The sequence below is a fragment of the Chryseobacterium sp. OSA05B genome, assembly GCF_019970065.1.
Classification (GTDB): domain Bacteria; phylum Bacteroidota; class Bacteroidia; order Flavobacteriales; family Weeksellaceae; genus Chryseobacterium.
Window position 1 is genome coordinate 171,792 of sequence record NZ_JAHXYH010000001.1, and the last position, 461,373, is coordinate 633,164.

Here is a 461,373-nt window from a genome sequence, read left to right on the forward strand (position 1 = left end):
TCACAAAAAAGCGGTTTAATTTTTTATTAAACCACAAATCGAAGATTTGTGGTTAAGTTTAAACAGAGTTTATTTATGAATCAGAGTTTGAGGGGAAACAAAAAACTCCTCATGTTTTTCTGATGGTATTCCGCGTAAGATAGATATAATTAAACATGCAAAATGTGGCTACCGCCCCAAACGCATGCCATAAAAAGTGTGTTCCGAAGTTCAACCATTCCCTTTTATCAATGATTCGAAAAGTGAGTGCAAGCGCAAACGACAATAAAGCAAATCCTACCCATTTGCCCGCTTTCCATTGAGTATAAATCAAATAACGTAACACCGAGAAAAGCACAAATGAAGCCATGATTGCGTAATTTAAGTTGATAAAGAGAGATGTGTTATCTACCAAAATCCAGTTTCTCAAAGCCAACATCAGTATCAGATATACCAGAACCATTACAACAGCATAGTACCATCTGGTGCTCTGCGCTACAAAATAAAATCCCGCGGACAGACAGAGCAACATAATGGGCATCCAATCCATCATGATAAATACCGGCCATTGTCTGAATGCATGATAAACAGTTCCCCCTATGGCACCAACGTATAGTAAAATCAAGCAGTAGGTTAAAAAAGGATATTCTTTAAAATGACCCTTCATTTTAATAGTCCAAAAAATGGCTATGGCTAAAAATAACAGGGCAGTTATTGCATTGAATGGCTCAGGGAAAAACTGAGCCATGTCTGTTTCTTTATATAACATGCCTCCGTCCGGAGGTATTTGGCTTATCGGCATTGTCTTTTTTTATATTACATTTCCAGGTATGCTTTAGAGTGCAAATACAGAAACAAACCATTTTCTAAACATTAGTAAAACATATATACTGTTATACTTCTTCTAAATATAGAAAAAATTATGGCATAATATCCCTGGATGTACCCGATTGTATTTTATAAAAATGTTAATTCTACTTCTTATGCAAATAAACCAAATTGATTCTTTTTTGATTCAGCTTTGAAATTCTTTTTTGATTAAAAAGATAAACGCAAAGTTCATTAATAATTCCGCTTTTTAAGTGGGCAAAGTGATGCGACTTTGTCGCTGATGAAATGGTATGCTTATACATACACTTCGACGAATCAACGAAGTTGATTCTATCCTTTGTTCTCTTAAAATCAACAGTTTCAAAAATGAAAACTTTGCGTCAGAAAAACATGTCATCATTATATTAATCACCTTTATCAACAACTCTCAATCTTTTTTATTCTGAATGGGTGTCAGCCATTTTCTTTTCTCTCTTTCTTTGAAGAATAAGGTGTGCGGCATCCAGCATTTTAACCGTATGGATGTAGGGCATAACGATATTCCTTTCTGGTAGATTTTCATAGACGCCCATTGAGAAATAGACGATTCCGGACATAAAATAATCAAATTCTTTGAGGGTGTATTCCCTGAATGCTGTTTTGAAAACCAACAGCGGATTCCGGTATTCCTTCTCCGAAAGCAGGCCAAGAACCCACGGGGAAACCTTTTCTGGCTGTGTATCAACAGTCCATTTCCTTTCCTTCAGCATGATGAGATAGCCTGCCCGGATCAACGACCTCATCGACTGATGAAACTGGAAGATAACCGCTGGATCTTCATTGATCCAACTATTCCTCTTTACCGCATAATTCATAATGTTGCTGAGCCTTTCTTTGGAAACATCTAACTCATTGAACTGAAAGAAAGTTTCCATCAGCTGCAACCCGGAGTGCTTTTTATCTGCCCGAAACCGGGGAGCAAAATCTGTTTTTATCTTTTTCATTGTTTGTATTTTTTATAAATGTAATAAAAAAATAACAAAAACACATATATGTGTTGATGAAAAATTTTAGAAAGCTCAAACTTTACTAGATGTATAAATGGCAAATAGAGGAATTAAAATTTCAAATTGGAAAGCTTATTCAATTGTATAGGTTAAAAAGGGGACTTTCACAGTTTCAGCTTGGAAATGAGCTCAATATCTCAAGTAACCATGTTGGTAGGATTGAAAGATCTGAAACTAATCCAACCATTGAAAGTCTTATTCTATTTTGTAATTTTCTTGAAATTGATCTATTACATTTATTTACAAAACTAAATGAAAAAGAATTAAAGAAGGTTGGAAGTGAAATCGATCAGCTACAAAAAGAATTTAAAAATCAAAATAAGAGAAAATCCTGACGAGAGTTGGGATTTATTTGTTATTATGAATAATAGATGAAGCATTATAAAAGGTAAAAAGTGATTTTATCTTTGCCATTGTAGATAAGTACCAAGAAGGTATGCATACAGTTTTGTATATTTGGATCTTAACATAAATCCACAATAATGTGTCACATATTTGATTTTATATTTAACAAACAATTTTTACTGAGTATATTAGGTCCGTTGATTGCTACAGGAACAGCATTACTAGTTTTTTATCTAACTCTCAAAAAAGATAAAAGAAAGGAAAAAAAACGAAAAAAAGCTGAAATAAAAAATAGAATAAGAAACTTTAAGAATTTGTTAGTTTCCTCAAAAGATCATGCTGAAAATACAATTTCGAACTTAATGCAAATGATAAATAGATATGAAAATGATTTAATTTCATTTCAATTATTACGATTTTCACCTAATAAATCATTTGAAAGATTAGATGAGAATTTAAAAAATGAAAATTATTTTCAAGCTTTTATCAAAAATTATGGTAAGGATAAGGTGGACAATTTTAATCGAATTTCCTTAATAATTGACTACTTTAACTTACAAATTGAAAGTTTATGGAAAATAGTTGAAAAAGCCCAAAATCATGATTATGAAAGGAAAAAAGCATTTAATGAAATTAGTAAAAAAGCTATAAATAAAATTGCAAGATTAACTATAATACCTGTTGATAGAATAAGCGAAGAAGAACTAGAACATATTGGTCAAATTTTGGTGGATTATCATATAAATATGGTAAACTCTATTGAACATAATTATATTTATTTAAGAAGATTTTTAGAAGAGGGTTTACGTAATCAAATATCAAATCCAAATATAACTGATTTGATTGAGGATATAAAAGAAGCATCAGAATTATTCAATGAAATACAATTTCAAAATCAACATCATAAAGAAGATCTTATTCAAATTAGAAATGAAATGCAACTTTCATTGGACAGATATAATTTTGAAATATTAAATTTAGAATAATACTACAAACATTGTAAAAATTTTGGCTCCCCCCAAATACCGCAAGAATTCTAAAAACAATAATATGATCTAAAAGTCCTTTTTAATCAGAATAATCCATTGCCCTGCCTTATCTATAATCCCCGCTCTCCAAAGTCTCTTGACTTTGAAGCAAGTTTAAAAGAAATAATCTTATTTAATAGCTTAAAGTAAGGAGACTTTGCGTAGCTGACATCTATTGATTGTGAAAATTTTGTATATTTGATATACAATTTATATCCATGATCATTGACTTTGCAGATATTCCACCATCAAATAAAGGTGGTAAATATCAAGATTTATTTGAACAATTTGCTTGTGCGTTTTTGGAAGCAAAAGGTTTTGAAATAGTTCAAAGACCAGATAGAGGTCCCGACGGGAAAAAAGATTTATTAGTTAAGGAGATACAAAAAGGCTTTAGCGGCACATCTGAAACTATATGGTTAGTGAGTTGCAAGCATAATGCACACTCAAATAAGTCGGTTAATGATACTGATGAGCCCGACATTTCTGATAGAGTAAAGAAATTTAATTGTGACGGCTTCATAGGATTTTACTCAACAATTCCTTCTTCAGGTCTATCAAATAAACTCCATAGTCTAAAAAACAATAGTAAAGGGTTTAATTATATTATTTATGACAACGCTAGGATTTCAAGTGAACTTCTCACGATGAACAAATCTCCAGCAATTATTGCAAATTTTTTCCCTAATTCTTACGATAAATATAGACAGTTAAATATTCAAAATAAACCTCCTGAAAGAACTTATAATTTTGAAATAAATTTGGCTGTTGCTAAAACTGCGTTGATTATTTTGGAAATTGATGAAATAGAAGAGAATTTTGAGAGTAAAGCTATAAACAAAAAAATAAATTTGCTAAATAAATTATTCAAATTTTATAAACATAGAAACGAAGAAATAGCTCACTCAATATTTGACTTTTTATATTCTGTATCTCAATCTGTCAGGAGCTCAGAGAGCATAAAAATTTCTGAAGTAATTAAGTCTCTAGTTTTTACATATTTTCCAAGCTCACAAGATTACTCTTCAGAAAAATTAGTTGAAAATGGGAAAAACTGTGTTCACCTTGCATACAACTTAATCTACGACGCTTTTATATGGATCGACAATTTCCAAATTGCAATTAACGGTCTTTTAATCTGGAAGTATCTATATAGATTTGCAAAAGAACATGATATTAGAGAACTGACTAAAGAAATTGAGCTATATTATCAATTTTTAAAAGATACCTTAAACAGACCAGAAAGGAAAGATTTAGTCAACGCCGGCAGATTAGTAAATATTTTTAAAAATGATTTAGATCGTTCCAGTATGTATTATCCTGATATACCAACAGATTTATATAGAATTATTTTAAAATCTAAAGATGGAATTACAGCAAAATTTGATTAACCAGATTTAAATATTAAAAAACTAATTACTAATGGAAATAGAAAAAATTATAGAAGAACTTCAGAATTTGGATCTTTCTACATATCCTGAAAAAGAAATAAAATACCTCTTAAGTCAAATCGGAATCATTTGTTCTATGCAAGTTAATTTCCACGCAGGAAAAATTGTAATGAGAGCACGTCCCCATGAATCTGAGGATATTAGATATAGAACCAGAGATGACTTTTCTTATAAACCTCAGAAATTTAATAAGACGTATCAAAGAGCCAGTACACCATATCAAACAATGTTCTATGCAACTGCAGTACCAGATAAACCGGAACCTGGAGAACTTGATAACCTGAGAATTATAGGAGTATCTGAATCTTTACCACAGTTAAGAGATAAGTCTTCTAGTTTATACAAAAAAATTTCATTTGGAAAATGGCATGTTGTTGAGGATTTAAAACTACTGTCAATTATTCATGAAGATAATTATTTTAAAGAAAGTAGTTATACCCGAGAGCTTATAAATGCTTATAATACAGCTACTCAAAATATTCCACAAGAAATTTTGAATAAAGTCCCTGACATTATTCAAAAGTCTTTAAAAATTCAGACATTTTTAGCGAAGCAATTCTCAAAAGAAAATATTTCTGCTGACTACGACTATATGATTTCCGCAATTTTTTCTGAGATTGCTATAAAGCAGGGATTTGATGGTATTTTCTATCCAAGTGTTAGAGTGAATGGTCAAGGATTTAATATTGCAATTACTCCCGAAGCAACTAAGAAACTTCGGCTCTTGGTTGCTGGCGAATGTTCTTTATACAAACATAAAGATCACACCGTTGTAGGTAATGATGCAGTAATAGAACTAAATAATAATGAAGACGAGTTTGATTTAATTGACCTTCCTAATAATCATCAGCTAGAGTGCTTAAACCAGATTAACCTAAATTCGTTGGATGAATTAAAAAATTATTGCTAAGCCTTTAAATAGTTGTGCAGTGCTGTGGATAAATATGCTTACAAAAAGTATTTTAAAAATTCTGTTGAAACAACTGTTAGTAGTTAAGTTTATTATTACTATGATAAATTTTAATATCCATTTATATTAATAATCAAAAATTGACCATGTGCTGTACCACATTGCTCTCCGAAGTCTCCTGACTTGAAGCAAGTTTAAAGGAAATGCTCTTATTTACCAGCTCAAAGTCGGGATACTTTCCACAGCAGACTGTTGACAGTATCGATGTTGAAGAAACAAGTGGTAATTTCTTCACTTCTCTTTCTACTACTGCTAACTGATGGCTCATCATTAGCAGATATCTTCGTACGTAAGGAATGCGATGAGGCGGCTTACATTAGTTTTTACTCAAGCAATATCCCTATAATTTCCTCATACAATGCCCGTAACTGTTCCTCTTTTAATGCATCGAAAAGCGTTCCCGCGTTGGTACACAGGACGACGCTGGTATTTTTGGAAGGAAAATAAAAAGCATTGGCACCGGCTCCGATACCACTACCCTGGTGACCGATCGCCTGCAGGCCGCCATTGGTTTTATAAAATTGTAGCCCTAAGCCATATATCGGAGTACCCTGATCACTCACCGTCACCTTCATTTCTTCCAGCAATGCGGGTGACAGTATCGTTTTGTCATGAAGCAGCTTGTAGTAAAATCCAGCTATATCCTGAACGGAAGCCACAATACCATCATCGCCAATGAAGGTACGTACTGTACCCAACTGCAACTCGCTCACATCGTTAAAGGTGCCGTCTATTTGCAGATAGTTAGCCGTCGTTCCTTCAGGAGCCGTAGGGCTTGCAGAACCCGCTATATAATAGGTGTTGGAAAGTCCAATGGCGTTAATTATTTTGTCTGTAATATACTGTCGATGTCCGTTTGGAGTAACACGATCAATAATAAGAGCCAGCAAGTGATAATTTATATTGCAGTACCCAAATGAGGTGCCGGGTTCAAATTTTGCAGGTTGATTGTATACATAGCTCAACACCTGTTCGCTCGTCATAGGCAGTGGCCCTGCAACAACATCGTTTAAAAACTGATCGCTATCCAAATAGTCAGGAAGGCCTGATGTCATCGTAAGCAGTTGCCTTACCGTAATGATATTTCCGTTGGGCAGATGATTACAAATGTCAGGAAGATAGGTGTTTACTTTGGCATCGAGATTAATTTTGCCCTCCTCTTTCAGTTTCAGGACAGCCACTGCGGTAAAGGTTTTTGAAATACTCTGCATATAGTGAAGTGCAGAAGCGGCCATCGGCTTTTCATTCATTACCGCGTCTCCTGCAACCAGGGTATAATTCCCGGAAGCTGCCTTTACACTAAGGCTTAAGCCGGGGAAGTTGGACAAAGCTCTATCGAGTTTTTGCTGCGCCTGCGCTTTTCTATCAGGTGATGGATTTGAATCGTCATGGCAACAAGAGGTGATAAAAATAACAACAGCTAGTAATAAAAACTTTTTCATAATAGGTAATTTGAATTATTTAAATGCAAAACTCAAATAATTCAAATTAGAACAGGTTTCAAAAGCTTAAAAGTGCATAAATCGGTACTTATTTGCTGGTATTTTATATTCGTTTGGGGGCTGGCCGGCATTCCTAATCTGAATATCAATAGATCTGTCAAAAACGGTAATTTAACTTAAAAGTCCCTTTCCCGCTCTTCGAAGTCTCCTGACTGTGGAGCAAGTCTAAAGGAAATAATCTTATTTATCAGCTCAACCTCGGGAGACTTTCCACACCAGAGCACAATATTTAAAAAATGATCACTGACAATCATTTCTCTTTCTGACTTATATCCTATTTTTGCAAAAAAACTAATGGACAAATTAAGTTTTCTGGAAGTTATTGCTGCGATGGCCGTTTTTGTATCGCTGCTGCTTGCCGTATTTTTATTAACGGTAAAAACAGAAAGAAAACTGGAAAACAGATTATTTGCAGCGTTCCTTATCATTAATGCCATTGATATCAGCGGGCTTTTTATGCATCTTTTTGTGGATAGTTATAATCTTAAAGCTTTCAAAATATCTGCTTACTTATTGGTCATGCCTCTTTTCTATCTGTACGTAAATGCCGTTTGCTATTCTGATTTCACCTTAAAAAGAAAGCATTTGCTGCATCTTATCCCTTTTATTATTGTCAATTTAATTTTAGTTCCAAGACTCTATCTGGCAGAAGGTAGTGCTAAAGAAGATTTCTTTACAACGATGTGGAACTCTCCTGAAATGTTGGTTTATCAACTCATCGGGGAACTGCAGTTTTTCTCTTATATCGTTGGTGTATTCCTTGTCCTTAAAAAATACAGGGAGATTTATCTTGAAAACTACACGAATCCCAACACCTTGCTATATAAATGGCTGTCTCAGCTTACCGTGATTTTCTTAGTCATCCATGTATGTATTATTTTAAAAAACATCGTAAGGTACACCCAGCACAGAGATCTGTTTATCTGGTTGAATATTGTGGCGGGAACGGTATTTTTATTGGCGGCCTGTTGGTTTATCTTAAAGGCATTAAATTATCCTGAGCTTTTCCGCAGAATTGATTCTACCCTACAACCGGCAAAAGACTTTGCAGAAACGCTAGAAACTGAAAATACAACTGACAAAACAAAAAGTTTTCAGATCGAACAGCTTAAAAAATTTATGGTTGAAACAGAACCTTTCTTAGAACCGTCATTAACGATTCAGGAACTGGCAGATCAGGTGAATATTCCCGTTCGTGAGCTGTCTATATTAATTAACCATCATCTCAATCAGCACTTTTTTGATTTTGTGAATGAATACCGCGTTAAAAAAGCAATGACCCTTCTGAAAGATCCCACGAAAAAAGAATATACGGTGTTAGAAATTTTATATGAAGTGGGTTTCAATTCAAAATCTTCTTTTCATACTTCATTTAAAAAGTATACAAACCAAACACCAACAGCATTCAGAAACAGTTGATAACTAATCAATTGTAAATACTCAAACTCTGCCTTGCAGATAATCGGACTCATTGTATTCATTAAAAATGAGTCCGACTTTTTTATACGGACTTTTTTCAGGATTCTCTACAGCATATTTGCATCAGATTATGAATATCAAATTAAAATTCTGACCATGAAATATGCAATCCTTATTTTATTTTTTGCCTTACTTGGCTGTAAAAGTGTTTACCCAATCAATCAGCAAAATGTTGAAAATGCCATTACAAAAAATGCGCTTCAGTTATTAGAGGACAAAAGATTTCATTCGGTTTCCATTGCCGTGCTTAAAGATGGACAATCCACCATACAACATTTTGGAGAATTAACGATTGGAAAAGGAAACAAACCCAACGATTCTACCCTTTATGAATTAGCTTCTGTCACTAAAACTTTTACAGGTTATATAGCCGCTAAAGCTGTGCTTGATCAAAAAATTCATTTAGAGGATGATATCAGAATCTATCTTGACGAAACCTATCCCAATTTAGCATTTAAAGGGGAACCTATAACAATCAAACACCTCATCACCCATACCAGTGGATTTCCCAATTTCCCTATAAAAAGCGAAAACAAAAAGGCTTTTTTTGAAGGATTAAAACTCATCAACATTGAAACTAAACCCGGAGAGACATATTCCTATTCAAACACGGCTCCGGAATTGACCGCCTATATCCTTGAAAAAGTGTATCAAAAATCGTTTGAAGACCTGGTCATTGAATTTATTTTGAAACCCAATACCATGAATCAAACTAAGTTTACCCTCAATGAAGATGACAGAACAAGATTGGTAAAAGGCTATAACGATAAAAACGAGTTAATGCCCAACTTCAACAGAACATTATGGGGCGGTATTTCAGGATTGTACTCTACCACTACGGATCTGGTGAAATATATGAAGCTGCAGCTTGACACATCAAATCCTATTGTCAAAGAATCTCATAAAAAATTATATAAAGAAGGCTCTGATTTTTGGGAAGGGTATCATTGGTACATCATAGAAAATGATCATCAATTAATATACAGGCATCACGGAGGGATCTACGGAATGCAGAATTGGTTTGTGATTTATCCTAAACAAAATATAGGGATATCCATATTAACAAATACCAGCTTTAATGAAACAGGAGAAATTTTAGAAAAAGTAGTTAACCAGTTGTTTGATGATATAAAGGTCAATTAAACCTAATAATTTCACCAATAGCCCGATAGCGCCGTTTTTTAATTCGCCAAATCTGTTTTTTACATTTATTTTTACACCCATTAATCAATCGTTTCAGCTGAGCAGATTTCCTAACTCTTAAAAAAGTTAATTCTTTTTATCAATCCTTATGAAAGAGGTACATTTAGCCACCATAAATCCTTATAACCACTTTTATAAAATTGATCTATACAACACTTTTAAATATTGCTATTTTTCAGGGAATAGTCTTAGGCGTAGTTATTCTAAAATCTTCCCTGTTCAATAGTAAATCAAATAAGTATTTAGCCTACTTACTATTTGCACTTTCCATGGTTTTACTGAATTATGTTTTTGAACTTGAAGGTGCATTTACATCCTATCCTTTGCTGCGTTTTCTGGACTATATTGAGTGGATGTTTTTACTGCCTGTCTTCATCTTCCTGTTTATCATAAACCGAATTGATGATACCGTAAGGAACAAGCAAAGAACTTATTTATACTACATTCCATTTGTCTATTCCTCTACTTTTGTTATTCTATACCATCTTAATGATATTTTAGGAATTTATAAAATCACAGGTTCAGGCAATTTCATCATCAATATACTTGGGATGATTCAGCTCTTATTTGCCTTTATCATCATCCTGTTTCCACCTTTTTATTCTTATTTTATGATAAGGCACTTAAAAGACCCAAAAGAGAAAAAATGGGTCATTACCTTATTAACGACGCTTTATTTATTATTATCTACCTGGCTAATTACGTATATGACTGGCTTCTTTTTTGGAATAGACATTTCCTCTACCATGAGTGGTCTGGCCTTATCGGCAACATTTATCATGCACTGGACAGCCTATATAGGCATTTACAAATACAAGCTTGCCAAAAACAAAGAGGCTGTCTACCATTTTCTCAATAATGATTCAGCTATTTCGTATCCCAATCTGCCAATTGTCCAGAATAGTACACCACAGGAATATAAGGAATCTATTACGGCAGATAATCTTTATTTTCAAAAGCTGGAGCTGCTTTGCAAAGAACAGCACATTTATACCGACAGTACATTAAACAGAGAAAAAGTCGCTGAAAAATTAGGTATAAGCTCGGGATATGTTTCACAAATTGTAAACACAATAACCGGAGACAATTTTGCCCATTATATCAATCAATATCGGGTGGAAGCGGTCAAGGAAATGATAGCCAATCCGGAATACGACAACTATAATCTGCTTACTATGGGACTGGAAGCGGGATTTACTTCAAAAACCACATTTTATAATGCCTTTAAAAAAGTGACCGGTCAGACACCCAATGAATATAAAAATACCATCAAATAAGTACCATTTTCTCCATTTTTAAGCTTTTGGAACCCGTCCTAATTTTTATTATTTGAGTTTTGCGCTTAAATAATTCAAATTACTTTTTTTATGAAAAAGAACTTTTTACTAGCAATGATTTTGTTTGCTTTTTATTCTGCTAATGCTCAAAACACCAAAACCAATGAAGATCCATCTGAGAGAAAAAATGAAATTAAACTGAATCTAATTTCTCCTTTAACTGGAGCTCTTGAGGTAGGTTATGAACGTCTTCTCAACAAAAATTCCTCACTGGGGATCTCTGCATTTATTGTTTATGATCACACAAAAAATGAGGATATGAATTACTACATCTCCCCGTATTACAGATATTATTTTGGTAAAAAATACGCTTCCGGTTTTTTTGTCGAAGGATTTGGAGCGTTTACTTCCATTGATGGAAAAAAAATATACGATACACCTGCCAAATTAACATTCACTGAAAACAAAGATGTTTATGATGTTGTGCTGGGTGCTGGTCTGGGCTATAAACTGGTCACAAAGAAAGGATTGGTTTTTGAAGCCAACGTAGGCTACGGAAAACTTTTGTTCAATGCAGACAAAACAGATCATACCGTAGTTGCAAAGTATGGACTGAGTATTGGCTATCGATTCAAATAATAACCTAAGAAGGAAATGATGTCAGGATCAGAAGCCGATATTATATGGATCGTTAACCATTACGACAGACTTTGTTGTCATGGGAAGAACAAAACGTACACCATCAAATAAAAGATTCTGATCCCGTTGTTTCTATTTTTTTCAAATAGTGTTTTGGTTATATAATCTCTGAAATCCGGAGCCTTCGGAGGACAGAATTAATCAAACCAAAAAAAAAATCAGAGCAGAAATGATCTGCCCTGATTGATATCTGAATAACAATTGTTGAATTCTTTTCAGCAACACTTATGAATTATTTGAAAAAAACATATCTTTTTCAGACACTCCTTTTGTTGTTTGATCATTTACATAAACAGGAACCCCACCTACCCATGTTTCTAATACCGGAATATTTCGCATCTTCATGTATTGTGTGGATTGAGTCGTTAATGAAAGAGGATCCTGCTCTAATATAACAAAATCAGCAAAGTAACCTTCATCAAGTGAACCTACCCATTTATCTGCGTAACACTGCCATGCAGCGTCATAAGTAACAGCAATCAAAGCCTGCTCTGGGGTAAGACATTCTGCGCTATTCAAAACTTCAATGCTTGTGGTCTTCTTTTCCATTATTCTGGTAATCGACTGCTCCATCATTCTTAAAGGTCCCAATGGACTTACTTCATTATCACTGTGAAGGGTAATTCTCATCCCTGCTGCAAGGGTTGAACCACATAGGTCAAGCATTTGCGCTTTTTCACCGAATATCACTTTCTTAAAGGCGTATCCCCAGTAGCCCACATGACCTATCAGGAAACTCGGTGAAACACCCATTTGCAGCATATTGGTAATTTGATCCGGTGTCAGAAGTGAGCAGTGCTCTATACGGTTACGAAGCTCAGGACCCCTATATTGAGCAAGAGTACGCTGGTAAGCATTAATGGCAAATGTTACTGCCTGATCGCCATTAGCATGAATCATTAGCGGCCAGCCTTTTCCAGCCACCACCGTATTGATTAACGTGTTATAGCTTGGTGGAATCGTATGCGCAGGAATACCTGTCTGCGGGAAATTAAATATCCCGGTATTATCAGCAGGATCACATAAATAAGGTGTACTTTGATAACCGGTTAATCCCTGGTTAGAACCATCTGACACGACTTTAACATGTCCATAATAGACAGGTTTGTATTGGTCAGGCTCTTGATAAGTATTCAGTTTATCGGCATCTTCCTGGCTGGAACAAATATAAGCCCCACCCGTTCTTACCAATTCAGGATGCGTATCAGAATACAGTTTCAATAAGGTATCAAAACCTTTGTTTAGTCCTGCATCATACATAAAAGTGACCCCTCTGGAATTAGCCAGCTGAAAAAGCTCAGTGAGGTATTTATTAATATGGATGCTCATAGCCAGGATCTGCACCATTACGACTTTCAGTGCCGGGGTCATTTCCGGACTTTCCTGCAGTTGCCCATTGGTTTTCCTGATATAATCGTCAGCTGAATCATATTGTTTCTGCACCGTATCACTATGTTTGTATACATGCTCTAATGCTTTGGTGTTCAGGTAAAGGGTATGCATGGAAGCACTCAACAACATGACAGGTTTTTCATTATTAATACTGTCCAGCACTGTGTTATCAATAGTCTGTAGCTCTTTGGCCCCATCTGCTTTTACCACAAAAGGCATAAGGGACGGATCCAATCCTCTTCCCAGGATCACATATCCGGGAATATCGTGAACGTTTTTGTTGATAATCGCTCCTACAGAAGTCAGGTCGTATAGAGGCTGTAAATCCTGTCCGTTAAAAGGGCTTACATCCAGCCAATCGGACATCATAGCGGTAGGAACCATATGGACGTGGGGTTCAATAAGGCCAGGAAGCAATGTCTGTGTTTCTTTTAATTCTTTTATATCATGTCCCGGATAATGTTTGTGCATATATTCCTCTACATCTTTTACCTCACCGGTTATCACAACTTTTCCATCAGCGATTCCAATAGCTTTTACAGGATCCGTAGATCCGCCAATCATGGGGCGGATAATTCCTCCGCTGATCATCAGGGGGCCTGGCTTTTGAATGTTCGTTTTTCCGGGATGAGGCTTCATTTTCGCCAGATTTTCCGGACTGAAAAGTTCTTCTTTAAGAATTTTTAAAACAGGATTGTTGCAAGCACAGTGTGTGCAGCCATGCGTGTGTTCATGTAATTTTTCCATAAGAATAATTTGATTTTAAGTATATGGTTAAGTTTAGTTTTTATTGGTATCTCTAATGATTCATCATCTTTAATACATAGAAAAGCAATCTTATCACAGGATAAAATTTATTATAATATTAAAACTATAATGGATAATTTTTAGAATATTATATTTAAATAAATATTTATATATAAATAATTTTTATTTATTTTCTTGTATTAGTTTATTTTTATAAAAATAATAAAAATATTCATTCGCCCTACTTTTTTCACTATATATTGATTATTTTTTTACATCTAAGATTTTAATTTACAGCATTTTCCCATTTAATTCACACTTACAATACTTATTTTAAAACCTTGTACAAGACATTTTATCTCGAAATCCTCAATTACAGGATATTATTAATCTTAATAAGAAGTTAAATATCACACCGGAAGTCTTTAAATGATTAAATTAGCCCAGAATTAAAATGCGCTAAGATTTCTATGAAAAATATATTCTTTGTATTGCTTATTTCAACGGTACAACCTGTACTGGCACAGACTAAATTAGAAAAAGCAATTACCAGCCTTGAGAATAATTACGACCAGGAAAAAGTATACATCCTTACCGATAAATCACAATATGCAGCGGGTGACAAAATCTGGTTTAAAAGCTTTGTATTTGATGGATACAACCGGTCTGCATTATCCACGACTCTATTTGTGGAACTCTACAGTGCCGATAAAAAGGTAATAGACTGGAAAACAATACTTCTGACCAATGGTGAAGGCAGCGGAGATTTCCAACTGAAAGAAGATCTTCCTGAACAGGTTTATTTTGTAAGAGCTTATACGCCTTATATGACGAATTTTAACGAAGATTTTCAGATTGTTAAAACCATTCCGGTGTACAATCCTAAATCCACTGAATCTCTGGTGATTTCTAAAAGTTCCGACTGGTCTGCAAAAGCCTTTCCGGAAGGCGGAAACTTCATTAACGGGATGCCTTCGAAATTTGCCGTAAGATTATCAGGCACTTCCCTGCCGGAAAACTGGAGCGGAAAAGTCATTGATGCACACAACCCCAACGTCCCTATAACGACATTTAAATCTTTTGACAAAAACGTTGCCTCCTTTAAAATAACGCCTGCCTCCGGAAAAAAATACCAGGTTGTCATTCAGGATAATGCAGGAAAAAGTCAGACCATAGATCTGCCACAGGTTGCGGACAACGGTCTCAATCTGGAAGTTTCCAGCTCTAAAGACGGCATTAAATACACCTTAAAAGGCGTCAATTTAAAACAACAGCTTAAAAATTATAAAGTTGTAGGAACGATCAATAACCACCTGGCTTACAAAGCCAACATCAACCATTTAACGAATGAAGCCACCAGCCTTATTCCTACAAAAATCAGCAATGGAGCTAACTGTATTCTGCAATTGGCCATTTTTGATGAACAGGACAATCTGGTTGCCCAAAGACTTTGCTTTATAAAACCCGGAAATCTAAAGATTGAGAAAGCAGAAATTGTAGGCCAGAATATAACATCAACTCCAAGATCTTTCAATAGCATTGATCTTTCTCCGGAGTCTTATTTTAAAAATTATACCGTTTTGGTCAGTGAGGATGACGGAACCCAGGCTCCGGAAGAAGAAAATCTTCTGAGTGGACTTTGGTTAACGGGAGATTTTACAACAAAAATAGACAGCCCGGCACAATATTTTTCTAAAAATGCCAATACTGAAGCGTTGGACGCGCTCCTTATTTCTGAAAAGTGGCAAAGATTTGACTGGAATTCCGTCCTTAGCGGATCTGTACCAACCATTAAACCCAATGCTCAGCAATATCTTTCTTACAAGGTAAAACCTATTAAAAATGGTTCCATGCTGGTCAACACCACTGTAAGTTTAATGCTGAAATTAGGCAATCGTGAAGCTGCCCTTAATCAATTTCAAACGGATCAAAACGGATATGTCTATTTAAATAATCTGAACTATGATGAACCTTTGAATGTTTCATTATTTGTGAATTCAGAAGATAATAAAGAATCTAATACGGATAATTTATTTGTCACCATAGAGCCATTAGTTAATCCCGTATCATTTAAAGGCAATTTTCCTGGTACAAAATATACATTGGTAAAAGCCGGTGAACATAAAACCCTTCCTCCCACCATTTCCAGAGCCATCAATACACAGAAAAACAGTAAAAAAACCCAGAATACGGATGTACAGATTGAGGAAGTAAAAATAGTAGGAAAAAAGACAGATCCGAAAGAAGACCTGGACAAACAACTGTCTACCGGAATGTTCAGTTCAATGAATTCCACTATATTCGACTTTGTGAATGAAGACCAACATATCGCCGGGTCAGGGAATATATTAGACTGGCTTCAGGGAAGAGCTGCCGGTTTGACGTTTCAAAGAAACAGCTCAGGGATTAACGTTCCTTATATCCGCGGCCAGCAAGCTAAGCTGTATTTAGATGAAACCGCTACTGATGCTTCAATGATTGCCAACCTTCCTCCAAGCAATATTGCCATGGTAAAAATCCTTAAAGGCGCAGGATTGATAGGCGATGCAGTACTCATCTATACCATGAAAGGGAATATGAAATCCAAAAGCAATGAAAAAGAAGCCCCGAAGAACAACTCAGCGGTCATCAAAGGCTATGATCAACCTTCGGAATTTCCTATCGAAATGCTGGATAATGATGATCCCGCCAAGAAAGTTGACAATGATACCCGTGAAACCCTGTACTGGAATCCTAATTTATTCGACAGCGACTATGTTCCCCCAAGAATTAAATTCTTTAATAATGACAGCGCAAAACAATATAAAGTTCTGATCATCAGTTTTGATGAAGATGATAATCTTTTGTATGATCAGCGAATTTTTAAATAGTATATTTTTCAGGATTAAAAGGCCTTTCAGTTTCTGAAAGGCTTTTTTGTTTGTTTCAATTATTAAAAGATCAATCTATTGTCTATATTGAGAAGTTGCCTATATTTGAGCATCATCAAAAATCACAGAACACCAAACGCTTCCCCATGAACATAAAATTGAGCTATCTCTTTATTCTATTATATGCTCTTGTCAGCTGTCAGGAAAAATCAATCGTTAATGATCTGACATTTTCTAATTATGTAGGGCATCCTAAAAAAATTACGGAGATCGTCACTTTTGCCAATCAGAATACGGATAAAAGTATTTCTTATTTTGATAAAGATGGTTTTCTGACAAAAAAGGAAAGCTATAATGTAGCCAAAAGCGAATCGCCAGGTAAAAGAATGATGAGTGACATTCTTATCTATGATTCGAAGGATAAAGCGAAAAGGCATTTCGAAACCATTAATGCTGAAAACAAAAACGTACAAGCTAAAGGCTATTTTGAGAAAGTTTCCGATTCGTTGTACAGAAGGGTTTCAAATTCTGAGATTACCGTCATGTCGCTCAACAAGTTATTGTATCTGGACAAAAATAACCGTCTTGCAAAAACAGAAGAAACCGGACATTTTAATGGAACCCCAATTAAAAATATCATTATTTACTCCTATACCAATGATGTAAAAAGTGAAATGCTTTTTGAAGATTTAATGAATCACAAAAAATCCAGGCTAATTTATAAAAATATAAAGCTAGACCGGTATGGCAATTCTGTTTATGAAGAATTAGTGGATGATCATGGAACTTTACAGCAAAAGATAGAAAGAGAATTTGAGTATTATTAATTGAAATTCTGTTAACATTAGTTTGCAAAAGAGTGGTTTCAGTGCTCATTGTACTTATAGGACACGGGCAATATGCACGCACCAGCAGGAATTTATTGATTTCAAATTGAATCGGTCTACTAAATATATAATAAAATTTAATTTTATTGTAATGACGCTTTACAAAACTATTTATTAAAATTTTCTTGAAATTGATATTTTAAATGGAAGAACCAAAACCAGTAATGTCACAGTTGTAAACACTATATACATTAGAGTTAATGATAACTAATATACCAGAATATGAGGATTTTGAAAAAGTAGCAAAAAGAATGTTTAATTCAAGCACTTGAATCATTTTTTAGAATTTATTGTAATTATAAAGAATATGATAATAATAATAATAATAATAATATAAATGAAGAAGTACCTTTAAATGAGGTTTGGGAGCATAACAAGCCTACATTTAGAACATCTATTATCTTATTACATCAAGGAATTGAAACTTATATGAAAAGTGTAATTGTAAGAAATTCGCCTTATTTACTTCTTGAACAAAAAAGATCAGATTGGCCGAGTCTACCAAAAAGTAAAGATGTAGATTACTCCACTATGTACACATATGCAGGAGAGAACCTTCTTAATACTTTTTGTACTGTAACTAATGGTAAACTGAATTCAGAAAAAATAAAGTTTATTGAAGATATTCGCCAAAATAGAAATAAGGCAATTCATGGAGCTGGAAATATATTAAATAATCCAAGTACTCTAATACTTGATATACTAACAGCATATACTTATTTTTTTGGAAAAGATCAATGGTTTAATGATATAAAAAAATGGAATCAATCGAATCCTCTTTTTGGTTACTATAGTTGGAATTTTGAGAGTATACAATCATATAAATTTTTAGATTTTCTGGAAGTGACAATTGGTGTAAAACAACTAAAAAAATTTTTAAATTTTGATTTGAGTGGAAGAAGATATCTTTGCCCAGCTTGTTTTTATGAAATAAACTCAAAAGGTGAACAATTAAAAAGTAAATGGGCATTTCTCACGCCCAATAAACCTTCTTCAAAACTTTTATACTGTATCAATTGTAATTCTGAGAATGAAATAAAAAGAGTGGATTGTCATATTAAAGATTGCATGGGAAATGTAATAGATATTGATGATATTTGCCTTACGTGTGGTGAAAAACAATGAAAATTTTATTTAAAAATATTCTTTTAACTGGAAAAATTTCTACTTCAAGGTTACTATTTTCTCTTCTAAATAAAGACTTTTTCGCTTAATGGACTTTATTTAACATCATCACCAAAACTTTCTTACAAAAAAATAAGAACTCTTATTTTTTTGTAACTATAATTTATCTAACATTGCAAAAAAAACCATGAAAAACTCAAGACTAGTGTTAGCCGCTATTGTAGTGCTATGCTCGGCAATGAATGTAACGGCTCAAAAAAAGAAACAGATGGCTCCATCAGCACACGGACCTATGGAAATGCCTAAAGATGCTGAAGGTCAGGTGATGGCCGGAGGCGAGAAAGCCATAAGCTATTATTATAAGACCAACGATCAGGTTACCTTTACCTATGATGCCAGCTATAAAAATGCGGATGTATACATTACGGAAGACGGTACCAAAAAATTAATGTACAAAGCCAAGCTGGATGGTACAGGCGTTGATACCAAGCTAAAAGCACGAATCTATCATTATAAAATATACAGTTCAGACCGTAAAACCCTTTTATTCACCTACGAAACAGAAGCATCAGCGACCAGCTTAATAAAAATGATCGCGGTATCTCCGGCAAAAACCTCTACTATTCTGGATTTCTCCCAGGTATTCGGCCCTACTGAATATACGCTGGGTAAAACGGAAACGTTTGAGAAGTTTCCCATTTTTTTATACTATTCAATATTTAATGCGCCTAAAAAGTAACGGCATTATTTAAAAAAAGCACATCCAATCTCTGAACTCTCCTGACTTTGGAGATTGTGATTTTTAATACTGCCCATTCTTACCTATCAGGCACCCACGCCGGCAGGGAATAAGTTCTTATTACCTCCAGGAATTCATTTCATAGTTTGAAAAATTTACTTTCATATCTTCTATCCTGTCTTCAAGGGCTTTGATGCCTGTATGCAGATATTCTTCCTTCTCAGATTCATTCAAGGTATATATGATATCGAATCCCGGGATTGGTCTGGCAATAGGAACAAATACTGTAATATGGCCGTCCTCTTCGTAAACATAATATTGCCATTCTTTTTGTTCGAGTAATTTCTTTTTGTTCATTGTTTCAATTCTAACCTATTTTCATCAAGCAGTATGTTCTCACGTTGTATAGCGGCAGATCCCTTCTAAAAATAACAGATACCTCCCCGGCTGATATTCTCCATAGGAAAACAGGTAGATCGCCTCATTTCTCTTTACATAATGAATTTCCAATCCATCTTCAGATACATACTTTTCAATAAAACTATCGACCGGATTGAACTTACTTTCTTTCATTAGGGTATTAAGACTTTGATCCCTTATTTCTTTTTTTAATTCTCGTAATGGATGGTTGTAAAAATCCATCAGTTTGAACGTTTGATTTTCAATTGCAAAAACATGTTTGAGAGCTTTTTCTTCATCTCCGTCAAATAATTTCCGCCTGATCATTTCAATGTTTTCCATCATAGCAGGATATAATGATATGCCCCAAACGATATCTTGCAGCATTTTCGCATACTCCGTATTGGATTCTTCTCCGAGAAAATTCCTTACAACCATTACCGCCATTGGATATTTCTGATACGCTTCATCTTCCGTATATGCTGTATGATCATCAATGACCGTTTTTTTTATATCCACCAATTGACGGTAAAAAGAAATGTTCATGGAATTATCGGGAAATTGCTCATATTCTTCTTTGGCCCGTGCTAAAGCTTTTTCTACGATTTCACGATAGTATTTTTTCGTTAGCCGGTCTTCTAAATCTGTATACATGGGTTGTTCTGATTCATTAAAACTTTGTTTGGGTAGATCAATTGCGCTGGAATAATTGAGGATAACTCATCATTAATGAGTATACCGTCTCATATTGATTTGATTCTTGTTGATTTCAACGCTGTCTGAAGACATCAATTCTACCCCGGAATACATTTCGTCAATTGAAAAATAAGTCGGCACTTTGCTGCCTGTGCTTTTTTGAGCTTCTTCCCAGCAGGATGTAAACCAATCGTCAAAAATTTCATACTTTTCCTGCTCGTATTCTTCCATCATTTCTTCCCATTCCTCTTCATGCTCAAAATCATCCTCCAAATCACTGACTGCATCCAGTAATTCTTCTGACCTTGAGAAATAATCATTCAACTCATTTCTTAAGAAATCGTTTTCTTCCGTAATAGTTAAACCAGCTGCATTGGAGCCAAAAAACACCATGGTAAACCACTCGTGACGGTATTCAAAATTATGTGCAGCAATATCCTCTTTGCTAAAATTGGGAAGCATCACAACAGCTTTTCCACTGAGGACATTCACCAACTCATCAATTATTTTTTCACGAATATCGTTTAAAGCTGACTGCAATATTGCGTTGGATTGTTTGAGTTCCTGTATTGATTCCATTGGCTATTTTGTTAATGTTAAATACGCTCATTTAGAGATTGAATGATCATGCATTTTATGATAGAGGTTCACCGTCTTTTAGAAGATTATCAGCTATTTTTTCTGCTTCTTGAATATTATATGTAATCCTGTTATCCTGACTGATCAAAGACCGAAAACTATCCAGGTATTTTCTCCATGTGTTTTTGTCATAATGAACAAGTACCGGAAACAACTGACTGGCCTGGTAGTACCTTTTGTTTTCTAAAGCCTTTTGCATGGCCTGTTCTATTTCCTTCAAAAGTGGCGCGCAATCTTTCTTTAAGAGAAAATCCTTCAGGTTACATTCAAAGAACCGGTCACCATACAGATGTAAAAACTGTTGGATATAAGGATATAATTCCTGTTCACTTTTTCCATTGAATGTTGCGATGTACAATGCATTGGTGATGACATCATAAGCATTATCTTCACCATGGAGCCTGTGAGGTTCAAAGCTCTCTTTTTCGTCCCATTTTTCGGCAATGAAAAGGTCAAGGAATTCAAAACCTTCCGGTATAGACCACGCGATTAAAATAAGCATGGCCTGACAAGCTAAATATCGGTTTTCATCATGAAGAAGTCTTTTTAAGTGATCAACTCTGTCAGAATCTATTTTTGCAAGGAGTTGTACTTCGTTTAAGTCATATCCTTCGTATCCTTCTTCATTGAAGTAATAAAGGAGTTCATGGAGTTCGGTATTCATTTAATCAGCTTTTAGAGTGGGTTATAAAAGTAAAAACATCTGCCCTTATCGGTATCGTTAGTTATTTCTATATGCAGTATAAAACCGGGTTTATCAAGATGGTAAGAAATATTCAGTTTCATCTTTGGTATTATGATCTTTCAGGGTGATGTTAATCGTTGATCCGGGATGAGGTACAAATTTTATTGAATAAAAGCTCAGATGATACAATCCGGGCCTTACCTTTTAACTTATCCAGCCAACGGGTTGATTTTACCTTTTAACGCAGATGATTAATTTAACTTAAAAAAGAAATACACAACTGCTGCCCACTCTTTTTTAATGCCTCTGGCATAGCCAATCGTGCTGCGACTGCTGTTTTCTACCGTTCCATCGTCTTTGATGTAGCCAATGGTTGAACGGCTGCTGTTTTCTACGGTACCGTCTTTTTTAACATAACCTACAGTAGAACGGCTGCTATTTTCTATAGTCCCGTCACTTTTGATATAACCGATGGTTGAGCGGCTTTTATTCTCAATGGTTCCGTCCGACTTGATATACCCTACGGTGGAACGGCTGCTGTTTTCAATGGTTCCATCTGATTTGATGTAACCCGTCGTACTGCGGCTTCCCGATTCTATGGTTTGTGCACTTGCCATCGAAAAGCTGAAAAGAAGAAAACCAATGACTCCTATTTTTTTCATGATTTTTAATTTTTTAATGGTTATTGTTTTTGATGTATTTGATCTGCTAAAAATACAGATTCCTCTTAAAAAAACAGCGCCACTTAAAAGATAAGTGACGCTATTTTTTATAGATCCTGCTTCCGCACGATCATTGATCATGTTTATCGCTTGATCACTTTTACCGTTTTCACGAAATTATTCACTGCATTTACTTTCACCTGATAAACGCCTGATGGGAAAGCAGAAACATCAATCGTTCCTTTGGTATCATTGATCGCTTTAGTAAGCACCTGCTGACCGGCCATATTGTAAACTGTTACCGAAAGAATCTTTTGGTCAAAAGAAACCGTCAGGATATCACTTACCGGATTCGGAAATACTTTCAGTTGATCTTTCTGTGCTGAAACTTCATCAGTTCTTAAAACAGCACCTGATGTGCAGCCAATAGGACTAAAGATTCTTCTTTGGATAAGTGTACCATCTCCGAGCTGGCTCTTTCTATTGTCTCCGCTCCCTGATAAAAATCCGGTGTTACTAATAACAAATGAATTATTACTCCCTGCTACTGCCATTTTTCTGTCGGTAGCTGTTCCAATAAGTACGGGGGTTAATCTCGAGATGCCTGTACCGTCTCCTATCTGTCCTCTCTCACTACTTCCCCAAGACCATAGAGTCCCGTCTGTTTTGATGGCTACTGAATTAAAATTCGCCGTATCAAAACTTTTCCAGTCGGTGGCTGTTCCTACCTGACCCGGCGATGTTCTGGAACTTCTGGATCCGTTCCCCAATTGTCCGGATAAATTATTGCCCCAGCTCCAAATAGTTCCATCTGTTTTCATAGCCATAGAGTGATCTCCGGCAGCATCAACACTTTTCCAGTTTGTCGCCGTTGTTATTCTTACCGGCGTTGTTTTACTGGTTGTATTTTCGTTCCCTAATTGTCCGGAATAATTCTGACCCCATGCCCAAAGGGTTCCGTCTGTTTTTATTCCTAAAGCATGATCGTCTCCGGCAGCAATACTTCGCCAGTCAGCGGCAGTTCCTACCTGTGTGGGTACAATTCTGCTGTAGGTACTTCCATCTCCATAGTTACCATAATTATTATGTCCCCACGCCCATAGTGTTCCGTTGGCTTTTAGGGCTAATGTAAAATTATTTCCAACGGTAACACTTACCCAGTCGTTTGCCGATCCTATTTTCAACGGACTTGTTCTGTTGTTGGTCGTTCCGTCTCCCAATTGTCCGAATTGATTATTACCCCACGCCCATAGCGTTCCGTCTGTTTTAATAACCACTGTATGATTATATGCGGTAGCTATTTTCCAGACATTTGAAATGGCTATAGGTGTTGGAGTCGATCTGTTGGTCGTAGTCCCATCTCCCAATTGTCCGTATTCATTGATTCCCCATGCCCATAATGTTCCGTCTGTTTTCGTTGCTAACGTATAGTTATCTCCTGAACTTACAATGTTCCAGCAGCCTGTGCCGCCAGAAAGTGTGGTAAAGGTCCCACCCGGAATCCAACTTGTCTGGCTCGTTGCGCAATGAGCTGCTACCCAGTAATAGTAGGTAGTCCCTGGCAACAGATTATCCAGATTGACTGTTGTAGAAGTTGTTGTTTCATTGATACCTCCAATAATTGGGTTGGTGCTGTAGGTATACAGATATCCGTTAGCTGGTGCCGTTGTCGGCGCCGTCCAGTTAAGGGTAGCCGTCCCCGAAGTAATATTAGTAGCAGAAAGCTGTGTTGGAACAGCACAGTTTGAAGGACAAGCTACAGATGTAAGTGTGTTTTTTTCAATAAAGGTACCATCACCCAACTGACCATTGGTGTTAGATCCGGAAACTCTTAAAGATCCGGAAAAAGCTTGGGTAAGAAGATGCGAGTATCCGATGGAAATCATCATATTATCCGTAGTGGTGCCCAATTGTGTTGGTGATGTAATGTCCGTTGTTCCGCTTCCAAACATTCCGGATGAATTGCTACCCCAGCCCCAGAGTGTTCCCCCTGTTCTTATTCCAACAGATTCTCCTGATGCTGCATCTATACGGATCCAATTGCTTGCTGTTCCGATTTGGGTCGGAGCTTTTTTAGCCACTGTGGTTCCGTCTCCCAACTGACCTGATCCATTGGATCCCCAGCCCCAAAGGGTTCCGGTGGATTTTAATGCTAATGTATGACTCCCTCCTGCGGCTATCTTCAGCCAGTTTGTAGCAGTTCCTATCTGTTTTGGAGAAACATCATAGATCGTAGTTGCGGTAGTTCCATTCCCTAATTCTCCGTTGGTATTTCTCCCCCAGGTCCATAAGGTTCCGTCTGTTTTGATACCTACGGAATAATAGTCTCCGGCAGATATTTTATCCCAATTGGTGCCGTTTCCTACTTTGAACGGAATATATCGATCGATTTTGGATCCATCTCCTAACTGCCCGTCAAAATTTCTCCCCCAAGACCAGAGGGTTCCGTCTGTTTTAAGGGCTAATGTATGGGAATCTCCGGCACTAACAGCTTTCCAATTGGTTGCTGTTCCTATTTTGACCGGAGTAGTCCTGATGATGGTCGTATTATCTCCCAACTGTCCATATCGGTTCGCTCCCCAGGCCCATAAAGTTCCATCCGTCTTAATGGCCACTGTATGGTCATATCCGGTACTTACTGTTTTCCAGTCGCTTGCTGTTCCAACCTGCATTGGAGCATTTCTTCGAATAACTCCTGCGTCTCCAAGCTGGCTGGAAGAATTGCTCCCCCATACCCATAAGGTACCGTCTGTTTTAATACCTGCTGAATAATAGTCTCCAGCACTGATCGTTTGCCAGCAACCTGTTGCGTTTTGAGGAATCGCTTTAACGAGTCCCTGCTGTGTATATCCTATCCAGATCGTATTGGTGTTCTGGGTTTTCACAACATTGAGAGTGTTGTTGGGAAGGCCGGCACCTGCCGATGTATAGGTAACGCAATCACTAAAGTTTTGTAACCCGCTTCCTCCGTAGCCAATCCATACTTCATTGTTACTATCTACATCAAGGGTATTTATTGAAGAATTGGCCACGCAAGAGCTCCCTATAGAATACGTGTTGAGTAAAGCTCCAAAAATAGAATAGGTAAGCATCCCGCTATTGGTGTCAACATATACAATATTATCATCAATTTTCACTACTTTCTCGGCATCCTGTACGATGAAATTAAAATTGGTACCGTCAAATTTGTACAGTGCCCCGTTATTGGTAACCCAGACTCCACCATTTGTGTCAGTCTTCAGGGAGTTTATATTGGGAAAAGAGGAATTGGTCGTCCATGTTGTCCCATTAAATTTAGTAAGCCCGTCTGTTGTGATCACCCATAAATTATTGGCCGTGTCTACAGCAATATTTTTAACTGCATTGCTGGGAAGGCCGGAGTTGGCGGTTGTGTAATTAGTCCAGGTTGTTCCGTTGAATACAATAATTCCGTTATTCTGGGTAGCCATCCATTTTCTCCCTAAACCATCAATTTCTATTTCTTTGATAGCATTGGATGCAATGCCGGAATTACCTGTGTTGTAATTGGTAAAAGCGGTTCCGTTGAATGTCGAAATTCCATTGTTGGTTGCTATCCACAGCAAACCGGTATTATCGATCTTAATGTCACTGATATTGTTGCTGGCTATCCCCGAATTTGCAGTATTGTACGTCGTGTACGTCAATTGTGCAGAGACAATACTATAAAGGAAAATTAACAATAAAAAGCATATTCTTCTCATTTTAAGTTAGGTTAGTAGTTTTTTAATTTTCAATTGTTTATTTTATGACAGGCCCGCTAAGGCTTAACTGATTTTTTTAATGTTTAATTGAATAAAAATCATAAAACCATCACTAAATCTTAGCGGTTGTCATCACATCTTAATGTTTATCTTTTAATTATTTTTACTGTTTTCGTAAACTCATTGGCTGCATTTACTTTCACCAGATAAACTCCTGAAGCGAAAGCAGAAACATCAATCGTTCCTTTAGTATCGTTAATTGTTTTAGTAAGCACCAGCTGTCCAGCTGCATTGTAAACCGTTACCGAAAGAATCTTCTGGTCATAAGAAACGGTCAGAATATCACGCACCGGATTCGGATAAACTTTCAGCTGATCCATTGGTGTTGAAACTTCATCAGTTCTTAAAACAACACTTGTAGGACAGCCAACAGGAGTGAAAATTCTTCTTTCAATAAATGTTCCATCACCTACCTGACCCGTGTTATTACGTCCAAAACTTGATAAAAATCCGTTGGTATTGATAACAAGTCTGTTGTACATATTGGCTGCCATACCCTTTGTATCAGTAGCTGTTCCTATTTGAGTAGGAATAAGTCTGGTGGTTGTAGTTCCGTCTCCTAATTGTCCGTTATTATTATATCCCCATGCCCAAAGAGTTCCATCTGTTTTGATTCCCATCGAAGAATGAAGATAGTCACCAATAATACTCTTCCAGTTGTTATCGGTTCCTATTTGCGTTGGAATGGTTTTGGAAATAGTGGTTCCATCTCCTAATGCTCCATATGAATTATTTCCCCAAGCCCACAAGGTACCATCTGTTTTGATTCCCATCGAATGAAAATATCCTGCGACAGCATTTTTCCAATTTGTATCTGTTCCAATTTGAACCGGTATATTCGTGGTCCCTGAAAAGCCTAATTGCCCCAGGTTGTTATATCCCCACCCCCATAATGTTCCGTTGGTTTTTACTGCAATAATATGCATTCCTCCCGGGCCAACAAATTTCCAGTCATTTTCGGTCCCAACTTGTGTAGGCACCTTTTTACTCACGTTTGTACCATCACCTAATTGACCATCAGTATTCGTACCCCATGCCCAAAGTGTTCCATTGGATTTTAAAGCCACTGTAAAATTATCCCCGGTACCAATACTTACCCAGTCTGTTGCTGTTCCAACCTGTGTTGGTACATTTTTATTGGTGGTCGTATCATCACCTAATTGTCCGACCTGGTTAGCGCCCCAAGCCCATAGTGTTCCGTCTGTTTTGAGTCCTACAGAGTGATACATTCCGCTGGCTACTTTCACCCATCTATTTGAGGTTCCCACTTGTACAGGGGTATTTTTTGCAAATGTACTACCATCTCCAAGCTGTCCGGAATTATTATTTCCCCATGTCCATAGTGTACCGTCTGTTTTGATTGCCGCAGAATGAGTATATCCCGAACTTACATTATCCCAACAGCCTGTTGCATTGGTAGGAAGTGTTGTAAAAGAACCTCCCTGTATCCAATTATTTTGATTGGATCCACAATTAGATGCCACCCACCAGTAATAAGTGGTGCCAGGTAATAAGTTGGTTAAATTTGCTGTTGTAGAAAGAGCAGTTCCATCTGCACCTCCAACAACCGGACTAAGATTATAAAGATATGAATACCCTCCATTTGGAGCTGTTGTTGATGATACCCAGTTAAGCGTCGCTGTTGAAGAAGTAATATTGGAAGTATACAGCTGGCTCGGAGGAATACAGTTCGAAGAACAGGCAATAGAAACGAAAGCATTTCTCTGAATTGTAGTTCCGTCGCCTAATCTTCCATTTTCATTATTTCCGGAAGCTTTCAAAAAGCCATCATTGTTTATTGTTAAAGTATGATAGGCTCCTGCAGAAATGATGCTGTTGTCGATCTCATTTCCTATCGTGATCCAGTTTGGACTGGTAGTGGTGGTATTGTTACCCAGCTGTCCATAATTATTCTGTCCACACACAAATATATTTCCGGTGGTTCTTATTCCTACTGTATGATACCATCCTGCATCAATGCTCTTAACCTGATCGGTTACGGCAGTAGGTACAGATCTGTCGGTATAGGTACCATCACCTAACTGTCCCTGATTATTTCTTCCCCAGGTATACAGTGATCCACCCGTCTTGGTTGCTACCGAGTGGAAAGCTCCGGCAGCAATATTGGCCCAATTGGTCTCTGTTCCTATTTGTGTAGGTATCGTTCTGGTTACTGCTGTACCGTCACCCAATTGGCCAAATCCATTCGTACCCCATGCCCAAAGTGTACCGTCAGTTTTCACAGCCAGAGAGAAATCAGTCCCTGCTGCAATATTTCTCCAGTTAGTAGCGCTTCCTACTTGTAAAGGTATTGTTTTAGTAAAGGTTGTACCGTCTCCTAGCTGCCCGTTGTTATTATATCCCCATGCCCAAAGGGTTCCGTTGGTCCTTATTGCTAATGTATGGCCACTTTTAATGGAGACATCTGCCCAATTCGTCGCGGTTCCTATTTGTGTAGGGGTACTTCTGTTGGTAATAGTTCCATCTCCCAGCTGGCCGTAATTATTGTATCCCCAAGCCCACAAGGTTCCGTCTGTTTTGATTCCGATGGAATACTTGGCACCGGCTACAATTTTTTTCCAGTTGTTTGCAGTCCCTATCTGATTGGAAACATTTCTATCTGTAGTGGTTCCGTCACCTAGCTGACCATATTGATTGCTTCCCCAGGCCCAAAGAGTTCCATCTGACCTGATTCCTAATGAATGAGTTTCACCGGCAGCAATTTTTTGCCAGCATCCCGCAGGAGGAAGTGTCGTAAAAGAACCTCCTGATGTCCAGCTGTTTTGGCTGGGTGAGCAATAAGACATCACCCACCAATAATAAGTGGTATTAGGCAATAAATTGGTTGCATCTGCTGTTGTGGAAACTGTATTTCCATTAGCAGTTCCAATACCGGGAGAAGTACTGTAGGTATATATATATCCTCCTGCAGGTGCCGGTGTTGCCGCTGACCAGTTAAGAGTAGCCGTTGTAGAAGTCACATTGGAAACATACAACTGGCTTGGCGCATTACAGATGGTAGGACAGGCAATAGCCGTAAGGGTACTTTTGCTGGCTGTATTACCACTCCCTAATTGCCCATTGGAATTATATCCACAAGCTTTCAAAAAGCCATTGGTATCCATAGAAAAAGTATGGAATGATCCTGCAGAAATTAGATAATTATCGGTAGAATTTCCTGAAGTAAACCAGTTTTTATCAGTAGTCGTCCCATCCCCTAATTCTCCATCGGCATTATATCCGCAGGAAATCATATTTCCATACGTTGTGGTTCCAATAGTATGATACCATCCCGCATCAATGCTTTGAACCCCATCATATACTGAGACAGGAGACAACCTGTTGGTATTGCTACCATCTCCCAGCTGTCCATAATTATTTCTACCCCAGGTATAAAGTATTCCATTGGCTTTTCTTGCCACAGAATGATAAAATCCGGCCGCCACGTCTGCCCAACCTGTATCTGTACCTATTTGTGTGGGTACATATCGGTTAGTTGTTGTACCGTCACCTATTTGTCCATAAGCATTATATCCCCATGCCCAAAGAGTACCGTTGGTTCTTACCCCCAGAGAATGTGTATTACTTGCTGCCAGATTTTTCCAGTTGGTTGCTGTTCCTATTTGGGTCGGAATAAGTTTATTTGTACCTGTCCCATCTCCTAACTGTCCTGAAGAGTTGGATCCCCAACCCCATAGGGTTCCATTTGCTTTTATGGCCAATGTGTGAGAATCTCCGGTGACAATATTCACCCAGTCGGTAGATGTTCCTATCTGTACAGGTATGTTTTTGCTAACAGTAGTTCCGTCTCCTAACTGACCATAATCATTACTTCCCCATGCCCAAAGTGTTCCGTCTGTTTTGATTCCGATAGAAAAAAACTGTCCTGCTTCTATTTTTTTCCAGTTATTGGCTGTTCCTATTTGTTTAGGGGTAAGACGGGCAGTTGTTGTACCGTCACCTAACTGTCCTTCAGTATTCCGGCCCCATGCCCAGAGTGTTCCGTCTATTTTTATTCCAAATGAATGGGCATAACCTCCGTTAATTTTTTGCCAGCAGCCTGTAGGAGCAAGGGTTGTAAAAGATCCTCCAGGAATCCAGCTGCTCTGAGAGGATCCACAGCTTGACATTACCCACCAATAATAAGTGGTATTAGGCAATAAATTGGTTGCACTGCCTGTTGTAGAAACCGTATTTCCGTTGGCCGCTCCCATAGTTGGTGAAGTCCCATAAGCATATACATATCCTCCGCTTGGTGCTGTTGCTGATGGTAACCAGTTTAACGTAGCTGTTGTAGAAGTGATATTAGAAGTATATAACTGGGTTGGAGGATTACAAATGACTGAGCAGTTAATTTGAGTCAATGTATTTCTCTGAATATTGGTACCGTCACCTAAGTGTCCAATCTCATTACTTCCACAAATTGACAAATAACCATCTACATTGATAACCATTGTATTTCCAGATGATACATTAACAATTTTCCTATCAAAAGCTGTTCCTATAAGTGTTGGTGTATTTCTGTTGACTGTTGTTCCATCTCCTAATTGCCCACTTGTGTTCCATCCAAATGTGTAGAGAGAACCACCGGCCGTAATGAATGCAGAGTGCAGGCCTGCTGCTGCAATACTCTGAATTCCCTGAAAAATGGCAATCGGTGTAGAGCTGTATGGACTGGCAGTACCGTCTCCCAATTGTCCCTGATCATTTCGTCCCCAGGTGTAAAGAACATTATTTGTTTTAGTCGCTATAGAATGACCATTAGCTGCAGCCACCTCTTTCCAGTCGGCCGCTGTTCCTATTTGAATAGGAGTATACTTACTGATGATAGTTCCGTCACCCAATTGACCTTTGTCATTAATTCCCCATCCCCAAAGGGTTCCGTTTGTTTTTATGCCAAGGGTATGAGATCCTCCCAATGAAATACTTCTCCAGTTGGTATCGGTACCTACCTGGGTGGGAGTCGTTACATTACCTGTATTTGGGAAACCTAATAATCCGAGGCCATTACTTCCCCAGGCCCATAAAGTTCCGTTTGTCTTTATGGCCATTGCCTTGACACCTTCTGCACTGATACTTTGCCAGTCAGTCGCTGTTCCAATCTGTATGGGTGAATATTTATTTGAAGTGGTACCATCCCCTAATTGTCCATAGAGATTAAATCCCCAGGACCAGAGGGTTCCATCTGTTTTAATGGCAAGCGTAGATGCACTTCCGGCAGATATTTTGAGCCAGTTATTGGCCGTTCCTACCTGAACGGGTACACTTTTGTTTACGGCGGTACCGTCTCCCAATTCTCCGCTGCCATTATTTCCCCAGGCCCAAAGGGTTCCGTCTGTTTTTATGGCTACCGAATGGGAAAGTCCAACGCTTATACTTTTCCAGCATTGAGCAAATGACTGCAGACTGATAAATAGTAATAAAAAAAAGAGTGTTTTTTTCATATGTAAATTGTAATGTTTTCCTACTCGTTAGCTTTTCGGTTCCGCTTCGTTTGAATGGTTTCTGAACTCCATAAAAAATGATCTCACCGCAAAACAGTAGCTTTAATCAATGAATAACCATTGATTTTGTAAGTATTTTGGCTGATCAAAAGGTGTAAAATCATCACCAATACAAAAGCAAAATTCTCAATCATCCCTAAAGACCATTCTTTTTTCCGAATCGATGGCAGAAATACCAATCATGCTTTCATTACATAGCATGATCTCCATCTGATGGGTGGAAATATTCGAATCAGCCATATCGGTTCAATACGACTTGTGCTCTAAAGAAATTTTGAGTGCTTACTGTGTTTTAAATTGTTAGAAACAATGAATTGTGATGATTGAGTAAAATGAAATGGAGTGTAGTTGTGTTCATTTTCATGATCTAATTTATTTTCAAGGTTAGTTTTTGTTTGTTTTTTTTTAATAACAGCGTCATCAATTAAGATTTATGTTATTGATTGCAAAAGTATATTTTTATTGTGAATCATCAAATAGTTAATGAAAAAATAATCATAATAATTTCATCTTTTAACACGCGTGGTACCACACTTTTAGGGACAAATTTTATATTTTAATTAATATTATACTTTCAAATACTCTGTTTATATGTAAAATAATTTTTCAATTTTAATAGGATTTTTTTTGCTTTTTTCTATCTATACTGCACTATTTTCGAATCACTATTTTGCAAATTTTCAATCTTTAAAACTGTTGATCTTTAATTGGAATAGAAGGAAAGTCATCTCTCCAACAAACCGTATCACAATCAACTATAACCCATTGGATATAAACAAATTATCATTTACGTATAAATACGTAATTCATAATTCCGGTATTTTCACTTATCAGGGGATTATTTTATTTTCTTTACTTTGAATTGTTCTTTAATCAAGCTTCTTATCTATAAACAAAGGCTAATTTGAAAAGCCCGATGATAAAACAAAATAGAAAAGAGAGAAGACCAGATAGGTCTAAGATAAGATAGAATTGAGATTAAAAATGAAGGAGAGCTATTATGACTCTAAAAATTAAGTCCTTTATCCCGTAGTAACATTACATTTTTTCAAAAATATTTTATAACCTTAAAACTAATAATTATGGCATCACAAAACCCGGTAATCAACCAAAACGGAACAGCCAGCATTAAATCAGGTCAATTTTGCACCTGGAACACAGCAAACGGCACAAACGCGACTATTACTATTGCTAACTCCAGCAGAAGCAACGTACTGAAATTCGCTATCTCAGGAGCACCTGCAACCGGTATTATTGTAGACGATCCTAGCCAGTCTAGATCAGTTTTCGATGGAGTTTACTCCTTGAAACCTAATTCTCCTAACGTTGTAGTTACTGCTTTTGGTGATTTTGGAGGCTCAACAGTCACGATCACAAACATCACTAATGCTCAAAATGATGCTGAGGCAACTATTCAGTGCCAAACCAGCTAAGTGCAGCTATAAACTTCACTTTCAGATCCTTTTTTTAATTATTCTTGGTCATACCCTGGCAATGGGTCAGGGTTTGATCAGGTCTAAAGCTGATACCGTATCACTTTCCCGTTTTGAATTTGCACAAAAACTGACCAATAACGGAAGCGATTGTATCTGTTCGATCACCAATACCAGTCAGGCTAATATAGCTACGACCGTTTTGACCGGTGCCCCTGATGCTATCCAGCTGGACAGCGCAGAAATTTTCAATGGTATACATTCTTTAAAGCCCGGCCAACAAGTAATTGCTGTAGGCAACTTTGCAGGCAAGCAAATCACAGTATTAAATCTGTCACTGATGGATGTTGTGATTCTTGTTATGCTCTTCTGCCCTGGTTAAAGTATTCACAACCTATAATTATTCTTATGGCACCATCCGAAACAGAGATCATATTCAGCAATGAAAATTCAGGAAATTCTGCGCTCTATATTTTTAATCAGGCAGGACAACATTGGACCGCTTTATTGCTTCCTGAGGGATCTTCTTATACCGACCTTACCATCAGCTTTCAGGTGGCAACACAGCAACAGGTCTACTTCCTGTTTGCCCAAGCAGCCCCCTCTGATATAAAGAACTTTATCGATAACTACAGGCCTTACCTGTTGACGTTCCGGCAGAATGTGACGGCCAACCTCACGACCGCATGGTTAAGCAGCCCGGATCAAAAACCTTCCACTCAGAATACAACGGTTCTCAACTTTGCACAATTTGGCACCAGCGCGCCTTTTGTCGTGGGACAAACATTTAACGTAACTGTCGGCAGTGGCTTCGGTACGCTCTCCATCCAGAACAATACCGTGATGCAGATGCAACCCGATGAAAATCCTAATGCTTTACGGCTTACCTGGACACCCGGCAATCCCAATATGACCTTTGCCAATAAGACATTGGGTACCAGCTCTTTGTTCAGAAGTGACATTACGATTCCTTTCAGCGGCCCGGGTACGGGCTCCTTCCGTTTTTTGCTGGGGCTGAATATGAACCTGGATTTTAAGGGATACGGTCTGCAAAACAACTATTACTATGGTGACAGCACAGCACCGTCTTACTTTGCTTATCCTATTCTGCAAACAGGCAGTACCAATGATTATCTCATTACCCAGACTGAAATCGATCTCCTTGACGTAGCCAATAATGGAGGACTGAATACCTATTTCGCCATTACAGGTCAGATCTACAATGCCAATACTGGTAAAACAAGATCAGCCAGCCTGCCCAGTTATTATGCCATCAATACCGGCTACCCTCTTACCTTATGGCCCGCAGTGGACATGGTAGATTCAGGGGCTCCGGTCAATAATCTTTTTCCGACAGACCACAGTGCACGCTTTGTCATTTCCCCGCAGGATGCTGCAGGGATTAAATCATTTTACCTGTCTCCCGAAGGTGATTTCTACCTCGATCCCGGTGTATCACAGGCTGCTTTTGCCGATGAAAGCGGACAGTACAGCTTACTGCCCGGTCTTTCCGGTACAGAAGTGGTTTCATTCACTCCCTATAAAAACAACGCCGGCACTATCACCGGCGACACCATACGTTTTATCTCAAAGCAGGCTGCCTTTGCGGCCAACTTTCCCGGTCAGGAAGTATCCCTGGCCAACCCCGGCACTGACAAACCCGTACTCGACGGCACTTATCTGACAGCATGGGCCAATATCGTTGCTTCCACACCCGGCAATGTGCAATATGCTTCACAGCCTCAGGGCGCATCTTTATACGCTAAAGATCATGGGGTGGCATCGCCCGGCAATAATATCACTGGGTTCCTCGGCTTTTACGAACCTTCGGTAGACATGCCTCAAACCACTGGTTTTGCGGTACCCATGGCGCCTTATCTTGGTGTAAACCCCGTACCTCCACCTAGTGCTGATGGTATCGGCACATTTGAATCCAAAGTACTCAGCGCGGAAAGAAAAACATTGATATCGGCGGCTTTCACTACACCACACAGCAGTAAAAGCAAGGCCAAAAGAGCCATGGCCAAAACTGCAGCTACAGACTATACAGCCTCGACTACTCCACAGGGCCTGGTGGCCAATGTGAACAACAATGGTAACTGGAGTTTACTGAATCTGGCACAAAATACCGTCAACAGTGGTTCGCCTGAATACCTCAACCCGGAGGGGCACACTCCGGCAGCACCTCCACAATACCAGCTCAGCCTCATTAACCTGATGCCGGAAATGCAAAGCGCCTTCCTTACCAATCAGCAATTTCTGGTGGTGACCAATAATCAATATCTTGGCGATTTGTTTTCAACCATGAATACACCTGGCGGTGGTTCGAGCAGTCAACCTGGCTTCAACAATAAAATGTCCATTGAAGACTGGCCGTTTGATCTGAACGTAGGCACCAGCAATACCTACGCCGATTACAATAATGTATTGATCTTTAAATTCTGCAAAGGTTCCATCATCGACCGGGTAAAAAATCCCAAAGAATGGACCCAGGCCAATGCATTTAACATAGATAAAAATAATACCGATTCCGCCGCTGCTTATAATCAGCTGGTTGCGGTATCATCCTGGCTGCAGACCTATCTGGAGGCAGCCGAAGATGCTTACAGCGCAGCACTGGCCGATCCTGCTTCCGGTCAGCTGGAATATTATCAGAAGTTTCACGCTATCATCAATGATCCCAATTGGAATGGTATTCTGGCTTTAAAAGCTACGATTGATTTACAGGAATTCCCGCAGCAATTAAAAGGATTAATCAGCGGTATCAACCTTAAAAACTTCTACGCGCATCATTTCGGAATAGAAGTGAACCGGGTAGATGCCAGTGGCGTGATCACCATGGATCCCATCAGTTCATTGTTTGGATTGATCAATTACGTTGATCCCGCTTATGCCCAACAGATATCACAGGGACTGAACCCCAATAAGCCGGTACAGCCAGCAGCCGGAGCTACTTACGATTTCAAAGTATTATTCCTTCAGGTATTGTTTGAAAATACCGCTATCAAGGACTTTGCCAGTAAGTTACAGCTCACCATGAACAATCTGTTCTCCGATAAAGTGACTAGCACCAACAATCCGTATGGTTCGAACAGCCTGAACACGGTAGTACTGAACGGTACTTATCAGGATCATAACGGTACTCCGGTCTATGTTTTCGACAATAAAGACGATAATTTATTCTACTTTGACAGTAACCTGCTGACCAATGTAGAGATCACTAAAATACAATTCAACACCCTCACGACAGATCCTGCGGCACTCGACATACAATCGAGATTTACCATGTGGGGCTACCTCAACTTCGATACGATGATCGCTCAGGCAACCACCCAAGATGGTTCAGACTATCCGCTGGATGCTTTTTCCTTTGGTATCGCATCTAATGATGGCACCCTGCAACGCGGACTCAATTACAGTAATCTGTACGTAAACATGGCCTTTAATCTCAATACGCCAACGGTGACCACCTATGCTTTTGATGCCTCGCAGATCGCGTTTAACTCATCGCAAAGTAATGCCAGAGCCAACAGTCTTTATCCCAATTTTGCTTTACAGATCAATAAGCTGTTGAGCGGTAATGACGATTCAGCACCATCGGGTCAGGGCTATTTAAAACTCTCCTTACCCGGCATCAATGCTACAGGAATTACAGGGGATTGGTATGGTCTGCAGATGACGCTTAATATGGGTTCACCCGGCGAGTTGGCCAGCAGTATGGGTTTTAATGCCAGTCTGCTTATCGCATGGAGTCCAGGCTCTAAAATGGCAGCTCCCGGCTATAACGCTTTTGTAGGGATCAAGCTGCCCGGTACTGCCAGTAATGCCAAGCTGCTGAGCATACAGGGGGTATTGAAGCTGGCTGTCGATAAGCTGAGCCTTCAATATGTAGTGGACCAGCAGTCGTACCTGCTGACCCTGTCCAATATTGCTTTGAAACTTCTGGGTATCCTGAAACTGCCACCGGGTGGTAACACTGACTTTCTTTTGTTCGGTAATCCCAATCCCGGAGCTACAGCCAAAAGTCTGGGCTGGTATGCTGCCTATAACAAAAATGTATAAACCTGTTGCTATAAACCTAAAAAATGATGTCTTATGGCCCGTATCTTATATTGGAACATTGAAAAGTTCGGAATCAACAAAATAAATGAACCCAGAGCGAAGCGGAAACGGGATGGAACGCTTACGATCCCTCCACCGCAGGCCGGTTACAGAAGAGAAGTGATCCGTACAACGCTTATCCAGAATACCCCCGATATTTTTGTGGTGGTAGAAACATCTACAGGTACGGGCACTCCCGGCACGCTGATCACAGCAGGTGGAGAAACCGGAAGCCTGTTTTTGCTTCAACAGTTAAGAGTTTGGTTTCCTGCACCGAACGACTGGCGGCTTGTTCCTCCCCTCAGACTGGGACAGGGTAATGTGCAGGAAGGTATTTCCGTTTTTTATAATCATGCCAATGTACAGTTCACAGGTCCATGGGGCTGGCAGGGCGGAGCCAATCCCTCTGATTCAGTGGCCAATATCGGAGCTGGAAATCTTGTTAATTACGGCATCAACTGGGCAGGTGCTCTCCCTGTGGGGAATGCACCCGGTGGAGGTAACCTGATCAATCCGGGAATACCCTACCGCCATCTGGCCGGTCAATGGCAATTCCGCGGACCTGTAGTGGGCGGTGTAGCACCGGTATTGGATTTTCCGAATGCTTTTAACAGAACTCCTTTTTTAACGACATTCTGGGAACCGGCAAACGGAGGAAGAACCATCAAATTACTTTCCTTTCATGCTTCTCCGAAAAAACAACAGTCGGCAGACGGTACCAACCAGCTTTCCTATATTCAGGAAATGACGACAAACCTTGCCGTCAATGAGGTAGGTGTAATCGTCGGGGACTTTAACGTTGATATTTTTAACACCCATTTCCAACCTATTGCTTATGACCGGTTGCTGGGTAATTTTCCCGGAGGTGTCGGCTATACACGCCAGATCAACCCCACACCCAATGTATGGCCGGACAAAGGCTACGTATGTACCATGATTAGGTCACATAATAGTGCAAGGCCATGGCAGACCAATGGATATCCCGGTTATGAGTATGTGATCCAGGATACTTTCTCGAGTGTGGATAATATATTGACCCGATATGGCGGAGGAACAGCTGTTGGACCCGCTACTAATATCACCATTGTGAACCGGGTGACCGGTACGACGTATAACCGTGATGCACCGCCGATAGTGGGCGCACCACCGGGAAGCCTGGTATACAATTCTGCTATGGCTTTGAATGCAGGAATGCCTGCGGCAGGATTACCTTCCGCTTTAGCACTTCCACCTGCAGGTCCTACGGGGCATGGCGGTTATGTTAGAGGCAATATTGGGGCTATGACCACTTTTGTTGGCTGGAACAATTACCGAAGGGTCAGAAGTACAAGTGACCATATGGGATTAATTGTAGACGTTTAACCGAATAACATTTTATTATGAGCTTATCCAAATTAGCTGCTACCTTCAGGAGCCAGGCCGCTGCCAATAATAATAACATTACTATTAATGCAGCATCTTTTACCGATTCGGACCTGATCCCTCAGGCTGGGCTGGACGATCTTTTGTCCAAAAGCTACAAGCTGCCTGCCGATTCGTTTTTGTTGATCGACACCTCCGGCACTTCTATACCTGAGCCCGTGGAAAACACCCTAACGATTACCAACGCAACAGCGGCCATACTCAATGTAGAAAAGATTAATACTTCCGTCACCCTGACCGTTACAGCGAATGATGCGGATGAAGTTCAGTTTACCATACAGATCAACCTCTCCAACTGGGTATTTGCAACAAGCTGGCAGTATATGACCGGCGGTGTATTTGACAATCTTCCTTACACTTCGCCTTCCTTTATTTTCAGTACGGATGAAGTGGCTGCTTTTAAATGGCAGCAGAAAAATATTTCATTAACGGAAGGGCAGAACTTTGCAGCACTTATTACACTGACCAAATGGCTGCAGCCTGTTGTAAATTTCTTTACTTCCTGGAGCTCATCCACGCAGCTGGCTCTTGTGGGAAGTGTAGATCCTTCGCAGGTCAACAACGAAGATATCGTTTATCCTGATCTTGATCTTTTTGTCAATGTAGATGCCACCCTGATATCCCTGGGATTTCTGAAAGTCAGCAACCCTGGTATAGGGTTTCAGATCAAAACCGAAGAAGAAACCATTCCCACAGAACCGGAAGATGAAGGAGATGCATTGCGGCTTGAGTACGAAACGGATGATGGGTTGATGCCCACAGCGGGTGAGACGGAAAAAGTACAGACGCCTATACTCTATTTCCGCCTGTTACTGGCAGCCGGCGATGCTATTGTACTGAATTTTAGCGCAGCCGTTGAATCTGGATCCTCTTCCTTCCTGCTGAATGTAGCTTCCGAACCGGACAAACCCCTTACCCCGCTCAGTTTATTTGGACTGATGGCCGGGCAGAACTGGTTTCAGACAATCCCACCCACTCTACAGCAGTACCTCAACAGTATTTCTTTCAAAGGATTTAATACCTCTCTGGATTTCAACAACGGGCTGAGCATAACCAGCGTATCAGCATATATAGGATCGAATGGCGCATGGACGCTTTTCGACAATTTTGTTATTGAGCAATTCGATGTGAACTGGGTCATCATTGGTCCGGGTACCACGAATGCACAAAGTTTATATTTCAGTGCCAGAGTCAACTTCTTCCCCACTATATTTGTGGGAGGTTTCGATGTGGAGATCACTTCAGACCTGACGCTTTCTGCTGCCTTTACCGGATCGGTTACGTTTAACAATTTATTATCAGCCATTACAGGAGGAGCTATTAACATTCCTGAAAATTTACTGCTGGTTGAGTTTACCGCTTTCGGTATCAATATGGATATCAACAGCAAATATTATGAGTTTTATGCCAACGCCAATATTGACATTAATTTCATCACGAATGTTTCGGTAACTGATGGTACCCTGCGCCTGACTTCTTCTTCACCTGCAAGCGGTTCAGGTCCAAGTATATTTACAGCACAGGTATCGGGATTATTTGCCATTGGCAGCCTGCAGCTCAATACGGATGTGAATTACAATTCATCTGACGGATGGGACTTAAGTCTGGCTATGCCTGAAGGCAGTAATTTAAATCTGGGCGAACTCATTAAACAATTATTCCAAACCATCAGTCTGCCTACCAGCTTCCTTCCCGACAGCTTAAATATTACACAATTCTCCCTCAATGCCACCATTCCAAGCGGAACAGGAAAAAGCAGCTATGAAGTAAAAGGAGGTCTGCAATGGATCTTTAATTTCCCGATTATCGATCAGAAAATCAATATTATTGCCAATCTCTGGCTGAAATATGAAGCCGCAAGCAATGATTCTGCCACCGGAAAATACTCCGGCGGTGTATTGGGAAGTGTAACCTTGGATTACTTCAATGCCACCGTTGGCATCAGCTATAATTTCTCCGAAAACAACCAGCAGCTCGCCATTACCTGGGAAGGTTTTACCGCCATGTATGATATAAGTGGACAAAGCCGTACCATTGTTTTCTCCATTAAAAACTGGACTTTGGGCGGATTGATCACTTCTTTCATGAAGATGCTGTTCAACCCGACATTTGAACTCGATGCTCCATGGGATATACTGAACAAAATAAGTCTGGACGGATTCTCGGTGACTTACAACCTCGACACAAAAGACATCAAGGTTACCTATAAACTGCCTAAAACGCTTAACCTTGTATTCATCAATATTAACGGCATCAACCTTACCAAAACCGAGAAAGGGGTATTCATTACCTTCGACGGTAGTTCCGTGGTGCCTTCTATCAACGACAGTAACCTGTTCAAGCCTTCCACCGGCGGACAGGACATTCAGAAAATGCCGGAAGTACCGGGACAGGGCAACCAATATTTCGATCTGCGTTTGCTGGCCATGGGTCAGCACGTAGAATTGGTCAATCCAGCCCAATATAATTCCATTAAAGATGTAACCAAGGCCATGCAGGAAGCCTTTACCGAACCTAAACCGGGTACCGTGCCTATAGGACCGGGTTCTGGCAATACCCTGTTGCAGTTCAACGAAGACAGCAACTGGCTGATCGCCACCAATTTTGGGATACTGAATGCAGGTACCAAGGATAAACCGGTATGGACACTGGATATGCAGGTTGTGTTTAACGATCCTAATCTGTACGGTCTGCGCATCGCCATGGCAGGTGGCAAAGCCAAGATATTCGAAGGGCTTGATTTTGAGATCATGTATAAAAAGATCTCCGATTCTATCGGGGTCTATCAAATAGATCTGACACTGCCTAATGCCCTGCGCTATCTGCAGTTTGGAGCAGTCAATATTACGCTGCCTTCCCTTGGCATTGAAATTTATACCAACGGTGATTTCATGGTGGATATTGGATTCCCTTATAACATGGACTTCTCCCGTTCGTTCACGCTGCAGGCCATTGTGCCACCGGGTATCCCTGCTATGGGTTCAGGAGGTCTCTATTTCGGCAAACTCAGCAGCGCCACGACCAATAAAGTCCCTAAAACCAATTACGGAAACTTTAATCCGGTGATCGTATTTGGAATCGGCTTGCAGGTAGGTGTGGGCTATAGCGTAAATTATGGTATACTTGATGCCGGTTTCAGCATCACCATGTTTGGTATTATTGAAGGAGTGATCGCCGCCTACTATCCTTACAGCGGAGCTTTACAGGAAAGCAATAAGGAACAGGTAGAAACCTCTTATTATTATTACCTGCAGGGCACCATTGGAATTATTGGTAAATTATACGGTTCTATCGACTTCGGGATCATATCGGCCAGTGTCAATATTACCGTCATGGTTTATGCACAGGCTACTTTTGAAGCCTATAACAAAATACCACTGGCAATTGTAGCTTCAGTGGATGTCAGGGTTTCCGCTAAACTGAATCTGGGGATCTTCTCCATTACCATTCACTTTACGTTTACGGCCAAAATACGCTTTGACCTCACCATTGGGACAGACCAAACCGCCAAAGCGCCTTGGAACAACAATCTTGGAGCGCCACATGCTGCTGCCCGGTTGTCTACACCTGCGGCTACTGTACGAATTGCACCAGCCCGCAGAGCAACACCGCTTGATGGTGCTTTGCCTATTGAATTTGCAACCCTTGATGCATTTGATGTAACAGAGGAAATCTGGCCTGATCAAATGGTGATAAGACGTTCACCTCATATGCCTATTAACTACAGTTCTGTATTAGCAGCAACTTCTGCGGATAGTCTGCCTACATTGAATCTGTATTTTGTGCCTCACTTGACCGTTGCAGGGCCTGAAAACGGAAACCTGAAAGACCAGACTGCACAATATGTAGCGACCCTGTTCACCGATGCACCTGATCCATCAGGTGACGGCAGTGGAGCTACAACTTCTTTTGAATATTTATGCGCTGACTTCTTCCGTTGGCTGGTGCTGAACTATATTGATCATACTCCATCACAATCTGCCCGTGCAGAAGTAGATACGGAAGGTATTTCAAAAGCGGATCTCGATGCTTTGATCGCCTTCCTGTCCAGCGAAAGTAATCCTTTCCCTATACCAACCCATGATCTGCTCAGCTTCCTGCAAAACAGCTTCCAGGCGGTTAACGTTCAGTTGCTGCAAGACAATCTGACCGCAGCAGCCATCTTCCCTATGTTCTTTGATCTTGAACTGAAGGTGCCTGATATCTCATTGGACATTCAGTTCAATAATTATAATATGGCCACACAGGAATACCTGTCGGCTGTAAAAGAATGGTTCAATGAACTGGCTGTAAAAGTTCAGGAAGAAACAGCGACTGCTGCGAGATTTGCAGTATCCGATCCACAGCAATGGAGTATGTCTACCTTTGTGTTTGAAGATTATTTTGTACTCTTAGGCAAGCAGCTGGCAGGTTATGCATCCGATGCGATGGACAACTTTACCTATCGTCTCAGCAATGGCAACAGCTTATCTGCTATGGTCAACTGGGCTAATGGTATTAGTGTTGACGGAACGAGCAATAAGGTTTATGTACAGGACATCGCTATCGCTAATCAGACTCATCCGCTTACCGGCAATAATCCGGTAGTCATAACGGGTGTCATGTATGATATTGCAGATGGCGATACCTTCACTTCTGTGGCGGCTATATATGCCATTACAGCAACCATGCTGATCACAGAAAATGCAGCTGTGCCGGGATTACTGGCACCTCAAACGCTTACTTATAAAGGCAATTCCTATAATGTACTGGCTACCGATACCATCAATGCAGTAGCAGCCGGATTAAAAACAACGGTTAGTGATCTTGCCGCTGATACCAGTTTCCAAAATACAGCAGTTCTCATGATGGGCAGCTGGCTGATCATTGGTGCGGCCATCTATACGGCCAAAAACGAAGACACCTTTAATGGCATCTGCACGGACGTATACAAAAAACTCGACGTAAGTGCTTTACTGATGCAAAACCAGATAACGCCAGGATTATTCATTGCAGGTAACGGCTTTGAATACAATACGATCCCATATACTATTGTACCGGGTGATACGCTTACCAGTATGGCAGCTGCTATTTCCATATTAGCAAATGCTACGGTTACCCCTCAGGACCTTGCGGCTGATTTACAGGTACAGGCCCTGCAAATCCAGCCGCTGGGTCAGGTATTGGTTCAGCCGTTTATCCATACTACCGTTTCCTTCGGCGATGCAGCTGAGGCTGACACGCTGGATACATTAGCACAACAATATAATACTACTGCAGCCCTCTTGGCCACCAATTATGCCAACCAGCAGCAGGACAAATTATTCTACGACGGCAAAGGATATACCAATGCCAATATTCCGGGTCTGCAATACCTTACCGTAAGCAGTATTCTGGAATACTTTACCGATAATAATTCTTATGGACAACTGTCTGGTATGGTATCACGTTATCAATTACATGGTATGCGTCTGCCTACCACTCTTCCGGGCCTTACCCTTTCGGCTGGTTCACCTTGTACCGGTTCCAATTGCGCCCTATATGCACTGACCGGTCAGGAATTTGCGCTGCCGGCTACCATACCTGCCGACTTCTCGATACAGCTGATCAACAATTCTTTAAGCTGGCTGCAGTTTAACGGAAAAACAATGAAGGAAGAAGGTGGCAACACCCTCAATATAACCTTAACGACTGAAGATCTTAACCAAATCAGTACCCTGCTTACCTATGCACAGGAAACAGGCATACAGCCGGATGTACTGGAACTCGCGCCTATGCAGCCTTTCAATCTGCAGGCGGTACAATACACTTTCCAGACTACTACAAAATGGCAGACATCAGGAGCGTTGAATTTACCTTACGGATCTCCGGGAGACCAAAGCAATGTATCACCACTGATCTGGCAGTTCCCTTCCGGTATGCTCAACCAACTGGCACTGCATAAAGAGCAAGGCTCAGCGTTCAGCGTTCAGATAGGACAGTACGATGCTGCCAAAGGGGTGATGGATTACTGGCCATCTTCTTATTACGGATGGAGTACGATGGTAGATATAGAGCTTAAACTTCTCGATACTGATTCTACCGCTTCTGTCAATGCTTACAGCTATGAACTTCTGGGGGCAAGTGAAGCAGATGCTACTATTCTGCAAAGACTGTTGCTGGCATTAGATCCAAAATCAGCCAACAATAACACGGATAAGATCGTTGATATACAATGGCTGTATGAAGGCTCAGACGGATTGTTATCTGTTGGCATGGAGCACATGAAAACATTTATCGTACAAGCCAACTTGTCTACTGAAACCAATCCTGATACCTCCCTGAAAATGGCGACAAGAGAGGAAGCTGAAGCAGCACCTACCACAGGTGTACTGAACAGTATCTACGATTTCATCCGCCTGCTCTGGGAGTGCAGCATTACCCGTTCAGGAGGCTATTACCTGATGTACAACGAAACTGAAGGCAATACAGGTTTCCCTTCCAGTGTATTCGGTAAGGGGGATACAGCTAATGTACGTCTATTAGTCACTTACAGCAGCCAGTACAATAACAAACCAACCGATTATATGACCTGCGCCGTAACAGGAGATAAGATCGATGCCAACTCCTGTGTGGTCTATGCACAAAGCGAAATGCAGAAAGGACTGTCATACTATGTTAACAGTCCTGATGATACCATCGATAGCATTACGGCCCGCTTCAATATACTGCCTGCCGAGCTGGTAGAGCTGAATAAAAAAGTAACCCTCAACACTAAAGCAGATGTAACAAACCCTGCACAATATCCTGTACCTGTTATCTCCTTTAATGGATTGGCAGCCGAAGTAGGAACCAAGGGTCCCGGTAATTCATTGAGCTCCATTGCAGCCTATTATGAAGTGGATGCAGCAGCTATCCAACAGCTCAACCCTGGCATCAGCAACTGGAATAACCTTCCGCTTTGGCAACTCATCTTGTTACCTCAGGTACAATATACCATCGGCGGTAAAGCAGGTGTTACCTTCGAAACCATTGCTGCCTATTACTTTATAGACATGGCTGCTATGGCCTGGGCTGCAAGGGATGTAGTGAATATCTTTGTGAATCCGACCACTCTTACCATCAACGATCAGATTCTGCATAAAGTAACGGCCGTACAACAAGGTACTGCCGGATTCGATCTGAACCGTACGAATCCTGATCCTGACAAACAACCTAAAGTAACGGATCCTGATTATGCAGAAGTATACCTCAACAATATGTACAACCTTCTGAGTTATCAGGTGGTAGAGAACAGTTGGTTTACGGAAAGTATTGTAGGCTTACCTACAGGACCTGCCAAGCCGCAGACACAGGATGATGTGCTGGGTAAAACAGACACCAGTGACGACGATCTGATATGGTATTACAACCAGGTGGTGCCTATTGCCAAGTTCGCTAAACCGAATCCATTTATGAGCTATCCGGCCGGCTATCCGCAGGAAGATGGAAACCCTTACCGCGGTATCGGTCATCCGGTGCAGGTGCATTTTGACTGGGTGGATTATTATGGTAACCAAACGGTTACTCCATTCAGTGATCCGCAGCTGGATCCTGCCACACCAATCAATAACCTTCCTATTCAGACAGGTTATGTGGATGAACTGAAAGGATTGGGTAAATGGCCAAGTGTGGAACTGAGCTATTTGTTTGACCTCGGTACCGATAATGAACCGGAACTGAAGCTGGAATTCAACTTCAATACGCAACGCTATAACGAGCTGCCGGATGTACCGGCAGACCAGCAGCAGGACTGGAAGCAGAATGCCGCCAATGATTTACTGACCTACACGAATGTATATTATCAACTGACCCAGTTAAATCCTGTAGATGGTAAAAATACATTGACCGCCACGCTCAGCACATCGCTTACTCCTGGCAAAGCCACCGATCTTTCCGGAGACCAGTTCAACCAGTTGCTGCAGTTTGTAAAAGATATTTATACGTATTTATCTGCACGAAGCCAGGGGAATCAGGGTACAGCTCCGGTTATGAACCCGCTCACCTGCCCGGTTAATATAGCAGATATCGATACCCATTCCATATTGCAGCTCACTGTCAATCTTGATTTTTACCGAGACCTGAATTATGTGAATACAGACTTTAAAGACAGTACTTTGGTCACCCAGGCTCTTACGCAGGTGAAACCGAAAACGATGTCCACAACAGAGGACGGCACTGATCCGCAGTACAGCCTGAATGAGTTTGCTGCCCTGTTTGAAGCCGCGTTCTTAAGTGTTGATAATTATGAATTGAAGATCGCCATCGGCACAAATGCTGCAACAGCAGGCGGTGCCAATAACCAGGCTGTGTTTGTAGTCCGCATGGGCTTAAAATCCGGTCAGGGTATTTACTGGCAGGTCAACCAGGCGGGTACTTATCAGTTAACGGCTGATTCTATTGCACAGCTGACAGCAGATGGCGTCCCGGGCGATGTAACCACTGCGATCAATACGTTGGTTGATACTCTGTATGACAGCAGAGACCTGTTTGACACCGCTTTGCAGCAACAACTTACGGAAGAACAGTTTAATCAGTACCGAATTAATATTTATACTTACAGTTTGCTGAATGCGGTATTCTATGCACCTAAGCCATTGGCGACAAGCCTTGTTTCCAAAGCTGGCGTCCCTATATGTGATTATCTGACAGGTCAGGGTCTGGATTGCAGCAAAGGTGAAGTGCAGACGTTTACAGGGATAGATATGGATAACTGGGGCGCACAATCCCTCAATGCCATTGATGTGTTCCTGAGTGCAGATTATGCTATACCGGCTTTCCTTGTGGATCAGTTGAAATCAGATGAGGAAAAAGCCTGGCTGGAGACGCAGGGGATTGATGCCAATACTTATCTACAAGCCATCACGAATGCTAAAACTAAGCTGGCCGGAGCCATTGCTTCGGCAGTAGAGCCTGTGCTCACAGCGCCTTATGTTTCAACTGCATCGGGTGACCATACCAGCCTTGGCAATGCGAAAGATAAATTCGAACAGCAATTGCTCAACCAGCTTGGCAATGCGTACACCGTCAATGCTCTGGTACAATTTGAAGTAACAGCGGAATCAGACTTTGTGGCTTCCGGCAGCTATCAAACACCCCCACGCCTTTATGGTACGCCGGTGATCGGTAACAAAACAGATGGTGAAGCGAAAGAATACAGCATCTCCACCTCCAAGATCCAACTGAATGAAAAGGATGCCACCGATACGGATTCCTTCCTTACTTTCAGCTTTACGACTAAAAATGCGAAGGAGTTTACCAGCGTAGATCTGGATATGACGTATGTGGTCACCCATGTGGAATGTGACATCAGTGATGTGGCAGGCATCAATGGCTATCAGGGATCCAACTGGCTTACCTTTATTATTCCTGCTGATGTTAGAAGTAATAGCAGCACGCTTAAGGCAGCGTCTGTTACTTCATCTCTGCAGCAAAGCTTAGGTAACGTAGATATTCCTGTAGTGCTACGAAACTATCCTACACCGCCTACATTGATCACACAAACAGGCAAAGGCGTGTCTGTAGAAGGCGATACTACCAAAACGCGTCTGGCCAAAGCATCCGAATGGGATTTTACATATTCCTATACCGAAGATCAGGCTGCGCAGGACAAGATATTTTCTGATATTGAGTTCAACATGATTCCGAATCCTTCCGCAAAAATGTTCGGAGCACCTTCCCGCGACCTATTCAGTGATCTGGCGCAATTCGTAACCGTATGGCCACAGGTACTGGACGATTTCAACCGTTATCTGAAACTGATTAATGCTCAATCAGATAACAGCGATACTAATCTGGCAAATGCTTATTATGCATTACAAACGATGGTTACTTTGTCCAATAACCTTGCTATTGCCTGGAGCGAATTCAACAGTCTGCTTTTCAGCAACCCTAATAGTAATGGTACCGCCCGTGCCTACGATTTCATCATCCGTCAGACAGATGATACTGATTTCGACAACCGACTGCTGGTGACCATTGTACCTTCTGTGGATATGTCTACCAGTGATCTGTTGCTGTACCGTGGTACTAAAGCTGTACTGGAAGCAGAACTGCCGCAAACCCCTTACGTGACAATTGACAACTATACGAAAGTGAATGCCACCGATAAGAAAGGCGTGCCTATTCCTAATGCGTATTGGTATCAGGCTGCAGATAAAACCTATCTGTCATGGGAAGAATCCTTCAATATTCCATCGCGCAATGTCAATGTAGATGCACTGAATGTCTTACAGTTCCAGTATGCATGGGCAGGCCTGTCTATCATACGTAATGAAGATCTCGTGCCTTATAATCCAACAGTGAACGACTTTATTTACCGCACACCGCTGGTAAGGTTCTCCAATAAGCTGATCCCACTGCTCAGCAGCGATGATACCTTTGATATCGCAAGGATTAATAATGATACAGGACTGAACCTTCCGCTTGCCCAGCAATTGGCCAACTTCTTCAGTACTTTCTTTACGTACGATGAACTGGCAGAGCAATTGGTGAAGCTCAGCGTATCATGGAATTATCCTCTGCTGGCCTCGTCAGGTGATCTTCTCCCTGCGATAGAACTGCCTGTTTTGCTGGCAGCACCGTTCACTTTTGAGATCCCAACGGATTATGAGATTCCTGCCGGAGGATGCCAACCATCTTTCAGCAACTCCGACCCGTTTGTGTGCCGTCTGGCCAATACGCTTAAAACATGGTATAGCCAGCATCAGCCTGTCAACAACGGGGCCTGGTTGCAGATCGATATAGCGGTCTTCTCATCACTCAGCGAAAGCAAGCTACCGCTGATAGAGCTTAAAGACGTCATCCTCTATTATAAGAATATTACAGATATGAATGCTTAACAAAGCTTTAATTTCAACGTATGAAGTATACCAAAAACCCTTGCTATTGTGAGGGTTTTGGTTATTGAATGCTTATTTTGTTTACAGCTATACTTATTCCCGCAACAATTTCAAAAATGAAACGCTTTTAAACACAAATTTCACAAATGAGTTCACCAATAACACGACTATACTATGCAAAAAAATTGGTGGGATCTGTGGGAGATTTTGACGCAAAGGTCTTATAACTCTTATGATTTTAAGGGGAGCAAAGGGGGCGATTTCATCGCTGATTAAGCGGAAGGATAAGATATTCGCTTCATTGAATTAATTAAGGATTGATGATTTCATTCCCTCTCAGATTATGTTTCTGGGCACAAACGACGATGCTTGCGCCGGTGGAGGGATTTTTTTAACAGGATCTTGCAAAAGAAAATACTAAATATTCCGTTTAATTCTTAAATTTGGTCCATGCGAAAGAATCTTTATCTCATCATCATATCATTTTCTCTTAGCAGCTGCTATACGTACCAGGTTAAAAAACCAGTGGATCCAGCGACCGATAACAAGCAGGATTCTAAAAGGAATGCAGCTCTTGCTAATAATGCTTCTTCTGAGCAAATGAAAAGTTCAATAGCGGAATCCCAAATCGTGAACTCACAGCCAGCGCCTGTTCCTATCAATGTTCAGGAGAAACTTGCTCCTAATAAGAAATTTAAAATTGATGTTGATGGCAAGAGCTATAAAATAATCGTTGACAAGTGGGAAAGCGACAGTCTGGTGGCCCACCCGATTAGCAATCCTAAGAAAACTCTGAAATTCCATAAGAACCAGATCAATAGCGAGAAAATTGCGGAAAAACGCTTTTCACAACCTATAGCTGATATTATTACGGTGACTGCCTATGCGGGAATTGGGGTTTTAATATGGTCGCTTCTTAAATAGATTTCAAAAATAATATACATAATAAATCCTGACGAGAGTTGGGATTTTTTGTTATCTCACATCCTAGTGCGAGACTCTGGTTCTTACCTGATTATATAGTACATGGACACAAGCAGGACGCTTGCGCCAGCGGAAGAACTAAAATTTAGATTTTCGGTTTCTAATAATTAATTCTAGGTTTCTAATCAGAAAGTAAAGGAAAACACCTATTCCAATACAATAAATTATGATATAATGAAAAGTGTAGAATATATTAGCTATTGGTGTTAATGGAGACATATTTCCTGTAAATATTGAGGATATACTATATGGAAGTAGTGCCGCAAAAGTCCAAAAATTATTTCTGTCTAATTCAGCTTTTTTAGCTCTATAATAGTGAAGTTCATTTTTAAGATAATTAATATCTTTAGTGATTATAAAACATCAATTACAGAAACCCGTAATAAAAAGCTATCGCTTCCGGAGTTTTCGTTCTCTGAAGTAGGTAGTCCCACGCTGTTGTAAGGTTCTAGCTCGTATCAGATTATAATTATGGACACAAACGAGACATTTGCAACAGCGATGGGAAGGCTGCTACCTAAGCTTTAGATTTTTTTGTCTCATCTGTTGTCTTTGATCTAGGTCTTGGTTTAATCATATTTAGAATTTTATTGCCTACTAAATTGTATGCATCAGCGGCAATAAAAGAAAATCCATTTACTGTTCTTATTATAGTTCCACCGTTGGGATGTGGCTCAAATGAACAGATGTGATTAAAATTAACAGAGATAGGCACATTATTACCTTGTCTAAATTCGATAAGCATGGTTGTAGTTTTTTATGGGTTATTATGATCAAATCTAAAGAAATATTTAATTTTGACAATAGATACTTTAAAAAATCACCCAAAAGTGTAAGACAGGTCCAAACAAAATCTTTTTCTTCATTATTGATAACCCTCCTCTTTGTATTCTACCTTCCACGCTGTTGCAAGCCTTGGCTCCTATCCTATATAATTTCTTGAGACAACGGGACGCTTGCGCTATCTGAAAGAAGTGAATCTCTAATGCAACAAACCACAATTACAAAATTTCCTGTATCTTGGTAGTACCCAACACCTATTTATGAAAATCATCAATTACACCAAAATTTTCAGAGAAGATTGTATCCAAATCTTTAAGAGTAATCAACCTAAATTTTTTGCGAGCGAAGAGTTGCCGCTCTTTGAAAGCTTTCTGGATAATGATACCGAAGAGAACTACTTTGTGGTTAAAATCGATGGTCAGGTAGTAGGATGTGGGGGATTTTTCTTAGATATAAGGGACAATCGTGGGGGATTATCCTGGGGAATTGTTCACGCCGATTACCATGGAAAAGGAATTGGAAAAGCATTTACCCAATATAGAATTGATTTGTTGAAAAAAACTTACCCTTCTATCCCCTACAAAATTGAAACCTCTCAGCATACCGCTGAATTTTATGAAAAGAATGGGTTTAGAACAGTAGAGATTGTCCCGGACGGATTTAGTAAAGGAATTGATAAATACACGATGATCATGGACGTTATTTAATCTTACTGAGTTCCAACCAGTCTGCAAAGTTTATGTAAGAACGGTGATGAATAGTTTTAGTCTACACCAACAAAAATCCCTCAACTCATCGAGGGATTCTAAATATATCAACTACTCAATCCTTTACTTCAATTTCAGAAAGTAAAACTATTACTCCTTCTTTACTTCATCCGTTTATCTAATCTTTTGTACCAAAATTTTCCTATCAGAAAACCAATCGACGGAAATAGAAAAGAACTGCACATTCCAATCAATAAGAAGGTAAAATCATCATCGAACAATGGAAGATTTAAAAAGCCTAAATAAGTCCAATGCATATTCAGCCAGTAATGCATCAGGAAAAACCCTAACGCCCAATTGTTGCCTCCGAATAAGGAAGTATTTCCAGTGCCTCCATTTGAAATAATATACCCCAATACTAACAGCAGATTGACGAAAAATATCCAAAGAACAGACCGGTATTTCATTTGACGTTTCGCATTAAGAAATCCTCCATACATAGTCATCAATAAGGCTATCATGAAACATACTGTCCGTGAAGCAGACAAATTTTCAACACCAGACAAGGAAAAATTCCATCCTAAAGGAATGCATAAAAGATACAGGATCATTGAATAATTGATCTTCATCGTTTTTATTTGGTTTTAAGTTCTTTACAAAGGAATTTGGCTTTGGATACCTAATCTTACTTCTTTCAATAATACCTAAAAGTTTTTAAATTTTCGGTTTTCCGATGAACAATTAAAGCTTGTATACATCCGGGTATCTCCTACTCCTGCTGTATCCATTCAAATTTTCCGTCTTTCCAATAGATGACACCGCCGCCACAGGCTTCTTCCTGATGAATAAAAATCCCGTCATTGGGCAGTTTGATCTTATCGGATTCTTTAACTTCTTCGTCGCTCATGATGTCTCCATTTTCATTGACGTTATTCCAGTAGATTTCACCTTTGGGCGCTTTTTCAAATACGCCGACCCAATCGATATCATCAAATCCCTGACCCAAAATCTCTTTTCCCATGCCCAGATATTCCACTTTTTTGTTGCCGAAAATAATTTCCAGACCGTATTTTTTATTGTCTGTGTTTTGAACAATATTCACCGTGTCCGGTAAGTGATCTCCATCCAAATCGCAGGAAATTGTATTTGGACTGTGTTTTTTTGATAAAACGATATGGTCCTTTGTATTGGGATTTGATTTTGGTGAAGGGTTTTCCTGCGGTTGGCTGGGTTTTTTATGATGGGTGGGTTTTCCGGTTATTTCGTTTTTGGGTGGTTCTTTTTTATCGTTCTGACAGCTTATAATCGTCAGAGTGGCAAAAAGGGAAAGAATTAAAAGGTTGTTATTGATCATGGTATGTGGTTTATGGCGTGGTTTCAAAAAGCTACTTTAATATGAGTTAGGGGTTAATATTTTTTTTAGACATCAGATTTCAGATTTCAGATATGAAAGTAGAAATTTGAGACTTTTTTTCGAATTTTAGGAGTTCATTATGTTTCGGGATGCGGGGTTTAAGCCAGGAACGGCCTTTCAAATCCGTATACTGGATCAACTTTAAAACCTGTGAAAAAGATAAAGTTTTTAAACGCAAAGCTTCATCTTGTTAACGTTTAGTTTTGAAGAAGGCAAAGAATGTGACTGTGTCACTGATGAAGCTATCGGTATACAACATCCGCTTAATCGAATCAATGAAATTGATTCCGCCTTTGCTTCCCTTTATTAACCGGATCATCAGTTTCTTTGCGTCAAAAAAAGCTTATCAGCTCCCAAGTTTTGCAATTGATCTCAAATTCCTTCCTCTTACCCCTGAAATTCATCACTTATCATTTAAAATTCATACTCCTTTAAATCTTACCCCGAACTCATATTACTTTATAAAGATTCATAAAATTCGTACTGAAGATCAGCTTCTGTGATCAATGTGTTGAGCGGGCTGTAAAGATCCGTCTCTTCCATTTCTGCAAGCACTTTAGACTCCTGAATTAATTTCCCTTCCGGGTTAGAAATTTTGATCAGAACCCACTTTCCGCTGCGTTCCAGTTCTTTAAAACCATATTCAGATTTATATTTGATTTTTCCGCTTTGAAGAATGCCATCTTTTACCACCGATTTATTGGCCGCTTTTCCTTTGACATATTGCACAATCTGCCCTGTGAAACCATCCTCCTGTTCCAGCGGTTGACTGTAGGTGTATGTGACAGCTCCGTTTTCATCATAAACCGTAGAATTGTATCCGGTCTGATCTGCATTAATTTTCGTCTCCACTTTTAATTTTTCCTCGTCCCTGAAAGATTTAGAATGTATTAAAAGACCATCCTTATACTTCTGTTCAATAAGTCCCTCGTACAGTGTTCCATCATAAGGCATACCGTCTTTATAAGTCACTGCGCCTTTTTGTTTTCCGTCTGGATGATAATATGTAATTTGCTGGATCATCTCATCTTTTACGGCCTGTTCGGAAGATAGTTTTCCATTTTCATCAAAATATTTATTCAGGACTAAAGCCCCGTTTTTATAAACATCGATAGCCGAGAAGCCGGAAAATTCATAATTGTACTGATAATCCTCGCCATCCTGAGGTTTGTAATACTCAGTTTCCTTATCATAAATATACGTAAGGTTACCGATCTGCTTACCCGTTTCATCATACGTTTTCTGATAGCCGCCTTTTTTGTTTTTCTTGTCTTCCTGCAGAATTCCTCCTTTTTTGGAGTAAATGGTAATTTCTGTTACGATTCCGTCTTTATTCTGCTTTTCAATTTTGGAAACCTTCATCGGATCCTGGTAATACTCCACCATCACCTTATCGCTGGAGTTCCCGGAGCTGTTTGAACCAATATATTTGCCTTTATCACCATAATATTTAGTTTCAAACAGTTCTTCTTTGCTGTTGCTGATGGTTTCATAACGGATCCCTTTGATATCTTCATCATATACAACCGATCTGAAACTGTCGGGAGTTTCATACGTAGTCATCGTGTTGTTATAAGTCATTTCTTCCGGATTTTTATAGTTGTAGATGGTGCCTGTAAAAGTACCGTCCGCTTTATACACCAAATCCTCCTGAACTCTTCCCTGCTGATCAAAAGTCTTAGCCGGTCCTATCTGGTTGCCTCCGGAAAATGTCCCTGTACTCAATACTTTTCCTTCCGCATTGTACCAGGTTACTTTACCTTCATACACTTCATTTCCCGGCGTAGCATCAGAAACAAGGCCTTCCATTTGAAGCGTTCCGTTTTTATAAAAGTCTCTGATTAAAGTGAGTTTTCCTTTACGCTCTGTTTCCCGGTAAAACTCCATTTTGCTCTGCGTGGTTTTTTCCCAGTTTTCATCAAAATAGATTTTTTCCTGTGCACTGGCGTGAATACTTATGATCAGGGCAAAAACCGCTGATGTCAATAATTTTTTCATGTTTTTTAAAAAAGGTTTAGATAGTCAATTTCACTTGCTCTCCTCATAGTTCTGCATTGTTTTTCCAGACTCATAGAAAAATTTCATCATTGTGTTTTGGTCCGAAATAATTATAAACAAAGATCTGTAAAAGCATCCTCGTATAAAATCCCTGCTTTCAGCTAATTTGTGTTCTTACCTGTTTCGAAATAAAATGATAAAGGGGAAATCGATGGATGAGTTTTACAGATCTTATTTGTTTTCATGGTTTATTTTTACCGCTTTTCAAATTTACCAGTTTCCCTGATAAGGTATGACGAATTTATGATTTCTGATCGTCTCGATGCTCTATAAACGTTGCGCACCAAGATGTTAGAACTGGAAATCGAGCTTGTGGTTGAAGTCGAAAACCTTGGACTTCCATCATAAGCAACCAGCAGTTCATCAATATTTTTATAGTTTCTATCAAACGTTACCATGAGCGTTTTAAGTTCACTTTCCCTGTCCAGATAAGTCAATACAAAAGTTTTGAATTTTCCGGGAAAGGACAGCTGGTAATTTACTGTAACGTTTTTACCGAATTTCAACCACTTCTGCAAACCCAGCTTTTCTACCTGTTCATTGGACAGTTTAGTATACACTCTTGCTGAAGGATGTTTTTTTCTGTATGCTTCGTCAAAAGTCTCAAACCTGGTGGTTTCCGATACCGGTAATTCTTCCATTGGAACGTTCATAAAAGAAAACTGAGCATTTACTGAATCATTACGAACAGCCTGAGTTTCATTGATGTAATGATTTTCATTGTTCTCTGAATTCTGTATTTTTTCCTGGCAGGAAATCACTGTTCCTAATAACAAAAAATTAAAAACGGTCTTTCTCATTGTTTTACTGTTTTCTCTTGCGACGGTTTTAACAATCAAACTGAATGGCTACTTCTGCTGCTTTTTTAATGAGCTTTCCTTTTTTTGCTTGGGAAGAGAGATAGAGAATCACCCGTTCTTCCTCATAATCTCTGTTGGCCCCGAAAATAAAATCTGGTTTTCCATCCTTATCAATATCTCCTATGAAAAGTAATTCGACAAAAGTATCGTTGAATGATTCTTCCTCTAAGAACAAGGTTTCCGGAGTATTATTGGCTGACAGATAGAGCTTATAATCCTTTACATTCTGATAGAGTTCCTCTCCTTCATCCGTGTGTACTTTTTCTGATGAAAGCACTTTTCCTTCTGCACGCAATGTATATTCTTCATTTCCGAAGTAGAATTTCAGTTTTTCCTTCGGCCATATTTTATTCTTCACAATTTTTACGGTCTTTATTTCACCAGGTGTCAATCGTGAATGACCTATGAGTACAAGACTGTTATTTTTAGAATGAATGACTTTCGTAGAATCTCCCGAACATTCAGAAAACCCTTTTGTAACCATATAGTCAGATTTACCCAAATAAAATTTTCCATTCTTTTGATATAAATCCAGCCAATCCTTTGCCAATCCATTGACCTCATTTTCTTTTCCAAAGTCCCGGTACTCTTTAGGGAGAAGAATACTGATAGGCTCCGTTGATTCTTCAACCTGATTCTGTTTCAGATCCGCTGAATCTTTACTATGCTGAACCTGTTCCTGAGGCGGTGCTGTTTTATTTTTTGTTTCCTGCTTTTTATCTTTACAGGAAATCGACATTAGTAAGGGTAAAAAAATCAAAATTGTTTTCTTCATTGTTTTGCTCTTTATTTATGATAGGCTTCCGACGATGGGAACACCTTCTGAATCAAAATTACATCTTATTTCATCTCCATTTTGATTATACTATTTGTCTTCACAAATACTAAAGGCAAATTTGTGCAAAAAAATGATGATAAAACATCCCTGTTTTCAGCCAATTTGTTCAGTTTAGTTTCATCCCTGAAATTAGCTGAAAACAGGGATTGAAAAAACGCACAAGAATAACGAGTTTTGGCTTTATCTATGAAGGGGCTCATCTTTGACGGTATTCACTGTCCTTTTATTTAAATTGAATATGAAATATAACCCGTGAGAAACCGCAAAGTAATAACTTTGCCATCTTTGCCATCTTTACCATCTGAAAAATGCTGATCAATTTTTTTTCCTTTTTACGTTTTCCTGTTCTCTTTCTATGTCTTGTCTTAGCAGGTCATGCGGCATCAGCCCAGGAAATTTCCAACACCCCGGAACAGCTGTACAAAAAATACAAACCGGGAAGCACCCAGCGAATGATGATGACAGGAAAGTATGCACAGGCCCTTTTCTTTAATCAACAGGAGGATAAAGCATTTGCTGTTTTAAATGAAAATATTACTTATGCTAAAAAGGAAACGGACGGAAAATATGCTGCCTATCTGTATATTATTGCCGCGATTAACTACCGATTGCTGGACAATGTCAAAGCCTATGAAAATGCGTCCAGACTCGCCCAATTTTACGAAACAAAAACAAAAGATCAGGAAACAAAAGGCTATGTAGCCTATGGATTGGGCTGGATCCATACCCGTAATAATAAAGAAGCTGAGGCGGTTCGCTATTTTTTAAAAGCCCTGTCGCTGTATGAAAAAGCCCCTAATTCTGAAAGTTTAAATAATAGGAAAGCATCGGTGTACCGGGAATTAAACAGTATTTATGCCGACTGGAATGAGTATCAGCTGCAGGAAAAATATAGCAAGCTATCCTTGGAAATTGCCTTACAGCAGAAAGATCCCATGAATCTGTTTGATTCTTATATGGCCATGGGCTATATGTATGAAAAACGCTATGAATCTACCGATAACAAAGCCCTTATCAACCTGGCAGAGTCGTATTATCTCAAAGCAATAGAGACGTATAAAGCCAATAAGGCGCGTATGCCTATTCCTTCCACGCTTTCTTTTGTAGCGATCAATCTGGCCAATCTGTATTTAAATTATTTCCCTGAATCTCACAGAGACAAGGTGCTGTATTATGCCAATCTTGCTAAAACCCAGGGTACCGCAACAGGAAACCATGACCATGCAGCCTCCGCAAATGGTATTCTGGCAGAATTAGCTTTGCAGAATGGTCATCAGGAAGAAGCGAAAAACTATCTGATGACTGCACTGGCAGAATCAGAGTATAATAATATCGAAGATCCGCAGGTTAAGCTTTCCATTTTTGAAAATCTTTCCCAACTTTTTCAAAATGAAAATAATTTTAAGGAAGCCATATTTTACCAAAAGAAATATATAGAAACCTTCAAACAGATTTATGATCAGAAAAATGCTGCCATAGGTAAAAAACTGGAAATCCAATATGAAAGGGAAAAACAAAAGCAGCAGTTGCTCCGGTTACAGCTGGCCTCTGAAAAGCAGGAACAGCGTCTCAAGGAAATGAGCTGGCATAGTCTGCAGCAGGCTCAGCAATTGGAGAATCTCGAATTAACGAGAGAGAATCAGTTTAGAAAACTGGAATTCACTGAAATAGAAAACAGTAAAAAAGCTCAGGAGCTCCGTTTATCTCAACTGGAATCCTTTAACAGAAAACGGGAGGTAGATCTCTATAAAGCCAGAGTTGATTATAAGGAGAAAATCAACACCTTTTACATCGGGTTGACGGCTTCTGTTTCTTTACTGCTCATATTGCTTTTATATGCCTATTTTCAGAGAACGAAAGGTATTAAGCAAAAGGAAAAATTACATCTTCTTGAAATGGAAACGGTGATACAGAACTCAAAAATCTCCAACCTTACGCTCATGTTGGAAGGTCAGGAACAGGAAAGAGGAAGAATAGCCCGTGATCTGCACGATGGCCTCGGAAGTTTGCTTTCCGGAACCAAAATGAATCTGTTTTTATTAAAGGATAAATCCAGTGATCATCATCAGCCGCAAATAGAGCGATCCATGGCGCAGATAGATATCGCAGTGGACGAACTTCGCCGTGTTGCACATAATCTGATGCCAGATCTGCTGCTGAAGTATGGTCTTCAGGAAACCCTGATGGAATATGTTTCCCGGATGACTACCCCGAAACTGGATATTGATGTTCAGTTTCTCTATTACTCAAATCAGCTGCCGCTGGAAAATCAGTTGCTGGTTTACAGAATTGTTCAGGAATTGGTTAATAATGCCGTAAAACATGCCGCTGCTGAGCAGATCATTATTCAGTTCATCGAAAATGAATCCGACTATGTGATTATTGTGGAGGATGATGGAGAAGGTTTTGACACCAAGATCCTGAATCACTCTCATTCCGCAGGATTCCACAATATCCGTTCACGCGTTGAGTTCCTGAAAGGCACCTTGCAAATAGAATCCCAGATCCACATAGGAACCAATATTGAAATCAAATTTCCCAAATAAACCAACCATGATTAAAATTGCTATAACCGACGATCACCCATTATTGCTGGAAGGCTTAAAAAATATTCTTTCCCAACAGGAGAACTTTACAGTAGTAGGCTGCTACTCTTCATCCAGTGAGCTTTTTACTGGATTAGAAAACCAGATTATAGATGTTTTATTACTGGACATCAACCTTTCCGATGGCAACAGTATAGATTTGATTAAACCTATATTAAAAAAATATCCGGCTACGCAGATCATGATTTTAAGTGTGCATAATGAGTTTGCCGTCATCAACAGTACGCTGGAAGAAGGCGCTATGGGATATATCCAGAAGAATGCCCTGGTCTCGGAAATCATTTCAGGCATACAGACGATTCTTAAGGGTGAGAAATTTTTATGCAATCAGACCCAAAAAATTGTAGAGATGAAAACGAATTCCGGATTGAATGCAGTCCCGAAATTAACCCGCAGAGAAAAGGAAATTTTACTGGAAGCGTCATTAGGCTTTACCACTATTCAGATAGCAGATAAGCTTTGCATAAGCCCACACACCGTAGAAAGTCATCGCAAAAATCTGATTGTCAAATTCAAAACTACCAACTTAAGCACAGCCATAAAATTAGCCATGGAATACGGATTGGTCCGTGCATAATGAAATCACCGGCTTAAATTCTGATCAGTCTTTTATTTTAATCTGGATTAATTAAAAATAACTTTCCGGTATGACGTTTTTTAACTATTTTTACCTGATAATATGTAAATAATATATGAGAAAGATCGTACTCGCAGGAATAGTGACTTTAGGAGGATTTTTGACAGCAAACGCACAGTGCACTACTGTATCCGCCATTACAGAAAATTTCGACACGTGGAAAGAGATGAACAAGTGCTGGACGGCTCAACAGGGAAAGGCGATGCTTTACCCTAGCGACAAAAGAATCATATTTTATTCAATGAGCAGCCCGGGAGAAAATATGTATTTAGTAACTCCGAAAATTAAAGGAGGAACCTATACACTGACCCTTGATGTTTCAGACAACGGAGGAGAAACTACACTGGAATTATTCTCAATAGCCAATCCATCTGATACAAAATCTTATGTTTCCATAGCTAAACCTTCAAAAATAACGGGAGATAAAAAAACATATGAAATTTCTTTAAAAAAAGACAATCATTTAGGACTGAAAGTTTTACTGAATGGCATACACCAGGCAGTTTATGTAGATAATTTTTCTTTGAAACCTAAAAAATAAATCGCTTAAGATAAATTCTTCAGAGATCAACTAAGAAAGAGGCTGCCTCGCATTTGAGACAGCCTCTTTTCTGTTTTATAACCTGCATAGGGTTGGTAAAATTCATCATCAGTCCAGATAAAGTGAAGTAGTTTTATTGACTTTTTTTTGATTGAAGTACTGATAAACAGACCCAGCCATAAAAAGAATCAAAAGAAACAAAAGCGTTTTGCCAATGAGCGGATCATTGATGTCTTTTGCCAAAGGATGTCCCAATGGTACACGGGTAAAAGTTTCATTCACTGTTGGTACGAGTGAAAGAAAAAAGCTGAAGGAAAGGAGAAAGTTTTCAAAATAACGGGCTCTCTTACTGTTCTCCATCTTTAAAAACAGAAAATAGGCAACAGCTATTAACAGAATGATAAACACCGAAAAAGCATGTCCCGGATTGAAGCCTCCGTGCTTGGATATCCCTAATGCGGTGATTGAAGTGATCAACGTTCCGTAAAAATAGATCTTCCCTGATAATTCCTTTAAACTGATTTTACCGTATCTGATAAATCCAACCAATGCTCCTACAATGGAAGCAACGCCAATGATTGTATGAAAAATTCCTAAACCTGATAGTCCCATTTTTGTAATTTTTAATGATTAATTTCTTTATTTTTTTAAATGATTACGATCCCCTCATCCTGTAGATTCAGTATCTAGGGAACCATGCAAAATTGCGACAGAAAAAAGGAAAGGGTTTTATGATTCCGTTCAATTATTTGGCATTTTAGTCCATAAAAAAACAACCCCAAATCAACTTTAAGATTGCTTTTCAGGCAGACTTTGAAAAACTATTAGTATTCCTTATCTGTTTTCCTGACGGTAATTGGATGGGCTGGTATTGTATTTATCATTAAAGCTTTTCGTAAAATTAGCTAGGTCATTGAACCCACACTCCAAGGCAATATCCGTGATTCGCTGGTCAGAAACTGCCAGAAGTTCGGCCGCTTTTTCCAGTTTTTTATTTTTAATGTAGCTGGCTGGGGTATCATTATACAGTTTCGCGAATTCCCTTTTGAAAGAGGATATACTCAGGTTATTACGCTCTGCCAGTTCTTCTATTGTGAGTTGTGAAAACAGATTGGCTTCAATAATCTGCTTAAAGGTATATGTGGTGGGAGAAAACAGTTGCGACAGTATAAGCTGTACGGCTTCGGCATTTTTTGTTTGTGACAGCAGAAGAATAATCTCCTTTAGTTTCAACACAAGAATATCTTCATTGACCAGAGACGGATTTTCAAAATAGAACAGTAATCCTTCCACATATTTCTGGATCAGGAAATCATTATTTATTTTTTCATTGGATTGGTTTGAAATCCTGTTTTTCGGAGACTGCAGCAATAACGGCAATTCTCTGTCATAAATTTTCTTCAGAATGTCAGGATAGAATGTGACAATGACGATTTCACATTTTTTTTCGGTAGCCGGGTTATGGATCTGCTTTCCTGAAGTGATACAGTTCAAAAATAGGGAATAATTGGCAGGAATATTAATTTCTTCGCTGTCAACTCTATATTGAAATTCCCCCTGTAAAACATAAAGAAAACAGGCCTGCTCATTCACAGGAAAATCAAAATGGAATGGTGAAGTCAATGCGACCTTTTGCATTAAAGTCTTCCCAAAAAGGTCATACTTTTTATAGTCATTTACCATAAGTACAGCTATTCTAAGTTTACGGGCAATACTACATCACCCGTTCTGACACATTAGTTGAGTTTCTGATTTGTTTTTTGGACAAAATCATTCCATTGTTGATTCAGATGCGTCAAAGCTTTCTTTTTTTCACTTTCATTCAGAGAAGAATAGTTGATTGAGTTGAAAACAAGTTTTTTCAGTGCTTTTACATCAAGCTCCCAATACACAAAAGCGACCCAGAAATCATAGCCAAGACCTTCATATCCGTAAACACTCGGGTCATCACTGTTAATAGAACATTGAATTCCATTACTTAATAAAACCAGTGCAGGATGATTCCTCATATCACTGACATATCCTAAAACCTGGTTACTGATCGGACTTACCTCAACCAGTTTGTTTTGTTTTTTGATCAACTCCATCGTTTTTGGAAAATAGATGAGGTTTAAGCCATGTCCTATCCTTGGGTTGTTCAATACTGAAATATCCAGAATATTTTTATTGAAGACCGAATTGCTTTCACCCGCATGAAGAAAAAGAGGCATTTTTACGCCGTATTTTTTACTCAGCTCATCCAGTTTTACCCAATTTTCCCTGAAAGAATAAATGCTGTTCCCGGCAGCCTCATCCGCCACAAGATCAAAGCCCGAAATAAAATCCGGAAATTCTTTTTTAAGCTCAAAAGCTGTTTCAAGCTGTTTTTCAATGCTTTTCTGGTCTAAAAATTTAAAACTGGAATAAATTAATTTTAAACTGAACTCCGGATGTACTTTCTGTATTTCTTTAACAATTTCCTGTAAATCGGTCACCGAAGTCTTCAACGGATATTTTCCTTTCTGAAAATCGTAAAGTTCATCAAAAATATACCTGATTTCCAGATGCTGTACATTATTGTTCACCAAATCCATAAAGCCTTTTTTATAGTATTCCTTGAAAAAGGGACGGTAAGGCAGGAGCAGGCTGATCCGCTTAAAACGTTTCTCAAATTCAATCCAGTAATCGGTATAAGTACAGAGTTTATCACGCTTCAGGATAAGAAGCTCTGCCAGTTTCTTTTCAAAATCAGGATCTGAAGTCAGTTTTTTATCAAGACTCACAAATCCTTCCGCCACCTTCCCTTCTTCAAAGAACGCCAGCTGACCGAAGATAAAATGATCATTATCCGCCTGATCATACACATAACCTTCTTTATATTTTCTTGCCGTTGCAATCACCCACTTCATATCGGTTATCCCTCCGCTGTGCGTATGCAACAGACCTCCTTTCGGCATTGATTGGAAGATTTCAAATAATTTGCTGCCTTCAATCAATGGTTTTAACTCATTAAAGGAACTGTTAAACAAAGATATTTTCTGTTTGTTGGTCTCAGTAAGGAACTGTTTCCGTAACTGAAATAATTTTTTATCTAATGCGGTTTCAGCATCAGACAGGTGTATATCGGCATCAAAAGCCAGTGCTTCATTTTGCTGTTTCAATGCCATCCACTCCTGCTGATAAGTGGATTGTCCGGTCACTTTATTCTGGCATCCAAACAAAGGAAATCCAAAAAGTAAAATATAAGTGAGATACCTTCTCTTCATAATATTGAGGTTTGCTGTGCCCAATTGATTGTGCTTAACAATTAAAAAAAATAGAAGTCTGATAAAACTATATTCAAAAATATAATAAATTTTTCGAGTACAGGAAGTTCCATCAGACGGTATACGGATTAATCTTAAGTATTTTGCTTTTTACTTAAAAATCCTTTGTGTAAACTGATACAGAGATCTTCTCCACGTAAGCCATTCATGGCGGGTTTCGGGAGATTTGTAAAGGAAATAAGAATATTTGTTTTTGCCCAGGAAATCGGTCAGTTGCTTATTAAACTGAAAAAACCGGTCATCTTCTTTTTCCCCGATTCCAATAAAGAAATAAGGCCTTTGTCCTGATTTTAATAAATTACCGATAGAAAGTTCTTTAAAAGGCTCGCTATTAGTTCCTTCATAAATCACCGGACTGAATACCCCGATCGCAGAAAACATTTCCGGATGACTGCTTCCGATCAGCATGGCCTGATAACTTCCGCGGGAGAGCCCGGCGATTGCTTTTTGTGTATTCGTTTTGTATTTTTTTTCAATGTATGGAATCAGTTCTCCTACAACGATTTTGTCTAAGTTTTTGGAAGAAAGAACTGTTCTGGGATAATCATCCGGCATTTTTTCCTGTTCCGGAGTCAGTGCAACTCCATAATCCATCACTACAATCATTTCCTGCGTCTTTTTCTCGGCAAAAAGATTGTCCAGAATGTTGGTGATGTAGCCCTGCTTTTCCCATCCTGTGATATCTTCACCGGTTCCGTGATACAGATATAAAACGGGTAATTTTCCGGTCCCGTAATTGGGAGGAAGATACACTTTAAAATTCCGCTGGCCCTGTGTTATTTGTGAATGTAAACTGTCATTAACGATTTTTCCGTGCTTTACATTTTTCTCCAGGAAAAAATCTTCTCCGGAAGGTACTTCGATTCCGCTGGTTGGCTGGCCGTATCCAAAATACAGTTGTGTATTCGGGTCATTTCTGCGCTGGCCATCTACATTAAACCAGTAATAATGGAATCCTACCTCCATGGCTGAGGTGGAAACATTCCAAAAACCATTCTTTCCTTTTGAAACCGAGGATTGTATACCTTGCATGCCGTCACCTCCCTCTAAAACCACAGATTGTGCATCCGGAAAATACACCTGAAACTCCGCCTTTTTCTGTGCATCTATTTTCGGGAATTCTTTCCCCGCTAAAGCTGTTGAAGACGTTTTATAGGTTTGGGAAAAAGCTACGGAAGAAAATACAATGAGAAGTAATGATATTTTTGGATACTGCATTATTTTAATTTTAAGAGATCAGAAAGCAGGCATCTATCGTGACCGGAAAAGGTCTTGATCCAGGCCTATGGCTTATATAATATCTGTTATCTTATTTCAATTTAAGAAAAATATTTATTGTTTGCAGTATATTTTATGAAATTCTCTTAGTGTAAACGCTTGATCAGCTTAGTTGTGAGGATGAAAAATATATCTTACTTTTCCATTCAATTAAGAATGAACAAATTACAGAATTTCATTTTGTTTATTCCTAAGCTGCAGATGTGATCAACAGGAATAATTTAAATTGATTAGAGATGAGTTTAAAAATATGTTTGGCCAAAAAAGTCCTTCTCTTTTATGCGGTTCTTGCTCCCTTCATTATGATCGGGTCATTGTACAATCTGATAGATGGCGTCATTTTACAGAAAAACCCAACCTATCGTATCGGTCTTTTCAGCTTATTTGGGTTTGTCATCATGCCGCTTCTGCTGATCGTGACCTACATCAAAAACAAATGTGAGATTACAGGAGACCGTGTTCGTATCAGCAAAATTGACTATCTATTTTCTGACTATCATTTCAGCATAAGAGAAAAAGAACTCGCTTTTAAGGACAGACCGCTTACTTCCCTGCTTAAAAAAAAGTATCAGGTGCTAGTTATACAATCAAAAAACACCCATGAAATCGTTCTCGAAAAAGACCTTGATGTTTTTCAGAAAGACATTGAGAATATTAGAAATGCGTTACCTAAATAATCCGGGTTGCGGGTTTGAGTGTCAGAGAGTTTGAGGGTTTTGGAGTTAGCTTTGCTAATTGCTAATTGCTAGTTGCTATTTGCTAGTTGCCAGTTGCTCGTTTGCAGTAATTAAGTTAATGAATCACCGTCTGATGTCTGATATCTGATATCTAGCATCTTAGCTCTTGGGCTCTTAAATCCCTCAGCTCTGTTCTTTATCTACCCTCTTTAGACATAGACGTTTAAGCTTTGAAGCTGGCTTTTCAATAACCAATCTATACAACAGTCCTCCGGCAATACATCCTGCCAGACAGATGAAAAGACTTATATTGTCAGATGTTTCCAACCCCAATTTTTCAAGTGCATACTGAATCATACGAATAATGCCTTTATGGGAAAGATAAACCGCATAGGACAGCCCCGCCAGCTGTGCTGTGATCGATGATTTCGTTTTGAACATAAAAGAAGATCTGGAAACGGCTGACATTAAAACAATTCCATAACCGATGGCTACCAAAGTGAATCCGAAGACAGAAGCGTCCTTAGAAACCTGATCATTACAAATCCAGAATGTGAGTCCAAGGAGAATAATTCCAAGAATAAAAAGTCTGTTCCCATTGTTATGAACTAAATTTTTAAAACGGACGGAATACTGCATCAGAAAACCTATTACCACTCCGACTGCGAGACCATCCAAACGCGTGTGCGTGGGATAATATATTTGCATATACCATATCTTCCAAAAATCTTCGGTATCCAGCACAGGAACGATGGAATTTCCCCATATGATCAATCGAGCGGTTAAGGAAAAAATCATGAGTGCACCTGCAAAAAACGCTGTGTATCTGAAAATCTTAGTCTTTATAAGTATCAGAAGCAGCAAAGGAAGAAAAAGGTAAAACTGCTCTTCGATACATAAAGACCATGCATGCGAAAACGTTCCCCGGTTAATGACATCCAGCCCGTAATTCTGGGTAAACGTAATATATTTCCAAAATTCGCCTAATGATTCACGTTCCCTGAAAAACGGAAATGTAAAATACAGAAAAAGCGTAAAAATATAAGGTGGAATGATCCTGAAAAAACGTTTGGTGAAAAATGTTTTCAGATTGATATTTCCACTTTTTCCAATCTCCTGAAACAGTTGTCCTGAGATTAAAAATCCGCTCAGTACAAAGAATAAATCCACTCCGGTCCATCCGAACCTGCCTATTGTATCAATCCAGGCGGGATGTTTAAAAGCTCGGTAATGATACATTAAAACCAATACAATGGCTAAGGCTCGTAAGTGATCCAGTCCGTAAAGTCTTTCGGAAGAACGAGTGTCTGTTGGCATTATTTTTTTCTGCAAATATTGTCAACCGACCCGATAGTTTAGCTTAATGATGGCAGAAAGCATTGATCCGGATGTCAATAGTAGTATCCACCGTCTGAACTGCAATGAGGGCTTTCCGTCATCAATTCCATTCATTTTATCAAATAATCAGCACTTGTAGCGCCGGATTTTATATTTTTGAGCGTTATGAAATTCAGACCGGAACATTATCTAAAGCAAACTGTTTATTTCCAGCTGTTCTTTTGGACGGCTTTATTCTTATTCGGAGCTGTCAGAAATTACGGAGAATATGACGGCAATATGTCTGCAACGATTCTCATTTATAATTTCTGTCACTGGATATTTCAGATTGCCGGAGCCAATTTCATTTATTACGTTCTGATCCGAAACTTTTTTGACCGGAAAAAATATGTCATCTTTTCTCTGGCTCTGATTCTCAGTTTATACCTCATTTCTGTGATGAACAGAATCTTTATTGTCTATGGTGCGGAACCTTTTTTCATTGACGAACCTCAGGACAGTTTTTACAGCATTTTTACAGATATCAGGTATCTTCTGACTCACTATACTTTTTCGCTCATTAGCGCAGCTTTTATTTTCATATCGGTGATGTTTGTGATCCGCTACAGAGATGAAAAGGAAAACACCACACAGCTGCTGAAAGAAAAGGCAGAACTGGAATTAAAATCGCTGAAATCCCAGCTGAATCCGCATTTCCTGTTCAATACCCTGAACAATATTTATGCGCTTTCGCTCAGTCATTCGGAGAAGACCTCTGAATCGATCAGCCGTCTTTCGGATATTCTGGATTATATTCTGTACAAAGGCCCTACAAATGAGGTTCCTGTATCAGAAGAGCTCACTGTCATTGATCATTATGTCGCACTGGAAAGCCTTAGATATAGCAAAGAAAGGCTCAAGATCAGCAAAGAAATCCGCTTCAATTCCGGAGCCACAATTCCTCCGCTTTTGTATTTGACATTGGTGGAAAATGCTTTTAAACATGGGGCAGGAAAAAGCATGGATCAGACGGAGATTAAAATTGATGTTTCCTCAGATGAAACTTATTTAATTTTTAACATTGAAAATACCTGTGGAAACGATGAAAACAATGACCCCGAAGGAATCGGACTTAAAAATATTGAAAAACAGCTACGGCTTCATTATCAGGATCATTTTGTATTCAATGTTTCAAGAGAAAATCATACTTTTAAAGTAGAAATAAAAACCCCGGCAGCCTTATGATCAATTGTATTATTGTAGACGACGAACCTCTGGCAGCCACATTGCTGGAGAAACATATTTCCAGAATCGGCCATTTAAAACTGGTGGGAACAGCTGAAAATGCCATGGATGCCTATCAGCTTCTGCAGAAAAAATCGGTAGGCCTGATGTTTCTTGATATCCAGATGCCGCATTTAACCGGAATTGATTTCCTCAGATCCCTGTCAAAGAAACCACCTACCATTTTCACAACGGCTTACCGCGATTTTGCCATTGAAGGTTTCGAACTCGAAGCTGTGGATTATCTTCTGAAGCCTATTACTTTTGAACGTTTTTTTAAATCCGTGGAAAGGGTTTTAAGGTACAAAACCGATGCTCAGGAGGATTTCATTATGCTTAAAGCGGAAGGTATGACCCGGAAAGTTCCCATTCGGGAGATGGTCTATTTTGAAAGTCAGGGCAATGATATTAAAACAGTTCTGGTGAATAATGAAAGTATTATTTCCAAGGCTACAATGACAGATCTGGAGTCCATTTTATCGGAGAAAGGATTTGTAAGGATTCACCGTTCATTTATGATTAATACTCAATTCGTTACTGCTTTTAATACTCATGAAATCGTCCTTGGCACCTATCATATTCCTGTTGGCAGAAGCTATAAAAGTGAATTTGATGCTTTTGTAACGGCGGTTTCTAAGGGTTCTGTCAATCAGTAAGAAATTTAACTGCGTGGAATGACGTAGTAAGCCAGCTCACCATCAGGTCTTTTCAGGTTATCTATACGGCTGAAACCCGCTTTTTCCAATACTTTTTGTGAACCTATATTATCCAGATCCGTCACGGCTACGATATCACCTGCTTCTGTATTTAAAAGAGAATATTTAACCAAAGCGCGGCTGACTTCCGTTGCAATCCCTTTTCCCCAGTATTTTTTTCCTAAAGTATATCCTATTTCAATCTGTCCGGGTGCATCTGCAAAATCCCTCACCAGGCACATTCCGATAAAATCATGATTCGCAGTATCGAATATTCCGAAACGTCCAAACGGGCCCTTTGTATAATCTTCCAGCGCTATGTCAAACATTTCCGCGTACTGCTTAGGCGAACGGTAAGGAAGATACTTGGTAACCTCATCATCTTCGAAAAGATCACAAAACAGGTTCTGTTCTTCAGGTAAAAAATTCCGGATCGTAAAATTCTGATCCTCATGTAAAATAGTCATATTCAAAAATTATAATCAGGATAAAAGTACAAATTATCCCCTACCAATACTAATAAAACGGTAATGCTTTCCAGTGCAAACTCTGCAATCTCAACTTTTTCCAGCCCATTGAGTCTTAAATTGGTTAACTTTGATCAAATTGAGGACTCCATATGACCAGCTTTCCTAAATTTCATGACATTATAAAATCTTATCCTATGAAGAAAATGCTGATGGTTAAACTGTTTTCAATACTTTTTTGCTGTTCAGTCTGGACGGCATTATTTTCTCAATCAAAAGCTTACACTCCCGTTTCAAAGGAACTTTACGATACCATTATGGAAAAAGACAGCCTTCTTTTTGGTGCTGCCAACTCAGGAAATATTGGTCAACTTAAAACATTTTTCACTGCAGATCTTGAATTTTTTCATGATGTAGGAGGTCTGGCCAACTACCAGGAAACCGTTGACAATTTCAGCAGAGTGGCCAAAAATCACAGCTATACCCGAAGGGTGTTAGTTACGGGATCCGTTGAAGTCTATCCCATTAAAGATTACGGAGCCGTACAAACCGGCATTCATCAGTTTTGCCGCCTGGAAAACGGTTCACTGATCAACTGCGGGACATTCAAATTTGTTCATGTGTGGAAAAAAACATCGGATGGCTGGAAGATTTCAAGAGTGGTCAGCTATGGACATTAATCATCATTAGTATTCAAAATATTGCCCGGACCATTGTTCAAATTGTTCCTTATACCTCTCCTGAGCAGTTTTGATGAGTTCATCCGGTTCTTCAATCTGAGCTAAGCCGTAATCCCCTGCCATCCATTTCAGATACTCACCGAGATCTTCACTTTCTTCATAATCATCTTCATCCCTGTAAAAATACGCTGTATCAAAATCTACTGAAATTTCAGTATCGTAAGTGAGCAAATGAAGCAGCTGCAGGATATTTTCAGCAACAATATGAACACCGCCTTCGTCTCCAAATACCACAATAGGCATTTGGTTTAAAGTTTTACCTGTTCCGTCATTCCAAATTGCATAAAATGAACCTGAGCCATTCGCCTGGGCAATAGGAAATAACCTGCTTAAAAAATTCTCATCTTCGCTCCAGCTCTTTAATCCGGATTTATCATCGATCAAAACACCAAAACCCTGGCTATAGTTTTCTCCGGAAGATATATGGTTTTGGAAATAGATCAGTTTTTCCAGTTCAACAGGAATTTCTTTTAATCCTAAGTTTTCTTTAAATTCTGTGCTATCGATCATCGTGAATAAAGATTTATAATTAGACAAAAATAACAGTTATTTTATTCCATTTTTTGTCCGGGCTAAAAATATTTTCTGTTTCATCAGGTATTTCAATGATGATTTCGAAGCTATGGATAAACGGTTTGAACATCATCAGGCACCTATCATTTCCCTTTAATCCGTAAAATATCATGTCTTGTATTATGAAAAACAATGACCTGTTGTTTTCCAGCGATTTATACTGAAAACAAATTGCACATCTTTTTATCTGTGTAAAGTTCAATTCCCCTATATAAAAGCCGGTAAATCATTATAAATGAAATCAATGAAAGGCTTAAAACATCCTTATGGCATACATAATATGGAAACGACATCACATACGGATATTAAAAAAAAGTGTTACTTTTGCTTAAGAAATAAATGTTTTTCGCATTTTTATTATTAGTTTTAATCCACCAATTTATAAAACATTAAAATCCCTCCACATGAGAAAAATAATTCTACTCATTACATGTATGTTCGGCGTTTCAGTTTTCTCACAGATCAAAGTGTTGAAAAACGAAAGCCTGGTGGAAATTGGCAAAGATAATTCCGTAGGTTTATATAAAAAAGAGGATAAATTTACCATCAACTATCAGGATCTCAATACCAGTAACCTGAATACCATCAGATCTTTTTCATTCCAGAATATGGACGGAGATGTCTCCGGTCTGTACAAACTGATCATGGACGGTTTCACAACAACTCCGGACGAAAACATCATCCTGGAACTTCCCAATGACATTATTGAACTTCATTATGAAAAAAACTACGGCCAGCCGACCGTTCAGTTTATCCAGTATATCAATAAAAATCGTAAATACGTTGGAAAATCCCAGTTTTTAAATAAAAAACAAGTGGAGAAAGTATTCGGCAGAGTCAATGGAAAATATGCCATGTATGAAAAGCCGGCTACCATCAACCATATCAATGGTACCAAGGCGGGTTCCAGCCAGGCATCTACTGCTGCACCCTCTTCAAATGGTAACAGCAAAAACAAAAAATCAAAGAAATAATCGTATTTTTTTCAATATTACTGAACTCATTCACCCGAATGAGTTTTTTATTTTTACTTTTGCAGAAAGACATTAAGAATTATGCCGCTTCAGATAATCAATTTAACCAAAAAGTTTGGAGAACAGACTGCCCTAGACAACATCAATATTTCTATTGATAAAAATGAAATCATCGGCCTTCTCGGTCCAAACGGAGCAGGGAAATCCACGCTGATGAAATCTATCGTCGGAGCACTGAAAATTGATCAGGGCGAAATCATCTTTAACGGAATGAATATTTCCGAAAACGAGATTGAAAGCAAGAAAAAAATAGGTTTCCTTCCCGAAAACAATCCCCTGTATCTGGAAATGTACGTCCGAGAATATCTTCAGTTTGTGGCCAACATTCACAAAATATCAGCAGCCAGAGTAGATGAAGTGATTGAACTGGTGGGAATCACTCCTGAAAAATCAAAAAAGATAGGTCAGCTTTCAAAAGGATACAAACAGAGAGTCGGACTTGCACAGGCCATCATTCACCAGCCAGACCTATTGATTCTGGACGAACCTACCAACGGACTGGATCCAAACCAGATCATTGAGATCAGAAATGTAGTAAAAGAGATCGGGCAACAGAAAACAGTTCTTCTGTCTACCCATATTATGCAGGAGGTGGAAGCACTATGCTCCCGTGTCATTCTAATTCATAAAGGAAACATCCTTCAGGACTGCCCTATCGACGAATTTAAAGGTCGATTTAACAGTCTGGAAGAAGCTTTTGCAAGCTACACCGCCGTTTCTTAATTCATTCCATGGAAATACACATCACTCACGGACAGGGCATTATCAAAGCTCTGTACGATGGTTTTGCTACCTGCTTAATCATCAGACGTCCTGTGGCCATAAACTGGCCGGACTCCCGTGGAAGTATGGGTGAATACTATGCCGTGTCTGAACTTTCTGAACAGGAAAAAATAACATTTGCGGACAGCCTTAATAAGGCACTTACCGAAGGAACAGAAGCTGAAATCATGACGGGTATTGAGGATTTTCTTAAGCTTTTTGAAAATGGTACCTATCAGGTCAATCTGGGTAAGATTCCGCACGATAATTCCAATTTTTACATGAGCAGATCTTTACCTGCTGATGAGAATACGAATGACCAGAAATTTTCCGGCTGGTTCTACCCATTTGATGATTTTAATTATCTGTATACGCTGGAAAGTAAAAGCATTGATCCTGAAAGAACGGAATATTACATCGATCTGATCAGAAAAGGAGGCCGCCCAAAACCTGTGATATTTTACAGCCTATTCCATTTGGATCCGATGCTGAGCTGTGCTTTTGTACTGGACGGGCATCATAAAATTGAAGCTTATATCCGTCTGAAAATGGACATTCCTGCCGTCTTTATTGTAAAAGACAATAGTGATTACAGCCCTGTTTCAGAAATCATGCATGGAGCTCTCCATCTGCTTCAGGATGTAGAGTTTGAACATCTTTTCCAAAACAACGATGACAATCTGCCTCATATCAATTTCCTTAATGATGAAGTCCTGACTTATGCTTTGGACAAAATACTAAGAGAGTCGGAAAGAATTGATGTCCCCGTCATTGAAGTTCTGATCAGGCATCATCAATCAGGAATGCCGGAGGACAGGATATGGCTTAACAAACGTCTTGAGTCTTTAGCGGAAAATGTACACCTCAGCTTTTTTAATTTCAGAAAAGGCCTGAACGTTTATTTCCCTAAATACATTGAAGATTATAAAGCCGATGCCTGGTTTCTGAAAACCCTCAGAAACACTATCGAACTGAATACCTGGATCTATGAAACCGTCTTGAGATAACCATCAAATGGCTTCATATTTGATAGGGTTTACATCTAACCAATAACTCAATATACAATGATCAAACCGATTTTATTAGGAGCCTTCTGCATCACTCAGTTTTCTTTAGCTTATGCAGCCGAAAAACCAACAATAACCACTCAACCGATCTATCTTTCCAATGAGGTGCAGCCTTTCCAGAAAGTACCCAAAACAGTGATCATCAAAACGAAAAAGTTTAAGATCAGAATCGACAAACAACCCAACGGAAAATACCTTTACCAATCCTGGGCAGCCAATGCCAAAATCACTTCAAAACCGAGCATGATCATCAGCGACGGAGAATTGATCCCAGACGGTTCCGGAGGAAATTATTATTTCAGCTTTGTCAATGAAGGCTACAGCTATCAGGTTTGGAGAAATTATCTTACGGATTCAGCTTCCAAAGCGCCTTATACTCTGACTGTAAGCGACGAAAATGACCGTGAAATCGTACGTCAGGATGCATTTGTGGTTAAACAGTAATTGACCGGCCGACAAATATTATATTTTTCATAAAGTATCGTAGTTTTACTACAATTTTTCAAGTTTTACCCTTAATATTTTTTCAAAGGGTATAATATTTCTATATTTATTGAAATAACACCAATGAAAAAAAGTACTTCAAACTCTGAGAAAATTTCGGAGAACGATATTTCAGGCATCAACCGTGTCGTACGTTTGGATATTGTGATAGAAGGCCAGATTATCAAGCATTTTAAACACTTCCGGTTACAGCAGAGTGCCAAAAAACACCATGAATTTGAATTGATCCTGGCTCATGATTCTCTGGGAAAAGCTCAGAATCACAACCTTTTAGAGAGTCAAAAATTCTTGGGCCAGCGTTTAACCGTAACCTTCAGGTATAAAGATTCGGAAAATGAAAGTCCGGAGCGTAGTTTTGTAGGCCTTATTACAACCGTGGCTTTCAGCCAGGACAAAATGAGTCTTGGAAATATTATTTTAAAAGGAAAAAGTCCTACCATTTTAATGGATGCTGCACCCCATACACAGAGTTTTGGAGGAAGTCAGTCCGTTAATACGGGAATTATCGCTGAACGTGTCATTAAAGAAACGTTGGGATCCGGCAAATTTGATTTTAAGGTAAACAGCCAGAATAAAAGCTATATAAATTACAGTGCCCAGTATAATGAAACTCATTATAATTATCTGGCACGAATAGCTGAATCCTATGGAGAACAGTTCTATTATGATGGATATGTTCTCCATTTTGGAAGTCTTCCTGCAGCGGAGAAACCCATACCTCTCGTTTACGGAAGTAATGTAACGAATGTACAGGTTGAAATGAACGCGGTGCATACCAAGCCTCAGTTTTTCGGATATGACAGCAGCAGTCACGCGAAGATGTTAAGTACTTCTACAAGTGTCAAACATCTGGGTGAGCTTGCTTCGAAAGCCTATCAGTTAAACGACGGTATATTTACCAGTCAGTCTTTAACCCCCGCTCCTATCAATGCCAATATTTCCATCGATGTGGACCAGTCTCAGAAAAGTGCGGCCGGCAATGCTGCTGTAGAGGTATTTACTGTTTCCGGTGATACTACGGTTCCTTTTTTATATCCGGGATGTACTGCAGATATTCAGATGAGAAAACCGGATACGAATGAGACTTCACACTTTACCAAATTAATGATCACAGAGACCATTCATGAAGTGGATGCAAGAGGATATTATACAGGTTCATTTGAAGCCATTGCTGAAGGAACAGGTTTTATGCCCAGACATGAATTTAAAATACCGAATGCAGAACCTCAGATTGCAACCGTAATTTCCAATACAGACCCTCTGAATCAGGGGCGTATACAGGTGCAGTTTGACTGGCAACAGAACAATACCACCCACTTTATCAGAATGATGAGCCCCGACGCCGGAGGTACAGATCAGATCACTCAGAACAGAGGATTTGTAGCTGTTCCCGAAGTGGGAGACCAGGTGATGGTAGGTTTTGAATACCACCATCCCGATTTTCCTTTCGCTATGGGAGGAATGTTTCATGGTAAAGTAGGTTTAGGCGGCGGAATAGACAATCATGTTAAATCAATTCAGACCCGAAGCGGAAATAAAGTGATCTTCAATGATACTGAAGGCAGCATCTTTATTGAGGACCCAAGCGGCAATTCCTATCTTATGGATGGCAAGGGCAATATTACCGTGACTGCACCAAAAAATATGACCTTCATAGCCGGAGAAAATCTGATGATCAGTGTAGGTCAGAATATGAGTACGACAGTAGGTGCCGATCAAAGCAATATTGTCGGTATGAACAAATCAGAATCCGTGACCATGAATGACACTCAAAGTGTCGGCGCTATGAAAATAACCTCTGTAATTGGTGATGCCAGCATGATGATCAGTGGAAAACTGACTGAGATTATCGATGGGGATGTGCAAAGCGAGGTAAAAAAAGAAAGAAAAGAATATGCAGCAGAGGTAGAACATTCTTCAAATGAAGGTACGATCCACCAAAATGCCAAAGTTGAAGTAAAAAATAACAGCGGCGAAAAGAGCAGTAACTTTTAAAATGATTGGGCTATGAGCAGAACACGCATTGTAAAAGGTAAACTCACTAAGGTGACTCATCAGGATCACTTTATATATTCAAGAGGTTCTATTATCAATAACGGAGCAACAAAAGTCATACAGACCGGAAAAGACAACGGTGTTTTATATGGTAAACCGGATTTTCCCGATTTAGTGTATGAGCCAACAGAATACAAATTAAAAAGTGTACTCGCTCACGAGCAGTTAAAAAATACAGCAAAGGAATTGTCAGAAATGACTTTTATACTCCTTATGCTGCAGATTTATGGTGAACAGATTGAAGTTGAAGCCATAGGAAAGCTTTACAAGGATTTATGTGATGATAAACTGGAACCTCCTGAAATTATAGTCACAAAAAGTCCAATTAAAAATTACAAAGCCAATTATACCAATAAACGAAAAAAAATACTGGTCAGTAAGGGATTCCTGGAAGAAGCCATTAAAGATAATGAGGTAAAAGCTCAGTTAATGGTGGCTTTACTGGAAGAGTACGGACATCATATTGATAATCTCCTGCGTACGGATTATGCCGTAAACGGAAAAGAAGATAAAGATATCATAGATGAAGGGGCCAAGTTTGCCTATTACTTTTTAACCGTTGATTTTGCCAATACTCCGAAACTGGATTTTGCCGAAGCTGAAACACCGGAATATACAGGACCACTGGTTTTAGACCTTGGAAAAGAGAGCCAGGATTTATCCAAATATGCCAATCAGGAGCAATGGTATGATGATGATCCCAATGAAGATGATGTAGAGAATTTCGGATTTGGATTTGCCCACGGTACCCATGGAGGAATTGAAATGGAAGCCTTGGCTAAAACCAATATTTTCACAGAAAGTGAAGTACTGCAAATATATTACGGTAATTGGTTAAGAGATGTTTCTCAGGTTCTGGTACCTTTTACCATTCGTTTTACCAAGGCAGTAAGAGACAAAGTAGAAAATCATAATAAGCAGACCAAAGGCAAAACTCAGCATATTAAAGCAGGAAATACCGCAAAATTTTCTCATGAAGGCTGGGTAGAGCTTATAGAACTTTTTGCAGCCAAAGAATTTATTTATACCAAAGGTGGAACCGGTATTAAGACGGAAAATTACGTAAAGCATCTTGAGCGCTTCAGGAAAACCTATGGACAGCTTAACAAAGACATTTTAGGTATTTACCGTCCCGAGGAACACATTGATAACCCCAGAGGATTGGAAAGAGAACACCAGTCGGTTTATGATGAAACCCGTGTCAAAAGAGAAATTCCCGGAGGTACAGAGGATATTAGCTTCTATATCGGGGAAAGTGAAGAATGCTTTAGGGTGAACAGTTTTGGTCAGAAGTACTATATTTACAGGGATGATGAAAATGCCCAGAAGAAAATGGGTGAGAAAGTAATGATTAAGCCAGATCCCCTGCGTCCATCATCAGATTCCTATATGTCTAATCAGCTGAGGCTTGCCGTAACGAAAGGTAAAAATAAAGATGGTTTCCGGCATTTTGGAGCGGCCATGCATGTTCTGGAAGATTACTTTTCACATACCAATTTTGTAGAACTCTCCTTATGCAAACTGGGCTGGAAAAAAGACTCCCCTTACAAATACCTTAAGAAAGTTTATCCCTGGGTACAGAATCGCCAGGGAACCGATTATTCAACGATACCTGTCGTAACAGGTAAGTTCCTGTTAGACGACACCTGTGCGAGTGTGGTTCCAAAGATGGCAGATATGCTGTTGCCTATTGGCTTTTCTAAGTATGAGGTGGGTAACCCCGGAGAAAGAACCTTTGGACAGCAGACGATCTACACCGTACTCAAAGATTTAGCAAAAGGACAGAAAGAAGACCCGACTCAAAAAAGTTTACAGTACCTGGGAATGGATTCGGTAGAGCTTTTCGACTACTACCAGAAATTACTGAAACTTTCCGATTGGATGACGGAGCAGAAAAAGAGAGATGACCCTTTTGGATGGGTGATGAGAGGCTTTGGCTTCATCTCTCATTATATGGGCGAAATTCTGATGAACTTTACCAATGTGGTCTTTAATATTATGATAGAATCTGTAGATGATGATATAAAGGCAGCCCAGACCCATGTCACGAATGTCAACTATGGAGAAGATCCCACGCATACACAGGTTGGAAAAGATGCCCATGAAAATCCACTAAACGGATTGGCGGCTTCATTAGCTACCATTGCGGTAAAAGATGTTGGACAACGTATCAAAGACATTTGGGACGGACGGGTATCTGATCCTGACGGTTCCAAACTGGTATTTCATGTACAGAATACCTACTCAAGACATCCCCGGGCCGTAGAATGGATGGATAAAGAAGTGGAAAATTGGGTGATCCGAGTTTCAAAAGATGCTTCTTTTCTGGAAAAATTATACCATCCTACTCCTGTAGCCCATGCACATGATACGGCAAAAAGAAAAGTTCGTATAGGTATGGATAAAATTGAGGAAATAAAAAAATATTTTGGAAAGTAATGAAACAATATTTAATCTTATTTGGCATATTGATGTTATGCTTATCCTGCACAAAAAGTAAATCCCAACAAAAAGTAATGACAACAGATTTTCAATTTACAGAATGTGAAGCTTATTATAAAGGTAAACCCCTGCCATTCGGAAAACCGATTGAAGAATGGGAAAAACTATTTGGAAAACCTACACGAAAATTTGACGAAGCTACATTTATCTGGGATCATCTTGGACTTGCAATAGATAATGGAAATGTGACCAAAGATCAACCTTACGACCCTTCTTTTGAAGTCCGTAAACATGATAAATTATTGATATTTTATTCCAATCTGGATAGTCCTGCAGGTCAAAAAGGAAAATTAAAATTTGCTTTTGAAAGAGAGTCGGCGGCCTACTTAATTAATGAATACAAAAAAGGAAACCCTGCACTCCTTACAAAGGAGTTGGAGAAAAAGATAACTGATGACAGAAGCATTGGAGGTGAAATGGGAGCAGATCATTTCATATACCCTTATACCGCTTACAAACAGACCGTAACTGTTGACGGAGCAGAAATCCATGCAGGTATGTCCTTGAAAGAACTTAATAAAAACCGTACAGCTAAGGATCTTGAGATCTTTACTTTCAGAGATGATAATATGAATTTGGTTGATGAAACAGGTACTACAAATGGAGACAACGGTGAATACTGGAATGATAACAGGAAAATTGAATGTCCGAAAAAACAGAACTACTATTTTCTGAACAGCGTACAATACAGTGGTGCTGAACTGGAATATATCAAAGTAGGTTATAGAGTACAGGGAGATGAGAGTCCTTATTTTTAAAAGAATATAAATCAATAAAGTCACCAGTCAAGTAGAATATTTAAAACTGTCTGCTGTATTTCGCGTCAGTTTGCTGATTAGCCCATAATGGTGCTTAGGCAGTTATAATTGGCATTGGATGACATGGGGTTAATGTACTTTTTGAAAGTATAAAGAGCAATTAAATTTTTGGAACCGTAGCACACATGAAAGATTCTGCCACGAAAGAATACATCAAATTAAAAACAGAAGGGATCCTTAATCTGGAAGCCCTCTGTGATGAATATGGCATGACGGCAGCAGAACTGGTGGGTTTTCATAATACCCATTGCAGTATTTCAGAACTATTGAATATTTCACTGCCTAAGTATGTGGAATATATTTACATCCCGGCAGACAAATTCAGGAACAGGGACAGCAGACTGTTGAAAAATACAGTATTGGAAATTCCAACAGGATCCGGCCAAAAGGTGTATGGTGTGATCATCAGGTTCCTTCCTAAAAATCTGCAGATCCACTATAAAATAAATGTCAGGAGAACTCCTTTCTATATTGAACTGAACAAGGAAAAAACCTACGTCAACAATCAGGGAATCGATAAAATAATAGAACAGCTGTTTGAAAAGGCAGAACAGGTTTTGTATCCGCTGCAAATTGCGTCCAATAGCAATGGTTCCATTCAAAAAATCCTGAATAAAGAAGATATCGCTCAACGCTGGAAAACGGAATGCTTTCCGGAACTGAAAGAATACTATCAGTCTGAAACTACAGACCGTATACTCGGACAATTGGATCAGGCGTATGCTGATATTGATGTAAAGAAAGACCTGTTTGGCAGGAATGTATTTTATAAATTATTCTTTTTGCCTGTTTATAAAGGATATCCCAATTTTTTCAGGAAAGACTTTTTGCAGATCTACTTTTCAAGTCTGTCCCGGAATGTCGAATATAGCATAGAATATTCATTACACAAAGAATATACAAAAGGAAATAAAATAGCACTCAAAATAACAGGAACTGAAGAAGAAGACGGGTTCAATAAAAACTCATCTAAAGGCAAAATCGATCTCCTGTATAAATTTGAACGGGAAACCAGAGAAATATTTTCAATCAACGGCTCTCTTTCAACTTTTGAAAAAGGGGAAGAGTATATCATTGAATTTCAAGCCTACGAGCAGAAAAATTCTCAGTCAATTTAAAAAACACTAAAAGAACACGAAATGAGCGGAAAACATTTAGTCTGTCAAGGTGCTACCTGTATGTGTAACTTCGGAACAGCTCCGGATAAACTTCAGGTAAAGACACAAAGTAAACGCTACATCAATGATAATGCCGGCAGCAAAAAACTGATGGCTACCCATATGGATATCGGCAAAACTTTCGAGAAAAACACTTTCGGAAGCTGTGCGAAAATGAATAACAGTCCGTGCCAGGTTGTGGTAACCCAATGGAGCGGTTTCTATGATAAAATAACACTGCAGGACAACAGTGGAAAAGCCTTACTGGAAGACAGCAAAGCTACCTGTCCTATTGGAGGACCCGACTGTATCAAGATCGTCAATCATGGACAGACAGCCGAAGCTTCTGCACAAAATGTGAAGAATGCTGATAATGAAGTTTTAGCAGAGCTCCTTCCTTTTGTGAATATAAAAGGCGGTGCAAAAAAATACATTCCTATCAATCAATAAATAAAGTCTTATGGATAAGAAGAGCCCATTACATATATATGTTGAATCTAAACCCGGACAGACTTTTCACAAAGATATTGGCTGGCTGGAATTAAAAAAAGCCGAAAGTTTCAATATTTTCATCAAAGAATTTAAAGACCGGAAAGACGTATTAGACCAGCAGAAAAAAAAAGATCTGGATAAAGCTAATAAAGATTACAACAAAAAAAGTGGAGCAATAGATAAAGAGGTAGAGCAGAGCCATGCTTTCATTACCCAAAATCTTGCAGATTACAGAGCCGGTAAAGTAACTGAACAGACCTATGATGCCAACGTTAGAAAACGTGAAGAAGGAATGGCAGCCCGGAAGAAAAAATATGCCGAGCTCGGTAGTGCCCACAATAAAAACGTTGAAGGGATCAATAAGCAATATGAAGCTGATCTGAAAGCTATTCAGGATGATTATAAATCTGTCCGCTGGGTACACCAGCTTGTAGGTGACAGACGCCCGGAACTTACTGCAGAAAGCTTTAATGAAGCCATGTCAACCGGTACCTCCAGCTTTAAGTTTTCATTCGGTGAATTTCTGGAAGGCGGCGGCGCGGTGTATCTTGAACCTTTTTGGGAAGGGACGACGCCTCAGGGGAAATATCCACACGGTATTCTTATTAATGCTAAAGGTGAAAGTCCTGCTGTTATTACGGCAGAATGGACCAATGCAGACAATATCAAAATTTCAAACCCATTAAAATTCGGTTCGTCCGTTTATCTTAATATTTATACGGACGCTTTATATGGAAACAATATAAAGGTTCAGCTCAAGGACAAAGACAAAGTGATCAGGCTGATCACTTTAGGGATAACTGATTCAGATGATAAACTTTTTGCTACAGAATATCTTAATAACGAGACGGAAGAAAGGACAAAAGAAGATATCTCAAAACAGAAAGAATTTTTTGAAAGACCTGTTTCCGTACATCAGGAAAAAACAGTTCCTTCTACTGCTAAAAGAGGATACCTTGTCGAAGAAGACGGAAATAAATACGACGGTGATGCCAAAGGAAAACCTAATGTACAAAAGTCAAAATTTGCTGTATTTATAGATCCTTTATGGCAGACTATGGGTGGAGATAGTTTGGAAATCTATCCTGTCGTCTATCATGACCGTATTCCCGGAAAGCAAAAAATCCTTCAGGAATGCATTTTAAAAATTGATAAAAATGCAGTGGAGGAAGTAAAGGTCAATGATTCCAATTCCAATCAGGTCGTTATTCTGAGCCAGGTGGAAACCGATATCGCTTTCTTTCATCCGTGCCAGTATACTGAAATCACCGGGGAATACAATACTAAGAAATCTACGCTGTTTCAGCGCCTCAAAGATAAGTATAAAAATGAACTCCATTACAGAATTGTTTCTGATGAAAAAGAAAAGCCTGTTAAGATCACCATTACCGATCTGAAAACAGATGACTGTATGTTCGAAGATAAACCGGAGCAATGGCATGAGAAAAAAGCAGTCACCGTAAAAGATCCGAGCCGATACAAAGGTTTGACTATCGGACGAAATGATATCAGTTTCTCTGTGGCCTATCCCAAACCTTCCCGTGAAGAAGTTATTGATATGATGAGCCTGGAAAAAGTAAAAAAACAGGTATATCCGGTCCAGTTCAGTTCCTGCGCCATCAGTAAGCCGCTGAATGTAGAAGTATACCCTGCGGTCTATTACGAGGTAGGTTTTAAACTGGCTGCGGAAAACCCTTTTTTCACCGGGCAGACTAAATCTTATACCCAGAGAAAGTATCTGGGCAAAGGAGGCTTTTTTAATAAGAAAAACAATAAAAAAATCCGCAAAGCTCAACGCGATGCTAGAGATGAAAATTATAAAAACAAAAAGCAGGAAGTAAGTGAAGGACGTCTGAGCTACAGTCAGTTTGAAGTCGCTCTGGAATGGGGATATAACGACATTAAACAGGAAGCCATTACATTTTCCGGAGAACATCCCGTTTTCAATATTATCGACAGTGCGATGTGGGTTGTGAATACCATAAGCTTATTAACCTTTAACAAAGAAGCGGATGAGGCCATCGCCGAAAACAAAAACAAACGACCCGATCAGGTAAAAAAAAGAAATAAACAGCGTAATGCGTATCTTGGCGGTAAAAATAAGAAATTAAGCAAGATTCCGTTCAAAGTAGAAATAAGTCAGCCTGCTTTTGCCGGAGCCGTTAAATGGAGCTATGCGGCAAGCGAAAAAGAAGGTGGTGAAATCGGCACATTATATGAAGTAAAATTTAAGGCAGATCCGCTCATAGAAATAAAAGGAAGCCTGGATCTTCTTTTTGTAGCCACCAAAATTCCTTATGTAGGACAGGCTATACAGGGCATTACAGCAGTGGCTGATACGGTGGGATCTTCAGACGATTTTTGGAATACAATAGTTGACTTTTTTGGGGGCGGAGATGAATATAAAATCCAGCTTGATATAGATTATTATCTGGATCTGTTTGTTTCCGGAGCATTTAAAATAGAAGCTATAGCGACGAAATATCATACCGTAGACGGATTTATGGAGAATGATATCACCCCATCAGTGGAAATTAAATTTGGCGTAGAATGTGGTGGAAGCTTAACCGCAAAGTTTGGAAATATCTACTCTCTGGAAGCTGAATTCCAGGGAAGTGCATATGCCGTGCTGAATATCGCTAAAAATGCTGAAACCAAAGTACTGGAATGCAAATACCAGGGACTGTATGCCACCATAAAGGCAAGCGTTAAAACAGACAGTGATAATTTAAATAATAATACAGAAGATAATGATGCTGATCCTTCGGAAAAAAAGTATCTTTTACATGATGGATTTTCGTATGAATTTAAACTTGATTAAAATGAAAAACTTAGTATTTCTATTCATTGTTTTCCTAATGAACATGAACTGTAATGACCAAAAAAATAAAGCAACAGATAAAACAGGTGAAGAAATGACACAGCAGACCGCAAAAGAAAAACAAATCACATATACCATCAACGCTAACGCAACAATACCGGTTGCCATCTATTTCAACGACATAAAAATATCAGAAGAAAATACACCGCTTAATTCATCGGTAGATGTAAACGGGTATGCATTGAAGAACGGAAAATATAAAATTAAAATACAGATCTTTCCGGTATTCAGACGGGGAGATACAACGGTAAGTCCGGAAGATATCAAGTCTTGTCAGTTCACTTTTGGAAGCTATGTAAGAGACAGAGCAACAGGAGATATTTTAGATCCGAAAACGTATACCCAGCTATCAATCAAAGCGCCCGACTCCCCTGTTCCTTATTTTGAGCAGGAATGGGAAGTTGAAATTAAAGACCTTCCTTATGATTTAGAAGGTTGGAGCAAAGGCCAGGATTTATCTAAAATGGATAAAAAAGAACTGGAAAAGAAAGTGGTCAGCTTCCATGAAAATGTAAGAGAAATACTGAATAAAGGCAATGGAAACCAATGGGCAGATCTCACAAAGAAAAGAGCTTCGGAAACAGCTGTCTTTTATTACAGCACTCCTGAGCAGCAAGCTACTTCCGTTAGTGAAAACAAAACCAATGTTGAAAAATACTGCACCAATATGATGATTCCGCTTGAGGATTACGAATTGAAATTATATGCAGGCGGTAAGCTGGCAACGTTGGAAAGAAAGAATCATACGATGGAATTTAACCATAAATCTCCATTAGACATAAAAGGCTGGGGCGCATTAATCCGAAAAGGCCAAAAGTCCGGAGCCGCTGATTACCGTATATTATTATACCTTCCGGAAGGCAGCAACGAATTTGTCATTATCCGTAAATAAAGCACTTATTGTTTATTAAACTATGTTCGGAGTCCATATTCAGGAATATCATTCTATCTATTTAGCGGTTGCTGTTGTTTTGTTCATCCTGTTTCTTTCCTATCAGTGGTGGAGAAAGGAGAAACGGATAAAAATTGTACCCAAAATCATTATCATTTCAGCCGTAGGCTTTATCTTTTATAAGCTGGTATTTTTTACCACAACGATGGTATTATTTCTTGGATCTACAGCCAAAGACAACTTCTCTGAAGATATCAGGGAAGCACAGATTATAGATTTTAAAATTCAAAAAAGCAGTGCTTCCAAAGGAACACTTGCTTATCCGATTGTTCAGTATCAGGATCATACTGGGCTTCAACGGAAAATGATGGTCGATACCGGCTTTGGCAGTTCTGATGCTCCAAAACTCAATGAAACAGTAAAAATAGTTGTAAACGAAAAAGCGAATCAGGTCAGACTTGTCACTGACTTGAAGTTGATGACAGGTATCGGCACTTTGATTGTTATTTTCTTTGGTCTGATTATCCTGGCCGGAATTACTGAATATGCGCTGACTTCAAACCTTGAAAAAGTCCAGAGTGGTGTGGTATTCGGGAGTTTTTATGTGTTAATTCCTCTTCTTATCACGGGAGCAGCTTATTTCTTTGGAAAATCTGCCTGGGATCATTTCATCAAGGATCACTTTTCACGAAGATTCTGGATTCACAGCTGCATTACCGTAGGCTGCTTACTGTTTATGGTGGGCTATATTAATATATTACGGAAAAAGTAGAGTATTTTAGATGGTAAGAAACAAGATGCCAGACTTCAGATATCAGATGGTGAATCTATTAATTAAGCCAACAGCAACTAGCAACTATACCCAACTCTCAAACCAAAAAACTCTCCGACTCTCAAACCTGCAACCTCAACTTCCGGATTGGCGTAATTCTGTACGAAAACGGCTCGTTTCATAACTTTCCTCGGCCGCCTGATAACCTACATTGAAAATCTCTTCCAAACGGTCCTTTCTGCGCTCAAAAGTTCCGTAGCTGGACAGTTTCTGAGAAGAAATAAACCAGTCACAATAATCGAATTTCCCTTTTTCTATTCTGTAGGAAAGAAGATCATAGGAACGGGAAACAATAGCTTTGATTGATTTTAAGTCGTTGATATCAATGTTATGGGGTGGAGAAACAAAAACACCGATCAGCTTATCACATTCTTCTCTGATAATATCTGCCGGAAAGTTGTTCAGCACGCCTCCGTCACAGTACATTTCATCACCGATGATGTAGGGCGTCGTCACTCCGGGAATAGAGCATGATGCGATAATGGCATCCACCACTTTGAAATTTTCGTCAAATATTTTCTGGGTTCCGGAAACCAGTTCCGTGGCTACAATTTTCACTTCTTTATTCAGATCACCCAATTTCATATCATGGAAAATAGGCTTGAGATAATTTCTAAAAATAACAGATGAAACCAGCCCCGGCTGATTAAACGTAAAATGTTTCCAGTTGAAGAAGTAAACCGAATTGAAGAACTCTAAAATCTCGTCCGGTGTTTTCCCGACAGCATACAGACATCCTACAATAGATCCTGCACTGCAGCAGGACAGCACATCTACATCAATTTTCTTTTCGTTCAAGAATTTCAACACTCCTGCATGAGCAATCCCTTTGGTACCGCCTCCAGACAAAACCAGTCCTGTTCTCTCAAAATTCATAGAATAAATGTAAGGAATCGGGGTGAGAAAACGAGGTTAAATTTTAGAAATCTCATATTTTAGAACTATTCTAACAGATAACTCCCGTTAAACTCTGTTTAAAATCAATATCGGAGCTGGAAGCTGGAAGAAGGAGGATGGAAGTTGCTGTTACACGCTCATTTTAAACCTTTCTATAAAATTCAATAAAACAATCTTAAAAAATTGACAAAACTCAATTCAAGTTATGTTTTAGACGTTCAATAACTTCCCTCTTCCCTCTTCACACTTCTTACCCAATTGATTTACTTCAACAGATATTCCTGCATAAAACGGATCACCGCAAGTCGCTGGAAATCTACATTTTCTTTTTTTCTGAATCCGTGGCCTTCATTTTTAGCTTCAAGATACCATACCGTTTTACCCTGGGCTTTTAGCTTGTCTCTCATCTGAACAGCCTCCGTCACCGGAACTCTAGGATCATTGGTTCCCTGAATGATAAACATCGGTTTCTTGATCTTGTCAATATTGTTCAAAGGAGCAATTTTAGTAAAGAATTCAGCCATTTTAGGGATTCTTTCATCACCGTACTCTACCCTTCTCAGATCTCTTCTGTATTCTTCCGTGTTTTTAAGGAAGGTATTAAAATCGGAGATTCCTACAATATCTACAGAACATCTGATTTTATCGGCATATTCGTAAGCGGTAGCCAGGGTCATAAAACCACCGTAGCTTCCACCCATGATCATAATTCTGTCTTTGTCCAGTTCGGGCTGTTTCGCGATCCAGTCGAGAAGGCTTCCGATATCTTTTACGGAATTCATTCTCAGATCCCAGTTATCCGCTGCAATGAAGGTTTTCCCGAAGCCTGAAGATCCTCTTACATTAGGATAAATCATGGCAATGCCCATTTCATTAGTGAAATAGTTTGAAGAACCTATGGATGACGCCATCGACTGTCCTTCCGGCCCCCCGTGGATGTTAATGATCACAGGCCTCTTCCCTGTAAATTTTGATGCCGCAGGATAGTAGAACCCGGAGATTTTCATATTGTCAAAACTCTTCCATCCGATCAGCTTCGGAACAGACATATCTGCAGGCTGCATTTCACCCTGCTCGCTTTCTGTCCATCTTTCAATATTCTGGCTGGCCATATCCATTTTATATACATCCGAACCGGAATTAGCCGCAGATCTTGAGAAATAAAGCGATTTTCCGTCATTCGAAAACTTCACACCACCAATTAATCCAGCCGGAATCTGGCTCACCGGTGCATATTTTTTGGTTGCCGTATCAAGAATATACAATTTATTGATTCCGCTTTCATTCGTTACAAAGGCCATTTTTGACTGATCTTCAGATAAATCATAATCCTCAACGTTCCAAGGGATGGATGACGTCAGATATTCGGTCTTTTTCGTTTTTAAATTTAAAACAGCCAGTCTGCTGAATTCATTATTCCGGTCTGTCACATAGAAAATTTCATCCGGATTTTTACTGAAAGATGCGCCGCCCTGCGCTACTCCTTTTTCTTTTCGGTCGGTAACAGGCTCCAGCTTTTTGGTTTCCAGATCATAGATATACAGGTAAGAGTCGTTGGCAGAAACATATTCTCCGATCAAAAGCTTTTTACCGTCTTCAGACAGATCGGAGATTCCCCAGCCGCCGCCTTTTAATTCAAGAACAAGCTGTGTGTCTTCAGGCTTTAAAGGGTTCATATAATAAATATCCCTGTCGCCACCATTTCTTTTCGTAGATGAGAAGTAGAATCCTGAACCGTCTTTTTTCCACTTCATCCCGCCGTTCTGGGATCTTCCGCCATCGGTAAGCAGTTTGGACTCCAGGGTTTTAAGATCAAGCTTAAAAAGTTGTCCAAATTCATTTCCTCCCGTATCTTTCGTATAGATCAGATACTCCCCTTTTACAGGCTCGTAGGATGCTGTATTCACCGGTTCATCAAAGAATGTGATCTGTTTTCTGTCTCCCATCGGTACCGTGATTTTATGAAGCTGATTGGTAGACGCAAAACGGGTCACGGCAATAATTTCTTTTCCGTTAGGATGAACGCTTGCAATCCCTGCATTTCTGCTTTCGGAATATTTTTTAATCGCCTGATTCAGATTTTTAGGAATCGGCAGAATATTCTCGGCAATAAGGTTTTCGTTGGGACTTATAAATTCATTTTTCGTCTGTGCAGACAGGAGTCCGGCCAATGACAGAGCAAGAATGATATAGTTGTTCTTCATTTTTTTAATTTTCCCTGAATTTACAAAAAAACCACAGACAAAATGCCTGTGGTCGGTATATTAAGATATAAGATCTTCTTAATTATTGATATATTTTTCAAAGATGGCCGAGAAATCTTTCTGATTGTATTTCTCATAGCTGCTCTTAGACCAGTTGAAAACATATTCATTCACATATTGCAATTCCTGGCTTTTGGATACATTTTCCTGCTTTCCGGCAGCGACTGTTGTAATCGCTTTCTGAAGGCTGTCTACAGAGAACCCTAAAATCGACTGATTGTGGTGTACTTCCTGCTGAATCGCCAAAAGAGCTTTGTAAAGATCTTTTAACTGATCGATCTGACCTTTGCTTACACTGATCATCAAGGGAACATTTCCGGTATGGAATGAAATTTCCACATCAAGATCAATGGTTCCTGCAGTCTGCAGCGCTATATTTGAAAAAGGAAACTGATAATATTCGTATCTCCTTAAAATCCTCTTTTTGTCCAGAGCACTGGCTCCGTCGATATGAATTAATGCTCTGTTGGTAAAGCAGTATTCATCTCTTTTAGATTTGATTAAGAAAAAGATCCTTTCATTATCTTCCGATAAAATATAATCGTCCGAGTCTACTTTGTCATAATCCTGAGACGGGATAATTTTTCCGATATCACCAAGACCTAATGCTTCTGCGGCAAGTTTTTTAAACATCTTTGAATACGTTATTAGTTATGTATGAATTAGATGTGGATCACTTCACCGTAAGCTGCTGCTGCTGCTTCCATAATCGCTTCAGAAACCGTTGGGTGCGGGTGGATCGATTTAATGATCTCATGACCTGTAGTTTCCAGTTTTCTGGCAACCACTGCTTCTGCCACCATATCTGTAACGCCTTCTCCGATCATATGGCATCCTAACCATTCACCGTATTTAGCATCAAAAATAACTTTGATAAAACCGTCTGTATTTCCGTTAGCAGTAGCTTTACCACTTGCAGAAAGAGGGAATTTACCTACTTTGATTTCGTATCCTTTTTCTTTAGCCTGCTTTTCTGTAAGACCTACAGAAGCTACTTCAGGGTGACAGTATGTACATCCAGGGATATTGCCATAGTCGATTTTCTCAACGTGCATTCCTTTGATTTTTTCTACACAAGTGATTCCTTCAGCAGAAGCAACGTGTGCCAACGCCTGAGTAGGAATGATATCACCGATTGCGTAGTAACCCGGCACTGAAGTTTCGTACCATTCGTTCACTAAAACTCTTCCTTTATCTGTCTGGATTCCCACTTCTTCCAATCCGATATTTTCGATATTGGCAGCGATACCTACAGCAGAAAGTAAAATATCAGCTTCAAGGGTAATGGTTCCGTTCGCTGTTTTTACAGTAGCTTTTACGCCTTCACCGCTGGTGTCAACACTTTCTACTGATGCATTGGTCATGATCTCGATTCCTGTCTTTTTAAGAGATTTTTCCAAGTGCTTAGAAATTTCTTCATCTTCTACAGGAACGATGTTTGGCATAAATTCTACAACGGTTACTTTAGTTCCCATTGTATTATAGAAATCAGCAAATTCTACCCCGATAGCTCCAGAACCTACAACAATCATAGATTTCGGCTGCTCAGGAAGAGATAATGCCTGTCTGTATCCGATTACTTTTTTACCATCCTGAGGAAGGTTTGGTAGTTCTCTTGAACGTGCTCCTGTTGCAATAATGATGTGTTGTGCTGCATATTCAGTCATTTTACCATCTTTATCTGTCACAGAAACTTTTTTACCTTTCTGAACTGTAGCTGTCCCAAGAATCACATCGATCTTGTTCTTCTTCATCAGGAATTCAATTCCTTTGCTCATTTTACTGGCTACGCCACGGCTTCTCTGAATCACGTTTGGAAATTCAAAACTGGCTTCCACTTTATTCAGACCATAGTCTTCAGCATGGTTGATATAATGAAAAACCTGCGCAGATTTCAGTAAAGCTTTCGTAGGAATACATCCCCAGTTCAGGCAGATACCTCCTAAGTTTTCTTTCTCGATAATTGCAGTTTTGAAACCTAATTGTGCTGCTCTGATCGCAGTAACATAACCTCCAGGACCGCTTCCGATGACAATGATATCGTAGTTCATTATTTTAAAAATTTTTATGCGAATTTAAGGAAAAATATTGGATGTTTTATGTTATGCCATTTCATATTTCACTGAATGCTAACTTCATTTTGACTGCTACCGGCCAACCTGATCTTCATGAATGTATTTTTTGGGATCCCATCTCAAGTTCTGAGTTTTTAATTTTAAACTTTGACACAAAATCACAACCAAGTGATTTAGATATTAAAAAAGAAAAATAATCATTTATAAATGAATACTTTATGATTATTTTCATATTTTTGCGAAAATTTAAACAAAATGAAAACTAAGAATTTTATTTCGATCCTACTTCTGTGGGGACTGTTCGTTAACGCTCAGGTTGGTATTAGAACGACCACTCCGAACAGTACTCTGGCAGTGGCAGGATCGCTGGGTGCTGATTATAAACAAATCACTACAACAACCTACAATATTACGGCCACAGATCATTATATCACCTATGATGGAGCGGCCAATGCTACATTTACCCTTCCTGTCATCGGAACGGGAACAGCAAGTTATACGGGAAGGATTTATAAAATCAAGAACATTTCTGCTTTCGGAATTACACTTCAGGCTTCAAGTGGTAATACCCTGAGAATTGACAATACACCGGTTACCTCTTTTGTAATTCCTACAGGCGCTTACGCTGAAGTGGTGAACAACAGCAATACAACGGGTGGAACATGGGATTTGTCCTTTACCGTTCTGCCAAAACCCAGTAACGTAGACATTTATGGGGTACAGCTTTCTATTCCTCCTCACGGGAATGGTAGTCCTGGAGTTAATGACTGGACTAACCACACGGTAACCTCTTATGATACGGGAACAGGATCAGATGCATGGTGGGTGATCAGCAAAGCCTCTACAACCTATGCTCACACGGCAGCCTATTCAAATACCAGCCGAATGACAATCGTTTATGAATACCAAGGCCCCGCGTTCAATGTGACCAATATGTATCCGATTTTAACAGCGGGAAACAATTCCAGTTTTCCTGATGTTTTTACCGCTTCGTTTGTCAGTCTTGCCAATGTTTCAGGCAAAACAAGACTTACAGTTTCAGTTGCCCGTATTGATTTCATAGGGACTAACGGAGGAAACAACAGTAACTGGACGGGGACTTTCCTTCTGAATTTGCTCCTGGCGAGAAAGTTGTATTAAGATTACTAAGATAAATATATCAGTTTAAATAAAACTCCACCGCAATTGCGGTGGGGTTTTATTATCTTCCACACCATACCATCGTGCAAGAGCAAGGGGGAAACATTATGTATTGTTTTTTTTTATAGAAAAGACTTTGCTTCATTTGTATAATCAATTTTATAATGATTTTTATCTTTTTCAATATATATAAATTTATATTTTGGTAACTGTTCTTTGTTTAATTTTATTTTATGCTTATTATCAATAATAATTTCTGCCTCTTTATTATTAAAAATTACACAAGAGTTTGTAAGCCCTAACATAGGCATGGTTTTACTTTTTTCATTCAGAACTATACTATCATCATTTTTAACGGTTATAAGATTATCAAATCCCGATGTAAAGGTTAAAAAAGATTTATTTTTATCACTTGCATTAAAATGCTTAATCATTACTCTTGAACGCACATTATCAACCACTTCCATTTCTTTACCATATTCTTCAGTTGTCTTTACAGCAGAACAGCTTATAAAAACAAACGAAAAGCAGATTATTATTCTATTAAAAGCTTTCATTATCTCGTTTTTGGTTGTTGTTTTTCTATTAGTTTTATGGACTCTGTCCTTTGTTCTGGAGTGATTTTTGTACCAGGACCTCCTTTACGCATTAAATCATCTGGAGGTGAGGCTAAAGTGACTTTACTGTCATGTTTCTGTCCAGCAGTATGAAGGTCTTCATGAGCCCCTGTTTTAGCTAGTTGTTTACTATCCCTTTTATCAAAGAGTAAATTACCACTTGCATCCATAGGCATTCCTTGGGTTGTGTAAACATTAATTTGGGTTCTATTGGTTTGTGTATTATTAGTAGTATCAGCCATTCCATTAGTTAAAGCTACATTATTATCAATAAATGCTTGGCTTTTTCCTTTAAAATCATCCACGTTATTAGTATCATAACCAATATTATAATCTCTTATAATAGTAGCTTTATTGCTTTCACTAAAAGTAATATTGACCTGATTACCATCAGAATCTTTCCCTCCAAAAGAAGAAACAATTTGTGCATTCCGCTCTTGATTTAATGTTGCCATTTGATCTTTAGAAAGAACTCCTACTGTATTATTTACAGGTTTATATGTAAGATGTAAGTTGACAGTCTTGTTTTCTAAGTTTCTACTTGCCTGCCATTCCAATCCTTCTAATTCTCTACCATCTATAACTCTATTTTCAGCAAAATTGTAATGCGATTGATAAGAATACTTTTCAGAAAGCGGATCAATATTAAAAAATCTTCCCACATCTGGCATATAATTTCTCCATTTAAAACTATAAAATCCAGTCTCTTGAAGTTCCTGTTCCTGAAACTTATAATTTTTATACGTATTCTGTCCAAAGAAAGCAATTCCTGTCTTCAGATGATTCATCCCAAAAGGATAATAATCATTGGCATCTGTGATTTCAAGAGCACCTGTGCTGTTTCTACCGAAACTTATTCTCACATTTACTAAATGATCTTTGTACTGATAAATATAGCAGTTTAAACGAAATAATAAAAAACCACTGCAATTTTACAGTGGTTTTGTTTTTATCTGGGACACAAGCGACACGTTCGCCAATGGGCATAATTTCAAGAGCTTATTTTATACAAATGTTTTGTTTTTTCTCTGCGGAGTAATAATAATTATATTTTATAATAGTTGAATCGTTTAAAATGTATTCATTAGGTGAATTAATACCTTGTTGTATTAAATCACTTACTGGAATTATTTTAAAAGATCTTGTCTTTCCTATTTCTATTTTTTTACACTTCTTAGTACTATTTTCTTTAAATACCTCAATAATATCATTATTATCCGCTATTAATATACGTACTTCTTCGTTTTCCTTGAAAGAGGTTATTTTTCTTTTTATATGAATTGGTTTTGAACTAACAATTACATTGCTTGTTTGGCAACTGCATATAATAGAGAAAAATAAAAATACTATATTTTTCATAAAATTATTTTTTTAATCTTTTATCATCCGAATAAACTTTATACAAAGGTAGTGTCTGAATTTTCCCGTTAATATCTTTTTTTCCGGCAAAACCTTCATAATATTTTTTTGTTGTTGTTCCAACCGTTTCAAATCTTGTTCTTGCTGATATAACTAAATTATCATACGGCATCATACCTCTTGTCTGATCATGGAATTTGTCAAATATTGGACTAGGATTTAATGCTGTTTTTATCAGAACATCTGTTTTTGTATTTAAAGACTCTTGTGTAATAAGTACATTTTCTACAACTTCATGAGTTATTCCTGTCCCTTTTTGAGTTCCTGTAAAGCTCTCGGCATTTCCTAATACTTCCGGATTTGTATATTGGAATCCTGTGCTGGTATTTGTTGCTGAATCATAATCTGCGCCGCCAAAAGAACCTCCTGGCATTAATCCTCCACTTGATGTTACATTGTTATTTTCAGCATAAACTTTTGAATCAATACTGGTATTCTTTATTCCATCATATAAAACCTTATCAGTTTCTGACAATTTATTATATCCACTTTTACTTAGCTTTGCAGTATCTAATTTACCATTCGAATCCTTTGTCATAGCAAGGCTACTATTTGCATTTAATTGCTCAAGAGCTTTATCTGCTAAATTTCCAAGAAGATGAATATCCTTATTCTCCATTCCATCTGGATCAATAAATCGTAAAGGATTATTAAAAGCATAGTTATAAGGACTGTGCCTTGTCATTTTCTCCGCCAGCGGATCCACCACTCCCCATCTTCCCAGATCCGCCATATAGAACCTCGCTCCATAATCATACATTCCAGTTTCTTGAAGTTCCTTGCCATTATACTTATAATTTTTATACGTATTCTGACCAAAGAAAGCAATTCCTGTCTTTAGGTGATTCATCCCAAAAGGATAATAATCATTGGCATCTGTGATTTCAAGAGCACCTGTGCTGTTTCTACCGAAACTTATTCTCACATTTCCCAAATGATCTTTGTACTGATAAATATGGCAGTTTAAACAAAATAATAAACAACCACTGCAATTTTACAGTGGTTTTGTTTTATCTGGGACAAAAGCGAGAAGCTTGCACCAATAGGACTTTCATTCTTTTTTCAATACAAGATTTTTGTATTTTATTATATTTGGTTCAAAATAAATCGGTTCTTTGACGTTAAATCTCAGCGAAATAAAATCAACTATACTATCCATGGGAAGTTTCTCTCTTTCATCAACACAATTAACTTTAATCTTTTTATTTGAAATGATTTTATAACTACCAATACATTTAACCCTTTTTGCTTCAACTTTTTTCTCTATAGTGATTGCATTGTTGTCAAGTATTTCTATTTTTAGAAATTGTTTGCTATCAACATATATATATTTACCTTTGAAGCTTTCAGGCGATATTCTGTTTTGTGATGTACAACTTACAAAAAGTACAGTCACTAATAGACTAATTATCTTTTTCATTTTGAAAATCTTTTTGGAATTGCAACATTTGAATCTTTCATAATAGAGTAATTTTGAGGAAGATTAGCCTTTGGATACATTTTTAGTAAAGCTTCTCTTGAAGTTGATAAGATAACCGGTGTGTTAGGATGATTGCTATATATCCCACTTCTCATATTTCCAATCCAACTAGTTGTTATTTCAGACATACTTTGAATTTGGTTGCTATCCCAAGCAGATACATTCGTTTTTATAAAATTATGATTATCGGGATCATATGCAAATTGTGCTTTATAAGCTCCTACTTCATCATGAAGATCACCAGCAGAATAACCACTACTATATAATACCAATGAACATGTTTCGAATTGATAACCATGAGTCATTTCATGCACAAACTCGCCTGTGCTACCATCAAAATTAAGATATATTTCCTGTATTTGAGTCATAATAAGTTTTACCATTTTCACCATTGGAGTTTTCTAATGCATATACATTATCACTTTGCTCAAATACACCCATATTGTCTAATGATCCTCCTAAACTCGAAATTCTTTCAGATAATCTATTCTCCTGTCGTACCAATTTTTTCGAGTTCCATCGCTCATCTTTAGCTTTTTGGGCTAGTCCTGATTTTGTAGTTTCTAATTCAGATTTTTTATCCTGTATATCTTTTTTATGCTTATCCCATTGTTCCTGACTGCCTGGAGCAATTTGCATTCCATCAGGATCAGTAAATCTGATTGGGTTATTCACAGTATAGTTATAAAGGTGAAAACCTACGATATTGTTTCGCCAGCGGATCCACAACACCCCATCTTCCTAAATCCGGCATATACATCCTCGCTCAATAATCATACATTCCTGTCTCCTGCAACTCCTTTCCGTTGTACTTATAACTGTAATACCCTCCAAAATTAGAACTACTTAGCATTCCTTCTTTATGATTGAGACCAAAAGGGTAATAATTGTTGGTATCTGTTACTTCAAGCTCCTGCGCTGTTTTTGGCAAAACTAACTCTGGCATTTCCCAGGTGGTCTGTATTAGTAAATATAACGGTTTTCCTCAAATAAAAAACCACTGCAATTTTACAGTGGTTTTGTTTTGTTTGGAACACGAGCGAGACGCTCGCACTAGCGGGGGCATTTCCGTTATAATTAAATTTAAAAATTGTTTACGGCAAATCTTTTGTAAATTTAGAAAGACAAGAGTCTTCCATATAATTTGAAAATAATTGTTCGATATACCAAATAGTTTTTTCAGAACATATATTTTTATCTTCTCCAAATAAAATTATTTCTTGAATTGATTTAATGAATGATTCATCTGAATCCATTTTCAAAAACTTAATATCATTTCCATTTAGGATAAAATAACTATTATTAGAAACACTAGAATTTATATTAACATAACTATAAATTCCTTCTTCCAATTTTTCTTTCTCATTAATACCAAAATATACACTTAACTTACCAACTGCAATGTTTTCAATTTTTTCAAGTTGCAAATTTCCTTCTTTTAAATCCTCTTTCTGCGAAATTTCAGTAATAATTTTACCCTTAATTTCATTTAAATAAAATGTACTTGGTATTCTTTTTTCTGGAAATTCACAATTTTTATTAAACAGATCTCTTGGATTTCTATTAAAACTGTAATGTGTTCTAATCAATCTCTTTACATAATCAACAATAATTTCTCTACAATATCTTTGTTCAAATAAATAAATCATTTGTGTTCTCATTGATTCTAAAAAATTATTGAAAGAATAAATATCTAAAAAAATAATTTTATTTCGTTCGTAAATAAATTTGAATTGAGGACTATGATTTCCTAAATAAAGATCATATATACCATTTCGTAACTTTTTTTCATCAACTTTTCTTTGATAAGTTCCATAAATAGTAAAACCTTTTTTTTGAGAATACGCATTTTGTGATATATAACCTTTTTGAAAAAGTATTTCTCTAATATTGTTTTCTAATTGAGAAAACGTGGTAATATTTTGAGATTTACAACAAGTAACTAAAAAGAGTAAGACAATAATAAAGTACTTATTCATAATTATTTATTTTTAATTTTATTATCTCTCAAATCTTTAAGAATCTGTTTTCCTATAACTGTTGGCGTTGTTTCGCTGTTATTTTTAGGTTCAACAATACCAGTTTCTTCTTGTTTCTTAATTAATTGGTGGTTTTTTTCATTTGCATGGGCAATCTCATGACCAAAAGTTGAAGTTGATATATCAAAAGCACTTAAATTTCCCTTCTTCACATTATCTGCTTCTTCAGAATATAAAAGTATGTCTGGATTTTTAAAGGCAGCTTCACTAGATCCCTCATATATCGTAATCTCAAAACCTACAAGTTTGCCATCTTTCTTAATTGGATGCGTTTCTCCCATTGAAAAAGGGTGGTTTTCTTTACTATATTTTACAGTAGTTGGTAACTTTGAAGTTACTAATTGATCAAATTGTGTGGCACCTGTATTACCTGAATTTTTCAAACCATCTCCATATGCTTTGTCTTTATCAGTAGCAAACTTTGTATACGCTCCTTTTCCATCGTTAGCTTTGGGGTCATAAACTAACTGCCCATTTTTGTTTCGCCAATCATCTGCTTGTCTTCCGTCTGGGTCGATGAACCTTACAGGATTATCAAACGCATAGTTATAAGGACTATGACGAGTCATCTTCTCCGCCAACGGATCCACAACACCTCATCTCCCAATATCTGGCATATACATTCTTGCTCCATAGTCATACATTCCTGTCTCCTGCAACTCCTTTCCGTTGTACTTATAATTGTAAGCAGAATTTCCAGGAATATTATTACCATCTTCATGTCTTAGTCCAAAAGGATAATAATTATTCTCCTCAATGAGCTCAGCTCCTGATATTCCTTTCATATAGCTTACTCTTACATTCCCCAAATGATCAGTATAATTGTAAATATACTTATTATTTTCAAAATTGAAATAGCCTTCTGAAGTCGGAACAAATTGTAACCCTGATCCTGGAAGAGAGGGAGTTGGGCCTGTATAAAAACCGTATTGGAAGCCATCTAAATAATCTGTTGTCCAAGTCTCCATTCCCCGGATGTAAGTTTTTGAGATTTTACTTCCATCTGATTTGTATTGATAGTTATAAAATTTCTGGAATTTACCCGTTGCTCCGATTATTTTACTAGGGAGATTAAGAAAATTATACTCAATTGATTCTAATCCTTTATCTCTGTGACGGATCATATTCCCGTTATCATCATAAGTAATTGTAAATGGAGTAACAATATATGGATAGCCAGAAGAATTTTGAGTATTGTCCTTAACAGAAATGAGCTGATTTCCGGAATAGGTATAGTCAATGTTGTCTATATAATGTGGGGTATTGTCTGATCCTTTTGTATTTCTCTGAAGATTTGTGATATTTCCATTTAAGTCATAGGCTATTTCTTCATTAAAGAAATTATTATTGGGGACAGTGGCATTGGGTTCCTGATAATACCCGGCCTTCAATCTGTTCAGTGGATCATAGGCATAGGTATATCTTTTTAGTGCACCATCAATTCCGGCAGTCTTCCAGTCTACTTCTGAAATATTTCCATTAAATCTCGTATACTGTGAAAGAGTGGGATTCTGGTATTTCAATTCATAACCAAATAATTTTCCATTCAATGCTGCAGGATCATTAATCTGGGTCATCCAGCCTCTGATGTTGTATTTGTAATCTATGCTTTGAAGCGGTGATCCAATGCTAATTCCTCCTACTTTTTTGTTTTCAAGCTGGGAAAGCTCATTGTATTTGTTCTGAGCAAGAATCTCTTCAGGATTCCCATCTACCTGGTGCTTGTGAACAAGCATTCTGTTTTGATGGTCATACGTGAAGGTTTCGGTGATGACTTTTTCCGTATCTGTGGCAAGCATTTTATGTTTGGTAATAACGGTCTGTGCAACCCCTGCAAAATCCAGTTTAGATTCTGTTTTGGTATACCCTCCGAGATGATTAATAGAATGAGTGCCTACCGGTCGCCCTTTGGTATCATAGTAGGAGTAGTTCTTCGTCCATCCATGATCGCTGGCTTCTGTATTTTTCACATAACTAGCCGTAGATAAACCTTTTGTACTGATACCGAAGCTTTGCGAATTTTCCTGCAAAATGGTGTCTCCAAGTATCTGTGAAGGAACAACTGGTGCTCCAGGTGGGTAGGAATCGTAATAGGTAAGACTTAAAAAGTTATACACTTTATCGTACTGGGGATAGCCCTGAGCAACAGAATAGTAAACTTCCATCCCGCTGTAATTGACTACTATGGAAGAGCTTCTGCTTTCATTATTGCTTCCCTTCGTATCTGCATAGTTCTGTTCTTCTAATCGAGATATTCCCATAACCTGAGAGTTTCCCATGGCTTGACATATTCCTGTCATGATAACTCTTGAAAACTGGTCATATTTGGTATAGAGCCATTGGCTTTTTTTTCGCAGTTCAGCATCCTGAGTAGCAACCAGTCTGTCCTGTTTATCATACACCATATATTCCCAGCCTTTGCCCGGAAGTTTCTTTTCTACCAATCTGCTTCTTCCGTCATATCTGTACTGATAACACAGGTCATTTAATGAAGTCTCTGTTATAGCTTTGTTGACAGCCAATGGCGGAACAACAACAGCCAGCTGATTATATTCATTATAAACATAGTAGGTGTCTGCATAATCTGTATCATTGAGCATTTTTCTCACCAAAACGGTTTGTCCCTGACCGTTTTTAAACTCTGTTGTATTATTTCCATCTTCATCAAGAACGGTATTTTTGTACAGTTGGTTAGGTTCGTAGACGGAAAGAGTTAATGTTGTTTTTGTCGCTCCGTTTTCCCAAATTGTGTGAGGAACATATTTAAATACTTCATTGTTTACATTAGCATTATAATAAAACTTTACAGGTTTATCATTCCAGGCATTTCCTACCTGAGTCTGAAGAAGAATCCTGTCTAATGGAGAGTTTTCCAGTATTTTCTCTGAATAGATCTTCTCAGAGCCATAGATATCAGGTTGGGTAGCATTAGCTAATGATAAAGGGACAATCCCTCCATTTTTTGTTCCGGTCTGAGGAACGGGTAGAAAATCATAGATCTATCTTCCGAACTGGTCGTATTCTATATGAGTAACCACATCTTTTCCTAAAGGCGAGGCTTTTACATTAACGACCTGTTTAGGTCTTCCAAAACCATCCATATACTGTACGGTTTCGGACGTTTTTGTAGGCTGACCGCTGGTATTATAATCAAGATAAGATTTGGAATACACATAGTTTTCTCCCTGGGTAAGCTGTGCATGAGCTGAATGAGCGATCAGCAAAGCCCCGATGGGAATAATTATCTTTTTCATGGTTGTGTTTAGTTTTTATAGTTGTATTGGTATTCTTTCAGCACTTTTCCATTCACGTCAATTACTTTTTCAAGTCTGTTGGCCGTATCGTATTTGTAAAGCTCTCTGATTCCGGAGGGCGGGGTGATGCTTCTTAATCCAATTAACGGATCGCAGGTATAGGTACTGATCTGATAGCCCGATAATGCAGAATTATTTCTGAACAAATCTAAAGCCGCAACCAGAGACTGCTCTGAAGCATCGGTACCCAGTTGGGCATCATTATCTGAAGCACTGACAATATTGTCAATTAATGACTGAGCAATATCAGAAAGTTTAGCTCCTTCGATTTTGGCAATAGGCTGGCTTTTGTTGTAGCCCCAGATCACCGTTGTAGAAATTCCGCTTCTTGTGGTGTATTGCTGTATGTTACCCTTGGAATCATATTTATCGTAGGTAGCTTCTGTGGAAGGTACATTAGTCTGAAGATCATAAGAAAGCACAGATAGTGGCAGCACAAGAGAAGAGCTGTTGTTAGTTATCTCCGCTATTGTTTTTGGATAAATCGTTTCTGTTTTTGATAAAGTTTTTGTAGTACTTCCCATAGTTTGAGTGGTTGAAGTTTCCAGAGGAATAGCTAACATATTTTTATCAATCATCAGCTGGTTGCCTTTTTCATGAGCATATTGATAAGAGGTTTCTGTGACGGTGTTGTCTGAAGATTTTACAGACACGGTTTTCACATTTATAGGCTTGTTAATATCCGTATCATAATAGTCATACTTTGTGTGGGAAGTCATCTTTTTCCCATTGAAGTATTCTATCGTTTCAGTAGTGTTATTTTCCACTTTTGCAGATTCAACAAATGACATAATATATTCAACAAAATAAGTATCTGCGGGCGTCCCTAAAACTTCTATCATTGCTTTTATAATACTAAAATCTGAGAAAAGGCTATTTTTTCAGGAATGTTGGTTGTAAATTCAGATAAACTGTTTTTCAGGGTATTAAGTCTGTAGGTATTCTTCACAACCCTCAAAGTATCATTATTTTGGCTGAGATAAATCTCTCTTTTCAGATTTCCGCTTTTCCACTTATTATAAACGTAATTTGATGTATCATAATTTTCAAACTCTCTAATGATCTTACCTTTACCTGTTTTTTCTATCACAGAAGGATATGTAATGATATCTGAACTTCCATAGCTGCTATTTGCCTGGCTGGAATTATGTATACGGTAATATTTCTCAAAGGTTGATCCTATCTGAACCTGTTGCCCATTTCCTGGATTTCCTACACCCCCGGAATTTCCACCACCTGTATCTCCTGTAAACTGTCTTACATATCTCTTGATAAATGATGAAAAATTATAGGTTTGATTCATTCTAAAATCAGGAATAAATGTTCCATTCTCATATTTTCCATATGCATATTCGTAAACATTTGAAACGTTATTTTGATCCACATCTTCAATCTTCCGAATGCGCAGACCTGCAAATTTTTTAGTTTTATCTGTATAGGTAGGATATTTATACCTAATACTTCCATTGATACTACATTTGCATGATCCTGTTTTGTAAATTGATAACTCTAAAGGAGCGCCTGTAGAAATATTCCAATCCACTGTTTGTGGTCGCCAATGCGCAAAGTTTTTCTGCCCATGCTTAGCTGTTCCTGTACAGATGGTTTCATCTCCCGGTTCTATCGTTTGACCATCTCCTTGATTATCGGCATTATCACACGTTTGGCTAAAGTTGAGTTCAAGTTTTTCAGGCACTGCATCAATACCCAAATTTGATATTTGTTGCATATGTGCTGCAGTAATTGGAAATGATCTTGTTTCAGAAAAATCATTCACAGATTCATCTGTTTCAATATGACCTATTTCTACATACCCCGAAGCATATCCCGATAATTCCCTCTCCGTGTTATATGGAAGTTCATAATAAAAATTCTTTTTTGCCCCTGTAGGATATTTTATAGATTTTAAACTTCCTAGGATCGCGTAAATTTCATTTGGCTCGCGGTCCCTTCTTGGAACGGCATTCATTTCTTCATTGGGAATTCCATATTCCGCAGGGATATTATTGGGGATATTAGAAACCTCATTATTATGGGTACTGTTGATATACCCCCAGTAATCATCATTACTACTGCTTCTTTTAGGTAAATTAAAATCTTCATTATATTCAAATGAATAATCATTTTTTTGCAGATGATCATATATACTGTTCAGTTTAAGCCTGTAATCTTCATATGTTTTATTAGGTCTATTACTTTCAAAATAACTGTAATTAAAGCTTATATCCCTTATCCTGGTTCGTCACTATGATTCTGCGTAAAGCAATCCCCATATTATTGTTTAAATCCTTTCTGTAAGCTAAACCATCAGGAAATGCAGCATTAGCATCATTAGAATATAAAAAAATTACTTCACCATTATCAAACTGAATTTTACTAATCAAACCTTCAGAAAAACTCGTGATAGATTCTGTTTTTTCATACCTGGGAAGACGAACAAGCTGTTCATAATTTTCACTAAGATTAGGGGTTATTTTGAAATTAGCAATCTGATTAATATTTCGTTCGGTATAGCTATTCCCATTATTATAAGAAAATCTGACTATACTATTCTTAATTTTTAAACTGTCTAAGTTATACAGAGATCTGTGAAAAGAATTCCCTCCAATATATACTGATTCTACACCATTTCTTGGGGATACCCAATATTCCGTACCCTGCGTATCTTTAACATATAACTTATTTCCATTTCTGGTAATTACTACATCATCATTGGGAATCAAAAAAGTTTTATTATTCTCCTTTAAAATAAAAGATCCGGATGCGGTAGGCAAATTATAATCAAAATGTCTTTTTTTGTATCATAGTTGTTATCATATAAACTTGCAAGATTAGCCCTCATTTGATTGTTTATAGGAAGCTCGTCAAAATAGCCATGATAAGCTTCGTAATCAACTATATTTTTAGAAAAGAACTGTGAAGATAAATCATCCAATCCCATCATATTCTGAGATATAGTTCCCGGAATGTTTAAAGACCATCCGAGTCCCACAATACTTGAAACCTCGTTAAGCTTAATACCTCCTGTATTATATGACAAAGAAATCGGAATATTTATTCCACCTACACTAATTGTATAGATGGGAATATTAATATTTGCTTTACCTCTGAAATAATCAACCGGTATTTTTTCAACTTTCGAAAGGCTGTAAGATTCAGCACTTGTAGGAAAAGGGACCAGCTGTTTAGCCTGTATTCCATTATTATTTACTTGTGCATTAATGAATGTTCTTAACAACAAAAACGCTAACAGTAGCCTATATTTTTTTTTCATTTTTTATCTCTTAATAATTTTACTTTGACGATCTTCCTTTATTGTTCCACCTAAAAGATCTTACTTCCCAGTGGCTGCGAAAGTTGACAGATCATGATGATTCTGTCCTGAGAAGTATTTTTCCCAAACCTATTTACCCTGCTGATTAAGCTTAATTAAGTGAAAATCGTAACCGTTATTTTGCTTACTGCCTTCAGCCTGAAGCTTACTGCTTTGAATACTGCTTCCCGAAATAAGATATTGCTGATCAATAGTTGTGGTCACCTGGCTTAGAAAATTCTGTGTAGAAGAGTTGATGTCTTTCTGCCACAATACTTCTTGGGCAGAAAGCCCCAGAAGCGTGCATAAGGTAAATGCACAGGAATAGAATCTCTTCATCTATTTGTGTTTAAATTAATATTAGTTTTTATAAACAACGCGGCAAATTTAACAATTTTTAACATATCCACAAGTCTCTTTCATGAGATTTAATGTGAATTTTATGATACCTGATGGTAAAATATAACTGCATATTCTTGAAACAAATCTAACCCTCCATTGCGACAGAATATGTCGTATTATATCACTATTTGTATTTTTATTCATTAAGAATACATCAATCATAACAAGTAAGTCCGCAAATACCAATAATTTGAAACAAAAAAATACCCCTAAGTGACTAGGGGTAAATATTTTAATAATGTAATTATACTGGTATTACATTTTTCTCAGTAATTTTTTCTGGCTCTGGTATTTCTCATTTAAAGCCTTTAACTGATCCCGCTTCATCTTTTTAGTGGCAAGCGGGTGATTCAAAATTAGTTTCTTCTCTGTATTGTATCTTTTGTCCAGCTCACGCGATTTAATGTTAATCAGCTCAGTTTTAGTCGGAGGTGCGGGAGGACTTTTCTGGGCATTAACATTCATAGACAAGCCTAATAACACTACGGTTGATATAAAAAACTTTCTCATGACATTTACTTTTTTTTGAATGGTTTTAAACGATTCATATTTATCCGTTAAATTCATTCAGGTTTATATCCATATTACATATATCATACCATAGCGGTCACGGAAGCTGAAATCTTGTGTAATCAAAGCCGTTATTTAACTTCAATATTTCCTTTCAAAGGCAGGTTTTTAGAAGAATTTCCAACCATAATCCGGTAGGCTCCTTTTTCCACCGTCCACTTCATATTTTCATCTAAAAACTGAAGGTCCTTTACTGCAACTTCAATCGTCACCTGTTTTGATTCTCCGGGATTTAAATGGACTTTTTTTAAGCCTTTTAATTCGATAACAGGTCTGGATACTGATGCCAGCAGATCTTTTACATACAGCTGAATCACTTCACTTCCGGCTTTTGGTCCTGTATTTTTGACCCAAACTTTTGCCGTGATGGTTTCATGGTCTGAATATTTTGCTTTGTTTAAATGCAGATCAGAAATCTCAAAAGTGGTATAGCTCAGTCCAAAACCAAACGAATACAGCGGTTCTCCACTCAAATCATGGTAGTCATTTCCTCTTCCGGTTGGGTGATGATTATACGTCAAAGGCAGCTGTCCTTCTTCCATCGGAAACGTAATAGGAAGTTTTCCAGACGGGTTTTCTGCCCCGAACAGCACTTTTGCTACGGCATTTCCTCCTTCTTCCCCAGGATACCAGACATCCAGAATCGCTCCAACTTTATCCTTCCAGCCCGTTGTTTTTATGGCGGAACCACCTACCAGAACTACGGTGACAGGTTTATTCAATTTGGAAACTTCATGAATCATTTTTTCCTGATTTCCCGGAAGACTCAGCGAAGAACGGTCCTGAAATTCACCTTCATGAATGCCTGCCGCGATGATAATATGATCGGCTTTCTGTGCTATTCTTAAAGCTTCATCAAAGTCTTTCTCGTACTTCTCAATACCGTAATTCCAGATCAGTTCTACATTCGCTTCCCCTCTGTTTTCACGGAACTCGATGACGATATCATACTGTTGATCTTTCACAAAATCTACGGCTGTTGTCTTGGTGGAATACCCCAGTTTTTCCCATTGGTCAATCAAAGGTTTTCCATTTAAATACAATCTGAAACCATCATTTCCACGCAGTCCCAACTGATATTTTCCATTGTCAGGAGCTTTCAGTTTTCCCGTCCAGCGAATACTGTAATTGTCAGGTTGCAGTTTTTCAGGGTCCGGCGAATACAGTGTCCATTTAAAGTTAATCTGTTCATCCTGCCTTTCAAAAACAGGAATATCTTTCAGCGTACTGTTGGAAAAATAACTTCCGTGTAATCCTTTTTTATTTCCGAATGATAAAAGGTCGGCGGGAACTGTTTTAAACTCCTTTAAATCCCATTTAATCCCTTTTGCATAAAGGATTTTTACATTTTTATCTCTGGTGAAATTTTTAATACCCTGGAGAATATTCACTTTATCATTCCCCGGCCCGGAATATCCGCCCAACCTTGCCTCAGCGGCATCCGTTCCGATCACTGCTATTGTTGTAGCTGCTCCGGAAACCGGAAGTGTTTTATTATTGTTTTGCAACAGAACAAAAGACTCAATTGCAGCCCTTTCAGCCAATGGTTTATGATCAATCTTTTTTAATTCCTGTATTTCTTTAACCGAAACATAAGGGTTTTCAAACAGTCCCAGTTCAAATTTTGCTCTGAGCACTCTTGCTACAGCATCATCTACTCTAGCTTGTGAAATTCTTCCATCTAAAAACGGGGGAATAAAAAGTTTATAATGGTGATACTCCGTCTGAAATATCACATCCAGTCCGGCATTGATAGCCTGTGCTGAAGCATCATCATAATCCTTTGCCGTAAAATGCAATACATTTGCCCCTCCTACTGCACTGGCATCACTGATCACAAAGCCTTTGAAATCCCATTCTTTTTTTAATTTTTCTGTAAGCAGCCAATGATTAGCCGTTGAAGGTCTTCCATCCAGCAGATTATAAGAAGTCATGACCGATCTGCTTTTTCCAGTTGCAAATGCTTTATAAAAAGGAACGAGGTGAGTTTCTTCAAGATACCGTTTACTCCAGTGTATGGGGTAAGAATCTCGTCCACCCTCTCCCACATTGGCTAAAAAATGTTTTGGAGTGGTAATGATTCCCTGCTCTTCAAAGGAACTTACGAAACTGGTCCCCATCACTGAGGTTAAAAAAGGATCTTCACCATAGGTTTCTTCTGTACGTCCCCATCTGACATCACTGGCAAGATTCACCACAGGAGTCAGAATCTGACGGATTCCTCTAAGTTTCGATTCTTTCGCTATGGCCAAAGATACTTCCTTCATCAGATCCGGATTAAAAGAAGCCGCTAAACCGATAGCCTGCGGAAAAGCAGTTGCACCTTCCCTTACCAGTCCGTGCAGAGCTTCATCAAAAGGAATAATAGGAATTCCGAGTCTGGATTTTTCAACGAAATACTTTTGGATCGCATTGATTTTTTTTGTCAGTTTTTCAGCGTTCTCATTGGCATTATACTTCAGCATCTGTCCGGCTGCTCCTCCACCCTGATTCCCTGCACTCACCTGCAGTCCGAAAATCCCATGTCTGTACTGGTCTTTCGGAACATTGTCCAAGTCTCCGGGAATCATAAAACACTGCCAGAATTTTTCATCCGGCGTCATTCTTTTCAGCAGATCCTGAACCCTGAGTTCAATGGGCTGCTTTGCATCTTTATATAGCGGTTTTTCTTTTTGTGCTTGCAAAGAAATGGAACTGAAGGACAATGCAACAACCGTTAGTTTAATCAAATTCAGTTTCATCATCTGGTCATTTGAATTACAGTAGCCAATTTTAGCTTTGTTCTTTCTTCAGGAAGCTTTATTTCAATCCTGTTTCCAATTTGTTTCCATTGAATTTTTGAGCTCAGCCCGAGAACTTTCAATGATTTGGGTTTGAAGTTCTCCGGAAGCGGAAAATTGAGTACCGATGGCGTTTTATACTCTCTGGTATCATCGATATGGAAAACGTTCAATGTTTTAGCGTCTTTGGATTGGGTGTAATAAAAACTCCCGTCGTGATAAGGCTCCGCGCTTCTGGTTGCAAAGACGGCCGACTGATTTTTGTCCATCCAGCCGGAAATTTCTTTTAATCTTTCATACACAATCGGATCATAATCTCCATTGGGACCGGGAGCGATATTCATCAGGTAGTTTCCACCTCTTGAGATAATTTTTATAAGCGTTTCTATGATTTTCTGGGAAGATTTATAGTGATCATTGGGAACATAGGAAAAGGAATCTCCCATTGTGATACAGCTTTCCCAGGGAATAGAAAGGGCATGTTCCGGAACAGCCTGCTCAGGAGTGACATAATTCTCCCATTTTCCGGGTACGGTACGGTCCACTACAATAATTCCCGGTTGGTTTTTCCTTGCCATGGTCCCGATTTTATCCATATCAATATCCTGTTCCACTTTGATGGTTCTCTGCCATTCCACAGAAGGATCGATGGTTTTAAAAGGACGTACCCAACCTCCGTCCAGCCAAAGAATATCGATCTTTCCATAATTTGATGTGATCTCGTTCAGCTGATTAAAGGTGAATTTTTTAAAACGTTCCCACCTTTCAGGATATTTCTTCGGATCATAGTTTACATTCCTGTCTTTTGGCGGAAAGTACGGCCACCAGTAGTTTTCAGAATGCCAGTCAGGTTTTGAAAAATAAGCTCCGATTTTGAACCCGTCTTTCCTGAAGGTATTAAAGATTTCTTTGGTAACGTCTGCTTTAGGATTTTTTGAGAAAGGAGTTTTGGCAGAAGTAATTTTGTAATCGGATTCTTTGGTATCAAACATTGTGAACCCATCATGATGCTTGGTCGTAAAAACCACATATTTCATTCCGGCTTTCTTCGCGGCATCCGCCCATTTCTTAGGATTAAATTCTATTGGATTGAAAGTAGTCTGAAGGTTTTCATAATTCCTGACATACTCATTGTAAGATTTCCCATGTTGGGGGTTTCTCTGAGTCCAGGATTCATCTTCGGGACACAAGCTCCAGCTTTCCACAATCCCCCATTGGCTATAGGTTCCCCAATGCATAAACAGTCCGAATTTAAGATCCTGCCACTCTTCCAGATTCTGAACGACCAGCGGATCGTCCGGCTTTTGATAGCCCGCAGAAACATTATGTGCCTGCGAAAAAAAGGCTGAGGATATGAGAAAAGATGATAGGAAAAGACTTTTCGTTTTCTGTTTAATGAGCATACAAGGTTCGTTTTTGCTAATTTAATCATCCTTTCTTTAATCGGCAAACCTTAATTTTGATGTGATAGGAATGCATCTTATCTTGGGTTAAATCGCCACTTTTCGGCTGGCTTTTCTCGTGATATTTTTACAGATTATACTGATTGTATTTATGATTCTTCAATTATATGAACTTGAATCGATTAGGTACCAGTTTTAAATTACAATAGGCTTACAGCTTTTGTCCTTTGTAGTTAAAAAATCACAGGATGTACTTTTTAGTTTTCACTTCAATTTCTGAGCCTTCTGCCAGCATTACGGAGATGGGTTCCTGCTTATTAAGAAACTCAAAGTCTTTTCCGTAGAGTGCATTAAATTCAATGTCCAATTTATATTCTTTAATCGGATAGTGTTCCCACTTTGGGTGGCAGACTTCATATTCGGAGGTTTTATGTTCTCTTTTGGTAAATCCGAAGTAATGTTCTGTAATGAATTCAAATTCCGAATCATTTTTCATAGGCACAGCCTTACTATCAGCAGTGATCTGGATGGAATGCCAGCTTTTATCTTTCCATGCGTATTTTACAGTCAGTTCATCACCATTCAATCTGATTTCATTATTCATCGGCATTGTTTTATAGTTTTCCCTGTAAAATGAATTGGCCACAAAACTTAGTGCATATTTAGGAACGATCTCTTTAATGAAAACAACGCCTCTTTTCCAGGTATTTTTATCTTTCTTTTTAACGTAAAATCTTAAGTTGACCTCTTCAAAATTCCGGTAAAAAGGAATGGAAAGCCCCAGTAATTTCGTGTTTAAAAACATAAATCCGACCAGACTTACATAACATTTACCGTGATAGAAATCCAGTTCCGTCCCTTCAGGAAGATATTTCATTAAAACCTCAGGGTCTATTTCGTAATTGATGATGGCTAGTTTTCGCCATTCGGCTTGCAGGAAGTTCATTTTATTGCTTTTTGGGGTTCGGGTTGCGGGGTTTGAGAGTTGAAGAGTTTTAGTGTTTGGGGATGCGCGTTTATGGGTTATGAGGTTTAATATTTGGATCTCAAATAACATTTTACTTAGCCTTAATCTCCATCTCTTTGAAAAGTATGAATGTACTACATATTAACTGATTCTGCTTCATTTTTAATGAGCTCGTTTCTTTCTAATAAAAATTTTCGCATATAATCTTTAAGGAAAACATGGTTGAAAAATCTTCCGACTATTCCAAAAGGAGATTTGAATTCAAATACATCAATCATGACTGTACTTCCGTTTCTCTCTTTAAAAATATGCTTATGTTTCATGGTTTTAAATGCTCCTTTAAGCATTATATCCGTGAACTGGACCGGCTTCTCCATACTTATGATTTTCGTCGTCAGTGTCTGATAAATTCCTAAATGTCTGGCTCGCCAGGTCACCGTTTCATTTTCTTCAATAAGTCCGGAAGTTCTTCCTCCCACTGCCTTTTCATTGGTTTTTCCTGTTGACTTTTGATGAAGATCAATATCTCTTGCCAAATCAAACACTTTATGAATGTTTGCTTTAATTGGGGTTTCTAGATAAATTGTAGTCATTTTGTTATTTTTTTAGATGTATGCAGGTTTATGGATAAGATTTGTAAACGCTGTAATAATCATAAATGTACATCACAGCCATCACCGGACTGTAAAATAAAGAGGCAAATAAAACCTGATAGAAAAATTGAGAAATATTATAATCTGTATAAGTCAAAAGTATGGAAATCCAAACAGGTATAATCAATATTCCATAGATGATATAGAAGACCGATTTTCTTACCGGCAGAAACAGTCTGATCAGGAAACTTATCAATTGTGTGCCACCTGTCACATAATAGAATAAAAGGGCTGCATATCCTTGAAAACTTGCCAGGAGAATTCCAATCATCAACATTACCAGCTGAATATAAAAGTCGATTGCTACAAATGTTCTCATGATCATTTATTTTAAAAGGTTAAGAAATCGCCACGGGTTCTTTTATTGTTGGATCTGAAGGTGATATACATCCAGATTTTAAAGATGAGTGTTTTCATTTTCGATAAGTTTTTCTTTGTTCATAGCATGTTTACGGCCTTTCAGAAACAGAAGTAGATTGAGAAGCATCATCAGTCCGAGATAGATGGAAAAGCCTCCGATCTTTTTACTTAAAGCGACAACCAGTCTTTCTATGGTTTCAATCTGAAAAAATTCAATGATGCATAAAGCAAATCCGATATTCAGGAGATAAAAACCAATTTTAAAGAGAGAATTCGTTGCCATTGCAATGTCTTTTTTCTGGTGAAAAATATCGATCATGAATGTTTTTGAGTTTTTGAACAGAAACTGAGACACCAATACGGTAAGTGCGATTACAATAGGAAGATAAATCATGTACGCAGAGAAATTGTACGTTGTGGTTAAAACTGTTGTGGTCATAGCTGTATTATTTTAATGTTAATTTGTTTCTTAAAAAGTAAAGCGTAAAAATGTTCATATAATGCAGTACACAAAGGATCAAAGTAATATATCCGATACGGATGGCAGTCACCGCGACCACTTCTTCCATAGAACTGACCCGTTCCCAGAATGCCAGATTGACCGCAATGTATCCCAGATTCAGCAGGTAATAGCATCCAAGAAGAATTCTGTTGATGGTAAGACACATCTCGCTGTCATGAATCAGATACTCCAGATAAGCCTTTCCAGCGTGAAAACATCGCCTTCCGACATCTATGGTGATGTAAGAACTCACCGTAAGAAAAATGACATATGAGACTATATTAAACATCTTATAAATATTATATTTTCAGTAATTTTTGAAAATTAAATTCAAATAAAAAAGGATGCTATCCTCTTCTATTTTAACAGGTTGGTAATTTTTCCTACCAGCCAGTGATCATCGCTTTTAATCGCCAGATCCATAATATTGTTAATCTTTCCCGTTACAGAGCTGAAATCATCCATCAGCTTGATAAATTCTTTCGCTTCCTGAGAATCATTGTCTTCTATATTCTTTAATTCTTCCAGGAAAGAAATGACAGGTTCTATTTCCCTTTTTCTTCTTTCTTTCGTGATTTGCTTAAACAGGTACCAAACATCTTTTTCCGCTACGAAATACTCTTTCCGGTCTCCTTTTACAAATTCTTTCTTCACAATACCCCAGTCTATCAAAGCGCGGAGATTCATATTGGCATTTCCTCTTGAAATTTCCAGCTGCTCCATCACATCATCAGTAGAAAGCGGTTTTCCAGTGGCCAGAAGCAATGCATGAACCTGCGCCATCGTACGGTTGATTCCCCAATTGGTAGCGAAGGTTCCCCACGTTTGGATGTACTTTTCTTTTGCTTCTGAAAGTTTCATTTGTTTCTCCATTTTCTATTTCTATAACAAATGTAATTATATTTTTTGAATTTTCAATAATTATTGAAAACTAATTTTTATATTTTTTCCCTTTTTGATAGGACGTTGTATTCTTTTCTCGGTTTTGATTGATAAAATTAGGATATTTTGATAGATAGGACGGTGTCCTATCTCGGGTTGAATCGTCAATTTGTGACCGGATGATATTTATAATTAATGATTATGTATATGACTATTTTTCGATAGGACGGTGTCCTATCTGGGTTAAATCGTCACTTCGTGACTGGCTGCTTTAATGATAACTTTTAAAAAAAATCGCTATACATTACTTTATCAATTTCATTTCAACCAGTTTCGTTAGCTTTTGTGCTCCGATATTATTCAGATGATCACCATCATAAAAGTCTGTATTACTAAAATAAGAACTTTGCATAAAATCCATATGAGAACATGTTTCCGGGTATTTCTTTAATAAATCATTATATACATTCATGGTACTGGCAAGCTGAATTCGATTACAATTCCGGTAATATTCAAGACTGACAGGAGATGAAAGAAAAATAACTTTGACCTGATTTTTTTCTGCAAACCCTACAATCCTGTTCACTGCTTCCTTATTTATTTTAAAATTATGTAAGTATTCTTCTGATTGTATATCAAAAGTATGTCTCTTGATGGCTTCTTTCGATGTTTTATTGATATCAAGCGGAGAAGGCGATTGGTATGCCGTTCCAAATCCGAGTGGTGTACTTACAATGTTATGCTTTTTTTGAATATAATAATCTTCCATTCTTTTCATCTGATCCTTAAACTTTCCGGTAAAAATTTCGGTGTAATTGACCGGATCATATCCTATTCTGAAGTGATAGTATAAATTGTAGTTTTTTATCCGCCATTTATCATTCGCTGTTTCCAATGTGTAATACATGGAAACATAATCGGCAGGAATAACAATATACTTTAGCTTTTCCCACTTGTACTTACTGAGGATCATCTGGTCCAAATTAAGTGATTGCGATATATAGGATGCGTTATAGGATTGATGCAATGCATAGTCGGGATTAATTCCAAAGTATACATGCGAGTTTCCCAGATATAACACCTCTACCCTGCTGGAATTTTTATCTAAATAATCATTTTTGATACTGTACTCATTGGGGATTCCTTCAGCCATATACTCCGTTGCAGCCAAAACAGCCACCACCGGAAACATAAAGTAAAGGATATTTTTTATTAGCTTTTTCATTAAAATTGGAAATAAATAAAAATTTGTTCTTCGCCCGAGAAATAAATAATACCACCAATAAGGATGTAATAAAAACCCCATCTCACCCATCGGTTATGGTCTAAATGAATTTTTTCAATGGCAAAATTGTCTTTCCTTCCGAACCACTCAACCGCCATAAAAAATAAGATGATGGCCACCAGCCACTTTATTTCCTTTTGCGGGTATTTCAGGAGTGAATAGCTGCAGATTCTCCTGATGTATTTTAAGGCATCCATTACACTGTCCGCTCTGAAGAATATCCATGCGAAAACGGTTAGTCCAAAAGTAAAGCCCATCATCAGTACTTCTTTTATACTAGGAAATACCGAATTTTCAGCAACGACGTTTAAATTATTTCTATTGGTTTTGAAGATAATGGCAGGCAAAATAAACAAAGCATTCAGGAATCCCCAAACGATGAAAGTCCAATTGGCACCATGCCAGAAACCGGAAACAAGGAAAATAATGAATGTATTTCTGATTCTCATCCAATTGCCACCATTACTTCCTCCTAAAGGAATATAAAGATAATCCCGAAACCATGATGAAAGCGAAATATGCCAACGCCTCCAAAATTCTGCAATATCCCGTGAGAAATATGGATAATTGAAGTTTTTCAATAAATCAAATCCCAGTAGCCTCGCCGTCCCCAATGCAATATCAGAATATCCCGAAAAGTCACCATAAATCTGAAATGCGAAGAGAACAGCCCCCATAGCCAATGTGCTTCCATACAGTCCGTGATGGTTAGCAAAAATTTCATTCACATAAATGGCACACTGATCTGCAATTACAATTTTTTTAAACAGCCCCCAAAGTATCTGTCGCAATCCACTTACGGCATTGTCATAGCTAAACTTTCTCGGAACTTTGATCTGAGGTAATAAATGGGTAGCTCTTTCAATAGGACCAGCTACCAGCAAAGGAAAAAAGCTTACAAATAAACTGTAGTCAACAAAATTACGTTCCGCTTTTATCCTTTTCTTATAAACATCAATGACATAGGAGAGACCATGAAAAGTATAAAATGAAATTCCCACCGGAAGTATGACATTAAGCAGCCAGATATTGGCTTTGAATCCGAAATTTGACAGAAAATCGGCAAAGCTTTCGATAAAGAAATTATAATATTTAAAAAAGCCAAGAAATCCTAAATTAATGACAATACTTAAAATCAGCCAGAATTTAGCTTCCTTTTTATTTTCACTATTTTCAATTTTAATTCCCGAAAAATAATCCAATCCAATGGAAAACATCAGGAGAAACAAAAACCGCCAATCCCAACATGAATAAAAATAGCAGCTTGCAATAAGGAGTAACATATTTTGCCATTTCAAACTCTTGTTAGTCATCCAATAGAGGCAGAATATAACAGGGAAAAATACCGCAAATGAAAGGGAATTAAATAGCATTTATATCTTCAAATTTATTTCGCAAATATAAAAAAGAAAAAATACACATTTATCAACAATAACATTAATTTAATTAATAAAATACATAATAATAAAGAATATACTACCAAATAAAAAATCCTACATTAAGCAGGATGTCTATGAATTTATTTAATCACAAATAGCCATTTACATTAATTAAAAAATATAAATGTTTGTTTTAACTTATAAAATTGATATGAATTATGTGCATGGATTTTGATGTGTTATGTTTTTTTACAAGATAGTACTTCGTGACCGGTGTTTGCTTATAAAATAAAAAAGAGGTAATGCTTAAAGCAATACCTCTATCTTCTATTTTTAATTTAAATAATTTTCTTTAAAACATTCCCCAGCATCACTCATTACTCACGTCTCACGGTTCAATTCTAGCCCTGATTCCCTCATTCCAGTATTTCGCTTCCGGCATATAGTAGAGATACACATTGCTGGCTTTTCCAGTGTATTCTCCGGCAAATTCAACTTTCAGATCGAGGTAGATTACTTTTGTTTCTTCTGTATCAAAATGTTCCCAATACAGCACCAGATAATTGTCGAAAATTTCATAATAGGAAACCTGCTTTTTATCGATAAGATCTTTAAGCAGCGCATTTTGAAGAGTCAGTCCGGCTGGAATTCCAATTTTAGCAGTGACCATCGGCAGCGGTCCATTGATCTTATTTTTTACCGTAACCGTCATTCTTTTCGTCTCTCCTATTTTGGCCGCTTCAGATTTCAGTCTGGTTTCCAGGGTCACAGGAATATCTTTACTTTCCGGAGCCTGTAAGGTATAATACTGATAATCCAGTTTATAAGGCAATCCTTTTTGAACATTGCCGCCATACTCAACATCTATTTCGTTCTGTCCGTTTCTGTAAGCTGAACTCAAGCTCATGTTGGGAGCAACTTCTACTTTGTTGATTTTAATTTTTGGTTTTTCGGTTCCGTACAGCTTTTCATTTTTAGCAAAGAAATCGGACAAAGCTTCCAATGCCAGTGTCGTAGCCTGTGTAGAACCAAAACCATAATATCCGTTATAATTGATCAGTTTATCCGCCGCTTCTGCGATTTTCAGCTGGTGGATTGCTGTATCTTTCTGAAGGGCCATTATATAAAGTGAAAGTGTTTCTGCATTGGCTGAAATACCGCTTGAACCGGTAAAAGTAACTGTCGTTTTTTCGTTCTTAGTTTCATATTGCCGGTTCAGTATCGTCATCAGTTCCTGGTAATCCTTAGTCTTTCCAAGATAGGCTGAAGCATTGGCCATCAGACTCAACTGGTAAGAATCTTTGGTGGCTAATGCTTTATTCAGTGCATTTTTATAAGGCTCTTCTATTTGATTTTTTAATCCGATCTTAGCCAAAGCATAGATCACATACATATTTCGCGACCAGGCATAATCGGAGAAAGGGCTTCTCATTTCATAACTTTTTCTTACTTCAAAATTTCCATTCTGATTTTTAGATAAAATGAAAGAGGTCAGATTCTGGATCAGCTTAGGATCAATATCTACATATTTCTTAAGATCCCTGAATTCCAGCAAGGCAAAAGCAGAAACTGAAACGTCAGATTCCGAAGCATTGAAATATCCGAAACCACCGTCCCTGTTTTTGTAGCTCAACATTTTCTGATAGCCTTTTTTCATATTTCTTATCACAAAACTTTCCGTTTGAGGTGTGATCTTTTTAACCGATTTTAAATAATCGAGAATAAAAATATTGGGATATACTGTAGATGAGAGCTGTTCAAAACATCCATGTGGCTCACGTTTCAGCCTTTCCATATCATCAAACAGCTGCAACGCCGTATTTTCATACACATAATACGACGATGAGAAACTTCCGTTGATATACGCAGGAATCTGGGTCACTCTATTTTCGAAGGTATTACTGATGATGGAATAATGATGCGGAAATCCTTTTTCTTCCACATTAAACGGAAAAATAGCCGCTTCCCTGAAATCTCCTGATTGTATTGAAAACTGAATATTTGAGCTTACTACATCATCGGCCTGCATCATAACAAACAGCCGTCCCGATTCAAGGGGTTTAAGAGTAATGATACTGTCAAATTTGATGAGCTTAACCCTGTTCGGAACGATCACATCCATGACCATTTTCCGGGTTTCTGCTGAATTGTTTTTAATGACCACCGGAATCATCATCTGATCCGTTCTTGTTAGGTACTGCGGAATTTTGGCATCAATGGAAATCAGACTCTGAGCGGAATACACGGTTTCGTCTCTTCCTATCAAACCTTTTCCGGAGATCCCTTCAGTCATAATTCTGAAAGCGGTATTGGCATCGGAGTTATAAAATTCAACCTTTGCTTTTCCTTTTTTATCGGTTTCCAACACCGGATTCCAGTAAATCGTTTCCCTGTAGTCAAAACGGTAAGAAGTATTGGTACTCTGATACACCGGATACTGAAAATTTCTGCTGTAAGAATAAGATACAAGACTGTCCTGAGGAACGGTCATCACTGCATAATACGATTTCGGAGTGATATCAACTTTCAGCTGCGGGCGTGAGTTTTTTACAGAGTTAATAATGATAACCCCATTAACCCCAAGACTTCCGTAAATGGATGTGGCGGCAGCATCTTTAAGAACCGTTATGCTATTGATGTCACTTGGATTGATGGCTGTTTTAAAATTTTCTACCGGCACCCCGTCAACCACATACAACGGCGTTTTGTTTGACACAGAAGCCATTCCTCTGATCAGAATACTACCACTACTTCCCGGCTGCCCACCGGCTCTGTTGACCATAACTCCGGAGACTTTTCCTGCTAATAAAGAAGCAACATCCGGATTCTGCAATCCATCTTCCTTTGAAATAATTGTTCCTGATGTTAATCCATTTTTTTTGATTCCGTAGGCGGTTACTACTACTTCTTCAATTCTATCCGACCTCAGAGTATCACTCTTCATATTTCCCTTACTTCCGGATGACCTTTTTGTACGGCTTTCTTTAATATATTTTGTTTTTTCCTGCTCCACAATCTTTTTTTCCGGATCTTTTCTGAGCTCTATCTTTCCGGTTTCCTTTACCGCTTCTTTTACAATTTCTTCTACATTGACGTTCTTCGGAGAATTATTTGCAAGTGGATTCACAGAAAGCTTATAGGATAGAATTCTGATCTTTACCTGTTGTTTTGGTTGAAAAGATTTCGCGATCAGCTTATAATAATCATTCCTTTTCAGATCTGAAAAATAAAAGGTACCTTCTTCTGAAGTTATCTGTTTAAGTACTTTTTCTCCCTGCAACAGATAAACTTCAGCTTTGACGGGTTTTCTGTTTTCATCTTCCACAATTCCATAAATAGGATTTCTTTTTTCAGGAAGGTATTTGTATTTCTGATTTTTAATGACTTCAGGAACCATCTCAAAATACCGGTAGCCATTGGTAAGCATGAGAAGATCAAGGCTTTTGGCTGCCTTTTCTTCTTTTTTATCAAAATAGAACTGTGGCCTTTCCACTTTTCCTTTCAATTCGGAATCCATCAGAAGCCAGGAAAGAATATTGTTCTGCTTGTCATCTGCGTACGTCCAGAGTTTGTCATCAACGACGCTCATCGCAAGATTAGCAGGAACGGGAATCCCGTTTTCGTCTGTGGTTTCAATGTCCAGCACTACTTTTTCTCTTGGAAGATACTGTTGTTTTACAGGCTTAATTTTCACATTCATCTGCCTGCTTTCATTCGCAAAAACAATGCGCTCGGCAAGAGGAATTTCTCCTTCAAAAACAGTAAACCTGCAAATACCTGCCGGAAGTTCTTTTTCAGAAATTTCAAACTGATTTAATCCTTTCTGTAATGAAAACGTTTGATTATAGATCTCTTTTTCACGGAAGCTTCCTTTTAAAACAATTGCTCTTGCTCCGGTAGATGTGATTTTTACGTAGATCTTTTGGTTTTCTTTATGCATATTCAAAACCACGCCTTCATCTTTAGCCTCCGGAAGCTGATAAGTCTGGGAAATGTTTTCTGGTTTTATCACTTTGGCGTAATAGGTCTCCCCTCTCTTCGGTGTCCATCGAAAACTTCCCATTCCGAAATTGTAGGCTGAAGCATCTGCTACTTTTTGTTTGTTTTGATTAAAAATTTCCAGAACGGCATCTACAGGCTTTTCATATTCATCTAAAATTTTAAATGCCACATTCTGTTCAAGTCCGTTGATCAAAGTTCCTCCTTCCGGCATGAATTTCACATCAAGATAATTCAGAACAATCGGGATATTTCTGGAAATAGACTCTGTAAACCCGTCAAAATTCACTTTAATATTCAGTAAGGCATCAGATGATTTCAAAGTCTTGGGAAGATTGAATTTCAGCTGCTTTTTACCTTCCTTATCCGTAATCAGTTTTCCTTCTGAAATGATTTCCCCATTGTGCATTACCGTATAATCCGCTTCATAAAAGGGAATCACCTGGTTGCTCAGACTTCGCATTGAAAAATCTGCCAGAACCTCATCGCCCGGACCATAACCTTTTTTCGGAAACTCGAGTTTCATCAGAATTCTCGGTGACACGACTTTCTGCAATGTGATTTCTTTTTCAAAGGCATTTTTTCCTTCTTCGTTCTGCATCCAGTTCGTAAACGCCCTGATCTTGTAAATTCCGCCTTTCATCTCGTCACTGAAATATAAATAGCCTTCTGCATAGCCTTTTTCAATTTCGTATTTTGCCTTTTTAATAACACTTCCGCTTGGGTCAATGAGTTCAAAGTTGACGACTCTGCTCTGATCCGCCGGCAGATTATTCTCAGCTTTTACGACGTAAATTTTAAAGTACATTTCCTCGCCCGGTTTATAAAAAACATGACTGGTCTGTACATACGTTTTTTCTTTTTCGAAATCTCTAAACTGATTCTGTGCTTTCAAACCAATAGTTGAAAACAGTAAAACAAAGAATAAAATATAAGTTGTAATCTTGAAATCCATACCTTAAAATTGAAATGAAACCATGCATCCAAAAGTTTTGTAAGAAGGGAGATTGAAGAAATCAAGCCCTCTTCCACTGTCCAGATCGTAGAAATTCTGGTTCGGATCCACTCCCTGATTGGCCTGCCAGAGAAGAATATTATTGACATAAAAAGTAATTCCCAATCCTCTTCTGAACTTTCCAATATCAAATTTTCCTGTCAGGGAAATATTGTTGATCCTTATATAATCTGCCTTCTGCACATAATCTTCTGCCACACCCAGATAGCCGTATCTGGTCCATCTGTTTTCGGAAACATTCTGTGCCGGATTATAAAAATCAACAGGAATCTGATTAGGATTTCCGCTTGAATCTACTCCCTGAAAGACATAATTTTTGATATTCCTTTCATCACCTGAATTTTGAGAACGGCCATAGTAATCGAGGACCGCCTGGGTTCCGTTCCACAATTGACCGCCTTTTTTCCATTCCCAGTTGATGTCCAGAGAAAACATTTTATAGTTGATGGTATGATTGAATTTAACAACAAAATCAGGGGTAGGATCTGCAATAATTTTTAATCCGGCTGCTTTTTTAGGATATCCAAATTCATCGATGATTAGCTCTCCGTGTGCATTTCTTTCAAAATAACTTCCCATTACCGCACCAAAAATCTGTCCTGCAGATAAGGTCTTATACACATCATTGAAGCCTGAAATTGCCATATGGTTGTATCCATCATTGACCCGGTTTACCACATCTTTGTATTTAAAGAAAGAAACTTTATGGCTGGTCGTGAAATCTGTACCCAGATAGATATTATCATACACAAAATTCGCTTCATAGCCACTGTAAGTATGGTCTGCCAGATTTTTAAGCTGCAGGAGGTTATTTTCGAAAACCGGGAAAATATCATCTGTCACTTTCCGGTTAAAATATTCGGCTTCCAAACTTATATGGTAACCAACTTTCACTCTGAAGCCTGCTTTCCCCTCCTTGCTGTTGATATTTGAAAGATTCCGGAACGTCTGAGCTTCTAAAACCGGAAAGTACTGATAGGCATTCTGCGCATTCAGCAAAGTCGTAGCATAGGAAGAATAAGATTTTGTGATCTCCGGCTCTGAGCTCATTGCCGTATAGGCACCCAAAATTTTAAAATCTACGTTGTGCCAGTCAAAAACATTCTGAAAAGTCAGATAGGCATTGACCTTTGGAAGCCAGTAGGTGTTTTTTGCGGATGTATTCGATATGTAGAAAGCATTCCCTATATTAAACCCTGCGCTGATGTCACTGCGGTAGCTGGAGTAATCATATTTATAGTTGAAGATATAATCCTGGGATGTCCTTTGGTAGGAATGGGCTGTTTTTGTCAGACTGTTGTAAACATCCGATTTTCTGTCATTCAGAATAAAATTCAGACTCAGAACACTTCTTCTGTCGCTTCCACCGAAAGCATAAGATCCTGAAAGATTGGAACTGTAAAGTTTATTTTCCTGATTGCGCTCACTGTACAGACCGTTTGCAAAGCCATGTGTCGATGGTTTGTAATAATCGGTATTCAGAAAGCTGTCGTTTTCGTAAGATTGATTGATCGCCACTTTAAAATCGGACCAGTTTCTTTCCAGCCCAAAGCTGAACTGTCTTCTCCTGTCACGATAGTTGTATTTATTTTCCTGACTCAGCAAAAAGTAAGGATTGTCTGCAGACTGTCCATACCTTCTCTGTAAACCGTTTTCCAAAAGAATGTTCTGTACATTTGAAAAGGAATTTGGCGTAAGCACTGCATTTTGATACACTCTGTTGAAAAGTCCGGTTCTGTTGGAATTTATCGCTTTATTTTCATCATAATTCAACCCGAAGTTGACTGAAAAATTAAAAATTTTCGAGCTTAGTTTTGTTTTAAATGTATTGAGTATACTGTACTGATCCATAAAATACATCTGATCTTTCTGCTGGCCCAAATCTACAGACAGTCTGAGTTTTTCATCATAATAGCCTTTGGTCAGGGAAGTATTCAATCGCAACTGGTTATTGTAGCTGAAAACCGTTTTAAAAATATCGTTATTATAGGCTTTTGCCGGAGAAATTCCACTGCCAACAGGGATTAATCTTCCATTCCGATCATATTCATAAGGGTGATGATCAAATCCCAATGAAGAAATATCCGGTCCGAAACTGAACATCTCCCCCGTTTCAGGCCCATTCCATTCCAGCTGACCATTTTGGGAACGGCCCTGAACGTAACGGTTCTGGGTCCCTGGAACAGAATTCCTGATTTTAACGTCAAAAGAGGTTGTAAAACTTCCGCCAAAACCAAGAAATTGATCCGGTTGTTCTTTTAAGTGGTAGGTGTTCTCTGTAATCTTTTTGATCTTTCTTACCGCAGAAAAGTTATGAATTGACTTGCCGGTTACGAATTCTTTGGAATTCTCAAGGCTGAACTCATCTTTCAATTCTTTGGTCACTAAGCTGTCGTAGGCTCTGCTTTCGACATTCCGGACACTTGCTTTCTCAATCCGGCTTTCCAGAATATCTTTAAGATCATCAAGTCCATAGGCTACAAGTCTGCTTTTTCCATCGTTCCAAAGCAGGGTATCATTTTCTTTGGCAGCGATAATCGCGAACCCATTTGCATCGGTAAGTTCATATATTCCACTATTCTTATTATAAACCTTAAGAAAATTCTGAGGCTTATTTTTTTTGTTTAAAAATATTCCTGAATAATAAAGCTGGGAGTTTTGCGAAAATAAAAAGTTGGCTGCAAGAGGCAGCAGCACCAAATACATTTTCTTCATCGTTATTAATATGTCTAAAAATAGTGAAAAAAAAGAAATTTCCGGGGAAATTTCTTTTTTTAAATACGTTAATTTTTGATCACCTTAAAGGTTTCCCACCGATCTCCGGATCTCAGTCTCAGCAGATAAATACTCTGGGGATAGGAAGTAATGTCGATTGTGTTTTTACCTTCTTCAAGTTTCTCTTTTCTCATGATGATCTTTCCTGCCAGATCATAAACAAAGAGTTCGTCTATTGCATATCTGGACTTTATGTTGATGATTCCTTTGGTAGGATTCGGGAAAATCACAGTCTTGGATTCCGGCTGGTTATTGACTTCTGTTTCAAGTTTTTTGTTCAGGTGGTCATTTGAAATTCCATCGTTGCATTCCGGAAGTGTTGCCCGCTGAAGGATCAGTCTTAATAACAGCGCATTCAGTTTTTCTACTTCATAAGAATCAATGGTAGGTTTTATATGGTCATTTCCGATCCCACTGTCGTTGGTAAGGAAAGTATAGGTTCCATTCGTCAGCAATGCAAAAGTTCTCATCAGGTATTCCGTCTGCTTATCTGTATCGCTGGCCGCTAAAGGAATCACGGTAATTCCTTTTTTGGACGCCAGTTTTATCGTCTCATAAAGCTTATTGATATTCTCATCCGAATGGTGCGGAGGTGCATCAAGAATCAAAAACATGATTTTTGCTGAATTTTCGGTACTCCATTTCAGTTCATCAATGGAAACCTGCATAGCTTCTACCACTGCTTCCGGAGTATCTCCACCTCCACCGGCATTTTGTTTTTTAATGAAACTGACTAGTTCTTCGGCTTTATCGGAAAAGTCAAATTTGCGGGTCACATAATCGTCACCCTGATCTCTGTAAAAGACGGATCCGTATCGCACCGTTGTATTTTTAAGATTGCGTTCCACCTTTTTTAAGACATCAAGAAGTTCAGACTGCAGATACGAAATTTCGTCTCCCATAGAACCTGTAGCATCCACTATGAATGCAAGATCCAGATTTCGTTTTGTAATGCAGGCTTTATCCAGCATGATCAGATTTTGTCCGTTCTTAAAATCTCTGATATTGGTACTGATGATCTGCCCTGAACCGTCAGCTAAATAATATTTTCCGGAAACAGGATGACTGTCCTTCATGGGATCAATCCATAATTCTGCATTTCCCAGGTTATTGGAAACCGCTTCCCAGATGACCTCTTTTTTATCATTCAGTAATTTTACTTTTTCACCGATTACAGGTTTTCTGTTTTTATTGACCAATTGAATAGAAACCCTTCTGTCAGGAAAGAACTTCCAGATGTTTTTATATTCGTCAAGAGTAGGAACTGCGATATCTTTCCAATAATCCCATTTTGAAAAATCATTGACCTCCCCCGCGGTTAAGAGTCCTGCTTTCGGAAGATCTTTCTCTTCTTCTTTTATACTTTCTTCTGTTTTTTTTGAGGCTTCTTCTTTCAGTTTTTCCAGTTCGGATTTTGATAACCCCTGAGTCGTCACCAAGATCACTCCATTACTGGCCTTGCTTCCATATAAAGCCGTAGCTTCTATACCTTTTATGACCCTCAGTTCTTTGATATTTTTAGGATCCAAGACACTAGACAATGATTTTTCCGAATCAAATACAACTCCATCCACCACAAACAATGCTTTATCTACGCTCATACTTTTAGCCCCTCTGATCAGTATTTCCGAATGTTTTCCCTTTACTGACAAAACTGATACCCCGGCTACTTTGCCACTTAAAGAAGCTAGCGCAGAAGGTCTTCCAGCATTAATCTCCCTGGAAGTGACCGTCGTACTTGATGAAGTTACTGAGCTAACCTTTTTTTTCAACCCCATAGAAGCAGTCATTACTACTTCTTCTATCCTCGTTTCTCTTAAAGTATCTCTTTTTCCTTGTCCGGAATATTTATCTTCCTCCGGCCTTTCAGGGAGTTCGCAAGAAATGGTTCTTGGGTTGTCTAAACTTATAGGCGCTACGGGTTCATAAGCAAGTACGGGCTGCACAGGTTTTAGTTCTAGTTCTTTTTCTATATTGGCTTTTACTGTACTGTCCACTACATGGATACTATTCTTCTCAAGGCGGTTTCCAGTTCTGTTTTCTACAATTACAGGATTCGGGTTTTCAACAGTTTTATCTTTACTGATAAAATAAAATGCCCCCAATCCAATGATTAAACTTGCCGCGATTCCATAAGGAAACCATACTGGCAGTATTCTCTTTTTCTCTTCTTTTTCATCTAATTTTTCTTCAACTTTTGCCCAGACTTTATCAAAACCCGGAAACACCGTCGGTTCTTCTGAAAGCTTAGAAGCATCATTGAATTTTTTATCTATGTCGTGATTGTTTTCCATTGCCTAAAATTTAAATGTTCTGATTAACCAAAAGTTCCTGTAGCTTTTTCCTTGCAAAATTGAGCTGAGATTTGGAAGTCCCTTCGCTTATAGAAAGCATGGACGCAATTTCTTTATGCGGATATCCTTCAATCGCAAACAGATTGAATATCGCTCGGCAGCCTTCGGGAAGAAAGTTCAGCAGGCTCAGAATATCTTTCTCAAATGAGATGCTTTCTGATAAGGTTCCGGATGTTTCTGCAAAATTGTCGTCCATAGAAACAAACTGTGCTTTGGTAGCTCTCAATTTCTGAAGGCATTCATTAACCGCAATTTTTCTGGCCCACCCTTCAAAAGTGTCCACATTCTGGAGCTGGGTGATCTTCGTGAATATTTTGTAGAACGTATCGGCCAATACTTCTTCAATGTCTTCATCATTTTTGAGGTAGCGTCTGCAGACTGAGTACAGCTTGCCCGCCATTTTCTCGTAGACCTTCCGCTGTGCACTGCGGCTGTTACGTTGGCATTCTATTAGTAATTCTCTTTCCATAGTCAGGCTTTATACTGTTATAGATGCATTAACTTTGAGATAGGTTGGAAACATTTTAAATCTTTTTTAGTAAAAAGGCAAAATAGTGAATAAACTGATACACAAAGACGTTCGTTTTAATTCTGTTTTTTCAATTTTTTTCGCTTTCAAATTTAACTTTTCCCTTTGTAACAAATCTTTAATAGGAACGACTATTCATATAAATAATCTTTTTATAGTAATGAAAAATACCAAAATTGCCTCATTACTTTTTGTTTTGTCTGCAGGAAGTATGATGTTTGCCCAAGATGACTTGATCAACAAATTAAAGAACAATCAATCACAAAATGCTAATTTTCAGTTCACCGCGTTAAAAGACGTAGGAGCTACTTCAGTAAAAAACCAGGGATCTTCCGGAACATGCTGGAGCTACTCGGGGAATTCTTTCCTTGAATCTGAAATGCAGAGAATGGGTAAAAAACCTGTAGATCTGGCTGAAATTTTCACGGCAAGAAATTCTTACTACGATAAAGCTAAATTATTTGTCCTAAACGGAGGAGCTATCAGCTGGGGTGACGGAGGCGAACTGCATGACGTTATCAATATGTACAAAAAATACGGTGCGGTTCCTCAGGATGTGTATACAGGATTAAAATCCGGGCAGAGCCTTAATAACTTTAAGGAAATGCAAGGGAAATTAAAAACAGTTCTGGACAGTCTTGTTCAGGCAAGTTCAAAAGGAAAACTTTCAGATAACTGGATGGATTCCGTAGATTCAATTCTTGATGAATATCTTGGAAAAGTGCCTGCCAATTTTACCTATGAAGGAAAAAATTACACGCCTAAAACATTTGCTAAAGAAGTGGTAGGAATCAATCCTGAAGATTATATTGAAATTTCTTCATACAAAGATTACCCTTACTATCAGAAATTCGTAGTTCCGATTCCTGATAACTGGAGCCATGATTCTGACTGGAATGTTCCGATGAAAGATTTAACATCAATCATCGACAACGCTGTAAACAAAGGATATTCCGTAGGATGGGCTACAGATGTTTCCGAGCCTTATTTCTCATACAAAAACGGGGTCGCTTACGTTCCTGATGTGGATCTGAACGGGATCACTCCTGAAAACAAGCAGACGCTGTTTACTGAGCCTAAAAAAGATAAAACCATCACTGAAGATATGCGTCAGAAAGCGCTTAACAACCTTTCTACTACCGATGATCACGGTATGCACATCGTAGGATTGGCGAAAGACCAGACCGGAAAAGAATATTATATGGTTAAAAACTCTTGGGGTGTAACCAATGATTTCGAGGGTTATCTTTATGTAACAAGACCATATGTAGAGTACAAATCAACTGCGATCCTGATCCATAAGAATGCGGTTCCGAAAAGCATCCTTAAACAGCTGAAGCCTACTAAAAATATTGGTTTATAATAAAAAATCACTGTTACCGTTCACTGCGGTAATTTTAGATATTTAAATCTGTTAAAACCGCGCTCCAAAAATTTTTGGAGCGCGGTTGTTTTCATTATGTCATATTTTTTTTAACAAATATTTCGCTGTTTGGTGAAAATATTTTACTTTTATTATTCAACAAATTATTACGTATGAAAAATTTAAAAAAATTAGCCAAATCTGATTTGAAAAAAATTCATGGTGGAAATGCACCTGACTGCCCTGCAGAAACAACACCATGTTATCATGGTCCTAAAAATGGTATTCCAAGCCATTGGACATGTGAGCCGGGGGTAGGATGTCCTAAATAAGACAAAGTTAGAATGCATCCATTTTTGAAATGCATTCTTTTACTTCCAACCCAAATGAAAATAGTGTACACCTAACAAATCAACAAATTATCACGTATGAAAAATCTAAAGAAATTAAGAAAATCAGATTTAAAAGAAATTAATGGTGGAAATGCACCGGAATGTCCGGAAGGAACTATTGCCTGCCTTATACCACCTAAAAATGGATTTCCAGTACGTTGGAGATGCACTCCTGTTACTGAGGAATGTCCTGATTAATACCACAATTAAAACCCGCTTCCAGAAATTCTGAAAGCGGGTTTCTTTAAATAAATAGGTGAAAATTAAATATAAATAAAGAAAATTTGTATTGTTTACCTGTGTATGGTCAATGGTCAATTTTGCTACGCAAGTGAATAATAACCCCCGCCATTTCTTTATTAAAATTAAAAATTGACAGCGAAGCGAATTCACGATTCACCATTCACTCCTTTTAATACAGTTTCGCCATGCTTTCTGCTGAAAAATCCAATAGCTCTTCTGTATTTCCGGTTTTTATTTTTTGAACCCATTTCGGATCCTGTAAAAGAGCACGTCCTACCGCTACAAGATCAAATTCCTGATTGTCCAGTCTTCTGACCAATTCTGTAAGGTCTGCTTTCTCTGTTCCCTGCCCTGCGAAGGCACTCATGAAATCTCCTTTCAATCCTACAGAACCAACTGTGATTGTTGGCTGTCCTGTAATTTTTTTAGCCCAACCTGCAAAATTTAAGTCAGAACCTTCAAACTCCGGTTCCCAGAAACGACGTTGTGAACAATGGAAAATGTCTACTCCAGCTTCTTTTAACGGTAATAGCCATTCTTCCATTTCTGTTGGATTAGCGGTCAATCTGCTACTGTAATCCTGCTGTTTCCACTGGGAAAGACGAAGAATAATCGTGAAATCCTCTCCCACTGCAGCCCTGATGGCTTTAACCACATCCACTGCGAAACGGTTTCTTTCTTTGATGGTTTTTCCTCCATACTCATCGGTTCTGGTATTGGTTACTTCCCAAAAGAACTGATCAATAAGATATCCGTGTGCCCCATGAATTTCAAGACAGTCGAATCCAAGATCTTTTGCGGATTTTGCAGAAGCTGCGAACTGAGCAATTGTATCCTGAATATCTTCTAAAGTCATGGTAGAGGCTTTTTCCATCGGAGCCAATGGATAATCTTCAGATGATCTGGTATCTCCTACGTGCCAGATCTGAGGTCCCATTTTTCCACCATGCTGATGAACAGCATTGATCACGTTTTTCCAGCCTGCCAGTGCTTCATTTCCGTAGAAGTCCGGGATGTTCTGCATGTTTTTAGAAGCGGTTCTGTTGATCACGGTTCCTTCAGAAAGAATTAATCCAACGTCGGAAGCGGCTCTTCTTGCATAATACTCGGCGATATTTTGAGTAGGAACTCCATTATCAGACTGTGCTCTGGTCATAGGTGCCATTACGATTCTGTTTTTAAGTTCCAGGTTTTTGTAAACAAATGGTTTAAATAATGATTCTGTGCTCATTTTTAAATGGGTATTTTATAATTGTTACACAAAGTAACTAATAATAGTTCGCATTTGTATCTCTTGTCAGAAAAAAGTGGTAACTTCGCAGTAACTTACATTAGTAACTTAAAAGTAACAACGTATGGTAAAGAGTGAATTGATGAAATACAGCTGTCCTCTGGGCAAAGCAATGTCTGCATTAGGAAGCAAATGGAAACCAATTATTGTATTGGTGATTAAGGACCGTAAACTTCGATTTGGAGAACTTGCCGTACGCATTAATGTCATCTCCAGAAAGGTATTGACCGATCAGTTAAAAGAAATGCAAAATGACGGATTGATCATAAGAGAAGAGTTCAAAGAGCTTCCTCCGAGGGTTGAATATTCGTTGACAGAAAAAGGGTTGGCATTGTTGCCGATTTTATATTTGTTGGAAGAGTGGGAAGCGAAGTTTGACAATAAGGAGGTGCAGTATGATAAGAATTGTAATGTGCTTGATAATAAAATGAAAAAAGCTGCTGAAGCTTGATTTTACTTTTCATTCATTAATCGAAATATTATTCAATTTAACCTGAAGACTTTCTGAATAATTTCCATTCAGATAAATAACAAATCCTTTTTGTATGATCGCTTTTGAACCTGCTTTAGGAATTGAATCTTTATATTTAAAATAAAAAGTATCATTCTTTAATTTATAATTCCCCTCATAAATATCTTTATCTCTCATAATTCCCTGCGAGATAAATTCAAAACTTTTGTCATCGTACATTTTCAAGTAAATCCAACCTAGAGGAGCTTCTCTATCGGCTGACAAAAACTTCTTTTTTATCATCTTTACAATTTATCAATACCCATATAAAAAGTAAATATAAAAATCTGAATTTCATCAATTTACAATTATGTTGTTTTAATAAAAGTAAACAAAAAAACCGCTTCCCAAAAGAAAGCGGTTTCATTTTATCTAAAATCCCCATTAGAATATCGCAGGATATTTCTGAGGGTTTGTTTCATTGAACATCGCGTAGATTCTTTCAACCATATCATCTAAAGATGGCTTGCTGAAGTAATCTCCGTCACTTGCATAAGCAGGTCTGTGATCGTTGGCTGCAATCGTTAACGGATCTGAATCCAGGTATCTGAATGCTTTCTGTTTCTCAAGAATCTGCTGTAGAATAAACGCTGAAGTACCGCCTTCCACATCTTCGTCGATTACAACTAATCTGTTGGTTCTCTTCACGCTCTCCGCAATTTCGTTGGTTAAATCGAATGGAATTAAAGACTGCACGTCAATAACCTCTGCGGAGATTCCTAATTTTTCAAGTTCTTCCGCTGCATCCATTACAATTCTCCATGTAGAACCGTAAGTCACCAAAGTAACATCTTTTCCTTCTTTCGTTACTTCAATTTTCCCAACAGGAACAGTGAATTCACCTAAGTTATCAGGCTGCTTTTCTTTTAATCTGTATCCATTCAGACATTCTACGATCACTGCTGGATCATCACTTTGAAGCATGGTGTTGTAGAATCCGGCAGCTTTCGTTAAGTTTCTTGGTACCAATACCAAGATCCCTTTAGAAAGGTTCAAAATTCCCGCCATTGGAGAACCTGAATGCCATACACCTTCCAGTCTGTGACCTCTTGTTCTGATGATTACTGGTGCTTTCTGACCGCCTTTTGTTCTGTACTGAACTGTCGCCAAGTCATCACTCATTCCCTGTAAACAGTATAAAATATAATCCAAATACTGGATCTCAGCAATAGGTCTCAAACCTCTCATCGCCATACCAATACCCTGACCAAGAATGGTAGCTTCACGAATTCCCGTATCTGCTACACGTACGTCACCGTATTTTTCCTGCATTCCTTCAAGCCCCTGGTTTACGTCACCGATATTTCCGGCATCTTCACCAAATACTAAAGTTTCAGGATATTTTTCGAAAATTTTGTCAAAATTATTTCTTACTACCACTCTTCCGTCTACTTCTTCAGAATTTTCTGAGAAAACAGGAGCGATCTCTTTTACGTTTTCAGCTTTCCACTGAGACTGAGAATATAAGTGGGAAGAATAGTTGTCTTTTTCTATTTCAAAAACTTCATTGTACTTCTGCATCAATTGGGTTCTTTCCGCAGAATTCGTTCCTCTTGTTGCCAATAAAGCTTTTCTTATCAGGTGGAACACATCTTTCTTGGCTTTGGAAACCAATTTATTGAACTGTCCGATATAGTCTTCAATTTCAGCATTCTGACCTTTAAGGTTTTCTACTAATGGAAGAACAGACTGAATCAGATCTGTAATGGTTTTCTGATAATTTTCCCAAGCATTTTTCTGACCTGCTTTTACTATTTTTTTTGCTTCTTCATCAATGGCATCCAATTCTTCAACAGAAGCAATAATTTCTTCTTTTCCTTCGATTTCGATTGAATAATTTAAAACCCATTCTCTGAATTTCACCAATCCGTCAAACTGAGATTCCCATGACAAACGCTCTTCATTTTTATATCTCTCGTGAGATCCTGAAGTGGAGTGACCCTGAGGCTGTGTCACTTCAATCACATGAACTACCACAGGAACGCTTTCCATTCTTGCAAACTGCTCTGCTCTTGCATAAGCATCCAATAATGCAGGATAATCCCAGGCTTTCACCTGAATGATCTCACATCCCTGGTTTTCGCCTTCTTTTCTTTGGAAACCGCTTAACATTTCTGCAATGTCAGCTTTTGCTCTCTGATTTTTGGTGGGAACTGAAATTCCGTAACCGTCATCCCAGATAGAAACAATCATAGGAACCTGAAGCGCACAAGCTGCATTCAAAGTTTCCCAGAAATGACCTTCTGCTGTAGAAGCATCCCCGATGGTTCCGAAAGCAATTTCATTCCCTTCTCTCGAGAATTTTTCAGAACCTTCGAATTTTACACTTTTATACACTTTGGAAGCCTGAGCCAATCCCAATAATCTAGGCATCTGCCCTGCTGTAGGAGAAATATCGGAAGAGATATTCTTCTGTGCCGTAAGATCTTTCCAGCTTCCGTCTTCATTTAAACTTCTTGTCGCGAAGTGTCCGTTCATCTGTCTTCCTGCGGATGCCGGCTCTCTTTCAACGCTTGTATCTGCATAAAGCTGCGCGAAAAAGCTTTCAACCGTTAAAGCATCTGCTGCTAATGCAAAAGTCTGATCCCTGTAATATCCTGAACGGAAGTCTCCATTTCTGAAAACTTTCGCCATCGCAAGCTGAGGAAGTTCCTTACCGTCCCCAAAAATTCCGAATTTAGCTTTTCCTGTAAGCACTTCTCTTCTTCCAAGATAAGACATCTCGCGCGATATCCTTCCTAACCTGTAGTCCTCAAGTATCTGATTTTTAAAATCCTGGAAAGAAATTTGCTGTGTTTCAATATAGGTTGTCTGCATAGCTAGATATAAAAGTTTTTATTCTTCAAGTATGGCGCTAATATACAATTTTTAAATTAATTTTAATTTTCAATAATCTTTTTTAAAAATTTGATAATAAAAAAATAGTGTTTTATATTGTAAAAAATTGTAAATGATGGAAAAAAAATCGCCTCATATCCTTAATGCATCGAGTAACCTATTAGGTTTTTCGCTGATTATCATTACTTCCCTTAAAATCACTAAAATCAGTAGCCATACCCATCTGGATGAATTTGCCGGCTTGGCATGTCTCCTTTTTGCATGCAGCTGTTTTTTTTCTTTTCTTGCAATCCGGACTCAAAATGAAAAGCGGGAAACGAGGTATGAGACTATTGCGGATTATTTATTTTTAACTGCTTTATTTTGTATAGTTCTGGCTGTTATAATTGTAACCGTTAAAATAATTTAATGCCGATTTATGTTTTAAAAGAAATATTAAATTTCTGACTTCTGAACGGCTTAAAAAATAATTTTAATAAAATAATCTCCAAACCTAAAGAAAATATGGAATGAAATTTCTGACTCATCACCTCTAAAAAGCATATGAAAACAAGATTACGGTAATTATTTTTTATTAAACAAAGATCAATACACTAAAATAGGAATTTAGATTTTCTTTAAAACACCATATATTAAATATTATATTCTGAATACTACACATTTTAATTTAAGTCCTATTTATTTTACGATCATTAAACTCATTTTAAGTAAAAAACAGCAAAAACACACAAATAAAAAGTACTATTACTTTAAAATTTAAATCAAAACAATATACAATCCGTAACATTTAAACCAAAAAAAATAAATACAATCAAAAAACAAGCTAATTAGTTGATAATTATTCATAATTGAATTTTATTCTATAAATTTAGTAGTGATAAAAATCACATCATGTTGAATTAAAATACAAATCTTATGAAAAAAATTATCTCTGTTGTGCTGATTTTCATGATTTTCACAACCCATTCATCACAAATCGGGATTCATACTGGCAATCCTCAGGCAGCTTACCATATAGACGGTGCAAAAGATAATGCTGGAACCAATGCACCGACGCTAAGCCAACAATCTAATGATGCCGTAATCACTTCCTTGGGAAACCTTGGATTAGGAACTACTACCCCACTGAAAAACTGGACCTTTTTTCAGGGAACGTCCGTATCCGTGAAATCAATAACAATATTGGCATAGCCGGTAACGATAGAGCCGTTGTTGCAGGTTCAGATGGTATACTGAAAACAATCGGATTTGGAGCATACTCTCTGTTTCATGCCAGACTATCAGTTGACCAGACTATTTCAAACGCATCAGTAGTAACACTTATATTTGCAAATCCTTTAGCCACTTCGACATTGTATTCTTACAATGCCAGTAATGGTGTTCTTACATTTAGTCAGGCAGGAAACTATCTGATCACTTTGCAGGCCAGTTTTGCCAACATTTCTGAAGGGGAGCAGCTGGTTCTCGGCATACGTCCGTTTCCTGATGCCAATTATTTAGGAAGGGGAAGCCATTACGCCGGTTTTGGAACTCCTGCGGTGGATACCAACAGCAGGCTTGGAGAATTGATGAGTTATACAACGATGATCATTGTTCCGACATCAGGATACCAGATCCGCTTCACTGTAACTGCCACCGGGGCAAGCAGTGTAATTCTGTCAGACGAAATAGGCCCTACAGGACGGGGAAATGTTACCAATGTCACTATACAAAAAATATAAATACATCATTTATATCAAAAAAAAATCTGAGTGCTCATAGCATTCAGATTTTCCGTTTATGATTATTTTTAATCTTAAAATTTTCGTTCAATCACGTAATCAAGCATACTGTGTAGTGATTTTTTAGCTTCTGAGTCGGGAAATTCATTGAGAATATCTTTAGCCTTCTGCTGGAAATCTTTCATCACTTTAATTGCATAATCCATTCCTCCGGAATTTTTGACAAAGTCTATCAGTTCCTTAACACGTTTCGGATCGTTATTGTGACGTTTGATGGTATTGAAGTAATATTTACGTTCTTTTTCACCGGCTATTTTTAAAGTATGAATCAGAGGAAGGGTCATTTTCTGTTCCTTGATATCAATTCCTACAGGTTTTCCGATGACATTGGAACTTAAGTAGTCGAAAAGGTCGTCCTTGATCTGGAAGGCCATTCCCGTGTAGGTTCCGAAATTCATCATTTTTTTGGCAAGAACTTCATCGGCATTATTGGAAAGAACGCCTATCTCGCAGCAAGCCGCAATCAGTGTCGCTGTTTTCTGACGGATAATTTCATAGTAAACATCCTCGGTAATATCCAGCTTTCTGGCCTTTTCAAGCTGAAGAAGTTCACCTTCGGACATTTCACGGATCGTTCTTGAGATCACCCCCAAAAGATCGTAATCTTTGTGGTCTGTAGAAAGTAATACGGATTTTGATAAAAGATAATCGCCTACCAACACAGCAATCTTATTTTTCCACAAAGCATTGATTGAGAAAAAATTACGTCGCTTAAAACTTTCATCTACTACATCGTCGTGTACCAGGGTTGCGGTATGGATCAGCTCGATCATGGAAGCTCCGCGGTACGTTTTTTCATTAACTTCCCCTATCAGTTTTGCGCAGAGAAATACGAACATGGGACGCATCTGCTTACCTTTGGTCGTAACAATAAAACGGGTTACTTTATCCAACAAAGGCACTTTACTCTGCATCGATTCATAAAACTTCTGCTCGAAAAGTTTCATTTCCTCATTGATCGGTCGTTTGATTTCTTCTACTATGTTAGCCAAAATCTGTGAATAAAAGGTATGTAATTATTAATTATGACAAAGATAATTTTTTTCACGCAATTTTAAGACAAAATTAATCTTTGAGTTCTTCTTTTGGAATAAAATACAGTGCCGGCTGTGCAGTTCCCAATCCCGATCTGAATTTTTCCCCTGAAATATAGATGCCGGTCTCATTAACTGCAATTCCCTCAATCTGCCCTACTGCCAGAGCACTTCCCAAATAATAATGTTTCGGAGTTTCTTTAAAAAAGATCCCCGGCTCTGTTTCTGTAAATACATTCAGGAAGACCTCTGTTCTCTTGGTGTAGCCCACCAGATAGAGTTTTTTTTCATAATAGGCAGCATCTGTGACCACGAAATTTGTCTTATAAAATTCTATCTTCTCAGCTTTCTGTTTTTCAGTTACCGCTGGATCAACGATATAATGAGAGGTTGATTTTGATTTCCATTCTTTGCTAAACAGATGAATTTTTCCATTGAGAAAGATCATCGCTTCAGCATCAAAGTCATTGTTGGTATATTGCGGAATAAATTCGTTCTGCTCCGGGTAGTAGAAAGAAATTTTAGAAATAGAATCATTCTTTGCTTCATTATTTTCAAAAGGAAGCTTATAGATTTCCAGGTCTCTCCTCGTTCCTCCGTTATTTCCAAAATCTCCGATATAGAAGTTCTTTCCGTCATTGGCTAAAGCTTCCCAGTCTTTGTTTTTAGCATTGATGGTCAGAGTCTTTTTAATATTTCCGGAAGTTTCATCCAGTTCAAAAAGTTCCGGAGCATTACCACTGTCATTGAATGTATACAATTTACCGTTCAAAATACTCAGTCCTGAGGTTTCCTGAATCTTATCATCCAAATAACCCACCCTGAATTTTCTTATTTTCAAAAGCTCAGTCTTTTGTGAAAATGATAATTGAAAAATGACAACGGCGGTGAGAAGGATAAGTTTTTTCATAGTGCAAAAATAAGGGTTTAAGGGGAATTGAGAAATCATTTGATTTTTTTAGCCGTATCTCTTAAAAAAGCGAAGCTCTCCTTAATATTCTTAAAAACTTAAAAAAACTTAATGGTTCAATCTCTTTATTTCCCGCGGATGATACAGATTTTCATGAATATTATTCTGGATAAAAATCTTTGATTTTTTTTTAACTTAAGTGTACTCTTTTGCAGTAGAATTTAAACTTCAAATAAACTTAAGTGTTAGAAAACTTTTGTGCCTTTTGTGGTTTAATTAAAAGAACATTTATGGATCATGCAGATTTCATTTTTTGTTTTTGTTCCTGTCTTTTAGCCTGCTTTTTCAAATAATCTTTCTGATACTGCCTTACTGTTTTTCCCGTGCCGTCATGTCTCCAGCCCGGTGAATTGAAAATATAATTAATCCTGTCGGAAAATTTCAGTCCCGGCTGCTTGATATCCTTCCAGATCTTTCTCCATTCGTACAGAAGAACAGTATCCGGTTTATTATCAGGCATTTTTGGATAGATTCCGTATTTGACAGGTACATTCGGGTCTTCTTTTTCAAAGGTTCCGAAGATTTTATCCCAGATAATCAGGCACATTCCCATATTTCTATCGAGATATTTGATGTTGCAGGCGTGATGTACCCTGTGATGAGAAGGAGTCACGAGAATGTACTCCAGAATGCCCATCGTTTTCACGGTCTGAGTATGTACCCATGTTCCGTACACCTGCCCTATCGCATAAACGACCATAATATGCCATGGATTGAAGCCTAAAAAAGCAAGCGGGGAAAAATAAAGATATCTGTACAGTGGCTGAAGTACGGGACTCCTAAAACCAGTGGTTAAGTTGAAATATTCTGAATTGTGATGGGTAATATGAACCGCCCAGAACGCCCTTGAATGGTGATCTACATAATGTAACACATAATAAGCAAAATCCGTAATCACAAAGCAGATGAGCCAGTAACAAACTGTGAAATCCCAGGAGAAAAGCCTATGGTTGTAGAAAAAAAACATCACTCCCATGGCAAAAGCTTTCATGATCAGGTCCAGACCGAAGTTCATCAGGGCAAGATAAACGCTTGTCGCCACATCTTTTCCATTATACAGCTTAGCTTCAGAAACGTGACTGTAGATCATTTCTGCCAAAATAACGGCAGCATGAAACGGAATAGCCCATGCGTAAACGTTTTCCAGCCCGTCCTCGCTCATAAAGAAGTCCATAATAAACTTTTTTGCTTTATGTAAAGGTAGGGTTTTAGGAAATTTTTAAGAAAAGTTTTGAATTTTTTAAGGAAATTTTAATCAGTTGCTTTATTGGCTAACTGTCCGCAAGCTGCATCGATATCTCCACCACGGCTTTTTCTGATCATCACCGTAATTCCTGCGTTTTCCAGCTGACGTACATAATTATCTTCCGCCTGCTTATTACACTGGTCGTATTTTCCGTCTCCGATAGGGTTATACTGGATCAGATTCACTTTGGAAGGAACCTGTTTACAGTATCTGATTAAAGCTTTGATATCTTCATCTCCATCATTAATTCCTTTCCATACGCAATATTCGAAAGTAATCACAGAACCTGTCTTCTGATACCAGTACTGAAGTGCTTCCATAATATCCGTCAACGGGAATTTATCCGAGAAAGGCATGATCTCGTTACGTTTGGATTCAATGGCTGAGTGAAGTGAAAGTGCCAGTTTTACCCGAAGCTCGTCGTCTGCCAGCATTTTGATCATCTTCGGAAGTCCGGATGTAGAAACGGTAATTCTTCTTGGTGACATTCCCAAACCTTCCGGCTGGGTGATTTTTCTGATGGCTTCCACTACATTTTTGTAATTCATCATCGGCTCTCCCATTCCCATAAAAACGATATTGGAAAGCGGTCTGTTAAAGTACATTTTGCTTTGGCTGTCAATCAGGGCCACTTGGTCTACGATTTCGGCTACTTCAAGGTTTCTCATTCTTTTGAGTCTTGCCGTTGCACAAAATTCGCAGTTTAATGAACATCCCACCTGTGAGGAAACGCAGGCTGTAGTTCTTGTTTCTGTAGGAATAAGAACAGATTCTACCAGCAGTCCGTCGTGAAGTTTCACGCCGTTTTTGATGGTTCCGTCCGTACTTTTCTGAAGTTGGTCCACAGAAACGGGATTGATGGTATACTCTTCGGAAATTCTTTCACGGAGAGATTTCGAAAGATTCGTCATTTCATCAATCGAATGGAGGTTTTTACTCCATAACCAGTCATAAACCTGCTTCGCACGGAACGGTTTTTCCCCTAAAGTCAAAAAATAGTCTTTAAGCTGGTCTAGTGATAAAACTCGGATATCTTTCATTATAGGTTGTAGGTATTAGGGCTTAGGATTTAGGGACAAATAAGCCCTAAATCCTAATTCCTATTATCTTATTAAAGGATTAACATTGCGTCACCGTAAGAATAGAATTTGTACTGTTCTTTTACGGCTTCTTCGTAAGCATGCATGATGAATTCTCTGCCTGCAAATGCGGCGATCATCATCAGTAGTGTAGATTTCGGTGTGTGGAAGTTCGTGATCATTGAATTCGCTACTCCAAAATCGTGAGGCGGATAAATAAACTTGTTTGTCCAACCATTGAATGCAGAGATCTTTTTGTTAGAAGAAACAGAAGTTTCCAATGCTCTCATCGTGGTAGTTCCTACTGCACAGACTCTTCTGTGAGCATCTACTGCTTTATTGATGATATCTGCATTTTTCTCATCGATGATGATTTCTTCAGACTCCATTTTGTGCTTGGAAAGATCTTCTACCTCGATTGGGTTGAAAGTTCCTAAACCAACGTGAAGCGTTACTTCAGCAAAATCGATTCCTTTGATCTCCAGTTTCTTCATCAGATGCTTAGAGAAGTGAAGACCTGCTGTAGGGGCAGCTACTGCTCCTTCAATTTTTGCATAGATCGTCTGATATCTTTCTGCATCTTCCGGCTCTACGGCTCTTTTGATATATTTTGGAAGTGGAGTTTCTCCTAATTCCTTCAGTTTTGTTCTGAATTCGTCATAAGAACCGTCGAATAAGAATCTTAATGTTCGTCCTCTTGAAGTGGTATTGTCAATAACTTCAGCTACCAAAGATTCATCTTCAGTGAAGAATAATTTGTTACCGATTCTGATTTTTCTCGCAGGATCTACAAGAACGTCCCATACTCTGGTTTCTTTGTCAAGCTCTCTTAAAAGGAAAACTTCAATTTTAGCACCTGTTTTTTCTTTATTTCCATAAAGACGCGCAGGGAAAACCTTGGTATTGTTGAAAATGAATAGATCTTTCTCATCGAAATAATCCACAACATCTTTAAACAGTTTATGCTCAATGGTTTCTGTTTTTCTGTTAAGAACCATTAATCTAGCTTCGTCTCTGTGTTCAGATGGGTGTTCTGCCAATAATTCCGCAGGAAGATCAAAATTAAAATCTGATGTTTTCATTTTTTTAAATTACGGTTTAAAAATTATAAAATTACTAATGTAATTTTCGGAGTGCAAATATACGATATTGAACACCCCTTTGTCAAGTATTATTTAAAATCAAATTTAAAACCGTGATTCTACGGTGATTTATGAAGAAAAAAAAGATTATTTTTGAAAAAAATTAATAATTTTTACACGTATGAGCAAATATTCATTGGAAGCTTTCGTCAACGAAACAAAAGAAAATCCACAACAAAGAGATTATTTTGAGCTTGAAACTCCACATCTTTTAGAAATCAACCTTAACAATCAGGCTGTATGGACCAAAAGAGGAAGTATGGTGGGCTATGTAGGAGGTATTAACTTTGAAAGACAGGGAATGCTGGCCGGAGGTATCGGCAATCTTTTAAAGAAAGCGATCAGCGGTGAAGGAACAAAGCTGATGAAGGCAGAAGGAACCGGCAAACTGTATGTGGCTGACTCCGGGAAAAAAGTACGTATCCTTTATCTTAACAATGAATCAGTATGTGTCAACGGAAACGATGTACTGGCACACGAACAGAGTGTAAAAAGCGATATTACCATGCTTAAAAGTGTTGCAGGAATGATGGCAGGAGGTCTTTTCCAGGTAAAACTTTCCGGAACGGGACATATTGCTATAACGACTCACGGTGAACCATTAACCCTTATGGTCACTCCTGACAGTCCGGTTTTCACAGATCCTAATGCTACAGTGGCATGGTCAGGAAACCTAAGCCCGGATCTGAAAACGAATGTTTCGTTCAAAAGTCTGATCGGAAGAGGAAGCGGTGAAGAATTCCAGATGAAGTTCTCAGGAAACGGATGGGTCCTTATTCAGCCTTACGAAGAAGTATATTTCACAGAAAAATAATATATAGAACAAATGATTGTAAAACGGCTGCTCTTCCTGTCAGGGGCGGCCGTTTTTTATTTCCCCTCAAACCCTGAACCTCCTACATACCCCAACCCATATCTCGAAACTCTAAGACTCTCCCACTCTCAAACCTCGTATCCCGCATCCCATACCCCTAACCTCGGAACTTTTTAATATATTTAAGAAAAATTTTCGATGGACAACACCTCTTCACGCAGAAATTTCATTAAAACTGCAGCCCTGGCAAGCTTTGGTGCATTGGTTTTACCCAATTCCCTGTTTGCCTATTCCAGTGATTTTAAATCAGATAAAAAAGTACGCGTCGGTTTTATCGGCGTAGGACTCCGCGGACAGGAACACGTAAAACTGCTGGCCAAGCGTAATGACGTGGAGATTGTGGCTTTTGCAGATCCTGATAAAAGAATGCTGGCTGCTTCACAGAAAATACTGAAAGACAATAATAAATCTGCCGCTCAGGAATTTTCAAACGGAGATTATGATTACCGGAATCTGTTGAAATTAAAAACCATTGATGCGGTGGTGATCGCTACTCCATGGGAATGGCATCTTCCTCAGGGTACAGAAGCTATGCGTGCGAAAAAAATTGTAGGTATGGAAGTTTCGGGAGCAATAAAACTGCAGGACTGCTGGGAATTTGTGAAAGTATATGAGGAAACCAAAGTCCCTATTTTCATGATGGAGAATGTGTGTTACCGCAGAGATATCATGGCTATCCTGAATATGGTCCGCAAAGGAATGTTCGGAGAACTGGTTCATGGAAGAGGTGGTTATCAGCATGATTTAAGAGGCGTTCTTTTCAATGATGGGGTTACGCCATACAATTCAGGTGCTGAATTTGGAGAAAAAGGGTTCAGTGAAGCGCATTGGAGAACAGAACATTATGTAAAACGCAACGGTGAGCTTTATCCTACCCATGGATTAGGCCCGGTAGCCGTGATGATGGATATCAACCGTGGAAACCGTCTGACGAGGCTTTCATCATTCTCTTCCAAGTCTGTGGGACTTCATAAATATATTGTGGAACATGCTAAAGGCGGAGAAAATCATCCTAACGCAAAAGTAAAATTCAATCAGGGAGATATCGTCACTACACAGATTGCCTGTGCCAATGGAGAGACAATTCTTTTAACCCATGATACGAGTTTACAGCGACCTTATGATCTTGGATTCAGAGTGCAGGGAACGGAAGGTTTGTGGCAGGACTTCGGCTGGGGCGATTTCAACCAGGGTCATATTTATTTTGAAAAAACAATGAATCACACTCACCGTTGGGAAAATACCGAAAAGTGGATGAAAGACTACGATCATCCTATCTGGAAAAAATTTGAAAGTACGGCGGCAGGTGCAGGCCACGGCGGAATGGATTTCTTTGTTATGAATACCTTTATCGAATGTATCAAACGAAATATAGAATTCCCGATGGATGTGTATGATCTTGCCTTATGGTATTCTATCACGCCATTAAGCGAAGAATCTATTGCTAAAGGCGGTCAGGTGGTAGATATCCCTGATTTCACCAACGGAAAATGGAAAACCCGTAAACCTGTATTTGGAATGACGGATGAATTTTAAAAAGACATTACTCATATTAGCAGGAGGTTTGGGAAGCCGCTACAAAGGCCTGAAGCAGATAGACGGAATTCTGGATAACGGTTCCCCGATTCTGGAATATTCTATTTATGACGCACTGGAAGCCGGCTTCACTAAGGTCGTCATTATTGTGAACAGACTGATTCCTCAAAGCTATATGGAAAGATTAAATACAATATCCGGGGAAAAGAATTTTGAACTTCACTGGGTATATCAGGAAAAAGAAAGCTTTCTCACAGCGGATTATGATTTCTCACAGCGGGAAAAGCCATGGGGAACCGGTCATGCTGTCCTTTGTGCAAAAAATACAGTACAGGAACCGTTTGTCATGATAAACGCTGATGATTTTTATGGAAAAGAAGCGTATCAGCTTGCTTCTGAAGAAATTGAGCTTCATATTTCAGGAACACAGTTTGGAATGGCTGCTTATCCCGTAGGATCTACTTTGAGCGGAAACGGAAATGTTGCCCGGGGAATATGTACCTTAGATGCTGAAGATTATCTGATAAAAGTAGAAGAACAGACTTCGATCCGCAGAAAAGAAGATTCAATTGTTTATACCGAGAACGGACATGATACTGAACTCATTCCTGATGCGTTGGTATCTATGAATTTCTTTATTTTTCATCCGAATGTTTTCAATGCGCTTGAAACGTATTTTAATGACTTTGTGCAATCTAAGCCTGAGCCCTCTCAGGAATTTTATATTCCTTCTGCCGTACAGAGAATGATTGATGAGAAAAAGGCAAAAGTATTGGTAAAAGCCTCTCCTTCGCAATGGATGGGGGTTACCTATGCAGATGATAAAAGCAGTATGAAAGATTTCCTGACATCGGAGTTCAAAAAAAACAGATATCCCGAGGATCTATGGAATTAAAAACAATCGTTACCGGATTTACCGGCACTGAAAATTGCACTATCACTCCCATTACCAACGGACTGATCAATACGACCTCTCTGGTGGAGGATTATGATGCTGATGAAAAATTCATTCTTCAAAAAATCAATACTCAGGTTTTTCCTTTTCCTGAAATTATTACCAATAACCATATCCTGATCAACAGTTTGCTGGAGAACGGAAAGTATCCGCTGGAGCTGGTAAAACCTAAAGCAACCTTATCCGGAAGTTTTATTATAAAAGATGAAAACGGAGAATTCTGGAGAATGCTCAGCTTTATTGAGAATACAAAAACATTCTTTAAAATCCCTGATATAAAAACAGCCTATGAATCTGCAAAAGCTGTCGGATCTTTTTTGAATACGATCAATCCTGAACATCTTCCCGATATTCAGCCCCCGATTCCCGATTTTATTAATTTTGAAAAAAGAATCTCGGATTATCAGATTTCTTTACAACATGCCCATCCAGATCTGCTGGAAAATGCTGAACCTGAAATAGAAATCATGAACGAACTTCTTTTCCTCCCCGAAAAATGGATTGAAATGGAAAAGGAAGGTATTCTACCCAAAAGAATTATTCATGGAGATCCCAACGTCAGAAACATTCTTTTTGATGAAACTTCAAGACCTCTGGCCGTTATCGATCTCGATACCGTAACCATATCTACCATCCTCTATGATTTCGGTGACATAGCAAGATCCTACACCAATACTTTGGATGAGGATAATGGAGATGCAGACAATAATTTCAACCCCCATATTTACAGGACCGTAAAAGATGGATTTCTACTATCATTAAAGAAAAAACTGACTTTTGAGGAACTGGAAAACCTCGATTACGCTGCACAAACCGTGATTTATATTCAGGCCATTCGTTTTCTGACTGATTATCTGAATGGAAGCACCTATTATTCGACGAAATATGCTGAGCATAATCTGGATCGAACCAGGAACCAGTTGCAGTTGCTGAAGGGTTTGAGAAAGTATTTGCGTATTAATTAGATTGTTTTCAAACACAAATGACACAAATGTTTTCACCAATGACACAATACCGTCATTGCAAGGCGAGTAACGATGAAGCAATCTCAATTTAAGGCAAGTTTTAATGCGAGGAAGGCAATAAAACTTTTTCCAGAGATTGCTTCGCTACGCTTGCAGTAACAAGGGATGCGTTTCGGGGCGGGGAGCTTTGCTCCCCGCCCCGAAACCCACACTTAAGTCTTTGAAAATCTCTGATTTTTCTACTTATCTGAACTTATTCTTTTCAAGACAGAACTTTTGTCTCTTTTTTGGTTGAAAATTTTACATCAGAAACTCCAGAATCTTCTTCCATTCTTCCAGTTTAACATCAAAAGATACGGTATGAAGAGGACTTGTAGAAGGAAGCTGAATAATCGGTAACCTGTAATTTTTTCCTAGAAGCTTTTGTAGATTTTTGTACGATTTCCCTCCATTACAGAAAACAGCTTTGATGTTGGGATGTTCATTCAAAAGTTCGGCGATCTGGTTGGCTTCTTCATTTTTGATTTCAGAATCCAGGCTTCCTTTTCTTTCACAGGAGTCGATGACATCCCAGACTGCTATGTGATGCTTCTTTAAAATACCTAAACGCTGAGCATAATCATCGGTAAATTCTTCGTTGAACAGATGGAAAATAATGGTCCAGAATTTATTTTGCGGATGAGCGTAATACTGTTGCTTCTCCAAAGATTTAACGCCGGGAATTGAACCTAAAATTATAATTTCAGACTGAGCATCAATTAGCGGAGGAAACGAGGAAATTCTGTTTTGCATACTCAAATATATAAAAATTGGGACCAAGCGGGAAAGATTTTGGATTGTAGATTTTAGCTTCCAGATTCCAGACATGAGACTTTAGGTTAAGGTTAAGGCTGAGATTGAGAAATGTCAATGATCACTTTTGCTACACAAGTGAAATGTGAAATTCTCTAACACCGAGTTCCGTATCCCATAAGCCTATGTCGGAAAACTTAAATTTATAATTTGGTTAAAGCTCTCAGGTGATCACATAAAAAAAACGGGCTAAAGCCCGTTTCTATTGATATTTTCAGGAATAATTAAAAGAAATTCAATTCATTTTAATCATTCATTCTTAGTTTACATTACAAAGTTTCTTTCAACCAATCGAAGAATTCTCTCTGCCACACCAATCCGTTTTGTGGATGAAGTACCCAGTGATTTTCGTTCGGGAAATAGACTAATTTAGACTTCAGACCTCTTAATTTTGCTGCCTGGAAAGCTTCCTGCCCCTGCTCATAAGGCACACGGAAATCGATACCTCCCTGGAAGATCATGATCGGCTTGTTCCATTTTTCAACAAAATTGCTTGGATTGAATTCTGTGTATGCTTTCGGAAGTGGCTTTTCCCATGGAGAACCCAAATCCCAGTTGGCAAACCAAAGTTCTTCCGTAGTAAGATACCATGATTTCATATCAAATAATCCATCGTGTGCGATGAAGGTTTTGAATCTGTTTTCGTGGATTCCGGCTAACATAAATACACTGTATCCTCCGTAGCTTGCTCCTACTGCTGCTACTCTTTCCCCGTCTACATACGGTAATGTTTTCGCGAAATCTGTTGCAGCCAGATAATCTCTCATCGGTTGTCCGCCCCAGTCTTTGGAAATTTCTTCATTCCATTTTGTTCCCCAGCCCGGCATTCCTCTTCTGTTTGGAGCCACTACGATATATCCGTTGGCAGCCATCAGAGAGAAATTCCATCTTGTACTGAAAAACTGAGTTAATGCAGATTGTGGCCCTCCCTGGCAGTATACCAGTGTAGGATATTTTTTATTCGGGTCAAAGTTCGGTGGGTAGTGGAACCATACGCCCATTTCTTTTCCATCCGTTGTTTTCACCATCTTCAGTTCAGATTTCCCCAGCGCCAGTTTAGCATAAGCTTCTTTGTTGACTTCAGTCAACTGCTTCATTTCTCCGTTTTTCACATTGACAGAGAATAGTTCCGTTGCATGGTTGACGTCTGTTCTTCCTACTAAAAGTGAAGATTTATTGTCGGTGAAAATTTCGTTAACGTCAAAATCACCTTTTGTGATCTGCTGTACTTTTGCCGCTTTAGGATCTAAAGAGAAAAGCTGTTTTGTTCCTCTGAACGCGGCTGTAAAATAGATCGCTTTGGAATCTCCGCTCCAGAATACATCTCCGGAAACGCTTTCGTCCCAGCCAGCGGTAAGGTTTGTGGTTTTACCGGATTTCCAGTCCATGATTTTCACATCATTTTTATCTGCTTCGTAACCGTCTCTGGCCATACTCTGCCAGATCATGGATTTACCGTCCGGACTGAATTTTGGGTTAACATCGTATCCTTTATTGGATTCCGTTAAATTCTTAGTCGTTCCTGAAGCAAGATCGTAGGCAAAAATATCTGTGTTGGTGCTCGTAGAATATTCCTTTCCGCTTTTAGGTTTTGTAACGTATAAAAGCTGAGTAGAATCCGGACTCCAGATAAAATCTTCTGTTCCACCGAAAGGTCTTTGAGGAGAATCCCATGTTTTACCTTCCAACAGATCTTTTGCAGATTCTGCTTTGTCTGTGGTATTGACTACAAATACATGGTTGTATTTCCCTTCATTGAAATAATCCCAGTGTCTGTGGTTCAGATCGGTATACACCTGAGCAGTAGTTTTAGGAGTATCGCTGTATTTGTCTTTCCCCATTAATTTCTCTACCAGAACCTGCTTACTGAAGGCAATTTTCTTACCGTCCGGAGAGATCACGATATTGTCAGCTTCCCCGATGGTATAAAATTCAGACCAGGTTTTCCCGCTGTCTTTTGAAAGGTAGATTTTATCTCCTTCCTGTGCATAAATTCCGTTTTTATCCCACTGAATAAGGGCTTTTTTACCGAAATCTATTTTGGAAGACTGGTTATTAAGAACATTGAGAAAGTAGTTCTCGCTTTTTGTTTTTTCTGTTTTCAGATCTACCTGCCCCACTTTATAGATAAGTGAAGACTGATCCGGTGAAACTGCCTGTACTCCCACTTTTTTCAAAGTCCAGAGGATTTCAGGTGTCATTAACTGTTGTGCATTCATTAAGAGTGGAGCTGCCAGAGCCAGCAGACTGTACTTAAGCTTCATATGTTGATATTCATTTTTAACGGAAATATGAAATCATGCCGAGTTCATTAATTCCTTTTATTTAATTCAAAGATCCCCAAAGTTAGTACTTAAAATACCAATGAACGAAAGAATTAACAAGAAAATTCCATTTCACAAACCGGGATCTTTCTTACAGGAAAACCCCTGTTTTCTAAAGATGGGTACTTTCCCTCTTCTTTCATATCCCTCAAAACCTGAATTTTACTTCAACGAAATCATCAAAGTTTTTGTCTTTATAATCAAAAAAAACAACCGTCCAATATATTAATTAAAACCATTTAAAAATTTACATCATGAGTACACTAGAAACAGGAAATTTTAAAGGAACCTCGGTAGAGGCAGGTGCAGCTAATCTCTGGCACATTCACAAAGATCATATCAAATATGATACTATTAATGCAACAAGAGTTGATTTTAATGGCAGAACATTAGAAAAAATTATGGCAAAACTCGCTGACAATGCTCCTCTTAATGCCCCGTATCTTCAACGAGCCGATCAGAAATCCACATATGATCAATGCCTGAAATGGATTGAGAAATATTGTTAACACAAGAGGCTGCCCTATCTGGACAGCCTCTTTTATTTTGCGGTATATTTTGTTATTTATTCTCCATCTGAAAACATGGAATTGGCCAGTGAAGTCACAAAGGATAGCAGCACACTAAAGATCAGTGCCCACCAGAAGCCATCTACGACCATACTGTCTATAAAATAATCTGCAATTAAAATAATCACAGCATTGATCACCAGGGCAAATAACCCCAATGTAATGATCGTAAGAGGCAGTCCTAAAAGTCCCAAAATAGGTTTTACAAAAATATTTAATACCCCCAGAACGATGGCAAAAATAATAGCCGAAGAAAATCCTTCGAAATGTACACCCGGAAGCACCTTAGTCAAAAGATAAGCAACGATTGCTGTAATGAACAGCCTGATAATTAAGTTCATATTATTATTTTTTAATGTTATGGTGTTTACGTTGCAAATCCTGTTCCATTTCACCCGGAAAAAGTCCCGTAGTTCCTTTATCTACCGAATATTTTATTGATGGGATTCTATTTATTTGATCCTCATCATGGTGACCAGTGAAGTCGCCACATGACTTTCCGAACCGGTACTTTCATCAATGACGTAAATTTCAGTTCTTACCACAATGATCTTTGCGCCCCCTTTTACCACATAAGACCTCGATATCAGCGCATCTCCCAATGCGGGACGAAGATAATTGACCTTCAGCTCAACAGTTACCACATAACAGTCGTCTTTGTAATGGCTTACTGAAGCGTATCCTGAAGAAACATCTACCAAAGAAGCAATCATAGCCCCATTAAACATGCCGGCTTTCCGGGTCATCATTTCCATTTTAGGAATTTTGATCGAGACGAAATCGGTATCTACTTCCAGTAATTCGGCGTTGTAAAATTTTAATGTTTCTGAACGGCCGAAGCTGTCCGTCATGAGTTTCTTTTTTTCCGGAGTCATGAATATGTATTTTAATCTGAATGTAAATACAAAGTACATCAATGTTTTTCAGAAATACCAGAAAATTTGGAACAAGTTTACTTACTGATGCTGAAATTTTAAATAATACCGCAAGTTTTTTTAACCACAAAAGATGCAAAAGTTTTTGAACACTTAAGTTTATTTGAAGTTTAAATTCTTAATGCAAAAAAGTGCACTTAAGTTTAAAAAAAAATCAAAGATTTTTATTCGCTGTGGTGCAATCTGTTTTATTGAATAATTGAACCATTAAAAGCATTTAAGTTTTTAAGAATACTAAGAGCAGCTTCGCTTTTTTTAGTGATACGGCTTAAAAAATCATTTGATTTTTTCTTAACTATCCTTATCTTCTTCACTAATCTTAATGGTTTAAAAGCTTACCCTAAAAAGCTACTCAATCTGATTCTCTTGATGGGTAGTGTTCATTGGGAGAAATTATTCCCATCCTCCGGAGGGGTGGCGAAAATTCGAAGAATTTTTGACGGGGTGGTCTCAAAAAATACTTACAAAAAATACTAGCTTTGCAGTAAACCACCATCCATATGCCTCTGAAAAAGTTTTTCACATTCCTAAGTATGCTTCTATGCTGTATTTTTCAGGCACAGATGCTACACCTATACGGCGGTTCTAATCAAGACCAATACCTGGGTTGCATCAACTGTGATACTTTTGATAAAAACTCGATCTGGAATCCGTACGGTGATTATGGGAATATACTCAGTTCAAAATCTATATGGAATGGCTCCGGAAACTATGGAAGTGCCTACAGTACCTATTCACCGTGGAGCGATTATGCTTCTTATCCTCCCGTAATTCTGGATCAGGATGGAAATTTTTTCGGCTATCTGACTTCAAATCCCTACAAATCTGAAAGATCAGAGCTGCAACTGGCCCAGATCTTATCCAAATACCACGATGGCATCAAGAAAGATCTTAGCGGATGGTATGATAAATTATTCAGATAAATTTAATAAAGCTGTACCTGAAAACCTTCTTCAAGGGTCAGAACTCCTTCCGTCAAAGCTTCTGAATGTGTCGTGAATCCTTTCAATTTTGAAGTTTTCCCTTTTAAAACCAAGTCTAAAAGCTGTTTGTCTGAAAGCTTTTTCCCGAAAATATCAAACGTAATTTTGAAACCACAGTTCTTGAAATCAGAGCAGCCCACCGCAGTTTTTCCTTTGATCAGATTGTGTTCTTTACATTTCGGGCATTGGGTTTCTTCCCAGGACTGAAGCTCTTTTTTTACGGCAGGTTCACGCTTTTTCTTATCTTTGACCTCTTCTTTTTCTTCTTCCTGCAGCATGATCACTTTTCCTTTTCCGTCCACTACTTTTCGGGTAAGTTCGGAAACCATCTGAATCAGTTCTTCTTTAAACTGATTGGCTTCATACTCACCTTTTTCAATTTTACGGAGTTTCTGTTCCCATTCTCCCGTCAGTTCCGGGCTTTTCAGAAGTTCGTCTTCAATAGTATCAATTAACTGAATTCCGGTTTGAGTCGCGATAAGATTTTTTCTTTTCTTCTCGATATATTTCCTTTTGAAAAGGGTCTCGATGATATTTGCACGGGTAGAAGGCCTTCCGATCCCGTTATTTTTAAGCAATTCGCGAAGCTCATCGTCTTCTACCTGTTTTCCGGCAGTTTCCATGGCTCTCAGCAGCGTTGCTTCCGTATATGGTTTGGGCGGGGTAGTTTTTCCCTGATGGATCATCGGATCGTGTGGTCCGCTTTCTCCCACGGTAAACTCAGGAATGGTCTGTTCTTCATCCTTTTCTTTTTCCTTATCGGTAGATTCTTCTTTGGGTTCCTTTGCATACACAGCTCTCCATCCCGGTTCCAGTACCTGTCTTCCACTTGTTTTAAAAGGAATCGTTCCTACTTTTCCTTCCACCAGTGTATTTGAAATTTTACATTCCGGATAAAAAACGGAAATAAAACGTTTGGCCACAAGATCATAGATAAGCTTTTCTTCCCTGCTCAGATTCTGAGAAGGCGGAACTTCTGTAGGAATAATGGCGTGGTGATCAGTCACTTTTGCATCATCAAAAACAGCTTTTGATTTTGGAATTGGCGCTTCCAGTAACGGGGCAACCAGATCCTGATAAAAATGCATTTTCCGAAGAATTCCTTCAATTTTCGGATACAGACTTTCTGATAGATACGTGGTATCTACACGCGGATAAGTCACATGCTTTTTTTCGTACAGACTTTGGATATAATTTAGGGTATTTTCTGCAGAATAGCCGTATTTTTTGTTGGCTTCCACCTGAAGTCCCGTCAAATCGAAAAGTCTCAGATTTTTTTCTTTTCCTTCTTTAATCTCAAAAGAAACGATCTCAAAAGGATTGAGCTTAAGATATTCAAGTCCCTTTTCAGCGCGGTCTAGGGTTTTTAAACGGTCAATCGCAGCATTGAAAATAACGTCCCTGTATTTGGTTTTAAGTTCCCAATATTCTTCGGTATTAAATGCATCAATTTCTTTCTGCCGCTGAACCAGCATAGCCAAAGTAGGCGTCTGTACTCTTCCGATAGAAAGAACCGCTTTGTTGCCTCCAAATTTTTTCGTGAATAATCTTGTCGCATTGATTCCCAGCAGCCAATCGCCGATCGCTCTTGCATTTCCAGCCAGATACAGATTTTTATAATCCTCAGCCGGTTTCAGGTTCTCAAAACCTTCTTTAATCGCTTCTTCGGTAAGGGACGATATCCATAAACGCTGAACAGGTTTGTTACATTTTGCTTTCTGTAAAACCCATCGCTGGATCAGCTCTCCCTCCTGCCCGGCATCACCACAGTTAATGACCTCATCACATTCCTCCACCAATCTTTCAATCACTTTGAACTGATTTTCAACGCCTTTATTTGGAATTAACTTGATCCCAAAACTGGCTGGAATGATCGGCAGTAAAAACAAATTCCAGGATTTGTACTGAGGACCGTAATCGTGAGGTTCTTTTAAGGTACAAAGGTGTCCGAACGTCCATGTCACACAGTATCCGTTACCCTCCATATAGCCCTGTTTAGGCGTGGTAGCACCTAATACTTTGGCGATATCTCTGGCAACACTAGGCTTTTCGGCAATACAAAGTTTCATGAATTTCGGAATTATTGAAGGGGGACAAAAGTCGGGATTTTTTTTGGATTAAGCTAATTTAGTTGGGAGTTGATGTTTGAAAATTACAGGTATGAGCATGGACGTTTAATCCCATGGAAGAGGTTTGATTATGTTAATATAAATGTTTAGGATTAAGGTTAAATGAATAGTAGTAAATATGTTGCGGATGGACTTTAGTTGTGGGCACGAGCGTCCCACTCGTACTTATAATTGTAACTAAAAAACTCCCCTTTAAAAAAGGAGAGCCTTCACAATATTAATGAAAACGGGTTCATTATTTTCTATTCACTTCGGCAATTGCAGCCTGAATTCCGTCGCCCGCTACTTCAAAGAAAGATGGGCCTGCCAGAAGGTATACTTTTTTCAATTTCTTTGTATGGGAAAGTTGATGCTCTTTCAGATAGGTTTCGGAACGGTTGGCCAACACAATCCCTTTTACTACATTTCCGGCTATCAAAGCGGTTGGAGAATCTATTCCGGCGTCTTTCAGATCACTAGCCAATGCGAAATTGGTTACACCTAATCTCATTGCTTCACGGGCGGCCACTTCACCTACGGAAGTCATCAATTCGGGAGTGAAATTATTGCGATCACCCAAACCGATCAGCAATAGTTTTTTAGCAGACATAGAAACTGCCGGCGGTGTGATGAGAAGAGTTTCCAACGCATGTCCTTTAAACTGTCCTGATTGGCGGATCTTTGTAAACTCACCTTTTAACGCTTCATCCAAATGCACTAAACCGTTCAGATTGGCGGGTAAAGCCTGAGCACTGTGAATATCATTTTCCGTGTATTCAAACACACAAGCCACCTGTAATTGGGTTTCTGCAGATGAAGGTCCCTGAACCAGGCCGATCATTGAGATTCCATCTACGGATCCCCAATTTTTTGAGGTTCCGACAGGGGTTGTATTTTGAGCAGTCAGTGTTAAGGATAATAAACCCGCTGCCAATGATAGAATAAAATTTTTCATGGTTTCAAATCTTTTCCGTTCGTGATTACATCGCCATCGGAACTTCCATTAGCAGGATTTCCGTATGTTCTGCCGTAGATTTCATATTCAGATTTTTAATATCCCAAACTCCGAATCCATCCCGTTCTTCCAATTTCTGACCTTCAATTTCTGCGCTTCCTTTAAGGATAAAAGCATAAACACCATTTCCACTTTTTTTGATCTGGTAACTCGTTTCCAAACCTTTTTCAAACCGTCCCAAATGAAACCAGGCATCCTGATGAATCCATACGCCTTCATCATCAGCATTGGGAGAAAGCATTTGCTGGAACGCATTCTGACTTTTTGTTTTGTCTAGGGTGATCTGGTCGTATCTTGGCGTTACATTTCTCCTATTCGGATATACCCAGATCTGCAGGAATTTGACAAGTTTATCGCTGTTCTTATTAAATTCGCTGTGCATTACCCCTGTTCCAGCGCTCATCACCTGGATGTCTCCACTTTTGATCACAGTGGTATTTCCCATATTGTCTTTATGCTCAAGGTCTCCTTCCAACGGAATACTGATGATTTCCATATTATCATGGGGATGCGTTCCAAAGCCTCTGCCCGCTTCCACTCTGTCATCATTTAAAACTCTCAGCACTCCAAAGTGCATTCTTTCAGGATTGTGATAATTGGCAAAACTGAAGGTATGCTGGCTCAGCAGCCAACCATGATCTGCCTTTCCTCTTGAATCCGCCTTATGAATCACGGAGTTATCTTTAATTTTTGATTCAGGATTGGGTAAGTGATTATATCCGATAGGTTCTAAGGGTTCGATCTCATCGATCTCATTTTTCATGGTATTACCGAGAGAAGCAGATGCTACAAACATCCCGGTTCCTAATAAACCTTTCTTTAAAAAATCTTTTCTGTCCATATCTTGTAGGTATTGGTTTGATTTTAATAGAACAAATTTAGGGAGATAGAAATAGCTGTGCATTTAACTAGTTTAATAAATTGCTTTTTAATTAAAAATTGAGGGGAATATTGTCTTTATTTTTTTCACGCAAAGATTTTAAAGATAAAACGCTTTTAAACACAAATTTCACGAATAAGTTCACAAATAACACGACTATACTATGCACATAAATTTGTGGGATCTGTGGGATCTGCGGGAGATTATATTTCTAACCACTGATTTCACGGATTGACACAGATGATTGTGCCTATTTTCATTCTTCTGGATATTTTGAGGGAAGCGAAAAGGACAGACTGCGTCGTTGATGAAGCTACTTGGATAATAAGTGCGCTTAATCAGATCAATCTTCGATTGATCTCTCCTTTGAAGCCTTACATAAACCGCTTTATGATGGATCTTTGCCGTAAAAAAATTACTAAAAAAATAGTTTTAAATAGCCAATCCAACAAAAGAAAATCTATTTTTCTTTGGAAGCAAGACGTTTTCTGATAGTACTCACAAACTCCTTCGATACTCCGAGATAGGACGCGATATAGTACTGAGGAACTCTTTGTGGAATGGAAGGATATATCTTAATGAATTCAAGGTAGCGGTCTGAAGCTGTTTTGGAAATGGTATCCACAAGACGGTTCTGAAGTGTAGAGAGATTTCTTTGCACCAGCATTCGGAAAACCCTTTCAAACTTTGGAATTTCGTGCAGTAATTTTTCTTTAGTAGCCGGAGTCAGCACATAGATTTCTGAATCTTCCAGAGCTTCAATGTATACCTTTGAAGGTTTCTGTTCCTGAAATGAAGCAATATCACTGATCCACCAGTCTTCAATGGCAAATAAAAGGGTTACTTCTGTACCATTATCATCCAGACAGTACAGCCTTACACAGCCTTTATGGATATATCCCTCAAACTGACAAATTTCGCCTTCCTTTAATAAAACTGTCTTTTTAGAAAATGTCTGACAGCTCAATAAATCGGCAAAGGTTTTCTGTTCTTCTTCGGTAAGATCTATAAACCGGCTAACGTTCCGGATGATATTTTTAAACATACAAAAAGTTTATCCCTGCAAATTAGGGAAAAGACTGTAAACTTCATTCTTTAAAAGTCCGCTTCCGCCACCATAATGATCGATCACTTTAGTTTCTTTCTCTAAATTTTCGCAGAATATTTTAATGTCTTTTTCGAACTGTTCTTCCAAACCTGAGCTCAACAGCACAATATCGATCTGCTTTTCTTTGATATAATCGTAGGAAGCGGCTTCATCGCTTTGGATTTCAGCTTTCCAGCCTTCATTGTTTTCGATGATTCTTTTCAATGTTTCAAGAATTTCCTGATTTTTTCCAATGACTAAAAATTGTAATGTTTTCATTGTATTCCGTATTAAAAGTGAAGAGCTTAAGTTTTAAAACTACAGATGCTTGTTTCCTGTTATTTTCAATTCATTTAAATCCAATTGAGATTCTGCTTTCCGGATCTCATCATCACTGAATAACTTTTCTCTTTTCAGCCTGAATAATTCTTTCCGTTGTATGGCAAAAATATCCAACATGATTTCATGGTATTCTTTAAGATCATTCTGTCTGTTGGTGCACATCTCCAGAGAACTTAAGTGACTCTCATGAAGTTTGATATCATTTTGCAGATTTTCTTTTAAATTCCCAACAAGACTGTTTCCGATTAAGCTTTTTTCATATTTTTCATTCAACCTGTCTACAGCTAAATGATCGAGCCTGATCTGAATTCCCGTCTGTTGTTCATGAGAAGGTAAAATAGGATCGATTTCTCCAATTTTGGTTAATTTAATAATCAAAGGAAGCGTAAGTCCCTGGAAAACCAATGTCACAAAGATGACCACGAATGTGATGAAAATAATTAAGTTTCTCAACGGAAATTCCGCCTGGTCATTCATCATCACCGGAATTGACAGCGCTGTAGCCAAAGAAACCACACCACGCATACCCGCCCAACCGATGATCAAAGGGTTTTTCCAGCCGGGACTTGGGTCCTGGCGTACTTTTTTACTCAGCCATCTCGGAATATGAGCCACTGGATAAATCCACAGCAAACGGACAACAATCACAATTAAACTTATCATTAAACCATACTTTATACCGTCCATTAAAGAAGTTTCACCCAAACCATTGATAATATCGGGAAGCTCCAATCCGATTAATACGAACACCAACGCATTCATGACGAAAATCAACGTGTTCCAGACTCCTGTCATATTGATTCTGGTGGTTCCCGTTTTAAAAATTTCATGGGCACGGAAGGACATAAATAATCCACCGCTCACTACTGCCATTACTCCGGAAAAGTGAAAATGTTCAGCTCCCAAGAACAAAATATAAGGGGTCATCACCGTCAATGCCGCATCGATGGCCGGAGTAGTCGGTAAAAATCTGTGGATAGCGTAAAAAATATGAGCTCCTACAATTCCTACTACGACTCCCATTCCCGCAACAAGAAAGAACTGTCCGGTAGCTTCCTGCATGGAAAAAACGCCCGTCATTACCGCCGCTAAAGCAAATCTGAAAACAATCAGCGATGAGGCATCATTGATCAGACTTTCTCCTTCCAGCATGGCGATGGTTCTTTTCGGAACTTTTAATCCTTTTAAAACCGTGGTCGCGGCAACAGCATCTGGTGGAGAAACAATTCCACCCAATAAAAATCCTAAAGCCAGTGTGAAGCCCGGAATGATAGACTGAGCAGCAAAAGCCACAACAATAGAAGTCAAAAACACCAACCCGAAAGCCATTAATGAAATGGTACGTTTCCATTTCCAGAAATCATTCCATGAAGTGTACCACGCAGCTTCATATAAGAGGGGCGGTAAAAATATCAGGAAAATAATTTCCGGATCTAATTTTAAAACAGGAACCCCGGGAATAAAACTGATTCCCAATCCCGCCAATACCAAAAATATGGGATAGGCGATTTTGATGCGCTGGGCCAACATCACCAGCAGCATGACGATTAGTAAGAGTCCGAGTATTAAAAGTAGATGTTCGTGCATGTTTTTTTGTTTAGAAATTAGATATTAGAATTTAGAGGTTAGACCTTTTTGATGGCTAATATCTTTTGTTTTTTTAGATTTTGGCTAAAGCCTGTTTATGATTGTTTTAATTTAAGCGGGCTAAAGCCCGCTCCTTTGTACGTATAATTAGCTATACAATTTCTTGATCTTCTTTCAGCCAGACATCACTGTATTCATCCGGATGACGTTTGAATTGTAAGTGAACGTATGGGCAAAGCGGTACGATTTTCAAGTCATTTTCTCTTGCATAAGAAACCAGTCTTTCCAGTAATATTTTGGCAAAACCTTTTCCTTCGTGTTCAGGATTGACTTCCGTGTGGTAAACGGTTAATTTTTTTCCAATCACTGAAATATCCATTTTTCCTGCTTTCAAATCGTCTGAGAAAAGCTGGATTTCTCCTCTTACATTTCCTAAAACTATTTCTGTTCTTTCCATTTTTTTTGTTCTTTTAAATTAATATTTCAAAATTAGGTTCTTTAGTAAAACTGAATAATGATCTATGATAACTTCGGTCAATCTCTTTAATTTTGTCTTACAAATTCTCTTATTCTCAAGAAAATTTCAGTGCTGTTTTATCAGGCAGAGTCCAATTTTCAATGATATCATTTCGCTCAGACCGTGAAAAACCAGACTTTCCAACATGAATCAAATAAAATTAATTCATTGAAAAACAACAAATTAAATGATTTCAAAATAAAAAATATTAAAAAGTCTATCTTTTTAGTGGACTAATAAAAATATATGCCCTATATTTGCAACCGTATTCAGGAAAAGAAAACAAAATGAAACAAGGATCTAAACATCAATCTATTAAGAAACAAAACATCAAAACTATGATGATGTGCAACTGTATGCCTATGCATCAGAAATTCCGTGGCTGACCTTACTTTTATATCACATATTTCAGAGGCCTTACCACGTTGTAGGGCCTTTTTATTTTTACCCATCACACAAAAAACATACAGAATGAGCACTTCTAAAAACAGCTGGCTGGTGCCGGTGGCATTTATCAATATTTACGTCATTTGGGGAATTACATTCCTAGCAATTTCATTTGGTCTGAAAGGATTTCCTCCTTTTATTCTTTCCGGTTTCCGTTTTCTGGCGGCTGGACTGATGATGATCGGATGGCTGCTGGCTAAAGGTGAAAAAGCCAATTCACTGATCAACTGGAAAAAGAATGCCATCACGGGAATATTGATTCTTACCGGCGGAACAGGTCTTGTAGCCTGGGGAGAACAGTATGTATCAGCTTCTGAAGCTGCGATTGCCATTGCAACAGGTCCGTTCTGGTTCATTGCGATTGATAAGAAAAACTGGAAGTATTATTTCTCAGATAAATTTATTCCAATTGGATTAATCATCGGTTTTGTAGGTTTAATATTATTCCTGAACGGAAGTGTTTCCAGTGCACATCATGCGGCAGTAAACGGAAACCTGCGAATAACAGCCTTCATTGTACTGGCATTAAGTTCAGTGGCCTGGGTACTCGGATCTTTATATTCAAAGAAAAATCCGGCCTCACAGTCTACGTTTATGAATATAGCACAACAATTGATCACAGCAGGTGTTGCAGCATTTATTATTGCAGCATTCAGACAAGAATGGCACGGTTTTTCATTCTCCAATGTTCCTGTATCAGCATGGGCTGGCGTGCTCTTCCTAGTGTTTTTCGGATCAATAGTCGCTTATTTATCTTATATATGGCTGCTTTCTGTAAAACCTGCGGCTTTGGTAAGTACTCATACCTACATCAACCCCATCGTTACGGTACTGGCAGGCTGGATCGTAGCAGGGCAAACCATTAACGGAAGCCAACTGTACGGATTATCAGTGATATTATTAGGCGTTTTACTCACCAATGTCACTAAGTATTTCAGACTTTCCAAACGCTCAAAAGTGAAGATAAGAAGACTGAAACGATTGGTCAATAAGACCGTACGACCGTATCAGCCTGTTTAAAATTAAAACTATACATTAAAAATGATAGAGATCAAAAACATTTCAAAAACATTTCATCAGAAAAAGCAGTCTTTCAAAGCACTGGATCAGGTGAGTCTCAGTGTTGAAAAGGGAGATATTGTAGGAATCATCGGGTTTTCCGGAGCCGGAAAAAGCACCCTGATCCGTACGGTAAATCTTTTGGAAAGACCTGACGAAGGCCAAATCATCATCAATGGAAAGGATTTTATTCAGTTAAGCTCAAAACAGCTTGCTGCTGAACGAAAAAAAATCGGGATGATATTCCAGCATTTCAATCTGCTTTCATCGAGAACGGTTTTTGATAATGTAGCCCTTTCACTGGAACTGGATCATGTGAGTAAAGATGAGATCAACAGAAAAGTCAATGAACTGCTGAAAATTGTTGGACTGGAAGATAAAGCCAATGATTATCCCAAAAGCCTTTCGGGAGGCCAAAAACAGAGAGTCGCGATTGCAAGGGCACTGGCCAATGATCCCTATCTTCTTCTCTGCGATGAAGCTACCAGCGCACTGGATCCGGCAACGACACAATCCATTCTGCAGCTTTTAAGGGATATCAATCAAAGACTTGGTATCACCATCCTGCTGATCACGCATGAAATGGAAGTCATCAAAGCAGTCTGCAACCACGTAGCTGTTATCGACAAAGGAAAATTATTAGCAAAAGGAACATTAAGCGAGATCATCTCGAATAAAGAAAATCCGGTGATCCGACAATTTATAAATTCAGACATCATGACGATTCCTCAGGAACTCAATAAAAAACTGCAGAAAGAACCACAGGATGGTTTATTTCCGCTGGTTGAAATAGAACTCAATGAACATATCAGTGTTGAAAAATTACTTTCAACGCTTTATGACCAATATAAAATCCCTTACCGGCTTCTGAAAGCTGATGTGGAATATCTCGGCAACTCCAACTTCGGGAAACTTTTGCTTCAGCTGCAGGGTGAAACCGAGGAAAACCAGAAGGCAATCTATTATTTTAACCAGAATAAAATTCAAAATACAGTAAAAGGATATGCTTAGTGACTCAGTAATTGCTCTTTTGGGAAAGGGACTTTGGGAGACGGTTTATATGACGTTTGTTTCAGGATTTTTTGGATTTGTTTTAGGACTTCCGGTAGGAATTTTACTGTTTTTAACAAGAAAAGGACAGCTGCTGGAAAACAAAATTTATTACAGGATTATTTCTATTCTGGTTAATATTTTCAGATCCATTCCTTTTATTATTTTAATTGTCTGGATGATCCCTTTCACCAGGGTAATCATAGGGACGTCCATCGGTATGAATGCGGCATTGGTTCCGTTAAGTGTAGGAGCAGCTCCGTTTATCGCCAGACTGGTGGAAAACAGCCTTCTCGAGGTCCCACATGGTCTGATAGAAACAGCCAGATCTTTGGGGGCATCTCCTTTACAGATTATCCAGAAAGTACTGCTTCCGGAAGCACTTCCTTCCCTGATCAACAACGCAGCGATCACCCTGATCACCTTGGTGGGTTATTCTGCAATGGGTGGAGCTTTGGGAGCCGGTGGATTGGGACAGATCGGATATCAATACGGTTACATCGGTTATGATGCTGTGATTATGAATGTGGTATTGGTGCTTTTGGTGGCATTGGTGTTTATCATACAGTTTGCAGGGGACAGATTGGCGAAGAAATTTGATCACAGATAAGTCAAAGACGGAAAGTTAATATATAAATCTAATAATTAAGGAGGCTGAGGCACTCGAAGCCACCTTTTAATCATAAAAAATTCTAATGAAAAAGATAAAAACCATAGCCATTTTAGCGGCCGGCGTTATGCTATTCAATGCATGTTCAGGAAAGAAAGACGATCCGAATCATATCGTGGTAGGAATTACTTACGGCCCGGAACTGGAAATTGCCGAAGCTGCTAAAAAAGTAGCCAAGGAAAAATACAATCTTGATGTGGAACTGATTCCTTTCAATGATTATGTGGTCCCGAATGAAGCTTTGAACAACGGAGATATTGAAGCCAATGCTTTTCAGCATGTTCCTTATTTAAATGAACAGTCAAAGCAGAGAGGCTATAAACTGGCTGTGGTAGGAAATACTTTTGTTTATCCTATTGTTGCTTATTCGAAAAAGATCCGAACGATCAGCCAGCTTCAGAATGGAAGTACGATTGTTATCCCGAATGACCCAACCAATGAGGGACGCTCTCTCCTTCTCTTGCAGAAAAACGGACTTTTAAAATTAAAAGAAGGCGTCGGACTTCTTCCAAAAGTCACAGACATCACTGAAAATCCAAAACAGTTGAAGATTCTCGAAATCGAAGCTCCACAGCTTCCAAGGGTTCTGGACGATAAAGAAGTGGTTATCGCTATTATCAATAACAATTTTGCATCACAGGCAGGATTGGATCCCGCTAAGCAGGGTGTTTTCAGCGAGGATAAAGACTCACCTTATGTCAACGTCATCGTTGCTACTCATGACAATGAAAATTCCGCCAAAGTCAAAAACTTTGTAAAGGCTTATCAATCTGATGAAGTGGCTAAAAAAGCTGAGGAGATTTTCAAAGGAGGTGCGGTGAAGGGATGGGAAGATCATGAGTGATCAGTGATGAGTGATAAATGATGACTGATGAGATTGTTGCGGGGTATGCGATGCCGGATTCGGTGTGTAATTCGTAATATAGGACTCAAAACCCGGATGAAGATTTATATTTTAGATAAAAAAAGAAACTGGTAGCTTCGGGAGCCTCAGCCGCCAGATATTTGTCATTCAATGTTTTTTCTCTCTTTACTATAACCTCAGAACCTACAACCCGCAACGCTTAAACCCTAAAACTCTCCGACTCTCAAACTTCAGAACTCGGGGTCAACTATTTATTGCTTAAAATTTATTTTCTCAATTTGAGATAATAAAAATTTTACTTACTTTTGTTGTTAATCAATAAAAAGGCATTTTATGTTCAAGAAAACCGCCATTGTAAGTTTATTCACTTTTATTGCTGCTTCGTATATGGCTCAGACTCATACTCAACCCGTTTATTTAGATGAATCAAAACCTGTAGAGCAACGTATTCAGGATGCTCTTTCGAGAATGACCGTGGAAGAAAAAGTGGCTATGCTGCATGCACAGTCAAAGTTCAGCTCGCCCGGCGTTCCAAGATTGGGAATTCCAGAATTCTGGACTACAGACGGACCTCACGGGGTACGTCCGGAAGTGATGTGGGACGAATGGGATCAGGCCGGATGGACGAATGACTCAATCATCGCCTACCCTGCCCTGACGGCACTTTCTGCAACATGGAACAAAAAAATGTCCTGGAATTACGGGAAAGCTTTGGGCGAAGAAGCCCGATACAGAAAAAAAGATATTCTTCTGGGACCTGGTGTCAATATCTACAGAACACCACTAAACGGTAGAAACTTTGAATATATGGGTGAAGACCCTTACTTAACTTCAAAAATGGTGGTTCCTTACATCAAAGGGGTACAATCCAATGGTGTGGCCACTTCTGTGAAGCATTTTGCATTGAACAATCAGGAAATGTTCCGTCATACAAGCAATGTCAATATTGATGACCGAACGCTTTATGAGATTTATCTTCCGCCTTTCAAAGCGGCAGTAACTGAAGGTGATTCATGGACGATCATGGGTGCCTATGATATGTATAAAAACCAATACGCCAGCCAGAATCAGTATCTTTTAAATGACATTCTGAAAAAAGAATGGAACTATAAAGGAGTTGTGGTTTCCGACTGGGGAGCAGTGAATAATACAGAACAGGCTATCCATAACGGGCTGGATCTTGAATTCGGGAGCTGGACCAACGGGCTTTCTGCCGGTACTAAAAATGCTTACGATAACTATTATTTAGCAAAACCTTATTTAGACCTTATCAAAGCCGGAAAAGTAGGAACTCAGGAACTCGACGACAAGGTAACCAGATTACTTCGTTTAGCCTATAAAACTACGATGAACAGGAACAAGCCTTTCGGAAATATTGCTTCTGAAGAACATAAAGCTGTGGCCAAAGAAATCGGAGAAGAAGGAATTGTATTACTGAAAAATCAAGGAAATATACTTCCAATTGATCTTAATAAAGCTAAAAAAATTGCCGTTATCGGTGAAAATGCTATCAAAATCATGACTGTTGGTGGTGGTTCTTCGTCTTTAAAAGTAAAATATGAAACGCTTCCATTAGACGGAATCAAGTCCAGATTTGGAAAACAGGCGGATGTACAGTATGCGAGAGGTTATGTAGGAGACATCGGTGGAGAATATAATGGAGTAAAATCCGGACAGAACTTAAAAGACGACCGTTCTGCAGCAGAATTGTTGAACGAAGCTGTAGAATTAGCCAAAAAATCCGACTATGTTATTTTCGTAGGAGGCCTGAATAAATCAGACTTTCAGGACAGTGAAGGTAACGACAGAAAAAGCTACGGACTTCCATATAATCAGGACAATGTGATCGCAGCATTAGCAAAAGCGAATAAAAATCTTGCAGTCGTTTTAGTTTCCGGAAACGCGGTGGCAATGCCTTGGATTAAAGAAGTTCCTTCTGTTCTCCAGTCGTGGTATTTGGGTTCTGAGGCCGGAAATTCCATCGCTTCTGTTTTGGCAGGTGATGCGAATCCGTCAGGAAAACTTCCGTTTACTTTCCCTGTGAAACTTGAAGATAATTCAGCTCATCAGTTGGGAGAATATCCCGGACAAAAAGACGAACTGGCAGCCGGAAAAGGAAAAGATCAGAAAAACCCGATCAATATTACGTATAACGAAGGTGTTTTTGTAGGATATCGTTGGCATGACACGAAAAAGATCAAACCTTTGTTCAGCTTTGGGCATGGATTGAGCTACACTACATTTGAGTTTGGGAAGGCTTCTGCTGATAAAACCGTAATATCTCAGGATGATAAGATCACATTCACCGTGACAGTAAAAAATACTGGGAAGAAAGCGGGGGCTGAAGTTGCACAGTTATACATCAGTGATACCAAAGCTTCTGTACCACGCCCTGCAAAAGAACTGAAAGGTTTTGAAAAGGTATATTTAAATCCCGGTGAGCAGAAGGAAGTGACGTTCACGATTGATAAAACGGCATTGAGCTATTTTGATGCAGATAAGCATGAATGGACGGCTGAGCCCGGTGATTTTGAGGCGCAGATCGGGAATTCTTCTGATGCGATTAAGACGAAGGTGAAGTTTACGTTGAAGTAGTTTTTATTAATATATTTTAAATATAGAGGCAGGTTCTACGGGATCTGCTTTTTTTTGTTTTTTTAACCACAAATTTCACAGATATACACAGATGTTTGCGGATATTATTTTGGGTAAAAATCTTTGATTTTTTTTTTAAACGAAGATGCTATTTAGTTACAATAATTTATTTCTTTTCAGCTTCTTTTTTATATTCAATTCCTTCGTCAGCATTGATTTCAATGGTAATATCTTTCCCTTTCTTATAAACGGGACAGGAAACGCGCATCAGAAACTTTTCAGCAGCTTCATTGGATAATGGTTCAGCTATCGGATCATTTTCATTATTGTAGAATTTCATCAGTGTGATTCTATTTTCGTCTAAACTCCAATTCCCGCTTCCTTCATACATCAATGAATTCTTATTGAATATTTTATGAATGTACAAAACAGAATAAAAAAAGAAAATATTTTTGTTTCATCTTTTAAGTACAATTTAAATAAAAAATTACATAAACCCTATGATAGTATCATTTGATACTATCAAAAAAAAAAATCACTTTCATCCACAAAAAATGCCCGGATCTCACCCGGGCACCGCATAGCAAATTTACAAGGATTAAAAAATAGATATGCTAGTTGACACTTTCAAAATAATGAATCATTCCTCCTTCCGGAAGATGATATTTCTGTGTATGGGTTTCTGACTCGCTGTTTACGCTGTTTTCTAAAAAAGAATTACTGAACAGGGCATAGGACGGCTGCTCGGCAAATTCATTTTTCAGCATCTGATGGGCTTCCACTATCGTTTTTCCATAGAGCTTTTTAAAACTTCCGATCGTATACTGTGAAAATTTCCCATAGTGAACGATGAATTTCAACGACATATCGATGGCTGTACTGAGCTCCTTGCTCAATTCTTTTATCTTTTGGTTAAAAGCATTCCGCATTTTCCAAAGCATCGTTGAAATCTTCTGATAGGAAGGCTTGTCATCATATCTGTAAAATAAAATGGCATCGCCCTCGATCTCTGAAATTTCAAAATACTGATCATTCATATCGATCAGTGTAGATAGTAGTTGTCTTACAATATATTCTCCTGTATAAAGTTTTGTATTGAACACAAATTCAGTAAACCCGCTGAAATCAGGAATAAGAATAATACCCTCATGTATATTTGTATTCTTCATAATGATTTAGTTTAAAAACCTGCTGCATCATCATAGACGAAGCAGGTTTCATTTTACTTTACTGCCAACCGCCGCCAACTGCTCTGTACAGAGAAGTAATGGCATTTAAACGTTGGGCTTTCAGGGAAGCCAGATCCAGTTCTGCCTGAAGCTTATTGCTTTGCGCAATGATGACCTCTACATACGTCGCTGAATTGTATTTAAATAAAATATCAGCTTTCTTCACGGCTTCACCGGATTTCGCAGCTAATCCTTCTGCAATTTTCTGTTGCTCTTCCAGCTTCTGAATCTGTACCAACGCATCAGAAACTTCTCCAACAGCTTTTAAAACGGACTGTTTAAAATTAATTTCAGCCTGATCCGCCAGTACTTTAGACTGTTCATACTGCGTTTTTAATTGTTTCCCGTTTAAAATAGGCTGTGCAATCGTTCCGGCCACCATTCCGAAAAGGGAACCGGGAATACTGAACCAGTGACTGGCCTGGAAAGCATTCAATCCGCCCTGAGCAGTAATATTCAGGGAAGGATACATGCTTACTTTTGCCACATGGATTGCAGCAGCACTTTTTCTGACTTCGAGTTCTGCAGTTTTAATATCGGGTCTGTAGCTTAACAGTTCTGATGGAATTCCTGCTGCAATTCTGTCCGGCGACTGTACATTATTCAGACTCGCACTTCGCTCAATCTTATCAGGCATTGAACCTGTTAAAAGACTTAATGCATTTTCCTGAACTGCGATAGAACTTTCAATGGCAGGAACCGTTTTTAAGATCTGATCTTTTACAATTTCCTGTTGCTGCACGGCAAGAGCCGTCGTTAAGCCTAACTCCTGTTGCTTGGTTAAAAACTTCAGGGTCGTATCAGAATATTCCAGATTGGATTTTGTGATCTGCAACTGCGTATCCAGCATCAGTAAGTTGTAATATCCCTGCACTACTGAGGCCACCAGCTGGGTTTTCACAGCCTTTGCCGCTTCCTGGGTTTTAAGATATTCTGTCAGAGCCTGCTCTTTTCTTCCTCTGATCTTCCCCCAGATGTCAGCTTCCCATGAAATGTTAACAGACGTGGTATAGTCTTCCGTATATTTTCTTCCCATGAACTGTCCGGCCATCATTCCATTCATACTGTTGTCTGAAGGCCTGCTGATACTGGCGTTCCCAACGGTAGCACTGATTGTGGGAACATTCCCCCACTTGCTCTGGTTATAAGCAAGGGAGGCATATTCTATCTGTTTTAATGCTACGAGAAAATCATTATTCTGCGCAATGGCTTTATCGATAAGACCGACCAGAACCGGGTCTTTAAAAAAGTCTCTGTAGCTGATCTTTGCTATATTGTCCTGAGTTTCTGCAACGATGCTGTCACTTCTGAAAGCTTCAGGCATTTTCACTTCAGGCTGTTCGTATTTCTGAACTTTGCACGAAACGGTAACTCCTGAGATCAATGCGATATATGCTATATTTTTAATTGAATTCATTTTAATAATCATTTGGATTAATATTCCCAGTCGGCTTCTGTTATTACTTTTCCGCTCATTCTTTCATGTAAAGCCTGAAAGACTACAAAAAGTACCGGTACCACGAAGATTCCTAAAACAGTTCCGAAGATCATCCCGGAAACCGCTGCATATCCGATGGAATGGTTTCCTAACGCTGATGGTCCTATCACAAACAGCAACGGAAGAAGTCCCGCAATAAATGCCAATGACGTCATCAGAATCGGACGGAGACGGGCTTTGGCTCCTTCTACCGCAGAAGCGATAAGACTTTTCCCTGCTCTTCTGCGCTGAATGGCAAATTCTACAATCAGAATCCCGTTTTTCGCTAAGAGACCAATCAACATGACCAAGGCAATCTGAACGTAAATATTATTGGAAAGATCTGCCATGGTAATTCCTACAAATACACCTGATAAACCGACAGGAATTGCAATCAGTACAGCAAATGGAAGCACATAGCTTTCATATTGTGCCGATAAAAGGAAGAACACAAACACAATACATAATCCGAAGATCATCACCGACTGTGAACCTGCACTTACTTCTTCACGGCTCATTCCTTTGTAATCATAGGTATATCCCGGAGGAAGCACCTGCTTGCTCACCTCATCAATAGCTGCCATAGCCTGTCCCGTACTGAATCCCGGAGCCGGCATTACGGTTAAGTTCGAAGAGTTGAACAGGTTAAAACGGTCCACCACTTCTGCTCCTGTCACCTGTTTTAAGCTTACCAATGTATTGATAGGAACCATTTCTCCTGAATTATTTTTAACGAAAATACCATTCAGTGATTCTTTGTCTTCTCTCATTTCCGGAGTAGACTGAACCAGTACTCTGTAATATTTCCCGAATCTGTTGAAATCCGAAGACTGAATACTTCCGTAATAGCCCTGCATCACACCCAATACATCAGAAACATTAACGCCAAGCTGAGCTGCTTTCACTTCATCTACCAAGACTTCAAACTGTGGATAGGTTACGTCAAACGTTGTAAATGCCACCGCCACTTCCGGTCTCTGCATCAAGGCACCCATCATTCCGTAAGAGATATTTCCAAGATTCTGAAGTTCACCGTTTGTACGGTCCTGAAGCACAAGCTCCATACCGCTGGTATTTCCGAAACCGTCTACCGTAGGTGTATTGATGACAAGGAAATTCGCTCTTTTATCCTGAGAAAGTGTTCCCTGAACCTGACCGATAATGTCATTGATATTACTTACATTTCCTCTTTGCTCTGTCTTTTTAAGTTTAACGAAAATAGAAGCTGCTGAAGATGACATGGATCCACTGAATAAGTTCAGCCCGTCCACTGAAATAACTTTTTCTACCGCCGGATTTTTCATCAACAGGTCTTCCGTATCAGAAACTACTTTGGTGGTTCTGTCTTTCGATGCTCCCGGAGCAAGATTAGCCGTTACGATGATAAAACTCTGATCTTCATCAGGAATAAATCCTTTAGGCGTCGTCATAGACATCCATGCGAACAAACCTCCAAATCCAACAATGATGATCGCTGCTACCCATTTTCTTTTTAACAGAAACAGAATCGCTTTTCCATAGCGGAAGGTCAGTTTATTAAAACTTGCATTAAAACCGGCAAAGAAGCGGTCCTTAAAGTTCATTTTCTCATGCGTTCCCGGATGGTGTTGTTTTAAAAATATAGCACACAAAGCCGGACTCAATGTCAATGCATTAATCGCTGAAATGACAATTGCAATCGCCAATGTTAATGCGAACTGCTGGTAGAATAATCCTGTAGAACCACTCATAAAGGCTACCGGAACGAATACCGCAGACATGATCAGCGTAATCGAAACAATAGCTCCCGTAATTTCACTCATCGCCGACATGGTCGCAGCCCTTGGATTAAGCTTTTTATGTTCCATTTTAGCATGGACTGCTTCCACGACGACAATGGCGTCATCCACCACAATACCAATGGCCAGTACCAGGGCAAACAACGTCAGGATATTAATAGAAAACCCAAACAAATTCATAAAGAAGAAGGTTCCCACAATAGACACCGGAACCGCAATGGCCGGTATCAGTGTTGACCGGAAATCCTGCAGGAAGATATATACTACAATGAATACCAGGATAAATGCCTCGATCAAAGTATGGATTACCTGATCTATCGACTGGTCCAAAGCTTCTTTCGTAGCATAAGGAATTTCATACGCCATTCCTTCCGGGAAGGATTTTTCAAGTTCTTTCATTCTTTCCTGAAGGGCGATCTGTACCTCATTGGCATTAGATCCCGCCATCTGGAAAATAGCCATCGTCACCGACGGCTTTTTATTGAAATTAGAAGAAACGGTATAGCTATACGCCCCGAATTCTACTTTGGCAACATCTTTTAATTTTAAAACAGAACCGTCGCTCAGTGCTTTAATCGTAATATTTTCATATTGCTCAGGCTCTGTGAATTTTCCTTTGTAACGAAGAACATATTCCATTGCTTCCTTACTTCTCTCCCCGAATCTTCCCGGTGCAGCCTCAAGGTTCTGAGTCTGGATCGCCCGTGAAACATCTGCCGGGGTAAGGTTATAAGAGGTCAGTTTATTGGGATCTAGCCATACTCTCATGGAGTAATCCTTGTTTCCGTATACCATGGCATCTCCTACTCCTTTTACCCTTTTCAGGTCGGGAACGATATTGATTTTAGCATAGTTTTCAAGGAAAAGATCATCCATGTTACCGTCTTTGCTGGTTAATGAAACCATCGCAATCATACTGTTCTGTCTCTTCACCGTTGTGATTCCGGCCTGAATGACTTCTGCAGGAAGCTGGTTCGTCACCTGCGCTACCCTGTTCTGAACGTTAATGGCAGCCTGATCCGGATCTGTACCCAGTTTAAAGATGACCGTGATACTTAACGTACCGTCGTTACTGGCTGTGGACGTAATATAGTCCATATTTTCAACCCCATTGATGGCGTTTTCCAATGGCGGTGCTACGGATCTTGCAATCGTTTCCGCGTTGGCTCCCGGATAGGCAGCCGTTACCATTACGGTAGGTGGAGCGATATCGGGAAATTTTGTGATCGGCAGACTGATCATACCGACGATACCCAGAATAACAAGCAATACGGAGATAACCGTTGCCAGTACGGGCCTTTTTATAATGGTCTTTAACATGATTTTTTCTTACGATTTTTTCGGTTGAGCATTCTTTTTCTGCGCCACTACCGGAGTTCCCGGCTGCAGTCTGTCGAAACCTGTTACAATGTACTCATCACCTTCTTTTAACCCTTTTGATACGATGAAATTATCTCCGGCTTTTCCAGTGACTTCTACCGGAAGCATCACTGCTTTTCCTCCTTTGATTGAGAACACAAAGATCTTATCCTGAATTGTTCTCGTAGAAGCTATCGGAAGAAGAACTACGTTGCTGTAAAACTGATCCATCACAATTTTTCCGGTATTCCCACTTCTCAAAAGATTGTCCGGATTGGTGAATTTTGCTCTTAAAGTGATGGAACCTGTGGTTTTGTTGAATTGTCCTTCCACCGCATCTATTTTTCCGGTCTGTACATATTTTTCGCCTCCGGAAAGCAGAAGTGAAACTGCAGGTGTGTTTTTGATGATCTCATTAATGTTGCTTCCCGCCTGTTGTTTCTGGAAACTGTTGAAATCATTTTCACTCATGCTGAAATAAGTATACACCTCATGAATGTCTGATAAAAGCGTGATCGGCTCCTGATTGGAAGGCGTCATTAAGCTTCCCAAACGGTAATTGAACCTTCCGATAAATCCGCTTACCGGAGCTTTGATCGTAGAGAAATTAAGATTAATCTTTGCTGATTCAATCGCAGACACCGACTGGCTTACCGCTCCTCTTGCTGCGTTATAAGCAGCTTCCGCTTCTTTCACCTGGATATCAGAAACCATTTTGTTTCGTAATAATTCCTTTTTTCTGTCGAGATCAATTTTGGAAGTGGAAAGATTGGCTTGGGCTGTGATCAGAGCTGCCTGAGCACTTTTCATCTGCTCGCGGAAGATCTGGTCTTCTATTTTGAACAGAGGCTGTCCCGCTCTTACATAATCCCCTTCATCTACGAAGATCTTACTTAAATATCCTGTAACCTGTGGTCTGATCTCTACATTGGAGATTCCTTCCACTGATGCTGCATATTCTCTGGAAACAGAAGCGTCTCCCTGCTTCACTTTTTCTACCGGAAGTTCAGGAGCCTGCTGTTGAAAAGCCTGATTTTGATTGTTTTTCCTACACCCCGCCAAGACGATAAGCGAGAGGAAAAGTATAGTTGATCTTTGGATAAAAAATCTCTGCATAACAATATTCCTTTTAAATTTACGGGGCAAAATTCGCCCTAAAAAAATTCAATCGAAATATTCAAAAAACTCCTTGTTTTGTCAAAAAGACTCCTTATTCTTTAAAATATGAGAAATGTCATTTATTACCTTCAATAGAATACATAAATAATATAATTCCATTTTTTGTATCAGAAAACAGTGATAATTTAGCAAAAAGACATCAATTACATAATTCCAAAAACACAAAACACTGATTATCAATACAAATCATCTTTCTTATACTCTAATGGTGACTTTCCTACATGCTTTTTAAAGAATTTGCTGAAAGACGCCTGATCAGAGAACTTCAACTCCACCGCAACATGATTGACATTGAGGTTCGGATTCCTAAGAAGAAGCCTCGCTTCCACAGCCAATACCTGATGGATGATATCTCTCGGTGACTTGAACATGGTTTTATTGATGACTTTGGTCAGATACTTCCGGCTGATACAGAGTTTGTCGGCATAGAACTGCACATTATGCTCTTCTTTGAAATGTTCCCGAACCAGCGTAAAGAAACTGGTCGTCAGCTCATCCTCGCGGTGGGTGACCTGATGGGGTCTTTCAATTTTTTTGAAATAGTTGTCAATCTCATAAATAACCAGCGAAAAGTGATGCCAGATCATTTCATTGAAGTAATAATCTTCTTTTTCCGTATTGTTCAGGGATTTCAACTCATCAAGGTGGAAATTCATTCTCCGGTAAAGATCAGGTTCATTTCTTATGATATGGGTAGGATCTGATGAAAGACTTTTGAGTACATTATTTGATTTATAATTAAACCCGGCATCAGAAATAAAGTCCAGAGAAAAGAAGATATATTTTGCTTTGTAATCTTCTGAGATCATATCTACCCAGAATATTTCTGAAAAAGGACAGAAAATGACATCGCCTTCAGATACATCATAGCTTTTGTCATCCAACCTGAAACGGATACTCCCCTGCTGGACCATAAAAATGCAGAAATAATCTGAGCGGTATGGGGTATTGAGCTTTATGAGATAACTAGCCTTATCAATTTCCATGACCACAAATTCTTTTACCCTGAGATCAAACTCTACATCCCGAAGAAGTTCTTCAAAAGTAAACAAGGATACAAATTCTGAGGATGCTGCCGGGGACTTTTTAGCCATGAAGGATGAATTAGAGTACGAAATTAGGGTATTTGAGTGGAAGGGGCAAAATCAAAAAGATTAAGAGAATAGAGAAAACTTTGATTTTACAATTCAATAATCAGCTCTTTTTCATACCCATTATATTTCTCATCGATATAGCCATGTGGGTTACATATCACCTCAGTTTTCCCGATGTTGTACTTGCAAGGAGTATGGATATGCCCATGAATCCAGTACAGCGGCTGATGTTCTATGATGAAATCTTCCATATTGGAGGCATAAGCGGAAGTCACAGGATCTTCTTTATAATACTCCGGAACAGATTGAATGCTAGGTGCGTGGTGGGTAACAATAATATTTTGTAAGCCCGCAGAACTTTCCAGACTTTCTTTTAACCACAGCTTTGAAAACTGATGAATTTTAAATGTATCAATGGTCCTCATCTTTGAATAGGAAGGATCCCGTCTGATCTTTTTATAATCATTCATTTTAGGTTGGCAGATCATTCCATAATGCAATGGATTTCCGAAAATAGAAAAATCCGTCCACAGTGTCGCTCCATGAAATCTGATTCCGTCAATATCTATGGATTCATTTTCAAGAACAAATACATTGGATCCTTCAGAAGCCTCTTTGATTTTATTCAATGTTTTTGGGTAAGAACCTTTATAATATTCATGGTTTCCCAGAACATAGATGACAGGCTTACTTCCTATTTTTGATTTGATCCATTCAATTCCTTTAGTCCCAAGATTAACATCTCCGGCCAATACGACAACGTCTGCAAGATCAAAACATAAATCAGTCGATCCGAATTCCTGATGAAGGTCGCTGATGATCTGTATTTTCATTTTGCTAAAATAAAAAGAACCGACAAAATAATGCCGATCCTCTTTCATATAGTTTGTATAATTTTAATAAAACTGATCTTATCAGTACCTATTTATTTTATATAAGTAAATAACTATTATAATTTTATGTGTTCTTTTGTCTTGAAACAAAATGAACCAAAAATTCAAGACTGGAATCTTTCGCTAAAAATTAAAACTTGCTCCTAAAATTCCCAAACTCGTGCGGATTCATTGTTACCGCTTCGGTTCAATATTCTTGCCGCACTCAAACAGTGGGAATTTTTTAACGAATCAAGTTATAATTTTTTTAACGCTACAGCTTCCTAGGCCGTCATTACCGGGCTACAATACAAAAGAAAGCAGTCTATTTTCAGAATATCTATATGACAACTTAGTCAACGGCAGAGCCGTCTTCTTTGCTCTCCTCAAATAGAAAGGAATAATAATTTCTTTGCGTTAAGATTGCAAGTTTATATTTGTTTATGAAACAGCAATTTCCGTCTGCCTGATTTTTAAACTTTTAAAGATAAAATACAGAAGCATTCCAAGAGCCAGTAAAGCATAACCTACCAGGATGATTAAACTCAAATCTCCAACCGCATATTTTGATGGAAAGATCTGACTCATCAAGGTCATGAACGAAAGTCCGATACCCGCTCCAAGAAAATAACTGGTAGAACTTAAACTGGATGCCACACCATAATGAGAAGGTTCCACATCCTGAATTCCCATCACCGAAAGTGCCGTAAAACAGAAGGTCATTCCTATTCCTGAGATACATGCAGCTCCCAGTAAAACAACAGCCAGCGGATGTCCTGTATACACCGCAATCAGTAAAGACAAAGCCCCTGCCAGCATAAAGCTCCAGCCGAATACGCCCATCTGGGAAGAACTCAGCCTTTTAGAAACAGAAGGCAGTATAAATTTCGCAGCTAATGCAGACATAATACTGAACGGCACCAGCATCAGTCCTGCCGAAGCCGCACTGTGTCCCATATCTTTCTGAAGCATCAGGGAAATAAGAAACAGAAATCCTATAAAAAACGCTCCCAATGCAAAGAAAACAGCATTAGAAATCATTAAAGATCTGTGCTTAAACAACTGCAGATCGATCAGTGGCTGAGCTACAGATTTCAACCTGATAAATACAGCAACCAAAAGTAAAACAGCAAGCACCAGAGAACCGATGATCATGATTGGATTTTCTTTGATATGAACCAATTCATGGGTTCCGTAGGTAAGACTCAGCAGGCCTAAAACCAGTAGCATTCCTGAAACGAGATCCGTTTTTTGTCCGGCTTCGCTTTTTTCATCCGCGGGCAGATACTGATACGCAAAGATCAGAGTCAGTAAAAGAATAGGAACATTGATCAGGAAAACCCAGTGCCAGCTCAGATACGTACTAATAATTCCTCCCACTGAAAGTCCGCTTCCTGAACCGATGGCAGCAAACGAGCTGAAAACTCCGATCGCTCGGTTACGTTCCTGTTCCCCTCTGAAAGTATTGGTCACAATGGATAAAGCAGAAGGCATGATCAAGGCTGCTCCCAAGCCCTGAAGAGCACGGAATAGGGCTAAAACTTCAAAGCTCTGAGAAAGTCCTGCTCCTAAAGAAGTCAGCATAAAAATAAGGGCTCCGATAAGGAACACTTTCTTACGCCCAATCTGATCAGAAAGCTTTCCACCAATAATCAGAAAGCCTCCAAAAAACAGCACATACAAGGTTTGCAACCACTGCACGGTCTCAGCTCCAATATTAAACTGCTCCTGAATAGAAGGAATGGTCAAATTAATAATGGCAATATCCAAAGCCTCCACAAAAGTTCCTACCGATGCTAATATTAATATTAAATTTTCCCTTGTACTCATATATTCAAATTTCCTGCAAAATTAATTTTAAAAGAACATATGTCAAAATTATATGTTAAATTTGGAACATATTTTCAATTTAATGAACATTTAAAGAACAAAATCACTATTAATATTCATAACAAGCCTAAAAACAGAACATATGACTGCAGAACAATATATTCCCGACGAAAAAGACCTTTCCATCCTGCGTTTGTTGCAGAAAGATGCTAAAATGAGTGTGCGTGACATTTCCGCCAGAATCAATTTAAGCCCCACACCTACCCATGAACGGATTAAGCGGATGGAAAAACTTGGAATCATTAAAGAATATACTGCCGTGATTGACCGTAAAAAAGTGAATAAAGGCATGATGGTGATCTGCATGATCGCTTTAAATGTTCACAATAAAAAAACAGCCGGAAAGTTCATTGAAGAAGTAGGAAAACTCAAAGAGGTTGTAGAATTTTACAACATCAGCGGGGATTTTGATTTTATGCTGAAGATCCTGGCTCCGAATATGGATGAATTCCATGAATTTTTCGTCAATAAACTTTCTGAAATTGAAGGCATTGGACAGACGAAAAGTATTTTTGTGATGAACAGTATTAAGGAAAGTGTGCAGATATTATAAAGAGGATGGAAGCAGGAAGATAGGAGATGGAGGTACTTTCATTCTGTAAATGGATTGCAGAGCTTTTTAAGATCCTTGTTAAGTTTTAAAACCTTGATAAGGACTTTTACCAAATTCATATTAAATTAATAAAAACTCAAATATTCAATAAAAACGAGATTGATTACCCGTTCTTCTTCCAGTAACTTTCATCTCCGATCTTCCTACTCCCTATCTTTAAGAATCTTTTAATATTTTAATTTCCTGATTCTATTCAGGAATTGCTAAATTGAAGATCCATTTAAAATTACTGAATATGCCCTGGAATCCTGACGTTTACAATCATTTTAAAGATATCCGTTTTAAACCGTTTTATGATCTTGCTGAACTGATTTCCAATGAGAAAGAGATGAAAGCAGTGGATCTGGGCTGCGGAACGGGTGAACAAACTTCTATACTTACCGAAAAGCTGACCTATGCCACATTTACAGGCATTGATTCGTCTCCTGAGATGCTGGAAAAGTCTAAGGCGCTGGAAAATGAACGCCTCCATTTCAGAATCGCTACGACTGAAGAAATGCTGGAAGCTGATGAAAAGTGGGATCTTATCTTCAGCAATGCAGCGCTTCAGTGGTCAGACAATCACCAGGAACTCTTCCCTAAACTGATTTCCAAACTGAATAGCGGCGGTCAACTTGCTGTACAAATGCCTTACCAGCCAGGCAACACCTTAAATAAAATTCTTTTTGAACTGGCGAATGACGAACCTTTCCGCACACAGCTAAAGGGCTGGAACCGCCCATCTGCCGTACTTACGATTGATGAATATGCACAGATCCTGTTTGAGAATGGTGTTGAGGACCTGAATTTATCACAGAAAGTCTATCCTATCATTGCAGAGGATCATGAAACTTTATTCAAATTTATCTCCGGATCAGCGTTGATTCCTTATCTGGAAAGACTTGATGAGGAACAGCAGAAAATCTTCACCACCGAATTTAAAGCACGTATTGAGGAAAATTTCATGACACTTCCGGCTATTTATGCATTTAAAAGAATCCTCCTTTACGGAAGAAAAAATAAAAAAAGCCCTGCATACCATTAATGCAGGGCTTTTTTGAATCGTTTATCTACTGTTGTTATTTCCAGTAATTCCAAACTGTGCCGTCAAAAACAGCAAAGGTTTTACTGGCTGTATCGTAACAGATCATTCCGGGATACGGACTTTTCACATTAAGATGGGGTGAAGATATTTTAGGAAGAATCATCGCTTTATCCGGTGCTTCCAGGACAAGAACGCCATCTGCACTTCCGGCCTGGCTACCGATCACCACTCCATTACCGGTTTCATCTGCACTGTTATTGATTACTGCTGAACCATTCCCGGTATCACTCAGGGCTTTCCATGCATTATTTTCATACACTTTTACTTTGTCGTCGGATCTGTCAAAAACAAATGTTCCATTCGCCGGGCTGCCTGTCGGAAGTCCCTGTATGGCGGGAAGAATAATACCTTTTGTATTGGTCGGGATATTATTGAAATCCAATACCGTACTGTTGCCGTCAACTGTTTCTTTTTCTATAGCAACCTGGGCGCAAAAAGTATTAAAAAATACTAATAACAGGGCTATGCTTACGTTTTTTAAAGGTTTCATATTATTACTCATTAGGTTAATCATTACAGCTTCTTTCAATACATTTCCATTGGGTTCCATTGTACAGTTTCACACAACGGTCCTGAATATCATAGACCAGCATTCCTTCTTTCGGCTCTGCAACGGCATCTCCCAACTGAGGCGTCTGACTTACATGCTGCACTCTGGTAATAACAAAACCTTTCGTTTTTGATTCTAAGGCAAGAAATCCGTTGGGAATATTTTCCGGCCAACTTGTGGTTTTCTGCTGTACCGTGATTCCCATTTTAGTATAACCGTCCGGCGTTCCCAAAGTGGCAGGCTTGGTACAGTAATCGTCTAATTCATGAACAATTTCATCTGCGAAACCACAGGCAAACTTATCTTCAGGAAGTCCATCAGGCCATAAAGTCGGGCATAAGGCTTTAGTAGCATTAGGACCACAGAAACTGGCATTTCCAGGAGTCAGACCCGTAACGGTATCCATGGCAATGGCAATAATCTGGCTGTCATTACTGAATATGGACGTTCCTCCTCCGTTCACCTGAGCTTTTGCAATACAGTAGGCTTTTCCCAAAGGAGCCCCCACATAATTTACAAAGGGATAGGTAGTGGACTGCTGGCTAAATGTTCCGCATATTTCCACGACACTGTACGTACCCATGTCAATAGTAGACATTGATCCGGGAAATGTTCCCAGAAATGTAGGATCTCCCTGTGAAACCGATCCTTTAAGCGAAAGGTAGGCTTTTGTTCCCAGCTTCACTTTTGAGTTTTTCTGACTTCCGAAAACCCCTATCAGGATTGAGCCTTCTGATTTTACACTTCCTGTATCACCAATTTCTAAATTACCGTTCACTGTAATTCCTTTTACGATAAGTGAAGCTCCCGGCTGGATGATCAGAAGTGCATCCTGAGGAATCATGATATCGTTAACCAGTGTAAGGTTTCCGGTAAGGCAATAAGTTTCTCCAGGATTCATGGCCTGGCCTGTATAAGCTGTACATTGCGCTCCCGCAATGCCGTAAAAAAGAGCCATTAACAAGAAAATGAATTTCTCATTAATGGCACCAAAATTTAAATTATCCATATGATTTTATAATAAATTAGTACTTTTTACATAATTTAAAGAGGGAAAAATAAAATTTTACATCACAAAACCAGTGAACAATATGCATACCAAAGTTCATTTTAGGCCTAATAACCGGCTGGTTGTTTTTTGATTTAAACAGATGTATCCGGCGGTATAGAAGGGACTTAAATGATGGCGAAAAAAAATGAATTTATTTTGAAAACAATAACATGCGTTGTAAAATTTAGTCTAAATCTTAGATGATCTAAAAAGTCAATCCGAGAAGGTCACTTTAAAATCAAGACCATGATTTTCAGGGATGTATCAACAAATTTTCAAATATTCCTGTATTAAAAAGCCTTTCCAATTAATTAGATTTTACAAATAAAAACTATAGAAATTACAAATAATACAAACTATTCCTTTTATCATTGAACTTTAATCATCAAAACAATAATTTAAAGTCACATTAAGGTGATTAATATTGATTTCTGATCATAATATTTCATATATTAGTGATAACTAAAAACCATCAAAATTCAAAATTTATGAAAACATCACTATTATCCATGAAAAATGGTCTGACCGCTGCTATGCTTCTTTTAACAGGAATCGCAAGCGCACAACAATGGCAGGTTACCGGAAACGGAGGAATTACTCCAGCCAATTATGCCGGCACCGTAGATCCAAGGGCATTTTTTCTGAGAACCAATGGAGCTTCTTCCAATCCTGGACAGGCTATTCTCAACGAGGCCGGTTCATTCATCGTTGATGCAGTTAATAACTCCAATGTGGCGAAAGTAAAAGGAAGCATCATTACGGGATCATCCAATATTCTTGGAGCACAAGCCGGAAGTTCCATAGTAAGCGGCTGGGGAAATGATCTCAGTAATGGCGGAGGTGCCAATATCGTGAGCGGACAGGACAACATTGTCCTGAATAATTCTAGCAAATCTGTAGCTCTGGGTTGGAAAAATATCATCAGAAATCATAACCAATTTGCTTTAGGCGTAGGTATTGACCTTAAAGACGTGTATTCCGGCGGATTCGGAATTGATCTTGCGGCTACGGGAAACCGTTCTTTTGTGATCGGATCCGGAACCGGAGGCGTAAAACTGACGAATAATATTCCATTGTCTATCATGTTTGGTTTATCTCCTACAGCCACTATGCTGATCAAGGATAAAAGTGTAGGAATTCTTACGCTGTCTCCTACGGCCAATTTTCATACGGTAGGAACGGTAAGGCATGAGAATCTGCCTACAGGAAGCGGAAATGCTCTGGTTGTAGATGCCAGTGGAAATGTAATGGTTTCCAGCACTCCCCTTAATAAAACAGCGTCTTCTGACGAAACCATCATGCAGCTGGAAGACCGCATCAAAAATCTCGAAAACACAGTAGAAGAACTGAAACAGCTGTTACTGAATAAGAACGGTTTATCATCGGATCTTTCGTCATCAGATGTCGCTCAGCTTTCTCAAAATGTTCCCAATCCTACTAAAAACGGAACAAGCATCAGCTACTATCTTCCCAATGATGCAAAAACAGCTTCCATTGAGGTTTACAATATCTCCGGTCAGCTGGTAAGATCTCTTCCCCTCCGTGAAAGAGGACATGCTAAAGTTACCCTTTCAGGTTCCGAACTGCCATCCGGTACGTACGTTTATAAAATGACTACCGACGGAAAAATAACGGGTTCCAAAAAGATGGTGATCCGGGATTAAATTCTTGATATATATTTTCAAAAATGCAGTCGATGATATTATATTTCATCGGCTGTTTTTTTTGTTTCTATGAAATGTCTTCGGCTTATTGATCTAACAACTCTCTGATTAATTTCCACAATATGAGACAATAACGAAAAAATATTAATGTAAATAAATTTAATACTTATCATTTTTCCAGCAACAAAGGGCCAAAAGTTAAATATTTTTATATCTTTAAAAAATATTTCCCTTATGAATGAAATTTAATTTTAACAGATTTGGGAAATACTTTATTTTTAAAACATCATATAACCAACAAGCTATGAAGAGCTTTCTGCTAGCTATTTCTCTAATAGGAATTTTATCCTCATGCCAAGACAAAGACAGTGATCCTGACGCTACAACACTTCCCCAGGCTACACAAACCGGCGCAGATACAGGCGGAGCACTCGTAAACGGTAAAATATGGGTTTCCAAAATTGAAAAATCCACGGTGGCTGCCCTGGGAAACAATACCACCTATACATTTGTGAACAATGAATATTCACTGAAAGTCCATTTAAGAAATGCTGAAAACCCAAGCGGGAATACCATTCAGCTCCTGCTGGTGAGCGGTCAGGATTTCGCGGTTGGAGATTATCCGCTCAATGAAAACGATCACGGGCTGTACTATGATTCGTCTAAAATCTATGCTACGGATCACGAAAACATCGGGACCTTATCTATTACCCAATTTGACAAAGCCAATAAAATCATTTCAGGAACCTTCAGCTTTAAAGCCAAATACTATTACAACGGCGAAACAGTAACCGTTACCGAAGGCCGTTTCGACAGAAAATATCAATAATTTTTTTTAACTAATACCTTTATGAAAACAAAAGTTTTTCTCTTTATTTTATCCTTATCGGGATTTATTGGGTTCGGTCAGACCAAGAAAGTCATCCCCAGGACCAAGGATATCCAGGATAATACCCTGCAGTCTGTTTTTGCCAATCTGGAAAAGGACAGAATTCCCAATGGTCTCCTGCTGGATGCGGCGATAGAATTCGCCAATCTTAAAAAATATGACGGTACGATGCCCGACAGCTCCTATACGAGCTCTAAACTGGTGGCAGATATTTACAATACCGTCCTTATGAGCCGTCTTTCTGCCAATGCCACTATCACGCATACTTCCGATGCTCTTGTTTCGCAATGGAAAGCAGAACAGCAGATGGATATCATTCCTCTTGGAGGTGTTTTTTACAAATACAGCCAGTTTTCACAGGCTACCCAGCAGAATGCACAAAACACGGGAGATCCGGGTACTTTAACCGTTACTAACGGCACTGTACAGGATAAATACGTGAACGGCGTGTGGCAAAATCCATATGAAGAAAAGTATGTGCTTGCCCTTTCGCCTTCTGTTTCTTCTCACAACAAGCTGAATTTTAAGATTAAACTTCCTAACAATCTGTTTCTCACCAACCAAACTTCGCAGATTCAGAAAATAGAGTATAAACTAAGTGATCAGCTGCCTTATGAGATACTGCCTTACAACCAACTGATTAATGTAAGCTATGCCGCACTGGGAACGTATCACTGGACTTTCAAAGTTACCCTTAATTCCGGGGAAGTATTGTATACGCATACCCAGTTTACCGTCAATGGTGACATGGGGAAATATGTGGATACGGCCATGGAATCTAAAAATACGAACTTAGGTCAATACACTAAGAACGTGATTTTTAATGGTGCCAACAGAGCTACGATGTATATCAAGCTTGCTCCGGGACATACTCAAATTACCAAACCGCTTATTGTAGCAGAAGGTTTTGACATGGGGGCTATTGTAGCTCCAACGCAGGAAGCGGGTCTGACTAATATTGATACGTTTATTTCAAGCCTTTGGGGAGGATCGTCTTCACTGTATTTTGATATTAATAACGGTTATGACATCATCTATGTAGACTGGAATAATGGTGTAGATTATATCCAGAATAACGCAGCCCTGCTTTCAACGGCGATCCAATGGGTGAATGCAAAGAAGTCCGGAATGGAACCTAACGTAGTGATCGGGCAAAGTATGGGTGGCCTTGTTGCGAGATATGCATTGAAAGACATGGAGCAAAAAGGAATCCCTCATGTGACCAAGCTTTTCATTTCTGATGACAGCCCGCATCTGGGTGCCAATATTCCACTGGGAATGCAGTATATGTTGATTAATGTCGCAAGAGCTTATATCAGAACCCCTCTGGTGGCGGGAATCGGAGAATTTATTGTTCCGATGTTCAATCAGGGGATCTCTATCAATGATGTTCTTACGTTGACGGACACTCCTGCTGCCAGACAAATGCTTATCAATTATGCTGACGGTAATTATCAACTGAACAATACGATCCATGACAACTGGCAAAACGAGCTTAAGCTTAAAGGTTATCCTCAGCTGACCAGAAATGTAGCCATATCTAACGGCAGTGAGTGCGGAACGGATCAGACTCTTTCCAATTTACTTCGTCTTTATAAGGAAACCAACAAACAGCATATGTTCTCCGATATCATAGGAGCATTGGTAGGAGTAGCTACCAACCGTCTGGATATGATTCTGCTGTCATCTGTTCCGGGAAGTTCCAAATATGTATTTGACTTCACAGTACGTCCTATGACACAGCTTAATGCCGGAACACAGGTGTACAACGGAAGCATTAAATACAAAAAGAAAGTGCTTTGGCTGATCAATGCCCAGGTAACTTTATTGGGTGGAAGCAGAACACAGCCGGGAGGTATTCTTCCTATAGATAAATATGGAGGCGGTAAGTTTAAACTGGCTCAAAACCAGCTGCCATCATATGTTACGGATAATCTTACGACCACTCCGTTCAGCTTTATTCCTACGCCAAGTGCATTGGATTACAAATCAGGAAATACCGTTTTAACGGAGGCGGATTATCAGAGACCATTCTCTCCTATTGATGACGCTGCGAATGTTCCTTTCGCTAATTTCGTGGCAGAAAAAGTAGATGCCAATCAGGAGCATATCACTTTCAGTGCAAGAAACGGACAGTTTATCCTGAACCAGCTTTCAACAAATACGGCTGTACAGAATCAGAAAATAACTTCTTCTTATCTGTGCGGATCCAAGATCAAGATCGGAGGAGATGCTGCATCATGTGGAGCTACGCCTCTTACGTATACTACAGGTTTTGCGCCGTCTATTTCATGGTCTATCGTTAATGGTGCAGGTCTTGTTGATATCAATGGTCCTACCGATCTGCCTCAGATCACTTTCACACCAAAACCGTATGCCAACGGAAATGTAAGACTTCAGGCATTACTTTCGGGAGATGGTGCCAGCAACAGCGTCACAAAAGACGTTTGGATAGGTGCTCCAATGGTTTATATGCAGAATTACTGTACAGATCCAAGTCAGACCATGTGTTATTTACAGGGGATTACAACTTCTTTCCCTGTAGGGTCTACGATATCTTTAAGCCTTGATGCAGCAGGATTAGACAGTATAGATAACTCAGGAAATACTTGGGAATGGGAAAAAGTAATGGGTAACTTCAAATTTGTAGGTTCTCCTTACGTAGCCGATGTTCAGAACAACGGAAACGGAAGTAAAGGTAAGGTAGCCAATCTTCAGGCAACAGGAAGCAACAGTACCCTTGCCTTTAAAGGAAGAGCCAAAAGTGCTTGCGGATGGGGTCCATGGAAGTGGTTCTACTGGAATATCTATTCTTCCAGAATGATGCAGGTAGAAAACTATTTCATGATTTCTCCCAATCCTACAGACGATATCATCAATATCTCTTTACTGGATCCAACGAACACATCTGAAATCAAAACCGATATTCAGGCTGAATTATACAATCCAACAGGAAACAGAAGCGGAAGCATTAAACTGAATAATTTCAGAGGAACGATGTCTGCATCAGGTCTACTGCCAGGTGTATATACTTTAAAAATAATCTACAACGGAAAATCTGAAACCCACCAGATTATTAAGAAATAAGATTGATCTTTTAAATGTTTTTAAATGTGAATGGCAGCCTTTGGGCTGCCATTTTTTTGGTGGTTTAAGTATGAGAACCTGTATTATCAAATTCGTTTTTTAATATATCCTTTAAAAAATTTTCTTTTATAAATGATACAATATTCTTTTTCCACACTACTACGTCAGTATGGGTAGATATAAAAGCAATTCCACACGTATTATCCGATATATTGCTATCACCGTGGATGGGAGAATATTTCCCCTTGATCAGTTTTTCTTCTTCTCCAGGATAAATCAAGGCTGTTTTTGAAGCTTTATAATAGTGATGATAGGCATACATCTGCCTCAGATCTTCAGAGGAAGGGCCGCCGTCATATAAATTCTTCCATTTTGTGTCGAGCACAATTGTGTTGTCCCTAGACTCTAAAACAATATCAGGCTTCATTCTGCTTTTAGTTCCGGTTTCTGATCTCCAAAATTCTTTTGAAACCTGAGATCTTACTTTAAAATCTGTTACCTTGAGCTCACGTTTTAAAACAACATATACAAACTGCTCCCATAAACGGTTCATATCAAACATTAAAGCAAGGACATGATCTCTTCCTTTGGAAACATCAGGATGATAATTAAGCAAGAGCAACTTCGCAATTTGAAGTGCTTTTTCATAATGCAGATTCTTCCTGTCGTATACTATGTTATCAAAAGTAGATTCTGTAATTTTTAGATCATTCATCTCAGGAAAATTCAGGAGCAGTGCTCCTATCCTACTTTTTAAATCAGGTCTATTATTAGTCTGATTGATTAGCTTTAATGCTTTATACAGGATACAGTGTACTTTATGGTTGATATCATAATTTGAATATTTCACATAAAATCTTTCCTGATGGACCAGGTTCTGTGATATATGTTTTGAAAACTGTAATGCTCCTTTTAAAGCATACAGATTACCTTCTTTTTTATTGTATCTTTTAATTAATCCCCGATGCAGCAGGTATTCCAGTTCTTTAGTGTAAAGCTCAAAATACAGATCTAAAATCGAATTACTTTTAAGCTTTAAATCTGCACTACTGGAAACTTTAATATCAAATCCCCACACCGTTTTGATCATGTCTATCAATAACTGTCTCCAGGTATCTTTGTCATTACCATCTGCTTTAGGTAGCACTTCAATAGTAGTTTTACCAACTTTCAAAACTCCTACATGCTGATTAAACTTTACTCCACCTCTGATAAGCTTAAAAAAAGGCGAATAATCTCCATAATACTTTTCTAAAGCTTCATCAAGTTTTATTCTTTTTTGTTCCTCGGTAAAATAGTATTTCTCGTGTTCAAAAACTACGATTGTTTGGGCAGAGGTCATAGAACAGGCTGATTCATTAATAACGATATAGCTTTTCTGAAATCCATTCTGACTTCAGTTCCTTCTATTGTATAACCGTGGTTCGGGTTTCTGTAATCTATAATTTCATAGGATTCTCTTTCTGAGTAATCGTTTTGATGATCAAAATTTGCAAAAACCAATGATTCTCTTTCTTTCATTTTTACAAAACCTTTTCCTAATACCAATCCTATTTTACCATAGTCTCCAAAGAAATATTCCTGAAGTAGAGGAATAATATTTTTATAAAAGGAATCCATGATTGTATGATTGTTTTTTCCAATGAAATAAGCATGACCTATAGCATGATCTTTATCTATCAATTTTTCTATCCTTTCATTAATTGTTATCAATAGCTTCTGAAAATCTATTCTACCATAATTAAAACCTTTGAAATATCCTGTTTTCTTACCTCTCCCATCAGCTTTCATTTCTTTCCAGATTTTTTCTTTTTCCTGTTCCAAATTTTCAGGAGCTTCCAAAAGTTCAAATAACTTATTTTCTTCAGGTTTATACTCTTTATTATTCCAGTCATGATCTTTGTATTCCCAGAATAATTTTTCTATCATATCCGAAGGATTGAGAAGTTCCGGCTTGGGAGGCATTTCTTCAAATGAGAATCTCCTTCTCAAAGCGGTATCCAACGCTTCAACACTTCGGTCCGCTGTATTCATGGTTCCTATAATATAAAGATTAGAAGGAACTCCAAACTTTTTCTTACTGTAAGGTAGGGTAATCTGTAAAGCTTCATCGTTACCTAAACGCTTGTCTTCTTCTATTAAAGTAATAAGTTCTCCAAAAATCTGGGAAACATTCCCTCTGTTAATTTCGTCTATAATAAGCACATAAGGCAGAGAGGGTAATATTTTTTCTACGGTTAGATTTACTGATTTTTGTTTTATCCTATTGTTGATAACATTTAGAACAGACCAGTACGCTGTAGAGTTTAACCCTCCAATAACTGCCCTGAATTCTTTATTCACATTTTTAATAACAGAAAGGTCAGAAAAAGCCTGATGCAGTTTTTCAGCTCTGGAATATGAAACCGTATATATTTTAGATTCCGCCGAATAAATTGGTTTAAGCTGTAGATTTCCTTTGTCGGAAACATCTACAATCTTCAATCCCAGATCTGGAGTCTGGATAGGTAATACAAGAGGATTTTTGTCTTCAAGATGCTTATTGACATCTTCTAAAAGTTCACTCCAGGCATCGTCAAATGTATATACTTCTGTTGAACTTTCGTTCTCAAATCTTGGCTTTTGAGCATCATTAGAAATCCTTTTGAAAATTCCATCTTCAACTTCGTAGATCACTTTTTTAGTACCATCTTCATTTTCTTCTATTTTAGGCTTTATCCCTTCAATAAAATCTTCATAGGTCATACTCTGATGAAAAGTTGTGAAAACAATCCTACCTTCATCTGCTAACTTTTTATATTCATCTTTTATCTGTTTCCTAGTATGGTTAGATAAAACAAAATCCGGATTTGCAATTTGTACAGCCTTGTTGATTGTGTTATACGTTTTTCCTGTTCCTGGAGGACCATATAAAATCTGGTTAAGCGGATGATGTATGTTAATCTCTGTTTTTTCACTCATTTTGTTAGATTTAATTTCTTTTATTTTATCAATTAGTTTTTCGAAGGTCGCTTCATACAGTTCATTTAATGCTTCGACTGCATTATCTACGAGGTTTTCATCAGAAAGCGTGAATTTTGTACGATGAGAAACAGAATTTCCATAATGCCATTTTTTCCATTCTAAGAAATCTGGAAGTGTACCAAGCAAACTTCTCATCAATGCCGCATTTTTACGTCCATCTTCAAAATGTAAATCAACCGACATCGCACCCTTTTTTATAATAAGCTCATAATGGGCTCCTTTATCATTAAAATATTGTTCTTTATCAAAAACCCAGATATGCTTATCCCCATCTTCAAAAGGACGAAAATCATATCCTAGCTGGTTCTGTTGAACATATTCTTTCAAGTTATTTACAAAAGCACTAAAATTCATTTGCTTTTTGTCCCATTCTTTTTTCTCATCATATACATGTGCTGCTATTAAAAGCGTTTGATTTTCGGGATTTATGGCTTTATCTAAATCAGAAAATTTATCCTTCAGTTCACCAACAAATGTTGTAGCATCATAGGGATGATGAAGATAATGATTGGATATAAGCTGCCTATGGCTCAACGCAATAGAATTGATATTATCTTTTGGATTAATCAGCATATCCAGAGCATTTTTCACTGTTATATTGACCTCATCTTTATTGTACTTATAATTAAAAGTATTGATGACCCAAGGTTGCATTCTCACTCCTGCTTTTGCCAATACTCTTTTATCTTCATATTTATTATAAAAAGCTTTGTTTCTTGCATGTACATCACAATAAGATACAATCTCAAAGAGTATTTCTTTCACTGAAAAAAATGTATCCCCTTCTTTGAGGTCAGAAAAAGAGCTGTAATCATCTAAAAGACTTCTCAACTCTATTTGCTCCTCATCCGATAAATGGATTTCCATCCATTTTTGTAAAGCATCTCTTCCTTTCTGAAAGTAGTATTCTTCAGAATTAATAAGGTTTCTGAAATAATTTTGTATTGTTTCCGTAGGCATTAAATTTTCTTAGTATTTGGTTTTATAGGGTATCACAGAAAACCTCCGTGAAAAATTATATATTGCCAGCAATGATAAGAAAAAACTTTAATTCCTGCTTACGGGAAAACATAATTTTTTAACAAAATCTACTTTACTATTAAACTCAAGAACTGTTACACCCTTGTAAAGTGGCTCTACCCTCTTCAATAAGCCCCTATAGGCACTTCCAAACGGCCGACACCCCCTTCATAAAGGGTATCTACCCCCTTAGGTAAGGGGGTAGATAGGGTTGCATAACGCGTTCCAGGGACTTGAAAAGAGCCTACAGCCAGTTGCTCAACGGGATAGAGAGGCTTACCGAAGTCTCTGGCGTGACTTATGAAGGGTATACAGGGTGTTTTTGCTGTACATTTATAAAAAAAGCACGCGTATTAACGTGCTTCTTATTTGAATATGTCTATCTGCATTATTCCTCCTGACTGCTGCTGTTATTTGTTGGAGCCTGCGGAGTAACAGGAGTTTGAGGTGATGTGACGAAGAACTGTTTCAGATCCTCATAGATCACATTGGTTCCCAGGACATTTTCTTCGGAAAGGAATCTGATATTCCTGTAAAAGCTGATCGCGTTATGGTAATTGTCGTGGTCTAGCAGGACTTTAGTATCTGAAAGCTGCTCGTTCAGAGAATCCAGACGTTGAAGGCGTTGTTCTATTTGTTCTCTGGCTGTATAATCCCTGTCGAATTCTGCCTTATCCAGAAATCCCGGAACATATTGTGCATACTGTTCCATATAGCTTTTCGCTTTATTGACGAAAAGCTTGTTCTGCTCTGCAATCCTTCCGTACTGCTGTCTCTGTTCCGGGGTAAGATTGATGGTTTTTCCCAAAAGGGCGGTCTGTATAGCCTGAAGCGCCTGATCAATGGAGGCTAATTCTTCACTGGAAAAACTTAAACTGATTAAATTGTCTAGTGCCATAATAGGTTGTGTTTTAGGTGTTATTATTTCCAAATATAGTGAGTACAGGTATTGAAAAAGCAGGCCATCAGTAATTTTTCGGGGAGCATTCATCAGAAAATAAAAATCAAATAATACGGTTTATTTCTCCTGATTTTTTAATGAAAAAATTGATGGTTTAGGCATGAAAACGTGAAAATGGCTTTGTGCATCTCAAAAAAAAATACTGCCTCAGTAGAAGCAGTATTTTATATGGTATTATTTCCTTTTGAAAGGAACGGTTTATTTTTTAGACTTTAAGGTTTTTACTTCCTGTTTTAGGGAATCTATCTGTTCTTTTAGGATTTTAATATATTCCTGTTGGTTTTCTAATATGTATTCCGGGATGTTAAAATATTGGTTATAATTCCCAGATTGAGTATTTGAACTGCTATCATTAAAAGTTAGATTCTGTACAACACTCGCCTCCTTTTCTTCTTTAATTTCATCTACCTTAACATCCAGAGCTTTGGCTAGCTTTTCCCACTCTTCATCATAGATCTTGACACTACCGCTCTCCTTACGAGAGTAATTGGAAACGTCTGTCGCAAGGATATTAGACATGTATTCTTGGGTGAAGCCTCTTTGCTTTCTTAGATTTCTTAGTTTTTCCATAGGAGTGGGTGTGTTTCTTGCAAATATAGAGAAAATTTGGAGTTTAGTATTTAATTTTAGTAGATGTAAAGCTATAATGCACTATCATATCGCATTAGCAAAATTAAAAAAATTGAAATTTAAGTTAATTGTATTTGATCAACCAAATTTGATAGTGTTTTTTCTTTATCCTTACCCAACTCACACTGCCATACTGTTATAACCGACCAACCCATAGACTTTAAATAGTTAATATTTTGTTGGTCGCGAATAATATTACCACTTATCTTATTTTCCCAAAATTCCTTTCTAGTCTCTGGTAATTTTGATTTTTTACAATTTTCATGTCCATGCCAAAAACAACCATTCACAAAAATTATGGTTTTGTATTTGGGTAGAACAATATCCGGCTTCCCGGGAAATCGCTTGTCATTTTTTCTGAATCTAAATCCGTGAGCAAACAGATACTTTCGTACCAAAATCTCTGGCTCTGTTTCTTTTCCGGAAATCTTTGACATGATTTCAGAACGTTTTTCAGATGAAAATATATCAGACATTATTATATTTGTATAATTAGTTACAATTTAAGAATTATTTGAATCATATATGTTGAAAGACGAAATTTTTGAGGATACGAAAAGGTATTGGGTACTTAAAACGATTATTGAGGATAAAGATCGTTCTTTTCAAACTATTGATAGCTATAATGATAAATTAGAAGAGTACTATAATTATGACAGCCTCGTTCCTAACTCAAAACAAATTAGTTCTGATGATTTTGTGATTTTGATAGATAAGGAAAAGATACTAGGTTTTGCAACAATAGGACACATTAATATTTCACCTAGTACAAAGACAATCCGACGTTGTCCAAAGTGCCAAGGAACAACTATAGATACACGTAAAACAAAAAGACCTAAATACCGCTGTAATAAAGGGCATGAGTTCGAAGTTCCGATTGAGGAAGTAAGGGATGTTGATAGGTATACAGCTTTCTTTACATCTTTTATTGAAAATAATAATAAAGATCATACTCTTAAATTACTTCGTCCTTTTTATATGAATGGTTATAATCAAAATATGTCTATGCAACGACTGAATCCAGCTGTTATAGAGTTGTTTATTCATATTAAAGCAAAGCTATTAAATTCCTATCCTACATTAGAGAAAGAAGAGGGCTATATAAAAGATACTGATGAGCCCTATATAAATAATAATAAAGATGAAAGAGGTTGTGTTTTACGTGCTATAAAACTTCGTAGAGGACAGCAAGATTTTAGAAATAAACTACTTAAAAGATACAATAATACATGTATTGTGACAGGGTGTAAAATAATTGATATTCTTGAAGCTGCACATATCAATCCTTATCGTGGAATAAATGACAATCATCCAGAGAATGGCCTTTTGCTTAGAGCGGATATACATACCTTGTTTGATCTTAATCTTATTACTATAAATCCCTATACACTTACACTTGCTATTTCAGATACTTTATTAGATACAGAGTATAGAATATTCGAAAATCAAAAAATAATAATTGGAAAAAAAACACCTTCAAAAGATGCTTTACTTTCCAGGTGGAATCTCTTTCAGTATTAGTAGTATTAATTAGTTTTAATTAAAATCAATCCGTTATGAAATGGTTATTATAAGAAAATTATGGTTTGGCACAATTCAAACAGCTATCATTGTTGTATCTAATTAAGATAAAGCGAAGATAAATATAACGAAATAAGTAAATCATTTGAATTCAAGATACTTGATTTGTTCTTATTATAGATGGAATTTAAAGATAATTATGGAACAGGATCAGCGTCTTCCAATCTTTTAAATAGGTGAGATAGCAAGCTAAGCATATCTAAACAATCCTTTTCTGTAAAAAGCCCAGAATCTCGCAAATCACCAATTTCTTCATGAGAAATAGGATTTCTAGCACCAGTTACAATTCCCATAGATAAATATTTTTGTCCATCTTCAATACATTTGTAGGTATCCGAATGAAATTTAGAACCATCGGGTTTATTAAATTTAGCAGCTACTTGTAAAACTTTTCCTAAACCAAATTCAGAACCCATCATGCCGTGATCAGATATGTTTGTACTTTTTGACTTTGTTCTTACTGAATTTATATACCTTTTAACTGCCTCAATAAATGCTCTATAAAAATCATTTCTAATATAATCAGCTTCTGCTGCGTTTCTAATTTCTGGATGAAGATATCTCCAGTGTAAGTTTGCATATTCTGGAACTAGGCTATGGATTATGTGAATAACTCTTTGTTGAGTATTTTCTGACAATTCAGGAGTTTCATCTAATAGATTGACAATGTTTTCTACTTGACCTTTTGCATTCTCTGGTAGCTTTTCAATCCACTGCCCTACATTAAGGTTAATTTTTTCACTAATTGCATTTTGTTTTTTTTCTTTACGTGATTCACGCCATTTTCTCTCAATTATAGATAAGCAAGAAGCCAAATAATTACGTAATTCAGATGTTTTTGAGTTTTCCCAGTCTATGGATTGCCTATTGGTTGAGATTACATCTTCTTCCCAATTATCAATAAAATCAATATTTAACCATCCTGTTGCATATGAGTAAAAATGACTGGATTCGGATGGTCCAAAAAATTCAGGTATATTAACCATTCTACCATTTGCAAATAGTGTTATACCTCGTAAATTAGCGTTCAAAGGTTTTTCAGTCGTAATAATAGATCCTTTAATTTCTTTTTTTTCTCCGTATTCTTTGTCATTAATATTTACGATATCTTGAAAGTCCCACTCAAATTCAGCTACGATATTTTGATATTTTGTTTTATTATCTATTTTAATAGGTTCTCTATCATTTAGTGATATATATATAATAAAGTCATCTTTAAAATCAAATAATTTAGCAATATTATCAGCGTAATCTTCTATTGGGAAACCTGTTTTTCTTCTTAGATCAGTTAACGTAATTGTGGTTCCACTGCTCTCATCAGAATGTTCTAGTATTTGAAAAGTAGGTTCATAATCCTTACCTGTTGTATCTAATATCTCATTCCAGTCAAGGTCAAAATTTACATTTTTTTTTTCTTTGGAAGTAGATATTGTTATCTTATCACCAATGCCAAAAAGAGCTAATTTACCAAGCCCTTTTTTTCCGGTTGGAATTCTTCCACACTGAGATTCTTGATTTTCTTCACGTCTATTTCGTCCTATTCTGAGGAAATAATTGTTTACTTCATCAAAAGACATCCCAGTGCCATTATCTTGCACAATGACTTTTTTTTCTTCTTTATCATATAGCTTTATATGAACTTCAGTTGCACATGCATCATATGCATTCGCAATTAATTCTGCTAGAGCGGGAGGCATTGTTGAATACATCTTAACACCAAGGTGCTGGATAGTATTAGCCTCAAATTTCATCGATAATTTGTCTTCACTCATATATTAGTTTTTTCTTTTTTATTCCTAAATAATACTTCAAAAAAAATTTTGAATGTTTAATTATTGCTAGCTTAGCTGTTTTCTGTGCCACTCAGACTCATTAAGACCAACTCTTGATAATTGTGAAGTATAATCAATAATCATACGCTGCGAATGCAAATCTTTTAAGTCAAGTACCCAAATAAAATGTTCATCATCAGCTGTGTCATATTTTTGTTGAAAAACATATTCTCCATTTTCATTTTCCTGAGCTATCACCATTCCATGATCATTGGAACAAATAAATTTAATTGTTCTAATAGAAAACGAATCCTTGAGTCTTTTTAATTTAATACCATCTGGAGTTAGTATATCAAACTTATCAGTTGACACTTTTAATGGTATGAATAAAAATTTTCTTTCTGCATCTTTTGGAATTCTTACACTGTCACACTTTTGTTGTATACAAATATAGTAAGCATCATATTTTGTACTTTTTAATAAAGAACCCAATGTGAGTTTTGGTTCTATATTTTTGGGTAAAAAAAGACTTTTATGATGGGCCAACTTTGAAAATCTTTTATTAGAATTTTCTGTATTGGCATGGTTAATATCATTAATAAATAAGACTGTACAATTATTTAAAATTCCTTTCTTTTCATTTTTCGAAAGAGTCTCCCCTAAAACACTATTAAATCTTTCTTCTACATTCTCTTCAGTGGAAGAAACCAATTCTTTAAGTAGAGCAACAGATCTTGTCAGTTTTTTTTGTCCAATGATGTATTCTTCTTCAAGGATATTTCCTTCTATCCACGAGTCTACTAATTCGTCTTTTATAAAGCTACTAATATTAGCATAAAAGAGTAAATCCTTTACGCTATCACCAAACAATTCTATTAGCAATTCTTCTGAATCCTCTTGTTTTGGAATCGTAGCTTTATGGGCCATATATGCACTATCCATTTCTTTTGCGAAAAGACCAAGTATTTTACTGGAGTTTTTTCTTAAAGTTGTTAAAGATGCTAATGCAAAATTTGGTAATAACCCCGATGTCATATTACTAAATTCTTCGATTATGAATCTAGGCAAATTTTCATAGTTAAGCATATGTTTTTCATATACCTTGTTAGATTCATTATTAATTTCAACTTTTTTAGACCTAACTAAAACTTTAAATTCTGCCGATTTGATTGATAAATTTTCGTCATCTAAAATATAATTTTCATTTGAAGCAAACACTTCATCATAAATTTCATGAAGAATATCTTTTAGAATTGTATAATCACCAGTATATACTAAAATCATTTTTAATGATTTATTAGTTTGTCCATCTTCAAATAATGATGATTGGATAATGGACTTTGTATAAACTCCTCTTGGTTCATCTTCATCATCTTCATCTTCCGTTCCAGGTTTTAAATCTTTAGGGAAGTTTATTTCCCAATCTAATACAATTATGTCGGATTTATTTGAAATAGCTTTAAAGTATTCAATATCTTGCTCTGATTCAGGTTGGTAAACCGCACAAATTTTCTTTTCTTTTGCGAAATGTTTTGAAATTTTTGCTACATCCAGATCATTATTTGGCTTTGCTTCATCTTTAATTTTATAAGCTCTATCGTCTAGGAATACTATATTTTGGATATAGTCGTTAGCTATTTCTTTTGATTTTTCAAAAAAGGTATTAGTCATTATCTTGTGTTTGAATTCGGGTTATTTTAAACGTAACTGTGCTTTTCTCTCGAGGAGAAACTACAGATAGGCTGTAGTTCTCAGCATTGAGAACCTCTTGACTGATACTCAATCCCATTCCTCTACCATTATTTTTACGAGAAAATCCCATAATGAATATCCTGTCTTGATCCTGAATATTGATTTCGATTCCATTATTAGATATATAAACTCCAGTATCATCAGCATGTAACCTTATAATCTTTTCTTCAGCATTACTTTGATTTAACCAATAGATGGCGTTATCAATTAGATTAACAAATACTGGATAAAACGTAGAACGAAAACCAAATAGCTTATGGCTTGCAAAAGCTTTCGTATGTTTAAATTGAATATTATGACGTTCAAAGCGAGATTTAAATAAGTCAATAAGGAAAGTTTTGATCTCCAATAATCCAATATCTTCTCTTCTTCTATTTAAACGTCTATTTAAAGGGGTAAAAAGATTTAAATAGCCATCTAAATGTTCAAAACTTACTTTAATATTATTGTAAACCCCGTCTAATTGTTCATTTACATCCGACCAAGCTTTTAAATCCTTAATACTACTTCTAATTGATTTAACAGTGCTACTAAATTCGTGATGTAATATTCCTACTGCTAAGCCTAACTGACTTAATTCAATATCAGCTTGTACACGCTCTCTCAAATCATCTAATTCTTCTGCTAGAGCATCAGAAATCTGATCGTTTGTAATAATATTACCGTCATTATCTTTTTCAACATAGAAGCTTTCAAATTGACGGATAATACGATCCATTATATGAGTATTTCTTTGGCTAATCATCTCGATTTCATCCTCCATCCTTTTTCGTTCTTCGACCAAATCAAAATCATCAGTTTCATTGATACTTAGGTTCTTGAATTTATCTTTTACGGATCGAATTTGATAATCCAGATCAATCATGAGTTGTCCTGTTACTTCTTTTATTTTTTGTGAAACATCAGTAACAATCTCATTTGTTTCTATTCGTTTTTTAGTATTAACCTTTACTGCTTCAGTAGAGATAAATTCAACAGCTTGTTCTAAACGTTTTCTTTTGCTTATTTCTAAATTTAGTTTTTCACTATAATTAGAAATAATTTCATCTACTTCTGTTATAGCATTTCTAAATAGTGTCTCTTCCAATATTCTATATTCAGACAGATAAGTATCAAAATCAATTCTTACACTTTTGGAAATAGTAAACCCTTTCGGACTGGTAACAGTAATACTTCTTTTATATTCTGATAGTTTTTGTCTCGTTTCAAATTCAACGTCAATTACTTTTTGACTAGCCTCTTCTAAATCTTTAATATACATTACTGTATTGAGTTGAATTTGAGCTTCATCAAGAATTAAATTAATATCTTTTTCATATTTATTTTCATTCAGTTTCTTAAAAAAAAGATCCAAAGCTTTTACAAAATTTTCTTTTTTCCCTTTAGCTAGTTTATCACGTCTTTCAAGTGCTTTGTAAAGATTATTACGTTCATTTTTTTTCTCATTGTAAAACTCTGATTGTGGTGTTTTACTTTGAATATCAAAAAAATCAGCAGCTAATTGTATAAAAAAGTTTTTTAGGATAGCTTGTAATTGTCTGTATGCTTTATTCTCAATAAATCCTTCTCTACCTGCTTTTTCTACTAATTTATAGTTTCCATTATGAGAAATATTTATTGTCCCAAACATTCTTCTATAAGAGAAAAAGTAAGTTGAAGCTCTTTTAGAACGGTTTTTTTCTATATCTAAAAAATCATAATCAGAATCACCGTATGGAAGTACTCTTATGTTATCTTTATAAATGTAAAGTCCTCCAAACTTTTCAGTCTTTGCTGTTAATCTATTCCAATTTTCTAAATCAACTACTGAATCTTTCAGTTGTCCTTGAACATAAGCAAGATTAATTTCAAAACCTCCACAGTCTGTAGGTTTCAAATTATTACCGGACCAATTTACAATATGATCGAATTTTTTTTCTCTATATATTTGAATATCACCTTTGAATTGGCCGAATTCATCAAACTTGCCTTTAAAATGATGATCTGCTAATTCAAATTCATCAGGGGTGAAAAATTGCTCTTTATCAATTAAATTAATATATAAGTTATCATCACCTTTATAATCTCTAAAATTTATGTCTATAATAGGTTTTGGATGATTAGGTGTCATAGTATTATGGAACCCAATCAACATTTTTTCTATTTTGGTTGCATCCTTGGAACCTTTGTCACCATCAATATCGAATAGTAAATTTTCACTAACGGGAGATATGTAAAAGAAAGTTCCACCTCTATCAGATTGTTCAATATTAAAATCGCCAACCAGTTTATCATTTAAATCTTTTGGATTAACTTGTAAAGAGTTTACTGTTTCTGAAATCTTGGAGAAATCTCTTCCAGAAATGATATTTTTGTCTAAAAGACTTTCAAGAGATTCTTGGACTTCTTGTTTTAATTCATTAATGTCATTTTCATTCGGTAATACATCAAATTCTTTTATAGGTATTACTATATCTTCAAGATTAATTCCAGGTAATTCAAATATTTCCCAATTAATTAGAATTACTACAATTTTATGTTCTTCTTTTCTACTTTTTGCTTTAGTAATTATTAAAACTTGCTTTCCTATTGAAGCAATTGCAAGCCTACCTATACCTTTCTCTCCCATAATTGGTCTAGAAGGTTTTGTGTTATCAGTAGGAGGAAGTGCTGTTTTTGAATTAATAAATTTACTTTCAGTACCAATCGTAAGCCACCTGGATTCAAATTCATCTCTGGTCATTCCTAGGCCATCATCTCTTAGTATAAGTAAGTTTTCTTTACGTATAAAATCTATATCAAATTTATCAGCATATGCATCATGAGCATTCTTTATAAGCTCGTTAATTGCTGTTGGGATGCCTGCTATTTGCTGTCTCCCTAGTAAATCTAGTGCTCTAGCTCTTGTTTTAAATTTTGCCATTGATATAATTTTGAATTATTGCCTTCCCAATAGCTTTTGCATAAGTTGGGGGCACTGCATTGCCAATCATTCTTGCAATACTTTCAGTGCTATTGCCAATAAATTTATAAGTTTTTGGAAAGGACTGAAGAGTAGCCCCTTCTCTCAAAGATATAGCACGATCTTCTTCAGGATGAGCAAATCTACCATTAGAAAAGCTGAAAAATTTTGTAGTTATTGTTGGAGAGGGTTTATCCCAATACATTCTACCATAAATGTCTTTAAATCCATTTATTTTTTTATAGTGACAAGGTGCAGCTAGCCTTTTGTCATAAACATAAGACAACCTAGTTCCTCCATTATGTGGGGTCAAACTAAGTCTTTCAAGGTTAAGCTCACTCAAACCGGCAACCGAATGCATAAATTCAGATTTATCTTTATGTCCCTGGTTTACCTTTGGAAAACCATTATGTTCACCTAAAACATCTCTGACAGTAACTTTCTTTGTATTTATAGCTATAGGTTGAAGTTCTTTAGTACTTAATCTATTTGCGATTAGAGTGAATCTTTTACGATGTTGAGGTACTCCATAATTGCTTACCTCATGAATATTTGCATGAACTGCATATCCATTTGCACGAAGCCAAACTATAAAATTCTCCAAACCACTTTCGTGTTGTCGTCTTAAAACTCCAGGGACATTTTCGACTACGACATGGCCAGGGTTAAAATATTCTACAAAACGTCTGAATTCTTTTAGTAAATCTTTTGACTTGTTAGACTTTTTCTTATCAGTATTGATAATACTCCAAAACTGACATGGACTGCAACCTATTAGTAATAGATTATCATCATTTTTTTTAAGTTTTAAAGTATCTTCAAGAATTTCTTCTTTTAGTTCAAATACATCAGCATGAATAAACTCAGCACCTTTAATATTCGCTTCATAAGTTTTTTTACAAGAGATATCATGATCAATTCCTGCTATTATTTCAATTCCTGCTTGTTGCATACCACAACTCATTCCACCTCCAGAGCAGAAGAAATCAACAGCCTTAATTTTTTTGTCGGACATTAATTTAATTATAATAATTTGAAATTATAAACAATTGCAAAAATATACAAATAAAAATTACATAAAATGATAATTTATAAGTTCTTACATCCATCAAAACAGTATAGAATAAGTACCAATAATAATTTATCACAATAATATGTTGATTTATTTTATATTTTTTACGGAAAACCGTAGTTCAAGAAATTAATATTAAATTTATCCAGTATTTTGACTTGGCTTAGTCCGTAACATAATTTTAGTTTTCAATGGTTAGCTACAAATATATAAATTTTAATTTCCGTTGATATCTTCAAGTCACTAAAAAAAATTTCTACTACTGAAGCATTCCGGTTAATAGATGTTTATCCTTTTACCTGAAACCTTTGCATCCCTCTCTTCCACCTCTCCAAAACGTCTGCGATCTGATATATTAGCATTACCAACCTTTAGCTTTAAAGAATTTTCAGATCATGGACATTGTATTTCCTTTTCCTGTAACATAGAAAACCGTTTCTTTGATAAGCAAGAAGCTTCCAAGTAAAGTTCATACACCTTGGTAAAAATAGATTGTGGCTCGCTTTAAACTTAAGGGAAATAAAATATAAAAATCGTCGACAACAACCTATCTCTAACTAACGTGATTTAAATCCAATTTTTTCGTAAATTTCAACCATAAAGAAATATCATTCACAAATATTCAACATTATGGAAATTGAGAACATCTGCAATGCCATCAGGAAATGGAATACTTTAACGGAATTGTACCAGATCGGGAATAAAGTAAGTGAACAGGAGATCCTCAACGCGCTTAATCAGGGGACGCATTTCAGTGTTACGGGAAAGGAAATTCAGGAGTGGAAAAATAAGTTGGAACATGTAGAAAGCCCTACTATTCATGCCTATGCAGGTATTGATGAAGACCGTCTGAAGTTTTTCCTGATCGATTCCAAAAGTGATGCAGAAGCAGATTTCAGCCATATTCTAGTCAAAGAATTTACCCGCGATTCGGTGGATCCGTGGCAGCAGTATTTCAGTGAAGCATTGATTGCTCCGTCCATTGACTGGGAATCTGCCGTCAACAGAAATTTCAGGTGGAATATGTTCGGCAGTACATGGCTTGAACTCAACAGGGAGAAACCGTTTTTGAGACTGATCTCCATTCCTTTTTCGGATTATGAGAAATTGGGTCTTGAGGAGGATCATCTGTGCATCAGTTTCCTTGGGCTGACTACCCTATTAAAAGACCGAAGTTCCCTTTCCGATTATCATATAGAATTTATTACCGTAAAGCATCTTGAAGTGAATGAAATGAGCAAAGAAGCCGAAGATTTCTCCACGCCAAGACCCCCATTCACGATGTCTGACCAGCAAAATTTCCAACTTCTGATCAAAAGTGATGGCATTATATAACAGCCTGTCCCTATTTTTACAAGTCCTGATCAACCTGGTTTTGCTGTCGGGTCTGATTTTGTTTATGATGACCGGAATAAGAGAAAAACTCCTGCTGATGCTGTTTTTTCTGGGTGAAGCTGCTTTGGAACTCTCCGACCTTATCGGAAGACTGATGAAGTTGACTCCCTACAATGTTTACAATTATTCATTAAGCCAGTTTTTGAGCCTGCTTGCCCTGACGGAGATTTACAATGCCTATTTCTACAAAATTTCTCCCCGGGTAAGAGTCTCCATCTACCTTTCCGCATTGGTACTTCTGACATTCAATATACTGTATCATCAAAGTATTGAAGCCCTTACCTTCTACTCGAATATCATCCCGAATATCGTGATCTGCAGCTTTGGAGGCCTTTATTTTCTGCAGGTGATCAGAAAGGGCAAAACAGATACCACCCTGTTCATTGTGAATGTTGCCGTTTTCTTGTTCTTTTCCATCGAAACGATAATTTCCACGACTTTTAATTTCCTGATCAATCATCATATGGAATGGGTGGCGCCTGTATGGCTGTTCAGAGGAGTACTTTTGCTGTTCTTTTATCTTGCTATTGTTAATCTGGGATGCCGTACCGGGAAAATCAGAATCTGGCAGTAGTCCTGTGGATATGGATCGGGATCGGGCTTCTGTTCTTAATGACTTTATTTATAACGGTACTCACCACCACTTATCTGAAAAGTATTAAAAAAAATAAAAGAAAAGTAATGCAGATGGTCAGAAATACCCAGACGGAATGCTGGGAAAACACTCTTTATATTCAGGAAAAAGACCGGGAACGTCTGGCGGAGGAACTTCATGACAATATCATCTCTAGACTGAACCTCATCCGTTTAAATACAGCTAGTAAAAGCGTGAATGAGCTGAGCCAGGACATCAGGGTTTCCATGCAGCTGATCCGTGAGCTTTCTCACAACCTTACGCCGCCGGATCTGGATGACATAGAACTTCCTGATCTTATTACAGATTACCTCGAACAGGTTGAAGATATTCCCGTGGTTTTTCATCATTCCGGAAGCCATGGAAACAGGCTCAGCAGTTCGGTAAAATTAAATGTATTCAGGATTGTACAGGAACTGATCAGCAATGTTCTGAAACATGCCCAAGCGACTAAGATCGAAATAAGGCTCAGAATTTCAACGCAATATCTGGTTCTGACCGTGAAAGACAATGGCTGTGGTTTTAAAACAGGAACCCAATACGGAGGAATCGGTCTCAGAAATATTAAGTCAAGAACCCAGCAGATCAACGCAATATATAAACTAAAAACCAAGCCGGAAAAAGGAACCCAATGGATGATCCTTACGGCATTTAAATCAAATTAAACTATGAAAGAATCAGAAAAAATAAAGATTGGGATTGTAGACGATGACCTTCTCTTTGTCCAGCTTTTAAAAGATTATATGGATAAAGATGGACGCTACCAGACGATACTCACCTGCACCGGCGGAACAGCTTTCCTTGGAGAAATAGAAACCAACACTCCGGATATTCTGATCCTGGATCTGAGAATGACCGATGGCAGCGGCCTTGACGTACTTTCAGCATTATCACAGACCGATACGGAAATGAAGATCATTGTCCTTTCGAGTTTTTACAGGCGGTCTTTTATGGGACAGATGCTGAAAATGGGAGCTCATGCTTTTCTGTCAAAAGAAATCGAACTTAGTGAACTTCCGGCAGTCATCAATGCTGTACATGAGAATGGCCATTATTTTTCAAATGATCAGGTAGAAGTGATGAGAACTCAGCTATCCAATAAACTTCCTGAATTTCACGCCTACTCCAAAGATGACCTTACAGAAAGGGAAATTGATGTACTGAGACTGGTTTGTCAGCAGATGAGCACCAAAGAAATTGCAGAAACCCTGTTTATCTCCCCAAAAACCGTTGAAACCCATAAGACCAATCTGATGATCAAAACCTGTGTCAAGAATATGGCCGGGCTCGTTATTTATGCGGTACAGAACCGGATTATTGATGCGAATGAGATTGTTTTGCTGGATAAATAGTCGGGAGAGCGAGGTGCGGGGTACGGGTTTGAGCGTCGGAGAGTTTGAGTGTTTGAGAGTTTCGGGATGTAGGTTGTTTTAAAATGTAATACAAAAGTGCTTAAGCTCTGTTTTTGGACTTCAAGCGCTTCCCTCTTCCCTTTTCCCTAATCCCTAATCCCCATAAACAAAAATCAGGAAGTACACCATATGCACTCCCTGATTGGAATCTAAAAAACACGCTAAATAATTAAGGATTTAAGATTTTAGCAATGGACACCGCATCTGCGATTGTATCCATGCTGTAGATCTGAATAACTCCTTGTGTGGTGGCTGCCTGACCTAAAATATTCTGTTGATTCTGCGCATTCACTGCGTTTTCAAACATAATTCCTGTAGAATGTGCAGCTGACTGATAGACGTTGCTTAAAGCCATTGCAGGAGATTCTGCTACCACTTTTACGTTCGACTGCGTTACTGCGTCTGTGATTTGTTCGTTTACTGTTGCCATGATAATTATTGTTTATTTGGGTTTAGAAAACAGCCGGATGATCCGGCTGTGGGGGATTTTTGCCGTTAGCCGTAATCTCTTAAGGATTCAGGATTTTAGCAATAGAAACAGCATCGGCTATGGTATCAAGGCTGTAGATCTGCGTCACACCCTGTGTAGTCGCTGCCTGAGTGACAATATTTTGCTGATTTTGGGTATTTACTGCATTTTCAAACATGATTCCTGTGGAATGAGCTGCTGTTTGATACACGTTGCTTAAAGCCATTGCAGGAGATTCCCCTACTACTTTTACGTTAGACTGCGTTACTGCGTCTGTGATTTGTTCGTTTACTGTTGCCATAATGGTTATTGTTTATTTGGGTTAAAAAGAAAACCGGATCACCCGGTGATTAGGATTACTGTTCGCTGTTAGTTGAAACTTATTAAGGATTAAGAATTTTAGCAATAGAAACAGCATCGGCTACTGTATCCAGGCTGTAGATCTGGGTAACCCCTTGAGTAGTCGCTGCCTGGGTTACGATATTTTGCTGATTTTGGGTATTTACCGCATTTTCAAACATGATTCCTGTGGAATGCGCGGCTGTCTGATACACATTGCTTAAAGCCATTGCTGGAGATTCTGCTACCACTTTCACGTTGGATTGGGTAACTGCGTCTGTGATTTGTTGGTTAACTGTTGCCATAATGATTATTGTTTATTTGGGTTAAAAATTGACCGGGGCTTCCGGCTTATAATGATTATTTTAGTTTGGAATGAAAACGCTTAAGGTTTCAGGATCTTAGCAATAGAAATAGCATCTGCGATGGTATCTTTACTGTAGATCTGAGCAATCCCCTGTGTAGTGGCTGCCTGAGTCACAATATTCTGTTGATTCTGCGTGTTCACTGCATTTTCAAACATAATTCCTGTAGAATGTGCCGCGGTTTGGTACACGTTACTTAGAGCCATTGCAGGAGATTCACCTACTACTTTTACATTGGATTGGGTTACTGCGTCTGTAATTTGTTCGTTTACTGTTGCCATAATGATGATTGTTTGTTTGGATTAAAAACACCGGATCTGCCGGATTTGAGGCTTAATTTCTACGTTTTCAGAAAAAATTAAGGTTTCAGGATCTTAGCGATAGAAACAGCATCTGCTACTGTATCCATGCTGTAAATCTGCATAATACCCTGAGTAGTGGCCGCCTGTCCTAAAATGTTCTGTTGATTTTGCGTGTTCACCGCATTTTCAAACATGATTCCCGTAGAGTGTGCGGCTGCCTGATAGACGTTGCTTAAAGCCATTGCAGGAGATTCTCCCACTACTTTCACGTTCGACTGCGTTACTGCGTCTGTGATTTGTTCGTTTACTGTTGCCATAGTTGTAATTGTTTTTTTTGAGATCTGATCTCGGTTAATAAATTATTTTGATTTAAACTAGTTTCCTGATGATTTTAAGCTCCCGCAAATGATACGATGAAACAGATTTTCAAGGCATTGTTGCAGACTGGTAATTGGGTTTCGCTGTATGGATGATTCTCGATACAATGGCTGAAATCATGACCTGTACCATCTGCAGGAGTTAAATTTTTATTTTGTAAGCTTCAGCCATCCTGTATGATGTTGAAGAAAGGATGCGGTTTAGATTTTCAGGATATATTTCCTTGCCATCTGTTCCTTCTGTAGGTATGCTGTACGTGATCTTTTCTCGGGGGATTGAGGATGTTTGATTTTGTACGCCGAGCATTCAAAAAACGGTGTGGAAATAAATATTGACCTGATTGTATATATGCTGAGGGCACCGGTTTCTGTCTTTACAGAGGAATGCACCGCATCCGTAGTTTTGTCTTAAGCGGTTTCAATTAAAAGCGCCCCTTTCCGGCGATTGAACCTTTGAGTTTTATTCTCCCGGAACTCATCTTTTTGAGTCCCATGACGTAATTGCTCATTCCAAGCATTGCGTCCCTTTGTTGGTTCAATGCGGAATTGATATGCATTAATCCTATGGAATGCGCACTCACCTGCATGGAGATCGCGGCGGGTACAGAGGCAGACATTCCCATTACTGCTGTATTGATTTCATTCATATGATCTTTTATTTTTGGTTGTTATATTGTTGATGGAAGCTGGAAGAGGGAGGATGGAAGTTACTATCCGGCAGATGACTTCTGACAGCCATCAATTAGATTTAGTAGTTTGAAAAATTGAATACAACTGCCCTGAAGTTCTGCTTTTGGGCCTCAAGAGCCGCACTAATCCCTAATCCCTAATCCCTAAACTCCTACTTCCTCATATTCGCAAATCTCACCTGCAGCTTATTCATTCTTTCGGCTATTCTTAATTCTTTCTCTTTAATTTTTACCACCGAAGCTTCCTGTAGTTTTTTTAACTGGTCATCATAGTTCATCGTTACAGGACTCGCGGTAGCCGGCGATTGATACGCTTCCTGTTGTTTCACGGCTTCTTCCAGCTTTTCCAGCAGTGGTGCTAAAGATTTCAGGGTTTCTTTGGTGGCCTTATCTTTAATGTAGTTGATGATTTCATCTTCATGACTGAGAACAAACGGCATGGCGCTGATGTCTATTCCCACGGCATTACGTTCTGTCTCTGCAACAGGGCTGTCTTCTTCTGTTTCTTCAACTGCGGCTGCATTTTCCTCTCCATCGATGGGAACATCTTCATAAATGGCCGGATCTATTTTTTTGAGATTATGATCTTTTGAATAATCCATTTCCTATTTTTTTAAGTTTGTCTGTGATTTGCATAGATAGGGTCTTCCCTGGCCTCTCTTTTTCAGGCTCTTCTGCGGGAATTACCGCTTCTTCGATCATAGGTTTTACGAGTGGCTGAGACAGCTTAATAGATTTCAGCACCAATTTCCCGTCTCCGCCGTCAGCCTCAAAATTTTTATTTCCCATGCTGTCCTGTTCTTCTGGTTTCTCATTGGTAGTCGCTGATGTCAATTGTTTTTTTTTTCAGCATCTTCTGTGGGAAGATCTTCGACCGGTGCCATATTCTGCGGTGGATTCAAATTGCTGTTGACAGCAAAGATCGCGGTAGAAATTTTCGTTTTCACTTCGGCATAATCACTGACTATTTTAAAAAGATCCCGCATCATTTCATTTCCGGTCTCAGTTTCTGTCTCTTCAGCGGCTCCTTCCGTGAGTTTTTTCTTTGGTGGCGGCTTATTTTCGCTGGGTGTTCCGTAGGTCAGGAAATTATTGGCCAATCTGCTCAGTGCAATAAGACCTACCTGCTCAAATCCTTTTAAAAAAGACTGCAGATCCTGAACCATCATCCCCGTCGACTGATCGATCATTACTTTTCCTGCGCCGGTCATTGGGGAAGCTGTTGGTGGTGACAGTACTTCTTTGTTGATGAAAACTACCGCTTCTTCTGCAGCGTTGGTAGGTTTGGCTCCTTCTGAATTTTGCGTTCCCATGGTTTTAAAGTTTTAGATTATCCTTTTAAAATCTTAATGGCATCTGCTACGATGGCCGGATTAAGCTGGTTAAGGTTCTGCTGGTTGGTTACTGAGTTCTGTATCGAAATTCCGCTGGCATGCATTGCCATCTGGTACAACATACTCATTGCCTGAGCCGGTGATTCGCCGAGCACTGTAACATTGGTCTGCGTTACCGCATCGGTGACCTTGTTATTTACTGTATCTGACATATACTTGGTTTTAATGGTTATTAAATTTCTGAGGATCATTCATTCTTCTTATCTTTAAAGAACCTTTCTCCCGGTTTACTGTTCTACGCCTTCCCTCCTCTTCATTTTCTGTTTCTCCCTTTCTTCTGATACAAATGTCCAAAAGAAAAATATATCCAACTTAAGGGAATTTACTGATTTTTAGAAACTCAGGTATTTCCCTTTAATGTGAAAAACAAATGAGCAAACCTTTTTGTCACCAATATATAAATGACAAAAACCCTTTATTAAAAGGGCTTTATCGACATTGTAAACATAAAAAAACCACCCAGTAAAATACTGACGGTCTTTGATTCAATAGGAAAATATTTATAGTAGATAAAATATTGCGTCCTTGCGATCATCTGACAAACCCATGTTCTGGGGAGTAGAATTTAGTATCTACTATAAACCTTATAGATTTCGAAAACCTATAAGGTTTGAACAAGTACTAACAATTAATCTAAATAATTTCAATCCGTTTTTGAGATTGTCTGAGATGCCATATGAACTGCTTTTAAAGTCCCTTCTTCCCTTCTATCCAATATGCCTGCGATCTTATACATTTGGCATCAACCCCTTTGGCTTTAAGGAATTTCCGGATGACAGACATGGTATTTCCGTTTCCTGTAAGATAGAAAACCGCCTCGTTATGGTAAACGGCCTCCTTCTCCTCATTCAGAAAATCGTTTAAAGCTTCCATAATATTCTGTATATCATTTTTGGGCGCATGATAACCGTAGAGTTCCAGCTCTTTCAATGCTGCGGAGTCTTCCAATTCGTGAAGACATACAAATGAACCCCCAATCTCTTCCGCTGCTTCTTTGATGGAAAGAGAGCTTCCCAGAGAGGTTTCATCACCGATGGAGAAATGAATTTCCGCTTCAGTTTCAAAAAAGCGTTTTCCCCGGGGCATTAAAATTTTGGTCGTATCTCCTTCTGAAAGGGTATTGGCAAAGCGACCTCCTACCGAGTCTGTATCATGAAGGTGAAACAGGACATCGAAAGTTCCGGTATGCTTATTAAAGTTGAATGGTGAATAATTACGGTAATCTCTTTCGTTCACTCTTATTCCTATCGCATACGCCGGCTCAAAAGGAACATCTTCCAGCTCGGTAGCAAAACGGACAAGGCGAAGCTCATTTGAAACAGATTCTATGTGGATAACGGTACATTCTTTAAACTTGGAGGACAAGACATTTTCTAAGGTGTCATTGATCCATTTTGGTAAGCTTGGCATAAAGTAATTTTAATGCAAAGGAAAGCGCAAAATGAATGCGGACCGATAGCTGTTTCAGGGAATTGATTGGACTATTCGCGGTTTACTTCTTCCTGTGATTTTTGTCCCGAAATTCTGATGGCGGGAATCCTTCTATTCTGGAAAACAGACGTGAAAAATAGGTATGATCGCTGTATCCAAGCTCGTAGGCAATTTCTTTAACGGTAAGCTGAGTGAAGGTCAAAAGCCTTTTCGCTTCTATCAAAATTTCCTGATGAATCCATTGCTGAGCCGATTTTCCGGTCACTTCACGGATCACTTCAGTAAGATAACCTGGAGAAATATTCAGAAGCCCGGCGTAAACTGAGGGACTTTTCATGGTTTTAAATTCTTTCCGTACCAAAACCCTGAACTTTCTGGTCAGTTGAACAGCTCGGCTTTCATGAGCTATTTCGCAATTATTCTGACCTAAAAAAATCATCGCATACATTCCTGTAAAAGCATTCATTAAAGACCTGACCACTAAAAATCCCTCTTTTGAGCCCAACATTTCTTCCGTACAGGATTTCTTCAAGATTGCGGCGCATGAGCTCAGCTTTTCGTGCCAATCGTCATCAACGGAAACAGGCTGTATATCCACCAATGACTCTTCAAAAACGGATCTCAAAGAATCAGGTAGCAGATCTGCTTTTACCGCTATAAACCATCCGGTGACGTTTTCCATTAAAATTCCTTCATGAACCTGCCCGGGAAGCAAAAAGAAGACGGTAGAATCCTGAGCTTCAATGGTCTTAAAATCGACCATCATTTTGGCCCGGCCACTTTCCAGAAATGTAAAAATATAATGATTGTCACGGTGAATTCCTTTATCAAAAAGGTTGTCTTCCGTACTGATGGTACGTTTTTCAATCCTTTCAATCAGAATCCCATGCTGCGTAATACCGCTCAGATCATAGGTGGGAATGCTTTGTTTCATCTTTAAATGGTGGCGTAAAATTAGAAATATTCATCAGAACAGACGAAACTGAAGACCATTATCCTTTATCTTAAAGATGATTTTTTCAGCATAAACCAAAACATTTGAACTATCTGGCTTTGGAAAAGGCCATCTTTACCGCTAAAAATGTTAAGACACTCGCCATAAACCACTTTTGAACCTTCACCCAGAAAGGATTTCCAGCGAAAAACACGGCTACTTTTGCGGCTGTCAGAACAATGATAAAATTAACACTGAAGCTGATAAAAGTCTGCACCACTCCCAGTTCAAGACTTTGAGTGAGAACGGAACCGTATTCAGGTTTAATGAACTGTGGAAAAAAAGACAAATAGAATATCGCAACTTTGGGGTTGAGTACATTCGTTAGAAAGCCGATGGTGAAAAGTTTTTTGGGACCATCGTGCCTGCCGGTGCTATCTACCTCAAATATATTTTTACTCTTGGGTTTAATCGCCTGGTAAGCAAGATATAAAAGATAAACCGTTCCAAGTGTTTTCAGAACAGTGTAAGCCACCGGAACTGCCAGTAATACGGCAGTGAGTCCAAAAGAGACCATGACAATATGAAACAGAAAACCACAAACTACGCCAGCCAGTGAAATCAATCCTGATTTCTTCCCCTGGGTGATCGATTTTGAAATTAAATAAATCATATTGGGTCCCGGGCTGATGACTAACACAAATGCAGCCAGGACAAAAAACAGAAGGTCGTGAAGTGGAATCATCTTTTACCAGTCATTTATTGATGTGGAACGCAACCGGGAAAATGCTACCCGGCATTAAAAAAAATCACGAACAAATATACATCATTTCGTAATTATTTGCTCTGGAGAACCAGGTGAAGGTTTAAAACCCTGACATGGATAAAAAAAATACGTTCGTCTCGATAATTCCGAACATCTGTAGACTCTTTTAAGCATAGTTTAGCGCCATATAATGACCCTATGAATATCGAAAATGAAAAGTTTAATTCTGCAAAGCAATCGGGCTATACCGTTTATTACCAAAAGATAACAATGAATTACAAGACCGGTAAAGGTATTTTGCTATTTTTGTATTCCCGAAAAGGGGAATTTTCCGCTTTTTTTTTCAGAATAACCACTAAAAACTATGAACCAGATGACGACATGCGGCCCATTTATTCTAGCCAAAGACGGAAAACCAGAGAAAATTATCACAAACTTTGCACAACCAGCAGCTATTCCAAACACAAAGGAAGAAATATTTCACTTCAAGGTTTATAATACCACATTTTTTTTCTAAAGACTGTAATATTGGCTGTTTTTTTACGTTTGACAGTAAACGAAAACCATATATCTAACATTTAAAGTTTCATTATTCTAATTTTCTGTAACATTCACCCCATTAAATAGACTATTTGATAGACTTCTACTACATTAAAATTTAAACTCAATGCAAAAATTGTTTTTTAAAACTGCCGCTACGGCCGCTGTCCTCTGTTTCAGCTCCTTGGCTTTTGCGCAGCAAAAATACTCCGTAAGCGGTACCGTGAAAGATCACAAAAATGGGGAACTGCTGATCGGGGTAACCGTAAAGGTGAGTGAAGACCCGTCTATTGCGGTGGTTGCCAATGAATATGGCTTTTACTCATTATCCCTTCCCGAAGGAAGTTACACGTTGATTGTTTCCTATCCCGGTTATAAGGATTTTGAACTGCCTGTAAAGGTGGAACAGAACACGAAACTGGATCTTCCGCTTAATCAGGAGGAAAAAGAAAGTGAAAAAGTAGGAAAAATTGATGAAGTTATTATTTCAGGGGTAAAAAAGGATAAAAACCTTTCAACCGCTCAGATGGGAACAGAGACCTTAAGCATCAAGAATATAGAAAAACTGCCGGTTTTATTCGGGGAAAAGGATGTGATGAAGACGATTCAGCTTTTACCGGGTATCAAAAGCAACGGTGAAGGTAGCAGCGGATTCAGTGTGAGAGGTGGTGCTACGGACCAGAACCTGATCTTACTGGATGAAGCGCCTGTTTATAACGCTTCGCACTTACTTGGATTTTTCAGTACGTTCAATAGTGATGCCTTGAAAGATGCCAGTATCATCAAAGGAAACAGCCCTGCGCAGTATGGAGGCCGTCTTTCTTCGGTAATGGATGTTAAAATGAAGGATGGAAACAATAAGGATTACAATGTGAATGGAGGGATCGGTCTGATCAGCAGCAGGCTGAGCGTGGAAGGTCCTATTCAGAAGGAAAAATCATCATTCATTGTATCAGGAAGAAGAACTTATGCCGATTTGTTTCTTAAAGGAAGTGAAGATTTCAAAGACAGTAAGCTGTATTTCTATGATTTAAATTTAAAAGCCAATTATCAGATCAATGAAAACAACCGTCTTTATCTTTCGGGATATTTCGGAAGAGATGTTTTGGGCTTAGGAGACACTTTCTCTACAGACTGGGGAAATACTACGGCCACCTTGAGATGGAACAGTATTATCAACAGTAAATTGTTCTCCAATACTTCATTTATTTACAGCAATTACAATTATAAGATCAGTCTAAAAAGTAACGACAATACCTTCGGGCTGGATTCACAGATCGAGGACTGGAACCTTAAGCAGGATTTTACGTGGTTTGCCGGAAATAAGCATTCTGTGCGTTTCGGACTTCAGTCTATTTACCACACGATTACACCAAGCAGCGCTTCCGGAACGAGCGTGAGCAGTTTTCCGAGAAATCCGAGAAAATCTTGGGAGAATGCGGTGTATATCAATGATGATTTTAAAGCCAATGATAAGCTTACGGTTAATTACGGTTTAAGACTTTCTACATTCAGCGTTTTAGGAGGCGATACTTACAATACCTACGAGGGTGATGTGATTACGGAAAGCAGGTTTTTAGACAAAGGAAAATTCGGAAAAACGTATTTCAATCTTGAGCCGAGAGTGACAGCCAACTACCGTATTAATGAGGTAAGCAGCATCAAAGCCGGATATTCCCGAAACACGCAGAATCTACACCTTCTGAGCAACAGCAGTAGCGGAAATCCAACGGACCAGTGGATCGGAAGCAGCTACAGTGTAAAACCGGAAATAGCAGATCAAATCAGTGCGGGATACAGCCGAAATTTCAAGAACAATAACTATGAGGTGAATGCTGAAATTTATTACAAATCCATGCAGAATCAGATCGACTTTAAGAACGGTGCACAGATCTCTTTTGACACAGCAGCTGATGTAGAAAGTGAATTGCTGTACGGTAAAGGAAGAGCCTATGGGTTAGAGCTTATCGCTAAAAAGAAAACCGGAAGACTGACGGGATGGATTTCTTACACCCTGTCTAAAACGGAAAGAAAAATAAATGGAATCAACGATAATGACTGGTACAATGCGAGAATGGACAAGACGCATGATCTTTCCATCGTGGCTACCTATGAACTGAGTAAGAAATGGTCTCTATCAGGATTGTTCCTGTACAGCACAGGAAATGCGGTTACTTTCCCTACTGCGAAATACGAGCTGAACGGACAGACGATATTCCAGTACAGCAGCAGAAATGCGGACCGTATGCCTGCGTACCACAGAATGGACCTGAGTGCTACGTATGAACCGGAATCTACCAAACGTTTCAAAGGATCGTGGTCATTTGGTATTTATAACCTTTACGGCCGTGAAAACGCTTACACCATTACGTTTGAAGACAATCCGAACAATCCGGGAACCACCCGCGCTATGCAGACTTCATTATTCCGTTGGGTACCGAACATCACTTATAATTTCAAATTTTAGATCATGAAGAATATTATTTTTATCATACTGACCCTGTTTTTAGTAACTTCTTGTGAAAAGGAGATTGATCTGGACCTGGATGACAAGAGCGGAAACATTGTCATAGAAGGGAATATCACGAATGAGGCCGGACCTTATTTTGTCAGAATAACAAAGTCGGTGGCATTTACGCAAAACAACCAATATCCTGCAGTTACGGGTGCCCTAGTTATTTTAAGCGATAATACCGGACAAACCGAAACCTTACAATACGTAGGTGACGGAAAGTACAAAACCACCAGTTTTACTGGAGTCACAGGACGTACGTATACGTTGAAAATTCAGGCGGAAGGGAAAGAATACACGGCTCAAAGCACCATGCCTGAAGTGGTGAATTTTGATGATCTCACTCAGGATTCCTTTACTTTCGGGGGTGAAACTACCTACACGCTTTTACCGATCTTTACGGATCCTATCGCATTGGGAAACCGCTATCTTTTCAATTTTACGGTCAATGATATGACGAAAAAGACATTTGAGGTGTTTTCAGATAATATCAATAACGGACTGGTGAACCAGAGGCCTTTGTTCATGCCTAATGAGGATGATGAAAAAGATCCTACAGACCACAAAGTAGTGCCCGGAGATAAGATTCATGTAGAAATGCAGTCCATCGACCATAATATATTCACTTATTATTCTGCTTTGCTGCAGATCTCGGGAGACGGAGGAGCAGGTGTTACGCCTTCCAATCCTCCAAGTAATATCAACAATGGTGCTTTGGGATATTTCTCAGCGCATACGACCCAGAAAAAGACATTTGTGATTCAATAGATTGCAATAATTTAAGTATAAATAAGGCTATTCCAGATGTTGGGATAGCCTTTTTTATACGTTCTTTCAGGACATCAGTTAACTGTAGCAGCTTACCTGAATTTTTTATAATCTTATTTTATTTTGATGACTTTAATTTTGAAATACTGCCTGATGTCAGAATAAATTCTTTTGAAGGGAAACTTTTATAGGAAATCAGCTTGGTTTCATATCTGCTTTCTTTGCCCAGTCCCACCTGAAGGGCTGTTACTTTTTCTTCGTAAGTCTTTTTATCAGGATCTATCAGAATTTCACGGTCAGTGATAAGTCTGCTTTCAACATTGGTGTGCTTTGTATATTTAAAAACTCCTTTTTGGGCAGATACCAGCTTTTTTTCTATTTCCTGATCTCCTTCTGCCGATTCTTTTAAGATATACTTGGTTACCCCTGCTTCATTATACGAAAACTTTACGTTCCATTTATCGAGATAGTCACTGGCCTGGGTTCTGTAAGATTCCATATATCCCTTCACGATTTTAAAATCCTTATGTTTATATTTTTCGTAGGATGAAATATATTTTAAATCATCCAGATTATAACCTGTTAAAAAATCTTCTAAAAAGTCAATAAGATCAGGAATATTTAAATTGTCACCAATGCTTTTGCGGATGTATTTATAGTAAGAATCATTGAAGTAAAAGATGTCCTTATCCCCAATTAAAATTGTCTTTTCATTATCGTTGAATGCAATATTCAGTTTTGTACTGTAACTTTCATTTTTATAATTTAGCAAAAGGGCATTTTGATTCTTCGTTAAAGTACATAAATTGGGAACTTTCTTTTCTGATATCGGAGCATCATTGAAATTATAAAAAGAGATACTGTCTTTTTTTGTATTGAGTATGTAAATTAAGTTATTGGTACTTATTTTATCTTTTTTATCTATTCTCCGGTCGTCCACATATTCTCCCTTATCAATGGTTTTATTAATGATATAAGTTATGGTATATGGTTTGGGTGCCTGTGCAAAAAATTTCACAGGAACGGTCAATAGAATGAGTAATAAACAGGTTAAGTTTTTCATTGATTAAACTTTTATTTTTTTCCAAAATATCGTGTATCCGGCAACTCGGGTTGCTTCTAAGCCAAAAGATTGCTTCGTTGCATTCTTAAAGTAAAAATCACCTGTGGTCCAATAGTCTGTTTTTGCAAAATCAGCATTCGGAAGCGCGTAAACTGCTTTATTTTTTTCTTTCACGGTTTTGTGTGTATGGACTCCTTTATCACAGCCCTCATCATGAACTGAGGTATAGGCCAGAGTATCGCCTCTTCTTCCTGTCACTTTAGCAACAAAAGAATCGTACAGGCTCTTACTTATTTTTACAGAATCATATTCATCAAACTTATTATGACCATATTTTGTTTTACTGTCTGGTTTTAGGTCGGCATCAATACCCCAGGCTAAAAAGTCTTCACCATCCCATTGGGTTGCATTATCCGTAGGGTCGGTTTTCACGTCATCCACATCTCTTAAAAGAGCATCAATGGCGCCTGCTCTGGAATGTAAAGATATGGTGTCTTTTTCCGTGGTTTTCATTTCCACTTTATCTTTAGCTTCTACACTGGAATAGCTGGAATTTAATAGCTGAAACATTGTTTTTCCAACTCTTTTTGCTTCGTTATAATTGGTATGCGCTATATAAAGGTATTCTTCTTTTTCTGATGATAAGCCTTCATGCTTAATAATATTACAAACTTTCTGGAATTCACTATGGACAATATTCAGCTTTTTAGGACTCTTGTACACATCTTCCTCTGCTCCTTTTCCTTCACAGGCATACACATCAGTTTCATTTCCTATTTTCTGCCCCTTTACACTTCCTTCAAAAGTACCGTTATAATTATAGAAGTTGCCATTGATCTTTTCTTTCGATTCAGGGACCGGAGCTCCCTCTGCATCAATGCTTTCAGGCTGGTGAACCTGTCCACTGTCGGTAATGGTAATATTCACCCCTCCATACGTGCAGGGAATGGTGCTTTTCTGCAACAGTACAAATTGATCCTGGGACAAATAAGTACCCACATCCTGCCAGTCTCTTACATTCATAACGGCAGCACATGGTACTGCCATCTGGGGACTTTTTTTACAGGTTCCCGTAAAAACAAGACTTTTAGGGCCTCTCTCTTTTATCGTGGCTGTTTTCTTTTCCTGTATGGTGGGAGTATCAAAATTGACCTTCATGATTCCTTTGGGAATGGTGCACAGCAAGCACTCCAAAGTAGCGGTATCTATAACTACTTTCAGACCGGCTTCCGTTTTATCCTTTTCCTCATTTTCAGCACGCTTTTCCTCCATTTTCTGGCTATTGGCAGCTTTTACCTGATCACTATCCTGCTCTGCAACCTGATTTTGAGTCTCCGGAATGGCAGTCTCTGTATCTTTATCTAACCTATCCATAGTAATGAATGTTTTAAATGAGTATTATCTTTCTTGATTTCCATAAAACCTTCTTCATTGTGGCCTTCTCTGAATACAAATAATCCTCTGAAATCGTCAATCCCAGCTGGTTTCGGATCTTCGGAAGAGATTGTTAAAATCATTTTATCCCCATCCTTCAGAGGAGCCAAAATTTCCGTAAATCCTTCAGAAGACAGTCTCTTTCTTTTTGCATCCAATGGCTGCAGCAACCCATTGAAAAGCAATCCAAACATATTGTAACCTTCTAAAAAACCAATCAGCATGCTTTCATCTTCCAGTATACTGCCGATCTTCCTGAAATAATTATCTATAGAATCTCCTTTGTGGGTTTCTGAAAGCTTAGCGGCTATTTTTGTCCATCTTAACCGAAGAAAATTAAGGTTATTAATTTCAATAATGTGTCCATCTTTATCAACTGTTAATTCCAACTCATCAAACAAATAGCTGATTTGTTTTAAAAATTTCCCCATGGCATTATCATCATTTGAAAAATTGAAATCAACCACTAAAACATGATATCGGAAATACTCCTTTTCATTTCCTAAATAGTAGACCTCAGCTACTCTCACATAACTTTTTTCTGTACGGTAGGACGTATCAGGATTAGAAATAACTACCGTTTCCAATCTATAAGTTTTGCTAAAATTCTTCAGAGGATGTTCCAATATCAATTTGTTTCTCGTTTAAAACTCCTTTCTTTTCCGATCACCAGTTGGTGAATAGGCAAAAATATCCATTAACGTGTTAATTTTTGCCGATCGGTGTAGGTATTTATTCTTTAATTTTCTGAGAAGATAATCAGATTTATATGCTGTCACCACTACTTCTTCCAATTGTTTTGCAGGAACTGCACGGTCCGCAGCAGTGGCGACAGGAACCTCTACATTGCTGTCTGCTTCCGGTTCTTCTTCGTGTTTAAAATTTCCTTTGAGTGTCCATTTTTCATTCTTTTCTATGATGTGCTCTTTCATATAGGCTTTTACTTCATCTAAGAATGGATCATTCAAAGCATAATCTGCCATTATTTTTGAATAGAACAGGCAGTTATCTTCTTCATTAACAAGAGGCAACGCGTAATCGCACATAAAATGAAGGGGTATAAAGCTATATCCTCTGTACAGATAGCGGGTTCCGGTAAGGGTATATTTCCAGTGTTTTTCAATAGCCAACTGATCTTTTTTGAACCAGCCCTGCTCGATGAGCTCATCCTTGAAATCGTCCAATGACCCCGAAAAATAAGCCTTTTCAAGCCAGACATATTCTCTTTCGGTCACTCCCTCGGCAGGATCCGGTTGGTAACCACTTTCCCTGAGTTCCGCTGAAGACATGACATCGTGATTGTAACTTCCCCCCACATCACTGTGTACTCCCGGAAAATTCTTTTCAATTCCTGTTTCGAGCTCTACACCAACAAATCTTGTCAGGGAAAAATTTTTCCGGTGTTCGTCTGCCGCTGTAAAATGCACTGCCTTTCTTGGGGAACCTAGATCGTGTAAATGAAGCTCGCCCACTTTCTTCTTGAAACTTGGAATAAGAATACAGGTAGGATCATAAGAAGCTACCGTATCATACAGTCCTATAAATCGAACCTTAACAGTCATGGAATCTACCAGTTCACGGGCTAATCCAGCCTGCAAAAGCGCAGTACCGAAATGGCCGAATTCGGGAAGTTGGCCATCTTTCACCCACGATTTTTCGATGGACATAAATTCAGTGGTCTCGTGGTCTACGTCAATTCTTGATGCCCCCTGCACAGGTGGGTAGTAAGCTTTTGGCGGATATGGTTTTTTCTGCAGATTATAGGCAAAGTTTCTTGCTGCCGCTGCACCACGGCTAAATCCAAAAATATCAACCGTTAAAATAATATTATCAATATCATCCTTAGACTTGTCTTTTCTGTCTTTCACATGTACGGCAAGGGTTTTACATCCATTTCTTACCTTTCCTATCACTCCTGTTTTCCCACGCCCGTATTTAAAGCCTCCTCCTTCATCATCTGCCTTATCGATAGTGGCAATACCTTCTACGTAAAATGAATAGACATCTTTTTTTGTACACATATACTTTCTGGCAATGTTGGTAAAATCATTCCCAAAACTATTGTCATCTTTAGCATATTTTTCAAAAATCTTTCTTTCATCTTCTGATGCTGAAATATTGCGAAACTCTCCTTTGCCCTGAACCTTTTTACGTATTTCGGTATTTTTCAGATTATTTCTGGTTCCATCGAAGAATATTCCACAGGTAATATTTAAAGTTCCCGGCGGATCTGGCAACGGATTGCCCGTATTGTAAACAAAGGTTTTACCCATGGCTAGTCTTTGTATTTAGTTTTACGTACCATAATTTTACTGTTTTTCAACCAGACTTGTTGGTCACCCTTTACTAATTTCACTGAAGCAGAGGTTTTAGGAGTATTAACCATAATCTTTAATTCGATTTTAGCCTTATGATCGCAGGAAGAAATCTCCTTAAAGGCAGGAAGAATTTCTTTTTCATCAAATTCTATATTACCAACATATCTGTATCCGTCGGCACCGTCTATCCATAAAATTTTAATATCATTCGGGACGGCCTTTTCTTTAGGAGTATTCCATTTTAATTCATTAGGAATACTATTACTATACTTTTCCAATTGGGTGTCTCCAAAGGTCATTTCCATTTCACCATTATAATGAAACCAGGTTACTTCCTTTGTTTTACCGTTATCAGGCAGTTCAACCTGCAGATTCCAATTGTATTTTTCTCTATAACTGTCCCACAATCCGTAAGGAATAGCCTTACCTTCGTTTGCCTTGACCACTTCCGCCGGAACAATTCCAAATTCATGGATTATTTTACGTTGGTATTCAGTATCAAACATATTTTTCTGAGGTCCAGGGCTCAAAGCATCTATTTCAGACTGCGGTATGACTATCTTCTTACTCTGATATCTTCCTATTTCCACCTGTCTTCCAGGTCCGGAAAGCCAAAGTACAACCACACCACCCGGCGCAAAACCTACAATAATCTGGTTGTAGTTTTCTTTCCTTGGACTTGGATTGTCTCCATTGGAAGGGGTATGATAACCGTTTTTGAAAAGATCAGTCATTTTCCCGTTATCAAGATCGGTATCTATCTCATAAAATATTTTCTCAGCATAGGAAACCCAAATCACATGTAAATGATCGGGAATACTTTTTTCTCCATTACTCATTCCTCTGTTGGCTTCTCCCCATATTCCGCCTGTCGTTCCACTAAACAAACTTGTAAATTCTCCATCTGCAGATTCAAATCCTCCACGATACACATCAACAGGGTAACCTAAAGGCGCGGAAGTGGCATCCAACCATTCATATTTTGTCATAGCTTTTGTTTTTTGATGCGCTTTCTTATCCTGACACGAGATCTGAACGAAGAATAATAAGCTTAGTAAATATTTTAGTGATTTGTTCATTGTTTAGGGAAATTATTCTTTAATACATTCATATATCTGAATTTCTTTTCAATAATCTATTTTAATTTTGAATTCAGATATATATTTAGCCTTTGTTCACTTTGGCGTCTATTTTACCAAGCATTTTGGCAACCCCCGCACTCTGCAGCAAAATATCACCATTCTTTGCATTATGAGTAGTGGTAGAAGTCGTCTCTTTCAAATCTCCCGTTATATTGATCGTTTTATTTTCATTGACGGTCTGCCTATAATTTTTTGAAGTGAATTGATGATCGTTTATAACATGAATGGCATTATCATTCCCCACACTTGTTTTCATGTCTTTTCCGACATTAATGGTTAGATTCTCTCCTGCATTAAAGGTCATGTTTTTAGGAGCTGTAACCGTAATATTCCCTGCTCCGTCCATGAAATAATTGTTGCCGCTAGGATCGATAATATTGACACTTCCCTCTGCATCATTCATTAAAATTCTGATTCCGCTTCGGGTCTGTATAGATTTTAAATGGTTGTCCACTCCGCCGCCTAAGGCTGTTCCGCCATGAAACATTCCTCCCATCACAAAAGGTCTGTCCGGATGGTTGTGTACAAAGCCTACCATTACCTGATCCCCGACTTCGGGTACAGCTACATATCCTCTGTTCTGACTGATTTGATCTGTTCCCCCTGCATCAGGAGCCATCATCCGTATAAAATTGGTGCTGTCATTCAGCTGCCAGTCGAATCTTACAGTTACCCTACCTTGTCCCTGCGGATCCGTATTGGATATAACCGTGGCGACCTGTGGCTGTGCAATCGGTACAGCAAAGTCCGGTTTTGGTATATATCCTGTATCTGAAGCTATGGCTTCAAATTTTCCTGTATAGTTTCCCAAAGTATCCACTTCATGGGTAACTTCGGTCATCATCAGTTTTGTAAAATAGGATGTTTCGTTACTATCCGTTTTTCGCATTTTAATATCAGCAATACATCCCGGATATAAAAATGGAAGGGTTGTTCCTCCGGATACTGTAAATACTTCCACGGCCCTGCTTCCTGATGTAGAGGTCTGGGAAATGACTACATCCATATCAGTGACGGCTTTTATAGGTGCAATCTGTAATGACGGCGTTTTGAATATCCCTTCATTATTCTGATAGGCTGTTTTTGCTAAATTTCCTATATGTTGTATGGACGTTGCTCCGGAGCTGAGCTTAGTATTGGCACTGCTGTTATATCCATAAAAACTGGGTTTGATATGCACTGCTTTTAATTCGACATTCACATCGGAAACATTACTTCCATATACCAGTTCCAATGCTTTATTCTGGGGTGGCATATTTCCGAAATGCAAAACTTCACCATCGTAATAGAACTGTTCTCCATATGCTTCAGCCATTCTGCAAAGATAATTGTAGTGGGTTTCGTCATATTGAGCACTATAGAGAATCTGAGAAGATGCTTTTGCATTGATTTTTACATCAAATTTGCTACTTTCTATTCCCTGCTTTATAATATCGGTGGCGATAATGCCCATATTTACCGGCTGTACCCCACCAAAACTTTGGGTATGTGGAGCAGCATCCAATAAGATAGTTGGACTGTAACCTTTCAATACGATGTTTCCAAGACTGTGATTGGCCTGACTGAATCCAACTTTTGTAATAACCCCGACAAAAGTTCTTTCCGGGCTATCCTCAACATCTTTGTATCTGATATTGACGGTTAATCTTCCGCCTAAAAATCTATTGGCCTGTTCAAGCTCATGATTTTGTTTTTCAGATAGCGTATCATTCACAAGGATAATTTCAAACTCATGATGTTTTCTGACACTTTGATGCAAACGGAAATATTTGAAATGTTTGATGATTTTACCATCTATCACAATATCCAGTTTTACCACACGGTTGATTCCAGGGATATAGTTCTCTGCAATCTTATCGGAATTTGAAGTGTTTTTATCCATATTATTTAATGCGTTTTTTTTGTTTCTAACTTTAAAAAATTAAAAAATAAACAGATGTTCTATAAAGTTAGAAAACTTTCACAGTATAAAATTATATTGTCAGGCTTATTTTTAAACTCCTAATAACCTGATGACCGATGCCCATTTATTAATGGTAACTATTACGGACAAAAAAAGACAGAACGGCATCCCTAATGCCGGATGGACCATTCTGTCTGATATTTTTAAAGTTTTTAAGAAATTGAATTCTAAGAAGTAGGCCACTCTGCTTTATAAGAAGAGTTCCCTAGATCGATTTGCTCTGCACTTATGATAAAACTGATATACATACTGTTTTCGTCTACTGCGTCGAAATCTACTTCATGCTGAATCACGTATCCGTTTGTCCATTGCAAAGTCGTCAACGTTCCTTCTTCGTGAGATTTGTTGAAGGTGATCTCTCCAGTTGTAGGCTTGTATTTTCCGTTAAGAAGACTTTCCAGGATATCAGATTTTTCTGTAGCTTCTACTGTGATTTTGATCAGTGCATTGGAAGGATCTGATGCTACTCTTCCTGATACGTCTGTGGAACGGGACACGCTATAATTAAGTTTTAATAATTTCTGCCCTTCGCCACCGTTGAATTTTAGAATTCCTCTTGAATTTTTGTCTGCCATGATTGGTAAATTTTAATAATTAATATTCTGTGATTTGATGTCATCTATTTCACCAAATATAGAATTTTAATTACGCAATACACCCATTTAACCATAAATATCAAAAAGTGTAGTAGTACTACTACTAACAGTTGTTAGGTTTTCTATATATTGTAAATCAATTATTTATGTTTTTAAGGAAGAAAAAACATTCTATGAATTAGACACCCTGTATTTACTTTTCAAAATACCTCTTAAGATCCGAAATACTTTCTATTTTAAGCTCCTCAGCTTGTTTTCTGCGCATCATCAGGGCATAGGAATTATTAAACCCAAGCGGTTTCAACCATTGAATGCCATATTGCTTTTGAAACTCGACATTGACATAATCGTAGGTTTTATCAGCACTTTGGGTTACCTCTTTAAGGGTTTGCCCAGATGGTTTTAAGAGCACAAGAAGCCCCGTTCCCGTGTATTCAGGATAAAAATCGATGGCATCATTCACCAAAGCATCAAAACAGATTTTGGTTCCGCCCAGCCCTGTTTTTGTTTCAACATTATAGTCTGTGTAGCCTTCGATCAGCATTTTGTACATTTCTGTGAGAATATACTGCTCGCCAAAGATCTTAGAGCCGATGCGTATGGTCCCTGAATTCCCTTTCCGGGAGGGTTTGTATAATTTATTATTAACCAGGAAATCCCTGGCTATTCTTTCCGGGGTCTGATGAAGCTCATCAGATTTGTAATTCAGATCGGCCATGATTGAATCGTTAAATTGATTGGCCAGTAGATTCAGGGTTTTCTCGAGTTCCGGAAATTTCTCCAGTGTTTTTGTTTTAATAATCGGTGCTGCGAAATACGGAGGAAATATTTTTTTATCATCATTCAGAACATAGAGGTCAAAAGATTTGATCCTGCCGTCTGTAGAATATCCGCTGATCAGATCCAGTTCTTTTTCATAGGCCGCTTTGTACATAATGGCGTCATTTACGATCACCGGATTCGCATTCAGTTTATATACAGAACGTAAACCGAGATCTCCATCCTGTCTGCCCATAAATTCAGGGGTAAAACCTGCCTTAATGCTATTCTTAGAAACGGAAGTGAACAGATAAGCCGCTCCCACAATAATTAAAATGGCCGGAACAATATATTTCAGCTTCTGAAACAGTTGATATCCGGATTTCTGTACAAGAGCAATTGTCTGATCCAGCAATACGGCTAATAATGCAGCAGGAATGGCTCCGGCAAGGATCATATTCGTATTATTGAGAGAAATTCCTCCAAAGATAAATTCACCCAAACCACCCGCTGCGACAAATGATGCTAAAGTAGCCACGCCAACATTAATCACCGCTGCCGTTCTTATTCCCGCAATGATAACGGGCATCGCCAGGGGAAGTTCCACTTTAAAGAGAAGCTGGCTTTTATTCATCCCCATCGCTTTTGCCGCTTCAATAACGGTTGGACTCACTTCTGTTATTCCCGTATAAGTATTCCGGATGATGGGTAGTAAAGCGTAGATCAGCAAAGCAACGATGGCCGGTTTGGCCCCGATTCCAAATGCAGGAATCATAAACCCAAGCAGTGCAATACTCGGAATGGTCTGTAAAATACCTGCCACACCCAACACGGGACTGGAGAGTTTCCTTTTTCTCGCAATCATTATTCCCAACGGTACACCGATGATGATTGCCAGAATTAATGACAGAAACGTGAGTCCCAGATGCTGTACAACCTGGGTCAGTAATTTTTCCTGCTGTTCGGTGATGAACTGCCAAAGACTTTGCTGCGTCATACGATCTGTAATTTTCTGTACTCATTAAAAGCCCTGATTACGTTTTCGTAATGGTCTGTATTTTTATGCTCTGAACTTAATTTCTGTAAGGCCTCCCAAACATTGGTGCTTTCTGTCAATTTAAATTCATTCAGTAGATGATCCGAATTTAGGAAGTCACCGACATCTTTCAATGTGGCGATCTTATATTCCAGTAAAAGGCGGTTTTCAGCAAAAAAACCACTCACAAAATCAATTTCAGGATGATAAAGCATTTCTTTAGGTGTTCCCGTCTGAATAATTTTTCCTTTGTCCATTAAACATATTCGATGCCCCAGTTCAAAAGCTTCCTGAACATCATGGGTGACGAGGATAATGGTTTTATTTTTAAGTTCTTCCAGTGATTTAAATTCCGAATGAATATCAGCCTTTGTGATATTGTCCAGCGCTCCGAAAGGCTCATCCATCAGCAAAACAGGCGTGTTGGCGATCAGGGCTCTTGCAATTCCCACTCTCTGCTGCTGCCCGCCACTCAGTTCATTTGGAAACCTTGACAGTACCTCTTCTGAAAGGTGAAGTTTATCCAGCAGTTCTTCGGTTCTGTTTTCCGTTTTTTTTCTGTCCCACCTGAGTAATTCCGGAACGACAGCAATATTCTGTCTTATGGTATAATGAGGAAACAAGCCGGAATGCTGCATCACGAAACCAATTCCCATGCGCAGTTCTTCGGGTTTCTGATCACGGATATTCTTACCGTCGATCAAAATGTTCCCGGAGTCTGCTTCTATAAGGCGATTGATCATTTTAAGCGTTGTCGTTTTTCCACACCCGCTGGTTCCCAGAAGCACCAGAATCTCCTGATCATGGGCCTGAAAAGAAATATGGTCAACGGCTGGTTTTGCGTTAAAGCTCTTTGAAACTGATTCAACTGTAATCATCGGCAAAAATTATCGGGCAAGTCTGATTCCTGTGAACTGCCATTTAAGGTTGGTCTGGAAGAAATTACGATAGGTATTTCTGCTGTGTCCCGGAGGTGTAGCATCGGAAGCACCGCGTAAAACCATCTGATTGACCATAAATTTTCCGTTGTATTCTCCTACTGCGCCTGCTTCTTTTTTGAAACCGGGATAAGGCAGATAAGCGGAATTGGTCCATTCCCAGCGGCTTCCCCAATCGAAATGACCGGAAGCAACTTCCCATTCCGCTTCGGTTGGCAGGCGCATTCCTTTCCACGAGGCAAAAGCGGAGGCTTCATAAAAACTGATGTGGCAAACGGCGTCATCAAGGTCTAATTCCTGTAAACCTTTTAGAGTATAATTCATCCATTTTCCATCAATATGGTGCCAGTATAAGGGAGATTTTGCATTGTTTTGTTTAACCCAGTCCCATCCTTCAGCATGCCAGTGCTTAAAATCTGAATAGCCGCCGGCTTCCATAAATTCAAGGTATTCTCTGTTGGTGACCAGCTGATCTGCTATTTCAAAATCATTCAGAAAAACTTTATGTCTTCCCAATTCATTATCAAAACAGAAACCTTCTCCATTAAAACCTACTTCATACACACCTTCTGAAAATCTGATCATTTCGGTATCCCCTGAATTTTCCTTTTCCGAAATATTTTCTTTTGTATAAGCCGGAAAAAGCGGATTGTGACCTAAAATATATTTGATATCCGTCATTAATAACTCCTGATGCTGCTGCTCATGATTTAAACCTAATTCCATCAGCGGTTCAATAGTTTCGGTCATGAATTGACTCTGAAGAAAGATGCTCATATGTTCGTCCACATACTTCCGGTATTGGTAAATATCGGAAACGGAAGGACGGCTTAAATTTCCACGGTCGGTCCGGATGACTCTCGCCCCGATCGTTTCATAATAGCTGTTGAAAACAAAATTGTACTGCGGATCAAAAACCTTATAATCAGGAAAATTCGGAACGAGGATAAAGGTCTCAAAAAACCAGGTAGTATGACCAAGATGCCACTTCGGAGGGCTCACATCCACGATGGGCTGCACCACATAATCTTCTATTTCCAGAGGAGCACATATTTTTTCAGAATGTTTTCTGATGTCTGTATATTTTTTTACTAAATCTGATGTTACTATATTCTGTGTCATGTTCTTTAGTTTTGGTGAGTTATTTTGGGGGTCAGAAATGTTTTTTCTCGCGCAGATTGGGCGGATGGAGCAGATTAAAAAAATAAAACTCTATAAATTCTATTCGTTATTGCACCTGCCAAACTGCATCTACAAACCATTTTTTGGAATCTTTGATTTCTCCTGCTTTTTTAAAGCCCGATTTTTCTCTTAAATCCTCTATATTCTCAGCTGAAAACTTTTGTGAAATTTCCATGTCAATCAGTTCATTTTCCTCAAATGAAATGGGTTCATTTCCTATCGTTACCGTTTGATTTTTCAGGCTTACCAGAAAGCTTCTGCAGGCTCCGTTGATGGGATCATAAGTTTGGTAATGCTGAAACTGTTCAGGATTAAAATCAGCACCGAGTTCCATGTTGATACGTATCAGAAGATTAAGGTTAAATGCGGCTGTGATTCCTTTTTTATCGTTGTACGCATTTAAAATCGTGTGAGGATTTTTCTTTAGGTCGAAACCAATCAAAACTCTGTCGCCTGATGCCAGATTCCGGTTTAAATCGGAGCAGAACTGATCTGCTTCCCCGATATTCATATTCCCTATATTGCTTCCCAAAAACAAAATAACTTTTCTTCTGGACGATAATGAGGCTGCTTTCTGAAGCATTTCAAAATACTCGCCCTCCAGAGAGATTATTTCCAACCGGGGAAGCTTTTGATTTAATTTTTCATTTAATTCAGTCAGAATATGACCGGAAATATCGATAGGCATATAGGTAAAATCCGTTCCTTTTTCTACAAGATATTGAAGTAAAAACGTTGATTTCATGGCATCTCCTGCACCCAGCTCTATCAGATCGAAAGGTTCGTTTTCCGGAATGATTAGACGGGCGAGATCTGCTGTTTTATTTTTGAAGATATCAAGTTCACATGGGGTGAGATAGTATTCCGGCATGGCCATGATTTCCTGGAAGAGGCGGTCACCTGTTTCATCGTAAAAATATTTGGAGGACAACGTTTTAGGGATGCTTTTTAAGCCTTCCAAAACATCCTCTCGAAAATGATCAACATGAATATCTTCCACCTTGGAATGTGGTTTTAACTGTAAATTCATATGTTTTAATTTGTGTGGGTTTTAGTTAACTACAACTATCTTGCCGCCTCAACATTGAATTCTCTAAAAAATATACCTTCTACCCTTTAATTGATTTAAATATACAGTTAATTTCAATAATGGATTCAACAAAATCATTTAAATCAGATCATTATTTTCTATTTCATCATGTTTCCAAATCAATTGAAATAAAGACTATATTTGGACAAACTAAAACAATAAATTCTACCATGAAAAAAAGCCTGTATCTTTACCCACAATGCTTTATTCCTTCTTTATTTTACTGATCTGATCAGATTAAAAAAATCCAAATTAACTATTGATCTCCAAAAGTTTCCACTTTGAAGTTATTCTCAGAAAATATGTATAAAATACTGAAATCCAATTTAATCATAAGCTTATTATGTATGGCTGCTTTTTGCTTTGGCCAAAAAAACAGAAATTCAAAAACTGATTTACAGCAAAAAATAAAACTGATCGATAACCTGGTAAAATCTGCCAATGAAATCGGAATATTTAATGGTAATGTGCTTGTTTCCTATCAGGATAAAATAATTTATAAAGCTTCAGTTGGATTTACTGATGCTACAAAAACGACCCGATTAACGGATGAATACAGGTTTCATTTAGGCTCTGTCACAAAAGAATTTAGTGCGGCTGCCTTACTGCAGTTAGAAGAACAGGGAAAACTGAAACTCTCTGACCCGGTTTCTCAATTCATTCCTGAACTTCCCGGCTGGGCCCGTGAGGTTACCATCAAAGATTTACTACAGTATACCAGCGGAATTCCTAATGTAAACTGGAAAACCATTAAAAATGACAAAGATATTTACAATGATTTGTTTTTAATTGATCAACTGTCTTTTAAACCGGGTACCGAATATGATTACAACAATAACAATCTCTTTCTGAGACAATTTATTATCGAACGTATTGCAGGGATTCCTTTTAAAACCTATGTTGAAAAATATCTGTTTCTTCCTTTGAAAATGAACTCCACCATCATGACTCCTTTTGAGACTGATCAAAATATCGCCCACGGATTTAGCAATCAGTCGGTACCGGATCGTGCAGAATTGCCTATAACCGGTGGAACTTATACGACGACGACTGATTTACTGAAATGGGCAGACAGTCTGCATTCAGGAAAAGTGGTGAACAAAAATTCGTTGTATGAATTAGGTCAGAATTTTCCTATTTCAGACAGCCAGTCTGCCTTGGGAAATGCCCGGTTTGAAAATAAAAACTTAAAAGAACATGCTCACGATGGAAGAGCCGGAAATTTTGAGGCGCTCTTATTTTCAGATGTTGAAAAGAAAACAACGATTATTTTACTGGGCAATAATTACAACGGAAAACTTTTTGATATTTCAGAAGCCATCAATGCTATCCTAAAAAACGAAAATTTTAAAGTTCCACAAAAATAAGAAACTTCCTATTTATAGGTTGCTAAGATAAATTTGACTGTGTTAACTCATATTCAATTTCGCCATCGCTTAGATCTGCGGTTTTCACAAAATGAAGCCGCTCCAGAAGTTTCATTGCGGGAGCATTTTCCCGGCTTGTAGCTGCCCAGATGCGTTTCAGTCGAATTGCATTTAAACCGAAATCAATAGCGAGTGACATTCCCTCGGTCATATAACCCTGTCCGTAATATTTTGGTAATAAAACGCAGCCCAGCTCACCTTCTCCCTGATCCAGTCCACGGTAGTAGCCACAGGTTCCCACGATTTGATGGGTTTCGTTGTCTACAATTCCCCAGTGAATGGAATTCCCATCCAGATAATCCCGATCGATTCTGGCCTGCATTTCGGCCGCCTGCTCAACAGTTTCTGCCTGAACAGCATCATAAAACGAAATTTCAATAAGGTCCGGAATATCAGCATCCATAATTTGGCGTAATGATACTCTGCTGCCTTTCACATTTGGAAAATCGTTGAACTGAAATTGTTTCATGATGTAAAATTGTATTAGTTTTGAAAATGAATATCATCATTCATACAGCTGCTCCCATGAACTCTGTAGATTATGATTATCTAAAAATACCATTAATTTTAATATAAGTAGAAAAAATGCCGTTCAATCCATCTCTGCTAACCGAAAAAGTTAATGATTGATAATCGATGATTGATTAATGATCGTGATTATAAAAAAACATCTCATCTGAACAAATAGTCTGGATAAGATCCCTTGTACGGCTTTATTTTCAAAATTCTATTTCCTTCCAAAAGCTTTTTTTACCAATTCATGATGGAAAATTGGTTTGTGGTAAAGGTTTTTTCTCTTTTCAAACAGAATGATATCATATTTATTTTTTCAAAGCTAGGACTGCAAATTGTCATTATGTATGATTTATGTAACAAATGCCCAGACTCTTGCAAGTCATTCCATTTTTAATCCATGACCTTTACACTCAATAAATATTTTATACAATGGCAAAAGAGAAAGACGGAAAAAAGAAATCGGATAAAACAGCGCCCTTAAAAACCGCAAAAGAAAAAAAGGAAGATAAGGCTACCAAAAGAAAAGATAAAGAGAATGAAAGCAGAAATGCCACCAGTTAAATACAGCCGGATTTATCATTAAAAACCGGGCTCAGATATGAAGGACAAAGCAATAACACGATTTGTTCTTCTCTTCTAAGATGTCCGGAGCTTATAAATATAACTCTGTTTTTCACAGAATATCATCATCCCCTACAGCGGTTGCAAAATAATGCTCAACCGTTTCTTCTGCATTTTGGCACATTTTCAGCAGGTCATCCCGCGAGGTATCTTCAAAAATAAAGTCATCGTGGGTTTCAATGATACACTCGGTTACTTTTTCGGTATTCATTAAATCGTATTCCATTAATTCATTTAAAGTTTCCAATCCGTGGCTTTCCTTAAAAAAAGGAATTTTGAGAGAAACGGAGTCTTTGAATTGAAAGAGATGTATTGTTTTCATAACTTCAGCTATTTATTATTTCCCCTATTATTCGAGACCTTTCACAACGAAAAGGGATAGAGACCGCTAAGCATCTATCCCTTCTCTAAAACTCTTCAAAAATATATGTACTATTTTCTGGTAGTTTTAAGCTCCATTTGAAAAAAGGAGGTATAATATATTAATTTTTTGTGGTGGTAAATTTGTTCTTAATTTACTGTTTACCATACAAAGTTGGGATTTCCATCAGACATTGTGCTACAGATTATTGTATTAATCTTATATATATCACACATTTTAAAAGTCTTCCAGATTGTTTTTACGTTTGAGCCCGAGTTGTTTGTAGAAAGAAGGAGAAAGCCCTGTGATTTTTTTAAACTGGTTGGAGAGATGCGCCGCACTGCTGTAATTCAGTTTATAAGAGATCTCGGTAAGATTAAGTTCATCATATAAAAGCAGCTCCTTTACTTTTTCAATTTTATTGATGATGATGTAATGCTGTATCGTGATTCCTTTCACTTCAGAAAATATATTGGCCAGATACGTATAGTCGTAGCCCAGTTTTTCGCTTATATAGTCCGAGAAATTCTCTTTAGGAAGCTCTTCAGAATAATGGATCATTTCGGTAATTACATTTTTAATTTTTTCGATCAGAATGCTTTTTTTATTGTCTAATAATTCAAGTCCTGATTTCAATAATTCCCTTTTTAAAATCTCTCGCTGCTCTATGGTAATGTCTTCCAACACCTCAACGACACCGAGATCCACCACCGCATGTTTGATGCCAAGGCTATTCAGTTCTTCATGCACCACCATTTTGCACCGAAGGCTTACCATATATTTTATGTACAACTTCATTTCACTCAAAGTTACGCATTAAAATTTTGAGGATCAGAATATAAAGAGGAGCGTCTTCTTTTAGACAAAGGTGAAACAGGAAACAAATGATCAGCTTTTTTATTACTGATGATTGATAATGGATGATTGATAGTTGATAGCTGATGATTGATCGTGATTAAAAAAACACCTCATCTGAACAAACAGTTCGGATAAGGTGTTTTGTAGATTTTAATACCGTTTTACAGCATTATTTCCTTGGAATTTCCGGACGCGGCATTCTATAATAACTTCCCGAAATGCTTTTCAGAAAAGCCACCACAGCATCCACTTCCTGCTCATTGAGCTTTAATGGTTTCATCAGATGGTCTGTAACCGGAAAATTGGGATCGGCTTTCTTTTCTTCGGGACTTGGATTGATCATCTGCATTCCGCTATTGTAGAGGCTTACCACACCGTACAGATCGTCCATAAGGCCATTGTGCATCCACGGAGCGGTATAATCCAGATCTCTTAAGGAAGGCGTCTTGAATTTCCCTACATCCTCCGCTTTCTTTGTAATATTGTACAGGCCAAGATCCTCATACTCCCTTTTGTAGTAGGTAAGACCAATATTGTGAAACGATTCATCCGTGAGGTTTTTCCCGTTGTGACAGTTCATGCATCTTGCTTTGGTACGGAATAAATGCATCCCGTAAATTTCCTTATCGCTTAATGCTTTATGGTCCCCTTTTATGAATTTATCCAGTCTGCTGGGTTGGCTTCTGATGGTTTTCTGAAATACGGCCAAAGCCTTAGCTATTTTATCGAAAGTAATTTTATCGGTTTGATAAACGTCTTTAAAAAGCTGTCTGTATTCTGTCAGTTTCGATAGTTTTCCGGCCAGTTTTTCCGGCTTCATGTTCATTTCATTGTGTGCGGAAATAGGCCCCACTAGCTGTTCCTCAAGTGTTTTGGCTCTTCCGTCCCAGAAATAAGAGGTTCTGTCTGCAATATTAAACAGCGACTGTGTATTTCGTTTCCCCTGTAAATGATCATGCCCTAATGCGACTTCCTGGCTGTCTGCCCAACCCATTTCTGGATTGTGACAGCTGCTGCATGAGATCTGGCTGGATGCCGACAGTTTAGGATCGAAAAACAGTTTCTTTCCGAGCATGACTTCGGGAAGTTCCTGCGTGTCGTAATAATTGGAATCCCACTCTATCGCTTCAAACTCCTTCCAGTTGACACCTTCATCTATAGAAGGTGCAGGCCAGTTTTTCAACGGCTTTTTGTACTGTTCTACGACTTCTCCATAATCTACGCTATATTTCCGCATGGTGTTCTGCATAAAAAGGAAAACAATGGCTCCTATCAGCAGAATCACTTTAAATCCTGACAACTTCATGATGATCTTTCTGTGTTTAAAAAATAGTTCCTATCGTGGCAGCAAAATAGGTATTGCTCCCGTTCTGAAAATGACTGTATATGACTTTTCCTCCTGCGAATGCATTCTTCACTACTGGTAGCGTGAAATGAAAATTAACATCAACCTTTGCCTGCCAGAAATCCGACGACTGAAAAGCATAATTCTCCTTCAACATCTGGTTAACGGATGGTTTTCCTGAATTGTTGAAAACCGCACTGTTCTTGTACACATCCGTCACGGAAACTCCCAGAGAAACCGAAAGAGCCAAATCACTGCTAAAGGTTTTCAGCCATTGATAATCGGCACCGTAGATCATTCTGCTAAGCTCAACAACAGACAGCGGATTGCTGTATTTTTCCTTTTCCTGAACCCAACCGAAAAAAGGAACCAGTGAAGACTTCGCTTCTGTATTTTCCATCTGCAAAAGTCCTTTAAGGAGGATATGATTGATCTTATGATTATATCTTTCCACTGTTCCGATCCGGATATAGTTTCTGGAATTTTCATTCAGGAATAAGTTTTCCGTTCCTTTTCTTTCTGTACTGCTTCCGTCGGCTGAAATTCCCCAGACGATCTTTCCGGAATTAAAAAACTTCCCGAGGGATACATTCAAGCGCTGTTCATCGATTTTTGAGGCATTGAGATCTGTATATTCGGTCAGGAATTTATCCATGTTAAATTTTTTAAATCCCAGATTTAGATACCAGTTTCTGTTACCGGCTTCGAAAATCTGTAAACCTCCTCCATACGCCCAGCCTTCATAATAGGCCTGACGGAGTTTCCCGGAAAGCAGTTCGTTGTAATTGCCCAGCCCGCTCATGTTATAGATCATAGGAAAACCCTGGTTGCTGACAAAGCTCAGATCATGTTTCTGAGTGTATTTTTCTCCTTCCAGATAAGCTCCGACTTTAAATTTTTCAAGGACCAGTTTATTAGCTCCCAATGCTAAAGAAAAGTTGGCTGATGTATTTTTTGGCCGTGGATCTACATCCCTGTAGCTTAAATTGGCTCTGTAGCTTCCGGTAATCCCGATTGTATAAGAATTGATCGCCTTTGAATAGCCTCCTGAAAAACTGTAGTTCTCAAACTTCATATCTCCTCCCACACTGTCGGCGGCTACGTAAGGATAGATCAGGTCATAATCAGCATTTTCGTTCCATACCATCTGTTTTGTTTTTCCTTTGGTGTAAGAGGCACTCCCCCAAACCGTTGTTTTAGAATCCAGATTTTGTAAGGAATAAGCTTCAGCGCCCCACAGATTTTTCCCTTTTCCTTTCTGCTGAATTTCATTAGGAGTATCTGTGTTTTCCGTTATCAGTTTAAAGATGGTGATATTGGACTTCCTTGCTCCCAACTTATTGGTAGGATTGACATTAAGATTGTCTTTAAAAAATCTTTCATAACTGTATTCCTCACGAACTTTTTCCATGATGGAATCATTCACCTGAGCCTGGAATTTTGCACAAAACAAAACGGTAAACAGCAAAAGTATGGAACGAAAATTTTTCATTTTAATTAAATAATGAAGGTTTTACCCCATGTTCAAAATCTGCTGTGGAATTGTTCGTATCCTTAAAAAGATTTTTGCCTTCGATGTTCTTTCCGATTACTTTTCTGCGGACCGATTTTCCGAAACGGTTTTTGTCTCCATCAAATGCACTTACCGAAGTCCAGCCCATATCCAATGACGGTGAAGTCACCACCCACTGGAAGGAATCCTGTACACTTAAGTTTACCGCATCTGTGATCCATTCATTCGGAATTTTAACGGCAGTTCCGTCCATCGGATAGGCTTCTCCTCCAAACGTAAGGGTATATTGGTATGTGTATGAATTTTGCGCAATCAAGGCATCACTCGTCATTCCCTGGGGCATACGGGCCAAAGCATAAGCATAATATCCCTGGGTATGAATTACCATTTTTTCAAAGACGTTCACCATTTTTGGAACAGCCGGATTGTCGATGTCATCCGAATCTTCTTTGAAAATCTGAAAATTGGCATGGGAGAGATTGATAGATAAACTATTAAATTCCTTGTGATTGATGGCATCTTCTGCAATGATAATAGATTCGCCAGCCTTTACCGGATACGTATTTCCTGTTCCGGGAATTCTAATGATCGCTCCGGCAGATAAAGTACCTGCCATGATATTTGGGGTGTAATCCTGCTTCTCGTTCGTCATAAAAGCTGACTGGATCAACAGCATTCCATCTGCATATAAAGTCTGGTCTGTATTGTTGGTGATCTTAAAATATTGGTCTCCGAAGTACATGGCGCCCTGTGGTGTTTTGGTGCCCGTGAAAAATACTTCCTCCAGAATAAGGTCACTGCTTCCTGACCTTAAAGCCAGATCAATAGTTTTGCTGACCTCACTGCCATTGATGACAACGCCTGTCTGTACTCCGCTTACTTTAGCTTCTGTAAGTTCAGCGTTATTGGTGTAAACGATGGTCCCCTCTGCCGTCATATGATAGGTTCCTGAAGGAAGAACTACCTGTAAAGTATTGGTGTTTTTAATTTCCTGAGTCGTCGTAAATCCGGTGTTCAGTTCTTTGAAAGTTACTGTAAGATGTTTGTACTCTTTCACCTGGATGTCCGAAGGAACTACTTTAAGTTCCAATTTTAATGAAGTCTGTGATTCCGGCGAATCTGAATCTGAAGAACAGGCCGTAAAGCTGACCAAAGTACATAATACGATCAGTGTTCGTAATAATTGTTTTAACATAGTGTATTGAATTGAATTTGTTTATAAATTGAAATTGATCTCCATTCCGAAGTAAGGGTCCTGAGCTCCTTTCCTGTTGATGGTCACTCCATTCACCGAATATGGCGCATAATAACTGAAGAGCCTGCTCGCAAATATGGAAACCACAATGGCTTTATTTCTGAAGCTTTTGGTAACTTTCAGATTAAGATTCATTTCCATCGGCCGTCTGGTGGTATTATAGAGATCGTTATTCTGAGCAATAATTAAACTTTCAAGAATGGTTCCCTGAGCTGCTTCCGGATTGAATGGGAAGATATTCCCGTTTTGATCTACATAATGGCTGGGAACGCCATTCATAGGAGACAGTTTCCTCATCGAATACCATGAAAACTGAAAAGAGGAGGAAAATACAAGATCCAGTTTGGGAAAGTACGTATCCAGCATAAGATTGGTATTCAGTACTTCATTGGCGGAATTCGGTTCCATGCCTTCGTATAATCCGAGGTATGGATAAGGTCTTCCGTTGATGACTAAATCTCTACTTCTGTATACCGGCATACTGTTTCCGTATTTTGTGCGGAACCAAGCTCCATTCATAGTAAAGCGAGTATTGATCACCGGAATACGGTTGGAGGAATACTGAAATTCTACTCCTTCTTTATCGATTCTGCTTCCGTTTCGCTGGGTTGTGTATAAGAAATTTTCATTGATCGTTTGATAAGGAAGCGTATTCACATCCGGCGGCGCAGTCATTCCCGCATGATTAAGGCCTGCGGTGTCATATTTTTTGTACTGATATCCCGCATATTGGTTCATAGAACGGAAAGCATTGTCCATATTTTCTTTGAAAACCGTCACCGATAACTGATGAAGTCCCAGGCTGAAATCCATCCTTGCTTCAAACTTTTCATTCACCGCAGGCTCTATTTCAGGGTTTTGAGGATTATAGATCATGGTTTTATAATTCACCCTCCTGTAATTCGGATTGTTGTGGAAATAATTCAGCTGCTGAACGTCTTTGTAAACCAGTTCAGGGTACAAAAGGTTCAGGTCAGGAAAGAGACTTTGCTTTCCATAACCCAGCGTTAAAGCAATCTGCACTTTTTTATTGGCCATCTGAAAGGAAGGAAATCCCCACTGAAGATTCGCTCTAGGATCGGCATAGATTTTTCCATTCATTGTAAAATTGGAAGGAACATTCTGCATCGAGTTTCCTCTCACACCTAATGCCACGGTCAGCTTATTTTTACCCAGATCTATCGTACTGATGGATTCCAGGAATAAAGCTGCCGTACTGTAAGCAGGGACATCGTGGTAAGCACGAGGCCTGAACGTAGACTTCGGGTCAATGGGTCTGTACACATCGAACAGCTGTCCTCCACCCCAGTTTTTACTCAGCTGCCAGTCGAAACCTGTATTAAATTCATTTTTAAGCCATTGATAATCAAGCTGGAAATTGTTCACCATCTTCACAAATAGATCAAGAGGTTTCCCGTCTACCTGATAATCCGAAATATATTGAGCTTGCGGATAATAGCCGTCATACTCCCCTTCCGTTCCGGATAAGGGGAAAGCCGTTGCATTCTCCAGCTGGATAAATTTGGTCTGCTTGATTTTATCAAACCTCTGATTCACCGTCGCCTGAATTTCTGTAGACCGGTAAAATGAAGGTTCTGTTTTCGTGTAACTGATCAAATTAGACAAACTGAACATATGATTATTCACTTCATAAGAATTCAGGTCGGACAGGTCTACATCCGGATCAGATTTTGAACCGTCGAGAGAACCAGTGTAGCTCAGATGAGACTGCCATCTGAAAGTTCCTTTATCGTATTTTTTATCTTTTGACACCGCCAGATTGGCTGTGATTCTTTTATAATTTTCGAGTCTGTCCCTCGGATCAGATTTGGCATCAAGATAATCCAGACCGGTATTGATTTTCAGGTCGCCTTCTTTGTTTTCAAAACCTTTGCTTACCGCGAAAAGTTTGCTGTAACCATCCGCCTTAAATCTGGCTTTCCATTTGGAGTATCCGGATTTATTAGTAATCTTTACAATTCCTGAGGTCAGGTTTCCATGAACCACAGAAGGAATTCCCCGCAGTATTTCCACACTTTCAATCTGATCGGTAGAAATACTCCGCATATCCACACCGCTTGTGATATTCAGCCTTCTTTTCAGGCCGTTATTGTTTTTATCCAAAAAATCGTAGCTGTACTGAAGGTTTGCTCCTGAATTCAGTGGAGCTCCGTCAACAAGAAAAGTCGTTCCCATGGATGAGGTGTTGTAATCACTACCCGGATTTCCTGTTTCCCTAAGATGGATTTTATTGACCTGGTTCAAAACCGGATCGTTGGATCTTCCACCGGGAAGCAGTTCCAGAATGTCGGTAAAGCTGGAGGGCTGAAGATGCTGCATTGCTCGCTGACCAATAACTGATGATGAAGTCAGGCCTTTTCCTTCTTTGGCAGTAATCACCACTTCTTCGATACTGTTGATCTTTTCGGTGAGATAAACGGTAAAGGTTTCCGCTTTAGTGACTGTTATTGTATTGGAATATCCAAGATTATTATTCTTTCGGATTTCCACCTTATAACTTCCCGGAACCGCTTGAAGTATAGCTATCCCTTTATCATTCGTGAAAATTTTATATTGGTTTTCATCCGACTGCATTTGGAGTTCCAAGCCCTGGGCAGATCCGAAATTATGGTCTTTCACCTCGAAAGTAATGGTCGCACTTCTGTCCTGTGCTCTGAGCGTAGAAACTGTAAGAAAGAAGAAAAGGAAACTGAAAAATTGGAATTTAAAAGTAAATTTTGAAACATTATTTAACATCAAGCATTATTCTTCCGGCAAAGTTAGGAGCCTCAAAACAGCTTTACTAATTTTATTTAGAATAATTTAAAATAATTGATATAAATCATTTTACTTGTTTTTAAAAAGTGAATTATTTACATGAGAAAGTCTTATTTCAAATTCAAATATTTCTAATCTTGCCCGGATTCACAGTGGAATATTTTTTGAAACATTAAGGTAAATGAAGAGGTAAGGAACGTTAAGAAAAATCAACAGATTTTTTTTTAAGCTGCATTGCTTAAAACGAAGCTTTCCTTACTATTCTTAAAAGCTTAATGAATCTTAATGGTTTAAATATTTACATTTTTTTCAACCAGCAAAGAGACACAAAGTTTCTTAACACTTAAGTTATTTTTAAGTTAAAAGCTTGATAAATAAAAGTTTATATAAGCTTAAAAAAAAATCAGAGATTTTTATATTTTCAACAGTAAAATCTGTGCAATTTGAGAAATCTGCGGGAGATTTTTTTATCCTACAAAGATGTAAAAGGGTTTTGAATTAATAATAGGGTGATGTCTATTCTACTGAAGAATTCCCCTCGTATTTCATTTTATTGATCAGAGGATTCGCATACATCTCTAAGAAAAATTCTTTTGAAACGGCATCAGAAGGATCGATACGCATATCCAGTCTGCGGACAAACAATTGTTTTTCCTGTTCCGTGTATTCTGAGGCATAGGTATCAGTTTGGTGAAGCAGGTCATAGGCAATAAACTTGGTGGGCCAGAGCTTATAGTTCTGTATGATTGAATCGTCAATGATCTGGGCAATTGCCTGCAGCTGCTTATTTTTGTTTTCAAAATTCACTGCGATATCATCTAGTTCTGTGTCCAGTACAGTACCGGCATGCAGATGGATTCTTTTCTTTTGACCCAATACGCCGCTCAGCATGGTCATAAAATCCTCATCTTTCCCTTTAACGTACTCCTCATCTCTGTGTTTGGCCAGAAGCTGAGGCATTTTTAAGGAATCGGTAGGATCATATTCATAAGAGATGGATATCGGAACAATCTTCAGTGTTTTAAAATAATCGGTCAATGAAAGATCCCCGGCTGCCATCGCAAGCATTTTCAAAACGCCTTGCTGGGTAGCATCATTTCCATCTTTGGTACGGCCTTCACGCTGAGCAATCCAAACAGACCGCTTTTCAACATGCAGAAGCTGCTCGATATACTCAGACATGATCTGGGAACTCTTCAGCTGTTCACGAATCGGCAATCCTCTCTGAACTAAAAAGTTACGGTTCAGTTTGGCCAGTACATGTAAAAATGTTTTTTGAACAAGATTGTCCCCGATCGCGGAAGAGGTCATGATAAACTCTTTTTCCAGCAATACCAGATTCAGCAGCGAAGTGTCCAGAACAATATCCCTGTGATTGGAAACGAAAAGATAAGGAGTATTTTTATCCAGCTGATCAAACCCGGAAGTCGTTAAACCTTCCGAGCTCTTCGCCAGAATCTGACGAATGGTGTGGGCTATAAAATTGTGCTGAAAATCACTTGTAGAATGAATATTTTTAAACTGTTCACGCCAAACCTGTTTATCAACATCAGGAAAAGTGAAACCCATCAGCGCTTTCATCATGGGATCACGGGCTATTCCCCGTAATGCTTCATTCACTTCACTATCATAAAAAGGCCTGATTTCATCGAACTTCGACATGCAATTATTTAAAAATTAAAACTATTTTGCAAAAGAACAAAAATTTATCGAGGATAGGTTACAATGTTTGTTAAAGTATGGCATTTTTCACCATAGCAACTATGTTCTACATACCATTGCATCCTTCAATCAAATGTTATTGTTGTACGGTCATCGTGGGATAGGCGGCTATATAGGTTTTCAGCAACTTTCCTTTGCTGGAATATTCTGAAACCTTGTATCCTTTATCCGTATCTATCATCACTTCGTAGCTCCCATCTTTTTTGATTACTTTACTTTTGCCTAATCCATATCTGATTTCCTTACCAATCAGCTTCCCTTTTTCATCAAATTTCTCTTCCATCAACGTAGCCTCTTTTTCAAGGTTCTTAGTGCTGGTACGGCTTTCTATTGTATTGGTTTTGCCATAATAAAATGTACGTGTGCCTTCAATTTCATCCTCAACATCCCAACCGGAAAGATTCATTTTTCTTGAATAAACCACTTTTCCATCTATCGCTCTTGATTCACTTTTAAAATCGCCATTGGGTTCAAATTGTTTTTCATAGAAAACACCCTGATCAAAGTAGCTGGTTTCCATCAGAGTGCCGTTTACTTTTTTATCGATTCTGATCAGAACATCGTCTTTGTATAAAGCCTTGACGGCGAAATTTTTATCCGGTGTTTCAAAATTCATTTCACCATCAATTTTGCCCTGATCATTAACTTCAAACAATGATTTAAAACCTTCAGAATTGCGGCCTTCTTCATCCATTACCACTATATATTTTCCGGGAGCCAATGTTTTACCGTCTTTATATCTGATGTGCTGTGGCTCATGTTTTTCCATCTCTTTTCCAATACTGAAATCTTGTAAATCGCTTTGTTTAATTGTGATTTGCGCATTTGCAGAGACAGCAATGGCTAAAAGCAAAAGGGTGAATATTCTAAATTTCATAAGTATGCGTGTTAAAAGATGATTCCGGGTTCATAATCCGAACTTAAAAAAGGTAATTTCCTGAAATAAAACTATTTTACTTTTTCCAGCAGATATAATTTAGCCCCTGAGAATGCCAGCTTAGGCATCAGATTTCCTTCCAGTACCATCGTTTTGTTGTTGACATCGATCACTGAAATATAATTGTTGGAATTGTATTCTATATAATTTTCCTTTTCTTTGGTGACAGGATTTTTCCCGAATTCCATAGAATATTTTACCCAGTCTTCTTTTTCAGCACTGCAGTGTACCGGTTTAAATTTAGACTTTTTAGCTTTGAATATAATCTGATCAAAACCTTCAGCACAGTCCGACGTAAAAGAACTTTCCGGATTCTGATCATTCGTAAAGTCTTCAAAAGATCCTTTATAGGCTCCTACTACTTTCCAGGTTCCATCCACACGGTCTTCATCTATTTTCCCTTTGGCTTTGCTTACGGCCCAGCTGATTCCGTTTACTGTTCCTTTTACCACTTTGTAGCTTACGTTAACGGCTCCTTTTACTACTTTGGCAGCAGTGGATACTACACATGAGTTGAGGATGAGGGCGACTGAGGCCAGGATTAGTATTTTTTTCATATCATCAAGTTTATCAGGTACGAAGATAAGATTTTAAAAATATTGTGATGATTCCGGGAGCACAATTTAGCAACGTTCAGCTTTTTAAGATCCAATCCCATCAAAAGAATATAAAAACAGCAAAAACTTACGCCTTTGCTGCCTCTGGTTGTAATTATAAAATACTCAAGATTATTTTTGAACGAAAACACTGTGTGGAATAAGAATATCACCCCCTTCCCTGCCATACTGTGGCACAATAAATCCTTTAGGCTCATAACGGTTGGTTCCGGAATTATAGTACCAGTTTGCACAGCCGCTTATCTGAAGTTTAATATGATAAATATGATCATAAGCCTGTTGCTGAAAAGCCCCAAAATCAGGGAGAGATTTATGGAGATCATCCAGCTCCAGACCATAGGCATCATGTAGCCTCATCGCTTCGGTACAGGCTTCCTGGTAAGAAAGATTATATTGGTGACTCAGAATAAAGATAATATTCAGACTTTCGCTTTCTATTTCAAGTTCTTTTTTCAGAGAAGCAAAATCATTCTGAATGACTATAATAAGAGAAAGCAGCTCTCTGCAACGCTGTACAACAGGATGATTATAAATAAAAACCGGTAACGGAGAATGGGTGGCAGGATCTATCAGATCTCCATACGGCCACATTCCAATTGAATACTTTCTAAAACTGAGATAATGCGGAAGTAACGGATAGGTTCTTTTCTCTGCTTGTTTGAACGGGATTTCCTCCACCATTCCATAGATGATAAATTCATAAAAATTGATGGCTACCCTGTCCAGCCAGAAACGGGGCATAAAAGTTTCCCATTCTTTTCTAGCCTGTGCCATCTGTCTGAGAATACCTATTTCATCCGGATTTGGATCTTCACCCATCATGACTTCATATACCCGTTCTGCCATATTTTTCAGTTCTTTTGCAGGGGTCATTCCGAAATAATCATCAAAAAGGGTGATGTAAATCATCAGTCTGGCACATGGGCGCATCCGTTCTATACTGTCACACGTGGGATTCATATAAGTAGCTACTCGGGATAGAAACTGAGGCTTACATCTTTTTATTCCTTCTTCGGAAATAAAAGTATAATCATTGTCATACCAATCTTTCTCTTCATCATCAAAGGCGTTGGCAATGGGGCTTGTCACTGTTGGCCACGGATAATGACATTTTGGAACTATTAATTCTTCTCTCATTCAGTTAGTTTTTTTTTATTTTAAATGGTTTTGATATCATTACTAATTTCCGGCCAGGCAAATCCCACTCCTCCATGCTGGTATCTTTCGGTTTCCAGATAAAAAGAATTCACTCCCTGAAGTCCAACTCCTGCGTAATACACGAACTTGTCTACGTGCTCCTGATATTCACCGAACTCGCGGTATTCAGCGTGTAAGGCAAGTACTTTGGCCAATTCTTCATTATGGATTTTAAATGCCTGTTCGCAGGCATCCTTCAGTGAGAGATTGTATTCTTGCTGCAATACAAAAACCAGGTTAAAAACCTCTGTTCCCTTCGCCATTTCTTTTGGCAGAGAGTGAATATCATTTTGCCATGCCACCACCAGGGTCATATGAGAGATCATTTTCTGAACGACGATATGCTCAAAAATATGTTCGGGAAGCACGAGGCCTGATTCAATCTCACCCAGGATCAGATAGGGACGCATAAGAACAGAATATTCACGAATGGTTTTGAAAAGCGTGAGTGACGGTGGACGTTGGGCTATTTTATAAGGATACTCCAACTCGATCCCATATCTGAAGGATTGATAAAAATAGTAAATAAAGCGTTCAACCCATATATCGGGCATCAAAGCGCGGAATTCCTCTCTTATCAACGCCATATGCTGATAGAGTGCATTTTCTTCCGGTTTTGGCTCTGCTCCTCTTAGAATGTCTACACAACGGGTCCGTAGCTGTTGGATTTCCTCCAGAGAGGAATGTTCCACCTGATCATCAAGAGCCACGTACTGAAGCATAAATCTGTTACAGGGAATACTCTGCTCATAGGTCAGGTCCGGCCACATACGCGCGGTACACATGTGCAGCCTCATTCTTTTGTATGTTTTTCGTTGTTTTTCCGTCAGGAAAGTGTAGTCATTGTCAATCCAGCCATCCATATCTTTTCCCATCTGTTCTGCATGCGGATTGATAAGGTCTGGCCATGGATAATGACCACGGGGCAGATAGTCTTTTGAATTATATTCTTCCGGTTTCATCTTGTTTAAGCTTTAAGTTTGTAGATTAGTTATAAGTGTATTCCTCTTTAAAGTCTTTTTTATATTTGGTTCAGTTTTTCTTTCAGCTCTCTGGCTTCAGGAAATTCCATGGCATTGTAACGACCAAGTTTGGTAGAGATGTTCTTCCATCCGCTCAGCACCATACTCATGTAATGGACCCAATTGACAACCGCATCCTGCCAGATCCCAAAATCCGGTAAAGAAGCCTGCAGGGTCACAAATTCTTTCAAATCTTCGTTATGGAGACGCAGATCTTCCAGACAGGCATCTTCCAGGGAAATCTGGCGTTCATGCTGGATAACTTTCACAATATTGTAATAAACACTATCTGTGGCTTCGTCTTTCACCACTGACTGCACTTCGTTGAAATAAGTTACCAGATGGCAGGCAAGGGTCTGCAGACGGCAGATCACCGGATGTTCGTGGATTTCGGGTGGCAAAATGATTCCTGTTTCCACCTCTGTAAGCTGAAGAAATGGATACAGGCAGATCGAGTTTTCTCTTAATGCAATACATTCTTCTACGGTTGGAAACATCTTTTTTTCTTTGTAAATGAGCTCGGTTTCAAGACCTGTAAAATATCTGCTGATCATTTTTGTAAACCTGACGATAGATTCCTGAGGAATGAACTGCAACAACTCCTGCCTTAATGAGGCCAACATGGCTCCCAATGGTATGGTAGATTCTGCAGCACTTATTTCACCTTTCAGTACTGCCACCGACTGGGCATGTATATTCTTAATATTACCGGATACGCTTTCCTCATACAGATCGTCATTGTACAGCGTCCACAGCATCAGTCTGCAAATCGGTTTGAAACGCTCAGGTGTTGCTGTAGGAAACCATTGGGCAGCGATATGGGCTGTTTTGGTTTTCTTATACTTTTTACGGAGATCGGGATTCTGCTCATACAGCCACAGATATTCCCCATCGATCCACTGGTTCTCGGTAATCTCCTGCAGCTGTTCCGCATTAGGATTTTTTAATGTAGGGAACGGGTAATTAAATTGTTTGTTGAGTAATTCAAGTGTGTTCATGGTTTATCGTTTTTTTATTTCACATTGGGGTCGTATTATTTAATATGAGGGGTTACAATTGATGGCTGTTCAAATGGTACAGAAAAAACGCAACAACGAAATACAGAAAATCTTCCGGGTAATTTAATCCCAACCTAAACATAAAGCAGATGGAAAATTATACAGAATTGACAGGAAATGGCTTATCCGTTTCAAATTGCCACTTCTATTTTATATGTTGGGGGAGATGAATATCAAGGTTAGCTGATTATCCAATTTTTAAGAAAAATTTTCATAGATTTTGATTTTATGGTTAATGTTTTTAGAGTATTAGTTTTGAGTAATGAAAATAAAAAAAAATACAATACGATTCGATTTTATTTCACACAAGTTTGAAATTATATACAATAACCATTTGATATCCCATTATTTATAAGCTTTTTATGTGAAACAAAAATTTAATTAAAGCTGGAAATACCCGTTTTTTGATTTTTTGTCGCTTTTTAATACTCCATTGTTTAGCAAAAAACAGTTGAGATCACAGAGAATCAACACATTTCCTGAAGAAACCTTCCTTCAGTTGATGATATTCATCAGTTAAACATTCTATAATGATGATGAATTAGAAAATAAATTTAAATTTGCCATGCAAAAATCGGCAGCGAATGTGACGCTCACTCCAACGAGGGAATCTGCCATTTTATAGCAGCTTTAAACCCGTAAGACCACTCCTACATTAAAAGATTATCAATGATTTTTCCAAAGGCAAAAAAAATAGCCAAAGACCTTGGCTGGTATAAAACAAAGGACAGTGTATTTGGACTTTACAAAGGATACTTTTTCAACGTTTCAGATGCAAGTTTAATGACCACTCCTCAATTCAAACTTGTAACGGCAACCACCGGCAGCTTAACTGAAGAACAAGAGCTGCACCTCAAAACAGAATTAACCAACAACAAAAGAAAATTAAAGTTTACCTACTTTGAAATCAGCAACCATGTGATTTTCTTTAAATTCGTTGAAAACGTAACGCTTACTCAACTTAAGACGGTTTATGCTTTGCTCGACTTTTTGGTGGATCTGTTCAACAAACTCAACCTACCAGAGCAAAACCAATGTCATAGCTGTGGCAAAGATCAAAGAATCAACTATTATGACCTGAACGACACCGGTGTCATTCTTTGTGATACGTGTTTCAGCCGGGAAAATCAGAGGTTCCACGACATTGAAAAAGAAAGAATTTCAAAAGAAAAAAATTATCTGACAGGATTTCTAGGCGCGCTTCTTTTTGCAGTTCCGGGAATTATTCTTTGGGTTTTGTGTGCTGTTTATTTTGAAAGACTGGCCTCCGGAATGGCATTAGCTATCGCATTCCTCGGAATTTTGGGCTATGACTACTTCAAAGGATTGCATGGAAAATTCACCAGATATATTATTGTTCTTACAAACATCATAAGCATCCTTATTGCCAACGTGACGACGGTCATCACTTTACTGGTAAAACAGGGTTTGACCATTAACCACGCCATTCAGGAATTTCAAACCAATGAAGCCGTTAAAGACTTCTTTTATCAGAATATGGTTATTTCTTTTATACTGGCATTTCTTGTCTGGATCTGGCTCTTGTTTTTCAGGAAAGACGACACATTAACGATACAACCGGCAGAGAAATTTTAGATTTTAAAAGATTTCAATTTTTTTACAGACGATAAAAAACCAACTTTTACAAGTTGGTTTTCTTTTTTCAGTTCGGTTGAACATTTTAATATCGTATGAACCCGAGAGCAAAGAGCCTCTCTTCTATTCTCATGTTCACATACGATTTTGCGGGCTTTATGCATGTTTGCAAAAAATCCCGTTAATAAAGGATTTACCCCCTTACCTAAGGGGGTCCAGGGGGTTGGGTAAGGGGATCTACGCCCTTCGGAAGAGCCTGGAGGTACTTATACAACGGGATAGAGACAGTTCAGAAGGGTCTTGAAGGGGTTGGGTAACCGGATCGAGGCCCTTATTTAAAGGGATAAAGCCACTTGCGTAACGGGCTGGAGGGGCTTCGGAAGTGGCTGGAGACGGTTGGGAAAGTAAATCGAGAGACTTTCGGAATGGGTAGAGGGAATTGGGAAGAGATACTCCCTCTGTTCAATGGCAAAGCCAACTTTCAAAAAGTTGGCTTTTATTGTTCAGGTATAAAGCTTTTCAATTTACACTGTCGTTGAAATACACGCAGATCATGTAAGAATTTCCCAATATATTTATCGTTTTGTGAGACTATAAAAAAATTATGAATAAAATTGAAATATTTAAAAAATAAGATCTTATACTATTAAGATCTTATACTATAAAGTAAGAGGAAAATTTCTTCTCCGAAATTCCTCTAAATCTTTAAATTGGTCAAGTTTCAACGTTAAAATTTCTTTATTTTTTTCACTTGAACTATGATGTTTGATTAAATTCAACTCTCTTGCAAAATATAGTTTCCCTGCTAATTCATAATATTTAAAATTTGCTTTTTTTGCACTATCAATAGCTTCATTATATAATTTGATACCTTCATCAATTTCATTAATTTTTATAAAATACAGAGCATTGGTTCCTAAAGCAGTAATAGCCGATTCTTTATGAATAGAATCTGGATTGCTTCTTATGTTAAAGTTTAATATCTGTAAATATTTTTCAGCTTCTTTTATTTTATTTAATTGTAAAAGAGAAAAAGCCAAGTTGTTAAGTAAAGTAGCTTCTGGATTTATTTTTAATGCTAAATCACAAACTTTAGCCGAAGTATCAAAATCACCGCTTGTTGTACACAATAGATGCGATGTAAAAATAGCTGGTTCCGCAGAATAAGGTACATCTAGGAACCATCTTAATCCATTTTCGATAGCACTAGCCCAGTTTTCTTCATCTCTGTATTTGAGTGCTAATGCTTCAAAATTGTTTTTAACATTTTTAATATTATTATTAGTTATAGTACTCAGTCTTTTATCGTGATTTAAAATAAATTGAAATTGTGCTAAACTATTATCATTTGGAAGTTTTAAAGAATCATTAAAAAATACTTTTGCTTTTTTAAGATTTCCACTACTTAATTCTAAAGTTCCTAAAGAGCTATTTAGTTCTGACAAATCAAAGCTAGTAAATTTGTTAGACTCTCTCTGTTTAAAAGCATTTTTTATGAATGGTGAGAATTTATTTAATGATGAAGAAACGGCAATGTGGGCAGAAGTAAGCCAAGGATCTAAAGCAGTGTTTGTACTTTTTCTAAGGTAATAGATAGCTTTTTCAGACATATCATTTTCTATAAAAAATCTTGTTGCACATCTTAAAACATATCTATTGTTGGGAGCAAGATACAATGCATTTAAAATACATGTTTCTGATTTTTTTTTATTTCCCTCTATTGAATATAGCCGAGATAATTCAACCCAATTTATAGGATTTTTAGGATTATCTATTGTTAGTCTTTTATATATATTGATATGATATCTTGCTGTACTTTCAATTAAATATTTTATTTGTGATACCAAATTCAAATTTGCATCTTCTTTATCACTTATATTTTCATGTTGTTCATCCTCTTCAATTTTGTTTATTGAATTGCTTAATTTCAAAAGCAATTTTGAAGGTTTCGAAGAATTATTAATAAATTTAATTACTTCTAATATAGTTTCATCTATTTCGCTATTAGATATAAAATGAGCATTTATTAAATCCGCTGCAACACCAATTGTTTTTTTATTTTCCCAATCATTTTTTAATTCATTTAAATTGAAAATGATTTCTGGTTTATTACTTAATTTTGATAACTCTCCTAAATTGGAAGTTGTATTAAAATTTCTCCAATTTGGAATTACCTCTCTATTATCTTTTTCGCGAATTAAATTCATTTTTTAACTTTATAAAGTAATTGTTTATGTAATAAATCTAGTTTAGATATTGTCTTTTGAAAATCCAACATGTATTTTCCTGTACTATTTTTATGCCCTCTTAAATTCGGGTCAGGATGGCAGCAATATTCAACTATTTTTTTTAATTCATCTTTGAGATTCTCATCATCTATTGATTCTTGGAATTCTAATAATGCAATTTGAAAAGAGTTTATTAGATATGGAAGAACAGCTTTATAATCACCACCCCATTCATGTGGCCAAAATTCTTTAGCTGTATTTTGAAATAGCAATGTTGTCATATTCAGACCGGAGAAATAAAATGTTATCATACTTCCGAATAGATAAAAATCTGTTGATTTTACCCTCATATCCCATTCTGTATGAATATATCCATAGAAATATTCTGGAGGGGAATAGTTTAGATCACCTACAAATCCTCCAAAATCATGGGGAGCTTTAATTTCTTTGCATAATGACCTCCCTAAATCTCCTATTTTGGAAACTTTCTTGTCATCAAAGAGCAATATATTGGAAGGCTTAATATCCTGATGTCCTATTTTAATTCCGTGTAACTGTTTTAATCCGACACTTATATTATGAAGAGATTGAAGTTTCCAGCATATATCAACTTTTGATGTAAAATCAATAACTGTTCTAATATCTCCATCTGCCATGTCAAACACCAAATAGGGAACTTTATTAATAATACTAAAGTTATCTAATTCAAATTCACCTTCATCAATAATTGTTGATACTTTATTTAAAGAGTTTCTTTTGCATCGATTAAGTAAATCTCTTTCATAAGTATAGGCATCTGTCATTTCTTTCATAGCGTCAACAATATTATTTGTTCCAGAATTAAAAAAGGAATGAAAATCAATAGCTTTCAAAAAAGCTATTCCGACTTCATCTTCAACAACATATGCTACACTAAAATTTCCACCAGTATTTTTTTTATTGGGAATGATTCTTTTGATAACTTTCCACCTATTATTAATTATTAGACCTTCTAATGACTCAGCAGCTGTTTGACTATTATACATGTATTACGTTTTATTCAAAAATAACAAAATGTAATTATTTAATAGCAGATTGAAAATCTTTATTTTATAAATAGCAAAAAATAAAAATAACTTTTAAGTCTTAATTATTTTATAAAATGTTGCTTACCTTGTATTTGAAATTTTTTTTTATTTTTTAATCAAAGATATTTTCGGCAAACGTCAAAACTCGTCGTATTAAAAATATTTTATATAATATGGTTTTATTATTGTTGAAATATTTTTTCTTATATCATTTTTTAATTGACATCTTTTTAATTTCTTCATCAGTATGATTGTCAAGAATCTTTGCATACCGGTAAAAGGTTGCCGTAGTCAATCCAAAATGCTTATAAATATCTTCAGGACGTTTCGTTACATCTTTGTATATAGTTCGCAGAAGTAACAGTTTAGAAATTGTTTCTGCTGTGTAACCTTTAGGTCTACCACCTAGTCTACCTCTTGCTCAGACTGATTGCAATCCTGCTTTGGTTCTTTCTCTTATTAACTCCCTTTCGTACTCAGCAAGAGAAGCCATTAAATTTAAAAATAGCCTGCCATTAATAGTTGAAGTATCTACACCATCCACAAGACCTTTTATTATAACTCCTTTGTCACTCAAACTTAAGACAAGATCAATAATATTTTTCAAACTTCTTCCCAATCTGTCTAATCTCCAAACATAAAGTTCATCATCTTCCCTGAACTGTTCGATCATTTTATCAGGTTCTGGACCGATTTAATTGGAATTTATTAAGCCTAGATTAACTTTCTTTTTTTGCGCAACTTTTTCTTTGATAGGTGTAGTCTATAAAAAACGAAAGTTTATTGGTTCATCCTCTACTGAAACTCGTACTCCAATAAAAGCTAAAAGAAATCTGATCCGGGAAATAAACTTTCTCAGACCTTATTTATGTTTTCTGTCATTTTTTATTGCGATACACATGAAACATTGGAAATAGGTTTAAATTTGTACTGCAGGAAAAGGCAGACGCTTGCAGCAGCTGACGGAAATTTTTAGATGCTATCTTCGGATTCATATGAACCTTGCCAGGTACTCTCTTTATGTTGAATTTATAAATATTAATAATCTATATGAAAAAAAAACTTTTATTTATTGTTTTATTTATTGGAGTATTATTGAATGCTCAAAAATTAAAGTTTAATGATTTTAAGCTCATTACTTACGATGTCGAATCAGATAATACTATCATTATCCATTCGTATTCAAGTATCGATAAAGATGGAATATTACATGTTTATTTAAAAAGATATAAAGACACTATTTTTTATAAATACCAACTGACCAAAGATGAAATTGATAAGGTTAATCAACTCCCTTCAAAAAAATTGGAAGATTTTGTCGTGAAAAAACAGTTGGAAAAGAATCATTTTTATGCCGGAAACAGGAATTATATCACATTCAAAGTCGGGAAGAATAACGATAAGCTTTGCTTTATTAAAACTTTTATGGATTCAGATTTTAATAGAATTATTACTTTACTTGAAGATAAAATTTATAAACAAGATGAATTAGCGAAATCAGCTAATTTTACTATTGATTTTGAATCTATAAAAAAAGAGATTCTCAAACAAAATGAGATAAACAGTTACCTACCTCAAAAACAGCTTCCACCCCCACCAATGCAAGCAGCTAAATAATTAACGGGGTTCCTTTTGCATAAAAAAAATCTTCAGTATAGTGAGAAACTGAAGATTTAAATTAATAAGCTTAAAATAGAGAAATAATAGAGATGATCTACATCACTATTTCCACCTTCCTATACATCCACCTCCTCAATCTCCTCACCGGCAGATATACAAAAATAACAGAAAGTATTCCTGCCAGCACACCCACAAGTACCGCCATTGCCGTAGCATCCAGCTTATAATATTTTGAAAAACCATACTGCGCAAAAAGTAATACAGACAATACCAGTAATCCGGTAATAAGTCCGTGCAGAATGCTCAGTTTGATCATCAGTTTCTTTTTATTGAGCTGCTCATCTACGGTAAATTCGATTGCGCCCTGTTCGGAAGCAATGATCACTCTGTTGATGATATCTATGGTAAGGACTACCGGTAAGAATATCGCCATGGGCAGGGTCAGCCTGGCCAGATTTTGGGTTCCGGAAAAAAAGTGCGTGTATCCTAATTCCTGAAAGCTGGCGTACGCAATAATGAAATTGAAGAATACATTCGGAAGGACATAGTAAATCGTCCGCTTAATTAAAAAGCGTTTCAGCGTGGTTTTCTTGAGTTTTTTTGGTGGTGGCGGCTTCAGTTTAAATTTCATAGCGACGAGGTCAGAAGTTCAATGGCTTTATTTTTAATGGTAACGGCTTCTTCTTTGGGAAGGAAATCCTCATTGGACATGAACGTAAAATCCATTTGTTGATTATACGTTGTTGCGACCAAAGTATTTGAATTCAGCCATGGAAAGGCAACAGTCGGACTGATGATGGTTTCCACCTTAAAATTTTTATAATCGCTTGGGATATTGATTCTTCCCATATTGGAAAGCGTTATATCATGCCCGCCTTTACTGGATTTCATCATAGAAACCATACGTTCAGCAACGGGATGCATCTGCTCACCCATCCAAAGAAGCTCTCTGGCTTCCATTTTTTCTATTTTTTCTACAAGATCTTTTTTGATCTGTCTGGCATTATCAAGTAGATCTGTACTTCCTTTTTTTAATGACAATTCAACGGTCGGTGCAAAAGCAAATACCTGATCCTGCCTGATCTCCGGAATAAAATGGCGGACATCTACAGGACTGATCACCTTCCCCTTTGCCTGCTTTCCCTGAATCTCCTGAAAAGCCTGCATAAATGAGGAACAAAGCAAAGCATGTACAGAAACACCATGAGCTTTGGACTTTTCTGTTATTTGTGCCGTTGTGGATGGATTCAACTTCCAATGGACCACATAATTTCCCCCAAGATTTCTTATCTTACTTTTGCGCTGCATAAGAAAAAAGAGCCGGGCCATCATCAGGTAAAAACGGGCTTTGCGCTTCTTTTTTTTCATATTGAAATCCAAAGGCAGAAAATCATCTACAGAACTGAATACCTCATAAGGCTGCAGCTCCACAGCAGGATCATCCAGTAAAGCAAGAAGTTCCGTCATCATGGTGACCAGGGAAGTTCCGTCGCAGATACAGTGAGGCAATACCCAGAGAATTTCCGATACACCCTGTCCTTTGATCCATACCAATTGGGCCAGTGGTTTTTTCTCATCTTTAAACACCCGGAACCACTCAGTTTCGGATTCCTGCAGCCAGTCTTCATCAGTCTTTCGCTCAACAATACGGAGCGGAATAGGTTCAATGTCTTCTACTTCTATAAAAAACGGATACTTTTCACTGCTGTTATCAATCCTTGTTCTCAGCAAAGGATGTTTTTGCTGGATTTTTTCCAAAGCAGCCTTAAAGTTTTCCTCAGGGATATTCCCCTTGATTTTTGCCGTAAATACACAATTGACAGGGGTTTCCGGATCAACATACATGATGCGTTCCACCATCATTAAATTTCGCCTGATCATAATACTGCTATATGGTCTAATTGTAATTTCACCGTCTGAATCACCTCATCACGAATGGCTAAGGCTTCAGCATATGGTAAGTATCCTTCACTTCCTACAAATGAAAAATCCATTTCCCCTCTGAATGTTGACGTTACCATCGTCGTGGTATTACCCAAAGGCCCGATCACAGAAGGACTGAAAATGGTATCCAGTGTAAATTCCTTGTATTGATGAGGAATCTGAATGCGTCCCAAGTTGGAAAACATACAATCGTTGGAAGACTTGCCATGCTTCAACAGCTTCGTGAAATTTTTCAAAGCATCATGCGCGGATTCCATCACCATCATGGTAATGTAAGGATTCAACTTGGAGGTTTTCCGTTCTACAGATTCCTGCATCAGTCTTAAATTTTCCGAAAAACTTATTTTTTGATTCGCTGAAACCACGATCATCAGCCCGAAAGCAAAAATATGATCCTCTTTGATCTGCTTTGCAAAACGTCTGATATCTACCGGACACGAAACTTTATTGAAAGCCTCTGCCCCTCTCACTTTTTTAAATGCCTGAAGTACCGCCGCACTCAGGAATGTATTAACCGTAACTTCCTGTGATTTACAGTAAGCAATCAGTTCCTGACTCATCTCTTTGTCAAATTTCCAGTGGATCAGATAATCATTTTGCCGGTCAATGGCCTTTTTGTTGACAGGAATACATTTGATGGCTGTTGCAGCCAGTCTTCCGATTACTTTTGCTTTCAGTTTTTGTTTGCGGTTCGTTAAAATCTCAGCAGGAACCACGTCATGAATTCCGAGTATGGGATTTTCCACTCCAATTTCTGCAGTAGGACGATCCAGGAGCTGTAAAAATTCATACAGGAAAGCCATCGCAGAACCCCCATCGCATAAACAGTGATGAAAAGAAAAAAGCATATCCGAAACCTCTTCCCCTTTGATCCATACAAAACGGATCAGCGGCAGTTCTCCGTAATTAAATAAGGTTTTCCACTCTCTTCCGGATTCTTCTTTCCAGTCGTCCTCTCCTTTTCTGGCCACGATCCGTATCGGGATGGGCAGAGGTCTTTCCGGAACTTCAAACCATGGGACATTGTTTTCATCATGACTGATGAGTGCTCTCAACCACGGATGTTTTCTCTGAATCTGATTCAGGGCATGTTGAATATTTTCCTCTTTAAAGGTTCCGCGCAACCGGAACGGAATCACCGCATTGAAGGGCTCTGTTCCGTCACCCAGCAGCATGCGCTCACCAAATAACAATTTTCGTCGCATAGGCTTATACCGTAACTAATGTTGAACGATGTTGCTGTACAAAATCTTCCAGAAGCTCTACCGCACGGTCATTACCGCCTGCATTCAGTAAGTTCGTCTGCACCTCCTTCGCTGCGTTTCTGTAGGCAGGATTTTCCAGCAGTTCAAAAACGGTTTCACGAAGAGCTTCAACACGCAATCTCTTGTATCGGATGCTGATTCCGCAGCCTGCTTTTTCAATTAATTTGGCAATATGAAAATGATCGTAAGCGATAGGGGTAATCAACATCGGTAATCCGTTGGTGAATGTATCATTAACGGTATTAAAACCTCCGTGGCAGATCACCGCATCCATATGAGGCATCAATGCAGATTGCGGCACAAAACCGTTCACGATGAAATTAGAAGGCCATTCATCAAATATGTCCGGCGGAGTGGCTGCGATAACCGTTACAGGCTGATCTGCAAATGCGGCAATTACCTTTTCAAAGAATGCTTTACGGATGTCTACCAAAAGCGTTCCTAAGGATACAAATATTTTTGGTGTCGTAGATGCTTCCAGCTTTTCCCAGTCAAACGGAGCCGGATTCGGACGTCCTTTTACCGGACCTACAAATCTCATATGGGACGGAACCGTTTCAAAATCCGCAAAAGTCTGTGACGTGAATACCAGATTCAGCTTATTGGAATGGATAAAAATGCCTTCATCATTGATCCCCACTTCTTTTTGAAGATCTTTGATCAGGTTTTGCTGCCATTCGAATATTTTGGGTGCATTATTTGCGGTATCGCCCATTACATCGGGAGGAACAGGCGTAGTTGTTACACACGGAATATGGTGTTTGTGAGCAAAAAGAGCTCCTCCGAAAGTGATGCAGTCATTCACCAGAACATCCGGTTTCCAGCTTTCCATCAGACGTTCCAATCCGGGCATCATCATCTTGGCAAACGGAACATAGGTTTCTTCCAGTGCGAGCTTTATCACTTCAGGTCCTGAACAGGCTGGACCGTCATCCTGTCTCTTTAAAATACGTTTGATATCCTCCTGAAACGGAATAAGATCTTCTTCAGGATAAAAATAACTTCCTCCTTCCGGAATGTGTTTGTTATCTAAAGGAGTAATTCCAAACCACTTTACTTCATGTCCACGGGCAATCAAACTAGCTCCCACACTTAAGGTCGGACTGATATGACCAAAAAACGGCGGGATCACAAATAAAAATTTAGACCCCGGCTTTATGGTTTCCTCAGCAGGGATTAATGCTTTTTCAAGCAAATTGGCTGCTGTGGCTGTACCTCCGGCTTCGGTGAAAGACTCACGAACCGTTTCGGCAGCTTCTTTATATTCTGAATTATTTAATATACTTTTCACGGCTTCGTTTAAGTGATGGGATTTAAATCTGTTAAAATTAAGGCGCTCTCCTGCTCCGGTACGCACTACGCGTCCTGCTACATGAGACTGATCATACGCAATCGGGATCACAACCAACGGAAGACCATTGGAAAGGGCTTCAGAAACAGTATTGTGACCACCGTGGCAAACAACTCCATCCAGATAAGGCAAGAGATCCAGTTGAGGAACCTGATGATACACCATAAAGTTCTCCGGCCAGCTGTCAAAAAGCTGCGGATCAGAAACCAATATAACGGTAAGATCTTCATCTTTAAAGGCATCTACCACTTTTTGGAAGAACGCTTTTTTATGATCATGATCGAAAGTTGTTCCGATGCTTACCAGGATCTTTTTGTGGGTACTGCTTTTCAATCTGTCCCAATCAAATTCACAGGAGATGCGGCGTTCCATAAGAACAGGCCCCGTGAACTGATAATTCTCCGGAAGATCCATTTCGCCAAAGAAATATTTTGAAGTTAAAACAAGTGTCAAAAGATCAGAAGAAGCCAATGAACGGTTTTCCGTTACTCCGATTTCTTTCTGCAGTTCAATGATCTTGTTGACTTCCCATTCGTGTACTTTTGGCAGCTCATCCATCATTTTAATGGCAGCCGGAGCGGTAACGGAGGTGCTGTAGGGAAGATTCAGTTTTTTAGCAGCACTAGCGGCCGCAAATAACTGATGATCCCCAATCACCATATCGGGTTGATAGTGTTTCAGCAGGGTAAGGATTCCATTGTAGCAATGTCTGTTTAAGGGAATCAGTACGTCATCGTAAAGAAACTTGATGCTGTCGATACCGTACACTACTTTTTTAGAAATAATATCAAGATAGCTCTCGCTTTCTCTTTTTTCCTCGTCGGTCTGGTCATATTGAATGAGTAAAAGTTCTCCCCCGACAGGAAGTTTTGTACTTAAATTTTTATCAAGACTGATCCAGGCCACTTCATGTCCTCTTTGCAGTAATTCTGCACCGATGCTTAAGGTTGGATTGACATGGCCTGTCAATGGTGGAACAACAAATACAAATTTAGCCATGATTTTGTGTTAATGTGTTAAATAATGATTGAGATAAAAAATGAACCATCGATTCTGCGATCTGTGCAGGTTCCTGTATCGGGACATTGTGATCCCCGGGAATCAGTTCCAGTTCAGACGGAATGATCTGTGTTTTCAGCCATTCTCCAGTAGGTTTACAGTTCGATTCAGATCCGTAAAGCAAAAGTGTGGGCGTATCCAGTTCTGAGAAATTGGCTTCCCCCAGAAAATGTTTTTCCCTGATCATATCTGCTTTGATGCTGGTTTTTTCAAACAGGAATTCATACATCCGGTGGTTTTTCTCCATCTGCCTTTTGCCCATCTGCACTTTGGTGGTGTCCGTAAAATTGGCCACATAATGTTCGAGGAATTCTTTGCTATATTCATCGATGATGTTACGGGCCTTTTCATCCTGAGGGTCCGGGGCTTCTATAACGACCAGCTGACTGACACGTTCCGGCGCTTTCAATGCCGTTTTCAAAGCAATCAATCCTCCGAAACTGTATCCGGCCAGATGTGCTTTTTTAAGGTTTAAAACATCCATCAGAGCCAATACATCGGATGACATACTTTCCAAATCATAGCCGTCTGTAAAACGTTCGCTCATGCCGTGACTTTTCAGGTCATACATCACTACGTGGAAATGCTTGGCCAGAACCGGGGCAATATTAAAATAATAAATGGAGAGGTTGCTGAACATCCCGTGGATAAGCACCACCGTCTGTTCAGCCCCTTTATTGAGTTCCTGAATATGAACCTGTTTATGGTTTACATTGATTATTGGCATTCGTAGATATAATTGATGATCATACGGAGGTCAAGGTTGATCAGTTCGTCTAAGTCCATAGAAGACAGCCATCCCGTGAAGTCAATCTGATCCCCGAAATGCGCTTTGATCTTCTCGGAAAAAGAAACGATTTCTATGCTGTCCATTTCCAGATCTTTCGTGAATGAACTGTCCGGAGTGATATCCATTTCCTCTACAAATTCAGCGCCTATCACTTCCGTAATAAAACCTTTTAAAAGAGTGAACAATTCTTCGTGATTCAATTTTAATGTGTTGTTTATAGTGTCCATCCGATAATATATTTTTTATGTTTAATAGTTTTTATTTCAGTTTGATTGATCCATAAATGATCTCCCTCGATATGGGTGATTTCAAAGGCTTTTGGATTTCCTTTCAGTCCGGTTCCGAGAAATTTTCCGTAAGCTTCTTTGGCTACCCAGAATTTGGTAGTCCATTCCGCCTGATCTCTGTCTTTTAATAAGGTTAATTCGTGATCGGTAAATACCAGGTCGTAAAATCCGGAGCTTCGTTCTTCCATGATCTCCATGTCGATTCCCACCGGGCGGCCCTGACGTGCAATACCGACCGCATCTTTTTCTTTATGAGCAAGAGAAATATGGATATCTTCCGTCACATCACCGATCAGATAAGGTTTTCCGACTTCATCCTTTCCTATTTCAAAAGTGATGGGGAAACAAGGGTGATTTTTCTTTTCACGGAGAAGATTTCGTACGGCATCTTTTACGGCTACACGGCTCACCATCCATTCTTTCCGCTTGTTGGGAAACAATTGCTGATGATATTGTTTTTCCGTCTGGTTGAAATATCTTTTAAGAATAAAATCCCACGAAGCCACTCTGGTATACGCCTGATGAAAGAAAAATACTTCAGGAGCTATTTCCTCCGAAAGACGGTTGTGCAAAGGCGACATAGAAACATTCCACAGCGGTTCATCGATCTCCAGTCGGCGGTTTTGCCATCCTGTAATCGCACACCATACTTTTCCGTCTCTTTTCAGGATAATATCGGCAATGGCAAATTCTTCATTAAGTTCGGTAAGGATGCAGGTGCATTCAAAAAGCCCATCCTGGTCTTCCATATCATCAAAGAATTCAATATCTCTGATTTTCACAGGGAAAGCAATACGGTCTTTGGTCAGGGTAAGCTGCAGCCACAATCCGAATAATTGTCCGGCATTATCCAGTAAGGATCCTTTTCCTCCGTTTCCTTTTATTTTTCCTATAATTCCCTTCGTTCCTACCGCTGAAATCTCAGTAATTCCCTGATACAATTCCCCATGGAACATATGTTTATCATAGATTTCTTCAGGTGTTCTTTCAATAGGCAGAAGATCCCCGATTGCCAGGTTAAAGGCAGGAACAGCTGGTGCAGATGAAGCCAGCAAGACTTCTGCATTCGCAAAGTTCTCGATATCAAGATAAGCATGGTTATTGGAGCGCCATTCTCCTTTGACTGTTTTTTCAAAAGGTTTGGCGACATTCATCCATTGAAACACGCTCACATTCATGATTTTATGAACGTAGGTTCCGGGTATTTCGGCCTGTGCTATTTCTGCTAACTGCTCAAAAATCATGGTCATCGGGATTACCGGTTCCATATCAGAGACATTGGTCCATCCTTTCGGCTGTCTCAATAAACTGTGATCGATGAGGTAAGGATGCGTATCTAAAGTGACATGCAAAAGCTTCGAGAAATTCTTACTGACAGGTGCTCTAGAAACCACAGGTCTTGGAACTGTAATTTCCGGGCGGTTTTGAAACAGTGTCAATACTTCTTCCTGCATCCGGATCATATCAGTGATATTTTCCTGGAACGCCTGAACCAGAGGATGACCTGTCTTAGCCACCGTCGCTGAAACCGTATTTTGTTTTGGCATCTCAAAAGACTGAGCCAGATTTTGAATTTCTTTAAAATCACGGATGATTGGCGACCCCAGCTGTAACTTGATTCCTTTCCCTGATGATTTTTTAGATTGATTCTGTACTTCTAAAAAGTCTAATGCTACGGTTTTACCTTCCACAAATAATGCAGCTACCACACGCTGCAGCTGAGCCAGTGCAGATCTTGTAGCCACACTCGAAGCAATCGTGCTGAATGCTTTTCCTTTCAATGTATCATCAATAAACCCGATCAGTCCTCCGGTTCCTATCTGAATAAAGAATTTTGCGCCTTCTTCATACAGTTTATCCGTCAGTTCACGGAAACGGACCGGCTGCACCAAATGCTCTGCGCTTAGTTTTCTGATCGCATCCTGATCGGCAGGATACGGATCCAAAGTCGTTGCTGACCACAAAGGGATTTTCGTTTGTTGAAACTGCGCTTTTTCCATTCCTGCTAAGATCACATCCAGTTTATCAGCGATAAACGGTGAGTGAAAACCGGATTGGAACGGCAGAATCTGATGAAAGATCTGTTTTGATTTTAACAATGGAACCAATACATCCAAGGCTGCATTACTACCACAAAGGATCACCTGATTAGGACAGTTGTCATTGGAAATATAAAGATTGGGAATCGCATCGATAAAAGGCTTCACCGCATCAATCCCTGCTCCGATCGCAATAAATCTGGAATCTTTTAATTCAAAGGTTTCCGGATTCAGAACATCAATCAAAGCTTTAACGGAATTCACTTCTGCCAGTTCTGAGGAATATCCTGCCAGCCATTCTCCCAAGCTGTGTCCCGCATTCATATCTGGAACAATTCCCAGTTTTTTCAGGGCGTTATCAAGGATGCTGCATTTGTTGAAAATTCCCAATGCATCGCTTAGTAAACCTTCCCCTTCTGTTTCGATAGGTTCGGTTAATCCAAAATAACGGCTCACACTGTCCACTTCTCCTTTCGCAAGGCCATCCAGACCCGGAAATACGAAAGCGATTTTACCTCCATCTTTCAGTAAAGGGGTGTTGGTGTACCAGATATCCTGTTTATTGCGCCATGGATTATTTTTAGCTACAATTTTAGTGGCTTTTTCTATTCTTTCAGGGGTCGGGTCGAATAACGCAATGCGGTAATCCCCTTCTCCTACTTTGTTTTCGTTGTTTTTTAAAGCTGAAAGCAATTCTTCATGGGTAGGCCTTGCCAATACTAAAACACGGTCTTTTTTCGGCATATCATAACCTTCCAAAACAACGTGTGCATTGATTCCTCCAAATCCGAAGGCATTGACAGCCGCTACTTTAGGCAAGCCTGTTTTTGACCAGCTTTTCGGTTCCTGTACCGGAGCAAAACGGGTCTGCTCCATATCTGCAATTGGATTTTCACAATATAATGTAGGCGGTAACGTATCATGATGAAGCGCCAGACAGGTCTTGATTAAACCTGCGATCCCGGCAGCCGGCATAGCATGACCAATATTCGATTTAACGGATCCAATTCCTGCAGCCTGCGTTATTTCTTCTTTAGTGAAAAACTGAGCCAGAGTCTGAAGTTCTGTTTTGTCTCCAAGCGGTGTTCCTGTCCCATGGGCTTCCAGATAACCGATCTGCTTTTCGTCCAGATCTGCATTGATCCAAGCCTGTTGTAAAGCTTTAAGCTGACCTTTAACGGACGGGCTCATTACACTGGTTCCATTCCCATCGCTGCTTACTCCAACACCTTTGATCACGGCGTAGATTTTATCCTGATCACGGACTGCGTCTTCCATTCGTTTTAACACGACGAAACCACAGCCTTCACCAATTAATAATCCGTCTGCATCCATACTGAACGGCTTGATCTGCTGTTGATGAGACAATGCTCCCAACTGCGCAAAAATACTCCAGAAAGCAGCGTTCTGTCCGGTATGTACACCTCCCGCGATGACCATATCACAACGGCCACGGTTCAGTTCCTGAACGGCGTGATCTACCGCAATCAGAGCACTGGCACAGGCAGCATCTACTGTGAATGCAGCACCTCCCAGATTGAACCTGTTTGCCACTAAAGAGGCAACCAGATTGGGAATCAATCCCATGGCTGTATCTGCGGCGAAGCGGCCTTTTCGCTCCTGGAAAGCATGTTTCACCTTTTCGATATCTGCCGAAGACACCTGAGGAAGCAATTCCTGCAACAGCGAAGAAATCTGTTCTCCCGTACGCACAATTTCAATGGCACGCGTCGCTCCGGGGCCGGTATAGTTTCCTTTACCGATAATGACACCCGTTTTCTCAAGAGATGTTCCCTTTTGAAATACACCGGCATCTTCCAGGGCTTTCTGCACCAGATCGAGGGTTAATAAATGATCCGGCTCGGTACCTTCTACTGCCAATGGAAGAATCCCAAAAGCCGTCGGATCAAATTCATAATCTGAAATAAATCCACCGCGCTGACAGTAAAATCTGTCCACAGGACTGGTAGCATCACTAAAGTGTACAGGATCAATCCTATCAGCCGGAGCCGATTGGGTGGAATCTACCTTATTGACAATATTCTGCCAAAAAGTATGGGCATCCTGTGCTCCGGGAAAGACACAGGATAGACCAATAACAGCAACATCTGTTTTTTTCATAGTTATCGTATACAGAGGTTTACCAGTTGTTTCCGGACATGATCAATACCTGACTTTCGGTTCCGTATTTGATCTCATTAAGGAAAATTTCTTTCCCCTGGTCCAATGGAATTAAAGAAATACCGCGGCGTTCATATTCTGTTTCCAGAGTCGATGAAACCATTCCGGCTCCTTTCCATGGGCCCCAGTTGATGGAAATTACTTTTCCCTTTAATTTTTTGTTTAAAGCTTTCGCATAATCATCCAGTACAGAGTTGGCCGCAGCATAATCTGTCTGCCCTTTGTTCCCGTACACTGAAGCGATGCTTGAGAAGAGTACTACAAACTGACAGTCGGCACGAAGCTGTTCTGCCAATACACGAAGCGGTTTTACTTTCGTATCAAAGACACGTTCAAATGAGCTTGAAGTCTTCTGTCTGAACAGTTTGTCCTCCAAAAGACCTGCTCCATGAATAACTCCGTCTAAACGGGCGTATTTATCGTAAATATTTTTTATTAAATCTGATAATCCTTCTTCGTCACAAAGATCTAAAGATTGATAAACTACCGTACTTCCCAGCTGTTCCATATCTCGGATCGTGCGGAGGATCTGATTGTTTTTGAAAATTCTTACGGTCTCTTTTTCTATCTCGGAAGGAGAAGTGAATTTTCCGGTTTTGATAAGATAGCTTCTTATTTCTTCCTTAGTTTTCATGGCTTCAACTTCTTTAAGGTCTGCTATGACATCCCTAGGATCTGCTGATCTTCCTACAAGAATATAAGTACAAGGATATGCTCCGGACATATGCTTCACCAATTCAGAAGTGATTCCCTGTCCACCTCCAAGTACCAAGACTACAGATTCCTGATCCAGCTGGATATGCGCTTCTTCAAGACTTGTTGACAATGGAGAAGGGATGATCTCTATTTTATGCCTTTGATCGTGCTTGTAAACGACTTCGGATGGCTTATCTGTGGTTAATATTTCTTTTAAAGCGATCTCTGTAATCTGATCAACTTCCTGTGGTGTGCTCAGACTGATCAGCCTGCAAGAGGTTTGTTCAAATTCTCTAGCCAAACTTTTGAAAAGTCCAGGATAGCCTTTGTAATGACGCAAAAGACGGGTATCAGTCAGTTCCTGAATATGAGCGGGAATGTCTGAAATCAGATACACCCATTTGGCTTTATCAAGATCCAGTTTCTTGATCTGATCTACATGATCAATGATGCTGTGTTTTACGGTTGAGGAGAACAGATCCAGAATGATTAATCCGTCAAAATCTTTAAGATCTCTTTCCGTGTCCACCAATTCTGCGATAGCGCCATATTTTTCAAGGGTGTTTTTAATCGCCATCGTTTGTGGACTGTTGTCCTGAGTGATCGCAAAGCGTTTTCCCTTGATGATTTCTGTATTCTGCTCTGTAGAAACATCGGTTGGAGTCAGGTCAAAACGAAGACGTGACAATAAATTCTGTACCGGTTCAGCATCAGCATCGGTGTTTCCACTCATTTCGCTGATCCATGAGGCCAGTCCTTTTAATGTTTTAATGGCCGCCAGTTTTTCCATCAGATCGTCGGCCTGGTCCATATCCTGACCGAAACCGATTTTGGTTTTAAGGTCTCCGATAATTTCCATACGCTTAATAGAATCGATACTCAGGTCTGCTTCCAGATCAAGATCCAATCCAAGCATTTCTTTTGGATAACCTGTTTTTTCACTAACGATATCCAGAATTACATTTTGAAGTTCTTCCAGAGAGAATGCAGATTTGCTTTCTAATTCTGATGTCGGTGTGATTGCAGATCCATTTTTTTCAGGAGCAGTTGTTGGAGTTCCTGTCAATTCTGTCAACCAGGAAACCAGACCGCTTAACGTTTTGATCGATGCTAATTTTTCCATAACCATGTCTTCATCGGCATTACCTGATGTAAGCGCTCCCAGCTCACTGCGAAGTGTTCCAATGATTTCTACCCTTTTGATAGAGTCAATACTCAAATCAGCTTCCAGGTCCATTTCCATACCGAGCATTTCGTGTGGATATCCTGTTTTATCGCTAACCACTTGTAGCAACAGGGTTTTAATATCTTTTACCGGAGCCTGTTTTACCGCAACAGCAGCAGACTTTTCTGCATGGACAGGCTGTGCAGGAATCGTCACCAAACGATCATTCACAGGTGCTTGTACCGGCGCAGCATAAACAGGTGCAGGGCTGACTTGTGGATTCTGTCCCAGGAAGGAAAGCATCACATCACGCTGTGCCTGAATCAGCTGTTTCATGGTATTTAAATATTCCTGAAGCATACGTTCAGCAGCAGGCTGAGATTCGGCTACAGGGGCTGGTTGGTTATTCGTAAAATTGTTCATGGCAATAGGATTTAATATCGGTAATGCACCATTAGCCGGCAGATTACCTGTGGTTGGATGTGCCGTCTGTCCGTTCACACGCCAGATGGCTGGATTTTTCTTATATATTTCAGGCTGGTCTATCTGAATCAGTTTAGCATTACGGCCATCGAAAAGTTTTTCAATGCTGAAGCTTCGGCCTGTTCCCAGATATTGTGCCAGCATGGAAAGAAGATGACTCAGTTTATTTCGGTTGCTGTCTTCTACATACAGGATCAGCTGATCTTTCTCCAAGCAGGATTTTGTCAGTCCGGAAAGTACTTTTCCAGGACCTACTTCGATGAATATTCTGGCTCCGTCTTCATACATCGCCTGAATTTCTTCTACAAATCTTACGGGCTGTACCAAATGATCCGTCAGTCTTTCTTTGATTTCTGAAGGAGCTGTCGGATAGGTTTCCGCAGTTGTATTCGACCAAACCGGAATCTGCATTTCATGGAAAGGGACGTCTTTTAAGACCTCATCATATAAGCCTTTAGACTTGGCCAATAACGGACTGTGGAATGCACACGCAACTTCCAGTTTCTTTGCAGAGATACGTTCCTGTTTAAGGATCTCCATTAATTTATTGATGGCCAGTGTACTTCCCGCCACTACACATTGGGTCGGAGCATTATAATTAACCGGATAGCAGCCTTCTGTCTTGTCTAATACAGGTTGCAACTGTTCTCTTGTTGCGCTTACCGCAATCATGGTTCCCGGATCTCCGCCTTCTACTGAATCCAGAATGGCGTGGGCTCTTTGAGTACTTAGATCAACCAGTTTTTCTTCTTCGAAAACTCCGGCAAAGCATAAAGCAGGTAGTTCACCATAACTATGACCTGCCACCATATCCGGAACGATGTCCAGTGATTTCAGGAAGTTAGCTAAAGCCAGGTCAACCATTCCTAAAATAGGTTGTGCCAGACGGGTATCTCTAATGGTTTCTTTCTGTTGTTTTAAGGCAGCTTCATCAAACGTTGTTGAAGGGAAAACTACTTTCTCCAGTTCAGGATATCCTTCGATCAGGTTACGCATAGCCGGAAAAGCTACGAACAGATCGCGGGCCATATTGATTCTCTGACTGCCCTGTCCGGGGAATAGGAAGGCCACTTTACCATCACGTTTATTCACCGTGAAAGTGTCTTTACTTTCAATTCCTGATAATGCTAATTCGATGTTCATCATCAAATGTTCGGCGGTATCAGCAACAATGGTTAACTGAATTGGTTTTTCTGAGCCTACTGCTAAGCTGTAAGCCATATCTTTTAATGGAATATCACCGTTAACCTCTAATAAAGATTTGATCTGTGATAATTGAATTTTCGCATCCTCATACGTATCTCCGCGGAATACAAACAATTCTGACGGCCACGATTGCAATACCGCAGAATCGTCTTCCTTAGGATGGTTGGCAATAACCGTATGGAAATTGGTTCCTCCGAATCCAAAAGCACTGATTCCGGCATAACGGTTTTTCTCACCCCACAATCCACTTTCTGCATAAAAAGAAAAAGGACTGGTTTGGGCATTATAATAAGCATTAGGCTGCTGTAAGTGAAGTGTCGGTGGTTTTACACCGTGATATACTGCCAGTGAAGCTTTGATCAGCCCGGCTAATCCGGCCGCACATTTGGTATGCCCGATCTGCGTTTTTACAGAACCTAAGTGAGTCTGTCCCGGTATCGCTCCTGAACGGCTGAATAAATTCGTCAGTGCACTCAATTCAGTTTTATCTCCAACTACAGTTCCGGTTCCGTGAGCTTCCACTAAACCAACTGCCGCAGGACTAATCCCTGCTTGGGAATAAGCACGTTCTAAAGCACGTACCTGTCCTATTTTTCTCGGGGCCGTAAGACCAAGTGCTTTTCCGTCACTTGATCCTCCTACTCCTTTGATCACAGAATAAATACGGTCGCCATCTCTAACGGCATCTTCGTATCTTTTTAACACAAGGATTGCAACGCCTTCTCCAAGGGCAATTCCGTCAGCATCTCCGTCAAATGTAGCACATCTTCCTTTTCTGGAAAGGGCATGCGTACTGGAAAACATCAGATAATCATTGATTCCGTTATGTAAATCTGCTCCGCCGGCAAGAACCATATCGGATTTTCCTAATATCAGTTCCTGACAAGCCAGATCAATAGCCGCTAAAGAAGAAGCACAAGCCGCATCTACAGTGAAATTTCTTCCGCCAAGATCCAGACGGTTCGTAATCCTACCTGCGATCACATTCGCCAAAATACCCGGGAATGAATCTTCCGTCGTATGTGGAAATGCCTGTTTCACTTCTTCATGAAGCTCTCCGAAAACCTGTTTATAGTATCCTCTGAAACTATAGCTGTTGGCCAGATCATTACCGCCTTCAGCGCCTATAATAACAGAAATATTTTCTCTGTTGATATGTTTTTCTCCATAGCCTGCATCTTCCATCGCACGCTTGGCAACCAATAAAGTCAACAGTTGTGTTGGTTCAATGGCGGCAAGAGATTGAGGAGGAATTCCGAAGGCCAATGGATCAAAATCAATTTTTGGAATAAATCCGCCCCATTTTGAGTGAGATACATCCGGTCCGTCTGAATCCGGATGGTAGTAAAGTTCTTTGTTCCAGCGCTCATCAGGGACTTCTGTGACACTGTCTCGTCCCAAAATGATATTTCGCCAGTATTCTTCAAGGTTTTTAGCGCCCGGGAAAATACATTCCATCCCGACAATCGCTACATCCAGAGGTTTTTCTGTGGATACCGGCTGTTCCGGTAAGGCCGCCTCTTCAATATATTTAAAATTATCAATACTTACGTTCTGATGAAGGGATGCAAGGGAAATGACGCGGTTTTGCATGGTAGCCACCTGACCGATCATGTACATTCCAAGATCCAGCTGCTCGTTTTTAGGAACATTAACCAACTTGTCGCCCTGACGATCGATTCCTTTTGCGGCAATCCTAAGTCGGCCCACATTGAGTTTTTCAAGCTGCTCCCAAACTTCTTTTTTATCCATTCCGGCTGCTAGAAGTTTAATTTTCTCGGTGCTGAAATGTTTAGCAAAAGCTGTATTTAAGCAACGTGTTTCGTGTCCCGGTGCTGTTTCCAGTAAGACCGTGTCTTTTGCCTGCATGGCCTGTACCTGGAATTCTTCCTGAATAGCTCCGGTACGTACAGCTTCTTCCGTATATAAATAGGCTGTTCCGATCAATACGCCAACTTTTACGCCTCTGGCTGCTAAAGGAGCCGCCATGATAGAGACAAATGCCGTTGAAAATGCATTATGAATACCGCCTGCAAAAAATACGCTGATATTTTCAGGATGTTCTTCTTTTAAAATACGTTCAATCTGTTTTTCCCAGAGCACCATGCTTGAAAGCGGACCTACATGTCCACCGCACTCACGGCCTTCAAAGATAAAATTGGTAGCACCTTCTTTCAGGAAAATATCCAGCAATGCAGGAGAAGGAACGTGAAGGAAAGTTGTAATTCCCGCTTTTTCAAATACCTTAGCCTGTGCAGGTCTTCCTCCTGCGATAAGAACTACGGGAGGTTTGGCCTCCAATATATAAGCCGTTTGCTCTTCTCTTAATTCCTGAGGAGCAAATCCAAGAATACCTACACCCCATGTTTTTTCACCGGCCAGTTTTTTGGTTTCCATCACCAAAGCTTTCGCATGTTCACCTTTCAATAATGACAAAGCAACAAAAGGTAAAGCTCCGGCATCCGCTACCGCATTGGCAAATAACGGAACATCACTGACACGAGTCATTGGTCCCTGTGCGATAGGATAACGCAATCCCAGCTTTTGGGCCATTATATTATTTTCACTGATCACCTCAAGTGCTTTAGCCTGCTTCAGGTGACCATACATGGCTTCTTTGAACCCAAAAACCATTTTTTTCAGGCTTTTGAAATCTTCATACAGATCTACAGCCAATGAAATATCCTGACCCATAGGAATATAGCTCTTGCTTGGATCAAGATCCGTGAAATATTGTCTCAGCTCTTCGGCCGTAACGTTTTCTGGTAACGCAGGTGAGTTCGGTCTCACCAATACTCGATGGTTGGCTATAATTTTAGTTTCTGTACCATTGAGTTTTGAGGACAGATCTTTTATATCCTGGGGAACAGAACTCTCCGGGAATAATGCCAGTTGGCTATCGAGTACAATTCCGGTTGCTCCTAATGATTTTACTGCGGCAGCTGTGTGCAGTCCTATTCCTCCCTGTACCCATACAGGTATAGTTTGAATTTCTTTAATGACACGCTGAAACAGTACAAAAGTAGACTCATAGCCTACCAGGCCTCCTGCCTCATTTCCTTTTATAATAATTCCTTCTGCACCCGACTGTTCGGCCAGCCTGGCTTCATCTAAACTGGTTACCTGATAGATAACAGGCAGATCCGGTACAATATTCATTGAAACTCCGGACGGAAGGATCGCGAATCTTACTTTTTTCGGGATCTGCAGGGAAATAAATTTGTCGTTCGGCAGATAGATACCATAAGAAGGCACATCTGTCTGGTCAAGTTGATTTAGCGCTTCCTGAGCCGCTGCCGCATTGTGTCCTAAGCTTAAGATGGGAAATGCACCCGCCTGGTACAATTTAGGCATAAGACTGACATCCGGCTTTTCAAAAGGCGTTAATCCAAGAATGGTTAAGTTTTTCATTGCATTTATGGTATTGAGATGATAACTAGAAACTCCATAACAAAACGCTGAACCTTTCGGCATCATGAGCGTTTGCTAGTTATGAGGGAATAAAAATAATAAATTTATATTACATTTTTAACCATAAATGAAAATTGATAATAATTTTTTAACAATAAATTATTATGAATTTAAATACTATTAAAAAATGCAATTTATATTTTTATTCTCAGAAAATAAGACGGTACAGTCTATCAGATTCAACTATAACTGTTTATAATTGATTAATGTAAGACAAATATAGAAATAAAAACTATAATATTTCAAAAATAAGAGAATTATTTTTCCAATATTACAAAAATATAATACGTCTACAAAAGCGTATGAATTCTGGAAAAAGAGCGTTTGATGATCCGCTAAAAAAAATCATAAAATTCAGGATTTTGAAAAAACAATGACAAAATTTCATAAGATTTTCGCAAAAAAAATAACGTTACTGAAAAGCAACGTTATGAAAATAAGAAGATTATAAAACCCTCTTCAGTATCCGATTAAGAAAATTATCCTGTTTCTTTAAAGAGGTTTTAATAACAAAAACAGGATTATATTTATTTTTAGCCGTTTTTATAAGATCAGTAAAATTGCTTTACGATATCAATAATTTCAGTTTCGGGATCCATAAAGAGGTACATACTTCCCTCATCATGGAAAAAATCACTTTTTTTTATTTCAATCTGTCCTAAAAAGAACAGTGGCTGATTGTTTTTAACAGGCCATTCCGGATTCTGTACCCATTTGGGTGGCTTAGTCTGGTATTTAAAAAGTTCCGTGTAGCGTTGTTTTATGTATTGTTTCTGTTCAGATTTTGAAAGTGTTTTATCTTTTGGCAGAATATGCTGTTCGATAAATCCGGCATCAGCGTCTATATATTTGGGACTGGTATTCAAAATGAATTCATACTCATCAGACTTTTGTGGGAAAGCTGTGATCTCTACCCCAATTTTGCTTAAAAACAGTTGTACCGTTCCGTGAGCATTGAGTCTTCCTTCAGCATTTTTATAATCCTGCTCAATCAGATAAAAGTAAGCGGTGGTGTTTTGTAAATAAGTCCCCTGCCAATTTACGTCCGGATCTGAAAGCCGTTTTTCCAAATCCTGATTGGTATAAAGCTGCTGTTCAAAATCTTTATCGGAAAGTTTACCCTCCACGAAATCTTTTAAAATCTGTATTTCATCTGCCATCTGTCAGTATTTTTTTCTCGTCTTAGAAGACGAAAGATCAAATTTAAGTCAAAAAAATTACACCAGAATGGTAAAAGAATCTGCCTGATCTGCAAAACTGACGAGACTTATTTTAAGCTCACAGATTTTACAGATCACTCAGAAGTTGTTTTTTTATTTAAATACCAATAAATGCTGAAAATTAATCCCTGTTTCCGCTTTTGGCTTGCCGTACCGTCTGATTGTCTTTTTGATTAAATCTATAAACCAACGTTAACCGATAGCGCGCGGCATTAGGAATATTGGTCTGACTGATTTCGTAATCTGCTCCTACGGTTCTGCTGTTTGACTTTCGTAATCCAAAGAGGTTACTGACATCGAACATCAGGGTTGCTTTGTCTTTTAAAAAAGTCTTGCTGAGTCCAAAATCAATGCTGTGAAGAGCATCTGTACGGGTTTGTGCAGTAGCATTGGCTCCTCTGAAATTATAAAGCGTCTGAAAGGCAAGTTTATTCTTCAGCTTCAGCTGAGCACTTACACGGGCGGTTAAGGTATTCCCGGAATAGTCAAAACTCTGATCTTTATAACTTCCCTGTTTGGCATAATGGAACAGATTAAGCTCTGTATTCACCTGCAGCCATTTTACCGGATTATAGAGTACTGACAGTTCAAAACCATAACGGGTTTCCCTATTGATATTAACCGGCATTGTGATAAACAGCCCTTCTGCATTCCGGAACGTATAATCCTCCATCACTCCGGTATTTCGCTGATAATAGAAGGATGGATTCAACGTAAGCGTCTTCCAGTTTTTAAGGAAAGCGATTTCAAAGACATTGGCATAAGACGGGTTAAGATCCGGATTTCCAACATAACGGCTGGTCAGATCAGTCAGTTCATTAAAAGGGTAAATCATGCCTAATCTTGGCCTGTTGATCCGCTTGCTGTAGCTCCCCTGTAAAGTTGACCGTTCATTGAAACGATAACTTACGTTGAATGTCGGAAACAGTCGGTTATAATCTTTTTTATTGCTATAGCTTCCCGCGCGGTCTTCGATCCCGATATGGGTGAGTTCGCCACGCAAACCAGTCTGATAACTCAAAGCTCCAGTCTTTCCGGAAAACTGTACATAAGCGCTTCCAATCAATTCTTTATATAACAAATGATTATCAATTTGTTCAATGATTTCCCAACCTGCAGAATTCTGTTGTTCTGCGATAAAGTCGCTGTTCACTCTACGGTCTTCCATTTTCAACCCAAATTCAAGGGTGGAAGTGCTGTCAAGCGGCTGTATCATATCTGTTTTAATCATAAAGTCCTTGCTCGCCCCCATTGAACCTGTTCTGATCATCGGTAAGTCAATGGAAGTTGGAAATACTTTGCTGGTTGATAAATTCCAGTCTTTGTCACTGCCCCAGAAATCATACTGCATATCTACTGTCAGTTTCTTACCTGCCTTAGCGAAGTTTTTGGTGTAATTCAATTCGAGCTGATTATAGCTCCGTTTTTCCCATGATTCACCCTTTCTGGTGAGGCTGCTGTCTATAGCGCCGTTTTTATTTGAATAGACATAGTTGAGTTGGGTTTTGTCGTGATCATGCGTTGAGTTCCGCATGAAAGCTGCGGTAATGGTATTGTGATCATTGATCTTAAAGTCGGCTCCAAAATAAAGTAATTTAGCATCATCATGCCTGTTCTCATCCTGTCTCCGGCTCAGATCAACCCTCTCTCCTGAAAGTCCGGCGGACTGTTTCATCGTATACAAGCCTACGTAATCAGATAACCTAATACCATAGGTCGCAAACAGATTGAGCCTGTCCGATTTATAATTCAGACTTGGACTGATCCGTGTTTCATTGGGAATACCGCCTACCAGACGAAGCTGACCACTGAATCCTCCTTTCCTGTTCTTTTTAAGTATAATATTAATAATCCCTGCAGAACCCGCCGCATCGAATCTGGAAGAAGGATTCGTGATCACTTCCACACGCTCGACCTGATCGGCAGGCACCTGTTCCAAAGCATTGCCCTGAGTTAGCCCCGTTCGGCGACCGTCAATTAACACCAATACATTACTATTCCCGCGCAGACTTATTTCTCCACCAGGACTTACACTCACTGAAGGAACAACGTTGAGAAGATCCGTTACCGCTCCCGACTGTGACAAGACATCTTTACCCACTTCAAAGACCTTTTTATCCAGTTTTAAACTGACCGATGAACGCTGCCCTGTTACCGATACTTCCTGCAACAGCTTTGTATTAGACTCTAAAATAACTGTCCCTACATTGATCACCTCATCAGACTTAACTTCTACAGGTCTGATGATGGTTTGAAACCCGGCAAAACTGTAACTGATGGTATAATTTCCTGCCGGAATACTTTCCAGTCTGAATATGCCTTTGCTGTCCGAAATACCGGCGGCAATGGCCTTATCTCCAGTTTCCTTTAATGTGACCGTTACATAAGATATAGGTACGGCAGATTTTTCCTGAATGATTCCGGTGACCTGAGCTTTCTGTGCTAATGAATACTGAACAGAAAAGAGGGTAAAAATAATGATGACTACTTGTTTCATGATGTAAATTTAAATCGCAGAAACAGCCATTCACAGCAGAAACATCTGAACAGCTCCACAGGCTTTCGAACGACATCGGGTTTTTCAAATTAGCTTGTATATTTACATGATGCATAATTTAATATTTTTATTAACGCTGCTCAGCCTGCTGGCCACGCCTGTTATCCGTAATGAAGAACCTATACCGGTCTATAAAACCGGAGATGATATGGCGTGGACTGATAAAAATTATAACGATAAAGACTGGTCGGAAATAAGAGGCAATACTTCAGACAAGATATTCTGGTCACGTACACAGCTCGACCTGCGTCCGGTGGAGAACGAACTGACACCTCTCGGACTTCAGATCGATTCCTTCGGGGCTTTTGAAGTATATTGGGATGGTATCCTGATTGGTAAAAACGGACAGCTTCCCAAAAACGGAAATCCGGAAATCCCAGGAACGGAGTGCAGCTATTACAGGATTCCGGATCATCTGATTTCGCCGGGTCTTCATACCATTGCCATGCGCAGTTCCCAGTCATTGCATCCGGATATGCAGCGGAGCATTGGATTTGACATCAATAATTACACAACATTAATCACAAGACCATTGATCACAATGGCTTATATGAACCTGATGGCCGGAGCTTTTCTGATCGCGGCAGTTTATTATTTTTTCCTTTATCTGAACAGCAAACGGAGACAGAAGGACATCCTGATTTTTGCAACCATTTGTCTTCTCTTTTTTACTTTATTGATCATGGAATATCTGAAATTCCATGTAGTGATTCCTTATTCTGAATTTTTCATTCGTCTTGAGATCATCGGATGGCTGACATTTGCCAATGCATTGCTGGTTCCGTGGTATTTTATGATTCAGTTTAATTTCAGACATGGAAAATGGCTGATGCCCACATTGCTGTTGACATTGCTGGGACTTTATGGATTCAATTACGGTCACTATGACCTGACTGCCCGACTTTATAGCTTGGCGATGTTGATCGCTGCCTTCATTGTAGTTCTAAACGGTATTCTTCAAAAGGAAAAAGGAGGTTTTATAGCTCTGGCGGCTCTTTTGGCGAGTGCATTGGTCAACAGATTGGTGGTCTATGATTTCGGGCTGTTCATCAGTTTTACCATTATTGTGCTGTCAATGCTTTATCTTCATTCTATCCGTACCAGTGTTATTGAGGCGGAACACCAGAATGCGGTTTTGCTTTCATCAAGGCTGCAACTGGAACTGCTTAAAAAGAATATCCAACCACATTTTTTAAGGAATACCCTGACTTCCATGATGGATTGGGTGGAAGAATCTCCTAAGGATGGTGCCCGTTTTATACAGGCATTGGCCACAGAATTTGATATTATGAACGAGATCTCTGAACAGACTCTGATCCCTGTCACCAAAGAACTGGAGCTTTGCCGTCAACATATATCGGTGATGGGCTTCCGGAAAGAAATGAATTATATCTGGGAGGAAAAGGGAATTGATAAAACACAGCTGATCCCACCGGCGGTTATTCATACGTTGCTGGAGAATGGTATTACCCACAGTGAACCACTCTCCGGAAATACGATTCAATTTATACTCAATTATTCTGTGTCAAAAGAGGCGCATCAGTATACTTTTGAAACTGTCGCGAAGAACAGACAAATCATGACAGACCGCACAGGTGGAAACGGTTTTAAGTATATCAAAGCAAGACTGACTGAAAGTTATGGCCACAACTGGGCATTCGAATCGGGTGCTACGGAAAACGGCTGGAAGTCTACCATTCAAATTTTAAAATAATGAATATAGTGATTATTGAGGACGAGGCCAGAATAGCCCGCCGTTTGGAGCGTATGACCTCCGAATTTTTTGCGGACAAGCCTAATGAGATCATTATCTGTGATTCTCTGCAAAAGGGACTTGATCAGGTTTCAGCACAAATTCCTGACCTACTTCTACTCGATCTTAATCTCAACGGCGACAATGGTTTCGAGTTGTTGGAGCAGATGGTGGCTGCTTCTTTTCACACGATCATTGTTTCTGCCAATATCGACAAAGCGATCACGGCTTTTGCGTATGGCGTTCTGGATTTTGTGCCCAAACCTTTTGATCAGGAAAGGCTCTTTAAGGCTTTAACCAGGTTTGTCAGCCCAGCCTTAAAACCGGATGAAGGGATTAAATATCTTGCTGTAAAAAGAGCAGGACAGGTTCGTCTGATCAACATTTCTGAGGTAATCTACATTAAAGGAGCCGGAATTTACACTGAACTGCATCTCAGCAATGGACAGAATGAGCTCCACGATAAGTCACTTGAGCATTTGCAGCAGCTTCTTCCCGACAGATTTGAACGTATTCACAAATCTTATCTTGTTAATTTTCAACAAATTGAAAAGATCATCATCAATCCTGGGACACGCTATGGAGCCTTGCTTAAAACAGGTGAAGTGCTTCCGGTAGGACGTTCCAAGTATAAAGATTTGAAAAATAAAATGGTCTGATGCCTGAATTTAACAACGAAGATGCAGTTCTTTAAAATAAACTCAGGTCGTACTGCTTCACCAGGTCTAAAATCATATGATAGCCCGCTGCAGAATTCCCATGCTGATCCAATGCCGGACTGAAAACACCAATTCCCATTTTTCCGGGAACACTTACGGTAATTCCGCCTCCAACACCGGATTTGCTCGGAAGACCTACGGTTCTGGCATATTCTCCGCTGAATTCGTACATGCCGGCAATAAGCATTTGGGATTGAATCAGTTTTGACATTTCTGCATTTTTATACTTGCTGTCTCCGTCAAAACGAACACATTCATTCGCAAAGAAATAGCCTATTTTAGCCAAATCTTCGGCAGTCAGTTCTATAGAGCACTGCTTGAAATAATTATCCAGCTGATCTTCATTTCCTGAAATCAGTCCGTTATTTTTCATCAGGTAAAACATCCCGCGGTTTCGATGTCCGGTAGATTTTTCGGATTCATAAACGGATATGTTATAATCCAACGTCTGATTTTTGGTGATATACCGTACCAGATCCAAAATTTTCAGAAATGGTTTTTCGCCATCGCCGGAAATTAATGAGGTAGTCAAAATGGCTCCCGCATTCATCATTGGATTCAATGGCTTGCCTGTGGTTTCTAGGTTGGAAAAATGATTGAAAGGCTGGTCGGTTCCGAAATAGCCCATTTTATCAAAGACATTGGCTTCGCCTTTTTCAGAGACAGCGATCATAAGGGCAATGATTTTCGAGATACTCTGCATGGTAAATTTCTTCTGTACATCTCCCACATTGAATATCTTTCCGTTTTTTTCCACTACTGAAAAAGCAATGGCTCTGGCATCCATCTTTCCCAGCTCAGGAATATAATCGGCGACTTTACCCTGTGTATAATAAGTTCTGTTTTTTTCCAGAATACTGCTTAATGTTTTCTCTGAAATGGTGGAAATATCTGCTGTTTTCTGAGCATACATCATTGTATTGAAGGAAAGGAAAGCTGCAATACAGATTCCTTTTGCAGAAACTAAAAAACTTTTGTTATTCATAAAGGCATTTTTCGGCTAACATCTTATCATCAACCCCGAAAAACAAAGATAAAGTATTTCATCCTTCACTAGCAAATGTCCTGAAAACATACAGGTTTAAGAATGATTCAACCAGATTAAGTATTTCTACTCACCCCCGTAATTGGTCATTTATACTCTAAAAAAAATGCGCTGTTCTTTGTTACTTTGAACTACCAATCAAGCGTTACTGATAAAGATTAATTTCTCAACTGATACGCTGAAATATACCATAAGTAAAAACTAACCAACCAAAATACAACCAACATGGAAACACCAAACGTAAGCGGAACCGCCAACTCATCCGGCCAGCTTCAATTGGGAAACGGAGCTCAATTCTGGGTTTATCTGTCCCCTCAGAACAACACGTCTAAAATGATTTCAACATGGCGCGTTACATTCTCACAGGGTAACTGGAGTGATTCTATTTCAAGTGAGGCTCCTACTAAACAAATTCAGACACCCAATCTTTCGGGAATCTTTGATATTAAAGTAGAATTATTAAGCGGTTCTACCGGTACATGGCGCCAGATCCCTCCTCAACAGGGAAACCATAACGAAATAGGCTGTAATTCCAACTGTGCCTCTATGGTAGGTATCGTTGCTGACAGTACCAACCCTCCTCCGGGTGCCATTAATGCACACTTCTGGACAACCTGGGATGCGATGTGCAAAGCACACTAAAAATATAAAAAAGTCTTAATCATAACCAGTCCATATCCTTCAATTGCCGGCCGTCTTTTTCTGCGAGTATACAGTACATGATATAAAATTCGTGTGTTTAAACCTTTCGAAAAACATGGCCGGTAATTGTTTTTCTGACTAAATATTCAATTTAAGAACGGGACTTTTAGGTTGAATGTTCGAAAGAATTACAATCCATTGATGTATTACTCTTTCATCCATTTCAATCGCTGTAAAAACTAATACGACAAAACCTATGAAAACAGAAAATTACGACGTCATCGTTATTGGTGGCGGAGCCATAGGCCTGGCTACAGCCTACCATCTTGGCAAACGAAAGGCTAAAACCTTAGTTCTGGAACAGTTCACTTTTGTGAACCAGCTTGGAAGTTCCGCGGGGGTGTCCCGACAATTCCGTATCCCTTACCCAGATGAATATATGGTGAAAATGGCTCTTGAAGCACAACCCTACTGGGACGAGCTGGAAAAGCAGACCAATACTTCACTGCTGGATAAAGTGGGTACGCTTTGGTTTGGAGATCCTGAAGTACATTCCACGGAAGGAAATATCGCTCTGGCTGAGCAGGCCTTGAAAGAACTGGGTGTTCCCTACACTACCTTAACCGCAAAAGAAATCGAAGAAAAATACCATTTTAAAAACTTACCGGACAATTACACCGGACTGTTTCAGCCGGATGGTGCGAGCATCAATTTTAAATTAACAATTGAAACGCTTTTAGGTCTTTGCAAACAGGAAGAAACCGTTCAGCTGGAAGAAAATTCGCCTGTTCTTGACATCAAACAGGTAGGTGATCTCTTTGAACTTACCACTCCTAACGGAATTTATATCGCTAAAAAACTGGCGATTATCCCGGGACCTTACATCAACAGTGTGATCAATTTACTGGATTTCAAAATAGAAGCTACGTACTGGAATATGTCTTCGGCTTATTTTAGAAAAACGGATCCGGATATACAGTATCCAACCTGGTTTGTATTCCAGAATGCCATAGAGGAAAATGGCAATCAGTTTTATGGTTTTCCTTCTGTAGAATGGGATCATCCGGAATACATCCGCGTCGCACCGGATTTTGTCATAACGCCCTTAGAAGAACCCAATGACCGAACATTAATTCCCAATCCTCAGGAGCTCGCTTATACTTCTGACTGGGTACAGCAGCATATGACAGGATTGGCTGCAGAGCCTGAATATACTTCCACCTGTCTTATTGCTTTGAGCAAAATACCCAATAAGGAACTGCTGATTGACTTCGCGCCAAAATATGTCCCGAATTATAAAAACATTGTGGTCTATGCCACAGGATGGGCCGCAAAATTCACTCCATTCCTCGGAAAAATCATGTCTGATCTTGCCGTGGACGGCCATACGGATTTTGACATCTCTCATTTCCAGTTAGGACGCAAATACTTTAAAGCCATTTAAAAACCATCAACCATGAATAAAAATACACCATTAAACACAGGAAAGCATCCTGATTTAAAAATAGAAGTAGCCATTATCGGTGCCGGAACTTCCGGTTTGTATACCGCTTACCGTTTAGTAACCGATAAGAAATTTAAAGCCAGCGAAGTACAGATTTTCGACATGAACAGTAAACTGGGCGGAAGACTGGAATCTGTGGTCATGCCGGGAATGAATTTCTGGGGAGAACTCGGAGGTATGCGCTACCTGACTTCTCAGGAAATCGTAACGACCTTAATTGAAGGCTATCCGCTTACTGAAGAAGATCCTGCTAAACGTATTCCTGTTCTGAAAGATAAAATGACCCCCGTTCCTTTCCCGATGGGCGATCCTACGAAACTATTAATGTACCTGAGGAAAGAGCGTTTCAAACAGGATGCGTGGGATGTGGCCCAGAAAGAAGGAAAAAAGCTTGCCACCCGCTATTATCTGAATGATGATGATTACGGCTTCAGCTCGGATCAATTGTTCAATAAGATTATTTACGATGTACTGATGGCAGATCCGTGGGTAGCTGAGAAATACGGCGACAGGATTATCAAAGGCGACAGCATCTATGATTATAGTTTTAAACTAACAAGTGAAGACTGGGATGATATCAAACCTAAGCTGGTTTATAATTTCCCTAATTCTCCTTATGACCGACGTAAGGTAAATGATCTGGGATTCTGGAACCTGATCAAGGACCAGATTTCACAGGAAGGCTATGAATTTGTGGCCAATGCAGGCGGATATTATTCAAACACGATCAACTGGAATTCTGCCGAGGCTTTTCCTTATATGGTAGGAGATTTTTCTGCCGGAACGATTTATAAAACCATTGAAGAAGGGTATGACAGCATTGCTTATGCCATAGCCAATTCTTATATGGAACATGAGGGCGCCTGCATCTGGTCTGAAAATAAGTTGCTTACTTTCACTAAAGAACATCCTTTAGCCCATACGCATCAATATCAGCTAACTTTTCTGAACCTGAAAACCAATACGAAATGGAATGTGTACGCCAATAAGCTGGTTCTTGCCATGCCGAGAAAATCTCTGGAGCTTCTGGATCAGAATAATTTCTTTTTCAATATTAACGAAAATTCAGTCCTCAATACCAATATCCGATCGGTGATTATGGAACCTGCTTTTAAAATATTAATGGGCTTTGAATATCCGTGGTGGAAAGAGAAACAACTGGACATCGATTCCGGCCATTCTATTACCGACCTGCCTATGAGACAATGTTATTATTTCGGGACTGATCCTGAAAACAATAACTCAATGCTGTTGGGAAGTTATGGCGACATGGAAACCGAGACTTTCTGGAAAGCATTATCCGATGACAAGTTACTTTTCAAGGTAAGGGCTACCAAGTCTGCATCCCTTAAAGAACTGCATCAGCTCGATGACGTTCAGGCGACCCAGATGATGGTGGATGAACTGATGAATCAGCTTCGCGAGCTGCACGGTCCTGATGTAACGATACCGGATCCTTATGTAACTTACTTTAAAGACTGGACTGACGAGCCTTTTGGGGCAGGATACCACGCCTGGAAAGCCGGATACTCCGTTGAAAACGTAATGCCGTACATGAGAAAACCGGTAGCTGATGAGTCTATTCACATTATCGGGGAAGCTTATTCTGATCAACAGGGATGGGTGGAAGGTGCTTTCTGCGAAGCCGAAAAAATGCTGCAGGAACATTTTGGAATGCATCGCCCGATCTGGCTAAGCCCGACTTATTATTTGGGATGGTAGGAACTATTGGGCTGGAAGAGGGAGGCTGGAAGTTAATATTGGGGTTGGGATTTCTTTTTCTGATCTTAATGACTTTTCTTTCAGGATTAAATTTCATTAGCCCATTAATACATTTATTATTCTGAATTTAGATAAATACAACCGTCCCATTTTTAGGAATGAGGCGGTTTTTCTCATTATCATTTTGTCATGAAATAACTAGTAAATAAGGTAGAAAAGCCCTATATTTGTATATAGCAATTAAATCTTTCTCAAAAAGGCTAATGAAACCAATTTCTAAAAATACAGATGCTTTACGTCAACAGATTATGAAATCTGCTGTGGCTTCTTTTAAAATAGAAGGAATTAAAATCTCAGCTGATACAGCTTCTAAAGCATTGAAAAAAATTGAAGCTAAGATGGCAAAATCTGCCCGCTAAGATCTATCATGGGCTCATAATTTTTTGCTGCAGAACTTTGAACTGCAATTATATATTGTTCAAATTCTTTTCCCTTTATCTTTTCAAATTCCAAAGGGTCAAAACCAGCTTTTCTAACCATCAGATTGGCAAGAATACGGGCTGTTCTTCCATTACCTTCTCTAAATGGATGTATAAAAAGTAATTCACCATGTACTATAGCAACATCTTGTATTAAAGTTTCTTTATCTTTATAATCGGATGGTAATTTTAGCAGGATCTCATCTTCAAACTGCTTCATTGATTCCTTAAGAAATCTCGCTGAAGAAAAAAGGAAACCTCCTTTTGAAATATTTACATTACGATATTTTCCTGCAAAAGTATATAAATGAGCCAATGCCAGCTTATGAATTTTCAATATATAATTCGTATTAAATTTGGTCCGTCTGTGGAGACTTTCTGTTAATATAATTTCTGCCTGTAAAAAGCCTTCAAATTCGGCAATAGCTATTTCCTCCAGGCTTTTTAAACCTAGTTTGTTAGATAGTATTTCGGATTCATCCCGTGGAACTTCATACTTCATAAATATAAATTTACTTAAGTTTACTTTATGATAAAAAATAAATTTGGTAATGATATTAGAATGATTTCCTTTAATATTCAAGATTCCTGATAAAGAGTCACCGGACCTACCAATCCCATAGACTGTAGCGGCTGGTCTTTCTTTTTCTGATTGGTCCAGTATTGAGCTACCACATTGTCTTTAAGGGTTTTCATATAATTGACCATCACTGTGACTACTTTGATCTCTATTTCATTAACCCCGTCTTTGACTAAACCGCTCACAGGATAAATTCTCCTTCCAAACCACTGTACCCCCGCTTCTTTTCCATTGATGCGCACTTCGCAAATTCCGTATACACCTCCCAGATTGATATAGCTTTCCGTATGTTTATTTTTTACCTGAAATGTATTCTTATAAATTACTGTTCCGGCGAAATGACTATAGGTAGGCAATTCTTTAAGATCTGTCAGCTTGTTGAGTTCTTCTTTTGTGACTGTCCCGTCATAATGTATAAATTCAACTTGCCACTGATCATCAATTTCTGTTACATTTCTTCCGGTCAGGGGAATTTCTTTCCAGGCTGTCCCTTTTTTATGGCCATCAAAGACAATCAATTTTGAATCGGCTGGGCCTAAATCGATATTGAGTCGTCCATCCGGAAGCTCCAGTTTGAAACGTTTCCCTGTTACCGCATCCCACAACCAGGCCTGCTTATTTTTGACCACACTTTTTTCAAAGGTGATATCCAACGGCGCACTGTGTTTACTGCTGGAATTGGTAAACATAAAAATCTCAGCATCCCGGGTTTCGTAGCGTACCTGTGTGATGAATGTTTTCGGTGTCTTGATCTTTATATAAGGTGTAATATTAAACTTTTCCTGAACGCCTTTATACCAGTTCAGAAAATCAGATGCAGGTTTATTCAGGAAAATAAAACGTTCCGGAAAAGTATGCATTTTGCTGATCCAGTTTTGTACTTCCCGGTCTCTTTCTTCGTAATGATTCCAGCCTGTAGACCGATCCGGAATAGCTTCAATACAGAATATCCTTCCCCCGCCACTGACAAATTCATACAGTTTTTCTGCTGTGGCCGTATCCAGACTATGCACCTCAATCAAAAATAAAGTGTGATACTTTCTTTTTCCATAGGTAAGAAAACCTTTCTTCACCTCTGAATCACTGATCACCTGTTCCGATACATAATCACAGGCATTGCCATTCTGATGGACAGATTCCCAGATCAAAGCCTGATAAGCGGGTGATACCACCGTTGGAAAAGGCTCATTCTGTGCTCCATACTGTGTCCATTGGTCTGCGAAAGGAGCTAAAAGAGCAATATCTGCGAACATCGTCGCCTGCTGCAATAAAGCGGAAAGTCTCGCCCGATAATGTGTATAATGTTTAAAATAAGGCCAGATTGTATTTTTCTCATTAAAATACCCGCCATAGGTGATCCAACCGGGAAAAGCAGCTTCCGGCGGAGAATAGTTAAATCCATGAAAAACGGGATGGGTTACTCCGGATATGGTACTCTGATCTCCAGCTATTTTGAAGATCTCCAGCTCTTCATTAAATAGCATGTCTGTATTCGTAAGTTCTTCAGAGCTGATGAGTTTTTTATCTTTTAAATGAGCGGCAGAAGAAACCAGTTTATTGATCATGGTATTTCCCCTTCCCAAATGCCAGGGATACTGTGTGAATTTTTCTTCACTGATATCTTCTCCAATTCCATATTTCAGCCACGTTTCACATTCAGGAATATCGATTTCAAAGCTTCCTTCCAGCGGAAAATAACCGCGTCCGTAAGCCTGTGCCCTTGATTTTATCTTATTGTCTTTACACCATTGCGCGAAGGTATGTACAAAACGTTCTCTGAATAGTTCCGCTTTCGTCAGTTCGAAATCATAGCGCATCCGGTCTATCATCTTTTTAAACTCCTGACCCATTTTTACACGATAAAGGATATTCACACCCGTGGTATTTCCCATACTTCCGATTTTAAACAGAACAAAAGGCAGATAGGGATACAGGTCATACCCTCTCCTCTTTTTGAACTCGCTCATCATATCATGGTTCCAATTCGTTCCTTCCGTTTCGAGACTGTCGATGAAGAAAGACCTTATATCTGGTGCCAATGGTCCTGTTTTTTGCTGAATGGTATTGCTCATTCTGTTGAGGTATTTCTTTACAGCCGCTGTATCATAGTGATTCAGTACAGGTCCCATTCCACCCGGAGCGCCCTGAATTACGCTCATAAACCGGTCTATTTTTACCAGTCCGTAAACAGCATAATCTCCTTTGGGTATAGATACCTTAATTATTCCGTTTTTAATCTGGTCTGAAAGATTGATGACCTCATCCAAACTGTTAAGAGGATCGGGAACAAGCTTTACTTCCAACATTTCCATTGTTCTTCCACTGTATGGATTGGTAATGGCAGGATCAGCTTCTTTGTAAAGATCAAATAGCGAGAATTCCGTTATAAGGGGACCTTTGAATTTTTTCACCGCCACAACCACAATCTGGGAGCACTCTTCTTTTTCCAGAAAATCTCCGCCCATAGGAAAGCCGGTCCCGACAAGCAAGTCGCAGGTCATTCCCAATGATTTAGCTTCTTCAAGAGTGAACTTCAACAGTTCAATCCACTCATCACTTAACCATTCTACACTCGGTTTTCCCGTATCTTCAGTACGCAAGGGAAAGGATATGGGATTGATCTCCACTCCGCCTATTCCTGCATCCTTTAAGATCCTGAGTTCCCGAGCGATTTCTGCTTTTCCTATTTTGTTTCCGTTCCACCACCAACGGACAAATGGCCGGTAATGGTTTTCGGGATTGCTGAAGATTTCAAACAGTGACTTATATTTCGGAAAATGATCCTCTCCCAGCATGGCATGGGCGTACGATGGCAGCACATTCACCAAAACCAGGCCGGACGCCGCAACGGAACACTGTTTCAAAAAGTCTCTTCTTTTCATGAATTGTCTATCAATTAAAATTATAATGCCTGTGAACTCTAGGGTTCAGGTTCCTGAATTCCGGGAACAAAATGATCGGGCAGACCAAATTTAATGGATTTGTTGACAATATGACAATTCTGATAAAAAAATCACATGAAAGAGATCAGGTGATTAAATTTTAATCATTTAATTTGAAAGTTTTGAATAGATAAAGAACTATTTAGACTGTCGTTCGATTTTACGGATCATCTCTTTGCCGTTCTTATTTTCGGGATTCAGTTCTACAGATTTTTGATACATTTTAAAGGCCTCTTCTTTTTTACCGGATTGGAGCAATGCTTCACCATAGCTGTCATAAACATTCCAGCTTTTTGGAAAAAGTAATGCGGCAGAGCTAAATGTCTGCAAAGAATTTTCACTTTTTTGGTTTCTGAGAAACTGATAACCCAATCTGTTAAAATCTCTCTCCGTTGCTTCATAGCCATTTGGGTTTTTCAGATATTCTTTAATCAGCAGATTGGCTTTCTCCTTATTTCCGTTTTCCAATAAATTCCCATAGATTCTGGAAAGATTCTGTGCAGGAATTGTATACGGTCGATGATCAATTAACTGTAAAACAGCATTCAATGTAGAAAAAACAGGACTATTTCCCGTATTGGATAAAAGGATCACTGACTGATTTTTATTGATATTATGCGCCAAAATACTGGTAAGTCCGTGGATAGATCCGTCGTGAAAAACTATTTTCCCTTTACTTTCATCAGTATACATAAACCAGCCTAAGCCATAACTTACTTCTTTTCCATCAATGGTATAGGTTACTTTCTTTCCGTCATTAAGAATCGTAGCCGTTAATGCTTCTTCTAATTCTTTCTTTCCCAGAATCTGATAGCTAAATAATGCTTTCTGATATTTTTCCAGATCTAAGGCGGTACTTACAAGACCTCCGTTTCCATAAAAATTGCTTTTTGCAGCGATGAGAAAAGGTTCTTTTGAGGCATTTACGTTCACAAGATCCATCGAATATAAATTAGGATAGGTATATAATTCTACCTGATTTATTGTTTTAATCTGCCGGTCATTCGGAACAAATGAATTTTTCATTTTTGCAGGGCTGAAAATATTTTTTTCCATATACATGGCATAGCTCATTCCTGATACTTTTTCAATGATCATGGCAGCGATACAAAAATTGACGTTATTATATTCCCATTTACTTCCGGGCACGAAGGTAAGCGGTGTTTTGAATCGGATCAAGGTTGGAATAATATCCTGATTGGAAATTATTTTTTCCGGCTGTTCCTTGATAATGATATCAAACAGATTGTAGTAGTCTGCCATACCCGAAGTATTATTAAGCAGGTTTTTAATGCTGATCGTAGGATAAGGAAAATCCGGAAGATATTTCTGAACGGAATCATCCATTTTAAGTTTCCCTTTTTCTTTAAGCTGAAGTATCGCTGTTGATGTAAATGTTTTGGTGACAGAAGCAATCGGAAACTGAGACTGGTCACTGAACTTTTCTTTCTTTTCAATATTGGAGAACCCATACTGATCATAGAAGATTTGCTTTCCTGGTTCGGAAACCACCACACTCCCATTGAACATATTATTTTTATAGAGGGTAGAAAAGAAAGTGTTTAATTGCTGTCCCGGAATACTCATGGTCAGGAAAACAGTCAGTAAGATGGCAAAAGTCTTGGTCATTGTTTTTATTCAGTTTTTGTCATTAAGGTTGTCCGGGAAATCAATAATTTTCATTGATCCTCAGCTCTGGTAATAAGACAATTCGGGAAAGAAGTTTATTACATTATGATAACTATAATAAGATTTGAACAGCTATTTTACTTTACTAGTTATTGGGACTTTAATACTCAGATGATCTCTTTTTAGAGTGACAGCATTCAGTTTTCCATTGATGAAATCAAATTTTAAAGGGTTCGGATAATCTATAATTTTAAACCATCCGTTTTTCAGATAAACCAATTCATTCTCATTTTTTCCTTTAAAATGATCCAATATGAGGGATTCTACATACAAACGGTTATTCTTTTCCACAATCTTAGTATCCATTCCCTGGCCGTAAAGGAAATCATCATAGGTTCCGATGAGTTTTGCTTTCAAATCTGAAGGTATTTCCTGAGTTTCTTCCTCAGATTCTTTACTGTTCCAGTCCATCAGTGTCAGGATCTTTTTTTGAGTCTGTCCCATTACAGGAAAACGGTTCGGTTTTTCGCCATTGGCTAAATAGACAAGACCATCCCCATCTTTCATTGTGGCTAAAACATTTCCACCCACTCCGGTATTGGAACCATTGCATGAAAACCAGTCATAACCGTTATACCCAAAAGACTTTTGCCAACCGTAGCTCCATCCGCCAACAGCATCTTTTAAAGCGGTCACTGCCGTTACTTTTTTGGCTACAGCATGGGAGATGACTTTGTTGTTTTTATTGCGAAGTGCATTCTGTATCTCTATGGAAAGTTTTGCTAAATCAGTTGGTGTAGACCACATTCCTGATGCTCCAACCTGTGGTGTGATGGGTAATCCCGTTTTAATCACTTTTCCATCTTTATCATGTACAGAAGCAACATTGGCTGGAAATCCTTTTTCATTAGGTTGAATCATGGTCGTATTTTTCATGTTAAGTGGTGAAAAAATATATTCTTTGGCTAATTCTGCAATGGGTCTGTTGAAAGTGTCTTCCAATGCCATCTGGATAATCACGTAACCACCTCCACTGTACGCAAAACTGGTTCCCGGCGTAAAGAGAAATTCAATTTCTTTATCATATCTAGGAATCTGTCCCAAAAGGCTTTGCTTGATGGTTGGAATGGTTTCTCCTTCATAATGGTCTTCAAATCCACCCTGACTGGTACCGGCCGTATGATTAAGGAACTGTCTCCAGGTCGGGCTGTTGTTTTCGGTAAATTTACTTTTAGGTCAATGCCAACGCTTTAAGTACTTGTCGATCGGATCATTTAAATTAATCAATCCTTTTTCCTCAAGAATATGACAGAGAAGCGATGTGATGGGTTTTGAAATAGAAGCTGTAGAAAAAGCTGTGTTTTCATCTATCTTTTCATTAGAATTCGCAGATTTCAAACCCCATTGGTTTGAATATACAATCTTATAGTTTTCAAAAACCACAAGGCTGAATCCTGGGAGTTTATACTTTTCTAATTGCTGCTCTATTTTTAAGCTGTCGGTAAGAAAGCTGTAATCTTCTTTTTTCGACAAAACTTGATGGCTGGTCTGGCAGCTCGAAAGGATAAACAGAGAAATTAGTAAATAAAGAGTAGTTTTCATTGTATCGTTTTTTTGATGTTAAACATTGATTTCGATACAAATTTGGGAAAGAAACCGGCCCTGTGCGACCGAGTAAAAAAAGTCGGTCGCATTTAACCAAAAGAATGCGTACGATTAATGTATTCGGACGTACGACTTTTTATAAATCACTACTTAACAACTGCTTACGGTACAAAGTAGGGGTAAGATCCGTATATTTTTTAAAGGCTGTATTGAAAGAAGATTTTGAATTAAAACCCACTTCATAAAGGATTTCAAGAACTGTTACCTTCTTTTTTGCAGGATCTTTTAAAATCTCTTTTGCCTCTTCTATGCGGTACGTATTGATAAAGTCAAAAAAATGCTGCCCCAGTTGATGATTGATTAAAAGGGACAGGTCTCGGACAGGAATCTGAGTGCTGTCTGAAACATTCTGAATGGTTAAAGAAGGATCAAGAAAAGGCTTTTCTTCAACCATATATTTCTTTAATTTGATCAACTCTTCATTCAGTTCACTTTCACTGACAGTCTGAGCTTCATTATTTTTTTCTTCTGAAATAATATCGGAAACAAGCCTTAATTTTGAATTAATATTTCTGAATAAACCGGGATGATTTAATGCCTTAAATAAATACCAGCAGATGATAAACAGCTGGAATACAAGAATTCCAATTTTGATCCATTCGGAGATATAAGGATAATCTGAAAATTTAAAAATGTTCTTTATAATGACAATCAGGTATAAAGCCGTCAATACAGATGTAAACTGAAACAGCCAGTTGTAGGAATTGACATTGACTCCTGCATAATTTTCGCGATACAGCTTTTTTGCTTTCCTCAGCAGGACAAAAACAGCCACAAAATACGCTACGAACTGAATATGGAAAAGAATATGGGTAACCTGCAGCTCAATCCTGCTTTGGCGGTTGATAATAAAATCCATTTTTGAAGTGGCATCCACCATATAAAAACGGGGCAGCAAGATCATATTCACTACTAAAAATGGCAGCAGATGCAGTAGATGCTTCGGTTTAAGCCGGAAATCTGAATAACAAACCGATAAGACATAAAGGTAAAATGCCGGAATCTGTAAGAAAGCCAGCGTATTTCTCAACATACCCAGATTGGAAGGGCCATCCGTTACTAAACTCACTAAAGGCTCACTGATATCCATTATGTTCACCATCAGAAAAGCCGCAAAAAGAGAGTTGCTCAACCTGTATTCTGTTCTGACCGTCAACAAAAAAAATGCAAGAAATAATGAAATAAACAGGGAGATTCCTGTCACAATAATTAATACATTGATCTTATCCATTTTTTGTTTCTGTTTGTTTGTAAATTATTTTCAAAGAAAAATAGTTTTTCAGCTTATGATGAAGTTCCTGCAACTGTCACAGCAACTAAATATTCAAAAGTGAACGGTACAAATATAGATATTAGGCAGGATTTGTTTGCGTATTTCTCATTAAAAAACCTCGCTGAATGTGAATACTACTAATGAGTGTAGTGCATCATCTGCCTCCCGGGAATGTTTTTATTGATGAGTATCAAAATTTGAGGACCGGACGAAAAATGTCTTTAAAAGCTGTATGAAAATTCATTTTAACACAAAGTTTTAAAGCAATATATTTTAGTTTCAACGTAAGTAAAGAATAGTTTAATAATCGCAAGGTTAAACAAAGTTTCTTTGAAATGAAACAATTTTAATAAGATAGACAAGGGCATTTCATTAAAAAAAGTAAAACAATGAAACACTGTAAAAATCTCAAAAAATCAGAGGTTCTAATTTTCAGTAAAAATCCTGTATTTCGGAAATAAGTGAAACGCCTTTGTTTATCTTACTGTAGAGAAATTAACATCAAGTCTTCGTTTTTCTTTGCGTGAAAAAAAACATTTTCTCCTTCGACTTAAGAATCCGATCCATTTTTCAAACCGAAGGAAAAATATAAAAGAGTGACCAAAGCCACTCTTATTTTTTATAAATACTGATCAATACAGCGTTAATCTTTTTTAAAAACAATCCTATTAATTGACACCAGGACCAATAAGTTCTGTAGTAAGATATAGAGATTTTAAAAGGTTCTTGCGGTCAAACATTAAGATGGTGTAGTGTTTTCCTTTTTTAAAGGTCATTTTTGAGCCACCCGGAAGTTCCGTGTACTCGCCGAGTTTTTCTGTTGTAGCACCATATTTACTGAATTTGGCTGTACTCTGCTGAAGAGTAGTTTTGTTCAATGCAAGTTGATACGGAAGGCCTTCAATAACCACTCCTTTATCATCTACGATATCAAAAGACATTTCGTTAATCGTTTTGTTATTTCCAAGGCTGGCATAAAGCTCCAGTCCTGATTTTGTCATCCATTTGGCGTATTTTTCCTCATTGGCGTCTTCATAGAAAACAGTTTTCACATTTAACGCTTTTGCCATCTTGTCCGGTGTCTGCGGAAAAATAAATTCAGTGTTTTTGTCCAGTAAGGAATTCAATCCGGCATTTTGCTGCGAGAATGCAGTTAAGCTTACTAGCTGAAATACGATGGTTAGGACTAATGTTAATGGTTTCATCTGCATAATTACTGTTTTTAATATTTATAATTTGGTGGTCAAAGATATTAAAATTAGCTCATTCAGGAACAGGAAAATTTAGCGTAAAACTCTTAAAAGCTGAAAATAATCGCACAAATAATCAGATTGATTCAGGATTTTCAATTGTTTTGGTTTTCCCGGCAGGCGCACTCGTGATGCTCGTTGATATATTGTATTGATTCCATGCACATTTCTTTCAGTATGGAGGTATCGATATCGGACAGTTTTTTCACATAGATACAGGCTTTGGCCATTTTGAATTTACCCAGACTGGCGAGTAAGGTTTTACTCTTTTCCGTATCAGAATAAACGTAGAGTGAAAACGCAGCTTTCCTCGGCGAAAATCCAAGAATAGGAGCATCACCTTCGCGTCCGCTGGCGTATTTGTAGTGGTAGTTTCCGAATCCTATAATTGAAGGTCCCCACATTTTGGGTTCAAAGCCGGACCATTCCTGCATCAGTTCTATAAGGCTGAAACTGTCAGCTTTCTTTTGTTCGCTGTCAGCATAGGAGTTGATGAAATCTGTCACATCAGCTCCGGTATAGTTCGTTTTGGTCTTTGCCATAGCGTTGATTTTTGGTTATTGTCTTAGAATCTTTTCCATCTTCTTACCTTTCGCCAGTTCATCAATTAATTTATCCAGATACCTGGCCTGTTTGGTCAGCGGGGTTTCGATTTCCTCAATTTTGTAACCGCAAATGGTACCGGTTATTAAATGAGCATTGGGGTTCAGTTTCGCCTTCTTGAAAAATGTTTCAAAAGTCACTTTCTCGTCGATGAGTTCCTGCAGTTTCTGATTGTCAAATCCTGTCAGCCACTCTATAACCTGATGCAGCTCTTCAATCGTTCTGCCCTTGGTTTCCACCTTCTTGATATAGTGCGGATAAACCGAAGCGAATATCATTTTGGCAATACGCTGGTCGTGTTCAGGGGTTGTTTTCATATCCTTATTTTATTAAAGAAATTTACTCATTAATTGTATCATTTTCAATACTTCAGCAGTTTATTTCGTCATATAATTCCAGGTTGCTTTGGCAAGATCTGCCAATATTTTTTCGGTGTCCTCTCTTTTTTCCGTTATGTTTTTTAAATAAATTGAAATAATGAAATGCTTTCCGTTCGGAAGTTTGACAATTCCCACATCATTCATCCCTGCTCTTAAATTATTTTCATTCGTTGATGAAATTCCTGTTCTGTGTGCCAATTCAGTTCCCTCAGGAAGCCCCGCTTTCATCCAGGTCAGTCCTCTGGAGGTTTCCACCATAATCTGATAGAGGTATTGGGTGGTCACTTTTTTCAGCACCTTTCCTTTATAGAATTTTTCCAGCAGATCCGTTGTTGCCAAAGGAGTTGTGGTATTAATGTACAGATTTTCCCAGATCCGCATATCCTGTTCGTTTACTTTGATGACGAAATCTTTGATTCCCTGACGGTTGATGAATTTCTGAACGGTTTCCGGACCGCCGATTAATTTCAGGAGAATGTCACAGCCATTATTGTCGCTGTGTGAGACGGTATATCTTAGCAGCTGATCGATAGTCAGGTACATATTTCCTTTCGGATATTCGTTATTTATCGGACTCCAGGTATCCGGCTGTAAGTCTTCCTTTTTAATGAAAACTTTCTGTGCTAAAGAAATTTTCCCTTTATCCACAAGATTTAATGTAGCCAAAGCGATATGGAATTTAAAAACACTCATCATCGGAGCGTTCAGATTACCGTTAACACTCAACGTGTCTTTGTCTTCAATGCTTTTTATGGATATTCCGACGGTTGCATTTTTGGTAGAAATAATTTGTTTGAGCTCTTTACGGAGATCATCTATATTTTGAGCCAATGCCTGAGCCGAAAAGAGGAAGGTCACGCAAACGAATATTATTTTTTTCATATCGGATTCTATTTCAAAAGTTGACTTTCTCTCACAATTTTTCTGACCTGCTGTTCAAAATAGTAAGCAATATCAAAATTTTCATTAGCCGTATTTTCCATGATGACCACGCTTGTTTTCGTTTTTGGGTAATATAAATTCACTGCTGTAAAACCTTCACCCGGATGAAAACCGGTGTGCCCGATTTCTTTCATGCCGTCTTTATCATTAATTCTCAAACCATAGCCGTAACCAATAGGTTTTTCACCAAAAACCTTATGGGTGTTTGTCATCACGTAGCTTGTCATAAGTTGATAAGTCGCAGGTTTTAAAAGTTTTCCGTTGTGCAGCGATTCATTCCATTTGGCGAGATCGGATGCTGTCACAATTAAATGACTTCCAAAATAATTATCCGCATTGAAAGCCGATTGCTCATTGAGCTTGAAAGTCCCGTCTTTTCTGATAGCATGTCCTTTTACTAAGAATGTATTACTCGTTTCATTCGGATAATAGCTGTCATTCATCTTACATTTTTTGAACAAATCAGTCACCAGTTCCTGAAAACTTTTACCGCTTTGCTTTTCCAGAACCTGCCCTGCCAAAGAATATCCTACATTTGAGTAGCTGAAATCCGTTCCCGTTTTAAACTTTAATGGTTTGTCCATATGATCGCTGTTTAATCCAGAAGTATGGTTCAGTAAATGATGAACGGTAACCGTATCTGCCCATGAATATTTAAAATCCGGTAAATATTTGCGGATAGGCACATTCAGATCAATATTTCCTTTTTCTACTTCCTGCAAGATCAGTGTGGCTGTAATCTGCTTGGCAATCGACATGGTAGAGAATTTGTCTGAAATTTTCAGAGGAGTTTTTGTATTGAAATCAGCCCATCCATGTGCCTGTGCATATTTTGTTTTTCCGTTTTGCTGAATGTAAACCACTCCGTTAAAACTCCTCGGATTGGTGGCTTTCAGCAGGCTGTCAATTTTTGTTGAGTAATCGTCTTTTTGCTGTGCAGAAGAATGGCAGCCGGTCAGGAAAATGGTTGCTGCAATGAATATCAGTCTAAAAATTTGTTTCATTAATATTTTGTTACCAGTTGGTTTTATTTCTTATTTTTTCACTTTTTTTAAAGCGTCATGATACTTCTTCTTTACCCCTTTTCTTCTTCTTTTTGCATAGTATTTGTCCTGAAATACTTGTCCTGTTATCATATTCTGAATTCTCAACTTAGCTTATAGATGAATTCTTCAATTTCCATTTGCCGAGCATTGGCAAAAAAACGATCCGTCCCTATTTTGATGAACCCGTTTTTCTCCAAAACTTTTTGTGAGCCCAGATTATCGAATGCAACCCGGCCGAAAATAGGTCTTGAGGTTTCAAGGGTCAGAAATTGTTCTAGTGCGGCTGTCGCAATTCCTTTTCCCCAGAGATTTTTATCGATCAGATAGGTAATTTCCGCGTCGCCTTCCCTTTCAAACTTCGCCATACTTCCCACGATCGCATCGTCGATAAGGATCGTCTGGTTATTTATAGCTGGATCGTTCAGATGTTTGGTGTACTTCGTAAGATAGGAAGTTTTGTCCATCGGATTCTCAGGAGTAAATGCTGCCATGTAAGTGGCATCTTTGTCAAGCTGAAACTGAAAGAAGTGTTCCAGATCGGATTCTTCGCTTTGTCTGAGTTGTATGTTGGGTTTAGGGTTCATTAGTAAGTTTTGTTTTTGATTTCTGTTGAGACGGAAAATTATAATTCAGCGAAACCAAATTTAAAGAATATTTCACTTCATCCGACACATCAGTATGATGATATTGGAATAATCATTTCCGGCACTTCGTGTACACGTATTGATGAAGTTTCAAAAAGGTACTAAAACCGGGCTGCAGCTATACATTAAGCTCTTTATCACTTTGTTCCCTGTAGAAAACAGAAATGTCTTCCAGAATTCAGGTTATTATCATTCATCTCCTATATTTTTAAACCACCGTTCAGTGCTTTCTTAATAATCAGGAAACAAAAAAATAGAATCCGTGAATATGGGAAAGCTTAAAGAATTGCACGATGGTCCGGAAGAGGAGTTTTAAACCTATCTGAAAGACTATTTCTTTGATCTGCATGATCAATGCAGAAGATATTAATTTAGAAGCCGGACATTGTAAATCGGCCATTACAATTGGTCTTACATCATTTTCATAGGGCTTCTCCTGAATGTGATGTGGAATACCAATTGTTCTAATTTCTTAAATGATTATGTGATCAGGATTTTACTTATTTAAATTACTGATCAGCTGCTTGGCTACCAATTCCGCTGAGGCAGGATTCTGGCCGGTAATCCACTGTCCGTCCTGAACTGAGTACGGTTTCCAGTCTTCTCCTTTTACATAGTCAGCCCCTTTTTCTTTTAGCATATCTTCAAGGGAAAAAGGCACCATATCCAATGTCTGTCCGCTCGATTCTTCAGTATTGGTATATCCTGAAATTTTTCTGCCTTTAACCAAAGGGATTCCTTTCTTATCCACTACATTTTTTAAGGCAGCAGGTCCGTGGCATACCAGAGCAATTGGTTTTCCCGCGTCATAAAAAGACTTGATCAGCGAAATAGAATATGAATTTTCAGGCAGATCCCACATAGGGCCATGTCCTCCCGGATAGAATACGGCATCATAATCTTCTGCTTTTATATCCTTCAATGCTATAGTACGTGCCAGTTTCTGCTGTGCTGCAGGATCACTGTAAAATTTCTTTACGGCTTCCGTAGAATATTCCGGCTGGGTGCTTTTGGGATCAATAGGGGCATTCCCTCCATTCGGGGTAGCTACTGTAATTTCTGCTCCATCTAAAGCAAGTGCGTAATAAGGTGTTGCAAATTCCTCAATCCAAAGACCTGTTTTTTGACCGTTGCTTTTTACTTCATCAAATGAGGTTGTTACAAATAATACTTTTTGGTGTTTCATTTCTTCTTTTTTAACTGGTTTATTTTTATGTTCTGCACAGGCCATGATAGCGAGAAATGCTATCAGAACCGGAAAATAAGTGATGTAATTTTTCATAATTTTTTATTGCAAGCGTTAATATTGATATTAAAAAAACATAACGAAATTAGCATTTAGCCCATCATAAAAGCATGTGACTGAACGCACAAAATGAGTTTTTTCATCATTAAAATTGTTTATAGTATCCATTCTGAACAGGACATGACCATACATCCATTCTTTATTTTTGAATTGATTTATGTTGTTGAAGTAAACAGAGAGACTGTTCTTGATTCGAGCAGGGGAATCACCTTCAGCAGAATGATTTCCTGAAAGTATTGGCTCTGGCGATGCTGCTCAAGGGCTGCTTCGTCCCGGTAGGTCTCATAAATGACAATTCTTCCGGGATCTTCGGCGGACTGGCAGACCGTATACTGAAGACATCCCGGTTCCTGAACAGAAAATTCGGATACCTGTTTGAGGAAATCCGACACCAGAGCGATATGATCCTCCTGTATCTGATAGTCGGCAATAAGAATAACGTTTCCTTTCTGATGAGTCATATGGATACTGATTGATACGCAAAATTGGACCAATTCCGGAAGGAGAGAAAGGAGGCTGGTCACAAAATGAATGTGACTTGAATCACGCTAATTAAGGATGACTCAAACGGCTTAAGGTTTCTCTCGACACTCCGAGATAGGAGGCAAGCAGCGTTTTGGGAAGCCGCTGCAAGAGCTGGGGATTAAGCTGAAACAAACGGTTGTATCTTTCCTGCGGATTTTTGTTAAGCAGGAGCAGAATACGCTGCTGAAGCGCCACATAACCGATATTGGATTTTTTCCGGAAAAAATTAGCGACATTATGCATCTCGCTGCACAGTTTTTCTTTATTGTCCCGTGATATCACAAGCAGCTCAGCGTCTTCGATACAGTCAATGGCTATCGTAGCCGGGGTCTGATTATTGTAAGCCTGATAATCTGATATCCACCAATCTTCCATTGCAAACTGGAGAATATGCATTTTTCCGTCTTCATCAATATGATATGCTTTCAGCAGCCCTTTAACCACCCAATAATCATTGATCACTTCATGATCTTCCTGAATCAGAAACTGATGTTTTCTCAGTTTTTTGGTTGAGAACATAGAAGAAACATATTCAAATTCTTCATCAGTTAAGGTGGTGATTTTTTCTATATGCTGTCTTAGTTTGTTCATGGCTTGTTTATTCTTATCATACAAATTTATCTATTTTAATGAGATGATTTACAATCAATCTTTATCTTACTGACTCGGCTGGTTTCTGATCGAAGACTCAATAAATAGCCTGCTCATGGTAACCTTTTGTATTTTTAAACCGTGGAAAATTCAACTTTTTAACATCTGCTTTCTGCTTCCTTTTTCAAATTTTTCAGCCAGACCTGTAAAGATTGTTCCAAACCTTTCTGGCAGCTATCACGCATCACATAAGCTTTCCAGCCTTCCACACTTTCTTCCACCTTTACAGTTGTGTAATTACCATGCTGAATAAATGACCAGTTATGCACAGCAAATGTACCACAGGTTTTACCGGACCATCCTATTTTTCTGTTGGGAATGATTTTGTGAAATATTGAATGCACGCTCAATCCTTCCTTTTTCAAGTCAAAACTTCCACATACCTTAAACGGGCCGTTTAATTTCGGATTTTCAATATCATGGTTCCACTCCTCCCAATGATCGATATCACTCATCACCTGATACACCTTTTGCGGACAGGCATGTATTGTGATTTCCTGATAGGTTTTTACAGGTGCCTCTTTATTAATTCCACCCAGAGCTACATCTGTTGTGGCACTGACTTCTAATAAGACGATCGTTGTTATCAGCAAACTTAATATCATAAGTATGCAATAAATAAATGTTTTCATTTTTTTGATTTATTTTAAATTTTTACAGATTTCATACAATTCTGCATTCCCGGTTTTAATATGAGTATGCACAATGAAGTTTTCGCTGTTCTCCATTTTTGACCTAAAATTGTACAGAAAACTGATAAAAAGGCGGGATAAACCCACCTCAACACGACCAGGCGTGAAGGTGAACTACTTCTTCACAAATTTTACGGTTTTGCCTGTACCTTCATCACTCAATTTAAGAATGTATAACCCTGGCTTCAGAAAATCGATAGCTACGAGTTCATTAACTACCTGACTATTTGACAGTACAAGCTTCCCCGTAAGATCACAAATGGAAACCCCTCCTTTATAATTTGGAATATGGATGAAATCAACAGCAGGGTTAGGATATATTGTTAAAGAATTAATGGACTTACTATGATCATTTACTCCCAGTGCCCCGGTTACCAGGGAAAGGTTATCAACTGTGAAGAAGGAAGCTGTTCCATCTCCGTCGGCCTGAAAGTCACTGTCCGGATCTCTTCTCAATAGAGACGGATCCAGTGTAATGGTGATGGTATCGGGTATATCAGCCGATATATAATTGACCACCACTGTAAATTGTTGATATACACCGGAACTCTGTAAATCGATAGTTCCTGAGCCCACTGTAACAGCTTGGTTATTTATATTTTTGGTAAGCAGTACAGTGGCTTTTGCCATGTCGGTAACCATTCCATTAGGGCCTGAAATCAGGTTTTCCACATATTTATAGTAGCCTTTCAGGGCAGAAGGTCTGAAATTAATGGGTGAGGTTTTAATAGCCACATCTTTAGTGTAGTTATACCATACCCCAAGTTTAAGCGCATAATTACCCGTATAAGAATCCGTAGCCGGTGGAAAATAAAAAAAAAATGCAGGATCAGTGATACTGGAATTAGACCAGATCCATCCGGTGGGACGATTATTTACACTGCTGATTGGGTTCTCCCAATTTTCAAAATCTAAGTTTTGAACCTGAGCTGAAATCAGTTTCGGAAACAAAGCAATCGTTAATAAGTAGATTATTTTTCTCATATGCACTGTATTATTTATTTCATGAAGCTAAATTAGCGTGAGTTCTATGATTACAGTTTCAAATTTCCCGGAAAGACTTACAAATTTACCGAAATAATCAAACATATTAAATTTTTAATATATAAATTCAACTGTTTCGGTGTTTTTCCTGTATTTTTCTTAATGAAGGAACTAAAATTGGAAGGGCTGTTGAAATTTAGCTCATACGCTATTTCTACAATCGAATGCTTACCTAACAACATCAGTCTTTTGGTTTCTTTGACCACTTCTTCATTGATCAGACTTAACGGTGTTTTACCAAAGACATGTTTACAGTGGTAATTCAGTGTATCACCACTTATGTATAACATTTTCATATAGTCCACTACGTTTTTCTTATCTTTTATATGTACGCTCAACAATTCTAAAAAACGAGTGGCGATGCTGCTGCTTTTCAAATCTTTTACAGACTGTCTTTCGATTAAGCTGATTAAAATGATCTGCACGTAGCTGTATGATTTAAAAACAGACAAACCCGAAGCTTCCTGATGTGCCACAATTTTGCTGATCTGTTCGATTAAAGAGTATAAATGAAGAAAATCCGGTTCTGAAACAAAAACCTGCGGCTGTGTAAATAAAAGATGGTGGAATTCTATCGGAAAAATATGGGCAAATATCCCTTTCCCAAACTGGATAATCATTCCTTCGGCTATTTCTCTTTTAAGTAAATGAACCTGGCCGGGATGTATTACAAAAACAGAGTGATCTTTCAAGGTAAAGCTTTGATCATCTATTAATTGGGATCCACCACCCTTCCGGATGAAAAGAATCTCAAAATAATCATGCTTATGAACTTCGGTGAAATCATAAGGATTGCTATAATCCAGCGATTCCACACACAGTACTTTATTCGGATGGACTAAGGATACAACTTTCACGGTACTTAACAATTTAATAATTAGCGATAATAATATCCTGACCACTACCCAGATTGTAACAAAAACTATTTTCCGGGATTACAGAGTCATGCTGCAGTTCATTTAAATCCGGTTATTATTCAACGCATTATATTCTACAAAACAAAAATAATTCAGTACGAAAAGAAAGGAAATAAATCACAAAACAAGTGTGATTATAATCACAAAATTAGTGTGACCAGAATCACATCAATTCACAAAACACAAACATAGTTTACCAAACAGTTGTGAGCTATGATTTACAAAAACAAGTAGAATCTTAGCACGATTTCCTGCCCTATTCCTTATTTTTGTAAAGAATTAAACGACCGGGCATTTTATTCAACACTATGAGCAATACATTTTCTGATAACAGCCAAATTGAAGTGGTTTCTTCTTTTTCCGATCTTATAAATACCAATTTTAAGGACGCAATGAACGCTATTTGCTGGCACAGAAATTTAATCGGGGATTTTGAAGAAATTGTGTCTAAACTTCAATTAAAAGACCATGTTACAGAAGTTTCCACTGAAGATCTTTTAGCGTTGCAATTATCAGAAAAAGGAAATCAGGCAAGGGAAACGATCTTAAGTGATTTACAGTTACTGACCGATTTCGGAGCACTGCCTTCTCTCAATTTGCTGAAGTGCTATGAACGGGATGATGAGCTGGGTTTTATATCAACAGATGTATATTCTTATCATGTAGACCGTTCACCTGTTGGCACCAATACTTTTCTATGCACCTATCATGGTACTGCCAGTGATATTCTGCCCAATGATCAGGTGGAGCAAAAGGTTTTGATTTCGGAGATCAGGGAAAAACTTAAAGCACTACACGACGGGCCGGAAGAGGAATTTGAAGACTTTTTGAAAGAGTATTTCTTCGATCTGCATTATCAGCCTAAGCCGAATGCAATACCTGTCAATTTAGAAAAAGGACATCTCTGGAAAATAGCCGTAGATCATCCGGAACAGCAGGCTTTACCCTGTGTTCATAGGGCTCCTGTGGAAAATAATGGGGAGTATAGACTGCTGCTGATTTGCTAAATAACTGCTTCCTCAGCGAAAGCGTTTTTGCTTGGATTGGCACATAATTTTTGATAAATTGATGTACATTAAAAATAAATATTGAACTCACATGGCTGATACCGTTATATTATCTGAAGGAGCTGAATTCGATCGCGTTATAGAAGAGGTTTCAAAATACATCCATCTTTATGTAATGGCCTTTGAAAGGGAAGAGCGAACCCTTACACGCATAGATAAACGCGAAAAAATGTACGGCGGAAATGGTACGGTCTACATGATCCAGATGTTCAACCAGAATGAACTTGCGAATAATCGTCTGGCTGCTTATATGGTTTTGTTGAATAAAGGTGACGAATCCGGATTTCACACCCACAATCAAAGAAATGAACAGGAACTGTATGTGGTATTACATGGCACCGGCGAATACCGTGAAAGAACCGGAACCCAGGGACCTGAACGCAAAAAAGTACTCCAAAAAGGAGATATTACAGCCATCAGTTCCATAGGGTATCATTCTATTGAAAATATAGGGGATGAGCCCTTGATTATGTTTGTGATTACGACTAATAATAAGGTTTAAAACTAATACAAAAAAGGCGAGATATTAACTCGCCTTAATTTTTATAATATACTTTTATTGGGTTCATTAAATTAAAAAATATTTACTTGCCGATACAGAATCTAAACAAGTCTTTATTAATGAGGGTTGACATGGGTCAAGGTGTACAAAAGTAGTACAGTTTTAAAGTGCCGAAACATCTTTTTCAAAAAGATTCAGTCACAATTTTCGTCTTCGTAAAGCAGCATGAATAAAGAGAAAATTAGGATTATGGAGAATCCCTCAGGGCCCACAAACTCCTCAAGAAATTGAGGAGTTTTTTTGTATCAGTTTTTATAAATTATTCATCCTTACTTTCTGCTAGTAAACATTCTCCCTCGAATTCTGATGCAATTATTTCATCCTTATTCAACCAGTATTCTGAAGTGATCAGGGAAAAATTATTATTTTCCTCTTTATCTAACTTCCACACGATATCTTCAGCTTCTTCAAAACGCAAATCTGTAGACATTTGTTCAGAAAATAGCCTTTTGATAATATTACTTTCAGAAAGTCCACGGCTGAAAGATTTTAAAATGATTTCCTTCGATAGTTCCTTCGAATTTTGATCTACGGATATTATTGAAAATTTTACCCGTGTAGCTTTAGCATTTGGGAATGTACCGTTGTAGGCTTTAAATAACAGCTGATTGATATTAAATAAGTCGAAATGCAAATTTATTTCCGGATATTCTTCGCAGACCTTATCCAGTAACATATCATTTGAAATCTGATCGATTTGACCTTCATTTAAATTTTCTGATAATTTATAAGTCAATATAACTTTCGCTGCTTCATTAGGCTCAAAATCGGTGATTGCCATAAAAAGCATTTCCTTTAAATTCTCAGCATTTATAGTATTAGCATCCGGAAAGTCAAATAGTCCTAAAAGGTTAGTATAATCTTCGTTTTTCCAGTAGTTTTCAATCTCGTCTAGAGTCGAAGCACTGTCAATTTTTACATTAAATTTCATTGTATTTTTTTTTATAAATGTTGGTTTAATCTTTTTCCATATTTTATCAAATGCTTTACCAAATTGCAATATACATACCACGCTTAAATTTTCACTCAAATAATCAGGAATAATTAGAGATAAAATAGTTTACAAAAGTTTTAAGCAAATAATTAAAATCTAGTTCAATGTGGATTTGTAAATCGTCAGCAAAAGTGTACTCATTTAGGCTCTCACTTAAGGAGTGTTTCATAAGAGATTAATTTTTAAATTTGATATTATGAACACCAGGAAAAAACCAACTCCTGAAACCTACATTAAAGAGATCAGGAGAAAAACCAAAAGAATCTTCACAGCCAAGCAAAAGATCCTCATTGTCATGGACGTCCTTCATGCAGAGACCTCTGTAGCAGAGCTCTACCGTAAGCATTGCATTCAGTAATCCACATTTTACAAATGGAACAAAGAATTTCTTGAGGCCGGTAAGAAACGCTTTCTGGTAATGTAGTTCGTGAGGCTACTTCTGATGAAGTTAGCCCCAGCTTCGTGAAGAAAACAATACAAAAGAAACGTATATTTGTAAAAAAGAAAAAAGCCCTATAAATAAGGCTTTAGAGTATATTAATACAGGTTTTTTGATTGTTTATTTTGTAATGGTTACTTCCCGATACAAAAATAATTATAATTAATTATCAATAAGTTACGAAAAATAGCAACAATATAGAATCAAAGAAATTACTTTATAGTAAGATAATTTATGCCAATTGGTAAAAATTGATTACCCAAAGGAATTACATATCTTTGTTAGCATATATGTTTCAGTAGATATGCCACAAACTCTTTCAGACCATCTATATAAAAGTAAATTTTCTCTAACTTTAGTCCATAAGGCCTCAAAAGCAATTATCAAAAAAGGTGCTATACAATTGGATAAAGATAGTACAAAGCTAACCGAAAGCGAAAAATTAACTTTAAAATTATTTGAATATTTTACCTCTTTACAGAGGGTTTTGCAAGATATTGAGAATGTATTGGTTTTCTTAAAAATTGACACTAAAAAAATCAGAAAAGTGCACCCACTCCTTGATACTGACGAGGAATATTACAAATACCATTTCGAAAATTATATTATCAGGGTAATCAGCTTACAGGACATTGTTGGAAAACTAGGAAATATTTTATATAAAACAAATATTGATGATGAAAAATGCAATGGATATAATTTCAAGGAAGAACTTAAAAAAAATGGTAATCCAAAACATTCTTACATTTCTGCAATTCTTGAGCAATCTATTGATGTTAAAAAAGTTAGACATAAGAAATTACATAGAGGGATAGCAGAAATAAATAATCTTAGAGGAGTAGTTTTTTGGGATGATTTAGAAAAGGCTACGAGTAAAAAATTTGACAAAATACTTCATGAAATGTCTGCTGGAGATTTATCCATTCAAATTAATGAAATAGAAAAAGAAACTGTCAAGATAATCGATCTAATTATTGAATTTTTTGATAACTCATTGGATGAGTTAAACAATATATAATATGTTGAACTGATTATACAGATAGTAACACAACATTATGACTGCTTATATCAACAAAAAAATGTACCATTTTAGATATATAAATAATAAAGAGAACCCAACTACCACAATACTATAAATAGTTACTTTTTACCTACTTCTGGTTTATCGATATTGATAATTTTATTTTCTTTAAGTGGTCTACCCTCATTTCTTTTCACACAAAACTAAAACTCCAAAAAAAATATTTTTATATTTGGGACTTATACATTACTTTATGCCTATTTTAAAACCACAAGAAATACAATCTAATATTCGAGATTTAGAAGCATCTCGTAATAATCAATATAATAGATATTTATTAAATAAGATTTCCGTCATTATTGAAGGACTTGTTAAATCTAAAGATAAAAATCATGGAGAACGCTATAAAGAAATACAGTTGATTTTAGCAGCCTTGCGTGAACCACATGATATTAGTACAGGAAACCTAGTTAATGCTGAGGCAAAAGCTATTATACTTGATCTTTATGATGAGTTAATTGAAATTTTAAAATCTTATTAGTAAACTTTGGAAAACATTAATCATTCAGAATGGTATGGAAGAGAGTTTAAATCCCAAAAAATACAAGAGTGGGAAAATCTCCTCTCTAAAAATTTGTTAGAAAATAATTATCAAACGTATTTGACTGAAAATGCAGGGATTTTTTTAAGCGATGATGATTGCCATTTAGTTATTTCTAAACTAAAACTTGGCAGTGAGCTGGAAACTGATTTTATAACTTTATCAGATGGCTTTAGTAATGGAAACATTTTTGAATTTATTGAAATCAAACAACCGTCAGCCAAATTATTTACGGATAAGGGATTAATGACTGCGGAGTTTAATAGAGCTACACAACAAATAAGAGATTGGAAAAGATGGTTAATGGATAATCGCAATTGGATGGGGAAATATTTGCCCACTGTCAATACAAGAATATCAAACCCAACACATTTTAAATTCAAGATAATAATAGGTAGAAGATTATCAAACCATTATGAAGTCGAAAAAAGAAATCAAATAGCCGAGGAAATTGGAGCTGAAATTAGATCCTTCGACTATTTGACAGATAAAATTAAAAGGCGAGAATTTTATCCTATTGCTTGGCTACGGGATGGAACACCTGGACATTATGAAAAGGAACTTGCAAATCCATTTTACAAAGCTTTTACAGATTCTGAATGGAAAAAATTTTGCAATAGTCAAAAGGTTGCATCATCCCATTTTTATAGTGATCATTTTGAAGAAGTCTTAAAAATGAGGGAATACAGTTCTTATTAATCTATTTAATATTATTTTTGACTTTCTGTACTGTTCCTATACTTACATTACAGATTTTCGCTGTATCTCTTATAGAATTTCCTTTCTTTAAATTCTTAATAACTTCTTTATACTTGAAAAGGAAGTCTTCTATGCTCTCCGTAGAACCTTTCTCACGTCCTTTGTAAGTTCCACGAGCCTTTGCAAGTGCAATTCCCTCACGTTGACGCTCTAAAATGGTTTTTCGCTCCATTTCGGCAATGTTAGCCATAACAGAAATAATCAATTTGAAAGCCTGATTCTCTTTCCCTTTGATTAGGCTTTCTATTCCCAGATTATCTACTTTGAGAATAATACCCTTTTCTTTGAAAAATTCCAGAGTTGTTAATATGTCATAGAGATTACGTCCTAACCTATCAATAGAACTCACAGAAACATAATTAATTCCGCCGTCCTCAATAGCTTTTATAAGTTCCTTTCCTTGTTCTCTATTCTGAAAGGGAGTAGAACCGCTGACAATATCAATAAAAACCTTTTCGTCTTTTGTCTGTCGTTCCTCCTGTCTTGCTGTGTTCTGCGCTCCCGTCGAAACTCTTATATATCGTGCTTTCATAATTGTAAAATGTTATAAAGCACCCTGCGTTTAAGTAAGGTGCAAAGATTGTTATTGTTTTTAGTTTCGGAAGTAATACCCTTTAGAACTCATATAATCATACATTAAATGTCTGGCGGTTGCTTCCCAATCAATATAAATGTAAGATGGCAGGTTTTCAGGAATTGAACCGTCCTGTTCTAAAGTAGTCTGCGCAAAATCTTCATCCGAACTATACTCGCCATAATAAGAATCTGAAAGGCTATCTAATAGGTCGCTTATGTCCTCATGATAATAACTCACGCACTCTGCATAGGCTTCTATAACCTCAAAATCATAATCTGAATTATTAATCTCTTCAGCTATCTCATAAATGTTTACTGAAAGATGACATTCGCTGATTAGCTTTTGTTTGATAAAGAACTCCGAACATTCATAATCCTGAAACATGATCTCTGGTTCGTCTTCGTCTTGGTGAAGATCCTGCATAGCCTGTAAAAGCTCGTCATAATTTGAATAATCCGAAAGGTTTAACCATTCACCATAGATTGACCCTTCATTGTACTTTTTGTACGTTCCAACATAGATACTGAAAGTATCAAGACAATTTGTTAACTTTGCCATTGTAGATAAGTTTTAATTAGCGTTAGAATTTTTTACACCTCCCCGTTCAATATTCCTAGTATTGACGGGGCTTTTTGTTGGTTTTTATCACTCGAAAACTATGCCAAATGTGTGAATTTTAGGGTGCTTTTGAATGAAACAGAAGAAGTATTATAAACCTGTACGAAATTCTCTCAAACCTGTTCTAACTTTGGGTTACAGTCTAAAAATGTTCAAAAAAATGTTAAGGTTTTTAGGCTGTCCGAAAACTTTTGTCCGAGTTTGAACAAGTGGGGGTACTACCAGAAACTTGCCCTATGGTGGGGTGCTTTTGCTTAGATACCTTCTTTATTTTCACATTTAAATGTATATTTGAAAAAACAACCATAAGAACTTAATTAAATGAACAAGAAAACTAAAGGAGCTTGGTTAATTAACCATACAAAAAAACTAATTGATATTAGTGGATCTTTTGATTTTGAAGATGTAGAATTGGCAGGAAAAAGTGGTTTATTCCTTTCAAATTTGTCTGCATCTGATGCACAAAGTGATATTGACCTTGAAAAAGTAAATGCAATTGCGAAAGTGTCAAATATCAAGAAAACTGAAATCGAAACCTTTACCAGAGTTCTAAAAGAAGGGAACTATATTGATGTTGCAAAAGATGGAAGTATTTCAGTTTTAGGTGTTACAACAGCATCTGTACTTTCTCATACATCTGATATATTTGATAACACATCCCCTAATAATTTTCAAAGAGCACTTATTGATTTATCTGAAAACGTATCTGAACAACCACAAAGTGATAGGGTTCTAAAAGAATATATTTCAGATACTTATAGCTTATCTTCAACTGACACTACAAATCTTTTTAATCAAGTTGATGAGATTGGGTTTGTTGATCATGAAGATCTACAAGAAGAGAAACTTTATTTTAATGGGAATTTATTTAAAAGAGATCATATACAGAAGACACAAAATGTTTTGAACAGTCTTAAACCTGAAGATATAAACAATATAGCAGAAGTTGATGAATTACTATCAACTACAGGCTGTTTGTCTTACCCAAAAGTTGAAAATATATTAGGAGAAAATTTAATGTCTAAATTGCAGTCAATTGGTTTTTATGATTTAAACGATGTTAGTAATGCTGATGAAACATTAACTTTTGTAACAAAGCCTTCTGCATTTTCTAAATTTGGCAATCCCTTCGAAGAAGATGCACTAGATCTTGCTAAAGCATTTGTCTCTTCTCTTTATTATGGAATGAATTACAGTACCCAAGGAAGAGGGAAAATAACAATGTTGAAAGCGCTAATACAAAAACTTGTAAGAGGATATGAAGTTGGACCTGCAACCGCAATTGGGGAAGATTATAAAATTTTAGAATTAAAAAGGGTTATAGAGTTAAGAAGAAAACCCTCTACCAATATGTACTATATGACATTATTAAAAAAAGATATTGGCGAGCTAGCATTACAAGTATTAGAATTCGGAGATGCTTCGGAAGATACGTTGTTGAAAACGGAGATGTATTCAGGTAACGTAACAAATTATGTAGGTCCCGAAACAAAAAGAACCTTTCATAGAAAAAAACAGACAGAAATAGAGAAAAGAAATGTCGCAGATATTTTAAGAACTTTTAGAAAATAAAATATGGAAAATAAGATTTCAAAAGGTGAATTGCTAGAAGAGTTATTAAGAAATTATTTTCTTAATTTAGGATACTATGTTGTTAGAGGGGTGAAATTCAGATATGAAGATAATGACATAACTGACGTAGACTTATTCCTTTATGATAGATCTTCAACTTTAAGTAGAGAAAGAATTAATGTTGATATTAAAAATAAAAAACAACCTCAAGCCTTTGAGAGAATCTTGTGGGCTAATGGTTTAAAAAAATTGTTAAGATTTGATAAATGTATTGTCGCGACAACAGATAGTAGACCTATAATTCAAAAATTTGGTTTAATACATGATACAATTGTTCTTGATGGTAATTTTATTTCAAAATTAAAAAATAACACCCTTACAGATAGGTTAACGGAGGATGAATTTTTATTGAAATTGGCAAAATATAAAAGCTACAAAAAATTCCCTAATAAAGATTGGAGATTTTTATATGAAAATTCTAAGTCAAAGTTACTAAACGAATTAGATTACTCTGGTTTCAACTCAAACCTTTTTACACTACAGTACCTTTTTGAAACAATTATTACAGATGTACAAAAAAGAGAAGATGCTACAAGGTTTGCTTATGCCATAATCTCTCACTTACTAATTATGATGGATTTTATTTTGAAAGACATCACATTTTTAGAAACTAATAAAAAAAATGAACATTTAAGAGATGGTTTAAACTACGGTAATCTAGGTAAAGATGGAGTTGATGAAATAATCAATATTGCAGTAGCTTTATCTGGAAAAAGTCGTAACTATTACAATGATAGTTTTAATTCTTCTCAATATTTAATTCTCAGTGAGTTTTTCTCAAAAAATGAAATCCTTAGAGGAGTTTTTAACTGGGCGAAAATTTTTGAACAATTTGCTTTTAAATTAGAATTTACAAGTCCAAACATGTTAGATTCTGTTTGTAAAGCAATTATATCTGTCTTTTTAGATTATTTCAGTATTGACAGAACAGTTTTTTTTACTGCACCTTATGAGATACAAGGAAAGCTACCTTTAGGGGATAATAGAGAATAGGCACAAAATTTGTAGTTTTGCGCAAAGACATAAACGAAAATAAATAAGTGTTAGACTTATTTGCTTTGTTAAATAAAATTTGGCGATTTTAAAAGTAACAAACCGAGCAGATAAAGTTGGACACCCACCCCTATGGCGTGGGCTGTTCTGCTTTGGTTTGTTAGGTTACGCCAAATACCTTTTTAACAAAGCGTGAATTAGCTCACGCTTATTTTTTTGCCTAAATCAAGCATAAAATTTAATAAAAATGGGTATTTTATTTTCCACAGACACAGTACGAAGCCTTAATAAGAGGCAAAAACTCGCAATGCTCACAGTTGTAAAATCAATTTCTGACAATGCAACAGACTTTACAAAAAAAATTAATCAACAAAAAATCCTTATCAAATACCTTTCAATATTTGAGTTGACTGATATTGCTATTTCAAATTATGAACAACATTTGACAAGAATTGATTTAAGAAGCCTAACCACGAATCAACGAGATTACTTCATTGTAATGGGTCATGAATTACTCGGTGCAATTCAAGATAGAAGATTAGAAGACTACAACATCTTATTTGAAGCTTTTCAAAGCTACGGTAATATCAGTAGTTCAGAATTTTCAGGCACAATTGAACGCTTACGAGGAAACAGCTATTAATATGAGCCGATTATTTACATTCTCTTTTTTGACAATATTTATAATATCTTGTTCAAGCAATGGTCGGGGCGAACTTGAAATCAATTGGGGAATTATTGGCTTACTTGCGTTTATTGCATTTGGATATTTTTTAAGCAAAAAAGAAAGAAGAGCCGAAGAAGAAACCCGAAATCTTAACGAACAAGTCAGAAATCAAAGGGGAAATCCATTGACACAAAAATTTGTCTTCAATTATAGTAAAATCAAATTTACCCACGAAATAACTTTCAAGCCGATTCAAATTGCAACAGCAGAGGTTTACAAAGACAGATTTGAAATTACAATTTACCCCTACTCCGAATATTCGGGAACTTACGTTATTGTCAAATCTCAAAAGCAGGGCGACGGAATCCTAAATACAGTTATCAAAGTTGACGGTGGGAATTTTTCTCAATACAATTCTCAAAAGCCTTGTTTCGTTCACATATCCGAACGAGCAAACATTCTTAAAATATTTGATGAAAATCGAATTGGAATAATCTTAAAATTTTAAATACATGAAAAAATTAATTTTTACTTTACTATTAGCATTACCAACATTTTATTTCGCACAGGAAGAAAAACCAAAAGAATCACCAAACGCTAAAGAGTGTGATTTACCAAAAGATTTTAAAGAACCAATCAAAAATAACAGATTAAAAAAATTTGTTGCCATTGACAACGGAGTTGATGAAAAAGAGGTAATTATTATTCGAGCGCAAAATGGCTTTGGAAGTGGGATTTATACAGCTTGTGTAAAAGGACAGTCAATCCAATATCAAAAAATGGGTACAGTTTTTATGCGTGAAGGGAAAAACCCTTTTAATAACGCAAAATGATATTGCAGTTTCAAAGCAGTTGTATACCACCATTTGAATACAAACAGTACAGCATTTGGGATGATATATCACTTATTTTGATACTGTTTGTATATCTCATTTTGTATATCGGAAGTGCTTATTACCTAATGAAAGGGTTGAAACTCACAATCAATACACTGAAAAAGTACTTCAAAAAAGAAAAATGCTAATGCTTTAAAACCTGTTTATAACAGGTTTTTTTCTTGTATTCACTTAAAAGTAGTAGTAATTTGTAATATTTATGGTTTCCCATAATTCAGAGATTGCAAAAATTCTTAAATTGTTAAAAAATAAAAACTAATTCCTAAAAATGTTTATATCACAAATTAAAATTGAAAATTTTAGAAATTTCAAAGAGAAAACTATATTATTCAATGATGGCATCAACGTTATTATTGGGCATAATAATTCAGGAAAGTCTAATCTTATTAAAGCTCTTTCTTTAGTACTGGACAATCAAAGGTCAAAAAAATTAGATATTGACGATTTTAATCAAAATATTACTTTACCAGAGCTTAAAGCTAATCCCCCTAAAATAAGTATTGAGGTAACAATCAAGAAAGGTAGCTTTGAAAGTGAAGATGATTTGGTTACTGTAGCAAATTGGCTTACAAAATTAGATGTTAATTACGAAGCTAAATTAACTTATGAGTTCTTTTTACCCGAAAAACAAATAACAAGCTATAAAGAAAGATTAGCCGAAATTCCTGATGACACTTCAGACGCAATTTTCAAATGTTGGAAAACTATTAAGCATGATTTTTTGAGGTTTTATACTCATAAAATATGGGGAGGAGATGTTCTTAATCAAAATAGTGCAGATTCAGAATCATTGAACAAATTTGATTTTCAATTTTTAGATGCTATAAGAGATGTTGAAAGAGATATGTTGACAGGCAGAAATACTCTTTTAAGGGAAGTTTTTGATTTCTTTATGGATTATGATATTAAAATTGATTCGACAAAAGATTCAGCACAAAAACACGGAGAAATAAAGGTTAGAAAAGTTGATTTTTCTCATAAAGCACAAGTTTTAGTAGATGACTTAAATGTTAGAATAGCATCTGGTAAAACAGAAATACTTTCTTATGCCAATGATACAGGAGCGTCATTCAACAATGCTAAACCAGATTTTGAGGGAATAATTTCGGAATTAGAAATGTACAATGTTTTAAAGTTAATTGTTGAATATGAAAGCGGAATAAAAATACCTGCAACACATAATGGCTTAGGGTATAATAATCTAATTTATATGTCATTGCTACTCGCAAAAATGCAAGTCAATGCTGATGCCAACTATTTAGATAATAATGCAAAGGTCTTTTCAACATTAGTAATAGAAGAACCAGAAGCACATTTGCATCCTGCAATGCAATATAAGTTTCTAAAATTTTTAAATGAAAATAAAAGAAAAAGAAAAGTAAGGCAAATATTTGTGACAAGCCATTCAACACATATTACATCTGCTGTAAACTTAGATGAAATTATTTGCTTACATAATGATGGTAGTCAAACAAACGTTGGTTATCCTTCTAAAACTTTTGTTGATGCAGCAGGAGTAATACAAGAGAATAGCAAAAAATATGTTGAAAGATTTCTTGATGCAACAAAATCAGATATGCTTTTTGCACAAAAAGTCTTATTTGTTGAGGGACTTGCAGAACAAATTTTAATGTCAATTCTTGCACAATATCTTGATAAATCATTAGAAGATAATCATGTAGCTATCATTAATATAAATGGAAGATATTTTGACCACTTTTTATATCTCTTTGATACTAGTAAAGAATTTGCAATTTCAAAACAAGTTGTTTGCTTAACGGATAAAGACCCCCAAAGAAAAAATAAAACTATAACGGGAGCTCGATTTAATAAATGTTACCCTTTTGAATATGATATTGACTCTACTACCTACGAATATCAGAGAAATAGTATTGATAGTTCATACAATGAGGGAAACCATCCCAACATAACCTTCTATTCACAAAACGATGCTCAGGGTAAGACTTTAGAATATGAGATTGCATATCATAATCCTAATTCAAAACTAATCTTAACAGATTTCATTGATAATCGAGAAGAATTAGAGGAATTGATGAGGTTGTATAATGATGGTACTTCAACAATTGCACAATTCATTGAGGAATTGAGAAAGAGTAAAGAAAATGACAGAATTATTGAAAGTATTAATAATGTAACTACTTTATCTGACGATGAGAAGAAAAGGTCAATAATTGCTTCTCGTTATTTAAATTCAGTCGGAAAAGGCGAAAACGCTTTAGACCTTGCACTAAAATTGAAAAATAATCTTGAAAAAAGAGGAACTTCAGAATATCAAGATTTTATAATACCTGAATATATACAAAAAGCAATTAATAAGTTATGTCCGTAATAGAAATAGATTCAGATACATCATTGACCAATGTTGATACTCATTTTAAAGTTTCAGCGGGTCCAGGAGCAGGAAAAACATATTGGATTGTCAATCACATAAAAAATATTCTTTCTAATTCTGACAAATTAGCTAAAACAAGAAAAATTCTTTGTATTACTTACACAAATATTGCTACGGAAACAATATTAAAAAGATTAGGTAATGCGTCTGTGCAAGTTGAAATTTCAACTATTCATAGTTTTCTTTATAATCATATTCTCAAACCATATGCTTCATTTATTGCGAGTGATTATGATTTAAATGTCTCTTCGATTGATGGTCATGATGATATAATATTATCAAACTACAGTTTTCTTAATAATTGGAAAGTTCGTACAAGGCAACAAAGACTGAATGATGATAAAATAATTATTAAAGCATTTAATAATTTGAAATGGAAATTCAATGATGAGGGCGAATTAGTTGCAAAAACCGATTACCCTTTTACGATAGGTGGATATCCTATTAGAAATGATTCATATATGGAATACAAAAAGATGGCGTGGGAAAAAGGAGTTATTCATCATGACGATGTTTTATTTCTAAGTTATCAAATCATTAAAAAATTCCCTTTTGTATCATCAGTCATTTCTGCAAAATTTCCCTATATTTTGGTTGATGAATTTCAGGATAGCAATCCGATTCAAGTTGAAATATTAAAAGAGTTGGCAAATTTATCTACAATAGGAATTATTGGAGATGTTGCCCAATCCATTTATGAATTTCAAGGAGCAGATTCCGAGCAATTCAATTCTTTTAATTTACCTTCACAACAAAACTTCTTTTTACTACATAATAGAAGGAGTTCGAACGAAATAATAGACTTCTTAAACTCAATAAGAACCGATATCACTCAACAATATTATAGAAATATTACTGTAGATTCACCTACCTTACTTGTTGGTGATATGGTTTCCGCACTTCAAGAAAGTAAACGTGATTGTGATGGTGACATATATACTCTATCATACAAGAATATAACTTCAAATGCATTAAAGGCAGAATTAAATGGAACAGGAATAAACGATAACTTGCTCGAAGAGCTTAGATATAATGATTCTAATAAAGACAGAGTTAATTTAATTTATACTTGTGTAAAAGCTATTGCATATACTAAAGAATCAAAATTTAAAGATGCCCTAAACACATTTGAAAAATATTTTAATTTTAAAAGTGATAAAATAAAAGGAAGGAAAAAAGCATTAAAATACATTTCAATTTTAATGGAGAACTATGAAACATATAAAACCTATTCTTTACTTGAATTTTCTAACTTTATAAAGGATAATATTGACACTACATTAGTAAAAGTTTCCAGAGGAGCAGTAAAAACTCATTACGAAAATCATACTTTTGAGCAGTACTATTTGTGTGTTAAAATTCCAGAAGATAAAAGTTTTCATAAAACTATTCACAAAGCAAAAGGTGACGAATTTGATAATGTTCTATTGATATTAACTGACGAAAATGACCTCAAATTTATAACTGAATCAAACTTACAACATGACGAAAAACATAGAATAAGATATGTTGCTGTAAGTAGAGCGAGGGACAAGCTATTTATTAGTGTACCAACTCTAAATAGTAGTTTAGAATCACAATTATCAACAAATTTCAATCTTAACATTGTTAGGCTTTAAATAAAAGTAGGAAAATGATTTCCTACTTTTTTGTTTTAAACAACAGTTACGGTTGCTTATACAGTGTCCGTAAATTAACTATCCAATAACTCTTCAAATTTAGTATTCATAAGGTCTAACAATGTATTTTTGTGTTCCAATAAATTATTTTTATCAAAATATGGATAGGCTTTTTTTGATTCAATTTTGAATTTATCGTCATCCAATTCCGACCAAAACTTATGCGCACAATATTTGTATAGCTTGTTTTTCTTGTAGCTTGTGAATTGTCTGTTTTCAATATCATCTACGCACATTAGCTTAAATTTCACAAGATTGTATAGCTTATCATACAAGAAAATAAGATTATCTCTATCTTCCAAGTCACTTAGTACAAAGATTCCATTTTTATTGAATTCTCTTTTATCTAAAAACTTAACTTCAACTCTCAAAATATTCTCTCCATTACATTGTTGTCTACCTTTGTGGTAAATTTTCAATCTGTAATTACCTTTTTCAAATTCTTTATACACTTGCTCATCATTGGGTGGAGGTAATTTTGAAGCAGGGCAAAAATCGTAAAGCACACATTCATTAAGAATAAAGTGGTCTAAATCAAAAGGTAATCTTAAATTCAAACCAAATTCTAAACTTTGTGAAAGGTGTAGATTTTCAGGAGAAAATTTAATTTGCTCCTCCAAAAAATCAATGGAATTTACAATCGCCGAGCGACTAAAATCATTATAATTCCCATCAATGTTATGCACAAACTTATTATAAAAATGATGTAAAGAATTGTGGATATATGCTCCTTGATTGGTAATTTTTAGCTCCATATTTTCAAATTCCTTTTTGTATGTCTCATACAAAACAACTTCATTTTTAGCCTTATCAAATCGAGAATAACTGATTTTTTCAAGATTGTAATTTTCTTTCATAATTTCAAGAATTTCATTGTTATTGGGAAAATATGCTTTGATGTAATCTATCATGTCTGTAGAATTAAGATTAAACATATTTTCTATTATCAAATCCCTGATTTACTTCAGCACTAATCATTGAAATTGATTTGTATTGGGTTCCCGAAGCAATTTCGTTGATTAGTTCACGCTTCAAAACAAGAAACTTATTGGTAATCTTACATTTGTAAGCAGGAATTAGTCCTGAATTAATCTTTTGAACTATTACTCGCTCGTTCATATCGAGAAGTTCCGCAACATCTTTTACTGTCAAAACGGCTTTTGAAAGAGCTATTTCACTTAATTTTTCTAATTCTGTTGTATAAGCAGTTAAGTATTTTTTTACTTCTGTCTGCACCAATTTTTCGATTATTGAATCGAAATTTCCGTTATGACTGGATTTCGTCGTGTTATGTTTTACTTCCATAACACAACACCCATCAACAATTTAGCAATAGTGCCAAAAATGAAAAAACTCCTACGTTACCATAGGAGTTTTAAAAAGTTAAAAATCAGCAATTTATAATCATCAATAAAATATCAATTCATTTGTAATACCTAATTTTATTAATAAAATATAATTTTTTTGTAAAAAATACAAAGTAGGAGTTTGTTATTTTATGCTTACTATTTCATCAAAAATCCTGAAGGAGTTTTCAATGTTCAAAACATCCAATTGGTTGGTTGAATATTTTAAATCTTTTAGCTTATCAGAATTTACTTCAGCATTATCTTTATAAATGAAAAAATCGGATAAAATCTTCCAATGTGTATTATTTGTTGAGCTAATAATATTTTTATCATTCAAAACTTTATAAAAACTTCTTAGTAGTGAAGGTGTCTTAAGCCAAATAATTTTATCTCGTTCTCTTCTTCGATTATTGAACAAATCATCTACTTGTTCATAAGTTGTTATATTTGAAATAAACCCATTACCTATCAAGCTATTTTTAATTGAATTTATCACAACTTTTCTCGCTTCATCAGTTAATCCCTTTTTAAAATTAGGTCTATTTTCTATTTGAAAAGATTGAATTTCTTTTTTAGATGGGTAAACAAGTTTTTTTAAAGCATTAAAATTATCTTTAGATAAATAATCAACAAAATTAGAATAGAAATCACGAAAAATATCTAAATAGATTTCTTTAACAGTAATTCCATATTTGGAAAATACATTTTTTTCCCTGCGAATTGCATCGTCTAAATCATTGTAATCACTCAACAAAAGTTCAGTAAGTTTGTTAATATAATTAAACTTATTCTTTGACAGGATATACTCGTGCCGAAGCAAAGTTTGTGATTTTATCTTTTCTTTTAATAAAGCATTATATAAAGGTTCAAAAAAAGAAACCATTTTAAGTTCTCCGTCTTCACCTTCAATTCTCATCTTACCCTCAACTTTATACTCAAATTCATATTCTTTAACATTGATAAAGTAATGATATGCTATAAGATAAAAGTAATCACCTCTAATGAAGATATTTTTAAACATATCAAAGTCCTCTATTTTTGTCTCATCAATATTTAAACCTCTTGGACGTAAACTTTCTTTATCCCAAAAGAAATAACGAAACTTTGAAAATGGATATACACCAAATTCCACTTCATTTTTGTTCCCTTCTTCAAAATGTTGAAATAGCGGAGAGAAATCAAAATCATTATCTAAAACAGGTAAAAAATCTATCATATTCCTAAAACTATATTATTAACTGTACTTGCTTTACGACTGTCAACAATTTTTGCGTAAATCTCTGTAGTACTTACATTCTTGTGACCTAACATTTTAGAAATTAGATAGATATCTGCTCCTGCTTCCAATTGCGCAACTGCATAAGACGTTCTAAAATTGTGAAAAGTAACTTTCTTTTCAATTTCAGCTTTTGATAACCATTTCCTTAAATTATCATTAAGTGAGTGATATGCAATTCTATCGAAAACAAAATCTGTTCTAAATTTTCTAGCTCCCATTAGCTTTATAGCTTCTTCTGAGATGGGATGATACTGAAATGCTGACGTTTTCTTCATCCTGAAATATATGTAATTGATCCCCTCTCTTTCAACCACATCACACCACTGTAAATTATTAATATCACTATGTCTCAAGCCTGTTAAAAAGGCGAAAATGCAATATTTCTTTAAGACTTCATCAGAAAAATCAGTAGTAAATAGTTTTCTGCATTCATTTAATGTTAAAAAGTTTTTCATGGGTTCTTCTTCTTCAATCCATTCTATTCGTCCCTTAAAGCTTTTAGAAAGAAAGTTTTCTTCATAAGCCATTTCTAGAACCTGCATAAATCTGATGAAGTAGCTTGCCGCTGAATTTCTACTAATTTTACGCGTCGTACTTCTTAACTGATAAGCATTAAGTAATTTAGATTTAAAATCTTCAATGAGAGCTTTGTTAATATCTTGAAAAAGAACATTTCCATAACATTTAACAAAGTGTCCGTAACAACTACTCCATGCTCCTTCAGAACTGGTTGCATTCTGTGCTTTTTTCTTAAAATATTCCGTAAAGATTTTACTTTTGTTTTCCGCCAACTCTAAAGCCTTCAATTCTGTTTCGCTATAAATATCTGGATTGATGACTTCTTTAAACCTTTTAGCTCTGTACAACTCAATCATTTCATTAGTTTCCCTGTTATGCTGTTTTTGAGCGGGTGTCAAGGTTAGTTTCTTAGGATTACCATTTTTATCAGTAACTATTTCAATTTTTGACTGTTTCTTCCCACTTGCATCTGTATAATACAAAGTCTCACTTTGAAATTCATTATAAATAAAATAACTCGTTTTTTCATAGCGAGTCTTTTTTCCAGTTTTTCGATTGAAAACAGGAGGATAAAAATTTAGTGAAAGATTGCTCTTATTTCCTTTTACAAGTTTTTTTAGCACTGTTACTTTTTTACTCATTATTGAAGATTGTATTTACTAAGTTTTTGGGAACATAAACATTTTTACCTTTTGGAATTTTCGGAATATTATGTTTTTTGCATAAATGATAAAATGAACCTGAACTCACTTTAAATGCGTTTAAGACTTCATTAATCGTATAATAATTGTCATCACAGAAATATGGTAAATTATATTGTTTTTCTTCGTTATTTTCGGCTTTTTGCGTAAATAGTATATCCAAGTCAACCTTTCTAATTCTAACCGATTTAAAGCCTTCTAATTTGCTTAATCTGCCATCTTTTAACATTCGATAAATTGACGTTCTACTAATATTGAGTAAAAGCATAACTTCTTTGATGGATAAGTAATCTTTCTTTTGAATTTCTTCAATATCATAACCTTTAATTTGTACTTCCAAATCCTTATCACTCGCCTGAATCTTTTCATCACGCTTTTTCTTTTTGTAGAATTTCTTAGCACAGTCATCGGAACAGCATTTTGTTGTAGTCTTTTTAGCTACAAACCTATTTCCGCAGAATTGGCAAATTTTATTGACTTCCATAACGCCTAAATTCTCCCCAAGAATGTTTCACATTGTTTCCCCATGTTTCTCATTGTTTCAAAATGTAACATTTTTTAACGATTAAATTACAAATTTTATTCCAAACCAAATTCATAGAAACGAAATAGAAACAAATAGAATGTATATATTCTACAATATTAAATTCTAAAACGAAACAGAATGCAAATAAAAAACCCCTTAAACATTACATTTAAAGGGTTTTTCGTATTATTGCAATTGTAATCAATGTACAACCTAAAACACCGTCTACTTTCCGATACAAAACTTAGAAAATATATTCCCCAGCACCTCATCATTCGTCACTTCACCTGATATTTCTCCGAGATGTTCTAATGCATTTCTCAGTTCATAGGCCAGCAGCTCTGTAGAGATCTGGAAAGAAATGGCTTCTTTCACTTTATGGGTCGCATCAAGAGATTTCCGAAGGGCTTCAAAGTGTCTTTGATTTGTGATCACTACGTTATTTTCCTGAGATTTTAACTGTTCAACGTAAGAAGACAGTTCGTTTTTCAGATCCTGAATATTTTGGTTTTCTACCGCCGAAATTCTGATAAAATCAAAGTCCTGACTAATGGCATTTCTGAAAATATCTTCTACCGCTTCATATTTTGGAGGCAGCACTTCGTCAATTTTGGTCGCACAGATAATCAGTTTCAGATCTTCTCTCTGTAAAGATCTGATCATTTCAATATCTTCGGAATAATCTTCGGTAGCAGCATCTGCAAGGTATACCAGAATATTCGCGTTCTCCACTTTTTCTTTGGCTTTCTTTACCCCGATGGCCTCTATCTCATCAACTGTTTCACGAAGTCCTGCTGTATCGATAAGACGGAATGCGTGACCTTTAATATGTAAGATTTCCTCAATGGTATCTCTTGTTGTTCCGGCAATATTGCTTACGATGGCTCTTTCCTCTTTCAACAGGGCATTCAGCAAAGTAGACTTTCCGGCATTGGGTTTTCCGATGATGGCCACTGCGGTTCCGTTTTTAATGGCATTCCCGTATTGGAAACTTTCAATAAGAGAATCCAGTTTCACCTCAATTTTATCTAAGAGTCCGTTAAGCGCTGACCGGTCTGCAAATTCCACATCTTCTTCAGCAAAATCCAGTTCAAGCTCGATCAGGGAAACAAAATTCAGAAGATCTGTTCTCAATATCGATATTTCATTGGTAATTCCTCCTTTCAACTGATTGATGGCTACTTTTCGGGAAGCTTCATTTTCAGATGCAATCACATCCGCAATAGCTTCTGCCTGCGAAAGATCAATCCTTCCGTTGATGAATGCGCGAAGAGTAAATTCCCCCGCTTTAGCCATTCTTGCCCCGTTTTTAATCAGGGTTTCCAGAATACGTTTTCCGATATGCGGGGACCCATGAAAAGCAATTTCCACAGAATTTTCTGTCGTAAAACTTTTCGGAGCCAGGAAAATAGAAAGCATCACCTCATCAATCGCTTCCTCCCCATCCATAAAATAACCGTAATGAATGGTATGAGACTTCTGCTTTTCCAGTTTCTTGCCCGGAAAACTTTTCTGGACCACCGGTAAAGCATCGTTTCCAGAAACCCTGATAATACCTAAAGCTCCTACTCCATTGGCCGTAGCCAGTGCGCAAATCGTATCGTTATTCATTGGACAAATTTACGATTTTTCAGGCTAATTTCTGATGACCTCTTTTATACAGATTGTCTATTCCTTTAATCGGAGCTTTTTTGAATTTTCTCCGTTGGGATAATGCAATGGCGCAAAGTTCAGTAATCTTTGTGCCATGTCATTATTAAAGCCATCTCAAATTAGTGTCCATTTGTGTAAAAAGTTCGTGACATTCGTGTTTAAAAAAATCAGCAAAATCTATCTGCAACCCAAATGACACTTTTAAGATGAGATTGCTTCGTCACTTCGTTCCTCGCAATGACGGTTTATTTAAGCCGCCTGCCCAACTCTTTCACTTGTTGAAGCCATTGAGTCCGCTGCACTTCCGTAGAATTTCTTATAACTCCAATATAAGTTACTTTCACAGGTTTTACCCCACAGAATTCCAGCGTTGATTTTTTCAGCTGATTCACACTGGGCCTTCCATAAAACAGCCAATAATACCATCCCGGCTGATCCAGCGTCGTCATAATGTGTGCCGTTTTTCCTTTCAAAAGCTTATCCCACCAAACCGAGTTTTCTCTGTATTGATAGGTAAATCCCGGAAGAAAAAGCCGGTCCAGAAAACCTTTCATCAGCGCAGGCAATCCACCCCACCAAACCGGATGGATCCATACCAGATGATCTGCCCATTGGATTATTTCCCAGGCTTTCAAAAGATCAGGCTCAAGCTCCATTCTTTTCTGATATCCAAAATGAAGAATGGGATCAAAATTTAATTCAGCTATGGTGATCTCTTTCACTTCTGCTCCGACCTTTAAAGCGCCTTCTTTATAAGCTTCAGCAATTCCGAAATTGAAGGAATCTTTATTGGGATGTCCGTTGATGATGGCTATTTTTTTCATGATCCGGACTGTATATTGATGGTTTCATAAGACTTTAATTTCTCCATCAATGACAAAGGTTGGTGCAACTGATGACTGAAGTAAATTTTATTTTCATGAGAGTTATTCAGCAGTTCTTCTGTGTGCAGTACGGCAGAAAGAGCCGTTAATTCCGCCTGTCCTTTTGTACTCTGCAGGCTTAATTTTTTATTCCCGCTCGATGTTTTTACCATAATCTCAAATACTGACTGATCCCCATTTCCACTCGATCCGAAAATCATTTTTCTTTCCTTTAATGACAGAATACTGAAAAGTCTTATTTTTTGAAATGCTCCTAAAAGCCATGTGATAAACTTTGAATTGTATGTCATTTTTACACTGACATTGGGAACTTTTTCAATCTGATTCAAAATATACAGATCCGGGACATCAAAATTATACGCTTCCCTTTTCCCGATTCCAAAAGAGAAATCAAATTTTTCGGCATCTAAGAAGTGTTTGATCGGAACGCGGCGGTTGTTCTCATACCGGATAAAAGGTTTTGCCACGTTTTCAGCCATAAAATGTGCTGAACTTTCTCCCGCAAGGTCCTTCACTGAATAATAGACAAAGAGTTTCACTTCCCGAATATCTTCAGTCTTTGCGAGTGTTTTCACCAAACCGTTAACGATACCTCCCATCCATCCGGAACTGAATACAATCCTGCTTTTGATGGTACTTTCTTTAGCCACATCATAAGCTTTGACAAGATCGGGAGTAGGTTTTGTAATGTCTAAATAATCAATTCCGTTCGCAATGGCGAACTTGAGAATATGATCCGACTGATCATTCACCGAAAGAATAATCAGACTTATTTTTTTATCGGAAATTACCTGAAAAGTACGGGGATCAGTCACATCGATCTTAAGATCAGTCTCTGTTTTTCCTCCTTTTCTTCCGCCCACGAAAACAGGTACCTGTGGATTTCTCGATTTCAAAATACGGATAATGGTTTTACCTACCAGACCATTTCCTCCAATAACCAGAATATTGTGCTCCATTTATTTTTTTTTACAAAAGTATAGAGCAGCTTCACCCTGGTGTAGGACAAATGTCTAAAACGGGAAACCATGAATTAAACCTTTATCGGTTTTTATTTAACGTGAGTTTGAGTTAAGACATTTTTTTAGATATCAGATTTCAGATTTTCAACTGAGATTAAGAATGTCAATCGTGAATTTTGCTTCGCAAATGAATGGTGAATGCTAGAATCGAGATTTTAAATATCAGATTTCAGACATCAGACGATAATTTATTAACTTAATTACTACCAACCAGCAACTAGTAACCAAAACTCACCCCGAAACTCATAATTCATAACTCATAACTCTCTCCCAAATCCGTTATTTAGAAAATATATTTTGATTTTAGATCGTAACTTCTTTCCTGATCCGGCTCAGATGTCTTTGGGTAATACCCAGATAAGACGCCAGATACTGCAGCGGAATTTTCTGAACATAATCCGGCTGATTGCCCAACAGAGCCTCGTACCGCTGTGCAGCAGTGTCTCTCTGGAGCTGGAAAAATCTTTTCTCCAATTCCAGATATTCCTGTTCGGCGATCATCTTTAGAAATTTTGTCCAGTTAAGATCATCCTTTACCAGACCATCTACGGCATCTTTTTTTAAAACCATCAGATCAGCATCGGTAATAGCCTGCATATTTTCTCTGCTGGGACTGTCTGAAATAAATGATGAATAGCCCGCCATCAACTGATTGGGAAAGCGGAAGCAGTAGGTCATATCTTTTCCGTCATCTGAAATGTAGTAGGAACGGAAAATTCCCGACATTATAAATGCAATTTCTTTACATTTTTCGCCTTCCTGTACAAAAAAATCATTTTTATACACTTTCCTGGTTTCAAAAAGCTGCAAGAAATCTTTGATCTCAACTTCTGAGAATATATTAAAGCTTCGGAAAAAATCTTCTACCATGGTTTCAAAATTAGAACTTATAATCCTGTCTGGTTTTCTATAGTTTTAGCGAAATTAAGCAAATCAGAGATAATCCGCAAAAGTAGTGTTGATGTGCTCTCGCAGATTTCTCTGATAATGTAGATCTAATTAATGCTTTTTGAAACATTAAATTCAATGAAGGATGTAAGGTTAGTTAAGAAAAATCAAATAATTTTTTAAGTTGTAGGTCTTAAAGCAAAGCAAAAACTTAATATTCTTAAAAGCTTAACACAGAATCTTAATGGTTTGAATTTTTTCTTACAGTTGATACGAATAGAGCGGATTAAAAAAAAAGTAAAAATCTGCACCATCTGATTAATCTGCGTGAAATTTCAAAATCATATGATCTGTTCCATTACCTTCATTGGAATCAATAAAAATTGATTTGACTAGTCGGATGTTGTAGGTTTATGATAAAAAATAAAACCACTTCAGAACGAAATGGTTTTATCTGCTTTGAATTTACTAAGTGTATATGAAGTTATGAATGATGTCTTGTTACTGATGCAAAGATAGATCACACTGTATGGCTTTCTGTCAGGGGAATCCCTAAAATTATATCCGTGAAAATACGGTTGTATCTATAAAAAAGCCCCGCAGAGGATTCCGCAGGGCTTCAAAGATTTATCTAACAATTATTAATGTTCAAAGTTTAAATCCGATGGTTAAGGGGTAAGGTTCAATCTCTTAGTCATATCAAAACTGACAATTAACTATTCATAATTGACTCTCTCCACCATTCACTTTATTAAAGCGGGCTTACCAGTTCAAGGAACCATTCTTTAACTTCTCCTTCCAGGTATGGACCTAATTTTTCCTCACAAGTCTTGTGATAGCTGTTCAACCATGAAATTTCCTCCTCAGAAAGAATTTCTTTTACAATCGTATCTTTAAAGAACGGGCAGAAAGTCAGGGTTTCAAATTCATAGAATGTTCCGTGAATTGTTTTTTCTGCTTCCTTTACAGCGATCAGGTTTTCATGGCGGATTCCGTATTCTCCTTCAAGATAATACCCCGGTTCATTGGAACATACCATTCCCGGAAGAAGATCCTGAGCGTTCAGGTCTTTTCTGATATTCTGAGGACCTTCATGAACATTCATGAAACTTCCTACTCCGTGGCCTGTTCCGTGGTTGAAATCTTTTCCTTCCATCCACAACGGAAGTCTTGCAATCGCATCAAGATGAACCCCTTTTGTTCCTTTTGGAAATTTCACCATAGATAAACGGATCAGCCCCTGAAGCACCAAAGTTGAATTTCTTTTGAACTCATCAGAAAATGCTCCTAACGCTAAAGTTCTTGTAATATCAGTCGTTCCTTCCAGATACTGTCCTCCTGAATCTACCAGGATGGTTGCATCATTGGTAACATCCTTGCTTCCTTCACTTTTTGCAGAATAGTGCATGATCGCCCCATTATCTTTATAGCCTACGATGCTTCCAAAGCTTTCGCCCACAAAGTTTTCACCTTCTGCACGGAAACCTCCCAGTTTTTTACCGATGGAATATTCGTTCATGGCTTCTTTTCCGGCAGTATGCGTCAGCCAGTAAAGGAATTTCACCATTGCAACACCGTCTCTTACCATGACCGTTCTGAATCCTTCCAGCTCGGTTTCATTTTTCTGGGCTTTCATCAGATTACCCGGAACCGGAGCTTTTATAAACTTGTTGTCAGCTTTTAACGTTTCATAGATCATTTGGTTGCTGTTCGGAGAAACCAATACCTTTTCATTTTTGAATGCACTTAGATAGTTGTAAAACTCTTCGTAAGGCATCATTTTCACAAAGGAATCATCCATCTGCTTTCTCGCAGGCACTTCTAGTTTTTCAAGATCAGTGAATAATACGGCATCATTCTTTGTGATGACGATGTATCCTAAAAATACAGGGTTACTTTCTACATCACTTCCTCTTAAATTCGAGGTCCAGGCTACATCGTCCAGACTTGAAATAACATGTACGGTCGCTTCCTGGTCTTCCATTTTCTGACGGATAGCTCCCAGTTTATCGGTCACCGATTTTCCGGCTCTCTCCACAGGATGTACAAAAATTGGATTTTTTGAAGGCGTTCCTCTGTCTTTCCAGATTTCCTTCAATAGCGGAAGATCTGCTAAGCTTATATTTTTTGACTGCAGTTTTTGAGAAAGCAGTTCCCAATTGGCATTTGATGTCGCAACAGCATTAACCGCTACTTTTCCACCCGCTGGAATTTCAGAAATGATCCAGTCGATATAGTTGGGAGTTCCTTCAATTCCATCTTTAAAAAGATCAATTCCGGAACCGTCCAGTTCAAGAGCAGCCTGGGTAAAGTACCTACCATCTGTCCAAAGCCCTGCTTTATCTTTTGTAATTACCACAAAACCTGCAGAACCCAAAAATCCGGAAAGCCAAGCTCTCTCCTGCCATTCTCCGGGCAGATACTCACTCATATGCGGATCTGCAGAATATACTATAAATGCATCAACATTATTTTTCTGCATTTCTTCACGAAGTGCAACAACTTTTTCCTTTGAAGTCATTTTTTTCTTTTTTAAACACCGAAAGTTACGAAAAAATTGAGGTTTAGAAATGAAATAAGCGACCTATTTTCGTTAATGATTTGTTATTTTTTTGTTTAAATAGGGATGTTTTTTGTTTAATGATTATGAATGCTTTTGAGAAGCTGTTGTTTTAAATTTTAAGCTCTTACTTATTTTGGAGATGGAGCTGATGTTTGAATTTTACTACATGTTTCTAAACCTTATAGGTTTGTTGGTTACAAAGTTTTGTTGATTGTTTTTAAATACAAATGACACGAATGTTTAGCACAAATAATCACTAATCTGCACTTTCTTTGCCTATTCTTTATGATTTACAATTAATAATTTTAGTCAACAAAAATTTTTCAGCTTTATGATTAACCAAAAATAATTGGCAATATTGATTAAAATACCCATTTACATACCACAAAAACATCAATATTACTAAAGATATAAAGTTTTGGAAAGATTATTGCTACTATTCACCGTATGAGCGAGCAGAATTATAAAAATCACAGGAAATTTTATCCACCCCATCATTTCATTTATCTTCCGATATTGATCATACTTGAAATTTTTGGAATATATAAAATCTGGGACAATCCCGAAAATCAACTGACCTGGATTTTGTTTTCGATTGTCATTTTTCTGCTTTTCTATCTGGCCTTTATGACCAGACAGCATTATGCACTGGGACTTCAAAACCGTATGGTGATGCTTGAATTTAAGCAACGTTATTTTGAAATTTTCGGACAAAGATCCGATGAAGTGGCTGATCAGTTAAAATTCAGTCAGATCGCTGCCCTAAGATTTGCTTATGATGAGGAATTTAAAGAGCTTCTCAACAGAGCCCTTAAAGAAAATATCTCCGGGGATGAGATCAAGCGGTCTATCAAAAACTGGAGAGCCGACCACCAAAGAGTCTAATAACATCAAAATATTTATATCATGAGAAAGTTGACCTTATACAGTATAACTCTATTAACATTGCTTACGCTGACAAGCTGTGAAGCAATAGAAACTATTTTCAAAGCAGGAATGTGGTGGGGAATTATCCTGGTCGTTGCAGTTGTAGTCATCCTTTTTCTGATTTTTTCGAGGGGTAAAAACTCTTAACCATTTTTTATGGAGAAGAATACGGATCTGGAGATTATTTCCCACCTGAAGCCTTCAAAGATTGTCAAAATCATGAAGGATCCCGAAGCTTCCGCAAAGGCGGTACATCTTGTATATACCACCGATGCGGAAACGGCCGGGATCACGCGTAAGAAAACAGGAAAAAAGTATTCGTATTACAAAGATGGCGAAAAGCTTAAAGACAAAGAGGAAATCACCAGGATCAACAAGCTGGTCATCCCTCCTGCCTGGGAAAATGTCTGGATCTGCGCTTTGGACAACGGACATCTTCAGGCAACTGGTTTTGATGTAAAAAAAAGAAAGCAATACCGGTATCATCCGCTATGGAGTGCTTTAAGAAATCACACCAAGTTTTACAGAATGCTTCAGTTCGGGTATGCATTGCCTGATATACGGCTTCATGTAGAGCAGGATCTTGCTTTGAGGAATTTTGAGAAAAGGAAAATACTCGCGCTCATCGTAAGTCTGATGCAGCGTACCAATATCCGTATCGGGAATAATGCTTATGAAAAGCTGTATGGCTCATTCGGTTTAACAACTTTGAAAGATAAGCATGTAAAAATCAACGGTCAGAAAATGACTTTCTCTTTTAAAGGAAAGAAAGGGATCATGCACAGTATCGATCTGAAAAGCAAGAGACTTTCAAGGCTTGTTCAGAAGTGTAAAGATATTCCGGGAAGAGAACTTTTTCAATATTTTGATGATGAAGGAAACCGCCATTCTATCGATTCGGGAATGGTGAATGACTATATCAAGGAAATAAGCGGAGAAGATTTTACGGCCAAAGATTTCAGAACATGGTCCGGAACCGTAAGTGCCCTGATCGCTTTTAAGGAAATAGGGTATGCTGAAAATGATTCTCAATACAAAAAGAAGGTGAAAGAGGCGTTGGAAATCGTCGCCGAACATCTCGGAAATACCAGTACGGTCTGCCGGAAATACTATGTTCATCCTCTGGTAATCAATCTTTACGAAAATAATACCATCAAAAAATATATTGATGAACTGGAAGACATTGAGGAAAATGATGGAAAAGCCAGTCTTACCCAGGAGGAAAAACTGGTACTAAAGATTCTGGAGAACGAAAAAATGTAGGAAGGATGGAAGATAGAAGTTGTTGAAATCACTCATATCAATTTTTCACCTTCAACTTCATTATCATCCATCAAATAAAATTCAAATCCCGAAACTCTCAAACCCTAAAACTCTCCCACTCTCAAACCCAGCCCCCTCAAACCCTCTTATTCACAAACTGCGTCCTGTATTCTTAAGACTTAATTCCTGCTATTTTGTTGATCATCCAATTGCTACACGTGTTTTGATGTTTTCATTTATATAAGTGTTCTAAACCGGTACACCTTCACAATAACTCTAAAAAATCAGGCTAATAAAATACTGAAACCTATCATTTTCTGTTGATTAAAAAAGCTATTTTTGAACTATACGCCTGTGACAAATTTCATTGTATAAAGACGTGTGATTTTTTTTCTTTGCTTTAATTATTGTAAATTTGTATACCAACATATTGATAATTTTAAAATAATACAACATAATATGTCAAAAGCAATTTCGCAAGTACCATTTGCAGTAAACGAGCCGGTAAATTCTTATGTACCGGGATCTCCAGAAGTTAAAAGCCTTATCGCCACTTACAAAAAAATGTGGGCTGAGAAGATAGAAATTCCAATGTTCATCAATGGAAAAGAAGTGAAAACAGACGAAAAAGTTCAGCTTCAGTCTCCTCAGGATCATGCTCATGATTTCGGGTTTTACTATAAAGGTACCATGCAGCATGTAGATGACGCCATCAACGCGGCATTGGCAGCTAAAAAAGAATGGAACGAACTGGGCTGGGAACAGCGTGCAGCTATTTTCTTAAAGGCAGCTGATCTTTTAGCAGGACCTTACAGAGACGTGATCAACGCTGCAACGATGATCGGGCAGTCTAAGAACGTACACCAGGCTGAAATTGATGCAGCGTGTGAGTTTATCGATTTCTTAAGATTCAACGTAGAATTCATGACCGAGATGTATTCTGAGCAGCCGGTTTCCGACAGCGGAATCTGGAACCGTGTAGAGTACAGACCATTGGAAGGTTTCTGTTTTGCAGTAACGCCATTCAACTTTACAGCAATTTCAGGAAACTTACCTACGTGTATGGCTATGCTAGGAAATGTAGTGGTTTGGAAGCCTTCTGACAAGCAGGTTTATTCTGCAAAAGTGATCATGGATGTATTAATCGAAGCGGGCCTTCCTGCAGGGGTCATCAACATGGTTTTCACAGATGGAAAAGAAACGGCTGAGAAAGTATTGGCTCATCCAGATTTTGCAGGTCTTCACTTCACAGGATCTACGAAAGTATTCCAGGGAATGTGGAAAATGATCGGAGATAACATCCATAACTACAGAACCTATCCAAGAATCGTTGGAGAAACAGGTGGAAAAGATTTCGTGATCGCTCACCCGTCTTCTAACGTAGAAGCAGTAGCTACTGCTTTGGTAAGAGGTTCTTTTGAATATCAGGGACAGAAATGTTCTGCGGCTTCAAGAGCTTATGTACCTAAATCTCTTTGGGCTGATGTGAAAAAAGTAATGGAAACTCAGATCAACTCAATTAAAGTGGGTTCTCCTGAAGATCCGTCGAACTTCGTTAACGCAGTTATTGACAAAAATTCTTTCGAAAAATGTAAGGGATACATCGACAGAGCAACTGCTTCCGGTGAGGCTGAAATAGCAATCGGAGGAAAAGTTGACGATTCTAAAGGATGGTTTGTACACCCAACGGTAATCGAAACTACGAATCCTCATTACGAAAGTATGGTAGAAGAGATCTTCGGACCTATCCTCTCTGTTTATGTATATGAAGATCAGGACTGGAAAGAAACATTAAAACTGGTAGATTCTACGTCTCCTTATTCACTGACAGGTTCTGTATTCGCACAAGACCGTTACGCAATCAACGAGGCTTTCAAAGCTTTGGAAAACGCTTCAGGAAACTTCTATATCAATGACAAGCCAACTGGTGCCGTTGTTGGACAGCAGCCTTTCGGTGGCGGTAGAGCTTCAGGTACCAATGATAAAGCAGGTTCTAAAATGAACTTACTGAGATGGACGTCTGTAAGAAGTATCAAAGAAACTTTCGTTTCTCCAAAAGACTACAAATACCCATACCTGGGATAAGAGTTATAAGTTATGAATTGTGAGTTATGAATGATAAGTAATGAGCAATGATTAATAATAGGCCCTGGAGTTTTTCCGGGGCTTTTTTATGGGTAATGAGCAATAAGTAATGAGTAATAATATCGGAGTGATAAATAATTCAAAATTCATAACTCTCCTATTACCTTCAACCTGCTACCTATCATGTGCCACCTAAAACCTACTCCTTCTAACACCTTTTAACAAACTTTATCTATGTTTTAATACTTTACCTTACCGCTTAGGAATAGTTATTGAACTTTAATGAGTACACTAAAAATAAAATATTATGAAAAAGTTATTGTTAGCAGCCTTTGGTTTAGGAATAGTCGTTGTGAGCTGCGGAACCAAGGAATCTACCATGTCGACGAAGAATTCGGATTCGGCAGCAGTGAATACACAGACCATACAGCCGGCAGCAACGGATACGGCATCTTCAAAAAAGATGAATCCTGACCCTGCTACCACTAAGGTAGATTCAACGGCAACAGTAGTTCCGGCAAAATAGATACAACTCAAGTTTAATCTTAATATGGAAAATCCGCAGATGAAAGCTCTGCGGATTTTTTTTGCTTTTACAATCCCAAATAAATAGCAGATTTTTTTTATTTATTGTTCTCAGAAAGCTCTTAATATTTTTCTATATTTGATTGTATTAAACATCAAAATTAAGCATTATGAAAAAATTATGGATAGGAGCTATTCTGGGGGTTATGTTTTTAGGAAGCTGCGCCCAGAACAAGGAAAAAAGAGAAGAGTTCAAGGACGAGCACAATAAAGATTCTCTGAGAAACAAAATGGGGGATTCCGCTGTTGCCAATTCTGAGCCAGCTCCGGTTGCTAAGGATACCGCCAAAGTGAAAACCGACAGTTTAAAGACTAAATAAAATAACAAATCCGCAGCTATGCTGCGGATTTGCACTTAAAAAAACTTGACTGAAAAAAACCGGGCAATCAACCCCGATTGTATTATAAAATCTTTTATCGCATTGGATTATTCACCCTGAATAAATAAAAGTATTTACCGTTTATTATGCCTATCACATTAATATCGACAAGACTTGAACAGGTACTTGTCATCGTATTATTCCCGTGCTGGATTCCCAGTAGTTCTGCACCATTTTGTTCATAGCATCCTGTCTGCTGTGTACGGAAGACCCGTCGCAATATCCAGACTCGCAATCGGAACAGCTGTACTGATTCGTATCTGCCCAAGAACAGCGTTACCGAATACAGATGCCAACACGACCGTTAAAGTTGTCCTTATTGTTTAATGTACCAGTTAAAAAGTTTTCATGCTTTTTTTGTATAAAAAGTGAGGAGATATTTTATACCGCCTGGTAATTTTTAGTTTTAATATTTAGATTTTGGAGCGCTGTTCTGCTTTAATGGGAATAAGTAGATTAAAAAATGAGTGACAAAATGCAGTATTCTCATTCCCATAAAGCTGGCGCAAAGATATAGATGTGAAAGCCTTAGATAAAACAATAGGTTGTCTGTTTTCGCGAAAATGAAAAGACACAATTCATAAAAAGAGTCTGATTCTTAATTGTTTTCACGAATATGAACATTTTTATCTGACTGATTTTCAGCATCCAGATATTTTATATAAGACGATGGAGAAAAATCAGTTACCGCTTTAAATACAGACGCAAATTTACTGTGTGAAGAAAAGCCGCATTCATCTGCGAGGATACTGATCTTATACTGTCTGTACTTTTCATCATTGATCAATTTATCAACGATATAGTTAATTCTCAGACGGTTGACATAGGTTTTCACATCCGCATTCTTATGCTGATTGATCACATAAGAAAGATACTTCGTATTCGTATTGAGTTCAGCTGCCAGAAATGACAACGACATATTCTTGTTATTATACAGGTCCCCTTTTTCAAATTCTTCAAGAAGTTCAAGTAGTTTTGTCTCTGTTTCGGAGGTCATCAGGGACTCATTTCTTCTTTTGTCAGATCCTCCCACCCGATCATCCACTTCTTCCACAGAAATATTGGAAAAATCGGAATTTTCCACTTTTAATGGAGTAGATTCACTGCGGGAACGGATCATTTGAAGCTGAGTTCTTATAATATTCCTGAATTTTGAACGTTGTTTTTTCTGTTTGGTTTTAAAAAAAAAGATGATTCCAATCAGGGTAAGAAGCAATACTATAATCGCTGCGTTTTTTACAATGCTGATCTGTGCACTTTTTTTATTGGGTTTGCCTAAATTTTCGGGACCTTTAATAGCAACTTCCCGACTTCGTGCCGTAAGGCTGTCGAAAGCCCGTACATATTTTACGGCATATAGCGAGGCTTTGACATTGTCTCCCGTCCCTTCATAATAATCATTGATATTGGAATAAACTGCTTTTTTGAGCTTAAGACTTCTGGAACTGTCTGCTATATTTTCAGCTTTTTTAAGGTAGTTTTCTGCATCTTTCCAATTTTTCTGTTTCAGACGTATCCCTCCGATTCCGTTATACACCAGCCCGAGAATGCAGCATTTACTTTTCAGCATCGATTCTGCTTTCCGGTAACAGTTTTCAGAGAGCACATAATCTTTAAGCCTAAAATAAACATCTCCAAGAATCTGATAAGAGGCTGCCACTGCCCTTTCATTACCCTGTATATTATCTTTCGCAAAGGAGTTTAATGAAGTTTCAATGTATTTCACGGCACGGGAATAGCTTCCCTGCTCCATTTCATAATACGCCATTTCCTGGTTCAGAAGCCCCAGTAATTCACCTCTTTGCTGAGTATCCTTTATGCGTTGGCCCATTTCCAGACCCTGCAGGGTGTATTTTTTTGATCTTTCGTGAAGCCCGACCAAGCGGTATTCTTTAGCCAAAAATTCATTCACACGCGAAGACCATTCCGCATCATCGATCTGATTTAAAAGTGAGTGGGCATTTTCGCCGTAACATATAGATTTTTTGAATTCCCCGGCGTAATGATACACTTCGGCAGAAAGCAGGAGGCTTTTCACCTTATCCAAAGGCTTTTGTGCAGCCATGTATAAAGAATCTGCAGTTTTCAGGGCCTTCGGAATATCCTTTTGCACCATCTGAACAGACGTTCTTTCACAGATCTGGTCAAAACCGTATTTTTTCTGTGCCCAGATGGGGACAGCAGTGATGAACAAAAACAAAAGTTTTAGCAGACTTTTAGGCATAAAAAAATAAATTATTATTTGGATTTTATAATAATTCATCATTTTCATGGGTGTCTTTTTGTTTTTACAAAGCTACTAATATTTTATTTTTTATTAAAATATTCTTCTATTATTTAATTTTTTTAACTAAAAAGAAGAATATTATTTAATTTAATAACACACCGTTAACAATCTTCACATTAAATAGAATTATTATCTATTAAAAATAAAATTCCTCGTAACTATTTTCAGTTTACAGCTACTTATATAATCGCATAATTATTACATTTGTAATCAATAAAAAGTTTTATGAAAAAATTAGCAATATTTTCTTCTTTATTTATAGCAGCACTGGCATTCGCACAGGGTATTAAATTTGAAGACAGCAATTTCGCTGCTATTCTGGCGAAGGCAAAAAAAGAAAACAAACTTGTATTTGTGGACGCATACACGACCTGGTGCGGACCGTGTAAACTGATGTCAAAGAATATTTTTCCGCTTCAGGCTGTTGGAGATTTTTACAATTCCCACTTCGTGAATGCTAAGATAGACATGGAAAAAGGTGAAGGAATAGGTATTGCCAAAAAATACAATGTAAAAGCATTCCCTACTTATCTTTTCATCAACGGTGACGGAGAAGAGATACACAGAACACTGGGATATGTGGAGGAAAAAGACTTTATCCAGTTTGCAAAGGATGCTGAAGATCCGAACAAAAGACTTACTGCATTAAAAAAGAAGTTTGAAAACGGAGAAAAAGATCCTGAATTTCTAAAAAACCTGGCCGGACTGACGATCTACAACGATTCTGAACTGGCTGGAAAGGTACTGGACCGTTACTTCCAACAGAAAACGACACTTGATAAAGAAGATGTGCAGCTACTCCTTTCAGGAATACAGAGTACGGAAAGTCCTTTATACAAGATCTACCAGAGCAAAAAAGCAGATATCATCGTTATTTTTCCGGAAGATAAGTATGAAAAATTTGACAAAAATATAAAGCTGAACACCGCTGTTAAAAAATCGTACAACGCAGATACAAAAACATGGAATGACAGCTATTTTCTGACGGAAACTCAAAAATTCATGACGAAAGAGGAATCTGAAAAGTTCCTGAAAAAAGTGAAAGCCAGCAGAGCGTTGAAGGACAAAGATATTCCTACTTATGAGAAATTAACGATAGAATTGTATAAGGATTATTCTGCTGCAAGTTCTGAAGAATTAAACTCTTTAGCCTGGAATTTCTTTGAAAATGTAAGCAGTAAAGCTTCTCTGGAAAAAGCACTAGCATGGGCTCAGGAATCTGTAAAAAAAGACGAAAACTACGCAAATACTGATACTTTAGCCAATCTTTACAACAAAATCGGGGATAAGAAAAATGCTAAGATCTGGGCTGAAAAGTCTGTCCAGCTTGCTAAAAGTACAGGACAGGATTCTACGGATACAGAAAAGTTATTGAAAAGCCTTTAAGCAATACATTATAACAAAAGAAAATCCGCAGAGCAAAGCTCTGCGGATTTTTTATGTTTAAAACCATCCATCAAATATCGATAGTGGTTTAATGATTTAGTCTTTTCCGTTAGTCCGATTAATACTGAAACAGAACGCTTCCCCATGTAAACCCACTTCCAAATGCTGAAAGCAGCACCAGGTCTCCTCTTTTGACCTTTCCTTCTTCAATAGCTTCACTTAAAGCGATTGGGATAGATGCAGCCGTTGTATTTCCGTATTTCTGAATATTATTATGGATCTTCTCATCGGGAAGTCCAAACTTCTGCTGTACAAACTGGGCAATTCTAAGATTGGCCTGGTGAGGAATGAACATATCAAGATCTTCGATGGTTTTTCCTGCCTTGTCCAAAGCTTCCTGCATGGTTTCAGGGAATCTGGTCACCGCATGCTTGAAGACAAAATTTCCGTTCATGATCGGATACACTTCCTTATCAGTTACATTTTCAGGTTCTTTTCTCATTCTGTCGCTCCATCCGAATTTAGAACCCGGGAACTGTGTACACAATTCGTCGGCATACTTCCCTTCAGAATGCATATTTACCGCTAAAATATCTCCCGCATTTTCATCTTCCGTTGCAGAAAGCACAATAGCTCCTGCCCCGTCTCCGAAGATCACAGAAACCCCTCTTCCCTCATCAGAAAAATCAAGTCCGAAAGAATGGATCTCTGCCCCTACTACCAGAATATTTTTATAGGTTCCGGATTTAATGAAAGCATTAGCAACACTTACTGCATATACAAATCCTGAGCATTGGTTTCTTACATCCAAAGCACCAATCGTATCACATCCCAGCATATCCTGAAGCAAAACGCCACAACCAGGGAAATAATAATCCGGCGAAAGGGTCGCAAAAACAATATAATCTATATCCTGAGCGGTCATTCCTGCTTTTTCAAGCGCTTTTTCAGAAGCTTTAAATCCTAAATAGGCAGTGGTTTCCTGAGAGTCGTTTCTGTTTTGTCTGTGTCTTCTTTCTTTGATGCCCGTTCTTTCCGTAATCCATTCGTCATTGGTGGTCATCAGTTTGGCTAAATCATCATTCGTAACAACATGATCCGGAACATGAAATCCTATTCCTTTTATTGTACTTTTAATCATATAGTTTTTTTAATTTTGGCAAAGATAAAATTATTTAACACATAGTTTTTCAAAATATTAGTATTTTTATTATATGCCAATCGACACGATATACAGAGATTCCCAATGTGAATGGGTAGATGTAGAGGCTCCCACTGCGGAAGACCTGAAATTTCTTCACGAAAGATACGAGATCAACAATCTTCTGCTGGAAGATACGATGGATCCGAACCACCTTCCGAAATACGAAGAAGATGGCAGTGTAAAATTCTTTCTCCTTCGCGAAAGCACCGAGCTGGAAAGAAAAAACCTCAATACCATAAGCGATATCAGTACGAAGATCGCCATCTTTCTGCTGGAAAATACCATCATCACCATCCACAGGATGAAAACGAAAAGTATTCTGGAGACGAAGAAACAGATTTCTGCCATCCAGACAGAAGTTCCCCCTTCAAAAATCGCTTTAATGATCGCACTTCTGATTATGAAGAGTTTCGATGATGAGTCTATCAGCCTGCTGGAAACAATGGACAATATCGAAAACGAGATTTTCCTCAAAAATACGAATCATACCAACCAGATCAGAAGATTGTATAAACTGAAAAGAAAATCCGGTCTGAACTCCCGCGTACTGACGATTTCAACCGATGCCGTGGACAAATTCAAACTTTTAAATCTTCAGGATTCCGAGATCGCTGATTTAAAGGATAAGCATAAAGATGTTGTCGCGGATTTTGATCACTTAAATATTCAGATTACCAACCTTATTTCGATGTTCCTTGCGCTTTCGGATCAGAAGGCGAACCAGGTCATGAAAGTTCTGGCCATTTATTCGGTGTATTTCTTACCGATCACTTTTATTGCCGGTCTTTATGGAATGAATTTCGAGAATATGCCTGAATTGCACCATAAATACGGATATTTTATCACCGTTGGTGTTATGGCTTTGGTTGTGATCTTCACCTTTATTTATGCAAGACGGAAACAGTGGTAAAATAAAGGGTGAAAACACTGGAATGGCAATAAGGATTTGTTATTAACTTTAAATTATATTTGAGATTGCTTCACCTAACGGTTCGCAATGGCATATGAGCTTTTGTTGGTTAATGCAAAGACAAAAATAAAGACCAAGTACAAATACCAAACACCCAATCACCCATGAAAACTGAAATCTTAAACCAAATTCTTGAGGAAAATGTACTTTCCCGGGAATCTAAAGATAAGCTCGCTGCCCTGCATGAGCATATTTCCACTAAGGAGTTTTCCGATCTGCTGGATGCACAGGGAAGCCAATATGTGGAGTTCGTTCAGGAAGGAGGCGGTGTCTGGGGAAGTGCTTTGGTGGGGTATCTTTATGGACTGGAAATTTTCGGTGTCCGGTTTTTAAAAGTGGCGGGAACCAGTGCAGGTGCGATCAACACGATGCTTATTGCGGCCTGCAAGACCAAAGAGGAAGCAAAAAGCGAAGTGATCAAGGAGATTCTCTTCAGCTGGAATTTTGCAGATTTCATGGACGGAAAGACTTATGTAAAAACCACCATTCATGCGATTCTGAACAATAAGGATTTCTTTAAGATCAATGCGATTATTTTAGCCGTCATTATGGTGATTCTCGTGATCATTCCTTTTGCATCCAGACCGGAAACAACGCTTAATGCCAAACTCCTTTTCCTGATTCCTTTAATTCCGGTGATTATCGCCTTTTTCTGTATTAAAAAGTTTTACAGTGATTTCAGGAAACAGAACAGCGGATTCAATCCCGGAAATACTTTTTTACAAACCATGCAAGGTGTTCTGGACGGCTTCGGGATCAAAACGGTAGCCGAGCTTAATGAAAAATTTATTCAGAAAGAACAGGCCCTCAATCTTAATTACCGTTACGGAAATACACAGGAATATTACATCATCGCTCTAAAAAGCATTGAAGCCATCAAGAATAAAAATCTGGAACATATCGATCAGACGCGCTACAGAATATTCTATGAAAGCGCCCTGAACAATGATTATTATAAAAACAATCCGTTTTACCAGCTTCGCTCGGAATATATCGTTATCAGTACGGATATCAATGCAAAGATTAAAGTAGAGCTTCCTACGATGGCCAATTTATACTGGTCTGAAGAAGAGCTGAAACATGTCAGTCCGGCTGAATTTGTAAGAGCTTCCATGTCTGTTCCGTTCTTTTTTGAGCCTTTCCAAAAACGTATCGATAAAGATGACAGCTCGGTGAAATACGCCTGGAAATTCTGGATGAATACAAAGCCTGAAGACATCTACCCTGCCGGACTTTTCATTGACGGCGGAAGTATTTCCAACTTCCCGATCGATATTTTTCATGCCAGCGATGTATTTTATCCGAGAATGCCGCTTTTCGGGGTGCAGCTTACCAGCGATTCGGATATTTTGTCTGAGAAGGGTAAAACGAGTGAAGAAATCCTCAAAACCCCTTTTTCTTACGCAGGAAATATCATCAGTACATTAAAAGGATTTAATGACAAATCTTTTTTAACCAAACATAGTTTTTACCGTCTTTACAGCATTCAGACCGTTAATTGCGGAACGAGCAGCTGGTTGAATTTCTTTATGAAAAGAGAAGAAAAAGAGGATCTTTTCAACAGAGGTTTTCAGGCCGCTCTGGATTTCCTGAATCAGTTCGATTGGGAAAAATACAAATATGAAAGAATGATGCTTTCGATGAAGGAGAAAAAGATTCTGAAGGAGAAGGATACACCGACGGTGGGGTAAGGAATTTTGAGTATTTTAGCTATTGTTACTAAGAAAAATGAAAAAAATAATTACTATTACCTTTTTAATCGCTTGTATGTTTTTATCTGCCCAGGAAAAGACAATAAAAGAATTCAAAAAGGACTTTGAAAATATCATAAATACAGAAATTACTGAAGACCAGCTCAATGTTTTATTTCGGGATTACCCACTTATTTTAACGCCACACAGTGATACTACTCAATTATTTTCTGCGTTACAAGGAAATCATCCGAACGATTATTCTATGTTGGCTTTTAAAGAAGATAACCTATATAGACAAAACATTGATCAACTACTCGGATCTGCCAACACAAACAAAAGAATTCTTGCTTATTTGCTGGTTGCATCAACTCAGGATCATTCAAAGGAACAAATCCTGTTGGAAAAAATTAAAACAGAAAACGATAAAGGGACTCTTCTCTGGTCCGGGATGGCTTTATTAAGTTTAAAGACAAACCGTACGGATGATCTGTTTGATTTTCTGGTGAAAAATGAAAATTTTGGTGATGCTCATATGCTTCCCATGTATTTTAAACTGAATAAAGATTCTTTAAGAAATACTGCTTATAAAAAGATAGACAGCCATGATGAAAAATCAAAGATATTAGCTGTACAGCTTTTATCGGTAACAGAAAATAATGCTAAAACAGAGCAGCTGGTAAAAAATGCAGTAAAAAGCTGGGATATTAACCTGAAAGGATATGCAATTTATACATTGGGGGAACTTCAGATGCCTGATCTTATAAGCCTTCTCCAACCTTTTCTCAATAACGAAAAAACAAGAAAAATTTCTTTGAGGGCTTTAGCTAACAGTCCTACAAAAGCAGACCGGGAATATTTAGTTTCACAGGTGAATAACAGTAAAAAATTTGATAAAGACATCATGGATGCCCTTTTCAATTCTAAAAACCCTGAAAATCTCAATTTCTGGTTAACTACAATACAAAACAAAGAAATACCCGAAGACCATTATTTTTCTGTCCATGATCAGCCTTTACTGGCAAGAGATGAAATGTTGGATCCTTTACAGACAGCCCTTCAGAATACAAAAGATAAAAATGTTTTAGCCGAACTGGTAAGAGCTTTACAAAACAGGTCTGATGACAAAAGTGTTCATTTAATGTTATCACTTTTGAAAAATCCGAGTTCAACGGTTCGGTACTGGACAGCCGAAACTATAAAAGAAAATCCTAATCCTCTGGTACAGTCTAAAGAAAATCAAAAACTGATAAAAAAAGGGTTGGAAGATGGTAATTCTGCTGATTAGCAATCGGGAGTAATCTATTTTAATTATAGTAATAGTTTGATACAAGATATATATTATATGAAATACATCTGTGAATGCTGCGGAGAAGAAAAAGAAGAGTGGCCGGCCATCGCTTATAATGCTCCTGTCTTTTACTACGATTTAAGCGAAAGAGAACTTGAAAATGCAGAATTGACATCAGATTTATGCATTATTGAAGATCTGGAATATACGCACCGTTTCATCCGTGCCGTCATGGTTCAGGAAGTAAAAGAAGACTGCCAGGACCTGGAATACGGAATCTGGGTTTCACTGAGTGAAAAAAGCTTTGATGAATATGTCGAAAACTATGATAATAAGGAATTTGAAGCAAAATATTTCGGATGGTTGTCCAATTATCTTCCGGATTATAATTTTGAAGAAAGTATTCCAACCACAGTTGTCGTCAATAACAATGTGGGACGTCCTTTTGTCTTTCCTCACCAAAGTCACGATCATCCTTTCGTTCATGATTTTTATAATGGGATTTCATTCGAGGAAGCTGAAAAAAGAATTAACAGAATTTTAAAACCTGAATAATGGCCAGCTGTTTTATTGTATTTAAAGACGGAAGATGTTTCTCCAGAAGATGGACAGGCTATGATTATATCATACGGATTGCAATTCAGGAACTGGCTTTTATCGAAAACGGGAAGCCGTTGGCAGAATGGCTGGAACTTCAGATCCCTCCCGAAGATGAAGACGAAGATAAAAGAGCAGAAAGCGGCTACGGCTTTTACAGCGCACGCACCAATGAATGGATCAACCGGCATCTGGATACAAGAAGTCTGACAGAGGAAAACCAAAAGCTGTTCTGGAAAGCTATTGAAAACGGAAGAATCAAGGTGCATGATCCGGAGCTACCGGATTACACCGATTTAAACCCTGAATATTTTGATTTGTTTTATGAGATGTACAGGCTTTCTGAGGATGGAGCTCCACCACTGGAATATTCACATTGGGGCATTGTAACGGAGTGTCATGAAAAAGACGGCCCGGGATGGGAGTAAAAACAATTGAATAAATTAATGATCTGAATATGAACTGGGTGATAAGAAGCACAAAAATTGTAGAATTTCACACGAATCTTCATGAAGTTTTAAAACCTATCTGGGAAAACCTTATTTATTATGATTGGATCTTGACAGATCTAGATTTCATGACAAATGATAAATTACCAATCACTTTTGATCAAGATTATTTTATTTTAAACAGAGAGGAGTTTAATATAATTTATCAATCCCGGACTCAAATAATTTGGGGAATTATTTCTGCTGTTCCTAAAATATGCAAATGGATCTTAACCTCATTTCAAATTTATCTGCAGAAGATGAAAATGTATGGAAACCAAATCAACATTTGATTAAAGAATCCTATCTCGAAATCACAGCATTTGACAGTGGATATACTATCGTTAAATTCAAAGATAAAAAGCTTTCAAATAAATTTAAAGCCTATTTCCAAGATCAAGCTATAGATTTAAATGAGTTTAACAAAAAATATATGCTTTGAAATTAAGATCAATTGGTAAATACTTTTTCCTTTGCGGAATAGTGATGCTTCCCCTTTCTGTCATCATGTTTTTAATTGGGGCAGGAATGTTTACTGCCAAAGGAAACTTTTCACCAATAGTCAGAAGCTTAGCGGAGTTTTGTTTTATTTTTTGGCTGCCTTTTTGGGCATTGGGAATTATTTTTTCACTGACTGGAATTATTATTTATTCAATCAAAAATAAATCAAAAGATTAAATTACAAACCTTCTAAAAACTTCAGATACATCGGTACACTGCTCTCAATCCATTCCTGTGAAGAATCATTTTCAATTCCATAGTATACAAAAGGCTCTTTATAATCTCCTTTGATATAGTCAAAAGTCAGTTCGTAGGGACGGAAAAGCTCATTCATGGTATATTTGTACTTTCCGGACTCGCTGTAGCCTTCTTCATCTATTCCCGCAGTAACGGCCAGTGACATCTTTTTCCCTCCAACTTTGTAACCGCTCTTACTTCCATAGGCCCAGCCGTAAAGAAGCACCTCATCAAACCATTTTTTCAAAAGCGGCGGACTGCTGAACCAGTAAAACGGAAACTGAAAGACAATTTTGTCATAAGACTCCATAAGCTGCTGTTCCTTTGCTACATCAATCTTTTCATCCGGATAAGCTTCGTACAGGAAGTGAATGGTATATTTTTCAGGATATTTTTTTAATTCTTCCATCCATCTTTTATTGATCACCGATTTTTCAATATCGGGGTGAATGACTATTACTAATGTTTTCATTTTTCTGTTTGAATTTTCTTCAGCAAAAATAATATACGTAACTTACATATTAAATAGTAGTACCCAATTGTATGGTACTATAAAAAATGTAAGTAATGACTAAAATAAAGGAAACATCGACCAATTTTGCCAATAAAAAAGCCCTATCTGATGAGTGTCCGGAGATCTATGCTTCCAATACCATCGGCGGCCAGTGGGCGCTTGCCATCTGCTGCTACCTTATCAATGGAAAACTGAGATTCGGAGAGCTCAGAAAAAAGCTGAACAATATCACAGAACGTATGCTCACGCTACAACTCCGCAGACTTGAAGAGGATAAAATCATCACCAGAACCGTCTATGCTGAAGTTCCGCCCCGCGTGGAATATGAGCTAACAGAGATCGGATACAAGCTAAAACCTATCATCCTGGAATTTGAAAAATGGGGTAAAGAGCATAAGGAGATTATGCGTGATAAAGAGGTCAATTCTGAGCCACAAAAGGTATAAAAAGCGCTGAATTTAAGTTTGGGCTAAAGCCAATTGATTTTATTTTATTCATTGAACGGGCTAAAGCCCGTTCCTATTGATGAAACAAGCTACCAATAGAATTTCACATTATTCAAAAACCTGTCATTTACATACTACAAAGCAAATCACGTTCATGCATAAAACTTTAATATTCCTTTTTTTGTTTTTAAGTTCTGATGTTTTATTTTCACAGAATGTCAATAAGTATGACAAAATTTTAAACATAGAAAACCTGCCATTCAACAATCATGAAGTAAGAATTTACAGGAAACATGCTATTTCTACAGGATTAGATATGTTCAGACTGTATCAGGATCATAACAATTGGGTTGGAGAATGGTATGAAACCGTAGCCACTCAAAATCAGAAAGTACAGGTCAAAAAATCTAGTTTACATCTTTCAAACAACCCAGAGCTTGTTTGGGTAAAAATTATTGACACCGATATTTTACATCTTCCTCATTGGGAAAGTATTCAGTATAAATTAGAAAAGAAAAATAAAGAATATTTTACGGAAGATGGCGAGAATATGGTTTCAAGATCTAAGTCTGTTGTAGTGGATGGGGTTTCTTATTATGTGAAAATAAAATCAGATAAAACGGAAAACGAATTTGAGTACTATAATCCAGAATCCTATTTAAAAATTTACCCTAATGTTGATGAGTTAATTTCCTTTAAAGAATTATTGGATGTATTAAGAAGTGAATTCAAATTTTTCGATAAATAATATAAAAACAGATGGTTACATTAGATTTTTTAAAAGAGATTTTATCTGCTCATGCTTTGAGAAATAATCCCGGCGCCAATTATTTTTATGAATTTGATATCGTTGCATTTGATCATTCCATCAATGCTGTGGATTTCATGATAGCCCACTTTGCTTTAAAAGACAATAAGGAACTGACTGTACAACCCATAACTGAATCTGAACTCAAAAAAACAATACATAAGTGGTTTTTTGGACGTGAAAGGTCAAAGAATATCAATCCGGACGGGACAGAAAATTCAGAAAAAACAGAAAGCTTTTATCATTCCTTAAAATCGTTCACCAAAGAAAAGAGGATATTCCATTTTCAAAATGTTAATAAGGAAAGTTATGAATATCAGTTGGGTATAGATTATGACTACTTATACATTGAAGGCGAAGAAAAGAATTTTCTCATTTATTTTAGTGCACAGGATTAATAATTCGTAAATTTAAGGTATTGTAAAACTTAAAAACGACACTATGAAAAATCTGTTTTTTTTCCTCATTTTATCCCTCCCTTTACTCCTCGGAATCAATGTTAATGCACAGAAAATTTCTGATGGTCAGACTATAGAAGTCAACGGAATGAGCGTTACTTTTAATATTTTAAACAAAGAAAGTGTGGAAGCCGGCGGAAAACCCTACGACCGCTATAAGGTTTCAGCGACTGTAAAAAACGCCTCAGACAAAGGATACAATATAAGACTGACTTCTTACCCTCAGATCGTGAGCAACATCGGACTTGTAGAACTCGACTGCATCAATGCAACCGGTGCTAAGCTGACCTCCAAAAAAATCGAACTGAAAATGAAAGCCCAAATGATCAACGTCTCTTATTCCGCTTACGATAAATCCGGAAAATTCGTGACTAATATGATTCCTGTCATAGGAAGTTATTATTTTGATCCGGGAGATGCCATCAGTGATAATGCTATTTTCATTGTTCCACAGGGTGAGAAACCGGATGTTTCGGTGAGAAATTTGAGATGATTTGTTGATGTGATAATGCGATGATTTGATGATTTGATGATTAAAAAAATACCATCTTTACTCAAACTCTCCCACACTAAAACCCTCAAACTCTCAAACACAAATCTACTCCATCCAAAGCGGCTTCTGTTCCAGCACAGTCTTATAAACAGGGCACGTTTCTGCGTGGGCTCCTTTCAGATATCCCGTGCTCATTAAAAACTCATTCACGATTTCTCCACCGGTGAATTTAAAAGTCTTTTTGAACAGCTTCATCCATTCCTGAAGCGTTTTCGGGTGATGGTGTTCCAGCCACTTTTCAAAAGATCCGAATTCCTTTTGCAATTGTATAATGGTTTTTGCGTTTTCAATGGCTGCATTTATTTTCAGGCGGTTTCTGATGATTCCGCTGTCGTTCATGAGTCTTTCTCTGTCCTCTTCCGTATAGGCAGCGATCGTTTGGATATTGAAATTGTTGTATGCTTTTCTGAAACTTTCTTCTTTCTTTAAAACGGTTTCCCAGCTCAGTCCTGCCTGATTTATTTCCAGGATCAGCCTTCCGAACAGTTCATTGTCATCATGGATCGGAAATCCGTAATAATGATCGTGGTAGTTTTTATGCAGTTCTTTTCTGCTTTCGGGCTGCATTCCTTCTATGGCTAAACAATAACTCATTAAAATAATTTTTCTGTTTTGGTTAAAAATTCGTCTAAAGCTTCTTTAATATCAATTCCTGTGCGATCGGCCAGAACAATCAGCCACCAGATATTTTCGCCCAATTTATGCTTTAATTCGGCATCGGAATCTTTTTTAAGCCATCTTTTCTGGTGAGACATGATATCTCTGCCCACCAATCCTGCATCGGTAAGATAAGCCAGAGTATCCTCTTCCAAAGTCCATTCTGTACCGTGGTGTTGGCGTTCCAGTTCATGATAGTTTTCTCTGATGTTAAGGGAGCGTTTAATGATTTCTTCTAGATTATTTTGATCCATTATTTTTGCTTTAACTGGTTCTGACTCATTCGAACGATAAAGATAAGACAGGATAGTGACAACTGTTAGTCAGCAGCACTTTTATTTTTAAATTTTATGAGTTCGCATTCTAAAAAACATTATACATTTGAAAATTCAAAAACAATCTATGAAATCTTTTCTGTCTTTTCTTTTTGCCCTCGTTTATTTTTGTTTTAATGCTCAACAAATCTATTCTAAAGCTTATGGTAGCCCAAATGATACAACTGTTATTTTCATCCACGGCGGCCCCAGCGGAAATGCTACCCTGTTTGAAGGAACTACTGCACAAAAGCTTGCAGACAAAGGATTTTATGTGATTGTTTATGACAGACGCGGCGAAGGGAGATCTAAAGATGACCATGCAACCATGACTTTTAAAGAAAGCTTTGAAGATCTCAACCAGATCTATGCGACTTACCATCTTAAAAAAGCAAATATCCTTGCCCACAGCTTTGGAGGAATTATCGGTACCCTTTTCACCAAACAGTTTCCTGAAAAAGTAAGGTCACTGACATTGGCAGGTGCTTTATTTTCCCAGCAGGAAACTTATGATCATATTTTAAAACAGGCCAAAGAAAAATTTAAAAATGATCCTTCCCTGCTTCAGGAAATTGCGGAGATTGAAAATTTAAGCAAAAACTCCGCAGCTTATAGAAAAAGATGCTATGAAATTGCCAGCAAAATGAATTTCTTCACCATGCCCTCCCCGACTCCGGAAAGTAAGCAATTGAGACAGGAATATGAAGCCGGTGAATTTTACACCACCAATTTCAGAAATCAGGAATCACCACTGAAGTTCTATAAAAATGAATCCCAGAACAACCTTGATAATACATCTGTTCTGAACGAAATTAAAAAAAGCGGAATTCCAATTTTCGCCGTTTATGGGAAAAACGATGGAATATTTTCTACGAAACAGCTCAATGACATTAAAACCATCGTTGGCAAAAATCATTTTAAAGCCATCGATAACTGTTCCCACTATCTCTTTGTTGATCAGCAGGATGAATTTTTACAATTCATGGGTGAAAATCTAAAATAAAATGTAGTTTTGTAAACATGCGAACCACAGGCACTCCTATGAAAAACTATAAAGCACTCATCATGATGCTTATATTGGTGTTTTCATTATCGCCATGCTCCGTAAAAAGAGATCTTCTGAGTATTTTTGACATTCAGTATATCAGTGGTTTAAACAAAGTAAAAATTACAGATTCCGTTCAATCCTATGCCTGTGACAGTGTAACGGAACGTTCTTCAAGCCAAGTTTCTGCTTCAAAAAGCATCTTAAAATCTAAGGAACACAAGTACTTTACAGATACCGTTCCATCTCCGGAAGAAGGGAAAATCCGTTTTCAAAACAAATATTCCGGAACAACTACCGGAAACAGCCCGCCGAAATATATCCTGTTTAAAAGGCTGAAATTACATGTGGTTTAGATTCTTATCTGAATCCAATTTTCTATAAACAGTCTTTTAATACAATACAATTTCAATGAAACATACTTCAGACAGCCGATCTTATGATCTGGCCGGACTTTATACTTTATCACTCCGTCTCGTGATCGGATGGACCTATTTTTCAGCGTTCTGGCGCAGACTCGTCCTCGAAAACAAACTTATTCCGGATGAAGCCGGATACATCGGTGAAAAATTCAATCATTTTCTGCCTAATGCCTTAGGAATAAAACCCCTTATAGAATATCTGGTTACTCATCCTGATGCCTTGCATACTTCCATGGTTACTTTTACCATTATTGAAGGCATTGTAGGTCTGTTCATTATTTTAGGCTTATTTACAAGATTAATGAGCATCGGAATTTTCGGTCTTGCCATGGGAATACTTCTCGGTTCCGGCTGGATCGGAACGACCTGTCTGGATGAATGGCAGATCGGTGTTTTAGGAATCGCGGGTGGGTTTGTTTTATTCCTTACCGGAAGCGGCTCTTTCTCACTGGATCATTATTTCATTAAAAAGAATAAGGCATTCACTCACAAAAAATGGTTTCTGTGGCTGGGCTCAGGTGTGCTTCCTTTATCGAAACCGAAAACGCTTGTCCTGGCGGGATCTGTTTTTATTTTCGGACTCACGCTGTATACCAACCAATATTTCCATGGCGGAGTTTGGGGAACGCTTCATAATAAATCGGTAAAACCTAAGATCGAAATTTCCAACGTTTCCCTGACTGCTTCGGAGGTGACGTTTGAAGTGTACAGAACGCAAGGGGCCGATGTGTACGGTTCTTTTCTGATCGGAATTCAGCTTCTGGATAAAAACGGAACTGTTTTAAAGGCATTAGACCTCAAGGATCTCTCAAAGTTTCCTAAAGAACATATTAAAAATCATTATGTAGCGAAAGTAAAACCCGGGAAACACAGTCTGATTATTCCACTGGGCTCAAAGGCTGATCTGACGGTAAATATCAATGATATTTCTGTAAAACATGAAGAGATTCATACGGTAAAGCTGATTGATATCAGCGGAATTGAATGGACTGCGGACATAAAGTAAGAAACTTAAAATTGAACCATTAAGATTCTTTAAGTTATTAAGAATATTAAGTTTAAATGCTTCGGCTACGCTCAACATGACAACGTTTAAAAATCAGTCAGTATTAGAAATGTCATGCTGAGCATAAACAGAATGTTTACAACCGAAGTTCAAGAAGCATCTTCTTTCAATAAAAAATTCCATAAAAAAACCTCCGGAAATTCCGGAGGTTTTGTGTTGAGTATGATTTAGTGCATGGCTTCACTTAAATCTATTTTTTCTTTGCTTTTTCGTTCTTTTACGAGTAAGATAAACGGAATACAAATTAAGAAGGCAATTCCTAAATAAAGGAAAACATCCATATAAGATAATACTGTTGCCTGTTTGGTGACCGTCATATCCATCATTTTATAAGCGGCGTTCATGGCTCCATCGGGAGTCATCCCTTTTGCCATAAAGCTTGCTTTTAAACCATTCAATCTCTGCTGGACATCAAAGTCATTGGAATCTAAATGAGAAATCAGATTCACCCTGTACTTCTGGCTGGCATTGGCTATAAATGTTGTGATAGCCGCGATCCCGAAAGATCCTCCCAACTGTCTCATCATCCCCGTAAATGCGGCTCCCTGACCAATTTCCTGACCTTTCAATGTACTTAATGATAATGAAGTGATCGGAATAAATAATAATCCTAATCCGGCTCCTCTTACCATCAACATCCAGAAGAATGCGTCTTTACCGGTGTCCGGCGTTAGAATTTTATACCCCCAGAAACTATAAACGAAAAAGGTAAATAATCCTAAAGATACCAGGATCTGCTGTTTTACCCCTTTTGAAAGTAACTTACCAATAATAGGCATCATGAAAGCGGTTGTTAATGCCGCAGGAATCATTAATGCTCCGGATTCTAAGGCTGTCCATCCGAGGATACTCTGAGTATATAAAGGAACAATAAACGTAGAACCATATAAACCAAATCCTAATACAAAGGACATCACGGTTCCAATCCTTAAATTACTGTTTTTCAAAACTCTTAGCTCTACAATCGGATACTTGAAAGTAAGCTCTCTCCAGAGGAATAATATAAATCCTAAAACTGCTGATACTGTAAATAATACAATCCATTCACTCGCAAACCAGTCTTCTTCATGTCCTCTTTCCAAGATATACTGTAATGAACCTACTGTAACTGCCAGTAAAGCGATTCCTAACCAGTCTACATCTGAAGCTTTACGTTTCTCGGCATATTTCGGACTCTTTATAAACTGTAAGGTCATTAAAGTGGCCGCAATCCCAATAGGAATATTAATATAGAAAATATATGGCCAGCTGAAATTATCTACAATATATCCTCCCAATGGCGGGCCCAATGTAGGACCGATAATTACTCCCAAACCATAAATAGCCTGAGCCATACTTCTTTTTTCAACAGGGTACGATTCCGTAATGATGGTCTGTGAGGTTACCAGTAAGGCTCCTCCTCCAATCCCCTGACAGAGTCTGAAAAATACCAGTTCCCAGATATTATCTGCATTACCGCATAAAAAAGAGAATACGGTAAAAATGATAATAGAGGCTGCAAAGTAATTTCGTCGTCCGAACTGTTGGGAAAGCCAGCTTGTCATGGGTACGATAATCACGTTACCGATGGCATAAGCCGTAATCACCCAGCCCACTTCGGAAAGTGTAGAGCCCAGGTTACCCTTCATCTCGTTCAGAGCAACGTTCACAATCGTGGAATCCACAATTTCCAGCAAAGCACAAAGAATAGCTGTGATCGTAATGATCACTCTTCGGGCTCCGTATTCTACTAATGAATCTTGCATAGTTTTTTACGATGTAAAAAGGTGAATTGCCAATGGTAAATCAACTTCGTTTGTCAATTTTCAATCTCATGTTATCCTCAGCAATTGACTTGCATCAGCAAAATTGACAATTCACTTATTTCACAGTTTTAATATTATTTAAGCGAAACTTCTGCTTTCACGTTCATTCCCGTTCTTAGCTTTTTAGCAATATTCGGGTCCAGTTTTACGAAGTCTATCTTTACAGGAAGTCTTTGTACTACTTTCACGAAGTTACCACTCGCATTATCCGGAGGAAGAATAGAGAAGGTAGAACCTGTAGCCGGAGAGAATGAACTTACCACTCCGTCAAATTCTGTATCCGGGAAAGCATCGATCTCGATTTTCACTTTCTGACCTTCCACCATTTTATCCACCTGAGTTTCTTTAAAGTTGGCCACTACCCATTTCTGGTCGTTTTTCACTAAGCTGAACAACTGAGATCCCGCCTGTAAATACTGTCCTGCCTGGATTGGAACTTTTCCTACAAATCCGTCTTCCGGAGCAAGGATAATGGTGTAAGAAAGATTCAGTCTTGCGTTTTCCACATCTACTTCTCTCTGCTTGGCCACTGAACCTGCCACGCTGATCTGCTGAGAACTTGCAGCAGTCTGAGAAGACGCTACGTTCGTTTGCTGAGCGATCTGATTTCTCTGATCTACCAAAACCTGCAACTGTCTGTCTGCAGACTGTTTTGCTGCCAAAGCCTGCTCATATTGCTGTTCCGTAATAGAATGGTCTTTTACCAGAACCGAATATCTTTTCAGATCCTGATTGGTTTTCCAAACGTTGACCTTCGCTGCTTCTATCTGAGCATTGGCGGTTGTTACAGCTGCTTCTGAAGTATTGATGCTTTTAGACGTTGCTGTTGTCGTAGCCTGTGCGTTTGAAATATTGCTTTTTGCAGTCGTTAATGCTGCTTCAGCCTGTACCAAAGCCATTTTCTGATCTCTGTTGTCCAGGATCACCAAAGTATCTCCTTTCTTTACAAACTGATTATCTTTTACTTTTACCTGCGTCACATAGCCTGAAACTTTAGAAATGACAGGGCTCATGTTGGAAGCAATCTGGGCATCATCCGTTTCTTCGTGAATTTGTCCGTAAGAATATGTTCTGTACCCGTAAATCCCTCCTACCACAACGACAACCGCTAAAATGATCGGGAAAACTAAACTTTTTTTCTTTTTAGGTTCAATTACTGGTGTATTATTATTTTCCATTTTTGGTCTTAATCTTTATTTAAATGTTAAAGTTCCTGTAGTTTGTAATAGTTTTCTGTAAGCCAGTGCTGCATCTGCTTTTGCATTGATAACTCCTACATTTGATGCAATCTGAGCTGCATCGGCATCCAAAAGTTCGGTCATGGTTGCCAAACCGTTGTCATATTTATTTTTTGTGATTCTGTAGTTTTCATTAGCCTGCTCAGCTGCTTTTTCATACACTGATATTCTCTTTTTGGAGTAATCTGTATTCTGATATTCTCTGTTCACATCAAGCTTAATATTGTCATTCAATAACTCATCCGTTGCAGCCAACTGCTTTTCTCTTGCCTGAGACTGTCTCAGTGAAGAGTTTTCTTTCCAGATATTGGATAAATTGTAAGAAATTCCTATCCCAACATTCACTGCATTGTATACGGTAAGCACTTTCGGAACGTCTGCCGCTACATACCCTCCGGTAAATGCTATTGAAGGAAGGTTTTCAGCTTTTGCCGATTTTGAACCCAGTTCTGCTGCTTTTCTCTGCTGAGCCAAAGCCTGTAAATCTTTACGGTTTTCTCTGGCTTCATTGACATAGTAATCAACGGCTTTTACTTCTGAACCTTCATCTATATAATTCTGATCTACTTCAATTTCTGTAGTTTCAGGAATACCTAGCAACAGATCCATATTGATGTTGGCAATATTGTAGTTGTTTTTGGCTTCCAGTAATTGCAGCTCGATATTTGAAGTCTGAAGGTTTGCTTTTAAACGGTCGTTTCTTGCAATTACCCCGTTGTTTTCCAGTTTAAGAAAAGTTTCATCCCTCTTTTGAGAAGCGGTAAGGTTTTCTTCTAAAACTTTAATGGACTGATTGGCTTTAAATAAGTTGTTATAAGCCTGAGCTACGTTGTAAGCAATTGCTATTTTATCATTCTCAGTGCTCAGTTTTGAAGCTTCTACCAGATATTTTGCAGATTGGATCCCGTATTTAATTCTTCCGCCACTGTAGATCGGAACACTTAAATTAACAGTTCCGTAAGCCACCTGATGTACATCCGGACTTGCCCCTGCTGCCCCTGAACCCCCGCCAATTTTTAGATCAAGATTGGGTTTGATAGGAAGATACATATAACTTCCTGACACTTTCAATTCCGGAAGCTGTCTGTTTTTGGCTTCCAAAAGATCTGCCGTAGCTTCTTCGATCTTGGCGGCATCGATCTTAAGGTTTTTACTGTTCTGGATTCCCAGCTGCACGGCTTCGTCGAGAGTGAGCTGTTTTTTCTCCTGAGCATTAATGGCTGCAATTCCCATAAACAGAGATAATGCGAACACCGAGTTATTTATTCTCTTCATAACCTAAAAGGTCTTTTAGTAAATATTTTATATGTTTATTAAGTTCTGTGTAATATTTTTCTTCAAATACTTCATCATCGTCGGTATCGTTCAGGAACTCTTTGTACATTTCCTTGGCATTGGATGCGTAAAATAAAGTTCCGCTTACCGTGGCATGAAGTAAATAGATAGGAGGATTTTTAGTGAAAATTCCTTTTTTAAGTCCGCTTTCCAAAACCTGAGAATACATGGAGATAAAGCCCATCTTGGTCTGCTTAAGAAATTCCACAATCTGCGGATTTTGCGTATAAAGCTGCTCCCGTTGCATAATTCTGTAAAAGCATTTGTGATGTCTTACCCTTCCGGAAAACTGATCCACGACTTTCTCAATCTTCTGCCAATCGTTGATATCCGTTCTTTCCAGAATATCCTTCGCAAAGAACTGCCCCTCATTCATTCTGTATTCCACCAATTTCTCGTACAGTTTTTCTTTGGATCCGAAATAGTAAGAAATCATAGAGATATTTACATTCGCTGCCTTGGAGATCTCTCTTGTGGAAGTCCCCTCAAAACCTTTTTCAGCAAAAAGCTTTTCAGCAGCAAATAATATATTTTCTTCTTTTGAAACCATAGTCATTCTATTTTTCAGGGTGCAAATGTACACAAGATTTTCAAAAAATCAAACGATTGATTGGTTTTTTAATGTTCTTTTAATATTAGCCAACATAATCAACTGAGAATTAATAAGATTAGATGCCCATATAATCTGACTTCCGCCAAGAAAGTATATCTACCATTTCAATAATGAATGTATTTTGGTATCTTATCTTACCCGAAAACAGAAGAAGAATACTAATCCTTCAGCCCACTCCACAAAAAAATCCGGCTATCATGCCGGATCTTCTGTTATGAAAACAGGATCTTTATTGGGTAACAATCATTTTTTTTGAATCAATTAATTTTCCGTCAGCCTGTAGATTATAGATATACGTTCCGGGCGTGAGCGTTCGGGCTGAAATAGTAATCTGCTTTTCGCCTCTTTTTACAGGAATAGATTGCAGCTGTCTCCCACCCATATCAAAAACCGCGATGGATACATTTTCTCCGGCAGCATTAAAACGGATGACAGTCTCCTGATTAAATGGATTGGGAACGTTCTGTTCCAATGAAAACGACGATAAAGAAGCCGGTTGATCTGCTACCGTTTTCTTTGTTTCAGAAACTCCGTTGATCTTCGCTTCCAGTGCAGCCATTCTTTCTTTCAGGTCTTTGATTTCGCTTTTCTGCTCTTTAAGTTCGTTCAGTAGCAGCGGAATAAATTCAATATAATTAAGGGCATAATTTCCTTTCTCATCTATAGTAACCAGATTCGGGAATTCTTTTTCTACTTCCTGGGCGATAAAACCGAAGTGCAGTTTATCATTATCAGCTCTTTTGTCTGTATTTCCTTCCTTAGACTTAAAAGTATAAGAGTAAGGCTTGATATTAAGCAACCTGGAAGAAAGATCTTTTAAAGGCATAATATTATCCTTTAATTTTTTATCTGAACTTAAAACAAATGCCTGCGCTCTGACTGATCCATAAAAAACATCCACGTCATAAGTAGATGATGCATCAACCCCTACACCCAATCTAGCGATATAAATTCCATTGGCACCGCCTGAAACTGTACCAAACCCGGAGGCACTGCCGTTACCACCATTCAGAAAGCTTAAATAGGCTACCCCTCGTATAGAGTTAATACTGGTCCCATTTCCAAATGTAGGACTTGAATACATGGTAAGATTTGAAGATTTCAGGTTACCCAGATTGTCATTATACATCATCCTGCTTTCATTGGCTGTATTTGAAAGAGACCGAAGTCCAAAAACACCTCCATAGCTCAGCCAGTTAATCATCACCGGATCTACGGGTGGAATTATATTTCCAACCTGATTGTATATTTCTACAATATTGGGCGTGTTAGTCCCAAACATTTTATATACATGATTTATTTTCAAAGCGGATATTGCGGAGCCACTGTTTATATCCAATCTGGCAAGGGGTGATGCATTTCCAATTCCGACATTTCCTGTAGTGGTGGTAGGTGTCGAAGTTCCTGTCCATACATTTTGGGCAGAAACTGATAGCGCGGCTGTTGACAATAACAGACCTAAAAGGAGTCTTGATCTTTTCATAATATATCTTGTTTTATGGTTTCAGTTTGATTCACGGAACTTTTTAATGATTCTATGAAGCTATTAAAACAAAATATATCCCTGTATTATGAATAAATAAGTGTAGCTGTTTTCTTAGTAAGTGCCATTATTTGGGAAGCAAGTGTAACAGATGCTGAAAGGAGTATTGAGAATAGTCAATTTTGCTCGCAAGTGAATGTGAATTTTTGAGAGCCAAGATTTAAGATGTCAGATTCCAGACACCAGATATCAGACGAGAATTCATTTAATTAATTATCAGTAACTCAGAACCCTCAACTAATCAACCCGGAACATAATTCAGGTTAAGCTAAGAATTTTTGTGAATGTAACGCGATAATTTGATCCCCAGATCTGTCCAGACAATTTTAGGATTACCGTTTCGGGTCAGGTGAAGATCCGCTGTATTGATTTCTTCTAAAATACTTTCAATATTGGCCCCGCTTATAAATTTAGAGAATCCGGCCCAGTTGAAGCCGTCTGCATCTATCTTTTTATAGACTAGATTTTCAGACTGGTAGTTCTGAAGAAGGGCAAGTCTGAAGATTTCAGAGCAGTAGTTCAGGAAGTTTTTCTGTTTTTCCCTGTTCCACCCTGCGATTTCTCTCGCCCAGAAAATGATACTTTTAAGGAATTGCGGTTTCTTTTTCACCATAAATGCATCACGCACCCACTGGATAAAAAGCTTTTCAAATTCATCGCTTTTGTGTCCGGAATTTAAAATTTTCAGAGCATCATTAAGGTCTCCCTGCGCTTCGTGAACGATCTCTCTTATCTTTTCAGCAGAAACTGAAGCATTCTTTTTAAGGTAGTTTTCAAGGTCCTCATCGTTAAGCCTCGGAACTTCCACGATCTGTGTTCTGGAAAGAATGGTCGGAAGAATATCGTTCGCAGTTTCGGCGGTGAGAAGAATAAGGGTCTTTGCAGGCGGTTCTTCTAAAAATTTCAGAAATTTATTGGCTGCAGCAACATTCATTTTATCGGCCCTCCAGACGATCAGAATTTTGGTTCCACCCTCAAAACTTTTCAGGGCAAACTTCTGGTTCTGATCATCAATTTCATCGGCGGAAATAAAAAGCTGCTTATTTTCAGATTCCAGGAAAGCCGTCCAGTCATCGTAGCTCGCATACGGAGAAGCCATGATCATTTCCCTGAAATCTTCGAATTTATTTTTGCTTAACGAATTTTTGTTATCGGTAAAAACAGGGAAACTGAAATGCAGATCCAAGTGGTTCAAATGTTCCACTTTTGCGGCCGCGTGCTCATTTTCTCTGCTAAAAATCTCCTTAGCGTAGGCCAAAACCATAGGGAAAGTTCCATACCCTTCTTTTCCTAAAAAAAGCTGTGCATGGCTTACTCTGTTTTCGGTGATGCTTTCCTGAAGAAGTTTTTTCAGATTTTCCTGTCCGGCGATGTTCTCCCAATTCATGTCCCAAAGATAAAAAATCTTATCTCAATTGCGAAGATTAAGTCAATTTAATGTTGCGGGGTTGAGATAGAATAGTGATGAGTTATAAGTTTCGGGATGCAGGCGTATTTTGGTTGATGGTTGATGGTTGGTGAGTTGCTAGTTATCAGTTATAGTAAATTAAGTTAACGAATTATCGTCTGATGTATCTGAAATCTGATGTCTAAAATCTTGACTCTGGATCTTGATTCTTGCTTCTAAAATTCCCAATAGGAAACATCAATCATTCAATTAGACTAAATCAGATTTTAAATCGCACACAATATAATTTTTGGCAATACATTTGACCTATCAATTTTTAATTAACTTACTGATACCATTTCAGTACACATTTCAATCATTAAATAATAATAAAATGAATAAAGAATCGGAACAGAAAATAAGAGATGTATTCGAGCAACAGAAGGCTTTTTTCAAAACCAATCAGACTAAAGATATTGAATTCAGAAAAGCACATTTACGAAAATTCCGTGACGTGTTTTCCGCTCATACGGATTCACTCTGTGAGGCTTTGGATATCGATTTAGGAAAAAGCAGAAAGGAAGCGGAATATGTAGAAATTCAAATTGTCCTGGGTGAACTCGATTATTTGCTTGACCATATAGACGAATGGGCAAAACCCACTCCGGTAGAATCAAAACCACATCCATCCGGAGCGGAAGTAGTGAGTAAAATTATATATGAGCCTTATGGCGTGAATTATATCATAGGCCCTTTCAATTATCCGGTTCAGCTGACCTTCAGCCCGCTTATAGGCGCTTTGATTGCAGGAAATACAGCGATCATTAAACCCTCTGAAAATACACCACACGTAGCCAAAGTTCTGGAAGATATTGTAAAGGCATCCTTTGAAGAATCTTATGTTGCCGTAGTTCAGGGAGCTATTGAAGAGAACACCTTATTACTCAGCCTTCCTTTCGATTATATTTTCTTTACGGGAAGTCCGAATGTTGGGAAAATTGTCATGAAAGCAGCTGCTGAACAGCTTATTCCTTTAACGCTGGAACTTGGAGGAAAATCACCTACCATTGTTCATCACGATGCAGATCTGGATAAAGCGGTGGCAAGAATTTCTTATGGAAAATGGATCAATTGCGGCCAAACCTGTGTTGCTCCGGATTATATCTACATTCATGAGTCTGTGAAGGATCTCTTTATTGAAAAATTCAAAGCGTATCTAAATGCGACTTACACAGATGGATCATTGGGTAAAATAGGAAAAATTGTCAGCCAGAATCAGATCAAACATCTTGCGGGTTATCTGGAAGCTGCTCCTGAAAAAGTAATCTACGGTGGAAACTACGACCTTGAAACCCGTCATTTTGAAGCCACTATTATGGATCAGGTAACATGGAATGATCAGGTGATGCAGCAGGAGATTTTTGGCCCTATCCTGCCGATATTAACGTATACCGATATTAATGAAGCTCTTGAAGAAATAAACAGCAGACCTAAACCATTAGCTTTATATGTTTTTACAGAAAGCCAGGAATTTGCAGATGATATTCTGAACCGTACCACAAGTGGTGATGCAGAAATCAACAGTACGATTATTCATGTCGGCTCTCATTATTTACCATTTGGAGGTGTGGGAACTTCCGGAATGGGAAAATACCACGGAAAGTTCAGTTTTGAAAATTTCAGCCACAGCAGATCTGTACTTCAGGTAAAATAATTGACAGATTTAAGACTTAAAAAGGACCATTCACCGCATATGAATGGTCTTTTCCGTATAATAGAATTTTTATTTTTATTCGTGAAAAATTGCATTTTTCTTTTAAAGACAGGCCCTTAACAAACTTTAACCACATATAATTTTTACAATTCATTAATATTTAAGATATTTGCGCATTGTTTTAAAAATAAAGAATGAAAAAAATCTTTGCGGTATCATTCATATCAGTTGGATACTTCCTAAATGCACAGAGTATAAGTAACTCTCCGTATGCAACTTATGGAATTGGAGATGTAAAATATGATAATACTATTGAAACTGCCTCTATGGGTGGTATATCTACTGCTTATATCAGTGATTTCACAAGCAGCTTCAATTTCGCAAACCCTGCGAATAACTCTAATTTCGAGCTTACAAGTATCAGACTGGAAGCTACCAACGAAAACAATTACTTCAAAACTAATTACAACGATACGAAGTCTACCAAACATTCAACGTATCTTTCTAATATTGCAATAGCTTTTCCTTTGTCGCCAAAGGTGAAAATGGGACTTTCCTATCAGCCGTACAGTTCTAAAAGTTATGATATTGTACACTCTACCAACTACGATACTACAGACCCTAACTATTCTGAGGGAGGATATTACACCAATCGTTTTAAAGGAAGCGGAACGCTAAACACAGCACAGGCAGCCGTTTCTTATAAAATCGACCAGAATTTTGCTGTAGGTTTGAGAGCCAATTTATACTTTGGAAATCTTTACGACCTGAATGAGCTTAGATCTTATGATAAAAACGGTGTTGCAAATACTGAATACATCAACGGTTACGAAACCAAAAACAGCATTAAAAACTTTAACTTCACCCTGGGTGGAAGTTACCAGAGTCTGAATACGCGTACTGACAGAAAATTAACCATCGGGGCAACGGCTACGTTTGGAAATACCAGTAATATGACTACTGATTATACCAACAGTACGTACAGATATTCTGATGCTGCAGAAAGTGTAAAAGCTCTGGAAACTGTTATAGAAAAGAAAAGTACAAGTTCTAAAAACCTTCTTCCATTACAGGCATCCTTAGGGGTAGGTTACGGAAGTGAAAACCAGTGGTTTGTATCAGGACAGCTTGATTATAAAAAAGGAGAGGATATTTCTTATTTTGGGAAGACTTTTGACTTCCAGGATACGTACAGAATCTCAGCCGGAGGGTGGTACCTGCCCAACTACAACAACTTCAGAAATTATTTTTCAAGAGTAATCTACAGATACGGAGCGTTCTATGAAAGAGGAAACCTTAAGATAGATGGTAACAGCATCAATAAATTTGGAATCTCTGCCGGGGTAATGCTTCCATTCAAAACAAGCAGCATCACCAGAATGAGCGGTCTTGAAGTAGGCGTAGAACTAGGAAAAAGAGGAACTCTAAAAAACAATCTGATCAATCAGAATTTTATCAACCTGAGAATCGGTTTCAACTTTGCTGACAGATGGTTCAGAAAGACTCTTTACAACTAAAATGAATTTTTCAAAAAAAATATCATATAAAAATATAGCATGCCTTTTTAGTTGTGCTATATTTTTTATACTGACATCCTGCGAGGAGGACCTTACCAAGGCCAATGGAAGTAAAAGCAAGAACTTCCCTTCACAGATCATCAATAATGCCAATATTATCCAGAGGGATTCAGGTTTTATCTCATTAAAAGCCAAAGCTCCGATCATTGAAAAATATGAATTGATCGACAGTCCTTATGTAGTGGCCAGAAAAGGAATCAATATCGAGTTTTTCGATAAAAAGAAACCTAAAGTACCCGGTAAAATTACAGCCAAATATGCCCGTATTTTTGAATATAAAAAATTCTATGAAGCAAAAGGTGATGTAAGAATTACTACCAATGAAGGACAGCGTTTTGCGATGCAAAGTATTTACTGGGATCAGAGAAAAAACAGGATCTACACCAAAGACACCGTATACGTTACCATGGAAGACGGCTCTACCCTTGTAGGCGCCAATGGAATGACAGCTAAAGATGATTTCTCGGAATATACCTTCTTCAATAATTCCGGAGATTTCAGTACAAAAAGACTCGAAGAAAAGAAAACACCACAGTAACATGAGATTTCAGGCTATTGGGCTCATGTCCGGCACCAGTCTGGACGGTCTGGATATATGTTTTGCCGCTTTTGAGAAACAGAACAACGGCTGGAATTTTCAGATCCTTAAGGCAGAAACCCTTCCCTATCCCAAAAACTGGGAAGAAAAGCTCAGCAACTCTATCCATTTATCTTCGGAAGAACTCCTGGAACTTCATTCGGAATATGGTTTTTATCTTGGCGAAAAAGTCAGAGAATTTATTGACAGCAACCGCCTTGAGCATATCGATCTGATCGCATCTCATGGGCATACGGTTTTTCATCAGCCTCAAAAAAAGTTTACTTTACAGATCGGAGACGGAAGAGCGATAAAAATCGCAACAGGTCTTCGCGTAATTTACGATTTCAGAAGTCAGGATGTACTGATGGGCGGAAACGGAGCACCTTTAGTTCCTATCGGAGATGAATTGCTCTTTTCTGAATATGATGCATGCCTCAATTTGGGTGGATTTTCCAATATCTCTTTAAAACAGAATGATAAAAGAATAGCATTTGATATTGCTCCGGTGAATATTGTCCTGAACAGACTTGCTCAGAAATTCAATAAAAATTTTGACGAAAATGGAGACCTGGCGAGAAAAGGGACGATTGATGAAGATCTTTTAATAATGCTTAATTCTATTGAGTTCTACAGCCTGCCACACCCCAAATCATTAGGCATTGAATGGTGCTGTGAACATATTTTTCCTCTGTTGGAAAACACTGAGACATCAGATATCATGGCTACCATTACTGAACATGTAGCGCAACAGATTTCAGAGATTATTAATAAAAACAATTTACAAAATATTCTCTTTACCGGCGGAGGTACCTATAATACTTTCCTGATCGAAAAAATCAGAGAAAAAACGGAATATGCGATCATTATTCCGGAAAAGGAGATCATTGATTATAAAGAAGCACTGATCTTCGCCTTTATGGGTGTTCTAAGGTTGAATAATGAAATTAATGTCCTTGCTTCTGCTACAGGAAGTACAACGGATCACAGTTCGGGATTAATCTGTTGATTTCGGGAGACAATGTCAATGGTGAATTTTTGGGAATCAAGATCCAAGAATCAAGACTTCAGACACGAGACATCAGACGATAACTCATTAACTTAATTACGACGAACTAGCAACTAATAAACTATCAAATAAATCACGAAACTCTAAAACCTGTACAGCAATAAAAAAGTCCTGAAAATTCAGGACTCCTATTATTTGTAAACTTCGATCTTATCGGTGAGTGTATTGATAAAGTTCTGAAGCGGTTTTTCTACCATCATTTTGATAAAAGGGTTGAACTTCCCTTCAAAAAGCATCTGAACTTCAGTCTGAGTATCGTTAACAGGGTTTAAAGCGGCTGTTAATGTAAAATCCAGACTTGAGCTTGCTGACTTCAAAACAGCTTTCTGCTCGTTCACCTCATCTATTTTCAAAGCAATTTCAGGCATTCCCTGAAGACCGAATTTGAATCCGTTGTCTCTTGTTTCGAATTTCTGAAGACCGTCCGGCATAAAATCTTTATAGTTTTCAGGCGATTTCAATATTTCAGACAATTCTTTAGATGATTTATTGACAATAATCTTTCGTCCTTCTAAATTCATTTTTTATTTTTGTATTTAAATTCTTAATTCTTACAAATATATGTATAAAGTTTTTGTGAACGAAAAAAAATTATTGGTGTCTAAGCATCCCGAGCATCTTGAAAAAGAACTTAGGTACGAAAGTTTCACAACTTTAGAGATTGCATTGGATATTTTGGAAAACACTTCCGTAAAAGAACTGAATGTTTTCGGTGAGAATATTGAAGAGATCTGGAAAGAGTTTGAAAACCTTTTCAGAATCATAGAAGCTGCGGGAGGCCTTGTGAGCAATCCTAAGGGAGAGCTTCTTTTTATCAAACGTTTAGGCAAATGGGATCTTCCGAAAGGTAAGATGGAAAAAGGGGAATCCCGCGAGGAATCTGCCGTAAGAGAGATTGAAGAAGAAACCGGTCTCAAAGATGTAGAGCTGGTACAATTCATCAATACGACGTATCATATCTATATCGAAAGAAACGGTGAAAAGATCCTTAAATGTACGCATTGGTTTGAAATGAACTTCGACGGTGAAGATACGTCCAAACCACAAATCGAGGAAGGCATCACTGAAGTAGCCTGGAAAAACACCGCCCAGATCGAGGATGAAGTTTTCCCAAGCACTTTCCAGAACATCAAACTGATTGTAAAAGATTTCTGGAATCTGAAGCTTAAATAAAGTCTATCGATTTTTCAAGAGCAATTCCTCTTGACCCTTTTAACAGGATATTTTCAGACTTAATTGTATTCTGCTTAAGGTATTCTATCAGTTCTGCAGTATTGTCAAAAGACAATGCTGAAGGATTGACGGTTTTAAAATGTTTTCCTACAGTAATAATCTGGTCAAAAGCCAATTCCTTAGCAAGTTTTAAAATGCTCTGATGTTCTTTCTCGCTTTCCGCCCCCAATTCAAGCATATCTCCTATAATGATGGTCTTACTGCCTTCGAACGTGACAAAGTTATGCAGAGAAGCCGTCATAGAGCTTGGATTGGCATTGTAAGTATCGAGCACCAATGTTCTCCCTTCTTTTTTCACCACCTGCGAACGCATATTGGTTGGCGTATAGTTTTCAACGGCATGCTTTATTTTTTCAAAGCTGATACCGAAATGAAGGCCGAGGCTGGCTGCCGCACACAGATTGGTGAAATTATATTCTCCCGTCAGTTTTGATACAGCTTTGGCTCCCTGAAATTCCAGTCCTACAAAATGTTCTTCTGAAAAAAGTCCGAACTGATAATCCGAATGCTCTTTTCCGAAGGTAATCTTGGGGCTATAGTTTTGAGTTTTCTCTGCCTGAACGGGATCATTTTCATTCACAACAATAGTTTTGTTATGACTTTTCAGATAATCATACAATTCAGATTTACCTTTTATCACGCCTTCAAATCCGCCGAAGCCTTCCAGATGAGCTTTCCCAAAATTGGTAATATAGCCGAAATCCGGCTGGGAGATGGTACATAAAAGTTCTATTTCCTTCTGATGATTGGCACCCATTTCAATGACAGCCATTTCATGTTCAGGCTTAATAGAAAGAATTGTCAGCGGAACTCCGATGTGATTATTTAAATTTCCGTAGGTATACTGTACATTGAATTTCTCCGAAAGGACCGCATGGATGATCTCTTTAGTAGTAGTCTTTCCATTGCTTCCGGTAAGCCCAATGATGGGAATATTGAGCTGATTTTTGTGGTAAACGGCAAGCTGCTGCAGAAATTCAAGGGTAGACGGAACATAGAAAATGTTTCGGTCTTTATTTTCAAATTCCGGCTGCTCTACGATCGAGGCCAGAGCACCATCGTCAGCGGCTTTTTCTGCTAAGGTTGCAGCATTGAAATTATCACCTGAAAAGGCAAAGAAAATATCATTCTTCCCGACTTTTCTGCTGTCGATCGTTACTTTATCTGACTTTAAAAATAAAGGATAAAACTGTTCTATATTCATAGTTCAAAAATAAAAAAACCTTCCGGAAATCCGGAAGGTTTTTTATAAGTATTTTGATAATATTATCTTCTAGTTCTGCTCTTGTCGCTAGCTCTAGCATCCTGTGCAACACGGAAGCCGATCCATCCGTAAGCTTTGCCCTGGTTTTTGTATCTTCTTTGTCCCGGATCCAACCAATAGGCTGTATCCTGCCAAGAACCACCTTTTACAACTCTTACATCGTTAGACATTGCTGAAGTTCTGTCTTTACTATCTTTCATCATTTTCACTCTACCTCCTGCATCTACTACAAATCTCTTCTGAGGAGAGTTGTACATATCATATGCAGCAGCTGAGTCTGAAGCTCTGTAGTATTCTAAAGAAGACTGTCTGTCTCCGTCTCTGTAGTTTCTGTAGTCAGCGATAGTTTGTCTTTCAAACTGTCCCGGAAGTCCTCTGTATACTAATCTTCCGTCGGCTAGCGTATCATACTTGATAGTTCCTTCGTCGATCATTTTGTAAGTTCCGTCACCGTTTCTTACAACAGCCTGAGGCATGTTTCCTCTGTAGTAGTTGAAATCACTGAAATCTTCATCGATGATAGGTCTGTAAACGTCAGCCGTCCATTCAGAAACGTTTCCGTACATACCGTAGATTCCAAGGTCGTTAGATGGGTATTGTCTTACATCTGCAGTTTGAGCAGATCCGTCGTTTTTCCATCCTGCGATACCTGAATAATCACCTGTACCCATTTTGAAGTTTTCAAGGAACATTCCTTTGTCTCTTCCTTTGGTACCTCTTAATCTTTCGATTTCAGGTTTTTTACCTTTGTATTGGTTATATTCTCTGTTTTTAGCCATACCAAGAGCTGCATATTCCCATTCTACTTCGGTAGGAAGTCTGAACTTCTGAACCATTGAAGAGTTTGGAGCTCTGTTTGCAGAAAGAAGTCTCTGGTTGGTTGTTTTCATACCAGATTTTTGCTGCATTCTTTTCTCGTTGATATATCCCTGCATTTCCGGATCATTCGCTTTGAATTTATCCATGTTGAATGCTGTTCCTCCCTGGTTATTGGATTCGTTGATATACAAATCTTTAGCAATAACTCCGGCCTGCATCAAAGCTTTTTCATTTGCTCTGTCTGTAAGCCATTCACAATATCTGTTTGCCTGAGTCCAGGAAACTCCTACTACCGGGTAGTAATCGAATTCTGGTGAGCGCAGATATGTTTCATTATAATCGTTTCTAGCGAGTTTATTATCCCATAAAAGAGTATCTGGCAAAGCGCCGTTATAGATCTCCTTGAAGCTAGGATCACTAGGTGGAAATACGTACTTCAACCATGTAAGGTATTCGCGGTATTCGTAGTTAGTAATTTCTGTTTCTCCGATAAAGAATGAACTCACCTGCATTCTGCGCGGCGTGTTATTCCAATCATGCATAACATCATCTTTCACTAATCCCATTGTAAAAGTTCCACCTTCTACATATACCATTCCTGGCCACCCCTTCTGTTTTTGTTGCTTTCCTGCAAAAAACCAACCTTGTTTTTCGTTTGGTTTCCAACCCGTCTTGCTGACAAATTTTTTAGTACCGCCTCCTTTGCTGGTCCCGGATCCGCCACAGCTGGTTAATGCAAGTGTAGAACTTAATGCTATTAATGAAAACAACTTTAGTTTTTTCATAGTCGATATAAATATTTTCAAAGTACAAAGAAAAAATAAATTATTCAATAAATCAAGTAAACATTTGATTTTTTTGAAAAACGTTAACAAATTAATTTTATTGTATCACAATTTAATTCTAAAATTTTCATTTTATTTGTAATTCGGAAATTTCAATAATAAACATGAAACAAAAAATCACCTTTTTATTACTATTCTCTTTTGTATCAACACTTTGGGCCCAGAGAAAAGCCATAGAATGGGAAGGCTCTAAAATCCTGGATTTTGGTGATACAAAATTAAATCTTCCAAATTTCAAAAATGAAGGTTTTTCGTTCAGCCAAAATAACGTTTTTATCATCACCAAACAAAAAATAGGAGAAAAGCAACTGAAAGTTTCTGATCTCGCCTGGGAAAGTGTTTCGAATAAAGATCTCTATGATCTTGACAAAGGAAGACTGCCTGAATTTGAAGTGGCAGATGTTGCGTATTATACGCTGGAGGGAGAAAGATATGCGAGCATCAGCGTCTCTTTATTTAAAAATGTAAAAGGACGTGTCCTGAGACTTTCTTCATTTAATATTTCTGAAACCTCTGCTCCCAACAATTTCAGATCTGGAAATGGAAACAAAGTGGGAACTACCAACAACCCTCTTTCGAGCGGCGGTTTTTATAAAATAAAAGTAGACAGATCCGGTATATTTAAAATTACGGCACAGTTTTTAAAAGATAACGGGATCAACCCTGCTTCTGTAAATCCGAAAAACTTCAGAATCTACGGAAATGGCGGTGTCATGCTTCCTGAACACAATCAGGATACAAAATACAGCGCCCTTCAGGAAAATGCAATCCAGGTCGTGGGTGAAGAGGACAATGTGTGGAATGACGGAGACTATGCTCTGTTTTATGCACAGGGGCCCAACGGATACAACCTTTACGATCAATCCAACGGAAGCGGTTATAAAAGAACCGATACCAGAACCGACACAAGTAATAATCTCAAAAATATTTATGAAGATTTTTCATACTACTTTATCAATTTCGACAAAGGTCCCGGTAAAAGAGTACAGCCCGTAGACGCCAATCTTCCGGCCGGAAATCTAATTACCAGGTATGATAATTACCAGGTGATCAACAATGACCAGAAAAATCTTTTAAAAGTAGGAAGAATCTGGGTGGAAGACGCACCGTTTACAACGGATAAAGCAGTAACCTTTACAACCAACTCACCTATTCAGGCCGGTGATGTCATCAGGTACAGAACTCAGGTGGTGGGCTACAGAGCCCAGCAGAACACCATGGAGTTTAAGATCAATAACCTGAACCCGACACCTCCGTTGGCTGTTCCTTCCAATACATCAACCTATGTCTATGATTTCTACCAGCTGAAATACGACGGTACGATATCTAATCTGAACGGAAATCAGATCACCATTAACTACAAACCTAATATTTCTACAAACCCTAACGGAGCTTTTTACTTCGATTACGCTGAAGTGCAGTACAAGGAAAACTTAGCTTTCAACGGGTCTCAGATGAGCTTCAGGGATTTCTCTATTGCCAGCGGATCCAATACGAATTACGGATTTGGTGTTTCCAATGCAACCAACCTTGAACAGGTATGGGATGTGACTGACATTACCAATGCCAACAGAAGAATAAATAAAGCAGGTGCCGGAAGTTTTAATTTCGGTTATATCGCTGCGGATCCTAGCTTTAATAATGAGTTCGTCGCTTTCCGGGCTGATGCGGCTTACAATCCTCAGTTTGTAGAAAGAATTGCCAACCAGAATCTTTCTGCTCTTCAGAATGTAGATTATCTGATTCTTACCGTTCCTGAAATGATGGGACAGGCACAGAGACTGGCAAGTTATCACCAGACGAAAAACAATTATACAGTAGAAATCGTAGATCCAACTAAAATTTACAATGAATTCGGAAGCGGAAGCAGAGATCTTACTGCCATCAGAGATTTTGTAACCAAACTCAACACCAGCGGAAGACTTAAATATGTATTTATTCTGGGAGATGCTTCATTTGATTATAAAAACAGAATCTCCGGGAATACTAATATTGTCACCAGCTACCAAAGTGAGCAGTCTGCCGACTTTGTAGGATCTTATGTAACGGATGACTATATTGTAATGACGCAGCCTCAGACTACGGCTTTCATTGAAAACAACCTTCCGGATATTCCCGTGGGAAGAATTCCGGCGGCTAATGTGACGGAAGCGGGAGATATGATGAACAAAACACTGGCCTATTATAATGCTCTTCCAGGACAATCCTCCCCCTTCGGAGAATGGCGTATGAAAGTAGACTTTGTAGTGGATGATGATCAGGACGGAGGAAGTCCTTTCCACACTGTGATGAATGCTACCCTTGCGAGTATTTTCGAACAGCCGGGACAACTTGACCTGAAGGAATACAACGTAAGAAAATTATATCTGGATGCTTTCCCTGCTCAGAGTACTGCAGCGGGACAGAGATATCCACAGGTGACTCAGGCCATTTCCAACGATATAGGAAACAGTCTTTATCTTTTCTATTTCGGACATGGAGGAATCAACGGATGGGCCCAGGAAAGAGTACTAACGAGTACAGAAATCCAAAACTCCAACAACTTCTCCAATGTATACAGCAGATTTCCATTTGTATCTACTATTACCTGTGAATTTACATTATGGGATGAGCCGGGTACTTCTTCTGCAGGAGAACAGTTCATTAAGCTAAAACAGGGAGGCGCTGCTGCCATGATTACATCCAGCCGTGCCATTGGGGTAGATTACGGACGTGTCTTTACAGATACCTTTACAAAGAGTATTTTCAAACTGACCAACGATGATTTTGAAACGTTAGGATATGCTCATTTAATTGCTAAAAAACAAAAGGGAGCCAATATTGACCACCTGAAAGTAAATTTCCTCGGAGATCCGGCGATGAAACTGAGCAGACCTCAAAGAAATCTTGTGATCGATGGTATTGAATCTCCGGTTCCGGGGCTGATCAGAGGATTGGACTTTATTAAAGTAAAAGGACACATCAACAATCCTAACGGAACGGTGAATACTACTTTCAACGGAAGAGTTTCCATTCACATTTTTGATAAAAGATTAAATAAAAAGACGCTGAATAACGACGGAACATTAGTTCCTGCTACCATGGATTATACGGAAGAAGGGAGTGCTATCGTTAAAGCTTCCGGAACCGCAGTAAACGGGGTATTTACCGTAGAATTCTATGTTCCCAAGGATATCAACTACGCCGTAGGACAGGGAAGAATCCTTGGATATGCCGACAACAAAGGATCGGATGTATTTAATAATCAGCCTGTACAGGTGGGAGACATCAACCCTAACGGAATCAATGACAACGAACCTCCAAAAGTAAAACTGTATATGAACAATACAAACTTTGCAGATGGTGGAATCACTAATCAAAACCCAATGCTTCTGGCATGTATTACAGATGATACCGGGATCAACTCTACAGGATCCGGTGTAGGTCACGATATTACCGTCTATCTGGACGGGCAGATCATCAATACCGTTGTTCTGAATGACTTCTTTGCTTCAGGCGAAGGAAACGGATGTCTGAATCCAAGCCTTGCCGACTACCAGAAAGGAAATGTAACGTATCCTTTCAGAAACCTGGCCATAGGACAACATCAATTAACATTTAAAGTTTGGGATATAAACAATAATTCGACAAGTGCTACGTTAAACTTTGAAGTTAAGGATGAAGCTGATCAGCACCTTATCATCAACAGACCGCTGAACTGGCCGAATCCGTTTACCAATAAAACGTACGTGCAGTTTGAACATAATTGTGATGATATTTTGGATGTTAACGTTCAAATCTATACAATAACAGGAAAATTAGTAAGAACATTATCTCAGCCGGTTGTCGCAGAACCGTTCCTACAGGGCTTTAGAACGCCACGTCAGGCAATAGAATGGGACGGAAGAGACGATTTTGGGGCAACTGTTGCAAAAGGTACGTATATTTTTAAGATATTTGCAAAAAGTCAAAATCAAGAAAAATGCAAAGGAAGTGCTACAGCTGTAGAAAAAATGGTACTTTTGAAATAATTAAATAATACATAGATAATAATATTTATAAAAAACTGATAATATATAAAAGACAACATATGAATTTAACTACTAAACTGCTTTTGGGATTTGGTTTAAGTGCTGGTTTTTTAGGCTATTCGCAAGATTTAAGTAAGATAAATCCAGTATTGACCGGAGCTCCTTTTCTAAGAATTGCACCAGATGCAAGATCTGGAGGTATGGGAGACCAAGGGGTGGTAACTTCACCGGATGCATTTTCACAATTCTGGAATGCGGCAAAATATCCTTTTAGCAGAACAAGTTCTTCCGTAGGTCTTAACTATACACCGTATATGGGGAAACTTACCAATGATGTATTTTTACTATATGGTGCATTCCATAAATTCTTGGGACAGGAAGAAAGATCTACCATCTCTGCCAGTATCTATTATTTCAACATGGGTGAAGTAGATCTTACTCAGTTAGTAGGTTCAGAGGTAACCTCTATGGGTACATCAAAACCTAATGAATTCTCTATTGACGTTGCATACGGTCTGAAACTTTCTGATTCTTACTCCATGGCCGTTACCGGTAGATTCATCCGTTCAGATTTAGCCGGAGGTTTCAATACAGATACTACACTTAAAGCTGCGAACTCTTTTGCAGTAGACGTTTCAGGATACTATACTTCTCCAAAATTCTCAAGTTTCGGAGGATATGACGGAAAAGTGAACGCTGGTTTTGCAGTTCAGAACTTAGGTCCGAAATTAGACTATACCGGAAATGAAGAATCCAGATCTTACCTGCCTACTATGGCAAGATTAGGACTTGGGTACGATATGTATTTAGATGATATGAACAAGATCGGTATTAGCTTTGAAGGTTCTAAGATTTTGGTTCCAGGAGCTGAATATGTAGGTATAGATCCTAACACAAGACAGCCAAGATATGAAATCCCTAACGTAGGGCCTATTGCCGGGATCGGAAAATCTTTCAAAAACAAAAACTCTATCATGATGAGTGGTGCTTTGGAATATTCTTACGACAATGCATTTGCAGTAAGAACAGGTTACTTCCATGAAAGCGAAGAGCAGGGAGCAAGACAGTTCGCTACAGCAGGTATCGGATTGAAATACCGTTCTTTCGGACTTGATATTTCTTATCTGATCAATATGTCAAAAATCAATACTGCTTTGGATAACACGATTCGTTTCGGTCTTACCTGGAACATCGGTGATGAAACATCTAACGTAGATTATTAAGATATTCAATTCTTCAAATCAAAAGCCTCATTTTTATGGGGCTTTTTTTTGTAAAATATTAGCGGTCAATTGTCAATTAGCTGCGCTGTCAATTGGCTTCGCCGTGAATTTATAACCCGTTTTACAATTACCCCTATCTTCAGATTCACCATTCACTTGCAAAGCAAAATTCACTATTCACAGTCTTACGCCAAATAATGTAATTCGTCATATCCAATTCGTCATAAACACAGCCATCCAAATTGCCAATTGACAAATGATTACAGAAATATAATATATAAGTTTGCAAAAGTCTCATTTTTATAAGGCTTTTCTTGTTTTCAATAATTAATTTTGTACCATGAACTATTCAGCAGAACTCAAAAAATTCGTTACCAGCCAATATGTATATTCTGCCATCAGAATTACGCTGGCAACTGTTCTGCCCTGTTTAGTCCTCGCCCACTTCGGAATTCTCAAAGAATACTTCCTCTTCCCTCTCGGAACCAGCTTTGTAGCACTTTGTGATCAGCCCGGTCCTTTTATCAGAAGAAGAAATGCGCTGACATTCGCGATTTTCTGTTTTGTCTTTGTGGCGCTTATTGCCAGTATGGTCATGAATTTTAAAGTACTGGTCATCCTGGAGATCATTGTATTCGGGATGTTTTTCTCCCTCATCGGAGTCTACGGACAAAGGCTTGCCGCGGTGGGATCATTATCTCTGGTTGTGCTGGCAATCTTTATCGACGGGCATCTTACAGGAGCCAATATTTTCAAAAGCCTTCTGATTTTCGCATCCGGATGTATCTGGTTTTTATTGATTTTCCTAGTGGTTACTACCATCCAACCTTATAAGCTCGCGGGACAGATGATCGGTGAAAATTATCTCCAGCTTGCAGAATTTCTGAAGATTAAAGCGAATTATTACCAGAAAAATCCTGACTTCGACAAACTGACCACTCAGGTTATCGCCAAACAGGTGGGAATTAAAAACCTTCAGGAAGAAACCAGAGAAACCGTTTTCAAGACCAGAACCATTGTTAACGAATCTACGACCACAAGCCGACTCTTAATGCTGATGTTCCTGAATTCTATGGACCTTCATGAAAAACTGATGACCTCGGAAAGCGATTATCAGAAACTGCAACAGAGTTTTGAAGACAGCATGATTCTGGTAAATATCCATGATTATTTAAACCTTCTTGCTGAAGAAATCACCAATATCGGAATCTCGCTTCAGATCGGAACAAGGGCAAAACCTATGTTTGATCTCGATCTTGAGCTGAAAAACCTTAACTATCATTATTTCGAACTCCGCAATAAGCAGATGAATCCCGGTAATCTGGAGAATTTCATGATCCTCCGCCAGATCCTTATGCGCATCAACGAGATCACTAAGGAGATTAATGAGATCTATAAAGTATTTTCCCAGGATGTCAAACTGGCGAAAAGTCTTTCCACTGGTTTGGATTTAAAAAAATTCATGCCTAATGAGGAGAAACTTAACTTCAAAGTGTTAAGGAATAATATTTCGTTTTCATCCTCTCATTTCAGACATGCGATAAGAATCACCACAGCACTGCTGGTGGGATATATTTTCTCTATGTTTGATCTCTTGGGGCTGGGACATACCTATTGGATCCTGATCACGATTGTAGCGATATTGAAACCCGCCTACTCCATTACAAAAAAAAGAAACCTTCTTCGTTTGTATGGGACCATTGCAGGCGCAGTCATAGCGTATACGATCCTTCATTTTATTCATTTCAATGGTATTTTATTTACCATCCTTTTATTGAGTATGATCATGTGTTTCAGTTTTCTGAAGGGCCGTTATTTTTGGGCGGTTCTGTTTATGACGATCTATATATTTCTGAGTTTTAATTTTTTAAATCCGGGAAATGTAAACGTGATCTTCAAAGACAGAATCATTGATACATTCATCGCCGGAGTGATTGCTTTTGCGGTATCTTATATTGTCCTGCCGGTATGGGAACATACTCAGAACCTCGATTTGATGAAAAAATCTGCGGCAGACAACCTCATCTATTTCGAAAGCGTGATTTCAAAATTTCTGGAAGGAGCATTTGACATTGAAGATTATAAAGTGAAGAGAAAAAACGCAATCATTTCACTGGCCAACCTGTCCGATAATTTCCAGAGAATGATCTCCGAACCGAAAAACCAGCAGAAGAAACTGGAAGTTGTGCATCAGTTTGTAGCCACCTCGCATCTGATCACAGCGTATACCGCCTCGCTTTCCCAATACTCTAAAAACGATGAAAAGTATCCTGAAATAGATGCTGAAAGCTGGAGCAGAAAGATAGAAGCGGAAATGCAGCAGACCTCTGTTTTGTTAAACGGAGATGAAATCAATGAAGCCTTAAGAATGGAAAGCCGTCTGGAACCGGAAGATTCCTCCATTGAAAATATGCTTTCAAAAAGAAAAACTGAGATTGAGGAAAATGACCTCATCGACCGCAGAGATCCTGATAAAATATCACATTTAACAGAGCTTAAGAATATCCATGATATCCTGGAGCTGATCTACGACGTCGCTAAAGAACAGAGAAAAGTCATTGAAAAATACAAAAGCGAAGAAGGTCCTATTCCTCCACAATCGTAAAACAGTAGTCATCAAAAAACTCCACTCTCGCCTTGAACTCGTCGGAAAACTGCTCATCATATACCCTGCAGCTTATTTTATAAAGATGTTTAAGCTCGAACGGCTTCACCTCATAATTCTTTTTCAGAGACCAGTATTTCGAATGATGGATCTTGTACATGCTTTCCTTTACACTCCATATAATAGTATAGAAGGTTGCCTCATTATCCTTAGGAATGAATCCTCTTTCGTTTTCGTACGTGAATTTATCGATAACCCTTAAGATCTTTGGGTTGAATTTCTCAATATCAATCCCTATTTTATTTTTGGAAACGGCAATGGCAGCAAAAGGAAATGAATGGGTGATGGAAATTTCAGCATCTTTGGGTGAAAGGAAAGGCTCCCTTTCTTTGTATAAAATTTTGGAATGCGGTTTTAAACTTTTCAGAAGTTTGCGTACCATCAATACCTCCTGCAGTTTTTTCGGATGATAGTCTTTTACCTTTTCGGCATTTTCCGGCTCCAGAAGCTCGTGGATATCAAGTTCTTCGCTTTCATCATATTTCCATACAAGAATGGTGGCAGTATCATCTGAAAAATCGCGGTAAAGAGGCATTATTATTTTATTCGATAAAAGTAGTAAAAAGATGTGGAAGATGAAAGAGAATGAGAGAAGGAAGCATGGAGATGGAAGTTAGTATTCGTTTGCCTATTAACTTTTAAAGTTTTGATTACAAAGAAATCTATAAAAAAAGATTCTTCTTTACTTAACAGTTATAAACTTCCATCTTCGCAATTCCCTCTCCCATTCTTACTATATTACTTCGACTGATGATTCACATCATTTCTGTGCTCAAGGATTTCAAGATTTTCATCTACAAAGTAAGCACTTCCAAAACCGTTTACATAAGAACCTTTTACCGGCTGTAAAGCAATCAGAATGAAATCCTGCATTTCAGCAATAACATCCACTACTTTTCCGTGTGTTTCTTTTAATTTGGTGACCACAGTGTTCCAGATTTCTGAATCTCTTTCAATCTGTGAAGTTGCTGCTTCGATCGTTAAACGTTCACGGGCGTAGATCTGTTTCGTAGCAGATTCATCTTCAATGAACATCACTGAGGTTTTTCTTCCGTCAGCAAGGTTTTTGGTATGTTTTGCCATAAAAGAAACCAGGATATATAAGGTATTGTCTACCTGTACAAAAGGTGCATAGCTGGAATTAGGTGTTCCTTCCGCATCTACCGTAGCCAAAATCACACTTTTGGTACGTTCTATCAGTTCTCTTACTTTTGGAGCTACCGGTTTTGCTTTTCTGTTCGCCTCTTCTTGGGTATTTGTATGATTCATAGTATAAAAATTTTATCCCACAAAAATAGTTATTTAGATTAAGACTAAATAATTTTTATCTATGTATAATCTCATAAACCTCGACTTGATGTGCCGTTTTTTTATCTAAATTATTAATTGTAATTTTGCGTTTCGTTATCAACTGAATTTAAATTTATTCATTACATATGAGTACTACAACACAATACGTTCCTTACAAAGTGAAGGACATATCCCTAGCAGAATGGGGAAGAAAAGAAATTACCCTTGCAGAAGCAGAAATGCCCGGTTTGATGTCTATCCGTGAAGAATACGGACCGTCTCAGCCACTAAAAGGAGCAAGAATTGCCGGATGTCTTCACATGACGATCCAGACGGCTGTACTTATCGAGACATTGGTAGCTTTGGGAGCTGAAGTTACATGGTCTTCTTGTAATATTTTCTCTACACAGGATCACGCTGCTGCTGCTATTGCTGCTGCAGGAATTCCGGTTTATGCCTGGAAAGGTCTGAATGAAGAAGAATTCGACTGGTGTATTGAGCAAACTTTATTCTTTGGTGAAGACAGAAAACCATTGAACATGATCCTTGATGATGGTGGAGATCTGACGAACATGGTTTTCGACAGATACCCTGAATTCACAAAAGATATCAAAGGACTTTCTGAAGAAACCACTACAGGCGTACACAGATTGTACGAAAGAATGAAGAACGGAACTTTGGTAATGCCTGCTATCAACGTAAACGATTCTGTAACTAAATCTAAGTTCGACAACAAATACGGATGTAAGGAATCTGCAGTAGATGCTGTAAGAAGAGCTACAGACCTTATGCTTGCCGGAAAAAGAGTGGTAGTTTGCGGATACGGAGACGTAGGTAAAGGTACTGCTGCATCTTTCAGAGGAGCGGGTTCTATCGTTACAGTTACTGAAATTGACCCGATCTGTGCGCTTCAGGCTGCAATGGACGGTTATGAAGTAAAAAGATTGGATACTGTTGTAGACAACGCTGATATCGTGATCACGACTACCGGTAACTTCAACATCGTAAGAGGAGAACACTTCCTTAAAATGAAAGATAAAGCGGTTGTTTGTAACATCGGTCACTTCGATAACGAAATCGATATGGCTTGGTTGAACGAAAACTACGGTTCTACAAAATCTGAAGTGAAGCCACAGGTAGACATCTACACCATCGAAGGTAAGGAAGTAATCATCCTTGCTGAAGGTAGATTGGTAAACCTTGGATGTGCTACAGGACACCCAAGTTTTGTAATGTCTAACTCTTTCTCTAACCAAACTTTGGCTCAGATCGAACTTTGGACAAACTCTGCTGCTTACGGAAACGAAGTATATATGCTTCCTAAGCATTTAGATGAAAAAGTAGCTGCTTTACACCTTAAAAAATTAAGCGTTGAGCTGGAAACTCTTTCTCCGGAACAAGCTGAATATATCGGTGTAGATGTAAAAGGCCCATTCAAGCCTGAGTACTACAGATACTAAGAGATCAATACCATATGATATTATCCCACTATTTCAAGATAGTGGGATTTTTTTATGCAAAGAGATCGCGCATTTCGTATTTTTGCCCGGTAAAAAAATAGCATGAAAAAGTACTTATTTCTGGGACTGATGAGCTCTGTTGCATTCTTTAACAGCTGCAGCAGCAATGATGATAATGATGGAATCAATACCCCTTCCGAGCCAAAGGTATTGTTAAGTAAAATCACTATCGTTTACTATGACAACCCGTCCCAGCCACAGACCAGCACACAAACCCTGGAATACAACAATCAGGGTGAACTTATAAAAACATTGTCTGCATCAGGAACTTCTACGTTTGAATACAGTAACGGGAAACCTGTAAAAATAAACTATTACAATACCAATCAGACACTGGAATACTATTCTGTTCTTAATTATAACGGAGATCAGCTGTTAAATGTTAAAGCAATCTACGCTAACCCGGATTACAACAGAACGATTACCTATAATTATAATAATAACGGACAGGTTATTTCTTCCACCCTTTGCCAATCACAGGACTGTTCCAATCCTATTGTCGATACTTATGCCTATAATGGAAACAATATTTCATCAGAATCTTCAGAGCAAGGATCCTCTTTCAATACTAAAACTGTTTTCTCTTATGATGATAAGCTGAACCCGTACACCAATATCAACAAATATCTGAGAATCACGATGAGAGGAGCTTATGTTTTAAGCAAAAACAATTATCTGACAGAAAAGATAAGCTTCAAAAACAATGGTGTCTGGGAACAAACACAAACCAGAACTTCCACCATACTGTACAACAGCTCCGGTTTACCTGTTCAGGTGATCTCAAAAGAAGCTAACGGAAGTCTTTCCGCCCAGTATAATTACGAATACATTACTCAATAATAGTAAGCTCTCCAATTCGGGGAGTTTTTTTATGAGCTGTTTCCCGCTATCCGCTCATACTCCTCGCCCCAAAGCCTGACCACTCCTGCTGTGGGGTAACCGCTTCTATCGGGGCTAAGAGATATGGAATTTTGAATGATGGATTATGAGCTATGTTTTGGATTATCATCCTTACAGGCATTCAATAGGAACGGACTTTAATCCGTTTTTATCTTAAAATAAAATCAACCGGCTTTAGCCAAAACTTAAAGTCAGATAAGATATCTGTTCCGTGTTTTTCCCATATTTCCCTTTTGGCAGATCTATATTTATAAAAAATGAATATATTAGCCCTCTTAAATAAAACAAAAAATACATGAAAAAACAAAGAGTATCGAATGCATTCGTAGCCGCGTCTTGGGTAGCATTGGGAGCAGGAATGATAGGTTTCATTGTAGGTCTTGCCAGAGCTGAAATGCTGTTGAATGAAAAAGGATATTATTTTACCATTCTTTTGTATGGCCTTTTTGCCGTAGTCTCTCTGCAGAAAGCAGTTCGTGACAGATTAGAAAACATCCCGGTTACAGATATCTATTATGGGATCTGTTGGTTTGCAACACTTTCTTCTATTGTATTATTGGCCATCGGACTTTGGAATGCCACTATACTTCCGAGTGAAAAAGGATTTTATGCATTTGCATTTCTCCTCGCTCTTTTCGGAGCTATTTCCGTACAGAAAAATACAAGGGACAATATGGCCCAGGAATAGAATTTAAAATAAAAACATTAGTTAATAGCTGCGGCCTCATCTTCGATGAGGCCGCAGCTTCTAATAAACTTCCAAAAAATATTTATACTTGGCGTATAAATCTCATATATGGTTAAACATTTTACGGTTCTATTTTCTTACAATAATCTTTTCCGTAAGATTAATTCCCAAACCTTCTACCTTTACTACATAAACGCCATCTGCAAGATTTGATATATTCACACCCGATTTTTCGGATAAACTTACTTTATCTTCTTTCACTAACTTTCCGGAAACGTCATATATCTTAACAAATCCTGAGCCTTTAGCATTAGCTTCAATGAAAATTTCATTTTTAGCAGGATTCGGATATATGGACACATTATTCTTTGAGCTCGTTCCATTCTCTGTCAAAGCAGATTTGGCAGCGGTATCACATTCAGCAGGAACCGTGAAGTCTTCTACCTGATCATTAAGATCCGGAGCGGGATGGTCAGCTCCAGACCATTGTCCTTTTAATTTTCCAGGTACTGCATTTACTCCCAAACCTCGTTTAGCGAAAGCTTTCCATATCATACATTTATCAGCCCCTCCGGTTTTTGCCTGATCAGCTGCCAAAATAGCGTTTCTTCCCTGCACAAAAGTAGGATTACACGGCTGCAGTTTCAAAGCATCCATTACCAGCTGTAACACTTTGGATGATCCACTACTTGTATTACTCATGTCATTACTGAAGCCATATTTCTCCACATATTTCCAATGAAGATCCCATAACATCGTAGCCCATACAAATCCTATGGCATGTACATTTGCTTTTGTTATAGGATTTTGAAATGCATCCTCAGTATTATACTTCATTCCATTGGTTTTTCCGTAAGTATAATTATTGATAGAAAAATCGGGTGAGTATTTAGCCGGTCTTATCCCTTTACCCGCTGCTTCCTGTCCTGAAGCAAATGCTCCCACCCCTCTTGAAATGGTTGCATTATCCGTAGGCTTCATAGTAACCATTAAAGCAAAAAAATCAGACCAGCCTTCTCCCATTTGTTCATTATCAGTTTCAGATGACAGACATGATGAACCTGTCCCGGTAAGCCTGTTACTGATCCCATGCGCATACTCATGGGCAATAATCCCGTTATCCAGTGATGCATCCATATGAATAAAAGTAGACGGATCACGTTTTAAGGTAATGTTGACATTAACATTCTGATCAAGCTTGTCTTTAAGAATTACACCATCACCGTTCTGAATAAGAACCGAAGGTACAGTTACTGAAGCATCTGCGGCTCCGAATCCTGCAAAACTCGGAGAAGTTGGTGCATTATACAATACAACCGCTTTCGCTCCTGCTGTCTGCGCATTCTTTATTTTAGTAGTAAAATCGCAGGTTCCTCTTTGCACCAGGGCAATTTTCCCAGAAAGATTAGTATTGGTTAATGCTGTACATCCATCTAGCGGACTGGCAACTTTTAGATCCCCAGTCAGGCCTGTCGCTGACAACTGAGGCCCCAATCCTGTCTCAGCATAACGGGTATTAGGTTTTAATGTAGCTAAATCTGAAGGAGCACTGATGTTAAGTCCGTTGACTACTTTAGGATCCCAAAGAAACATCTGCATTCTTGGAGCCTTTCCTTCTACAGCAGGATTGAAATTGGCATTATTAAAAGAAGGCTTGGAAGCTTCACTTGCGTCACGCGCTTCAGCCAGCACTGCATCATTACCAGATCCACCCTTTCCGAAATTATTAACCTGAAAGTTTCTCGCAGATTCAGTAAAGCCATATTTATAAAAAATATCATGCATCATATTGCTCGCGTAGAACAAATTGGTGACAGCGGCTGAAGTATAAGTAGTATGTCTCTGATTAATATCCAAAGGAAAATCAAAATTTCTCGTACTGCCACCGTTTGCTGTCGTTCCTACCGAATTGGTGCCATTCACGTCAGTATAAGCATATACATTATTACCTCTTGAAATAGTATAAGAAGTAGTGCCATTAGAATGCCAGCCCTGAGGCGAAGCTGTAAGATCCCATGGATTTGAAACTATAGATCTGGCTCCGAATAATGGCGCCTCTACCGGCAATGCAAAAACGTTGTAACTGGCATTGGTCGGAGGTAGCAATACCAAATTTTGTTGTTTGGGCAGCATAGGATATGCTACTGTTTTCTGTCCGTTCTCTGCCTCATCCTGATTTTCGAACATGTCATGATGAAACGTTTCCGAGATCGTCTTATTTTCTACGTGTAAAACCGCTGCAGTATGAGCATCAACAATAACTTCCATCATATTGGAAGTTTCCGCCTCATCAAAAACAAACTGGTACGCCAAATGCATTTGATCTTCCGATAAAAAATAAAACAATTTGGAATGTACCGGCCTTCCCTCCGAATCTTCTTTCCGGTCTGCACCTTCCAATTGATAAATCTCAGGACTTTTCAGCTTTGAGGATTCAGCAAAAGATTGAAATGCCTTCTCAGGGCTCAAGCTCACTTTATTATCAGGCATTCCCGAAATCTTCAACTGATTGGCAAATCCCATAGAAGCATAAGTAATCTTACTATCTTTAATAAGAAGTGTAGATACCTTATTGTACACAGGTACTCCATTAATTTTCTGCTGCACCACTACCACATCCCCTTTAAGGGAAGCAGATGGATCAACATTGAGAATTTCAAAATCTTTCAGCTCATTAGCCATAGATTTTAGACTCATCTCATCATTCAGGTATTTTTTTATCGTTTCCTCATGATTCTGAGCCAGAGACAGGGCAAACCCACAGCTTGCTACTACCGTTAATAATCTTTGTAATTTTTTGTTCATCTTTTTTATATTTTTTTAAATATTAACGAGATAAAGATAAAAAAATATTGAAAAGATTATTGTATTTGCAATAAAAACAATATATTATTGAACAATTAATTAAATTTAACAGTGTAACTCAAGAAAAACACAAAAAAAAATTAAAAAAAATAATCAAATACTGATAAAAAACTAAAATAATAAACAGACTATTTATCGTAATGATTTGGGTGATGATTTTTGATGTCATCTACGGTCCCCAGCACCTTATCTTTCAAAGAATCCTGGTATTTTTGAAGGTTTTCTGCTACTGCGCCATCTGAACTTCCCAGGATCTTTACAGCTAAAATCCCCGCATTAAGTGCTCCGTTTAAAGCAACCGTTGCTACAGGAATTCCGCCCGGCATCTGAAGAATAGACAGTACAGAATCCCAACCGTCAATAGAATTGCTGGATAAAATCGGAACTCCGATCACCGGCAAAGTCGTGCAGCTCGCTACCATTCCGGGAAGGTGTGCCGCTCCTCCGGCTCCTGCGATAATCACTTTCAAACCTCTTTCTTTCGCGGTTTTAGCATAGTCAAACATCCTTTCCGGTGTTCTATGCGCCGAAACTACCGTCAGTTCGTACGGAATATCCAGGCTTTTCAAAAAATTAGCAGCCTGTTCCATGATCGGCAGATCGCTCTGGCTGCCCATAATAATTCCTACCATCTTCAATTTTTATTAGATCTTCAAAGATAAAGAATAAAAGTCTTTTTTTAAAATCACAACTTTATTCATTCCTGAACGCGGACGGCGACACTCCTTTCAGCTTTTTGAAAAAGCGGTTCAGATGGCTTTTGTCTGTAAATCCAAATTCATCGGCTATTTCACTGATGCGCATATCACTGTATTTTAAACGGTTTTCAATAAGGTCCATCTTATATTGGGCGGCATATTCATTTAACGTTTTTCCCGTGTTATTTTTAAAATAACGTCCCACATACGTTTTGGAAATCCCAAACAGACTGCTGATATGTTCTCCGGTCAGTTTTGTAGGATCATAAATATTTCCATGCACATACTGAATGATAGCTGCAGCTTTATGGTCGGTCATTTCATTAACTTCTACGATATCTTCCTTCATCAGGTTCTGTGCAACCCCCGTAAGAACAGCCTGCACCAACAGCTGAATCATTTCACCCCTGTACAGATTCTTACTTTTCATTTCAGTCATCAGGTTTTCCATCAGATTCTTAATCACCTTTTCATTATCCTTCCCTTTGATCACAGGTCCCTGAAAAGTATGATTGGAGAACGTCTGTTCAAGCCGTTTCAGAAAAGTAGCCGTCATATGATGGGTCTGAAGAAATACTTTGTTAAATCTTATAAAAAACAGCTGGGTCTTTGTTTTAAAAGTAAAACGATGTGCATCTTCCGGAACAAGCAGAAACAGATTTCCTTCGCGGTAAGGAAACTCATTCCCGTTAATCTCCTGTATTCCCGTTCCTGAAACAATATAGACAAGTTCAAAAAAACTGACACTGTGTCCGCCTCTGGGACAGACATCCACCGGTTCTTTTAAATCCAGTTCAAATGGTTGATGAATAAAATCTTTTTTCATGACAATATTATACCCTTTTATGATGTAAAAATACAACATTTCAAAACTCCAAAGTACAGAACTTTGTCTGATTAAAAAAAAGAAAATAATGAATTCAGACCTCAACAACAAAACAATGAAAGCACTTATAACAGAAGAGTTCGGAAAACCTTTTGTCATGAAAGATATTGATCAGCCCATACCCAAAGACCACCAGGTTCTCATTAAAATAAAAGCTGCCGGACTGAATCCTTTAGACCTGAAAATAAAAAACGGTCAGGCTGCCCATGCTCAAGTCAATCTACCTGCAGTACCGGGGATTGATATGTCAGGAATCGTTGTAGAAACAGGAAAAAACGTCCGTGATTTTAAAGCAGGTGACGAGGTTTTTGGCATGGTAGGCGGTATCGGTGGACATCAGGGAACTTTGGCAGAATACATTACAGCTGATGCTGACCATATCAGTTTAAAACCAAAAAACATCTCATTTCAGGAAGCTGCTGCAATACCTTTGATTTTTATTACGGCCTGGGAAGCACTTACAGATCAAATCAACATCCAACCAGGTCAGACTGTATTGATTCATGGAGGAAACGGAGGTGTAGGTCACATAGCAATACAAATCGCTGTGGCAAAAGGAGCAAAAGTATATACAACGGTACAACCAGACCATTCAGATCAGATCAGAAAATATGGCGCTGAACCTATTAATTACACTACTTTATCCGTTGATCAGTATGTACAGCATTATACCAACGGATTGGGCTTCGATGCTGTTGTTGACACGGTTGGAGGCAGCGTTTTAGATGATTCTTTTCGTGCTGTAAAACAATATACGGGACATGTCGTAAGTATTCTCGGATGGGGTACACACAGCCTCGCTCCTCTCTCTTTCCGAAATGCAAAATATTCCGGAGTTTTCACCCTCTATCCTCTTTTGTCAGGCGAAAGAAAAAAACACCACGGTGATATTTTAAAAGAAGCAGCCCATCTTCTGGAAACCGGACAAGTAAAGGTTTTACTTCATCCTCAATCCTATTCATTGGACCAGGCAGATGACGCCTATTCATTGCTTGAAAGCGGAAAAGCAACCGGAAAAGTGGTGATCTGTTGTTAAAAGAAAGGAAGAAGGAGGCTGGAAGATGGAAGTTAAGTTTAGCCCTATTTTATTTAATTACTTTATAAAAACTGCAGTTATCAAAAGACCCATAGTAACTTCCAGCCTCCCTCTTCCATCTCCCATCCTATTCCCCATCTGTATCAGCTAAAATCACCCAAACTGTACCCATAAGATTCATTTCAGAACAGGTATATTTGTCTGTTATACGATACATTCACCTTGAAAGATTACAAACTTCTTTTTGCCGTTCTCACCGTTGCCATGGTCTGGGGAACTACATTTTTGGCGATACGCGTTGCCGTGGAAACTATTCCAGCATGGTTTGTAGCGGGAATCCGTCAGTTTTTGGCAGCAATTATAATGCTTGTCGTTCTTCTTTCAAGAAAGGAGTTCAAATGGATAGGCTGGAAAAATTTAGGCTATCAGATTGTTTTCGCTTCTCTGATGTTGATTGTAGCGAATGGAATGACCACAGTAGCTGAGGAAACCGTATCCAGCAGTCTGGCTTCGTTGATCAGTGCCTGTTCTCCAATTCTGGTATTCCTGGGAAGCTTGGCGGTCGGTCTGCAGAAATTCAGTTTCAGAGCACTGGCCGGTGTTCTGCTTTGTTTCAGCGGGATTCTTTTTATTTTCTGGGACGGTATTCAGGATCTTGCCAATCCGGAGTACAGAATGGGAATGATTTTTCTTTTCTGTGCGATTGCAGGATGGGCTTCAGGAACTATTTTCACCAAGAAACTCAATATACAAAGCGGCAATATCACCCTGAATCTTTTTTATCAGTTCCTCTTTGCGGGCGTTGTACAGGTTATTTTCGCCTTTCTTTTTTCAGAAAACTATAACTTCGAAAACTGGTCTTTAAAAAGTATTTCAGCGATGATTTATCTGTCCGTTTTCGGCTCTGTTGCAGCATTTTTTGCGTTCCATTATGCTTTAACCAAAATCTCTCCGGTACAGGTTTCCATACTTGCCTACGTCAATACCATTATTGCCATATTTTTGGGCTGGCTGATTATGGATGAAAAAATTTCCTTTAAATTTATTCTGGCCGCGGTCATGATTATCTGCGGTGTTTTTATTATTAATTATAAACCGGAAATGTTTAGAAGACAGAAAGTGGAATACGAGAAATAAAACTCGGTATATACCGATAATTTTTAACCAAAAAAGACACAAAAGTTTTTTTTAACATTAGTTAATTGAAGCTGACAAAAAACTGCATAAAAGAACACTTAAGCTTTCTAAAAATCCAAGATTTTTTACATGCACAAAGCAGCAGAAAATATCCTCAAACATCTTTGATCTTCTGTGAAATCAGTGGTCAATAAATAATCATCACAAAAGCTTTTAAACAATTTAGTTTGCTTTATATTCCCTATCTTGGTTCCACCAACACTGATCACATGCTAAAACAATTATTTACCATTTCATTACTATTGTCACCACTGTTTTATTTTGCACAGCAGACTGAACTCAGGGAAAATGTAAAACTGAAAAATTTTAATTACGACATCTATCTCCAGAACAAAAAAGATCAGTCGATATCCAAAGAACTGTATGTGATTCCGAATAAAGGGGATACTATCAAGGAAAATGCATTGGTGAAAAATGCCTCCAGTGAAGAAACTCACCGGGGATTTTACAGAATGAATGATACCGAGATTCATTTTATAGTTATCGACCTTAAATCCAATAAGATCAATCAAAAAATATATAGCCCGAACAAAAAAGGAAGTCTTAAACTCATCAAAGAAAACCTTGATCTGAGCGCTTACCCGAACGACCTTCCGCCCAAGTTTAAAGACAACAAGCCTCCGCATCCGGAATTTGAAGGTGGAGAAACCTCGTTGTATCAATGGGTAGAAAAAAATATCTATCCTGTTTTGGATCAGAAATATAAAAAGAAAGACAGTGGAAATGCTGTTATGGTCCTGGATATAGATCCTAAAGGGTCTGCTTCTTTTGTAGAAATCAGAAACCTCAGTGTGACAGAAAATATAAAAACTAAACTTATCGAAATCATTAAAAAATCGCCGGCGTGGAAAACGAAGGTCAATGGTTTTGAGGTGTCCGGAATGGTTTTTATCCCTATTGAATACTAATAATTCCAGTGCAAATTTTTCTGTATTGAAGCCAATATAGACCTTTGGATTTTATATTTTCCGTATTTTTTCTTATATTGTTTACACCAACATCTACAATATGCTAAAAAACACATTTTTCATCCTTTTTGTCGGTTCTTTTCTAATGATCAGCTGTGATTATAAGGAAAAAGAAAAAAGCCTGACAGAAAGAGAAAAGCAATTACTTGAAAAAGAAAAAATATTCGCTAAAAAAGAATCCGAATACCAGGCCCTCATCAAAATGAGAGACAGTATTTTTGCAAAGAAAGATTCTGTAGTGATTGCCGCATGGCCTGCGGATATTTCAGGACCATGGAACGGAAAGGTGATCTGCACGGAATCCAACTGCAGCGATTATGCGGTAGGCGACCAGCGAACCGATACCTGGGAATTTGACAGCGACTCTACCCAACTGGTTACCAAGATCGTTAATAATAACAATCTCGTAAGACTGTACTCTGGAAAGTATGAGAATAATGAAATCAGACTTTCATTCAAAACCGATTCCACCGCTAAAAAAAGTGTAGAGATGAATGTCCTTCTGAATGACATCTCTGCCAATAAAATAAAAGGGACCAGAACCGTGACGGCCGACAATGGCTGTACCGCCAGATTTTCTGTCGAATTAGTACGTTCCACCAAATAAAAACACCTATGATTTTATTGAGTATACATAATCTGAGTTTTCCTATAGAAGATCCGGTATTAAAATTCCTGTTGGTATTGGTCATCATCCTTGCCGCTCCTCTTCTTTTAAACAAAATTAAAGTGCCGCATCTTCTTGGGCTGATCATTGCCGGTGCCGTGATAGGTCCGAACGGATTCAATGTACTGGCCAGAGACAGCAGCATTGTAGTTACGGGAACTACAGGACTTCTCTACATCATGTTTTTGGCCGGATTAGAGATTGATATGGGCGATTTCAAAAAGAATAAATGGAAGAGTCTCACTTTCGGAATTTACACATTCGCTGTACCATTCGTTCTGGGTTATCTTGGAGGGTATTACCTCCTTCATTTTTCCATATTAACGTCTATTCTGTTTGCCAGTCTTTTTTCTTCGCATACCCTCATCGCCTATCCTTTGGTGAGTAAATTGGGCATTGCAAAAAATAAAGCGGTTAACATTACAGTCGGTGGAACAATGATCACTGATATTCTCGCGCTTTTGGTACTTGCCGTAATCGTGGGAATGTCACAAGGCGATGTAGGGACAGAATTCTGGGTTAAACTTTCCGTTTCCTTTATTGTATTTGCCCTCATTGTACTGATCTTATTTCCCATTATCGGAAGGTGGTTCTTCAAAAGGGTGGATGATAAAATTTCACAGTATATTTTTGTCCTGGTGATGATTTATCTGGCCGCTATGCTGGCTGAACTTGCCGGTGTAGAAGCCATTATCGGAGCATTTTTTGCCGGACTGGCTTTAAACAGACTCATTCCGCATACCTCCTCTCTTATGAACCGGGTAGAATTTGTAGGAAATGCGATCTTTATTCCGTTCTTCCTGATCAGTGTAGGAATGCTGATCGATTTTAAGGTTTTCTTTAAAAGCTGGGAAACACTTGAAGTAGCAGGAATTATGCTCGTTGCCTCCATCGGAGGGAAATATATTTCTGCGGTCATGACGCAAAAGACCTTCAGACTTTCCAAAGAGGAAGGAAAACTGATTTTCGGGTTGAGTTCCGCTTCTGCAGCTGCAACATTAGCATCGGTTATGGTAGGATACAACATCATCCTCTCCGAAACTGAAACAGGCGAACCGGTAAGATTATTGAATGAACACGTCCTGAACGGAAGTATTCTGCTGATCCTTATTTCCTGTACGATTTCTTCCTTCATCTCAATGGCAAGTGCCCAAAAGATTGCGGAAAGCGACAATGAAGACACGGTTTCCGGCAACAGCCATGAAGAGGAAAACATCCTGCTGGCCATCAATCACGAGGAAACAGTAGACAGAATGGTGAATCTGGGAATCCTGATCAAGGCCCATTCAAATACGGAAAATCTGTTTGCATTAAATGTCATTAATGAAGATAAAAATGAATCTTCGGTAAAAAATGCGGAAAAGCTTCTTCATCAGGCCGCAGATGCCGCTTCAGCAGCAGATGTGAAGATGCAGACGCTTAAGAGATATGACAACGATGTCATCAACGGGGTTAAAAATGTAATTAAAGAACAGAATATCACCGATCTTATCATCGGACTTGAGGATGAAAAAGGCTTCTCTCCTTCTTTTGTATATAATCTGTACAACGGATATCTGCAGAATGATGATGTGAATGTACTCGTTTATCATGCAGCGCAACCACTTTCCACGATTAAGAAATACGCAGTGATGATCCCTGAAAATGCTCAGAAGGAAGCAGGGTTTTTCCATGCCCTCCTGAGAGTATGGAATGTAGCCAGAAATTCTGGCGCTACAGTCGTTTTTTATGCTCCGGAAAACATTCTGGATATTCTTCAGAAGATCGTGAAAAAGGCCAATATAGAAGCGGAATTCATCATTATGAGTACGTGGCAGGATGGTGAAAAAACCGCTGCAAAACTTAAAGAAGATGAAGCACTCATTGTTCTGATGGCTAAACGGGGTATGCAGTCCTATATTCCAAGGATGAGACTTATTCCTGAATTGCTGAACAGATATCTAAGTGATAACAATTATCTCCTGATCTTCCCGTTCTCAGAATTTGACGAAAACAGCCCGGAAATCCGCTCTGTAGGGAATCATGGTGATTTTATGGAAATCGGAAATGTGATTCAGAAGATTTTTAAGTAGTAAGGAAGTCGAAGCTCGGAAAGGTAATAAAGTTTAAGTGTACAACTTCCAATATACCCATATTAAACTAAAACAACATTGAAAACAAATAAAATAATCCTGCTGGCTGCCATTTTAGGCTTTCAATTTTCATGGGCTCAATTTGCAAAAATCGTTGACAAAGACGGTTATGTGAATTTGAGGAAAGAGGCAGATGGAAAAAGCGATATTGTAGGAAAGATCAATTCGGATGAGATCCTTTATATATTCAGTCCCGAAGATCATAAGAACTGGCTTAATGCTGATTACACCGATAAAAATGGAAAAACCCTATCAGGATACATTCACAGTTCAAGAATTAAATATATAGAATCCTATCAATCGGTTCCCGCAGTTTCTATTAATGAAAATAAAGCGGTTCTTAATTCAAAAAACATCACCGTTACTATTGTATCTGAACCTTTTAATTACAAGGAGAACAAAAAGTACTTTTCAACCACTAACCATAACGGTTATAAAGTAGAGGATCAATTTAAAGGACAGCCAATATGGGGAACGGATGGTACTATTCCGCAGACTCATTACAAATCAATTTCCGTGAAAATGGATGGGAAAACACTTCAGATTCCTCCAAAAGAGATTGAAAATCTTTTTAATATCAATACTGAATCTGCAGCATGTTATTTTGATTCAGAACATGAAACTTTGTACATCAATATGGTGAACTCAGATGGAGCCGGAGGATATGCCGTTCTTTTTACAATAGAAAAAGGAGTTTTTAAAGGAAAAACACTCATTATGCCTTTCTAACAAGAATATCAAAAAAACATCCATGAAAATCAACTCATTACTCATCCCGTTAATTGCTTTCGCTTTAGTTTCCTGCAAAAAGAAAAAAGAAACCGTCACAGCTGAAGTTTCAAAACCCGCAATGGCAGACACTGTTGTAGCAATGCCTCCGGAAGAGCTAAAAATCGATACAGCCACTGGAAATGAATCCGAAAATATAAAAACCGAAGAACCGGGCGCAGAACCTGAAATGATCACTGACGATTTTGCCTTTAATAAATTTCCGTCTGCGAATTATAAGTTCGTCAAAAAAGCAAAGCTTGATTTTTCCAGTGATGAAGGTGCTCACAATTTCAGAACAAGAATCAAGGATGCCTACGAATCGGGTACTCCTAATTTTGCCAGTTATTATATCACCGTTATTTTCGGATGTGGTTCAAGCTGCATTATGGGAATGATGACGGATGTACGTGATGGAAAAATCTACGGACTTCCTCTTGGAGAAGAGACCTCCTGCCTGTTTGCCGATGACAGGGCCATTTTCTATCCGGACAGCAGACTGTTTATTGCCAGCATTTGCAGGGAATCCAATGAGGCTGAGAATGTGTATTACCACGCCTTTGTCTGGAATGAGGAAAAGAAGGTTTTTGAAAAGGTGGAGGAGAAAGATATTAAGTGAATGCTTAGTTTCATAGAGATTGTCCTAAATACAAAAAAATGATTATGGTTGAAAATTTCCAGTATATTGATTCTCTTTTATATTCTATTCTTCCTTTCTCTTTGGGAGCAGCATTTATTGGGCTTATCCTGTCCTTGGTGACAAGGGTTCTAAAAAATGATACCGTAAGAATCATTGGTATCGCTCTCTTTATTCAATGCTTTGCTTTTGTTATTATTCTTATAGTCCTGCAAAGTTTTATAATTAAGGAAATAAGAAGTAATATAAAAGGTATTCTTGCCGATCATGAGACAAAACTTTTTATAAATAGCGATGATTTTGGATCAATACCTCCGAAAAAATTAAAAAAAGAACTTTTAAAACTGACTGACATTTCTACAAATCACAGCCATCCTGAGAATATTAAAACTATTCAGGTTACTGCTACTTCAGGAGATTTTAATCTTTTCATTGGTAAAGATTCAAATGATCCCAAAGAATTTTGGATTTTTACAGATAAATATGGTCTTGATATGGAGACAGAAATTGGAAAGATTAAAACATCACGTATTAAACTGGAAAATCCAATGAAGAGTATGAAAAAACGATGACAAAACCACATAAAAAAGAGCTGCAATCATCATTACAGCTCTTTTATATTTATTTTAAGTCTAATTCTTATTCAGCAATCACTCTTACCATACTTTTCACCTTCACCAGTTTTTCCATCAATTCTTCTCTGGAATCAGCCAGTACATTGATGTGACCCATTTTTCGTCCCGGTTTGGTTTCTGTTTTCCCGTATAAATGAATGTAGGTTTCAGGTAGTTTAAGTACCTCTTCCATTCCCTCATATAGTACTTTTCCGGCATATCCTTCTGCACCTACCAAATTCAACATTCCACTATAGGTAATTGCATCTGTATCGGCTAACGGTAGATTTTTTACTACACGATACATTTGCTCAAACTGTGAATTGGTATTCCCTTCCTGACTCTGGTGACCCGAATTGTGTAATCTTGGAGCAGTTTCATTCACCCATATTTTTCCTTCTTTATCCAAAAACAATTCAATAGCAAAAAGTCCTGGAGAATTGACAGCATTAAGAAATTTCTCTGTAATTAAGTCAATTTGTCGTTGAGTGTCTTCAGTAAGAAGAACGGGGCAAACATTGAAGTCCAAAAGATTGAGTTTTGGGTCTGCAACCATTTCTGTCACTGGAAAGATATTTGTTTCACCGTTTTCATTTCTGGCAACGATAACGGAAAGTTCCTTATCGATATCCACAAGACTTTCGATCACAGAAGCTTCTTTCCATAAATCCTGATAATCTTCTTCTGTTTTGATCACCTGAACCCCTTTTCCGTCATAACCACCTGTATTCATTTTCTGTACAAACGGCAGCGGCATCATGATCTTTTCATTACTGTTCCACACCACCTGAAATTCAGGGCTCGGAATATCATAGGTTTTGTAGAATTCTTTCTGAAGGATCTTCTGCTGAATGGTTTTGATGATAGCTGCATTCGGAACTACCTTTACACCTTGTTTTTCAAGTTCGGCCAAAGCATCTGCATTCACGTGTTCTATTTCGATGGTCACCACATCCTTATCTTTCCCGAAATTCAGTACCGTTTCAAAATCATTGAAATTTCCCTGGGTAAAGTGGGAGATATTGTTGCATGGCGCATCAGATGCGGGATCTAGCGTATAAAATTCGTCGTCGTATTTCAGTGCGCTTTGTATCAGCATTCTTCCCAGCTGTCCGCCTCCTAAAATTCCTATTTTCATTCTTACTTTTATTTTTTCTATTAGATTTTCTTAATGGAAAGCTTTATTGAATCTTATCGATTTTCAAATATCCCAGTCCCATCGGGTTTTCCTGATTTTCCGCATCAGATTTTGTCAGGATAATGGAATATTTTTCTTTCATTTTTTCAGGCAGGATATCATTGACATTAAAAATATCGTCAATATCGACTCCGTGCTTGTCATCGACATGGCTTACAGCACCTTCAAAACCCATCGTTGCATAAAACTCTGTCGCTTTTGCCCTTTTGATGATCTCGCCCATCGATTGTCCAACCATCAGATGCTGCTCGTGAAATTCTTCAAAAAAACCTCTCTTGTATCCTCCCAAATTAAGAAAGTACAGTTGATTTTCGGAGGGCTGATCTGTCTTTTCCACGATCTTCACCTCATATCCGTCTGCGAATTTCACTTCCTGATGACAGTCTAAATGGATCTTTCCTTCGGCTTCTTTCCAGAAATCCTTCATATCGGGAACGAGATCTTTAAGATTTTCTGCAATCCCGAAAAACACGTCATGCTGCTCGATATTCCTGCCCTTGGGCGTTGCACCGAGAATGATATAAAATAATTTCATTTCACTTTTCATGCCTACAAAAATACGTCAAATTTATCTTTTTTAAACGTTTGGCAGAGTACGGCAATAGTTTTATATTTGTACCATGTCAGAAATCATCATTCTGTTCCTCGGCGCGGTTTCAGCCGGTCTTTTAGGTTCACTTACGGGTTTGGGAGGAGGAGTTATCATTATTCCTTTATTGACGCTGGGTTTCGGCGTTCCTATGCATTATGCAATCGGTGCTTCTTTAATTTCTGTGATCGGCACTTCCTCCGGTGCGGCGGTAGCTTTCGTCAAAGAAGGTTTTACCAATATGCGGATCGGAATGTTTCTGGAGATCGGAACTACGGCAGGTGCTATTATGGGAGCTCTGGTTTCCGGAATGCTTAATCCGAATACCATCGGGATCATCTTTGCCAGTATTCTTTTACTGACTGTGATTTTAAATCTTAAAGGAAAACCGGACCATCAGGAACCTTTAATCAAAGGAAGTCTTGAAGAAAAACTGAAACTTTACGGAACTTTTCCTGACAAAGGGGTTTTAAAAAGTTATTCTGCCAGAAATACCGTTCCAGGATTTTTAATGATGATGTTTGCCGGTGCGATGTCCGGACTTTTAGGAATTGGTTCCGGTGCGCTAAAGGTATTGGCCATGGACAATATGATGAAGCTGCCCTTCAAAGTTTCTACAACGACGAGTAACTTTATGATTGGTGTAACGGCTGTAGCCAGTGCCCTGATCTATTTCCAGAGAGGTGAGATCATTCCTGTGATCGTAGCTCCGGTACTGATCGGTGTGGTGGTAGGAAGTTTCATCGGTTCAAAAACTTTAATGGTTTCGAAAACAAAGAAATTAAAAGTATTTTTTGCCATTGTAATCACGATTCTGTCAGTCTATATGATGTATAACGGTATCAATAAAAGTTTCAGATAATGAAAAAGAATTTTACAGATGTAGATCTGAACCGTTCGGTAGGAAATCTTTTGAGACTGGGAGTTATTTTGTCTGTGGTGACATCCCTGGTAGGCTTTATCAAACTCTTCGTGGAAGGCTTTAAAATGCCTAAAAAATACACCAGTCTTGATATGGGTTCCTCTTCTGAAAAAGTATGGGGAATGTTCTGGAATTCTTTATGCAAAGGAGAAGGAATGGCTATTATTCAATTGGGAATTTTACTGTTGATCTTTACGCCTCTGGTAAGGATTATCTTCGCTCTGATCGGGTATTTAAAAGAAAAAGACTACGTGTATGTAGTCATTTCCTCTATTGTTCTCGTGATTATGGCGATCAGCTTTTTTACAGGCTACGCTCACTAATTTTTACATTTCATAAAATTCCAGCGGAAGTTGGTCCGGATCCTGGGTAAAGAAAAACGCTTTTCCGGTGTATTCGTCTATGCGGATGTCTTCACAGATAAGACCTTTGGCTATGAGTTCATCTCTTTTAGTCCCAACATTTTCTACGGAAAATGCCAGATGCCTTAAACCACAAGATTCAGGCCGCGAAGGTCTTTCCGGCGGATTGGGGAATGAAAAAAGCTCGATGACATAGTAGTCTCCGATAGCCAGGTCAAGTTTGTACGATTTTCTTTCTTCACGGTATACTTCACGGATGATGTTAAGCCCTATAACTTCAGTGTAAAATTTCTTTGAAACTTCATAATCTGAACATATAATGGCAATATGATGGATTTTCATTTTATTTTTAAATATTTCTTGTATATTTTCCAATGCTGACATTAAAATCGAGCTATTTTATTTCTCTGCAGTTTTCTTTTCTTCTGGTATCGATGATGTACTGAATTTTCCAGTCGTTCTGCTGTTTTACCAACTGAAAGCTGTTTGCTCCGCAGTGTGAAAATTTTCCTTTAAAATAGAAAGAATATGGGGTAAACACACTCGCGAGTCCCCCGTCTGTATGAACCGCATCAATGGTTATTTTTTCATCCAGATCGTCTTTTGAAAACTTGGAAACAGAAGCAATAAACTCCTGTACGTTTTCATTTTTTACGCTTCCGTCTTTAGCGATGGTCTGTAAAATAGCATTTTCCGCAAAAGCAGATTTCAGCAGTTCCGGGTTAGCATTTTTCATGCCCAGAAAAAGATTACGGATCGGTTTTTCAATATCCTGATTCTGCTGTCCGAAACAGAATGTACAGAAGAGTAAAGCTACTGCAGTAAGTTTATTCATAGGGGTATCAATTAATCTGATTCAATAAAATTAGGAAAAAATCCTGTAAATCATTAAAATTAACAAAGTTTAAAAAGTGAATTGACCTCCATTATCTGGAAATAGATTATTTTTATCGGTTTATTTGACGTTATGTGGGGAATTTATTTGTTTTTAATTGCATTACTGGTTTTGTTAACGCTACTGCCTAAAATTCAAAATGCGCATTGGATTTTCAGGGTTCCGGAATTTGGTAAGATCCAGATTACGTATATCGTTGTGATTACGTTTATTATAGGTTTTCTGATTGATCATCCTCAAAATTTCTGGTACGGACAGGGACTTTTACTGTTACTGTTTGTGCATCATGGTGTCACATTGGTAAAATACACACCGCTTTATCCTGTTAAAAAACATCAACAACGTCATCAGTCTTCTAAAAAGCTGCATTTTATTTCCGCTAATGTGTACCAGTTTAATAAGGAATACAACCGGTTTATTCAACTTATTGAAAAACATAAACCGGAGGTCTTTATGACGATGGAAAGCAATGGCGACTGGGAAAAAGCAATGACCGTTCTTGAAAAAGATTATCCGTTTCATCATAAGGTAACTCTTGAAAATACGTATGGAATGCATTTCTATTCTAAGCTTGAGATTAAAAATGCAAAGACTCATTATTTTGTAGCTGATGATATTCCGAGCATTGAAGTCCACCTGAAGACGGAAGACGGCTTTTCATTTGTATTTTTCGGAGTACATCCGCCACCGCCAAGCCCTACGGAAGAGGAAACTTCAAAAGAAAGAGACGGTGATTTATTAAGTGCTGCGAAACGGGTTAAAGATATCAAAGAACCGGTGATTGTTGTAGGAGATTTTAATAATGTCGCATGGTCAAAATCATCCATATTATTCAGAAAAACCAGTCATCTGATCGATCCGAGGATCGGGCGTTCCTTTGTCTCTACCTTTCACGCCAAATACCTTCTGCTGAGATTTCCGATCGATTTAATGTTTCACAGCGAAGATATTTTCATCAAAGAACTTAAAACCTTAGAAAACTTCGGATCAGATCATCTTCCGGTGTACTGTGAATTTTTCATTGATCATCACAACGATGAACAGGAAGACGAAGTAGAGGAAGCTACTTCTGAAGAAAAAGAAGAGGCGGAAGAAATGATACAGGAAGGAAAGGAAGAGGATGGAGACCGTGATGCCGTGGTAAAAGAGGGATAAAATTTAATTTACAATAACATACAACGCTATGATCGCAATTTTTCAAATTAAACCTGAAAACATTCTCGTTCGCAACGGCGTTTCACTCAGCAAAAGAGCGATCAACCTTAACTAAAAAATATAAAAAAGCCGTTCCATCATTGACGAAACGGCTTTTTTTATTGTTGGATTATTCTTAGAATAACTCTTTTCTGATGATATTCTGGCTTCTTTCAGGGCCTACAGAAACTAAGTATACATTGATTCCAAGGTATTTCTCGATGAACTCGATGTATTTCTGAGCCGTGTCAGGTAGTTCGTCGTAGCTTCTTACTTTGGTAAGATCTTCGTTCCAACCTGGCAGGTCTTGGTAGATCGGCTCGTAGTTGTACAATTTCTCAGTTGAAGAAGTGAAATAATCGATGATTTTTCCGTCTTCTGTTTTATAATGTGTTACGATCTTTAAGTTTTCGATTCCTGTAAGAACGTCTAATTTAGTAATAACAAGATTATTGATCCCGTTGATCATACAAGCATGCTTTAAAGAAACAAGGTCTAACCAGCCTGTTCTTCTTGGTCTACCGGTTGTAGCTCCAAATTCACCACCGATCTGTCTGATCTTTTCTCCCAATTCATTATCAAGCTCAGATGGGAAAGGTCCGTTTCCTACTCTTGTACAGTATGCTTTTGCCACCCCGATAAGGTTTTGAAGCGATGTTGGCGGAACTCCCGCTCCTGTACAAACTCCTCCTGTAGACGGAGAAGATGAAGTTACGTACGGATATGTTCCGAAGTCGATATCAAGCATCAATGCCTGAGCTCCTTCAAAAAGAACGTTTTTACCGTCTCTGATGGCTTCGTTCAGTTCAACTTCTGTATCTACGATTCTGTCCTGAAGCTGTTTTCCTATCTCTAAAAATTCGTTATAAATTTCTTCAACGTCTAAAGTCGGTTTCCCGTAATATTTTTCGAAAAGAGAGTTTTTAACCTTAAGGTTTTTCTCAATTTTGTCTCTTAAAATTTCAGGGTTTAAAAGGTCTACCATTCTGATCCCGATTCTTGCGATCTTATCTTCATAACATGGCCCGATTCCTTTCTTAGTGGTTCCGATTTGCGTTCCTCCGTGTTCTTCTTCACGGTAAGTATCCAAAAGAATGTGGTAAGGCATGATCACATGCGCTCTTCTGCTGATAAAAATGTGGTCAGTTCTCAAGCCTTTGCTTTCAATCTGGCCAACCTCTCTAATGAAAGATTTTGGGTTTACCACTACTCCGTTCGCAATGATACACTTCCCTTTGCACTGTAGAACTCCTGAAGGGAGAAGGTGCAAAACAAATTTCTCTTCACCTACATAAACCGTGTGACCAGCGTTGTCTCCACCCTGGAAACGAACTACATAATCCGATTTAGCTGATAAAACATCCGTGATTTTTCCTTTACCTTCATCTCCATATTGAAGACCTACAACTACGTAAGTTGACATATTTTTCTTTTATTTTAGATTCATGCAAAATTACTTTTTAAAAATAGGGTGGGCAAATTATGGGGGGATTTTATTTTGGGTGGGGTGGAAAATGTAAGATTTGACTACAAAATTTATGTATATTAAAGCCACTGTTATTAAATAATAAAAACGAAATCGGTGTCGTATAAATTTTTGAAATAAAAATTTGTTTACTTTTGTTTTGTGGAAAGAATTGGTCAAGTAGAAATAAAAGTTTCTGGAAAAATTGGAAACGTAGATATAAACCCTGATAACTTTGATATCAGGGAAATAGTTTCTATTTTAGAAAATGTTGATGATTTGTTATATTCAGGAGATAAAAAAAATAGACCTTTAATTTCTTATGACATTCAGGAAGGTTCTGTCAAAAATATTTTTAAAACAGGAATACAGTACATCGTCAGTTTTAATGCTGTTCTTGGTTTAATCTCTCAAACTAATACAATTGATTATCTTGATTTAGGAACCGCTAAAGCTATTGAAAATCTTCAAGAATTAGCAAAGAAAAAAGATTTTGCATTTTATATTAAAACTTCACTTGAAGACTCTAATAATATTAGAATTGATAAATTTTCTGACTTTAAAAGAACAGAAGCAATTTGGGCAGAAGCAGAGTTTTATTTTTATGGAAGAATTACAAATGCAGGTGGTAAAGATAAAGCGAATATACATTTATTAACAGATGAATACGGCACAGTTAGAATACAAACTCCTATTTCATTTTTAGAACAACAAGAAGAAAACATACTGTACAAATCCTTAGGAATAAGAGCTAAAGGTAATCAACATACTGAAAACGGAGAAATCGACTTTACAAATTTAGAGTTTATTGAATTAATTGATTATAATCCCATTTTTGACGAAAACTATTTGAAAAAATTAAGAGATAAAGCAAAACAATCTTGGCTTTCAAGTATTAATCCTGATGAATGGTTAAGACAAATAAGAGGAAGCTATGAAAATTAATGGCGTTTTATTAGATACAAGTTTCTTTATTAGATTTTTAAATGATACTGATCCATTATTTAAAAATGCTTTAGAATATTATAAATATTTCTTAAGCAAAGAAATAAAAATGTTTATTTCAACAATTTCAATTGCTGAATATTGCGTGGGAGGTTCAATAACAGAACTTCCTCTAAGAAACTTAGCAATTCTTCCCTTTAACTTAAATCATGCTATAAAAACTGGAGAAATAGCTAAAATTGTTTTTACAAAAAAAGGAAAGCTAAAGCTTACAGAGAGAAATATAATACCAAACGATTCTAAACTATTTTCGCAAGCTGATGTTGAGAAAAATATAATATACTACCTATCTTCCGATGCAGAGAGCATTAAAATTTACACGCTTCTTCAAGATAACGGACAAAAACCTGAATTTAACTTCATAAACTTAAATATACCTCCAAATGAATATTTTGGATATTTAGATTTATAGCTTTTGGGATTAATAAATTTGATAATATACTCAACTCGATACTATCTAAGAGTTTAAGAAAATAATAATAAGCTTCTCTGTAATTTTTAATCAAGTATCACTAATTATACTTATTTGGTACATCCCAGATAACCAAATCTCCTCCCCACCATGACATCATCCCAAAAATCCTCCTACCTCTCCCCATCTCCCACCAGCGAAACAAAACTCTTCCATACCCTCTTCACACCCAACGAAGTTGCCGTAAAAGCCACTTTGCTGATCATCCATGGTATGCAGGAGCACAGCGGAAGATATGCTGAAATCGCAACCTATTTTGCAGATCAGGGAATAGCAGTTCTTACCTATGATCATCTGGGACATGGAAAATCGGTGAAGAATAAAAAAGATATCGGGTTTTTCCAGCTGAAGCAACCGGATGAAAAACTTGTTTCCGATGCTGAAGCCATGGGTGATTATCTTATACAACAGTATCCTGCTGTACCCCATTTTGTGCTTGGCCATTCTATGGGATCATTTGTGACACGCTGTCTTCTTCAGAGAGCCGGAGGTAAGTTTAATGGAGCAATCATTACAGGAACCGGAGGTCCTTTGGCAGGTATTAACCTGATCAACGGCTATCTCTCGTTGGCCAACAAAATAGCACCTCATTACTCTACGTATCTCAATACCCTTTTTAATACGGTCAATAATAAACCTTTTAAGAAAGACAAAGACTTCAGTGATACAAGCTGGCTGAGCCTGAATCCGGCCAACAGAAAAGCTTTTGCTGAAGATGAGCTCTGCGGAGTTCCTTTCACCAACAATGCATTTTATGCTCTGTTCAGCATTTACAAAAAAGCCACGGCAAGAAACTGGGCCGCTTCTATTCAGAAATCCTTTCCTCTTCTGTTTGTCAGCGGACAGAATGATCCTATCGGAGATTTCAGCAAAGGGGTGATGAAAACCTTCGATTATTTAAAGCAGGATGGTTTTAAAGATATCAACGTCCAAATCTATCCCGAAATGCGCCACGAGATATTAAATGAGGAAATCAGGCAAGAGGTTTTCAGTGAAATATCTCAGTGGATTTCAACACATTTATAAAGCTAAAATCTGTGTGAGATTTCTTAATCAGTTTGACGTTGCCATTTGTTGAAATAAGGCTTTTGGTCATCGCAAAGGCGCAAATTATTTTCTAATTCAATTGCTTTAAGGCGCAAAGATTTTATCTCCGCTAAAATTCAATACCATCGAATATTTACCTATCCAAACTTGCCGAAAATCTTCGATTTTCTTGCGCCATACAAACACACTTTTAATAATCACTTGCGCCTTTGCGATAATCCAACAGTAAATACTTTTCACGCTCAAACCTTAGGTTTTAAAAACCTATAAGGTTTAAATCAACAGCCCATACAACACAAACATCAGTGAAATCTGTGAAATCTGCGAAAGCATAAAAACATCAACAGAACATTTTTTAACCCAAAACAATCTCCCTCTCCACTCCTATCTCATCCAGAAAGATCTCATCATGGGAGATCACCAGCAGTGTTCCTTTATAATCCTTAATTGAGGCGGTTAAAATGTCTATATTCTGCAGATCAAGATTATTCGTAGGTTCATCCAGAATGATCATATCAGGAGCTTTACTACTGATAGAAAGCCCGCACAGAAGCAGCCTCAAACGTTCGCCTCCACTTAGAACCCCACATTTTTTATCCCAGGTTTCCTTTCCAAACAGAAATCTGGACAGCAGCGTTTTCACTTCGGATTCCAGCATCGCACTGTCATTAAACCCCTGAACAAAATCATAAATACTGATATTCTGACCGATTAGTGAATATTCCTGATCAACATAAATCGTATTAAAGTCTGATCTCGTAATTTCTCCTTCTGACGGATTCAGATTACCCAACAGCATTTTCAGCAAGGTCGTTTTTCCGGAACCATTGGATCCTTTAATTGAAATTCTCTCTCCACTACGAATATCAAGGCTGATATTGTCCTTCCAAAGAGTTTCGTTTCCATATTTGAAATTAATATCCTCTGCACTTATCAGTATTTTACCGGAATGAAGATTGGAAGCATTAAAATTCACTTTCATCTGGTCTGAGTTTTTCAAGGAGGAACGTAAGTCGCGAAGATCACCGGAAATCCCCCTTATCTTTTCAGCATGAACGCCTTTTAGCCTGGAGGTATTTTTCTCAGCATTATTGCGAAGCGTATTCATCATAATTCTGGCTACTCCTGACTTTTCCTGCTTCTGTTTTCCCCTTGCATCCAGTTTTTGCTTCCGTTCAATGGTTTCTCGTTCTTTTTCCTTTGCTTTTTTCAAAGCCCGTTCTTTCGCATGAATATCATTATGAAGAGCTTCATCTTCTATTTCTTTCTGTCCGGCATAGAAATCATAGTTTCCACCATATGTCGAAATCCCCTGATTGCTTAATTCAAATGTAATATCAGCAAGATTAAGCAGCGTTCGGTCGTGACTCACCATAACAACCTGAGCATTCGTTTTTTCTATAAGATGGTATAATAGCTTTCTACCTTCAAGGTCAAGATGATTCGTAGGTTCATCCAGTACAATAAGGTCAGGATTATTGATCTGAATTCCAGCCAGGAAAACTTTTGTTTTCTGGCCTCCGCTCAGGCTTTTCAGTTTCTGGTTCAATTCCAAATCTTCGAGTTTCCAATAATGCAAGGCACTTTGACAGCGTTCTTCAATCTCCCAGTCGTCATTTAAGATTTCAAAATATTCTTCGTCCACTTTACCACTGGTGATCTTTTGAAGAGCATTCAGTTTTTGGTCAATGGTAAGACATTCTGAAATGGTAAGATGGTCAAAGTTCCCGAACATCTGGGGAACATAATACATATCGCCTTTGACGGTAATGTTCCCTTCTGATGGCTGAATTGCTCCGGCAATCATCTTCAGTAGTGTAGATTTCCCCACGCCATTGCTTCCGACAAGCGCCGATTTTGTATGGGATGGTATTGTTAAATGGATAGAATTGAACAGAAGGTCTCCTCCCGGAAACCCGTAGGACATATTTTGCAGTAAGATCATGATTTATTTCTTGGTAATAATTAAACATCAGCAACACATCGGTCACTGTTTGATAACATCGAAAAGAAATTAAATCCTACATGTCTGTATAATTGGGTTTTGGAAGTGCAAAGATAGCAAATTCTTCCCAATCCTCTTTTTCCTGATAAAAAACATATGACTTTTTCCCAGATTTCATGGTCTACTAAAATTTTTCAGATCAGAATTACCCTCCTTCTCAAAGACGGTTAACTGTAGAATTGAAGGGATAGTTGAGTGTAATTACAGATTTCAGATCCACATTATTTTTATTCTATTCTATTTAAACGGGGCATTATGAAATCGGGTACAAAAGTAGAAAAGATTTTGATCAAAAATCCGTAACTTTGCCAACTACTAAAATTTTTTATGGAAAGCATTAAAGTTCACGACAAAACTTTCGTTCCTTATTTGAAGGACGCCGAGATTCAGCAAATTGTAAAAGAAACAGCTTTAAAGATTTATGAAGACTACAAGGATGAAGTTCCTGTTTTCATCGGGGTTCTGAACGGGGTGATCATGTTCTTCTCAGATCTTTTAAAATATTATCCTGGTGAATGCGAGATTGCTTTCATTCAAATGAGTTCTTATGCAGGAACTGAGTCTACAGGAATCGTTTACCAGAAAATGGAACTGACTAAAGACGTGAAAGACCGTCACATCATTCTTGTGGAAGATATCGTAGACACAGGAAACACTGTTGAAAGTTTATTCAAATATTTCACAGAAACACAGCGTCCGAAATCTGTAAAACTGGCTTCATTCCTATTGAAACCGGATGTATACAAGAAAGATTTCAAACTGGATTATATCGGAAAAGAGATTCCAAATAAGTTTGTTCTTGGTTACGGACTTGATTATGATGAGTTAGGAAGAAACCTGGCCAATCTGTATCAACTGGAAGAGGGACAAATCAACCATTAAACGCTGTTGGCTACTAGCTGATAGCTTTTAGCCTAAAAAAGTAAAATAAAGAAATTAATTTAATAACTTAAAAACGCTAGAGGCTAAAAGCAGATTAGACCAATGGTAAAAGCCAAAAGCTAGCTGCCCATCGCCAGAAGCCCTTTAACATTATGATAAACATAGTTCTGTTCGGCCCTCCAGGAAGTGGAAAAGGAACACAAGCTCAAAACCTGATCGAAAAATTCAACTTAAAACAGATTTCAACAGGTGACCTTTTCAGATACAATATGAAAAACGACACCGAGCTTGGAAAACTGGCTAAGTCTTACATCGATAAGGGAGAACTGGTTCCGGATCAGGTAACAACGGATATGCTGATCGACGAGCTTAGAAAGCCAACCGATACCAACGGATTTATCTTTGACGGCTACCCAAGAACTACGGCTCAGACGCAAGCTTTGGAAACCATCGTAAAAGAGGAACTGAACGACAAGATTGATATCTGCCTATCCTTGGTGGTAGAAGACAAAATTTTAGTGGAAAGACTTCTGAAAAGAGGTGAAACCAGCGGAAGATCTGACGACAGCAATGTAGAGATCATTGAAATCAGAATTAAAGAATATTATACTAAAACAGCAGAAGTAGCCGAACTTTACAAGCAGCAGGGAAAATATGTTGAAGTAAACGGCGTAGGAGAAATTGCTGAAATTTCCCAGAAGCTTTTCGCTGAAGTCGAAAAAATTAAATAATCGGGATATGGTGTACGGGATTGGAAAAATTCGAATCCCGTAAATCGCAACCCGCAACACAAACTATATGTCTAACTTTGTAGATTACGTAAAGATCCATTGTAAAAGCGGACACGGAGGTGCTGGTTCTGCCCACCTTCGCCGTGAAAAATATATTCCTAAAGGCGGTCCGGATGGAGGCGACGGAGGTCGTGGCGGACACGTCATCATGAGAGGAAATGCTCAGGAATGGACTTTACTTCCACTTCGATACACCCGCCACATTAAAGCGGAGCGTGGTGAAAACGGGGCGAAAAGCCAGCTGACCGGTGCTGACGGTGCTGATATTTATATCGACGTTCCTATCGGGACGATCGCTAAAAATGAAGAAGGAGAAATTATCGGCGAAATTCTTGAAGACAAGCAGGAAATCACATTGATGCTTGGAGGAAAAGGAGGAAAAGGAAATGAGCACTTCAAATCTTCTACCAACCAAACCCCAAGATATGCACAGCCGGGAATGGATGGTGAGGAAGGATTTGTGGTTTTCGAACTTAAAATTTTGGCCGATGTAGGTTTAGTTGGTTTTCCAAATGCCGGAAAATCTACCCTTCTTGCCTCTGTATCAGCTGCCAAACCAAAGATCGCTAATTACGCATTTACAACCCTGACTCCCAACCTTGGTATTGTGGATTACAGAAATTACAAATCATTTGTAATGGCTGATATTCCGGGGATCATTGAAGGTGCTGCTGAAGGAAAAGGTTTAGGACACAGATTCTTAAGACATATTGAAAGAAATTCCATCTTATTATTCTTAATTCCGGCTGATTCTGAAAGTCACTTCCAGGAGTTTAAAATTCTGGAAAATGAATTAACGGAATACAATCCTGAACTTCTGGATAAAGATTTCATCATTTCGATTTCCAAATCGGACCTTCTTGATGAAGAGCTGAAAAAAGAAATCTCAGCTGAATTCCCGGAAAACAGAAAACCGTTATTCTTCTCCGGTGTTACGGGAGAAGGCCTTGTAGAACTGAAAGATGCAATCTGGAAAAAACTCCACGGATAAAAGATGATACACTCATTAAAGAAAATAACAGCACCCGCTGTTATTTTTGTTTCATTTCTTCTGCCTTCCTCAGCATATGCTCAGGGGGGTGATTCATTCCTGGAAGCCCCCAGATTGGATGACGCTGCGCCTTTCAGTGATAAGGCTTTTTTCAGGTTTGAATTCAATAAAAGGTTAACCTACAGATTTATCTCTGATAAAAGCACAGATCAGGGTACAAGCAATGAAGTGAATGAGGTTGTCCAATACTACACTAATGACGCTGACCTGTCTGTTCTATCTTTTAATAACACCAGAAACGGTTTCATTTACAATTTAAAAAAAGAAACCAATCCTGTTCTTCCTGTTCTGATCAAAGACGAAAACAAAGAGATCAAACCCGGAAATTTCGATTATTTCAAGGGTGACATTCCCTTGGAGTCGGAAATTGCCGATATCAGGAAGAGGAAAAAAGCAAAAACCAGTCAGGTATTGGAATTGGTGGAAAAGAAAGCGGAAAACGATCTGATCCATTATAAGTACAACCTTGTTCTGAATCATAAAGGTAAAATGAATGTAGCAGTTATTGAGCTGGACATTATGAATACGGATAAAGATTTCAATAACAATATCCTGTATGACATGGAGCCTTTATTCTTCAAAAATAAAATACTCTTTGACAAAGGGGAAATAAAGAGCTATTCTTATTACAACACTGCCAAGAAGAGAACAAAGTTCTATGAATCAATAAATATTGACCCGGTGCTTTTAAGATTGTCATTCACCAAAGGCTGCTGTGTTTCATCTCTGGAGTAAATTCAATGCTGAATCTTACTCTATTTGGAATAATTATTGAAACAACCCAGAGAAACCATTCCCTATGAAATATGTACTAGGCCTTTGTGCATTTATACTTTTATTTTCCTGCACAACACAAAAAACGGAATCAAAGTATTCCAAAATTGAATATCAGGCAGGCGCATGTTTTGGATCCTGCCCTATTTTCACCATGATCGTCAATCCGGACAGGACAGCGATACTGGAAGCAGAGCATTTCAATTTCTCCAAGGATTTTTCGAAATGGGAATTTTCAAAACCGCGGGAAGGAACTTTTAAAGCGGTAATCAAAGAAGCGGATTACAACAAACTCGTTTCTTTGTTAAACGTTCTTGACATCAAAAACCTGAATGACAAATACGGATCAAGGAATATCACGGATCTTTCCACTTCATATCTGAGAATTAATTTTACAGACGGAACTTCCAAAAATGTAGAAGACTACGGCAAAAGAGGAAGTGAAAAGCTGAGACAAGTCTATCTCTTCATTGAGGACCTGAGACATAACCAACAGTGGACAAAAGTAAAATGATCCGCTTAAAAATATTTAGACTACCTTTGCACCATATAATTCCTTCACATTGAGGGAATTTTATTTTAAATTAAAAAAAAACAGTTCATTTGAATTTTACAGACCTAAACTTAATAGAACCTATTGCTAAAGCAATTGAAGAACAGGGATATACTAATCCCACGCCCATTCAGGAGAGATCTATCCCTGAAATCTTAAAAGGCAGCGACTTTTTAGGATGTGCACAGACAGGGACAGGAAAAACAGCGGCGTTTGCTATTCCTATCCTACAGAATTTATCAAAGAATAAGACCAAAAATAATCATATAAAGGCCCTGATCTTAACGCCGACAAGAGAACTTGCCATCCAGATCGAGGAAAACATTAATGCATACGGAAAATATCTTCCGCTAAAACAACTCGTTATTTTCGGAGGAGTAAAGCAGGGAAATCAGGAAGCTGCCCTGAGAAAAGGCATCGATATTCTGGTAGCAACTCCCGGAAGACTTCTCGATTTTATCGCTCAGGGGATCATCAGCCTAAAGAACATTGAGATCTTTGTTCTTGATGAAGCGGACAGAATGCTTGACATGGGCTTTGTACATGACGTAAAAAGAGTAATCAAACTTCTTCCACAAAGAAGACAGACTTTATTCTTTTCTGCGACCATGCCTTCAGAGATTCAGAAACTTGCAGACTCTATCCTGAATAATCCTGTAAAAGTAGAAGTAACTCCGGTTTCTTCCACTGCAGAAACGATCAAGCAGGCAGTTTATTTTGTAGATAAAGATAACAAGCTGAACCTTCTTTCTCATATTCTGGAGAACGAGATCGCTGATTCCGTACTGGTATTTTCCAGAACGAAACACGGTGCTGACAAAATTGCAAGAAAACTTCAGAAAGACAATATCTCAGCAGAAGCCATTCACGGGAATAAATCTCAGAATGCAAGACAGAATGCCCTGAATAATTTTAAGTCCGGAAAAACAAGGATTCTGGTCGCTACAGATATTGCTGCAAGAGGTATTGACATCGATGAGCTGAAATATGTGATCAATTTTGAACTTTCCGACGTTTCTGAAACCTATGTTCACAGAATCGGAAGAACGGGAAGAGCTGGTGCTGAGGGATCTTCCATCTCTTTTGTAGACAGTCTTGATCTTTTAAACTTAAGAAGTACAGAAAAACTGATAGGGAAGAAAATTCCTGTGGTAAAGGATCACCCTTTCCATACCGACAATCTGGTAGCACAGAAAAGAGATTCCAACAACAAGCCTATGGCAGCTGGAGGTGGAAGACCAAGGTCTCCGAAGCCTCAGAATAACAACAATAACAAGCCGGCCGGAAGCACCCCTACAGGATTTAAGAAACCTAAGAATAAAAATTTCACCAGAAAAAAATAATTGAACAGATGTAATACTATCAAATATATATTTGATCTTATGTTCAATCAGAAATAACAAAAGAGGCTGTCTAATTTTTAGACAGCCTCCTATTTTTGTCAAATTGATGTTACTATTGCTTAATAAATTTATGAGAAATCTTTTCTTTTCCGCCTTGCACAGAAAGGATATAAGATCCTGCCGGGATATCTGAAATGTCAATTTTATTTCTACCATCAACTGCTCTCTGGGTAAGAATCTGTTTACCGGAAACATCAAAAACATTCAAAGTTAATGATGTACTAGCTTTAGTACCAAGGTTTACATTAATCTCATTTTTGGCAGGATTCGGATAGATACTGGTTAAATTATCCATAGTTATTTCTTTAGATGAATTTACCTTTCCTGAAGAGGTTTTAACAGTAGTACCAGCATTAGCCTTACCCGTCACAATCAGGGTATAATTCTGTGAACCTCCGGTTAATGTACCTTTATGCTTTATGGTCACCGCATATTGCCCTGCGGGAAGTATTCCGGCATCTATACGTTCAAAGTTATCGCTGTTATTATCCCTCTTATCATTGGTCGATCTTGAAGTAAGAGCCCATGGGTAATATATGGTTCCATTTGAGCTGTTAACGATACGAAGATCAAGGTCATTAATAAGTCTTTTTTTTGTGCTGTTAAGATCTGAGGAAGATGTCTGTACAGTTCCCTTACGGTCATACCATGAAATGGATACTTTTATTGGATTAATACCATCAGAACTAATATTCACTGTTTCAGTGGATCCATTTGCAAGGCTTTTGTCAGAGATAAGAGCTGTCGTATTGCGATTATTAATTGTTTCAGCCATTTTTTTTGCATTAAGTAATCCCCATCCGAAATTTGCATCAGGACCAACTGTTCCGGCATCATCAGCGGTGTGCAGTGCCAGTCCTTTTAATGCTGCTCCCAGCATATAATTTCCGGTTAGGTTTTTGAAATGCTGATTGACTAAAACCAAAGTTCCTGAAACATTCGGAGTTGCCATCGAAGTTCCGGAAAAAGTAGCATAACTGGTGTTAGAAGAAGAAATAGGAGAATAAACTCCTGTGCCATTTCCCGCAATATCTGGTTTGATGCGAAGATCATCCGTAGGTCCCTGGCTACTTGAAGCGTTAATAGATACCGAAGTCAGATTTCCATTTGTGTCAATAGATGCATCATTCGCGTTTGCTACTACAATCGTATTTTTAGCAGTCGAAGTATCCGTTAAATTATCGTACACAGTAGTAGATCCACCACCTAAAGGTGTTCCATTATAATTTTTACTGCCATCATTTCCTGCAGAATTACAGATCAAATAATAAGGCGAGTTGAAAAGAATTTCATCCCATTTAGCTGATTGGTCAATATAAGCTCCAAAATACCAATCATCCAACGAACTTCCAGTCATTCCATAAGAATGACTGGAGATCAAAAGACCTTGAGCAGCTACCGTGGCCATTTCAGAGTTATCATTATTCCATGTATATGATTTAATTTTAACTTTAGGAGCCATCCCCTTTGCATTAGCATCAATTCCTGAGGCTCCAATTGTCCCTGCAACATGTGTAGCATGTTGGTTACTTTGCGTGTCGGTATTTGGATTTCCATTGTCTCCTATACTCACACGGCCTCCAAATTCCTGATGACTTAAACGTACACCATCACCATCCCATACATTTATTTGCATTCCTTCTCCGGAAAGATTAAGCCCCATACCACCACCGCTGTTCAGATAATTTGCTCTGGTAGATTTGGCTGCAGCAACATTATCATTCGTATAATAAATTGGCTTACCATCCTTTATCATCCTTTATCATCATCAGCTCAGACATAGAGCCATCCTTGCCATAAACAATTACAGGAATATTATTTTTTTTAGCAAATTCCAAAGCTTCACTTTTCTCTTTTGTAAATTGCTGTTCACTTTCTTGTGCTATCTTTTCAAGCTCAGAAGTATTAGTTTCTCTTAGGATCCTGGCTACATCTTCACGGCTTTGGGCATTTATAAAAGTTACCCCAGCGACCATAAGGAGGCCTGATAAAATAATCTTTTTTCTCATAGTAAATAATTAATGTTTGTTTGTATTTTTAATAAAATGGATGACTTGAAATGTGTTTATTCCACTCTGTTTCAAAGATATTATTTAAAGGAAATTTTCAAACAGCATTCAATACATGTTAACAATAATTATTTATAAAACACAAAATATCAACCATTTAAATACAGAATAGTTAACAATTAAAGATCTCATATATGTGAATTTAATATTTAAAATCACTTTATGTTAATCTTAATATATTGCAAGATTCAGCTTTTAACGATCCTATATAAATACTTAAAAATCAAAAAGAGCTAAGTAAAAGATTGAATTCAAAAAATAGTTTGGTATTCTTAGGAAATATAATAGGTAGGATTTTTTTGAAACTGCAGAAGAAAATCTCAAAATTTCAAAGCTTTTAGAAAAGCTATAAATCTTGAAAAAACAATACCTGCTATTACTAATAACAATAATTTTAGCCCTTGACAGTTTTCTTGATAATTAATCAGAAAGTCTTAAAAGTGGTTAAGTATTTTCTATTTCCTTCCGAACTGAAAAGCAATAAGCAATAATACTGAAAGGCAGGCAGGCCGCCAGATAAGTGGTTGAAAAAAGGTTATCCTGAAAACCCAATCCAAAAAGCAGATACTTTTCCAACACAAAACCGACCATCGTAAAAAAAACAATGTATGCTGAAAAATAGAATACATCATTTATTTTTCTTACATAAAACGATACCAACACAGCTGCTGCAAGAAAAACCAGCATAACAAATTTATTGCTCTGCCCCTGAAGAGTCAGTGGGTTGTACTTTATAATATAATTAAGATCTTTAGCAGGAAAAAAAACAGTCAGTAACAATACAGTTATGGTCACAAGAAATGCTGCCACAGTTTTTATTTTACTTTTTGTATCTGTTGCTAAAAAAGGTTTCAGCAAGAAAATAATCAGTGGAATAACGGCTACACTGCGGGTAAGAAATAAAATACCCAGGCATATGCCCAAAAGTACAGGTTTCTGAAAATAATTATCTTTAAACTTACTATGCCAGAAAAGGATAAATGCCGCTGCGAAAATAAAAGAAGAAATAAAATCACTCTTGCAGACTGCTTCATAAATGTAGGACAGAGATATCCCCAACATCAATATCGCTGTAAACCTGATCAGATTACTTTTAAATTCAAGTATAACAGCGTAAGAAAACAATAGAAAAGCACCTACCTGAAGATAGCCGACATTTCCCAAAAGATAGGCGGGAAGAGCCAGCAAAAGCTGACCGGGAAGATAAGATGATAAATTCCCCATGAAATTACGGATATCATAAATATATTTCCCATGAATCCAGTAATCTAATGAAAAATCCAGCGTCTGCCAACGGTCTATATTCAACTGATACGGATCTTTTAAGATATGGCATAAAGCGATATACCCCACTCCTAAAATACCCGTTAAAAGATAGACGAATTTTACATTGCTTTTTTTGGCCAACAATTCATTCTTTCTCATAAAAAACAAGAAAACATGAATAGCTGTAAAGGCAACAATCAAAATACTGAGCGGTATAACTGACTGCCGGATGCCGTATTTGGTCAGGAATAAAAAATTAATCACAAAATAGACTGCAAATAGCATAAAACTGTTTACCGTGCCGTTTTTCGTATAAGTTAAAATTTTATTCATCTGAAATTCTTAGTTTCTAAAAATTCTTACTGCATTTTCCGTCGTAATTCTGTCAATTTCAGAAAAATCTTTACCGTAAATATTGACCAGTTTTCCGGCTACCAGATCAAGGTACGAGCTTTCATTTCTTTTTCCTCTGTGCGGAACCGGAGCCAGATAAGGTGAATCGGTTTCCAGAACGATTTTATCCAAAGGAATTTCATTCAGAAACTGATCGATCTTTCCGTTTTTAAAGGTCACTACACCCCCTATTCCCAATATGAAATTAAGATCAATCGCGTGTTTTGCCTGCTGTAAATCTCCTGAAAAACAGTGAAAAATACCGCGAAGTTTCGGATGTTTTTTTCTTTCCAGCACTTCGAATGTTTCATCAAAGCTTTCTCTGGTATGGATGACGATAGGAAGGTCTTTTTCTATGGCCCAATCGATTTGTTGTTCAAAAGCCTTCACCTGGATATCAAGCGTCGTTTTATCCCAGTAAAGATCGATCCCAATCTCTCCTATCGCAGGAAAATCTCTTTCGTCCAGATAGTTTTTAACGGTTTCAAGTTCCTTTTCCCAGGATTCAGGCTTTACATAACATGGATGAAGCCCCATCATAGAAATGATCTGTCCCGGATATTCTGTTTCCAGCTGAAGCATTTTTTCATGGGATTCGGAATCGATCGCGGGAAGATAAAACTTCGTGATTCCTTTGTCTACAGCCCTTTGGATGGCTTCTTTTCTGTCTTCATCAAATTCTTCTGCGTATAAATGGGTATGTGTATCAATCATTTTCTTAAAATTTTAACAGATCTTCATAAGGGTTTTCCAGTTCCATCAGCAGCCCGAAAGCCGGCTCCGTCTTTAGTCCCTGTTTCTTAAGTTCTATTATTTTATGTTTAAAATCTTCTCCTTTTTCCTGTAATATTCTGTATTCTGCAATCATATGACGGTAAGCATTCTGCTCGAGTGACGGCTTATTCTGTCCGAAAATCTCTATTGGAAATTCTTCCAGCATAAAGTTCAGGACAATGCTTTTTTCTCCGCGTACCACTATATTTTCGGCTTTTATATCAGTATGTCCAGGCATTAATCTGCTCATGGCAATAACATCTAAAAAGTCTTCTTCAAATTCAAGATCTACCTCGCAAATAATATCCAGATCGCTGCTTTCGATATCAATTTCGATGGGAATCGTTCCTGCCAGGACTGGAGAATACGGTTTTAATTTTTCAAAGACTTTATATTTTTTAAGAACATCATAAGCTCTTTTCTGTCTTTCGTTGCCCGATTTCAGATATTCAATATGGGTGAAATCAATCATTTAAAAATATTTTATGCCTTACTTTATCCCTCTGAGCTTCAATTCTTGCAGTAAGCTTTTCTCTGAACTCAATATATTTCGGGTCTTTGTCATCTTCTGTTCTGTGTTCCAGCGCTTTATTGATTTTAAAGCTTTCTTTGATAAAAGTCTTTGTCGCATCTGAAAAATAGGCTTCCCCGAACTTATCAAAAATGTAATTGACAGCCTGTGAAGTCGGATGAATCAAATCTTCCTTGTAAAAACGGTAATCGCGCAGATCGTCCATTAAGATCTCATAAACGGGAAGATAATGACAGTTTTCCAGCTGTAAAAGTGCTTCATGCACGGCTGTGATCAGTTTGGATTTACTCAGTTGGTTCTCAATCATTCCATCTTTGGTATGACGTACCGGAGAGACCGTAAACAGGATCTGTACATCATCACGACAGATATCTTTCAGATTTAAAACCGTATTGTATATTGAATCTGTAAGTTCCTGATGCGAAAGCAGTCTTTTTTCAAAAAACTTCTGCGGGATCTTGTGACAATTGGCGGCCACCTTTTTCTTTGGAATGAATTCATAAATAAATGAAGTTCCATAGGTGATGATGACCCAACCAGTATCCTGAAGAAAGCGGTTTCCCACTTCTATTCCAGCATTGATTTTATCCAGAGTCTGGTGGATATATCTTCTGTCGAAGCTGCTGTGATGGTCCAGGGAGATAAATTCATCATTAAATGTGATGAGCTCATCTTCCGTATAAAACTCGGAATCATGAAGCCTTTTGACCGCATTACTGATCGAAAAAGGATTAAAGATAGTCCCGAAAGGATTGTTCACCGTCTGAAGCTGTCCTTCTCCCAGTAAATCCGTCATTTCCGAAGCAAAACAGGATCCTATTGAAAATATTTTATCTTCAACATCAATCTTTTTTTCCGATGGGGGAATGTTTACTTCGGTTCTGAATTTCATGAATTGATTTGATAATTTGATAATACGATGATGTGATGATGTAACCAAATCATCAAATGACCACATCACATTACCGCATTAACTCTCTCTTCTCAACAGGTAATTTGCCAGTTCAGCAAAAGGTTTTTTCTTGTCTTCCGGTATATTGATCTTCTCCAGGTAGCTCTGTCCTATCTCATTGTGTTTCTGGATCAGACGTAATGCTTTCTCATCTACTTTCGTTCTTCTGAAGATCTTTTCTACACCGTATACTTTATCAATGTTATCGGTTTTTTTACCGTACCAATGATCCAGTTCCTTTCTTTCTTCGTCTGTAGCATGTTCTCTTGCTAAAAGGTACAGAATGGTTTTTTTGTTCTCGTAAATATCTCCGGCATGTTTCTTCCCAAACTGAGCCTGGTCTCCGAATACATCCAGATAATCATCCATAATCTGGAACGCGATACCAATATGTTTTCCGAAATTGAAAATAGCTTTGGCATCTTTAAAATTAGCTCTTGCAATAAGCGCTCCTATTTCAAATGATGATGCACTCAGAACTCCTGTTTTGTACGTAATCATTCTGATGTAGTCATCATACGTTACGTCTTCCTGCGTTTCAAAATTGATGTCATACTGCTGCCCTTCACAAAGAAGAAGTCCGGTATGGGTAAATATTCTGATGCACGCCTTGAAGATTTCAGGTTCAAGATCTTCAAAAAATTTATACGCTTTCAGCATCAGTCCGTCTCCGGAAAGAATCCCGACATTGATCCCGTGCAGGGTGTGGATGGTAGGTTTATTTCTTCTTAAAGGTGCCTCATCCATAATGTCATCATGGATCAGGGTGAAATTATGGAAAAATTCGATTGCCAGCGCCGGTTTTATCGCCTGTTTCAGATCTCCGCCGAACAGGTCACACGCCATCAGTACCATAATAGGACGAAGACGCTTTCCGCCATGGGAAATGATGTAGTTCATCGGATCATAAAGTTCTGCAGGCTTGTCTTTAAAAGTATACTTCGTGATGGCTTCAGCAACGATCTGCTGGTATCTGTCTAAAAATTCCATAAAATCTTATAATTTGAACAAAAATACAATTTTTCGAGGCTTTATAAAACAAAAAACTTTGCCCCGAAGGACAAAGTTTATATTATATATTTAAACTTTAAAATTAAGTTAAAAACGTTACAGCAAGATAAGTTATCGCAGCAACAATTGCCGAAATAGGAATCGTTAATACCCAAGCCCAAAGAAGACTTACAGTAATTCCCCATCTTACGGCAGAAATTCTCTTCGTTAATCCTACCCCGATGATAGAACCTGTGATGGTATGCGTGGTAGATACCGGAATACTCAACTGATCTGTAATAAAAAGCGTAATCGCTCCAGCAGTTTCAGCACTTACTCCTTCCAATGGAGTCACTTTTGTAATTTTCGTACCCATTGTTTTGATGATCTTCCAACCTCCACTCATTGTTCCTAAACCAATCGCAAGGAAAGATACCAAAGGAACCCAAAGATAATGCTGGGCAAAGTAATCAAAACGACCCGCAGACGGGATATTCAGATAAACAGGATCATGAAGCATCTCTACGTGATAGTAGATCAGAGCTGCCCCGATGATTCCCATTACTTTCTGAGCATCATTCAATCCGTGACCTACACTGAAAAGTGCTGAGGAAACAAGCTGTAATCTCTTGAAAGACTGGTCTGCCTTGTAAGGGTTTGATTTTTTATAAAGGTGAACAATAATTAATGTAATGATGATAGAGATCACCATCCCTATAACCGGAGCCATAAAAATGAACAGGAAAATAGGAATTACTTTATCAAACTTCACGACACTCTGGGTCGTTAATTGAAGAAAAGCCTGTTTTAATGTAGCAAATAGTCCTAAATCCGGTTGTGTTGCTACCACATCGTGATAATCCAGCATAAAAGCATGCATAAGCGCTGCTCCTAAAAATCCTCCGATCAGCGTGTGGGAAGATGAAGAAGGGATACCAAACCACCAGGTTAAAAGGTTCCAGGCAATGGCTGCCAGAAGACCCGAAAATATAACCTCAAGTGTGATAAAATTTTCATTAACCGTTTTAGCGATCGTATTTCCAATCCTGAATTCACCTATCACATAGGCTGCTAAAAAGAATGCTGCAAAATTCCAAAGGGCCGCCCAAAGTACTGCTTGAAAAGGGCTTAAAACCTTGGTGGAAACAATGGTGGCAATGGAGTTGGCTGCATCATGAAAACCATTAATATAATCGAAAATTAAAGCTAGAGCAATAATAACCGTAAGTAAAATCGGAAATTCCATTTCTGTTAGTTATAATTGTTTAAGCGTATTTGATCATGATGTTCTCAATCGTGTTGGCAACATCTTCAGCTTTGTCAGTTACTATTTCAAGATAATTAAGTACAGATGAAACTTTAATAATGTTGATGGCATCATTGGTTTCAAACAGATCTACCATTGAGTTGGAAAGCAGATCATCTGCAATGTTTTCAATAGAGTTTACTTTGATACAAGCTTCTTTCACCTGGTCCATATTCTTAAACCCTTTAAGGTTTTTCATCGCATTCTGAATCTCAAGACAAGCCTTGTGGATCAGTAATGAGAAATCTGAATACGCCTTCATCTCAGGCGATTTGTATAAGAAAATGTATTTTGTGGAAGCGTAGATGTAATCAGCGATATCATCAAGGCCGGTTGCCAGGGTGTGAATGTCTTCACGGTCGAACGGCGTAATGAAGTTTTTTCCTAATTCAACGAAGATCTCATGTGTAAGCTCGTCATTTTTATGTTCGTAGTCGCTCATTCTTTTTAACATCGTGTCATCGTTAAGATCGAAATCTCTGATCCCGTTGTTAAAGTCTTCCGACATTGCAACTAAATTCTCCGTTACTTTTTCAAAAAGCACAAAGAAGATTTTATCTTTCGGTTGAAAAGCGTGGAAAATATTACCAATTCCCATTTTTATGTATTTATAATTTGCTGCAAATTTCCTAAAAAAGGATTTGCCCTGAAACTATATGATGTTAAGTTTTGTTAACATACGATTAACCCCTGATTATCAAACAAAAAAACCGGCTAAAAGCCGGTTTGTATAGTGTAATATGAGTATTAATTAGCCTCTTCAGCTCTCATATCTTTTCCTTTGAATTTCATTGATGCAATATTACTCAAAAGCTCTCCTTTAAATGATTTTTCAATTTCAAAGAAAGAGAATTTCTCTAAAATTTCAATATCACCAATTTCTGCTCTTTTTTTGCTACCTCCAGCTGGTGAAGTCGCTTTATTAATAATATCCAAAACATCAAGTTTTTTTAATTGATCTTTTTTTCCTAAGTTGAAGAAGAATCTTACCATGTTTTCATTCTTTCTTCTAGGTTTTCCGCCACGTTCTCTTCCGCCATCTCTGCTTCCTCTTACGTCACGATCTCCACGGTCACGATCTCTTCCTCTGTCTCTGTCTCTATCGCGTCCTCTGTCTCTTCTTGAATAGTCATCATCTCTGCTGCTCAGTTTCTGCTCAGCAAGGTCATGCTTATCTTTATAGTAAAGCGCAAGATCTTTCAATTGGAACTGTAGTAATTTATGTACCAGTTCTTCTTTGGTGAACGCACTTAAATCAGGGATTAAGCTATCATTGAATTCAAAGATATCTTCTTCGTGTTCTGTAAATAATTTTTCAAAAACACCTCCCACCTGAGCTTTGATAATATCATCACCCGTTGGAATAAATTTCTCAACGATTTCGATTTTCGTTGTAGATTTGATCTGCTTTAATTTTCTGCTTTCTTCAGGCTTAATTAAAGAAATTGAAATACCGTCTTTTCCTGCTCTACCGGTTCTTCCGCTTCTGTGAACGAATACTTCCGGATCATCAGGTAAAGAATAATGGATAACGTGCGTTAAAGAGTTCACATCCAGACCTCTTGCTGCCACGTCCGTCGCTACAAGGATATCGATGTTTTTCAGTCTGAATTTCTTCATTACCGTATCTCTCTGCGCCTGAGAAAGATCCCCGTGAAGGGCATCTGCCGCATAACCGTTCTGCATTAAGAAATCAGCTACCTCCTGAGTTTCCATTCTTGTTCTACAGAAAAGAATAGAATACTGGTTCGGGTTGGCATCAATCAATCGTTTAAGAGCTTCTTTTTTCTGACGGTATCCTACTACGTAATATTCGTGCTTGATGTTCTTCTTAACCTCGTTAATAGAACCCACAGAAATACGGTGAGGATTGGTAAGATAATTTTTAGAAATTCTCTCCACTTCTTTATTCATCGTTGCCGAGAATAAGAAAGTCTGCTTTGTATCCGGTGTTTCTCTAAGAATTGTTTCCAACTCGTCTTTGAAACCCATAGAAAGCATTTCATCAGCTTCGTCTAAAACTAACCAATGAATCGCAGAAAAATCAAGTGCTTTTCTGTTGATAAGGTCGATTACTCTTCCCGGAGTTCCCACAATAATCTGCGGTTTGTCCTTTAAAGAACGAATCTGATCCATAATACTGCTTCCACCGTAAACCGCTGTGGTTTTGATGTCTTTCATGTACTTGGAATAATTTTTTATGTCTTTAGAAATCTGAAGACATAATTCCCGTGTCGGACAAAGCACCAAAAATTGGATTTTGCGACTCGTTTCGTCAATCATATCCAAAATCGGAAGCGAAAACGCTGCTGTTTTGCCTGTCCCTGTCTGCGCAAGTGCGATCAAATCGCGAATATCTGAAAGAATGAAAGGGATAGTCTGTTTTTGGATTTCTGTCGGGCTTTCGTAACCCAGTTCGCCAACTGCCTTAAGGATATCAGGACTTAAATTGGACTCCGTAAATAAATTCATTAAATATTTTAAAATTTTTGCAAAGATACAACAAATATTTGATTTGTTTTTGAATAAAGTTCTAAATATGTAAAGTTTAATTCAGAATCCTTTAATATATTTTTAATTTTTAAAAAATTAAATCCAAAAAAACGGGCTTTGCGTTAAAAACATGTTAAACATTATTTTTTTTTATTAAATTGGATTGATTTTTTCTGTATTATTTATGAATTTTCAAAAATAGGAACATCGAATGTAAATTTTTCTTTTTATTCCTATGATTTGTTACCGTTGAAATATTCCAGTATTCATGGTAGCATTTTAAGATTTACTAATCCATTAAGAATGTTCGATTTACTATCACTTGAATCGTATTCAAAGTTACAATTATTTTTTTCCAATTCTGTCCCAAATCCCTTTTTTCATCAGATTACAGCTCTATTTTACCGTATTTTTAAGATTTAACATACAATTCTGGGTGATCAAAAAATAAAAATACGCCCGTTTAATTCTTGGTCAGCCTGAGTTTATTTTTTAACTTGGTTCATTCAAATCACAACCCGACTTCCATTAAATTTCCAAAAGATATGAGCACGATAAAGTCCGAAACATTCACATTTTTAAAAGATCTGACCAATAACAACAACCGTGAGTGGTTCACTGAAAATAAAAGCCGTTATACAGAATCTCAGGGAAACGTTATTTCTTTTCTCGATGAACTGATCAAAGAAATGGCCGGATTCGATGAAGAATTAGGCAAGCTTGACGGCAAAAAAGCACTGTTCAGAATTTATAGAGACACCCGATTTTCAAAGGATAAGATACCGTACAAAACCAATTTCGGAGCCTCTTTAGGAATGGGTAAAGGCAGTCAGAAAGGCGGCTACTACCTTCATATGGAACCGGGAAAATCTTTTCTTGCCGGCGGTATTTATATGCCGGAATCTTCTGTCTTGAAAGAAGTAAGAAAAGAAATCTCGTTATATGGAGCGGATTTTCTTAAGATCATCAATCAGAAAGACTTTAAGAAACATTTCCCGGAGCTTGATCAGGATGATCAACTGAAAAAAATTCCACAGGGATTTGAAAAGGAAGACCCGATGGGAGACTATTTAAAGCTGAAAAACTTTATTGTGGTTTATAACCTGAAAGATGAGGAAGTTCTGGATAAGAATGCGGTCAAAAATATGGCTAAGATTTTTAAACTGATGAAGCCTTTCAATGATTTCCTGAATGCACCTTTTCTTTAATATACTCAATCATAATATTTTATATTTTCTTAAACGCAAAGCTAGATTTTTAGAATGCAAAATTTTAAGTTTGCAAAGAGGAAATCAATTGGCACGGATTTGACTAAGCGAGCGTGCCAGAGAACCGTCAAATCGGCTTACCTTAGCTAAAGTTTATGCTAAAAAAAGAATCTGCGCGATCCGTGAAATCTGCGGGAGTTTTTTCTCACAATTTTCACGAATTACGCAGATGTTTATATCCTATCTGCAGTAAAGAACTGCTGTTTTTTTTCTATTTTAGAAATTCATCACATCCTTTACGACTCCATTCTTTTGGGTATGCTGAAGTAACTCAGTTTCTATGAATGTTTTGATCTGATCCTCAGATCCGTTGTTCGGAAACAGCAAATGCACATTGGCTCCGGCATCCAGTGTAAAAAATAACGGAAGACCTGTTTCTCTACGGAAATCCCAGACCTTATTGATCACTTCCATGGTTCCGGTTTTCATCAGGATAAAGGCAGGATCACTCATCATCATCATGGCATGCAGTGTAAGTGCTTCATGCTCTACCAGTTTGATAAAACGTTCCATATCACCATTCTTTAAGATCTCTTTCATCGGAACAAAGTTCTCCCTTGCTTCCTGGAATCTTCTTTCAGCATAAGGATTGGTGTTCATCAGGCCGTGTCCTACCGTTGAAGAAACACTTTTCTGACCTTCATGGATCAGTAAGACCCAGTCATTGAAGTTTTTAAAGATCTCATGAATTTCAGCATCCGGATATGGTACAGCAAATAAGTCTGAACTTCCTTCCACCTCATCGGATGCTCCCCAGACTACCAAGCCGTTGTATAAGCTTCTGCAGGCGCTCCCACTTCCCAATCTTGCCAGGAATGAAGCTTTTCTTGATGATTCCTCTTCAGAAAGTTCATTGGAAAATACTCCGTCCAGTTTCATAAGACATTTTGCAATAGCTCCGAATCCTGAAGCAGAACTTGCAATCCCGGAACTGTGCGGAAAGGTATTTTCTGTTCTGATGATGTATTTTCCTTTCAGAATCCATGGAAGATACTGTTCGATATTTTTGAAATATTTTTCGATTTTTTCGACAAATTTCACTTCTTCATTTCCAGCCAAAAAAGTCTGCACCGAGAAGGGTTCATCCGCCAAAAACTCCATAGAGGTATTGGTTTTACAATGATTCAGCGTATAACTGATGCTTGGGTTGGCAGGGATCTGGCTTTCATATTTACCCCAGTATTTGATCAGGGCAATATTGGAAGGACAGCTTTCTGAAACGGTCTCGGTATGAATGGTAAAATTTTGTTTTCCTAGAAATTCTTGTGTTGTCATAGTCTGATTTAAAATAATAAAACTCTTTTATTGAAACTCAAAAGAAACTTTGCTCCTTTTGTGGTCGATCAAGCTTTATTTCTAATACATTTTCTCTATAATATCTGCGTATTTTTTAAGCACTACATTTCTCTTAACCTTCAATGTAGGGGTAATTTCTCCGGTATTGATATCAAATTCAGCAGGCATCAAAGTGAATTTTTTCACTTTCTCATAATCTGCCAGATGAACCTGTAGTTCTTTAATTTTTTCTTTATACAAAGCTATAATTTTGTCGTCTTTGACAGCGGCTTCCCAATTGGTAAAAGGAATATTATTCTTCTTGATAAAATCCTGTAAAAACTCAAAATTTGGAACAATAAGTGCGGAAACGAACTGTCTTCCTTCTGCTACCAGCATGATCTGCTGGATGAAGTTATTATTGGTGAGAAGATTTTCAATCTGCTGTGGAGCCACGTATTTTCCGTTGGAGGTTTTCATCAGATCCTTGATGCGGTCTGTGATGATCAGGTTTCCTTTATCGTCAAACTTTCCTGCATCTCCGGTTTTAAACCATCCGTCTTCCGTGAAAACTTTCTGAGTCTCTTCAGGCTTGTTGTAATAGCCTTTCATGATGCCGTTTCCTCTGGCCTGGATCTCGTCGCTTTCGTCGATACGGATTTCTACACCTGGTAAAGGTTTTCCGCTGGTTCCATGTTCAAAATGGGTCAAAGGGAAAAGTGTCAGTGTAGCTGTTGTTTCCGTCAGTCCATACCCTACTGTTACGTGGATGCCCACAGAATCGAAGAATTTTGTGACTTCCGGTGACAGTGATGCTCCGCCACAAGGTAAGAACCACATTCTTCCGCCCATCTTCTCTTTAATTTTACTGAAAACAAGCATATCAGCAATAGATTCTTTGCATTTTAATCCAAAAGGAACCGATTGTTCATTTCTTCTCAGTTCTGCAGTCTGCCATCCTGTTGCCAGCGCCCAGTCGAAGATTTTTTTCTTCAGTGATGAGCCTTCTTCGGCTTTTTCTAAAACTCCGGCATATACTTTCTGGAAAAATCTCGGTACCGCACACATCATAGTTGGTTTCACCTCTTCCAGTGTTTTTGCAATATTCTTTGGGTCTTCCAGGAAGTACACCCTTGCACCGCCATATAGGCAAAGCAAACTCCAGCTTCTTTCAAAAACGTGGCTTAACGGCAAAAATGCCAGGGAAAGTTCTTCCTCGAAGTTTTTAAATTTAAAAAATTCAAAGTGAGAATCGAAAGCTTTGATGAAATTTCCGTGAGTAAGCATCACTCCTTTCGGGGTTCCGGTGGTTCCGGAGGTATAGATCAATGTAGCTGTATCGTCATTTTCTTTAGGACAGATCTCCAGTTTAGAAGAAGATTTTGCGATGAAATCTTCAAGGTAAAAGCTGTTGAATTCTTTTTTGATCCAGATCGATTTTTTGGAAACTATGATCATTTCCAATGGATTTTCTTCTTTCTGTAAAATGTCCAGGCATGCATCATATTGCTCCTGACTTCCTACCAATATAGCTTTCGCTGAAGAGTCATTGATGATATATTCCGCCTGTTCTGCATTATTGGTTGAATATACAGGTACCGTGATGGCACCAATCGCCATTGAGGCCAGATCGAAGATCATCCATTCCGAAGAATTGTCTGCGTAGATGGCAACTTTATCATTTTCCTGAATTCCTGCATTTTTCAGAGCATTTGCTGTTTTAAAGACAATTTCACCGAATTTTTTCCAGCTCAGTTCTTTCCACGCCTCATCTTTCTTTTTAAAGCCTATCGCGGATTTCACCGGATGTTTTTCTACATTTTTTAGGATAATTGCTGCTGCAAGATTCATGAATTCAGCTTTTTGTCGTTAATATAATTTTTAAGATGAAAATCAACACTCTCCTTCACAGGAACAAACTGATAATCAATCTCTTTTTTTATTTTATGATTGGAAATGGTGTTCAGAGATGATATGGATTCAATATTGGATTTTGTGATGATTCTCAGCTTCGGAATCAGCCAACCGAAAAGGATATTGCCCAGTATTCCGAGATTTAACTGAAATTTTGAAAGGATTTTCGCTTCTTTCAGTCCAAGCTGTGAACGGATCTGTTTTCCAAGATCTGCATATCTTTTATTTTCGGATATCAGAATAAAACGTTCTCCGAAAGCATTCTTCTCCATCAGATCAATGGAAATCTTAGCTGCATCTCTTACGTCGATATAACTTGTTCCGCCGGAAAATGTAAAACCGTTCTTTTCAAAAGTAGGGAAAATATCTCCGCTGCTTTGTCCCCAGTTTCCGCTTCCGATGATCATTCCCGGGTTTACGATGATGGTATTTAAACCTTCGGCGGAAGCTCTCCACACCTCCATCTCAGCAAGGTGCTTTGAAATGGCATAGGCCGAGTGTTCTTCTTTAGGATTAAATTCAGAGCTTTCGTCCAATTCTCCGTTTTCGTTAAAAATATCCAGAACCGCAATAGTACTTATGTGGAGAAATTTTTTCACATCCGAGCCTTCACATGCAAACAGCAGATTTTCTGTACCTTTTACGTTGGTATGGTACATTTCTTTTTCATCATGAGGATGGAAACTTACTTTAGCGGCACAGTGATAGACCTCATCTACCCCTTTTAATGCATTCTGCAGAGCATCGAGATCATCGAAATCTACGTCTATCCATTCAATCTTACTGAAAAGATCATCAGGATTCTCTGTATAGAAACTGTAAGAATGCCTTACATCGTTTAAATTGCTGCCCGGTCTTTTGGAGGCACGCACGCTTTTCCCTTTTTTAAGAAGTTCCAAAACGATCACCCGTCCCAGGATTCCGGTTGCACCCGTTACAAAAATCATTAATTATTTACTTGATTGCTGACTAAAATATGACAATATTTTCGATCCGGCAATTCTTCATTTTCCCGTAAGGATTTTATGAAAAACTGCTTATGCAAATTTGCAATTTTTAAAGCAGAATTCCGCTTAATTTAACCAATATTATCATTTTGACAGACTTTAGATAATGTAACCACAAAAGGAGCAAAAGTTTTTTTGACACCAACGTTATTTTTTAAGTTCATGTATTTCGCATAGAAAGTACACTTAAGTTTTAGATAAAAATCAAAGATTTCATTTGTGGTGATAAAAAATCTGTGTAAAGTCAATAGTGAATTTTGCTTTGCAAGTAAATCGTCAATTAATGAAAATGTTTGATATAAAAACTTTCATTCTAATAGACAAAAAAGCCCTTCAGATTGACAAAAGGGCTTTTGATTATGAATGAGTGATGATTTTTTATGCCATCACCATATTGTTTCTTCTTGGAGCTTTGTCGCAAAGAACGTCTGCGATACTTTTGGAAATCATATTGTCTTCCGTTAAATTATCCAGCCAGAAAAATTCACCTGCTGCATTGATTTCAATGAAATAATATTCGTCCTCAGGGGAAACAATGATGTCTATCGCACCGTAATCCACATTGTAAACATCTAAAAGTTCAAGAAGTTTTGATTCAATATCTGCAGGAAGATCTGTTCTGACCCATTTTGTCAACAGATTAACACCGTCTTTTCTCCAGTCCACTTTAGCATCTTCAGACTGCTGAGAATCTATTTCAAATGCATAAACATCCTGTCCTACGATGGTAACACGGAGTTCTTTTTTCTTTTCTATTTTCTTCTGGAACTGCATCGGGCAATACACCAGTGTATCCAGTTCTTCAAGCTTATCTTCATTTACCACATTGGTGAAAACAACACTTTCCACACCGTCTTCGTAGATCGCAAATCCGGTCTGCATTTTTGCCACTACATTCTGATGCTTAAGGATGAACTGTCTGGCTTCTTCAGGATTATTCGTCAGGCAGGTTTCAGGAATTTTAAGTCCTAATTTAACCGCAATTTTCAACTGCTCTTCCTTGCTGTCCAGTCTTCTGTAAATACCCGGTTTACCCAGCGCATAAGCATCTACAGACTCTATAAACCCGAAAAGTGTGTTTCGGATCTCACCCATGGCAGCCCCGTAGAATTTTTTATCCAATTCTTCTTTCAAGCCGTTTCCGATATTGTAAGCTCTTCTGTACCAAACAGCAGCAATATCATCAAGACGGTACTTTTTATCTTTGGTCTCAAGGATACTTATCCATTCTCCATCCTGAAAAATGGTGGATAATTTGTTTTCTATAGGATACAGGTCTACATCGAAACGGATGACCTCGCAACCGTTTTTCTCTATGTATTCTGTTACTTTTTCAATTGAAAAATTATCTGCAGTATGCGTAATGATTAGTATTTTATTCATGGGTATTGATTCTTTTTATAAGGTTATCGGCAATTTTTTCTGCAATGGGAAACCCAAGCTCGTTCTGAAGCATTCCCCATTCTCCCTGCGGATTTACTTCCAGGAAATAATATTCCCCGTCTTTCCCTCTGATCATGTCAATGGCTCCGATATACAGACCCATTTCTTGCATCATGGAAGCAAGACCAGACTTTATATGTTCCGGAAGTTCGTAGGCTGACCAGGTATAATCTCCCTGAGCCAGTCTCCAGTCTACATTCTCACTGTTGTTGATCTTTCCGGTAAAGAAATCTCCGGCTAAGTAGACAATTCTTAATTCATACGCTTTGTCAATGTAGGGCTGGAAGATCATCGGACAGTAAGCGATGTCTGAAATATTCTCCAGAGTATCCTCTTCAATGATCATGGTGGAAATCAGATTTTCTCCGTTCATGGTCTTTGCCGTCAGGCTGTGAAGTTTAGCCACTGCTTTTCCTCCGCAGAATTCATGAAAAAAAGCAGTAATCTTTTCTTCATCGTTGGAAAAAATGGTTTCGGGAATTGTAAGACCGCTTTCTTTGGCCAGTTTTAACTGCAGCATTTTACTTCCGTCGATCTTTCTTTCATTCTCAAAAGGATTGATCCATGGAATATTTTCCAGAACAGTAATCAGGTTGTAGCGAAGACTTGCGTATCCGCTCAGGAATATTTTTCGGTACTCTTCATCCAGTTCTTCGGGCGTGTTTATTCCCCAGGCTTTTCTGTGCCATACAGCTTGAATATCTTTGGAATGTATGGCATTTCCGGACTCATCTGTGAGTTCAAATGAATTTTCATTCACGCTGATCTTCTGAAAATGGTTCATACGGTCCGAATTCAGTCTGAACCATGGAATATTTTTGGAAGTAAGATATTCAAAAAAGATATCGATATTGTAAAAATCGTTAGAGTGGGTGATGCAGAGAATCATGTGCCGCTTTTTATTAAAAAAGGAAACTTAATGGTAAGTTTCCTTTGATATGATTGTATTAATACGATTAATATTTTACGTCTTAATCTAATGGAATTGTTGGAGAGTCATCATCTCCGTCAGATGGATATTTCAGCGTATGCATCATGTCATCTTTAGGAGAAGTTACCACGTCTACAGATGGTTTAGTGATCACATCTCTTTCAGGAATCGTGATGATACCACCGCCTTTTACTGTTTCAGGATCTTTCAATTGTTTTTCTAAGAATGACGCAAAAAACGGCTTCTTTTTTGAATTTTTGTCTTTCATAATAATTTAGTTTTGGTTAAAATATATTTGTAATTTCTTGTATACAGAAATTTAAATCACACCATCATCACCGTCAGAAGGATACTTCATAGTCACCAAAAGATCCTTGTTAGGACTTGTTACATGATCAAAGATCTGTGCTGTAACATTATCTTTTGAAGGGATAGTAATGGCATCGTTATCTGTGTCTGTGATAATTCCGGATCCTCCCTGAATGGTTTCCGGATCTTTGATTTGTTTTTCAAGGAATGAAGCAAAAAAAGGCTTCTTTTTTGAGTTTTCGTCTTGCATGGTCATTGGGTTTTAGTTAAAAAAATATTTCGTTGTCATGTTGATTACAAGATTTCCAATTCTCCACCCTCATCACTGTCAGACGGGTACTTCATGGTTACCACCTGATCTCTTACAGGTAATGTAGCATTGTCAAGAAATGGTGATGTAGTGACAACATCTCTTGCCGGTACAGTAAGAACATCAGTAGTAGGTGTAGTAATTCCACCTCCCTGGATTTTCTCAGGATCATTAATTTGTTTCTCTAAAAATGAAGCAAAGAAAGGTTTTTTTGAGTTTTTCTTTTCCATAAGTTAATATATTTAGTTTTTTGAAAAACTAAAGTACAAAAATTTCAATACGTGGGGAAATATTATCCTATTTTAAGAAAATTTTAACTAAATGATTGAATAGGCGGTATTTAATTAATGTAAATCAAGAAATTCCTTCACAAAATTCGCGAAATCAACTGGATTTTCAGCCTGAACCCAATGTCCCGCATTTTTCACAGTAACAATTTTCGCTTTTGGAAACTGCTGTTTAATCCCGTATTCATCCTGTGGAAGGATATAATTTGACTTTTCGCCTGCAATAAATAAGGAATCCCCTTCGAAAACACCAAATTTTATGGCATTCGAAACAAATTCATTATATTTTTCAGATAAAGTTTTAAGATTAAACCTCCAGTTCAGTTTTTTATTGTCATCCCAATATAGGTTCTTGGCCAAAAACTGTATTGTAGATTTTTCAGGAATATACTGGCTCAAAACCGTTTCTACCTCACCTCTTGAACCTACGGTATTGAAGTCTACCGTTTCAAGAGCCTTAATGATTCCCTGATGGTGCGGAGGATAAGCCTTTGGTGAAATATCTACCACGATCAGTTTATCTACCCTTTCCTGGTATTTCAAAGCAAACTGCATCACCGCTTTTCCACCCAAAGAATGTCCTAAAACATGAGCTTTCTGAATTCCGTAATGATCCATATAACGGGCAATATCGTCCGCCAGATCATCATGGGACATGCTGTCGGAATGAAAACTTCTTCCGTGATTTCTAAGGTCAATTAAGTGTACGGGAAGGTATTCACCTAAGTCTTTTCCAAAACTTCCCCAATTGTCCAGCATTCCAAACAGTCCGTGAAATACAAGAAGTGGCGTAACCGTAAGATTTTCGCCAAATATTTTTGAGTTTAAGATCTCCATTTTTTTATTTTAGAAATTAGAGGTTTGAAACTGGAAATTAGAGGTTGAATATTTACAATGCATCTTCGACACAAACTTCCAGCCTCTAATTTCTAACTTCTTTTTTACCATTTTGCCAAACGTTTCAGATACGCCTGAACCGTATTTTCAAGTCCCATATACAATGCCTCAGAAACCAAAGCATGGCCGATTGACACTTCAAGAAGATTCGGGATATGATCAGCAAAGTATTTTAAGTTTTCAAGGCTCAGATCGTGTCCTGCATTGATGCCCAAACCGAATTCTGTAGCAGCAACTGCCGTATCATAATAAGGTTTGATAGCTTGTTCTTTATTGGTCAGGTAATTTTTTGCGTAAGCTTCGGTGTACAGTTCTATTCTGTCGGCTCCTGTTTTTGCAGCATGCTCTACCAGTTCTGGCAAAGGATCAAGAAAAATAGAGGTACGGATTCCTGCGTTTTTAAATTCTGCGATAATTTCTGTAAGAAAATCTAAGTGCTTTTTGGTATTCCATCCCGCATTGGATGTAATAGCGTCGTCTGCATCAGGAACCAATGTTACCTGCTCCGGTTTTACTTCCAGAACCATATCAATAAAAGAGCGGTGTGGATTTCCTTCAATGTTGAATTCAGTGGTTACTAACGGCTTCAGGTCATAGACATCTTTTCTTGTGATGTGCCTCTCATCAGGTCTTGGATGGATGGTGATTCCCTGACCTCCAAATTCCTGAATTTTCACTGCTGCCTCCGTTACACTTGGCGTTTCGCCTCCTCTGGCATTTCTTAATGTCGCAATTTTATTAATGTTTACGCTTAGTTTTGTCATTCTTATTTAGATGTTAGATATAGAAGGTAGATATTAGCTTTTGGGCTTACTTCTATATCACATTATTATTTATTTTTTTAGAGGTTAGATAGTAGAGGTTAGAAATTAGTTTTTGAGCCTACCTCTAGAGCCAGATCAAAATAAGCCGTCGAATCCTACTCACTTCTAATATCTAGCTTCTAACTTCTCCCCTAAACTTTAATACTCACCTGCATCACCTGAAGATCAAATTCTTTTGAAGCTACCAGAAGATGGTCAAAAATATCAGCCTGGATCTGCTCAAAGTGATCCCATTTGGAATCATTCGCGAAGCAATATACTTCAAGAGGAAGCCCCTGCGGTGTAATATCGAGCTGGCGAACCATTCTGACTCCCTCCTGATCAATATCAGGATCATTTTCTATATATTTCTGTGCATAATACCTGAAAACCCCAATATTTGTAAGTTGTCTTCCATTGATGGTTTTATCATTATGTTCCAGATTTTGTTTTTCTTTTTCTATCTCCAGTGTTTTCTGTTCCAGATAATCCGAAATCAGGTTAATTTCTTTTAAACGTTCGATATCTTCTACATTCAAAAATTTAAAAGAATTGATATTAAAATAAACAGATTTCTTGATTCTTCTGGTATTGGATTCAGACATCACCTGCAGGTTTTTGATCTCTGTAGTCAACAAATCGTAGGTAGGAATTGTGGAAACGGTTTTATCAAAATTGGTGATCTTCGTCGTCAGAAGACTTATATCGGTAATATTCCCTTCAATGCTGTATTTTGGAATGCTTACCCAATCTCCCACCTTTAGGTTTTTAGAAGTAGCCACGTGAATCCCTGTTACAAAACCTAAAATTGTATCTCTGAAAACGAGGACCAGAACTGCAGTAATAGCTCCTAAACTCCCAACAATCGTCGTTCCTTTGATTCCGAATATCACGCAGAGACCTACTACAGAAAAGATAAAAATCCCCAGAATCTTTACGGTTTCTGAAATCGCATTCAGCGCCATGATCTTGTAGAAGTCCTGTTTTATGGTGAAATAATACCTGAATCCAGTTAAAGATCTGTATAGCATTCCGGCAAGAATAAGCACGAGGCCTAAATTGATCGATCTGTTGATGAAAATATTGGTTTTAGGCAGTGCCGTTGCAGGAAATATGGAAGGATGTATTCCTCCTACCACCAAGAGCGCGGCAAAATGAGCTACCGAATTGGAGATCTTAGACTGATAAATAGATCGGATGATTGGATATTTCTCATCATTCCTAAAAAATCTGAAGACAAAATTGATTACAAATTTAAAAACAAAGTCAACAATTAAAAATACGGCACACAGCAGTCCCAGCTTGACAATAATGTGGACAATCCAATCCATTCCGCCGGGTGTAACCTGGCTGATATAGATGTAAAGCTGATCGCTTATTTCCTGTAAAAAACTTTTAGTATCCTGTATCTCGTCTTTCATTACAGCAAATTTATAAAATTAAGAATGATGATGTTACTATTGACAATCAATTTTCATCCCAAATATTCAAAAGGCTTCTGTAAATCTTCTTTTTTCCTATCTTGCATTGATAATTTTAAAGTATGGATACAACACTAATTAATATTCTCTGCCTTATTTTATTGTTTCTCGGATTACTGGGAACGTTCCTGCCTGTCCTTCCGGGGCTTTTATTAAGCATCTGCGGACTTCTGATTTATAAATTCGGGACCGATGCAGACCTGCCTATGATTTATATCTGGGCATTTGGAATTCTGACGGCGATTTCTGCAGTTTTAAGTTATGTTATTCCTGCGAAAACAAACAGAAAATACGGAGGAACGCGTTGGGGAAGCATCGGATCTATTGTTGGAACGATTGTCGGGATTTTCATTCCAATTCCTTTGGGCTTTCTAATCGGAATGTTTGCTGGGGTATTTATCGGGGAACTTCTTCATGACAGCAAGGATATGAACAAAGCTTTACAATCGACTAAAGGAGCGTTTATCGGATTCATTTACGGAACAGGATTCAGTCTTGTGGTGGGTGTGGCAATGTTTTTGGTAGTAGTTCTGGATATGCTTGATGTTATTTAGATTGAGATTGGAAGCTGGAAAAGGGAGGATGGAAGTTTCCAGTCTCGTATCTTTAACTCTATAAAAAAAGAAATTATGTTTCACAAAGCCATCATATTCAGTCTGGGAATGATAACCTTAACGGGATGCAATGCCCAAAAGAAAACAAAAAAACCGGATTCAACTTCCGGAACTGCTGCCAACACCAGTGGTACGAAGTCTTCGGTACAAAAAGAAGGAGTCATCTACCTTAATCAGGGAGAAAATAAATTCCTGAAAGAATACGAAATGAATGTCACTTTTAAAGGCATTTCTGAGGACAGCCGCTGTCCTGAAGGCGTTAACTGCATCTGGGCAGGAGTTGCTGTAGCGCAGATTGAAGTGATGGGAACCTATACAAGACCCACAGTATTGCTTCTTGCCTCTTCAGACAATGCAGGCAGAAATTATTACACGTCTGAAGAATTTAACGGATATACAATTTCCCTGGAAGAGATCACTCCTTTCCCAAAATCTGATGGCGGTGTCAAAGCGCTGGAAGGAAAATATAAAGTTGCCCTTACCATCAAAAAAACAGACGTAGCTGCCAGCCCGGATCCTACCAGGAAATAGGCTTCTTTCCTTTTGAGATAAGATATTCATTGATCTTTGAGAAAGGCTTGCTTCCATAAAAACCTCTGTACACAGAAAACGGTGACGGGTGCGCCGATTTTAAAATAAAATGCTTGGCCGGATCAATGAGTTCGGCTTTTTTTTGTGCAAAAGCTCCCCAAAGAACAAATACAACATTCTCTTTTTTATCTGAAATTTCCTTGATGACAAAATCTGTGAATTTTTCCCAGCCTAAATCTTTATGAGAGTTCGGTGTATGGGCACGAACCGTTAATGTAGCATTCAGTAATAAAACGCCTTGCTTTCCCCAGTCATCGAGTTCTTTTGACGTTCTTTCCACTCCTACATCATCCTTCAGTTCAGTGAAAATATTTTTAAGGGATGGCGGCGCTGTTACCTGCTCGGAAACGGAAAAGCACAAACCGTTGGCCTGAAAATCATTATGATAAGGATCCTGACCGATAATCACGACCTCAACATCTTCAAAAGGTGTAATTTCCAGCGCTCTGAAGATTTGGTTTTTAGGTGGAAATACTTTGGTGGTGGCATATTCCTGTTTTACTTTTTCCCATAGGTTTGTAAAATAGGATGTACTTTTTATCGGGGCTAAAACTTCTGTCCAGGTCATGAGGTTGGTATGAAAAATGTGTTAATAGTACAAAAATATCTTTTAATTACTGGATGACCAAATTGGATGATGTGATGATTGGATAATGCGCTAATGTGATGATGAGAAAATCAGTAACCACAGTTTTATTATTTTTTATGTAAACTAAAAACAATATTATCAGGAAAACCTTCATCTGTTCTCCCCTCTTCCAAAATAAAATGGTGTTTCAGTAGTAATTTTTGGGAAGCTTCATTGAGTTTATTTGTGAAGGCTAAAATTTCGCGTAAATTTAATTCATTAAATCCAAAATGTAGAACTGAATCTACTGCTTCGGACATAATTCCTTTCCTGTGATAATCGGGTAACAATTCATAACCCATTTCAGCCGTTTTACGGTCCTCAGAAAATTTCCAGAGACAAATGGTTCCGATAAGATTGGTTTGACCTTTATAAGAGATTCCAAAGAAAATGATCTCCTTACTTTGAGTTCTTCGTTTAATACTTAAAATAAATTCCAGCGCATCGTAATTGGATTTTGGAGAAATCCGCTTTACAAATTTATTGATCTCCGGATTGCTTCGGATCTTTAAAATATCGTCAACATGAATTTCACTGATTTCACTCAGAATAAATTGTTCGGTTTCCAGTTTCATCTTCCAAATTTACTAAAATGAATGCATTACCCTGTTTACAAATGCTCAAATTAATTGATTTTCAAATTAAGATTCACATTTTCTCACTAAATTTGCACTGTGTATATAAATAAAGAAGATTTAAACGAATTAGAGTTTCCGCAATTGCTCGCGGAAATCTCTCCATTTGCGTATTCTCCGAAAACGAGAGAAAAAATTCTTCAACTTCGTCCGATGGAAATTGACGAGGCGGAACTTTTACTGAAAAAAACGTCGGAATATCTTTCGAGTTTTGAAAGTTCAAATGCAATTCCGTTCGATGAGTATGAAGATATCGAAAGTGAGCTGAAAGTGATGCTGATTGAGAATTACCGTCTGGAAAACAGTGCTTTCATCAAAATTAAAACTTTAACTGAACAGATAGGAAAACTACAGAAGTTTTTCCCAACCATGCCTGATACCTTCCCTACTTTGATAGGCGATGTTTCTGTGCTGGAGTTTAAAAAAGAGATCATTGATAAGGTAGATAAGGTCTTTAACCGATTCGGAGAAGTGAAAAGTGACGCCTCTCCTATTCTGAAAGAACTTAGGGCTGAAATCCAGATCGCTAAGAAAGCGATTCAGGAAAATTTCAACCGTGCGCTGTTCAATTACGGACAAAGTGAATTTCTCGATGATATCCGGGAAACGATTATTGAAGATATGAGGGTTTTAGCTGTAAAATCCGGGTTCAAAAAAAGGGTTGCGGGAAGGGTATTAGGAATTTCAAAGACAGGTTCTATTACCTATATGCAGCCAGACAGTGTGGTAAAACATTACTTCAAGCTGAAGGAAAGTGAAGAGGAAGAGAAAAAAGAAATAGATAAAATACTCCGAAAACTCACTGCTGAACTGGCAGAATTCCAACCTCAGCTATGGCAATACCAGGCTTATATTTTTGATCTTGACCTGACGAGAGCTAAAGCAAAATTTGCAGAACAGGTGAACGGAATTCTTCCAAAGATCAACCGTCACAGAACGCTAAAACTGAAAGATGCTTTCCATCCGCTTTTATGGCTAAGAAATAAAGCAGAAAACAAAACGATTCACTCACAGAGCCTGTCATTGACAGATCACAACAGAATCATCTGTATTTCCGGACCGAATGCAGGAGGAAAATCCATTACCCTGAAAACAGTCGGACTGCTTCAGCTGATGATCCAGACTGGAATTTTGGTGCCTGTACATCCAAAATCTGAAATGTTCTTTTTTGAAAAGATCATGACTGATATTGGTGATAATCAATCTATTGAAAACCATTTATCTACGTATTCATCAAGGCTTAAGAAAATGTCCGGGATCATTCGTGAGGCTGATGCCAATACTTTGCTTCTTATTGATGAATTCGGGACTGGATCTGATCCTGAGCTTGGAGGTGCGCTGGCCGAAAGTTTCATGGAGTATTTCTATGATAAAAAAAGTTTTGCCATCATTACGACTCACTATACGAATATCAAACTGGTGATTGAACAGCTTCCGAACGCCGAAAATGCCGCAATGCTTTTCGATGAAGAAACGCTGGAACCTATGTATAAACTTGAAGTGGGACAGGCAGGCAGTTCATTTACTTTTGAAGTAGCAGAGAAGAACAGAATCCCGAGATTCATTATTCATGCAGCCAAAAAGAAGGTAGAGCACGATATTGTTAATCTTGATAAAACGATTGTCAAGCTACAGCAGGAAAAATTTGAAGTTGAAAAACTGAAAACCGATCTTGCCGAAAGGAAAGAATCCGTAGAAGACAAACGTGACAACCTTCAAAAACTAAATGAACAGCTGCAACAGAAACTGTTCAATTTCCAAAAACTGTATGAAGAGGAACACCGTAAGCTTCAGTTTGGAAATAAAATTGAAACTTTTATCGACAGTTATGTAAAAGGAAAGTCAAGAAAAGATGTGGTCAAAGATTTTGTAAAGATTCTTGAACAGGAAAAATTCAGAAAAATAGGCGCTGATAAAGATGAAACCAAACGTCTTCAGGTGGTTAAAAGAAAAATCACCCAACAGCTTAAAAAGGAAGATGTGATTGAAAAAATCGCTGAAACCAATGAAAAACTAGAAGAAAAACGCAAAACCGATCGTGCAGTGTGGATGAAAGAAGGACAGCGTGTCCGTATTCCGGGAAGCACCAGCGTAGGAACCATCGAAAAAATCTCCAAAAATAAAGTGACGGTGAATTATGGTAGTTTTAAGACTACGATTAATGCGGATGAATTGGAGAGGATTTGATGGGGTGATTCGGTAATGAGATGATTTGATGATGATAGGTTGAGGATTTACTTTTTTGTGGATTTTACGACTTTTACCTTTATAAAAAAATAGCGCTGAAAAATCCAGCGCTATTTTATTTTTATTTACTTCTCATTTATTTTTTGATGAATTTCACACGGGTTGTATTTTCTTTATTTTTAAGCTGAATAAAGTAAATTCCTTTAGCAAGATGACGAATATCTACCGTATTCTCAGATGTTCTGCCCTCTCCTGTTTTTTGACCTGAAGCTGAAAAAATCTCATAGTCCATGTCTGATGACAGTCCTGAAATATGTAAAACCTCCGAAGCTGGATTTGGATAGATGCTGATTTCTTTGGATTTTGAAATTTCATCTACAGCCAAGGTCTGATTCACAAAAGTAACGCCGTAATCTTCCACTTCACCGTAAGTAAATGTTCCGCATGAACCTGTCGGCACTGTTTGGCTGGTCATTACCCTCATAGTGGTTCCGCATTGGGATGCCGTTACGAAAGGAGGAACACTGAATGTAGATGTTTTTGGAGCCGTGGAATTGACAGATCCGGACATCATCATTTCGCTAGATTCAAAAACTCCATTAGAATTAAAATCAATCCAGGCTCTTACATAGACTGTTCCCGGTGTACCTGCCCAGTTTTGTTCTACTGACAGGACATTATTTGTGGTTCCTATACCAAGCTGGATGCGACGTGTCAAATCAAGACGATAATCTGTGTAATTGGAAGCTCCTGAAGCGCTCACCATCTGTGGAAGTCCTGTGGACGGAGTCATCATCACTTTTGACAAATGCATCATAGTCTCGTCTACAGATCCGGCCTGACAGTAATTCAACTGGGTATAAAACGTCACAGGAGCAGATATATCTCCTGAAACATTGTCTGTCACCTGAACAACATAGCCGGTACAAGGGGTTAATCCGGAAAGATTACATGCAGTCCCGGCTGAAACAACAACCGCTACCCATGCTCCACCACTTAGCGGTCTGAATCTTACTGTATAGCCATTGGATCCCGGTACAGGATCCCATGTAACATCAGCTGAAGTGGGATTAATATTAGAAACGGTTACATTGGCTGGAGCCGTGAACATTTTTTTTGTTAGAAGGTTTTCCTTGTGATGGGCAGCCTGAAACTGTGGTGCTCCTGTTAAAAACAAAAGCATAAAGAATAGATTTCTTGTCATATTGATTGGGTTATTAATTTTCAGTGGAAAAATAATTTAAATTATCTACATATCATTATATTTTCATTGATAAATATTACATTTTTATCGCATTTCTGTAAAAACACCTAAGTATTATTTGATCAGAAAATAGTTTTCTGAAAACATATTGATCATTTTAATCAAATCCTGTCATATTTTACTGATTCAAAAAACATTTAATTTATATATTTGAGGGATCAAAAAATTTCATCAGATGATTTCCGTAAACAGAGCATTGTACCTCTCCGCTTTCAGTCTATTTTCTTTAGCATTTGTCAAAGGGCAGAATAAAGTTCCTTTCGGTGTTGTAAAAGCTGAGGAAGGCTACGCCAATGTGCGTGTGCACAAGGATAACTACAGAAAAATCGTGGACAAAATCCGTATGCGTAAAGGGGATGTATTTGTTTATGTAAAACCTGCTCCGGGAGAAACGGAATGGATTTGGATCAAATATCCGGAAAAACAGGATGACGAAAAACCTTTTGTAAGATATGAGACTCTTGAGAAGGAAGGTATGGTAAACAAAGAGCGTATTGCTTTCATCGACCAGCTCCCTCAATTTACGCCCTCTAAATCCAAAAACGGAAAATCGCTTATTTTTACCGATAACAGCAATCCCAAAATCCCTACCTCCCAAAGAACCAAAGTGGTAATCGATGTTTACCCTTCGAATGCGAGTTACAGAAAGCAGGAAAAAGATGCAGACGGAAAAATCCTTACCATCGATAAAATAAAACCATGGGGAATTAAGGATGCACTTCCTGAAGGCATGACGGAGATTAAATCGATTCGTGTACAACAGCCGGGCAGAGGTTCTGTTTTTGTAAGGGAAGCTATTAAAAATATGTTCCAGCCTACTATGGATTTCAATAATGTCGGAGTAACCGCTCTTGACAATGATCACATCTACCTTTATATGATCAATGGCTCCGGTGAGAACAGGTATGTCACGCTTTGGGCCATCAAGGAAGGAAGGGTGATGAGCCAGATTATTTACAATAATCCGGAATAATTACCTTTTTTCGCTGTAATATTCTTATTTTTGCCATGAAAAAGTTTAACGCTTATTCATCACAGAAACTGGTTCTGCTTAACGCAGATTAAAAGGGAACCGTGTGAAAATCACGGACTGTCGCGCAACTGTAAGTAACTGAAGTCTTTATCAAGAATCCACTGTGCAGGGCACGGGAAGGAGATAAAAGATGTTACAAGTCAGGAGACCTGCCTATTTCTTTAAACAAAAAACTTTCGCGATTTGAAGTTTATTGATTTGATGGACTGCTTCAGGAATTCCTTTGATTCCTGTCATTGCTCTGTTATTTTGATCTATTTCATTTCGCATTAATTAATAATGAAATATGACTACAGAAGAAAGAATTGCAGCATCCGAAACCAGAATTTTTAAAGCGGTTTTCCCCAACACGACCAATCATTACGATACTCTTTTCGGAGGTACGGCCATGCAGCTGATGGATGAAGTAGCTTTTATCACCGCCACCCGTTTTGCGAGAAAGAGAGTGGTCACCGTAAGCAGCGATAAAATCGATTTTAAAAAGCCCATTCCGGCCGGAACTATTGTAGAACTGATCGGGAAGGTTTCCTATGTTGGAAAAACCAGTATGAAAGTAAATGTAGAAATCTACACGGAACAGATGTACTCTTATGAGAGAGAAAGAGCCATTGTAGGTGATTTTACTTTTGTGGCGATTGATGAATCTAAGAAACCAATCAGAATACTATAATTGATGAGTTTCTGGGCGGCCTGCGGCCGCCCAGAAACTATCTATACTCTGCAAAACAGCAATTTAAAAATCTTTATTTTGCTTTTCAATCTATCTATCTTACAACCTTATCCGTATCCAGACTTCTGGTCAGCAATGTTTCAAAAGCCTCACCCATCTCGTCTGAAGCTCTTGTAATGGCATTTTCCAGCATATTTCTGATCTGTTTTTCGGTAACACCCGCTTCTGTCCAGCTTTTTCCTGAAGTGTGGGAATTTAAGATAAACGGCATTATACGGTCGATGGAGCAGGCAAAAATAGCATCCGGCGTTTTTTCTTCCTCAAATTCCATCCATAATTCAAAGAACTCTGTACGTAAAGGTTCATCCAGGATTCCAAAAATTTTCTGAGCTGAGATCTTTTCTCTTTCAAATTTCCCCACCATCGCTTTTTCATCAAAAAGGAAGGTGTCTCCCGCCTCTATTTCCACAAGATCATGGATGGAGAGCATTCTTATTACTCTTAAAAGATCAATATCTGCGCGGTTTTTAGCGTATGGATAAAGAATCTGTGCCAGGATAATGATCTGCCATGAGTGTTCTGCCGTATTTTCTCTTCTGGAATCATCGGCATTGTAATTTCTTCGCTGTACGTTTTTCAGGGCATCTACTGCCAGGATAAAATCGATCTCCTTCTGTATTTTCATTTCTTTTATTATTTGATCCTATTTTGGGATAAAGTATTTTGTTTTTATGGGGTGTCTGGGAGTTTGGAAACATCCATTACTGGGATTCAGACTAAGATAAAGGCTGAGAGGTATTAAGAGGATAATTTGTATTTTCAACACTAAAACAAAATTATTCTCAAAACCCCGAAACTCTAAAACTCTCCGACTCCCGAACCTGAATTCAGTCTATTCGGTTGTTTTTTTAACCACCCATTTGTTATTGACCTTCTCTTTTATAGTGACTTTAGTGGGTTCTTCACCCATATCTCTTATTTTTTCGTAAACCAGATCGATGCCTTTATTCGGAATCACCTGATATTCGTAAGTGTATAGTAAAGCAGCTCCGGACCTGGCGTAAGTGGTCAACCGTTTGCGTTTGGGATCTACATCAAACATTCCCTGATAGGAGCTGGCAATTTCGGTAAGTTCTTTACTCAGGACAAATTGATTTCTGGTTGAATTAAAAACATATACATCATACGAAGCACTTCCATAGTTTCCTCCGCTGCCGTTTCTCAGGGCGACATCTTCTGTTCCGTCAAAATTGAAATCATCAAATACTATGGGATCATCATGCATCAATCCTGAAGTAAGCGGTAGTACATCTATTTTTGACGGCCTGAATCCTTCTTTAAAAGATAAAACCATATCATCGGAAACGAGTGTCTGTATTTTTCCACCGTTTTTATTGAATAGGATAATATTTGCTTTATGCCTGCACTGATCGGTAAAGCATTCTTCCACATTAATTTCAGCATTATATTTTTTGGAGGCGTCTTCAATTGCAAAGCGGTATTGTCCGAAGCACAGAGGCCCCAGCAGCAGCAATGCAGATAAAGACCGGAATAAAAAAGATGGATTTGTCATTTGGTGTAACATTAATTTAAATATTTCATGAAAATTAAGAACAAAAATACGAATCGCGAGCCACAATTTGTCATTTTTTTGACTGATTTTAACCTTCTTTTCAATTATCCAAATTTTCATTAAAAATTTATTCAATTGAAAATCAACAACTTAATATATTTCTTTTAAAAATCCCACTACTTTGTATTGCATATTACCATTTTAATTACATATCTTTGTAATGTAAAATCGGAATAGGTTCATCTAGCTAGGAACATTATTCTGAAAATATAACTAATTAACAAAACTTATTAAAGATGAATACTGAAAATACCAAAGCGCAAATGCGCAAAGGAATTCTGGAATTCTGTATTTTAAGTCTCATCAACCATCGTGAAATGTATGTTTCCGACCTTATCGATGAGCTTAAAAAAGGAAAACTGGATGTAGTGGAAGGAACCCTCTATCCTCTCCTTACAAGACTGAAAAACGGAGAGTTCCTTTCCTACAGATGGGAAGAATCTACAGGAGGACCCCCAAGAAAATATTACCAGATCACAGAAAAAGGAAAGCTTTTCTTGGACGAACTTCAAAATACATGGGCTGAACTGACAGCGTCAGTAAACCAAATCACTCAAAAAATTTAAAAAACAAAGCTATGAACAAGACACTCTCAATAGGACTCGCAGGTTTTTCTTTCACTATAGAAGAACACGCATATATAAAGCTCAGCGATTACCTGAATGCACTGAGAAGCTCATTGGATGCTTCAGAGGAGGAGGAGGTAATGCATGATATAGAAATAAGAATGGTAGAAATCTTCAGAGATTCTTTAGGAAAACGTGAAGTGATCAACGATACAGACGTAGAGAAAGTAATCGCACAGATTGGATCTCCTGAAAAAATCGAAGAACAGGAAGAAGCTTACTATTCTGAAAAGAACACGAAAAGAACACACCAGACAGGTGCAGAATATACAGACAAAAAACAACTGTTCCGTGATCCGGAAAGACAAAAAATCGCCGGAGTATGCGCAGGATTGGCTCACTATGTAGGAATGGATATTACCGCAATGAGAGCCATCTGGCTGGGAATCTTTGTACTGGGTATTTTCACAGCAGCGATTTCTTCTTCACTGATCGGTCTTCTGTATGTGATTCTTTGGGTTGTACTTCCAAGAGCAGAAACAGCTGCAGATTTTTTGAAGATGAAGGGAAAGCCTATGAACTTCGACAATCTTAAAAGTGAATCCAACAAACTGGTTCAGTTTGCGAACGAATCTACTCAGAGAGTCGGAGAAATGTACAACGAATCCAAGCCTTATATTGATAATGCAGGCAGCGGAGTATGGAATATCCTGAAATACTTTGTAGGATCAATCTTTGTACTTATGGCGATAGGAAGCATCATCGGTATATTTGTGATCTTCGGATTGTTCGGTATGGATGCAGATTTTCCGGGAGCCAATGAGATGAGATTCTATATGGATGACAACAATTTGGACAAAGTGCTGGTAGCTATTATGATCATCGGATGTCTGATTCCTACCATTCTCTTCAGCTTATTGAGTATCCGTATATTTTCACCAAAAACCAAGCTTAGAAATATCGGATGGGTAATCGGAGGACTGTTTCTTTTACTGATCGGACTTGGAACCTATTTCGGAGTAAGTATGGCTAAGAAAAACCTGATCTATAAAGGCAGTAAGGAAGACACGGAAAATATTGCCATCAACACCACTTCTGATACCCTTTATGTAGATGTGAAGCAGGTCAATATTCCTCAGAATTTTACCGCTTACGATGACGATATTTATTCCGATAAGAAAACGGTGTACAAAGAAGATTATATCTCTGTAGAAGTTACAAGAAAACCTGAGGTGAAAACACCTTACCTGATCATTAAAAAAGAAGGAAACGGTTATAACGTTCCGGTTCAGATCAACGTACCTGTAGAAATCGTAGGAAATAAGATAATGCTTCCAAACTACATCAAGTATCCGTATGAGCACAGATTCAGACACTACAGAGTAGATTACGAACTTGTGATTCCTCAAAATGCAGTAGTAATTCCTGTGAAAAAAGACGGAATTGATTTCGACGGAGATCTTAACGGAGACGGGATCAATGATGACGATCAGGACAGAGATGAGAACGGACACATCAGAATCGAAAAAAATAAGATTTCTGTAAACGGTTCTACAATTGAATACAACTCTGACGATAAAGACAGCATCATCATCAACGGAAAAAAAGTTCCCAGTTCACAAGCTGATGTAGTGATTGATTCTATGAAGTCCAGCATCAAAAAGATGAATAAAAATGTAGACATCAAAATCAAAGACGGGAAAGAAATCTCCATACAAACTAAATAATTAACTTCAGAGAGTGCAGGAGGTGTGAATGGAAGGCAACCGTTTGAAATTCACACTCTTCTTCTCTCAGAAAACAAAAAAAATACTATTATTTAGTTCGTTATGTTAAAAAAAAGTAATACCTTCGTGTAGTTAAAATAAATTAACCTAATCAATAAAAAACACCCCTAACCATGGTACAAGTTGCACTAGAAATTGTAATGAAGATCGCAGATTTAATCAGCGGTTTGTTTTAAGAGCGATAATATTTCAATATATTTGTAAAGTATAACCTGTTTGGTTATACTTTTTTGTTTTAATCTAAAGATATATGAGAAAACTGATAGGTAAATTAATGTTAAAGATGCTGGGCTGGAAAGTCGTCCTGCAGGGCGATGTAAATAGCCTGAACCGATGTATCCTCGTGGTGGCACCACATACCCACAACATGGAATATCTATTGGGAAATCTTGCCTATTGGTCATTAGAAAGGCCTTTGAAAATCATCATCAAAGATGCCCATACAAAAGCATGGTACGGAAGTGTGGTAAGAGGACTTGGAGGCATCGGGATCGACAGAAGTCAGAAAAATGACCTGGTGAATTTCGTAGCCAAACAGTTTGAAAAAGAAGACTTCAGTCTTGTGATTACGCCCGAAGGTACAAGAAGCTGGGTTCCGAAATGGAGAAAAGGATTTTATCATATGGCATTAGCGGCCAAAGTCCCGATCGTTCTGGCAGCAGGAGATTTCAAAAGAAATATTGTTTATCTCGGCTATACCATTCCTTACGAAAGAATCGCTTCTGTTCCATTTTCCGAGATCATGGACGAAATTCAGGAATATTATATTAAAAATGATATTGTTCCTAAGATCCCGGCCAACTGGAACCCGAATATTAAAGGAACCGGCAACGATGACGATGCCAAAAGCTAGAACCCAAAAGTCATCATCAGATTATCAATCATCAATTATCATTTATACTCATACAATGAAAGGTCAGACTAAAGAAGAACTCCTTGTGTTCCTAAACAGCTGGGGAAACGGGGTAACATTAGCCAAAACACTTGAAATACAATTCATCGATATCGATGTTGAAAATGAAACCTTAACGGCTACGATGCCGGTACAGCCAAAAGTACACCAGCCGTTCGGTATTCTGCACGGAGGAGCAAGCTGTGTGCTGGCAGAAACGCTGGGATCAAGCCTGTCTAATATTTTTATCGACGGCAGTAAATATTATGGGGTAGGAACAAATATCAATTCCAATCACCTTAAAAGCAAAAAAGACGGAATAGTAACCGCTACAGCCCGCTTCATCAGAAAAGGAAAGACCATGCACGTTTCTGAAATCGAGATCAGGGATGAAAAAGGAATACTCATCAATCATACCACGATGACCAATAATATCATTCTGAAGTAGAGAAAAAAATCAATTAAAAATATAAGGCTCAACAAAATTGGGTCTTTTTTTATATACTTGCTGCAACCTTTTTCTTTTTTGTCATCTTATAAGAAAATAGTAACCATGAAAACACTTTTTTTACCATTCTTAGCAGCACTGCTATTTTTCACCTCTTGTCGTCAGGATGATGATATTAATTCTTTAGAAAAAAATACAAACGCGGTTGATCTTTATACTGCAGGCGCCGAAAACAATAAGGCCTGCTATTGGAAAAACGGCCAAAAAATTATTTTAGCAGGAGGAGACGGATTATATGTACATCAAATTATTGTAGACAATAATAATGTATACGCAATGGGAGGCAAAACGACTGAGTATTTATCTTCAGGACCCAAACATAATTACCTTTGGAAAAATGGCATAAAGTATGATTTGGAGCAGTATTTAGAAGGAATTACTCCCAACGCAGGATCAAATTTTAATAATTATATTAACCAAAGCATGGTTATAGAAAACGGAAATATTTATTTTACCGGTAATACTATAAACCCGGCTTCTACATCATCTCAGGATCGATATATATTTTGCATTTGGAAAAACAACGTAAAAACAGTAGTACAAACCTCTGACTCCCCGACACATTTCGGAGCATTTTCCATATTCAATAATACAACCTATTTACCTTCATCCAGAAGAAATGTAACACTCGACCCTGTTACCAATACCTTTACGTGGGAAGTTGGCTATTATAAAAATTTACAATACAGCTCTTTGGCCAACGATTCAGGTGTTTACGGATTTTATTCTGATAATACAGGTGTATACGCTCACATTAAGAATGTTTTCACCAATCTGTCTTATTTTAAGAATCTTCAGAACAATACTATTTTATCTGTTCCTTCCAATATTGATCAAAGCCAAATCAGCAATTTTGTATGGGATGGTAATGATAAATACTATATAGGAACTGATTTTTACTATAAAAATAATGTATTGGTACCCGTTACCGAACCGAATGGTTACAACAAAATCGGCTCATTTATCATTAAGGATCAAAATATTTATACAACACGGTATAAAGAAGGAGGAAATCTGGTAAAGGTATTCATCAACAATACTGAAGTTCAGAGTATAGATATTCCGCCACTGTTGGATCCTAATGTAGGAGGAATCTTATCCATATATGCAGATTAATGAAGAAACTAAACTGGCAAAAAATATACAGCGAGCACTCCCCAATACTCTTGGGGATTTGCCGTAGATATATACCGGATATCTATGCGGCAGAAGATATTCTTCAGGACAGCTTTATCACAGCCATCCAAAAAGAACATCAATTGAAAGATGAAAAAGTCCTTTTTGCGTGGCTAAAAAAAATTGTTATCAATAATGCTTTGCAGTACTTACGAAAAAGCAGCCGTGAACATTTCATTCACCCTGAAACTTCAGAAATATCCGAAATACCATTAGCAACGAGTGAAAATATGGAAGAAAAAAACCTTGTTCTTACCTACGATTTTACATGTGAGGAGTTGCTTTCTTCTATTGACCGCCTTCCCTCCCATCATAAATCGGTATTTAATTTATACTGTCTGGAAAACCATTCCCATGCAGAGATTGCAGGGATGCTGGGAATATCCGTCAATACTTCGAAATCACATCTTTTGAGAGCAAAAAAAACGTTACAAAATTATCTGGTCAATCATGTACTTAAGCCGGACACTCCAAAAAACAAAAAGAAGATGACCCAACTTCTTATTTTCCTGGGTTTCGGAAGTTTGTTATGGGCCCAAACCATCAGAACCAGATTTTCGAACTTTTCTATAGAGCCATCCAAATCTTTTGAAATTCCCGAATCTATTCAAACTAAAAATATCAATTTTCAGTCGTCATCAGGGGTCAGTTTGAAAACAAAAATCATAGCTGCAGCCGGACTTTTGGTTATTATATTAGGTTCTGTCATGTTCTTCTGTCCCAACAACAATATTCCGGATACTAGCAATATTAAGGAGCAAAACAATGAAACGGTAAACGAAAAAGAGGAAATCAAAACAGAAGTTTCGAGTAAGTCTATTACAAATATAAGTACGGAATCTGCCGTCAATAAAGAGATTACAAAAATTAACACTGCTGAAAAAGATAATGCACCTGAAAAGGTTACAGGTAAAATGACACAAACAAAGCCTAAAATCAGTGGAAGAGATTCTGCGGAAAGCATTCCCAAAAAGATCATTGTTGTAAAAAAAATCATTCAGAGAGACACTATTTATGTTGAGAGATAAACCCATTATGCCTGTAACAAAATTAATCTTCATCATTTCTTTTCTTATTCTGTATCCTCTTAATGCCCAGAGAAAAAAGACGGATACGCTTTATGTGTACGAAAAAGTCATTGTCTATGATACCGTTTATTTAGAGAAAGCCATAAAGGTAAAACCGGTTGGCATCTATTCTAAACCTTTGGTGATCACTGATACGAATATTGTTCCTGAGGTATCAGGATTTAAGTATATTACAATTTTAGATACAACAAAAGGATTAAAGATAAAAACCATAAAATTCGATTTTGGTGTGGAGGCCGGAATGGGGTTAAAAAACAGCAGCTGGGCTAAAGAATCATCTGAAAACAGGCAGCAACCCGGGTTCAATGCGGGTATATGGATTTCAAGAAGTATTTATAAACGATTTTCCATGATGCTCTCCGCACATTTTTATTACTGGAATTCTACTTTTGACCTGGATGCCAACAAAGCAGAAACCTGGCTGGACGGCTATTATTTTACAGAAGACAGACAACCGCTTCTGTTCCAAAAATTTAATGATAAACATCTGGAATACGCATTACAGCTGAAATTATTCTATGAATGGAAAAAGTTCAGACCTTTTATAGGTATTTTAGCCAATCAGAATGTCTACAAGATGCAGTTTATGGTTCCTGAAAACAATGTTCTGAACAAGCTTGATGATTTTAAGTCTAAAGAAATCAACTTCGGATATTCTTTTGGAATCCAATACCGGATTATGCGTAAGTTTCTTCTGTCTTTAGAATATCAGGAATATAAAATGAGAAATATTTCGTTAAAAAACTCTGCTTTTAATTTTGACATTTTTAAGACTAATAATACCTTTGCTGAAAGGAAAATCAACCTGGGAATTTCCTATACCATTTCCAGCTGGTGATTTTCAAAATCTATCCATAATTAATGATTTATTTCAAACTTCCTTTCGACGAAACATTATATTCAACTGATCAGCAACAAAACAAAGAATCCGTGAGTTTTCGGTCTTTTGATCTTTTGAGGCAGATTATTTTTGAAGGTAATATCATCAACGCCTCTGAGCAGTTTGAAAACAATACCATTACGAATGAAAATCTACTGAAAGATGAAAGTCATTTCAACGAAGAAACCAAAGACGAATATATAACTACCCTTCATCAGGTCATGGATGTCATTAAAACTCATGAGCTTCCCAAATTAGTGTACTCAAGAAGAAAAATCTTCACAGATTTTAAAGGAATTGATTTTAAAGAAAGTTTTAAAAAACTCTGTACATCTTATCCCAACGCATTCCGATACCTCTTTAATGATGGACAAAATGCCTGGATGGGTGCTTTTTCGGAAACGCTGGGAAAATTCAATAAAACAACCCATCAGTTTGAAACCATGAGCCTTGCCGGAACACTTCCGGTATCTGAAGAATGGACAGAAAAGGAAATTGAAGAGCAAAAACCCGTCACTTCTTATATTAAGGACATTCTTGAAAATTATTCAGAGAACATAGAGGTGTCGGAAACCTACGATCATATCTCGGGAAACATCAAACACCTCAGAACAGATTTTAAGGCCCGTATACAACCTGACGATCTCGACAGCCTCATCCATGACCTCCACCCTACTCCGGCAGTCTGTGGAATACCAAAAGATTTCTGCAAACAGAATATCCAGAAGTTTGAAAAATTTCCACGTGAATTTTATGCCGGCTTCATTAAAGTAGAAACTGATGAAAGTGTCATGTATTTTGTCAATCTAAGATGCGCAAGATTGTATAAAGATTCCGTACACATCTTTGTGGGTGGCGGTATCACTGCGCAGAGCGATGCGGAAAAAGAGTGGCGTGAAACAGAGCTGAAATCGGAGGCTGTTTTAAGGAATCTTGTGGTTTCTTAGTACGTAGGTGGCTTCGAGTACCTCAACCACCAAGGGATTTGCCTTATTATTTCCGGATGTACACTTAGTTTCATATGTGACACACTGATGGAGGCACTCGAAGAGATCAACTGCAAAACTTGAGGAAGAGATAATTTTTTTTTACGCAAAGTTCTATGAAAAGTGCTTTTGAGTTGGAGGAGGCAAAGAGTTCGACTTCGTCTCTGATGAAGCTTTCGGATAGAGCGCCTACTTAATCGAATCAATGAAAATTGATTCCGCCTTTGCTTCCCTTTATCATTAGTGTAATCAATTTCTTTGCGTTAAAAAAAACGTATCCGCTTCCCAAGTTTTGAAATTGATTCACCAGAAGCCACCAGCAAAAAACAAAAAAACCTCCTTCACTTGAAAGAGGTTTTATTATATAGAATAATGTGATTCTGAGATTATTTCTTCACTCCGATCCTGCTCCATGTATCCAGCACGAAAAGCAAAATCAGACCGAGAACTGCTGAAGCGATTGAAAATACAAACTTCAGGTTATCTTCTGATAAAAGATCCGTCTGCCAGTCTAATGCATAAAGATTGATGGCAATAAAAACGATAAACACAACTAGAAATACTTTATAAAACTTCTGCATGATTCTTAAAAATTAATATAGTTCTGCACCAATTGGGCAAAGTTAGCGGTGAATAATTTTATTGAAATCGCCAAAAGAATGATCCCGAAAACTTTCTGAAGAATAGACAGCGTGGCCTCCCCCATTCTGTTTTCCAGCCACTTTGCTGATTTCAGCACCAAATATACGAAAATTGTATTGAGAACAATTCCTAAAATAATATTAATGTCATGAAATTCAGCTCTGAGAGATAACGTTGTGGTAAGGGTTCCGGCACCGGCAACCAGCGGAAATGCAATAGGGACAATGGATGCCGCCTTTGCTTCAGTGGTTTTATTGATCTCGATTCCCAAAATCATTTCAAGCGCTATGATAAAAATCACAAAAGCACCGGCAATAGCAAATGAATTAACGTCTACTCCGATAAGCTTTAGAATTTTGTTTCCCACGAAAAGAAAAACAATCATGATCACCCCGGCAGTTATGGATGCCTTTCCGGCTTCTATCTGGCCAAACTTCTGCTGAAGGCTTACCACGATAGGAACAGAGCCAATAATATCGATCACGGCAAAAAGAACCATAAAGCAGGTAACGATCTCTTTAATAGAGAAATCATTAAATATTTCCATCTCTTTGTAATTAATAATTTCGCAAAAATATGAAAAAAAAGTGATTATTTGCTAATACGTGAATACAAATTAACAACTGCTTTTAAAAGTTCGTCCATTCCCTCTGCAGATTTCAAAGGTGAGTATTTTTCCATTTGAATTCTTTGTGACAGATTTCTATACTCCTCTGCAACAGAAGATCCTTTATGGCTTTCCAAAAATGTTCTGAATTCCTCGGAAGAACTCTTGAAATACTGGTTTCTTACCTCAAGATCCATTTCTTCCAGCGTATCAAAAAACTTTTGATAATCTTCATTATCCTTAAGATTTTCAAGATAGCTGAAGTAATCATTGATATCCGTTTTCAGTGTTTCTCTTATTTCCCGTTCTGTTTCTGCCACAGAACCAAGCGGTTTCGGAGATGCTGTTTCTCTAACTAACGCTCGTTTTTTTTGCCAAGTCTTAAATAACAGATATATTACAAATAACCCTACAAGAATGGCAATATTGGTTAAAAGAATATTCCAGTGGAATTTACTTTTTTCTTTAACCTTAAATGTAGTGGTCTTCAGAACCGGTGTATTTACGGTTTCTAAAAGTGTATTGGTATATTCGTTTACCTTTTCAACCGTTGTACGGGATTCAAGAATCTGATCATGTGAAAATGCATTCAAAGCTAGGTTTTCCTGTCCAAGATCTACATATTCGCGGCTGGCCGGATCAAAAAATGCAAACGGCTCAGTCTGAATTGAAATAGCCCCTGCTTTTTTCGGAATCACCACATAATTAGCAAACACTTCTCCCTTCATTCCCGTTGTTCCGGGAGCTACTTTAGAGGTAATTTTCGGCGTAAACACTTCATAGTCCGGAGACGCTAATATCTTTGGAAGATACATATCAGGAAGATTTCCTTCTCCTGAAACTTTAACGATAACATTGATGGGTTTTTCAACCTCTATTTTATCTTTTGATGCATGATAAACATTCACGCTGAAGTTCCCTACTGCATTTTTGAAGTATTCGGGGGATCCTTCCGGAAGTTTTTTTACATTAAGTTTTACTTTATTGGAAACAATTTTATTTTTATTCGCATAGGAACTTACCGATGCTGATACGGAAGGAACTTCTACATAACCTGCTTCATTGGGAAACACCATAAAAACGGCTAAAGTCTGTGAAGCCATATTTCCGGCGCCCGAAGGATCAATCTCCGATTTGCTCATGCTGATAGGATGTACATTGATGTTATCCTGATGCGGAAGACGGACATCTTTCACCTTTCTGAAATTGTCCATGTTTTTAGAGTACACCCTCAATACTGCTATGGTAGGCTGATCCTGATACACCTCACGGTCTTCAATCTCCATATTCAGATACATCTCCCCGGAAACATTACTCGCCAGTGATCTTCTATCGATAATATCTTTTATATTAACGTCAAAGGGTTCGGTTTTATAGATCTTATTACTTACGGTTACCAGTACGGAACCAATCTTGATTTTTCCTTTTTTCTTAGGCTCAAGAGCAATTCTCGATACTTTCTGGGTAATAAGGGTATTGGTAGCCGGATCGATCACAGTATTCGTTACGGATCCGCTTCCGATGATGTTGAATTTTGAAAGGTCAGGAAGCTGAAAACCTGTTTGCTGAACAAGGTCAGTTCCGTTAAGTTCAAGAATGATGGTCAGGTTGACAATATCTTTTCCGTTGTATTCGGTTTTATCTGTTTCCAGAGATAGGTTGACCTGTCCGTAAGAAATTACGGATGCAAAAATAAATAATATGTAAATTAATTTCTGCTGCATCACCAATCTTTTTCGTTGCTCTGCGGCGTCGAATAAGAGTTCTTATTTAAGATTTTTCTGGCGGTTTCTTTTTCTTTTTCGCTTACTTTATCTAATATGGCATTTTCAAGGTCTTTAGGGATCTTCCCTTCATTATTCTGGTTCTGCTTAGGAGTATTTCCCTGATCGCTTTTCCCTTCATTCTCGGGGCCGTTACCCTGATCCTGCTTCTGATCTTTTTTATCGCCTTTCTGATCATCTCCTTTGTTCTGATCATCACCGCCGCCACCGCCTTTTCCTGAGTTATTCTTCTCGTTATTTTGCTGCTGTTTTTCTTTTTCTTTCAGCTTGGCAATTTCAAAGTTCTTTCTCGTCGCTTCATTATAAGGATCCTGCTTCAGGGCCTGCTTATAATAATCAGCCGCTTTTTCTGGCTGGTTCATCTGCATATAGGTATTTCCAAGGTTATGAAGGGCAGCCGTCTTATCGGGCAGTGTCTGCGAAAGCTTTTGTGCTTTGTCAAATTCTGCTTTGGCCTCTTCATACTTCTTGCTTTTATACAGGGCATTCCCCAGGTTATAATGAGCTGTAAAATCTTTTTCATTCTTTTTTACTGCCTCCATATACTTGGAAGATGCGCCATCATAGTCTTTACCGTTGAATTTCTGATTGCCTTCATACACCAGTGTACGGTAGTTTTCCTGACCAAACATCAGGTTTGAGCATGATAAAGCAATAAAAAACGACAAAAAAATGATTTTAGTATTCATTACCTGCAAAATTATTCGTTTATATGTTAATAAACAGACTTGTATTTGTTAAAGTTCGGTTAAAGTATTTATTTAAAATATTGATAAACAAAGAATAAAATATTATACGTTGAAATCTTTTTTCGGGTTCAATATATAAATTAAAAAGAAGAAGAAAATGGATACTATTAAAAAATATTGATAATAATGATTGGCGTTCTGAGATCTCACCAAAGTCTGTGCGGATGAAGCCTTTTTATTCATGGCATCGATGATCTTATTGGGTGCCTCGTTGATGTTATTTCCATCGATATAATCACCACCTGTAGATTCTGCCATCTTTTTAAGGGCTTCGGTCTGTCTTTTGGAAATAACCGTTCCGCCATCCATATCTGTTTTGTAGCCCATCAGCTGTCCGAAAACATATTCTGGTACCGGTGCGCCTTCGTCTGTTCCTATTCCTACCGATGTTATAGAGATTCCTTCTTTATTCGCCAGTCGGATGGCTGCATTGTCATTCCCTTCATTATCTTCCCCATCACTCAGCAGAATGATCTTTCTTGAACCCTTGCTTACATTTTTAAACTTTTCAGCTGCAGCTTGCATTCCTTTCAGAAAATCCGTCCCCTGAACCTTCATCGAGCTTGTTTCTAAAGCACTTATGTAAGTTTCTGCAGTCCCGTAATCTGTTGTAAGCGGCATAATGGAAATAGCTTCACCGGCAAAGATCACAATCCCGATCTTATCATTCTTCATCTTCTGCATGGTGCTCAACATCAGATTCTTTGCTTCCATAAGACGGCTGGGATCAATATCTTCCGCATTCATAGAATTGGAAACATCCAGCATAAAAATTACATTATTAAGCCTTTGATTGGTTTTCACTTCTTCAGAACCATTCAACAGATCGATAATGGAAAATATCAGGAAAAGTGTTCCCAAAAGATATAAAACGGGGAAAAACTTTGTAAATCCCGATCTGTGTTCAAATAAATTATCGTGAAACCGGCTGTCTGCAAAAATCTCCCTCTTTTTCTTTTTCCATTTCAGATAACGGACCAGAAAGAAAGACAGCAGCGGTAAGAGCAGCAGCAAAAGTAAATACCAGTAATTTCCTAAAGACCAATTCATCAGCTTAAAAATTTATATAATACCCATCGCAGCAATGCATCAAAAAACAGCATTCCAAGCGCGATCCAAAGGAAGATTTTAAAATATTCATCATAGTTATACAGCTTGGAAACCTTAATGTCCGATTTTTCCAGTTGATTGATCTCATCATAAATTTCCTCCAGACTGCTGTTGGAAGTCGCTCTGAAATATTTCCCTCCGGTAGTCTGCGCTACTTCTCTCAAGGTATTTTCATCAATCGTCACTTCCGTTTCCGTGAAGATCAGATCCCCGAAAATATCCTGTGAAGTAGGCATCAGTGCAAAACCATTGGTTCCGATCCCTATGGAATATATTTTTATATTATTGTTTTTGGCCAATTCTGCAGCGACTTGCGGAGGTATTGCATTCTGAATATTGCTGACACCGTCTGTCATCAGAATCACAACCTTACTTTTAGCTTTGCTTTTGGTCAGATGATTGACCGCTACGGAAAGTCCTTCTCCTATCGCTGTTCCCGGTTCAAGGCCTGCAGAATTAAGGTTTTTAATTTCATCAATCACCACCTGATGATCCGAAGTCACCGGCACTTTGGTAAATGCTTCTGCAGCGTAAGCTACCACCCCTATCCTATCGTTCGGGCGCTTCTGAACAAACTTAGTGGCAATATCTTTTAATGCGGTAATACGATCCGGACTAAGGTCTTTGGCAAGCATACTCAGTGAAACGTCTATAGAAAGCATAATATCTACCCCTTTGGTATCATCCCGGTCCTGAGAAACTGTAAATGTTCTCGGTCTGGCCATCGCAATAATAAGGGCAGAAAGAATGATGTATTTCGAAAGTTTAAGTAAAACAAGCACCGCACGGATTCCTCCGCTGTCATCCATATTCTGGATGGTAGGGACTTTTATGCCTTTCTTTTTCTTCCCTCCCGCATCTTTAATAAAAAGGGGAATGAACAGCAGAAAAAGCAGCAGGAACCACGGACTGTAAAATTCAAAATCAGGCATCCTTTCTTAAGTTTTCAAATTCTAAATCTTTTGATGATCTCTTCACAAAATCGCGGATATCTGCAAAATCTTTTTCCATGGTAGTCTGGTCAGGAAAAGTCTTGGCGAATTTCACCAGGTCCCCTCTTAAAAATACATCTTCCACGATCTTTTCGTTTTCCTGGGAAATGGTGTTGTTCTTTTTCATGACCTCAATAAGATCGTCGGTAAGTAGAACATCCGCCGGAAGATGGTATTGTCTGGCGATGAATGTTCTTGATATTTCTATTAATTCAACATAAAAGGAACGGAAATTACCGTCTTCAATGTATTTTTTCTTTTTTAAAGAATCCAGCTCTTTTAAAGTCTGATTCGTTGCAACCGCAGGTGAGCTTTTCGATTTTCTGCCCCATTTGATAAACATAATGACCGCAATAATCAGTGCAATCACGGCAAGGGCAGCTAAAATGTAGAACTTATAGAGCTCCCAATAATCTTTGGTTTCAAGCTTTACTTCCTTATTATTCATGATATCATTGATCTGATCGGCCTTTTGAGCGGTGTTGATCACATCAATTTCATAAGGAATGGTTTTTAATATCTTTCCTCCCACATTGAATTCCAGTTCGGGAATGGTAAATTTCCCCTCGTCATAGACTGAGAATTCAATTTTTCTTTCGTAGAAATTCTGATTCTGTCCGATGCTGTCTTTAATTTCCTCGAAATGGAAAGGAAGCAGCTCATTTTTAGGCGCTGCAACAACCTGCAGGTCATGCACATTGTCAATTTTAATCGTTAAACGATTCACTTCCCCCAAAGCAAGGGTCTTTTTTTCGAGCTTCGAGGACAATATCTGTGAAAATGCATTTACACAGATGAGAAAAGACAGTATGAATAATATTTTTTTCAATTTCAAATAATAGAGTTAAGGCGATGCCTTTGTTATTGATATTTACTTCTTCTGGAAATAATTATACAGCATTTTTGAATAATCGGCACCGGTGCCCATATTCATAAAGCTGGCCGAGCTGTTGGCAAAATCTTCTTCCAAAGCGCGGACTTTCTGTTTCTGGGCTTCCGCAAACGTATACCTCCACCTTGCACTGGAAGTATTAGCCCAAACTTCTTTTCCTGTTTCGGCATCATGCAGAAGGGCATAACCAACATCCGGGATTTCGTTATCTTTTTCGTCAAAGATCCTCATCCCAAGCAGCTGATGCTTTTTTGATGCGACTCTCAACATTTTGGAGTCATACGTATCTTCAAAATCCGAGAAGAGAAAAACCAGAGATTTCCTTTTGAAAATCCCCATCATATATTCCATCGCTTTATCGATCTTCGATACAGCAGATATATAATCTGCCGTCAGGATATTACTGATGATCGAAAGGATATGTTTTCTGCCTTTCTGCGGCGGAATCACTTTATATACTTTATCAGCAAACAGGATCAGTCCTACTTTATCATTGTTCCCGGCAGCCGAAAATCCAAGGCTGGCAGCGATTTCCGCTACATATTCCCTTTTCAGCTGGTTTTTGGTTCCATAATCCATGGACGCGGAAATATCTACCAGGATCATCATGGTCAGCTCTCTTTCCTCTTCCATCACTTTGACGAACGGTTCACGGAACCGGGCTGTTTTATTCCAGTCGATTCTTCTGATTTCGTCTCCAAACTGATAGGGGCGTACTTCCGAGAAAGTCATCCCCTGTCCTTTAAAAGCACTGTGATACTGTCCCATAAGCGAAGCTTCCGTCTTCTTTCGGGTACGGATCTCTATCTGCTTTACTTTTTTTACAATATCTTTTATTTCCATAATGCGTTGCGGGTTTCGAGTTGAATGTTTTTGAGTTACGGGTTGCGTTTCCATCTTCTAACTTCCTTTCTTCCCTTCTCGTTAATCCTTCAGTTCAATCGAAACATTCAGCCATTCATTGTCAAATTTCGGGCTGTATTTTTTATAAAAATTAATGGCTGGTTCGTTCCAGTTTAATACCTGAAAAACCATTCCGCTGTATTGGTTTGATTTTCCATATTCCAAAGTGGCATCAAACAAAAGTTTTCCGATCTGTTTTCCTCTCATTCTTTCCGTCACTACAAGATCTTCAAGATACAGTCTTCTTCCTTTCCAGGTTGAAAATCTGTCATAATACAGGGAAATCCCTACAATTTCATTATTGAGTTCAGCAACAAAAGCTCCCCAAACTGGAGATTTCCCGAAGCCATCTTCGATAAATTCTTCTAAAGTTAAAGTCACTTCATGAAGTGCTTTCTCGTATTCTGCCAGTTCACGGATCAGCTCCAGCATGGGAGCGCAATCTTCCTGAACCGCTTTTCTGATGACCACTTCACTCATTACGGTGCCTGAATTTTAGCCAGGATTCTGCTCACGATCTCTTCTGATGTAATTTCTTCCGCCTCAGCTTCGAATGTAAGACCAATTCTGTGTCTTAATACGTCCTGTGCCAATGCTTTCACATCTTCAGGAATCACAAAAGCTCTTCCCTTCAGGAATGCATACGTTCTGGATGCAATCGCAAGGTTGATGGATGCTCTCGGAGAAGCTCCGAATCCGATGTAGTTTTTAAGTTCGGAAAGTCCGTAATTTTCAGGATAACGGGTTGCAAACACCATATCCAGAATATATTTTTCGATCTTTTCATCCAGGTAAATCTGATTGATCAGTTCTTTAGCATCTACAATATCCTGCAGTGAAATCACAGGCTTGACAACCGGTTGATGAGAGGTTGAAACCATCCTCATCACCGTTCTTTCATCTTCAAAACTCGGATAATCGATTTTACATTTCAGCATAAAACGGTCGCTCTGAGCTTCCGGAAGCAGATAAGTTCCTTCCTGATCAATCGGGTTCTGAGTAGCCAGTACCAGAAACGGTTTTGGAAGCTTCATCGTTTCATCACCAATGGTCACCTGCTTTTCCTGCATCACTTCCAGCAGTGCCGACTGAACTTTTGCCGGCGCACGGTTGATCTCATCCGCCAACACAAAATTCGCAAAAACAGGACCTTTTTTTATGGAAAAATCGTTGTCTTTAATATTGAAGATCATGGTTCCCACCACATCCGCCGGAAGCAGATCGGGGGTAAACTGTATCCTTGAAAACTCACCGTGAACAGCTTCTGCCAGGGTTTTTATCGCCAGGGTTTTTGCCAGTCCGGGAACCCCTTCCAAAAGAACGTGACCATTTCCAAGAAGTCCTACCAACAGGCGGTCTATCATATATTCCTGTCCAATAATCACTTTGTTGATTTCCTGTCTCAGAAGAGAAAATAAGTAGTTTTTTTCTTTTACTTTTTCCGTCAACTGGCGGATATCTTCGGCTTGATATGTATCTGACATAGCTTTAATTAAAATAAGTGGTAAATTTCTGATAAATACTGGCATTAATCAACATAATGAATGCCATTTTTGAGTTAAAGTTTGTTAAATATTCCGGGATTGATAAAGCAATGAGCTCCCTATAAAACAACTTTCACTGTATAAAATCAATTCATACAGTGAAAGTTACGGTAATATTTTGTTATAAACAGAGTGTTAAATTGTCAATCGTCAATTTTGCTGCGCAAGTGAATGGTGAACGGTTCCCTACTGGTAAAAATTCACTATTGACAATTCACAATTCACTAAAGTTTCATGTCAATGGTCAATGTTGCTGCGCAAATCAATGGTGAATGATTCTCTGCTAGTAAAAATTCACTACTGACGATTTACATTTCACCTCTATTAAAGTTTAGTAATCTTAATGGTAAATACATTTTCCGGCATATCGACTGTTTCTTCATAAGCTCCGACGTTGATAAAATATTCAGTTCCTGCCGTCGTGGTGAAGGTATAGGTTTCTGCAGCTCCGCCACCGCCGGCATCTACTGCTTTTATACATGTCAAACTACTGCATGTCCCGCTATAAATATCCATCTGTGGATCATAAGCACTGCCCGAAGGCATCGTGATTCCTACTTTAAACTGACCACCGTCTCCTGTAAATTTAAACCAGGTTCCGTCATTCATGGCATCAGCACATGAGGTTATAAATCCATTATTATTAGTGGCAGATACGCCGTCACTTTGTGTATATTCATAAGGAAATACAGATGCTGCGAAAGCTCCTGAACATGCGTCATTGGCAGGAATCGGAGGAATAGTTTTAAAGGTAATATCTGCACAGCCCAAAGACTCAAGGCCGGCTGAAACTGCAGTAACTTTTAAATAGTAGTTTGTATCGCGGTTAAGCGCAGTTGATGGAGTGAAATTAACCCCGGTCACTGTCTGCTGATTAACAACATCCGTCCCGCCGGGAATTGTTCCCAATGAAATTTTATAAGAATCTGCGCCTTGGACTGCCAGCCATCTGATATTAGGAAGTAAAGCCACAGACTCGGTACCGTTTGTAGGATAATTCACAAAAGGACAATACGGGCCTGGTTTAGGGGTCAATCCTGAAATGGTAACTGCAGATTTGTAATCTGCTCTTATTCCTCCCGGTGGCGTTGCAGGATCAACTACCGCACGATCTCCCTTATAATAGAGAGTAGAATACTGAATATGCGGATACACACGGAAAGCTTCATCAAAATTATTGATATCGATACTCTGAGAATTTTCCCTAGCAGCGATCACTAAATTATCTGTATTATTATAGGCAAATGGTGTGGTAAAAGTCACTTCTACTTTATTATTGGTTTTGGTCACAGTCCCTGTGAAAACCTGAGTAAGCTGTGCAGCCGGAATCCAGTCTGTACCGGATGTAAATGCTGTTTTTGCAGTATGCCCCAAATAAACGGTCCAGTCTGAGGAATCATTGATTGTGGCAGACGGATCCAGATAAAATGTAAGGCCAGTAATATTTCCCGCTGCTGTAGCATTCAACTCCTGTTTAGGATAGATCTGCTGAACATATGAGTAGGAAAAAAAACTGCTGACAGGTGCAGTGCCGACATTGGTGCTTGTGATATTCAAATTGATTTGGGCGCTAGACAGCGAAACTATCAATAACAAAGATAAAAGTAAAATTCTTTTCATAATTAATAAAGTCATCAATAACAATGATGCTAATTTAATAATAAAGTTTTGATATTTATAACAAATATGACTATTTCACCCATTGGGTTAATTATTTAAATTATTATTAATAAAATGATGGATAAAAACAATTCAGAAAGTCTATTTGGTAAAAATAATTCATCAACACTTATAAATAATTTACATAATCAATAAAAAAATAACGTATATTTTAAAATTAAACAACCAAAAAACAACTTTAAATAGATATTTTAATATATTTGTATCAAATGCCAATCATATGTATAAAAAGCTATTTTTTGCGAGCCTTTTTGTCGCGAGCCTTTTTCAATCACAGACCAGCCGTATGAATCTGATTTCAGATGCCGTTTATTATGACGGTTACGCTGCAACGGTATCGGATCCGGTACCTGCGGGTCTTATCAGGCTGGGAAACACCAGATATGCAAGGAAACTTACAGATGCTGAACTCAATTCTTTTAAAGCAAAAATTGCCATGAGGGTGAGCATAGGTGCTCTTTGTGACAATTATGACCGTCTGGGAAGTGTTTATTTAGCCATGGTTCCGAAAAACCAGCCTACCTATACGATGAATGATGCAAATGTGAAAAGAATCGAAGTTGGCAGGTACATTACCCCGTTTATGAGTAAAAACCGGACTCCTAATGAGGTTCCTTATACCTATGATCTAAGTAATATGTACAATGTATTTCATGATGCTGCATTGCGTACCACCTATGATATGTATATGGAACTGGATGTTTTCGGTGTTCCTTACGCAGCTCAGACACAGGTTGCCGGATGTGCCGGAAGAATTGATGTTTTCTCAGGAAATCTTACGTTCTTCTCAACGGATACAGGGGCCACCATTACTGATCAGAATTCTATTGTACCTATATTAACCTATAAGACATTAAATAACTATAACAGCACAGATGTTCCCGGTGAAACCGTCCGAATTGTTAATTTCAATCTTCCCAGCGCTGTTACCAATGCCCAATTTTACGTGATATCTACCCCTCATGGTGCTAACGCTGGTGGTGAAGAGTACGTAAGAAGACAGAATTATACGTATATAGATGATGTGCAAATGCTCACCTATACTCCCGGTGGAATTTCCTGTGAACCGTTCAGAGTATACAATACACAAGGCAACGGAATCTATGGAGCAACTCCGAAATCATTTGCAGAATGGACTTCATGGAATAACTGGTGTCCTGGCAACTCAGTTCCTATCAGAGGATTTACTATGCCTACCATAACCGCTGGAAATCATACTTTAAAACATACCATTCCGACAGCTGTTTTCAATCAACAGCAGGGTGACGTATATTTATCTGTCTATATGCAGGGCAAAAGCAGTGCAGTACTGGATGTAAAAGATATCAAGACGGTGGATGTAAGCATCTACCCCAACCCTACTTCGGATTTTGTGAATATAAGATCCAAGTCGGATGTAGCTTCGATAAGTGTTTTCAGTGTTGAAGGAAAAAAATTAGCCGAAACCCGCGGAGAAAACAAAATAGATATTTCAACCTATCCTGCAGGAGTCTATTTGCTGAACATTATTTTAAAGGACGGAATAACATTCAAGCACAAGATTATCAAAAAATAGATATACATAATCAGATCTTATAAATTTAAAAACATACAACTCCTTTGAAAATTTTTCAGGGGAGTTTTTTTGTTTCGAGATGTGGGATGCGTGGATCGTGGTTCGAAGCAGCCAACAAACAGTTTCAGACTTAAACTTAACTCTAAAAGCCAAAAACTCTCACACCCTCAAACCCTCAAACTCGAAACCCGCACCTCACACCTCACATTCACCTCTTTTTTCACGATTTAAGAACATTTAATTTAATCCTTTAACCAAAAAATTGTCACTTCCAGTTTATTAGACTATTTTTGGTGATTAAAAAATTTTGTAAAATGAATTATCATTTTCAAGCACACAGACAGGTGAGAAAGAACCTTTTAGGCATCTTACAGAACACTTCACACGAAGATCTTCTGTTGATTCCTGATGGTTTCAACAACAATATGTACTGGAATATTGCCCATACCGTTGCTACCCAGCAGCTGCTGCATTATTATCTGAGCGGAAATCCATTCAGAATTGATAAATATTGGATCGAAACCTATAAAAAAGGCACTCTTCCGAACCTGAATGTACAAAAATCCGAAGTGGAAGACCTTGAGTTTTTACTCACTGAAACTTCAAAGATTTTGATGAAAGATTATGACAGTGATTTCTTTTCAGACTATACTCCGTACACCACAAGTTTCGGAATGGATCTGAAAAGCATCCAGGATGCCATTATCTTTAACAACATGCATGAAAGCCTGCATTATGGTTATATCATGGCACAGAAAAGAGCAATATTGGGCGAAAAATATTAATGTTTTGATGATGAAAATTTTCCTTTTACGGTTTCTCCTTTTTGGATTACTCATCTTCAGTATGGTGAATTGTTCCCCTAAGAATGAGACGGTAAAAACGCAGTCTGCTGACAGCCCTACCAGGCCATCAGCCGATACTGTTTCAGAGGTTCATCAGCCGGAAATAAAAGCCCCTGAAAATTGGAAAGACATTTTCAAATCTGTTCCAAAAGAATGGACCATGCTTACCAAAAAAGACTCGGAATACATCATCTACATTCCATGTGATTATCAAAATCAAAAGATCATTTTGAGCCACAAGGGAAAATATACGCTGGAGCATATCATTGGACAGGATGCTTATTATTTTGAGATCAAAAATATTACAAAAAAAGGAAGTACATACCTTTTTGAACTGCATGATGAAACTGCAGAAAAAGGTCAGGAAAATGTAAATTATACATTGGATATAAAGGATAACAACCAGGCAGTATGGGGTGTTTATAATGAGGAAAGAAAAACAACGGAGATCACGACTACAGATTCTGGCTTTGAAAGCAGATACAAAACAGTAGAAGAACCTCCCTGCCTTGACTAAGTTTAACAACAGAAAAAATAAATTTTGACAAACGAAAACAAAAAAGACGATTTCATTTTCGGACTTCGTCCTGTAATAGAAGCTATTGAAGCGGGAAAAACAATTGATAAGATCTTTGTGCAGAATGCACTTCAGGGTCCTATTTATGCCGAGCTAAAGACTATTTTAGCCCAACATAAAATCCGTCCCAACTATGTTCCCATTGAAAAACTGAACCGTTTTACAAGAAAAAATCACCAGGGTGTAGTTGCTTTTATTTCAGATGTTCCGTTTCACAGAGTGGAAAATATTGTTCCGCAATTGTTTGAGGAAGGAAAAACGCCTTTCCTTTTAATCCTTGACAGACTTACAGATGTGAGAAACTTCGGGGCAATTTGCAGAACAGCAGAATGTGTTGGCGTAGATGCCATTATTATTCCTGAAAAAGGAGGAGCGCCTATCAATTCAGATGCCATCAAAACGTCTGCAGGAGCACTTTACAATATCAAAATCTGTAAGGAACCGAATCTTGCCCATGCGGTAGATTTCCTTCAGCAGAGCGGTATTTCAGTATTTGCAGCAACTGAAAAGGCTCAGAAGCTGATCTATGATGTGAATTTCACAGAGCCTTGCGCGATTGTAATGGGAAATGAAGAAACAGGAATTTCTAAGGAAGTGATGCACCATTCAGACGAAAAAATAAAACTTCCGATCGAAGGAAAAACACAGTCACTGAACGTATCTGTAGCATGCGGAGCGATTTTGTATGAAGCGGTAAGACAGAAAATCGTAGCGGCTCCAAGTGTATAATCAGTAGGGACAGAAGTGTTTTATGATAGCGTTTATGGTATCGTTATTGATACACAGAACGGAAATATCAGTAAAATTTAAACTTAAAAAATTTCAAATGAAAAACGTAGCAGCATTCATGCTTATCTCATCTATAGCTCTTGTATCTTGTAAAAAAGAAACGGCAACCATCACTAAAGTAGATCCTAAAACAGGAAAAACAGTTACGGTAGAAGTTCCTGCCGATTCTGTAGCTAAAGTGGCGGAAAACCCAGCGATCAAAGATTCTGCAGGAGTTTTCACTCAGACATTCAAACTGGAAAAAGGAAAGACTTATCCTCTTACCACTTACCAGAGAGACGTAAAAACGATGGAAGATCCTCAGGGAAAATCAATCACAGCAACAAGTGAGTCTACTGACGAAATGAATTTCACGGTAAACGATATCAAGGGAAATGTATATGACATGACACTTAATCTTGTGGCTAAAAGAAATTCACAAAGTGCGCAGGGTAAAACCATCATCGTAGATACCAAGCAGGCTATTCCTAAAGAAGATGACCTTAAAATGATCTGGAATATCAACAGAGCGCTTACAGGTAACAAGCTTAACATGAAAATGGACACGAAAGGAAATGTGATCTCTATTACAGGTTTTGATGCAGTTTATACCAAAGTGACCAATGCGGTAGGAACTCTTGTAAAAGATGCTAACCAAAAGGCAAGCGTTGTAGCCAGTCTTAAGGAAACTTTCAACGAAAAAGTATTGAAAGAGCAGCTTTCTAAAAACTTAACGATTATCCCTAAAAAGGGAGCTAAAATCGGAGAAAAGTGGACGACTACTGAAAATGCAGATGCAAGCGGAACCATGAAGGTAACTTCAAATTATACATTAAAAAGTGTAGGAAACGGAACTGCAGAAATTTCTGTGACAGGAGGAATTCCTAAGAAAACAGAAAAGAAAACGCAGGGACCTATCACGCACAGTCTTAGCAGCGAGCTTGCTCAGAACGGTGTGATTAAGTTTGACCAAAGCACAGGATGGATCGCCAACCAGAATATTGATGTAAAAACGACACAGACCGAGACTATTTCAGATGGAAAACAGTCACAGTCTATGAAAAGCATCTCAAAATCTTCTGTGATGATCAATCCTTCTGCAAAATAATTGAATTAAAGACGTTTTAAAGTCTGAAGATTTAAGATTGAAAGGGTATTGGAGTTTGAGAGGAAGTTGTTATCGTTGGT

402 protein-coding genes, 1 pseudogene and 1 riboswitch are annotated in these 461,373 nt (G+C 38.0%); of the genes and pseudogenes, 161 read left to right on the forward strand and 242 right to left on the reverse strand.

Annotated features, from left to right (window positions below; genetic code table 11):
- Positions 1-109: 109 nt before the first annotated feature.
- A complete protein-coding gene (locus tag LC419_RS00805) occupies positions 110-781 on the reverse strand; it encodes a hypothetical protein (RefSeq protein WP_223605550.1) in 672 nt (223 codons plus the stop codon).
- A 466-nt stretch (positions 782-1,247) separates the two neighbouring features.
- Positions 1,248-1,793 (reverse strand): hypothetical protein, encoded by a 546-nt coding sequence (locus LC419_RS00810; protein ID WP_223605551.1) that lies wholly within the window; start codon positions 1,791-1,793, stop codon positions 1,248-1,250.
- Positions 1,794-1,882: 89 nt separating this feature from the next.
- Here LC419_RS00810 and LC419_RS00815 point away from each other — a divergent pair, with 89 nt between their 5' ends.
- From LC419_RS00815 to LC419_RS00830, 4 genes are all read left to right on the forward strand, one after another.
- The gene (locus LC419_RS00815; protein ID WP_223605552.1) at positions 1,883-2,191 is read left to right on the forward strand and encodes a helix-turn-helix domain-containing protein; all 309 of its coding nucleotides are present in this window, start codon (positions 1,883-1,885) and stop codon (positions 2,189-2,191) included.
- A gap of 147 nt (positions 2,192-2,338) precedes the next feature.
- Positions 2,339-3,187 (forward strand): hypothetical protein, encoded by an 849-nt coding sequence (locus LC419_RS00820; RefSeq protein ID WP_223605553.1) that lies wholly within the window; start codon positions 2,339-2,341, stop codon positions 3,185-3,187.
- Between the two features lie 260 nt (positions 3,188-3,447).
- The gene (locus LC419_RS00825; protein WP_223605554.1) at positions 3,448-4,620 is read left to right on the forward strand and encodes a restriction endonuclease; all 1,173 of its coding nucleotides are present in this window, start codon (positions 3,448-3,450) and stop codon (positions 4,618-4,620) included.
- Positions 4,621-4,651: 31 nt separating this feature from the next.
- A complete protein-coding gene (locus tag LC419_RS00830) occupies positions 4,652-5,590 on the forward strand; it encodes an RES family NAD+ phosphorylase (protein WP_223605555.1) in 939 nt (312 codons plus the stop codon).
- A gap of 133 nt (positions 5,591-5,723) precedes the next feature.
- On the opposite strand, the gene LC419_RS00835 is transcribed toward LC419_RS00830, so the two are convergent.
- Together LC419_RS00835 and LC419_RS00840 are read right to left on the reverse strand one after the other, a co-directional pair.
- Positions 5,724-5,921, reverse strand: a complete 198-nt coding sequence (locus tag LC419_RS00835) for a hypothetical protein (RefSeq protein WP_223605556.1) — start codon at positions 5,919-5,921, stop codon at positions 5,724-5,726.
- Positions 5,922-5,973: 52 nt separating this feature from the next.
- Positions 5,974-6,978, reverse strand: coding sequence for a serine hydrolase (locus tag LC419_RS00840; RefSeq protein WP_223605557.1), 1,005 nt, complete (start codon positions 6,976-6,978; stop codon positions 5,974-5,976).
- Between the two features lie 468 nt (positions 6,979-7,446).
- Between LC419_RS00840 and LC419_RS00845 the strand changes: the two genes are divergently transcribed.
- From LC419_RS00845 to LC419_RS00860, 4 genes are all read left to right on the forward strand, one after another.
- A complete protein-coding gene (locus tag LC419_RS00845) occupies positions 7,447-8,571 on the forward strand; it encodes an AraC family transcriptional regulator (protein ID WP_223605558.1) in 1,125 nt (374 codons plus the stop codon).
- A gap of 156 nt (positions 8,572-8,727) precedes the next feature.
- Positions 8,728-9,774, forward strand: a complete 1,047-nt coding sequence (locus LC419_RS00850; protein ID WP_223605559.1) for a serine hydrolase — start codon at positions 8,728-8,730, stop codon at positions 9,772-9,774.
- Positions 9,775-9,974: 200 nt separating this feature from the next.
- Entirely contained in the window at positions 9,975-11,111 is a 1,137-nt protein-coding gene (locus tag LC419_RS00855) for an AraC family transcriptional regulator (RefSeq protein WP_223605560.1), read from the forward strand.
- A gap of 90 nt (positions 11,112-11,201) precedes the next feature.
- Entirely contained in the window at positions 11,202-11,750 is a 549-nt protein-coding gene (locus LC419_RS00860) for a DUF3575 domain-containing protein (RefSeq protein ID WP_223605561.1), read from the forward strand.
- Positions 11,751-12,035: 285 nt separating this feature from the next.
- Here the strand turns inward: LC419_RS00860 and LC419_RS00865 are convergent, their stop codons facing one another.
- A complete protein-coding gene (locus LC419_RS00865) occupies positions 12,036-13,949 on the reverse strand; it encodes an amidohydrolase (RefSeq protein WP_223605562.1) in 1,914 nt (637 codons plus the stop codon).
- Positions 13,950-14,419: 470 nt separating this feature from the next.
- On the opposite strand from LC419_RS00865, the gene LC419_RS00870 reads away from it, so the two are divergent.
- From LC419_RS00870 to LC419_RS00885, 4 genes are all read left to right on the forward strand, one after another.
- Complete coding sequence (locus LC419_RS00870) at positions 14,420-16,819, forward strand: hypothetical protein (RefSeq protein WP_223605563.1); 2,400 nt, start codon at positions 14,420-14,422, stop codon at positions 16,817-16,819.
- 146 nt (positions 16,820-16,965) lie between these two features.
- The gene (locus LC419_RS00875; protein WP_223605564.1) at positions 16,966-17,646 is read left to right on the forward strand and encodes a hypothetical protein; all 681 of its coding nucleotides are present in this window, start codon (positions 16,966-16,968) and stop codon (positions 17,644-17,646) included.
- A 489-nt stretch (positions 17,647-18,135) separates the two neighbouring features.
- Complete coding sequence (locus tag LC419_RS00880; protein WP_223605565.1) at positions 18,136-18,831, forward strand: hypothetical protein; 696 nt, start codon at positions 18,136-18,138, stop codon at positions 18,829-18,831.
- A gap of 187 nt (positions 18,832-19,018) precedes the next feature.
- Positions 19,019-19,570, forward strand: a complete 552-nt coding sequence (locus LC419_RS00885) for a hypothetical protein (RefSeq protein WP_223605566.1) — start codon at positions 19,019-19,021, stop codon at positions 19,568-19,570.
- A 120-nt stretch (positions 19,571-19,690) separates the two neighbouring features.
- Here LC419_RS00885 and LC419_RS00890 read toward each other — a convergent pair whose 3' ends face one another.
- The 7 genes from LC419_RS00890 to LC419_RS00920 all read right to left on the reverse strand — a co-directional run bounded on the left by LC419_RS00890 (position 19,691) and on the right by LC419_RS00920 (position 31,877).
- Positions 19,691-19,927 carry a hypothetical protein gene (locus LC419_RS00890; RefSeq protein ID WP_223605567.1) on the reverse strand — a complete coding sequence of 79 codons (237 nt, stop codon included), beginning with the start codon at positions 19,925-19,927 and terminating at the stop codon, positions 19,691-19,693.
- A 39-nt stretch (positions 19,928-19,966) separates the two neighbouring features.
- On the reverse strand, positions 19,967-20,623 hold the full coding sequence (locus tag LC419_RS00895) for a hypothetical protein (protein ID WP_223605568.1): 657 nt from the start codon (positions 20,621-20,623) through the stop codon (positions 19,967-19,969).
- Positions 20,624-20,695: 72 nt separating this feature from the next.
- Complete coding sequence (locus LC419_RS00900; RefSeq protein WP_223605569.1) at positions 20,696-21,244, reverse strand: hypothetical protein; 549 nt, start codon at positions 21,242-21,244, stop codon at positions 20,696-20,698.
- 55 nt (positions 21,245-21,299) lie between these two features.
- Entirely contained in the window at positions 21,300-21,968 is a 669-nt protein-coding gene (locus tag LC419_RS00905) for a hypothetical protein (RefSeq protein WP_223605570.1), read from the reverse strand.
- Between the two features lie 272 nt (positions 21,969-22,240).
- Entirely contained in the window at positions 22,241-22,651 is a 411-nt protein-coding gene (locus LC419_RS00910) for a 5-fold beta-flower protein (RefSeq protein ID WP_223605571.1), read from the reverse strand.
- A gap of 143 nt (positions 22,652-22,794) precedes the next feature.
- The gene (locus tag LC419_RS00915; RefSeq protein ID WP_223605572.1) at positions 22,795-26,373 is read right to left on the reverse strand and encodes a T9SS type A sorting domain-containing protein; all 3,579 of its coding nucleotides are present in this window, start codon (positions 26,371-26,373) and stop codon (positions 22,795-22,797) included.
- Between the two features lie 146 nt (positions 26,374-26,519).
- Entirely contained in the window at positions 26,520-31,877 is a 5,358-nt protein-coding gene (locus LC419_RS00920) for a T9SS type A sorting domain-containing protein (RefSeq protein ID WP_223605573.1), read from the reverse strand.
- Positions 31,878-33,019: 1,142 nt separating this feature from the next.
- Here LC419_RS00920 and LC419_RS00925 point away from each other — a divergent pair.
- The 6 genes from LC419_RS00925 (at position 33,020) to LC419_RS00950 (ending at position 50,655) form a co-directional block, all read left to right on the forward strand.
- On the forward strand, positions 33,020-33,370 hold the full coding sequence (locus LC419_RS00925) for a hypothetical protein (protein WP_223605574.1): 351 nt from the start codon (positions 33,020-33,022) through the stop codon (positions 33,368-33,370).
- A complete protein-coding gene (locus tag LC419_RS00930) occupies positions 33,336-33,752 on the forward strand; it encodes a hypothetical protein (protein ID WP_223605575.1) in 417 nt (138 codons plus the stop codon). Before LC419_RS00925 ends, LC419_RS00930 begins: the two co-directional genes overlap by 35 nt.
- A 26-nt stretch (positions 33,753-33,778) precedes the next feature.
- Positions 33,779-37,432, forward strand: a complete 3,654-nt coding sequence (locus LC419_RS00935) for a hypothetical protein (RefSeq protein WP_223605576.1) — start codon at positions 33,779-33,781, stop codon at positions 37,430-37,432.
- Positions 37,433-37,465: 33 nt separating this feature from the next.
- Complete coding sequence (locus LC419_RS00940) at positions 37,466-38,833, forward strand: hypothetical protein (RefSeq protein ID WP_223605577.1); 1,368 nt, start codon at positions 37,466-37,468, stop codon at positions 38,831-38,833.
- 17 nt (positions 38,834-38,850) lie between these two features.
- Positions 38,851-49,731 (forward strand): LysM domain-containing protein, encoded by a 10,881-nt coding sequence (locus LC419_RS00945; RefSeq protein ID WP_223605578.1) that lies wholly within the window; start codon positions 38,851-38,853, stop codon positions 49,729-49,731.
- A 450-nt stretch (positions 49,732-50,181) separates the two neighbouring features.
- Positions 50,182-50,655, forward strand: a complete 474-nt coding sequence (locus tag LC419_RS00950; RefSeq protein ID WP_223605579.1) for a hypothetical protein — start codon at positions 50,182-50,184, stop codon at positions 50,653-50,655.
- Between the two features lie 577 nt (positions 50,656-51,232).
- Here the strand turns inward: LC419_RS00950 and LC419_RS00955 are convergent.
- Positions 51,233-51,460, reverse strand: coding sequence for a hypothetical protein (locus LC419_RS00955; protein WP_223605580.1), 228 nt, complete (start codon positions 51,458-51,460; stop codon positions 51,233-51,235).
- Between the two features lie 298 nt (positions 51,461-51,758).
- On the opposite strand from LC419_RS00955, the gene LC419_RS00960 reads away from it, so the two are divergent.
- Positions 51,759-52,205, forward strand: a complete 447-nt coding sequence (locus LC419_RS00960) for a GNAT family N-acetyltransferase (protein WP_223605581.1) — start codon at positions 51,759-51,761, stop codon at positions 52,203-52,205.
- A 161-nt stretch (positions 52,206-52,366) separates the two neighbouring features.
- Here LC419_RS00960 and LC419_RS00965 read toward each other — a convergent pair whose 3' ends face one another.
- The 5 genes from LC419_RS00965 to LC419_RS00985 form a co-directional block, all read right to left on the reverse strand.
- Positions 52,367-52,726: a hypothetical protein gene (locus tag LC419_RS00965; RefSeq protein WP_223605582.1), complete on the reverse strand. Its 360-nt coding sequence runs from the start codon at positions 52,724-52,726 to the stop codon at positions 52,367-52,369.
- Between the two features lie 248 nt (positions 52,727-52,974).
- Positions 52,975-53,559 carry a hypothetical protein gene (locus LC419_RS00970; protein WP_223605583.1) on the reverse strand — a complete coding sequence of 195 codons (585 nt, stop codon included), beginning with the start codon at positions 53,557-53,559 and terminating at the stop codon, positions 52,975-52,977.
- 519 nt (positions 53,560-54,078) lie between these two features.
- A complete protein-coding gene (locus tag LC419_RS00975) occupies positions 54,079-55,617 on the reverse strand; it encodes a membrane-binding protein (protein WP_223605584.1) in 1,539 nt (512 codons plus the stop codon).
- 254 nt (positions 55,618-55,871) lie between these two features.
- On the reverse strand, positions 55,872-56,477 hold the full coding sequence (locus tag LC419_RS00980; protein WP_223605585.1) for a hypothetical protein: 606 nt from the start codon (positions 56,475-56,477) through the stop codon (positions 55,872-55,874).
- Between the two features lie 28 nt (positions 56,478-56,505).
- On the reverse strand, positions 56,506-57,312 hold the full coding sequence (locus tag LC419_RS00985; RefSeq protein ID WP_223605586.1) for a hypothetical protein: 807 nt from the start codon (positions 57,310-57,312) through the stop codon (positions 56,506-56,508).
- Positions 57,313-57,683: 371 nt separating this feature from the next.
- Between LC419_RS00985 and LC419_RS00990 the strand changes: the two genes are divergently transcribed.
- The 3 genes from LC419_RS00990 to LC419_RS01000 all read left to right on the forward strand — a co-directional run bounded on the left by LC419_RS00990 (position 57,684) and on the right by LC419_RS01000 (position 61,159).
- Complete coding sequence (locus LC419_RS00990) at positions 57,684-59,921, forward strand: sensor histidine kinase (protein WP_223605587.1); 2,238 nt, start codon at positions 57,684-57,686, stop codon at positions 59,919-59,921.
- Positions 59,922-59,928: 7 nt separating this feature from the next.
- Positions 59,929-60,558, forward strand: coding sequence for a response regulator transcription factor (locus LC419_RS00995; protein WP_223605588.1), 630 nt, complete (start codon positions 59,929-59,931; stop codon positions 60,556-60,558).
- A 115-nt stretch (positions 60,559-60,673) separates the two neighbouring features.
- Positions 60,674-61,159, forward strand: coding sequence for a hypothetical protein (locus LC419_RS01000; RefSeq protein WP_223605589.1), 486 nt, complete (start codon positions 60,674-60,676; stop codon positions 61,157-61,159).
- 108 nt (positions 61,160-61,267) lie between these two features.
- Here the strand turns inward: LC419_RS01000 and LC419_RS01005 are convergent, their stop codons facing one another.
- The 4 genes from LC419_RS01005 to LC419_RS01020 form a co-directional block, all read right to left on the reverse strand.
- On the reverse strand, positions 61,268-61,771 hold the full coding sequence (locus tag LC419_RS01005) for a hypothetical protein (protein ID WP_223605590.1): 504 nt from the start codon (positions 61,769-61,771) through the stop codon (positions 61,268-61,270).
- A gap of 222 nt (positions 61,772-61,993) precedes the next feature.
- Positions 61,994-62,842, reverse strand: a complete 849-nt coding sequence (locus LC419_RS01010) for an AraC family transcriptional regulator (protein ID WP_223605591.1) — start codon at positions 62,840-62,842, stop codon at positions 61,994-61,996.
- A gap of 53 nt (positions 62,843-62,895) precedes the next feature.
- Positions 62,896-64,404, reverse strand: a complete 1,509-nt coding sequence (locus LC419_RS01015; RefSeq protein ID WP_223605592.1) for an adenosine kinase — start codon at positions 64,402-64,404, stop codon at positions 62,896-62,898.
- Between the two features lie 150 nt (positions 64,405-64,554).
- Entirely contained in the window at positions 64,555-65,682 is a 1,128-nt protein-coding gene (locus LC419_RS01020; protein ID WP_223605593.1) for an alpha/beta hydrolase-fold protein, read from the reverse strand.
- Between the two features lie 296 nt (positions 65,683-65,978).
- Here LC419_RS01020 and LC419_RS01025 point away from each other — a divergent pair, with 296 nt between their 5' ends.
- Positions 65,979-66,419 carry a hypothetical protein gene (locus LC419_RS01025; protein WP_223605594.1) on the forward strand — a complete coding sequence of 147 codons (441 nt, stop codon included), beginning with the start codon at positions 65,979-65,981 and terminating at the stop codon, positions 66,417-66,419.
- 183 nt (positions 66,420-66,602) lie between these two features.
- Here the strand turns inward: LC419_RS01025 and LC419_RS01030 are convergent, their stop codons facing one another.
- Entirely contained in the window at positions 66,603-67,736 is a 1,134-nt protein-coding gene (locus LC419_RS01030; protein ID WP_223605595.1) for an acyltransferase, read from the reverse strand.
- A 186-nt stretch (positions 67,737-67,922) separates the two neighbouring features.
- Here LC419_RS01030 and LC419_RS01035 point away from each other — a divergent pair, with 186 nt between their 5' ends.
- Together LC419_RS01035 and LC419_RS01040 are read left to right on the forward strand one after the other, a co-directional pair.
- Entirely contained in the window at positions 67,923-68,981 is a 1,059-nt protein-coding gene (locus tag LC419_RS01035) for a sensor histidine kinase (protein ID WP_223605596.1), read from the forward strand.
- Positions 68,978-69,676, forward strand: a complete 699-nt coding sequence (locus LC419_RS01040; protein WP_223605597.1) for a LytTR family DNA-binding domain-containing protein — start codon at positions 68,978-68,980, stop codon at positions 69,674-69,676. The genes LC419_RS01035 and LC419_RS01040 overlap by 4 nt, the downstream gene beginning before the upstream one ends.
- A 5-nt stretch (positions 69,677-69,681) precedes the next feature.
- Here the strand turns inward: LC419_RS01040 and LC419_RS01045 are convergent, their stop codons facing one another.
- Positions 69,682-70,182, reverse strand: a complete 501-nt coding sequence (locus tag LC419_RS01045; RefSeq protein WP_223605598.1) for a GNAT family N-acetyltransferase — start codon at positions 70,180-70,182, stop codon at positions 69,682-69,684.
- Between the two features lie 197 nt (positions 70,183-70,379).
- Between LC419_RS01045 and LC419_RS01050 the strand changes: the two genes are divergently transcribed.
- Entirely contained in the window at positions 70,380-70,862 is a 483-nt protein-coding gene (locus tag LC419_RS01050) for a nuclear transport factor 2 family protein (RefSeq protein WP_223605599.1), read from the forward strand.
- Positions 70,863-70,868: 6 nt separating this feature from the next.
- Here LC419_RS01050 and LC419_RS01055 read toward each other — a convergent pair whose 3' ends face one another.
- Positions 70,869-71,432 (reverse strand): hypothetical protein, encoded by a 564-nt coding sequence (locus tag LC419_RS01055; RefSeq protein ID WP_223605600.1) that lies wholly within the window; start codon positions 71,430-71,432, stop codon positions 70,869-70,871.
- A 467-nt stretch (positions 71,433-71,899) separates the two neighbouring features.
- Between LC419_RS01055 and LC419_RS01060 the strand changes: the two genes are divergently transcribed.
- The 12 genes from LC419_RS01060 (at position 71,900) to LC419_RS01115 (ending at position 86,431) form a co-directional block, all read left to right on the forward strand.
- Positions 71,900-72,469 (forward strand): hypothetical protein, encoded by a 570-nt coding sequence (locus tag LC419_RS01060; RefSeq protein ID WP_223605601.1) that lies wholly within the window; start codon positions 71,900-71,902, stop codon positions 72,467-72,469.
- Between the two features lie 81 nt (positions 72,470-72,550).
- Entirely contained in the window at positions 72,551-73,252 is a 702-nt protein-coding gene (locus LC419_RS01065) for an ABC transporter ATP-binding protein (protein ID WP_223605602.1), read from the forward strand.
- Positions 73,253-73,260: 8 nt separating this feature from the next.
- Positions 73,261-74,298, forward strand: coding sequence for a hypothetical protein (locus LC419_RS01070; RefSeq protein ID WP_223605603.1), 1,038 nt, complete (start codon positions 73,261-73,263; stop codon positions 74,296-74,298).
- A 57-nt stretch (positions 74,299-74,355) separates the two neighbouring features.
- Entirely contained in the window at positions 74,356-74,802 is a 447-nt protein-coding gene (locus LC419_RS01075; RefSeq protein WP_223605604.1) for a hypothetical protein, read from the forward strand.
- Positions 74,803-74,925: 123 nt separating this feature from the next.
- Positions 74,926-76,857 (forward strand): type VI secretion system Vgr family protein, encoded by a 1,932-nt coding sequence (locus LC419_RS01080; RefSeq protein WP_223605605.1) that lies wholly within the window; start codon positions 74,926-74,928, stop codon positions 76,855-76,857.
- A 12-nt stretch (positions 76,858-76,869) separates the two neighbouring features.
- Positions 76,870-79,356 (forward strand): HET-C-related protein, encoded by a 2,487-nt coding sequence (locus LC419_RS01085; protein WP_223605606.1) that lies wholly within the window; start codon positions 76,870-76,872, stop codon positions 79,354-79,356.
- A gap of 77 nt (positions 79,357-79,433) precedes the next feature.
- Positions 79,434-80,177: a hypothetical protein gene (locus tag LC419_RS01090; protein WP_223605607.1), complete on the forward strand. Its 744-nt coding sequence runs from the start codon at positions 79,434-79,436 to the stop codon at positions 80,175-80,177.
- Positions 80,178-80,362: 185 nt separating this feature from the next.
- On the forward strand, positions 80,363-81,355 hold the full coding sequence (locus LC419_RS01095; protein ID WP_223605608.1) for a hypothetical protein: 993 nt from the start codon (positions 80,363-80,365) through the stop codon (positions 81,353-81,355).
- A 21-nt stretch (positions 81,356-81,376) separates the two neighbouring features.
- Positions 81,377-81,844: a DUF4280 domain-containing protein gene (locus tag LC419_RS01100; protein WP_223605609.1), complete on the forward strand. Its 468-nt coding sequence runs from the start codon at positions 81,377-81,379 to the stop codon at positions 81,842-81,844.
- Between the two features lie 10 nt (positions 81,845-81,854).
- Complete coding sequence (locus tag LC419_RS01105; RefSeq protein WP_223605610.1) at positions 81,855-84,707, forward strand: hypothetical protein; 2,853 nt, start codon at positions 81,855-81,857, stop codon at positions 84,705-84,707.
- Between the two features lies 1 nt (position 84,708).
- A complete protein-coding gene (locus tag LC419_RS01110; protein ID WP_223605611.1) occupies positions 84,709-85,659 on the forward strand; it encodes a hypothetical protein in 951 nt (316 codons plus the stop codon).
- Between the two features lie 22 nt (positions 85,660-85,681).
- Positions 85,682-86,431 carry a hypothetical protein gene (locus LC419_RS01115; protein ID WP_223605612.1) on the forward strand — a complete coding sequence of 250 codons (750 nt, stop codon included), beginning with the start codon at positions 85,682-85,684 and terminating at the stop codon, positions 86,429-86,431.
- A 135-nt stretch (positions 86,432-86,566) separates the two neighbouring features.
- Here LC419_RS01115 and LC419_RS01120 read toward each other — a convergent pair whose 3' ends face one another.
- The 4 genes from LC419_RS01120 to lpdA all read right to left on the reverse strand — a co-directional run bounded on the left by LC419_RS01120 (position 86,567) and on the right by lpdA (position 91,703).
- Positions 86,567-87,367 carry a patatin-like phospholipase family protein gene (locus LC419_RS01120; protein ID WP_223605613.1) on the reverse strand — a complete coding sequence of 267 codons (801 nt, stop codon included), beginning with the start codon at positions 87,365-87,367 and terminating at the stop codon, positions 86,567-86,569.
- A 284-nt stretch (positions 87,368-87,651) separates the two neighbouring features.
- Positions 87,652-89,592, reverse strand: a complete 1,941-nt coding sequence (locus LC419_RS01125) for a prolyl oligopeptidase family serine peptidase (protein ID WP_223605614.1) — start codon at positions 89,590-89,592, stop codon at positions 87,652-87,654.
- Between the two features lie 78 nt (positions 89,593-89,670).
- On the reverse strand, positions 89,671-90,285 hold the full coding sequence (locus LC419_RS01130; RefSeq protein ID WP_223605615.1) for a PH domain-containing protein: 615 nt from the start codon (positions 90,283-90,285) through the stop codon (positions 89,671-89,673).
- Between the two features lie 29 nt (positions 90,286-90,314).
- Positions 90,315-91,703: a dihydrolipoyl dehydrogenase gene (gene lpdA / locus LC419_RS01135; protein ID WP_223605616.1), complete on the reverse strand. Its 1,389-nt coding sequence runs from the start codon at positions 91,701-91,703 to the stop codon at positions 90,315-90,317.
- A 279-nt stretch (positions 91,704-91,982) separates the two neighbouring features.
- Between lpdA and LC419_RS01140 the strand changes: the two genes are divergently transcribed.
- On the forward strand, positions 91,983-92,867 hold the full coding sequence (locus tag LC419_RS01140; RefSeq protein ID WP_223605617.1) for a hypothetical protein: 885 nt from the start codon (positions 91,983-91,985) through the stop codon (positions 92,865-92,867).
- Between the two features lie 122 nt (positions 92,868-92,989).
- On the opposite strand, the gene LC419_RS01145 is transcribed toward LC419_RS01140, so the two are convergent.
- From LC419_RS01145 to LC419_RS01295, 32 genes are all read right to left on the reverse strand, one after another.
- A complete protein-coding gene (locus LC419_RS01145; protein ID WP_223605618.1) occupies positions 92,990-93,424 on the reverse strand; it encodes a hypothetical protein in 435 nt (144 codons plus the stop codon).
- Entirely contained in the window at positions 93,424-94,347 is a 924-nt protein-coding gene (locus LC419_RS01150) for an RHS repeat-associated core domain-containing protein (RefSeq protein ID WP_223605619.1), read from the reverse strand. The genes LC419_RS01145 and LC419_RS01150 overlap by 1 nt, the downstream gene beginning before the upstream one ends.
- 136 nt (positions 94,348-94,483) lie before the next feature.
- Positions 94,484-94,843 carry a hypothetical protein gene (locus LC419_RS01155; protein ID WP_223605620.1) on the reverse strand — a complete coding sequence of 120 codons (360 nt, stop codon included), beginning with the start codon at positions 94,841-94,843 and terminating at the stop codon, positions 94,484-94,486.
- Positions 94,844-94,847: 4 nt separating this feature from the next.
- A complete protein-coding gene (locus LC419_RS24190; RefSeq protein WP_368734492.1) occupies positions 94,848-95,828 on the reverse strand; it encodes an RHS repeat-associated core domain-containing protein in 981 nt (326 codons plus the stop codon).
- A gap of 126 nt (positions 95,829-95,954) precedes the next feature.
- Positions 95,955-96,323, reverse strand: a complete 369-nt coding sequence (locus LC419_RS01165) for a hypothetical protein (protein ID WP_223605621.1) — start codon at positions 96,321-96,323, stop codon at positions 95,955-95,957.
- Positions 96,320-96,751: a hypothetical protein gene (locus LC419_RS01170; RefSeq protein WP_223605622.1), complete on the reverse strand. Its 432-nt coding sequence runs from the start codon at positions 96,749-96,751 to the stop codon at positions 96,320-96,322. The genes LC419_RS01165 and LC419_RS01170 overlap by 4 nt, the downstream gene beginning before the upstream one ends.
- Complete coding sequence (locus tag LC419_RS24195) at positions 96,723-97,058, reverse strand: hypothetical protein (RefSeq protein ID WP_306666568.1); 336 nt, start codon at positions 97,056-97,058, stop codon at positions 96,723-96,725. The genes LC419_RS01170 and LC419_RS24195 overlap by 29 nt, the downstream gene beginning before the upstream one ends.
- Before the next feature lie 91 nt (positions 97,059-97,149).
- The gene (locus LC419_RS24200) at positions 97,150-97,329 is read right to left on the reverse strand and encodes a hypothetical protein (protein ID WP_306666569.1); all 180 of its coding nucleotides are present in this window, start codon (positions 97,327-97,329) and stop codon (positions 97,150-97,152) included.
- 148 nt (positions 97,330-97,477) lie between these two features.
- Positions 97,478-98,362, reverse strand: coding sequence for a hypothetical protein (locus LC419_RS01180; protein ID WP_223605623.1), 885 nt, complete (start codon positions 98,360-98,362; stop codon positions 97,478-97,480).
- Positions 98,363-98,364: 2 nt separating this feature from the next.
- Positions 98,365-99,012: a hypothetical protein gene (locus LC419_RS01185; protein WP_223605624.1), complete on the reverse strand. Its 648-nt coding sequence runs from the start codon at positions 99,010-99,012 to the stop codon at positions 98,365-98,367.
- A gap of 6 nt (positions 99,013-99,018) precedes the next feature.
- Positions 99,019-101,022, reverse strand: a complete 2,004-nt coding sequence (locus tag LC419_RS01190) for an RHS repeat domain-containing protein (RefSeq protein ID WP_223605625.1) — start codon at positions 101,020-101,022, stop codon at positions 99,019-99,021.
- A gap of 399 nt (positions 101,023-101,421) precedes the next feature.
- Entirely contained in the window at positions 101,422-101,676 is a 255-nt protein-coding gene (locus LC419_RS01195; protein WP_223605626.1) for a DUF6443 domain-containing protein, read from the reverse strand.
- 8 nt (positions 101,677-101,684) lie between these two features.
- Positions 101,685-102,578, reverse strand: a complete 894-nt coding sequence (locus LC419_RS01200) for a hypothetical protein (protein ID WP_223605627.1) — start codon at positions 102,576-102,578, stop codon at positions 101,685-101,687.
- Positions 102,579-102,583: 5 nt separating this feature from the next.
- Entirely contained in the window at positions 102,584-103,513 is a 930-nt protein-coding gene (locus tag LC419_RS01205; protein WP_223605628.1) for a hypothetical protein, read from the reverse strand.
- A gap of 436 nt (positions 103,514-103,949) precedes the next feature.
- Positions 103,950-104,459, reverse strand: coding sequence for a hypothetical protein (locus LC419_RS01210; protein WP_223605629.1), 510 nt, complete (start codon positions 104,457-104,459; stop codon positions 103,950-103,952).
- A 20-nt stretch (positions 104,460-104,479) separates the two neighbouring features.
- On the reverse strand, positions 104,480-105,010 hold the full coding sequence (locus LC419_RS01215; RefSeq protein ID WP_223605630.1) for a hypothetical protein: 531 nt from the start codon (positions 105,008-105,010) through the stop codon (positions 104,480-104,482).
- Between the two features lie 129 nt (positions 105,011-105,139).
- Entirely contained in the window at positions 105,140-105,388 is a 249-nt protein-coding gene (locus tag LC419_RS01220) for a hypothetical protein (RefSeq protein ID WP_223605631.1), read from the reverse strand.
- A 318-nt stretch (positions 105,389-105,706) separates the two neighbouring features.
- Complete coding sequence (locus LC419_RS01225; protein WP_223605632.1) at positions 105,707-105,961, reverse strand: hypothetical protein; 255 nt, start codon at positions 105,959-105,961, stop codon at positions 105,707-105,709.
- Positions 105,962-106,092: 131 nt separating this feature from the next.
- Positions 106,093-108,765, reverse strand: coding sequence for a glycoside hydrolase family 3 N-terminal domain-containing protein (locus LC419_RS01230; RefSeq protein WP_223605633.1), 2,673 nt, complete (start codon positions 108,763-108,765; stop codon positions 106,093-106,095).
- Entirely contained in the window at positions 108,762-110,204 is a 1,443-nt protein-coding gene (locus tag LC419_RS01235) for an alpha-L-fucosidase (protein ID WP_223605634.1), read from the reverse strand. The genes LC419_RS01230 and LC419_RS01235 overlap by 4 nt, the downstream gene beginning before the upstream one ends.
- A 241-nt stretch (positions 110,205-110,445) precedes the next feature.
- Entirely contained in the window at positions 110,446-111,150 is a 705-nt protein-coding gene (locus LC419_RS01240; protein WP_223605635.1) for a YqjF family protein, read from the reverse strand.
- 155 nt (positions 111,151-111,305) lie between these two features.
- Positions 111,306-111,764 (reverse strand): SRPBCC family protein, encoded by a 459-nt coding sequence (locus LC419_RS01245; RefSeq protein ID WP_223605636.1) that lies wholly within the window; start codon positions 111,762-111,764, stop codon positions 111,306-111,308.
- 28 nt (positions 111,765-111,792) lie between these two features.
- Positions 111,793-112,143, reverse strand: coding sequence for a hypothetical protein (locus LC419_RS01250; RefSeq protein WP_223605637.1), 351 nt, complete (start codon positions 112,141-112,143; stop codon positions 111,793-111,795).
- 78 nt (positions 112,144-112,221) lie between these two features.
- Positions 112,222-112,623 (reverse strand): hypothetical protein, encoded by a 402-nt coding sequence (locus LC419_RS01255; protein ID WP_034727946.1) that lies wholly within the window; start codon positions 112,621-112,623, stop codon positions 112,222-112,224.
- 7 nt (positions 112,624-112,630) lie between these two features.
- Positions 112,631-112,975, reverse strand: coding sequence for a hypothetical protein (locus tag LC419_RS01260; RefSeq protein ID WP_223605638.1), 345 nt, complete (start codon positions 112,973-112,975; stop codon positions 112,631-112,633).
- Positions 112,976-113,043: 68 nt separating this feature from the next.
- Positions 113,044-113,547: a GbsR/MarR family transcriptional regulator gene (locus tag LC419_RS01265; RefSeq protein ID WP_223605639.1), complete on the reverse strand. Its 504-nt coding sequence runs from the start codon at positions 113,545-113,547 to the stop codon at positions 113,044-113,046.
- 325 nt (positions 113,548-113,872) lie between these two features.
- Positions 113,873-114,793: a hypothetical protein gene (locus LC419_RS01270; protein ID WP_223605640.1), complete on the reverse strand. Its 921-nt coding sequence runs from the start codon at positions 114,791-114,793 to the stop codon at positions 113,873-113,875.
- The gene (locus LC419_RS01275; protein WP_223605641.1) at positions 114,793-116,226 is read right to left on the reverse strand and encodes an MBOAT family protein; all 1,434 of its coding nucleotides are present in this window, start codon (positions 116,224-116,226) and stop codon (positions 114,793-114,795) included. Before LC419_RS01275 ends, LC419_RS01270 begins: the two co-directional genes overlap by 1 nt.
- Positions 116,227-116,620: 394 nt before the next feature.
- Positions 116,621-121,186 carry a TonB-dependent receptor plug domain-containing protein gene (locus LC419_RS01280; protein ID WP_223605642.1) on the reverse strand — a complete coding sequence of 1,522 codons (4,566 nt, stop codon included), beginning with the start codon at positions 121,184-121,186 and terminating at the stop codon, positions 116,621-116,623.
- Between the two features lie 3 nt (positions 121,187-121,189).
- Entirely contained in the window at positions 121,190-123,961 is a 2,772-nt protein-coding gene (locus LC419_RS01285; RefSeq protein ID WP_223605643.1) for a hypothetical protein, read from the reverse strand.
- A gap of 68 nt (positions 123,962-124,029) precedes the next feature.
- The gene (locus LC419_RS01290; RefSeq protein WP_223605644.1) at positions 124,030-126,315 is read right to left on the reverse strand and encodes a TonB-dependent receptor plug domain-containing protein; all 2,286 of its coding nucleotides are present in this window, start codon (positions 126,313-126,315) and stop codon (positions 124,030-124,032) included.
- A 10-nt stretch (positions 126,316-126,325) separates the two neighbouring features.
- Entirely contained in the window at positions 126,326-126,844 is a 519-nt protein-coding gene (locus tag LC419_RS01295; protein ID WP_223605645.1) for an RNA polymerase sigma factor, read from the reverse strand.
- 220 nt (positions 126,845-127,064) lie between these two features.
- On the opposite strand from LC419_RS01295, the gene LC419_RS01300 reads away from it, so the two are divergent.
- From LC419_RS01300 to LC419_RS01310, 3 genes are all read left to right on the forward strand, one after another.
- Entirely contained in the window at positions 127,065-128,267 is a 1,203-nt protein-coding gene (locus LC419_RS01300) for an aminopeptidase C (protein ID WP_223605646.1), read from the forward strand.
- Between the two features lie 173 nt (positions 128,268-128,440).
- On the forward strand, positions 128,441-128,599 hold the full coding sequence (locus tag LC419_RS01305; protein WP_223605647.1) for a hypothetical protein: 159 nt from the start codon (positions 128,441-128,443) through the stop codon (positions 128,597-128,599).
- Between the two features lie 96 nt (positions 128,600-128,695).
- The gene (locus LC419_RS01310) at positions 128,696-128,857 is read left to right on the forward strand and encodes a hypothetical protein (protein ID WP_223605648.1); all 162 of its coding nucleotides are present in this window, start codon (positions 128,696-128,698) and stop codon (positions 128,855-128,857) included.
- 214 nt (positions 128,858-129,071) lie between these two features.
- Here the strand turns inward: LC419_RS01310 and LC419_RS01315 are convergent, their stop codons facing one another.
- Entirely contained in the window at positions 129,072-130,133 is a 1,062-nt protein-coding gene (locus LC419_RS01315; RefSeq protein WP_223605649.1) for an NADH:flavin oxidoreductase, read from the reverse strand.
- Positions 130,134-130,257: 124 nt separating this feature from the next.
- On the opposite strand from LC419_RS01315, the gene LC419_RS01320 reads away from it, so the two are divergent.
- On the forward strand, positions 130,258-130,644 hold the full coding sequence (locus LC419_RS01320; protein WP_223605650.1) for a helix-turn-helix domain-containing protein: 387 nt from the start codon (positions 130,258-130,260) through the stop codon (positions 130,642-130,644).
- A 9-nt stretch (positions 130,645-130,653) separates the two neighbouring features.
- Here LC419_RS01320 and LC419_RS01325 read toward each other — a convergent pair whose 3' ends face one another.
- Complete coding sequence (locus LC419_RS01325) at positions 130,654-130,929, reverse strand: hypothetical protein (protein ID WP_223605651.1); 276 nt, start codon at positions 130,927-130,929, stop codon at positions 130,654-130,656.
- A gap of 159 nt (positions 130,930-131,088) precedes the next feature.
- Positions 131,089-133,521: a thiamine pyrophosphate-dependent enzyme gene (locus LC419_RS01330; protein WP_223605652.1), complete on the reverse strand. Its 2,433-nt coding sequence runs from the start codon at positions 133,519-133,521 to the stop codon at positions 131,089-131,091.
- 936 nt (positions 133,522-134,457) lie between these two features.
- On the opposite strand from LC419_RS01330, the gene LC419_RS01335 reads away from it, so the two are divergent.
- Positions 134,458-134,733 (forward strand): hypothetical protein, encoded by a 276-nt coding sequence (locus LC419_RS01335; protein WP_223605653.1) that lies wholly within the window; start codon positions 134,458-134,460, stop codon positions 134,731-134,733.
- Between the two features lie 161 nt (positions 134,734-134,894).
- Positions 134,895-135,263: a hypothetical protein gene (locus tag LC419_RS01340; protein WP_223605654.1), complete on the forward strand. Its 369-nt coding sequence runs from the start codon at positions 134,895-134,897 to the stop codon at positions 135,261-135,263.
- A gap of 74 nt (positions 135,264-135,337) precedes the next feature.
- On the opposite strand, the gene LC419_RS01345 is transcribed toward LC419_RS01340, so the two are convergent.
- The 5 genes from LC419_RS01345 to queA all read right to left on the reverse strand — a co-directional run bounded on the left by LC419_RS01345 (position 135,338) and on the right by queA (position 140,734).
- Entirely contained in the window at positions 135,338-136,315 is a 978-nt protein-coding gene (locus LC419_RS01345; protein WP_223605655.1) for a polyprenyl synthetase family protein, read from the reverse strand.
- Positions 136,316-136,388: 73 nt separating this feature from the next.
- A complete protein-coding gene (locus LC419_RS01350; RefSeq protein WP_223605656.1) occupies positions 136,389-137,267 on the reverse strand; it encodes a hypothetical protein in 879 nt (292 codons plus the stop codon).
- A gap of 295 nt (positions 137,268-137,562) precedes the next feature.
- Positions 137,563-138,501 carry a sterol desaturase family protein gene (locus LC419_RS01355; RefSeq protein WP_223605657.1) on the reverse strand — a complete coding sequence of 313 codons (939 nt, stop codon included), beginning with the start codon at positions 138,499-138,501 and terminating at the stop codon, positions 137,563-137,565.
- 77 nt (positions 138,502-138,578) lie between these two features.
- Positions 138,579-139,613: a 23S rRNA (adenine(2503)-C(2))-methyltransferase RlmN gene (gene rlmN, locus LC419_RS01360; protein WP_034727982.1), complete on the reverse strand. Its 1,035-nt coding sequence runs from the start codon at positions 139,611-139,613 to the stop codon at positions 138,579-138,581.
- A 71-nt stretch (positions 139,614-139,684) separates the two neighbouring features.
- Complete coding sequence (gene queA / locus LC419_RS01365; protein ID WP_034727984.1) at positions 139,685-140,734, reverse strand: tRNA preQ1(34) S-adenosylmethionine ribosyltransferase-isomerase QueA; 1,050 nt, start codon at positions 140,732-140,734, stop codon at positions 139,685-139,687.
- 181 nt (positions 140,735-140,915) lie between these two features.
- Here queA and LC419_RS01370 point away from each other — a divergent pair, with 181 nt between their 5' ends.
- From LC419_RS01370 to LC419_RS01385, 4 genes are all read left to right on the forward strand, one after another.
- Positions 140,916-141,608, forward strand: coding sequence for an AIM24 family protein (locus LC419_RS01370; protein WP_034727986.1), 693 nt, complete (start codon positions 140,916-140,918; stop codon positions 141,606-141,608).
- Positions 141,609-141,806: 198 nt separating this feature from the next.
- A complete protein-coding gene (locus LC419_RS01375) occupies positions 141,807-143,204 on the forward strand; it encodes a Gfo/Idh/MocA family protein (protein WP_223605658.1) in 1,398 nt (465 codons plus the stop codon).
- On the forward strand, positions 143,194-144,099 hold the full coding sequence (locus LC419_RS01380; RefSeq protein ID WP_223605659.1) for a sugar phosphate nucleotidyltransferase: 906 nt from the start codon (positions 143,194-143,196) through the stop codon (positions 144,097-144,099). The genes LC419_RS01375 and LC419_RS01380 overlap by 11 nt, the downstream gene beginning before the upstream one ends.
- Complete coding sequence (locus tag LC419_RS01385) at positions 144,090-145,124, forward strand: phosphotransferase enzyme family protein (RefSeq protein ID WP_223605660.1); 1,035 nt, start codon at positions 144,090-144,092, stop codon at positions 145,122-145,124. Before LC419_RS01380 ends, LC419_RS01385 begins: the two co-directional genes overlap by 10 nt.
- Positions 145,125-145,424: 300 nt before the next feature.
- Here LC419_RS01385 and LC419_RS01390 read toward each other — a convergent pair whose 3' ends face one another.
- Positions 145,425-145,916 carry a DNA-deoxyinosine glycosylase gene (locus tag LC419_RS01390; protein WP_223605661.1) on the reverse strand — a complete coding sequence of 164 codons (492 nt, stop codon included), beginning with the start codon at positions 145,914-145,916 and terminating at the stop codon, positions 145,425-145,427.
- A 329-nt stretch (positions 145,917-146,245) separates the two neighbouring features.
- Entirely contained in the window at positions 146,246-148,240 is a 1,995-nt protein-coding gene (locus LC419_RS01395; RefSeq protein ID WP_223605662.1) for a S9 family peptidase, read from the reverse strand.
- A gap of 314 nt (positions 148,241-148,554) precedes the next feature.
- On the opposite strand from LC419_RS01395, the gene LC419_RS01400 reads away from it, so the two are divergent.
- The gene (locus LC419_RS01400) at positions 148,555-148,809 is read left to right on the forward strand and encodes a hypothetical protein (protein WP_223605663.1); all 255 of its coding nucleotides are present in this window, start codon (positions 148,555-148,557) and stop codon (positions 148,807-148,809) included.
- A 56-nt stretch (positions 148,810-148,865) separates the two neighbouring features.
- Here the strand turns inward: LC419_RS01400 and LC419_RS01405 are convergent, their stop codons facing one another.
- Together LC419_RS01405 and LC419_RS01410 are read right to left on the reverse strand one after the other, a co-directional pair.
- Complete coding sequence (locus LC419_RS01405) at positions 148,866-149,210, reverse strand: phage holin family protein (protein WP_047451937.1); 345 nt, start codon at positions 149,208-149,210, stop codon at positions 148,866-148,868.
- Between the two features lie 111 nt (positions 149,211-149,321).
- Positions 149,322-149,744 carry a PaaI family thioesterase gene (locus tag LC419_RS01410; RefSeq protein WP_223605664.1) on the reverse strand — a complete coding sequence of 141 codons (423 nt, stop codon included), beginning with the start codon at positions 149,742-149,744 and terminating at the stop codon, positions 149,322-149,324.
- 560 nt (positions 149,745-150,304) lie between these two features.
- Between LC419_RS01410 and LC419_RS01415 the strand changes: the two genes are divergently transcribed.
- The gene (locus LC419_RS01415) at positions 150,305-150,727 is read left to right on the forward strand and encodes a hypothetical protein (RefSeq protein ID WP_223605665.1); all 423 of its coding nucleotides are present in this window, start codon (positions 150,305-150,307) and stop codon (positions 150,725-150,727) included.
- Positions 150,728-150,729: 2 nt separating this feature from the next.
- Here the strand turns inward: LC419_RS01415 and LC419_RS01420 are convergent, their stop codons facing one another.
- The 7 genes from LC419_RS01420 to LC419_RS01450 form a co-directional block, all read right to left on the reverse strand.
- On the reverse strand, positions 150,730-152,856 hold the full coding sequence (locus LC419_RS01420; RefSeq protein ID WP_223605666.1) for a type IA DNA topoisomerase: 2,127 nt from the start codon (positions 152,854-152,856) through the stop codon (positions 150,730-150,732).
- A 295-nt stretch (positions 152,857-153,151) separates the two neighbouring features.
- Complete coding sequence (locus LC419_RS01425; protein WP_223605667.1) at positions 153,152-153,850, reverse strand: M17 family peptidase N-terminal domain-containing protein; 699 nt, start codon at positions 153,848-153,850, stop codon at positions 153,152-153,154.
- A gap of 25 nt (positions 153,851-153,875) precedes the next feature.
- Positions 153,876-154,751 carry a pirin family protein gene (locus tag LC419_RS01430; protein ID WP_223605668.1) on the reverse strand — a complete coding sequence of 292 codons (876 nt, stop codon included), beginning with the start codon at positions 154,749-154,751 and terminating at the stop codon, positions 153,876-153,878.
- A gap of 499 nt (positions 154,752-155,250) precedes the next feature.
- Positions 155,251-155,835 (reverse strand): Crp/Fnr family transcriptional regulator, encoded by a 585-nt coding sequence (locus LC419_RS01435; RefSeq protein WP_223605669.1) that lies wholly within the window; start codon positions 155,833-155,835, stop codon positions 155,251-155,253.
- 9 nt (positions 155,836-155,844) lie between these two features.
- Entirely contained in the window at positions 155,845-156,156 is a 312-nt protein-coding gene (locus LC419_RS01440; RefSeq protein ID WP_223605670.1) for a hypothetical protein, read from the reverse strand.
- A 39-nt stretch (positions 156,157-156,195) separates the two neighbouring features.
- Positions 156,196-157,806 (reverse strand): Na+/H+ antiporter, encoded by a 1,611-nt coding sequence (locus LC419_RS01445; RefSeq protein ID WP_223605671.1) that lies wholly within the window; start codon positions 157,804-157,806, stop codon positions 156,196-156,198.
- 151 nt (positions 157,807-157,957) lie between these two features.
- The gene (locus tag LC419_RS01450; protein WP_223605672.1) at positions 157,958-158,263 is read right to left on the reverse strand and encodes a GNAT family N-acetyltransferase; all 306 of its coding nucleotides are present in this window, start codon (positions 158,261-158,263) and stop codon (positions 157,958-157,960) included.
- A 531-nt stretch (positions 158,264-158,794) separates the two neighbouring features.
- Here LC419_RS01450 and LC419_RS01455 point away from each other — a divergent pair.
- From LC419_RS01455 to LC419_RS01475, 5 genes are all read left to right on the forward strand, one after another.
- Positions 158,795-159,790: an EamA family transporter gene (locus tag LC419_RS01455; protein WP_223605673.1), complete on the forward strand. Its 996-nt coding sequence runs from the start codon at positions 158,795-158,797 to the stop codon at positions 159,788-159,790.
- 21 nt (positions 159,791-159,811) lie between these two features.
- Positions 159,812-160,840 (forward strand): methionine ABC transporter ATP-binding protein, encoded by a 1,029-nt coding sequence (locus LC419_RS01460; protein ID WP_223605674.1) that lies wholly within the window; start codon positions 159,812-159,814, stop codon positions 160,838-160,840.
- A complete protein-coding gene (gene metI, locus LC419_RS01465) occupies positions 160,833-161,489 on the forward strand; it encodes a methionine ABC transporter permease MetI (protein WP_223605675.1) in 657 nt (218 codons plus the stop codon). Before LC419_RS01460 ends, metI begins: the two co-directional genes overlap by 8 nt.
- Positions 161,490-161,574: 85 nt before the next feature.
- A complete protein-coding gene (gene metQ, locus LC419_RS01470) occupies positions 161,575-162,393 on the forward strand; it encodes a methionine ABC transporter substrate-binding lipoprotein MetQ (protein WP_223605676.1) in 819 nt (272 codons plus the stop codon).
- A 354-nt stretch (positions 162,394-162,747) separates the two neighbouring features.
- A complete protein-coding gene (locus LC419_RS01475; RefSeq protein ID WP_223605677.1) occupies positions 162,748-165,009 on the forward strand; it encodes a glycoside hydrolase family 3 C-terminal domain-containing protein in 2,262 nt (753 codons plus the stop codon).
- Between the two features lie 166 nt (positions 165,010-165,175).
- On the opposite strand, the gene LC419_RS01480 is transcribed toward LC419_RS01475, so the two are convergent.
- The 8 genes from LC419_RS01480 to LC419_RS01515 all read right to left on the reverse strand — a co-directional run bounded on the left by LC419_RS01480 (position 165,176) and on the right by LC419_RS01515 (position 175,827).
- Complete coding sequence (locus tag LC419_RS01480) at positions 165,176-165,400, reverse strand: hypothetical protein (protein WP_223605678.1); 225 nt, start codon at positions 165,398-165,400, stop codon at positions 165,176-165,178.
- Positions 165,401-165,623: 223 nt separating this feature from the next.
- Complete coding sequence (locus LC419_RS01485; protein ID WP_223605679.1) at positions 165,624-166,178, reverse strand: DUF2652 domain-containing protein; 555 nt, start codon at positions 166,176-166,178, stop codon at positions 165,624-165,626.
- A gap of 58 nt (positions 166,179-166,236) precedes the next feature.
- Positions 166,237-167,655, reverse strand: coding sequence for an efflux transporter outer membrane subunit (locus LC419_RS01490; protein ID WP_223605680.1), 1,419 nt, complete (start codon positions 167,653-167,655; stop codon positions 166,237-166,239).
- Positions 167,656-167,672: 17 nt separating this feature from the next.
- On the reverse strand, positions 167,673-170,813 hold the full coding sequence (locus LC419_RS01495) for an efflux RND transporter permease subunit (protein ID WP_223605681.1): 3,141 nt from the start codon (positions 170,811-170,813) through the stop codon (positions 167,673-167,675).
- Positions 170,814-170,822: 9 nt separating this feature from the next.
- Positions 170,823-171,968: an efflux RND transporter periplasmic adaptor subunit gene (locus LC419_RS01500; RefSeq protein WP_223605682.1), complete on the reverse strand. Its 1,146-nt coding sequence runs from the start codon at positions 171,966-171,968 to the stop codon at positions 170,823-170,825.
- A gap of 239 nt (positions 171,969-172,207) precedes the next feature.
- The gene (locus LC419_RS01505) at positions 172,208-173,125 is read right to left on the reverse strand and encodes an AraC family transcriptional regulator (RefSeq protein ID WP_223605683.1); all 918 of its coding nucleotides are present in this window, start codon (positions 173,123-173,125) and stop codon (positions 172,208-172,210) included.
- 86 nt (positions 173,126-173,211) lie between these two features.
- Complete coding sequence (locus LC419_RS01510) at positions 173,212-173,958, reverse strand: metallophosphoesterase (protein WP_223605684.1); 747 nt, start codon at positions 173,956-173,958, stop codon at positions 173,212-173,214.
- 480 nt (positions 173,959-174,438) lie between these two features.
- The gene (locus LC419_RS01515) at positions 174,439-175,827 is read right to left on the reverse strand and encodes an MFS transporter (protein ID WP_223605685.1); all 1,389 of its coding nucleotides are present in this window, start codon (positions 175,825-175,827) and stop codon (positions 174,439-174,441) included.
- 142 nt (positions 175,828-175,969) lie between these two features.
- On the opposite strand from LC419_RS01515, the gene LC419_RS01520 reads away from it, so the two are divergent.
- A complete protein-coding gene (locus tag LC419_RS01520) occupies positions 175,970-176,440 on the forward strand; it encodes an Lrp/AsnC family transcriptional regulator (protein WP_223605686.1) in 471 nt (156 codons plus the stop codon).
- A gap of 295 nt (positions 176,441-176,735) precedes the next feature.
- A complete protein-coding gene (locus LC419_RS01525) occupies positions 176,736-177,524 on the forward strand; it encodes a methyltransferase domain-containing protein (RefSeq protein WP_223605687.1) in 789 nt (262 codons plus the stop codon).
- 34 nt (positions 177,525-177,558) lie between these two features.
- On the opposite strand, the gene LC419_RS01530 is transcribed toward LC419_RS01525, so the two are convergent.
- Together LC419_RS01530 and LC419_RS01535 are read right to left on the reverse strand one after the other, a co-directional pair.
- Positions 177,559-178,074, reverse strand: a complete 516-nt coding sequence (locus tag LC419_RS01530; protein WP_223605688.1) for a hypothetical protein — start codon at positions 178,072-178,074, stop codon at positions 177,559-177,561.
- A gap of 16 nt (positions 178,075-178,090) precedes the next feature.
- On the reverse strand, positions 178,091-179,143 hold the full coding sequence (locus LC419_RS01535; RefSeq protein WP_223605689.1) for a hypothetical protein: 1,053 nt from the start codon (positions 179,141-179,143) through the stop codon (positions 178,091-178,093).
- A gap of 530 nt (positions 179,144-179,673) precedes the next feature.
- Between LC419_RS01535 and LC419_RS01540 the strand changes: the two genes are divergently transcribed.
- From LC419_RS01540 to LC419_RS01550, 3 genes are all read left to right on the forward strand, one after another.
- On the forward strand, positions 179,674-180,849 hold the full coding sequence (locus LC419_RS01540) for a T9SS type A sorting domain-containing protein (protein ID WP_223605690.1): 1,176 nt from the start codon (positions 179,674-179,676) through the stop codon (positions 180,847-180,849).
- 304 nt (positions 180,850-181,153) lie between these two features.
- The gene (locus LC419_RS01545) at positions 181,154-181,678 is read left to right on the forward strand and encodes a DUF6252 family protein (protein ID WP_223605691.1); all 525 of its coding nucleotides are present in this window, start codon (positions 181,154-181,156) and stop codon (positions 181,676-181,678) included.
- A gap of 21 nt (positions 181,679-181,699) precedes the next feature.
- A complete protein-coding gene (locus LC419_RS01550; protein WP_223605692.1) occupies positions 181,700-184,825 on the forward strand; it encodes a T9SS type A sorting domain-containing protein in 3,126 nt (1,041 codons plus the stop codon).
- Between the two features lie 64 nt (positions 184,826-184,889).
- On the opposite strand, the gene LC419_RS01555 is transcribed toward LC419_RS01550, so the two are convergent.
- The 5 genes from LC419_RS01555 to LC419_RS01575 all read right to left on the reverse strand — a co-directional run bounded on the left by LC419_RS01555 (position 184,890) and on the right by LC419_RS01575 (position 190,936).
- On the reverse strand, positions 184,890-186,167 hold the full coding sequence (locus LC419_RS01555; RefSeq protein ID WP_223605693.1) for an McrC family protein: 1,278 nt from the start codon (positions 186,165-186,167) through the stop codon (positions 184,890-184,892).
- Positions 186,164-188,809, reverse strand: a complete 2,646-nt coding sequence (locus LC419_RS01560) for an McrB family protein (protein ID WP_223605694.1) — start codon at positions 188,807-188,809, stop codon at positions 186,164-186,166. Before LC419_RS01560 ends, LC419_RS01555 begins: the two co-directional genes overlap by 4 nt.
- A 448-nt stretch (positions 188,810-189,257) precedes the next feature.
- Positions 189,258-189,767, reverse strand: coding sequence for a hypothetical protein (locus LC419_RS01565; RefSeq protein ID WP_223605695.1), 510 nt, complete (start codon positions 189,765-189,767; stop codon positions 189,258-189,260).
- 261 nt (positions 189,768-190,028) lie between these two features.
- Positions 190,029-190,400, reverse strand: coding sequence for a helix-turn-helix domain-containing protein (locus tag LC419_RS01570; protein ID WP_223605696.1), 372 nt, complete (start codon positions 190,398-190,400; stop codon positions 190,029-190,031).
- A 119-nt stretch (positions 190,401-190,519) separates the two neighbouring features.
- A complete protein-coding gene (locus LC419_RS01575; protein ID WP_223605697.1) occupies positions 190,520-190,936 on the reverse strand; it encodes a very short patch repair endonuclease in 417 nt (138 codons plus the stop codon).
- 49 nt (positions 190,937-190,985) lie between these two features.
- Between LC419_RS01575 and LC419_RS01580 the strand changes: the two genes are divergently transcribed.
- Positions 190,986-191,981, forward strand: coding sequence for an HNH endonuclease (locus LC419_RS01580; RefSeq protein ID WP_223605698.1), 996 nt, complete (start codon positions 190,986-190,988; stop codon positions 191,979-191,981).
- Positions 191,982-192,178: 197 nt separating this feature from the next.
- On the opposite strand, the gene LC419_RS01585 is transcribed toward LC419_RS01580, so the two are convergent.
- From LC419_RS01585 to LC419_RS01600, 4 genes are all read right to left on the reverse strand, one after another.
- Complete coding sequence (locus tag LC419_RS01585; protein ID WP_223605699.1) at positions 192,179-193,813, reverse strand: TIGR02391 family protein; 1,635 nt, start codon at positions 193,811-193,813, stop codon at positions 192,179-192,181.
- A gap of 66 nt (positions 193,814-193,879) precedes the next feature.
- Entirely contained in the window at positions 193,880-195,484 is a 1,605-nt protein-coding gene (locus LC419_RS01590; protein ID WP_223605700.1) for a response regulator receiver domain, read from the reverse strand.
- Positions 195,477-198,467, reverse strand: a complete 2,991-nt coding sequence (locus LC419_RS01595; protein ID WP_223605701.1) for an ATP-binding protein — start codon at positions 198,465-198,467, stop codon at positions 195,477-195,479. The genes LC419_RS01590 and LC419_RS01595 overlap by 8 nt, the downstream gene beginning before the upstream one ends.
- On the reverse strand, positions 198,454-199,521 hold the full coding sequence (locus LC419_RS01600) for a DNA cytosine methyltransferase (RefSeq protein ID WP_223605702.1): 1,068 nt from the start codon (positions 199,519-199,521) through the stop codon (positions 198,454-198,456). Before LC419_RS01600 ends, LC419_RS01595 begins: the two co-directional genes overlap by 14 nt.
- A 687-nt stretch (positions 199,522-200,208) precedes the next feature.
- Between LC419_RS01600 and LC419_RS01605 the strand changes: the two genes are divergently transcribed.
- From LC419_RS01605 to LC419_RS01620, 4 genes are read left to right on the forward strand one after another with little or no spacing between them, the layout of a single operon-like run.
- The gene (locus tag LC419_RS01605) at positions 200,209-200,913 is read left to right on the forward strand and encodes a hypothetical protein (protein WP_223605703.1); all 705 of its coding nucleotides are present in this window, start codon (positions 200,209-200,211) and stop codon (positions 200,911-200,913) included.
- Positions 200,900-201,547: a hypothetical protein gene (locus LC419_RS01610; protein ID WP_223605704.1), complete on the forward strand. Its 648-nt coding sequence runs from the start codon at positions 200,900-200,902 to the stop codon at positions 201,545-201,547. The genes LC419_RS01605 and LC419_RS01610 overlap by 14 nt, the downstream gene beginning before the upstream one ends.
- Positions 201,514-202,272, forward strand: coding sequence for a sensor histidine kinase (locus tag LC419_RS01615; RefSeq protein ID WP_223605705.1), 759 nt, complete (start codon positions 201,514-201,516; stop codon positions 202,270-202,272). The genes LC419_RS01610 and LC419_RS01615 overlap by 34 nt, the downstream gene beginning before the upstream one ends.
- Before the next feature lie 3 nt (positions 202,273-202,275).
- Positions 202,276-202,959: a response regulator transcription factor gene (locus LC419_RS01620; protein WP_223605706.1), complete on the forward strand. Its 684-nt coding sequence runs from the start codon at positions 202,276-202,278 to the stop codon at positions 202,957-202,959.
- 229 nt (positions 202,960-203,188) lie between these two features.
- On the opposite strand, the gene LC419_RS01625 is transcribed toward LC419_RS01620, so the two are convergent.
- The 13 genes from LC419_RS01625 to LC419_RS01685 all read right to left on the reverse strand — a co-directional run bounded on the left by LC419_RS01625 (position 203,189) and on the right by LC419_RS01685 (position 210,064).
- A complete protein-coding gene (locus LC419_RS01625; RefSeq protein WP_316931666.1) occupies positions 203,189-203,452 on the reverse strand; it encodes a RebB family R body protein in 264 nt (87 codons plus the stop codon).
- 76 nt (positions 203,453-203,528) lie between these two features.
- The gene (locus tag LC419_RS01630) at positions 203,529-203,789 is read right to left on the reverse strand and encodes a RebB family R body protein (protein ID WP_034728080.1); all 261 of its coding nucleotides are present in this window, start codon (positions 203,787-203,789) and stop codon (positions 203,529-203,531) included.
- A gap of 82 nt (positions 203,790-203,871) precedes the next feature.
- A complete protein-coding gene (locus LC419_RS01635; RefSeq protein WP_034728083.1) occupies positions 203,872-204,132 on the reverse strand; it encodes a RebB family R body protein in 261 nt (86 codons plus the stop codon).
- A gap of 80 nt (positions 204,133-204,212) precedes the next feature.
- On the reverse strand, positions 204,213-204,473 hold the full coding sequence (locus LC419_RS01640; protein WP_116011215.1) for a RebB family R body protein: 261 nt from the start codon (positions 204,471-204,473) through the stop codon (positions 204,213-204,215).
- 77 nt (positions 204,474-204,550) lie between these two features.
- Positions 204,551-204,811 (reverse strand): RebB family R body protein, encoded by a 261-nt coding sequence (locus LC419_RS01645; protein WP_034728088.1) that lies wholly within the window; start codon positions 204,809-204,811, stop codon positions 204,551-204,553.
- Between the two features lie 482 nt (positions 204,812-205,293).
- Positions 205,294-205,518: a RebB family R body protein gene (locus LC419_RS01650; RefSeq protein ID WP_223605707.1), complete on the reverse strand. Its 225-nt coding sequence runs from the start codon at positions 205,516-205,518 to the stop codon at positions 205,294-205,296.
- A 194-nt stretch (positions 205,519-205,712) separates the two neighbouring features.
- Positions 205,713-206,162, reverse strand: coding sequence for a hypothetical protein (locus tag LC419_RS01655; RefSeq protein WP_223605708.1), 450 nt, complete (start codon positions 206,160-206,162; stop codon positions 205,713-205,715).
- A complete protein-coding gene (locus tag LC419_RS01660; protein ID WP_223605709.1) occupies positions 206,140-206,394 on the reverse strand; it encodes a hypothetical protein in 255 nt (84 codons plus the stop codon). Before LC419_RS01660 ends, LC419_RS01655 begins: the two co-directional genes overlap by 23 nt.
- Positions 206,391-206,873 carry a hypothetical protein gene (locus tag LC419_RS01665; RefSeq protein ID WP_223605710.1) on the reverse strand — a complete coding sequence of 161 codons (483 nt, stop codon included), beginning with the start codon at positions 206,871-206,873 and terminating at the stop codon, positions 206,391-206,393. The genes LC419_RS01660 and LC419_RS01665 overlap by 4 nt, the downstream gene beginning before the upstream one ends.
- A 17-nt stretch (positions 206,874-206,890) precedes the next feature.
- Entirely contained in the window at positions 206,891-207,106 is a 216-nt protein-coding gene (locus tag LC419_RS01670; protein WP_034728290.1) for a RebB family R body protein, read from the reverse strand.
- A gap of 535 nt (positions 207,107-207,641) precedes the next feature.
- Positions 207,642-208,364 (reverse strand): siderophore-interacting protein, encoded by a 723-nt coding sequence (locus LC419_RS01675; protein WP_223605711.1) that lies wholly within the window; start codon positions 208,362-208,364, stop codon positions 207,642-207,644.
- Between the two features lie 82 nt (positions 208,365-208,446).
- The gene (locus tag LC419_RS01680) at positions 208,447-209,319 is read right to left on the reverse strand and encodes an AraC family transcriptional regulator (protein WP_223605712.1); all 873 of its coding nucleotides are present in this window, start codon (positions 209,317-209,319) and stop codon (positions 208,447-208,449) included.
- A 109-nt stretch (positions 209,320-209,428) separates the two neighbouring features.
- Positions 209,429-210,064 (reverse strand): LysE family translocator, encoded by a 636-nt coding sequence (locus tag LC419_RS01685; RefSeq protein ID WP_223605713.1) that lies wholly within the window; start codon positions 210,062-210,064, stop codon positions 209,429-209,431.
- A 688-nt stretch (positions 210,065-210,752) separates the two neighbouring features.
- On the opposite strand from LC419_RS01685, the gene LC419_RS01690 reads away from it, so the two are divergent.
- Both LC419_RS01690 and LC419_RS01695 read left to right on the forward strand, forming a co-directional pair.
- On the forward strand, positions 210,753-213,092 hold the full coding sequence (locus LC419_RS01690; protein WP_223605714.1) for a TonB-dependent receptor: 2,340 nt from the start codon (positions 210,753-210,755) through the stop codon (positions 213,090-213,092).
- A gap of 3 nt (positions 213,093-213,095) precedes the next feature.
- A complete protein-coding gene (locus LC419_RS01695; RefSeq protein ID WP_223605715.1) occupies positions 213,096-213,905 on the forward strand; it encodes a DUF4249 domain-containing protein in 810 nt (269 codons plus the stop codon).
- A gap of 118 nt (positions 213,906-214,023) precedes the next feature.
- On the opposite strand, the gene LC419_RS01700 is transcribed toward LC419_RS01695, so the two are convergent.
- The 11 genes from LC419_RS01700 to egtD all read right to left on the reverse strand — a co-directional run bounded on the left by LC419_RS01700 (position 214,024) and on the right by egtD (position 227,366).
- A complete protein-coding gene (locus LC419_RS01700) occupies positions 214,024-214,968 on the reverse strand; it encodes a hypothetical protein (RefSeq protein ID WP_223605716.1) in 945 nt (314 codons plus the stop codon).
- 3 nt (positions 214,969-214,971) lie between these two features.
- Complete coding sequence (locus tag LC419_RS01705) at positions 214,972-216,342, reverse strand: DUF4280 domain-containing protein (protein WP_223605717.1); 1,371 nt, start codon at positions 216,340-216,342, stop codon at positions 214,972-214,974.
- Entirely contained in the window at positions 216,330-216,989 is a 660-nt protein-coding gene (locus LC419_RS01710) for a hypothetical protein (protein ID WP_223605718.1), read from the reverse strand. The genes LC419_RS01705 and LC419_RS01710 overlap by 13 nt, the downstream gene beginning before the upstream one ends.
- 57 nt (positions 216,990-217,046) lie before the next feature.
- Positions 217,047-218,675 (reverse strand): DUF2235 domain-containing protein, encoded by a 1,629-nt coding sequence (locus LC419_RS01715; protein WP_223605719.1) that lies wholly within the window; start codon positions 218,673-218,675, stop codon positions 217,047-217,049.
- A gap of 2 nt (positions 218,676-218,677) precedes the next feature.
- The gene (locus LC419_RS01720; RefSeq protein WP_223605720.1) at positions 218,678-219,799 is read right to left on the reverse strand and encodes a DUF2931 family protein; all 1,122 of its coding nucleotides are present in this window, start codon (positions 219,797-219,799) and stop codon (positions 218,678-218,680) included.
- Positions 219,800-219,884: 85 nt separating this feature from the next.
- On the reverse strand, positions 219,885-221,744 hold the full coding sequence (locus LC419_RS01725) for a type VI secretion system Vgr family protein (protein WP_223605721.1): 1,860 nt from the start codon (positions 221,742-221,744) through the stop codon (positions 219,885-219,887).
- 248 nt (positions 221,745-221,992) lie between these two features.
- Positions 221,993-222,400, reverse strand: coding sequence for a type VI secretion system tube protein TssD (gene tssD, locus LC419_RS01730; RefSeq protein ID WP_034728120.1), 408 nt, complete (start codon positions 222,398-222,400; stop codon positions 221,993-221,995).
- Between the two features lie 214 nt (positions 222,401-222,614).
- Complete coding sequence (locus LC419_RS01735; RefSeq protein WP_223605722.1) at positions 222,615-224,177, reverse strand: ABC transporter permease/substrate-binding protein; 1,563 nt, start codon at positions 224,175-224,177, stop codon at positions 222,615-222,617.
- A complete protein-coding gene (locus LC419_RS01740; protein ID WP_223605723.1) occupies positions 224,174-225,094 on the reverse strand; it encodes an ABC transporter ATP-binding protein in 921 nt (306 codons plus the stop codon). Before LC419_RS01740 ends, LC419_RS01735 begins: the two co-directional genes overlap by 4 nt.
- Positions 225,095-225,103: 9 nt before the next feature.
- The gene (egtB, locus tag LC419_RS01745) at positions 225,104-226,276 is read right to left on the reverse strand and encodes an ergothioneine biosynthesis protein EgtB (protein WP_223605724.1); all 1,173 of its coding nucleotides are present in this window, start codon (positions 226,274-226,276) and stop codon (positions 225,104-225,106) included.
- A 106-nt stretch (positions 226,277-226,382) separates the two neighbouring features.
- Positions 226,383-227,366: an L-histidine N(alpha)-methyltransferase gene (gene egtD, locus LC419_RS01750; protein ID WP_223605725.1), complete on the reverse strand. Its 984-nt coding sequence runs from the start codon at positions 227,364-227,366 to the stop codon at positions 226,383-226,385.
- Between the two features lie 407 nt (positions 227,367-227,773).
- Here egtD and LC419_RS01755 point away from each other — a divergent pair, with 407 nt between their 5' ends.
- Entirely contained in the window at positions 227,774-228,793 is a 1,020-nt protein-coding gene (locus tag LC419_RS01755) for a serine hydrolase (protein WP_223605726.1), read from the forward strand.
- A 22-nt stretch (positions 228,794-228,815) separates the two neighbouring features.
- On the opposite strand, the gene LC419_RS01760 is transcribed toward LC419_RS01755, so the two are convergent.
- Positions 228,816-229,322: a GNAT family N-acetyltransferase gene (locus tag LC419_RS01760; protein ID WP_223605727.1), complete on the reverse strand. Its 507-nt coding sequence runs from the start codon at positions 229,320-229,322 to the stop codon at positions 228,816-228,818.
- Between the two features lie 476 nt (positions 229,323-229,798).
- Between LC419_RS01760 and LC419_RS24100 the strand changes: the two genes are divergently transcribed.
- Complete coding sequence (locus tag LC419_RS24100; RefSeq protein ID WP_259838279.1) at positions 229,799-229,930, forward strand: hypothetical protein; 132 nt, start codon at positions 229,799-229,801, stop codon at positions 229,928-229,930.
- 112 nt (positions 229,931-230,042) lie between these two features.
- Here LC419_RS24100 and LC419_RS01765 read toward each other — a convergent pair whose 3' ends face one another.
- The 12 genes from LC419_RS01765 to LC419_RS01820 form a co-directional block, all read right to left on the reverse strand.
- On the reverse strand, positions 230,043-230,312 hold the full coding sequence (locus tag LC419_RS01765) for a heme oxygenase (RefSeq protein ID WP_223605728.1): 270 nt from the start codon (positions 230,310-230,312) through the stop codon (positions 230,043-230,045).
- A gap of 276 nt (positions 230,313-230,588) precedes the next feature.
- The gene (locus LC419_RS01770; protein WP_223605729.1) at positions 230,589-231,149 is read right to left on the reverse strand and encodes an AraC family transcriptional regulator; all 561 of its coding nucleotides are present in this window, start codon (positions 231,147-231,149) and stop codon (positions 230,589-230,591) included.
- A 229-nt stretch (positions 231,150-231,378) separates the two neighbouring features.
- Positions 231,379-232,515 carry a cytochrome-c peroxidase gene (locus LC419_RS01775; RefSeq protein WP_223605730.1) on the reverse strand — a complete coding sequence of 379 codons (1,137 nt, stop codon included), beginning with the start codon at positions 232,513-232,515 and terminating at the stop codon, positions 231,379-231,381.
- A 16-nt stretch (positions 232,516-232,531) separates the two neighbouring features.
- On the reverse strand, positions 232,532-234,046 hold the full coding sequence (locus LC419_RS01780) for a DUF6850 family outer membrane beta-barrel protein (RefSeq protein ID WP_223605731.1): 1,515 nt from the start codon (positions 234,044-234,046) through the stop codon (positions 232,532-232,534).
- A 1-nt stretch (position 234,047) separates the two neighbouring features.
- Positions 234,048-235,262 carry a DUF4876 domain-containing protein gene (locus LC419_RS01785; protein WP_223605732.1) on the reverse strand — a complete coding sequence of 405 codons (1,215 nt, stop codon included), beginning with the start codon at positions 235,260-235,262 and terminating at the stop codon, positions 234,048-234,050.
- 21 nt (positions 235,263-235,283) lie between these two features.
- Positions 235,284-238,079, reverse strand: a complete 2,796-nt coding sequence (locus LC419_RS01790) for a TonB-dependent siderophore receptor (protein ID WP_223605733.1) — start codon at positions 238,077-238,079, stop codon at positions 235,284-235,286.
- Positions 238,080-238,616: 537 nt separating this feature from the next.
- On the reverse strand, positions 238,617-239,762 hold the full coding sequence (locus tag LC419_RS01795; RefSeq protein WP_223605734.1) for a 1-acyl-sn-glycerol-3-phosphate acyltransferase: 1,146 nt from the start codon (positions 239,760-239,762) through the stop codon (positions 238,617-238,619).
- A 136-nt stretch (positions 239,763-239,898) separates the two neighbouring features.
- Entirely contained in the window at positions 239,899-240,699 is an 801-nt protein-coding gene (locus LC419_RS01800; protein ID WP_223605735.1) for a hypothetical protein, read from the reverse strand.
- Between the two features lie 71 nt (positions 240,700-240,770).
- Complete coding sequence (locus tag LC419_RS01805) at positions 240,771-241,316, reverse strand: hypothetical protein (RefSeq protein ID WP_223605736.1); 546 nt, start codon at positions 241,314-241,316, stop codon at positions 240,771-240,773.
- A gap of 171 nt (positions 241,317-241,487) precedes the next feature.
- Positions 241,488-242,513, reverse strand: coding sequence for a hypothetical protein (locus LC419_RS01810; RefSeq protein WP_223605737.1), 1,026 nt, complete (start codon positions 242,511-242,513; stop codon positions 241,488-241,490).
- 20 nt (positions 242,514-242,533) lie between these two features.
- Positions 242,534-243,535, reverse strand: coding sequence for a hypothetical protein (locus LC419_RS01815; RefSeq protein WP_223605738.1), 1,002 nt, complete (start codon positions 243,533-243,535; stop codon positions 242,534-242,536).
- A gap of 59 nt (positions 243,536-243,594) precedes the next feature.
- Positions 243,595-244,593, reverse strand: coding sequence for a hypothetical protein (locus LC419_RS01820; RefSeq protein ID WP_223605739.1), 999 nt, complete (start codon positions 244,591-244,593; stop codon positions 243,595-243,597).
- Between the two features lie 729 nt (positions 244,594-245,322).
- Between LC419_RS01820 and LC419_RS01825 the strand changes: the two genes are divergently transcribed.
- On the forward strand, positions 245,323-246,249 hold the full coding sequence (locus LC419_RS01825) for a hypothetical protein (protein ID WP_223605740.1): 927 nt from the start codon (positions 245,323-245,325) through the stop codon (positions 246,247-246,249).
- A 659-nt stretch (positions 246,250-246,908) separates the two neighbouring features.
- Here LC419_RS01825 and LC419_RS01830 read toward each other — a convergent pair.
- From LC419_RS01830 to LC419_RS01840, 3 genes are all read right to left on the reverse strand, one after another.
- On the reverse strand, positions 246,909-248,456 hold the full coding sequence (locus LC419_RS01830) for a hypothetical protein (protein ID WP_223605741.1): 1,548 nt from the start codon (positions 248,454-248,456) through the stop codon (positions 246,909-246,911).
- Positions 248,453-249,502: a protein kinase gene (locus tag LC419_RS01835; protein ID WP_223605742.1), complete on the reverse strand. Its 1,050-nt coding sequence runs from the start codon at positions 249,500-249,502 to the stop codon at positions 248,453-248,455. Before LC419_RS01835 ends, LC419_RS01830 begins: the two co-directional genes overlap by 4 nt.
- 463 nt (positions 249,503-249,965) lie before the next feature.
- Complete coding sequence (locus LC419_RS01840; protein ID WP_223605743.1) at positions 249,966-250,217, reverse strand: recombinase family protein; 252 nt, start codon at positions 250,215-250,217, stop codon at positions 249,966-249,968.
- 377 nt (positions 250,218-250,594) lie between these two features.
- Here LC419_RS01840 and LC419_RS01845 point away from each other — a divergent pair, with 377 nt between their 5' ends.
- Positions 250,595-251,161, forward strand: a complete 567-nt coding sequence (locus tag LC419_RS01845; RefSeq protein WP_223605744.1) for a hypothetical protein — start codon at positions 250,595-250,597, stop codon at positions 251,159-251,161.
- A gap of 97 nt (positions 251,162-251,258) precedes the next feature.
- On the opposite strand, the gene LC419_RS01850 is transcribed toward LC419_RS01845, so the two are convergent.
- From LC419_RS01850 to LC419_RS01895, 10 genes are all read right to left on the reverse strand, one after another.
- Entirely contained in the window at positions 251,259-251,795 is a 537-nt protein-coding gene (locus LC419_RS01850; RefSeq protein WP_223605745.1) for a hypothetical protein, read from the reverse strand.
- On the reverse strand, positions 251,792-253,045 hold the full coding sequence (locus tag LC419_RS01855) for a condensation domain-containing protein (protein WP_223605746.1): 1,254 nt from the start codon (positions 253,043-253,045) through the stop codon (positions 251,792-251,794). The genes LC419_RS01850 and LC419_RS01855 overlap by 4 nt, the downstream gene beginning before the upstream one ends.
- Positions 253,042-254,313: a condensation domain-containing protein gene (locus LC419_RS01860; protein ID WP_223605747.1), complete on the reverse strand. Its 1,272-nt coding sequence runs from the start codon at positions 254,311-254,313 to the stop codon at positions 253,042-253,044. Before LC419_RS01860 ends, LC419_RS01855 begins: the two co-directional genes overlap by 4 nt.
- Positions 254,314-254,317: 4 nt before the next feature.
- Complete coding sequence (locus LC419_RS01865; protein ID WP_223605748.1) at positions 254,318-256,723, reverse strand: glycosyltransferase; 2,406 nt, start codon at positions 256,721-256,723, stop codon at positions 254,318-254,320.
- Positions 256,716-257,510 carry an alpha/beta fold hydrolase gene (locus tag LC419_RS01870; protein ID WP_223605749.1) on the reverse strand — a complete coding sequence of 265 codons (795 nt, stop codon included), beginning with the start codon at positions 257,508-257,510 and terminating at the stop codon, positions 256,716-256,718. Before LC419_RS01870 ends, LC419_RS01865 begins: the two co-directional genes overlap by 8 nt.
- Positions 257,501-257,800, reverse strand: a complete 300-nt coding sequence (locus tag LC419_RS01875; RefSeq protein WP_034728171.1) for an acyl carrier protein — start codon at positions 257,798-257,800, stop codon at positions 257,501-257,503. Before LC419_RS01875 ends, LC419_RS01870 begins: the two co-directional genes overlap by 10 nt.
- Complete coding sequence (locus tag LC419_RS01880) at positions 257,788-262,020, reverse strand: type I polyketide synthase (RefSeq protein WP_223605750.1); 4,233 nt, start codon at positions 262,018-262,020, stop codon at positions 257,788-257,790. Before LC419_RS01880 ends, LC419_RS01875 begins: the two co-directional genes overlap by 13 nt.
- A 19-nt stretch (positions 262,021-262,039) precedes the next feature.
- Positions 262,040-269,041: a type I polyketide synthase gene (locus tag LC419_RS01885; protein WP_223605751.1), complete on the reverse strand. Its 7,002-nt coding sequence runs from the start codon at positions 269,039-269,041 to the stop codon at positions 262,040-262,042.
- Positions 269,042-269,652: 611 nt separating this feature from the next.
- The gene (locus LC419_RS01890) at positions 269,653-270,261 is read right to left on the reverse strand and encodes a hypothetical protein (RefSeq protein ID WP_223605752.1); all 609 of its coding nucleotides are present in this window, start codon (positions 270,259-270,261) and stop codon (positions 269,653-269,655) included.
- Between the two features lie 181 nt (positions 270,262-270,442).
- Positions 270,443-272,818 carry a TonB-dependent receptor gene (locus LC419_RS01895; RefSeq protein ID WP_223605753.1) on the reverse strand — a complete coding sequence of 792 codons (2,376 nt, stop codon included), beginning with the start codon at positions 272,816-272,818 and terminating at the stop codon, positions 270,443-270,445.
- A gap of 106 nt (positions 272,819-272,924) precedes the next feature.
- Here LC419_RS01895 and LC419_RS01900 point away from each other — a divergent pair, with 106 nt between their 5' ends.
- Both LC419_RS01900 and LC419_RS01905 read left to right on the forward strand, forming a co-directional pair.
- The gene (locus tag LC419_RS01900; protein ID WP_223605754.1) at positions 272,925-274,592 is read left to right on the forward strand and encodes a histidine kinase; all 1,668 of its coding nucleotides are present in this window, start codon (positions 272,925-272,927) and stop codon (positions 274,590-274,592) included.
- Entirely contained in the window at positions 274,592-275,290 is a 699-nt protein-coding gene (locus LC419_RS01905) for a LytTR family DNA-binding domain-containing protein (RefSeq protein ID WP_223605755.1), read from the forward strand. Before LC419_RS01900 ends, LC419_RS01905 begins: the two co-directional genes overlap by 1 nt.
- Positions 275,291-275,321: 31 nt before the next feature.
- On the opposite strand, the gene glsA is transcribed toward LC419_RS01905, so the two are convergent.
- Positions 275,322-276,335, reverse strand: a complete 1,014-nt coding sequence (glsA, locus tag LC419_RS01910) for a glutaminase A (RefSeq protein ID WP_223605756.1) — start codon at positions 276,333-276,335, stop codon at positions 275,322-275,324.
- 285 nt (positions 276,336-276,620) lie between these two features.
- Here glsA and LC419_RS01915 point away from each other — a divergent pair, with 285 nt between their 5' ends.
- From LC419_RS01915 to LC419_RS01930, 4 genes are all read left to right on the forward strand, one after another.
- Positions 276,621-277,037: a hypothetical protein gene (locus tag LC419_RS01915; RefSeq protein WP_223605757.1), complete on the forward strand. Its 417-nt coding sequence runs from the start codon at positions 276,621-276,623 to the stop codon at positions 277,035-277,037.
- A gap of 256 nt (positions 277,038-277,293) precedes the next feature.
- Positions 277,294-278,481, forward strand: coding sequence for an FAD-dependent oxidoreductase (locus tag LC419_RS01920; protein ID WP_223605758.1), 1,188 nt, complete (start codon positions 277,294-277,296; stop codon positions 278,479-278,481).
- Positions 278,482-278,493: 12 nt separating this feature from the next.
- Entirely contained in the window at positions 278,494-280,263 is a 1,770-nt protein-coding gene (locus tag LC419_RS01925) for an FAD-dependent oxidoreductase (RefSeq protein ID WP_223605759.1), read from the forward strand.
- A gap of 263 nt (positions 280,264-280,526) precedes the next feature.
- On the forward strand, positions 280,527-280,682 hold the full coding sequence (locus tag LC419_RS01930) for a hypothetical protein (RefSeq protein WP_223605760.1): 156 nt from the start codon (positions 280,527-280,529) through the stop codon (positions 280,680-280,682).
- Here LC419_RS01930 and LC419_RS01935 read toward each other — a convergent pair.
- The 17 genes and pseudogenes from LC419_RS01935 to LC419_RS02015 all read right to left on the reverse strand — a co-directional run bounded on the left by LC419_RS01935 (position 280,657) and on the right by LC419_RS02015 (position 298,771).
- Positions 280,657-281,244 carry a Fic family protein gene (locus tag LC419_RS01935; protein ID WP_223605761.1) on the reverse strand — a complete coding sequence of 196 codons (588 nt, stop codon included), beginning with the start codon at positions 281,242-281,244 and terminating at the stop codon, positions 280,657-280,659. The two genes, LC419_RS01930 and LC419_RS01935, sit on opposite strands and share 26 nt — an antisense overlap.
- Positions 281,245-281,321: 77 nt before the next feature.
- Positions 281,322-284,204 carry a glycosyl hydrolase gene (locus tag LC419_RS01940; RefSeq protein WP_223605762.1) on the reverse strand — a complete coding sequence of 961 codons (2,883 nt, stop codon included), beginning with the start codon at positions 284,202-284,204 and terminating at the stop codon, positions 281,322-281,324.
- A gap of 198 nt (positions 284,205-284,402) precedes the next feature.
- Complete coding sequence (locus LC419_RS01945) at positions 284,403-285,893, reverse strand: class A beta-lactamase-related serine hydrolase (RefSeq protein WP_223605763.1); 1,491 nt, start codon at positions 285,891-285,893, stop codon at positions 284,403-284,405.
- A gap of 132 nt (positions 285,894-286,025) precedes the next feature.
- Positions 286,026-287,495, reverse strand: a pseudogene (locus LC419_RS01950) (serine hydrolase domain-containing protein).
- A gap of 139 nt (positions 287,496-287,634) precedes the next feature.
- Positions 287,635-288,789: an AraC family transcriptional regulator gene (locus LC419_RS01955; protein ID WP_223605764.1), complete on the reverse strand. Its 1,155-nt coding sequence runs from the start codon at positions 288,787-288,789 to the stop codon at positions 287,635-287,637.
- 710 nt (positions 288,790-289,499) lie between these two features.
- A complete protein-coding gene (locus LC419_RS01960) occupies positions 289,500-290,036 on the reverse strand; it encodes a hypothetical protein (RefSeq protein ID WP_223605765.1) in 537 nt (178 codons plus the stop codon).
- A 140-nt stretch (positions 290,037-290,176) separates the two neighbouring features.
- A complete protein-coding gene (locus LC419_RS01965) occupies positions 290,177-290,623 on the reverse strand; it encodes a DUF1801 domain-containing protein (protein ID WP_223605766.1) in 447 nt (148 codons plus the stop codon).
- Between the two features lie 15 nt (positions 290,624-290,638).
- On the reverse strand, positions 290,639-291,001 hold the full coding sequence (locus tag LC419_RS01970) for a DUF2200 domain-containing protein (protein ID WP_223605767.1): 363 nt from the start codon (positions 290,999-291,001) through the stop codon (positions 290,639-290,641).
- 60 nt (positions 291,002-291,061) lie between these two features.
- Positions 291,062-291,946 (reverse strand): class A beta-lactamase, subclass A2, encoded by an 885-nt coding sequence (bla, locus tag LC419_RS01975; protein ID WP_223605768.1) that lies wholly within the window; start codon positions 291,944-291,946, stop codon positions 291,062-291,064.
- Positions 291,947-291,954: 8 nt separating this feature from the next.
- A complete protein-coding gene (locus LC419_RS01980) occupies positions 291,955-293,010 on the reverse strand; it encodes a serine hydrolase (protein WP_223605769.1) in 1,056 nt (351 codons plus the stop codon).
- A gap of 143 nt (positions 293,011-293,153) precedes the next feature.
- Positions 293,154-293,636 (reverse strand): GNAT family N-acetyltransferase, encoded by a 483-nt coding sequence (locus LC419_RS01985; protein WP_223605770.1) that lies wholly within the window; start codon positions 293,634-293,636, stop codon positions 293,154-293,156.
- Positions 293,637-294,192: 556 nt separating this feature from the next.
- Complete coding sequence (locus LC419_RS01990; protein WP_223605771.1) at positions 294,193-294,978, reverse strand: type 1 glutamine amidotransferase domain-containing protein; 786 nt, start codon at positions 294,976-294,978, stop codon at positions 294,193-294,195.
- A 179-nt stretch (positions 294,979-295,157) separates the two neighbouring features.
- Entirely contained in the window at positions 295,158-295,463 is a 306-nt protein-coding gene (locus LC419_RS01995; RefSeq protein WP_223605772.1) for a putative quinol monooxygenase, read from the reverse strand.
- 91 nt (positions 295,464-295,554) lie between these two features.
- Positions 295,555-296,118 carry a Crp/Fnr family transcriptional regulator gene (locus LC419_RS02000; protein ID WP_223605773.1) on the reverse strand — a complete coding sequence of 188 codons (564 nt, stop codon included), beginning with the start codon at positions 296,116-296,118 and terminating at the stop codon, positions 295,555-295,557.
- Positions 296,119-296,276: 158 nt separating this feature from the next.
- Positions 296,277-296,810 carry an SRPBCC family protein gene (locus LC419_RS02005; RefSeq protein WP_223605774.1) on the reverse strand — a complete coding sequence of 178 codons (534 nt, stop codon included), beginning with the start codon at positions 296,808-296,810 and terminating at the stop codon, positions 296,277-296,279.
- Between the two features lie 174 nt (positions 296,811-296,984).
- Entirely contained in the window at positions 296,985-297,854 is an 870-nt protein-coding gene (locus LC419_RS02010) for a T9SS type A sorting domain-containing protein (protein WP_223605775.1), read from the reverse strand.
- Positions 297,855-297,931: 77 nt separating this feature from the next.
- Positions 297,932-298,771, reverse strand: coding sequence for a helix-turn-helix domain-containing protein (locus LC419_RS02015; protein ID WP_223605776.1), 840 nt, complete (start codon positions 298,769-298,771; stop codon positions 297,932-297,934).
- A gap of 368 nt (positions 298,772-299,139) precedes the next feature.
- On the opposite strand from LC419_RS02015, the gene LC419_RS02020 reads away from it, so the two are divergent.
- Positions 299,140-299,838, forward strand: a complete 699-nt coding sequence (locus LC419_RS02020; RefSeq protein ID WP_223605777.1) for a DUF1826 domain-containing protein — start codon at positions 299,140-299,142, stop codon at positions 299,836-299,838.
- Positions 299,839-299,929: 91 nt separating this feature from the next.
- Positions 299,930-300,400, forward strand: a complete 471-nt coding sequence (locus tag LC419_RS02025; protein ID WP_223605778.1) for a cupin domain-containing protein — start codon at positions 299,930-299,932, stop codon at positions 300,398-300,400.
- Between the two features lie 319 nt (positions 300,401-300,719).
- On the opposite strand, the gene LC419_RS02030 is transcribed toward LC419_RS02025, so the two are convergent.
- Positions 300,720-301,490, reverse strand: a complete 771-nt coding sequence (locus tag LC419_RS02030; protein WP_223605779.1) for a hypothetical protein — start codon at positions 301,488-301,490, stop codon at positions 300,720-300,722.
- 160 nt (positions 301,491-301,650) lie between these two features.
- On the opposite strand from LC419_RS02030, the gene LC419_RS02035 reads away from it, so the two are divergent.
- From LC419_RS02035 to LC419_RS02050, 4 genes are all read left to right on the forward strand, one after another.
- Positions 301,651-301,812 (forward strand): hypothetical protein, encoded by a 162-nt coding sequence (locus LC419_RS02035; RefSeq protein ID WP_223605780.1) that lies wholly within the window; start codon positions 301,651-301,653, stop codon positions 301,810-301,812.
- 322 nt (positions 301,813-302,134) lie between these two features.
- Positions 302,135-302,911: a Cthe_2314 family HEPN domain-containing protein gene (locus LC419_RS02040; protein ID WP_223605781.1), complete on the forward strand. Its 777-nt coding sequence runs from the start codon at positions 302,135-302,137 to the stop codon at positions 302,909-302,911.
- A 256-nt stretch (positions 302,912-303,167) separates the two neighbouring features.
- Complete coding sequence (locus LC419_RS02045) at positions 303,168-303,455, forward strand: hypothetical protein (RefSeq protein WP_223605782.1); 288 nt, start codon at positions 303,168-303,170, stop codon at positions 303,453-303,455.
- Between the two features lie 6 nt (positions 303,456-303,461).
- The gene (locus LC419_RS02050; RefSeq protein WP_223605783.1) at positions 303,462-304,214 is read left to right on the forward strand and encodes a Shedu anti-phage system protein SduA domain-containing protein; all 753 of its coding nucleotides are present in this window, start codon (positions 303,462-303,464) and stop codon (positions 304,212-304,214) included.
- A 1-nt stretch (position 304,215) separates the two neighbouring features.
- On the opposite strand, the gene LC419_RS02055 is transcribed toward LC419_RS02050, so the two are convergent.
- Entirely contained in the window at positions 304,216-304,806 is a 591-nt protein-coding gene (locus tag LC419_RS02055; protein ID WP_223605784.1) for a recombinase family protein, read from the reverse strand.
- A gap of 60 nt (positions 304,807-304,866) precedes the next feature.
- Entirely contained in the window at positions 304,867-305,409 is a 543-nt protein-coding gene (locus tag LC419_RS02060) for an antirestriction protein ArdA (RefSeq protein ID WP_223605785.1), read from the reverse strand.
- 381 nt (positions 305,410-305,790) lie between these two features.
- Between LC419_RS02060 and LC419_RS02065 the strand changes: the two genes are divergently transcribed.
- From LC419_RS02065 to LC419_RS02095, 7 genes are all read left to right on the forward strand, one after another.
- Entirely contained in the window at positions 305,791-307,041 is a 1,251-nt protein-coding gene (locus LC419_RS02065; protein ID WP_223605786.1) for a hypothetical protein, read from the forward strand.
- Between the two features lie 3 nt (positions 307,042-307,044).
- On the forward strand, positions 307,045-308,094 hold the full coding sequence (locus LC419_RS02070; protein WP_223605787.1) for a hypothetical protein: 1,050 nt from the start codon (positions 307,045-307,047) through the stop codon (positions 308,092-308,094).
- Positions 308,095-308,341: 247 nt separating this feature from the next.
- Positions 308,342-308,737, forward strand: coding sequence for a hypothetical protein (locus tag LC419_RS02075; protein ID WP_223605788.1), 396 nt, complete (start codon positions 308,342-308,344; stop codon positions 308,735-308,737).
- Position 308,738: 1 nt separating this feature from the next.
- On the forward strand, positions 308,739-309,269 hold the full coding sequence (locus LC419_RS02080; protein WP_223605789.1) for a hypothetical protein: 531 nt from the start codon (positions 308,739-308,741) through the stop codon (positions 309,267-309,269).
- A 4-nt stretch (positions 309,270-309,273) separates the two neighbouring features.
- Positions 309,274-309,594: a hypothetical protein gene (locus LC419_RS02085; RefSeq protein WP_223605790.1), complete on the forward strand. Its 321-nt coding sequence runs from the start codon at positions 309,274-309,276 to the stop codon at positions 309,592-309,594.
- A gap of 331 nt (positions 309,595-309,925) precedes the next feature.
- Positions 309,926-312,007, forward strand: a complete 2,082-nt coding sequence (locus tag LC419_RS02090; protein ID WP_223605791.1) for an ATP-dependent endonuclease — start codon at positions 309,926-309,928, stop codon at positions 312,005-312,007.
- Entirely contained in the window at positions 311,998-313,689 is a 1,692-nt protein-coding gene (locus LC419_RS02095) for a UvrD-helicase domain-containing protein (protein ID WP_223605792.1), read from the forward strand. The genes LC419_RS02090 and LC419_RS02095 overlap by 10 nt, the downstream gene beginning before the upstream one ends.
- Positions 313,690-313,763: 74 nt before the next feature.
- Here the strand turns inward: LC419_RS02095 and LC419_RS02100 are convergent, their stop codons facing one another.
- From LC419_RS02100 to LC419_RS02145, 10 genes are all read right to left on the reverse strand, one after another.
- Positions 313,764-314,660: a hypothetical protein gene (locus tag LC419_RS02100; RefSeq protein WP_223605793.1), complete on the reverse strand. Its 897-nt coding sequence runs from the start codon at positions 314,658-314,660 to the stop codon at positions 313,764-313,766.
- 16 nt (positions 314,661-314,676) lie between these two features.
- Positions 314,677-314,985: a helix-turn-helix domain-containing protein gene (locus tag LC419_RS02105; RefSeq protein WP_223605794.1), complete on the reverse strand. Its 309-nt coding sequence runs from the start codon at positions 314,983-314,985 to the stop codon at positions 314,677-314,679.
- A gap of 255 nt (positions 314,986-315,240) precedes the next feature.
- Positions 315,241-316,314 carry a hypothetical protein gene (locus LC419_RS02110; RefSeq protein WP_223605795.1) on the reverse strand — a complete coding sequence of 358 codons (1,074 nt, stop codon included), beginning with the start codon at positions 316,312-316,314 and terminating at the stop codon, positions 315,241-315,243.
- Positions 316,311-317,537, reverse strand: a complete 1,227-nt coding sequence (locus LC419_RS02115) for a site-specific integrase (protein ID WP_223605796.1) — start codon at positions 317,535-317,537, stop codon at positions 316,311-316,313. Before LC419_RS02115 ends, LC419_RS02110 begins: the two co-directional genes overlap by 4 nt.
- Positions 317,530-318,081: a helix-turn-helix domain-containing protein gene (locus LC419_RS02120; RefSeq protein WP_223605797.1), complete on the reverse strand. Its 552-nt coding sequence runs from the start codon at positions 318,079-318,081 to the stop codon at positions 317,530-317,532. The genes LC419_RS02115 and LC419_RS02120 overlap by 8 nt, the downstream gene beginning before the upstream one ends.
- A gap of 267 nt (positions 318,082-318,348) precedes the next feature.
- Positions 318,349-319,734: a tRNA uridine-5-carboxymethylaminomethyl(34) synthesis GTPase MnmE gene (gene mnmE, locus LC419_RS02125; RefSeq protein WP_223605798.1), complete on the reverse strand. Its 1,386-nt coding sequence runs from the start codon at positions 319,732-319,734 to the stop codon at positions 318,349-318,351.
- 287 nt (positions 319,735-320,021) lie between these two features.
- Positions 320,022-320,600 carry an NAD(P)H-dependent oxidoreductase gene (locus LC419_RS02130; RefSeq protein WP_223605799.1) on the reverse strand — a complete coding sequence of 193 codons (579 nt, stop codon included), beginning with the start codon at positions 320,598-320,600 and terminating at the stop codon, positions 320,022-320,024.
- A complete protein-coding gene (locus LC419_RS02135; RefSeq protein ID WP_223605800.1) occupies positions 320,597-321,619 on the reverse strand; it encodes a saccharopine dehydrogenase in 1,023 nt (340 codons plus the stop codon). Before LC419_RS02135 ends, LC419_RS02130 begins: the two co-directional genes overlap by 4 nt.
- Before the next feature lie 366 nt (positions 321,620-321,985).
- On the reverse strand, positions 321,986-322,552 hold the full coding sequence (locus LC419_RS02140; RefSeq protein WP_223605801.1) for a Crp/Fnr family transcriptional regulator: 567 nt from the start codon (positions 322,550-322,552) through the stop codon (positions 321,986-321,988).
- 769 nt (positions 322,553-323,321) lie between these two features.
- Positions 323,322-325,091 (reverse strand): aminopeptidase P family protein, encoded by a 1,770-nt coding sequence (locus LC419_RS02145; protein WP_223605802.1) that lies wholly within the window; start codon positions 325,089-325,091, stop codon positions 323,322-323,324.
- A gap of 489 nt (positions 325,092-325,580) precedes the next feature.
- Here LC419_RS02145 and LC419_RS02150 point away from each other — a divergent pair, with 489 nt between their 5' ends.
- The 6 genes from LC419_RS02150 to LC419_RS02175 all read left to right on the forward strand — a co-directional run bounded on the left by LC419_RS02150 (position 325,581) and on the right by LC419_RS02175 (position 330,313).
- Positions 325,581-326,018, forward strand: a complete 438-nt coding sequence (locus LC419_RS02150) for a DUF6526 family protein (RefSeq protein WP_223605803.1) — start codon at positions 325,581-325,583, stop codon at positions 326,016-326,018.
- 21 nt (positions 326,019-326,039) lie between these two features.
- Positions 326,040-326,207, forward strand: coding sequence for a phosphatidate cytidylyltransferase (locus LC419_RS02155; RefSeq protein ID WP_223605804.1), 168 nt, complete (start codon positions 326,040-326,042; stop codon positions 326,205-326,207).
- A gap of 9 nt (positions 326,208-326,216) precedes the next feature.
- Positions 326,217-327,323: a DNA topoisomerase IB gene (locus LC419_RS02160; protein WP_223605805.1), complete on the forward strand. Its 1,107-nt coding sequence runs from the start codon at positions 326,217-326,219 to the stop codon at positions 327,321-327,323.
- 459 nt (positions 327,324-327,782) lie between these two features.
- Positions 327,783-329,408 (forward strand): L-glutamate gamma-semialdehyde dehydrogenase, encoded by a 1,626-nt coding sequence (pruA, locus tag LC419_RS02165; protein WP_223605806.1) that lies wholly within the window; start codon positions 327,783-327,785, stop codon positions 329,406-329,408.
- 307 nt (positions 329,409-329,715) lie between these two features.
- Positions 329,716-329,934: a cytochrome C551 gene (locus tag LC419_RS02170; protein ID WP_223605807.1), complete on the forward strand. Its 219-nt coding sequence runs from the start codon at positions 329,716-329,718 to the stop codon at positions 329,932-329,934.
- A 169-nt stretch (positions 329,935-330,103) separates the two neighbouring features.
- Positions 330,104-330,313 carry a hypothetical protein gene (locus tag LC419_RS02175; RefSeq protein ID WP_223605808.1) on the forward strand — a complete coding sequence of 70 codons (210 nt, stop codon included), beginning with the start codon at positions 330,104-330,106 and terminating at the stop codon, positions 330,311-330,313.
- Positions 330,314-330,971: 658 nt separating this feature from the next.
- Here LC419_RS02175 and LC419_RS02180 read toward each other — a convergent pair.
- Positions 330,972-332,597 (reverse strand): AraC family transcriptional regulator, encoded by a 1,626-nt coding sequence (locus LC419_RS02180; RefSeq protein WP_223605809.1) that lies wholly within the window; start codon positions 332,595-332,597, stop codon positions 330,972-330,974.
- A 288-nt stretch (positions 332,598-332,885) separates the two neighbouring features.
- Here LC419_RS02180 and LC419_RS02185 point away from each other — a divergent pair, with 288 nt between their 5' ends.
- Positions 332,886-334,046: a thioredoxin family protein gene (locus tag LC419_RS02185; protein WP_223605810.1), complete on the forward strand. Its 1,161-nt coding sequence runs from the start codon at positions 332,886-332,888 to the stop codon at positions 334,044-334,046.
- Between the two features lie 118 nt (positions 334,047-334,164).
- Here the strand turns inward: LC419_RS02185 and LC419_RS02190 are convergent, their stop codons facing one another.
- Positions 334,165-335,187, reverse strand: a complete 1,023-nt coding sequence (locus LC419_RS02190) for a 3-oxoacyl-ACP synthase III family protein (protein ID WP_223605811.1) — start codon at positions 335,185-335,187, stop codon at positions 334,165-334,167.
- 73 nt (positions 335,188-335,260) lie between these two features.
- Here LC419_RS02190 and LC419_RS02195 point away from each other — a divergent pair, with 73 nt between their 5' ends.
- From LC419_RS02195 to LC419_RS02220, 6 genes are all read left to right on the forward strand, one after another.
- Entirely contained in the window at positions 335,261-336,160 is a 900-nt protein-coding gene (locus LC419_RS02195; RefSeq protein ID WP_223605812.1) for a CorA family divalent cation transporter, read from the forward strand.
- A gap of 164 nt (positions 336,161-336,324) precedes the next feature.
- On the forward strand, positions 336,325-337,911 hold the full coding sequence (locus LC419_RS02200) for a patatin-like phospholipase family protein (protein ID WP_223605813.1): 1,587 nt from the start codon (positions 336,325-336,327) through the stop codon (positions 337,909-337,911).
- Positions 337,912-337,948: 37 nt separating this feature from the next.
- Positions 337,949-339,199: a HEAT repeat domain-containing protein gene (locus tag LC419_RS02205; RefSeq protein ID WP_223605814.1), complete on the forward strand. Its 1,251-nt coding sequence runs from the start codon at positions 337,949-337,951 to the stop codon at positions 339,197-339,199.
- A 57-nt stretch (positions 339,200-339,256) separates the two neighbouring features.
- Entirely contained in the window at positions 339,257-339,757 is a 501-nt protein-coding gene (locus LC419_RS02210; RefSeq protein WP_223605815.1) for a DUF2199 domain-containing protein, read from the forward strand.
- On the forward strand, positions 339,757-340,227 hold the full coding sequence (locus tag LC419_RS02215) for a hypothetical protein (protein WP_223605816.1): 471 nt from the start codon (positions 339,757-339,759) through the stop codon (positions 340,225-340,227). The genes LC419_RS02210 and LC419_RS02215 overlap by 1 nt, the downstream gene beginning before the upstream one ends.
- 283 nt (positions 340,228-340,510) lie before the next feature.
- A complete protein-coding gene (locus tag LC419_RS02220; RefSeq protein WP_223605817.1) occupies positions 340,511-340,729 on the forward strand; it encodes a hypothetical protein in 219 nt (72 codons plus the stop codon).
- A gap of 237 nt (positions 340,730-340,966) precedes the next feature.
- Here the strand turns inward: LC419_RS02220 and LC419_RS02225 are convergent, their stop codons facing one another.
- Positions 340,967-341,497: an NAD(P)H-dependent oxidoreductase gene (locus tag LC419_RS02225; protein WP_223605818.1), complete on the reverse strand. Its 531-nt coding sequence runs from the start codon at positions 341,495-341,497 to the stop codon at positions 340,967-340,969.
- A 95-nt stretch (positions 341,498-341,592) separates the two neighbouring features.
- Between LC419_RS02225 and LC419_RS02230 the strand changes: the two genes are divergently transcribed.
- The 4 genes from LC419_RS02230 to LC419_RS02245 all read left to right on the forward strand — a co-directional run bounded on the left by LC419_RS02230 (position 341,593) and on the right by LC419_RS02245 (position 343,744).
- Positions 341,593-341,985 (forward strand): helix-turn-helix domain-containing protein, encoded by a 393-nt coding sequence (locus LC419_RS02230; RefSeq protein ID WP_223605819.1) that lies wholly within the window; start codon positions 341,593-341,595, stop codon positions 341,983-341,985.
- A 154-nt stretch (positions 341,986-342,139) separates the two neighbouring features.
- A complete protein-coding gene (locus tag LC419_RS02235) occupies positions 342,140-342,733 on the forward strand; it encodes a hypothetical protein (protein WP_223605820.1) in 594 nt (197 codons plus the stop codon).
- A gap of 11 nt (positions 342,734-342,744) precedes the next feature.
- Positions 342,745-343,191, forward strand: coding sequence for a hypothetical protein (locus LC419_RS02240; RefSeq protein ID WP_223605821.1), 447 nt, complete (start codon positions 342,745-342,747; stop codon positions 343,189-343,191).
- Positions 343,192-343,234: 43 nt separating this feature from the next.
- The gene (locus LC419_RS02245) at positions 343,235-343,744 is read left to right on the forward strand and encodes a hypothetical protein (RefSeq protein WP_223605822.1); all 510 of its coding nucleotides are present in this window, start codon (positions 343,235-343,237) and stop codon (positions 343,742-343,744) included.
- A gap of 105 nt (positions 343,745-343,849) precedes the next feature.
- On the opposite strand, the gene LC419_RS02250 is transcribed toward LC419_RS02245, so the two are convergent.
- Positions 343,850-344,398 carry a DNA-3-methyladenine glycosylase I gene (locus LC419_RS02250; RefSeq protein ID WP_223605823.1) on the reverse strand — a complete coding sequence of 183 codons (549 nt, stop codon included), beginning with the start codon at positions 344,396-344,398 and terminating at the stop codon, positions 343,850-343,852.
- Positions 344,398-344,715: a MazG-like protein gene (locus LC419_RS02255; protein WP_223605824.1), complete on the reverse strand. Its 318-nt coding sequence runs from the start codon at positions 344,713-344,715 to the stop codon at positions 344,398-344,400. The genes LC419_RS02250 and LC419_RS02255 overlap by 1 nt, the downstream gene beginning before the upstream one ends.
- Positions 344,716-344,863: 148 nt before the next feature.
- Between LC419_RS02255 and LC419_RS02260 the strand changes: the two genes are divergently transcribed.
- Genes LC419_RS02260 through LC419_RS02270 form a run of 3 tightly spaced genes read left to right on the forward strand, consistent with a single transcriptional unit; the run spans position 344,864 to position 347,248 of the window.
- Positions 344,864-345,778: an alpha/beta fold hydrolase gene (locus LC419_RS02260; RefSeq protein WP_223605825.1), complete on the forward strand. Its 915-nt coding sequence runs from the start codon at positions 344,864-344,866 to the stop codon at positions 345,776-345,778.
- Between the two features lie 17 nt (positions 345,779-345,795).
- The gene (locus LC419_RS02265) at positions 345,796-346,176 is read left to right on the forward strand and encodes a hypothetical protein (protein ID WP_223605826.1); all 381 of its coding nucleotides are present in this window, start codon (positions 345,796-345,798) and stop codon (positions 346,174-346,176) included.
- A 55-nt stretch (positions 346,177-346,231) separates the two neighbouring features.
- Complete coding sequence (locus tag LC419_RS02270) at positions 346,232-347,248, forward strand: TQO small subunit DoxD (RefSeq protein WP_223605827.1); 1,017 nt, start codon at positions 346,232-346,234, stop codon at positions 347,246-347,248.
- 227 nt (positions 347,249-347,475) lie between these two features.
- Here LC419_RS02270 and LC419_RS02275 read toward each other — a convergent pair whose 3' ends face one another.
- The 6 genes from LC419_RS02275 to LC419_RS02300 all read right to left on the reverse strand — a co-directional run bounded on the left by LC419_RS02275 (position 347,476) and on the right by LC419_RS02300 (position 355,229).
- A complete protein-coding gene (locus LC419_RS02275; RefSeq protein WP_223605828.1) occupies positions 347,476-349,053 on the reverse strand; it encodes a DHA2 family efflux MFS transporter permease subunit in 1,578 nt (525 codons plus the stop codon).
- A gap of 134 nt (positions 349,054-349,187) precedes the next feature.
- Positions 349,188-350,291, reverse strand: coding sequence for an HlyD family secretion protein (locus tag LC419_RS02280; RefSeq protein WP_223605829.1), 1,104 nt, complete (start codon positions 350,289-350,291; stop codon positions 349,188-349,190).
- Positions 350,292-350,306: 15 nt separating this feature from the next.
- Positions 350,307-351,626 (reverse strand): TolC family protein, encoded by a 1,320-nt coding sequence (locus LC419_RS02285; RefSeq protein ID WP_223605830.1) that lies wholly within the window; start codon positions 351,624-351,626, stop codon positions 350,307-350,309.
- On the reverse strand, positions 351,610-352,236 hold the full coding sequence (locus tag LC419_RS02290) for a TetR/AcrR family transcriptional regulator (RefSeq protein WP_090023157.1): 627 nt from the start codon (positions 352,234-352,236) through the stop codon (positions 351,610-351,612). Before LC419_RS02290 ends, LC419_RS02285 begins: the two co-directional genes overlap by 17 nt.
- Positions 352,237-352,528: 292 nt before the next feature.
- Complete coding sequence (locus tag LC419_RS02295) at positions 352,529-353,782, reverse strand: tail fiber domain-containing protein (RefSeq protein WP_223605831.1); 1,254 nt, start codon at positions 353,780-353,782, stop codon at positions 352,529-352,531.
- A 328-nt stretch (positions 353,783-354,110) separates the two neighbouring features.
- Positions 354,111-355,229 (reverse strand): DNA polymerase III subunit delta', encoded by a 1,119-nt coding sequence (locus LC419_RS02300; protein WP_223605832.1) that lies wholly within the window; start codon positions 355,227-355,229, stop codon positions 354,111-354,113.
- 394 nt (positions 355,230-355,623) lie between these two features.
- Between LC419_RS02300 and mdlD the strand changes: the two genes are divergently transcribed.
- The 4 genes from mdlD (at position 355,624) to LC419_RS02320 (ending at position 360,106) form a co-directional block, all read left to right on the forward strand.
- A complete protein-coding gene (gene mdlD, locus LC419_RS02305; RefSeq protein WP_223605833.1) occupies positions 355,624-356,943 on the forward strand; it encodes an NAD(P)-dependent benzaldehyde dehydrogenase MdlD in 1,320 nt (439 codons plus the stop codon).
- Positions 356,944-357,137: 194 nt separating this feature from the next.
- Positions 357,138-358,460: a hypothetical protein gene (locus LC419_RS02310; RefSeq protein WP_223605834.1), complete on the forward strand. Its 1,323-nt coding sequence runs from the start codon at positions 357,138-357,140 to the stop codon at positions 358,458-358,460.
- Between the two features lies 1 nt (position 358,461).
- Positions 358,462-359,058, forward strand: coding sequence for an LPS export ABC transporter periplasmic protein LptC (lptC, locus tag LC419_RS02315; protein ID WP_223605835.1), 597 nt, complete (start codon positions 358,462-358,464; stop codon positions 359,056-359,058).
- Position 359,059: 1 nt separating this feature from the next.
- The gene (locus LC419_RS02320; RefSeq protein ID WP_223605836.1) at positions 359,060-360,106 is read left to right on the forward strand and encodes an anhydro-N-acetylmuramic acid kinase; all 1,047 of its coding nucleotides are present in this window, start codon (positions 359,060-359,062) and stop codon (positions 360,104-360,106) included.
- A gap of 191 nt (positions 360,107-360,297) precedes the next feature.
- Here the strand turns inward: LC419_RS02320 and LC419_RS02325 are convergent, their stop codons facing one another.
- Positions 360,298-360,687, reverse strand: coding sequence for a hypothetical protein (locus tag LC419_RS02325; protein WP_047453718.1), 390 nt, complete (start codon positions 360,685-360,687; stop codon positions 360,298-360,300).
- A 40-nt stretch (positions 360,688-360,727) separates the two neighbouring features.
- Between LC419_RS02325 and LC419_RS02330 the strand changes: the two genes are divergently transcribed.
- Positions 360,728-361,339, forward strand: a complete 612-nt coding sequence (locus LC419_RS02330; protein WP_223605837.1) for an NUDIX hydrolase — start codon at positions 360,728-360,730, stop codon at positions 361,337-361,339.
- Here the strand turns inward: LC419_RS02330 and murF are convergent.
- Together murF and gldJ are read right to left on the reverse strand one after the other, a co-directional pair.
- The gene (gene murF, locus LC419_RS02335) at positions 361,332-362,603 is read right to left on the reverse strand and encodes a UDP-N-acetylmuramoyl-tripeptide--D-alanyl-D-alanine ligase (protein WP_223605838.1); all 1,272 of its coding nucleotides are present in this window, start codon (positions 362,601-362,603) and stop codon (positions 361,332-361,334) included. The two genes, LC419_RS02330 and murF, sit on opposite strands and share 8 nt — an antisense overlap.
- 62 nt (positions 362,604-362,665) lie before the next feature.
- Positions 362,666-364,267, reverse strand: coding sequence for a gliding motility lipoprotein GldJ (gldJ, locus tag LC419_RS02340; RefSeq protein WP_223605839.1), 1,602 nt, complete (start codon positions 364,265-364,267; stop codon positions 362,666-362,668).
- 164 nt (positions 364,268-364,431) lie between these two features.
- Between gldJ and porU the strand changes: the two genes are divergently transcribed.
- From porU to LC419_RS02355, 3 genes are all read left to right on the forward strand, one after another.
- Positions 364,432-368,337: a type IX secretion system sortase PorU gene (gene porU, locus LC419_RS02345; RefSeq protein WP_223605840.1), complete on the forward strand. Its 3,906-nt coding sequence runs from the start codon at positions 364,432-364,434 to the stop codon at positions 368,335-368,337.
- Between the two features lie 59 nt (positions 368,338-368,396).
- The gene (gene porV, locus LC419_RS02350; protein WP_223605841.1) at positions 368,397-369,560 is read left to right on the forward strand and encodes a type IX secretion system outer membrane channel protein PorV; all 1,164 of its coding nucleotides are present in this window, start codon (positions 368,397-368,399) and stop codon (positions 369,558-369,560) included.
- A gap of 340 nt (positions 369,561-369,900) precedes the next feature.
- A complete protein-coding gene (locus tag LC419_RS02355) occupies positions 369,901-372,165 on the forward strand; it encodes an FUSC family membrane protein (RefSeq protein WP_223605842.1) in 2,265 nt (754 codons plus the stop codon).
- Here the strand turns inward: LC419_RS02355 and LC419_RS02360 are convergent.
- Both LC419_RS02360 and LC419_RS02365 read right to left on the reverse strand, forming a co-directional pair.
- Positions 372,146-372,760 (reverse strand): 4'-phosphopantetheinyl transferase superfamily protein, encoded by a 615-nt coding sequence (locus tag LC419_RS02360; RefSeq protein WP_223605843.1) that lies wholly within the window; start codon positions 372,758-372,760, stop codon positions 372,146-372,148. The two genes, LC419_RS02355 and LC419_RS02360, sit on opposite strands and share 20 nt — an antisense overlap.
- Before the next feature lie 203 nt (positions 372,761-372,963).
- The gene (locus tag LC419_RS02365) at positions 372,964-373,494 is read right to left on the reverse strand and encodes a HugZ family protein (RefSeq protein ID WP_223605844.1); all 531 of its coding nucleotides are present in this window, start codon (positions 373,492-373,494) and stop codon (positions 372,964-372,966) included.
- 167 nt (positions 373,495-373,661) lie between these two features.
- Between LC419_RS02365 and ahcY the strand changes: the two genes are divergently transcribed.
- From ahcY to yiaA, 3 genes are all read left to right on the forward strand, one after another.
- Complete coding sequence (gene ahcY / locus LC419_RS02370; RefSeq protein WP_223605845.1) at positions 373,662-374,975, forward strand: adenosylhomocysteinase; 1,314 nt, start codon at positions 373,662-373,664, stop codon at positions 374,973-374,975.
- A gap of 102 nt (positions 374,976-375,077) precedes the next feature.
- Complete coding sequence (locus LC419_RS02375; protein WP_223605846.1) at positions 375,078-375,875, forward strand: hypothetical protein; 798 nt, start codon at positions 375,078-375,080, stop codon at positions 375,873-375,875.
- Between the two features lie 355 nt (positions 375,876-376,230).
- On the forward strand, positions 376,231-376,623 hold the full coding sequence (gene yiaA / locus LC419_RS02380) for an inner membrane protein YiaA (RefSeq protein ID WP_034728978.1): 393 nt from the start codon (positions 376,231-376,233) through the stop codon (positions 376,621-376,623).
- A gap of 129 nt (positions 376,624-376,752) precedes the next feature.
- On the opposite strand, the gene LC419_RS02385 is transcribed toward yiaA, so the two are convergent.
- The 3 genes from LC419_RS02385 to LC419_RS02395 form a co-directional block, all read right to left on the reverse strand.
- Positions 376,753-379,428 (reverse strand): T9SS-dependent M36 family metallopeptidase, encoded by a 2,676-nt coding sequence (locus LC419_RS02385; protein ID WP_223605847.1) that lies wholly within the window; start codon positions 379,426-379,428, stop codon positions 376,753-376,755.
- 188 nt (positions 379,429-379,616) lie between these two features.
- Positions 379,617-380,120 (reverse strand): 5-(carboxyamino)imidazole ribonucleotide mutase, encoded by a 504-nt coding sequence (purE, locus tag LC419_RS02390; RefSeq protein WP_223605848.1) that lies wholly within the window; start codon positions 380,118-380,120, stop codon positions 379,617-379,619.
- Between the two features lie 61 nt (positions 380,121-380,181).
- Positions 380,182-381,012: an AraC family transcriptional regulator gene (locus tag LC419_RS02395; protein WP_223605849.1), complete on the reverse strand. Its 831-nt coding sequence runs from the start codon at positions 381,010-381,012 to the stop codon at positions 380,182-380,184.
- A gap of 115 nt (positions 381,013-381,127) precedes the next feature.
- Between LC419_RS02395 and LC419_RS02400 the strand changes: the two genes are divergently transcribed.
- From LC419_RS02400 to LC419_RS02435, 8 genes are all read left to right on the forward strand, one after another.
- Entirely contained in the window at positions 381,128-382,108 is a 981-nt protein-coding gene (locus LC419_RS02400; protein ID WP_223605850.1) for a zinc-dependent alcohol dehydrogenase family protein, read from the forward strand.
- Positions 382,109-382,330: 222 nt separating this feature from the next.
- Positions 382,331-383,245: a DMT family transporter gene (locus LC419_RS02405; RefSeq protein ID WP_223605851.1), complete on the forward strand. Its 915-nt coding sequence runs from the start codon at positions 382,331-382,333 to the stop codon at positions 383,243-383,245.
- Between the two features lie 269 nt (positions 383,246-383,514).
- Positions 383,515-384,213: a hypothetical protein gene (locus LC419_RS02410; protein WP_223605852.1), complete on the forward strand. Its 699-nt coding sequence runs from the start codon at positions 383,515-383,517 to the stop codon at positions 384,211-384,213.
- Positions 384,214-384,313: 100 nt separating this feature from the next.
- Complete coding sequence (locus tag LC419_RS02415; RefSeq protein WP_223605853.1) at positions 384,314-384,880, forward strand: hypothetical protein; 567 nt, start codon at positions 384,314-384,316, stop codon at positions 384,878-384,880.
- Between the two features lie 8 nt (positions 384,881-384,888).
- Positions 384,889-387,012, forward strand: coding sequence for a cation:proton antiporter (locus tag LC419_RS02420; protein WP_223605854.1), 2,124 nt, complete (start codon positions 384,889-384,891; stop codon positions 387,010-387,012).
- A 78-nt stretch (positions 387,013-387,090) separates the two neighbouring features.
- Entirely contained in the window at positions 387,091-387,801 is a 711-nt protein-coding gene (locus tag LC419_RS02425) for a hypothetical protein (RefSeq protein WP_223605855.1), read from the forward strand.
- A gap of 22 nt (positions 387,802-387,823) precedes the next feature.
- Entirely contained in the window at positions 387,824-388,459 is a 636-nt protein-coding gene (locus LC419_RS02430) for a hypothetical protein (RefSeq protein ID WP_223605856.1), read from the forward strand.
- Positions 388,460-388,503: 44 nt separating this feature from the next.
- The gene (locus LC419_RS02435) at positions 388,504-389,049 is read left to right on the forward strand and encodes a hypothetical protein (protein ID WP_223605857.1); all 546 of its coding nucleotides are present in this window, start codon (positions 388,504-388,506) and stop codon (positions 389,047-389,049) included.
- Positions 389,050-389,116: 67 nt separating this feature from the next.
- On the opposite strand, the gene LC419_RS02440 is transcribed toward LC419_RS02435, so the two are convergent.
- Positions 389,117-390,229 (reverse strand): 5-(carboxyamino)imidazole ribonucleotide synthase, encoded by a 1,113-nt coding sequence (locus LC419_RS02440; RefSeq protein ID WP_223605858.1) that lies wholly within the window; start codon positions 390,227-390,229, stop codon positions 389,117-389,119.
- A 43-nt stretch (positions 390,230-390,272) separates the two neighbouring features.
- Positions 390,273-390,824 (reverse strand): DUF1543 domain-containing protein, encoded by a 552-nt coding sequence (locus tag LC419_RS02445; RefSeq protein ID WP_223605859.1) that lies wholly within the window; start codon positions 390,822-390,824, stop codon positions 390,273-390,275.
- 85 nt (positions 390,825-390,909) lie between these two features.
- Here LC419_RS02445 and LC419_RS02450 point away from each other — a divergent pair, with 85 nt between their 5' ends.
- Both LC419_RS02450 and LC419_RS02455 read left to right on the forward strand, forming a co-directional pair.
- A complete protein-coding gene (locus tag LC419_RS02450) occupies positions 390,910-391,740 on the forward strand; it encodes a sulfite exporter TauE/SafE family protein (protein ID WP_062648753.1) in 831 nt (276 codons plus the stop codon).
- Positions 391,740-392,123: a DUF1634 domain-containing protein gene (locus LC419_RS02455; protein ID WP_223605860.1), complete on the forward strand. Its 384-nt coding sequence runs from the start codon at positions 391,740-391,742 to the stop codon at positions 392,121-392,123. Before LC419_RS02450 ends, LC419_RS02455 begins: the two co-directional genes overlap by 1 nt.
- Positions 392,124-392,126: 3 nt before the next feature.
- Here the strand turns inward: LC419_RS02455 and LC419_RS02460 are convergent, their stop codons facing one another.
- Together LC419_RS02460 and LC419_RS02465 are read right to left on the reverse strand one after the other, a co-directional pair.
- On the reverse strand, positions 392,127-392,504 hold the full coding sequence (locus LC419_RS02460; protein ID WP_223605861.1) for a VOC family protein: 378 nt from the start codon (positions 392,502-392,504) through the stop codon (positions 392,127-392,129).
- Between the two features lie 52 nt (positions 392,505-392,556).
- Positions 392,557-392,997 (reverse strand): nuclear transport factor 2 family protein, encoded by a 441-nt coding sequence (locus tag LC419_RS02465; protein ID WP_223605862.1) that lies wholly within the window; start codon positions 392,995-392,997, stop codon positions 392,557-392,559.
- 171 nt (positions 392,998-393,168) lie between these two features.
- Between LC419_RS02465 and LC419_RS02470 the strand changes: the two genes are divergently transcribed.
- A complete protein-coding gene (locus tag LC419_RS02470) occupies positions 393,169-394,212 on the forward strand; it encodes an endonuclease/exonuclease/phosphatase family protein (protein WP_223605863.1) in 1,044 nt (347 codons plus the stop codon).
- Positions 394,213-394,387: 175 nt separating this feature from the next.
- On the opposite strand, the gene LC419_RS02475 is transcribed toward LC419_RS02470, so the two are convergent.
- The gene (locus LC419_RS02475) at positions 394,388-395,674 is read right to left on the reverse strand and encodes an adenylosuccinate synthase (protein ID WP_223605864.1); all 1,287 of its coding nucleotides are present in this window, start codon (positions 395,672-395,674) and stop codon (positions 394,388-394,390) included.
- Between the two features lie 204 nt (positions 395,675-395,878).
- Between LC419_RS02475 and LC419_RS02480 the strand changes: the two genes are divergently transcribed.
- From LC419_RS02480 to LC419_RS02490, 3 genes are all read left to right on the forward strand, one after another.
- A complete protein-coding gene (locus LC419_RS02480; protein ID WP_223605865.1) occupies positions 395,879-396,661 on the forward strand; it encodes a hypothetical protein in 783 nt (260 codons plus the stop codon).
- Positions 396,651-397,133 carry a hypothetical protein gene (locus LC419_RS02485; protein WP_223605866.1) on the forward strand — a complete coding sequence of 161 codons (483 nt, stop codon included), beginning with the start codon at positions 396,651-396,653 and terminating at the stop codon, positions 397,131-397,133. Before LC419_RS02480 ends, LC419_RS02485 begins: the two co-directional genes overlap by 11 nt.
- Before the next feature lie 150 nt (positions 397,134-397,283).
- Positions 397,284-398,219 (forward strand): alpha/beta fold hydrolase, encoded by a 936-nt coding sequence (locus LC419_RS02490; RefSeq protein WP_223605867.1) that lies wholly within the window; start codon positions 397,284-397,286, stop codon positions 398,217-398,219.
- Between the two features lie 376 nt (positions 398,220-398,595).
- On the opposite strand, the gene LC419_RS02495 is transcribed toward LC419_RS02490, so the two are convergent.
- Complete coding sequence (locus tag LC419_RS02495; RefSeq protein ID WP_223605868.1) at positions 398,596-400,185, reverse strand: ABC-F family ATP-binding cassette domain-containing protein; 1,590 nt, start codon at positions 400,183-400,185, stop codon at positions 398,596-398,598.
- Positions 400,186-400,572: 387 nt separating this feature from the next.
- Between LC419_RS02495 and LC419_RS02500 the strand changes: the two genes are divergently transcribed.
- The 6 genes from LC419_RS02500 (at position 400,573) to LC419_RS02525 (ending at position 405,639) form a co-directional block, all read left to right on the forward strand.
- The gene (locus tag LC419_RS02500; protein WP_223605869.1) at positions 400,573-401,127 is read left to right on the forward strand and encodes a phosphoribosyltransferase; all 555 of its coding nucleotides are present in this window, start codon (positions 400,573-400,575) and stop codon (positions 401,125-401,127) included.
- Positions 401,128-401,279: 152 nt separating this feature from the next.
- Positions 401,280-401,858, forward strand: coding sequence for an adenylate kinase (locus LC419_RS02505; protein WP_223605870.1), 579 nt, complete (start codon positions 401,280-401,282; stop codon positions 401,856-401,858).
- Positions 401,859-401,925: 67 nt separating this feature from the next.
- On the forward strand, positions 401,926-402,909 hold the full coding sequence (gene obgE, locus LC419_RS02510) for a GTPase ObgE (RefSeq protein WP_223605871.1): 984 nt from the start codon (positions 401,926-401,928) through the stop codon (positions 402,907-402,909).
- Between the two features lie 3 nt (positions 402,910-402,912).
- Entirely contained in the window at positions 402,913-403,704 is a 792-nt protein-coding gene (locus LC419_RS02515; RefSeq protein ID WP_223605872.1) for a hypothetical protein, read from the forward strand.
- Positions 403,705-403,768: 64 nt separating this feature from the next.
- Positions 403,769-404,257, forward strand: coding sequence for a DUF6438 domain-containing protein (locus LC419_RS02520; protein ID WP_223605873.1), 489 nt, complete (start codon positions 403,769-403,771; stop codon positions 404,255-404,257).
- Between the two features lie 89 nt (positions 404,258-404,346).
- On the forward strand, positions 404,347-405,639 hold the full coding sequence (locus LC419_RS02525; RefSeq protein ID WP_223605874.1) for a DEAD/DEAH box helicase: 1,293 nt from the start codon (positions 404,347-404,349) through the stop codon (positions 405,637-405,639).
- Positions 405,640-405,751: 112 nt separating this feature from the next.
- On the opposite strand, the gene LC419_RS02530 is transcribed toward LC419_RS02525, so the two are convergent.
- The 10 genes from LC419_RS02530 to LC419_RS02575 all read right to left on the reverse strand — a co-directional run bounded on the left by LC419_RS02530 (position 405,752) and on the right by LC419_RS02575 (position 416,453).
- On the reverse strand, positions 405,752-407,455 hold the full coding sequence (locus tag LC419_RS02530) for a S8 family serine peptidase (protein WP_223605875.1): 1,704 nt from the start codon (positions 407,453-407,455) through the stop codon (positions 405,752-405,754).
- Positions 407,439-407,708, reverse strand: a complete 270-nt coding sequence (locus tag LC419_RS02535; protein ID WP_223605876.1) for a hypothetical protein — start codon at positions 407,706-407,708, stop codon at positions 407,439-407,441. Before LC419_RS02535 ends, LC419_RS02530 begins: the two co-directional genes overlap by 17 nt.
- A 504-nt stretch (positions 407,709-408,212) precedes the next feature.
- The gene (locus tag LC419_RS02540; protein WP_223605877.1) at positions 408,213-409,367 is read right to left on the reverse strand and encodes a hypothetical protein; all 1,155 of its coding nucleotides are present in this window, start codon (positions 409,365-409,367) and stop codon (positions 408,213-408,215) included.
- Between the two features lie 9 nt (positions 409,368-409,376).
- On the reverse strand, positions 409,377-410,141 hold the full coding sequence (locus LC419_RS02545) for a TatD family hydrolase (protein ID WP_223605878.1): 765 nt from the start codon (positions 410,139-410,141) through the stop codon (positions 409,377-409,379).
- Between the two features lie 4 nt (positions 410,142-410,145).
- Positions 410,146-410,673, reverse strand: coding sequence for a DUF4269 domain-containing protein (locus LC419_RS02550; RefSeq protein WP_223605879.1), 528 nt, complete (start codon positions 410,671-410,673; stop codon positions 410,146-410,148).
- Positions 410,666-411,625 (reverse strand): GSCFA domain-containing protein, encoded by a 960-nt coding sequence (locus LC419_RS02555; RefSeq protein WP_223605880.1) that lies wholly within the window; start codon positions 411,623-411,625, stop codon positions 410,666-410,668. Before LC419_RS02555 ends, LC419_RS02550 begins: the two co-directional genes overlap by 8 nt.
- Positions 411,626-411,703: 78 nt before the next feature.
- Positions 411,704-412,675 carry a polyprenyl synthetase family protein gene (locus LC419_RS02560; protein WP_034728908.1) on the reverse strand — a complete coding sequence of 324 codons (972 nt, stop codon included), beginning with the start codon at positions 412,673-412,675 and terminating at the stop codon, positions 411,704-411,706.
- A gap of 103 nt (positions 412,676-412,778) precedes the next feature.
- On the reverse strand, positions 412,779-413,921 hold the full coding sequence (locus LC419_RS02565; RefSeq protein ID WP_223605881.1) for an inorganic phosphate transporter: 1,143 nt from the start codon (positions 413,919-413,921) through the stop codon (positions 412,779-412,781).
- Positions 413,922-413,940: 19 nt separating this feature from the next.
- Positions 413,941-414,579, reverse strand: coding sequence for a DUF47 domain-containing protein (locus LC419_RS02570; protein ID WP_034728903.1), 639 nt, complete (start codon positions 414,577-414,579; stop codon positions 413,941-413,943).
- A 149-nt stretch (positions 414,580-414,728) separates the two neighbouring features.
- Positions 414,729-416,453 (reverse strand): DEAD/DEAH box helicase, encoded by a 1,725-nt coding sequence (locus LC419_RS02575; RefSeq protein ID WP_223605882.1) that lies wholly within the window; start codon positions 416,451-416,453, stop codon positions 414,729-414,731.
- Between the two features lie 566 nt (positions 416,454-417,019).
- Here LC419_RS02575 and LC419_RS02580 point away from each other — a divergent pair.
- Complete coding sequence (locus LC419_RS02580) at positions 417,020-417,682, forward strand: DUF2461 domain-containing protein (RefSeq protein WP_223605883.1); 663 nt, start codon at positions 417,020-417,022, stop codon at positions 417,680-417,682.
- 276 nt (positions 417,683-417,958) lie between these two features.
- Here LC419_RS02580 and LC419_RS02585 read toward each other — a convergent pair whose 3' ends face one another.
- The 11 genes from LC419_RS02585 to LC419_RS02635 all read right to left on the reverse strand — a co-directional run bounded on the left by LC419_RS02585 (position 417,959) and on the right by LC419_RS02635 (position 428,339).
- Positions 417,959-419,017, reverse strand: a complete 1,059-nt coding sequence (locus LC419_RS02585) for a diphosphomevalonate/mevalonate 3,5-bisphosphate decarboxylase family protein (protein WP_223605884.1) — start codon at positions 419,015-419,017, stop codon at positions 417,959-417,961.
- A gap of 81 nt (positions 419,018-419,098) precedes the next feature.
- Positions 419,099-420,868 (reverse strand): long-chain fatty acid--CoA ligase, encoded by a 1,770-nt coding sequence (locus LC419_RS02590; RefSeq protein ID WP_223605885.1) that lies wholly within the window; start codon positions 420,866-420,868, stop codon positions 419,099-419,101.
- Complete coding sequence (locus LC419_RS02595; protein ID WP_223605886.1) at positions 420,865-421,878, reverse strand: NAD-dependent epimerase/dehydratase family protein; 1,014 nt, start codon at positions 421,876-421,878, stop codon at positions 420,865-420,867. The genes LC419_RS02590 and LC419_RS02595 overlap by 4 nt, the downstream gene beginning before the upstream one ends.
- A gap of 438 nt (positions 421,879-422,316) precedes the next feature.
- Positions 422,317-423,321: an MvdD family ATP-grasp ribosomal peptide maturase gene (locus tag LC419_RS02600; RefSeq protein WP_223605887.1), complete on the reverse strand. Its 1,005-nt coding sequence runs from the start codon at positions 423,319-423,321 to the stop codon at positions 422,317-422,319.
- Positions 423,314-424,270 carry an MvdC/MvdD family ATP grasp protein gene (locus tag LC419_RS02605; protein ID WP_223605888.1) on the reverse strand — a complete coding sequence of 319 codons (957 nt, stop codon included), beginning with the start codon at positions 424,268-424,270 and terminating at the stop codon, positions 423,314-423,316. Before LC419_RS02605 ends, LC419_RS02600 begins: the two co-directional genes overlap by 8 nt.
- An 82-nt stretch (positions 424,271-424,352) precedes the next feature.
- A complete protein-coding gene (locus LC419_RS02610; RefSeq protein ID WP_223605889.1) occupies positions 424,353-424,580 on the reverse strand; it encodes a microviridin/marinostatin family tricyclic proteinase inhibitor in 228 nt (75 codons plus the stop codon).
- A gap of 51 nt (positions 424,581-424,631) precedes the next feature.
- Positions 424,632-424,871: a microviridin/marinostatin family tricyclic proteinase inhibitor gene (locus LC419_RS02615; RefSeq protein ID WP_223605890.1), complete on the reverse strand. Its 240-nt coding sequence runs from the start codon at positions 424,869-424,871 to the stop codon at positions 424,632-424,634.
- A gap of 44 nt (positions 424,872-424,915) precedes the next feature.
- A complete protein-coding gene (locus LC419_RS02620) occupies positions 424,916-425,161 on the reverse strand; it encodes a microviridin/marinostatin family tricyclic proteinase inhibitor (RefSeq protein WP_223605891.1) in 246 nt (81 codons plus the stop codon).
- Between the two features lie 114 nt (positions 425,162-425,275).
- On the reverse strand, positions 425,276-426,055 hold the full coding sequence (locus tag LC419_RS02625; RefSeq protein ID WP_223605892.1) for an alpha/beta fold hydrolase: 780 nt from the start codon (positions 426,053-426,055) through the stop codon (positions 425,276-425,278).
- Between the two features lie 104 nt (positions 426,056-426,159).
- Positions 426,160-426,879 carry a pyridoxine 5'-phosphate synthase gene (locus tag LC419_RS02630; protein ID WP_223605893.1) on the reverse strand — a complete coding sequence of 240 codons (720 nt, stop codon included), beginning with the start codon at positions 426,877-426,879 and terminating at the stop codon, positions 426,160-426,162.
- Between the two features lie 191 nt (positions 426,880-427,070).
- Positions 427,071-428,339: a mechanosensitive ion channel family protein gene (locus LC419_RS02635; protein ID WP_223605894.1), complete on the reverse strand. Its 1,269-nt coding sequence runs from the start codon at positions 428,337-428,339 to the stop codon at positions 427,071-427,073.
- Positions 428,340-428,461: 122 nt separating this feature from the next.
- On the opposite strand from LC419_RS02635, the gene LC419_RS02640 reads away from it, so the two are divergent.
- Entirely contained in the window at positions 428,462-428,953 is a 492-nt protein-coding gene (locus LC419_RS02640) for a DUF456 domain-containing protein (RefSeq protein WP_223605895.1), read from the forward strand.
- A 75-nt stretch (positions 428,954-429,028) separates the two neighbouring features.
- The gene (locus LC419_RS02645; protein ID WP_223605896.1) at positions 429,029-429,544 is read left to right on the forward strand and encodes a hypothetical protein; all 516 of its coding nucleotides are present in this window, start codon (positions 429,029-429,031) and stop codon (positions 429,542-429,544) included.
- Here LC419_RS02645 and LC419_RS02650 read toward each other — a convergent pair.
- Entirely contained in the window at positions 429,531-430,172 is a 642-nt protein-coding gene (locus tag LC419_RS02650; protein WP_223605897.1) for a uracil-DNA glycosylase, read from the reverse strand. The two genes, LC419_RS02645 and LC419_RS02650, sit on opposite strands and share 14 nt — an antisense overlap.
- A 128-nt stretch (positions 430,173-430,300) precedes the next feature.
- Positions 430,301-430,807: a GNAT family N-acetyltransferase gene (locus LC419_RS02655; RefSeq protein WP_223605898.1), complete on the reverse strand. Its 507-nt coding sequence runs from the start codon at positions 430,805-430,807 to the stop codon at positions 430,301-430,303.
- A 99-nt stretch (positions 430,808-430,906) separates the two neighbouring features.
- Here LC419_RS02655 and LC419_RS02660 point away from each other — a divergent pair, with 99 nt between their 5' ends.
- Positions 430,907-433,054, forward strand: a complete 2,148-nt coding sequence (locus tag LC419_RS02660; RefSeq protein WP_223605899.1) for a MutS2/Smr-associated SH3 domain-containing protein — start codon at positions 430,907-430,909, stop codon at positions 433,052-433,054.
- Positions 433,055-433,190: 136 nt separating this feature from the next.
- Here LC419_RS02660 and LC419_RS02665 read toward each other — a convergent pair whose 3' ends face one another.
- A complete protein-coding gene (locus LC419_RS02665) occupies positions 433,191-434,258 on the reverse strand; it encodes a GEVED domain-containing protein (RefSeq protein WP_223605900.1) in 1,068 nt (355 codons plus the stop codon).
- A 235-nt stretch (positions 434,259-434,493) separates the two neighbouring features.
- On the opposite strand from LC419_RS02665, the gene LC419_RS02670 reads away from it, so the two are divergent.
- Together LC419_RS02670 and LC419_RS02675 are read left to right on the forward strand one after the other, a co-directional pair.
- The gene (locus LC419_RS02670) at positions 434,494-435,291 is read left to right on the forward strand and encodes a hypothetical protein (RefSeq protein WP_223605901.1); all 798 of its coding nucleotides are present in this window, start codon (positions 434,494-434,496) and stop codon (positions 435,289-435,291) included.
- A 52-nt stretch (positions 435,292-435,343) separates the two neighbouring features.
- A riboswitch (cobalamin riboswitch) is annotated at positions 435,344-435,523 on the forward strand.
- Between the two features lie 114 nt (positions 435,524-435,637).
- Entirely contained in the window at positions 435,638-436,021 is a 384-nt protein-coding gene (locus tag LC419_RS02675; protein ID WP_034728864.1) for an acyl-CoA thioesterase, read from the forward strand.
- A 94-nt stretch (positions 436,022-436,115) separates the two neighbouring features.
- Here the strand turns inward: LC419_RS02675 and LC419_RS02680 are convergent, their stop codons facing one another.
- Positions 436,116-436,706, reverse strand: coding sequence for an HD family hydrolase (locus LC419_RS02680; RefSeq protein ID WP_223605902.1), 591 nt, complete (start codon positions 436,704-436,706; stop codon positions 436,116-436,118).
- A gap of 207 nt (positions 436,707-436,913) precedes the next feature.
- On the reverse strand, positions 436,914-437,594 hold the full coding sequence (locus LC419_RS02685; RefSeq protein WP_223605903.1) for a hypothetical protein: 681 nt from the start codon (positions 437,592-437,594) through the stop codon (positions 436,914-436,916).
- A gap of 296 nt (positions 437,595-437,890) precedes the next feature.
- Between LC419_RS02685 and LC419_RS02690 the strand changes: the two genes are divergently transcribed.
- The 8 genes from LC419_RS02690 to LC419_RS02725 all read left to right on the forward strand — a co-directional run bounded on the left by LC419_RS02690 (position 437,891) and on the right by LC419_RS02725 (position 445,498).
- Positions 437,891-438,220, forward strand: coding sequence for a PadR family transcriptional regulator (locus tag LC419_RS02690; RefSeq protein WP_034728860.1), 330 nt, complete (start codon positions 437,891-437,893; stop codon positions 438,218-438,220).
- A gap of 11 nt (positions 438,221-438,231) precedes the next feature.
- Entirely contained in the window at positions 438,232-439,947 is a 1,716-nt protein-coding gene (locus LC419_RS02695) for a PspC domain-containing protein (RefSeq protein ID WP_223605904.1), read from the forward strand.
- Between the two features lie 310 nt (positions 439,948-440,257).
- Positions 440,258-440,860, forward strand: coding sequence for a 1-acyl-sn-glycerol-3-phosphate acyltransferase (locus LC419_RS02700; protein WP_223605905.1), 603 nt, complete (start codon positions 440,258-440,260; stop codon positions 440,858-440,860).
- Positions 440,861-440,915: 55 nt separating this feature from the next.
- The gene (locus LC419_RS02705) at positions 440,916-441,347 is read left to right on the forward strand and encodes a PaaI family thioesterase (RefSeq protein WP_034728852.1); all 432 of its coding nucleotides are present in this window, start codon (positions 440,916-440,918) and stop codon (positions 441,345-441,347) included.
- Positions 441,348-441,452: 105 nt separating this feature from the next.
- Positions 441,453-442,523, forward strand: coding sequence for a hypothetical protein (locus LC419_RS02710; protein WP_223605906.1), 1,071 nt, complete (start codon positions 441,453-441,455; stop codon positions 442,521-442,523).
- Complete coding sequence (locus LC419_RS02715) at positions 442,523-443,611, forward strand: RNA polymerase sigma factor (RefSeq protein WP_223605907.1); 1,089 nt, start codon at positions 442,523-442,525, stop codon at positions 443,609-443,611. Before LC419_RS02710 ends, LC419_RS02715 begins: the two co-directional genes overlap by 1 nt.
- Positions 443,598-444,509 (forward strand): hypothetical protein, encoded by a 912-nt coding sequence (locus LC419_RS02720; protein WP_223605908.1) that lies wholly within the window; start codon positions 443,598-443,600, stop codon positions 444,507-444,509. The genes LC419_RS02715 and LC419_RS02720 overlap by 14 nt, the downstream gene beginning before the upstream one ends.
- A 23-nt stretch (positions 444,510-444,532) precedes the next feature.
- Positions 444,533-445,498, forward strand: a complete 966-nt coding sequence (locus tag LC419_RS02725; RefSeq protein ID WP_223605909.1) for a chorismate-binding protein — start codon at positions 444,533-444,535, stop codon at positions 445,496-445,498.
- Positions 445,499-445,923: 425 nt separating this feature from the next.
- Here the strand turns inward: LC419_RS02725 and LC419_RS02730 are convergent, their stop codons facing one another.
- The 11 genes from LC419_RS02730 to LC419_RS02780 all read right to left on the reverse strand — a co-directional run bounded on the left by LC419_RS02730 (position 445,924) and on the right by LC419_RS02780 (position 456,380).
- Positions 445,924-446,118, reverse strand: coding sequence for a hypothetical protein (locus tag LC419_RS02730; RefSeq protein ID WP_034728849.1), 195 nt, complete (start codon positions 446,116-446,118; stop codon positions 445,924-445,926).
- A gap of 5 nt (positions 446,119-446,123) precedes the next feature.
- The gene (locus LC419_RS02735; RefSeq protein ID WP_034728847.1) at positions 446,124-446,726 is read right to left on the reverse strand and encodes a MarC family protein; all 603 of its coding nucleotides are present in this window, start codon (positions 446,724-446,726) and stop codon (positions 446,124-446,126) included.
- Between the two features lie 44 nt (positions 446,727-446,770).
- Positions 446,771-448,510: a BatD family protein gene (locus LC419_RS02740; RefSeq protein WP_223605910.1), complete on the reverse strand. Its 1,740-nt coding sequence runs from the start codon at positions 448,508-448,510 to the stop codon at positions 446,771-446,773.
- Positions 448,510-449,238, reverse strand: a complete 729-nt coding sequence (locus LC419_RS02745) for a tetratricopeptide repeat protein (RefSeq protein ID WP_223605911.1) — start codon at positions 449,236-449,238, stop codon at positions 448,510-448,512. Before LC419_RS02745 ends, LC419_RS02740 begins: the two co-directional genes overlap by 1 nt.
- 123 nt (positions 449,239-449,361) lie before the next feature.
- On the reverse strand, positions 449,362-450,369 hold the full coding sequence (locus LC419_RS02750) for a VWA domain-containing protein (RefSeq protein ID WP_223605912.1): 1,008 nt from the start codon (positions 450,367-450,369) through the stop codon (positions 449,362-449,364).
- Positions 450,369-451,361, reverse strand: a complete 993-nt coding sequence (locus tag LC419_RS02755; RefSeq protein ID WP_223605913.1) for a VWA domain-containing protein — start codon at positions 451,359-451,361, stop codon at positions 450,369-450,371. The genes LC419_RS02750 and LC419_RS02755 overlap by 1 nt, the downstream gene beginning before the upstream one ends.
- Positions 451,354-452,256: a BatD family protein gene (locus LC419_RS02760; protein ID WP_223605914.1), complete on the reverse strand. Its 903-nt coding sequence runs from the start codon at positions 452,254-452,256 to the stop codon at positions 451,354-451,356. The genes LC419_RS02755 and LC419_RS02760 overlap by 8 nt, the downstream gene beginning before the upstream one ends.
- 36 nt (positions 452,257-452,292) lie before the next feature.
- Positions 452,293-453,156 carry a DUF58 domain-containing protein gene (locus LC419_RS02765; RefSeq protein WP_223605915.1) on the reverse strand — a complete coding sequence of 288 codons (864 nt, stop codon included), beginning with the start codon at positions 453,154-453,156 and terminating at the stop codon, positions 452,293-452,295.
- A gap of 81 nt (positions 453,157-453,237) precedes the next feature.
- Positions 453,238-453,696, reverse strand: coding sequence for a GNAT family N-acetyltransferase (locus LC419_RS02770; protein ID WP_223605916.1), 459 nt, complete (start codon positions 453,694-453,696; stop codon positions 453,238-453,240).
- Positions 453,696-454,700 carry a MoxR family ATPase gene (locus LC419_RS02775; RefSeq protein WP_223605917.1) on the reverse strand — a complete coding sequence of 335 codons (1,005 nt, stop codon included), beginning with the start codon at positions 454,698-454,700 and terminating at the stop codon, positions 453,696-453,698. Before LC419_RS02775 ends, LC419_RS02770 begins: the two co-directional genes overlap by 1 nt.
- Positions 454,701-455,084: 384 nt before the next feature.
- On the reverse strand, positions 455,085-456,380 hold the full coding sequence (locus LC419_RS02780; protein ID WP_223605918.1) for a hypothetical protein: 1,296 nt from the start codon (positions 456,378-456,380) through the stop codon (positions 455,085-455,087).
- A gap of 280 nt (positions 456,381-456,660) precedes the next feature.
- Between LC419_RS02780 and LC419_RS02785 the strand changes: the two genes are divergently transcribed.
- From LC419_RS02785 to LC419_RS02805, 5 genes are all read left to right on the forward strand, one after another.
- Positions 456,661-457,995 (forward strand): peptide-N-glycosidase F-related protein, encoded by a 1,335-nt coding sequence (locus tag LC419_RS02785; RefSeq protein ID WP_223605919.1) that lies wholly within the window; start codon positions 456,661-456,663, stop codon positions 457,993-457,995.
- Between the two features lie 314 nt (positions 457,996-458,309).
- Entirely contained in the window at positions 458,310-458,780 is a 471-nt protein-coding gene (locus tag LC419_RS02790) for a DinB family protein (protein ID WP_034728833.1), read from the forward strand.
- Between the two features lie 7 nt (positions 458,781-458,787).
- On the forward strand, positions 458,788-459,357 hold the full coding sequence (locus tag LC419_RS02795) for a hypothetical protein (protein ID WP_223605920.1): 570 nt from the start codon (positions 458,788-458,790) through the stop codon (positions 459,355-459,357).
- A 21-nt stretch (positions 459,358-459,378) separates the two neighbouring features.
- Positions 459,379-460,146 (forward strand): 23S rRNA (guanosine(2251)-2'-O)-methyltransferase RlmB, encoded by a 768-nt coding sequence (gene rlmB / locus LC419_RS02800; protein WP_223606728.1) that lies wholly within the window; start codon positions 459,379-459,381, stop codon positions 460,144-460,146.
- A gap of 97 nt (positions 460,147-460,243) precedes the next feature.
- A complete protein-coding gene (locus tag LC419_RS02805) occupies positions 460,244-461,293 on the forward strand; it encodes a DUF6263 family protein (RefSeq protein WP_223605921.1) in 1,050 nt (349 codons plus the stop codon).
- Positions 461,294-461,373: the final 80 nt, after the last annotated feature.

Coding starts and splice junctions, on each gene's coding strand:
- LC419_RS00805 (WP_223605550.1), bottom strand. CDS start 781: ATGCCGATAAGCCAAATACCTCCGGACGGAGGCATGTTATATAAAGAA.
- LC419_RS00810 (WP_223605551.1), bottom strand. CDS start 1,793: ATGAAAAAGATAAAAACAGATTTTGCTCCCCGGTTTCGGGCAGATAAA.
- LC419_RS00815 (WP_223605552.1), top strand. CDS start 1,883: ATGTATAAATGGCAAATAGAGGAATTAAAATTTCAAATTGGAAAGCTT.
- LC419_RS00820 (WP_223605553.1), top strand. CDS start 2,339: ATGTGTCACATATTTGATTTTATATTTAACAAACAATTTTTACTGAGT.
- LC419_RS00825 (WP_223605554.1), top strand. CDS start 3,448: ATGATCATTGACTTTGCAGATATTCCACCATCAAATAAAGGTGGTAAA.
- LC419_RS00830 (WP_223605555.1), top strand. CDS start 4,652: ATGGAAATAGAAAAAATTATAGAAGAACTTCAGAATTTGGATCTTTCT.
- LC419_RS00835 (WP_223605556.1), bottom strand. CDS start 5,921: ATGATGAGCCATCAGTTAGCAGTAGTAGAAAGAGAAGTGAAGAAATTA.
- LC419_RS00845 (WP_223605558.1), top strand. CDS start 7,447: ATGGACAAATTAAGTTTTCTGGAAGTTATTGCTGCGATGGCCGTTTTT.
- LC419_RS00850 (WP_223605559.1), top strand. CDS start 8,728: ATGAAATATGCAATCCTTATTTTATTTTTTGCCTTACTTGGCTGTAAA.
- LC419_RS00860 (WP_223605561.1), top strand. CDS start 11,202: ATGAAAAAGAACTTTTTACTAGCAATGATTTTGTTTGCTTTTTATTCT.
- LC419_RS00865 (WP_223605562.1), bottom strand. CDS start 13,949: ATGGAAAAATTACATGAACACACGCATGGCTGCACACACTGTGCTTGC.
- LC419_RS00870 (WP_223605563.1), top strand. CDS start 14,420: ATGAAAAATATATTCTTTGTATTGCTTATTTCAACGGTACAACCTGTA.
- LC419_RS00875 (WP_223605564.1), top strand. CDS start 16,966: ATGAACATAAAATTGAGCTATCTCTTTATTCTATTATATGCTCTTGTC.
- LC419_RS00880 (WP_223605565.1), top strand. CDS start 18,136: ATGAAAAGTGTAATTGTAAGAAATTCGCCTTATTTACTTCTTGAACAA.
- LC419_RS00885 (WP_223605566.1), top strand. CDS start 19,019: ATGAAAAACTCAAGACTAGTGTTAGCCGCTATTGTAGTGCTATGCTCG.
- LC419_RS00890 (WP_223605567.1), bottom strand. CDS start 19,927: ATGAACAAAAAGAAATTACTCGAACAAAAAGAATGGCAATATTATGTT.
- LC419_RS00895 (WP_223605568.1), bottom strand. CDS start 20,623: ATGTATACAGATTTAGAAGACCGGCTAACGAAAAAATACTATCGTGAA.
- LC419_RS00900 (WP_223605569.1), bottom strand. CDS start 21,244: ATGGAATCAATACAGGAACTCAAACAATCCAACGCAATATTGCAGTCA.
- LC419_RS00905 (WP_223605570.1), bottom strand. CDS start 21,968: ATGAATACCGAACTCCATGAACTCCTTTATTACTTCAATGAAGAAGGA.
- LC419_RS00910 (WP_223605571.1), bottom strand. CDS start 22,651: ATGAAAAAAATAGGAGTCATTGGTTTTCTTCTTTTCAGCTTTTCGATG.
- LC419_RS00915 (WP_223605572.1), bottom strand. CDS start 26,373: ATGAGAAGAATATGCTTTTTATTGTTAATTTTCCTTTATAGTATTGTC.
- LC419_RS00920 (WP_223605573.1), bottom strand. CDS start 31,877: ATGAAAAAAACACTCTTTTTTTTATTACTATTTATCAGTCTGCAGTCA.
- LC419_RS00925 (WP_223605574.1), top strand. CDS start 33,020: ATGGCATCACAAAACCCGGTAATCAACCAAAACGGAACAGCCAGCATT.
- LC419_RS00930 (WP_223605575.1), top strand. CDS start 33,336: ATGCTGAGGCAACTATTCAGTGCCAAACCAGCTAAGTGCAGCTATAAA.
- LC419_RS00935 (WP_223605576.1), top strand. CDS start 33,779: ATGGCACCATCCGAAACAGAGATCATATTCAGCAATGAAAATTCAGGA.
- LC419_RS00940 (WP_223605577.1), top strand. CDS start 37,466: ATGGCCCGTATCTTATATTGGAACATTGAAAAGTTCGGAATCAACAAA.
- LC419_RS00945 (WP_223605578.1), top strand. CDS start 38,851: ATGAGCTTATCCAAATTAGCTGCTACCTTCAGGAGCCAGGCCGCTGCC.
- LC419_RS00950 (WP_223605579.1), top strand. CDS start 50,182: ATGCGAAAGAATCTTTATCTCATCATCATATCATTTTCTCTTAGCAGC.
- LC419_RS00955 (WP_223605580.1), bottom strand. CDS start 51,460: ATGCTTATCGAATTTAGACAAGGTAATAATGTGCCTATCTCTGTTAAT.
- LC419_RS00960 (WP_223605581.1), top strand. CDS start 51,759: ATGAAAATCATCAATTACACCAAAATTTTCAGAGAAGATTGTATCCAA.
- LC419_RS00965 (WP_223605582.1), bottom strand. CDS start 52,726: ATGATAGCCTTATTGATGACTATGTATGGAGGATTTCTTAATGCGAAA.
- LC419_RS00970 (WP_223605583.1), bottom strand. CDS start 53,559: ATGATCAATAACAACCTTTTAATTCTTTCCCTTTTTGCCACTCTGACG.
- LC419_RS00975 (WP_223605584.1), bottom strand. CDS start 55,617: ATGAAAAAATTATTGACATCAGCGGTTTTTGCCCTGATCATAAGTATT.
- LC419_RS00980 (WP_223605585.1), bottom strand. CDS start 56,477: ATGAGAAAGACCGTTTTTAATTTTTTGTTATTAGGAACAGTGATTTCC.
- LC419_RS00985 (WP_223605586.1), bottom strand. CDS start 57,312: ATGAAGAAAACAATTTTGATTTTTTTACCCTTACTAATGTCGATTTCC.
- LC419_RS00990 (WP_223605587.1), top strand. CDS start 57,684: ATGCTGATCAATTTTTTTTCCTTTTTACGTTTTCCTGTTCTCTTTCTA.
- LC419_RS00995 (WP_223605588.1), top strand. CDS start 59,929: ATGATTAAAATTGCTATAACCGACGATCACCCATTATTGCTGGAAGGC.
- LC419_RS01000 (WP_223605589.1), top strand. CDS start 60,674: ATGAGAAAGATCGTACTCGCAGGAATAGTGACTTTAGGAGGATTTTTG.
- LC419_RS01005 (WP_223605590.1), bottom strand. CDS start 61,771: ATGGGACTATCAGGTTTAGGAATTTTTCATACAATCATTGGCGTTGCT.
- LC419_RS01010 (WP_223605591.1), bottom strand. CDS start 62,842: ATGGTAAATGACTATAAAAAGTATGACCTTTTTGGGAAGACTTTAATG.
- LC419_RS01015 (WP_223605592.1), bottom strand. CDS start 64,404: ATGAAGAGAAGGTATCTCACTTATATTTTACTTTTTGGATTTCCTTTG.
- LC419_RS01020 (WP_223605593.1), bottom strand. CDS start 65,682: ATGCAGTATCCAAAAATATCATTACTTCTCATTGTATTTTCTTCCGTA.
- LC419_RS01025 (WP_223605594.1), top strand. CDS start 65,979: ATGAGTTTAAAAATATGTTTGGCCAAAAAAGTCCTTCTCTTTTATGCG.
- LC419_RS01030 (WP_223605595.1), bottom strand. CDS start 67,736: ATGCCAACAGACACTCGTTCTTCCGAAAGACTTTACGGACTGGATCAC.
- LC419_RS01035 (WP_223605596.1), top strand. CDS start 67,923: ATGAAATTCAGACCGGAACATTATCTAAAGCAAACTGTTTATTTCCAG.
- LC419_RS01040 (WP_223605597.1), top strand. CDS start 68,978: ATGATCAATTGTATTATTGTAGACGACGAACCTCTGGCAGCCACATTG.
- LC419_RS01045 (WP_223605598.1), bottom strand. CDS start 70,182: ATGACTATTTTACATGAGGATCAGAATTTTACGATCCGGAATTTTTTA.
- LC419_RS01050 (WP_223605599.1), top strand. CDS start 70,380: ATGAAGAAAATGCTGATGGTTAAACTGTTTTCAATACTTTTTTGCTGT.
- LC419_RS01055 (WP_223605600.1), bottom strand. CDS start 71,432: ATGATCGATAGCACAGAATTTAAAGAAAACTTAGGATTAAAAGAAATT.
- LC419_RS01060 (WP_223605601.1), top strand. CDS start 71,900: ATGAGAAAAATAATTCTACTCATTACATGTATGTTCGGCGTTTCAGTT.
- LC419_RS01065 (WP_223605602.1), top strand. CDS start 72,551: ATGCCGCTTCAGATAATCAATTTAACCAAAAAGTTTGGAGAACAGACT.
- LC419_RS01070 (WP_223605603.1), top strand. CDS start 73,261: ATGGAAATACACATCACTCACGGACAGGGCATTATCAAAGCTCTGTAC.
- LC419_RS01075 (WP_223605604.1), top strand. CDS start 74,356: ATGATCAAACCGATTTTATTAGGAGCCTTCTGCATCACTCAGTTTTCT.
- LC419_RS01080 (WP_223605605.1), top strand. CDS start 74,926: ATGAAAAAAAGTACTTCAAACTCTGAGAAAATTTCGGAGAACGATATT.
- LC419_RS01085 (WP_223605606.1), top strand. CDS start 76,870: ATGAGCAGAACACGCATTGTAAAAGGTAAACTCACTAAGGTGACTCAT.
- LC419_RS01090 (WP_223605607.1), top strand. CDS start 79,434: ATGACAACAGATTTTCAATTTACAGAATGTGAAGCTTATTATAAAGGT.
- LC419_RS01095 (WP_223605608.1), top strand. CDS start 80,363: ATGAAAGATTCTGCCACGAAAGAATACATCAAATTAAAAACAGAAGGG.
- LC419_RS01100 (WP_223605609.1), top strand. CDS start 81,377: ATGAGCGGAAAACATTTAGTCTGTCAAGGTGCTACCTGTATGTGTAAC.
- LC419_RS01105 (WP_223605610.1), top strand. CDS start 81,855: ATGGATAAGAAGAGCCCATTACATATATATGTTGAATCTAAACCCGGA.
- LC419_RS01110 (WP_223605611.1), top strand. CDS start 84,709: ATGAAAAACTTAGTATTTCTATTCATTGTTTTCCTAATGAACATGAAC.
- LC419_RS01115 (WP_223605612.1), top strand. CDS start 85,682: ATGTTCGGAGTCCATATTCAGGAATATCATTCTATCTATTTAGCGGTT.
- LC419_RS01120 (WP_223605613.1), bottom strand. CDS start 87,367: ATGAATTTTGAGAGAACAGGACTGGTTTTGTCTGGAGGCGGTACCAAA.
- LC419_RS01125 (WP_223605614.1), bottom strand. CDS start 89,592: ATGAAGAACAACTATATCATTCTTGCTCTGTCATTGGCCGGACTCCTG.
- LC419_RS01130 (WP_223605615.1), bottom strand. CDS start 90,285: ATGTTTAAAAAACTTGCCGCAGAAGCATTAGGTCTTGGTGATATCGGA.
- lpdA (WP_223605616.1), bottom strand. CDS start 91,703: ATGAACTACGATATCATTGTCATCGGAAGCGGTCCTGGAGGTTATGTT.
- LC419_RS01140 (WP_223605617.1), top strand. CDS start 91,983: ATGAAAACTAAGAATTTTATTTCGATCCTACTTCTGTGGGGACTGTTC.
- LC419_RS01145 (WP_223605618.1), bottom strand. CDS start 93,424: ATGAAAGCTTTTAATAGAATAATAATCTGCTTTTCGTTTGTTTTTATA.
- LC419_RS01155 (WP_223605620.1), bottom strand. CDS start 94,843: ATGAAAAATATAGTATTTTTATTTTTCTCTATTATATGCAGTTGCCAA.
- LC419_RS01165 (WP_223605621.1), bottom strand. CDS start 96,323: ATGAAAAAGATAATTAGTCTATTAGTGACTGTACTTTTTGTAAGTTGT.
- LC419_RS01170 (WP_223605622.1), bottom strand. CDS start 96,751: ATGACTCAAATACAGGAAATATATCTTAATTTTGATGGTAGCACAGGC.
- LC419_RS24200 (WP_306666569.1), bottom strand. CDS start 97,329: ATGCCAGAGTTAGTTTTGCCAAAAACAGCGCAGGAGCTTGAAGTAACA.
- LC419_RS01180 (WP_223605623.1), bottom strand. CDS start 98,362: ATGAATAAGTACTTTATTATTGTCTTACTCTTTTTAGTTACTTGTTGT.
- LC419_RS01190 (WP_223605625.1), bottom strand. CDS start 101,022: ATGCTCAATGATACAGATTATGCAGACACCTACTATGTTTATAATGAA.
- LC419_RS01195 (WP_223605626.1), bottom strand. CDS start 101,676: ATGAAAAAGATAATTATTCCCATCGGGGCTTTGCTGATCGCTCATTCA.
- LC419_RS01200 (WP_223605627.1), bottom strand. CDS start 102,578: ATGATAGAAGTTTTAGGGACGCCCGCAGATACTTATTTTGTTGAATAT.
- LC419_RS01215 (WP_223605630.1), bottom strand. CDS start 105,010: ATGAAAAAAAAATATAGGCTACTGTTAGCGTTTTTGTTGTTAAGAACA.
- LC419_RS01220 (WP_223605631.1), bottom strand. CDS start 105,388: ATGAAGAGATTCTATTCCTGTGCATTTACCTTATGCACGCTTCTGGGG.
- LC419_RS01225 (WP_223605632.1), bottom strand. CDS start 105,961: ATGAGAAAGTTTTTTATATCAACCGTAGTGTTATTAGGCTTGTCTATG.
- LC419_RS01230 (WP_223605633.1), bottom strand. CDS start 108,765: ATGATGAAACTGAATTTGATTAAACTAACGGTTGTTGCATTGTCCTTC.
- LC419_RS01235 (WP_223605634.1), bottom strand. CDS start 110,204: ATGCTCATTAAACAGAAAACGAAAAGTCTTTTCCTATCATCTTTTCTC.
- LC419_RS01240 (WP_223605635.1), bottom strand. CDS start 111,150: ATGAACTTCCTGCAAGCCGAATGGCGAAAACTAGCCATCATCAATTAC.
- LC419_RS01245 (WP_223605636.1), bottom strand. CDS start 111,764: ATGACTACAATTTATCTAGAAACCCCAATTAAAGCAAACATTCATAAA.
- LC419_RS01250 (WP_223605637.1), bottom strand. CDS start 112,143: ATGAGAACATTTGTAGCAATCGACTTTTATATTCAGCTGGTAATGTTG.
- LC419_RS01255 (WP_034727946.1), bottom strand. CDS start 112,623: ATGACCACAACAGTTTTAACCACAACGTACAATTTCTCTGCGTACATG.
- LC419_RS01260 (WP_223605638.1), bottom strand. CDS start 112,975: ATGTTTAATATAGTCTCATATGTCATTTTTCTTACGGTGAGTTCTTAC.
- LC419_RS01265 (WP_223605639.1), bottom strand. CDS start 113,547: ATGAAACTTTCAGAAGCAAAAGAAAAGTACATCCAAACGTGGGGAACC.
- LC419_RS01270 (WP_223605640.1), bottom strand. CDS start 114,793: ATGAAAAAGCTAATAAAAAATATCCTTTACTTTATGTTTCCGGTGGTG.
- LC419_RS01275 (WP_223605641.1), bottom strand. CDS start 116,226: ATGCTATTTAATTCCCTTTCATTTGCGGTATTTTTCCCTGTTATATTC.
- LC419_RS01280 (WP_223605642.1), bottom strand. CDS start 121,186: ATGGATTTCAAGATTACAACTTATATTTTATTCTTTGTTTTACTGTTT.
- LC419_RS01285 (WP_223605643.1), bottom strand. CDS start 123,961: ATGAAGAAAATGTATTTGGTGCTGCTGCCTCTTGCAGCCAACTTTTTA.
- LC419_RS01290 (WP_223605644.1), bottom strand. CDS start 126,315: ATGGAAAACAATCACGACATAGATAAAAAATTCAATGATGCTTCTAAG.
- LC419_RS01295 (WP_223605645.1), bottom strand. CDS start 126,844: ATGGAAAGAGAATTACTAATAGAATGCCAACGTAACAGCCGCAGTGCA.
- LC419_RS01300 (WP_223605646.1), top strand. CDS start 127,065: ATGAAAAATACCAAAATTGCCTCATTACTTTTTGTTTTGTCTGCAGGA.
- LC419_RS01305 (WP_223605647.1), top strand. CDS start 128,441: ATGAAAAATTTAAAAAAATTAGCCAAATCTGATTTGAAAAAAATTCAT.
- LC419_RS01310 (WP_223605648.1), top strand. CDS start 128,696: ATGAAAAATCTAAAGAAATTAAGAAAATCAGATTTAAAAGAAATTAAT.
- LC419_RS01315 (WP_223605649.1), bottom strand. CDS start 130,133: ATGAGCACAGAATCATTATTTAAACCATTTGTTTACAAAAACCTGGAA.
- LC419_RS01320 (WP_223605650.1), top strand. CDS start 130,258: ATGGTAAAGAGTGAATTGATGAAATACAGCTGTCCTCTGGGCAAAGCA.
- LC419_RS01330 (WP_223605652.1), bottom strand. CDS start 133,521: ATGCAGACAACCTATATTGAAACACAGCAAATTTCTTTCCAGGATTTT.
- LC419_RS01335 (WP_223605653.1), top strand. CDS start 134,458: ATGAAAAAAATTATCTCTGTTGTGCTGATTTTCATGATTTTCACAACC.
- LC419_RS01350 (WP_223605656.1), bottom strand. CDS start 137,267: ATGAAAAAACTTATCCTTCTCACCGCCGTTGTCATTTTTCAATTATCA.
- LC419_RS01355 (WP_223605657.1), bottom strand. CDS start 138,501: ATGGACTTCTTTATGAGCGAGGACGGGCTGGAAAACGTTTACGCATGG.
- rlmN (WP_034727982.1), bottom strand. CDS start 139,613: ATGAAAGATATCCGAGTTTTATCACTAGACCAGCTTAAAGACTATTTT.
- queA (WP_034727984.1), bottom strand. CDS start 140,734: ATGAAAACATCAGATTTTAATTTTGATCTTCCTGCGGAATTATTGGCA.
- LC419_RS01370 (WP_034727986.1), top strand. CDS start 140,916: ATGAGCAAATATTCATTGGAAGCTTTCGTCAACGAAACAAAAGAAAAT.
- LC419_RS01375 (WP_223605658.1), top strand. CDS start 141,807: ATGGACAACACCTCTTCACGCAGAAATTTCATTAAAACTGCAGCCCTG.
- LC419_RS01380 (WP_223605659.1), top strand. CDS start 143,194: ATGAATTTTAAAAAGACATTACTCATATTAGCAGGAGGTTTGGGAAGC.
- LC419_RS01385 (WP_223605660.1), top strand. CDS start 144,090: ATGGAATTAAAAACAATCGTTACCGGATTTACCGGCACTGAAAATTGC.
- LC419_RS01390 (WP_223605661.1), bottom strand. CDS start 145,916: ATGCAAAACAGAATTTCCTCGTTTCCTCCGCTAATTGATGCTCAGTCT.
- LC419_RS01395 (WP_223605662.1), bottom strand. CDS start 148,240: ATGAAGCTTAAGTACAGTCTGCTGGCTCTGGCAGCTCCACTCTTAATG.
- LC419_RS01400 (WP_223605663.1), top strand. CDS start 148,555: ATGAGTACACTAGAAACAGGAAATTTTAAAGGAACCTCGGTAGAGGCA.
- LC419_RS01405 (WP_047451937.1), bottom strand. CDS start 149,210: ATGAACTTAATTATCAGGCTGTTCATTACAGCAATCGTTGCTTATCTT.
- LC419_RS01410 (WP_223605664.1), bottom strand. CDS start 149,744: ATGACTCCGGAAAAAAAGAAACTCATGACGGACAGCTTCGGCCGTTCA.
- LC419_RS01415 (WP_223605665.1), top strand. CDS start 150,305: ATGCCTCTGAAAAAGTTTTTCACATTCCTAAGTATGCTTCTATGCTGT.
- LC419_RS01420 (WP_223605666.1), bottom strand. CDS start 152,856: ATGAAACTTTGTATTGCCGAAAAGCCTAGTGTTGCCAGAGATATCGCC.
- LC419_RS01425 (WP_223605667.1), bottom strand. CDS start 153,850: ATGAAAAATTTTATTCTATCATTGGCAGCGGGTTTATTATCCTTAACA.
- LC419_RS01430 (WP_223605668.1), bottom strand. CDS start 154,751: ATGGACAGAAAAGATTTTTTAAAGAAAGGTTTATTAGGAACCGGGATG.
- LC419_RS01435 (WP_223605669.1), bottom strand. CDS start 155,835: ATGTTTAAAAATATCATCCGGAACGTTAGCCGGTTTATAGATCTTACC.
- LC419_RS01440 (WP_223605670.1), bottom strand. CDS start 156,156: ATGAAAACATTACAATTTTTAGTCATTGGAAAAAATCAGGAAATTCTT.
- LC419_RS01445 (WP_223605671.1), bottom strand. CDS start 157,806: ATGCACGAACATCTACTTTTAATACTCGGACTCTTACTAATCGTCATG.
- LC419_RS01450 (WP_223605672.1), bottom strand. CDS start 158,263: ATGGAAAGAACAGAAATAGTTTTAGGAAATGTAAGAGGAGAAATCCAG.
- LC419_RS01455 (WP_223605673.1), top strand. CDS start 158,795: ATGAGCACTTCTAAAAACAGCTGGCTGGTGCCGGTGGCATTTATCAAT.
- LC419_RS01460 (WP_223605674.1), top strand. CDS start 159,812: ATGATAGAGATCAAAAACATTTCAAAAACATTTCATCAGAAAAAGCAG.
- metI (WP_223605675.1), top strand. CDS start 160,833: ATGCTTAGTGACTCAGTAATTGCTCTTTTGGGAAAGGGACTTTGGGAG.
- metQ (WP_223605676.1), top strand. CDS start 161,575: ATGAAAAAGATAAAAACCATAGCCATTTTAGCGGCCGGCGTTATGCTA.
- LC419_RS01475 (WP_223605677.1), top strand. CDS start 162,748: ATGTTCAAGAAAACCGCCATTGTAAGTTTATTCACTTTTATTGCTGCT.
- LC419_RS01480 (WP_223605678.1), bottom strand. CDS start 165,400: ATGTATGAAGGAAGCGGGAATTGGAGTTTAGACGAAAATAGAATCACA.
- LC419_RS01485 (WP_223605679.1), bottom strand. CDS start 166,178: ATGAAGAATACAAATATACATGAGGGTATTATTCTTATTCCTGATTTC.
- LC419_RS01490 (WP_223605680.1), bottom strand. CDS start 167,655: ATGAATTCAATTAAAAATATAGCATATATCGCATTGATCTCAGGAGTT.
- LC419_RS01495 (WP_223605681.1), bottom strand. CDS start 170,813: ATGTTAAAGACCATTATAAAAAGGCCCGTACTGGCAACGGTTATCTCC.
- LC419_RS01500 (WP_223605682.1), bottom strand. CDS start 171,968: ATGCAGAGATTTTTTATCCAAAGATCAACTATACTTTTCCTCTCGCTT.
- LC419_RS01505 (WP_223605683.1), bottom strand. CDS start 173,125: ATGGCTAAAAAGTCCCCGGCAGCATCCTCAGAATTTGTATCCTTGTTT.
- LC419_RS01510 (WP_223605684.1), bottom strand. CDS start 173,958: ATGAAAATACAGATCATCAGCGACCTTCATCAGGAATTCGGATCGACT.
- LC419_RS01515 (WP_223605685.1), bottom strand. CDS start 175,827: ATGAGTACAAGGGAAAATTTAATATTAATATTAGCATCGGTAGGAACT.
- LC419_RS01520 (WP_223605686.1), top strand. CDS start 175,970: ATGACTGCAGAACAATATATTCCCGACGAAAAAGACCTTTCCATCCTG.
- LC419_RS01525 (WP_223605687.1), top strand. CDS start 176,736: ATGCCCTGGAATCCTGACGTTTACAATCATTTTAAAGATATCCGTTTT.
- LC419_RS01530 (WP_223605688.1), bottom strand. CDS start 178,074: ATGAAACCTTTAAAAAACGTAAGCATAGCCCTGTTATTAGTATTTTTT.
- LC419_RS01535 (WP_223605689.1), bottom strand. CDS start 179,143: ATGGATAATTTAAATTTTGGTGCCATTAATGAGAAATTCATTTTCTTG.
- LC419_RS01540 (WP_223605690.1), top strand. CDS start 179,674: ATGAAAACATCACTATTATCCATGAAAAATGGTCTGACCGCTGCTATG.
- LC419_RS01545 (WP_223605691.1), top strand. CDS start 181,154: ATGAAGAGCTTTCTGCTAGCTATTTCTCTAATAGGAATTTTATCCTCA.
- LC419_RS01550 (WP_223605692.1), top strand. CDS start 181,700: ATGAAAACAAAAGTTTTTCTCTTTATTTTATCCTTATCGGGATTTATT.
- LC419_RS01555 (WP_223605693.1), bottom strand. CDS start 186,167: ATGACCTCTGCCCAAACAATCGTAGTTTTTGAACACGAGAAATACTAT.
- LC419_RS01560 (WP_223605694.1), bottom strand. CDS start 188,809: ATGCCTACGGAAACAATACAAAATTATTTCAGAAACCTTATTAATTCT.
- LC419_RS01565 (WP_223605695.1), bottom strand. CDS start 189,767: ATGGCACTAGACAATTTAATCAGTTTAAGTTTTTCCAGTGAAGAATTA.
- LC419_RS01570 (WP_223605696.1), bottom strand. CDS start 190,400: ATGGAAAAACTAAGAAATCTAAGAAAGCAAAGAGGCTTCACCCAAGAA.
- LC419_RS01575 (WP_223605697.1), bottom strand. CDS start 190,936: ATGTCTGATATATTTTCATCTGAAAAACGTTCTGAAATCATGTCAAAG.
- LC419_RS01580 (WP_223605698.1), top strand. CDS start 190,986: ATGTTGAAAGACGAAATTTTTGAGGATACGAAAAGGTATTGGGTACTT.
- LC419_RS01585 (WP_223605699.1), bottom strand. CDS start 193,813: ATGAGTGAAGACAAATTATCGATGAAATTTGAGGCTAATACTATCCAG.
- LC419_RS01590 (WP_223605700.1), bottom strand. CDS start 195,484: ATGACTAATACCTTTTTTGAAAAATCAAAAGAAATAGCTAACGACTAT.
- LC419_RS01595 (WP_223605701.1), bottom strand. CDS start 198,467: ATGGCAAAATTTAAAACAAGAGCTAGAGCACTAGATTTACTAGGGAGA.
- LC419_RS01600 (WP_223605702.1), bottom strand. CDS start 199,521: ATGTCCGACAAAAAAATTAAGGCTGTTGATTTCTTCTGCTCTGGAGGT.
- LC419_RS01605 (WP_223605703.1), top strand. CDS start 200,209: ATGGAAATTGAGAACATCTGCAATGCCATCAGGAAATGGAATACTTTA.
- LC419_RS01610 (WP_223605704.1), top strand. CDS start 200,900: ATGGCATTATATAACAGCCTGTCCCTATTTTTACAAGTCCTGATCAAC.
- LC419_RS01615 (WP_223605705.1), top strand. CDS start 201,514: ATGCCGTACCGGGAAAATCAGAATCTGGCAGTAGTCCTGTGGATATGG.
- LC419_RS01620 (WP_223605706.1), top strand. CDS start 202,276: ATGAAAGAATCAGAAAAAATAAAGATTGGGATTGTAGACGATGACCTT.
- LC419_RS01630 (WP_034728080.1), bottom strand. CDS start 203,789: ATGGCAACAGTAAACGAACAAATCACAGACGCAGTAACGCAGTCTAAC.
- LC419_RS01635 (WP_034728083.1), bottom strand. CDS start 204,132: ATGGCAACAGTTAACCAACAAATCACAGACGCAGTTACCCAATCCAAC.
- LC419_RS01640 (WP_116011215.1), bottom strand. CDS start 204,473: ATGGCAACAGTAAACGAACAAATTACAGACGCAGTAACCCAATCCAAT.
- LC419_RS01645 (WP_034728088.1), bottom strand. CDS start 204,811: ATGGCAACAGTAAACGAACAAATCACAGACGCAGTAACGCAGTCGAAC.
- LC419_RS01650 (WP_223605707.1), bottom strand. CDS start 205,518: ATGAATGAAATCAATACAGCAGTAATGGGAATGTCTGCCTCTGTACCC.
- LC419_RS01655 (WP_223605708.1), bottom strand. CDS start 206,162: ATGGATTATTCAAAAGATCATAATCTCAAAAAAATAGATCCGGCCATT.
- LC419_RS01665 (WP_223605710.1), bottom strand. CDS start 206,873: ATGGGAACGCAAAATTCAGAAGGAGCCAAACCTACCAACGCTGCAGAA.
- LC419_RS01670 (WP_034728290.1), bottom strand. CDS start 207,106: ATGTCAGATACAGTAAATAACAAGGTCACCGATGCGGTAACGCAGACC.
- LC419_RS01675 (WP_223605711.1), bottom strand. CDS start 208,364: ATGCCAAGCTTACCAAAATGGATCAATGACACCTTAGAAAATGTCTTG.
- LC419_RS01680 (WP_223605712.1), bottom strand. CDS start 209,319: ATGAAACAAAGCATTCCCACCTATGATCTGAGCGGTATTACGCAGCAT.
- LC419_RS01685 (WP_223605713.1), bottom strand. CDS start 210,064: ATGATTCCACTTCACGACCTTCTGTTTTTTGTCCTGGCTGCATTTGTG.
- LC419_RS01690 (WP_223605714.1), top strand. CDS start 210,753: ATGCAAAAATTGTTTTTTAAAACTGCCGCTACGGCCGCTGTCCTCTGT.
- LC419_RS01695 (WP_223605715.1), top strand. CDS start 213,096: ATGAAGAATATTATTTTTATCATACTGACCCTGTTTTTAGTAACTTCT.
- LC419_RS01700 (WP_223605716.1), bottom strand. CDS start 214,968: ATGAAAAACTTAACCTGTTTATTACTCATTCTATTGACCGTTCCTGTG.
- LC419_RS01705 (WP_223605717.1), bottom strand. CDS start 216,342: ATGGATAGGTTAGATAAAGATACAGAGACTGCCATTCCGGAGACTCAA.
- LC419_RS01715 (WP_223605719.1), bottom strand. CDS start 218,675: ATGGGTAAAACCTTTGTTTACAATACGGGCAATCCGTTGCCAGATCCG.
- LC419_RS01720 (WP_223605720.1), bottom strand. CDS start 219,799: ATGAACAAATCACTAAAATATTTACTAAGCTTATTATTCTTCGTTCAG.
- LC419_RS01725 (WP_223605721.1), bottom strand. CDS start 221,744: ATGGATAAAAACACTTCAAATTCCGATAAGATTGCAGAGAACTATATC.
- tssD (WP_034728120.1), bottom strand. CDS start 222,400: ATGGCAGACAAAAATTCAAGAGGAATTCTAAAATTCAACGGTGGCGAA.
- LC419_RS01735 (WP_223605722.1), bottom strand. CDS start 224,177: ATGACGCAGCAAAGTCTTTGGCAGTTCATCACCGAACAGCAGGAAAAA.
- LC419_RS01740 (WP_223605723.1), bottom strand. CDS start 225,094: ATGATTACAGTTGAATCAGTTTCAAAGAGCTTTAACGCAAAACCAGCC.
- egtB (WP_223605724.1), bottom strand. CDS start 226,276: ATGACACAGAATATAGTAACATCAGATTTAGTAAAAAAATATACAGAC.
- egtD (WP_223605725.1), bottom strand. CDS start 227,366: ATGAATTTACAGTTAAAACCACATTCCAAGGTGGAAGATATTCATGTT.
- LC419_RS01755 (WP_223605726.1), top strand. CDS start 227,774: ATGGCTGCTTTTTGCTTTGGCCAAAAAAACAGAAATTCAAAAACTGAT.
- LC419_RS01760 (WP_223605727.1), bottom strand. CDS start 229,322: ATGAAACAATTTCAGTTCAACGATTTTCCAAATGTGAAAGGCAGCAGA.
- LC419_RS24100 (WP_259838279.1), top strand. CDS start 229,799: ATGGCAAAAGAGAAAGACGGAAAAAAGAAATCGGATAAAACAGCGCCC.
- LC419_RS01765 (WP_223605728.1), bottom strand. CDS start 230,312: ATGAAAACAATACATCTCTTTCAATTCAAAGACTCCGTTTCTCTCAAA.
- LC419_RS01770 (WP_223605729.1), bottom strand. CDS start 231,149: ATGAAGTTGTACATAAAATATATGGTAAGCCTTCGGTGCAAAATGGTG.
- LC419_RS01775 (WP_223605730.1), bottom strand. CDS start 232,515: ATGAAGTTGTCAGGATTTAAAGTGATTCTGCTGATAGGAGCCATTGTT.
- LC419_RS01780 (WP_223605731.1), bottom strand. CDS start 234,046: ATGAAAAATTTTCGTTCCATACTTTTGCTGTTTACCGTTTTGTTTTGT.
- LC419_RS01785 (WP_223605732.1), bottom strand. CDS start 235,262: ATGTTAAAACAATTATTACGAACACTGATCGTATTATGTACTTTGGTC.
- LC419_RS01790 (WP_223605733.1), bottom strand. CDS start 238,079: ATGTTAAATAATGTTTCAAAATTTACTTTTAAATTCCAATTTTTCAGT.
- LC419_RS01795 (WP_223605734.1), bottom strand. CDS start 239,762: ATGTCGAAGTTCGATGAAATCAGGCCTTTTTATGATAGTGAAGTGAAT.
- LC419_RS01800 (WP_223605735.1), bottom strand. CDS start 240,699: ATGAAATTTAGAATATTCACCCTTTTGCTTTTAGCCATTGCTGTCTCT.
- LC419_RS01805 (WP_223605736.1), bottom strand. CDS start 241,316: ATGAAAAAAATACTAATCCTGGCCTCAGTCGCCCTCATCCTCAACTCA.
- LC419_RS01810 (WP_223605737.1), bottom strand. CDS start 242,513: ATGAGAGAAGAATTAATAGTTCCAAAATGTCATTATCCGTGGCCAACA.
- LC419_RS01815 (WP_223605738.1), bottom strand. CDS start 243,535: ATGAAACCGGAAGAATATAATTCAAAAGACTATCTGCCCCGTGGTCAT.
- LC419_RS01820 (WP_223605739.1), bottom strand. CDS start 244,593: ATGAACACACTTGAATTACTCAACAAACAATTTAATTACCCGTTCCCT.
- LC419_RS01825 (WP_223605740.1), top strand. CDS start 245,323: ATGATTTTTCCAAAGGCAAAAAAAATAGCCAAAGACCTTGGCTGGTAT.
- LC419_RS01830 (WP_223605741.1), bottom strand. CDS start 248,456: ATGAATTTAATTCGCGAAAAAGATAATAGAGAGGTAATTCCAAATTGG.
- LC419_RS01835 (WP_223605742.1), bottom strand. CDS start 249,502: ATGTATAATAGTCAAACAGCTGCTGAGTCATTAGAAGGTCTAATAATT.
- LC419_RS01840 (WP_223605743.1), bottom strand. CDS start 250,217: ATGATCGAACAGTTCAGGGAAGATGATGAACTTTATGTTTGGAGATTA.
- LC419_RS01845 (WP_223605744.1), top strand. CDS start 250,595: ATGAAAAAAAAACTTTTATTTATTGTTTTATTTATTGGAGTATTATTG.
- LC419_RS01850 (WP_223605745.1), bottom strand. CDS start 251,795: ATGAAATTTAAACTGAAGCCGCCACCACCAAAAAAACTCAAGAAAACC.
- LC419_RS01855 (WP_223605746.1), bottom strand. CDS start 253,045: ATGATCAGGCGAAATTTAATGATGGTGGAACGCATCATGTATGTTGAT.
- LC419_RS01860 (WP_223605747.1), bottom strand. CDS start 254,313: ATGCGACGAAAATTGTTATTTGGTGAGCGCATGCTGCTGGGTGACGGA.
- LC419_RS01865 (WP_223605748.1), bottom strand. CDS start 256,723: ATGGCTAAATTTGTATTTGTTGTTCCACCATTGACAGGCCATGTCAAT.
- LC419_RS01870 (WP_223605749.1), bottom strand. CDS start 257,510: ATGCCAATAATCAATGTAAACCATAAACAGGTTCATATTCAGGAACTC.
- LC419_RS01875 (WP_034728171.1), bottom strand. CDS start 257,800: ATGGACACTATAAACAACACATTAAAATTGAATCACGAAGAATTGTTC.
- LC419_RS01880 (WP_223605750.1), bottom strand. CDS start 262,020: ATGAAAAAAACAGATGTTGCTGTTATTGGTCTATCCTGTGTCTTTCCC.
- LC419_RS01885 (WP_223605751.1), bottom strand. CDS start 269,041: ATGAAAAACTTAACCATTCTTGGATTAACGCCTTTTGAAAAGCCGGAT.
- LC419_RS01890 (WP_223605752.1), bottom strand. CDS start 270,261: ATGGCAGATGAAATACAGATTTTAAAAGATTTCGTGGAGGGTAAACTT.
- LC419_RS01895 (WP_223605753.1), bottom strand. CDS start 272,818: ATGAAACAAGTAGTCATCATTATTTTTACCCTCTTTTCTGTTCAGTAT.
- LC419_RS01900 (WP_223605754.1), top strand. CDS start 272,925: ATGATGCATAATTTAATATTTTTATTAACGCTGCTCAGCCTGCTGGCC.
- LC419_RS01905 (WP_223605755.1), top strand. CDS start 274,592: ATGAATATAGTGATTATTGAGGACGAGGCCAGAATAGCCCGCCGTTTG.
- glsA (WP_223605756.1), bottom strand. CDS start 276,335: ATGAATAACAAAAGTTTTTTAGTTTCTGCAAAAGGAATCTGTATTGCA.
- LC419_RS01915 (WP_223605757.1), top strand. CDS start 276,621: ATGGAAACACCAAACGTAAGCGGAACCGCCAACTCATCCGGCCAGCTT.
- LC419_RS01920 (WP_223605758.1), top strand. CDS start 277,294: ATGAAAACAGAAAATTACGACGTCATCGTTATTGGTGGCGGAGCCATA.
- LC419_RS01925 (WP_223605759.1), top strand. CDS start 278,494: ATGAATAAAAATACACCATTAAACACAGGAAAGCATCCTGATTTAAAA.
- LC419_RS01930 (WP_223605760.1), top strand. CDS start 280,527: ATGAAACCAATTTCTAAAAATACAGATGCTTTACGTCAACAGATTATG.
- LC419_RS01935 (WP_223605761.1), bottom strand. CDS start 281,244: ATGAAGTATGAAGTTCCACGGGATGAATCCGAAATACTATCTAACAAA.
- LC419_RS01940 (WP_223605762.1), bottom strand. CDS start 284,204: ATGAAAAGAAGAGACTTTTTGAAACAGTGTTCCGTTGCGGCGTCCGGC.
- LC419_RS01945 (WP_223605763.1), bottom strand. CDS start 285,893: ATGACCAAGACTTTTGCCATCTTACTGACTGTTTTCCTGACCATGAGT.
- LC419_RS01955 (WP_223605764.1), bottom strand. CDS start 288,789: ATGGATAAGATCAATGTATTAATTATTGTGACAGGAATCTCCCTGTTT.
- LC419_RS01960 (WP_223605765.1), bottom strand. CDS start 290,036: ATGAAACCATTAACATTAGTCCTAACCATCGTATTTCAGCTAGTAAGC.
- LC419_RS01965 (WP_223605766.1), bottom strand. CDS start 290,623: ATGGCAAAGACCAAAACGAACTATACCGGAGCTGATGTGACAGATTTC.
- LC419_RS01970 (WP_223605767.1), bottom strand. CDS start 291,001: ATGAAAACAACCCCTGAACACGACCAGCGTATTGCCAAAATGATATTC.
- bla (WP_223605768.1), bottom strand. CDS start 291,946: ATGAAAAAAATAATATTCGTTTGCGTGACCTTCCTCTTTTCGGCTCAG.
- LC419_RS01980 (WP_223605769.1), bottom strand. CDS start 293,010: ATGAAACAAATTTTTAGACTGATATTCATTGCAGCAACCATTTTCCTG.
- LC419_RS01985 (WP_223605770.1), bottom strand. CDS start 293,636: ATGAACCCTAAACCCAACATACAACTCAGACAAAGCGAAGAATCCGAT.
- LC419_RS01990 (WP_223605771.1), bottom strand. CDS start 294,978: ATGAAAAATTACATCACTTATTTTCCGGTTCTGATAGCATTTCTCGCT.
- LC419_RS01995 (WP_223605772.1), bottom strand. CDS start 295,463: ATGACTCATCAGAAAGGAAACGTTATTCTTATTGCCGACTATCAGATA.
- LC419_RS02000 (WP_223605773.1), bottom strand. CDS start 296,118: ATGAACAAACTAAGACAGCATATAGAAAAAATCACCACCTTAACTGAT.
- LC419_RS02005 (WP_223605774.1), bottom strand. CDS start 296,810: ATGAAAACATTTATTTATTGCATACTTATGATATTAAGTTTGCTGATA.
- LC419_RS02010 (WP_223605775.1), bottom strand. CDS start 297,854: ATGAGAAAAATAATCTACTTATTAACGATTGCTTTGTTTCCGAAACTG.
- LC419_RS02020 (WP_223605777.1), top strand. CDS start 299,140: ATGAGCAATACATTTTCTGATAACAGCCAAATTGAAGTGGTTTCTTCT.
- LC419_RS02025 (WP_223605778.1), top strand. CDS start 299,930: ATGGCTGATACCGTTATATTATCTGAAGGAGCTGAATTCGATCGCGTT.
- LC419_RS02035 (WP_223605780.1), top strand. CDS start 301,651: ATGAACACCAGGAAAAAACCAACTCCTGAAACCTACATTAAAGAGATC.
- LC419_RS02045 (WP_223605782.1), top strand. CDS start 303,168: ATGCCTATTTTAAAACCACAAGAAATACAATCTAATATTCGAGATTTA.
- LC419_RS02055 (WP_223605784.1), bottom strand. CDS start 304,806: ATGAAAGCACGATATATAAGAGTTTCGACGGGAGCGCAGAACACAGCA.
- LC419_RS02060 (WP_223605785.1), bottom strand. CDS start 305,409: ATGGCAAAGTTAACAAATTGTCTTGATACTTTCAGTATCTATGTTGGA.
- LC419_RS02065 (WP_223605786.1), top strand. CDS start 305,791: ATGAACAAGAAAACTAAAGGAGCTTGGTTAATTAACCATACAAAAAAA.
- LC419_RS02070 (WP_223605787.1), top strand. CDS start 307,045: ATGGAAAATAAGATTTCAAAAGGTGAATTGCTAGAAGAGTTATTAAGA.
- LC419_RS02075 (WP_223605788.1), top strand. CDS start 308,342: ATGGGTATTTTATTTTCCACAGACACAGTACGAAGCCTTAATAAGAGG.
- LC419_RS02080 (WP_223605789.1), top strand. CDS start 308,739: ATGAGCCGATTATTTACATTCTCTTTTTTGACAATATTTATAATATCT.
- LC419_RS02085 (WP_223605790.1), top strand. CDS start 309,274: ATGAAAAAATTAATTTTTACTTTACTATTAGCATTACCAACATTTTAT.
- LC419_RS02090 (WP_223605791.1), top strand. CDS start 309,926: ATGTTTATATCACAAATTAAAATTGAAAATTTTAGAAATTTCAAAGAG.
- LC419_RS02095 (WP_223605792.1), top strand. CDS start 311,998: ATGTCCGTAATAGAAATAGATTCAGATACATCATTGACCAATGTTGAT.
- LC419_RS02100 (WP_223605793.1), bottom strand. CDS start 314,660: ATGATAGATTACATCAAAGCATATTTTCCCAATAACAATGAAATTCTT.
- LC419_RS02110 (WP_223605795.1), bottom strand. CDS start 316,314: ATGATAGATTTTTTACCTGTTTTAGATAATGATTTTGATTTCTCTCCG.
- LC419_RS02115 (WP_223605796.1), bottom strand. CDS start 317,537: ATGAGTAAAAAAGTAACAGTGCTAAAAAAACTTGTAAAAGGAAATAAG.
- LC419_RS02120 (WP_223605797.1), bottom strand. CDS start 318,081: ATGGAAGTCAATAAAATTTGCCAATTCTGCGGAAATAGGTTTGTAGCT.
- mnmE (WP_223605798.1), bottom strand. CDS start 319,734: ATGAATAACGATACGATTTGCGCACTGGCTACGGCCAATGGAGTAGGA.
- LC419_RS02130 (WP_223605799.1), bottom strand. CDS start 320,600: ATGAAAAAAATAGCCATCATCAACGGACATCCCAATAAAGATTCCTTC.
- LC419_RS02135 (WP_223605800.1), bottom strand. CDS start 321,619: ATGGAGCACAATATTCTGGTTATTGGAGGAAATGGTCTGGTAGGTAAA.
- LC419_RS02140 (WP_223605801.1), bottom strand. CDS start 322,552: ATGGTAGAAGATTTTTTCCGAAGCTTTAATATATTCTCAGAAGTTGAG.
- LC419_RS02145 (WP_223605802.1), bottom strand. CDS start 325,091: ATGACTTCAAAGGAAAAAGTTGTTGCACTTCGTGAAGAAATGCAGAAA.
- LC419_RS02150 (WP_223605803.1), top strand. CDS start 325,581: ATGAGCGAGCAGAATTATAAAAATCACAGGAAATTTTATCCACCCCAT.
- LC419_RS02155 (WP_223605804.1), top strand. CDS start 326,040: ATGAGAAAGTTGACCTTATACAGTATAACTCTATTAACATTGCTTACG.
- LC419_RS02160 (WP_223605805.1), top strand. CDS start 326,217: ATGGAGAAGAATACGGATCTGGAGATTATTTCCCACCTGAAGCCTTCA.
- pruA (WP_223605806.1), top strand. CDS start 327,783: ATGTCAAAAGCAATTTCGCAAGTACCATTTGCAGTAAACGAGCCGGTA.
- LC419_RS02170 (WP_223605807.1), top strand. CDS start 329,716: ATGAAAAAGTTATTGTTAGCAGCCTTTGGTTTAGGAATAGTCGTTGTG.
- LC419_RS02175 (WP_223605808.1), top strand. CDS start 330,104: ATGAAAAAATTATGGATAGGAGCTATTCTGGGGGTTATGTTTTTAGGA.
- LC419_RS02180 (WP_223605809.1), bottom strand. CDS start 332,597: ATGCCTAAAAGTCTGCTAAAACTTTTGTTTTTGTTCATCACTGCTGTC.
- LC419_RS02185 (WP_223605810.1), top strand. CDS start 332,886: ATGAAAAAATTAGCAATATTTTCTTCTTTATTTATAGCAGCACTGGCA.
- LC419_RS02190 (WP_223605811.1), bottom strand. CDS start 335,187: ATGATTAAAAGTACAATAAAAGGAATAGGATTTCATGTTCCGGATCAT.
- LC419_RS02195 (WP_223605812.1), top strand. CDS start 335,261: ATGCCAATCGACACGATATACAGAGATTCCCAATGTGAATGGGTAGAT.
- LC419_RS02200 (WP_223605813.1), top strand. CDS start 336,325: ATGAAAACTGAAATCTTAAACCAAATTCTTGAGGAAAATGTACTTTCC.
- LC419_RS02205 (WP_223605814.1), top strand. CDS start 337,949: ATGAAAAAAATAATTACTATTACCTTTTTAATCGCTTGTATGTTTTTA.
- LC419_RS02210 (WP_223605815.1), top strand. CDS start 339,257: ATGAAATACATCTGTGAATGCTGCGGAGAAGAAAAAGAAGAGTGGCCG.
- LC419_RS02215 (WP_223605816.1), top strand. CDS start 339,757: ATGGCCAGCTGTTTTATTGTATTTAAAGACGGAAGATGTTTCTCCAGA.
- LC419_RS02220 (WP_223605817.1), top strand. CDS start 340,511: ATGGATCTTAACCTCATTTCAAATTTATCTGCAGAAGATGAAAATGTA.
- LC419_RS02225 (WP_223605818.1), bottom strand. CDS start 341,497: ATGAAAACATTAGTAATAGTCATTCACCCCGATATTGAAAAATCGGTG.
- LC419_RS02230 (WP_223605819.1), top strand. CDS start 341,593: ATGACTAAAATAAAGGAAACATCGACCAATTTTGCCAATAAAAAAGCC.
- LC419_RS02235 (WP_223605820.1), top strand. CDS start 342,140: ATGCATAAAACTTTAATATTCCTTTTTTTGTTTTTAAGTTCTGATGTT.
- LC419_RS02240 (WP_223605821.1), top strand. CDS start 342,745: ATGGTTACATTAGATTTTTTAAAAGAGATTTTATCTGCTCATGCTTTG.
- LC419_RS02245 (WP_223605822.1), top strand. CDS start 343,235: ATGAAAAATCTGTTTTTTTTCCTCATTTTATCCCTCCCTTTACTCCTC.
- LC419_RS02250 (WP_223605823.1), bottom strand. CDS start 344,398: ATGAGTTATTGTTTAGCCATAGAAGGAATGCAGCCCGAAAGCAGAAAA.
- LC419_RS02255 (WP_223605824.1), bottom strand. CDS start 344,715: ATGGATCAAAATAATCTAGAAGAAATCATTAAACGCTCCCTTAACATC.
- LC419_RS02260 (WP_223605825.1), top strand. CDS start 344,864: ATGAAATCTTTTCTGTCTTTTCTTTTTGCCCTCGTTTATTTTTGTTTT.
- LC419_RS02265 (WP_223605826.1), top strand. CDS start 345,796: ATGCGAACCACAGGCACTCCTATGAAAAACTATAAAGCACTCATCATG.
- LC419_RS02270 (WP_223605827.1), top strand. CDS start 346,232: ATGAAACATACTTCAGACAGCCGATCTTATGATCTGGCCGGACTTTAT.
- LC419_RS02275 (WP_223605828.1), bottom strand. CDS start 349,053: ATGCAAGATTCATTAGTAGAATACGGAGCCCGAAGAGTGATCATTACG.
- LC419_RS02280 (WP_223605829.1), bottom strand. CDS start 350,291: ATGGAAAATAATAATACACCAGTAATTGAACCTAAAAAGAAAAAAAGT.
- LC419_RS02285 (WP_223605830.1), bottom strand. CDS start 351,626: ATGAAGAGAATAAATAACTCGGTGTTCGCATTATCTCTGTTTATGGGA.
- LC419_RS02290 (WP_090023157.1), bottom strand. CDS start 352,236: ATGGTTTCAAAAGAAGAAAATATATTATTTGCTGCTGAAAAGCTTTTT.
- LC419_RS02295 (WP_223605831.1), bottom strand. CDS start 353,782: ATGAAAAGATCAAGACTCCTTTTAGGTCTGTTATTGTCAACAGCCGCG.
- LC419_RS02300 (WP_223605832.1), bottom strand. CDS start 355,229: ATGAATTGGGAGAACATCGCCGGACAGGAAAATCTGAAAAAACTTCTT.
- mdlD (WP_223605833.1), top strand. CDS start 355,624: ATGAATAAAGAATCGGAACAGAAAATAAGAGATGTATTCGAGCAACAG.
- LC419_RS02310 (WP_223605834.1), top strand. CDS start 357,138: ATGAAAAAAATCTTTGCGGTATCATTCATATCAGTTGGATACTTCCTA.
- lptC (WP_223605835.1), top strand. CDS start 358,462: ATGAATTTTTCAAAAAAAATATCATATAAAAATATAGCATGCCTTTTT.
- LC419_RS02320 (WP_223605836.1), top strand. CDS start 359,060: ATGAGATTTCAGGCTATTGGGCTCATGTCCGGCACCAGTCTGGACGGT.
- LC419_RS02325 (WP_047453718.1), bottom strand. CDS start 360,687: ATGAATTTAGAAGGACGAAAGATTATTGTCAATAAATCATCTAAAGAA.
- LC419_RS02330 (WP_223605837.1), top strand. CDS start 360,728: ATGTATAAAGTTTTTGTGAACGAAAAAAAATTATTGGTGTCTAAGCAT.
- murF (WP_223605838.1), bottom strand. CDS start 362,603: ATGAATATAGAACAGTTTTATCCTTTATTTTTAAAGTCAGATAAAGTA.
- gldJ (WP_223605839.1), bottom strand. CDS start 364,267: ATGAAAAAACTAAAGTTGTTTTCATTAATAGCATTAAGTTCTACACTT.
- porU (WP_223605840.1), top strand. CDS start 364,432: ATGAAACAAAAAATCACCTTTTTATTACTATTCTCTTTTGTATCAACA.
- porV (WP_223605841.1), top strand. CDS start 368,397: ATGAATTTAACTACTAAACTGCTTTTGGGATTTGGTTTAAGTGCTGGT.
- LC419_RS02355 (WP_223605842.1), top strand. CDS start 369,901: ATGAACTATTCAGCAGAACTCAAAAAATTCGTTACCAGCCAATATGTA.
- LC419_RS02360 (WP_223605843.1), bottom strand. CDS start 372,760: ATGCCTCTTTACCGCGATTTTTCAGATGATACTGCCACCATTCTTGTA.
- LC419_RS02365 (WP_223605844.1), bottom strand. CDS start 373,494: ATGAATCATACAAATACCCAAGAAGAGGCGAACAGAAAAGCAAAACCG.
- ahcY (WP_223605845.1), top strand. CDS start 373,662: ATGAGTACTACAACACAATACGTTCCTTACAAAGTGAAGGACATATCC.
- LC419_RS02375 (WP_223605846.1), top strand. CDS start 375,078: ATGAAAAAGTACTTATTTCTGGGACTGATGAGCTCTGTTGCATTCTTT.
- yiaA (WP_034728978.1), top strand. CDS start 376,231: ATGAAAAAACAAAGAGTATCGAATGCATTCGTAGCCGCGTCTTGGGTA.
- LC419_RS02385 (WP_223605847.1), bottom strand. CDS start 379,428: ATGAACAAAAAATTACAAAGATTATTAACGGTAGTAGCAAGCTGTGGG.
- purE (WP_223605848.1), bottom strand. CDS start 380,120: ATGGTAGGAATTATTATGGGCAGCCAGAGCGATCTGCCGATCATGGAA.
- LC419_RS02395 (WP_223605849.1), bottom strand. CDS start 381,012: ATGAAAAAAGATTTTATTCATCAACCATTTGAACTGGATTTAAAAGAA.
- LC419_RS02400 (WP_223605850.1), top strand. CDS start 381,128: ATGAAAGCACTTATAACAGAAGAGTTCGGAAAACCTTTTGTCATGAAA.
- LC419_RS02410 (WP_223605852.1), top strand. CDS start 383,515: ATGCTAAAACAATTATTTACCATTTCATTACTATTGTCACCACTGTTT.
- LC419_RS02415 (WP_223605853.1), top strand. CDS start 384,314: ATGCTAAAAAACACATTTTTCATCCTTTTTGTCGGTTCTTTTCTAATG.
- LC419_RS02420 (WP_223605854.1), top strand. CDS start 384,889: ATGATTTTATTGAGTATACATAATCTGAGTTTTCCTATAGAAGATCCG.
- LC419_RS02430 (WP_223605856.1), top strand. CDS start 387,824: ATGAAAATCAACTCATTACTCATCCCGTTAATTGCTTTCGCTTTAGTT.
- LC419_RS02435 (WP_223605857.1), top strand. CDS start 388,504: ATGGTTGAAAATTTCCAGTATATTGATTCTCTTTTATATTCTATTCTT.
- LC419_RS02440 (WP_223605858.1), bottom strand. CDS start 390,229: ATGAAAATAGGAATTTTAGGAGGCGGACAGCTGGGAAGAATGCTGATA.
- LC419_RS02445 (WP_223605859.1), bottom strand. CDS start 390,824: ATGAAATTATTTTATATCATTCTCGGTGCAACGCCCAAGGGCAGGAAT.
- LC419_RS02450 (WP_062648753.1), top strand. CDS start 390,910: ATGTCAGAAATCATCATTCTGTTCCTCGGCGCGGTTTCAGCCGGTCTT.
- LC419_RS02455 (WP_223605860.1), top strand. CDS start 391,740: ATGAAAAAGAATTTTACAGATGTAGATCTGAACCGTTCGGTAGGAAAT.
- LC419_RS02460 (WP_223605861.1), bottom strand. CDS start 392,504: ATGAAAATCCATCATATTGCCATTATATGTTCAGATTATGAAGTTTCA.
- LC419_RS02465 (WP_223605862.1), bottom strand. CDS start 392,997: ATGAATAAACTTACTGCAGTAGCTTTACTCTTCTGTACATTCTGTTTC.
- LC419_RS02475 (WP_223605864.1), bottom strand. CDS start 395,674: ATGTCAACTTACGTAGTTGTAGGTCTTCAATATGGAGATGAAGGTAAA.
- LC419_RS02485 (WP_223605866.1), top strand. CDS start 396,651: ATGAAAATTAATGGCGTTTTATTAGATACAAGTTTCTTTATTAGATTT.
- LC419_RS02490 (WP_223605867.1), top strand. CDS start 397,284: ATGACATCATCCCAAAAATCCTCCTACCTCTCCCCATCTCCCACCAGC.
- LC419_RS02495 (WP_223605868.1), bottom strand. CDS start 400,185: ATGATCTTACTGCAAAATATGTCCTACGGGTTTCCGGGAGGAGACCTT.
- LC419_RS02500 (WP_223605869.1), top strand. CDS start 400,573: ATGGAAAGCATTAAAGTTCACGACAAAACTTTCGTTCCTTATTTGAAG.
- LC419_RS02505 (WP_223605870.1), top strand. CDS start 401,280: ATGATAAACATAGTTCTGTTCGGCCCTCCAGGAAGTGGAAAAGGAACA.
- obgE (WP_223605871.1), top strand. CDS start 401,926: ATGTCTAACTTTGTAGATTACGTAAAGATCCATTGTAAAAGCGGACAC.
- LC419_RS02515 (WP_223605872.1), top strand. CDS start 402,913: ATGATACACTCATTAAAGAAAATAACAGCACCCGCTGTTATTTTTGTT.
- LC419_RS02520 (WP_223605873.1), top strand. CDS start 403,769: ATGAAATATGTACTAGGCCTTTGTGCATTTATACTTTTATTTTCCTGC.
- LC419_RS02530 (WP_223605875.1), bottom strand. CDS start 407,455: ATGATAAAGGATGGTAAGCCAATTTATTATACGAATGATAATGTTGCT.
- LC419_RS02535 (WP_223605876.1), bottom strand. CDS start 407,708: ATGAGAAAAAAGATTATTTTATCAGGCCTCCTTATGGTCGCTGGGGTA.
- LC419_RS02540 (WP_223605877.1), bottom strand. CDS start 409,367: ATGAATAAAATTTTAACTTATACGAAAAACGGCACGGTAAACAGTTTT.
- LC419_RS02545 (WP_223605878.1), bottom strand. CDS start 410,141: ATGATTGATACACATACCCATTTATACGCAGAAGAATTTGATGAAGAC.
- LC419_RS02550 (WP_223605879.1), bottom strand. CDS start 410,673: ATGATTGATTTCACCCATATTGAATATCTGAAATCGGGCAACGAAAGA.
- LC419_RS02555 (WP_223605880.1), bottom strand. CDS start 411,625: ATGAAATTCAGAACCGAAGTAAACATTCCCCCATCGGAAAAAAAGATT.
- LC419_RS02560 (WP_034728908.1), bottom strand. CDS start 412,675: ATGGAATTTTTAGACAGATACCAGCAGATCGTTGCTGAAGCCATCACG.
- LC419_RS02565 (WP_223605881.1), bottom strand. CDS start 413,921: ATGGAATTTCCGATTTTACTTACGGTTATTATTGCTCTAGCTTTAATT.
- LC419_RS02570 (WP_034728903.1), bottom strand. CDS start 414,579: ATGGGAATTGGTAATATTTTCCACGCTTTTCAACCGAAAGATAAAATC.
- LC419_RS02575 (WP_223605882.1), bottom strand. CDS start 416,453: ATGAATTTATTTACGGAGTCCAATTTAAGTCCTGATATCCTTAAGGCA.
- LC419_RS02580 (WP_223605883.1), top strand. CDS start 417,020: ATGAGCACGATAAAGTCCGAAACATTCACATTTTTAAAAGATCTGACC.
- LC419_RS02585 (WP_223605884.1), bottom strand. CDS start 419,017: ATGACAACACAAGAATTTCTAGGAAAACAAAATTTTACCATTCATACC.
- LC419_RS02590 (WP_223605885.1), bottom strand. CDS start 420,868: ATGAATCTTGCAGCAGCAATTATCCTAAAAAATGTAGAAAAACATCCG.
- LC419_RS02595 (WP_223605886.1), bottom strand. CDS start 421,878: ATGATTTTTGTAACGGGTGCAACCGGAATCCTGGGACGGGTGATCGTT.
- LC419_RS02600 (WP_223605887.1), bottom strand. CDS start 423,321: ATGAATAAAATACTAATCATTACGCATACTGCAGATAATTTTTCAATT.
- LC419_RS02605 (WP_223605888.1), bottom strand. CDS start 424,270: ATGATTCTCTGCATCACCCACTCTAACGATTTTTACAATATCGATATC.
- LC419_RS02610 (WP_223605889.1), bottom strand. CDS start 424,580: ATGAAAGACAAAAATTCAAAAAAGAAGCCGTTTTTTGCGTCATTCTTA.
- LC419_RS02615 (WP_223605890.1), bottom strand. CDS start 424,871: ATGCAAGACGAAAACTCAAAAAAGAAGCCTTTTTTTGCTTCATTCCTT.
- LC419_RS02620 (WP_223605891.1), bottom strand. CDS start 425,161: ATGGAAAAGAAAAACTCAAAAAAACCTTTCTTTGCTTCATTTTTAGAG.
- LC419_RS02625 (WP_223605892.1), bottom strand. CDS start 426,055: ATGGAGATCTTAAACTCAAAAATATTTGGCGAAAATCTTACGGTTACG.
- LC419_RS02630 (WP_223605893.1), bottom strand. CDS start 426,879: ATGACAAAACTAAGCGTAAACATTAATAAAATTGCGACATTAAGAAAT.
- LC419_RS02635 (WP_223605894.1), bottom strand. CDS start 428,339: ATGAAAGACGAGATACAGGATACTAAAAGTTTTTTACAGGAAATAAGC.
- LC419_RS02640 (WP_223605895.1), top strand. CDS start 428,462: ATGGATACAACACTAATTAATATTCTCTGCCTTATTTTATTGTTTCTC.
- LC419_RS02645 (WP_223605896.1), top strand. CDS start 429,029: ATGTTTCACAAAGCCATCATATTCAGTCTGGGAATGATAACCTTAACG.
- LC419_RS02650 (WP_223605897.1), bottom strand. CDS start 430,172: ATGACCTGGACAGAAGTTTTAGCCCCGATAAAAAGTACATCCTATTTT.
- LC419_RS02655 (WP_223605898.1), bottom strand. CDS start 430,807: ATGAAACTGGAAACCGAACAATTTATTCTGAGTGAAATCAGTGAAATT.
- LC419_RS02665 (WP_223605900.1), bottom strand. CDS start 434,258: ATGACAAGAAATCTATTCTTTATGCTTTTGTTTTTAACAGGAGCACCA.
- LC419_RS02670 (WP_223605901.1), top strand. CDS start 434,494: ATGATTTCCGTAAACAGAGCATTGTACCTCTCCGCTTTCAGTCTATTT.
- LC419_RS02675 (WP_034728864.1), top strand. CDS start 435,638: ATGACTACAGAAGAAAGAATTGCAGCATCCGAAACCAGAATTTTTAAA.
- LC419_RS02680 (WP_223605902.1), bottom strand. CDS start 436,706: ATGAAAATACAGAAGGAGATCGATTTTATCCTGGCAGTAGATGCCCTG.
- LC419_RS02685 (WP_223605903.1), bottom strand. CDS start 437,594: ATGACAAATCCATCTTTTTTATTCCGGTCTTTATCTGCATTGCTGCTG.
- LC419_RS02690 (WP_034728860.1), top strand. CDS start 437,891: ATGAATACTGAAAATACCAAAGCGCAAATGCGCAAAGGAATTCTGGAA.
- LC419_RS02695 (WP_223605904.1), top strand. CDS start 438,232: ATGAACAAGACACTCTCAATAGGACTCGCAGGTTTTTCTTTCACTATA.
- LC419_RS02700 (WP_223605905.1), top strand. CDS start 440,258: ATGAGAAAACTGATAGGTAAATTAATGTTAAAGATGCTGGGCTGGAAA.
- LC419_RS02705 (WP_034728852.1), top strand. CDS start 440,916: ATGAAAGGTCAGACTAAAGAAGAACTCCTTGTGTTCCTAAACAGCTGG.
- LC419_RS02710 (WP_223605906.1), top strand. CDS start 441,453: ATGAAAACACTTTTTTTACCATTCTTAGCAGCACTGCTATTTTTCACC.
- LC419_RS02715 (WP_223605907.1), top strand. CDS start 442,523: ATGAAGAAACTAAACTGGCAAAAAATATACAGCGAGCACTCCCCAATA.
- LC419_RS02720 (WP_223605908.1), top strand. CDS start 443,598: ATGTTGAGAGATAAACCCATTATGCCTGTAACAAAATTAATCTTCATC.
- LC419_RS02725 (WP_223605909.1), top strand. CDS start 444,533: ATGATTTATTTCAAACTTCCTTTCGACGAAACATTATATTCAACTGAT.
- LC419_RS02730 (WP_034728849.1), bottom strand. CDS start 446,118: ATGCAGAAGTTTTATAAAGTATTTCTAGTTGTGTTTATCGTTTTTATT.
- LC419_RS02735 (WP_034728847.1), bottom strand. CDS start 446,726: ATGGAAATATTTAATGATTTCTCTATTAAAGAGATCGTTACCTGCTTT.
- LC419_RS02740 (WP_223605910.1), bottom strand. CDS start 448,510: ATGCAGCAGAAATTAATTTACATATTATTTATTTTTGCATCCGTAATT.
- LC419_RS02750 (WP_223605912.1), bottom strand. CDS start 450,369: ATGAATTGGTCTTTAGGAAATTACTGGTATTTACTTTTGCTGCTGCTC.
- LC419_RS02755 (WP_223605913.1), bottom strand. CDS start 451,361: ATGCCTGATTTTGAATTTTACAGTCCGTGGTTCCTGCTGCTTTTTCTG.
- LC419_RS02765 (WP_223605915.1), bottom strand. CDS start 453,156: ATGGAAATAAAAGATATTGTAAAAAAAGTAAAGCAGATAGAGATCCGT.
- LC419_RS02770 (WP_223605916.1), bottom strand. CDS start 453,696: ATGAGTGAAGTGGTCATCAGAAAAGCGGTTCAGGAAGATTGCGCTCCC.
- LC419_RS02775 (WP_223605917.1), bottom strand. CDS start 454,700: ATGTCAGATACATATCAAGCCGAAGATATCCGCCAGTTGACGGAAAAA.
- LC419_RS02780 (WP_223605918.1), bottom strand. CDS start 456,380: ATGAAAAGAATTTTACTTTTATCTTTGTTATTGATAGTTTCGCTGTCT.
- LC419_RS02785 (WP_223605919.1), top strand. CDS start 456,661: ATGTATAAAAAGCTATTTTTTGCGAGCCTTTTTGTCGCGAGCCTTTTT.
- LC419_RS02790 (WP_034728833.1), top strand. CDS start 458,310: ATGAATTATCATTTTCAAGCACACAGACAGGTGAGAAAGAACCTTTTA.
- LC419_RS02795 (WP_223605920.1), top strand. CDS start 458,788: ATGATGAAAATTTTCCTTTTACGGTTTCTCCTTTTTGGATTACTCATC.
- LC419_RS02805 (WP_223605921.1), top strand. CDS start 460,244: ATGAAAAACGTAGCAGCATTCATGCTTATCTCATCTATAGCTCTTGTA.